Origin of the sequence: Stakelama marina (assembly GCF_018122655.1) — a bacterium.
GTDB lineage: Bacteria > Pseudomonadota > Alphaproteobacteria > Sphingomonadales > Sphingomonadaceae > Sphingomonas > Sphingomonas marina.
On the sequence record NZ_JAGRQC010000002.1, the window covers coordinates 277947 to 695400 of the forward strand.

General features: G+C 64.4%; 388 protein-coding genes, 4 tRNA genes, 3 pseudogenes and 1 CRISPR repeat array (1 of these 396 running past the window's edge). Of the genes and pseudogenes, 217 read left to right on the plus strand and 178 right to left on the minus strand.

Going from position 1 to position 417454, the window contains the following annotated elements; all coding sequences use genetic code 11:
* Together J7S20_RS07840 and J7S20_RS07845 are read right to left on the minus strand one after the other, a co-directional pair.
* A protein-coding gene (locus J7S20_RS07840; protein WP_284053686.1) for a UDP-2,3-diacylglucosamine diphosphatase crosses the window boundary here: on the minus strand, window positions 1–681 show its 5' portion. 198 nt of this gene lie to the left of the window's left edge; 681 of the gene's 879 nt are visible here — the first part of the coding sequence; the start codon lies at window positions 679–681; the stop codon falls past the left edge of the window.
* A gap of 104 nt (window positions 682–785) precedes the next feature.
* Window positions 786–1784 (minus strand): NAD(P)H-quinone oxidoreductase, encoded by a 999-nt coding sequence (locus J7S20_RS07845; protein WP_284053687.1) that lies wholly within the window; start codon window positions 1782–1784, stop codon window positions 786–788.
* Between the two features lie 68 nt (window positions 1785–1852).
* On the opposite strand from J7S20_RS07845, the gene J7S20_RS07850 reads away from it, so the two are divergent.
* From J7S20_RS07850 to J7S20_RS07875, 6 genes are all read left to right on the plus strand, one after another.
* Complete coding sequence (locus tag J7S20_RS07850; RefSeq protein WP_284053688.1) at window positions 1853–2050, plus strand: DUF1192 domain-containing protein; 198 nt, start codon at window positions 1853–1855, stop codon at window positions 2048–2050.
* Entirely contained in the window at window positions 2047–2184 is a 138-nt protein-coding gene (locus J7S20_RS07855) for a hypothetical protein (protein WP_284053689.1), read from the plus strand. Before J7S20_RS07850 ends, J7S20_RS07855 begins: the two co-directional genes overlap by 4 nt.
* A 5-nt stretch (window positions 2185–2189) precedes the next feature.
* The gene (gene clpA / locus J7S20_RS07860; protein ID WP_284053690.1) at window positions 2190–4514 is read left to right on the plus strand and encodes an ATP-dependent Clp protease ATP-binding subunit ClpA; all 2325 of its coding nucleotides are present in this window, start codon (window positions 2190–2192) and stop codon (window positions 4512–4514) included.
* A 159-nt stretch (window positions 4515–4673) separates the two neighbouring features.
* Complete coding sequence (locus tag J7S20_RS07865; RefSeq protein ID WP_284053691.1) at window positions 4674–6350, plus strand: GGDEF domain-containing protein; 1677 nt, start codon at window positions 4674–4676, stop codon at window positions 6348–6350.
* Window positions 6351–6389: 39 nt separating this feature from the next.
* The gene (locus J7S20_RS07870) at window positions 6390–6593 is read left to right on the plus strand and encodes a hypothetical protein (RefSeq protein ID WP_284053692.1); all 204 of its coding nucleotides are present in this window, start codon (window positions 6390–6392) and stop codon (window positions 6591–6593) included.
* Between the two features lie 38 nt (window positions 6594–6631).
* Window positions 6632–8323, plus strand: a complete 1692-nt coding sequence (locus J7S20_RS07875) for an AMP-binding protein (protein ID WP_284053693.1) — start codon at window positions 6632–6634, stop codon at window positions 8321–8323.
* 8 nt (window positions 8324–8331) lie between these two features.
* On the opposite strand, the gene J7S20_RS07880 is transcribed toward J7S20_RS07875, so the two are convergent.
* Together J7S20_RS07880 and J7S20_RS07885 are read right to left on the minus strand one after the other, a co-directional pair.
* Window positions 8332–8463 (minus strand): hypothetical protein, encoded by a 132-nt coding sequence (locus tag J7S20_RS07880; RefSeq protein ID WP_284053694.1) that lies wholly within the window; start codon window positions 8461–8463, stop codon window positions 8332–8334.
* Between the two features lie 178 nt (window positions 8464–8641).
* Window positions 8642–10006 carry an NAD-dependent succinate-semialdehyde dehydrogenase gene (locus tag J7S20_RS07885; protein ID WP_284053695.1) on the minus strand — a complete coding sequence of 455 codons (1365 nt, stop codon included), beginning with the start codon at window positions 10004–10006 and terminating at the stop codon, window positions 8642–8644.
* Between the two features lie 88 nt (window positions 10007–10094).
* On the opposite strand from J7S20_RS07885, the gene J7S20_RS07890 reads away from it, so the two are divergent.
* The 5 genes from J7S20_RS07890 (at window position 10095) to queA (ending at window position 13729) form a co-directional block, all read left to right on the plus strand.
* A complete protein-coding gene (locus tag J7S20_RS07890) occupies window positions 10095–10340 on the plus strand; it encodes an exodeoxyribonuclease VII small subunit (protein ID WP_284053696.1) in 246 nt (81 codons plus the stop codon).
* On the plus strand, window positions 10337–11248 hold the full coding sequence (locus J7S20_RS07895; RefSeq protein ID WP_430980918.1) for a polyprenyl synthetase family protein: 912 nt from the start codon (window positions 10337–10339) through the stop codon (window positions 11246–11248). Before J7S20_RS07890 ends, J7S20_RS07895 begins: the two co-directional genes overlap by 4 nt.
* 12 nt (window positions 11249–11260) lie before the next feature.
* Complete coding sequence (gene coaD / locus J7S20_RS07900) at window positions 11261–11767, plus strand: pantetheine-phosphate adenylyltransferase (protein ID WP_284053697.1); 507 nt, start codon at window positions 11261–11263, stop codon at window positions 11765–11767.
* Between the two features lie 83 nt (window positions 11768–11850).
* Complete coding sequence (locus tag J7S20_RS07905) at window positions 11851–12573, plus strand: peptidylprolyl isomerase (protein ID WP_284053698.1); 723 nt, start codon at window positions 11851–11853, stop codon at window positions 12571–12573.
* 130 nt (window positions 12574–12703) lie between these two features.
* Window positions 12704–13729 carry a tRNA preQ1(34) S-adenosylmethionine ribosyltransferase-isomerase QueA gene (queA, locus tag J7S20_RS07910; protein ID WP_284053699.1) on the plus strand — a complete coding sequence of 342 codons (1026 nt, stop codon included), beginning with the start codon at window positions 12704–12706 and terminating at the stop codon, window positions 13727–13729.
* A 13-nt stretch (window positions 13730–13742) separates the two neighbouring features.
* Here queA and J7S20_RS07915 read toward each other — a convergent pair whose 3' ends face one another.
* Complete coding sequence (locus tag J7S20_RS07915) at window positions 13743–14570, minus strand: hypothetical protein (protein ID WP_284053700.1); 828 nt, start codon at window positions 14568–14570, stop codon at window positions 13743–13745.
* A gap of 116 nt (window positions 14571–14686) precedes the next feature.
* On the opposite strand from J7S20_RS07915, the gene J7S20_RS07920 reads away from it, so the two are divergent.
* The 3 genes from J7S20_RS07920 (at window position 14687) to J7S20_RS07930 (ending at window position 17495) form a co-directional block, all read left to right on the plus strand.
* A complete protein-coding gene (locus J7S20_RS07920; protein ID WP_284053701.1) occupies window positions 14687–15610 on the plus strand; it encodes a cation diffusion facilitator family transporter in 924 nt (307 codons plus the stop codon).
* Between the two features lie 91 nt (window positions 15611–15701).
* A complete protein-coding gene (ychF, locus tag J7S20_RS07925) occupies window positions 15702–16802 on the plus strand; it encodes a redox-regulated ATPase YchF (protein WP_284053702.1) in 1101 nt (366 codons plus the stop codon).
* A 78-nt stretch (window positions 16803–16880) separates the two neighbouring features.
* Window positions 16881–17495, plus strand: coding sequence for a cation diffusion facilitator family transporter (locus tag J7S20_RS07930; protein ID WP_284053703.1), 615 nt, complete (start codon window positions 16881–16883; stop codon window positions 17493–17495).
* A 49-nt stretch (window positions 17496–17544) separates the two neighbouring features.
* Here the strand turns inward: J7S20_RS07930 and J7S20_RS07935 are convergent, their stop codons facing one another.
* The 4 genes from J7S20_RS07935 to katG all read right to left on the minus strand — a co-directional run bounded on the left by J7S20_RS07935 (window position 17545) and on the right by katG (window position 23795).
* Window positions 17545–18954 (minus strand): sugar porter family MFS transporter, encoded by a 1410-nt coding sequence (locus J7S20_RS07935; RefSeq protein WP_284053704.1) that lies wholly within the window; start codon window positions 18952–18954, stop codon window positions 17545–17547.
* A gap of 128 nt (window positions 18955–19082) precedes the next feature.
* Entirely contained in the window at window positions 19083–21143 is a 2061-nt protein-coding gene (locus tag J7S20_RS07940) for a S9 family peptidase (RefSeq protein ID WP_284053705.1), read from the minus strand.
* A gap of 67 nt (window positions 21144–21210) precedes the next feature.
* Window positions 21211–21384, minus strand: coding sequence for a hypothetical protein (locus J7S20_RS07945; protein WP_284053706.1), 174 nt, complete (start codon window positions 21382–21384; stop codon window positions 21211–21213).
* Between the two features lie 185 nt (window positions 21385–21569).
* Window positions 21570–23795, minus strand: a complete 2226-nt coding sequence (gene katG / locus J7S20_RS07950) for a catalase/peroxidase HPI (RefSeq protein ID WP_284053707.1) — start codon at window positions 23793–23795, stop codon at window positions 21570–21572.
* A gap of 334 nt (window positions 23796–24129) precedes the next feature.
* Between katG and J7S20_RS07955 the strand changes: the two genes are divergently transcribed.
* Window positions 24130–25926: an aminopeptidase P family protein gene (locus J7S20_RS07955; RefSeq protein WP_284053708.1), complete on the plus strand. Its 1797-nt coding sequence runs from the start codon at window positions 24130–24132 to the stop codon at window positions 25924–25926.
* A 6-nt stretch (window positions 25927–25932) separates the two neighbouring features.
* Here the strand turns inward: J7S20_RS07955 and J7S20_RS07960 are convergent, their stop codons facing one another.
* On the minus strand, window positions 25933–26067 hold the full coding sequence (locus J7S20_RS07960; protein WP_284053709.1) for a hypothetical protein: 135 nt from the start codon (window positions 26065–26067) through the stop codon (window positions 25933–25935).
* Window positions 26068–26154: 87 nt separating this feature from the next.
* Here J7S20_RS07960 and J7S20_RS07965 point away from each other — a divergent pair.
* From J7S20_RS07965 to J7S20_RS07980, 4 genes are all read left to right on the plus strand, one after another.
* Window positions 26155–26229, plus strand: a tRNA-Thr gene (locus J7S20_RS07965).
* A 51-nt stretch (window positions 26230–26280) separates the two neighbouring features.
* Complete coding sequence (locus tag J7S20_RS07970) at window positions 26281–27405, plus strand: 8-amino-7-oxononanoate synthase (RefSeq protein WP_284053710.1); 1125 nt, start codon at window positions 26281–26283, stop codon at window positions 27403–27405.
* On the plus strand, window positions 27402–28028 hold the full coding sequence (gene bioD / locus J7S20_RS07975) for a dethiobiotin synthase (protein WP_284053711.1): 627 nt from the start codon (window positions 27402–27404) through the stop codon (window positions 28026–28028). The genes J7S20_RS07970 and bioD overlap by 4 nt, the downstream gene beginning before the upstream one ends.
* Window positions 28025–29284, plus strand: a complete 1260-nt coding sequence (locus J7S20_RS07980; protein WP_284053712.1) for an adenosylmethionine--8-amino-7-oxononanoate transaminase — start codon at window positions 28025–28027, stop codon at window positions 29282–29284. The genes bioD and J7S20_RS07980 overlap by 4 nt, the downstream gene beginning before the upstream one ends.
* A 31-nt stretch (window positions 29285–29315) precedes the next feature.
* On the opposite strand, the gene hutU is transcribed toward J7S20_RS07980, so the two are convergent.
* From hutU to hutI, 4 genes are read right to left on the minus strand one after another with little or no spacing between them, the layout of a single operon-like run.
* Window positions 29316–30983 carry a urocanate hydratase gene (gene hutU / locus J7S20_RS07985; RefSeq protein ID WP_284053713.1) on the minus strand — a complete coding sequence of 556 codons (1668 nt, stop codon included), beginning with the start codon at window positions 30981–30983 and terminating at the stop codon, window positions 29316–29318.
* Window positions 30980–31786 (minus strand): N-formylglutamate deformylase, encoded by an 807-nt coding sequence (hutG, locus tag J7S20_RS07990; protein ID WP_284053714.1) that lies wholly within the window; start codon window positions 31784–31786, stop codon window positions 30980–30982. The genes hutU and hutG overlap by 4 nt, the downstream gene beginning before the upstream one ends.
* Window positions 31783–33309 (minus strand): histidine ammonia-lyase, encoded by a 1527-nt coding sequence (gene hutH, locus J7S20_RS07995; RefSeq protein ID WP_284053715.1) that lies wholly within the window; start codon window positions 33307–33309, stop codon window positions 31783–31785. Before hutH ends, hutG begins: the two co-directional genes overlap by 4 nt.
* On the minus strand, window positions 33306–34529 hold the full coding sequence (gene hutI / locus J7S20_RS08000; RefSeq protein ID WP_284053716.1) for an imidazolonepropionase: 1224 nt from the start codon (window positions 34527–34529) through the stop codon (window positions 33306–33308). The genes hutH and hutI overlap by 4 nt, the downstream gene beginning before the upstream one ends.
* 199 nt (window positions 34530–34728) lie before the next feature.
* Between hutI and J7S20_RS08005 the strand changes: the two genes are divergently transcribed.
* Both J7S20_RS08005 and hutC read left to right on the plus strand, forming a co-directional pair.
* Entirely contained in the window at window positions 34729–36087 is a 1359-nt protein-coding gene (locus J7S20_RS08005; protein WP_284053717.1) for a formimidoylglutamate deiminase, read from the plus strand.
* The gene (gene hutC, locus J7S20_RS08010) at window positions 36084–36782 is read left to right on the plus strand and encodes a histidine utilization transcriptional repressor HutC (RefSeq protein WP_284053718.1); all 699 of its coding nucleotides are present in this window, start codon (window positions 36084–36086) and stop codon (window positions 36780–36782) included. The genes J7S20_RS08005 and hutC overlap by 4 nt, the downstream gene beginning before the upstream one ends.
* 6 nt (window positions 36783–36788) lie before the next feature.
* Here hutC and murA read toward each other — a convergent pair whose 3' ends face one another.
* Window positions 36789–38072, minus strand: coding sequence for a UDP-N-acetylglucosamine 1-carboxyvinyltransferase (gene murA, locus J7S20_RS08015; RefSeq protein ID WP_284053719.1), 1284 nt, complete (start codon window positions 38070–38072; stop codon window positions 36789–36791).
* A gap of 131 nt (window positions 38073–38203) precedes the next feature.
* Between murA and J7S20_RS08020 the strand changes: the two genes are divergently transcribed.
* Window positions 38204–38944, plus strand: coding sequence for a Crp/Fnr family transcriptional regulator (locus tag J7S20_RS08020; protein ID WP_284053720.1), 741 nt, complete (start codon window positions 38204–38206; stop codon window positions 38942–38944).
* A gap of 6 nt (window positions 38945–38950) precedes the next feature.
* Here J7S20_RS08020 and clpS read toward each other — a convergent pair whose 3' ends face one another.
* From clpS to J7S20_RS08035, 3 genes are all read right to left on the minus strand, one after another.
* Window positions 38951–39286: an ATP-dependent Clp protease adapter ClpS gene (gene clpS / locus J7S20_RS08025; RefSeq protein ID WP_284054042.1), complete on the minus strand. Its 336-nt coding sequence runs from the start codon at window positions 39284–39286 to the stop codon at window positions 38951–38953.
* A 181-nt stretch (window positions 39287–39467) separates the two neighbouring features.
* Window positions 39468–40241: a phasin family protein gene (locus tag J7S20_RS08030; RefSeq protein WP_284053721.1), complete on the minus strand. Its 774-nt coding sequence runs from the start codon at window positions 40239–40241 to the stop codon at window positions 39468–39470.
* Between the two features lie 121 nt (window positions 40242–40362).
* Window positions 40363–42105 (minus strand): PHA/PHB synthase family protein, encoded by a 1743-nt coding sequence (locus J7S20_RS08035; protein ID WP_284053722.1) that lies wholly within the window; start codon window positions 42103–42105, stop codon window positions 40363–40365.
* A gap of 85 nt (window positions 42106–42190) precedes the next feature.
* Here J7S20_RS08035 and J7S20_RS08040 point away from each other — a divergent pair, with 85 nt between their 5' ends.
* Together J7S20_RS08040 and J7S20_RS08045 are read left to right on the plus strand one after the other, a co-directional pair.
* Window positions 42191–43399: an LL-diaminopimelate aminotransferase gene (locus J7S20_RS08040; RefSeq protein ID WP_284053723.1), complete on the plus strand. Its 1209-nt coding sequence runs from the start codon at window positions 42191–42193 to the stop codon at window positions 43397–43399.
* Between the two features lie 25 nt (window positions 43400–43424).
* Window positions 43425–43706 carry a DUF2061 domain-containing protein gene (locus J7S20_RS08045; RefSeq protein ID WP_284053724.1) on the plus strand — a complete coding sequence of 94 codons (282 nt, stop codon included), beginning with the start codon at window positions 43425–43427 and terminating at the stop codon, window positions 43704–43706.
* On the opposite strand, the gene J7S20_RS08050 is transcribed toward J7S20_RS08045, so the two are convergent.
* Entirely contained in the window at window positions 43707–44189 is a 483-nt protein-coding gene (locus J7S20_RS08050; RefSeq protein WP_284053725.1) for a winged helix-turn-helix transcriptional regulator, read from the minus strand.
* Window positions 44190–44327: 138 nt separating this feature from the next.
* Here J7S20_RS08050 and J7S20_RS08055 point away from each other — a divergent pair, with 138 nt between their 5' ends.
* From J7S20_RS08055 to J7S20_RS08070, 4 genes are read left to right on the plus strand one after another with little or no spacing between them, the layout of a single operon-like run.
* Window positions 44328–44627 (plus strand): CC_3452 family protein, encoded by a 300-nt coding sequence (locus tag J7S20_RS08055; protein ID WP_284053726.1) that lies wholly within the window; start codon window positions 44328–44330, stop codon window positions 44625–44627.
* Between the two features lie 58 nt (window positions 44628–44685).
* The gene (locus J7S20_RS08060) at window positions 44686–46776 is read left to right on the plus strand and encodes a RelA/SpoT family protein (protein ID WP_284053727.1); all 2091 of its coding nucleotides are present in this window, start codon (window positions 44686–44688) and stop codon (window positions 46774–46776) included.
* A 32-nt stretch (window positions 46777–46808) separates the two neighbouring features.
* Complete coding sequence (locus J7S20_RS08065) at window positions 46809–47204, plus strand: acyl-CoA thioesterase (RefSeq protein WP_284053728.1); 396 nt, start codon at window positions 46809–46811, stop codon at window positions 47202–47204.
* 56 nt (window positions 47205–47260) lie between these two features.
* A complete protein-coding gene (locus J7S20_RS08070; RefSeq protein ID WP_284053729.1) occupies window positions 47261–48274 on the plus strand; it encodes a glycosyltransferase family 2 protein in 1014 nt (337 codons plus the stop codon).
* A 204-nt stretch (window positions 48275–48478) separates the two neighbouring features.
* On the opposite strand, the gene J7S20_RS08075 is transcribed toward J7S20_RS08070, so the two are convergent.
* On the minus strand, window positions 48479–49669 hold the full coding sequence (locus tag J7S20_RS08075) for an acyltransferase family protein (protein ID WP_284053730.1): 1191 nt from the start codon (window positions 49667–49669) through the stop codon (window positions 48479–48481).
* A gap of 279 nt (window positions 49670–49948) precedes the next feature.
* Here J7S20_RS08075 and J7S20_RS08080 point away from each other — a divergent pair, with 279 nt between their 5' ends.
* Complete coding sequence (locus J7S20_RS08080) at window positions 49949–50848, plus strand: LytR/AlgR family response regulator transcription factor (RefSeq protein WP_284053731.1); 900 nt, start codon at window positions 49949–49951, stop codon at window positions 50846–50848.
* Between the two features lie 89 nt (window positions 50849–50937).
* Here J7S20_RS08080 and J7S20_RS08085 read toward each other — a convergent pair whose 3' ends face one another.
* The 3 genes from J7S20_RS08085 to J7S20_RS08095 all read right to left on the minus strand — a co-directional run bounded on the left by J7S20_RS08085 (window position 50938) and on the right by J7S20_RS08095 (window position 54892).
* Entirely contained in the window at window positions 50938–53100 is a 2163-nt protein-coding gene (locus tag J7S20_RS08085) for a S9 family peptidase (RefSeq protein ID WP_284053732.1), read from the minus strand.
* Window positions 53101–53694: 594 nt separating this feature from the next.
* Window positions 53695–54423 carry a class I SAM-dependent methyltransferase gene (locus tag J7S20_RS08090; protein ID WP_284053733.1) on the minus strand — a complete coding sequence of 243 codons (729 nt, stop codon included), beginning with the start codon at window positions 54421–54423 and terminating at the stop codon, window positions 53695–53697.
* A 1-nt stretch (window position 54424) separates the two neighbouring features.
* Entirely contained in the window at window positions 54425–54892 is a 468-nt protein-coding gene (locus J7S20_RS08095) for a GtrA family protein (RefSeq protein ID WP_347709225.1), read from the minus strand.
* Window positions 54893–54912: 20 nt separating this feature from the next.
* Here J7S20_RS08095 and J7S20_RS08100 point away from each other — a divergent pair, with 20 nt between their 5' ends.
* Window positions 54913–56778, plus strand: a complete 1866-nt coding sequence (locus tag J7S20_RS08100) for an AcrB/AcrD/AcrF family protein (protein WP_284053734.1) — start codon at window positions 54913–54915, stop codon at window positions 56776–56778.
* Here J7S20_RS08100 and J7S20_RS08105 read toward each other — a convergent pair.
* From J7S20_RS08105 to J7S20_RS08130, 6 genes are all read right to left on the minus strand, one after another.
* A complete protein-coding gene (locus J7S20_RS08105) occupies window positions 56722–57342 on the minus strand; it encodes a MarC family protein (RefSeq protein WP_284054044.1) in 621 nt (206 codons plus the stop codon). The genes J7S20_RS08100 and J7S20_RS08105 overlap by 57 nt on opposite strands.
* 5 nt (window positions 57343–57347) lie before the next feature.
* The gene (gene folD, locus J7S20_RS08110) at window positions 57348–58223 is read right to left on the minus strand and encodes a bifunctional methylenetetrahydrofolate dehydrogenase/methenyltetrahydrofolate cyclohydrolase FolD (RefSeq protein WP_284053735.1); all 876 of its coding nucleotides are present in this window, start codon (window positions 58221–58223) and stop codon (window positions 57348–57350) included.
* Entirely contained in the window at window positions 58220–58528 is a 309-nt protein-coding gene (locus J7S20_RS08115) for a DUF167 domain-containing protein (RefSeq protein WP_284053736.1), read from the minus strand. The genes folD and J7S20_RS08115 overlap by 4 nt, the downstream gene beginning before the upstream one ends.
* A gap of 7 nt (window positions 58529–58535) precedes the next feature.
* A complete protein-coding gene (locus tag J7S20_RS08120; RefSeq protein ID WP_284053737.1) occupies window positions 58536–58838 on the minus strand; it encodes a YggT family protein in 303 nt (100 codons plus the stop codon).
* A gap of 51 nt (window positions 58839–58889) precedes the next feature.
* Window positions 58890–59804 carry an acetylglutamate kinase gene (argB, locus tag J7S20_RS08125; RefSeq protein ID WP_284053738.1) on the minus strand — a complete coding sequence of 305 codons (915 nt, stop codon included), beginning with the start codon at window positions 59802–59804 and terminating at the stop codon, window positions 58890–58892.
* Window positions 59805–59954: 150 nt separating this feature from the next.
* Window positions 59955–60647, minus strand: coding sequence for a queuosine precursor transporter (locus J7S20_RS08130; RefSeq protein WP_284053739.1), 693 nt, complete (start codon window positions 60645–60647; stop codon window positions 59955–59957).
* A gap of 299 nt (window positions 60648–60946) precedes the next feature.
* Between J7S20_RS08130 and J7S20_RS08135 the strand changes: the two genes are divergently transcribed.
* The gene (locus J7S20_RS08135) at window positions 60947–62218 is read left to right on the plus strand and encodes a NupC/NupG family nucleoside CNT transporter (protein WP_284053740.1); all 1272 of its coding nucleotides are present in this window, start codon (window positions 60947–60949) and stop codon (window positions 62216–62218) included.
* Between the two features lie 6 nt (window positions 62219–62224).
* On the opposite strand, the gene J7S20_RS08140 is transcribed toward J7S20_RS08135, so the two are convergent.
* The 7 genes from J7S20_RS08140 to J7S20_RS08170 all read right to left on the minus strand — a co-directional run bounded on the left by J7S20_RS08140 (window position 62225) and on the right by J7S20_RS08170 (window position 68055).
* Window positions 62225–62839 (minus strand): exopolysaccharide biosynthesis protein, encoded by a 615-nt coding sequence (locus J7S20_RS08140; protein WP_284053741.1) that lies wholly within the window; start codon window positions 62837–62839, stop codon window positions 62225–62227.
* Window positions 62840–62891: 52 nt separating this feature from the next.
* Complete coding sequence (locus J7S20_RS08145) at window positions 62892–63761, minus strand: 3-hydroxybutyryl-CoA dehydrogenase (protein ID WP_284053742.1); 870 nt, start codon at window positions 63759–63761, stop codon at window positions 62892–62894.
* 181 nt (window positions 63762–63942) lie between these two features.
* Complete coding sequence (gene egtD / locus J7S20_RS08150) at window positions 63943–64920, minus strand: L-histidine N(alpha)-methyltransferase (RefSeq protein WP_284053743.1); 978 nt, start codon at window positions 64918–64920, stop codon at window positions 63943–63945.
* 1 nt (window position 64921) lies between these two features.
* The gene (gene egtB, locus J7S20_RS08155; RefSeq protein WP_284053744.1) at window positions 64922–66184 is read right to left on the minus strand and encodes an ergothioneine biosynthesis protein EgtB; all 1263 of its coding nucleotides are present in this window, start codon (window positions 66182–66184) and stop codon (window positions 64922–64924) included.
* A 69-nt stretch (window positions 66185–66253) separates the two neighbouring features.
* Window positions 66254–66823, minus strand: coding sequence for a cob(I)yrinic acid a,c-diamide adenosyltransferase (locus J7S20_RS08160; RefSeq protein WP_284053745.1), 570 nt, complete (start codon window positions 66821–66823; stop codon window positions 66254–66256).
* Window positions 66824–66828: 5 nt separating this feature from the next.
* The gene (locus tag J7S20_RS08165) at window positions 66829–67059 is read right to left on the minus strand and encodes a twin transmembrane helix small protein (protein ID WP_284053746.1); all 231 of its coding nucleotides are present in this window, start codon (window positions 67057–67059) and stop codon (window positions 66829–66831) included.
* 9 nt (window positions 67060–67068) lie between these two features.
* On the minus strand, window positions 67069–68055 hold the full coding sequence (locus tag J7S20_RS08170) for a glutamyl-Q tRNA(Asp) synthetase (RefSeq protein ID WP_284053747.1): 987 nt from the start codon (window positions 68053–68055) through the stop codon (window positions 67069–67071).
* Between the two features lie 100 nt (window positions 68056–68155).
* Here J7S20_RS08170 and J7S20_RS08175 point away from each other — a divergent pair, with 100 nt between their 5' ends.
* The 4 genes from J7S20_RS08175 (at window position 68156) to J7S20_RS08190 (ending at window position 72937) form a co-directional block, all read left to right on the plus strand.
* A complete protein-coding gene (locus J7S20_RS08175; RefSeq protein ID WP_284053748.1) occupies window positions 68156–68722 on the plus strand; it encodes an HNH endonuclease in 567 nt (188 codons plus the stop codon).
* A gap of 137 nt (window positions 68723–68859) precedes the next feature.
* Complete coding sequence (locus J7S20_RS08180; RefSeq protein ID WP_284053749.1) at window positions 68860–70941, plus strand: transglycosylase domain-containing protein; 2082 nt, start codon at window positions 68860–68862, stop codon at window positions 70939–70941.
* A gap of 47 nt (window positions 70942–70988) precedes the next feature.
* Window positions 70989–71990: a threonine aldolase family protein gene (locus tag J7S20_RS08185; protein WP_284053750.1), complete on the plus strand. Its 1002-nt coding sequence runs from the start codon at window positions 70989–70991 to the stop codon at window positions 71988–71990.
* Window positions 71987–72937 carry a DMT family transporter gene (locus J7S20_RS08190; RefSeq protein ID WP_284053751.1) on the plus strand — a complete coding sequence of 317 codons (951 nt, stop codon included), beginning with the start codon at window positions 71987–71989 and terminating at the stop codon, window positions 72935–72937. Before J7S20_RS08185 ends, J7S20_RS08190 begins: the two co-directional genes overlap by 4 nt.
* On the opposite strand, the gene J7S20_RS08195 is transcribed toward J7S20_RS08190, so the two are convergent.
* Together J7S20_RS08195 and J7S20_RS08200 are read right to left on the minus strand one after the other, a co-directional pair.
* The gene (locus J7S20_RS08195; RefSeq protein ID WP_284053752.1) at window positions 72847–73683 is read right to left on the minus strand and encodes a Rossmann-fold NAD(P)-binding domain-containing protein; all 837 of its coding nucleotides are present in this window, start codon (window positions 73681–73683) and stop codon (window positions 72847–72849) included. The genes J7S20_RS08190 and J7S20_RS08195 overlap by 91 nt on opposite strands.
* Window positions 73684–73698: 15 nt before the next feature.
* Window positions 73699–75363, minus strand: coding sequence for a M28 family peptidase (locus J7S20_RS08200; RefSeq protein ID WP_284053753.1), 1665 nt, complete (start codon window positions 75361–75363; stop codon window positions 73699–73701).
* A gap of 122 nt (window positions 75364–75485) precedes the next feature.
* On the opposite strand from J7S20_RS08200, the gene pepN reads away from it, so the two are divergent.
* Complete coding sequence (gene pepN / locus J7S20_RS08205; protein WP_284053754.1) at window positions 75486–78080, plus strand: aminopeptidase N; 2595 nt, start codon at window positions 75486–75488, stop codon at window positions 78078–78080.
* A gap of 126 nt (window positions 78081–78206) precedes the next feature.
* On the opposite strand, the gene J7S20_RS08210 is transcribed toward pepN, so the two are convergent.
* Window positions 78207–79838 (minus strand): alkaline phosphatase D family protein, encoded by a 1632-nt coding sequence (locus J7S20_RS08210; RefSeq protein ID WP_284053755.1) that lies wholly within the window; start codon window positions 79836–79838, stop codon window positions 78207–78209.
* A 152-nt stretch (window positions 79839–79990) separates the two neighbouring features.
* Between J7S20_RS08210 and J7S20_RS08215 the strand changes: the two genes are divergently transcribed.
* Window positions 79991–81676, plus strand: a complete 1686-nt coding sequence (locus tag J7S20_RS08215) for a dipeptidyl-peptidase 3 family protein (protein ID WP_284053756.1) — start codon at window positions 79991–79993, stop codon at window positions 81674–81676.
* Window positions 81677–81836: 160 nt separating this feature from the next.
* Here the strand turns inward: J7S20_RS08215 and J7S20_RS08220 are convergent, their stop codons facing one another.
* The 9 genes from J7S20_RS08220 to pyrE all read right to left on the minus strand — a co-directional run bounded on the left by J7S20_RS08220 (window position 81837) and on the right by pyrE (window position 89018).
* Entirely contained in the window at window positions 81837–83018 is a 1182-nt protein-coding gene (locus tag J7S20_RS08220; RefSeq protein WP_284053757.1) for a glycosyltransferase, read from the minus strand.
* Window positions 83019–83037: 19 nt separating this feature from the next.
* Window positions 83038–83568 carry a DUF2141 domain-containing protein gene (locus J7S20_RS08225; protein WP_284053758.1) on the minus strand — a complete coding sequence of 177 codons (531 nt, stop codon included), beginning with the start codon at window positions 83566–83568 and terminating at the stop codon, window positions 83038–83040.
* Window positions 83568–84515: a hypothetical protein gene (locus J7S20_RS08230; RefSeq protein WP_284053759.1), complete on the minus strand. Its 948-nt coding sequence runs from the start codon at window positions 84513–84515 to the stop codon at window positions 83568–83570. Before J7S20_RS08230 ends, J7S20_RS08225 begins: the two co-directional genes overlap by 1 nt.
* Window positions 84516–84669: 154 nt before the next feature.
* Window positions 84670–85308 (minus strand): maleylacetoacetate isomerase, encoded by a 639-nt coding sequence (maiA, locus tag J7S20_RS08235; protein WP_284053760.1) that lies wholly within the window; start codon window positions 85306–85308, stop codon window positions 84670–84672.
* Window positions 85305–86381 carry an AI-2E family transporter gene (locus J7S20_RS08240; RefSeq protein WP_284053761.1) on the minus strand — a complete coding sequence of 359 codons (1077 nt, stop codon included), beginning with the start codon at window positions 86379–86381 and terminating at the stop codon, window positions 85305–85307. The genes maiA and J7S20_RS08240 overlap by 4 nt, the downstream gene beginning before the upstream one ends.
* Complete coding sequence (lepB, locus tag J7S20_RS08245) at window positions 86382–87293, minus strand: signal peptidase I (protein ID WP_284053762.1); 912 nt, start codon at window positions 87291–87293, stop codon at window positions 86382–86384.
* Complete coding sequence (gene acpS / locus J7S20_RS08250; RefSeq protein ID WP_284053763.1) at window positions 87290–87706, minus strand: holo-ACP synthase; 417 nt, start codon at window positions 87704–87706, stop codon at window positions 87290–87292. The genes lepB and acpS overlap by 4 nt, the downstream gene beginning before the upstream one ends.
* On the minus strand, window positions 87703–88437 hold the full coding sequence (locus J7S20_RS08255) for a pyridoxine 5'-phosphate synthase (RefSeq protein ID WP_284053764.1): 735 nt from the start codon (window positions 88435–88437) through the stop codon (window positions 87703–87705). Before J7S20_RS08255 ends, acpS begins: the two co-directional genes overlap by 4 nt.
* Window positions 88434–89018 (minus strand): orotate phosphoribosyltransferase, encoded by a 585-nt coding sequence (gene pyrE / locus J7S20_RS08260; protein ID WP_284053765.1) that lies wholly within the window; start codon window positions 89016–89018, stop codon window positions 88434–88436. Before pyrE ends, J7S20_RS08255 begins: the two co-directional genes overlap by 4 nt.
* A gap of 192 nt (window positions 89019–89210) precedes the next feature.
* Here pyrE and coxB point away from each other — a divergent pair, with 192 nt between their 5' ends.
* The 10 genes from coxB to J7S20_RS08310 all read left to right on the plus strand — a co-directional run bounded on the left by coxB (window position 89211) and on the right by J7S20_RS08310 (window position 97922).
* Window positions 89211–90347 (plus strand): cytochrome c oxidase subunit II, encoded by a 1137-nt coding sequence (gene coxB / locus J7S20_RS08265; protein ID WP_284053766.1) that lies wholly within the window; start codon window positions 89211–89213, stop codon window positions 90345–90347.
* 3 nt (window positions 90348–90350) lie between these two features.
* Entirely contained in the window at window positions 90351–92018 is a 1668-nt protein-coding gene (gene ctaD, locus J7S20_RS08270; protein ID WP_284053767.1) for a cytochrome c oxidase subunit I, read from the plus strand.
* Window positions 92019–92142: 124 nt separating this feature from the next.
* On the plus strand, window positions 92143–93051 hold the full coding sequence (locus tag J7S20_RS08275; RefSeq protein WP_284053768.1) for a heme o synthase: 909 nt from the start codon (window positions 92143–92145) through the stop codon (window positions 93049–93051).
* A 5-nt stretch (window positions 93052–93056) separates the two neighbouring features.
* Window positions 93057–93194: a hypothetical protein gene (locus J7S20_RS08280; RefSeq protein ID WP_284053769.1), complete on the plus strand. Its 138-nt coding sequence runs from the start codon at window positions 93057–93059 to the stop codon at window positions 93192–93194.
* Window positions 93191–93724, plus strand: coding sequence for a cytochrome c oxidase assembly protein (locus J7S20_RS08285; RefSeq protein WP_284053770.1), 534 nt, complete (start codon window positions 93191–93193; stop codon window positions 93722–93724). The genes J7S20_RS08280 and J7S20_RS08285 overlap by 4 nt, the downstream gene beginning before the upstream one ends.
* Before the next feature lie 31 nt (window positions 93725–93755).
* On the plus strand, window positions 93756–94625 hold the full coding sequence (locus J7S20_RS08290) for a cytochrome c oxidase subunit 3 (protein ID WP_284053771.1): 870 nt from the start codon (window positions 93756–93758) through the stop codon (window positions 94623–94625).
* A complete protein-coding gene (locus J7S20_RS08295; protein WP_284053772.1) occupies window positions 94625–95017 on the plus strand; it encodes a DUF983 domain-containing protein in 393 nt (130 codons plus the stop codon). Before J7S20_RS08290 ends, J7S20_RS08295 begins: the two co-directional genes overlap by 1 nt.
* Complete coding sequence (locus J7S20_RS08300; RefSeq protein WP_284053773.1) at window positions 95014–95640, plus strand: SURF1 family protein; 627 nt, start codon at window positions 95014–95016, stop codon at window positions 95638–95640. Before J7S20_RS08295 ends, J7S20_RS08300 begins: the two co-directional genes overlap by 4 nt.
* 12 nt (window positions 95641–95652) lie before the next feature.
* On the plus strand, window positions 95653–97056 hold the full coding sequence (gene thrC / locus J7S20_RS08305; protein ID WP_284053774.1) for a threonine synthase: 1404 nt from the start codon (window positions 95653–95655) through the stop codon (window positions 97054–97056).
* Complete coding sequence (locus tag J7S20_RS08310; RefSeq protein WP_284053775.1) at window positions 97053–97922, plus strand: class I SAM-dependent methyltransferase; 870 nt, start codon at window positions 97053–97055, stop codon at window positions 97920–97922. Before thrC ends, J7S20_RS08310 begins: the two co-directional genes overlap by 4 nt.
* A gap of 174 nt (window positions 97923–98096) precedes the next feature.
* On the opposite strand, the gene J7S20_RS08315 is transcribed toward J7S20_RS08310, so the two are convergent.
* From J7S20_RS08315 to J7S20_RS08325, 3 genes are read right to left on the minus strand one after another with little or no spacing between them, the layout of a single operon-like run.
* Window positions 98097–98738: a heme exporter protein CcmB gene (locus tag J7S20_RS08315; RefSeq protein WP_284053776.1), complete on the minus strand. Its 642-nt coding sequence runs from the start codon at window positions 98736–98738 to the stop codon at window positions 98097–98099.
* On the minus strand, window positions 98735–99325 hold the full coding sequence (gene ccmA / locus J7S20_RS08320; RefSeq protein WP_284053777.1) for a heme ABC exporter ATP-binding protein CcmA: 591 nt from the start codon (window positions 99323–99325) through the stop codon (window positions 98735–98737). Before ccmA ends, J7S20_RS08315 begins: the two co-directional genes overlap by 4 nt.
* Window positions 99322–99729 carry a metallopeptidase family protein gene (locus J7S20_RS08325; RefSeq protein WP_284053778.1) on the minus strand — a complete coding sequence of 136 codons (408 nt, stop codon included), beginning with the start codon at window positions 99727–99729 and terminating at the stop codon, window positions 99322–99324. The genes ccmA and J7S20_RS08325 overlap by 4 nt, the downstream gene beginning before the upstream one ends.
* A gap of 41 nt (window positions 99730–99770) precedes the next feature.
* On the opposite strand from J7S20_RS08325, the pseudogene J7S20_RS08330 reads away from it, so the two are divergent.
* A pseudogene (locus tag J7S20_RS08330) lies at window positions 99771–100067 on the plus strand (4a-hydroxytetrahydrobiopterin dehydratase); the annotation flags it as partial.
* A gap of 95 nt (window positions 100068–100162) precedes the next feature.
* On the opposite strand, the gene J7S20_RS08335 reads toward J7S20_RS08330, so the two are convergent.
* Entirely contained in the window at window positions 100163–100948 is a 786-nt protein-coding gene (locus J7S20_RS08335) for an SDR family oxidoreductase (RefSeq protein ID WP_284053779.1), read from the minus strand.
* A gap of 64 nt (window positions 100949–101012) precedes the next feature.
* Here J7S20_RS08335 and J7S20_RS08340 point away from each other — a divergent pair, with 64 nt between their 5' ends.
* Together J7S20_RS08340 and J7S20_RS08345 are read left to right on the plus strand one after the other, a co-directional pair.
* Window positions 101013–101798, plus strand: coding sequence for an ATP-binding cassette domain-containing protein (locus tag J7S20_RS08340; RefSeq protein ID WP_284053780.1), 786 nt, complete (start codon window positions 101013–101015; stop codon window positions 101796–101798).
* The gene (locus J7S20_RS08345; RefSeq protein WP_284053781.1) at window positions 101795–103333 is read left to right on the plus strand and encodes an ABC transporter permease/substrate-binding protein; all 1539 of its coding nucleotides are present in this window, start codon (window positions 101795–101797) and stop codon (window positions 103331–103333) included. Before J7S20_RS08340 ends, J7S20_RS08345 begins: the two co-directional genes overlap by 4 nt.
* 74 nt (window positions 103334–103407) lie before the next feature.
* Here J7S20_RS08345 and J7S20_RS08350 read toward each other — a convergent pair whose 3' ends face one another.
* Together J7S20_RS08350 and J7S20_RS08355 are read right to left on the minus strand one after the other, a co-directional pair.
* On the minus strand, window positions 103408–104214 hold the full coding sequence (locus J7S20_RS08350) for a hypothetical protein (protein ID WP_284053782.1): 807 nt from the start codon (window positions 104212–104214) through the stop codon (window positions 103408–103410).
* Between the two features lie 99 nt (window positions 104215–104313).
* Window positions 104314–105618, minus strand: coding sequence for a S8 family serine peptidase (locus tag J7S20_RS08355; RefSeq protein WP_284053783.1), 1305 nt, complete (start codon window positions 105616–105618; stop codon window positions 104314–104316).
* A 261-nt stretch (window positions 105619–105879) separates the two neighbouring features.
* On the opposite strand from J7S20_RS08355, the gene J7S20_RS08360 reads away from it, so the two are divergent.
* The 8 genes from J7S20_RS08360 (at window position 105880) to mmsB (ending at window position 113271) form a co-directional block, all read left to right on the plus strand.
* Window positions 105880–106350, plus strand: coding sequence for an RNA polymerase sigma factor (locus J7S20_RS08360; RefSeq protein WP_430980928.1), 471 nt, complete (start codon window positions 105880–105882; stop codon window positions 106348–106350).
* Window positions 106347–107069 (plus strand): anti-sigma factor family protein, encoded by a 723-nt coding sequence (locus J7S20_RS08365; protein ID WP_284053785.1) that lies wholly within the window; start codon window positions 106347–106349, stop codon window positions 107067–107069. The genes J7S20_RS08360 and J7S20_RS08365 overlap by 4 nt, the downstream gene beginning before the upstream one ends.
* Window positions 107070–107299: 230 nt before the next feature.
* Entirely contained in the window at window positions 107300–108796 is a 1497-nt protein-coding gene (locus J7S20_RS08370; protein ID WP_284053786.1) for a CoA-acylating methylmalonate-semialdehyde dehydrogenase, read from the plus strand.
* Complete coding sequence (locus J7S20_RS08375) at window positions 108796–109170, plus strand: hypothetical protein (RefSeq protein WP_284053787.1); 375 nt, start codon at window positions 108796–108798, stop codon at window positions 109168–109170. The genes J7S20_RS08370 and J7S20_RS08375 overlap by 1 nt, the downstream gene beginning before the upstream one ends.
* The gene (locus J7S20_RS08380) at window positions 109167–110312 is read left to right on the plus strand and encodes an acyl-CoA dehydrogenase family protein (RefSeq protein WP_284053788.1); all 1146 of its coding nucleotides are present in this window, start codon (window positions 109167–109169) and stop codon (window positions 110310–110312) included. The genes J7S20_RS08375 and J7S20_RS08380 overlap by 4 nt, the downstream gene beginning before the upstream one ends.
* Window positions 110313–110353: 41 nt before the next feature.
* Complete coding sequence (locus J7S20_RS08385; protein ID WP_284053789.1) at window positions 110354–111421, plus strand: enoyl-CoA hydratase/isomerase family protein; 1068 nt, start codon at window positions 110354–110356, stop codon at window positions 111419–111421.
* A gap of 82 nt (window positions 111422–111503) precedes the next feature.
* A complete protein-coding gene (locus J7S20_RS08390; protein ID WP_284053790.1) occupies window positions 111504–112280 on the plus strand; it encodes an enoyl-CoA hydratase in 777 nt (258 codons plus the stop codon).
* 106 nt (window positions 112281–112386) lie between these two features.
* On the plus strand, window positions 112387–113271 hold the full coding sequence (gene mmsB, locus J7S20_RS08395; protein ID WP_284053791.1) for a 3-hydroxyisobutyrate dehydrogenase: 885 nt from the start codon (window positions 112387–112389) through the stop codon (window positions 113269–113271).
* A 177-nt stretch (window positions 113272–113448) separates the two neighbouring features.
* Here mmsB and J7S20_RS08400 read toward each other — a convergent pair whose 3' ends face one another.
* The 3 genes from J7S20_RS08400 to J7S20_RS08410 all read right to left on the minus strand — a co-directional run bounded on the left by J7S20_RS08400 (window position 113449) and on the right by J7S20_RS08410 (window position 118611).
* The gene (locus J7S20_RS08400) at window positions 113449–114141 is read right to left on the minus strand and encodes a L,D-transpeptidase family protein (protein WP_284053792.1); all 693 of its coding nucleotides are present in this window, start codon (window positions 114139–114141) and stop codon (window positions 113449–113451) included.
* 123 nt (window positions 114142–114264) lie between these two features.
* Window positions 114265–115827 (minus strand): aldehyde dehydrogenase (NADP(+)), encoded by a 1563-nt coding sequence (locus J7S20_RS08405; protein WP_284053793.1) that lies wholly within the window; start codon window positions 115825–115827, stop codon window positions 114265–114267.
* A gap of 402 nt (window positions 115828–116229) precedes the next feature.
* Window positions 116230–118611 (minus strand): glycoside hydrolase family 3 N-terminal domain-containing protein, encoded by a 2382-nt coding sequence (locus J7S20_RS08410; protein WP_284053794.1) that lies wholly within the window; start codon window positions 118609–118611, stop codon window positions 116230–116232.
* A 239-nt stretch (window positions 118612–118850) separates the two neighbouring features.
* On the opposite strand from J7S20_RS08410, the gene J7S20_RS08415 reads away from it, so the two are divergent.
* The 3 genes from J7S20_RS08415 (at window position 118851) to J7S20_RS08425 (ending at window position 123468) form a co-directional block, all read left to right on the plus strand.
* A complete protein-coding gene (locus J7S20_RS08415; protein ID WP_284053795.1) occupies window positions 118851–119927 on the plus strand; it encodes a LacI family DNA-binding transcriptional regulator in 1077 nt (358 codons plus the stop codon).
* 83 nt (window positions 119928–120010) lie between these two features.
* On the plus strand, window positions 120011–121795 hold the full coding sequence (locus J7S20_RS08420) for an IlvD/Edd family dehydratase (protein ID WP_284053796.1): 1785 nt from the start codon (window positions 120011–120013) through the stop codon (window positions 121793–121795).
* Window positions 121795–123468 (plus strand): glycoside hydrolase family 43 protein, encoded by a 1674-nt coding sequence (locus J7S20_RS08425; protein WP_284053797.1) that lies wholly within the window; start codon window positions 121795–121797, stop codon window positions 123466–123468. The genes J7S20_RS08420 and J7S20_RS08425 overlap by 1 nt, the downstream gene beginning before the upstream one ends.
* Window positions 123469–123549: 81 nt before the next feature.
* On the opposite strand, the gene xylB is transcribed toward J7S20_RS08425, so the two are convergent.
* From xylB to J7S20_RS08450, 5 genes are all read right to left on the minus strand, one after another.
* On the minus strand, window positions 123550–124335 hold the full coding sequence (gene xylB, locus J7S20_RS08430; protein WP_284053798.1) for a D-xylose 1-dehydrogenase: 786 nt from the start codon (window positions 124333–124335) through the stop codon (window positions 123550–123552).
* Window positions 124336–124380: 45 nt separating this feature from the next.
* Entirely contained in the window at window positions 124381–125532 is a 1152-nt protein-coding gene (locus J7S20_RS08435) for a fumarylacetoacetate hydrolase family protein (RefSeq protein ID WP_284053799.1), read from the minus strand.
* 77 nt (window positions 125533–125609) lie between these two features.
* Window positions 125610–126551, minus strand: coding sequence for a polysaccharide deacetylase family protein (locus J7S20_RS08440; protein ID WP_284053800.1), 942 nt, complete (start codon window positions 126549–126551; stop codon window positions 125610–125612).
* Complete coding sequence (locus J7S20_RS08445) at window positions 126548–127783, minus strand: SGNH/GDSL hydrolase family protein (RefSeq protein ID WP_284053801.1); 1236 nt, start codon at window positions 127781–127783, stop codon at window positions 126548–126550. Before J7S20_RS08445 ends, J7S20_RS08440 begins: the two co-directional genes overlap by 4 nt.
* 20 nt (window positions 127784–127803) lie before the next feature.
* Entirely contained in the window at window positions 127804–129051 is a 1248-nt protein-coding gene (locus J7S20_RS08450; protein WP_284054045.1) for an MFS transporter, read from the minus strand.
* A 292-nt stretch (window positions 129052–129343) separates the two neighbouring features.
* Here J7S20_RS08450 and J7S20_RS08455 point away from each other — a divergent pair, with 292 nt between their 5' ends.
* From J7S20_RS08455 to J7S20_RS08470, 4 genes are all read left to right on the plus strand, one after another.
* Window positions 129344–131491 (plus strand): alpha-glucuronidase family glycosyl hydrolase, encoded by a 2148-nt coding sequence (locus J7S20_RS08455; RefSeq protein WP_284053802.1) that lies wholly within the window; start codon window positions 129344–129346, stop codon window positions 131489–131491.
* 89 nt (window positions 131492–131580) lie between these two features.
* Entirely contained in the window at window positions 131581–132609 is a 1029-nt protein-coding gene (locus tag J7S20_RS08460; RefSeq protein ID WP_284053803.1) for a glycoside hydrolase family 5 protein, read from the plus strand.
* A complete protein-coding gene (locus J7S20_RS08465; RefSeq protein ID WP_284053804.1) occupies window positions 132606–133712 on the plus strand; it encodes a carbohydrate binding domain-containing protein in 1107 nt (368 codons plus the stop codon). Before J7S20_RS08460 ends, J7S20_RS08465 begins: the two co-directional genes overlap by 4 nt.
* Window positions 133713–133768: 56 nt before the next feature.
* Window positions 133769–135274, plus strand: a complete 1506-nt coding sequence (locus tag J7S20_RS08470; protein ID WP_284053805.1) for a tryptophan halogenase family protein — start codon at window positions 133769–133771, stop codon at window positions 135272–135274.
* Here the strand turns inward: J7S20_RS08470 and J7S20_RS08475 are convergent.
* The 4 genes from J7S20_RS08475 to J7S20_RS08490 are packed head-to-tail and all read right to left on the minus strand — an operon-like array spanning window position 135261 to window position 141513.
* Complete coding sequence (locus J7S20_RS08475) at window positions 135261–136268, minus strand: cupin-like domain-containing protein (RefSeq protein ID WP_284054046.1); 1008 nt, start codon at window positions 136266–136268, stop codon at window positions 135261–135263. The two genes, J7S20_RS08470 and J7S20_RS08475, sit on opposite strands and share 14 nt — an antisense overlap.
* Window positions 136265–138832, minus strand: coding sequence for a glycoside hydrolase family 3 protein (locus J7S20_RS08480; RefSeq protein ID WP_284053806.1), 2568 nt, complete (start codon window positions 138830–138832; stop codon window positions 136265–136267). Before J7S20_RS08480 ends, J7S20_RS08475 begins: the two co-directional genes overlap by 4 nt.
* Before the next feature lie 6 nt (window positions 138833–138838).
* The gene (locus J7S20_RS08485; RefSeq protein WP_284053807.1) at window positions 138839–139984 is read right to left on the minus strand and encodes a tryptophan 7-halogenase; all 1146 of its coding nucleotides are present in this window, start codon (window positions 139982–139984) and stop codon (window positions 138839–138841) included.
* On the minus strand, window positions 139981–141513 hold the full coding sequence (locus tag J7S20_RS08490) for a tryptophan halogenase family protein (protein ID WP_284053808.1): 1533 nt from the start codon (window positions 141511–141513) through the stop codon (window positions 139981–139983). Before J7S20_RS08490 ends, J7S20_RS08485 begins: the two co-directional genes overlap by 4 nt.
* 222 nt (window positions 141514–141735) lie before the next feature.
* Here J7S20_RS08490 and J7S20_RS08495 point away from each other — a divergent pair, with 222 nt between their 5' ends.
* Genes J7S20_RS08495 through J7S20_RS08505 form a run of 3 tightly spaced genes read left to right on the plus strand, consistent with a single transcriptional unit; the run spans window position 141736 to window position 144526 of the window.
* Window positions 141736–142617: an SMP-30/gluconolactonase/LRE family protein gene (locus tag J7S20_RS08495; RefSeq protein WP_284053809.1), complete on the plus strand. Its 882-nt coding sequence runs from the start codon at window positions 141736–141738 to the stop codon at window positions 142615–142617.
* A 9-nt stretch (window positions 142618–142626) separates the two neighbouring features.
* Window positions 142627–143790, plus strand: coding sequence for an endo-1,4-beta-xylanase (locus J7S20_RS08500; protein WP_284053810.1), 1164 nt, complete (start codon window positions 142627–142629; stop codon window positions 143788–143790).
* 13 nt (window positions 143791–143803) lie between these two features.
* The gene (locus tag J7S20_RS08505; RefSeq protein WP_284053811.1) at window positions 143804–144526 is read left to right on the plus strand and encodes a DUF6445 family protein; all 723 of its coding nucleotides are present in this window, start codon (window positions 143804–143806) and stop codon (window positions 144524–144526) included.
* 101 nt (window positions 144527–144627) lie between these two features.
* On the opposite strand, the gene J7S20_RS08510 is transcribed toward J7S20_RS08505, so the two are convergent.
* Entirely contained in the window at window positions 144628–148065 is a 3438-nt protein-coding gene (locus tag J7S20_RS08510; RefSeq protein ID WP_284053812.1) for a TonB-dependent receptor, read from the minus strand.
* Window positions 148066–148274: 209 nt separating this feature from the next.
* On the opposite strand from J7S20_RS08510, the gene J7S20_RS08515 reads away from it, so the two are divergent.
* The gene (locus tag J7S20_RS08515) at window positions 148275–149777 is read left to right on the plus strand and encodes a tryptophan halogenase family protein (RefSeq protein WP_284053813.1); all 1503 of its coding nucleotides are present in this window, start codon (window positions 148275–148277) and stop codon (window positions 149775–149777) included.
* A gap of 6 nt (window positions 149778–149783) precedes the next feature.
* Here J7S20_RS08515 and J7S20_RS08520 read toward each other — a convergent pair whose 3' ends face one another.
* From J7S20_RS08520 to J7S20_RS08560, 9 genes are all read right to left on the minus strand, one after another.
* Window positions 149784–151100: an Nramp family divalent metal transporter gene (locus tag J7S20_RS08520; protein ID WP_284053814.1), complete on the minus strand. Its 1317-nt coding sequence runs from the start codon at window positions 151098–151100 to the stop codon at window positions 149784–149786.
* 173 nt (window positions 151101–151273) lie between these two features.
* A complete protein-coding gene (gene csgH / locus J7S20_RS08525) occupies window positions 151274–151639 on the minus strand; it encodes a curli-like amyloid fiber formation chaperone CsgH (protein WP_284053815.1) in 366 nt (121 codons plus the stop codon).
* A 16-nt stretch (window positions 151640–151655) separates the two neighbouring features.
* The gene (locus tag J7S20_RS08530; RefSeq protein WP_284053816.1) at window positions 151656–152399 is read right to left on the minus strand and encodes a hypothetical protein; all 744 of its coding nucleotides are present in this window, start codon (window positions 152397–152399) and stop codon (window positions 151656–151658) included.
* 19 nt (window positions 152400–152418) lie between these two features.
* On the minus strand, window positions 152419–153120 hold the full coding sequence (locus tag J7S20_RS08535) for a hypothetical protein (RefSeq protein ID WP_284053817.1): 702 nt from the start codon (window positions 153118–153120) through the stop codon (window positions 152419–152421).
* 191 nt (window positions 153121–153311) lie between these two features.
* Window positions 153312–155330: a hypothetical protein gene (locus tag J7S20_RS08540; RefSeq protein WP_284053818.1), complete on the minus strand. Its 2019-nt coding sequence runs from the start codon at window positions 155328–155330 to the stop codon at window positions 153312–153314.
* Window positions 155331–155570: 240 nt separating this feature from the next.
* On the minus strand, window positions 155571–156569 hold the full coding sequence (locus J7S20_RS08545) for a CsgG/HfaB family protein (protein ID WP_284053819.1): 999 nt from the start codon (window positions 156567–156569) through the stop codon (window positions 155571–155573).
* 1 nt (window position 156570) lies between these two features.
* Window positions 156571–157026, minus strand: a complete 456-nt coding sequence (locus J7S20_RS08550) for a curli production assembly/transport component CsgF (RefSeq protein ID WP_284053820.1) — start codon at window positions 157024–157026, stop codon at window positions 156571–156573.
* Window positions 157027–157535: 509 nt separating this feature from the next.
* Window positions 157536–159575, minus strand: a complete 2040-nt coding sequence (locus J7S20_RS08555; protein ID WP_284053821.1) for a S9 family peptidase — start codon at window positions 159573–159575, stop codon at window positions 157536–157538.
* 18 nt (window positions 159576–159593) lie between these two features.
* The gene (locus tag J7S20_RS08560) at window positions 159594–161228 is read right to left on the minus strand and encodes a tetratricopeptide repeat-containing sulfotransferase family protein (protein WP_284053822.1); all 1635 of its coding nucleotides are present in this window, start codon (window positions 161226–161228) and stop codon (window positions 159594–159596) included.
* Window positions 161229–161358: 130 nt separating this feature from the next.
* On the opposite strand from J7S20_RS08560, the gene J7S20_RS08565 reads away from it, so the two are divergent.
* The 3 genes from J7S20_RS08565 to J7S20_RS08575 all read left to right on the plus strand — a co-directional run bounded on the left by J7S20_RS08565 (window position 161359) and on the right by J7S20_RS08575 (window position 165588).
* A complete protein-coding gene (locus J7S20_RS08565) occupies window positions 161359–163839 on the plus strand; it encodes a TonB-dependent receptor (RefSeq protein WP_284053823.1) in 2481 nt (826 codons plus the stop codon).
* Window positions 163840–163859: 20 nt separating this feature from the next.
* Window positions 163860–165143: a Xaa-Pro dipeptidase gene (locus tag J7S20_RS08570; RefSeq protein WP_284053824.1), complete on the plus strand. Its 1284-nt coding sequence runs from the start codon at window positions 163860–163862 to the stop codon at window positions 165141–165143.
* Window positions 165144–165360: 217 nt separating this feature from the next.
* Window positions 165361–165588 carry a hypothetical protein gene (locus J7S20_RS08575; protein WP_284053825.1) on the plus strand — a complete coding sequence of 76 codons (228 nt, stop codon included), beginning with the start codon at window positions 165361–165363 and terminating at the stop codon, window positions 165586–165588.
* Window positions 165589–165727: 139 nt separating this feature from the next.
* On the opposite strand, the gene J7S20_RS08580 is transcribed toward J7S20_RS08575, so the two are convergent.
* Window positions 165728–166735 carry a zinc-dependent alcohol dehydrogenase family protein gene (locus J7S20_RS08580; protein WP_284053826.1) on the minus strand — a complete coding sequence of 336 codons (1008 nt, stop codon included), beginning with the start codon at window positions 166733–166735 and terminating at the stop codon, window positions 165728–165730.
* 206 nt (window positions 166736–166941) lie between these two features.
* Window positions 166942–167017 (minus strand) — tRNA-Thr (locus tag J7S20_RS08585).
* Window positions 167018–167191: 174 nt separating this feature from the next.
* Here J7S20_RS08585 and J7S20_RS08590 point away from each other — a divergent pair.
* Window positions 167192–168445 (plus strand): PAS domain-containing protein, encoded by a 1254-nt coding sequence (locus J7S20_RS08590; protein WP_284053827.1) that lies wholly within the window; start codon window positions 167192–167194, stop codon window positions 168443–168445.
* A 90-nt stretch (window positions 168446–168535) separates the two neighbouring features.
* Window positions 168536–173161, plus strand: a complete 4626-nt coding sequence (locus tag J7S20_RS08595) for an NAD-glutamate dehydrogenase (RefSeq protein ID WP_284053828.1) — start codon at window positions 168536–168538, stop codon at window positions 173159–173161.
* A gap of 28 nt (window positions 173162–173189) precedes the next feature.
* Here the strand turns inward: J7S20_RS08595 and J7S20_RS08600 are convergent, their stop codons facing one another.
* The 6 genes from J7S20_RS08600 to cobT form a co-directional block, all read right to left on the minus strand.
* A complete protein-coding gene (locus J7S20_RS08600) occupies window positions 173190–174302 on the minus strand; it encodes a PepSY-associated TM helix domain-containing protein (protein ID WP_284053829.1) in 1113 nt (370 codons plus the stop codon).
* Between the two features lie 8 nt (window positions 174303–174310).
* On the minus strand, window positions 174311–174994 hold the full coding sequence (locus J7S20_RS08605) for a Fe2+-dependent dioxygenase (RefSeq protein WP_284053830.1): 684 nt from the start codon (window positions 174992–174994) through the stop codon (window positions 174311–174313).
* Window positions 174991–175728, minus strand: coding sequence for a tetratricopeptide repeat protein (locus tag J7S20_RS08610; protein WP_284053831.1), 738 nt, complete (start codon window positions 175726–175728; stop codon window positions 174991–174993). The genes J7S20_RS08605 and J7S20_RS08610 overlap by 4 nt, the downstream gene beginning before the upstream one ends.
* Entirely contained in the window at window positions 175728–178130 is a 2403-nt protein-coding gene (locus J7S20_RS08615; protein WP_284053832.1) for a TonB-dependent receptor, read from the minus strand. Before J7S20_RS08615 ends, J7S20_RS08610 begins: the two co-directional genes overlap by 1 nt.
* A gap of 176 nt (window positions 178131–178306) precedes the next feature.
* Window positions 178307–178558, minus strand: a complete 252-nt coding sequence (locus tag J7S20_RS08620) for a ribbon-helix-helix domain-containing protein (protein ID WP_284053833.1) — start codon at window positions 178556–178558, stop codon at window positions 178307–178309.
* Window positions 178555–180390: a cobaltochelatase subunit CobT gene (cobT, locus tag J7S20_RS08625; RefSeq protein WP_284053834.1), complete on the minus strand. Its 1836-nt coding sequence runs from the start codon at window positions 180388–180390 to the stop codon at window positions 178555–178557. The genes J7S20_RS08620 and cobT overlap by 4 nt, the downstream gene beginning before the upstream one ends.
* A 131-nt stretch (window positions 180391–180521) precedes the next feature.
* Here cobT and J7S20_RS08630 point away from each other — a divergent pair, with 131 nt between their 5' ends.
* The gene (locus J7S20_RS08630) at window positions 180522–182174 is read left to right on the plus strand and encodes a methyl-accepting chemotaxis protein (protein ID WP_284053835.1); all 1653 of its coding nucleotides are present in this window, start codon (window positions 180522–180524) and stop codon (window positions 182172–182174) included.
* Here the strand turns inward: J7S20_RS08630 and cobS are convergent, their stop codons facing one another.
* The gene (gene cobS / locus J7S20_RS08635) at window positions 182175–183182 is read right to left on the minus strand and encodes a cobaltochelatase subunit CobS (RefSeq protein WP_284053836.1); all 1008 of its coding nucleotides are present in this window, start codon (window positions 183180–183182) and stop codon (window positions 182175–182177) included.
* A gap of 154 nt (window positions 183183–183336) precedes the next feature.
* Entirely contained in the window at window positions 183337–184005 is a 669-nt protein-coding gene (locus tag J7S20_RS08640; protein ID WP_284053837.1) for a winged helix-turn-helix transcriptional regulator, read from the minus strand.
* Window positions 184006–184098: 93 nt separating this feature from the next.
* On the opposite strand from J7S20_RS08640, the gene J7S20_RS16335 reads away from it, so the two are divergent.
* From J7S20_RS16335 to J7S20_RS08665, 6 genes are read left to right on the plus strand one after another with little or no spacing between them, the layout of a single operon-like run.
* Window positions 184099–184215: a VOC family protein gene (locus J7S20_RS16335; RefSeq protein WP_430980919.1), complete on the plus strand. Its 117-nt coding sequence runs from the start codon at window positions 184099–184101 to the stop codon at window positions 184213–184215.
* A gap of 24 nt (window positions 184216–184239) precedes the next feature.
* The gene (locus J7S20_RS08645; RefSeq protein WP_284053838.1) at window positions 184240–184911 is read left to right on the plus strand and encodes a glutathione S-transferase family protein; all 672 of its coding nucleotides are present in this window, start codon (window positions 184240–184242) and stop codon (window positions 184909–184911) included.
* A gap of 12 nt (window positions 184912–184923) precedes the next feature.
* On the plus strand, window positions 184924–185280 hold the full coding sequence (locus tag J7S20_RS08650) for a DUF1428 domain-containing protein (protein WP_284053839.1): 357 nt from the start codon (window positions 184924–184926) through the stop codon (window positions 185278–185280).
* Between the two features lie 11 nt (window positions 185281–185291).
* Complete coding sequence (locus J7S20_RS08655) at window positions 185292–186071, plus strand: VOC family protein (RefSeq protein ID WP_284053840.1); 780 nt, start codon at window positions 185292–185294, stop codon at window positions 186069–186071.
* Window positions 186072–186082: 11 nt separating this feature from the next.
* A complete protein-coding gene (locus J7S20_RS08660) occupies window positions 186083–186580 on the plus strand; it encodes a VOC family protein (RefSeq protein ID WP_284053841.1) in 498 nt (165 codons plus the stop codon).
* The gene (locus J7S20_RS08665; RefSeq protein ID WP_284053842.1) at window positions 186573–187232 is read left to right on the plus strand and encodes a dihydrofolate reductase family protein; all 660 of its coding nucleotides are present in this window, start codon (window positions 186573–186575) and stop codon (window positions 187230–187232) included. The genes J7S20_RS08660 and J7S20_RS08665 overlap by 8 nt, the downstream gene beginning before the upstream one ends.
* Before the next feature lie 6 nt (window positions 187233–187238).
* On the opposite strand, the gene J7S20_RS08670 is transcribed toward J7S20_RS08665, so the two are convergent.
* Window positions 187239–188630 (minus strand): glycoside hydrolase family 27 protein, encoded by a 1392-nt coding sequence (locus tag J7S20_RS08670; protein ID WP_284053843.1) that lies wholly within the window; start codon window positions 188628–188630, stop codon window positions 187239–187241.
* A gap of 69 nt (window positions 188631–188699) precedes the next feature.
* Entirely contained in the window at window positions 188700–189227 is a 528-nt protein-coding gene (locus J7S20_RS08675) for a DnaJ domain-containing protein (protein WP_284053844.1), read from the minus strand.
* Between the two features lie 110 nt (window positions 189228–189337).
* Between J7S20_RS08675 and J7S20_RS08680 the strand changes: the two genes are divergently transcribed.
* Window positions 189338–189640 carry a BolA family protein gene (locus tag J7S20_RS08680; RefSeq protein WP_284053845.1) on the plus strand — a complete coding sequence of 101 codons (303 nt, stop codon included), beginning with the start codon at window positions 189338–189340 and terminating at the stop codon, window positions 189638–189640.
* Between the two features lies 1 nt (window position 189641).
* Window positions 189642–190346 carry a glutathione S-transferase gene (locus tag J7S20_RS08685; protein WP_284053846.1) on the plus strand — a complete coding sequence of 235 codons (705 nt, stop codon included), beginning with the start codon at window positions 189642–189644 and terminating at the stop codon, window positions 190344–190346.
* Window positions 190347–190362: 16 nt separating this feature from the next.
* On the opposite strand, the gene J7S20_RS08690 is transcribed toward J7S20_RS08685, so the two are convergent.
* A complete protein-coding gene (locus J7S20_RS08690; RefSeq protein ID WP_284053847.1) occupies window positions 190363–190968 on the minus strand; it encodes a DUF6445 family protein in 606 nt (201 codons plus the stop codon).
* Between the two features lie 64 nt (window positions 190969–191032).
* On the opposite strand from J7S20_RS08690, the gene J7S20_RS08695 reads away from it, so the two are divergent.
* The gene (locus tag J7S20_RS08695; protein WP_284053848.1) at window positions 191033–191947 is read left to right on the plus strand and encodes a pirin family protein; all 915 of its coding nucleotides are present in this window, start codon (window positions 191033–191035) and stop codon (window positions 191945–191947) included.
* Window positions 191948–192079: 132 nt separating this feature from the next.
* On the plus strand, window positions 192080–192958 hold the full coding sequence (locus J7S20_RS08700) for an alpha/beta fold hydrolase (RefSeq protein ID WP_284053849.1): 879 nt from the start codon (window positions 192080–192082) through the stop codon (window positions 192956–192958).
* Between the two features lie 95 nt (window positions 192959–193053).
* Here the strand turns inward: J7S20_RS08700 and J7S20_RS08705 are convergent, their stop codons facing one another.
* On the minus strand, window positions 193054–194160 hold the full coding sequence (locus J7S20_RS08705) for a DUF2332 domain-containing protein (RefSeq protein ID WP_284053850.1): 1107 nt from the start codon (window positions 194158–194160) through the stop codon (window positions 193054–193056).
* A gap of 60 nt (window positions 194161–194220) precedes the next feature.
* On the opposite strand from J7S20_RS08705, the gene hisG reads away from it, so the two are divergent.
* On the plus strand, window positions 194221–194883 hold the full coding sequence (gene hisG, locus J7S20_RS08710; protein WP_284053851.1) for an ATP phosphoribosyltransferase: 663 nt from the start codon (window positions 194221–194223) through the stop codon (window positions 194881–194883).
* On the opposite strand, the gene J7S20_RS16340 is transcribed toward hisG, so the two are convergent.
* The gene (locus tag J7S20_RS16340; protein WP_430980920.1) at window positions 194810–194989 is read right to left on the minus strand and encodes a hypothetical protein; all 180 of its coding nucleotides are present in this window, start codon (window positions 194987–194989) and stop codon (window positions 194810–194812) included. The genes hisG and J7S20_RS16340 overlap by 74 nt on opposite strands.
* On the opposite strand from J7S20_RS16340, the gene hisD reads away from it, so the two are divergent.
* The 11 genes from hisD (at window position 194934) to J7S20_RS08765 (ending at window position 202970) form a co-directional block, all read left to right on the plus strand.
* Window positions 194934–196172 (plus strand): histidinol dehydrogenase, encoded by a 1239-nt coding sequence (hisD, locus tag J7S20_RS08715; protein WP_430980921.1) that lies wholly within the window; start codon window positions 194934–194936, stop codon window positions 196170–196172. The genes J7S20_RS16340 and hisD overlap by 56 nt on opposite strands.
* The gene (nusB, locus tag J7S20_RS08720) at window positions 196172–196633 is read left to right on the plus strand and encodes a transcription antitermination factor NusB (RefSeq protein WP_284054047.1); all 462 of its coding nucleotides are present in this window, start codon (window positions 196172–196174) and stop codon (window positions 196631–196633) included. The genes hisD and nusB overlap by 1 nt, the downstream gene beginning before the upstream one ends.
* Window positions 196633–196806, plus strand: a complete 174-nt coding sequence (locus J7S20_RS08725) for a DUF4169 family protein (RefSeq protein ID WP_284053853.1) — start codon at window positions 196633–196635, stop codon at window positions 196804–196806. The genes nusB and J7S20_RS08725 overlap by 1 nt, the downstream gene beginning before the upstream one ends.
* Before the next feature lie 7 nt (window positions 196807–196813).
* Window positions 196814–197503 carry a GNAT family N-acetyltransferase gene (locus tag J7S20_RS08730; protein WP_284053854.1) on the plus strand — a complete coding sequence of 230 codons (690 nt, stop codon included), beginning with the start codon at window positions 196814–196816 and terminating at the stop codon, window positions 197501–197503.
* A gap of 33 nt (window positions 197504–197536) precedes the next feature.
* A complete protein-coding gene (gene thiL / locus J7S20_RS08735; RefSeq protein ID WP_284054048.1) occupies window positions 197537–198436 on the plus strand; it encodes a thiamine-phosphate kinase in 900 nt (299 codons plus the stop codon).
* Window positions 198437–198547: 111 nt separating this feature from the next.
* A complete protein-coding gene (locus J7S20_RS08740) occupies window positions 198548–200722 on the plus strand; it encodes a sodium-translocating pyrophosphatase (protein ID WP_284053855.1) in 2175 nt (724 codons plus the stop codon).
* 134 nt (window positions 200723–200856) lie between these two features.
* A complete protein-coding gene (gene infA / locus J7S20_RS08745; protein ID WP_003049127.1) occupies window positions 200857–201075 on the plus strand; it encodes a translation initiation factor IF-1 in 219 nt (72 codons plus the stop codon).
* 58 nt (window positions 201076–201133) lie between these two features.
* Window positions 201134–201703 carry a Maf family protein gene (locus tag J7S20_RS08750; RefSeq protein WP_284053856.1) on the plus strand — a complete coding sequence of 190 codons (570 nt, stop codon included), beginning with the start codon at window positions 201134–201136 and terminating at the stop codon, window positions 201701–201703.
* Window positions 201696–202679, plus strand: a complete 984-nt coding sequence (locus J7S20_RS08755) for a ribonuclease (RefSeq protein WP_284053857.1) — start codon at window positions 201696–201698, stop codon at window positions 202677–202679. The genes J7S20_RS08750 and J7S20_RS08755 overlap by 8 nt, the downstream gene beginning before the upstream one ends.
* Window positions 202657–202863: a DNA gyrase inhibitor YacG gene (locus J7S20_RS08760; RefSeq protein WP_284053858.1), complete on the plus strand. Its 207-nt coding sequence runs from the start codon at window positions 202657–202659 to the stop codon at window positions 202861–202863. The genes J7S20_RS08755 and J7S20_RS08760 overlap by 23 nt, the downstream gene beginning before the upstream one ends.
* Window positions 202864–202894: 31 nt before the next feature.
* A tRNA-Phe gene (locus J7S20_RS08765) sits at window positions 202895–202970 on the plus strand.
* Window positions 202971–203169: 199 nt separating this feature from the next.
* Here J7S20_RS08765 and J7S20_RS08770 read toward each other — a convergent pair.
* The 5 genes from J7S20_RS08770 to J7S20_RS08790 all read right to left on the minus strand — a co-directional run bounded on the left by J7S20_RS08770 (window position 203170) and on the right by J7S20_RS08790 (window position 208934).
* Window positions 203170–204507 (minus strand): sensor histidine kinase, encoded by a 1338-nt coding sequence (locus J7S20_RS08770; RefSeq protein ID WP_284053859.1) that lies wholly within the window; start codon window positions 204505–204507, stop codon window positions 203170–203172.
* On the minus strand, window positions 204504–205163 hold the full coding sequence (locus J7S20_RS08775; RefSeq protein ID WP_284053860.1) for a response regulator: 660 nt from the start codon (window positions 205161–205163) through the stop codon (window positions 204504–204506). Before J7S20_RS08775 ends, J7S20_RS08770 begins: the two co-directional genes overlap by 4 nt.
* A gap of 99 nt (window positions 205164–205262) precedes the next feature.
* On the minus strand, window positions 205263–206663 hold the full coding sequence (locus J7S20_RS08780; RefSeq protein WP_284053861.1) for an alginate export family protein: 1401 nt from the start codon (window positions 206661–206663) through the stop codon (window positions 205263–205265).
* A 191-nt stretch (window positions 206664–206854) separates the two neighbouring features.
* Window positions 206855–207418 (minus strand): DsrE family protein, encoded by a 564-nt coding sequence (locus J7S20_RS08785; protein ID WP_284053862.1) that lies wholly within the window; start codon window positions 207416–207418, stop codon window positions 206855–206857.
* A gap of 22 nt (window positions 207419–207440) precedes the next feature.
* On the minus strand, window positions 207441–208934 hold the full coding sequence (locus J7S20_RS08790; RefSeq protein WP_284053863.1) for a bifunctional metallophosphatase/5'-nucleotidase: 1494 nt from the start codon (window positions 208932–208934) through the stop codon (window positions 207441–207443).
* A 31-nt stretch (window positions 208935–208965) separates the two neighbouring features.
* On the opposite strand from J7S20_RS08790, the gene J7S20_RS08795 reads away from it, so the two are divergent.
* From J7S20_RS08795 to J7S20_RS08825, 7 genes are read left to right on the plus strand one after another with little or no spacing between them, the layout of a single operon-like run.
* Window positions 208966–210285, plus strand: coding sequence for an alginate export family protein (locus tag J7S20_RS08795; RefSeq protein ID WP_284053864.1), 1320 nt, complete (start codon window positions 208966–208968; stop codon window positions 210283–210285).
* Between the two features lie 9 nt (window positions 210286–210294).
* A complete protein-coding gene (locus J7S20_RS08800; protein WP_284053865.1) occupies window positions 210295–211896 on the plus strand; it encodes a cbb3-type cytochrome c oxidase subunit I in 1602 nt (533 codons plus the stop codon).
* Window positions 211893–212513, plus strand: a complete 621-nt coding sequence (locus J7S20_RS08805) for a cbb3-type cytochrome c oxidase subunit II (protein WP_284053866.1) — start codon at window positions 211893–211895, stop codon at window positions 212511–212513. The genes J7S20_RS08800 and J7S20_RS08805 overlap by 4 nt, the downstream gene beginning before the upstream one ends.
* On the plus strand, window positions 212510–213751 hold the full coding sequence (locus J7S20_RS08810; RefSeq protein ID WP_284053867.1) for a c-type cytochrome: 1242 nt from the start codon (window positions 212510–212512) through the stop codon (window positions 213749–213751). Before J7S20_RS08805 ends, J7S20_RS08810 begins: the two co-directional genes overlap by 4 nt.
* Window positions 213732–214763: a c-type cytochrome gene (locus tag J7S20_RS08815; RefSeq protein WP_284053868.1), complete on the plus strand. Its 1032-nt coding sequence runs from the start codon at window positions 213732–213734 to the stop codon at window positions 214761–214763. Before J7S20_RS08810 ends, J7S20_RS08815 begins: the two co-directional genes overlap by 20 nt.
* A 15-nt stretch (window positions 214764–214778) precedes the next feature.
* Window positions 214779–216869, plus strand: a complete 2091-nt coding sequence (locus J7S20_RS08820; protein WP_284053869.1) for a heavy metal translocating P-type ATPase — start codon at window positions 214779–214781, stop codon at window positions 216867–216869.
* Window positions 216866–218107 (plus strand): DUF3422 family protein, encoded by a 1242-nt coding sequence (locus J7S20_RS08825; RefSeq protein WP_284053870.1) that lies wholly within the window; start codon window positions 216866–216868, stop codon window positions 218105–218107. Before J7S20_RS08820 ends, J7S20_RS08825 begins: the two co-directional genes overlap by 4 nt.
* 36 nt (window positions 218108–218143) lie before the next feature.
* Here the strand turns inward: J7S20_RS08825 and J7S20_RS08830 are convergent, their stop codons facing one another.
* The 11 genes from J7S20_RS08830 to J7S20_RS08880 all read right to left on the minus strand — a co-directional run bounded on the left by J7S20_RS08830 (window position 218144) and on the right by J7S20_RS08880 (window position 226090).
* Window positions 218144–218296 carry a hypothetical protein gene (locus tag J7S20_RS08830; RefSeq protein WP_284053871.1) on the minus strand — a complete coding sequence of 51 codons (153 nt, stop codon included), beginning with the start codon at window positions 218294–218296 and terminating at the stop codon, window positions 218144–218146.
* Window positions 218293–218646 (minus strand): HesB/IscA family protein, encoded by a 354-nt coding sequence (locus J7S20_RS08835; RefSeq protein WP_284053872.1) that lies wholly within the window; start codon window positions 218644–218646, stop codon window positions 218293–218295. Before J7S20_RS08835 ends, J7S20_RS08830 begins: the two co-directional genes overlap by 4 nt.
* Window positions 218647–218693: 47 nt before the next feature.
* A complete protein-coding gene (locus J7S20_RS08840; RefSeq protein ID WP_284053873.1) occupies window positions 218694–219164 on the minus strand; it encodes an SUF system Fe-S cluster assembly protein in 471 nt (156 codons plus the stop codon).
* Window positions 219161–220375 carry a cysteine desulfurase gene (locus J7S20_RS08845; protein WP_284053874.1) on the minus strand — a complete coding sequence of 405 codons (1215 nt, stop codon included), beginning with the start codon at window positions 220373–220375 and terminating at the stop codon, window positions 219161–219163. The genes J7S20_RS08840 and J7S20_RS08845 overlap by 4 nt, the downstream gene beginning before the upstream one ends.
* Window positions 220376–220496: 121 nt before the next feature.
* Window positions 220497–221582: a SufB/SufD family protein gene (locus J7S20_RS08850; protein WP_284053875.1), complete on the minus strand. Its 1086-nt coding sequence runs from the start codon at window positions 221580–221582 to the stop codon at window positions 220497–220499.
* Window positions 221579–221944, minus strand: coding sequence for a hypothetical protein (locus tag J7S20_RS08855; protein ID WP_284053876.1), 366 nt, complete (start codon window positions 221942–221944; stop codon window positions 221579–221581). Before J7S20_RS08855 ends, J7S20_RS08850 begins: the two co-directional genes overlap by 4 nt.
* 5 nt (window positions 221945–221949) lie before the next feature.
* Window positions 221950–222693, minus strand: a complete 744-nt coding sequence (gene sufC, locus J7S20_RS08860; RefSeq protein ID WP_284053877.1) for a Fe-S cluster assembly ATPase SufC — start codon at window positions 222691–222693, stop codon at window positions 221950–221952.
* 34 nt (window positions 222694–222727) lie between these two features.
* Entirely contained in the window at window positions 222728–223216 is a 489-nt protein-coding gene (locus tag J7S20_RS08865) for an energy transducer TonB (RefSeq protein ID WP_284053878.1), read from the minus strand.
* A 43-nt stretch (window positions 223217–223259) separates the two neighbouring features.
* Window positions 223260–224723 (minus strand): Fe-S cluster assembly protein SufB, encoded by a 1464-nt coding sequence (gene sufB, locus J7S20_RS08870; RefSeq protein WP_284053879.1) that lies wholly within the window; start codon window positions 224721–224723, stop codon window positions 223260–223262.
* Window positions 224724–225134 (minus strand): SUF system Fe-S cluster assembly regulator, encoded by a 411-nt coding sequence (locus J7S20_RS08875; RefSeq protein WP_284053880.1) that lies wholly within the window; start codon window positions 225132–225134, stop codon window positions 224724–224726. It abuts the gene before it with no gap.
* Window positions 225135–225238: 104 nt separating this feature from the next.
* Window positions 225239–226090 (minus strand): helix-turn-helix domain-containing protein, encoded by an 852-nt coding sequence (locus J7S20_RS08880; RefSeq protein WP_284053881.1) that lies wholly within the window; start codon window positions 226088–226090, stop codon window positions 225239–225241.
* Window positions 226091–226335: 245 nt separating this feature from the next.
* Here J7S20_RS08880 and J7S20_RS08885 point away from each other — a divergent pair, with 245 nt between their 5' ends.
* The 3 genes from J7S20_RS08885 to J7S20_RS08895 are packed head-to-tail and all read left to right on the plus strand — an operon-like array spanning window position 226336 to window position 230992.
* Window positions 226336–227340, plus strand: a complete 1005-nt coding sequence (locus J7S20_RS08885; protein WP_284053882.1) for a quinone-dependent dihydroorotate dehydrogenase — start codon at window positions 226336–226338, stop codon at window positions 227338–227340.
* Between the two features lie 41 nt (window positions 227341–227381).
* Complete coding sequence (gene ggt / locus J7S20_RS08890) at window positions 227382–229145, plus strand: gamma-glutamyltransferase (protein ID WP_284053883.1); 1764 nt, start codon at window positions 227382–227384, stop codon at window positions 229143–229145.
* Between the two features lie 56 nt (window positions 229146–229201).
* Complete coding sequence (locus tag J7S20_RS08895; protein WP_284053884.1) at window positions 229202–230992, plus strand: AMP-dependent synthetase/ligase; 1791 nt, start codon at window positions 229202–229204, stop codon at window positions 230990–230992.
* Between the two features lie 3 nt (window positions 230993–230995).
* On the opposite strand, the gene J7S20_RS08900 is transcribed toward J7S20_RS08895, so the two are convergent.
* Both J7S20_RS08900 and J7S20_RS08905 read right to left on the minus strand, forming a co-directional pair.
* Window positions 230996–231487 carry a hypothetical protein gene (locus tag J7S20_RS08900; protein WP_284053885.1) on the minus strand — a complete coding sequence of 164 codons (492 nt, stop codon included), beginning with the start codon at window positions 231485–231487 and terminating at the stop codon, window positions 230996–230998.
* A gap of 41 nt (window positions 231488–231528) precedes the next feature.
* On the minus strand, window positions 231529–234432 hold the full coding sequence (locus tag J7S20_RS08905) for a M16 family metallopeptidase (RefSeq protein ID WP_284053886.1): 2904 nt from the start codon (window positions 234430–234432) through the stop codon (window positions 231529–231531).
* 211 nt (window positions 234433–234643) lie between these two features.
* Between J7S20_RS08905 and J7S20_RS08910 the strand changes: the two genes are divergently transcribed.
* From J7S20_RS08910 to J7S20_RS08920, 3 genes are all read left to right on the plus strand, one after another.
* The gene (locus J7S20_RS08910) at window positions 234644–235447 is read left to right on the plus strand and encodes an aspartyl/asparaginyl beta-hydroxylase domain-containing protein (protein ID WP_284053887.1); all 804 of its coding nucleotides are present in this window, start codon (window positions 234644–234646) and stop codon (window positions 235445–235447) included.
* Window position 235448: 1 nt separating this feature from the next.
* A complete protein-coding gene (locus tag J7S20_RS08915) occupies window positions 235449–236186 on the plus strand; it encodes an RNA methyltransferase (protein WP_284053888.1) in 738 nt (245 codons plus the stop codon).
* Window positions 236187–236278: 92 nt separating this feature from the next.
* Window positions 236279–236674: a MerC domain-containing protein gene (locus tag J7S20_RS08920; RefSeq protein ID WP_284053889.1), complete on the plus strand. Its 396-nt coding sequence runs from the start codon at window positions 236279–236281 to the stop codon at window positions 236672–236674.
* Here the strand turns inward: J7S20_RS08920 and J7S20_RS08925 are convergent.
* Together J7S20_RS08925 and J7S20_RS08930 are read right to left on the minus strand one after the other, a co-directional pair.
* Entirely contained in the window at window positions 236666–237406 is a 741-nt protein-coding gene (locus tag J7S20_RS08925) for a hypothetical protein (RefSeq protein ID WP_284053890.1), read from the minus strand. The two genes, J7S20_RS08920 and J7S20_RS08925, sit on opposite strands and share 9 nt — an antisense overlap.
* A gap of 192 nt (window positions 237407–237598) precedes the next feature.
* Window positions 237599–237901 (minus strand): chorismate mutase, encoded by a 303-nt coding sequence (locus J7S20_RS08930; protein ID WP_284053891.1) that lies wholly within the window; start codon window positions 237899–237901, stop codon window positions 237599–237601.
* A gap of 202 nt (window positions 237902–238103) precedes the next feature.
* On the opposite strand from J7S20_RS08930, the gene rpsD reads away from it, so the two are divergent.
* The 4 genes from rpsD to aguB all read left to right on the plus strand — a co-directional run bounded on the left by rpsD (window position 238104) and on the right by aguB (window position 242453).
* Window positions 238104–238718 (plus strand): 30S ribosomal protein S4, encoded by a 615-nt coding sequence (gene rpsD / locus J7S20_RS08935; RefSeq protein ID WP_284053892.1) that lies wholly within the window; start codon window positions 238104–238106, stop codon window positions 238716–238718.
* Between the two features lie 135 nt (window positions 238719–238853).
* On the plus strand, window positions 238854–240497 hold the full coding sequence (locus tag J7S20_RS08940) for a M28 family metallopeptidase (protein ID WP_284053893.1): 1644 nt from the start codon (window positions 238854–238856) through the stop codon (window positions 240495–240497).
* A 41-nt stretch (window positions 240498–240538) separates the two neighbouring features.
* Entirely contained in the window at window positions 240539–241522 is a 984-nt protein-coding gene (locus J7S20_RS08945; protein WP_284053894.1) for an agmatine deiminase family protein, read from the plus strand.
* Window positions 241523–241604: 82 nt separating this feature from the next.
* Window positions 241605–242453, plus strand: a complete 849-nt coding sequence (aguB, locus tag J7S20_RS08950; RefSeq protein ID WP_284053895.1) for an N-carbamoylputrescine amidase — start codon at window positions 241605–241607, stop codon at window positions 242451–242453.
* Between the two features lie 13 nt (window positions 242454–242466).
* Here the strand turns inward: aguB and J7S20_RS08955 are convergent, their stop codons facing one another.
* Window positions 242467–242709, minus strand: coding sequence for a hypothetical protein (locus J7S20_RS08955; RefSeq protein ID WP_284053896.1), 243 nt, complete (start codon window positions 242707–242709; stop codon window positions 242467–242469).
* 53 nt (window positions 242710–242762) lie between these two features.
* Entirely contained in the window at window positions 242763–243422 is a 660-nt protein-coding gene (locus J7S20_RS08960; RefSeq protein WP_284054049.1) for a uracil-DNA glycosylase, read from the minus strand.
* A gap of 25 nt (window positions 243423–243447) precedes the next feature.
* Between J7S20_RS08960 and folK the strand changes: the two genes are divergently transcribed.
* The 5 genes from folK to J7S20_RS08985 all read left to right on the plus strand — a co-directional run bounded on the left by folK (window position 243448) and on the right by J7S20_RS08985 (window position 248133).
* Window positions 243448–243909: a 2-amino-4-hydroxy-6-hydroxymethyldihydropteridine diphosphokinase gene (folK, locus tag J7S20_RS08965; RefSeq protein WP_284053897.1), complete on the plus strand. Its 462-nt coding sequence runs from the start codon at window positions 243448–243450 to the stop codon at window positions 243907–243909.
* 37 nt (window positions 243910–243946) lie between these two features.
* Window positions 243947–244022, plus strand: a tRNA-Lys gene (locus J7S20_RS08970).
* Between the two features lie 244 nt (window positions 244023–244266).
* Window positions 244267–244986: a lipid-binding SYLF domain-containing protein gene (locus J7S20_RS08975; RefSeq protein WP_284053898.1), complete on the plus strand. Its 720-nt coding sequence runs from the start codon at window positions 244267–244269 to the stop codon at window positions 244984–244986.
* A 135-nt stretch (window positions 244987–245121) separates the two neighbouring features.
* The gene (locus J7S20_RS08980) at window positions 245122–245859 is read left to right on the plus strand and encodes a phosphatase PAP2 family protein (RefSeq protein WP_284053899.1); all 738 of its coding nucleotides are present in this window, start codon (window positions 245122–245124) and stop codon (window positions 245857–245859) included.
* A gap of 135 nt (window positions 245860–245994) precedes the next feature.
* Window positions 245995–248133 carry a TonB-dependent receptor gene (locus tag J7S20_RS08985; RefSeq protein ID WP_284053900.1) on the plus strand — a complete coding sequence of 713 codons (2139 nt, stop codon included), beginning with the start codon at window positions 245995–245997 and terminating at the stop codon, window positions 248131–248133.
* A gap of 134 nt (window positions 248134–248267) precedes the next feature.
* On the opposite strand, the gene galE is transcribed toward J7S20_RS08985, so the two are convergent.
* Entirely contained in the window at window positions 248268–249266 is a 999-nt protein-coding gene (gene galE, locus J7S20_RS08990) for a UDP-glucose 4-epimerase GalE (RefSeq protein ID WP_284053901.1), read from the minus strand.
* A gap of 82 nt (window positions 249267–249348) precedes the next feature.
* On the opposite strand from galE, the gene msrA reads away from it, so the two are divergent.
* Both msrA and J7S20_RS09000 read left to right on the plus strand, forming a co-directional pair.
* Window positions 249349–249891 (plus strand): peptide-methionine (S)-S-oxide reductase MsrA, encoded by a 543-nt coding sequence (msrA, locus tag J7S20_RS08995; RefSeq protein WP_430980922.1) that lies wholly within the window; start codon window positions 249349–249351, stop codon window positions 249889–249891.
* A gap of 113 nt (window positions 249892–250004) precedes the next feature.
* Window positions 250005–250442: an FKBP-type peptidyl-prolyl cis-trans isomerase gene (locus tag J7S20_RS09000; protein WP_284053903.1), complete on the plus strand. Its 438-nt coding sequence runs from the start codon at window positions 250005–250007 to the stop codon at window positions 250440–250442.
* A 54-nt stretch (window positions 250443–250496) separates the two neighbouring features.
* Here the strand turns inward: J7S20_RS09000 and J7S20_RS09005 are convergent, their stop codons facing one another.
* Window positions 250497–251453, minus strand: coding sequence for an L-threonylcarbamoyladenylate synthase (locus J7S20_RS09005; RefSeq protein WP_284053904.1), 957 nt, complete (start codon window positions 251451–251453; stop codon window positions 250497–250499).
* A gap of 47 nt (window positions 251454–251500) precedes the next feature.
* Here J7S20_RS09005 and J7S20_RS09010 point away from each other — a divergent pair, with 47 nt between their 5' ends.
* A complete protein-coding gene (locus J7S20_RS09010; RefSeq protein ID WP_284053905.1) occupies window positions 251501–253222 on the plus strand; it encodes an acyl-CoA dehydrogenase family protein in 1722 nt (573 codons plus the stop codon).
* Window positions 253223–253225: 3 nt separating this feature from the next.
* Here J7S20_RS09010 and J7S20_RS09015 read toward each other — a convergent pair whose 3' ends face one another.
* The 3 genes from J7S20_RS09015 to J7S20_RS09025 form a co-directional block, all read right to left on the minus strand.
* Window positions 253226–253465 carry a hypothetical protein gene (locus tag J7S20_RS09015; RefSeq protein ID WP_284053906.1) on the minus strand — a complete coding sequence of 80 codons (240 nt, stop codon included), beginning with the start codon at window positions 253463–253465 and terminating at the stop codon, window positions 253226–253228.
* A gap of 197 nt (window positions 253466–253662) precedes the next feature.
* On the minus strand, window positions 253663–254019 hold the full coding sequence (locus J7S20_RS09020) for a GntR family transcriptional regulator (RefSeq protein WP_284053907.1): 357 nt from the start codon (window positions 254017–254019) through the stop codon (window positions 253663–253665).
* 37 nt (window positions 254020–254056) lie between these two features.
* Complete coding sequence (locus tag J7S20_RS09025) at window positions 254057–254635, minus strand: nitroreductase family protein (protein WP_284053908.1); 579 nt, start codon at window positions 254633–254635, stop codon at window positions 254057–254059.
* A gap of 131 nt (window positions 254636–254766) precedes the next feature.
* Between J7S20_RS09025 and J7S20_RS09030 the strand changes: the two genes are divergently transcribed.
* Both J7S20_RS09030 and J7S20_RS09035 read left to right on the plus strand, forming a co-directional pair.
* Window positions 254767–256620 (plus strand): peptide MFS transporter, encoded by a 1854-nt coding sequence (locus J7S20_RS09030; protein WP_430980923.1) that lies wholly within the window; start codon window positions 254767–254769, stop codon window positions 256618–256620.
* Window positions 256621–256641: 21 nt separating this feature from the next.
* The gene (locus tag J7S20_RS09035; protein ID WP_284053909.1) at window positions 256642–257337 is read left to right on the plus strand and encodes an NnrU family protein; all 696 of its coding nucleotides are present in this window, start codon (window positions 256642–256644) and stop codon (window positions 257335–257337) included.
* A 4-nt stretch (window positions 257338–257341) separates the two neighbouring features.
* On the opposite strand, the gene J7S20_RS09040 is transcribed toward J7S20_RS09035, so the two are convergent.
* Together J7S20_RS09040 and acs are read right to left on the minus strand one after the other, a co-directional pair.
* Window positions 257342–257572, minus strand: coding sequence for a hypothetical protein (locus tag J7S20_RS09040; protein ID WP_284053910.1), 231 nt, complete (start codon window positions 257570–257572; stop codon window positions 257342–257344).
* A gap of 15 nt (window positions 257573–257587) precedes the next feature.
* On the minus strand, window positions 257588–259531 hold the full coding sequence (acs, locus tag J7S20_RS09045) for an acetate--CoA ligase (RefSeq protein WP_284053911.1): 1944 nt from the start codon (window positions 259529–259531) through the stop codon (window positions 257588–257590).
* 166 nt (window positions 259532–259697) lie between these two features.
* On the opposite strand from acs, the gene J7S20_RS09050 reads away from it, so the two are divergent.
* Genes J7S20_RS09050 through J7S20_RS09065 form a run of 4 tightly spaced genes read left to right on the plus strand, consistent with a single transcriptional unit; the run spans window position 259698 to window position 264406 of the window.
* Window positions 259698–261185, plus strand: coding sequence for an efflux transporter outer membrane subunit (locus J7S20_RS09050; RefSeq protein ID WP_284053912.1), 1488 nt, complete (start codon window positions 259698–259700; stop codon window positions 261183–261185).
* Window positions 261185–262492, plus strand: a complete 1308-nt coding sequence (locus J7S20_RS09055) for an efflux RND transporter periplasmic adaptor subunit (RefSeq protein WP_284053913.1) — start codon at window positions 261185–261187, stop codon at window positions 262490–262492. The genes J7S20_RS09050 and J7S20_RS09055 overlap by 1 nt, the downstream gene beginning before the upstream one ends.
* The gene (locus J7S20_RS09060) at window positions 262485–263198 is read left to right on the plus strand and encodes an ABC transporter ATP-binding protein (RefSeq protein ID WP_284053914.1); all 714 of its coding nucleotides are present in this window, start codon (window positions 262485–262487) and stop codon (window positions 263196–263198) included. Before J7S20_RS09055 ends, J7S20_RS09060 begins: the two co-directional genes overlap by 8 nt.
* Complete coding sequence (locus J7S20_RS09065) at window positions 263198–264406, plus strand: ABC transporter permease (RefSeq protein ID WP_284053915.1); 1209 nt, start codon at window positions 263198–263200, stop codon at window positions 264404–264406. The genes J7S20_RS09060 and J7S20_RS09065 overlap by 1 nt, the downstream gene beginning before the upstream one ends.
* Window position 264407: 1 nt before the next feature.
* Here the strand turns inward: J7S20_RS09065 and J7S20_RS09070 are convergent, their stop codons facing one another.
* The 7 genes from J7S20_RS09070 to J7S20_RS09100 all read right to left on the minus strand — a co-directional run bounded on the left by J7S20_RS09070 (window position 264408) and on the right by J7S20_RS09100 (window position 272837).
* Window positions 264408–265268 (minus strand): EamA family transporter, encoded by an 861-nt coding sequence (locus tag J7S20_RS09070; RefSeq protein ID WP_284053916.1) that lies wholly within the window; start codon window positions 265266–265268, stop codon window positions 264408–264410.
* Entirely contained in the window at window positions 265261–265833 is a 573-nt protein-coding gene (locus J7S20_RS09075; RefSeq protein ID WP_284053917.1) for a nucleotidyltransferase family protein, read from the minus strand. The genes J7S20_RS09070 and J7S20_RS09075 overlap by 8 nt, the downstream gene beginning before the upstream one ends.
* Window positions 265820–266743, minus strand: a complete 924-nt coding sequence (locus J7S20_RS09080; RefSeq protein WP_284053918.1) for an XdhC family protein — start codon at window positions 266741–266743, stop codon at window positions 265820–265822. The genes J7S20_RS09075 and J7S20_RS09080 overlap by 14 nt, the downstream gene beginning before the upstream one ends.
* Before the next feature lie 123 nt (window positions 266744–266866).
* Complete coding sequence (locus tag J7S20_RS09085) at window positions 266867–269083, minus strand: xanthine dehydrogenase family protein molybdopterin-binding subunit (protein WP_284053919.1); 2217 nt, start codon at window positions 269081–269083, stop codon at window positions 266867–266869.
* Window positions 269084–269137: 54 nt separating this feature from the next.
* A complete protein-coding gene (locus tag J7S20_RS09090) occupies window positions 269138–271360 on the minus strand; it encodes a xanthine dehydrogenase family protein molybdopterin-binding subunit (protein ID WP_284053920.1) in 2223 nt (740 codons plus the stop codon).
* Window positions 271357–272340 carry an FAD binding domain-containing protein gene (locus J7S20_RS09095; RefSeq protein ID WP_284053921.1) on the minus strand — a complete coding sequence of 328 codons (984 nt, stop codon included), beginning with the start codon at window positions 272338–272340 and terminating at the stop codon, window positions 271357–271359. Before J7S20_RS09095 ends, J7S20_RS09090 begins: the two co-directional genes overlap by 4 nt.
* Window positions 272337–272837, minus strand: coding sequence for a 2Fe-2S iron-sulfur cluster-binding protein (locus J7S20_RS09100; RefSeq protein WP_284053922.1), 501 nt, complete (start codon window positions 272835–272837; stop codon window positions 272337–272339). Before J7S20_RS09100 ends, J7S20_RS09095 begins: the two co-directional genes overlap by 4 nt.
* 82 nt (window positions 272838–272919) lie before the next feature.
* Here J7S20_RS09100 and J7S20_RS09105 point away from each other — a divergent pair, with 82 nt between their 5' ends.
* Both J7S20_RS09105 and J7S20_RS09110 read left to right on the plus strand, forming a co-directional pair.
* On the plus strand, window positions 272920–274038 hold the full coding sequence (locus J7S20_RS09105; RefSeq protein ID WP_430980924.1) for a glycerophosphodiester phosphodiesterase: 1119 nt from the start codon (window positions 272920–272922) through the stop codon (window positions 274036–274038).
* Window positions 274039–274332: a hypothetical protein gene (locus J7S20_RS09110; protein WP_284053923.1), complete on the plus strand. Its 294-nt coding sequence runs from the start codon at window positions 274039–274041 to the stop codon at window positions 274330–274332.
* On the opposite strand, the gene J7S20_RS09115 is transcribed toward J7S20_RS09110, so the two are convergent.
* Both J7S20_RS09115 and J7S20_RS09120 read right to left on the minus strand, forming a co-directional pair.
* Complete coding sequence (locus tag J7S20_RS09115) at window positions 274317–275108, minus strand: alpha/beta fold hydrolase (protein WP_284053924.1); 792 nt, start codon at window positions 275106–275108, stop codon at window positions 274317–274319. The two genes, J7S20_RS09110 and J7S20_RS09115, sit on opposite strands and share 16 nt — an antisense overlap.
* Complete coding sequence (locus J7S20_RS09120; protein ID WP_284053925.1) at window positions 275099–275788, minus strand: TIGR02117 family protein; 690 nt, start codon at window positions 275786–275788, stop codon at window positions 275099–275101. Before J7S20_RS09120 ends, J7S20_RS09115 begins: the two co-directional genes overlap by 10 nt.
* A 36-nt stretch (window positions 275789–275824) precedes the next feature.
* Here J7S20_RS09120 and phhA point away from each other — a divergent pair, with 36 nt between their 5' ends.
* Window positions 275825–276712, plus strand: coding sequence for a phenylalanine 4-monooxygenase (phhA, locus tag J7S20_RS09125; protein WP_284053926.1), 888 nt, complete (start codon window positions 275825–275827; stop codon window positions 276710–276712).
* 3 nt (window positions 276713–276715) lie between these two features.
* On the opposite strand, the gene J7S20_RS09130 is transcribed toward phhA, so the two are convergent.
* Genes J7S20_RS09130 through J7S20_RS09150 form a run of 5 tightly spaced genes read right to left on the minus strand, consistent with a single transcriptional unit; the run spans window position 276716 to window position 281984 of the window.
* A complete protein-coding gene (locus tag J7S20_RS09130; protein ID WP_284053927.1) occupies window positions 276716–277693 on the minus strand; it encodes a 50S ribosomal protein L11 methyltransferase in 978 nt (325 codons plus the stop codon).
* Entirely contained in the window at window positions 277693–278445 is a 753-nt protein-coding gene (locus J7S20_RS09135) for a hypothetical protein (protein WP_284053928.1), read from the minus strand. The genes J7S20_RS09130 and J7S20_RS09135 overlap by 1 nt, the downstream gene beginning before the upstream one ends.
* A gap of 30 nt (window positions 278446–278475) precedes the next feature.
* Window positions 278476–279177 (minus strand): SDR family NAD(P)-dependent oxidoreductase, encoded by a 702-nt coding sequence (locus J7S20_RS09140; protein ID WP_284053929.1) that lies wholly within the window; start codon window positions 279175–279177, stop codon window positions 278476–278478.
* Between the two features lie 46 nt (window positions 279178–279223).
* The gene (locus J7S20_RS09145) at window positions 279224–280594 is read right to left on the minus strand and encodes a methyl-accepting chemotaxis protein (protein WP_284053930.1); all 1371 of its coding nucleotides are present in this window, start codon (window positions 280592–280594) and stop codon (window positions 279224–279226) included.
* Between the two features lie 22 nt (window positions 280595–280616).
* A complete protein-coding gene (locus J7S20_RS09150; RefSeq protein ID WP_430980925.1) occupies window positions 280617–281984 on the minus strand; it encodes a methyl-accepting chemotaxis protein in 1368 nt (455 codons plus the stop codon).
* A gap of 151 nt (window positions 281985–282135) precedes the next feature.
* Here J7S20_RS09150 and sdhC point away from each other — a divergent pair, with 151 nt between their 5' ends.
* The 16 genes from sdhC to lpdA all read left to right on the plus strand — a co-directional run bounded on the left by sdhC (window position 282136) and on the right by lpdA (window position 299298).
* On the plus strand, window positions 282136–282552 hold the full coding sequence (gene sdhC / locus J7S20_RS09155) for a succinate dehydrogenase, cytochrome b556 subunit (RefSeq protein ID WP_284053931.1): 417 nt from the start codon (window positions 282136–282138) through the stop codon (window positions 282550–282552).
* A 1-nt stretch (window position 282553) separates the two neighbouring features.
* The gene (gene sdhD, locus J7S20_RS09160; protein ID WP_284053932.1) at window positions 282554–282940 is read left to right on the plus strand and encodes a succinate dehydrogenase, hydrophobic membrane anchor protein; all 387 of its coding nucleotides are present in this window, start codon (window positions 282554–282556) and stop codon (window positions 282938–282940) included.
* On the plus strand, window positions 282940–284757 hold the full coding sequence (sdhA, locus tag J7S20_RS09165; protein WP_284053933.1) for a succinate dehydrogenase flavoprotein subunit: 1818 nt from the start codon (window positions 282940–282942) through the stop codon (window positions 284755–284757). The genes sdhD and sdhA overlap by 1 nt, the downstream gene beginning before the upstream one ends.
* Window positions 284754–285533: a hypothetical protein gene (locus J7S20_RS09170; RefSeq protein WP_284053934.1), complete on the plus strand. Its 780-nt coding sequence runs from the start codon at window positions 284754–284756 to the stop codon at window positions 285531–285533. The genes sdhA and J7S20_RS09170 overlap by 4 nt, the downstream gene beginning before the upstream one ends.
* Window positions 285534–285691: 158 nt before the next feature.
* Window positions 285692–286318: an ATP-dependent Clp protease proteolytic subunit gene (locus J7S20_RS09175; protein ID WP_430980929.1), complete on the plus strand. Its 627-nt coding sequence runs from the start codon at window positions 285692–285694 to the stop codon at window positions 286316–286318.
* Window positions 286319–286420: 102 nt separating this feature from the next.
* Window positions 286421–287203, plus strand: a complete 783-nt coding sequence (locus tag J7S20_RS09180; protein ID WP_284053935.1) for a succinate dehydrogenase iron-sulfur subunit — start codon at window positions 286421–286423, stop codon at window positions 287201–287203.
* Window positions 287204–287219: 16 nt separating this feature from the next.
* The gene (locus tag J7S20_RS09185) at window positions 287220–287687 is read left to right on the plus strand and encodes a PaaI family thioesterase (protein WP_284053936.1); all 468 of its coding nucleotides are present in this window, start codon (window positions 287220–287222) and stop codon (window positions 287685–287687) included.
* Between the two features lie 11 nt (window positions 287688–287698).
* Window positions 287699–287848, plus strand: a complete 150-nt coding sequence (locus J7S20_RS09190; RefSeq protein ID WP_284053937.1) for a hypothetical protein — start codon at window positions 287699–287701, stop codon at window positions 287846–287848.
* Window positions 287845–288972 (plus strand): cell division protein ZapE, encoded by a 1128-nt coding sequence (gene zapE / locus J7S20_RS09195; protein WP_284053938.1) that lies wholly within the window; start codon window positions 287845–287847, stop codon window positions 288970–288972. Before J7S20_RS09190 ends, zapE begins: the two co-directional genes overlap by 4 nt.
* Before the next feature lie 58 nt (window positions 288973–289030).
* A complete protein-coding gene (locus J7S20_RS09200; RefSeq protein WP_284053939.1) occupies window positions 289031–290914 on the plus strand; it encodes a glycoside hydrolase family 2 protein in 1884 nt (627 codons plus the stop codon).
* Window positions 290915–291067: 153 nt separating this feature from the next.
* Window positions 291068–292030: a malate dehydrogenase gene (gene mdh / locus J7S20_RS09205; RefSeq protein ID WP_284053940.1), complete on the plus strand. Its 963-nt coding sequence runs from the start codon at window positions 291068–291070 to the stop codon at window positions 292028–292030.
* Window positions 292027–292683, plus strand: coding sequence for a hypothetical protein (locus tag J7S20_RS09210; protein WP_284053941.1), 657 nt, complete (start codon window positions 292027–292029; stop codon window positions 292681–292683). Before mdh ends, J7S20_RS09210 begins: the two co-directional genes overlap by 4 nt.
* A gap of 4 nt (window positions 292684–292687) precedes the next feature.
* A complete protein-coding gene (gene sucD, locus J7S20_RS09215) occupies window positions 292688–293572 on the plus strand; it encodes a succinate--CoA ligase subunit alpha (RefSeq protein WP_284053942.1) in 885 nt (294 codons plus the stop codon).
* Between the two features lie 104 nt (window positions 293573–293676).
* A complete protein-coding gene (locus J7S20_RS09220; RefSeq protein ID WP_284053943.1) occupies window positions 293677–296613 on the plus strand; it encodes a 2-oxoglutarate dehydrogenase E1 component in 2937 nt (978 codons plus the stop codon).
* 8 nt (window positions 296614–296621) lie between these two features.
* Window positions 296622–297860, plus strand: coding sequence for a 2-oxoglutarate dehydrogenase complex dihydrolipoyllysine-residue succinyltransferase (gene odhB, locus J7S20_RS09225; RefSeq protein WP_284053944.1), 1239 nt, complete (start codon window positions 296622–296624; stop codon window positions 297858–297860).
* Between the two features lie 46 nt (window positions 297861–297906).
* A complete protein-coding gene (lpdA, locus tag J7S20_RS09230; protein WP_284053945.1) occupies window positions 297907–299298 on the plus strand; it encodes a dihydrolipoyl dehydrogenase in 1392 nt (463 codons plus the stop codon).
* A gap of 56 nt (window positions 299299–299354) precedes the next feature.
* Here lpdA and J7S20_RS09235 read toward each other — a convergent pair whose 3' ends face one another.
* A complete protein-coding gene (locus J7S20_RS09235; protein ID WP_284053946.1) occupies window positions 299355–299642 on the minus strand; it encodes a PspC domain-containing protein in 288 nt (95 codons plus the stop codon).
* Between the two features lie 244 nt (window positions 299643–299886).
* Between J7S20_RS09235 and J7S20_RS09240 the strand changes: the two genes are divergently transcribed.
* Window positions 299887–301455: a peptide chain release factor 3 gene (locus J7S20_RS09240; protein WP_284053947.1), complete on the plus strand. Its 1569-nt coding sequence runs from the start codon at window positions 299887–299889 to the stop codon at window positions 301453–301455.
* Between the two features lie 44 nt (window positions 301456–301499).
* On the opposite strand, the gene J7S20_RS09245 is transcribed toward J7S20_RS09240, so the two are convergent.
* Together J7S20_RS09245 and J7S20_RS09250 are read right to left on the minus strand one after the other, a co-directional pair.
* Entirely contained in the window at window positions 301500–302771 is a 1272-nt protein-coding gene (locus J7S20_RS09245; RefSeq protein WP_284053948.1) for a spinster family MFS transporter, read from the minus strand.
* Between the two features lie 70 nt (window positions 302772–302841).
* Window positions 302842–305208 carry a TonB-dependent receptor gene (locus J7S20_RS09250; RefSeq protein WP_284053949.1) on the minus strand — a complete coding sequence of 789 codons (2367 nt, stop codon included), beginning with the start codon at window positions 305206–305208 and terminating at the stop codon, window positions 302842–302844.
* A gap of 115 nt (window positions 305209–305323) precedes the next feature.
* Here J7S20_RS09250 and J7S20_RS09255 point away from each other — a divergent pair, with 115 nt between their 5' ends.
* Complete coding sequence (locus J7S20_RS09255) at window positions 305324–305971, plus strand: TetR/AcrR family transcriptional regulator (RefSeq protein WP_284053950.1); 648 nt, start codon at window positions 305324–305326, stop codon at window positions 305969–305971.
* Between the two features lie 85 nt (window positions 305972–306056).
* Here J7S20_RS09255 and J7S20_RS09260 read toward each other — a convergent pair whose 3' ends face one another.
* A complete protein-coding gene (locus J7S20_RS09260; protein WP_284053951.1) occupies window positions 306057–306374 on the minus strand; it encodes a 2Fe-2S iron-sulfur cluster-binding protein in 318 nt (105 codons plus the stop codon).
* Between the two features lie 70 nt (window positions 306375–306444).
* Here J7S20_RS09260 and J7S20_RS09265 point away from each other — a divergent pair, with 70 nt between their 5' ends.
* The 12 genes from J7S20_RS09265 (at window position 306445) to arsH (ending at window position 322417) form a co-directional block, all read left to right on the plus strand.
* On the plus strand, window positions 306445–307068 hold the full coding sequence (locus J7S20_RS09265) for a DNA-3-methyladenine glycosylase family protein (protein WP_284053952.1): 624 nt from the start codon (window positions 306445–306447) through the stop codon (window positions 307066–307068).
* 91 nt (window positions 307069–307159) lie between these two features.
* Window positions 307160–308185 carry a LacI family DNA-binding transcriptional regulator gene (locus tag J7S20_RS09270; protein ID WP_284053953.1) on the plus strand — a complete coding sequence of 342 codons (1026 nt, stop codon included), beginning with the start codon at window positions 307160–307162 and terminating at the stop codon, window positions 308183–308185.
* Window positions 308186–308325: 140 nt separating this feature from the next.
* Entirely contained in the window at window positions 308326–309606 is a 1281-nt protein-coding gene (gene gluP, locus J7S20_RS09275) for a glucose/galactose MFS transporter (protein ID WP_284053954.1), read from the plus strand.
* 758 nt (window positions 309607–310364) lie between these two features.
* Window positions 310365–313550, plus strand: a complete 3186-nt coding sequence (gene cas9, locus J7S20_RS09280; protein ID WP_284053955.1) for a type II CRISPR RNA-guided endonuclease Cas9 — start codon at window positions 310365–310367, stop codon at window positions 313548–313550.
* A 24-nt stretch (window positions 313551–313574) separates the two neighbouring features.
* A complete protein-coding gene (gene cas1 / locus J7S20_RS09285) occupies window positions 313575–314516 on the plus strand; it encodes a type II CRISPR-associated endonuclease Cas1 (protein WP_284053956.1) in 942 nt (313 codons plus the stop codon).
* 32 nt (window positions 314517–314548) lie between these two features.
* A complete protein-coding gene (gene cas2 / locus J7S20_RS09290) occupies window positions 314549–314854 on the plus strand; it encodes a CRISPR-associated endonuclease Cas2 (RefSeq protein WP_284053957.1) in 306 nt (101 codons plus the stop codon).
* A 72-nt stretch (window positions 314855–314926) separates the two neighbouring features.
* Window positions 314927–318322: direct repeats of the CRISPR family, unit length 36 nt; unit sequence GGTTTAGCCGCTCAGAGATCGCAGGCCAACCGCAAC.
* 416 nt (window positions 318323–318738) lie between these two features.
* Window positions 318739–319071 (plus strand): ArsR/SmtB family transcription factor, encoded by a 333-nt coding sequence (locus tag J7S20_RS09295; protein ID WP_133497229.1) that lies wholly within the window; start codon window positions 318739–318741, stop codon window positions 319069–319071.
* 11 nt (window positions 319072–319082) lie between these two features.
* Entirely contained in the window at window positions 319083–319616 is a 534-nt protein-coding gene (locus J7S20_RS09300; RefSeq protein ID WP_133497230.1) for an arsenate reductase ArsC, read from the plus strand.
* Window positions 319613–320044, plus strand: coding sequence for an arsenate reductase (glutaredoxin) (gene arsC / locus J7S20_RS09305; RefSeq protein WP_133497231.1), 432 nt, complete (start codon window positions 319613–319615; stop codon window positions 320042–320044). Before J7S20_RS09300 ends, arsC begins: the two co-directional genes overlap by 4 nt.
* Window positions 320044–321330, plus strand: coding sequence for an arsenic transporter (locus tag J7S20_RS09310; protein ID WP_133497232.1), 1287 nt, complete (start codon window positions 320044–320046; stop codon window positions 321328–321330). Before arsC ends, J7S20_RS09310 begins: the two co-directional genes overlap by 1 nt.
* Window positions 321327–321650: a YnfA family protein gene (locus J7S20_RS09315; RefSeq protein WP_133497233.1), complete on the plus strand. Its 324-nt coding sequence runs from the start codon at window positions 321327–321329 to the stop codon at window positions 321648–321650. The genes J7S20_RS09310 and J7S20_RS09315 overlap by 4 nt, the downstream gene beginning before the upstream one ends.
* 23 nt (window positions 321651–321673) lie before the next feature.
* Window positions 321674–322417, plus strand: a complete 744-nt coding sequence (gene arsH / locus J7S20_RS09320; RefSeq protein WP_162848908.1) for an arsenical resistance protein ArsH — start codon at window positions 321674–321676, stop codon at window positions 322415–322417.
* 73 nt (window positions 322418–322490) lie between these two features.
* Here the strand turns inward: arsH and J7S20_RS09325 are convergent.
* Window positions 322491–323433 (minus strand): IS630 family transposase gene (locus J7S20_RS09325; RefSeq protein WP_162848909.1). Its coding sequence is split into 2 segments (ribosomal slippage): window positions 322491–323096 and window positions 323098–323433, totalling 942 coding nucleotides; the frame shifts between segments, so codons are not numbered across the junction.
* A 421-nt stretch (window positions 323434–323854) separates the two neighbouring features.
* Between J7S20_RS09325 and J7S20_RS09330 the strand changes: the two genes are divergently transcribed.
* Window positions 323855–325369 carry a lipopolysaccharide biosynthesis protein gene (locus J7S20_RS09330; RefSeq protein WP_284053958.1) on the plus strand — a complete coding sequence of 505 codons (1515 nt, stop codon included), beginning with the start codon at window positions 323855–323857 and terminating at the stop codon, window positions 325367–325369.
* Here the strand turns inward: J7S20_RS09330 and J7S20_RS09335 are convergent.
* From J7S20_RS09335 to J7S20_RS09355, 5 genes and pseudogenes are all read right to left on the minus strand, one after another.
* The gene (locus J7S20_RS09335; RefSeq protein ID WP_284053959.1) at window positions 325327–325995 is read right to left on the minus strand and encodes a 4'-phosphopantetheinyl transferase family protein; all 669 of its coding nucleotides are present in this window, start codon (window positions 325993–325995) and stop codon (window positions 325327–325329) included. The genes J7S20_RS09330 and J7S20_RS09335 overlap by 43 nt on opposite strands.
* A 1-nt stretch (window position 325996) precedes the next feature.
* Window positions 325997–329989 carry a non-ribosomal peptide synthetase gene (locus tag J7S20_RS09340; protein ID WP_284053960.1) on the minus strand — a complete coding sequence of 1331 codons (3993 nt, stop codon included), beginning with the start codon at window positions 329987–329989 and terminating at the stop codon, window positions 325997–325999.
* The gene (locus tag J7S20_RS09345; RefSeq protein WP_284053961.1) at window positions 329986–331239 is read right to left on the minus strand and encodes a cytochrome P450; all 1254 of its coding nucleotides are present in this window, start codon (window positions 331237–331239) and stop codon (window positions 329986–329988) included. Before J7S20_RS09345 ends, J7S20_RS09340 begins: the two co-directional genes overlap by 4 nt.
* Window positions 331240–331257: 18 nt before the next feature.
* On the minus strand, window positions 331258–333069 hold the full coding sequence (locus J7S20_RS09350; protein ID WP_347709227.1) for a non-ribosomal peptide synthetase: 1812 nt from the start codon (window positions 333067–333069) through the stop codon (window positions 331258–331260).
* Between the two features lie 231 nt (window positions 333070–333300).
* Window positions 333301–333608, minus strand: a pseudogene (locus J7S20_RS09355) (integrase core domain-containing protein); the annotation flags it as partial.
* A gap of 540 nt (window positions 333609–334148) precedes the next feature.
* Between J7S20_RS09355 and J7S20_RS09360 the strand changes: the two are divergent.
* Together J7S20_RS09360 and J7S20_RS09365 are read left to right on the plus strand one after the other, a co-directional pair.
* Window positions 334149–334715, plus strand: a complete 567-nt coding sequence (locus J7S20_RS09360) for a c-type cytochrome (protein ID WP_284053962.1) — start codon at window positions 334149–334151, stop codon at window positions 334713–334715.
* A gap of 149 nt (window positions 334716–334864) precedes the next feature.
* Window positions 334865–335575, plus strand: a complete 711-nt coding sequence (locus J7S20_RS09365) for a DUF4396 domain-containing protein (protein ID WP_284053963.1) — start codon at window positions 334865–334867, stop codon at window positions 335573–335575.
* 77 nt (window positions 335576–335652) lie between these two features.
* Here the strand turns inward: J7S20_RS09365 and J7S20_RS09370 are convergent, their stop codons facing one another.
* Complete coding sequence (locus tag J7S20_RS09370) at window positions 335653–336090, minus strand: universal stress protein (RefSeq protein ID WP_284053964.1); 438 nt, start codon at window positions 336088–336090, stop codon at window positions 335653–335655.
* A gap of 223 nt (window positions 336091–336313) precedes the next feature.
* Between J7S20_RS09370 and J7S20_RS09375 the strand changes: the two genes are divergently transcribed.
* Window positions 336314–337666, plus strand: a complete 1353-nt coding sequence (locus J7S20_RS09375; protein ID WP_284053965.1) for an MBL fold metallo-hydrolase — start codon at window positions 336314–336316, stop codon at window positions 337664–337666.
* A 71-nt stretch (window positions 337667–337737) separates the two neighbouring features.
* Here J7S20_RS09375 and J7S20_RS09380 read toward each other — a convergent pair whose 3' ends face one another.
* The 4 genes from J7S20_RS09380 to J7S20_RS09395 form a co-directional block, all read right to left on the minus strand.
* Window positions 337738–338037 (minus strand): hypothetical protein, encoded by a 300-nt coding sequence (locus tag J7S20_RS09380; RefSeq protein WP_284053966.1) that lies wholly within the window; start codon window positions 338035–338037, stop codon window positions 337738–337740.
* A gap of 152 nt (window positions 338038–338189) precedes the next feature.
* Entirely contained in the window at window positions 338190–338447 is a 258-nt protein-coding gene (locus J7S20_RS09385; protein ID WP_284054054.1) for an amino acid permease, read from the minus strand.
* Window positions 338448–338512: 65 nt separating this feature from the next.
* A complete protein-coding gene (locus J7S20_RS09390) occupies window positions 338513–340828 on the minus strand; it encodes a copper-transporting P-type ATPase (RefSeq protein ID WP_284053967.1) in 2316 nt (771 codons plus the stop codon).
* Window positions 340825–341118 carry an SHOCT domain-containing protein gene (locus tag J7S20_RS09395; protein WP_284053968.1) on the minus strand — a complete coding sequence of 98 codons (294 nt, stop codon included), beginning with the start codon at window positions 341116–341118 and terminating at the stop codon, window positions 340825–340827. The genes J7S20_RS09390 and J7S20_RS09395 overlap by 4 nt, the downstream gene beginning before the upstream one ends.
* Before the next feature lie 177 nt (window positions 341119–341295).
* Here J7S20_RS09395 and J7S20_RS09400 point away from each other — a divergent pair, with 177 nt between their 5' ends.
* Window positions 341296–341559: a hypothetical protein gene (locus J7S20_RS09400; protein ID WP_284053969.1), complete on the plus strand. Its 264-nt coding sequence runs from the start codon at window positions 341296–341298 to the stop codon at window positions 341557–341559.
* 204 nt (window positions 341560–341763) lie between these two features.
* On the opposite strand, the gene J7S20_RS09405 is transcribed toward J7S20_RS09400, so the two are convergent.
* A complete protein-coding gene (locus J7S20_RS09405) occupies window positions 341764–342087 on the minus strand; it encodes a PadR family transcriptional regulator (protein WP_284053970.1) in 324 nt (107 codons plus the stop codon).
* Between the two features lie 135 nt (window positions 342088–342222).
* Between J7S20_RS09405 and J7S20_RS09410 the strand changes: the two genes are divergently transcribed.
* The 6 genes from J7S20_RS09410 (at window position 342223) to J7S20_RS09435 (ending at window position 351190) form a co-directional block, all read left to right on the plus strand.
* Complete coding sequence (locus J7S20_RS09410) at window positions 342223–342987, plus strand: hemerythrin domain-containing protein (RefSeq protein WP_284053971.1); 765 nt, start codon at window positions 342223–342225, stop codon at window positions 342985–342987.
* 92 nt (window positions 342988–343079) lie between these two features.
* The gene (locus J7S20_RS09415) at window positions 343080–344222 is read left to right on the plus strand and encodes an acyltransferase family protein (protein ID WP_284053972.1); all 1143 of its coding nucleotides are present in this window, start codon (window positions 343080–343082) and stop codon (window positions 344220–344222) included.
* 589 nt (window positions 344223–344811) lie between these two features.
* The gene (locus tag J7S20_RS09420) at window positions 344812–345459 is read left to right on the plus strand and encodes an RNA polymerase sigma factor (RefSeq protein ID WP_284053973.1); all 648 of its coding nucleotides are present in this window, start codon (window positions 344812–344814) and stop codon (window positions 345457–345459) included.
* Window positions 345459–346409, plus strand: a complete 951-nt coding sequence (locus tag J7S20_RS09425) for a FecR family protein (protein WP_284053974.1) — start codon at window positions 345459–345461, stop codon at window positions 346407–346409. Before J7S20_RS09420 ends, J7S20_RS09425 begins: the two co-directional genes overlap by 1 nt.
* An 87-nt stretch (window positions 346410–346496) precedes the next feature.
* A complete protein-coding gene (locus J7S20_RS09430; protein WP_284053975.1) occupies window positions 346497–349058 on the plus strand; it encodes a TonB-dependent receptor domain-containing protein in 2562 nt (853 codons plus the stop codon).
* Window positions 349052–351190 (plus strand): Atxe2 family lasso peptide isopeptidase, encoded by a 2139-nt coding sequence (locus J7S20_RS09435; protein ID WP_284053976.1) that lies wholly within the window; start codon window positions 349052–349054, stop codon window positions 351188–351190. The genes J7S20_RS09430 and J7S20_RS09435 overlap by 7 nt, the downstream gene beginning before the upstream one ends.
* Here the strand turns inward: J7S20_RS09435 and J7S20_RS09440 are convergent.
* The 9 genes from J7S20_RS09440 to J7S20_RS09480 all read right to left on the minus strand — a co-directional run bounded on the left by J7S20_RS09440 (window position 351173) and on the right by J7S20_RS09480 (window position 360335).
* A complete protein-coding gene (locus J7S20_RS09440) occupies window positions 351173–352825 on the minus strand; it encodes an asparagine synthase-related protein (RefSeq protein ID WP_284053977.1) in 1653 nt (550 codons plus the stop codon). The two genes, J7S20_RS09435 and J7S20_RS09440, sit on opposite strands and share 18 nt — an antisense overlap.
* 98 nt (window positions 352826–352923) lie before the next feature.
* A complete protein-coding gene (locus tag J7S20_RS09445; protein ID WP_284053978.1) occupies window positions 352924–353583 on the minus strand; it encodes a lasso peptide biosynthesis B2 protein in 660 nt (219 codons plus the stop codon).
* Between the two features lie 51 nt (window positions 353584–353634).
* Window positions 353635–353754, minus strand: coding sequence for a benenodin family lasso peptide (locus J7S20_RS09450; RefSeq protein WP_284053979.1), 120 nt, complete (start codon window positions 353752–353754; stop codon window positions 353635–353637).
* 118 nt (window positions 353755–353872) lie between these two features.
* Window positions 353873–356212: a S8 family peptidase gene (locus J7S20_RS09455; protein WP_284053980.1), complete on the minus strand. Its 2340-nt coding sequence runs from the start codon at window positions 356210–356212 to the stop codon at window positions 353873–353875.
* 11 nt (window positions 356213–356223) lie between these two features.
* Window positions 356224–357195, minus strand: coding sequence for an AAA family ATPase (locus J7S20_RS09460; RefSeq protein ID WP_284053981.1), 972 nt, complete (start codon window positions 357193–357195; stop codon window positions 356224–356226).
* A gap of 195 nt (window positions 357196–357390) precedes the next feature.
* Window positions 357391–357999: a GntR family transcriptional regulator gene (locus tag J7S20_RS09465; RefSeq protein WP_284054055.1), complete on the minus strand. Its 609-nt coding sequence runs from the start codon at window positions 357997–357999 to the stop codon at window positions 357391–357393.
* Complete coding sequence (locus J7S20_RS09470) at window positions 357999–358874, minus strand: phytanoyl-CoA dioxygenase family protein (RefSeq protein WP_284053982.1); 876 nt, start codon at window positions 358872–358874, stop codon at window positions 357999–358001. Before J7S20_RS09470 ends, J7S20_RS09465 begins: the two co-directional genes overlap by 1 nt.
* Window positions 358875–358899: 25 nt before the next feature.
* The gene (locus J7S20_RS09475; protein WP_284053983.1) at window positions 358900–359517 is read right to left on the minus strand and encodes an acyl-homoserine-lactone synthase; all 618 of its coding nucleotides are present in this window, start codon (window positions 359515–359517) and stop codon (window positions 358900–358902) included.
* 80 nt (window positions 359518–359597) lie between these two features.
* Complete coding sequence (locus J7S20_RS09480) at window positions 359598–360335, minus strand: LuxR family transcriptional regulator (RefSeq protein WP_284053984.1); 738 nt, start codon at window positions 360333–360335, stop codon at window positions 359598–359600.
* Window positions 360336–360655: 320 nt separating this feature from the next.
* On the opposite strand from J7S20_RS09480, the gene J7S20_RS16345 reads away from it, so the two are divergent.
* The 15 genes from J7S20_RS16345 (at window position 360656) to J7S20_RS09550 (ending at window position 372558) form a co-directional block, all read left to right on the plus strand.
* The gene (locus tag J7S20_RS16345) at window positions 360656–360937 is read left to right on the plus strand and encodes a transcriptional regulator domain-containing protein (RefSeq protein ID WP_430980930.1); all 282 of its coding nucleotides are present in this window, start codon (window positions 360656–360658) and stop codon (window positions 360935–360937) included.
* A gap of 7 nt (window positions 360938–360944) precedes the next feature.
* Window positions 360945–361355: a DNA -binding domain-containing protein gene (locus J7S20_RS16350; protein ID WP_430980926.1), complete on the plus strand. Its 411-nt coding sequence runs from the start codon at window positions 360945–360947 to the stop codon at window positions 361353–361355.
* A gap of 487 nt (window positions 361356–361842) precedes the next feature.
* A complete protein-coding gene (locus J7S20_RS09490; protein WP_284053986.1) occupies window positions 361843–362865 on the plus strand; it encodes an ArdC family protein in 1023 nt (340 codons plus the stop codon).
* Window positions 362862–363161, plus strand: a complete 300-nt coding sequence (locus J7S20_RS09495) for a hypothetical protein (protein ID WP_284053987.1) — start codon at window positions 362862–362864, stop codon at window positions 363159–363161. The genes J7S20_RS09490 and J7S20_RS09495 overlap by 4 nt, the downstream gene beginning before the upstream one ends.
* Window positions 363158–363574: a DUF2958 domain-containing protein gene (locus tag J7S20_RS09500; RefSeq protein WP_284053988.1), complete on the plus strand. Its 417-nt coding sequence runs from the start codon at window positions 363158–363160 to the stop codon at window positions 363572–363574. The genes J7S20_RS09495 and J7S20_RS09500 overlap by 4 nt, the downstream gene beginning before the upstream one ends.
* Before the next feature lie 89 nt (window positions 363575–363663).
* Entirely contained in the window at window positions 363664–365511 is a 1848-nt protein-coding gene (locus J7S20_RS09505; RefSeq protein WP_284053989.1) for a ParB/RepB/Spo0J family partition protein, read from the plus strand.
* 157 nt (window positions 365512–365668) lie between these two features.
* Window positions 365669–365818 carry a hypothetical protein gene (locus J7S20_RS09510; protein ID WP_284053990.1) on the plus strand — a complete coding sequence of 50 codons (150 nt, stop codon included), beginning with the start codon at window positions 365669–365671 and terminating at the stop codon, window positions 365816–365818.
* A gap of 249 nt (window positions 365819–366067) precedes the next feature.
* Window positions 366068–366277 carry a hypothetical protein gene (locus J7S20_RS09515; protein ID WP_284053991.1) on the plus strand — a complete coding sequence of 70 codons (210 nt, stop codon included), beginning with the start codon at window positions 366068–366070 and terminating at the stop codon, window positions 366275–366277.
* Window positions 366278–366762: 485 nt separating this feature from the next.
* A complete protein-coding gene (locus tag J7S20_RS09520; protein WP_284053992.1) occupies window positions 366763–367083 on the plus strand; it encodes a DUF736 domain-containing protein in 321 nt (106 codons plus the stop codon).
* Window positions 367084–367263: 180 nt separating this feature from the next.
* On the plus strand, window positions 367264–367485 hold the full coding sequence (locus J7S20_RS09525) for a helix-turn-helix transcriptional regulator (protein ID WP_284053993.1): 222 nt from the start codon (window positions 367264–367266) through the stop codon (window positions 367483–367485).
* Window positions 367482–368078, plus strand: a complete 597-nt coding sequence (locus J7S20_RS09530; protein ID WP_284053994.1) for a S26 family signal peptidase — start codon at window positions 367482–367484, stop codon at window positions 368076–368078. Before J7S20_RS09525 ends, J7S20_RS09530 begins: the two co-directional genes overlap by 4 nt.
* Window positions 368071–368877 carry a lytic transglycosylase domain-containing protein gene (locus tag J7S20_RS09535; protein WP_347709228.1) on the plus strand — a complete coding sequence of 269 codons (807 nt, stop codon included), beginning with the start codon at window positions 368071–368073 and terminating at the stop codon, window positions 368875–368877. The genes J7S20_RS09530 and J7S20_RS09535 overlap by 8 nt, the downstream gene beginning before the upstream one ends.
* A 301-nt stretch (window positions 368878–369178) precedes the next feature.
* The gene (locus J7S20_RS09540) at window positions 369179–369538 is read left to right on the plus strand and encodes a hypothetical protein (protein ID WP_284053995.1); all 360 of its coding nucleotides are present in this window, start codon (window positions 369179–369181) and stop codon (window positions 369536–369538) included.
* 337 nt (window positions 369539–369875) lie between these two features.
* Window positions 369876–371855, plus strand: a complete 1980-nt coding sequence (rlxS, locus tag J7S20_RS09545; RefSeq protein WP_284053996.1) for a relaxase/mobilization nuclease RlxS — start codon at window positions 369876–369878, stop codon at window positions 371853–371855.
* Window positions 371856–372027: 172 nt separating this feature from the next.
* On the plus strand, window positions 372028–372558 hold the full coding sequence (locus J7S20_RS09550) for a GNAT family N-acetyltransferase (RefSeq protein WP_133494258.1): 531 nt from the start codon (window positions 372028–372030) through the stop codon (window positions 372556–372558).
* A gap of 59 nt (window positions 372559–372617) precedes the next feature.
* Here J7S20_RS09550 and J7S20_RS09555 read toward each other — a convergent pair whose 3' ends face one another.
* Genes J7S20_RS09555 through J7S20_RS09570 form a run of 4 tightly spaced genes read right to left on the minus strand, consistent with a single transcriptional unit; the run spans window position 372618 to window position 374971 of the window.
* Window positions 372618–373994, minus strand: a complete 1377-nt coding sequence (locus tag J7S20_RS09555) for a dihydrolipoyl dehydrogenase family protein (protein ID WP_229668118.1) — start codon at window positions 373992–373994, stop codon at window positions 372618–372620.
* Window positions 373970–374218 (minus strand): GDCCVxC domain-containing (seleno)protein, encoded by a 249-nt coding sequence (locus tag J7S20_RS09560; RefSeq protein ID WP_280524581.1) that lies wholly within the window; start codon window positions 374216–374218, stop codon window positions 373970–373972. The genes J7S20_RS09555 and J7S20_RS09560 overlap by 25 nt, the downstream gene beginning before the upstream one ends.
* 23 nt (window positions 374219–374241) lie before the next feature.
* The gene (locus J7S20_RS09565; RefSeq protein ID WP_133494259.1) at window positions 374242–374565 is read right to left on the minus strand and encodes a heavy-metal-associated domain-containing protein; all 324 of its coding nucleotides are present in this window, start codon (window positions 374563–374565) and stop codon (window positions 374242–374244) included.
* Between the two features lie 10 nt (window positions 374566–374575).
* Window positions 374576–374971 carry a mercuric transporter MerT family protein gene (locus J7S20_RS09570; RefSeq protein WP_133494260.1) on the minus strand — a complete coding sequence of 132 codons (396 nt, stop codon included), beginning with the start codon at window positions 374969–374971 and terminating at the stop codon, window positions 374576–374578.
* Window positions 374972–375050: 79 nt separating this feature from the next.
* Between J7S20_RS09570 and J7S20_RS09575 the strand changes: the two genes are divergently transcribed.
* The 18 genes from J7S20_RS09575 (at window position 375051) to J7S20_RS09660 (ending at window position 391133) form a co-directional block, all read left to right on the plus strand.
* Complete coding sequence (locus tag J7S20_RS09575) at window positions 375051–375470, plus strand: MerR family transcriptional regulator (protein ID WP_133494261.1); 420 nt, start codon at window positions 375051–375053, stop codon at window positions 375468–375470.
* Window positions 375471–375775: 305 nt separating this feature from the next.
* The gene (locus J7S20_RS09580; RefSeq protein WP_284053997.1) at window positions 375776–376402 is read left to right on the plus strand and encodes a helix-turn-helix domain-containing protein; all 627 of its coding nucleotides are present in this window, start codon (window positions 375776–375778) and stop codon (window positions 376400–376402) included.
* On the plus strand, window positions 376395–377612 hold the full coding sequence (locus tag J7S20_RS09585) for a type II toxin-antitoxin system HipA family toxin (RefSeq protein WP_133494263.1): 1218 nt from the start codon (window positions 376395–376397) through the stop codon (window positions 377610–377612). Before J7S20_RS09580 ends, J7S20_RS09585 begins: the two co-directional genes overlap by 8 nt.
* A gap of 45 nt (window positions 377613–377657) precedes the next feature.
* Window positions 377658–378587, plus strand: coding sequence for a HEPN domain-containing protein (locus J7S20_RS09590; protein WP_284053998.1), 930 nt, complete (start codon window positions 377658–377660; stop codon window positions 378585–378587).
* A 145-nt stretch (window positions 378588–378732) separates the two neighbouring features.
* The gene (locus tag J7S20_RS09595; protein WP_284053999.1) at window positions 378733–380748 is read left to right on the plus strand and encodes a conjugal transfer protein TraG; all 2016 of its coding nucleotides are present in this window, start codon (window positions 378733–378735) and stop codon (window positions 380746–380748) included.
* Between the two features lie 3 nt (window positions 380749–380751).
* Window positions 380752–381156, plus strand: a complete 405-nt coding sequence (locus J7S20_RS09600; protein WP_133494266.1) for a ribbon-helix-helix protein, CopG family — start codon at window positions 380752–380754, stop codon at window positions 381154–381156.
* A gap of 44 nt (window positions 381157–381200) precedes the next feature.
* Complete coding sequence (gene trbB / locus J7S20_RS09605) at window positions 381201–382154, plus strand: P-type conjugative transfer ATPase TrbB (protein WP_284054057.1); 954 nt, start codon at window positions 381201–381203, stop codon at window positions 382152–382154.
* A gap of 11 nt (window positions 382155–382165) precedes the next feature.
* A complete protein-coding gene (locus J7S20_RS09610) occupies window positions 382166–382486 on the plus strand; it encodes a TrbC/VirB2 family type IV secretion system protein (protein ID WP_373287494.1) in 321 nt (106 codons plus the stop codon).
* Window positions 382483–382758 carry a VirB3 family type IV secretion system protein gene (locus tag J7S20_RS09615; RefSeq protein ID WP_133494268.1) on the plus strand — a complete coding sequence of 92 codons (276 nt, stop codon included), beginning with the start codon at window positions 382483–382485 and terminating at the stop codon, window positions 382756–382758. Before J7S20_RS09610 ends, J7S20_RS09615 begins: the two co-directional genes overlap by 4 nt.
* Entirely contained in the window at window positions 382752–385199 is a 2448-nt protein-coding gene (gene trbE, locus J7S20_RS09620) for a conjugal transfer protein TrbE (protein WP_284054000.1), read from the plus strand. Before J7S20_RS09615 ends, trbE begins: the two co-directional genes overlap by 7 nt.
* Before the next feature lie 4 nt (window positions 385200–385203).
* Window positions 385204–385950, plus strand: coding sequence for a P-type conjugative transfer protein TrbJ (trbJ, locus tag J7S20_RS09625; RefSeq protein WP_133494270.1), 747 nt, complete (start codon window positions 385204–385206; stop codon window positions 385948–385950).
* A 118-nt stretch (window positions 385951–386068) separates the two neighbouring features.
* Window positions 386069–387370 (plus strand): P-type conjugative transfer protein TrbL, encoded by a 1302-nt coding sequence (gene trbL, locus J7S20_RS09630; protein ID WP_133494271.1) that lies wholly within the window; start codon window positions 386069–386071, stop codon window positions 387368–387370.
* A gap of 3 nt (window positions 387371–387373) precedes the next feature.
* Entirely contained in the window at window positions 387374–388138 is a 765-nt protein-coding gene (gene trbF / locus J7S20_RS09635; protein ID WP_133494272.1) for a conjugal transfer protein TrbF, read from the plus strand.
* On the plus strand, window positions 388135–389004 hold the full coding sequence (gene trbG / locus J7S20_RS09640) for a P-type conjugative transfer protein TrbG (protein ID WP_133494273.1): 870 nt from the start codon (window positions 388135–388137) through the stop codon (window positions 389002–389004). The genes trbF and trbG overlap by 4 nt, the downstream gene beginning before the upstream one ends.
* Entirely contained in the window at window positions 389001–390233 is a 1233-nt protein-coding gene (locus J7S20_RS09645; RefSeq protein ID WP_133494274.1) for a TraB/TrbI/VirB10 family type IV secretion system protein, read from the plus strand. Before trbG ends, J7S20_RS09645 begins: the two co-directional genes overlap by 4 nt.
* 1 nt (window position 390234) lies before the next feature.
* A complete protein-coding gene (locus J7S20_RS09650; protein WP_133494275.1) occupies window positions 390235–390453 on the plus strand; it encodes a DUF2274 domain-containing protein in 219 nt (72 codons plus the stop codon).
* Window positions 390450–390668 carry a helix-turn-helix domain-containing protein gene (locus J7S20_RS09655; protein WP_133494276.1) on the plus strand — a complete coding sequence of 73 codons (219 nt, stop codon included), beginning with the start codon at window positions 390450–390452 and terminating at the stop codon, window positions 390666–390668. Before J7S20_RS09650 ends, J7S20_RS09655 begins: the two co-directional genes overlap by 4 nt.
* A 288-nt stretch (window positions 390669–390956) precedes the next feature.
* On the plus strand, window positions 390957–391133 hold the full coding sequence (locus J7S20_RS09660; protein WP_162848763.1) for a hypothetical protein: 177 nt from the start codon (window positions 390957–390959) through the stop codon (window positions 391131–391133).
* Window positions 391134–391194: 61 nt separating this feature from the next.
* Here J7S20_RS09660 and J7S20_RS09665 read toward each other — a convergent pair whose 3' ends face one another.
* Window positions 391195–393117 carry an FTR1 family protein gene (locus J7S20_RS09665; protein WP_373287493.1) on the minus strand — a complete coding sequence of 641 codons (1923 nt, stop codon included), beginning with the start codon at window positions 393115–393117 and terminating at the stop codon, window positions 391195–391197.
* 156 nt (window positions 393118–393273) lie between these two features.
* Entirely contained in the window at window positions 393274–393912 is a 639-nt protein-coding gene (locus J7S20_RS09670) for a cation efflux transmembrane domain-containing protein (protein WP_133494278.1), read from the minus strand.
* On the opposite strand from J7S20_RS09670, the gene J7S20_RS09675 reads away from it, so the two are divergent.
* Window positions 393827–394408, plus strand: a complete 582-nt coding sequence (locus J7S20_RS09675; RefSeq protein ID WP_313915009.1) for a MerR family transcriptional regulator — start codon at window positions 393827–393829, stop codon at window positions 394406–394408. The two genes, J7S20_RS09670 and J7S20_RS09675, sit on opposite strands and share 86 nt — an antisense overlap.
* Window positions 394409–394674: 266 nt before the next feature.
* Here the strand turns inward: J7S20_RS09675 and J7S20_RS09680 are convergent.
* The 8 genes and pseudogenes from J7S20_RS09680 to J7S20_RS09715 form a co-directional block, all read right to left on the minus strand.
* Window positions 394675–394996 (minus strand): annotated as a pseudogene (locus tag J7S20_RS09680) (YnfA family protein).
* A gap of 19 nt (window positions 394997–395015) precedes the next feature.
* Window positions 395016–395702, minus strand: coding sequence for a ZIP family metal transporter (locus J7S20_RS09685; RefSeq protein ID WP_133494280.1), 687 nt, complete (start codon window positions 395700–395702; stop codon window positions 395016–395018).
* A 4-nt stretch (window positions 395703–395706) separates the two neighbouring features.
* A complete protein-coding gene (locus J7S20_RS09690) occupies window positions 395707–396642 on the minus strand; it encodes a cation diffusion facilitator family transporter (RefSeq protein WP_133494281.1) in 936 nt (311 codons plus the stop codon).
* A gap of 17 nt (window positions 396643–396659) precedes the next feature.
* Window positions 396660–397049 (minus strand): DUF190 domain-containing protein, encoded by a 390-nt coding sequence (locus tag J7S20_RS09695; RefSeq protein ID WP_284054001.1) that lies wholly within the window; start codon window positions 397047–397049, stop codon window positions 396660–396662.
* Entirely contained in the window at window positions 397009–400245 is a 3237-nt protein-coding gene (locus tag J7S20_RS09700) for an efflux RND transporter permease subunit (RefSeq protein WP_284054002.1), read from the minus strand. The genes J7S20_RS09695 and J7S20_RS09700 overlap by 41 nt, the downstream gene beginning before the upstream one ends.
* A gap of 25 nt (window positions 400246–400270) precedes the next feature.
* The gene (locus J7S20_RS09705; protein WP_284054003.1) at window positions 400271–401410 is read right to left on the minus strand and encodes an efflux RND transporter periplasmic adaptor subunit; all 1140 of its coding nucleotides are present in this window, start codon (window positions 401408–401410) and stop codon (window positions 400271–400273) included.
* Between the two features lies 1 nt (window position 401411).
* Window positions 401412–402719 (minus strand): TolC family protein, encoded by a 1308-nt coding sequence (locus J7S20_RS09710; RefSeq protein WP_284054004.1) that lies wholly within the window; start codon window positions 402717–402719, stop codon window positions 401412–401414.
* A 51-nt stretch (window positions 402720–402770) separates the two neighbouring features.
* Window positions 402771–403112, minus strand: a complete 342-nt coding sequence (locus J7S20_RS09715) for a hypothetical protein (protein WP_284054005.1) — start codon at window positions 403110–403112, stop codon at window positions 402771–402773.
* Between the two features lie 139 nt (window positions 403113–403251).
* Here J7S20_RS09715 and J7S20_RS09720 point away from each other — a divergent pair, with 139 nt between their 5' ends.
* Entirely contained in the window at window positions 403252–403902 is a 651-nt protein-coding gene (locus J7S20_RS09720; protein ID WP_284054006.1) for a class I SAM-dependent methyltransferase, read from the plus strand.
* Window positions 403903–403951: 49 nt separating this feature from the next.
* Here the strand turns inward: J7S20_RS09720 and J7S20_RS09725 are convergent, their stop codons facing one another.
* Entirely contained in the window at window positions 403952–404080 is a 129-nt protein-coding gene (locus J7S20_RS09725) for a manganese efflux pump (RefSeq protein WP_284054007.1), read from the minus strand.
* A gap of 237 nt (window positions 404081–404317) precedes the next feature.
* Between J7S20_RS09725 and J7S20_RS09730 the strand changes: the two genes are divergently transcribed.
* The 6 genes from J7S20_RS09730 (at window position 404318) to J7S20_RS09755 (ending at window position 412449) form a co-directional block, all read left to right on the plus strand.
* Complete coding sequence (locus J7S20_RS09730; RefSeq protein WP_284054008.1) at window positions 404318–404725, plus strand: hypothetical protein; 408 nt, start codon at window positions 404318–404320, stop codon at window positions 404723–404725.
* Between the two features lie 170 nt (window positions 404726–404895).
* The gene (locus tag J7S20_RS09735) at window positions 404896–406149 is read left to right on the plus strand and encodes a TolC family protein (RefSeq protein WP_284054009.1); all 1254 of its coding nucleotides are present in this window, start codon (window positions 404896–404898) and stop codon (window positions 406147–406149) included.
* The gene (locus tag J7S20_RS09740) at window positions 406146–407645 is read left to right on the plus strand and encodes an efflux RND transporter periplasmic adaptor subunit (protein ID WP_284054010.1); all 1500 of its coding nucleotides are present in this window, start codon (window positions 406146–406148) and stop codon (window positions 407643–407645) included. The genes J7S20_RS09735 and J7S20_RS09740 overlap by 4 nt, the downstream gene beginning before the upstream one ends.
* Window positions 407642–410782, plus strand: a complete 3141-nt coding sequence (locus tag J7S20_RS09745) for an efflux RND transporter permease subunit (protein WP_284054011.1) — start codon at window positions 407642–407644, stop codon at window positions 410780–410782. Before J7S20_RS09740 ends, J7S20_RS09745 begins: the two co-directional genes overlap by 4 nt.
* The gene (locus J7S20_RS09750; RefSeq protein WP_284054012.1) at window positions 410779–410904 is read left to right on the plus strand and encodes a hypothetical protein; all 126 of its coding nucleotides are present in this window, start codon (window positions 410779–410781) and stop codon (window positions 410902–410904) included. Before J7S20_RS09745 ends, J7S20_RS09750 begins: the two co-directional genes overlap by 4 nt.
* A 51-nt stretch (window positions 410905–410955) precedes the next feature.
* Complete coding sequence (locus J7S20_RS09755) at window positions 410956–412449, plus strand: multicopper oxidase family protein (RefSeq protein ID WP_284054013.1); 1494 nt, start codon at window positions 410956–410958, stop codon at window positions 412447–412449.
* Window positions 412450–412821: 372 nt separating this feature from the next.
* Here J7S20_RS09755 and J7S20_RS09760 read toward each other — a convergent pair whose 3' ends face one another.
* The 4 genes from J7S20_RS09760 to J7S20_RS09775 all read right to left on the minus strand — a co-directional run bounded on the left by J7S20_RS09760 (window position 412822) and on the right by J7S20_RS09775 (window position 415746).
* Window positions 412822–413502: a MerR family transcriptional regulator gene (locus tag J7S20_RS09760; protein WP_284054014.1), complete on the minus strand. Its 681-nt coding sequence runs from the start codon at window positions 413500–413502 to the stop codon at window positions 412822–412824.
* Between the two features lie 10 nt (window positions 413503–413512).
* Window positions 413513–414631, minus strand: a complete 1119-nt coding sequence (locus tag J7S20_RS09765; protein WP_284054015.1) for a permease — start codon at window positions 414629–414631, stop codon at window positions 413513–413515.
* Window positions 414619–414756: a four-helix bundle copper-binding protein gene (locus J7S20_RS09770; protein WP_284054016.1), complete on the minus strand. Its 138-nt coding sequence runs from the start codon at window positions 414754–414756 to the stop codon at window positions 414619–414621. Before J7S20_RS09770 ends, J7S20_RS09765 begins: the two co-directional genes overlap by 13 nt.
* 576 nt (window positions 414757–415332) lie before the next feature.
* Entirely contained in the window at window positions 415333–415746 is a 414-nt protein-coding gene (locus J7S20_RS09775) for an ion channel (RefSeq protein WP_284054017.1), read from the minus strand.
* A gap of 132 nt (window positions 415747–415878) precedes the next feature.
* Between J7S20_RS09775 and J7S20_RS09780 the strand changes: the two genes are divergently transcribed.
* The 4 genes from J7S20_RS09780 to J7S20_RS09795 all read left to right on the plus strand — a co-directional run.
* Window positions 415879–416127 (plus strand): hypothetical protein, encoded by a 249-nt coding sequence (locus tag J7S20_RS09780; protein ID WP_284054018.1) that lies wholly within the window; start codon window positions 415879–415881, stop codon window positions 416125–416127.
* A 2-nt stretch (window positions 416128–416129) separates the two neighbouring features.
* Window positions 416130–416564, plus strand: a complete 435-nt coding sequence (locus J7S20_RS09785; RefSeq protein ID WP_284054019.1) for a Spy/CpxP family protein refolding chaperone — start codon at window positions 416130–416132, stop codon at window positions 416562–416564.
* On the plus strand, window positions 416561–417139 hold the full coding sequence (locus J7S20_RS09790; RefSeq protein ID WP_284054020.1) for an RNA polymerase sigma factor: 579 nt from the start codon (window positions 416561–416563) through the stop codon (window positions 417137–417139). Before J7S20_RS09785 ends, J7S20_RS09790 begins: the two co-directional genes overlap by 4 nt.
* A gap of 33 nt (window positions 417140–417172) precedes the next feature.
* Window positions 417173–417454 (plus strand): twin-arginine translocation signal domain-containing protein (locus tag J7S20_RS09795; RefSeq protein WP_284054021.1); only part of this gene is annotated, 282 nt, incomplete at its 3' end.

A 417454-nucleotide genomic window follows, 5' to 3' on the forward strand; every position in this document is an offset into this window, starting at 1 on the left:
GACGCCGTCGACGCCGCGCGACCCGGCTTCCTTCGCGACGATCTCCTCGAAGTTCGAAATGAACTCGACCGCGTTCTTGACCTTCGCCTTGGCGTGTTTCGACAGCGACCAATAGGGCATGTTGAACGTCCGCCGCCAGGCATTCACCCAGCGGTTGAGCATCATCATGAATTCGTAAGCGACGTCGCCCAGATGCGCGAGCCACTTGTGCGACAGCGTGATCGCGTCGAATTCGTCGCCGTGCAGGACCAGCAGCCGGCGGCCGTCGGCGGTTTCGTGGATCGCGCGGCGGACGATATCGACCCCGCCGAAATGCAGGCCGGTGAACTGGCGGAACATCTCGTCGTGATTGCCGGGGATATAGACCATCCGCGTGCCGCGCTTGGCGCGCTTCAGCAACCGCCAGAGAATGTCGTTATGCGCTTCCGGCCAATAGAATTTGCGGCGCATCTTCCAGCCGTCGATGATGTCGCCGACCAGATACATCGTCTCGCTGTCGACATGATCCAGAAAGTCGATCAGCATTTCGGCATTGCACCCGCGCGTGCCGAGATGGACGTCGGAAATCCATACCGTCCTATACTGCCGGCGCTCGGTAACCGTCTTTTCCGGAATCGACGGCTGCGACGCCGCAAAATCTGGAAGATCGGCGTCGAATGGAATTCTGGTGATCGTGGCCATCGGAAGTCCCCGTCCCGCTGCATCTGACAGGCGGCCTATGGCGGGGAAATGTTACAACTCGAATCGCTGCGATTTCACGCGTTTGTCACATTCGGTAAAGCGCCTCAGCGCATCGTCAGCACGATCTTTCCGATATGATCGCCGCCGTCCATACGCGCATGCGCCGCAGCGGCGTCGGCAAGCGGGAAGGTCTTGTCGATCAGCGGCTTCAGCTTTCCGTCGGCGACGAAGGGCCAGACAGTGGCTATCAGTTCTTCGGCGACCATCGCCTTGAACCCGGTATCGCGCGCGCGAAGCGTCGATCCGGTCAGCGTCAGGCGCCTGCGCATGACATCGAATATCGGGATCGTCGCCTGCGCCCCGCCCTGCACCGCGATCGATACATGACGACCGTCCTCGGCAAGGCATTTCAGGTTGCGCGGCACATAATCGCCCCCGACCATGTCGAGCACCGCATCGACGCCCCTGCCGCCGGTGATGTCCTTCACCTGCTCGACGAAATCCTGCGTCTTGTAGTTGATCGCATGATCGGCGCCGTGACGGCTGGCTGCGGCGACCTTTTCATCCGAACCGGCGGTGACGATGATCGTCACGCCCAGCAGGTTGCACAGCGATATCGCCATCGTTCCGATGCCGCTGGTGCCGCCATGGACGAGCACAGTGTCACCCTCGGCCACATAGGCGCGTTCGAACAGGTTGGTCCACACGGTGAACAGCGTTTCCGGCATCGCCGCCGCTTCGACCAGCGACAGCGCGGGCGGGACTGGCAGACACTGACCCACGGGCGCCGCGACATATTCGGCATAGCCGCCGCCTGCGACGAGTGCGCAGACCTTTTGCCCGAGCATTTCGCGCGGCGCCCCCTCGCCGGTCGCGACGATCGTGCCCGCGACCTCCAGCCCCGGAATCGACGGCGCGCCCGGCGGCGGCGGATACATTCCCTTGCGTTGCATGACGTCGGGCCGGTTGACCCCGGCGGCCGCGACCTCGATCAGCACTTCGCCGGCTTGCGGCTGCGGAACGGGCCGTTCAACGGGGACGAGCACTTCGGGCCCGCCCGCCGCTTCGGGATCGATCGCGCGCATCGTCGAGGCTATGGTCATCGGCGGAATTTCCCTTTCGTTCGCCGCCTTATTGACATCCAACTCCATAGGGTCAACGCTGCGTAACGATGGATGCCGACGAGATTCTCCCGCGCCGGTCGGGCGATCCGCTGACCGAGCTGGCCAAACAGGACCTCGACCCCTTTTCGGTCGATGAACTGCATGCGCGCATCGCCGTGCTTGAATCCGAAATCGCGCGCACCCGGAAAAAGATCGAATACGCCGTTAACCATCGCGCAAGCGCCGACGCGCTATTCAAGCGATGAGCGCGAGCGTGTCGGAGACCGCGGGCGCGACCGCAAAGCTCCGGCACGAGGCCACCGCGCTTGATGCGACGGTCCGCAATTCCGACATACTGGAAAAGGGCCGCGTATCCTCCTTGGCCCGACTGGAGTACTGACTACCATGCCGTCTTTCGCATCCGCGCTCGAAAACACGCTTCACAAGGCGCTTGAGGCTGCGTCCTCGCGCCGCCACGAATATGCGACGCTGGAGCATCTGCTGCTGGCGCTCGTCGATGACGAGCACGCGTCGAAGGTGATGAGCGCGTGCGGCGTCGATCTCGGCGAGTTGAAGACCGTCGTCGCGCACTATCTCGATACCGAACTGGAGGCGCTCAAGCTCGATGCCGCCACCGACCCCTCCCCCACCAGCGGGTTTCAGCGCGTCGTGCAGCGCGCGATCCTGCACGTCCAGTCGTCGGGCCGCGACGAGGTGACCGGCGCCAACGTGCTCGTCGCACTGTTTTCCGAGCGCGAGAGCTATGCCGTCTATTTCCTGCAGCAGCAGGATATGAGCCGCCTCGATGCCGTCAGCTATATCAGCCACGGCGTCGGCAAGGGCGGCCAGCCGTCCGAGGCGCGCGAAGTAAAGGGTGCCGAGGAAGAGAAATCCGCCAAGGGCGACGGCAAGAAGAGCGAGAGCGCGCTCAAGCAGTTCACCGTCAACCTGAACGAAAAGGCCGAAAACGGCCGCGTCGATCCGCTGATCGGGCGCGGACCCGAGGTCGACCGCACCGTTCAGATCCTGTGCCGCCGGTCGAAGAACAACCCGCTTTATGTCGGCGATCCCGGCGTCGGCAAAACCGCCATCGCCGAGGGGCTGGCGCGCAAGATCGTCGAAGGCGACGTGCCCGATGTGCTGACCGAGGCGGTGATCTATTCGCTCGACATGGGCGCGCTGCTCGCCGGTACGCGCTATCGCGGCGATTTCGAGGAGCGGCTGAAGCAAGTGGTGTCGGAGCTTGAAAAGCTGCCGCACGCGATCCTGTTCATCGACGAGATTCACACCGTCATCGGCGCCGGCGCGACCAGCGGCGGCGCGATGGACGCGTCGAACCTTTTGAAGCCCGCGCTGTCGGGCGGCACGATCCGCTGCATCGGCTCGACCACCTACAAGGAATTCCGCAACCACTTCGAAAAGGACCGCGCGCTGCTGCGCCGGTTCCAGAAGATCGACGTCAACGAACCGACCGTCGAAGACACGATCAAGATCCTCGCCGGCCTGCGCTCGGCGTTCGAGGAGCATCACTCGGTCAAGTACACGCCCGATTCGCTCAAGACCGCGGTCGAGCTGTCGGCGCGCTACATCAACGACCGCAAGCTGCCCGACAAGGCGATCGACGTGATCGACGAGGTCGGCGCGATGCAGATGCTCGTGCCGGTGTCGAAGCGGCGCAAGACGATCACTCCCAAGGAGATCGAGGCGGTGATCGCGACGATGGCGCGCATCCCCCCGAAATCGGTGTCGGCCGACGATACCAAGGTGCTCGCCAATCTCGAGACCGACCTGAAGCGCGTCGTGTTCGGCCAGGACAAAGCGATCGAGGTTCTGTCCTCGGCAATCAAGCTGAGCCGCGCAGGCCTTCGCGATCCCGACAAGCCGATCGGCAACTATCTGTTCTCCGGCCCCACCGGCGTCGGCAAGACCGAGGTTGCGCGCCAGCTCGCCGAGATCATGGGCATCCCGCTCCAGCGTTTCGACATGAGCGAATATATGGAGCGGCATTCGGTAAGCCGCCTGATCGGTGCGCCTCCGGGCTATGTCGGCTATGACCAGGGCGGCCTGCTGACCGATGCGGTCGACCAGAACCCGCATTCGGTGCTGCTGCTCGACGAGATCGAGAAGGCGCATCCCGACCTGTTCAACATCCTGTTGCAGGTGATGGACAACGGCAAGCTGACCGATCATCACGGCAAGACCGTCGATTTCCGCAATGTCATCCTGATCATGACGACCAATGCCGGCGCGTCCGACATGGCGAAGGAATCGATCGGCTTCGGCACGATCAGCCGCGACGATGTGCAGGAGGAAGCGGTCAAGCGGCTGTTCACGCCCGAATTCCGCAACCGCCTCGATGCGATCGTGCCGTTCAGCTATCTGCCGACCGAGGTCGTCAGCCGCGTGGTCGAGAAGTTCATCCTCCAGCTCGAACTGCAACTCGCCGATCGCGGCGTGCATATCCAGCTCGACGACGGCGCGAAGGAATGGCTGACCGAGCGCGGCTATGACAAGCTGTACGGTGCGCGCCCGATGGGCCGCCTGATCCAGGAAAAGGTCAAGCAGCCGCTCGCCGAGGAACTGCTGTTCGGCAAGCTCGTCAACGGCGGCGAGGTGAACGTCAAACTCAAGGACGGCGAACTCGCCTTCGAGATCACGCCGGCTCCGCCCAAAAAATCGCGCAAGAAGAAGGGCGGCGGCAAAGCGCCGGCGCCAGCCAAGACCAAGTAAAGGCCAAGGGCCGGGGCGATGCTCCGGCCCTTTTCATTCCAGCCGGCATCGCGGCTCGGCCGGGCAGCATGAAAAGCGGTTAAGCCGGAATTTTCCTTTACCCAATTTTCGCTTTCGCATGCCTACACCCGATGCATGTCTTGGGGGGCTCATTCACGGATGCTGGCAGTGCTGGGCGCGGTTGCGGCCGCGTTGCTGCTGTTGGCGCCGACACCAGCGCGCGCATCGGGCGGTGTCGTGGGAGAACCGCTGGCGGTATGCGTGCTGCGCGCCGAACCGGGCATGACCGCCCGCAACCTGTTCGCGACCCCATCGAAATTCGATTGCCAGGCCCGCCAGCGATCGCTTGGACCGGGCGATTACTGGGTCATCAGCCAGCCGCTGACCGGCCTGTCGCAGCGTGAGCGCCGCACGCGCGTCCGCATCGCCAGCCTGTGGCAGAAAGACATCGCACTATATGCGCTCTACCCCGACGGACGCATCCGCGAATTCGCGCTGACCAACCGCCAGACGAGCTGGCACATCCACCTTGGCGCAATCGTCGAATGGGGGCTTCCCGACCGGGTCGAACCGCCGGTGCGACTGCTATGGCGCGTGCGCGGCGCGGCCAATCTGCGCGGCATCGTGGCGCTGCCCCGATTGGCCTTACCGCGTGAGAGCGAACGCGCAAATCTGGAGATGGGCGCGCTCTATGCCGGCTTCGGCGGACTGTGCGTGGCGCTGCTGATCTACAACCTCGCGATGTGGGGCGCGCTGCGATACCGTTTCCAGCTCGCCTATTGCGCGATGGTCGCGTCGCTGGGGACGTATGCCGTCACCTCCTCGGGAGCTTTGGCATGGCTCGTCCCCAACATCCTCAACAACGATCGGTTGCGGCTCAATTACATCCTGCTCGCGGTGGCGGCGTCATGCGCGATGCTGTTCGCGCGCATGTTCTTCGAACGAAGTGTGACGCGCGGCTGGACAGGAAAACTGGCCAGTGTCGCAACGCTGCTGCTGCTATCCGAAACGCTCGTTTTCGCGATCGTGGCGCCATGGAACATGCGCCTCTTCGACACGCTCTATTCGGCCTGCTTCGCGCTGATGCTCGTCGCGATGCTGTCGATCGTGTTCCGTGCCCGGCAGCTTCGCAGCCCATATCTGTGGCTGTTCGCGCTCGCCTGGTCGGCGCCGGTTGCCTTCGCCACCATGCGGATGCTGTCGAATATCGGCCTGCTTCCGTGGAGCTTCTGGCTCGACAATTCGACGATCCTCTCGATGAGCTTCGAGGCGGTGATGTCGACGCTCGCCATCGCCTATCGCATCCGCCTTATCAGCCAGGAACGCGACGAGGCGAAGATGCAGGAAATGGCGGCGCGAATGCTCGCCGATACCGATCCGCTCACGGGTCTGCTCAACCGACGTTCGTTCCTCGCCAAGGCGATGCGCACCGACGAGGAGCAGAAGCTGCTTCTGATCGACCTCGACCATTTCAAGCGCGTCAACGAGACGATCGGCCATGACGGCGGCGACGAGGTACTGCGCATCTTCGCCCGCACGCTGCGGCTGTCGCTGCCGCCCGAAGCGCTGATCGCGAGGATTGGCGGAGAGGAATTCGCAGCGGCGATGCCCAGCCGGGTCGCCATCGACGTCGAAACGCTGCTCGCCAGCATACGGTCTTCGCGGATGCCGTTCGACATTGTCGTCACCGCCAGCGTCGGCACATGCCGCGGGCCGCTGAAGAGCGATACCGACTGGAAACACCTCTATCGCAATGCCGACCGCGCCTTGTTCGCCGCAAAGTCGGCCGGGCGCGACCGCGTGCGACGTGCAGACCAACTCGCCACCGCCGCGTGATGCTTGCCGGGCCGGACGCGGCGCGATATGCACCAATCCATGACCGATCGGCGCAAATGGTTACTGGCGTTCGCAGCCATCCTGCTGACGATCGGCGTCGTGCGCCATCCCAGCGCCAACATCAACATTCTGACCCACGATGCGGGCGATCCGGCTCCGCATCGCCTGCACGCCGCGCTCGATCTGGGCATCGGCGCTGTTTCGGTCCTCGTCACATGGACCGGAAGCACGCTGGCGCGATGACCTTGCGTCGCCCACGCGACCTGCTTACACCGTTGTAAATGACCGATCCCGCGCAGGCATGGCGTACCGCCTACCGACATCCCGGTCGCTGGGAACAAGCCTTCCCGCCGCAGACCATGGTCGAACTGTTCGACGCGTCGGCAAAGGCCGCGGGCCAAGCGCCGCTGATCGACTTTCTCGGCCGCAAATACAGCTATTCCGAAACGCTCGACGGCGCGAACCGGGTCGCTTGCGGGCTGGCGGCGCTGGGATATGGGCGTGGTGACCGGATCGGGCTGTTCCTGCCCAACGTGCCGCATTATCTCGCCGCCTATTACGGCATCCTCAAGCTCGGCGCGACGGCGGTCAATTTCTCGCCGCTCTATACGGTCGACGAACTGGCGCATCAGGTCGCCGATTCGGGGACGAAGCTGCTCTTCACCATTTCCGCGACCGCATTGCTGCCGACCGCGCTCGAAGTGCTCGACAAGAGCGCGCTCGAACGCCTGATCGTCGGATCGGTGGCCGGTGCGCTGCCACCGACGAAATCGCTGTTCTACCGACTGTTTCGCGGCAGCGAAGTCGCCAAACGCCCGCATGACGAGCGCATCACCGCGTTTTCCAGCCTGATCGCCAACGATGGAAGCTTCACCGCACCAGCGATCGACGCCGAACGCGATGTGGCCTTGATCCAATATACCGGCGGCACGACCGGTACGCCCAAAGGGGCGATGCTGACGCACCAGAATCTGTCGGCCAATGCCCGGCAGGTGGCGGCGCTCGATCCGCAGCGCGGCAAGGTCGTCGATCGCATTCTGGGCGTGCTGCCGCTGTTTCACGTCTTCGCCAACACCTGCGTCCTGAACCGCACGGTGGTGACCGGTGGAGAGATCGTGATGCTGCCGCGCTTCGACGCAGCGCAGGTGCTGGCCGCGCTCGGCCGGACGCAGGCGACCGCGCTTCCCGGCGTGCCGACCATGTATCAGGCACTGCTCGACCATCCCAAGACCGCGACGACGGACTTTTCGAGCCTGCGCGTCTGCATATCGGGCGGCGCACCGCTGCCCGCGGAGCTGAAGACGCGCTTCGAAGACGTGACCAAGGCGACGCTGATCGAGGGATATGGCTTGTCCGAAAGCTCCGGCGTGGTGTCGAGCAACCCCTATGAGGAGCTCAACAAGTCCGGAACCATCGGCCAGCCGATCCAGGGAACGCGCGTGCGCCTGGTCGACAAGGAAGACCCTGCGCGCCCCGCCCCCGACGGCGAGCCGGGCGAGATCACGGTGGCCGGACCGCAGATCATGCTGGGATACTGGAACCGCCCCGATGCCGACGAAAAGGTCTTCGTGATCGACACGGACGGCACGAAATGGCTACGCACGGGCGATGTCGGGACGATCGACAGCGACGGTTATATCCGCATCGTCGACCGGCTGAAGGACATGATCGCGGTGGGCGGATTCAAGGTCTTTCCCAGCCAGATCGAGGCGACGCTGTACCAGCACCCGGCGGTCAAGGAAGCGTTGGTGATCGGGGTGCCCGATGCCTATCGCGGTGAAAGCCCGCGTGCCTATGTCACGCTGAACGAAGGCTTTGAGATCAGCGGCCACGCGCTTGGCGAATGGCTCAACCCGCAGCTCGGCAAGCATGAACGTGTCGATCAGGTCGTCATCCGCGCCGACATGCCAAAGACGATGATCGGAAAGCTCGACCGCAAGGCGCTGCGCGCCGAAGTCGCGGCCGGCAAGTAGCGCGACCGCTATTCCCCCTTGCCGGGGATCTGTGACAGCTTGGTCAGCAACAGCGGAATATCGTCGGTTATCAGCGTGTCGCGCGGCAGTTCATAGCCCTGGCGCAGCACCTTCCTTGCAAGGTCGTGCCTTTCCGGCACCGGGCGCGTCCCCCGCTCCCTCAACTCAAATTCGCTAATCATTACGCAACCCGGATGAACAGCCGACGCGTATCCGTGCGCCGGTACCGGGCCTAATGTTTCAATGTTACAATCGTTCCGGCGCCTCGTCGCAAAATCGACGAGGCGTTGCCGTTTTCGCAGCGGTGGAACGGCGCCGTCAGTCGGGAAGCATTACCGATTTCAGGTTCATGAATTCGTGCATGCCCCATGGCCCCAGTTCGCGGCCATGGCCCGATTTCTTGACGCCGCCGAACGGAGCTTCGGGCGTCGAGGCAAGCATCTGGTTCACCGCGGTCATGCCCGCCTCGATATCGCGTTCGAAACGCTCCTGCTCGGCCTTGTCATGCGTCCACACGCTTGAGCCCAGCCCATAGGGAATGTCGTTCGCAACACCGATGGCTTCATCGACGCCGCGAACCTTGAACAGCATTGCGACGGGCCCGAACACCTCCTCGCGCGCGATGTCGCTGTCGCGTGGAATGCCGGTGAGGATGCCCGGCGACATATAGGCCCCTGCCCGATCGAGCTTTTCGCCGCCGAACAGCAATTCGGCACCCGCTTTCTGCGCGCGCTCGACCTGGTCGAGCACGGTGTCGCGCTGTTCGAAACTCGACAGCGGCCCCATGTCGTTATCGTCGTCCATCGGATCGCCGACCTTCACCGCCTTCATCGCATCGGCGAACTTTTCGGCGAACTGATCGAAGACATGCTCGTGGACGATCATCCGCTTGGCGCAGATGCACGACTGGCCGGCATTCTGGATACGCGCCTTCGCAGCCGTCTCGGCCGCCTCGTCGAGATCGGCCGAGGGCATGACGATGAACGGATCGGAGCCGCCGAGTTCGAGCACGACCTTCTTCAGCGCCTTGCCCGCCTGCTCGGCCACCTTGGCGCCCGCGCCCTCGCTGCCGGTGAGCGTGACCGCGACGACGCGTTCGTCGTCGATGACGCGCGCAACCTTGTCCGAACGGATTGCGAGGTTCTGGAACAGGCCCTGCGGCGCGCCGGCTTCGGCCACCATTTCCTCGATCAGCGCGGCGACGCCCTGCGTTATCGAGGCATGTTTCAGCAGGCCGACATTGCCCGCCATGATCGCCGGCGCGAGAAAGCGGACGACCTGCCAATAGGGGAAATTCCACGGCATCACCGCAAGCACCGGCCCCGTTGGCAGCCAGCGCGCGCGTGCGCGCCCCTTGGCCACCGCCACGTCTTCACCTTCCAGAAAGGATGGCCCGTGTTCGGCGTAATAGCGAAAGGCGGTGGCGCATTTTTCGACCTCGGCGATCGACGATTTCAGCGTCTTTCCCATTTCGCGCGTCGCGGTTTCGGCCAGCCGCTGCTTGTTCCCTTCGAACTGATCGGCAATCGCCGACAGGAGCTCGGTCCGGCGATCGAGCGAGGAAACGCGCCAGTCGCAATAGGCGGAGCGCGCCCGCCGCAGCGCGGTTTCGATGGCGTCGTCGTCCATCTCCGCGATCGGCTGGCCCTTTTCGCCGGTGGCGGGATTGATGCTCTCGAACATGGAATCTCCTCGAATGGCGTTCGATCAACGTAACGCGGCGCTCCGTGGGGAGTTGCAATCGCGCGGTCGCCTGCCGCATAGCGGTGCCATGGCAGAAGACCGCAACATTGAAGATCTGAGCTTCGAACAGGCGCTGAAGGAGCTGGAGACGATCGTCGGACAGCTTGAAAGCGGAGAGGCCGAACTGGACAAGGCAATCGGCCTATACGAACGCGGCGACCTGCTGCGCAAACAATGTGCCGCGCGGCTCGATGCCGCCCAGGCGCGGATCGAGGCAATCCGTCTCGACGGTGAGGGCAAGCCGGCCGGCACCGCCCCGTTCGACGCGGGTTGAACGGCCCCGTGGCGCAGGCCTCGCTCGCGCTCGCATCGGCGCTCAAGGACGTCGCGGCGAATATCGACCGGCATTTCGATGCGCTGCTCGCAGTCCCCGACGACCCACGCGCCGAACTGTATGAAGCAATGCGCCACGCCGCGATCGGCGGGGGCAAGCGGCTGCGTCCGCTGCTGGTCCATGCGACTGCCAGGCTGTTCCACGTCGATGCGATCTCGGTCACGCGCGTCGGCACCGCGATCGAGTGCATCCATGTCTATTCGCTGATCCATGACGACCTGCCGGCGATGGACAATGACGATATGCGCCGCGGCAAGCCGACCGTGCACAAACGGTTCGGCGAAGCGACCGCGGTGCTGGCGGGTGATTGCCTGCATGCGCTCGCATTCGAGATTTTGTCCGCCGAAGAAACGCATCGCGACGCGTTCGTCCGCAGCGAGCTGGTCGCCGAATTGTCGCACGCCGCCGGGCCGAATGGCATGGCGGGCGGCCAGATGATGGATCTCGAAGCCGAAAAATCGAGCTTCGACCTGCCGACCGTCACGCGGTTGCAGGCGATGAAGACCGGCGCGCTGATAAGCTGCGCGGTCGAATGCGGAGCGATCCTCGGCCGGGTCGCGCCCGATGCGCGGACCGGGCTGCGCGGCTATGCCCGCGACATCGGCCTCGCCTTCCAGATCGCCGACGACATTCTGGATGTCGAAGGCGATGAGGAGCTGGCCGGAAAGAAGCTTCGCAAGGACGGCGATGCGGGCAAGGAAACGTTTCTTTCGCTGCTCGGCCTCGACCGCGCGCGGGAACAGGCACAGGCGCTTGTCGATCAGGCGATCGAACATCTTCACGGCTTTGGTGCCGAAGCAGATCTGCTGCGCGACATTGCGCGCTTCACCCTCGACCGCGACCGGTAGGAGCAACCGACCATGACCATCCGCACCGGCATCTATCCCGGCACGTTCGACCCGATCACGCTTGGGCACATGGACATCATCCGCCGCGGTGCGAAGCTCGTCGACCGGCTGGTTGTCGGCGTGAGCACCAATCCGTCGAAATCGCCGATGTTCTCGGTCGAGGAACGGATGAAGATGGTCGAACGCGAAGTCGCCGGGATCGAGGGCGAGGTCCATGTCGTCAGCTTCAACGCGCTGCTGATGGATTTTGCCGAACGCGAAGGTGCGACGATCATCATCCGCGGGCTGCGCGCCGTCGCCGATTTCGAATATGAATATCAGATGGCGGGCATGAACCAGCAGCTCAACAATCGTATCGAGACGGTCTTCCTGATGGCCGATGTATCGCTGCAGCCCATCGCTTCGCGGCTGGTGAAGGAAATCGCGGTCTTCGGCGGCGATGTCTCGAAATTCGTCAGCCCGGCGGTGCGCGAGGAAATCACTGCCCGCGTCGCCGAGATGGGGCGCAAGGGCGACTGACCGGCGGCAGCGCCATTCACGTTGGCGCAAGGGCCGATTTGGTCTAAGGCCCGGGCAACTATATTCCGGGAATTGGGGACATCATGCGTTTCATTGCGTTTCTGCTCGCACTCGTCGCGTCGGTCGCGGCGATGCCCGCGCTGGCACAGGATCAACTGTTCACCGTGCCGGGCCGCAAGGCGCCGCCCAAGCCAACCGACAAGGAGAATCTCTGGCTGCTCGACCTGTCGGACGGCGGCCGGGTAACGATCCTGCTGCGCCCCGATGTCGCGCCCAAGATGGTCGAGCGCGTGAAGACGCTGACGCGCCAGCATTTCTATGACGGCACGATCTTTCACCGTGTGATGGACAACCCCATCCCCATCGCGCAGGGCGGCGATCCCAAGGGCGATGGAACGGGCAGTTCCGACCTTCCCGACCTGCCGGCCGAGTTCAACTATCTGCCGCATGTGCGCGGCGCGGTGTCTGCGGCGCGCGCCGAGGACGAGAACAGCGCGAACAGCCAGTTCTTCATCATGTTCCAGCCGTTTCTGCGCTTCGACCACAAATATACGGTGTTCGGCCGCGTGATCGACGGCATGCAATATGTCGACAAGATCCACCGCGGCCAGCCGCCGGCCAATCCGACCAAGATCCTCCACGCCTATATCGCCGCCGACAACCCGCCGCCGTACAGCGCGGAAGCGCCGGTTGCAGCGCCCGCGCCGGGCGACGAGAATCTGACGCTGCCGGGGGTCAAGCCCACGGGACAGACGACGCCGGGCGCCGCGCCCGAGCCGGAGGCGGCGGGCGCATCGGGCGACTGATCCCTGCGAATGACGGAAAATCGCGCTCACCCTCAGCCTGTCGAAGGGTGCTGACGCCGGCATCGACAAGCTCGGCCCGAGCGGTTTGGGCGTGGCATAACGGCGGCGCAGCGCCGCAATCGGAGATGACATGAAGGTCGACGCCTTCGATTTCGAACTCCCGCCAGAGCGTATCGCGCTGCGTCCGGCGAGCCCGCGCGACGCCGCACGCATGCTCGTGGCCGATAGCGACGGGCTGCATGACCGCATCGTGCGCGATCTGCCGAAGATGCTGCGGCCCGGCGACTGCCTGGTGTTCAACGACACACGGGTCATTCCGGCCCAGCTTCAGGGCAAGCGCGGCGACGCCACGATCGGCGCGACGCTTCACAAGCGCGAAGGGCCGCGCACATGGCGCGCCTTCATCCGCAACGCCAAGCGCCTGCGCGACGGCGATGCGATCGATTTCGGCGCGGGCGTTACCGCCACCGCCTCCGACCGGGCCGAGGATGGCAGTTTCGCGCTCGACTTCGCCGGGGACGAGCCGGTCGAACTGCTGCTCGAACGCGCGGGGCAGATGCCGCTGCCCCCCTATATCGCGTCGAAGCGCGCAACCGATGAACGCGACGCCGAGGACTATCAGACGATGTTCGCGCGCGAGGCGGGCGCCGTTGCCGCCCCCACCGCCGCGCTGCACTTCACGCCCGAGCTGATGGCCGCGCTGGACGACGCGGGCATCGCCCACGAAACGCTGACGCTGCATGTCGGCGCGGGCACCTTCCTCCCGGTAAAGGCCGACGACACCGACGACCACCGGATGCACGCCGAATGGGGCCGCATCGACGCCGCGACTGCCGACCGGCTGAACACCGTCCGCGCAAAGGGCGGTCGCGTGATCGCGGTCGGCACGACGAGCCTGCGGCTGATCGAAAGCGCGGCGGGCGACGACAATGTCATCCGCCCGTTCGAAGGCGATACCGCGATCTTCATCACGCCCGGATATCGTTTCAAGGGCATCGACGGGTTGATGACCAATTTCCACCTGCCGAGATCGACGCTGTTCATGCTGGTATCGGCGCTGATGGGGCTGGAGCGGATGCACGAGGTCTATGCTCACGCCATCGCGAACGATTATCGCTTTTACAGCTATGGCGATGCCAGCCTGTTGCTGCCCTGACCCACAACCCTGACTAGAAACCGAGGCCGAGTTGCAGCCCTGCCCCGGTATCGGCAGCGGCCCTGCTGACGCCTTTCGACCCGTACACGCCAAGCCCCAGATGATCGCCGAGCGAGGCGTTGAGACCCAGACGCACCGACTGCCGGTCGCCGAACCCTTCGACCGCGCCGCGCGAATAATCATAGGCTGCGGTCGTGACGAGATGGCGCGAGAGCCGGAAACGCGCGCCCGCAGACGCCGACACGCCGTCCTGCGTGCTGTACGCCTTTGGCTGCCCGATGAAATTATAGGCGACATCGACAAAGGGCGTGACACGCCCGATCGGCTTCGCCAGCCCGCCGCGAATGCTGTAATCGGTCTTGCCGGTGCCAAGCCCCTTTTCGACCGACGCGGTCGGCAGCTTCACCGAGGCGCCGACAACGGCCTGAACCCCGCTGACGGGCAGCGTATAATCGCCGGCGACGACCAGATCGCCCAGCCCTTCGCGGTGCATCCGCGTCGTCTGCGTCTGCGAGCTCGAAAACAGCGGCAGGCCGAACGGCCCGCCCGAATTGACGATAACGTCGCCCGGCGCGTTGGTGACGAGATAGGGCAGCGATGCCGAAAGCCGCAGCCGCCCGCGCTGTGCCGTAACGCTGAACGGCATCGACCAGGTCTCTATCTGCTCGCCGGTGCCGTAATCCCCCGACTGATAAAAGGCGCCGGCATCGAATTCGACATGCGTACTGGTGCCGTTCGCGCTTGCCGGAGCATCGCTCGGCCGGTCGGCCGTCTGCGCCGCCGCCGTGGTCGCCAGACCGGTACCGCACATCATCACCATCACAGCAATCGCGTTACGCATCGAAATGTCTCCCTAACAAAGCCGTTTCGATGCGAACGGATGCCGCGCCGGATTTAATCCGGGCACCGATACGATGCGCTAGTATCACGCGAGGGCGGCGTCCTATGTGATCGGCCATGAGTGCACCCCACGCCCATGGCCATGATCACGGCCACAGCCACGCCCCCGCCGATTTCGGCCGCGCCTTCGCGATCGGAATCCTGCTCAATGTCGCATTCGTCGCGGTCGAAGGCGCCGCCGGTTTCCTGACCGATTCGGTCGCGCTTCTGGCCGATGCCGGGCACAATCTTTCGGATGTGCTGGGGCTGTTGATCGCATGGGGCGGGGCCGAACTGGCCAAGCGACCGCCGTCGAAGCGCTTTACCTATGGCCTGCGCGGTTCCTCGATCCTCGCCGCGCTCGGTAACGCGCTCCTGCTGCTGGTGGCGGTCGGCGCGATCCTGCTCGAGGCGATCCAGCGGCTGGGCGATCCGCCGCCGGTCGCGGGCGGAACGGTGATGATCGTCGCGGCGATCGGCATCGTCATCAACACCGCCACCGCGCTGCTGTTCGTCAGCGGGCGCAAGGGCGACATCAACGTGCGCGGCGCGTTCCTCCACATGGCCGCCGACGCTGCGGTTTCGGCCGGCGTCGTGGTCGCCGGTGGCCTGATCCTGTGGACGGGCGCCGAATGGATCGACCCCGTCGTCAGCCTCGGCATCGTCGCGGTGATCCTGTGGAGCACCTGGGGCCTGCTCAAGGATTCGACGACGATGGCGCTTCAGGCAGTGCCGCCGGGAATCGACCATGACGCCGTGGTCGATGCGCTGGAGGCGCTGCCGGGCGTGACCGAGCTTCACGACCTTCATATCTGGCCGATGTCGACGACCGAGGTCGCGTTGACGGCGCATCTGGTGATGCCCGGCGGCCATCCCGGCGACCAGTTCCTGATCGACCTGCAGCACCGGCTCGACCATGATTACGGCATCCATCACGCAACGGTGCAGATCGAGACGTCCGAGCAGTCCGACTGCCACCTGGAAAGCCCGCGACACGTCTAGCGCGCGGCTTCCCTTGCGCGGGTGAAATCGCTATCGGAGCGGCAATCGCCGGATCGCCGGCTCTCCTCATCACTCGAACAAGGCTTTTTCCATGGGTTTCCGCTGCGGCATCGTCGGCCTTCCGAACGTCGGCAAGTCCACGCTCTTCAACGCGCTCACCGAAACGGCGGCGGCGCAGGCGGCGAACTATCCCTTCTGCACGATCGAGCCCAATGTCGGGCAGGTCGCGGTCCCCGATCCGCGTCTCGACAAGCTGGCGGAGGTCGCCGGTTCGGCGAAAAAGATCGAAACGCAGCTCGCCTTTGTCGACATCGCCGGACTGGTGCGCGGCGCGTCCAAGGGCGAAGGACTGGGCAACCAGTTTCTCGGTAATATTCGCGAGGTCGATGCGATCGTCCATGTTCTGCGCTGCTTCGAGAATGACGATATCCAGCATGTCGACAACCATGTCGATCCGATCGCCGATGCCGAGACGGTCGAGACCGAACTGATGCTGTCCGACCTCGAAAGCCTCGAAAAGCGCGTACCCAATCTTCAGAAAAAGGGTCAGGCTGGCGACAAGGATGCCAAGGCCGCGGCGGCGGTGCTGGGCCGCGCGCTCGACCTGCTGCGCGACGGCAAACCCGCGCGTCTCGCCGAGGCGAACGATCCCGAAGAAGAGCGCATCCTCGAACAGGCGCAACTGCTGACGGCGAAGCCCGTCCTTTATGTCTGCAACGTCAACGAGGACGAAGCCGCAGAGGGCAACGAATATTCGGCAAAGGTTTTCGAAAAGGCGAAGGCCGAAGGCGCCGAGGCCGTCGTCGTTTCCGCCGCGATCGAGGCCGAGATCGCGACGATGCCGCCCGAGGACCGCGGCGAGTTCCTCGCCGAAATGGGACTGACCGAAACCGGCCTCGCCCGCGTGATCCGTGCCGGGTACAAGCTTCTCAACCTCCTCACCTTCTTCACCGCCGGCCCCAAGGAAGCGCGTGCCTGGACGGTCGAAGCGGGGTCGAAGGCACCGCAGGCGGCAGGCGTCATCCACACCGATTTCGAACGCGGCTTCATTCGCGCCGAAACGATCGCGTTCGACGATTATGTTTCGCTCGGCGGTGAAGCAGGCGCGCGCGACGCGGGCAAGCTGCGCCAGGAAGGCAAGGAATATGTCGTCCATGACGGCGACGTGATGCTGTTCCGCTTCAACGTCTGACGCGGGCGCGACGCTTCGGCATCGCGGCAATGCGAGCGCCGATTTGGCCTGCGGCAGCGTGATGCCTAAATGGGGCGCATGGCCGATTGTGGATGCGAACCCCCGCCGCTGGACACCCTTGAACAGCACCGAGCGCTGAAAGTCGCGCTATGGCTCAACGCGGCGATGTTCGTCGTCGAGGTATCGGCCGGGTTGTTCGCGCATTCGACGGGGCTTCTCGCCGACGGGCTCGACATGCTGTCTGATGCATTCGTCTATGCGATCGCGTTGCTGGCGATATCGCGTTCGGCGCGGTTCAAGGCCAATGCCGCGGGCTGGAGCGGTATCATGCTGCTTATTCTGGGTATCGGCCTGCTGATCGAAGTCATCCGCCGCGCCGCGAACGGAACGTCGCCCGAGGCCGGCTGGATGCTCGGCGTTGCGGCCGTGGCGCTCATCGTGAATATCGTCGTACTCAGGCTGCTCTCGCGTCAGCGCGCCAGCGGCGATGAGGTCCATCTGCGCGCGGCGTGGATATTCACGCGGGCGGATGTTGTCGCGAATGCCGCGGTGATAGCATCGGCGCTCGCGATCCTGGCGACCGGCCTGCGCTATTTCGATCTGATCGTCGGCGCCGCGATCGGCGCCTATGTCATCAGGGAAGCGTTCGAGATCATGAAGGACGCGCGCGACGCAAAGGCATCGCTCGCCTGACGATCAGGCGGCCACGACGCCGATGCGCCGCAGCCGCCCCTGTTCGTGATTAGCCTTCCATTTCTTCGAGTTCGCGGCCGCGCGTTTCCTTGATGAAGGCCTTCACCAGGAAGAACGAGATCGCTGCGGAGACGGTGTAGAAGGCATAGGTCGTCGCCAGCCCCAGCCCCGATGCCATGACCGGGAAGGTCTGCACGACGAGATAGTTCGCGAACCACTGCGCAAAGCCGCAAACCGCAAGCGCCGAACCGCGGATCTGGTTGGGGAACATCTCGCCCAGCATGACCCACATCACGGGACCCCAGCTGCCGTTGAAGAAGATGACGTAGAGGTTGGCGGCAACCAGCGCGATCATACCCAGTGACGGGCTGAGCGACAGATTGCCATCGGCGTCGAGCGTACCATTGGCAAAGGCATAGGTCATCGCGACTAGCGTCAGCGCCATGCCCGCCGAACCGATCATCAGCAGCGGCTTGCGGCCGATCTTGTCGACCAGTCCGATGGTGACGAAGCAGGCGGCGATCGAAACCACGCCCGACAGGATGTTGCGCTGAAGCGCCGCCGCCTCGCTGACGCCGGCCAGCTTCCACAACGTTTCGCCATAGTAGAAGATGACGTTGATGCCGACGAGCTGCTGGAACACCGCGAGCAGCAGGCCAGCCCACACGATCGGGCGGACGCCGCCCTTTACCGGGTCCATGATGTCCTTGAGGCTGGGGCGGTGATCGGCCTTGAAGCTCGCCCGGATCTCTTCGATCTTGGCCTTGGCGACCGTCGTTCCGAACAGCCGCGTCAGCACCGACAGGGCATTTTCATGGTCGCCCTTCGACACGAGGTAGCGCGGGCTTTCGGGAATGAAGAACAGCGCGATCAGGAACACTGCCGCCGGCGCCGCCTGCATCAGGAACATCCAGCGCCATGCCGGAATGCCCAACCAGAATTCACTGGTCGAATCGCCTGCTGCCGCTGCGAGGAAATAATTGACCACGAACGCAGCCGTCAGACCGGAAATGATCATGATCTGCTGGACCGTCGTCATCCGCCCGCGAATATTCGCCGGCGCGACTTCGGAAATATAGGCGGGCGACAGCACCGAGGCCGCACCGACCGCCATACCGCCGCCCAGCCGCGCGATCACGAACAGCCACTGGACGTGCGAAAATCCCTGCACCAGCGCACCGACGAAGAACATGAACGCGGCGAGCATCATCACGCTGCGCCGCCCCATCGCATCGGCCAGGCGCCCCGCCAGGAAGGCGCCGATGAAACAGCCGATAAGCAGCGAACCGACGGTGAAGCCCAGTCCGCCCTCGCTGAGATTGAACGCGGACTGCAACCCCGACTGGGTGCCGTTCACCGCTCCGCTGTCATATCCGAACAAAAGTCCGCCGATCGTCGCCACCGCGACGATGGCGCCGATCAGACCCAAATTGCTGCGATCTGCTGCGCCTTGTGCCATGCAACCCTCCCGCTTACGCATTATTGTTAGCGCTAACTAGGACCGCTTGCCGTCCCCGCGCAACATGTTTTCGACGCTATCCGCTTTGACGCGCCATCGCCAACCGATAATCGCGCGTCGGCGCAATGCTATTCCGCGACGCCGAGCTGCCACAGCACGAACGCCATGTCCTCGGCCATTTCGCGAAGCGCCTGCCAGCGACCGGACTTGCCGCCATGCCCCGCGCCCATATTGGTCTTGAGTACGAGAATATTGTCGTCGGTCTTGGTGGCGCGCAGCTTCGCCGCCCATTTGGCCGGCTCCCAATAGGTCACGCGCGGATCGTTCAACCCGCCGGTGATGAACATCGGCGGATAATCCTGCGCCGTCACATTGTCATAGGGGCTGTAGGAACGGATCAGCTCGAACGCCGCCTTGTCCTCGATGGGGTTGCCCCATTCGGGCCATTCGCCCGGGGTCAGCGGCAGCGTTTCGTCGAGCATCGTATTGAGCACATCGACGAAGGGTACATCGGCGACGACCGCACCCCAAAGCTCCGGGTCCGAATTGACGACCGCGCCCATCAGCTCGCCGCCCGCCGATCCGCCGTTGATCGCGATATTGCCCGCCGAGCTGTAGCCGCGCGAGATCAGCCCCTTCGCGACATCGACGAAGTCGTTGAACGTGTTGGTCCGCTTTTCGAGCTTGCCGTCATGATACCAGCCCTGGCCAAGATCGTCGCCGCCGCGGATATGCGCGATGGCGAAGGCCATGCCGCGGTCGAGATAGCTCATCCGCGCGGTCGAGAACCCCGGCGGTATCGCATGGCCATAGGCGCCATAGGCATAGAGGAACAGCTTGCCCGTCCCGTCCATCGGATAGTCTTTCGGATAGACGATCGAGCACGGCACCTCGGTCCCGTCACGCGCGGTTATCATCAGGCGTTCGGTGCGATATTTCGCCGCATCATAGCCGCTCGGGATTTCCTGGACCTTCAGCGTTTCCAGCTCACCGCTCGCGACATGATAGTCATAGACCGTGCCCGGCGTGACCATCGACTGATAGCCGATGCGCAGCGTATCGACGTCATATTCGGCGATGCCGCCCAGGCCGGCGGTATAGCTTTCTTCCGGAAACACGATCCGGACAGGCGCGATTTCGCGCTCGTAACGGTGCCATTCGATCTGATCGAGCCCCTTGTCGCGCCCTTCGACGACGAAGAAGTCCTTAAAGCAGGTGACGCCGGTCATGTAGAATGTTTCGGACGGCGCGATGCGCTCGGTCCACTCGCCGGGATTGTCGATCGGCGCGGTGCAGAGCCGCCACATCGGATCGGTATCGTTGGTGTGGATGAACAGCGTACCGTCATGTTCGTCGACATCATATTCGCGGCCGGTCTTGCGCGCGGCGACGAGAATCGGCTCGGCGGAAGGATCGCTCGCCGGCAGCAGGCGAACCTCGCTCGTCACATGATCGCCGGTCGATATGACGAGCCACTCGCGCGACTGCGTCTCGCCGACATCGACGCGAAAACCGTCATCGTCTTCGTGATACAGCTCGACATCGTCGGCCGGGTCGTCGCCCAGCTTGTGCCAATGCGCATTATCGGTGCGCCAATGTTCGTTGGCGAGGCAGTAGAGGAAGCCCTTCGAGTCGCTCGTCCAGACGAGGTCCGAAAGCGTTCCCGGAATCACGTCATCCAGCATCTCGCCGGTTTCGAGATTCTTGACGCGCGCCTCGAACCGTTCGGAACCGTCGACATCAACGGCATAGGCCATCAGCTTGCCATCGGGGCTGACCGACATGGTGCCGAGGCGGAAATATTCATGTGGTTCGGCGAGCGCGGGTTCGTCGAGGATCAGTTGCGCCTCGCCGCCGTCGACCGGCTTGCGCCACCATTTGCGATATTCGCCGCCGGTTTCGAACGCGGTCCAGTAGAGCCAGTCGCCATCCTTTTGCGGGACGGTGGCGTCATCTTCCTTGATCCGCCCGCGCATCTCCTTGAACAGCGTATCGACCAGAGCGCGGTGCGGCGCCATCACGCCTTCGAAATAGGCGTTCTCCGCCTCCAGATAGCCGAGGATTTCCTTGTTGGTGACCTCTGGATAGCCGGGATCGCGCAACCAGGCATAGGGGTCGTCGATGCGCACCCCGTAGCGTTCATAGCTATGGGCGTGGACGGGGGCGACGGGGGGCTTGGGATCGGTCATGGCCGTCCCCTAGCGCCTTCCGGGTGGCGGCGTCGAGACGGCTCGCGATACTTGGACGGAACAGCGTTCAACCGCGCAGGGGGATCGTTCGCTTCACATGACGCCCTTTGGCGCGTTCTTCATATTGCTCGGCAAGTTCCGAATGACGAACCGCCGCCGCGGTATCATCCGCCGCATCTGCACGCCGGCGTTCCTCCACCGCACGTTTCAGAAAATATTCGGCATCGATCTGATCGGGCATACTGACTTGAACTCCAGTCCGCCCCGCCCCGAAGCGCGCGTTAGCGTACCAGCGTGACAACTTCATTAAACTCAATTAATTCAACGATTTTCTGGTGTTTCCGTTCCTTAAATGCTTGCCCGATAGGAAAATGGGCGCCGCAGCGTTGGCCGCTGCGGCGCCCATGATGGTTTCGGCTGGCGTCCTCAGGCGAGGTCGAACCGGTCGGCGTTCATGACCTTGGTCCAGGCCGCCACGAAATCGTCGACGAACTTCTGCTTCGCATCGTCGGTGGCATAGACTTCCGAAATGGCGCGAAGCTGCGAGTTGGAGCCGAACACGAGGTCGGTCCGCGTTGCGCGCCATTTTTCCGTGTCGGTCGCGCGGTCGGTGCCGACGAACTCCTCGTCGCCGGCCTCATCCACTTCCTTCCACGCCGTGCCCATGTCGAGCAGGTTGACGAAGAAGTCGTTGGTCAGCTGCCCCGGACGGTCGGTAAAGACGCCGTGCTTCGACCCGCCGTGATTGGCGCCAAGCACGCGCAGCCCGCCGACAAGCACCGTCATTTCCGGCGCGGAGAGGCCCAGCAGTTGCGAGCGATCGACCAGCAGCTCCTCGGTCGGCACGCTGAAGCGGACCTGAAGGTAGTTGCGGAAGCCGTCGACCTTGGGCTCGAGCGGTTCGAAGCTGTCGGCGTCGGTCAGTTCGTCGGTCGTGTCGACGCGGCCGGGGGCGAACGGCACCGTCACGTCATGGCCGGCATCCTTCGCCGCCTTCTCGATCCCGACCGAACCGCCGAGCACGATCAGATCGGCGATCGACACCTTCTTGCCGCCCGATGCGGCACCGTCGAAGTCCGACTTGATGCCTTCATAGACCTTGAGCACCTTGGCGAGCTCTTCGGGTTCGTTGACGTCCCAGTTCTTCTGCGGCTCGAGCCGGATACGCGCACCGTTGGCACCGCCGCGCTTGTCCGATCCGCGGAAGGTGGAGGCCGATGCCCAGGCGGTCTTGACCATCTGCGACACGGACAGACCCGAATCGGCGATCTCCTGTTTGAGGTCGGCAACGTCGCCGTCGCCGATCTGCGCATAATCCGCCTTGGGAAGCGGGTCCTGCCAGATCAGGTCCTCGTCCGGAACGTCGGGGCCGAGATAGCGGACCTTCGGCCCCATATCGCGGTGCGTCAGCTTGAACCAGGCGCGCGCGAAGGCATCCGCGAACTCCTCAGGGTTATCGCGGAAATGCTCCGATATCTTGCGATATTCGGGATCGACCTTCATCGCCATGTCGGCAGTCGTCATCATCGTCGGCACATGCTTGGACGGATTGTGCGCGGCCGGCGCCATGTCTTCCGGCTTCTGGTTGACCGGCTGCCACTGTTTCGCGCCGGCCGGGCTTTCCACCAGCTCGTATTCGTAATCGAGCAGCATGTGGAAATAGTTCATCGTCCACTCGATCGGCGTCGGCGTCCACGACCCTTCCAGGCCGCTCGTTATCGTATCGTCGCCCATGCCGCTTTCATGGCCGCTCATCCAGCCGAGGCCCTGCATCGCGATGTCGGCGCCCTCGGGCTCGGCACCGATCTTCGACGCGTCTCCGGCACCGTGGCATTTGCCGAAGGTATGGCCGCCCGCGGTCAGCGCGACGGTTTCATAATCGTTCATCGCCATCCGTGCGAAGGTTTCGCGGATATCGCGGCCCGACTGCGCCGGATCGGGATTGCCGCCCGGCCCTTCGGGATTGACGTAGATGAGGCCCATCTGGATTGCAGCGAGCGGATTTTCGAGGACCTTTTCCTCCTCGGGGATGATGCGCGTTTCGGCGCCCTGGCCGACCCACTCCTCCTCGGTACCCCAGTACACATCCTTTTCGGGTTCGAAGATGTCTTCGCGGCCGCCGCCGAAACCGAAGATCGGACCGCCCATCGATTCGATCGCGACATTGCCGGCGAGGATCATCAGGTCGGCCCAGCTCAAATTGCGGCCATATTTCTTCTTGATCGGCCAGAGCAGGCGCCGCGCCTTGTCGAGATTGGCGTTGTCCGGCCATGAATTGAGCGGAGCGAAACGCTGGTTGCCCGACGATGCGCCACCGCGCCCGTCGCCGGTGCGATAGGTACCCGCGCTATGCCAGGCCATGCGGATGAAGAACGGGCCGTAATGCCCGTAATCGGCCGGCCACCAAGGCTGGCTGTCGGTCATCAGCGCGTGAAGGTCCTTCTTCACCGCGCCGAGATCGAGCTTCTTGAACGCCTGCTGATAGTTGAAATCGTCGCCCATCGGATCGCCCGAAAGGCCATGCTGGTGGAGGATGTCGATCGACAGCTGGTTGGGCCACCAGTCGCGGTTGGTGCGGCCCAGAAGCGACCGGGTCGCTTCGCGGTTCATCGGGCATCCGCCGCCCAGCGGGTCACTCGTCTTGGCGTCCATTTTCGCGTCCCCTATCCTCTCCATGGCCATGCGGCCGTTCGACGGAATCAAAACCTACGCCTCGCCGGCAATCGAATGAAACGATTATGATCGGTCAGTAACAGTCAGAGAATCGATTGAACGATCCTGTTCCGGCGCTGTCCGCAGACGCTAACGCCGCGGTGTGACCGCCGCATGTCGGCGGCAATGCAGTAGTGGCGGCGGCGGTCGCGCTGTCCTACATGGATCGCATCTGCCATGTCCGGCGGCGATCGCCGGAGCGACCGGCGGTTTGCGCAACTTTCTGTCGCAAACGCCGCGAAGATTGTGAACTTAACGAACCGAGAGTGAAGCGATGTCCACCCATTCCGACCGACTCAAGGCGCTGCGCCAGCAGCTCAAGACCGACCGGCTCGACGGCTTCGTCGTTCCGCTGACCGACGAGCATATGAGCGAATATGTCGGCGCCTATGCGCAGCGTCTCGCCTGGCTGACCGGGTTCGAGGGTTCGGCCGGAAACGCCGTCGTCCTGCCCGAGGAAGCGGCGATCTTCACCGATGGCCGCTACACGCTCCAGGTGCGCGAACAGGTATCGGGCGACGATTACGAATATGTCTCTGTCCCCGCGACGAGCATGTCGGACTGGCTGCGCGGCCATGCGCCCGAGGGTGGGCGGATCGGCTATGACCCGTGGCTGCATACGCAAAGCTGGGTCAAGGAGGCGACGAAGGCGCTGGCCGAGCGCGGCGCCGAACTGGTGCCGGTCACCACCAATCCGATCGACGCGATATGGAGCGACCGCCCCGCCCCCTCGCCTGCAAAGATGCAGGTCTATCCCGAAAAGGCGGCGGGCCGGTCCTCCGCCGACAAGCGCGCGGGGATCGCCGACTGGCTTGCCGAGCGCAAGGCCGATGCGGTCGTGCTGTCGGCACTCGATTCGATCGCCTGGGTCTTCAACGTGCGCGGTGCGGATGTCGAGCATATGCCGGTCACGCTCAGCTATTCGATCATCCATGCCGACGGGACCGCCGACCTGTATGTCGATTCCGACAAGATGACCGATGAAGTGCGCCAGCATCTCGGCAACGCCGTGCGCGTCCACGACCGGCTGGGCTTCGGCGAAGCGCTCAAGGATTTTTCGGGCAAGCGCGTCGCGGTCGATCCGGGCTTCGGCGTCTCGGCGATCTTCGCCGCGCTCGAGGAAGGTGGCGCGACCGTGCTGTCGGTGCGCGACCCCGCCATCCTCGCCAAGGCGATCAAGAACGACGCCGAAGTGGCTGGCCACCGCGAAGCACAGTTGCGCGACGGCGCGGCGATCGCCCGCTTCCTGCGCTGGATCGAGGTCGAGGCGCCGAAGGGAGAGGTCGACGAACTGACCGCGGCGGCCAAGCTGCTCGAATTCCGCGAGGCGACAGGGCTGCTCAAGGACACCTCGTTCGACACCATCTCGGCGACCGGTGGCCATGCCGCCAGCCCGCACTACCGAGTCGACGGAAAATCGAACGCCAGGCTCGAAAAGGGACAGCTCTTCCTGATCGATTCGGGCGGTCAGTATGAAGACGGCACCACCGACATCACGCGCACCGTTCCGGTCGGCGAACCCTCGGCGGAGATGCGCGACCGCTTCACCCGCGTACTGAAGGGGCATATCGCCATCGACCGCGCCGTCTGGCCCGAAGGTACGACCGGCGGCCAGCTCGACAGCTTCGCGCGCCAGCCGCTATGGGAAGCGGGGCTCGACTTCGCGCACGGCACCGGCCACGGCGTCGGCGCGTATCTGGGCGTGCATGAAGGGCCGCAGCGGATCGCCAAGCCCAACTATCCGGGCAGCGGCGCGACCGAACCGCTGGTCGCGGGCATGATCTGCTCGAACGAGCCCGGCTATTACAAGGCGGGCGAATATGGCATTCGCATCGAAAATCTCGTCCTCGTCGTTCCGCGCGAAGTTTCGGGGGCCGAAGCACCCGTTTTCGGCTTCGAAACGCTGACCTTCGCACCGATCGAGCGCAAGCTGATCGAACCGAAGCTGCTGACCGAGAGCGAGACGCGGTGGCTCGACGCCTATCACGCGCAGGTGCTCGCGAAGATCGGCCCGCTCCTCGACGGCGAGGACAAGGCGTGGCTCGAAAAGAAATGCGCGCCGATCGGCTGAGCGGCGTCAGTCCTTGTCGCGCGGTTCTTCCGGCGAAGGCGCAGCGCCCGGCTCCTGTCCGCGCGACTGCGCCTTGCGCCGCCTGAGGTTGGCGCGCAACGCCTGCGCCAATCGCTGCTTCTTTTCGTCGTCCTGGCTCATATCGGCGGAATAGTCGGCTGGCTGTGGGTTGACAATCGGCGGCGCACCTGCACATAGGCCCGCTCCGCCAGCGGACGCTGTGCGAGTGCTGCCGTAGCTCAGTGGTAGAGCGCATCCTTGGTAAGGCTGAGGTCGTGAGTTCAATCCTCACCGGCAGCACCATTTTTCCCACCCGCCTCGCCATCGCGGCGCGAAGCCGTTACCCAGCGCGCAATGGCGATTCTCCAGTCACTTTCCGACCATCTCCGCGATCTGGAGGCGGCGCATCGCCGCCGCTCGCTGCAACCGCGCGCCGGGCATGATTTCGCCTCGAACGACTATCTCGGCCTGCGCCAGTCGGACCGGTTGAAGGCGGCAGTCCACGCCGCACTCGACCGCGGCGTCGCGATCGGATCGGGCGGTTCGCGGCTGCTGCGCGGCAACGACCCCGAACATGAAGCGCTGGAAGCCGAAGCGGCCGCGTTTTTCGGGGCGGAGGCGGCGCTCTTCTTCGCCACCGGCTATGCCGCCAATGCCGCGGTTCTCGCCACGCTGCCGCAACGCGACGACCTGATCGTCCATGATTCGCTGATCCATGCGAGCGCGCATGACGGCATCCGCCTTGCCCGGTGCCCGGCAGTCGCAGCCGGACATGGCGACGCGCAGCGAATCGAAGACGCGATCTGCGCGTATCGCGACAGTGGTGGCAACGGCACGCCATGGATAGCGGTGGAAAGCCTCTACAGCATGGACGGCGACCGTGCGCCGCTCGTCGAACTCGCCGATATCGCCAGCCGTCACGAAGCGATGCTGCTGATCGACGAGGCGCATGCGACCGGGGTGTTCGGCCGCGATGGTCGCGGGCTCGCCGCGGAGCTGGAAGGGCGCGACAATGTCGTCACGCTGCATACATGCGGCAAGGCGTTCGGCTGCGAAGGCGCGCTGGTGTGCGCACCGCGCGTCGCAATCGACTTTCTGGTCAACCGCGCGCGGCCCTTCATCTTCTCGACCGCGCCCTCTCCACTGATGGCCACCGCGGTACGCGAGGCGCTGCGCATCGTCGCCGACGAACCCGAACGGCGAGCGACCTTGATGGCGCTTACCGAACATGCCGAAACGCGGCTGGCGCAGCACGGCATCACGACGACCGGTTCGCAGATCCTGCCGCTGATACTGGGCGATGAACCACGAACGATGGCGGTCGCGAAAGCGCTTCAGGCGCAAGGCTTCGACATTCGCGGCATCCGCCCGCCGACCGTACCGGCGGGCACCTCTCGCTTGCGGCTGTCGATAACGACCAATATCTCGCGCGGCACGATCGACACGCTCGACGCGGCGCTGGCAGAGGCACTGAAATGAACCGCACCATCATCATCACCGGCACCGATACAGAGATCGGCAAGACCGTCTTTTCGGCTGCGCTGACCGGAGCACTCGACGGCTGTTACTGGAAGCCGGTGCAGGCCGGGCTCGACGACGGCAGCGACCGCGAACGCGTCGCGCGGCTGGCGGGCGTCGGCGAAGAGCGGTTGCTGCCCGAGGCATATCGGCTCACCACGCCCTGCTCGCCGCATCAGGCCGCCGATATCGACGGCGTGACGATCGAGGCCGAACGCCTGACGATCCCCGAATGCGACCGGCCGTTGGTCGTCGAGGGTGCCGGCGGCGCACTGGTGCCGCTGACGCGGTCGCTGACCTATGCCGACATGTTCGCGCGCTGGAAGGCGCCGGCCGTGATCGTCGCACGCACCGCGCTCGGCACGATCAACCATTCGCTGCTGACGGTCGAAGCGCTGCGCTCGCGCGGCGTCCCGCTGCTCGGAATCGCATTTGTCGGCGACTCCAATGAGGAAACCGAGAGCGTGATCGCGGAGATCGGCAACGTCCGCCGCCTCGGCCGCCTGCCCCGCCTCCGCTCGCTGACGCCCGAAACGCTGCGCGCGGCGTTCACCGACCATTTCAATCTCGGGGATTTCCGATGACGTCGCCGGTCTGGCACCCCTTCACCCAGCATGGTCTCGAACAGCCGATCCCGCTCGTCCGCTCGGCGGAGGGCGCGGTGCTCCATACCGAGGACGGCAGGCGCATCGTCGATGCGATCTCGTCCTGGTGGGTGACGACGCACGGGCACTGCCATCCGCGGATCATGGCGGCGATCGCCGAGCAGACAAAGGCGCTCGACCAGATCATCTTTGCCGGCTGGACGCACGAACCCGCCGAGACGCTGGCGCGCGATCTGTTGGCGATGATGCCCGCGCCGCTTTCGCACGTCTTCTACTCGGACAGCGGATCGACCAGTGTCGAGGTCGCGCTGAAGATGGCGCTCGGGTACTGGCGCAACATCGGCAAGCCGCGGCACCGCATCGTCGTCCTCGAACACAGCTATCACGGCGACACCATAGGCGGCATGTCGGTCGGCGAGCGCGGTGTGTTCAACCAGGCCTATGCCCCGCTGCTGTTCGATGTCGAGACGCTGCCCTTCCCACGTGCTGGCGCGGAGCAGGCGACGCTCGACCGGCTTGAGGCGCTGTGCCGCGACGACAACAAACCCGCCGCGCTGATCGTCGAGCCGCTGCTGCTCGGCGCGGGCGGGATGCTGATCTATTCGCCCGAAACGCTGGCCGCGATGCGCGAGATCTGCGCGCGGCATGACGTACTGTTCATCGCCGACGAGGTGATGACGGGCTGGGGCCGCACTGGAACGCTGCTGGCGTGCGAGCAGGCTGGCGTGGTGCCCGACATCGTCTGCCTGTCGAAGGGGCTGACCGGCGGGGCGGTCCCGCTCGCGGTGACGATGGCGACACCGGCGATCTTCGAGGCGCACCGGTCGCGGGACCGCGCCGACATGTTCTTTCATTCGTCGAGCTACACCGCCAACCCGATCGCCTGCGCCGCGGCCAACGCCAATCTCGCCATCTGGCGCGAAGAGCCTGTGCTCGACGGCATCGCCGATCTCGGGCGGCGGCAGTCGGCGCAGCTCGAGCGCCTGCGCGATCACCCGAAGGTCAGCAATGCGCGGCAGATCGGCACGGTGACGGCGATGGAGCTGGGCGATCCGAACGGCGCCTATATGTCGGACCTCGGGCCGCGTCTGCTCGAATTCTTCCTGTCGCGCGACCTGCTGCTGCGACCGCTCGGCAACACGGTCTACGTCATGCCGCCCTATTGCATCGCCGACGACGATCTCGACCGCATTTACGGCGCGATCGGGGAGGCGCTGGAGACGATCGTGGCCTAGAAGGCCCGAGCGTCCGAAGGAGCATGCTCGCTCAGTCGGTGATGCCCGGCAGATCGAGCCCCTTTTCGCGCGCGCAGTCGATGGCGATGTCGTAGCCGGCATCGGCGTGGCGCATGACGCCCGTCGCCGGATCGTTCCACAGCACACGCTTCAGCCGCTCGGCGGCTTCGGGGGTGCCATCGGCAACGATCACCATGCCCGAATGCTGCGAATAGCCCATGCCGACGCCGCCGCCATGGTGGAGCGACACCCAGGTCGCCCCGCTCGCGGTGTTGAGCAGCGCGTTGAGCAGCGGCCAGTCGCTGACGGCGTCGCTGCCGTCCTTCATCGCCTCGGTCTCGCGATTGGGACTCGCGACCGACCCAGAGTCGAGATGATCGCGGCCGATCACCACCGGCCCCTTCAACTCGCCCGACGCCACCATCTCGTTGAACGCGAGGCCCAGCCGGTCGCGGTCGCCAAGCCCGACCCAGCAGATGCGAGCGGGCAGCCCCTGAAAGCGGATGCGCTCGCGCGCCATGTCGAGCCAGTTGTGAAGGTGGTGGTTGTCGGGAAGCAGTTCCTTCACCTTGGCGTCGGTCTTGTAGATGTCCTCCGGATCGCCCGACAGCGCGGCCCAGCGGAACGGGCCGACGCCGCGGCAGAATAGCGGTCGGATATAGGCGGGGACGAATCCGGGAAAGTCGAACGCATCGTCGACGCCCTCGTCCTTCGCGACCTGGCGAATATTGTTGCCGTAATCGAGCGTCGGCACGCCCGCCTTCCAGAAAGCGAGCATCGCGCGGACCTGCACCGCCATCGACTTGCGCGCGGCGGCTTCGACCGCCTTGGGATCGCTCTCGCGCTTGGTGCGCCACTCGTCGAGGCTCCAGCCCTGCGGCAGATAGCCGTTGACCGGATCGTGCGCGGAAGTCTGGTCGGTGACGACGTCCGGATGCACACCGCGGCGGACGAGTTCAGGATAGATATCGGCGGCATTGCCGAGCAGCCCGATCGACACCGCCTCGCCCTTCGCGCCTGCCTTCTCGATCATCGCCAGCGCATCGTCGATGGTGTCGGCCTGACGGTCGAGATAGCCGGTCTTCAGCCGCATCTCGATCCGGCTCGGCTGGCATTCGACCGCAAGGCACGACGCCCCTGCCATGGTCGCGGCGAGCGGCTGCGCACCGCCCATGCCGCCAAGCCCCGCGGTCAGGATCCACTTGCCCGACAGGTCGCCGCCATAATGACGCCGCCCGACCTCCACGAAGGTCTCGTACGTGCCCTGCACGATGCCCTGGCTGCCGATATAGATCCACGACCCGGCGGTCATCTGGCCGTACATCATCAGCCCTGCGCGATCGAGTTCGTGGAAGTGATCCCAATCGGCCCATTTGGGCACGAGGTTCGAATTGGCGATCAGCACGCGCGGGGCGTTTTCGTGCGTTCGGAAGACGCCGACCGGCTTGCCCGACTGGACGAGCAGCGTCTGGTCGCTTTCGAGATCGCGCAGCGCGGCGACGATCCGGTCATAGCTTTCCCAATCGCGCGCAGCGCGGCCGATGCCGCCATAGACGACAAGTTCGTGCGGATTTTCCGCCACCGCCGCGTCGAGATTGTTCATCAGCATGCGCAAGGGTGCCTCGGTCAGCCAGCTCTTCGCCGAAAGCTCGCTTCCGGTCGGGGCGGTGATGGTGCGGGCATTGTCGATGCGGGTCATTTGCGGCCTTTCGCGAATTGGATGCACGCCGCGAGGACGTCGCGCAGTGTCTGCTGGATGGGGACGGCATAGTCGGCGTCCCAGGCGGGCGGCCAATCCTTGGCGTCGGCTTCATCGACATATCCGCGCATGGCGAGTTCCATCTGGATGGCGTGGACGCCCTTGCCGGGCTTGCCGTAATGGCGCGTGGTCCAGCCGCCCTTGAACCGCCCGTCGGTCACGCGCGAGCGACCGCTGTCGTCGCAGATCTGCTCGACCGCGTCGGCGAGCGCGGCGTCGCAGGTCGTTCCGCCATTGGTGCCGATGTTGAACTGCGGAAGCTCGCCGTCGAACAGGCGCGGAACATGGCTGCGGATCGAATGCGCTTCGTACAGGGCGACCGGCCCCTCGGCGCGCAGGCGTTCGATCTCGGTCGCGATGGCGAGGTGGTACGGGTCGAACCACGCCGCGCGTCGCTCGGCGATCTCGGCCTCGTCGGGTTCGGTGCCGGGGCGGTAGAGCGGATCGCCGTCGAAGGTGGTCACCGGGCACAGCCCCGTCGTGGCCTGCTCCGGATACAGCGAGGCGCCGCTCGGATCGCGGTTCACATCGATGACGGTGCGCGAGATGTCGGTACGTATGATCGTCGCGCCGAGGTCGCGGGCGAAGGCGTAGAGCCGGTCGACATACCAGTCGGCATCGCGCCGGGCGAGCGGCAGCGAGACGAGCCGGGCGGCGATCGCATCGGGAATGTCGGTGCCGGCGTGCGGCACGCTGACGATCAGCGGCGCGAAGCCGCGATGGACATGGAGCCAGTCGGTCATGCCGCCACTCCCGGCAAGTCGCGGTCCGCGACCAGATCGCCCGCGACGATCATCGCGGTCGCCACCGCCATGTCGGGCGCGAAATGGCGGTCATGGTCGAGCGTCGGCACCCTGGCGCGCAGCGTCGCGCGCGCCGCTTCCAGGACATCGCTCGACGAGAGCGGTGCATGGAAGTCGCAGCCTTGCGCCGCCGCCAGCCATTCGATGCCAAGGATATTGGCGAGGTTTTCGGCCATCGCCAGCAGCCGCCGACTGCCATGCGCCGCCATCGACACATGATCCTCCTGATTGGCCGAGGTCGGGATCGAATCGACGCTTGCCGGATGCGCGCGCTGCTTGTTCTCGCTGACCAGCGCGGCGGCGGTGACCTGCGGGATCATGAAGCCCGAATTGAGTCCGGGCCTGGGCGTCAGGAACGCGGGCAGCCCGGACAGCGCGGGATCGACCAGCATCGCGATACGGCGCTCGGCGATCGATCCGATCTCGCAGATTGCAAGCGCGATGATGTCGGCGGCGAAGGCGACCGGCTCGGCATGGAAATTGCCGCCCGACAGCGCCTCGTTCTCGCCCGCGAAGATCAGCGGATTGTCGGTGACACCATTGGCCTCGATCTCCAGCGTCCGCGCCGCCTGGCGCAGCAGGTCGAGGCTCGCGCCCATCACCTGCGGCTGGCAGCGCAGGCAATACGGGTCCTGCACGCGCTCGTCGCCCTCGCGGTGCGAGGCACGGATCGCCGAGCCCGCCATCAGGTCGCGCAGCGCATCGGCGGTTGCGATCTGCCCCGGCTGGCCGCGCAGCGTGTGGATGCGGTGATCGAACGGCGTGTCTGAGCCCTTGGCCGCCTCGGTCGACAGCGCGCCGGTGACGAGCGCCGAGCGGAACAGCCGCTCCGTCTCGAACAGGCCCGCAAGCGCATAGGCGCAGGAGAATTGCGTGCCGTTGAGCAGCGCGAGCCCTTCCTTGGGGCCGAGCGTCAGCGGCTCCAGCCCCGCGTTTGCAAGAGCCTTGTCGGCTGCGACACGCTCGCCGCCGACCCATATTTCGCCGACGCCGATCATCGCCGCGGCCATGTGCGCGAGCGGCGCAAGGTCGCCCGATGCGCCGACCGATCCCTGTGCCGGGACGACCGGCAGCATGTCCTGCGCCAGCATCGCCTCGAGCATCGCGGTGGTCGCCGGTTGCACGCCCGAAGCCCCCTGCGCGAGGCTCGCGAGTTTCAGCGCGAGCATCAGCCGCGTGACGGCTATCGGCATCGGCTCGCCGACACCGGCTGCGTGGCTCAGCACGATGTTGCGCTGAAGCGTTTCGAGTTCATCGTCTCCGATCCGCACGCTCGCCAGCTTTCCGAAGCCGGTGTTGATGCCGTAGACTGGCTCGCCCTTGGCAAGGATCGCGCGAACCGCCTCAGCGCTGGCGGCAATCGCATCGCCGCATGCCGGATCGAGCCGCATCGCCGCGCCGCGATAGATCGCTTGCCAATCGGCCAGCTTCGCCTTGCCGGGGGTGATCGTCAGTGTTTTCATTTGCCTGCCCTGATGCGCGCGTGAAGGGGATTGAAGCCGATGCGGTAGACAAGCTCGGCGGGGTGCTCGATGTCCCAGATCGCGAGGTCGCAGGCCTTGCCCGGCTCGAGCGTGCCGATATCGTCCTGCAGCCCCAGCGCCTGCGCCGCGCTCCGCGTGACGCCGGCAAGGCATTCGTCGACCGTCAGCCGGAACAGTGTCGCGCCCATGTTGAGCACGATCAGCAGCGAGGTCAGCGGCGACGTGCCGGGGTTGCAGTCGGTGGCGAGCGCGATCGGCACGCCCGCGCGGCGTAACGCGTCGATCGGCGGCAGCTTCGTCTCACGCACGAAATAGAAGGCGCCGGGGAGCAGCGTCGCGACGGTGCCGGCCTTCGCCATTGCCGCGACGCCATCCTCGTCGAGAAATTCGAGGTGATCGGCCGACAGCGCGCCGTGCTTTGCCGCAAGCTCCGCGCCGTGGAGGTTGGAAAGCTGTTCGGCATGGAGCTTGACCGGCAGATCGTACCGCGCGGCGGCGGCGAACACGCGCTCGGTCTGCCCGGCGGAAAAGCCGATCCCCTCGCAAAACGCATCGACCGCGTCGGCGATTCCGGCCTTCGCGACCTCGGGCAGCATGTCGTCGCAGACGAGGTCGATATAGCCATCGGCATCGTCCTTGAACTCGGGCGGCAGCGCATGTGCGCCGAGGAAGGTCGTCCGCACGCGAACGTCGCGCGCCTCGCCCAAACGTCGGGCCGCCCGAAGCATCTTCACCTCGTCGTCGCGCGTCAGGCCATAGCCCGACTTTACCTCGATGGTGGTAACGCCCTCGGCGAGCAGCGCGTCGAGGCGCGGCAGCGTATCGTCGATCAGATCGTTCTCGCTCGCCGCGCGCACCGCCTTCATCGTCGAGACGATCCCGCCCCCGGCACGCGCGATCTCTTCGTATGACGCGCCTTCGAGCCGCATCTCGAACTCGCGCGCGCGGCTGCCTGCATAGACGAGGTGCGTGTGGCAATCGATCAGCCCGGGCGTGATCCACCGCCGCTCGCAATCGACTGCCGTGTCCGCATCGAGCGGCGGCGCATCACTTGCCGCGCCGGCATAGACGATGCGCCCGTCGCGGCTCGCAACGATGCCGTCCTCGACCAAGCCGAGCCCGTCCGCTCCCTCGGCCAGCGTCGCCAGCCTGGCATTGTGCCAGATCGTGTCGCAGTTTCGTGTATCCGGATTCGTCATGTCTACAGACTTGGACGTGCGCCTGATTATGTCTAGACATAATCGCCAAGAGGCGGGTGCGGACACGACCGTCATGCTGAACCTGTTTCAGCATCCACGTTCCAATGCAGACCCTGCGCTGCGGATGATCGGTGGACCCTGAAACGAGTTCAGGGTGACGGATGGCGAGTCTGCTGGTCGGTCGGAGGAAGGTGCAACGATGACGGTGCTGTGGTTCGAATCCGCGCTGATCGGCGAGCGCTGGGAAAGCGACGTCCGGCTGCGCATATCGAACGGCAAGATCCATGTGATCGAGCCGGGCGTCCGCCCCGATGACGGCGACGAACGCCACGCCATCGGCATTCCCGGGCTACCCAACCTCCACAGCCACGCCTTTCAGCGCGCGATGGCGGGGCTGACCGAGCATCGCGGGCTGGGCGACGACGATTTCTGGACCTGGCGCGACCTGATGTACCATTTCCTCGACCGGCTGGACCCCGACGATGTCGAGGCGATCGCGGCGCTCGCCTATGTCGAGATGCTCGAAACCGGGTCGACGCGCGTCGGCGAATTTCACTATCTGCACCACGATCCCGAGGGCACGGCCTATGCCGACCGCGCCGAGATGGCTTCGCGGATCGCCGCGGCGGCGGGAGCGAGCGGGATCGGGCTGACGCTCCTTCCCGTCTTCTACGCGTATGGCGGTTTCGGTGGTGCCGAGCCGGGACATGGCCAGCGGCGCTTCCTGAACGACGTCGACGGCTTCGCCCGCCTGGTCGACGCCTCGCGCGATGCGGTCAAAGCGCTTCCCGACCCGATCGTCGGCATCGCCCCCCACAGCCTGCGCGCGGTGACGCCGGAGGAACTTGCCGCGATCGTTCCGCTCGCGGGCGGAAAGCCGGTCCACATCCACGCCGCCGAACAGCAAAGGGAAGTCGACGACTGCATCGCCTGGTGCGGAAGGCGGCCAGTCGAATGGCTACTGGGCGAAGCGGGCGCGGGCGAAGGCTGGTGCCTCGTCCACGCAACGCAGATCACCGACGCAGAGCGTCAGGCGCTGGCGAAAAGCGGCGCGGTCGCCGGATTGTGCCCGATCACCGAAGCAAATCTCGGCGACGGCATCTTCCCGGCGCACGCCTTTATCGAAGAGGGCGGCGCGTTCGGAATCGGGAGCGATTCGAATGTGCTGATCGACGCGGCCGAGGAACTGCGCACGCTCGAATATGGCCAGCGACTGATGCACCGCGGACGCAACCTGCTCGCTAGCCAGAACAGGGCTTCGACCGGTGCATCACTGTTCGCCGGAGCCGTTTCCGGCGGTGCCCGCGCGCTCGGCATATCTCCGGGTATTGCGGTCGGCGGAAGCGCCGACATCGTGTCGTTCGACCCGAACGACCTTTGCGTTGTCGGGCGCAGCGGGGATGCGCTGCTCGACGGATTGATCTTCGCCGGGCGCGGCTCGGCAATCGACTGCGTATGGCGGCACGGCGAAAAGGTCGTCAGCGCCGGACGACACCTGCGACGCGACGCCATCGAGACGCGCTATCGCGAGACGATCGTGCGACTGCTTGCATCATGACACTGGCCGAACGGATCCGTTCCGACATCGAATCGCGTATCCGCGCAGGCGAGCTTCGCCCCGGCGACCGGATTCCTTTCGAGCATGAGCTGGTCGCCGATTATGGCTGCGCGCGCGCGACGGTGAACAAGGCGCTGTCGCAACTGGCGCGCGAAGGCCTGATCGAACGGCGCAAGCGTGCCGGTTCCTTCGTCGCCCATCCGCATTTCGAATCGGCCGCGCTGGAAATTCCCGATATCGGCGCGCTGCTCGCCAGCCGCGGCGAGGCCTATCGCTTCGAACTGACCGGTCGAACGATCGAGGCAAGCGCTGGCAATGCGGTCGATCCGCCCTTTGCCGCGAGAGGCAGGATGCTCGCGCTGACCGGCACCCATCATGCAGGCGACACCCCCTTTGCGGGCGAATTTCGGCTCATCGACCTCGCAGCGGTCGCGGAGGCGGAGGCGGTCGATTTCGATGCGCTTGCGCCCGGCACATGGCTGCTCGATCACGTCCCCTGGACGCAAGGCCGCCACCGGATCAGCGCGATTGCCGCCGATGCCGAGCTTGCGCACCGGCTGGCGATAAGGGTCGGCAGCGCCTGCCTGCAGCTCGAACGCTGGACGTGGCGGATGGAGGCGGCAATCACCTATGCACGGCAGTGTTTTCCCGGCGACCGGTACGACCTCGTCGCCGAATTCAGTCCTGCCGCATAGGCGGCGTCAGCCGTCGCCGACGCGTTCGATATCCGCGCCGACGCCCTGCAGCTTTTCCTCCAGCCGCTCATAGCCGCGATCGAGATGATAGACGCGGTTCACCTGTGTCTCGCCTTCGGCCGCCAGTCCCGCGATGATAAGGCTCATCGATGCGCGCAGGTCGGTCGCCATGACCGGCGCGCCGACCAGATCCGCACAGCCACGCACCATGGCCGAGCGCCCGCGCACCGAAATGTCGGCGCCCATGCGCGCCAGCTCGGGAACGTGCATGTAGCGATTTTCGAAGATGGTTTCGGTCAACACGCTGGCCCCCTCCGCGCGGCACAGCATCGCCATGAACTGCGCCTGCATGTCGGTCGCGAACCCCGGAAAGGGCGATGTTGAAAGCGTCAGCGGTTTCAGCCCGTTGGCCGCCTCGATGAAGAGGCTGTCCTTGCGCTCCTCGACCGTCACCCCTGCGTCGATCAGCGCAGCCGTCGTGGCTCGCATATCCCTGGGTTCCGCGCCCACCAGTTCGACCGAACCGCCGGTAATCGCGGCGGCGCAGGCATAGCTTCCGGCCTCGATACGGTCGGGCATCACGCGGTAGGTCGCGCCGTGGAGCCGATCGCGCCCCTCGATCTCCAGCGTTTCGGTGCCGATGCCGTCGATCGACGCGCCCATCGCGACGAGCAGGTTGCAGAGGTCGACGATCTCCGGCTCGCGCGCCGCATTTTCCAGCACCGTCGTGCCCTTGGCGAGCACCGCCGCCATGAGCGCATTCTCGGTTGCCCCGACCGATACGACCGGAAAGGTGAAGCGCCCGCCGGGCAGGCGCCCATCCGGCGCGGTCGCCTTCACATATCCTGCTGCAACCTCGATCTCCGCGCCCATTGCCTCTAGCGCTTTCAGGTGCAGGTCGATCGGGCGATTGCCGATCGCGCATCCGCCGGGAAGCGAGACCGTCGCCTCGCCGGCACGGCCGACCAGCGGCCCGAGCACGAGGATCGACGCGCGCATCTTTCGCACGATGTCATAGGGCGCGACGGTGGAGGTCAGCTTGCCCGCGCGCATCGTCATCACGCGGCCGAAATCCTCCGGCCGCGCGCCTTCGATCATCGTCGACACGCCGAACTGGTTGAGCAGATGGCCGAAGCTGTCGACATCGGCAAGCCGCGGCAGATTTCTCAGCGTCAGCGGCTCGTCGGTCAGCAGGGCGCAGGGAAGAAGCGTCAGCGCGGCGTTCTTGGCGCCGGAAATCGCGATACGTCCGGAAAGGCGGTTCCCGCCACGAATTAGGATACGGTCCATCCCCAGCCTTCTATCGCTTGCGCACGCCCGCGCAAGAGCATGGCGCGCCCAAGAATAAACACCGGTTTAATCGACTTTAATGCGCGGATCGCAACTCGCTGCTCTTTCGGGTGAAAATTCGGGGGTCGAATGTGAGCGTATCGGCGAGTTGTTTCGCAGAAATACTGAATCAGCTGGTCGCTCTCACCGAAGCCGAGCGCGACGCGCTGGCCGAGCTTGAGAAACGCGAGCGCCATCACCGGCGCGGCGCGGTGATCCAGCGCGCCAACGAGCCCGGCAACGACCTCTTCATCCTGCGGGCGGGCATGATGATGAGCTATGTGCTGCTCGACAATGGCAGCCGCCAGATCCTGCGCTTCCATTTCCCTGGCGACATGGTCGGCATGCCGGGCATTCTCTACAGCGAAGCGCCGGAGACGCTGTGCGTGCTTTCGGACTGCGTAATCTGCCCTTTCGATCGCTCCGCGCTCGCCGAACTGATCGAAATCCATCCCCGGCTGGCCGCGCTGATCCTCGTCGTGAGTCAGATAGAGCGCGTCGCGCTTACCGATCGGCTCGCCATGCTCGGTCGCGTATCGGCGAAATCGCGCGTCGGGGCGCTGTTGCTGGAATTGCGCGATCGCATGCGGGCAACCGACAAGTCGGTTACCGACAGCTTCACGCTGGGACTGACGCAGGAGGAAATCGGCGACGCCACCGGCCTGACCTCGGTCCATGTCAACCGGATGCTGCGGCAACTGGAAGAGGAAGGCCTGATCGAGCGCGACAATGGCCGGGTCACGATCCGCAACGACGCCGCGCTGGCGCGTGCGGCGAATTACGTCAACCGATATGAAGGGCTCGATCTGGGCTGGTTGCCCGACGCGCGCTGAAGCCGATCAGGCCTTTTCCAGCGTGCATTGCAGCGGATGCTGGTTTTCACGCGCGAAATCGGTGACCTGCGCGACCTTGGTTTCCGCAACCTCGTAACTGAACACGCCGCACACGCCGACGCCCTTTTGATGCACATGCAGCATCACGCGCGTCGCGTCCTCCATGCTCATGCGGAAAAAGCGCTGAAGGCACAGCACGACGAATTCCATCGGCGTGTAATCGTCGTTCAGCATCAGCACGCGGTACGGCGTCGGCTTTTTGGTGCGCGTGCGCGTGCGCGTGGCGACACCGACCGACGGGTCGCCGGTGCCGACATCCTCGTCATCGCCTTCTTCGGCCATGCGGATATTCTGAAGCGGATAAACTGACATCACGAAACCGAAAATATGGCATTGTGGCCATGCAGGACAAGAGGCCGTCGGCACCGTTCTGCGGCATTTGTGGTCCGAACCGCTGCAAAACGGAAAAAGGGCGGCCGCTCGCACGACCGCCCTTCCCCGTATTTTACTGTCGTCGCCGTAATCAGGCGGCCGACTTCACCTTGTCGGCAGCGACCGCGAAGCGGCTCGAAAGCGGCTGGGCCGCGTCGCCGGCGAGCTTAAGCATCGCCTCTGCCTGCTTCGAGGTTTCCGCCACGAACGAATCGAACGACGAGCGGAAGAAATCGCTCTGCATCTTGAACAGGTCGGTCGGCGACTTCACCGACGCCATGTTCTTGAACGCGGCCGTGCTGTTCTCGAACGACTTGCGGCCATATTCGACGGCGTCCTGACCAAGGCCTTCGATGCCCTTGGCGGTGATGCGGCCGGATTCGACCATCGCCTCGACATTGCCCTTGGCGAAGTCGTTCATTTCTTCGACCATCTTGGCATTCTTTTCTATCGCGGCTTTTGCGCGATCGTTCATTTCGGCGAACATCGCCTTCGATTTTTCCATCGTCTTTTCGGTAGCGGTAGCCATCGTCTCGGTTTCCTTCTGTGCGGTTTCGGCGGTCTTTTCTTCAGCCTCGACTGCCTGCTTGGTGACGGTTTCGACCGGCTTCGCAGCAGCTTCGGCGACCTTGGGCGCCTGCTTCTCCACCGGGCGCACCGGCGCTTCGGCCTGAGGCGCCGGTTTCGCGGCAGCCTTGGCCGGCTGTTCGACCTTGGCTGCAGGTTTCGGAGCTTCGGCCTGCTTCTTTTCGTTCTTTGTCGGCGCAGCCTTCGCCTTGGAACTGGCCTTTGCGGCAGTGCGTCGGGTCGCGGCCTTTGGCGCGGTCGTGCGCTTAGAACCGTTGGTCGGGCCCTTGCTGGCCATGGGATCAGCCTCCTGCATAGCTATTGCTGCGATGCAGCATATAACCCAGCAGGCCCGCCGCTTCAAGCTGTTTTTGTGCAGCGCAACATAACCGTCATGTTGCGGTTGGCCACGTCCAGAATCAGCGCGTCCTTACATATTCGCCCGGCGCATCGCAGATGGCCTTCACCCTGCCCTTCCCCGGTAGGCGCGCGCCCTTGGCATCGACCTTGTCAGGACTCTGCGCGGCGATCCACGCGACCCAGTCGGGCCACCAGCTCCCCTTCGTTTCGGTTGCCCCCGCCACGAACTCGGCCAGCGTCGCCGCCGGCTTGTCATTGGTCCAATACTGGTATTTCCCGGCAGCCGGCGGATTGACCACGCCTGCGATATGGCCCGACCCCGCGAGGACGAATTTCAGCGGCCCGGCGAAATACTCGGTGATCTTCCAGACGCTCTTGGCCGGTGCGATATGGTCTTCGCGCCCCGCCTGGACATAGGTCGGCGTCTTGACCCTGGCGAGATCGATCGCCGTGCCGCCGATCGCCAGCGCGCCCGGTTTCACAAGCAGATTGTCGCGATAGAGGTCGGTCAGATAGCTGTGATGCCATTTCGCCGGCAGGTTGGTGACGTCGGCATTCCAGTGCAGCAGATCGAACGGCGCATAGTCCTCGCCGAGCAGATAATTGTTGGTGACATAATTCCATATAAGGTCGCGCCCGCGCAGCAGGTTGAACGTAGCCGCCATGTACCGACCGTCGAGATATCCGTCGCCCGAGAGCATATCGACGAGCTTCATCTGCTCGTCGTCGACGAACAGGTTCAGGTCGCCGGCTTCGGTAAAATCGACCTGCGCGGTGAAGAAGGTCGCGCTGGCAACCTTCTCCGCCTCATCCCGGGCGGCGAGGACGGCGAGCGTCGCGGCCAGCGTGGTCCCTGCGACGCAATAGCCGATCGTGTGCACCGATTCGACGTCCAGCATCTCGCGAACGGTGTCGATCGCGTCGATCTGGCCTCGCTCGACATAATCGTCCCACACCACGTCCTTCATCGACGCATCGGCCGACTTCCAGGAAACGACGAACACCGTCAGTCCCTGATCGACCGCCCATTTGATGAAGCTCTTCTCCGGCGAAAGGTCGAGAATGTAGAAGCGGTTGATCCATGGCGGGAAGATGATGAGCGGCGTCTGATACACCTGCTTGGTCGACGGCGTGTACTGGATCAGTTCGTAAAGCGGCGTCCGCTTGACCACCTTGCCGGGCGTCGTCGCGATATTCTCACCCAGCTCGAACGCGGCATCGTCGGTATGCGTCAACTGCCCCTTGCCGATATCGGCGAGCATGTTTTCGAGACCCTTGAGCAGGTTTTCGCCCCGCGTCTCGATAATCCGCTCGAGCACCTGCGGGTTGGTCGCCGGGAAGTTGGTCGGGCTCATCGCGTCGATGAAATTGCGCGTGGCGAAGCGGATCTGTTCCTTCTGCTTCGCATCGACACCCTCGATCGCATCGACGCCCTTCAGCATATGGTCGGCGATCAGGAAATAGCTCTGGCGAAGAAAGTCGAACAGCGGGTTCTCACGCCATTGCGGCGCCTTGAACCGGCGATCTCTCGCGTGCTCGGGCGGCTCGTCACCGGGCTCGGCCTGTGCGGGATCGAGGAAGCGTTGCCACAGCTTCATCGTATCGGCCCAGAAATCGGTGCTCGCCCGGGCAAAGGCGCTCGGATCGCTCCAGCCCGGCAATTCAGCCGCTTCCATCGTATGGATACCGTGTTCGAGCAGCATTTGCTGCGCACGGCCAAGAACCCAGGTCCAGTGCTGCAAATCAGCCAGTGTCGCCGTGCCGGTCGCCAGTCGTTCGATTGTGGCGCTATCATCCGGCATAATTTTCTCTCCTTTGGCGCTCGCTTCACGCAATCTATAGCGATTTCTCACGCGCTGTGCGATTCAGCGTAACGGAGGTTATCGTATGTCCGACGAATTTTACCGCATCAAACGTCTGCCGCCCTATGTCATCGCCGAGGTCAACGGCATGCGGGCAGCGGCGCGTGCGGCGGGCGAGGACATTATCGACCTGGGCATGGGCAACCCCGACCAGCCGCCGCCCCAGCATGTCATCGACAAGCTGTGCGAGGTCGCGCAAAAGCCGGATGCGCACGGATATTCGGCATCGAAGGGAATACCCGGCCTTCGCCGCGCGCAGGCGGGCTATTATGCGCGCCGATTCGGCGTCGATCTCGACCCCGAATCCGAAGTGGTCGTGACAATGGGATCGAAGGAAGGGCTCGCAAGCCTCGCCACCGCGATCACTGCGCCGGGCGACGTCATATTGGCGCCCAATCCCAGCTACCCGATCCACACCTTCGGCTTCATCATCGCCGGCGCGACGATTCGCAGCGTACCGACCACGCCGGACGAGCATTATTTCGAAAGCCTCGACCGCGCGATGTACTACACCGTGCCGCGGCCGAGCGTGCTGGTGGTCAACTATCCGTCGAATCCCACTGCGGAGACGGTCGATCTCGCATTCTACGAACGGCTCGTCGCCTGGGCGCGCAAGAACGAGGTGTGGATACTGTCCGACCTCGCATATTCAGAGCTCTATTATGACGGCAAGCCAACGCCTTCGATCCTGCAGGTAAAGGGTGCGAAGGACGTCGCGGTCGAGTTCACCTCGCTATCGAAAACCTATTCGATGGCGGGCTGGCGAATGGGCTTCGCAGTCGGCAACAAGCGGCTGATCGCGGCGATGACGCGGGTCAAATCCTATCTCGATTACGGCGCCTTCACGCCGATCCAGGCAGCCGCCTGCGCAGCGCTGAACGGACCGCAGGACAGCGTCGCCGCCAATCGCGAAATGTACCACAAGCGGCGCGACGTGATGGTCGAAAGCTTTGGCCGCGCAGGCTGGGATATTCCGCCGCCACCGGCGAGCATGTTCGCCTGGGCGCCGCTGCCGCCGGCACTGGCGCATCTCGGCAGCCTGGAATTTTCCAAGCAGTTGCTGACCCACGCCAAGGTCGCCGTAGCGCCGGGCGTCGGCTATGGCGAAGAAGGGGAGGGATATGTCCGCATCGCCATGGTCGAAAACGAGCAGCGATTGCGCCAGGCGGCGCGCAACGTGAAGAAATATCTCGCGAGCATGGGCGTGAACATGCCCGGCACGAAGACGGGCTGACCGGACGATGTTCGTTTTCAGAGGGGTGGAAAGCCATCCGCGCTCGATGGTCAAGGCCGTGTCGTGGCGCATCCTCGGCAGCATCGACACGTTCGTGCTCAGCTGGCTGTTCAGCGGCAACCCCACGATCGCGGTGTCGATCGCGGGGACCGAGGTGTTCACCAAGATTCTGCTCTTCTATTTTCATGAGCGCATCTGGGCGCTGGTGCACTGGGGACACATCATGCCCGAAGGCATGGGGCAGAACGGGGAAAATGACGTTCCCGCCGATCCCGAAGCAGCGGCGAGCGAGACGCCCGCGAACTAGCTATTCGGCGGCTTCGGCAGCCTTGTCGTCGAGCACGTCCTCGGGCAGCGCCCAGACCAGATCCTGCTTTTCGAGCACGCGGCCATCATGCGCCCGCACCTTCACTTGCGCGATGGGCTTGCGATCGCGAGCATCGACCAGAATAGGGCTCGCCGGGACTCCGGTTTCCCAGCGTTCGCCCCATTGGCGAAGCGCAACCATGGTCGGCAGCAGCGCATAACCCTTTTCGGTAAGGCGATATTCGATCTTGCGCCGATCCTCCGGCAGCGAGTGCCGTTCGAGAATGCCGTGCCCCACCAGCCTGGCAAGCCGGTTGGCGAGGATGTTCCGGGCGATGCCGAGTTCGGACTGAAACTCCTCGAAATGATGCAGTCCGTTGAATGCGGCGCGCAGGATTAGGAACGACCAGCGCTCGCCCATCGCCTCCAGCGCGGCAGGCAGGCTGCATTCTACCGCTTTCAGATTTTCGCGAAGCTGACCCATGAACGCCGAATCTACTCCAAAGCGGCGAAACACCAAAGGAAAAGAAATTTTGCACCGCAGCACCAGTTTCTACTTGAAACTGTGTTTGGCGCATTATAGGTGGCGATTCGAAACTCAACCTTCTCCCGGGAGTCCATTATGCGAAGCCTAGTCACCGCCGCCCTGACCGCCACCGCGCTGCTTGCCAGCCCCGCCATTGCCAGCGCAGCGCAATATCGCGCCGTTCCCGCCGCGCAACCCGAGCGGACGAGCTATGTGACCCGCGACACGCTGTGGAAATGCACCGATGACGCCTGCGTCGCCGGCAGCGGCCGGTCGCGCCCAGAAGTGATGTGCGAGCGCATCGTGAAGCATGTCGGCAAGCTGACCGAGTTCACCGCCGAGGGCAGCCCGCTCGACGCCAAGGCGTTGGCGAAGTGCAACGCACGCGCCCGCTGATCGGCAGCGACGCAAGAATATATTGCAAAGCAGCAGCACGCGGCCCCATCTAGGTCGCGTGCTGCGTCAGTATGAACTTGTCGATCGGGTCCTCGACTACGATCCCAGCGCCGACGAGGCGCTGCTAAACCGCGCCTATGTCTTTTCGATGCAGGCGCACGGTTCGCAGAAGCGTGCCTCCGGCGATCCCTATTTCAGCCATCCGATCGAAGTCGCGGGCATCCTGACCGACCTGCATCTCGACGACGAGACGATCGCGACGGCGATCCTGCACGACACGATCGAGGATACCGTCGCCACGCCGGAGGAAATCCTCGCCAAGTTCGGCCCGTCGGTCGCGCGCATGGTCGACGGCGTGACCAAGCTTTCCAAGATCGAGGCGCAGACCGAAAACGAGCGCGCCGCCGAAAATCTGCGCAAGTTCCTGCTGGCGATGTCCGACGACATCCGCGTGCTGCTGGTCAAGCTGGCCGACCGGCTGCACAACATGCGCACGCTTCACCATATCGCCAAACCGGAGAAGCGTCAGCGCATCGCGCGTGAGACGATGGACATCTATGCTCCGCTCGCCGAGCGGATCGGCATGTACGAGTTCATGAAGGAGATGCAGACGCTCGCCTTCCGCGAACTCGAGCCGGAGGCATATGAGTCCATTACCAAAAGACTGGCGCTCCTGAAGGAGGGCGGCGGCGACAGGATCGCCAAGATTGCGTCGGGGCTGAAACTGCTGCTTTCGCGCGCCGGGATCGAAGCCGAGGTGTCGGGCCGGGAGAAACATCCCTATTCGATCTGGAAGAAGATGTCCGAGCGCCATGTCAGCCTCGAACAGCTTTCCGACATCATGGCGTTCCGCGCGATCGTCGATACCGAAGAGCAATGTTACCGCGCGCTGGGCATCATCCATCGCCGCTGGCCGATGGTGCCCGGCCGGTTCAAGGACTATATCTCGACGCCGAAGCGCAACGGCTATCGCTCGCTGCACACGACCGTCATGCACGCTGGCAACCAGCGCGTCGAAGTCCAGATCCGCACGCACGAAATGCACGCCCAGGCCGAATATGGCCTCGCCGCGCACTGGGCATACAAGCAGGATGCGGTCCGCCCCGACACACAGGTCAGCTGGATTCGCGACCTCGTCGAAATCCTCGAAAACGCCGCCAGCCCGGAAGAGCTGCTCGAACATACCCGGATGGCGATGTACCAGGACCGGATCTTCGCCTTCACGCCAGCGGGCGAACTGATCCAGCTTCCCAAAGGCGCGACGCCGATCGACTTCGCCTATGCCGTGCATACCGATCTGGGCGACCAAGCGGTGGGCGCGAAGATCAACGGCCGCGTCGTCCCGCTGCGTACCCCGATCGCCAATGGCGACCAGGTCCGCGTGTTGCGGTCCAAAGCGCAGCAGCCGCAGGCGAACTGGCTGAACTTCGCGATCACCGGCAAGGCGCGTGCGGCGATCCGCCGCCACCTTCGCCACCGCGCACGCGACGAAACCTTTGCGATGGGCCGCAAGCTCTATGAAGAGATCGTCGCCCGCCTGCCCGTGCCGATCGGCGACGCAGCGCTCGACGACGCGCTCAAGCGGCTGAAACTCGCCGACGAGGATGCGCTGATGGACGCCATCGCCCAGCGCCGCGTGACCGACGCGCAGGTGATGGAAGCGCTGATGCCCGGTTCCGCCGATTCGGCCGATGCCGCGCCGCTGCCGCCGCAGCAGCAGGCGATCACCATCACCGGCCTGACGCCTGGCGTGACGTTCGATCTCGCTGAATGCTGCCACCCCGTGCCCGGCGACCGGATCGTCGGCATCCGCCGTCCCGGCGAAGGCATCGAAGTTCATTCGATCACCTGCGAACGGCTGGCGGACGAAGAGGCGGAGGATTGGGTCGATCTCGCCTGGGGCGAAAATGCCGAGGGGGCGGTCGCGCGGATCGCCGTCACCCTGAAGAACGAACCTGGCGCGCTGGGCGCGGTCGCGACGATCATGGGCGCGCACAAGGCAAACATCCTCGGCCTGCGTCTCGACAATCGCGACACCACCTTCCACACCAATATCATCGACGTCGAAGTGCGCGACGCACCGCATCTGATGCGGCTGCTCGGCGCGCTGAGCGCTGCCGATGTCGTCAGCTCCGTAGAGCGCGTCTGAGGTTATCGACAGCGGTGTAAGCAACCGCTAGAATGACGACCATGTCCCACCATCATCCGCTGACCGTCGCCCCCGCCGACATCGACCATATGGGTCATGTCAACAATGCGGTGTATCTGAACTGGGTGCAGGAAGCCGTGGTAAGCTATTGGGAAAAGGTTGCGCCCGCCGAAGCGGTGGCGCGCCACCTGTGGGTCGCGCTAAAGCACGAAATCACCTATCGTCGCCCCGCCTTTCTGGAAGACGATGTCATTGCGACAGTCGTCGCCGAGCGCGTCAACGGCGCGCGCGCCTTTTTCCGCACACTCATCAAGCGCGGCGAGGATGTGCTCGCCGAGGTTCAGAGCACCTGGTGCGCGCTCGATGCCAAGACGATGCGCCCCATCCGCGTCGCGCAGGACATTTCGCGCCGCTTCGTCCCCGATTGATCCACGCGTTCAAAGAGTGATGACGCGGTGACAGCGCGGCGGTAAAGACGGCGCCCATGACAACGCCAAAGCTCTCGGTCGTCGTACCCTGTTACAATGAGGAAGGCTGCCTCGACATGCTGCACGCGCGCGCGTCCGCGGCAGCGCGCGAGGCCGTTGGCGAGGATTACGAGATCGTCTTCGTCAATGACGGGTCGAAGGACGATAGCTGGGCGGTGATGCAGCGGCTTTCGGCCGCCGACCCGCATCTGGTCGCCATCAACCTGTCGCGCAACCACGGCCACCAGCTCGCGCTGACCGCAGGGCTTGACCTGTGCGCGGGCGATGAGATCCTCATCATCGACGCCGATCTGCAGGACCCGCCCGAATTGCTTGCTGACATGCGCAGGACGATGGCCGAACAGGACGCCGACGTCGTCTATGCGGTCCGCCGCAAGCGCGATGGCGAGACCTTTTTCAAGAAGCTGACGGCGGCGATGTTCTACCGCGTTCTCGACCGCGTCACCGACACGCCGATCCCGCTCGATACAGGCGATTTCCGTTTGATGTCTCGGCGCGCGCTCGACGCGTTCCTTTCGCTGCCCGAACAGGCGCGCTTCATCCGCGGCATGGTCGCATGGATCGGCTTCCGGCAGGTCCCCTTCGTCTATGACCGGGCGGAACGGCATGCCGGCACGACCAAATATCCGCTCGCCAAGATGGTCCGTTTCGCGCTGGACGCGGTGACCGGCTTTTCGACCGCACCGCTGCGCTTTGCGAGCCATGTCGGGCTGTTGCTGACGGCGGCGTCGCTGCTGCTGATCGTCTATATCGCAATCGCCTGGCTCGCCGGGTCGACCGTGCAGGGCTGGACCTCGACGATGCTAGTGGTCGTCGTGCTGGGCGCGGTGCAGATGTTCGTGCTCGGCATGATCGGCGAATATCTGGGGCGGCTATATGTCGAATCGAAACGACGGCCGCTCTATCTGGTGTCCGACGTGGCGGGGCCGGTGAAGGGCCGATCGACGCTCGGCTATGCCGCGAACGAGCCGCACGATCCGGCACAGGGAAACGCCCCGCCGCGCCAGTGACCGACGCTTAACGTCACATAATTCGCGCCAATCATTTAAGAAAGTTGCGGCCATGCGACCGGATGTTGCGTGGCGGTGCAGGCTTGACGAACCGGTTCAAAGAGCGCCGGTCGACGATGGCAGAGCCCGACCGCTGTAGGACAGCGAAATCTATCGATCGACCGCCGCGGGTGGCATCTCCGACCGGGCCTCACCGGACCAGAGCTATGCCTCGGCCTGAGCGGGCCTTGCGGGCGCTCGCTCGTCCGATGGTGATTCCCGCTTCGCAACCGGCCCGCGGTGGTTCTGGATTCCGATCAGCACACCAAAGGCACCGGTCCGCCGGCCCAGCTCGTAGGAAATCACGCAACCGAAAACGGTTATGGCGACGAGAAGCGTGAATTCGCGCCAGACCCCGAGGTGAAGCTGGGTGAGATAATAGCCAGCGACGACGGTGATCGTCTGGTGGACGACATAATAGCAAAAGATCGCACCGGTCAGATATTGCAGGGCCTTGCTCGGCCGGTCGAGATAGCGCTGCCCGAACCCGAGCATGGCGAGAATGCAGGACCATGCATAGAGCACCTGAAACGCCAGACGAACCGTGGCGCCTGCGACCGAATCGCCCAGTACCGCTCGCGCCAGAGACTCGCCCCAGAAATGCAGGAGGATCGCCAGGACGACGGTTATCGGCAGAAGACGCCCCACCGAATTCCAGAATCCGCGGTCCTTGGCGACGAGGAAGCCAAGGAGCAAAATCGTCAGGCGGTGGGCATGCTGACCCCAGTCATGGATGAAATCGTCCGTAATCGGAAACCAGTGCATGAGCGTTGCCTCATAGCCCATGAAAGGCAGGATCGTCAGGAACAGGATCGCCGCAGGAGTCCGCGCATAGCGCTGGAAAAGCCGGCTGCGCGCCGCGCGGCGCAGCAACGGCGCGACCGGTATGATGAGGAGCGTGTAGGCGAGCAGATAGGCGATGTACCAGAGGTGGTTCCAGGTCGGCGTGAAGACCGGAAGTCGGCCTTGAAGATACGGCAGATAGAAATCGAGGATGCTGCCGGAGAAATCCCCCGACTGGCGAAGCTGGAAATAGGTTTGCGGCATGACCAGAACGAACACGCCGAACAGCAGTGGGAGGCCAAGAATACGCGTTCTGGCGACCGCAAAGCGACGCGCCGAGGGCGCCTTGTCCACCGCGAACCGCAATGCCACGCCAGAGATGAAGAACAGCAGCGCCAGCCGCCAGGGATTGAGCGCGAGCATCAACGGCTCTGCCGCGGGCGACACATAATTGCTCTTCACGTGCCAGAACCATGGCACGTAGAACATCCCGACATGATAGAAGATCAGAAGGCCAAAGGCGATGAGGCGGAGCCAGTCGAGCCCGTAATGGCGCCGATCGATGTCGGGCATCTCGCAAGAGGGCGTCGTTTCAACCATGGCATTGCCACCTTTTCTGCTCACCGGAAGGTACCCGACCGGAAATCGCACCGCGGTCGGCGAGGCGTCGAGCGCGAAGGGGCAAATGGCGGATATTGGACATGGCTGGCGGCCGCAGTGCCGCCGTCGGGGCCGAACAGCGGGACGAAGGGGCGAATAGCGGCACGCCGAAACGCGCCGGGTATGTTAGTGTCAAACGCCAGGCGCTAACGCTGGCGGCATGGCGCATTTGGCTTTCAAGAGCAGAATCGAATGAACGGCGTGAAACGCGAAGGGGGTCAGCCGGCGCAATATTCGCCGATGGTTCAGGACCGGCGGATCGATCGGTCGACGCGCGTCTGGATCGCGACGGCGTTGCTGGCCTTCCTGATCGTCGACGTACAAACACGCATCTACGAGTTCCAGCGGAACGGTGCGGAGGTACCGCTGGACCGCATTCTGTTGCATGAGCTGTCGGGAATCGGCGCGTATCTGGTCATGGTTCCGGTGATAGGCTGGCTCGCCGCCCGGGTGCCGCCCGGCCAGATGCGCTGGCACCGCTTCCTGCCCTTCCACTTCGCATGCAGCCTCGGGACCGCGCTGATCGCGATCGTCATCTTCGTTGGCGTCCGCAAGGTCCTGAGCCCGGTCATGCTCGGCGAAGCCTATGTCTTCGATCCGCAACCGATCAGGGGATTCCTGTACGAGTACCGAAAATTCGCGCTCTTCTATGCCGCTGCCGTCACCCTGTTCGCGCTTCGTCGACAGCTTGCCTATCGCTCCGATGAATTGCAGGCGGCCAAGACGGAGGCTCTGAGATCGCACCGGATCACGTTGAAGGATGGCAATCGCACGATACGGGTGAAGGCCGATGACGTGATCTGGATGAAGGCAGCGTCCAATTACGTCGATATCGCGGTCGGCGACCGAACGATTCTGGTACGGGGAACGCTGCAGGAACTGGCAGAACAACTGCTGGCGGCGGACGTGCCCGCGCTCAGGGTGCATCGATCCTATGTCGTGAACGGTCGCCACATTATCGGCTGCCGCCCCGATGGCGAGGGCGGGCTTTCGATCGCAATGTCCGACGACACCGAAATTCCGGCCAGCCGCAACCGCCGCGATGCCGTAGAGCGCCACCTGGCCGAAACCGATCGCGCGCCCACCGAATAGTGCCTGCTGGTTTCCACGCCGTCCGGTCGCAACGGTGACGATGGTGGGCAAGTCCTGACATGGTCGCCGAATGGGCGGTTGCCGCGGATTTAGTGCTTGGACGCCACTCCACCCGCCGCTTCACTTTCTGGTCGTTCGAGATACCGGTCGAACCAGGCCAGTGTTCGAGCGACGACATCGCGGACATTGGCGGGCGATTGTGCCAGACTATGACTCTCACCGCCGTAGCGCAGCAGTTCCGCTGTCTTTCCCTGCTTGTACAGGCTGTAGAAAAACAGTTCCGCCTGGGTTGGCGCACCACGTATATCCATGTCGCCATGGATGAGCAGCAGCGGCGTGTCGACACGGTCGACATAGGCCAGCGGCGAGTTGCGGATATAGGATTGCATATCCTTCCAGGGCGGCGCAGTCAGTCCGAACAGATAGCCCGTTTCTGCATTGTCACTCTTTTCGTGCGCGATGCCCGGATAGCTCCACGAGTTCGGGTCGAACTGCCCATAATTCGTCACGAGGTCACTGATTCCGGCCATGGCTACCGCTGCCCTGAACCGGTCGGTTTGCCCTATCAGGGCCTCAACGGCGTACCCACCGAAACTCTGCCCGAATACTCCGACACGGTTCGGGTCGGCGATGCCCATCGCGACCAGACGATCAACCGCGGGCAACACGCCATCCGGAAGCTGACGATAGACATCTTTTTGGTTCCCGTTCCCGCCGAGCGGAATCGAGGGAATGAGCACGACATATCCCTGCGCCGCATAGAGGTGAAGATTGTAGAAGCCCGGCATCGCGGTGCCCGACATATGGTCGCCACGAAGGTCGGCTGGCACACGATAACCGCCATATACCCAAACCAGCGTCGGATAGCGTCGACCCGTAACATAACCCGGCGGCAGGATCATCGATGCGTTGAGCTTCGCGCCGTCGGCGGTTTGATACGTGACCAATCGCGTCTCGCCCCAATCGACGTCACGCAAATATGCATTCAGCGTCAGGAGGGTCCGATCCGGCCCGCCGGCAAGATTGGCAAGGCGAAGATCAAGTCCATCGGGCTTGGCCCGGCTATACAATAGCGCCGCATTATCCGCGCCCATGTCGAGAAGATCGGCAGTAAATGCCGGGATCGAATGGGTGATGATGCCGGATCCCGTGTCCATCGTGGCCATAACCCAGCTGTCATCCGATCGGTGCAACACTATCAGCCGAAAACGCAGTGCGGGACCAGGGTCCCGGGGCAGCAGAAACCAGGCATCTTTTCCGAGTTGAGCAACGGAAACGAAGGCGCCGCGCGAAGGATCGAGACGCAGCAATCTTCCGTCGACCAACGCTGCCAGCGATTCTCGGCGTGTCCGAACGAGGCTGTCGGGCGGAGTTGCGCCATCCGGAACCTCGATGGCCCTTGCAGGCGCGGCGGTTCGCATAAGCCACCATTTGCCGTCCCGCGAACGGGCGGCGATGCTTTGATTGTCGATCCAATAGACCGCTGCGGGATGCGGGTCGGCCGCCGTGGCGAATTGCTGCCCGATCGATTCGGCACCGACCTGCTGCACCGAACCGGTACTCGCATCGGCGACAAATACCGGCGTTTCGTCAGTGAAGGGATCGCTGCGCCCCCTCAGCGCCACGCGCCGTCCGTTGGGCGACCAGCCATATAGCTCAAGCGGATAGCGGGCAGCCGCCGGCATCGTCGCCCACTGCACGCCGCCATCCGCATCCAGGGGCACAAAACCCAGGCGGCGTTCGACCGCCCACCCGTCCGCCGAAAGATTCGGGATTGGGCGGCCTGCGCTCGGCTGGAAGGCCCTGATCGTTACGAGGACTGCTGCACGCGTTCCGTCAGGCGAAACGGACACGGTCAACCCGCCCTGAAACGGATAGGCCGGCACCGTCGCGAGCGTTCGATCCCGCCCGGTCTGGGTGTCGATAATACGCAGCACCGCTTCGGGCGCGGGGATGTCCCAATCGGTGCGAGCCGTCCCGCTTGCGACGCCCTTGACCGTCGGCAAGGCACCTTGCCCGATCCGGTCAGCGTCACGCGCCAGGGCGCGATACGGCCGCACGAATTGGTCGATCGCTGCCGACAGCTTGTCCTGAGGCAGCGTAACCACAAGCAGTCGGTGGTCGTCGAGCCACGTAAACGGGGCGTTCTCTGCCACCGGACCGTTGCTGCATCTGTGCGCGACCTCCCCGTGACCGGCACCACCACGGACATCGAGCAGATTTAGTGGGCTGCCATAGCGTGTCTGCGTCATGACGCCGTCGGCGCTTGCGCGCGAAAGACTGTTGCTCTCACGATCCCAGACATAGAGGCGTACATTGTCACCGCCGCGCGGCTCTTCGCGCTCCGCCTGTGTCGAAAGCATTGCAAGCCGTCGGCCATCCGGCGACCAGGTCGCGCACCAGTAACCGGCAGCCTTCGCCGCGCCATGGGTCAGCGCACGGCGCGCGCCGGTTCGTGTCGAGACCAGCCAGACGTCGCTTCGTGTCGGATCAACCTCGTAAGAGGCCCGCCCGTACATTTCGCCGGCATTGGCCGGGCGGCGGATTACTGCTGCTACCCACCCGCCGTCTGGCGAGATCGAGGCGCGATCAACGGATTCCCTTCCCAACACATCGTCGATCGCAACCGGGCGCTTGGCCGCGGGGTGCGGTTCGGCGCGAGCGACACCGCCCACAAGAAAGACAGCGATTATTGTCAGCAAGGCTGTTAAGAGCCTGAAATACCGAGCCAATACGCCTCTCCCCGATGAAGCTGCAAGCGTCCGGGTGCAATGGGGCGACAATGTGACCGCAAAAGATTATTCGCCTTTCGGCGCGGGCCGCACAATCGGCTTAGAGCGTCCTCGCTACCCCTTCGACGCGAGCGTGATGATCGAGAGGCCGGGCGGTAGCGGTATGCGGCCGACGAGATGGCGCTCAAGGCCGAATATCGTTTCGAACGCCGTGTTGAGCGGTTTTGCCGGGGGCGAATCGTCGCTGTCGTCCTTGCCCCGCAAACGCCCCGCGAGCCGTGCGGCGACCGCTGCGGGGAACAGCAGCGAGTTGAACCAGCGCAGGCCGTTGTGGCGCAGGCCGGCATCGACGATCGCGCGGTTCAGCGTGCGCTTCGAATAGCGGCGGTGATGGTGGTTGACGACGTCGTGCGCGCTCCACATCCACTGGTGCGCGGGCACGGTGATGAGGATCCTGCCGCCGGGCTTCAGGCACTCGGCCATCGCCTTCAGCGCGGCGACATCGTCTTCGATATGTTCGACGACGTCGAGCACCGCGATCAGATCGTAGCTTTCGCGCTCCACACCGCCGAGTGCCGGGAGCGGCGCGCTGCCGATCGCCTTGCCAAGCCGCGCGCCGGCGATCTCGGCCGCGGCAGGATCGATCTCGATCGCATCGACCGTGCCGAACCTCGCCAGCATCGGCAGGTTGTGGCCGGTGCCGCAGCCGATTTCCAGAATGCGTGCATCGGCGGGCAGCCCACCCTCTCGCCTCAGATAGTCGGCGAGAATCTCGCGCCGCGCGCGGTACCACCAATGCGTCGAATCGTGCGCCGCCATCCGGTCGTAGACGATACGTTCCATGTCAGGCGAAGACCCATTGGCGATTGAGGACGAAGGTAACGACCGGCACGATCATCAGCCCCGGTATCAGCGGCACCCAGGCGGGCTGGTGCAGGAGCGCGGTCAGCACCCAGGTGATCGATGCGTGCAGCGCCAGCCCGAACCCCTGCACGGCGACGAATTTGGCATGCTGTCGCCCGCTATTGTCGCGGGTGCCATGCCCTTTGAAGCTCCATTTGCTGTGCAGGAAAAATCCGCTGACGACCGCCGCGGCGAAGGCGAAGGGAACCGCGAACACCGCCTGCCCGCGCGCAAAGACATAGAGCGCGAGCGGAAGATAGACACCGGTATAGATGAGCGTCGCGATGCCGCCCGCCACGCCGAAACGAACGAGCTGGCCGACAATGCCGCTCGCCCGTATTGCCCGTACCTGCCGATGGATTGCCGTCACGTCCGCCTTGCCCTTTGCGCCTGTGGCACTAATGCGCATCGCAGCAAGAGGAAAGCGTTTTGGTAGATTCGCGAGCTGCCCTTGGGGGGCTTCAACGACAGGTCGATCGCCACTGGCTGCGCTGGAGCATCCTGATCTGGCTGATGATCGCGGTGTTCTATTTCTGGCAGCGCTGGCCCTATATCTATTGGCTCGCGCTGCGCGATACCGACGACAATATGCGGCTGATGCAGGTCCGCGCGCTGCTGTCGGGCCAGGGCTGGTTCGACCTGACGCAATACCGCCTCAATCCCCCGACCGGATTCAACATCCACTGGTCGCGGATCGTCGATCTGCCGATCGCCGGACTGATCCTGTGGTTACGGCTGTTCACGAGCAATTACTGGGCGGAACGGATCGCAACCGGCATCGCGCCACTGTTGCCGCTGTCGATCGTCATCGCGTCGATGGCCTATACCGTGCGCAAGCTGGTCGCGCCGCTCGCCTGGCCGCTGACCGTCGTGCTGCTGCTCGTCGGCTGCAACATCGCGATGCTGATGTTCATGCCGATGCGGATCGACCATCATGGCTGGCAGCTCGCGGCGCTGACGCTGACCGGTGCGGGACTGGTTGACGAACGCAAGGCGCGCAGCGGCGCGATCATCGGGTTGTCGAGCGCCTTTTCACTCAGCATCGGGCTGGAGATGCTGCCCTATTGCGCGATCGCGGGGGCGATCCTGACGCTGCGCTGGATCATCGACCGCGACGATGCGCGGCGGCTGGGCGTGTACGGGCTGACGCTCGCCGGGGGGACCGCGCTGGGTTTCGCCGGCTTCGCATCGAATGCCAACCATGCGATGCGCTGCGACGCGCTGACGCCGGTCTATCTTTCGACCATGGTGACGGCGGGGACGCTGCTGTTCCTGATGGCGCTTCTCAACCCCAGGCACCGGCTTGCGCGGCTGGGCGTCGCCGGAGTGGCGGGCATCGCGCTGGGCGCCGGATTCGCGCTGACCTTTCCGCAATGCCTGGGGCGGCCCGAACAGGCATCGCCCGAGCTGTATCGCATCTGGCTCGACAATGTCCGCGAGGCCAAGCCGATCTACAAGCATCCGCTGCGCGACGCGATCGGCATCGCCACCTTCCCGGCGATCGGGCTGATCGGGACGCTGCTGGCAACGTGGAAGGCCTGGCGCGAGCGGCGCTTCATGCTGTGGCTGCCGACCGCGCTGTTCAGCATTTCGGCGGGCGCGATGCTGTTCTGGCAGGTGCGCGCCGGGCCGGCGGCGCAGCTGATGGCGCTGCCGGGCGCGACCGCGCTGGGCTGGATCGTCATCCCGTGGTTCCTGCGCCAGAAATCGGCCTTTGTGCGCATTTTCGGCGCGGCGGCGACCTTTGTCGCGATATCGGGGCTGATCGGCGGCTTTGCCGTGCAATGGTTCCACATCGACAAGCCTAGCAAACGCTACATGACGATCCGCCGGGCGAACGCGAAATGCGCGAGCTATTCGCGGCTCATCCAGCTGAACCGCATTCCGAAGCAGATCATGTTCACGCATGTCGATCTGGGGCCGCGGCTGATTACCGTCACGCATCATGACGCGGTCGCCGGGCCGTATCACCGCAACGGTCAGGCGATCCTGGACGTCCATCACGCCTTCATGGGCACGCCGCAGCAGTTCCTCGCCATCGCGAAGCGACACCATGCGACGATGCTGCTGACCTGCCCCAACATGTCGGAAACGACGGTCTATCGCGCGCGGTCGCCGCACGGCTTCTACGGCCAGCTGGCGCATGGCAAGGTGCCGGGCTTCCTGAAGCCCGTCGAACTGCCCGAAGGATCTCCCTTCAAGCTGTGGCGGATCGACTATGGCGCGGCCGCGAAGCCGTCAGAAAAAGCTGGCGCGAAGCCCGTCGATGACGAACTGGGTGGCAAAGGCCGATAGCAGCACGCCGAGAAGCCGGGTAATCACCGCCTCGATCTTGGCGCCCATCAGCCGCATGATCGGCCCCGCCGCCATCAGTGCGCCGAGCGTCAGGAGCAGGATCACGCCGATCGCCGACAGGATCACGATCGACGCCTCGATCCCGTGATTCTGCGACATCAGCAGCATGACGCTGGCGATCGACCCCGGCCCCGCGATCATCGGCATCGCCATCGGAAAGATCGAGACGTCCTCCACCTCGGGCGTGTCCATGATCTTCTGCGCGCGGTCCTCGCGCCGCTGGGTGCGCTTTTCGAACACCATTTCGAGCGCGATCACGAACAGCATGATGCCACCCGCGATCTTGAACGAATCGAGACTGATGCCGAGGCCGTGGAGGAGCTGCTCGCCGAACAGCGCGAAGGTGAAGATGATGAGCGCCGACACCACCACCGCGCGGATCGCCATCGAGCGGCGCTGCGCCGAGGTCGCGCCCGCGGTCAGCCCGCCGTAGATCGGCGCGCAGCCGAGCGGATCGATCACCACGAAGAAGGTGATGAAGGTCGAGACGAAAAGTTCGAGCAGCATCGTCAGATCGCGTCGTCAGCGAGCGCGACGCCGGCATTGCGATGCGCGGCGACCAGCGTGTTCCTGAGCAGACACGCGATCGTCATCGGTCCGACGCCGCCCGGCACCGGCGTGATCGCCCCCGCAACCGACGCCGCGCCGTCGAAATCGACATCGCCGATCAGCCCGTCATCGGTGCGGTTGATACCAACGTCGATGACGGTCGCACCCGGCTTGATCCACTCGCCCTTCACGAATTCGGGACGCCCGACCGCGGCGACGACGATATCGGCGCGCCGGACATGGCTCGACAGGTCACGTGTTCGCGAATGCGCCACGGTTACGGTGCAATTGCGCGACAGAAGAAGCTGCGCCATCGGCTTGCCGACGAGGATCGAGCGGCCGATCACGACCGCGTCCAGCCCCGAAAGATCGCCGCGCTGATCCTCGAGCAGCATCAGGCAGCCGAGCGGGGTACACGGCACCAGCCCGTCGATCCCGAGCGCCAGGCGCCCGGTGCTGACCGGCGTCAGGCCGTCGACATCCTTGTCCGGGTCGATGCGGCGGATAACCGCCTGCTCGTCGAGATGGCCGGGCAGCGGAAGCTGGACGAGGATGCCGTCGATCCGCGTATCGGCGTTGAGTTGATCGACAAGATGAATCAGTTCGTCGAGCGGAACGTCGGCGGGCAGCCGGTGTTCGAAGCTTTCCATGCCGGCGGCCACGGTCGCCTTGCCCTTCATGCGGACATAGACGTTCGAGGCCGGGTCCTCGCCCACCAGCACCACCGCAAGGCCGGGCGGGCGCCCGGCCTTTTCGCGAAATGCGGGCACCAGCGCGGCAACGCGCGCGCGAAGGTCGGCGGCAAACGCCTTTCCGTCGATGATCTCGGCCGTCATGCGCCAGCCCCATAAAGACTTCGCGCCGTGGTTGCCAGCGTCTCGGGATCGCCTTCGATCCGGAGGCGCTTCTGCCGCGCGGTTTCGCCGCCTAGGATCGTCACCGCACGCCTGGCGACGCCGAAACGCTTGGCGAGGAAGACGATCAGCGCGGCATTGGCTGCGCCGTCGACAGGCGGTGCGTTCAGTCGGACGGCGAACCGGTCGCCCTTGCCCGCAATCGCTTCTCGCGACGAACGCGGCGTTACGCGGACGGCGATGGTGATACCGTCATCACCGACCTGCCACGCAGCGCCGTCCGCCATCACCGGCCTACATCGGCACCGTGACGGAATTCACGTAAAGCGACGGAATGATGAAGTTCTGGAGGATGGTGATGAGGATCAGCACCACCAGCGGCGACAGGTCGAGCGCGCCGAAATCGGGGAGTATCCGCCGGATCGGTCGATAGAGCGGCTCGGTTATGACGTTGAGCGCGTGCCAGATGCTGCGCACGAAATCATTATAGGTGTTGATGACGTTGAACGCGATCAGCCACGACATGATCGCCTGGATGACGATCACCCACCACAGCAGCCCGAGCAGATACTGGATGATTTCGAGAATGGTGTTCAAGGTCGCTGTCTCCGCGTCGGTGTATGGCGTTACTGATACAGTCGCTACAACCTAGGAATTGCCGGGCGCTTTGCCAACCAGCGTGCCCGCGCCGCGGCGGGTGAAGATTTCGAGCAGCATCGCGTGCGGGATGCGTCCGTCGAGGATGACCGCGGCATCGACGCCCGCCTCGACCGCCGAAACGCAGGTTTCCAGCTTGGGTATCATGCCGCCCGAAATCGTACCGTCATCGCGTAGCCGGGCGATGGCGGCGGGATCGAGATCGGTGAGCAGCTCACCCTGCTTGTCGAGCACCCCGGCGACGTCGGTGAGGAGAAACAGCCGCGCGGCGCCCAGCGCACCGGCGATCGCGCCCGCCATCGTGTCGGCGTTGATATTGTAGGTCGCGCCGTCTGCGCCGATGCCGATCGGTGCGACGACCGGGATCATGCCCGCCGCCGAGACGGTATCGATCACGCTGCGGTCGATGCGTTCGGGTTCGCCGACAAAGCCGAGATCGATCGCGCGCTCGATATTGCTGTCAGGATCGCGGCTGGTGCGTTCGACCTTTTTCGCGCGGACAAAGCCGCTATCCTTGCCCGACAGGCCGACCGCGCGGCCGCCCGCTTGCCCGATCCAGGCGACGATTTCCTTGTTGATCGCACCGGACAGCACCATTTCGGCGACCTTGGCGGTTTCGAGGTCGGTGACGCGCAGCCCGTCGATGAATTCGCTTTCGACGCCGAGTTGCTTGAGCATCCGCCCGATCTGCGGCCCGCCGCCATGCACGACGACCGGGTTGATGCCGACCGCCTTCAGCAGCACGACATCCTCGGCGAAGTCGCGCTGAAGCTCGGGATCGCCCATCGCATGGCCGCCATATTTCACGACGAAGGTCTGGCCGGCATAGCGCTGGAGATAGGGAAGCGCCTCGGTCAGCGTCTCCGCCTTGGCGAGCATCGCGGGATCGGGAGTGTGATCGGTCATGCTAGCGTCTTTAGCGGCGCCGAACGGCACGCGAAAGCGGTTCCGGTGCCGCCGCCGCTCCTGCGCAGGCAGGAGCATATCGCTGGCGCTTCGGCTACAGCGCGAGCGGCAAGAGACATGGGTTCCTGCCTGCGCAGGAACGACAAGTACCTATTCCGTTGCCACGGCGCCCATCCGGTCCAGCCATTTGCCGAATCCGACGGCAACGTAGATCAGCGGCGGCACGAGGATCGCCGACAGCGTGACCTTTGCAAGCATCTGGCCGGCGAGGAGTTCGGCGATCGGGAAGGTGCCGTAAAAGGCGATCGTCACGAACAACAGCGTATCGACGATCTGGCTGAGCACGCTGGCAAGGCCGGCGCGGAACCACAGCAGGTGGCTGCCCTCGCGTCCCTTCAATGCGGCGAATATCGTGACGTTGAGCGTCTGCGACACGCCGTACGCGATGATGCCACCCAGCCAGATGCGCCACGTGCCGCCGAGGACGAGCTGGATCGCGTCGCGATATTCGGGCTGCATGTCGGTCGCCGCGGGAAGCGCGTGAACGATGATCGACAGGATGATCGACACGATCAACGGGACAAAGCCCCATTGCACCAGCCGGTTCGCAACGGTGCGGCCGTGCAATTCGGCGACCGCACTCGATACGACGACGAGCAGCAGGAACGCGAAGATGCCCGCCTCCACCGCCAGCGGCCCAAGGCCGAAGACCGGGCCGATCAGCGAGATCGGGCCCAGGCTGACCTGCTTGTTGCCGAGCACGCCTGCGATGCAGACCATGCCGCCGTAGAAGATCGAGAGGAAAAAGAGCGAACGCGGAATCGCTAAAGGCTTGGCTTGCATTGCGGCGTGCTAGCGCGAAATTGTCGGGGACGGAAGAGAGCGACGGAGAGATGGCGCCGTGCTCCCCGTCCTGCCGGGCCTGACCCGGTATCCATGGCGCTTCCTTCCCGCGATGCGACGACGGTTCCTGTCGGTCGCCGGACCCCGGATCAGGTCCGGGGTGACGAAGTGAAATCGCAGGGCCTGGCACGGCGGCGGGCACATTCCCCTAGCCCTGACGCCTTGACCGTGTATGTTCGCGCCCCGCGTGTGCCGGGGGGCCGCGCCATAGTGCAGTTGAAAGGCGCGGGTACCGCTACATGACACGTTTTCTCATCGGCATTGCCGGAATCGCCGTGATTCTCGCCATTGCCGTTGCGCTTTCCACCAATCGCCGGGCGATCCGCCTGCGCGTCGTCGGCGCGGCATTCGCACTGCAAGCGGGCATCGCGGTGCTGGTACTCTACATCCCTGCGGGCAAACGCGTGCTGCAATTCCTGTCGGGCGGCGTATCCAACCTGCTCGGCTATGCAGATGCGGGCGTGCAGTTCATCTTCGGCCCGCTTGCTTCCCCCGAAATCGGCGGCAACAGCTTTGCCATCGCCGCGCTTCCAGTCATCATCTTCTTCGCCAGCCTGGTCTCCATCCTCTATTATCTCGGCATCATGCAGCTTGTCGTGCGGTGGATCGGCGGCGCGCTGGAATGGGTGATCGGCGTGTCGAAGGTCGAAAGCCTGTGCGCCGCTGCGAACATCTTCGTCGGCCAGTCCGAATCGCCGCTCGTCATCAAACCCTATTTGTCGACGCTGACCAAGGCGCAGCTGTTCACCGTCATGTCGTCGGGCATGGCGGGCGTGGCGGGGACGATCCTTGCCGCCTATGCCTCGATGGGGATTTCGATCCAGTATCTGCTTGCGGCGAGCTTCATGGCCGCGCCGGGCGGCATCCTAATGGCCAAGATCATCATGCCCGACGATCCCGACCAGCCGATCGGCGATGCCGAGCTGCCGCTGGGCGACAATCCCGAGGAGGAACAGCTCGCGCTTGCCGAGGCGACGCATGACGAGGAAAAGCCCGCCAACCTGATCATGGCGGCGGCGCAGGGTGCGCAGACCGGCGTCAAGCTGGCGGTGGCGGTGGGCGCGATGGTGCTCGCCTTCGTCGCGCTGGTGGCGCTTGCCAACGGCATCCTGACCGGTATCGGCCACTGGTTCGGAATCGACGGGCTGACCTTTCAGGGGCTGCTCGGCTATGTCTTCCAGCCGGTAATGTATCTGCTCAACATCCCCTGGCACGAAGCGGGAGCGGCAGGCGGGCTGTTCGGCGAAAAGATCGTGCTCAACGAGTTCGTCGCCTATATCGATCTCGGCAAGCAGGCCGCCGACCTGTCGCCGCGCACCGTCGCCATCGTCACCTTCGCGCTGTGCGGCTTCGCCAATTTCTCGTCGATCGCGATCCAGATGGCGGTGACGGGCGGCCTTGCCCCCAATCAGCGGCCGATGATCGCCAAGCTCGGCATCCGCGCGCTGCTTTCGGGCAGCCTCGCCAATCTGATGTCGGCGGCGCTGGCGGGGTTGCTGCTGCCCTATTGATGCGGTTCAGCCGAACAGCGTCGGCAGGTTGAGCGCAACGAGCGTCGCGACGCCCGCCGTACCGGCAAAGCCGAGCAGGATCAGCAAGCCGTCGCACGCCATGAAGCCGACGCCGAACAGGACGATCGCGGACGCGGGCGCGGCGGCGGCGAAGGGTAGCAGTTCGAGCGGCGGCATCGTCGCGGCGAGGAGCGTGCAGCACAGCGCCGCGCCCCATTCGGCCCAGCCCTTTGTCGCCCAGTCGAGCCGGCGGCCGACCAGCTTGTCGATCCGCCGGAGCACCCCGCTTGCACGCCCGTGCGCCGCCTCAACCTTGTCTTTCGAAAAGCCGATTTTCTGAAGACGCTGCGGCACCCAGGGGTGCTTCTTGCCGAACAGAAGCTGCACCGACAGCAACATCGTCAGCACCCCCATGCTGGTGGGAATGCCGGGAATCGCGCCGATCGGCGGCGTCACCGCGATCAGGCCGAACAGCGCGATCAGCGGGCCGAAACTGCGGCTGCCGAAATCGTCGAGCAGCGAGCCGACGGTAACCTCGCCGTCCTCCTCGCTCTCTTCGGCCTCGTCGAGCAGATGCTCGAGCGGCTTTTCCTCAGCCTCTTCCGCCGCCTGTCCGTCCATCCGGTCCCTCCTGTCGAAGGAAAGAACGGGCCGGCGGCGAAAGGGGTCCGGGTCAGCGCGTCGGGACCGGCTCGTCGCCCGAATAATCGTAGAAGCCGCGCCCGGTCTTGCGGCCGTACCAGCCGGCCTCGACATATTTGACGAGCAGCGGGGCGGGCCGGAACTTGGGATCGCCGGTGCCGTGGAACAGCACGTTGGTGATCTCCAGACAGGTGTCGAGGCCGATAAAGTCGGCGAGCGTGAACGGACCCATCGGGTGGTTGAGCCCCAGCTTGCACGCGGTGTCGATGTCGGGGATCGTCGCCACGCCCTCGCCCAGCGCAAAACATGCCTCGTTGAGCATCGGCATCAGCACGCGGTTGACGATGAAGCCCGGCGCGTCGTTGGCGTGGACGATCTCCTTGCCGAGCGACCGGCCGAATTTCTCGACCGCGGCGACCGTTTCGTCGGAGGTGGCAAGGCCGCGGATCAGCTCGATCAGGCCCATCACCGGCACCGGATTGAAGAAATGGACGCCCATGAAGCGCGCAGGATCGTGGCTCGCCTGCGCCAGCCGCGTGATCGGGATCGACGAGGTGTTGGACGCAAGGATCGCGCTGTCGGACAGGACGCCCGACACGGTCTCGAAAATCTTGCGCTTGATTTCCTCGCGCTCGGTCGCGGCTTCGATGACGAGCTCGCAATCGCCCATGGCGGTCGGCGCATCGACGGGCGTGATGTTGGCGAGCGTCGTCTCGCGGATATCGGCGGTGATCTTTTCCTTGTCCACCAGGCGCTGCATAGCCTTGCCGATGCCCGCCTTGCCGGCTTCGGCACGATCCTTCGACACGTCGGACAGAAGGACGGTATAGCCGGCGGCGGCGGACACCTGCGCGATGCCCGCGCCCATCTGGCCCGCGCCGATCACACCTACGGTCTTCATTGGCGAATCCTTTCCTTGAAGCTGATTTGGGGGCGCCATAGCCGATTTGGGGCGGATGTGCAGGGCGTGCCCCAACATCATCCGTCATCCCGGCGAAGGCGGGGCCGGAAGCGCAGTGGTCTGCACGCAGATCGCCACGGCTGGAGAATATGGATCCCCGCCCTACGCGGGAATGACGGGATCAGGGCGCAACCGGCCTCGGCTGTGCTTCGGCGAGGATCAGCGCGAAGCGGTTGTCGGCATCGGTCCATTCGCCAATCGGCATCCAGTCGCCGGCGCGGAGCAGCGCGCGCGCGTCGCGGGGCCCATATTTGTGGCTGTTCTCGGTGTGGATGCTCTCACCCTTTGCAATCGCGAAGTCGCGGCCTTCGACGGTAAAGGCGGTATCGCGGGTCGCGACGAGGTGCATCTCGATCCGTGCGATCTCGTCGTTCCAGCGCGCTTCGTGGCGGAAGGCATCGATCGGAATCGTGCCGTCGAGTTCGCGGTTGATCCGTTCGAGCAGGTTGAGGTTGAACGCCGCCGTCACGCCCTGCGCATCGTCATAGGCGGGCACCAGCACCGCAGGGTCCTTGATCCGGTCGATACCGATAAGAAGGCGCGATCCCTCCCCCAGCGACGCGCGCATCGTGCGCAGCAGATCGACCGCGGCATAGGCGGTGAGGTTGCCGATCGTCGAGCCGGGGAAAAACCCCAGCTTCGGCGCATCGGCGACGGCGTCCGGCAGCGGCACCGGGTCCATGAAATTGGCCTCTACCGGATGGACGGCGATATCCGGAAAAGCCTTTGCGATGCCGCGGGCGGAGTCGCGCAGGAAATCGCCTGAAATGTCGATAGGGACGTAATGGGCGGGACGGACATGGCGCAAAAGTGCGGGCGTCTTCGCCGACGAGCCCGATCCGAATTCGACGACCGCGCAGCCATCGGCGGACAGCGCCGCGACTTCGGGACCGGCGCTTTCGAGCAGGCCAGCCTCGACGCGGGTCGGATAATATTCGGGGACATCGGTAATATCCTCGAACAGTTCCGAACCGCGCCTGTCGTAGAACCAGCGCGCCTGGATCGCGCGCGGGCGGCGGGCGAGCCCTTCGAGCACGTCGGAGCGAAATTGCGGATCGACGAGCGAATGCTCGCCGTCACCGGCTTCCTGTTTCAGCATGTCAGATGTCTTTCGCAAGCCGCACGCCGGTGAACTGCCAGCGCTGATGGGGGTAAAAGAAGTTGCGGTAGCAGGCGCGCGCATGGCCGCGCGGCGTCGCGCACGATCCGCCCTTCAGGACGAACTGCCCGCTCATGAACTTGCCGTTATATTCGCCGACCGCGCCTTCGGCGGGCTGGAAACCGGGATAGGGACGATAGGCGCTGCCGGTCCATTCCCAGACATCGCCGAAAAATGCCGGACCGCCGCGCGCAGGACGCGGTTCGACGGGACCGGCTCGGTCGAGCTGGTTGCCGCCGCTCGCATCATGCGCGCTTGCGGCATGTTCCCATTCGAATTCGGTCGGCAGGCGGCAGCCCGCCCAGCTTGCATAGGCATCGGCTTCGAAAAAGCTGACATGCGTGACCGGCGCAGCGGGGTCGATCGGGCGGCGACCGTCGAGGCCGAAGCGTGTCCAGACGTCGTCACGACGTTCCCAGTATAGCGGCGCGTCGATGCCGTTCGCCTGCACCCAGGCCCAGCCGTCCGACAGCCAGTGCCGGGGGTCGCGATACCCGCCATCGGCGATGAACGCTGCCCATTCGCTGTTGGTGATCGTGCGGTCGGCGATGGCGTGCGGATGGAGCAGCTCGGTATGGCGCGGCCCTTCGCAATCAAAGGCGAAGCCGGTGCCGTCATGGCCGATCTCGACCTGCCCGCCGCCATGTTCGATCCAGCCGATCTGCCCTGGAAGGTCGACCGGCACCTTGCGTTCTCCCGGCCAGATCGTGGGTTCGACCGGGTTCTGCGCGAACAGATGGAGCATGTCGGTGAGCATCAGTTCCTGATGCTGTTCCTCATGATGACAGCCGAGTTCTGCCAGCGCCCGAACATCTTCGGGCAAATCGGGCAGCGCATCCATCATCGCCACATCGACATGCGCACGATAGGCAAGCACTTCGCCCAGCGTCGGGCGCGTCACCATGCCGCGCCGCGCGCGTGTGTGGCGCGCGCCTTCCGCCTCGTAATAGCTGTTGAACAGGAACGGGAAGCGCTCGTCGTAAAGCGAATAGCCGGGCACATGGTCGCGCAGGATGAAGGTTTCGAAGAACCAGCTGATATGCGCGAGATGCCATTTGGCGGGCGACGCATCTTCCATCGACTGGACGGTGGCATCGGCGTCGGAAAGCGGTGCGGCGAGCGCTTCGCTCAGTGCGCGAACGTCACGATAGCGGCGCTGTAACGGCCCGGGTTCGCAAGTTCTGGCGGCTGGTATGGCTGGCATGATGCTTCCCCACGTTGCGCGACCGTAGCATTGTCCCCCCGGCCAACTGCCGGTCCGCAGTGCATCCGGTCATCGTGACGCACCCGGAACCCAGAGAACGTCCCCCTCACCACTTTTGTTCACGCTCCGTGCGAGAACGAACAGAAAATCGGAGAGGCGGTTCAGATAGGCCAGCGCGAGCGGGTTGAGCGCTACCTCCGCCGCCGCGGCGACTGCGGTGCGTTCTGCACGGCGTGCGACCGCCCGCGCGAGATGGATCGCCGCCCCGGCGGCACTTCCACCGGGCAGGATGAAGCTCCGCAGCGGGTCGAGTTCGCCGTTCAGGCGGTCGATATCGCCCTCCAGCCGCTCGACCTGCGACGCGACGATGCGCAGGGTCGTCTCGGAAGGCGCGAAATCGTCGCCCGGCGTCGCGATATCGGCACCGAGATCGAACAGATCATTCTGGATACGCTTGAGCATGGCAGCGACGTCGCTATCCGCGAGCGCGGCGATGGCTATGCCGATCGCGCTGTTCGCTTCATCGACATCGCCGATCGCTGCCATGCGGCGATCGGACTTCGGAATGCGGGAACCATCGGCAAGGCCGGTCGTGCCGTCGTCGCCGGTACGCGTATAGATCCGGTTGAGCCGGACCACGGAGTTCAGGTCTTGCCCGCGGCGAACAGCAGCAGCACGACGATCACGATCGCCAGCGCCTGAAACAGGATGCGTGCCTGCATCATCTTGTTCGACTTGATGCTCGACGCGCTGGGCCCTTCACCGCCGCGCACCTCTTCCGAACTGCTCTTGAGGAAGGTGACGATGCCGCGAATAAGCGCCGCCACGGTAGCGAGCATGGCGCCGATCAGCAGGATGACCAGAAACGTCGTCATGGACCCAATCTAGGCATTGCCGAGCATAAAGCCAACAGGCAACCGCCCGGCGCGCAGCGATTGGGCCAGCGCCCTGCCATCTTCGCCGGCCATCCGCAGCGATTCCAGCGTGGGGGCGCCGTGGCGCTTGGCGAGCCGTTCGCCATCGGGGCCCGCGAGCAGCGCGTGGTGATGATATTCGGGCGTGGGCAGGCCGAACAACGCCTGAAGCAGGCGTTGGACATCGGTCGCCGGAAGGAGGTCGGTTCCGCGCACGATGTCGGTCACGCCCTGCGCGGCATCGTCGAGCGTCACCGCGAGATGATAGCTGGCCGGCGCATCCTTTCGCGCAAGCACGACATCGCCGTGCGCCGCGGGGTCTGCCGCGACGGTGCCGGAAAATTCATCGTGCCAGATGAGCTTGCCGGGAGGGACGATCCCGTCATGCCGGACCTGATCCGCCATTCCTAAAGAACCGGCAACGGCTCGCATGTCGTCGGCGATGTTCCCTGGCCCCCGGATCAGCCCCGGGGCGACGATAGCGGCGAGCGCTGCCTCCATGTCGAGTCGCCAGGCATGGGGGTCGGCCTGCAACCGGCGATCACGCGTGGCCGGTTCCAACGCTCGGCACGTCCCGGGATAGACCGGACCGTCCGGCCCCGCATGCGGGGCACGGGCGCTGTCGGCGATTTCACGCGCAATCTCCGCCCGCGTGCAGAAGCATGGATAGACGAGGCCGCGCGCCTTCAGATCGTCGAGCGCGGCACCGTAGCGATCCAGCCGTTGCGACTGGAAAGTGGCCTCTCCGTCCCAGTCGAGGCCGAGCCATTGCAGGTCGGCCATAATCGCCTCGACATGTTCGGGCCGACTACGCGTGCCGTCGATATCCTCGATCCGAAGGAGGAAGCGTCCGCCGCGATCGCGTGCGAAATCATGCGCCCGGATCGCCGAATAGGCATGGCCGAGATGAAGCCGCCCGGTCGGGCTGGGGGCGAAACGGGTAATTGTGTCCGCCATCACAAGAAGCCTTGACCATGAGTCACGGGTCGTGCTGTCATCATGGCGTCATCCTGCTCGGCGACAGGACGGTGCAGGAACCGCGGCTGAGGGGCGTGTCATGTACCATCCCGATCTGATCCGACATCCGGACAGTTGCCCGACTTTGGTGCTGAACGCCGATTACACGCCGCTCAGCTATTACCCCTTGAGCCTCTGGCCCTGGCAGACCGCCGTCAAGGCGGTCTTTTTGGATCGGGTGAACATCGTTTCCTATTACGAGCGCGAGGTGCACAGCCCGTCGGCGTCGATGAAGCTGCCGTCGGTGATTGCGCTGCGCCAATATGTGAAGCCGTCGGCCTTTCCCGCTTTCACGCGGTTCAACCTGTTCCTGCGCGACAAGTTCGTCTGCCAATATTGCGGCGCCCCCAGCGACCTGACCTTCGACCATGTCGTGCCGCGCGCGCAAGGCGGCCGGACGACGTGGGAGAATGTCGTTACCGCCTGCGCGCCGTGCAACCTGAAAAAGGGCGGGCGTACGCCCAGACAGGCGGCGATGCCGCTCCACATCAAGCCGATTCGGCCGACAAGCTGGCAGATGCAGGAACATGGGCGCAGCTTTCCGCCCAATTATCTGCACGAAACCTGGCACGACTGGCTGTACTGGGACATCGAGCTCGAAGCCTGAGCCCCCGCCCACTATAAATTCGTTCGTTTCGTGCTAAAGACGCTGCCCGCGGAGGAGCAGGCGGCCGCTTTACGCCGATATTGCGCTTGCTGTTATATGTGACTAATACAGCATTCGGACAGTAATTCCGCGAAACGATGCGATACGACCAGTCAGACCCGTTCGACAGCGGCGCGTTCCCCGGCCACGGACCGACCGGCGCCCAACCGCAGTTCGAAGACGACACCCACGCCGAAACACCGGCCAAGTGGCGCAAGCGCTGGCGCTGGTTCGTGCGCGGCATGGCGGCGTTCATCATCCTCGTCATCATCGCGATCGGCTGGCTGGCGTTCACCGCGCCGCTGTCAAAATCGCTCGAGCCGCCGGTGCCGCCGTCAATCACGCTGTTGTCGGCGGACGGTACGCCGATCGCCAAGCGCGGCGCGATCATCGGATCGCCGGTCGATGCCGCAAAGCTGCCCAAGCGCGTAACCGAGGCATTCATCGCGATCGAGGACCGGCGTTTCTACAGCCATTGGGGCATCGACCCGCGCGGCATTGCGCGCGCGCTGATCCACAACACCTTCACCGACGGTTCGACCGAGGGCGGCAGCACGATCACGCAGCAGCTTGCCAAGAACGCGTTTCTGAGCGCCGACCGCACGATCGGCCGCAAGGCGCGCGAGGCGCTGATCGCATTGTGGCTGGAGGCCTGGCTGTCGAAGGACGAGATCCTGTCACGCTATCTGTCGAACATCTATTTCGGCGACAATGTCTATGGCCTCGATGCCGCCGCGCACCATTATTTCAGCCGCGATCCGGCGGACCTGACCACCGGCCAGGCGGCGATGCTGGCGGGGCTCGTCAAGGCGCCGTCGCGGCTCGACCCGACCGACAATCTTGAAGGAGCGCGCGCGCGGCAGGAGGTCGTCGTGGGCGCAATGGCCGCCGCCGGGTTCCTGACCAAGGCGCAGGCCGATGCGGTAAAACCCGCCAGACTGAAGCTGCGCAAGACCAAGGACATTCCAAGCGGCACCTATTTTGCCGACTGGGTGCTGCCCGATGCGCGCGCGGCGGCGGGCGATCTGACCGCCGAGCAGGAAATCCGCACAACGCTGGAGACGCGGATGCAGCGCGCCGCCGAACGCGCGGTACGCCGGGCGGGGCTGAAGAAGTCGCAGGTCGCGATCGTCGCGATGCGCCCCGACGGCCGCGTCGTCGCGATGGTCGGCGGGCGCGATTATGCCGAAAGCGCGTTCAACCGCGCGGTTCAGGCGAAGCGCCAGCCGGGTTCGACGTTCAAGTTGTTCGTTTATCTGGCGGCGCTGCGTTCGGGGATGAGTCCCGAATCGAAGGTCGATGACGATCCGGTCACCATCGGCGACTGGTCGCCCGAAAATCATGACGGCCGGTATCGCGGGCCGATCCCGCTGACGACCGCCTTTGCTATCTCGAGCAATGTCGCCGCGGCGCGGCTGACCGACAAGGTCGGGCCGAAGGCGGTGATCCGCGCCGCGCGCGACCTTGGCATCACCTCGCCGATCCCGGACGAGGCGACGATCGCGCTCGGCACCTCGTCGGTGTCGCTGCTCGAACTGACCGCCGCCTATGCCGCCATCGCCAATGGCGAGGCGCCGGTCGAACCGCACGGCCTGCCCACCGACGAGGAAGGCAAATCCTGGCTCGATGCGCTGCGCGGCTCGACACGCCCGCTGGGCCGGCGCGAGCTGGAGGGGATGCGCACCCTGCTCGCCGCGTCGGTCGATCGCGGCACCAGCCATGCCGCCGCGCTGTCGATCCCGACCTTCGGCAAGACCGGAACTACGCAGGACAATCGCGACGCGCTGTTCATCGGCTATGCCGGCGGGCTGGTGACGGGCGTATGGCTCGGCAATGACGACAATACGCCCAACCCGGGCTTTGCCGGCGGTGGCCTGCCCGCACGCATCTGGCGCGATTTCATGACGCAGGCGCTGGGCGTGAGCGCACGCCAGAAGCCGCAGCCGGAAGCGGCGCCGGCGAATGACGAGGGCGGCCTTCCAGAAGGTTTCGGCGACAATCTGGTGAGCCCCGACGCGGCGCTGGAGATCAACGGGCAGTTGAACGGGATCGGGCTCAATCTGAGGATCGACCCCGATGGCGGCATCCGCATGGGCCGCACGCGCGAGCCCGCCGGTCCTCCGCCCGCCCCCGCGCCGCCCGAGCAGCGCCGCAACCGGGAGCCCGAACCGCAGGAATAGCGGGTTGACCGTTGACGCGGGCCGCATGTCGCAGCAAGGCGCGGGGCATGCGCTTCTTTTCCGATAACGCCGCCCCCGCCTGCCCGGAAGTTCTCGCCGCGCTGAGCGCCGCGAACCAGCTCGACACCGCCTATGACGGCGACCGCTGGAGCCAGTCGCTCGATTCGCGGCTGTCCGAACTGTTCGAAACCGAGGTGCGCGCGCTGTGGGTGCCGACCGGCACGGCGGCGAACTGCCTCGCGCTCGCCGCCTTGTGCCAGCCGCATGGCGGCATCGTCTGCCACCGCGAAGCGCATATCCAGAACGACGAATGCGGCGCGCCCGAATTCTATACCCACGGCGCGAAGCTGATGCTCGCCGAGGGGCCGGGCGCGAAGCTGACGCCCGATGCGATCGAGGCGGTCGTCGGGCGCATTCGCGATGATGTGCATCAGGTGCAGCCGCACGCGATCTCGATCACCAACGCGACCGAATACGGCCTTGTCTATGCGCCGCAGGAAGTCGCCGCGATCGGCGCGCTGGCGAAGGAGCGCGGGCTGGGTTTCCACATGGACGGCGCACGCTTCGCCAATGCGGTGGTGCACAGCGGCGCGTCGCCCGCCGACCTGACCTGGCGCGCGGGCGTCGATGCGCTGAGCTTCGGCTTCGTCAAGAATGGCGGGATGAGCGCCGAGGCACTGGTCTTCTTCAAGCCCGAGCTTGCCGATGCGAGCGAATATCACCGCAAGCGCGCGGGCCATCTGCTGTCGAAGGGCCGCTATCTGGCCGCGCAGATCCTCGCGATGCTCGACGGCGATGTGTGGCTGCGCAATGCCCGCGCGGCGAACGAAACGGCGGCGATGCTGGCCGATGCCGCGGGCGAGCGGCTGGTCTATCCGGTCGAGGCTAACGAGGTGTTCCTGAAGGCGAGCGCCGAAGAAGCCGCGCATCTTCGCGGGCTGGGCTTCGATTTCTACGACTGGGCGCCGGGCGAGGTGCGGCTGGTGGTGTCGTGGGATCAGGATGCCGACGCGGTACGCCCGCTCGCCGACGCGATCCGGGCCTTGTGACGCCCCCGACAGCCGCACCGGCCCCGGCCGGCGGGGACCGCGAGCCGCCGCGCTCGACGCGGCTGGCGGTCCTTATTCCCTTTGCCGTCGTGACGCTGATCTGGGGATCGACCTGGATCGTCATCCGCGGACAGATCGCCGAGGTTCCGGCGGCATGGTCGGTAACCTATCGCTTCCTGACCGCGAGCACCGTGATGTTCGCGCTGGCGCTGTGGCGGCGCGAGCGCTTCCCGATCGACCCGCGCGGGCTGCTGTTCGCCGCCGGATTGGGGCTCAGCCAGTTCTGCCTCAACTTCAACTTCGTCTATCAGGCCGAACATTACATCACATCGGGGCTGGTCGCGGCGATCATCGCGCTGCTGCTAGTGCCCAACGCGCTGCTTGCGCGCATCTTTCTCGGTCAGCGCATGGGTGTGCAGCTGCTCGCCGGATCGGCGCTCGCGGTTGTCGGGATCGCATTGCTGTTCGTGCAGGAGGCGCGCGCCGACCTGTCGGCGACCGGCACGGTCTGGCTGGGCATCGCGCTGGCCGTGCTGGGGATGCTCGCCGCATCGGTCGCGAACGTCATGCAGGCGACGGGATTTTCGCGGCGTTATCCGATGGTGCCGATGCTCGCCACCGCGATGCTGATCGGTGCCGCGATGAACGGCGCCTTCGCCTGGACGACGCTGGGCGCACCGGTGGGATCGACATCGCCCGGCTACTGGGCCGGCGTCGCCTATCTCGGCATTTTCGCAAGCGCGCTCAACTTCACGCTCTATTTCGGCGTGATCCGCGTGATCGGCCCGGCCAAGGCGGCCTATTCCAGCGTGCTGGTGCCGATCATCGCGATGGGCTTCTCGACCGTGTTCGAGGGCTATCGCTGGTCGGGCTTCGCGATTGCCGGGGGCGTGCTGGCGGTGACCGGGCTGGTCGTGGCGCTGAGGGCGCGCAGGCCCAACCGATAATCGCGGTAGCGCGGCCGCCAGCCGAGCACGCGCTTCGCCTTGCCGTTCGCGACGCGGCGATTCTCGGCATAGAAGCCCTGCGCCATCGGCGACAGCGTATCGAGCGCGACGAACGGCGGCGGAGCGGTGCCGAGCAACGCCGCGGCATATTCGATCACCATATTGTGGCCGGCGGGTTCGTCGTCGGACAGGTTGTACGCGCCCGCCGGAGCATCGATCCCGGCAATGACGCCGGACACGATGTCATCGACATGCACGCGGCTGAAGACCTGACCCGGCACATCGACGCGGTGCGCCTTGCCGCTCGCCACGCGGTCGAGCGCCGAGCGGCCGGGGCCGTAGATGCCGGGAAGCCGGAACACGCGCGCACCGCGCGCCAGCCATGCGGCATCGGCATCGGCCCGCGCCACGCGCCGCCCGCTCCCGATCGGTGCGCCTTCATCGACCCACGCACCACCGACATCGCCATATACGCCGGTCGAGGAGAGATAGCCGAGCCACGCATCCGAACGCCGCAGCGCTTCGCCATAGGACGCCAGCACCGGGTCCGCTCCGTCAGCGGGCGGAACCGATGAAAGGATGTGCGTGGCAGCGGCGATCGCCGTTTCGACCGCCTCGCGGTCGTCGAACCGGATCGAGCCGCCACGCCCGTCGCGCGTCGTGCCCTGCACCACCGCGCCATGCTCGCCGAGCGCGGCGGCGAGCCGCGACGCGGTATAGCCCAGTCCGAAGATCAGCAGCCGCATGACCCGGCGATTCCCCTATTTCGCGCCATAGCCGCCATAAAGCGTGCCGAAGAAATCGCCCTTGTTCCAGGCCGGGCGGTGGTCGGCATCGGCGATGGCGCGCGCGATCTGGTAATTGACGTCGATGAAGCGCACACCCTGCGCCCAGTCGATCCCCGACTTGCCGATCTGATCCGACGGCTTGTGATAATGCTCGGCAAAGAAGGTTTCGACCGCTTTCTTGCCCGGCCCCTTTTCGCCCGGCCACAGAAAGACCGAAGGGATGCCCTGCTGGACGAAGCGGTAATGGTCGGAACGCACGAACAGGCCCATTTCGGGCATCGGATCGGGCGAGAAGGTGACACCCGCATCGGCCGCCGCCTGCTCGACGATAGGCCCCAGCGTCGAGCGCTTGGCGCCGAACGCGATCACGTCCTCGAACGGATAGGTGATGATCGGCATGTCGAGATTGACGTCGGCGACCAGGTTTTCCTTCGGCACCGTCGGATGGAATGCGAAATATTCGGAACCGACCAGCCCTTTTTCCTCGGCCGTGACGGCGAGGAACAGGATCGAGCGGCGCGGCGGCTTTCCGCTCGCCTTGAACCGCTTCGCCTCCTCGATCAGCGAAGCGATGCCGACGGCGTTGTCCTCTGCGCCGTTATAGATGGTGTCGCCCGCCGCATCGGCCTTGCCGACGCCGACATGGTCGAGATGCGCCGACAGAATGACCACCTGATCCTTCAGCGCCGGATCGCTGCCGGGAAGGATGCCGGCGACGTTCGAGCTTTCGACGCGCCGGCGATCGGTCTCCACCTCGGCATTCAGTGTTGCCGGAAAGACGGTCGGACGAAACGTGCCGTCGCGCATCCCGGCGGCCATGTCCTTGCCATCGACCCCGGCGGCCTTGGCGAGCATTTCGGTCGCCTCTCCGCCGATGACGCCCAGTAACGGCGTGTCAGCAGCGGGGCGGTGGCCGTTGCCATCGGCATCGACCCAGGTCATCCGGGCATGGTCGGCCAGGCGCTGCATCCCCGCCACCGATTCGCCCGGCGGCATCATCAGCACGACACCCGCCGCACCGTGTTTTCCGGCTTCGACGATCTTGTTCGTCGTGCTGCCGAAATGCGCGCGTTCCTCGCCGCCGAAGCTGTCGGGCGCGCCGGTGACGATCGCGACGATCTTTCCCGCGACATCGACGCCGGCATAATCGTTCCGGTCGTGTTGCGGGGCAACGATACCCTGCCCGACGAACACGATCTGGCCGCTGGCGCGCGTTTCATCGGCTGCGGGATCGCCCATCGGCAGATAGTCGCGGCCATATTTCAGCGCGACCTTCTTCCCGCCCAGCGACAGCGTGAAACCCCCCTCGCCCTTCGCCTTGTAGCTGACGAGCGGAACATGCTGAAGATAGCCGCCATCGTCGCCCGCGGGGCGGAGCCCGGCGGCATAGAATTGCGCGGCGACATATTGCGCGGCGATGTCATATTCCTCGCTGCCCGCCTCTCGCCCGCGCATCTCGTCGGAGGCGAGGAACATGACATGCGCCTTCATCGCCGCCTGATCGGGCGGCAGCGCCCTGGTGATAGCGGCGTTGCGCGCTGCGGCCTCGCTGGCGGGCCTTTCGGCCGAAAGCGCCGGTTGCGCGGCAGCCGCGCCAGCCATTGCGACAAGGCCGAGCGGCAAAAGGAAACGAACCATGGGCATCCTCTGTTGTGCGATCGTTAACCGAGGGTTAGCAGCGTAAAGGCGCGGCGCAACTGGCCGCGCGGGTTTTTTGTCCGCGGCAGTACCCTGCCCCAACTGAACAGGTCCGATACGCAATGCTCGACGTCCAGCACACCGGCCAGCCCAGCGTCACCCGCCGCGAGGACTATCTCGTGCCCGACTGGATGGTGCCGGAAACCAGCCTGGACTTCGCGCTCGATCCGGCTGCGACCACGGTCGAGGCGACGCTGAGCGTCGAGCGCAATGGCGAGCATGACCGGCCGCTCCGCCTCGACGGCGACGGGCTGACGCCCGAACTGGTCCGCGTCGATGGCGAGGACTGGTCGAACTGGTGCATGGACGGCCCGACGCTGGTGATCGAGCTGCCGGGCGCGTCGCATACCGTCGAGACCCGCGTAACGATCTGCCCGGAACGCAACACCCAGCTGATGGGGCTGTATTCGTCGGGCGGCATATTGTGCACCCAGTGCGAGGCCGAAGGGTTCCGCCGCATCACCTTCTTCCCCGACCGGCCCGATGTGCTGAGCCGGTACAAGGTTCGCATGACGGCGGACAAGGCGCGCTACCCCATATTGCTGGCAAACGGCGATCCGGTGGCGTCGGGCGATGCGGGCGACGGCCGCCACTGGGCCGAATGGGGCGACCCCTTCCCCAAGCCGAGCTATCTTTTCGCGCTGGTCGCAGGCGACCTTGCCGCCAATCGCGCGACCTTCACCACCCAGTCGGGCCGCGACGTGCAGCTTGCCATCTGGGTGCGCGAAAAGGACCTGCCGCGCACCGACCATGCGCTCCATGCGCTGAAGACGGCGATGGCGTGGGACGAGGCGACCTATGGCCGCGAATATGATCTCGACGTGTTCAACATCGTCGCGGTCGACGATTTCAATTTCGGCGCGATGGAGAACAAGGGGCTGAACATCTTCAACAGCCGCTACATCCTCGCCGACCCCGACACCGCGACCGATTACGATTATGACGGCATCGCCGGCGTCGTCGCGCATGAATATTTCCACAACTGGTCGGGCAATCGCATCACCTGCCGCGACTGGTTCCAGCTCTCGCTGAAGGAAGGCTTCACCGTTTTTCGCGACCAGAGCTTTTCGGCCGATCAGGGCAGCCATGCGGTCAAGCGGATCGAGGATGTCCGTGCGCTGCGCGCCGCGCAGTTCCCCGAGGATGCCGGGCCGCTGGCGCATCCGGTGCGCCCCGACGCGTATCAGGAGATTTCGAACTTCTACACCGCGACGATCTACAACAAGGGCGCCGAGTTGATCCGCATGATGGCGACGATGCTGGGGCCGCAGCGATTCCGCGCCGCCACAGACCTGTATTTCGACCGCTTCGACGGGACGGCGGCGACCTGCGAGGATTTCGTCACCTGCATGGAGGAAGCGGGCGGTATCGACCTGATCCAGTTCCGCCGCTGGTACAGCCAGGCCGGCACGCCGCGCGTTACGGCGACGCTGACCCATGAAGCAGGCGGCGGCCGCGCGGTGCTGAGCCTGCGCCAGACGGTTCCGCCGACACCCGGCCAGCCGGTCAAGGAGCCGATGGTCCTGCCGCTTAGGATCAAGCTGTTCGGCAGCGATACCGGAGCCGAACTGGGCGACGAACATCTCGTGCTGCTGTCGGGCGAGAGCGAGGAGATCATATTCGAGGGCATCTCCGAACGCCCCGTGCTTTCGATCAACCGCGGCTTTTCGGCGCCGGTCATCGTCGAGACCAACCGGACGCCCGCCGACCTCGCCTTCCTCTCGGCGCGCGACGACGACCCGTTCGCGCGGTACGAGGCGATGCAACAGCTGATGCTCGACACGCTCGTCGCCAGCGTCACCCATGGCCGCGCCGAGCATGACAATGTCGTCGAGGCAGTGCGCAATACGCTTGGCGACGAAACGCTCGACAGCGCCTTCATCGCCGAGGCCGTGCTGCTGCCGTCGGAAAGCTTCATCGGCGACCAGATGCCGCTCGTCGATCCCGAGGCGATCCACCGCGCGCGCGAGGCACTGCGCCGCGATCTCGGCCGCTCGCTCGAACGCGAATGGCGTGCGGCGTACGAACAGGCAAAGGCCAACCGCTTCGAATATTCGCCCGCGGCAAAGGGTGCGCGGCGGCTGAAGACGGTGGCGCTGGGCTATATCACCGCGTCAGGCGCGCCCGATGCGGCGAGCCTTGCCTTCGTGCAGTTCGAACAGGCCGACAACATGACCGACCGGCAGGGTGCGCTGACCACGCTGGCGGGTGGCACGTCGGACGAGCGCGTCGCCGCGCTCGACATTTTCTACAACCGCTATTCGGACAACAGCCTGGTGCTCGACAAATGGTTTTCGACGCAGGCGCTGTCGGCGCGCGACGACACGCCCGAACAGGTCGAACAACTTGCCCGGCATCCCGACTTCAAACTGTCCAACCCGAACCGCGCCCGCTCGCTGATCGGCGCGTTCAGCGTCAACCAGCGCGCATTTCACGATGCGTCGGGGCGTGGCTATCGCTTCGTCGCCGACCAGCTGATCGCGCTCGACAAGATCAACCCGCAGACCGCCGCCAAGCTGCTCCCGCCGCTCGGCCGGTGGAAGCGCGTCGATGCGAAGCGCGCCGAGATGATGCGCGCCGAACTGGAACGCATCCTCGCCGTGCCGGGCCTGTCGAAGGACATGTTCGAACAGGCGTCGAAGAGCCTGGAGGGGTGACGCACCTCGCTTGCCAGTCGGGACCAGCGTATCAATCGAAACCGTCATCCCGACGAAAGTCAGCATCCAGATTCCGCAGCGTTTGCGTTTCCGGATGCCGAATCACGTTCGGCATGACGAAATAGTCTAGCCGTTCATCACCTTCGCGCCGCGCGTGACGGTGGCGCTGTGGCCAAGCGTCACGCGGTCCGACTTCTTCAGCACCGTGTCGCAGAACAGCCATTCGTTGGTCGCGCGGTCGGGCGTGAGCGAAAGCGTCATATAGCCGCGATTGCTGGTGTCGCACCATTTGAGCTCGGGATTGAAGCCGGCCAGCCCCTTCGCGACGACCTTCGGATCGACCACGGTCGCGGCTTCGAAGCCGGGCGAGGTGACCGACTGGCCGGCGAATTCGACGCCCGCCGGCTTGCCGTCATGGCCGAGATCATACGCCCAGGCATTGTGGCTGTCGCCCGAGATGACGATCAGTTCCGACCCCATGTCCTGCGCCGATTTCAGGAACCGCGCGCGCGCGGCGGGATAGCCGCCCCAATTGTCGAAGTTCATCGGCAGCCCCACCTTGCTCGCCATCAGACCGCTCTGGACATAGGCGCGCGTGCGGGCCGAGGCGTCGTTTCCAATCCAGCTCGCCGCTTCGGGGGGCGTGCGCGTTTCGCCCATGATCGTGCCGAAGCCGACGACCTGCCAGCGCTTGCCGCGCTTCACCGATTTGGCCATCGCGTTCGCGAGCCAGGCCTCCTGTTCGCTGCCCATCATCGTCGCACCCGGGTCCATCCAGGCGCCGTCGCGGAATTTCCTCAGCGCGGTTTCGGGGTCTTCCGACCGGAACAGCGGCGCAAGGTCGGGCTGTTCGGTGCGGCCGAGAAGGCGCGTTTCGGTGCGGAACAGCGTGGCGAGATCGCCGATCTCGTAGGTGCTCCACGGCGTTTCGGAGACCGGCAGCCATTCGCGATAGGCCTGCATCGCCGCGTCGCGACGGCGGTTCCACGGCCCCTCTTCCTTGGGCTGATGGTTCTGCGCGCCGCCTTCCCAGCTGTCATTTGCCGATTCATGGTCGTCCCATTGCAGAATCATCGGCTTCATCTGGTGGAGCCGCTGCAGATCGGGGTCGGCGCGGTAGCTGGCATAGCGCAGCCGGTAATCGGCGAGGTGGATCGCCTCACCCGCCGGCTCGGGCCAGCGTCCGCCGACCGCACCGCCCGGAGGAGCATAGCCGCCGGTCTTATACTCGTAAAAATAGTCGCCGAGATGGATCGCGAGGTCGATATCGTCACGGTCGGCGGCATGGCCATAGGCGTTGAAATAGCCGAACGGCATGTTCGAGCAGGAAAAGATCGCCGCCTTGAAGGCAGAAACGTCGCCCGCCGGCAGCGTCCTGGTCCGTCCCACCGGAGAGAAGCTGCCATCGGGCGCCACGAAGCGGTAGAAATAGCGCGTCGCGGGAGCGAGGCCGGCAACGACGATCTTTACCGTGTGGTCGCGCCACGGGCCGGTAATCATCGGCTCGCCCTCGATCACCTTGGTGAAATCGGCGTTCGGCGACAGTTCGACCTTCAGTTCGGCCTGTCCGCCATCGGCGGGAATATAGCGCGTCCACAACAGCATCGAATCGGCCGATGGCTCTCCGCTCGCGACCGAATGGGTGAAACCCTTCGCCGCGGCGACCGTCGCCGCCCAGCCGAAACCGGGAACCGCAAAAGCGCCGATACCCAGCGTTCCCGTGAGCAACAGCGAGCGCCGGTCGATCGAAAGCGTCATAATCAAAAATCCTCGTTCCTGCGGATACGGCAATGCGCAGCCCTATCGCGCCCGGATATGGCGGGTTCGTGACAGCGGGTGCACGCCGCGCTAGACCCGTCGCCAACGAAACCGATGCCGCCCGAATATGCGGCACAATCTTGAGGATGGGAATGCGCAAGACTTTCATCGCCCTGCTGCTCGCCACCACCGCCTGCACGCCGAACGGAAACGGCGGCAACAACGCGGCGACGGGCAACACCACTGCCGATGCCGGCCAGGACAATTATTCGCTCGACGCGCAGCGCGCGAAGATCGCGCGGATCGACATGAAGCCGGACACGAGCTTCCTGAACGACGAACAGCGCAAGGTGGTGAACCTGCTGATCCAGGCATCGGATTACATGAACGCGATCTACCTGCGGCAGCGCGGCGCAAACCTGCCGCAGGTGCGCGAGCAGATCGCGAACAGCGACGCGCCGAACAAGCAGCAGTTGCTCGACATGTTCGACCTCAATTTCGGGCCGTGGGACAGCCTGGCAGAATTTCGGCCCTTCTGGGGCGAGGCGAAGTTTCCCGAGGGCGCGGGCTTCTATCCGCCCGACATGACGCGCGACGAATTCAACAAATATGTCGAGGCGCATCCCGACCAGAAGAAGGCGCTGACCAGCCTCTATACCGTGGTGAAGCGCGACGGCGACAAGCTGGTCGCGGTGCCCTATTCGGTCGAATACAAACAGTGGCTGGAGCCTGCCGCAAAGCTGCTCGACCAGGCGGCCGACACGACGAGCAATCCCAGCCTGAAGAAGTTCCTCCACCTGCGCGCCAAGGCGTTCCGCACCGACGATTATTTCGAAAGCGAACTCGCGTGGATGGACCTGAAGGATACGCCGATCGAAGTCGCGATCGGGCCGTATGAAGTCTATACCGACCGGCTGTTCGGGCAGAAGGCGGCGTTCGAGAGCTTCGTGACGCTGAAGGACCCGCAGGAATCGGCGGCGCTCGCCAAGTACAAGAAATACCTCAAGGACATGGAGGGCAACCTCCCCGAACCCGACGAGGCGAAGAATTTCCGCCGCGGCTTCGCAAGCCCGATCGCGGTCGCGGAACAAATCCATGGCGGCGGCGACAATGTGCCCGGCGTGCAGACCATCGCGTTCAACCTGCCGAACGACGAGCGCGTGCGCGAGGCAAAGGGCGCGAAGAAGGTGATCCTGTCGAACGTGCTCGGCGCGAAATATGAGCGCATCCTGAAACCGATGGCGCCGCTGGTGCTGGCCAAGGATCAGGCCGGGCTGGTGGTGAAGAAATACATGCAGCTCGAGACACTGTTCCACGAGCTGTCGCACAGCCTGGGGCCGGGCACGATCACCGTCGACGGTCGCCAGACCACGGTCGATGCCGAACTGAAGGACCAGGCATCGGCGCTCGAAGAGGCCAAGGCCGATGTTGCGGGCGTGTGGAACATCCTGTTCATGATGCAGAAGGGCGAACTGCCCATCTCCGAACGGCCCCAGCTATTCGCATCCTATGTCGCCGGCCTGTTCCGCTCGGTACGCTTCGGCACCGAGGAAGCGCACGGCGAAGGCGCGGCGATGCAGCTCGCCTATCTGCAGAACAAGGGCGCGATCACCTGGGACGAACAGGCACAGCGTTTCCGCGTCGACAATGCGAAGATGGAAAGCGGCGTGCATGACCTGCTGCACGACATCCTCGCGCTGCAGGCGGCGGGCGATTATGACGGCACCAAGGCGTTCATGGGCAAATGGGCGCATCTCGACGCCAATGCCAAAAAGGTAATCGGGTCGATGGGATCGATCCCCGTCGACATCCAGCCGATCTATCCGGAAAAGATCTGAGACCGGCCGGTATCCTCGGTGCCCGTTCACGACCAGGGGCGCCGAGGGTCCGGACGGGCTGAGCCACCGCCACCATCGGTCCCGATGACGCGTTCACCCCCGAGCTTGCCGAAGGGCGGTTCGACGATGTCGCCCCTCGCTGATCTTCGCGCGACCGGAATCAGGCGGCGCGGCGCCTGGCGCGTTCGTCGATCAGCGTCTGATAATAGTCGATCAGGTCGGCGGCGTGATCGCGGTCGGTGCGGACATGTTCGGCGGCGTGATTGGCGGCTGCCTTCAGGATTTTCCAGTCGCGCGCGAACAGACGCTTGATCGCCTGCGTCGCCGAACGCGCATCGCGCGCGGCATAGGTTTCGGCATAGACCGGATCGGAAATTTCATATGCGCCGCCTTCGTCGGGAACGACCAGCGGCAGGCCCGACGCCAGCGCCTCCAGCCCGACAAGGCCGAACGGCTCTGCATCGGAGCCGTGGATCAGCGCGTCGCAGCTTGCCATGATCCGGGCGAGACGCGGGCGATCATAGACGGGGCGGAACATCTTGATGTGCGGGCTGCCGGCGATGCGCCGTTCGAGACGGTGCTGATGCACGCCCTGCCCGATCAGGATCATCCCGACCGGCAAATCGTGCCCCGCGGCTTCCACCGCGTCGAAGACCATCGGCCAGCGCTTTTCGGGATGGTGACGGCCCAGCCCGAGCAGAAGATGTCCGTCCTCGGGCAATTGAAGCTGGGCGAGCAGCGCGCGGCGCAGTTTCTCGTCGCGCAGACCCGGTGAAAAGAAACCGCGCTGGATGCCGAGCGGCATCGACTTGTGAACTGTCAGGCCGCGCGCGGCGTGGCGCTTGTAGAGCGCCGGCCCGTTGGTGACGAAAACGTCCAGCCGCGACAGGAACCGGTCCATATAGCGGCTGTACCAGTCGAACGCGGCTTCGATCTGTTCGGGCGTACCCAGCGCTTCGAACCAGCGCTTCGGGTACGCCCCGACATTGTCGTTATGCGCGAAGAAGACCTTCAGCGCATCGCCCTTCCAGTTGGCGAGAATCCAGCCCGGCCGCCAGGGCGAGCTGGTTTCGACGACATCGGGTTGCAGCCTGTCGAGCCAGGCATGGATCGGCGCTTCGGCAAAAAACAGGCGGTAATTGCGGTCGAACAGCAGCGGCGGCGACTTGACCCAGATGATCCTGCCGCCGCCGATCCGTTCCTCGACCTCGTCTCTTCTGCCCGGCGCGATGATGATGAGTTCGTGGCCCATTTCGGCCATGATCGCCATCTTGCGCTCGAGATAGGTTCGCACGCCCCCGCCGGTTGGCGAGTAGAACTCGTTCACATCGACGACGCGCATCCGCCCAACGCGGCCGTCGTCAGTTCTTGAGCGGGCCGAAGCCCGAAAGACCGCGCAGATACTGCGCGCGGATGTTCGCAACGGTAATGCCGGTGCCGACGCTGATCTCCGCCTCATCGACATCGGGCTTGCTGCGGCCGAGCTTGTCATTGCTCGGCACGCCTGCGCCGTCCTTCCAGAAATTGAACTTGTTCTTGCCGTCGCGGTCATGCGTGAAGAACAGCGCATAGGTGCCCGGATGCGGCGCCTTGATGCACAGCGCGACCGGCCCCGAAGCGGGCATATCGGCCCAAACGCGGCGGAACGTCTTGCCCTCGCGCTCAAGGTCGTGATCGTCCTTCAGGAAATCATCCTTGGTCGCCGGATAGAGTTCGAGCTTCAGGCGACCGGTGCGGTCCTTCAACCCGGTGACGTTGACCCGGATCGCGGGTCCGTCGTTCGAATTGCAGGCCGCGGCATCGCTGCCGATCGTACCCCCGGCCTGAGCCGCGGCAGGCGCGGCGACCAAGGCACAGCCAAGTGCGGCGAAAATGAATTTGGTAACGGTCATTATCCTTTTCCCATCAGCGCTTGCAGGCTGAAGAAGCCGGCGAGAACAACATGCAACAGCAGGGTCAACGCGGCGGCAAAGGCGATCATGTCGGAGATCGCCTGCCCTTCACCGATCAACATAATCGCGAAGTTGGCGAAAAGAAGGTCCTTGTTCGGCACCAATGGGAGGCGCGACGCAAGCAACCGTGCCGCCGCCAGAAACGTCCACATGAACAGCGAAACCTCTGGCAGGGCGAAGTGCCAGGCGAACGCGGACGCTACCGTACCGAGCAGGATACGGCCGCAGTGCATGCGGAAAATCCACCACAGCCTGGCGCGGCGCAGCGAAAAGACACGGCTCGAAAACAACAGGAAACCAAGCGAAGTCGCGAAGATGATCGCGGTCGAACCGGCGAGTACGCGGAACTGATGGCCCGTCATCAGGTCCTTGCCCAAGGGCAGGACAAAGGCGAGCATCGCCAGCGTGATGACATTGCCTGCAACCGCCGACAGGATGCTCACGTCCTTCACCGCGCCGAACGGGGCGACGACCATCTTCATCTTCGCGCGCGCCCATGCGTAGAAATAGGCGTCACCCGAATATCCGAACACGACATCGTTCGCGATCCGCTTGCGAACGAGCGCCGCAAAGCCCTTCGCGGTCAGATCCCACAACCGTCGGAAGATCAGAAAATCGAACAGCGGCGATGCGATATAAGCGACGAAGAATGCGATATAGAATAGCGGGTTCTGCGGCAGGGTGCGCGAAAGCCCGACAAGGCCCTGATCAAACAACTCCTTCGCCAGGCCGGCGACCATCAGCAGCGATAGCGCCATGCCCAGCCATACCGGCCAGCGGTGGCGGATGTCCTTGAACGGCTCCAGACCGGCGAGATCGGCCGTCCGCGCAAGTGCGGGCTCCGCCGCGTCGGCGGTCGGTGACAGGCTGGGCTGTGATCCGTTCATCGAAGCGATTCTTCCGCTGCCCTGATCTAGTACGGCATCGGGCAGGCGATCCGCCCGGACAATGCGCGCTACCGACGAATTGCGTCAAAAGCGCGGCGCAGATGGGGATCGGTACGCCAAAGTTCAATCGCGCCGGGCGCGCGGGCGATGGCGATCAGAGCGACGCGACGCCCTTTACGCGGTCGGGATGCGCCCGGGCGAACGCATCGAGCTCGCTTGCCGCGGCATCGGCACGAACAAGTCCGGGATAGGCGTCTAGCGGAACATCGAAGCGGCGCGCGTTAAACATCTGCGGCACCAGGCAGACATCGGCGAGATTGGGCGCATCGCCGCCCAGGAACGGGCCGTCGCCGACGGTCTTTTCCAGCGCGTCGAACCCTTGCACGACCCAGTGGCGATACCAGTCGTCGCGCGCGGCCTTTTCGACACCAAGGTCGCGTTCGAGATAGCGCAGCACGCGCAGATTATCGATCGGGTGAATGTCGCAGGCGATGGCATAGACCTGCGCCAGAACCCGGGCACGAGCGGTCGGCTCCGCAGGCAGGAGCGCGGGGTTCGGGTATTTCGCCTCGATCCAGTCGATGATCGCCAGGCTCTGGCTCAGCATCGCAACGCCGGTGTCGAGTACCGGGACGAGCCCTTGCGGATTGCGTGCGAGGTGATCGGGCGAACGCTGCTCGTTGTCGACGAGCATCACGTCCTCGCGCGTGTAGGCCACGCCCTTCAGACCCAGCGCAATGCGCACCCGGTATCCCGCCGACGAACGGAAATAATCATAGAGGTGCAGCGTCATTCGTCCCCCTCCTCTTCCCGCTTTTCTGGCCTGCCGGAGATTTCCGATCCGCGTTCGAGCGCAACCTTTATCATCGCGGTCATCGGATCGGCGAGCGCAAGGCCGAGGACGCCGAACAGCGCGCTGGTCAGGATCTGCGCCGACAGGGTCAGCGCCGGCGGAAGATCGACGGTCCGCCGGGCGACCATGGGAATGACGACATAGCCATCGAACGTCTGCACGCCGAAATAGATGATGATCGCCCAGAAACCGGTATCGGTCCCCGCGCTGAACCCGACCGAGACCATCAGCACGCCGCTGATAAAGGCGCCGATATTGGGAATGAAGGCGAGCAGGCCCGTCAGGATGCCGAGCAACAGCGCCATCGGCACGCCGGCGGCCCAAAGCAGCAGCCAGGTCAGCGTTCCTTCGAACGCCATGCCGACCAGGCGCCCAGCCAGCAACCTGCGCATCGTGAACGCCATCCGATCGACGGTGACGGCAAAGTCCTCTCGCTTGTCGCTGGGAACCAGCCATTGCAGCCCGCGGTCATAGATGCGCGGTTCCATCGCGACGAACAGGCCGATGACGAGGATCATGAACAGGCTGGTGATCGCGCCGACCGCGCTGCCGACAAAGCTGGTCAGCCGTCCAACCGAACCAAGCGCCTGTTTCAGCAAACCGCCAATATCCTGCCGCCCGGGAATGATGCCCTGATCGGCGGCCCATCCAGCAACCTTGTTGGCCTGTACCTGCATGGTGTGCTTCAGCTGTTCGGCCTGCGACGCGATCTGGACGCCGGTCAGATAGAAGACGCCGAGCACGAACGCGGTCGCGAGCACGACGACGATCAGCAGCCGCAACCCGCGCGGGATCGGCAATACGCGCCCGAGCAGCCGCACGCCACCGTCGAGCATCGCGGCAAATACCAGACCGCCGAAGATAATCAGCAGCGGCTGGATGAGGACGACGACCAGGCCGATCGCGACCGCGAGCGAAAACCAGACGCTCGCCCGGCGCAATTCGGCGCGCATCGCCGGATCGCGCATCTCGTTGGGGCCGGGCTGGTGCGCCGCGACGTGCTCGTCGGCCATCTAGTTCCCCCTGGCGGGCGCTGCGTCCTGTTCGGGATGCAGCGTCGTTCCGGCGCGCCCGCTACGGAACGCCTTGCCCCAGGTCAGCGGGTCCAAGCTTCCATAGCCGTCGAGCGAGAAGGTGATGAATTCGGCGCGGCCACCGAGATTTTCCCAGGGAATCGGCCCACCCAGCCCATTGTCGGCAAGGCTGAACCGGCTGTCCGCGCTGTTGTCGCGATTATCGCCCATCAGGAAGACCTTGTCCTCCGGCACCGTGATCGGGCCATATTCGTCGCTGGCGGGGCGGAAACCGAGGTCGATCGTGTCGTAAGACCGGCCGCTGGGCAGCGTCTCGCGATAGATGGGCAGCTTGCAGTACAGCTTGCCGTCCGACCCGCGCACGCGATGCCCGTAATAATGCGCTTCGTCGCAATGGGTATTGCCGTCGACCGGGATCATCCGGTCGCCCATGAAACGCCGCGGAATCTTCTGCCCGTTCAGATAGACGACGCCGCCGCGCACCTCGATCCGGTCACCGGGCAGGCCGATGACACGCTTGATATAGTCTTCATGGCTGCCCGGGGGCACCGCGATCACTACATCGCCGCGCTTCGGCATGTGCCCGAACAGCCGCCCATGGATGAAGGGCAGCAGGTGAAAGGTCGGCGTGACGTAGGAATAGCCATAGGGATATTTGGTTACCACCAGCCGGTCGCCGACGAGCAGCGTGGGCATCATCGATTCGGACGGGATGTAGAACGGTTTCGCGACGAGGCTGTGGAAGGCGAGCACCCCGAGAATCAGCCAGAAGATACCGCGAGCTTCGGCCCACCAGTCGGTCGCGCCGCCCTTTTTCTTCGTATCCTTCGCGGGTGTGGCGCCGCCGGCAGGATCGCTTTCCGAATTCAACGCCAGGTCGTTACTCGTCATCCACTCGCCTTTTCATCGGGCACCGCCTCTATGATCACGAAAGCCTGCGCCCATGGATGATCGTCGGTCAGCGTCACATGTATCCGGGCGAGGTGGCCAGCCGGCAGCATCTCGTCAAGCCTCGCCTTCGCGCCGCCGGCAAGCGCCAGCGTGGGAGCACCCGAAGGGGCATTTACCACGCCGATGTCGCGCATGAACACGCCGCGCTTGAAACCGGTGCCGACGGCCTTGGAAAACGCCTCCTTGGCGGCGAAGCGCTTGGCCAGCGTCCCGGCGATGGTGTGCGGCCGCCGCGCAGCCTTGCCGCGCTCGACCTCGGTGAAGACGCGGTTGAGAAAACGATCGCCGAAACGTTCGAGCGAATTGGCGATCCGCTCGATATTGCACAGATCGGAACCGAGGCCGACGATCACCGCGCTTCGTCCATCAGCGCGCGCATGCGCTTCACCACCGGCGCCAGCCCGTCGAAAATCGCCTGACCGATCAGGAAATGGCCGATATTGAGCTCGCGGACCTGCGGGATCGCGGCGACCGGCACGACATTGTCGAAGGTCAGGCCGTGCCCGGCATGAACCTCTATCCCGTTCTTCGCCGCCAGCGCGGCCGCGTCTGCGATCCGCTTCAGCTCGCCGGCCTGTGCGGCGCCCGACAGTTCGGCATAGCGGCCGGTGTGCAGTTCGACGACGGGCGCGCCGAGCCGGATCGCGGCGTCGATCTGCGCCGGGTCGGGCTCGATGAACAGGCTGACGCGGATGCCGGCGCCGGCGAGTTCGCCGACCATGGGGGCCAGCCGGTCGTGCTGGCCGGCGGCGTCGAGCCCGCCCTCGGTGGTCAGCTCCTCTCGCTTTTCGGGAACGATGCAGGCGGCGTGCGGCGAATGGCGCAGCGCGATCGCCAGCATTTCGTCGGTCGCCGCCATTTCGAGGTTGAGCGGGATCGTGAGCTGGTCCGACAGCCGAGCGATATCGTCATCGGTGATGTGGCGCCGGTCCTCGCGCAGATGCGCGGTGATGCCGTCCGCACCCGCTTCCGCCGCCAGCAGCGCGGCGCGCACCGGGTCGGGATAGCCCGACCCGCGCGCGTTGCGCACGGTCGCGACATGGTCGATATTGACCCCGAGCCGAAGCGCCGCCCGATCGCTCATGCCTTCGCCCTGCTGCCGGGCTTTACCGCCGGCATCGCCGCGAGTTCGGGCGGCAGCGCATCGGCTTCATAGGTCGGGACGTCGAGGCGGATGAGCGGATAGAAGGGCACGTCGAATCGCGCCGCGCCGTTCGACCGGTCGACCAGCGCGGCCGCCGCGACGACGTCTCCGCCGGCCGCCTTGATCGCGGCGATCGCCTCGCCCGAGGAAAGACCGGTCGTCACCACATCCTCCATCATCAGCACCTTCTGGCCCGGATCGAGCCGGAATCCCCGGCGCAGTTCGAAGGTTCCCGTCGGACGTTCGAGGAACATCGCATCGACACCCAGCGCGCGCGCGACCTCCTGCCCCGCGATCACGCCGCCCATCGCCGGCGACACCACCGCGCTGATCTGCGAGCGGAGGGATTCGGGGATTCGCGATACCAGCGCTTCGGCAAGCCGCGCGCCGCGCGCGGGGTTCATCAACACGCGGGCACATTGGAGGTAGCGCGGGCTGCGCAAACCGGACGAAAGGATGAAATGGCCCTCCAGCAACGCATCCGCCGCTTTGAATTCCGCCAGAATCGCCTCTTCGTCCATCCTCGTCGATCTCCTGCAGTAACGCGCGCCGAATCCTTAGGCGCGGGCGCGAAAAGCCGCAACCACGGCAAAAAGACCGACCGACAAGCTTGAGACGCGCGAAGTCGCGGCGTATAGGCCAGATGGAGGGTGTTGTCTGTTGTGTTCCTTGCGAGCGCAGCGGATTTTCTGAAACGGGGTAAAAAAGCAATAATGCGAATACTCGGCTTGAAAGCGATTGTCTTGGCAGCGGGTCTGGCGCTGGCGGGCATGGGAACCGCGACTGCGCAGGAAGCGCCGCAACCTGCCGCGACGCCGGCAGCGACCACCAGCGCCGCGAGCGCACCGGATGCCTCGGCAACGCCGACCCCGGCCGATCCGACACTGACCGCCGACGGTCAGGAAAAGGTCACCGCCTTCGCGCATCTCGGTCGTCCCACTGACGGCGCGCTCGGCCTGCAGGATCAGGTCACCCCGACCGGTTTGGAAGCGCATAACTTCCACAACCACCTTCTGCTGCCGATCATCATCGCGATCTGCGTGTTCGTGCTGCTGCTGCTCATCTGGGTGATGTTCCGGTACCGGCAGGCGGCGAACCCGACCCCGTCGAAAACCTCGCACAATACGCTGATCGAGGTGATCTGGACCGTCGTGCCGGTGCTGATCCTCGTCTTCATCGCGATTCCGTCGATCAAGCTGCTTGCGCACCAGTACAAGCCGGCCCCGGACAATGCCGTGACGCTGAAGGCGATCGGCAACCAGTGGTTCTGGTCGTACGAATATCCCGACAACGGCGATGTCAGCTTCACCGCCAACATGCTGAAGGAAAAGGACCAGGTTCAGCCGGGCCAGCGCTTCCGCACCGATGCCGACGGACCGCGCCTGCTGGCGACCGACAACCGCGTCGTCCTGCCGGTCGGCGTTCCGATCCGCCTGGTCACCACGGCGACCGACGTCATCCACAGCTGGGCGGTCCCGGCTTTCTGGATCAAGCTCGACGCCATTCCCGGCCGCCTGAACGAGACGCAGTTCACCATCGAAAAGCCGGGCGTGTATTTCGGCCAGTGCTCCGAACTGTGCGGCGCGCGTCACGGCTTCATGCCGATCGCGGTCGAAGCCGTTCCGCCCGCGGAATTCGCGGCATGGGTTCGTTCGAAGGGCGGCAGCATGCCGAACGATCCGAACGCGCCTTCCGACGCGGCGCCCGCGCAGCGCGGTGCGCCGGGCAACGACGACACCAGCACGAACGCGCAGGAAAAGGGCATCGTCCCGACCGGCGATGCCGTGGTCAACGGGGCCAGCGCCGCCCCCATCACCGAACAGTCCGCCACCGGAAGCCTGGAAGACTAAGCCATGACCGATACCGCAATCACTCCCGATGCTTTCGAGGCGCACCACGACCACGCGCATGAAAGCCATGCCGAGCACAAGCCCGGCTTCTTCGCGCGCTGGTTCATGTCGACGAACCACAAGGATATCGGCACGCTGTACCTGATTTTCGCGATCGTCGCGGGCATCATCGGCGGCGCCATTTCCGGCCTGATGCGTTTCGAACTGGCCCAGCCGGGCATCCAGTATCTCGGCACCTGGGCGAGCATGCTGCACGGCGGCGCCGAAAGCCTCGATCAGTCGCTCCACCTGTGGAACGTGCTGATTACCGCGCACGGCCTCATCATGGTCTTCTTCATGGTCATGCCGGCAATGATCGGCGGGTTCGGCAACTGGTTCGTCCCGATCATGATCGGTGCGCCGGACATGGCGTTCCCGCGCATGAACAATATCAGCTTCTGGCTGCTGATCCCGGCCTTCACGCTGCTGCTCGCCTCGCCCTTTTTCGGCGCGGGCGCGGGCACGGGCTGGACGGTCTATGCGCCGCTTTCCACCTATGGTGAGCCGGGACCGTCGGTCGATATGGCGATCCTGGCGCTGCACCTTGCCGGCGCCAGCTCGATCCTGGGCGCGATCAATTTCATCACCACCATCTTCAACATGCGCGCGCCGGGCATGACGCTCCACAAGATGCCGCTGTTCGTCTGGTCGGTGCTGATCACCGCCTTCCTGCTGCTGCTTGCGCTGCCGGTGCTTGCCGCGGCGATCACGATGCTGCTGACCGACCGTAATTTCGGCACCACCTTCTTCGATCCCGCCGGCGGCGGCAATCCGGTGCTGTACCAGCATCTGTTCTGGTTCTTCGGTCACCCGGAGGTCTACATCATGATCCTGCCGGGCTTCGGCATGATCTCGCAGATCGTCGCGACCTTCAGCCGCAAGCCCGTGTTCGGCTATCTCGGCATGGCCTATGCCATGGTCGCGATCGGCGTGGTCGGGTTCGTCGTGTGGGCGCACCACATGTTCACCACGGGCCTGCCGGTCGATGTGAAGATGTATTTCACCGCCGCGACGATGATCATCGCGGTGCCCACGGGCATCAAGATCTTCAGCTGGATCGCGACGATGTGGGGCGGTTCGATCAGCTTCAAGACCCCGATGGTCTGGGCGATCGGCTTCATCTTCATGTTCACCGTCGGCGGCGTGACGGGCGTCGTGCTCGCCAATGGCGGCATCGACGATTACATGCAGGACACCTATTACGTGGTCGCGCACTTCCACTATGTGCTCAGCCTCGGCGCGGTGTTCAGCCTGTTCGCTGGCTTCTATTACTGGTTCCCCAAAATGTCGGGGAAGATGTACAACGAGTTCCTCGGCCAGCTCCACTTCTGGGTGTTCTTCATCGGCGTGAACGTGCTGTTCTTCCCGATGCACTTCCTGGGGCTTCAGGGCATGCCGCGCCGCATTCCCGACTACACGCCGCAATATGAATATTGGAACGGCATCGCGACGCACGGCTATGAGATCATGGCCGCGGGCATGGCGATCTTCTTCATCAACCTGATCTGGTCGCTCGCGGCCGGCAAGAAGGCGCCCGACAATCCGTGGGGCGAAGGCGCAACGACGCTCGAATGGACGCTGTCGAGCCCGCCGCCCTTCCACCAGTTCGAAACGCTTCCCAAGGTGGATTGATCGAACAAGCGCCCCTCCCGCCCCCAAAGCGGGAGGGGCTTTGCAAATTTGCCATCCTCGTTGACGGGATGGCACCAGCCGCAGGGACCTGCGCTGCCAAATTCGTGCAGACGCGTTATAGACGATGATCGTGACCACCGCCGACAAACCCGTGACCCTGCCTGCCGAGTGGCGGGACTTCCTCGCGCTGACCAAGCCGCGGGTGATGAGCCTTGTCGTATTCACCGGGCTGTGCGGCATGCTCGCAGCGCCCGTGCCGATCCATCCGGTGCTCGGCTTTACCGCGATCCTGTGCATCGCGCTGGGCGCGGGCGCGGCGGGCGCGCTCAACATGTGGTACGAGGCCGATCTCGACGCGCAGATGAAGCGGACGGCGAAGCGGCCCCTGCCCTCCGGTCGGATGGATCGCCAGTCGGCGCTGCATTTCGGGGTCGGGCTTGCGGTCTTTTCGGTCGTGCTGATGGAACTCGCGATCAACGCGGTCGCGGCGACGATCCTTGCGATTTCGATTCTGTTCTACGTGCTGGTCTATACGGTGTGGCTCAAGCGCCGCACGCCGCAGAACATCGTCATCGGCGGCGCAGCCGGGGCGTTTCCGCCATTGATCGGCTGGGCCGCGGCAACGGGCAGTGTCGCGTGGCTGCCCTTCCTGATGTTCACGCTGGTATTCCTGTGGACGCCGCCGCATTTCTGGGCGCTCGCTCTGTTCGTAAAGACCGACTATGCCAATGCCGGCGTTCCGATGCTTCCCGTCGTGGCGGGAGAGCGCACCACACGGCATCAGATCGGCCTGTACACCATCCCGATGGCGGCGGCCGCAGTCGCCCCCTGGCCGCTTGGCCTGACCGGGGCGCTGTACGGTGTCGCCTCTATCGCGGCGACCGCGGTCTTCGCGCTGTTCGCGGCGCAGGTAAGTTTGCGCACGACGCAAGCCGACGACCGCATGCGCCCCGAAAAGCGCCTGTTCGCATATTCGATCCTTTATCTGTTCTTCATGTTCGGCGCACTGGTCGCCGATCACTGGCTGGCCTGACCGACATGCATGACGACGACGAAGACCTGATCCGCCGCCGCCAGCGCTCCCGTGCGCGGGTGATGGCGCTGCTGCTCGCAGCGTTCGCCATCCTGATGTTCGCGATCACGATCGTGAAGATCCAGGGCGGGGGCGCGCTGTGACGCGCAACCAGAGGACGGCCTCGTTCGGCGGGTTGATCGTCCTCCTCATGGTCGGGCTGGGCTTCGCAAGCGTACCGCTCTACCGTGTGTTCTGTCAGGTGACGGGGCTGAACGGCACGCCGCAGACCGCCGCGAACGCGCCGGGCGGCGTCGGTGACAAGATCACCGTTGCGTTCGACAGCAATGTCAGCCCGAAACTGCCCTGGACCTTCAAGCCCGAGCGCCGTGCCGACACGATCGATATCGGCGCGCGCGACATGGCCTTCTACACCGCGACGAACAATGCCGACCATCCGGTAACCGGCACCGCGACATTCAACGTCACACCCGCGCGCGTCGGCAAATATTTCACCAAGATCGAGTGTTTCTGCTTCACCGAGCAGACGCTGGCGCCGGGTGAAACCGTTCGGATGCCGGTCACCTTCTTCGTCGATCCCAAGATACTGAGCGATCCGGACACGCGGGACGTGCAGGAAATCACGCTGTCCTATACATTTTACCCGGTGGATTCCGGCGAAAACGCAAGCTAGACACGGCTAAAGACATAAAAGAGGGGCGATCATGGCTGGAGCCAAGAATCACGATTATCACATTCTGCCACCGAGCGCCTGGCCGCTCATGGGCTCGATGTCGGCACTGGTCATGGCTTCGGGCGGCATCATGTGGATGCATTCGGCCGCCAATGCGCCAATCGTATTTTTCCTTGGCGTGATCGGCGTCCTTTCGACGATGTATTTCTGGTGGACCGATGTGATCGCGGAGGCGAAGGCCGGCGACCATACGCCGGTCGTATCGCTTCACCTGCGCTATGGCATGATCCTGTTCATCGCCTCGGAAGTGATGTTCTTCGTCGGCTGGTTCTGGGCGTTTTTCGACTTTTCGCTGTTCCCTTCGGCCGCCGATGTGATCGGCGGGCAGTGGCCGCCAAAGGGCGTCGAAGTCCTCAACCCATTCGAATTCCCGCTCCTCAACACCTTCATCCTGCTTTTGTCCGGCACCACGGTGACCTGGGCGCACCATGCGCTGATCCACAACCAGCGCGGCGGCGAGAAGAAGGGCCTGTGGGGCCTGATCGGCGTCGGCGACCGCGACGGGCTGAAAAAGGGGCTGTGGCTGACGATCGTGCTCGGCATCCTGTTCAGCTGCATCCAGGCCTATGAATACATCCATGCGCCGTTCGCCTTCAAAGGGCTGAACTACGGCGCGTCCTTCTTCATGGCGACGGGATTCCACGGCTTTCACGTCATCATCGGCACGATCTTCCTGATCGTCTGCCTGATCCGCGCCTATCGCGGCGACTTCACCCCGCGCCAGCATTTCGGCTTCGAAGCCGCCGCCTGGTACTGGCATTTCGTCGACGTCGTCTGGCTGTTCCTCTACGTCTCGATCTATGTCTGGGGCGGCTGGGGCGCGCCGGTCCACGGCGGCTGATGACCGACAGCGGGCCTGGAACCCCATCCGCGCCCGCACCGGTCGAGGCTGGCCTGAAAGGGCTGTGCCCGCGTTGCGGCGCCCGCACCCTGTTTGCGGGCGTCGTGCGTTTCGCCCCGAAATGCCGCGCATGCGGACTCGATTTCGAACGCTTCAACGTCGGTGACGGCCCCGCCGCCTTCCTGACGCTGGGAATCGGTGCAATCATTACCATTCTGGCGGTGTGGGTCGAACTCGCCTTCGAACCGCCGATCTGGGTACACATCATCCTGTGGGTGCCGCTGACGCTGGCGGGCGTGCTGGGCGCGCTGCGCCTGGCAAAGGGAATGCTCATCACGCTCGAATACCGGAACGCCGCACGCGAAGGCCGGATCACCCCGCCATCCGAATGAAGCGCGTCCCGATCCTTGCCACCGTGATCGTCGCCATCGCCGCCGCGGCGATGGTTTCGCTTGGTGTCTGGCAGCTCCACCGCAAGGAGTGGAAGGAAGCGCTGCTCGCCCGTTACGCCGCGAACGAACACAGACCGGCAATCGCGTTCCCACGCTTTCCCGATGATTCGGTGCTGTTCCGCAAGGCGTCGGGCTTTTGCCTCAAGCCGGTCAAATTCCAGATGGAGGGCGCCGGACGCAACGGGTTCCGGGTCGTGGCGCTCTGCCGCACCGGCGCCGAAGGGCCTGGGATGTATGTGCAACTTGGCGTGACACACGATCCGCACAAGCAGATTACGTGGAAGGGCGGCGATGTGTCGGGCTATATCAGCCACGCCCCCGACCACCGCGCGCTCATCGAGGGTATTTTCGACCAGCGCCCCAAACCACTGATGCTGATCGCCGACACGCCGCCCGACGGGCTTGCCGCGAATCCGCCGCCCGATCTGAGCGCGGTGCCCAACAATCACCTGTCCTATGCCGTGCAATGGTTCATCTTCGCAGGGCTGGCGGTGCTGATCTATGCGCTTGCGCTGTTCCGGCGAAACGCCTCTGCGCTTGCCGACCGCGGCGACCACCGCTAACGCATCTCGCCGATGCGCTATATCAGTACGCGGGGGAGCGCGCCGGTTCTCGATTTCGAGCAGGTGACGCTGGCGGGACTGGCTGCCGATGGCGGCCTGTATGTGCCCGAGGCATGGCCACGCTTTTCGACCGAAGACATCGCCGGCATGGCCGGGCTGTCCTATGTCGAAACCGCGGTCCGGGTAATGACGCCGTTCGTCGGCGACAGCCTGAGCGAAGACGAACTGCGCCGGCTGTGCGAACAGGCCTATCAGGGGCGTTTCGCGCATGCCGCGGTAACGCCGCTCGTCCAGCTCGACCACCGCAACTGGCTGCTTGAGCTGTTCCACGGACCGACACTGGCGTTCAAGGACGTGGCGCTGCAATTGCTCGGACTGCTGTTCGAGCGGTTCCTGACCGGGTCGAAGGACCATCTGACCGTGGTCGGTGCGACATCGGGCGATACCGGGTCGGCCGCGATCGACGCGCTGGCGGGGCGCGAGGGCGTCGACATCTTCATGCTCCACCCCAGGGGCCGGGTGTCCGACGTGCAGCGGCGGCAGATGACGACGGTGCTGGCGCCGAATGTCCACAACATCGCGATCGACGGCAATTTCGACCAGGCGCAGGCGCTGGTGAAAGCGATGTTCAACGATCCCGGCTTCTCGCGCAAATATGCGCTGTCGGCGGTCAATTCGATCAACTGGGCGCGGCTGATGGCCCAGATCGTCTATTATTTCTACGCCGCGGTCCGCCTCGGCGCGCCGGAGCGCGAGATCGCCTTTTCGGTGCCGACGGGTAATTTCGGCGACGTGTTCGCTGGCTATGTCGCGGCGCAGATGGGGCTGCCCGTCGCCAAGCTGATCGTCGCCACCAACATCAACGACATCCTCCACCGCGCGCTGTCGAGCGGCGACTATTCGGTGGGCGAGGTCACGCCGACCGCGGCACCGTCGATGGACATCCAGGTCAGTTCGAATTTCGAACGGCTGCTGTTCGACCTTGGCGGACGCGACGGGAATGCGCTGTTGGCGCAGATGAAAGCGTTCGAATCGGAGCGGAAGCTGCAACTGACCAACGCGCAGCGCGAGGGCGCGGCCGGGCTGTTCACCAGTTGCCGTATCGAGCCCGAGGCGATGGCACAGACGCTTGCCTGGGCGCATGGCGAAGCCGGTCAGATCATCGATCCGCACACCGCGATCGGGCTGGCGGCGGCGCGGACGGTCGAACTCGATTCGAACATACCGGTGGTGACGCTGGCAACCGCGCATCCGGCGAAGTTCGGCGACGCCGTCGAGCGTGCGACGGGCGTTCGTCCTGCCCTGCCCGCGCGCGTCGGCGACCTGTTCGACCGCGAGGAGCGTTACGACGTCGTCCATGCGACCTTTGACGACGTGACCGCGCATATCGCCGATCTGGCCACGCCGCGGTCGTGAAGCTCGTCCAGCTCATCGGTGAGCCCTGGGACGATTACGGGCTGGTGGATTCGGGCGGCGGGCGCAAGCTCGAACGCTATGGCGACTATCGCTTCATCCGGCCCGAACCGCAGGCGATGTGGGCGCCGGCGAGCACCGACTGGGACGCGCATGGAGAGTTCGTACCCGGTTCCGACGAGGATGGCGGCGGGCGCTGGCAGTTCGACAAGCCGACGCCGCAAGAGGGCTGGCCGCTTGCCTGGGACGGCGTGAAGTTCACCGCGCAGACGACGCCGTTCCGTCACCTGGGCTTCTTTCCCGACATGGCGCCGGTGTGGAGCTGGATGCGCGAGCAGGTCGCCGATCTAGACGCGCCCAAGGTCATGAACCTGTTCGGCTATACCGGCGTCGGCACGCTGGCGATGGCGGCGCGCGGGGCAGAGATGGTGCATGTCGATGCGTCGAAGAAATCGGTCGAGGCGGCGCGCGCCAATGCCGCGCTGTCGGCGCTCGAAGACGCGCCGATTCGCTGGCTGGTCGACGATGCGGTGAAGTTCACCGCGCGCGAGGTGCGGCGCGAGCGGCGCTATGACGGGATCCTGCTCGACCCGCCCAAATATGGGCGCGGCCCCGGCAAGGAGATCTGGCAGCTCGAACAGGGATTGCCCGGCCTGATCGCCGATTGCCGCAAGCTGCTCGACAAGGATTCGCGGTTCCTGTTCCTGACCGTCTATGCCGTTCGGATGTCGGCGCTGGCGATCGGCGAGCTGGTGCGCCAGGAATTCGCCGACCTTGGCGGCACCGTCGAGGCGGGCGAACTCGGCGTGCGCGAAGAGGCGCGCGGGCTGACGCTGCCGACGGCGATCTTTGCGCGCTGGTCGCGCTAAGTTCACAATATTCGCGTTGATGCTTCGCGAAAGTTGCGCGCTCGCGCAGGGTTGTTGCGGGCGTGGAAAACGAATGCGCTGACGGGGTCAAAGAGCCGGACGCGGTGTAGCCGGATCGGGTGCGTGTAGGAAAATGATATTCCGTCCCGTCACTCCTGCGCGGGCAGGAGCGCGTTACGTTCTTGCGAGGCGCATGGCGGCGGCGGCGACGAAGGGGCTGCCCGCCAGCAGGAGGAGGCTGACCGCGCCGAGCAGTTTGAACGCTCCTACCCCGCCGTCGATCGCGCCGGCGCCGAAGATGAGGAGCGGCACGGCGAGCGGGAGCATGACGAGGCCGGCGACCGCTCCTGCCCCGCGCAACCCTGCCGTCAGTGCCGCGGTGGCGACGCCCAGTGCGGCGAGGCCGGGGGTGCCGATCAGCAGGCCGATCTCGACGCGCACGAGGATGTTTCCGGGCAGATTGAGCAAGCCCGCCGCAATGACGCTCGCGACCATCAGCGCGGGCGCGAAACCGAGCCAGTGGCCGACGATCTTCGCGGCGGCCACGCTCGCCTCGGCAATGCCGCGCACCGCGAACTGATCGATCATGCCGTTTTCGAGGTCGGGCGCTATCAGCCGCTCGACCGGCAGGAGCGCGGCGAGCAGCGCCGCCGTCCACACCACGCCACCGCCGACGCGCGCGAGCAGCTTCGCATCGGGGCCGATGGCAAAGGGAAACAGGATCGCGACGAGCAGGAAGAAGGCGAGCGGCATCACCAGCCCGCCGCTGCTCCATGCGCGCCGAAGCTCGCGCGCGACAAGGGCAGTGAACCTCATCTTGCCGCCCCAAGCACGATCGGCTTCGCTTCGGGCAGGGCAATCGGCAGATGCGTGGCGAGCAGCACCGCCCCGCCCTGTTCACGGTGGCGCGCAATGACGCTTTCGAGAACCGCCACCGAGGTGGTATCAAGACCGTTGCCGGGTTCATCGAGCAGCCACAGCGCCGCGCCGCCCGCGATCACGCGCGCCAGCGCGACGCGGCGGCGCTGTCCGGTCGAGAGCAGGCGAACGGGCACGGCCGAGAGGTGATCGAGGCCGACGATTTCGAGCGCTTCGGCAACGCGGTCGCCCGCAACCCCGTCGATCCGTGCCCAGAAACCGAGCGCCCGCGCAATGGTCAGTTCGGGATCGAGCGCGGGCGCCTCTGCCGCCATCAATGCGCGCCGTGCGCTTGCTGCGACATTTCCCGCCGTGGGTGGAAGCAGCCCGGCGGCGATGCGGATCAGGCTCGACTTGCCCGCGCCGTTGGGCCCGGTCGCGAGCGCCGCCTCGCCGGGGGCGAGGTCGAGGACGAGCCCTTCGAACAGAGTCCGGCCGCCGCGCACGCAATCGACGCCGCGCAGGTGAAGCAGCGCGTCCGTCACCCGGCGGCGTCTTCGAGCGCGTGCATATCGTCGTCCGACAGCCCGAAATGATGGCCGACCTCGTGCACCACGACATGCGTGATGAGCTTTTCGAAATCGACGCGCGTCTGCTGCCATTCGGCGATCAGCGGCTGGCGATAAAGGTGAATCTCGTCGGGATTGGGCGCGACGTCGAACGAGGATTTTTCGCCGATCGGCAGTCCGCGATACAGGCCGGTAAGCTGATAGGGATCGGTCATGCCGAAATGGGCGAGCGTTTCGTCGTCGGCAAATTCCTCCACCACCATCACGATGTCGCTGAGATAGCGCGCAAACGGCGCCGGAATACGGCGCAGCGCGTCCCAGGCCAGCCGCTCTATCGCGGCGGCGTCGGGCCCATTCAGCAAAGGTGCTTGCTCGCGCATCGGCGAATGCATAGGCCGGGCGGGCAGGATGCAGCAAGGAGGCGATGCAAGTGGAAGCTCTTAGCCAGGCCGAACGCGAAGACGCGCTCGACGGCCTTCCCGACTGGGATTACGAGGACGGCCGCGACGCGATCACGCGCACCTTCACCTTCGACGATTTCAACCAGGCGTTCGGATTCATGACGCAGGTCGCGCTGCTCGCCGAGAAGGCGAACCACCATCCCGAATGGTCGAACGTCTATAACCGCGTCGAGATATTGCTGACGACGCACGACGCCGGCGGCCTGTCGTCGCGCGATGTCGAGATGGCGCAGGCGATCGACGCGCTGGTGGAGTAAGGGGTTCGGCGGCGCGTGCAGTGCGGGCGTCGTTCCATGGACCCCGGATCAAGTCCGGCATGACGCCTATCACACCCCGTCACCCCGGATGACGGTCACAAGCCCCGGCGCATTTGTTTGCGGATCGAGCCGGGCATCCAGCGGGCGGCGAATTTCAGGCGGCGGGCGGTCTTGCCTACAACGGTGTGCACGGCGTCGCCATGCACCGCTTCCCACGCCTTGTCCGCGACCTCTTCCAGCGGGGTGAATTCGAGACCTGCCGCCTTCACGCGCTCGCGGACATTTTCGTTCGATCCGGTGACGGTCTGGTCGAGCAGCGGCGTGTCGATGAAGCTGGGCATCAGCGAGCGGACCTTGATTCCGGCCTCGCGCCATTCGCCGTCGAGCGCTTCGGTCAGCCCGCGCACCGCGAATTTGGTCGCCGAGTAGATCGCCGCGCCGCTGGTGCCATAGAGTCCCGCCGCCGAGGAGGTGTTGAGCAGGCACGAACCCGGCGTCTTCTCGAGATACTGATAGCCGATCCGCGCACCGAGCACGACGCCGGTGAAGTTGATCGCGATGATCCGTTCGATATCGTCGATCCCGGTTTCGCAAAGCGGACCGCCGAGCGCGATGCCGGCATTGTTGAACAGCACGTCGAGGCGCCCGCCGCTCGCTTCGACGAACGCCGCGAGTTCTTCTTCCCACGCGGCGACGTCGCGCACGTCCATGACATGCGCGGTGGCACAGCCTTCGGGAAGCAGCGCCTTCGTTTCCTCGATCGCCTTGGCATGGACATCGGCGAGACCGACGCGCCACCCCTGATCGGCGAAGCGCTGCGCCACCGCGCGCCCGATCCCCGAACCGCCGCCGGTGATGAAAATCGCCTTTGTATCGGTCATGTCGCCCCCTCTCCCTGTTCGCATTCTTTGACGTGGGGGCGATCATCCCCCATGAAAGGTTGCAATGCCAGACCAATCGCGACCCGCCGGGCCATCCGTCACGCTGACATCGCTGACCAAGCGTTATCCGGGCGGCACCGTTGCCGTCGACAACATCTCGCTGGAAATCGCCGGCGGGCAGTTCGTCGCGCTGGTCGGCGCGTCGGGATCGGGAAAATCGACGCTGCTGAAGATGATAAACCGGCTGATCGCGCCAACCGAGGGCAGCATTTCGATCGGCAACGAAACCGTCGATGCGCTGCCCGATTATCAGCTTCGGCGACGGATCGGATACGTATTCCAGAATATCGGGCTGTTTCCGCACCTGACGGTCGGCGAGAATGTCGCGATCGGGATGCGGCTGCGCGGCGAGAAGCAGAATGACGAGCGTATCGCCGAACTGCTCGACCTGGTCGATCTGCCGCGCGACGTCGCCAAGCGCCAGCCGAGCGCGCTGTCGGGCGGCCAGCGGCAGCGCGTCGGCTTCGCCCGCGCGCTCGCGACCGAACCAAAGCTGATGTTGATGGACGAACCGTTCGGTGCGCTCGATCCAGTGACTCGCGACGCGCTGGTCAAGGAATATCGCGCGTTGCACGAGCGGCTGGGGCTGACCACGATCATGGTCACGCACGACATGGCCGAGGCGCTGCTGCTCGCCGACCGGGTGCTGGTGATGAAAAGCGGAAACATCATGGCCGATGCGACGCCGCACGGGATGCTGACCGGCGAAGGCGGAGAGGCCGCCGACGAGCTGGTCGCCGTGCCGCGCGAACAGGCGCACCGGATGGCAGAGATCGAGGAACGGGCATGAACGAGGCATTTGCCCGCGTGCCCGACCTGTTGGCGCAGCATGTGCTGCTGTCCGCCGCGGCGTTGCTGCTGGGCCTGGCGATCAGCCTGCCGCTGGCGGTGTGGTCGGCGCGCAACGAGCATGTGGCGCGGGTGACGCTGGGCTTTGCGAGCCTGGTGCAGACGATCCCGGCGCTGGCGCTGCTGGCGCTGTTCTATCCGATCCTGCTGTTCTTTTCGCGAGCGATCGGCGGCGGGATTCCGGCGCTGGGGTTCCTGCCCTCGCTGCTCGCGCTGACGCTTTATGCGCTGCTGCCGATCCTGAGGAACGCGGTGACGGGGCTCATCAACCTCGACCGCGCGGTGCTGGAGGCCGCGGACGGCGTCGGCATGACCGCGCGGCAGAAGCTGTGGATGGTGGAGGCGCCGCTGGTCGCGCCGGTGCTGATGGCGGGCATCCGCACCGCAGCGGTGTGGACGATCGGCGCGGCGACGCTGTCGACGACGGTCGGCCAGCCGAGCCTGGGCGACCTGATCTTCACCGGGTTGCAGACACAGAACTGGACGCTGGTGGTCGCCGGCTGCATCGCTTCGGCGGGGCTGGCGTTGATCGTCGATGCGCTGCTGGGGCTGGTCGAGCGCGGCATTCGCGACCGCAAGCGCGTGCAGGTCTATGCCAGCCTGGTGGCGCTCGCCGTCGGCATCGCGGTCGCGCTGCTGCCGGTGCTGCCGTCGGGCGGCAAGCGCGTGGTGATCGGCGCGAAGACCTTTTCCGAATCGTTCGTCCTCGCGCATGTCATCGGCGACCGGCTGGAGGCCGCGGGCTATCACGTCACCTATCGCGAGGGACTGGGCTCGGCGGTCGTGTTCGGCGCGGTCAAGAGCGGCGATATCGACGTTTATGTCGATTATTCGGGCACGGTGTGGACCAATTACATGCACCGCACCGACGTTCCGTCGCGCCAGAAAATCATCGACGGCGTGACCAAATGGACGATGCAGAAGCACGGGGTTCGCACGCTCGGCGCGCTGGGGTTCGAAAACGCCTATGGCTTTGCCATGCGCGAGGACCGGGCGAAGCAGTTGGGCGTGAAATCGATCGCCGACCTGGTGCCGATTTCGAACCGGCTGTCGTTCGGAACCGACCTCGAATTCCTCGAACGGCCCGAATGGAAGGCGGTGCAAAAGGCCTATCCGCTGCACTTCCGGAGCGCGCAGCCCTATAGCCCGACCTTCATGTACCGCGCGGTGGCGAGCGGGAAGGCCGATGTCATCACCGCCTTCACCTCCGACGGGCGGGTCGCGGCGCAGCATCTGCGCATCCTGAGCGACCCGCGCAATGCGATCCCCGGCTATGACGCGATCCTGCTGCTCGCCCCCGACCGCGCCAATGACAAGAAGTTCATCGCCGCGCTGAAGCCGATGATCGGCGCGATCCCGGTCGATGTGATGCGCAAGGCGAATTACATGGTCGACCGCGAGGCCAACAAGAAAAGCCCGGCGACCGCAGCGCGCTGGCTGGAAAAGCAGACCGGGCTGACGCCGACGCCGCGATAGCGGTCCGACAGCAAGAGGCGCGCCCGGCGGGGGGATGCCGGACGCGCCTGCAAGGACCAGCGGGTCGGGAGGGGTCAGGAACCCGCCTGGCCCTTGGCGATGTCCGTGACCGCGCCCTTACCCTTGGCGGACACGAGGACATTGCCCGATCCCGAGAAATTGGCGGCGGGCAACGTCGCGACGCGCTTGCCGACCTGCATCTCAACCGAGCGGACCGCGCCGCTGGCGGTGCTCTTTACATTGCGCACGGTGCCGATCGCACGACCCTTGGCGTCGGTGACGGTCATTCCCGGCTTCACCGCGACCGCGCCGGCACTGTTCGCCGCGGCCGAACCTGCGAGCGCGAGCCCGTTTGCCATGCCCGTCGCCGAGGCCGAGCCGTTGGCGGCGGCGCTGCCGGTCGCGCTGCGGACTCCGTTGGCGGTGCGGGCCGCCGTGGAGCGCGCACGGTCGGCGACATTACCGGCGGCGTTGCGCACACCGCCGACGGTGTTCTTCACCGCATCGGTGCCGACCAGGCCGGCATCGGCGCTGCCCGAGGCCGAACCCGACGCGCTTGCCGTGCCCGAGCCGTTCGCCGAGGTGCCGAGCGCGCTGGTCGCGCTGTCGACGGTGCTGCTGACGCCGCCACTCGCCGAGCCGTCGGCATGGGCGTGGCCGCTGCGGGTATCGACCTGCGGGTTGACGCGGGCCTGCTTATTGATGCGGTTCATCGTCTGCGTGGTCGACTGGACCGACTGGGTGAGCCCGCCGGTCATGCCGCCGACCGTTCCGCCCAGCGAGCCGCCGACGCCGGCACCGCCGCCAAGCAGCTGCGCCGATGCGGGGGTAGCGATGAAGGCGACCGTGGCGGCCGCGCTTGCGAACAGAAGTTTCTTCATGACACGTCTCCTTTTCGAACTGCGTCACGCGTCCACCAGGGGCGCGTTCAATCCGACAACGAGAGCGGGTGGAAATTTAATCCGAAAAAATTTCGCCGATCATCCGGTGGTGCGGCAATCGCCGCACAAAAGGCCGCGTCCGAACACCTTGTCGGGACCGTGGCGGCCAAGATCGACGGCTTCGTGGTCGAGCGTCCTCAGGCTCCGCGACAGGCTGCGATCGTCGGGCGCGGCATAGGCGCGGGCAAGCGTCGCAGCGACCAGCGGGGCGGCGAATGAGGTGCCGCGCACCGGCACCGCCCTGCCCCGCCCGTTGGCGGCAAGCATATCGGCGCCCGGCGCGGCATAGTCGAGATGGCGCGCCCTGCCCGCCTCTATCAATGCTCGGTCCTTGCCATCGACCGCGGTAACCGCGACGACGCCGTCATAGGACGCCGGATAGGCGGGCGGCGCGGCGGGGCCGTCATTGCCGACGGCCGCGACGACGACCGTGCCGCGCGTGCGCGCCGCTTTCACGACGCGCGCGAGCAGCGGATTTTCCGGGCCGACAAGACTGACCGAAACCACCGGAACCTGCTCTGCAACCATCCAGCCGAGCGCCTTGGCAATCGCGGTGGCGTTGCCGCCCGCCGGATCGCTGCCATAGACATCGGCGACATAGAGCTGCGCGGCGGGCGATGCCCTGCGAATGCCCGACCCGCCGGCGATCAGCGAGGCGACCGCCGTACCGTGATCGCTGATGCGCGGCGCGCCGGTCGCAAAGCCCTTTTGCACCATGCGCGCACCGACGGCGGCAGCGTTCGCGCCGCCGTCGATGATGCCGATTCGACGCAGCATCGGCGATGTCGCGCGCGACGGCGCCGACGTTGCCGGTCGCGGTTCAAGCGGCGCCGGTGACAGCGCGCCGCTTTCGAAATGGAGCGGATCGGTCGAAACGTCATGGCCGCGCGCGATATGCTTCATGCTTTCGAGCGCGTCGTCGAGGGAGTGGCCCGGCGGCACCCGGAACCGGGCGAAACCGATGTCGACACCCGCTATCCGCGCGCGCTCGATCAGCGCAAAGCCTGCTTGCCGCGCGGCATCGACGATCGCATCGTCGGGATCGTCCACCACGACCTCTCCCGCGCGGACGGGATTGCCATGGCGATCGAGCGCGATCGCGTCGGGATGCGCCTGCGCAAGTGCGGCGAGCCGATCGACGCGGTCGCGCACGAGCCGCCGGGCGGTACGGCGCACCTCGCGAAGGTCGGTCAGTCCCGAAACGTCGCGGCGAACCTCTGGCACGATCCGCCCGACCGTATCGCCGACCCCACCGGGCAGCGGCAGCGACGGAACGAGCTGGGCGGCCGCCATTGTCGGGACGAGGAGCGCGAGGGCGGGGGCGATGATCCAACGCAACTTCACGTTTCCAACCTAACATTTACGCGCGGCCCGCGATAGCAAGCGGCCTGACGGTCGTCATCCCCGCGAGGGCGGGGATCGAGATCCGAGAACGCCGGCGTCTCAATTCGCAACGGGCGTGCATATGGATTTCCGCCTTCGCGGGAATGACGGTTATAGCTTTTGAAAAAATCTGTCATGGCTGGGGATGAAACGGACGGGCACGCTCGTTTCATCCATGAAGCCCCGGGGAGGTCGCAAAGCCAAGTGGCGTTCGAAGACGAGATGCTCGCCCTGCTGCCGCGATTGCGGCGGTTCGCCCAGGCGCTGGCCCGCAATGCGGCCGACGCCGACGACCTCTGCCAATCGGCGATCGAGCGCGCGATCAAGGCGCGCGGCCAGTGGCAACCGGGGACGAGATTGGATAGCTGGATGTACCGGATCATGCGCAACCTCTGGATCGACACCGCAAGGGCACGGACCCGCGCCAACGAAACCTTCGTCGCCGAAGAAGCGGGCGCACAGGTTGGCGACCGTGGCGACCGGGGAATCGAGGCCGCGGTGCAGCTCGATGAGGTCGGGCGCGCGATGAACACGCTTCCCGACGAACAGCGCGAAGCCGTCGCGCTCGTGCTGGTCGAGGGGTTCGCCTATAAGGAGGCGGCCGAAATCCTCGACATTCCGATGGGAACGCTGACCTCGCGGCTGGTGCGCGGGCGGCAGACGCTGATGGAAAAGCTGGGAGAAGCCGCATGATCGCGCCCGAAACGCTGATGGCCTATGTCGACGGCGAATTGCCGCCGCTGGAAGCGAAGCGCGTCGAACGCGCCATCGCCGCCGATCCCGCGCTGGCCGAGCAGGTGCAGCGCGAACGACGACTGCGCGAACAACTGAATGCGCGGTTCGACACCGTCGCCGCCGAACCGGTTCCAGATGCCCTCGCCGACATGGTACGCGGCGCCGATACGGTCGTCAGCCTGGACGAACGGCGCGAGCGGCGACGGCCGTTCGGCGGCCACTGGTACAGAAACGCAGCCGCCATCGCCGCGACGCTGGCCCTTGGCGTGATTGCCGGACACACGCTGCGCATCGGCGGCGGCAGCGCGGGCGGCTTTGCGATGCATGACGGCAGGTTGATCGCCAGCGGACAGGTCGCGCACGCGCTCGACACGCAACTGGCGTCGAGCCAGCCGCATGACGCCACGACGCGGATGCTGGTCAGCTTTCGCGCCAAGGACGGCAGCTATTGCCGCGTCTTCGAAATGGCGCGGCAGGGCGGCATCGCCTGCAACGACAAGGGCGACTGGCAGGTCCGCCAGCTGCGCGGCGTGGCAGGCGAAAGTGCTGCCGATTATCGCCAGGCAGGATCGAGTGCGGGCGCGCTGATGGCCGATGCGCAGGACATGATGGCGGGCGCACCGCTTGACGCCGCGCAGGAAAAGGCGGCGGCGGACCGGAACTGGCGAGCGCGCTGAATTCGGGAGCGCTCTCGCTCGCTGCTCCCCGGACACCTTCTCCGCACCGACCCGCGTCAGCCACGAGCGCGGAAGCGTGAGGGCGCTCGAACCGGGCGGCTCACCCGTCCATCTGCACCGCCTGCGCCGCCCCCGGCTGACAGCGACCGAATGATGTGCCAGAGAGAAATTTAGTTACATCGGAAACGAATCGGCGGCTCGACCGTCCATCCGTATGAGAGGAGAGTTTCATGCGCACCATCGATCATGTCATTTCCGGCTATTCGGGTGGCGGCGGCGCGCGTAGCCACGACGTCTTCGACCCCAATACCGGGCAGGTCCAGGCGAAGGTCGGGCTTGGCGGCCAGGCCGAACTCGACGCCGCCGTAAAGGCCGCGCAGAAGGTCCAGCCCGAATGGGCGGCGACCAATCCGCAGCGCCGCGCCCGCGTCATGTTCAAGTTCAAGGAACTGGTCGAGGCGAACAAGGACGAGCTGGCGCGGCTGCTGTCGTCCGAACACGGCAAGGTGATCGACGACGCGCATGGCGACGTGCAGCGCGGCCTTGAGGTCATCGAATATGCGTGCGGCATTCCGCAGGTGCTGAAGGGCGAATATACGCAAGGCGCAGGCCCCGGCATCGACGTCTATTCGATGCGCCAGCCGCTCGGCATCGGCGCCGGCATCACGCCGTTCAACTTCCCCGCGATGATCCCGATGTGGATGTTCGGCATGGCGATCGCGTGCGGCAATGCCTTCATCCTGAAACCCTCCGAGCGCGACCCGAGCGTGCCGGTACGGCTCGCCGAGCTGTTCGTCGAGGCGGGCGCGCCCGAAGGGCTGCTCCAGGTCGTCCACGGCGACAAGGAAATGGTCGACGCGATCCTCGACCATGAAGCGATTTCGGCGGTCAGCTTCGTCGGATCGTCGGACATCGCGCATTATGTCTACAAGCGCGGCGTCGCCGCCGGAAAGCGCGTGCAGGCGATGGGCGGCGCGAAGAACCACGGCATCATCATGCCCGACGCCGATCTCGACCAGGCGGTCAACGACCTGATCGGTGCGGCGTACGGCTCGGCCGGCGAGCGCTGCATGGCGCTGCCGGTCGTAGTGCCGGTGGGTGAGGACACCGCCGAGCGGCTGCGCGAAAAGCTGATCCCCGCGATCGATAGCTTGCGTGTCGGCGTGTCGACCGACAAGGACGCGCAATATGGCCCGATGGTCACCGCCGAGCAGAAGGGCCGTGTTGAGAACTGGATCCAGAAGGGCGTCGACGAAGGCGCCGAGCTGGTCGTCGACGGCCGCGGATTCAAGCTGCAGGGGCATGAGGACGGCTTCTTCGTCGGGCCGAGCCTGTTCGACCATGTCACGACCGACATGGAAAGCTACAAGGAAGAGATTTTCGGCCCCGTGCTGCAGATCGTCCGCGCGAAGGATTTCGAGGAGGCGGTGCGCCTGCCGAGCGATCACCAATATGGCAACGGCGTCGCGATCTTCACGCGTAACGGCCATGCCGCGCGCGAATTCGCGCAGCGGGTGAATGTCGGCATGGTCGGCGTCAACGTGCCGATCCCGGTGCCGGTCAGCTATCACAGCTTCGGCGGGTGGAAGCGCTCGGCATTCGGCGACACCAACCAGTATGGCACCGAGGGGCTGAAATTCTGGACCAAGGTGAAGACGGTGACGCAGCGCTGGCCCGACGGCAGCGCGACCGGCGAGAACGCGTTCGTCATCCCGACGATGGGGTGATGGGCGCATTCGACGTCAGCTATGACACCAGGCGTTGCCGCTTGCGTATCGTCGTGAAAGGATATCTTTCCCCTGACGAGGTGCGCGCATTGGCTTCGCAACTGAACCGGAACATCGAAAAGGCGGGCAGCGACTTCGACGGCATTGTCGAGTCGCTCGAGTTTCCGGTTCAGGTCAATGAGGTGGCCGATCTGCTGGGTGTTTTGGGACGCGGCGTGATGACGCGGACGTCGGGCCGGGCGGCCATCGTGGTTGCCAGCATGCTCAACAAGATGCAGGTCGATCGCACTCTTGCCCATCCTAGGCTGCGCGTTTTCATGACCGTGGCCGAAGCCGAGCAATGGCTCGATACGCCAACAACGGAAGCAACATGACCGACCAATTCGACCTTACCGATGATCAGCGCGCGATCCAGGAGATGGCGCGCAAGTTCACCGCCGACCGGATCACGCCCAATGCCGGCGAGTGGGACGAGAAGCACATCTTTCCGCGCGACGTGATCAGGGAAGCGGCCGAGCTCGGCTTCGCCTCGATCTACGTCTCGGAGGAATCGGGCGGGATCAATCTCGGGCGGCTCGAGGCGGCGCTGATCATGGAGGCGATGGCCTATGGCTGTCCGTCGACCAGCGCGTTCATCTCGATCCACAACATGGCGTCGTGGATGATCGACCGGTTCGGTTCGGACGCGGTGAAGGCGAAATATCTGCCGAGCCTCGTCACGATGGACCGGATGGCATCCTACTGCCTGACCGAGCCCAGTTCGGGCTCCGACGCCGCAGCGCTCAAGTCGAAGGCGGTGAAGGACGGCGACCACTACGTCCTCAACGGCACCAAGCAGTTCATCTCCGGCGGCGGCGAGAACGAAGTCTATGTCGTGATGGTCCGTACCGGCGAGGACGGGCCGAAGGGCATCACCTGCATGGTGGTCGAAAAGGACATGGACGGGGTCAGCTTTGGCGCCCAGGAGAAGAAGCTCGGCTGGCACAGCCAACCGACCGCGCAGGTCATCTTCGAGGATGTCCGCGTGCCGGTCGAGAATGTCGTCGGCGGCGAGGGCGAAGGCTTTCGCATCGCGATGATGGGGCTCGACGGCGGGCGGCTCAACATCGGCGCCTGCTCGCTGGGCGGGGCGCAGCGCTGCCTCGACGAGGCGGTGGCCTATACGAAGGACCGGCAGCAGTTCGGGCGGCCGATCGCCGACTTCCAGAATACTCAGTTCATGCTCGCCGACATGGCGACCGACCTCGAGGCGGCGCGCGCGCTGCTCTATGTCGCGGCGGCCAAGGTGACCGCGAACGCGCCCGACAAGACGCGCTTTGCCGCGATGGCGAAACGGCTCGCCACCGACACCGGATCGAAGGTGGTCAACGACGCGCTGCAGCTGCATGGCGGGTACGGCTATCTGCAGGATTATCCGATCGAGCGCTTCTGGCGCGACCTGCGCGTGCACTCGATTCTGGAGGGCACCAACCAGGTCATGCGGATGATCGTCGGCCGCGACATGCTGCGGCAGTGAATTCGGATTCTCTCCAACAGGAGAGGACGTGAAGGAGAATTATGACCGACGACGTACTGATTTCGATCGACGGCAAGGCCGGGCGCATCCGGCTCAACCGGCCCAGGGCGATCCATGCGCTCAATACCGAAATGTGCGTGGCGATGGCAAAGGCGCTCGATGCCTGGCGCGGCGACACCAGCATCGAGGCGGTGCTGATCGACCATGCCCCCTCGCCGGACGGCGACCCCAAAAAGTCGCGCGGTTTCTGCGCCGGCGGCGACATCCGCATGGTGCAGGAATCGGGCAAGGAAGACGGCAAGGCGGCGCGCGAATTCTTCCGCGAGGAATACCGGATGAACCACCGGCTGTTCACCTATGTGAAGCCGGTCGTCGCATTCATGGACGGCATCACGATGGGCGGCGGCGTCGGCATTTCGCTGCCGGCGAAGTACCGCATCGCGACCGAAAACACGAAATTCGCGATGCCCGAAACCGGGATCGGCCTGTTCCCCGATGTCGGCGGCGGCTGGTATCTGTCGCGGCTGCCCGGGCGGATGGGCCAGTATCTCGCGCTGACCGGCGCGCGGATCGATGGGGCCGAATGCCTTGCGCTGGGGCTGGCGACGCATTTCCTGCCCTCCGAGGCGCTCGACGAAGCGAAGCGGCGGATCGCGGACGATCCGCAGGCGATCGAGACGATCCTGGGCGAGTTGTCGGTCGCGGCTCCCGAGGCGAAGATCATGGCGCACGCCAAGGAAATCGACCGGCTGTTCGCGTCGGACCGGCTCGAGGAAATCTTCACCGCGCTCGAGGAAGAGGGCAGCGAGTGGGGCAACCAGCAGCTCGAGGTGATGCGCACCAAGTCGCCGCAGACGATGAAGGTGTCGCTGAGGCTGCTCTACGACGGCGCGCGCACCGCGACGTTCGAGGACGAGATGCGGCAGGAATTCGCGGTGGCGAGCCGGGTGTGCCAGCGTCACGATTTCATCGAGGGCGTGCGGGCGGTGATCGTCGACAAGGACAACGACCCGAAATGGAACCCGGCGACCCCCGAGGGCGTGACCGAGCATCTGATCGACCAGATCTTCGCACCGCTGCCCGACGAAGAGGCGTGGACGCCGGCGTGACCGTGCCGATCGTGCGAGCGAACGGCGTTTGTTGAACCAGAGACAGGCTCCTGCCTTCGCAGGAGCGACGGAGAGAAAGATCGTGGCCGAATACGAAACCATCCTCGTCGAAAAGCGCGGGCGCGTGACGCTGGTCACGCTCAACCGGCCCAAGGCGCTCAACGCGCTCAACAGCCAGATACTCGCCGACCTGCTCGCCGCGATGGCCGATTTCGACGCCGATGACAGCCAGGGCTGCGCTGTGCTGACGGGCAGCGAAAAGGCGTTCGCCGCCGGCGCCGACATCAAGGAGATGCAGGGCCAGGGCTTTGCCGAGATGTACGCGTCGAACTTCTTCGCCGGCTGGGAAGATTTCACGCGGACGCGCAAACCCGTGATCGCGGCGGTCGCGGGCTATGCGCTGGGCGGCGGCTGCGAGGTCGCGATGATGTGCGACTTCATCCTCGCCGCCGACACCGCCAAGTTCGGCCAGCCCGAGATCAAGCTGGGCGTGTCGCCGGGCATGGGCGGATCGCAGCGGCTGACGCGCGCGGTCGGCAAGGCCAAGGCGATGGAAATGTGCCTGACCGGCCGGATGATGGACGCCGAAGAGGCCGAGCGCGCGGGGCTGGTCAGCCGCATCATCCCCGCCACCGATCTGGTCGAGGAAGCGGTCAAGGTCGCGACCGCGATCGCCGAGATGCCGCCGCTCGCGGTCAAGGCGAACAAGGAGATGGTAAACGCGGCATATGAAACCACGCTCCAGCAGGGCGTGCAGTTCGAACGGCGGCTGTTTCACGGGCTGTTCGGCACCGAAGACCAGAGCGAGGGCATGGCCGCGTTCGTCGAGAAGCGTCCGGGGAAATGGACGGGTAAGTGACACACTCCCCCTCCCGCCTGCGGGAGGGGCTAGGGGAGGGAATGATCAAGGGGTCTCCCCTCCCCCGCCCCCTCCCATATACGGGAGGGGAGATTAGGAGAGAAAAATGGCACGCGTTGGATTTATCGGGCTCGGCAATATGGGCGGCGGGATGGCGGCGAACCTCGCCAAGGCGGGGCATGACGTCCATGCCTTCGACCTGTCCGAAGAGGCGCTGGCCAATGCGAAGGCGAACGGTTGCCTGCCCGTGGAAAGTGCTGCCAAGGCCGCCGAGGGTGCCGAAGCGGTCATCACCATGCTGCCCGCAGGCAAGCACGTCGCCGAAGTGTATCGCGATTCGGTGTTCGGTATCGCCGATACCGGCGCGGTGCTGATCGACTGTTCGACGATCGACGTCGCCACCGCGCGCGACGTCGCCGATCAGGCGGCGGCGAAGGGACTGCTGGCGGTCGATGCGCCGGTATCGGGCGGCATCGCGGGCGCACAGGGCGGCACGCTGACCTTCATGGTCGGCGGCACCGACGAGGCGTTCGAGCGCGCGCAACCGTTCCTCGAAGATATGGGCAAGGCGGTGATCCACGCCGGCGGCAGCGGCACCGGACAGACCGCCAAGATGTGCAACAACATGATTCTGGGCGCGACGATGATCGCGACCTGCGAATCGTTCGTGATGGCGAAGAAGCTGGGGCTCGACCCGCAGAAATTCTACGATATCGCATCGGTATCGACCGCGCAGAGCTGGTCGATGACGAGCTATTGCCCGGTCCCGGGCGTCGGCCCCGAAGCACCGTCGGACCGCGACTATGCCGGCGGCTTCGCGACGGGCTTGATGCTCAAGGATCTGCGGCTGGCGATGGACGCGGCGGCAACGGTCGACGCCGACACGCCAATGGGTGCGCGCGCGACCGAACTGTACCAGAAATTCGCCGAAGAGGGGCATGCCGGCCTCGACTTCTCAGCGATCATCAAGATGCTCGCGCACGAGGAATAGGGCCCGGGCGGATTTTCGCGAAGGCGATACGCCGTAACATCCGAAGTCGCTTGCCGCGGCGGGGCTTCCGACTGCGAGAAGCGGGCGTCATCCTGACCGAAGCCAGGTTTCATTGGCGTTACGTCAAATAATCTCGCGGTGCTCGGATGGAAGCGCCAACGCGGCGCTACCACCGCCTCACATCGGTTCGAACTGGTCCATCCAGTCGTTGGTGATGAGGACGCGGTCGCCGAGCTTTGCCTGCGAATAAAGCATCGCGGCAAATTCGTCGGGCAGGCCGACACAGCCATGCGTGGCGGTATCCACCTCTACCTTGCTGCCGTGGATCGCGACGCCATCGGTCGTGAGCTTGAGCATGTAGGGCATCGGCGCGCCTTTATAGATGTTCGACACATGATCGATGTCGCGCTGGATGATGTGAAACTCACCCATCGGGGTGGGTTTCTTGTCATCGCCGTAGATGATGACCGATCGACCAATCTCGTTACCGCCGCGATAGACGTGGAGAAGTTCGTTATCGAGATCGACGACGATCGTCAGCGGCCCCGGCGCGACGCCGTCGTCATCCCAGACATAGTCGCCATAGGTCAGGTCGCCCGGAAGCTCTAGAACCGTCTTCACCGGAAAGGACGCGGCAACTCCGCGCGGCTTCGCACTTGCCGGGGCGGCGGTCGTCAACGCGGCGAGTATCGCCAGGGCGAACGGCGCCATTAACCAAGTCCTCATGCGGCGAATACCCGATGCGAACACGATCACGACCAGTCCTCCATAGTGCTTCCTGCGCTTTACATAGGTGAACGACAGGTAAATCACCATGTCGATTCGCGCGGCGTACCAGTTCGGAACGGTAACCATGATCGTAGGAAGCATGCCCCCCGCCTGCACAGGAGCGACGGCGACGGGTCACGGCGGTGGCAGGCGTGATGGGAGAGCAATAAAAAAGGCCGGACCGCACATGGCGGCCCGGCCCTTTTGCCGTAGCGGCCTGGCCGCCTATTCGCGTTCGCCGTCGACGATGCGCGGCAGCTTCAGCGGATTGTCGTGCTTGACCGGCTTGGGAAGCAGCGCGTCGGGCAGGTCCTGATAGCAGACCGGGCGCAGGAAGCGCTCGATCGCCGCCGTACCGACCGAGGTCGTGCGCGGATCCGACGTTGCCGGGAACGGCCCGCCATGGACCATGGCATAGCTCACCTCGACGCCCGTCGGCCACGCATTGGCGAGGATGCGGCCGGCCTTGCGCTCAAGCAGCGGAACCAGCTTGGCGGCCTCTTCATGGTCGCCTTCGTCGATCTGGAGCGTCGCGGTGAGCTGACCTTCCATCCCTTCGAGCACCTTGGCGATCTGATCGAAATCGGTGCAGCGAACGATGATCGAGGCTGCGCCGAACACTTCGTGCGCCAGCTCGGGATTGTTGATGAAGGCTTCACCCGTCGTTTCGAACAGCGCCGCGCGGCCACGGTTGCAGCCCGTGCCTTCGGCGCCGCGGGCCAGCGTCTTCACCTCGCCCTGCCCGCTGAGCAGTTCGACACCCTTGTCGTAATTCTTGTGGATGCCGCTCGTCAGCATGACCTGCGGCTGCGCCTCCGACAGTGCCTCTACAGCGGCTTCGGCGAAGGTATCGAGTTCGGGACCGTCGATCGCGACGACCACGCCCGGATTGGTGCAGAACTGCCCCGAACCCAGCGTCAGCGAGCCGACATAGCCCTTGCCCAGATCGGCGCCGCGCGCCTTGAGCGCATCGGGGAACAGGACGACCGGATTGATGCTCGACATTTCGGCATAGACCGGGATCGGTTCGGGCCGCTTCTGCGCCAGCTCGACCAGCGCCAGGCCGCCGGCGCGCGAACCGGTGAAGCCCACTGCCTTGATCTGCGGATCGGTGACGAGCGCGGCGCCGAGTTCGTTCGACGTGCCCTGAACGAGCGAGAAAACGCCTTCGTGCAGGCCGCATTTCTTCACCGCATTGGCAATCGCGCGCGCTACCATCACCGACGTTCCGGGGTGCGCCGGATGGCCCTTGCACACGACCGGGCAACCGGCGGCGAGCGCCGAGGCGGTGTCACCGCCCGCGACCGAAAAGGCGAGCGGGAAGTTCGACGCGCCGAACACGGCGACGGGGCCGACGGCGATACGGCGCTGGCGCAGATCGGCGCGCGGCAGCGGCTGACGGTCGGGCATGGCGTTATCGACAACGACCTCTGCCCAGCGGCCCTGGCGCAGAAGCTTGGCGAACAGACGGAGCTGGCCGCAGGTACGACCGCGCTCACCGGTCAGGCGCGCCTCGGGCAGGCCGCTTTCGGCCATGGCGCGCTGTACGAGTCCGTCGACATTCTCGATCTCGTCGGCAATCGCCTCGAGAAATGCGGCACGATCTTCGGGGTCGGTTTCGCGGAAGCTGTCGAACGCTTCGTCGGCCAGCTTGCAGGCCTGCGCGACATGCTCCTTCGTCGAAACGGCGAAATCGGTGTCGAGCGCCTCGTTGGTCGCGGGATCAACCGCGCGGAACGTCTCGCTGCTGGTCACCGCCTGGCCGCCGATCAGAAAACTGCCGTCCATGTGTCTTTCTCCCATTTAATTCGTCATACAAATTACAGTCCGTCCCGCGTGCGGGCGGGACGAAGCGGTCGGGTCCCTACATAGGTAGCTTGAGCGAGAGCGCTACCGCCCCCGACCGTTCAATTTCGCACGGTCGTCGCGACAAATGCCGCGCCGATCGCATCGCGCAGCGGTTTTGGGTCGAATACACTATCATACGGGCAAGGGCGCTTCGCCGTTCCATCGGGACGCGGCGACTGGTTCTGCAACCCGCTGTATCGGTCAGACATACCGCAGAGCACATTGCCCATCCGCGGATAGGCGAAGACGAGGTCGAACAAGAAACACTCAGGCCCTGTCGGCGGCACCATGGATCCGTCATCGGACTTCTCCCGCCAGGCACCACCGACCCGGCGGCTCCCGTCACTCCGTTATCGTCAGCACCGTCTTTTTGAGGTCAACCGAATTGTCGCCGGTCATGATGTCGAAATCACCCGGTTCGACGACATGATTCATATCGAGATTCCACAGCGCGAACGCTTCGGGCGTCAGCGTGAAGGTGACGGTGCGCTGTTCGCCCGGCTTCAGCGTCACCCGCTGAAAACCCTTGAGCGCCTTGACCGGCGTGGTGACCGAGCTGACCTGATCGCGGATATAGAGCTGGACGACCTCGTCGCCGGCCATCGATCCGGTATTCTTCACATCGACCGACACCTGAACCGAACCGCCCGTGCCGATCGTCGCCTTGGACAGGCGCGGCACCGACAGGTCGAAGCTGGTGTAGCTGAGGCCATAGCCGAACGGGAACAGCGGCGATTTGGGCGTGAACAGATAGCCGCGATGCGCCGACGGCTTGTAGTTGTAGTAAAGCGGAATCTGCCCGACATCGCGCGGAATGGTGACGGGCAGCTTGCCGCCCGGATTGACCGCGCCGAACAGCGTGCGGGCGAGTGCGGTGCCCGTCTGTTCGCCCAGATACCAGCTCTCCATGAGCGCATTCGCCTGATCGGCGACCTTTACCGTGGCAAGCGGACGACCGTTGGTCAGCACCACCACGATCGGCTTGCCGAGCGCCTTGAGCGCGTCGAACAGCGCCTGCTGCTGGCCGACCATCTTCAGGCTGGCGCGGTCGCCGAGATGGCCCGCCGCCCAGCCTTCGCGGCTGGTCTGTTCGTTGCCGCCGATATTGAGGATGATGGTGTCGGCGCCGCGCGCGACCGCCACCGCTTCCTGGATACGTTTCGCGTTTTCGGCCGGATCGGCGAGTTCGACCTTGTCGGCCCACCAATCGTCATTCTTGGTGATCCGGACGCCCTCGGCATAGGTCACCTTCGCCTTGTCCCCGACATAGGAGCGCACCCCGTCGAGCAGCGACACCGTGCTCGGCGGCTGGCCGTAATAGCCGCCGAGATGCGCCTTGGCGGCGTCGGGACCGATCACCGCGATCGTGCCGGTGGCCTTTAGCGGCAGCGTGCCGTCATTCTTAAGGAGCACGACCGCCTTTTCGGCGGCCTTCTGCGCCAGCGCGCGGGCGTCGGCGGTGTTGGTGACCGCCTCTGCCTCGCGCACATCGGCATAGGGATTTTCGAACAGCCCGGCGCGGAACTTCATTTCCAGCACATAGCGGACCGCTTGGTCGATCTCCGCCATCGGCACCTTGCCGTCGCGAACCTGCTTGACGAGCGTCTGGTAGGACAGCCCGTCGGGCAGATCCATGTCGACGCCGGCATCGAGCGCTTCGCGCGCCGCCTGTTCGAGCGAACCGGCAACGTGATGCAGGCTCTGGAGCTGGTCGATCGCCGAATAATCGCTGACCACGACGCCCTTGAAGCCCCATTCGCCGCGCAGCACGTCGGTCAGCAGCCATTTGTTGGCGTGCGACGGCACGCCGTCGATCTCGTTATAGGACGGCATCACCGCCTCTACCGCGGTGCGCTTGATGACCTGCTGGAAGGGCGGGAAGAAATAGTTGCGCAGCTCGCGCTCCGAAATCTGCGCGGGACCGACATTCTCGCCGCTTTCGGGCTGACCGTGGCCGGTAAGATGCTTGAGCGTGGCGAACACCTTGCCGGGGCGCAGCGTGCGGCCATGGCCCGGCCCCTGCAATCCCTCGACCGCGGCGACCCCCATCTCGCCGACCAGATACGGGTCCTCGCCGAAGGTCTCCTCGATCCGTCCCCAGCGCGGGTCGCGCGCGATATCGACGACGGGGCTGAGGGCCTGGGTGACGCCGCGGGCACGGATTTCGCGCGCGGTAACGGCGTTGGTCTGCCGCACCAGATCGGGGTCCCAGGTCGATGCCAGCGCAATCGCCTGCGGAAAGCTGGTCGCGCCGAGCGCGGCATAGCCGTGCAGGCCTTCCTCGTGGAACAGGATCGGGATGCCGAGCCGCGTCTTCGTCATCGCCCAGCGCTGCATGGCGTTGACCAGCTTGATCGTCTGCGCCGTATCGCGACCGGGCTCGACGCGCGGCGAGATCGGGCCGTGCGCGTCGGACGGACGGGCAACGCCACCGATCCCGTCGGGATAGGCTTTCGACGCCTTGGCAGGCACGAATTGCAGGTCCTTGTCGAAGACCTTGTCCTTGTTTTCCCAGATGACCTGAAGCTGCGCGACCTTTTCCTCGAGCGTCATGCGTGCGAGCAGATCATCGACGCGGGCATCGACCGGCGCCGAGGCGTCCTTGTAGACCGGTTGATCCGCCTGTGCCGGAGCGGGCGCTGCCAGAATCGCGGGTCCGGGCACCAGCGCAAGCGCCGAAACCGCGACGCATGCCGCCAGCCGAGCCTTGCCGAAATATCGCATAAATTCTCTCCCCCTCGAATATTGTCGCGGGCTCTGCGCGGCCCGCTGATGTGATAGCGCTATCACTCTTGCCCCGGCACGAACAAGTCAACCCTGTGCGTATCGAAAAAGGCGCAAATCGAACGTTACGCCGGCGCGTCGAACTGGACGAAGGGCATCGATTTGTTGCATCTGCATTTCACCAAACGCTTTTCGACCGGACGCATAGGCCGTGCGGTCCTAGCCAGTCGGAGCATGCCATGGCCACCACTACCCGCAAGCGTCGCAATGCCGGCAAACGGCAGGGCGCGCCGACGATTGCGGACGTGGCGCGCGTAGCAGGCGTTTCGCCGATGACGGTTTCGCGCGTCATCAACGGCGAGGCCAATGTTCGCGATAGCACACGCGAAAATGTGAACGCCGCGATCGCGCAGCTCAACTATGCCCCCAATACCGCCGCGCGGATGCTGGCGGGCGCGGGGCAGATGAAGATCGCGCTGCTCTACAGCAACCCCAGCGCGGGCTATCTGAGCGAGGTGCTGGTCGGCAGCCTCGACCAGGCGCGTAGCAGCGATGCGCAGCTGATCGTCGAGAAATGCGACCCCGGCGAACATGAGATCGAGGTCGCCAAGCATCTGATCAAGGGCGGCATCGACGCGATCATCCTGCCCTCCCCCTTGTGCGATTCGCAGGAATTGATCGCCGCGATCCGGGCCGAGGACGTGCCGCCGGTACTGATCGGCAGCGGCAACCCGGCCGACGATATCGACGCGGTGTGCATCGACGAGGTCTCGGCCGCGCGGACGATGACCAGGCATTTGCTGTCGCTGGGTCACCGCCGAATCGGATTCATCATCGGCAATCCCGCGCAAAGCATCAGCGCGCAGCGCCTCGAAGGCTATCTCTCGGCACTGGAAGCGGCAGGCATCCCGCGCGACGATGCGCTGATCGCGCAGGGCATGTTCTCGTACCGGTCGGGCCTCGACGCCGCTGAAAAGCTGCTCGAGGCCGACGATCCGCCGACCGCGATCTTTGCGAGCAACGACGACATGGCCGCCGCCACCGTCGCGATGGCGCATCGCCATCACCTCGACGTGCCGGGCGACCTTACCGTCTGCGGATTCGACGACACCACGCTCGCCACCGCGATCTGGCCCGAACTCACGACGATACGGCAGCCGATCGCCGACATGGCGCGGGCGGCGATCGAGTTGATGGTCGGATCGATTCGCCGCAAGCGCGCCGGTGAGGACGCACAACCGGCCCATAGCGAGCTGGAATATACGCTGATCCGGCGCCAGTCGGACGCCGCGCCGCGCCGCCGCCCGCGCGGCTAAGCCGTCTTGCGTCACCGCCTCGCGGCTGCCATTGGTAGCGCTCACACGGCCTGACCGGCAGCGTTGGGCACGACAGGAGAGGCATGGTGACCCGCACCCCCGTCAAACCCTTTCGCTCGCGCGACTGGTTCGCCGCACCCGGCCGATCGGACATGGCAGCGCTCTATCTCGAACGCTTCATGAATTACGGCCTGACGCCCGACGAGCTGCGATCGGGCCGTCCGATCATCGGCATCGCACAGTCGGGCAGCGACCTCAGCCCGTGCAACCGCATCCATGTCGACCTTGCCCAACGCGTGCGTGAGGGCATCCGGGACGCCGGCGGCATCTGTATGGAATTTCCGGTCATGCCGATCTTCGAGAATTGCCGTCGCCCGACCGCCGCGCTCGACCGCAACCTCGCCTATATGACGCTAGTCGAGACGATCTACGGCTATCCCATCGACGCGGTCGTGCTGACCACGGGATGCGACAAGACGACGCCGTCGCAGCTGATGGCGGCATCGACCGTCGATGTGCCCGCGATCGTGCTGTCGGGCGGGCCGATGCTCGACGGCTGGCACGAAGGCGAACTGGTCGGATCGGGCACCGTCATCTGGCGGTCGCGCCGCAAGCTGGCGGCAGGCGAGATCAGCGAGGAGGAATTTCTCGACCGCGCGACCGACAGCGCGCCGTCGGCGGGGCATTGCAACACGATGGGCACCGCATCGACGATGAACGCGGTGGCAGAGGCGCTGGGCATGTCGCTGCCCGGCTGCTCGGCGATCCCCGCGCCCTATCGCGAGCGCGGGCAGATGGCCTATGAAACCGGCCGGCGCATCGTCGACATGGCCTATGAGGACCTGCGCCCGTCGAAGATTTTGACGCGCGAATCGTTCCTCAACGCGATCCGGCTGGTCAGCGCGGTCGGCGGATCGTCCAACGCGCAGCCGCACATCATGGCGATGGCGCAGCACGCCGGGGTCGAGCTGTCATCGCTCGACTGGACGCAGCATGGCTATGACATCCCGCTGATCCTGAACATGCAGCCCGCAGGCGAATATCTGGGCGAGCGTTTCCACCGCGCGGGCGGCGTCCCCGCGATCCTCCACGAACTGGCGGCTGGCGGGAAGCTCGACACCGATTGCCTGACGGTCACCGGAAGGACGATCGGCGAGAATATCGAGGGCCGCCAGACGCGCGACCGCGAGATGATCCGCACCGTTGCCGAACCGCTGCGCGAACGCGCCGGCTATCTGGTGCTGAAGGGCAATCTGTTCGATTTCGGTATCCTCAAGACCTCGGTGATCTCCGACGAATTTCGTGAGCGCTATCTGTCGCGCCCCGACAAGGAGAACGTGTTCGAGGCAAAGGCGGTCGTGTTCGACGGGTCGGACGATTACCACCACCGCATCAACGATCCCGCGCTCGGCATCGACGAGGATACGATCCTGGTGATGCGCGGATCTGGCCCGATCGGCTGGCCCGGATCGGCCGAGGTGGTCAACATGCAGCCGCCCGATGCGCTGATCCGCAAGGGCGTGCAATGGCTCCCGACGCTTGGCGACGGCCGGCAGTCGGGAACGTCGGACAGCCCCTCGATCCTGAACGTATCGCCCGAAAGCGCGGTGGGTGGCGGACTCGCCTGGCTGCGCGACGGCGACATCATCCGCATCGACCTGAATGCGGGCACCTGCGACGCGCTGGTCGACGAGGCCGAGATCGCGCGGCGCATGGAGACCGACGGCATCCCCGCCTATCCCGAGGACCATTCGCCATGGGAGGAGCTTTACCGCGAAAAGACCGGGCAGCTCGAACAGGGCGGCGTGCTCGATTTCGCGGTCAAGTATCGCGGGATCGCCGCCAGGACGCCGAGGCACAACCATTGATGCGCCGGCTGCTGCTTGCCGCGTCGGCGCTCACGACCATCGGTGCTGCGCCGCAATCGGCACCGGTCGCGAGCTTCGACTGGTTCGCCTATCGCGGCGCCGACCCGATCGACAGCGCGGTCGAGCCCGGCCCCGGCCAGTATCGCAACCCGGTCCTGGCAGGCTTTCATCCCGACCCGTCGGTGCTGCGCGTCGGCGACGATTATTATCTGGTCAATTCCACCTTCGCCTATTTTCCCGGCCTGCCGATCTATCACAGCCGCGACCTCGTTTCGTGGCACCAGATCGGCAACGCGATCGACCGGCCCGACCAGTTCGATTTCGGCAAGCTGAGACTGTCGCGCGGTATTTTCGCGCCCGATCTGAGCTATCATGACGGCACCTATTACCTCGCCGGGACCTGCGTCGATTGCGGCGGCAATTTCGTGATGACGGCACGCGATCCGGCGGGGCCATGGTCGGACCCGGTGTGGAACAAGATCGAAGGCATCGACCCGTCGCTGTTCTTCGACGCCGACGGCAGCGCGTGGATTCTCAACAACGGCACACCGCCCGAGCCGCCGCGCTATGAAGGGCACCGCGCGATATGGATCCAGCGCATCGACCTGACAACGCTCCAGCCATTCGGCCCGCGCACCGTCCTGATCGACGGCGGCGTCCATCCGGCCGAAAAGCCGATCTGGGCCGAAGGACCGCATATCTATGCCCATGACGGGTGGTATTATCTGTCGACCGCGGAAGGTGGGACGGCGGAAAACCATTCGCAGACGATCTGGCGCAGCAAGTCGGTCGACGGCCCCTATACGCCGGGACCGATCAACCCGATCCTGACGCAGCGCGACCTGCCGGCGGATCGCGACCATCCCATTACCTCCGCCGGGCATGCCGATTTCGTCACGACGCCGTCGGGCAAATGGTGGGCGACGTTCCTCGCGACGCGGCCCTATAAGGGTGACTTCTACAATATCGGGCGCGAGACCTTCCTGCTGCCGGTGACGTGGCACGACGGCTGGCCGCTGATCCTGCCCCCAAAGACGCCGATCCCCTATGTCCATAAGCGCCCCGACCTGCCGCGCGAGGCCGATCGGGCACGACCGCAGACGGGTGCCTTTTCCTATCGCGACGACTTTGGCGGCGAGCGGCTGTCGCCGGCATGGTTGATGATCCGCAACCCGCATTCGCGCTGGTATGCGCAGGCGGACGGTGCCTTGCGGCTGACCGCGCGGCCGGCGCCGCTCGGCGGCAATACCCAGCCAAGCTATCTCGGGCGGCGGCTGCAACATCATCACGGCACGATCACCGTGCGGATGCATTTCGCGCCGAAACAGGCGGGCGACCGCGCCGGGATCGCGATCCTGCAGTCACAGGATTATTTCTACACACTGTCGCTGGCCGAGAAGGACGGTGGCATGGCGGTCGAGCTTCGCAAGCGCGCCGGAGCCGACGACCCGGCAGGCGGCACGGTGGTCGCGAGCGAGCCGGTGCGGATCAAGGCCGGCGCGCCGATCGATCTGAGCATTCGCCCCGATGGCGCGCGGATCGGCTTCGCCTATGCGGTGAAGCCCGGCACATGGCACCGCCTGCCCGACCAGGATGCGACGATCCTGAGCACGAAGACCGCGGGCGGGTTCATCGGCGCGACGGTGGGACCGTTCGCGACCGCGGCGCACTAGCGTAACGCCGAAGCTGAAATCCGGTCGATGCCGCGCTCCAGCTTTCGCAGGAGTACGGCGCCAGGCGGTTGCTGTCGGCGCCTAGCGCCAGCCGGCATCGACCCAATATTCGTGGCCGGTGCACATCCGCGCGTCTTCGGAAGCGAGGAACAGCGCGAGCGCGGCGACGTCGGCCGGCTGGATGCGGCCGTCGAGGCACTGCGCCGCGACGATCTCCGCCTCGCCTTCGGGCGTGTACCATTTCTGCTGGCGCGGCGTCTGGACATTGCCGGGAACGATCGCGTTGACGCGGATATTGTCGCGACCGAGATCGCGCGCGAGCGAGCGGGTCAGCCCCTCGATCGCGGCCTTGGCGGTCTGATAGACAATGAGATCGGGCAGGCCGAGATGCCAGCTGATCGACCCGAAGTTGATGACCGAGCCGCCACCTGCGCGCTTCATCATCGGCGCGGCCGCCTGAATGGCGAAGAAATGGTGGCGCAGGTTCACCGACAGCCGGTCTTCCCAATATTCGGGCGTCACGTCGCCGATCGTGTGGCGATCGTCATTGCCGGCATTGTTGATGAGGACGTCGATGCCGCCAAAGGCTTCCTCTACCGCCGCGAACGTCGCCTTCAGACTGTCGATGTCGGTCAGGTCGCAGTGATGATAGGCCGGGGCATATTTCGCATCGGGCGACAGCGCATCGACCAGCGCGTTGCTCGGTTCGTCGGCGATGTCGAGAAACGCCACCTGCGCGCCCTGCGCGACAAATGCCTCGACCAGCCCTGCGCCGATGCCCGATCCGCCGCCGGTAATCAGCACGCGCTTGTTTTCCAGGCTCGGATAGACTGCGCGCTGCGCCGAAACGGGTTTCTGTTCTAACACCACTTTGTTCCTCGATATCGTGCCCCGGCGACGCCGGGACGAAATTCAATCCTTGAGCAGGCCGCGCTCTGCGAGGTTGCGCATCAGCGCGCCGATGCCGACCGTCCACGGGGCCGCGTCCTTCGACGTTACGACGCGATTGACGAGCGCGCCGAGCCGCGGCGATGCGATCTTCACCGTATCGCCGACCTTGTGCGTGAACCCGCGGCCGGGCACGTCGCGGTCCTGTACCGGCGCGAACAGCGTGCCGAGATACAGGATGAACCCGTCGGGATAATGATGCTCGCTCATCGCCTGGCGGAGCAGCTCTTCGGGGTCGCGGCTGATTTCGCGCATCGAGCTGACGCCGTCGAGGACATAGCCGTCCTCGCCCTCGATCCTGAGCGTCACCTCGCAACCGCGAACATCGTCCATCGTGAAAGCGTCGTCGAACAGCCGGACGAACGGGCCGAGCGAGGCCGAGGCGTTGTTGTCCTTCGCCTTGCTGAGCAGCAGCGCCGAACGCCCCTCGAAATCGCGCAGATTGACGTCGTTGCCGAGGGTCGCGCCCACCGGCTTGCCATGCGCATCGGCGAGCAGTGCGACCTCCGGTTCGGGGTTGTTCCAGGTCGAATCGGACCGCACGCCGATCTCTGCGCCCCAACCGACCGTCGAGAGCGCGGGCGACTTGCTGAAAATCTCTGCATCGGGGCCGATCGCGACCTCGAGATATTGCGACCACATACCGTCTTCGATGAGCGCGGCCTTCAGATCGGCAGCCTCCTGCGAGCCGGGCACGACCGACCGGATCGAACCGCCGATCCGCGATTCGAGCCGCTCGCGGATCTCGGCAGCGCTGTCGGCGTCGCCGCGCGCCCGTTCCTCGATCACGCGCTCGATCGCCGAGATCGCGAAGGTGACGCCCGCCGCCTTGACGCATTGCAGGTCGATGGGGCTGAGAATGCGCCGCTGCGCATCGGTGTCGGCGGACAAGCCGAGTTCGGCGAGCGGGCCGAGCGCTTCACCGGCATCGGGATCGAACGCACCCTGTTCGACGAGCATCGACACCGTCGGCGCGACGCGGCTCATGTCATAGGCGGTTCCGCGCACGACGAGCAGCGGCAACGGCCCCTCGCCGAAATCGGCGCGGCCCAGCAATGTCGCCTGTTCCCAGTCATTTGGTAATGCCGCGGCCAAGGCCGCCCATGCGCCGTTCATGCCCCTCCGGTCCCCTTATCTTGTTAGCGCTACCGTATCACTGCCGCGTACACGGTCAAGTATGACAAATGCAACCGCTATCGGCAAACCTCGTCGAGCGTGTCGAGCGTGTCGAGCGTGTCGAGCGGACCATGCGCCGGCGCCACCGACACTCCCGCAGCAGCCGCGCTCGCGCCGAGCGATGCCGTAGGCCCCGCGAGCGAAAGGTTCGTGGCGAAGCGGTAAAAAGGATCCCGTTCGGCCTGCGGCAGCGGCACGAACCGGAATCCCTCGCGCTGGTACATGTCGAGCAGCCGCGGCAGCATTCGCGCATCGAATGCGCCGAGATGCATCAGCAAGACATAGGGAATTTCCCGCCCCTGGGTCAGATAGGACAGTATCCGAACGCGGCGCGCCTCCGCCCGCGCGGCATCGAGATAGCCCTTTTCGAGCCGCGCGATCGCAGCACGGTCGCGCTTTGCCACGCAGCGCGCATAGGGAGCATTCCACGCATAATCGTCGAAGCTCATCGTGACGGCGGCAACCCGGTAACCGCGCTGTCCCAGCCATGACCGAAAGCCGTCGCGCTTGGCCGGTGTGTCACCTTCGTCGAGAAAGGGGTAGCGGAACCAGCGCCAGTCGCTCTTGCCGCCGACACGCTTCAAGACGGGCTCGTTCTTGGCGACATCGTCCTCGAACTTCGCGAGCGGCACCTGCCCGAGATGGCCATGCGAATAGCTGTGATTGCCCAACGCAAAGCCGGCCGCACGCCATGCTGCGACGACCTTCGGCGAATCGGGATTGCCGACGCCGAAGCCGCCATTGAAGAATCCGAACGGATGATCGACGCCGTGCGCCTTCAGCGCCGAAATGATGCGGTGGACGATATCGAGCCGCGTCTCGCCCTGCGGCAGCGGACCGTGCGCGGGGATGTCGTCGAAGGTGATGGCGATTTTCGGCGGCTGCGCCGCGGCCGCGCCAGCCGCACCGATGGCGGCGGCGAGACCCGCGACAAGCGCGGCGCGGCGCAGCCCGATCATTTGAACAGGTCCAGCGGGATCGCATCGGCCATGACCTTGTAGCCATGTGGCCCCGGATGCAGCCCGTCGCCCGAATCGATGTCGCTGCGCAGCCGGTCGGGATGCGCCGGATCGCGTGTGATGCGATCGAAATCGATGACGGCGTCGAAATTGCCGGGATGACGAATCCAGGCGTTGATCGCCTGACGGTCGGCTTCGCTGAGCGGCCCCGGATGATAATAGCCCGACGCCGCATCGGGCATGATCGTTCCGCCGATCGCCTTGATGCCGTGCGAGCGCGCAAGCAGCACCATCTGTCGGAACGCGCCGATGATCCGGTCGACCAGCGCCTTGTGTTCGGCTGCGCTGACAGGCTTGTCGCGCGTCAAGGTGCCGAGATCGTTGATCCCTTCGAGCACGATCAGATAGCGCACGCCCGGTTGGGCAAGCACGTCGCGGTCGAAGCGGGCGAGCGCGTTCGGGCCGAGACCGTCGTTCAGGATACGGTTGCCACCGATACCGAGATTGAGCACCGAGATATCGCGCGTATCGGGATCGGCCTGAAGCCGCTCGGCAAGCCGGTCGGGCCAGCGGTCGTTTCCGTTGGTGGTCGAGGCATGGCCGTCGGTGATCGAATCGCCCAGTGTGACGATCGCGCGGCCATCCTTGGGCGCCTCGACCGCGACGCCAGCGAGTTGATACCAGTGATCGACCGTCCTCGCATCGGGCAGGTCGGCGGCCGAAAGGTGATCGCCGGGCACGACATAGCTCGTCGCGCGCGAGCCCGGATGGCCGGTCTGGCGCGCGGGTGCTTCCGGCAGGTGCATGGTCACGGTGACGCTGGCGAGCGGTTTGGCCGCAAATGCGACCGGGTCCGACCAATAGGATGCGCCCGCCGGTATCGTCACGCTGTCCGATCCGTCGAAGGTGACGGTGCGATCGCTGCCGGGCGCGATGCGCGCGCTGTCGGGCGCAGCAGAAAGCGCGACATGCACACCGTCGACGACCAACGGCTGCGTGCCGAAGGCGTTGGAGAGCTGAACGCGGATCGTCTTGCCGCCGCTCGACAGCCGGACGACCTGACGCAGCGTCGCATCGTTGAGCGCGTCGTCGGGGAGCGCGTTGTGCGGTTCCGGTATCTGCTGCGCCGACGCCCAGCTTCCGACCCAGTTCGGTGCGCTGTCCTGCGCCAGCACGGCGGTCGGCGATGCCGCCAGCAATGCCGCGGCTATCCATCCGGCTGTCCGTTTCATGGAAGCTCCTCCAACCTTCATCATTTCGCGATCCTTTCGATCACCGCCTTGGGCACCGGCTGCCAGCGCGGCACGACCAGGTGGATGACCAGCAGCGCAAGCAGGTAGGCGCATGCCGCCACGACGAAGATCGGTTCATAGCTGCCGACCGTGGCCAGGATGATGCCGGCGAACTTCGCCATGATCATGCCGCCGATAGCGCCCGACAGGCCGCCGACACCGACGATCGAGCCGACCATCCAGCGCGGGAAAAGGTCGCCCGGCAGCGCGTAGAGATTGGCCGAAAAGCCCTGATGCCCCGCACAGGCCAGCCCGATGAGCGCGACGGCGACCCACATGCTGCTCGCCATCGTCGCGAACGCGATCGGCACCGCGCACAGCGCCATGATGAACATCGCGGTCTTGCGCGACCGGTTGGTGCTCCAGCCCTTGCCGAGCAGCCGCGAGCTGATCCACCCGCCGAGGATCGACCCGCCATCGGCGAGCAGATAGACCGCGACAAGCGGCGGCCCGAATTCGCTGAGCGACAGGTGAAACTGCTTCGAAAAGAAGTCGGGCAGCCAGAACAGGAAGGTCCACCACACCGGATCGATCAGGAAGCGACCGAGCATATAGGCCCAGGTCTGGCGCACGCGAAAGATCGACGCCCAGGCAACCGGGCGCTGCGGCTCGGTCGGCTCCGCCTCGATCCAGGCGAGTTCGTCTTCCTGCACGCGGCTATGTTCGCGCGGACGGCGATAGAAGATCAGCCACGCGACGATCCACACCGCCGACAATGCGCCGGTGATGATGAACGCCGCGCGCCAGCCCATGCCAAGCGTGACGACGATGAACGGCACGAGCAGCGGCGTGACGAGCGCGCCGACGTTCGAACCGGCGTTGAAAATGCCGATGGCGAGCGCGCGTTCGCGCTTGGGGAACCATTCGGTGACGGCGGCAAGCGCCGCCGGAAAGGTCGCCGCCTCGCCCGCCGCGAGCGGAAGGCGCGCCCAGATCATCCCCGTCGTCGTGGTGAACGCGATGTGGAGGACATGGCCGAAGGTCCACAGCGCCATCGCGATCGCATAGCCCAGCCGCGCGCCGATCCGGTCGATGATCCGGCCCGAGACGACATAAGCAAGCCCATAGACGAGCTGGAAATAGAGCGCGAGATCGGCATAGCCCGATTCGCTCCAGTTATAGCGCGCGGCGAGATCGGGCTTGAGCACCGGCAGCACGAGCCGGTCGACATAGGACAGCACGACCGCGAAGAAGAGGAAGCCGCACACGATCCAGCGGACGCGCCCGGCTGGCGGCGAAACGGGCTTCGTCGGAGCCGTGCCATCGTCGGCTGCGCGGGTTTCGTCGCGAATTTCGGCAGCCTCGGTCACAGCATCACCGCGTCGCTGCGCAGAAGAAATTCAGCGGTTTGGGGTGCGACCATCGGCTCCTCGTCCTCCAAAAAATCGTTTCACCGTCTTCGGCGGCGGTTTGTGATAGCGGTATCATCGGCTAAGGGGATGGAGTCAATGACAGTCGCCCGACGAAGGGCGGCGCAATGTGCAAAGGGGAAGGATCGCCATGCGGCTGCTGCGCCTGTTCATCATCATCGCCGTGCTGGCACTCGTGCCCCATACTGCGCAGGCAGAGGATGGGTACGATCTCTGGCTGCGTTACCAGCCGGTCGGGCAGCAATGGCGTGACCGTTATGCGAGCGCGGCGACGCAGATCGTCGCGGCAGGCGACAGCCCGACGATCCGTGCCGCCGCCTCCGAGCTATCGCGCGGACTGGGCGGAATGCTTGGGCGTGGCGTGGCGACTGCTTCGGCGGTGACACGCGACGGCGCCGTCCTGTTCGGCACGCCCGCAACCTCGGCCGCGATCGCGGCGCTCGACCTCCCGCTCGCGCCGCTCGGCGATGAGGGGTATCTGATCCGCAGCGTTGACGTGGACGGCCACCGTGCGACGGTGATCGCGGCGAACAGCGATATCGGCGTGCTGTACGGCGCGTTCCGCTTCCTGAAGCTGATGCAGACGCGCCAGCCGATCGACGGCCTCGACATTTCCGACGCGCCGAAGCTGAAGCTGCGCGTGCTCGACCATTGGGACAATCTCGATCGCCATGTCGAGCGCGGCTATGCCGGGCTATCGCTGTGGGACTGGTTCACGCTGCCGCAGTGGCACAATCCGCGCTACACCGATTATGCGCGCGCCAACGCCTCGATCGGGATCAACGGCGCGGTGCTGAACAATGTGAACGCACAGGCCGAAATCCTGACACCGCGCTATCTGGACAAGGTCGCGGCACTCGCCGACATTTTCCGCCCCTACGGAATCAAGGTCTATCTGTCGGTGAAGTTCAGCGCGCCGATCGCGCTGGGCGGGCTGAAGACCGCCGATCCGCTCGATCCGAAGGTGCGCGCATGGTGGCAGGCAAAGGCCGATCAGATCTATGCGCGCGTGCCCGATTTCGGCGGCTTCCTCGTTAAGGCCAATTCGGAAGGCCAGCCGGGGCCGCAGGATTATCACCGCACCCATGCCGACGGTGCGAACATGCTTGCGGCCGCGCTGAAGCCGCATGGCGGCGTCGTGATGTGGCGCGCCTTCGTCTACTCGCAGCATGACAGCGAGGACCGCGCGAAGCAGGCCTATAACGAGTTCAAGCCGCTCGACGGCAAATTCGCGGACAATGTGCTGGTGCAGGTCAAGAACGGCCCCATCGACTTTCAGCCGCGCGAACCCTTTCACCCGCTGTTCGGCGCGATGCCGAAAACGCCGCTGATGCTGGAATTGCAGGTCACCAAGGAATATCTCGGCTTTAACACCCACCTCGCCTATCTCGGCACGATGTGGGCCGAAACGCTGGATGCGGACACGCATGCGCATGGCCCCGGCACGACCGTCGCCAGGCTGATCGAGAACGGCAAGGGCACCGGGCTGACCGGCATCGCCGGCGTCGCCAATATCGGCAACGACCGGAACTGGACGGGCAGCGAGTTCGACCAGGCGAACTGGTACGCCTTCGGTCGACTCGCCTGGAACCCGCAGGCCTCGGCCGAGCATATCGCGCGCGACTGGACGCGGATGACATGGAGCGAGCGCCCGCAGGTGGTGGACACCATCACCGCGATGATGATGCGATCGCGCGAGGCAGTGGTCGATTACATGACGCCGCTCGGCCTCGCGCACCAGATGGCGACCGGCCACCATCACGGCCCCGGCCCGTGGGTCAGCAATCTCGGCCGCCCCGAATGGAACCCGGTCTATTACAACCGCGCCGACGGGAACGGCATCGGCTTCGACCGCACGGCGAGCGGCAGCGACGCGATCGCGCAATATGCGCCGCCCGTCGCCGCCGAGTTCGGATCGCTGAAAACCGTGCCCGACAAATATCTTTTGTGGTTCCACCATGTGCCGTGGACCTATCGGATGAAGTCGGGCGAGACGCTGTGGGACGCGCTGATCGAACATTACGACCGGGGGGTGCAGGCGGTCGCCGGCTTGCAGCGCGACTGGGCGAGCCTTGCGCCCTTTATCGACAAGCGCCGCTTCGACGAGGAAACCGCCTTTCTGGAAATCCAGCACCAGGACGCGCTGTGGTGGCGCAACGCCTCGATCGCCTATTTCCAGAGCAAGTCGCAATTGCCGCTGCCCGCAGGCCATGCCGAGCCGCCGCACGACCTCGACTATTACGAAGCGATCAAGACGCCCTACGCGCCGGGACAGTAGCGCGCGGTTGATACCGCTACCAAATTTGCGACGGCGTGATATGATTGCTCCCCGAGCGGAAAAATCCGCCGATGCCATAGGGAGGATCCATGTTTCGACCCATCACCACGGCCGCACTGTGCCTGTCGTCGCTCGCAATGGCTGTTGCGCCGGCAGGGGCAAAGACCGACAGCCTGCCGGTCGGCACCTGCATAAATCTGGGCAACCACCTCGAATCGCCGACCGAATCGGCCTGGGGCGGTGTGCGGCTGAGCGACGGCGACCTGCAGAATATCGCCGATGCCGGGTTCGACACCGTGCGCATTCCCGTGCGGTGGGACAGCCATGCCGGAGGGGCACCCGATTACACGATCGATCCGGCCTGGCTCGACCGCGTGGAACATATCGTAAAGGCCGCGCTCGACCGGCATCTGAACGTCATCCTCGACGAGCATAATTTCGATGCACTGATGACCGATCCCGCCGCGAACAAGGCCGAGCTGGCGGCGATGTGGCGGCAGATCGCGGCGCGCTTCGCCGATTATCCGATCGATCGGCTATGGTTCGAGATCGCCAACGAACCGCATGACAAGCTGACCAATGCGAACCTGATCGAAACGCTTGCGCCCTCGCTCGCGGCCATTCGCGAGACCAACCCCGACCGGCCGGTGATCATCGGCGGCGAGTTCTGGAGCGGAATCGACTCGCTCAAGACGCTCGATCTGCCCGACGATCCCAATATCGTGCCGACCTTCCATTATTACGAACCGTTCGATTTCACCCATCAGGGCGCAAAATGGGTCAAGCCGTCCCCGCCGCCGGTGGGTCGAACCTATGGCACCGCCGACGATGCCGCGCGCCTGACACGCGACGTGCAAAAGGTGCGCGACTATATCGCGCGCACCGGAAAGACCCCGTTTATCGGCGAATCGGGCGCGTATGACCGCATCCCGCTGGCGCAGCGCGTGCAATATACCGCCGCGGTCCACGACGCCTTCGCGCCGCTCGGCATCGGTACCTGCCAATGGGCCTATACCAACACCTTTGCACTCTATGATCACAAGCAGAAGGAATGGCTGCCGGGCATGCTGAACGCGATCGGTCTCGGCACGGTTGAGGCAGGGAGAGAGGAAAAATGACCAAAGCTTCGATGGTGGCAGGCGTTGCCGCGCTGGCGATGCTGACGGCGGCCGAGCCGGCCGTACAAGCCGCCCAGCAGGACGATGCGCTGGCGGCACTCGACGCTAAACTGCCCGGCACGCTCATCAACGATCCGACGCGGCTCGACTGGCCGGTGAGCGGTGATGCGAAGGTCAAGTCGATCCGCGATTCGTCGATCCCCGGCGGGGCGGCGATGCACGTCCAGGTGCGAACGGCCGATCCAAAACAGCCATGGACAGTGCAGGCATCGATTCCGCTGACAGCCGGAATCGACAAGGGCAGCGACGTCGTCATCGGCTTTTACGCACGAACCATCGAAGCCGATACACCCGACGGCAAGGGCCGGATCGGCGTGCGTTTTCAGCAGAATTCGGAACCCTATCCCGGTTTCGGCGACAAGACGCTGAACATCGGCACGGACTGGCAGATGTACGAGGTCACGGCCAAGGCGGACCGCGACATCGCCAAGGGCGATGCGATCGTTTCGCTGCAACTGGCGGGCGCGAAGCAGGTGCTGGAAATCGGTCAGGCATTCGTAGCGTCGGGCGCGACCAGCCTGGGGAGCGCGAATGCGGCACCAAGCGGAACGGCCAGCGTGCCGGTGCCGGAGAAGCTGGCGGCAAAGGGCACCGTTATCAACGATCCCGGCAACCGCAACTGGGGCAGCTACGGACCGGCGCTGACCGCAGCGCCCATCAAGGTCGGCCTGCCCGGCGGCACGGCGACGCACTTCACCGTCGCTGCCGCTCAACCCCATGGTTATGACAGCGGCGTTGCCATCCCGATCCGGGGCGCGATCCATAGCGGCGAAAACCTGATCGTCGCGCTGATCGTCCGCGCCAGCCCGCAGGCGGACGGCGGCGCTACCGCGGTTGGTATCCGCATCCAGAAAGACGCCGAGGGCTATCCGGGTTTCGGCGACCATGACCTGCCGATCGCCGGCGACTGGCGGATGCTTCAGATTCCGATGCAGAGCGATATCGACATTCCGGCCGGTAAGGGATCGATCGTCCTGCACCTGGGTGGAGCGGCGCAGACCGTCGATGTCGGACCGGTCTATGTACTGCATGCCGGCGGGTGACATGCCCAACGGGCCACGGCTGGTCACCACCGCCCGAACATCGCTAGGCTGAAACGATGCAGCCTGTCAGAAAGCTCGTCATCGTCGGCGGCGGCACCGCCGGATGGATGGTTGCCGCCGCAGCAGCCCGGTTCCTGACCGACGGCCAGCGCACCATCACGCTGGTCGAATCGGATGCGATCGGGACCGTGGGTGTCGGTGAAGCGACGATCCCGCCGATCCGCAGCTTCAACCAGATGCTCGGCATCGACGAGGGCGAATTCGTCCGCGCGACCGGTGCGACGATGAAACTGGGTATCGAGTTCGTCGGCTGGGGCGTCGCAGGCGATCGCTACCTCCATCCCTTTGGCGATCTCGGCTATGATTTCGAAGGCGTCGCCTTCCACCAGTTCTGGCTCAAGCATCGCGGTCAGCCCGATATCGGCGCGCTCGACGATTACTGGCTGAGTGCCGCTGCGATCCGCGCGGGGCGCTTCGCACCGCCCGCCCCCGATCCGCGATCGCCCTTGTCGACGCTCGCTTATGCCTATCACTTCGACGCCACGCTCTATGCCCGCTTCCTTCGCGAGCGCGCCGAAGCGGGCGGCGTGACGAGGGTCGAGGGACGGATCGGCGAGGTCGATACCGACGACTACGGCAATGTCGGGATGCTGACGCTGGAAGACGGCCGCACCGTCGAGGGCGATTTCTTTATCGACTGTTCGGGCTTTCGCAGCCTGCTGCTCGGCAAGGCGCTGGGCGTCGGCTATCGCGACTGGTCGCGCTGGCTGCCGTGCGACCGTGCAATGGCGGTGCCATCGCGCGTCGCCGACCCGCTGCCGCCGATGACACGCGCGACCGCGCTCGGCGCGGGCTGGCAATGGCGCATTCCACTCCAGCACCGCACCGGCAACGGGCTGGTCTATTCGAGCGCGCATATGGGCGACGAAGACGCCGAACGGACGCTGCTTTCGGGACTGGAGGAACCGGCGGAGGGCGAACCCCGTAAACTATCCTTCACCGCCGGCGTGCGCGAGCGGCAATGGGAAAAGAATGTCGTCGCCCTGGGGCTGGCGGCGGGGTTCGTCGAACCGCTCGAATCGACATCGATCCACCTGATCCAGACCGCGATCAACAAGCTGTTCTGGCTGTTTCCCGCGCGCGAAATTTCACAGGTGGAGCGCGACGAATTCAACATGCTGATGACCGACGCCTATGAATATGTCCGCGACTTCATCATCCTCCACTACAAGGCGACCACGCGCACCGACACCGATTTCTGGCGCGATGCGCGCGCGATGGACGTCCCCGACAGCCTTGCCCGCAAGATAGCGCTATTCCGTGAAAAAGGACGCGTGCGCCGCTTCGATCACGACCTGTTCGCAGTGCCGAGCTGGGTCGCGGTGATGCTCGGCCAGCATATCGAGCCCGAGGGCTATGATCCGTTGGCCGATTCGATGGAGGACGACCGCGTGCTGGAAGCGATGCGCCGGATGCGCACCGGCTATGCGAAAGCCGCGCAGCAATTCCCGCGGCACGAGGAATATCTCGCCCGATTGACCGGCGGCGTCAGCGCCCGCTGAGCGCGCGTGCGACGAACGCACGGATCGCTTCGCTACGCTGCGGACTCGGCGGCCCCTGAACGCCCCTGGCATGCAGCGGCAGGTGATCGGCGGCATGATCGGCGTCGGGCGAAAAGATGAAATGCTCGAACCAGTGGCGCCAGGCGTCGCGTTCGGCTTGCGGCAGATCGCGCACCGCCGACAGCGCGTGGACGAAGGCGATGAACGGCCCGCCATGCGGCGCGTGGTTGTACCAGTAGTTGACGAGGATATTCACCGGATCGAGCGCGGCGACATGGTGCCACCACAGCGTCGGGATGTAGATGGCATCGCCCGGTTCGAGTTCCACCGTCATCGCCTTGTCGAGCGCGGCGGCGAAGCGCGGATAGCGTTCGAGATCGGGATTTAGCGGATCGGCCATGCTGACCGGCTGCCCCGCGATGGTGATGTTGAGCGGCCCGACATAAAGGTCCGCCGTCGCCTCGGGCGGGAACAGCGTGAAGCGCCGCCGCCCCAGCGCCACGACGGCGACATTGTCCGAAAGGTCGTAATGCGTCGCGACCTGCGAGCGGCTTGCCAGCCACACGCGCGACTGCGCCCCCGACTTGTCCTGCGCAAGCGGCAGCGGGTTGGCGTCGTCGAAACCGGGCAGATGTTCGGCAGTGTCGGTCGCCCCGGCATAGCGCGCCGGTGCCGCATCGTTCGCCGCTTCGTCGAGAAGCTGGGTACCAAGCCTGCCGAGCGGCTGTTTCTCCACGCTGAAATTGAACCCGCGCATATCGCCGCGATAGAAAAAGCGGCCGTTTTCGCCCGGCGGGGCGATCATCACGTCCGCCGGCCGGCCACTGTCGAAACGGGCGAGATGATCGAGCGCGGCGCGCGCCGACTCGCGTCCGGCCTCGACCAGCGGCCAGCCGTCGGCCAGCCCGCGCAGCACGACGGGGCGGTAGCCAGAGGCGACCTCCGCATCGAACTGCGCGGGACTGATCCCGTGAATTTCCTCGATCGGGATCATTCGGGACACGCGACCTTTCGGTCCGCGGTGGTGCCGAGTGCGACGCGCGACAGGCTGACCGTTGCCGGGCCTTGCAGGTTTAGCGCGAACGGCTTGGCGACGCTGTCCATCGCCATGCCCCGATCGGCGAAGCATTTGAGCGGGATGCCCCAGGTCGTCCAGCTTCCGGTCGCCAGCGGCATCGGCAGCGGTACGCTCGCGTCGCAAGTACCGTCACCGCACGCCATGGCGACCGTCGGCGCGGCGGCCGGTGCCGAATCGACGCGCATCGCAAAGGTCAGCATCAGCTCGCCATTGGTCTCCCGCGTGATATCGACCGGCGAGTGCGTTCCCACCGCGATGGTCGCGGGACCGCTCTCCACCGCGAACTGACGCGCGCCCTCCTGCACGTCGCTGTTGACGGTGGCGATCTTCACCCGGCCGTCCAGCGCGGTGGCGGGCGTCGCCGTCACGCGCGTTTCGTCGCTGCCGTCGGGCGCGGTTACCAGGAGCGACCAGGACGGTGCCGGCTGCCCCTTGTCGAGCCAGACATTGCCGCTGTCGGCCGCTTCGACGCCGGGATCTTCGGAAAGCGTCTGCCAGGCCGGATGGTCGGCAAGGCTGAGCCCGTAGCCATAGGGGAAGAGCACATCGCCATGCGCCTTCGCGGTCGCCGGCCATGCCGCGGGCAGCCTGCCGGTGAAGTCATACCGCACCTTGCCATCCTTTCCGGCGACGAGGACGTCCGCGACGCCCTCACCTTCCGATCCCGGAAGCCATGCCGTGACGAAGGCATCGGCGGTGTTGAGTACCGGGTTCATGAACAGCGGCCTTCCGGTAATCATCACCGCGACGACGGGAATACCCTGCGCCTTCAGCTTCTTCATCGTCGCGAGCGGTCCATCGAGCAGCCTGGGCGACAGCTGCAGCGTCTGACGGTCGCCCTGAAATTCGGCGTAAGGCGTCTCGCCGAACACGACGATCGCGACATCGGGCCTGGCGGCATAGCTGCCATCGGGCGAAAGCGTCGCTTTGCCCCCTGCCGAGGTCACTGCATCGTCAAGCCCCTTCCAGATCGTCGTCGCGCCCGGGAAATCCTTGTTGGAAAGCCCCGTGCCCTGCCAGCTGAGCGTCCAGCCGCCCGACTGGCGCGCGACATCGTCGGCGGCATCGCCCGCCACCAGCACCTTCGCCCCCGGCTTGATCGGCAGCACCGAACCCGAGTTCTTGAGGAGCACGAGCGATTTGCGCACCGCCTCGCGCGCGATGGCGCGGTGTTCGGGGCTGCCGAGCTGATCCCATTGCCCCGAATAGGGCCGCGACGACGGCTTACCCGCCTCGAACACGCCGAGGCGCATCTTCACGCGCAGGATGCGTGTCACCGCATCGTTGAGCCGTGACATGGGGACGGTCCCGTCCTTCACTTCGGCGAGCAGGCTCTTGTAGAGGCCCTTCCAGCTGTCGGGGGCCATGTACATGTCGACGCCGGCGTTGATCGCCTGCGGGCAATCGGTGTTGGTGCAGCCCTTGACCTGCCCTTGCGCGTTCCAGTCGGTGACGACGAAACCGTCGAAGTTCATCCGGTCCTTGAGCACGCCGGTCAGCAGGCTCTTGTTGCCCGTCATCTTCACGCCGTTCCAGCTCGAAAAGCTCGCCATTACGGTGGCGACGCCGTTCTCGATCGCGGGCACATAGGGCGCGCCGTGAATGTCGCGCAGTTCCTGCTCCGAAATCTTCGCATCGCCCTGATCCTTGCCGCCCTCGGTACCGCCATCGGCGAGGAAGTGCTTGGTCGAGGCGATGACATAGGGCCCCTTGAGCAGCGGCCCGTTCGACGGCGGCCCCTGCAGCCCGCGGATCATCGCCCCGACATAGTCGCTGACCAGCTTCGGGTTTGACGAATAGCCTTCATAGGCGCGGCCCCAGCGATAGTCCTGCGGCACGGTGACGGTCGGCGCGAAGGTCCATTCCTGCCCCGTCGTGCGGATCTCGACCGCGGTCGCGCGGCCGATGCGCTCGATCAGCTTCGGATCATGCGCCGCGCCCAGCCCGATATTGTGCGGAAACAGCGTCGCGCCGATGATGTTCGAATTGCCGTGGACCGCGTCGATGCCCCAGATAACCGGAATGCCGACGCCGCCGTCCGATTTGTCCACCGAGGCCTTGTAGAATTCGTCGGCGAGCTGGAGCCACTTTTCCTTCGGCGCCATATCGTCGCCATAGGGGCCGCTATTGCCGCCGTTCAGCACCGATCCGAGATGGTATTTTTTCACGTCCGCCGGGGTGACGCAGCAGATATCGGCCTGAAGGATCTGGCCGACCTTTTCCTCGGGCGTCATCCTGGCGACGAGCGCGGCGATGCGCGCCTCGGTCGCCGGATCGTGCTTGAGCGGCCATTTGGGGCTCGGCCAGATATCGGGATGCGCAACCGCCGACATCTGCGCATCGTTCGCGGCGGGCGTGGTCGCTGGGGGCGGCACATCGGCGCTCGGCGCCGTCTCGGGCCGGGCGCCCGCATTGTTGGCACAGCCCGCCAGCGCCAGGGCGGCGAGCGTCATTACCGGCGTCAAACGGATCATCATCATCTCCTGTCAGGAAGCCGCCGCGATCAGGCGAGCAGCGGTATTGCTATCGGGTACGAGAGCGGTGGGATCGAGCTTGCGCGGACGCAGGCCCATGGCGACCAGCGCGGCGATCCATGCACCGCGCGGAACGAAATCATATTCGCGCAGCGGAATACGCCCGCGATCGGCAAAACGGCTCGCCATTTCGGCAAGTCCGGCCGGGGGCGTCATGCCGGCCCCGCCCAGCGCGAACGGCGCAGCCGCCCAGTCGAGCACGGCCGCATGGAAGCGCGCGGTCAGCCGGTCATATTCATCGCGGGTCGCCGCAGCGTCACGATGCGGTGGCAGGTGCTGCACGAGCCGAAGGAGATCGGTCAGCGCAACCGTAAGCGGCAGCCCGTATAGCGGCGGAATCGCGATGGCGGCGGGGCCGGCAGCGACGACATCGCCTTGCCAGGCTGAGGCACGGCGCCCGGGCGTGAGGCCACCGGGGCTCAGGCGATAGCAGCGTGCACCGGCGGACCAGAAAAGATCGTCATCGTCGCGGCGCACCGTGTCGGCGGCGGCCGGTACTGCTTCGCCACCGGCTTGCACCGTCAGCGCCGGGAGATGGCTCGACCAGTCCTCCCAGTCGCGACGGTCCGTGGTCGGCCTGCAATCGACCGTGAGATCGGCCTCGCCTGCGTCATCGATAGTCTCGACGCCGATATGCGCGGCGAGCCGTTCAAGCAGCGCGAGATAGCGGCTCGCCTCGAAGCGAAAACCACCATCCTGCACGCCCGTCCCCAGCAGCGGTGCGAGCGCCGGAAGCGCGTCAGCCCCATCGCGTTCGGCGCGCAGCCATAGCTGATGCAGCGCGACGCCGCCCCGGAAGCGCTCCTCGCCGGCCTCGGGGACCAGCGCGTCATCGCGCCCGGACGGCCAGTCGACAAAGCGCGTCGCGCTGATCCGCGTAGCACCCGCCTCGCGCACGAACATTGCGTCGCCGATCCCGACCTTGCGGTGAAACTGTTCCATCACCGCCCCGCAGGCGCCGACCTCGAACGGTGCGGGACCGTCCTTCAGAAGCGCCACGCGCGCGGCGGGAAGTGCGCGCTTCAACAGCGCGGCGGCGGCATTCGCGACGATGCCGCTTCCGCGCACGAGGATTGCCGAGGGATAGGCCGAGGTCACGCCGCCGCCCTCGCAGCGATCGTCGCCAGCGTGCGGTCGTGCAGCGGCATCGCCGCGACGCGCGCGTCGATCTCGCTCGCCAGATCGTCGAGCGACCGGTTCAGCGTGGCGTCGTCGGGATTGTTCGCGCGCGGGTCCCACGCATTCGGTACGATGCCTTGTCCCAGATAGACCGCGACCCAACTGGGTTCGAGAAACAGCCCCTCATGATAGGCCTCGACGCGCGCGCTTTCGCGCCACAGCGCCATTTTCCGTTCGAGCGCTTCGGGCACGTCCATCGTGCGGACATGGTTCCAGAAATCCGAATCGTCGCGCCGCGTCGCGTGATAGTGGAGGATCAGGAAGTCGCGGACGCGATCATATTCAAGGTCGATAAGCGCGTTGAATTCATCGCGATCGGCCGCCTCGACCCGGCGACCGGGAAACAGCTCGATCAGTCGCGTGATCGCCATCTGGACGAGGTGGATGCTGGTCGATTCGAGCGGTTCCAGAAAGCCGGCGGCAAGACCGATGGCGACGACATTGCGAACCCAGGCCCGGCGTCGCCTGCCAGCGCGAAAGCGGAGCACGCGCGGATCGGCAAGCGGCGTTCCCTCGACCGCGCCGAGGATCGCCGAACATGCCTCGTCTTCGGAACAATGCGCGCTGGAAAAGACATAGCCATTGCCGACGCGGTGGCGCAGCGGGATTCGCCACCGCCAACCGGCCGCCATTGCCGTCGCCCGCGTATAGGGCGCGATCGGGCCGTCCGCCGCCTCGCACGGCAGCGCGGCGGCGCGGTCGCAGGGAAGCCAGTGCGACCAGTCCTCCCAATGTTCGTCCAGCTCACCGCCGATCAGGAGCGCGCGAAAACCCGAACAGTCGATGAAAAGGTCACCCTCGATCCGCTCGCCATTTTCGAGCGTGACGGCGCAGACGTCGCCGCTTTCGCCGTCACGCTCCACCGAGACGATGCGACCTTCGGTTCGCCGCACGCCGCGCGCTTCGGAATAGGACCGCAGCAGCGGCGCCATCCGCGTCGCGTCGAACTGATAGGCATAGCCGAAGCTGGTATCGAGGAAGTCGCCGTCTTCGGGAGGGCGTCGAAAGCGGGCCGCATGTGCTGCAGCGATGGGGAGACTGTACTCGTCGATCGGGCGCGAATGGCCCGCATGATGCGCACGCAGCCAGTAGTGATGAAAACCGACATCGGCGAGATCGACGCCATAGGCGCCGAAGGGATGGATATAGCCGTCGCCGATGGCGCCGAAGTCGCGGAACTCGATACCCAGTTTGAAGGTCGCGCTGGTCGCGCGCATGAATTCCGCTTCGTCGATGCCGAGCCGCTGGATGAAGGCGCGCAGGTGCGGCAGCGTCGCCTCTCCGACGCCGACGATGCCGATTGCTTCCGATTCGACCAGATCGACGCTCGCCTGGCCGGGCAGGAAGCGCGCGATGGCGGCAGCCGTCATCCAGCCTGCGGTGCCGCCGCCGACGATCACTACGCGCACTGGTGCGCCCTGCCCTGTCGCTGCCCCCTTGTTCGCCATGGCCCCTCTCCGCCCGCCACGATGGCGGCGCGCTGTCGCTTCGCCGGGTCCAGTCCCCGTCACGACGCGATATCTATCATCGGGATGGTGCCGTCAGGTGCAACGTTGTCAACCGTCGCCATTCGATCCTCCCGACCGGCATTCTTGGACGCCGTGTCTTGACAGTCAGCATAAGGCGTCGATGGTAGCGGTATCAAGTCAGAATCGGGAGAGGGACGCCAAATGGCGCAGAGCAATCGGTTAGATGTGGCATTCGCCGCACGCGCCACGCTGGGCGAAGGTCCGGTCTGGGACGCAGCGCGAAAATGTCTGTGGTTCGTCGACATCAAGCAGAAACTGCTCCACCGATTCGATCCTGCCACTGACGAACATGCCGCATGGCACGCACCCGAGCAGATCGGCTGGGTCCTGCCTGCAGAGGACGGCCGGCTGGTCGCCGGGCTGAAGGGCGGGCTGTACCTGTTCGATCCCTATCGCGGCATGTTCGAGTTTTTCCGCGCAGTGCCCGGGGAACCGGGGCATAACCGGCTCAACGATGCATGTACCGACCCCGCCGGACGCATCTGGTTCGGCTCGATGGACGATGACGAGCAACGACCCACGGGACGTTTCTACCGGTTCGATCGCGGCGACATCGTGCCTGTCGGCCCCGATGGAATCTGCATCACCAACGGCCCCGCCATATCGCCCGATGGCGATCGCATTTATTTCACCGACACGCTGGCGCAGACGATCGTGACCGCATCCATCGACGCGCAGGGCAATGTCGGCGCCACCCAACCATTTTTGCATATCGCAAGCGACGGCGGACATCCCGACGGCCCGATCACCGATGCCGAGCGATGCGTCTGGACAGGGCTTTTCGGCGGCGGCGCGGTCGAGCGCTACAGCCCGGATGGCAAGCGGATCGACCGGATCGAAATACCCGCCGCGAACTGCACCAAGGCCGCATTTGGCGGCCCGCATCTTTCGACGCTCTACATCACGACCGCGCGCAAGGGGCTGGACGAGGCGGCACTCGCCGCCCAGCCCGATGCAGGCGCGCTGTTCACCATCGAAACGACCATCAAGGGCGTCGCCGCGACGCCGGTTAAGCTAGGCTGAGGAGGCCCAATGACCGATCAGTTCACCCTGAGCCGCCGCGCAATGCTCGGCTCCGCGCTCGGCCTCGCCGCCGGCGCATGCGCACCCGCCGGCGCGATGCGCGATGTAATCCCCCCCATCAGCGGCCCGTCGCTGAACGACGCGGCGAAGCACAGTGGCCGACGCTTCGGATCGGCCTTTGCCTGGGCGCCGCCGGGTGCGGACGCGGGATCGTTCAACAATCCCGAATATGCCGCGCTGCTCGAACGCGATTGCGGCATTCTGGTGCCCGAAAACGAGCTGAAATGGCAGGCGATCCGGCCGGGGCCGGACCAGTATGCCTTTGCGCATATGGACGCGATGGTCGATTATGCGGTCACCCACGGCTTTGCCTTGCGCGGCCATACGCTGCTCTGGCACCGCCCGAAATGGTTTCCGAAATGGCTCAACGACTATGACTTCGGCAGCCGCCCGGCCACCGAGGCAGCGCGGATCCTGACCGACCATATCCGCACGCTGATCGGCCGGTACGGCAAGCACATCGTCAGCTTCGACGTGGTCAACGAAGCGGTCGATCCCGCAACCGGCGATCTGGTTGAAACCTCGCTTTCGAAGGCGATGGGCGGCGTCGAGGAAACGCTCGACCTCGCCTTTCGCACTGCACGCGAAGCGGCGCCCGACACGCAGCTCTGCTACAACGACTATATGGGCTGGGAACCGGGCAACGAGACCCACCGCGCGGGCGTCATCAAGCTGCTCGAAGGCTTTCGCAAGCGCGGAACCCCGGTCGATGCGCTGGGCGTCCAGTCGCACCTCGAAATGTTCACGCTCGACCAGGCAACCGGGCTCGGCCCCTATCAGCCCAAATTGTGGCGCGACTTTCTCGATGCGGCGGTCGGAATGGAGTACGGCCTCGTAATCACTGAGTTCGACGTGAAGGACAATGCGCTGCCCGCCGACACCGCAATCCGTGACAAAGCGGTCGCCGAATATGCGCGGCGCTATCTCGACCTGATGCTCGAATATCCGCAACTGAAGGACATTCTCGCCTGGGGCATGACGAGCCGGTATAGCTGGCTGCAGAATTTCAAGCCGCGCGATGACGGATTGCGCGAACGCTGCTGCCCCTATGGCGACGATTTCCAGCCGCTGCCGCTGCGCGCGGCGATGATCGGCGCATTCGAGGGCGCGTGATCAAGGATAGCTGGTGACCGGCGACTATGACCTGAGCCTTTCCGACGCGCCCGATATCGGTATCGCGCATGTTGGAAGCGAACGGCAGCCGGTCGTCCGTATCGACGGCGTAATGCGCGACGCGCACGAGCTTGTCCGCTTCGCCTGCGACAATGGCGGGTTCGCCGACGATATGGCGGGCCTGTATCCGGGCTCGCGCGCGCCGCTCCCGCTCGCTTATGCAGACAGCGTCGTGCGCCGCCTCGATCCGTTGATCCGTGAGACCTTCGCGCTGGGGAGCGTCAAACTGGTCAAGGCCGACTGCGTCTATTCGCTGGCGACATCGCCGCCGGCTGCGCTCGTCCCCTTCCAGCGTATTCCGCACATCGACACGACGCATCCGCTGCATTTCGCGGTGCTGCATTTCCTGTGCGATGAGCGGTTCGGCGGGACTGGATTCTACCGGCAGCGCGAAACGGGATATGAAACGATCTCCGCCGATCGCGAAAGGGCTTGGGAGATCGCGCGCAACCGCCAGTTTGCGCGAGGTTCCGAGAGCCCCGCCGCCTATATCGGCGATAGCAACGACTGGTATGAGCGCATCGCACTGTGCGAGGCGCGCTTCGACCGGATGCTCGTCTATCGCAGCAATGCGCTGCACAGCGGGCATATCCCCGACCCCGCACTCCTGTCTGGCGGCCCGGCGCGCGGCCGGCTGACCGCCAACATCTTCATCGGCTATCGCCCTATCGAATAGAGGTTTGCCGGCCCGCCCCGACGACCCGGTCAGCACCAAAGAAAAACCGCCGCCAACCATAAGGTTGGCGACGGCAGGTGAGGAAACGTCCAGGGAAGACGTTAGAAACTGAACCGCGTCAGGATCGTGAAGCGGCTGTCGCTGGTGTACCATTGGCGCGGCACGTAGCGGATATTCTGATCGGCATCGAGCACCGCCGCTTCGGTCTTGGTCTTTGTTTTCAGCAGATTGACCGCCTGCACGCCGATCTTGAAATGATCGTTGACCGAATAGGTGATCGATCCGTCAAGCTGACCATAGGCCCGCTGGAAGATCGGATCGAACGGGGTAATCACGTCGCGGATCGTCAGCAGATAGCGCGAGCGCCAGTTGTACGACACGCGAGCCGACAGGTCACCGATATCGATGAACGGCGTGATGTTGATCGTGTGTTTCGACAGACCCTGAAGCGGGAAGTTGTTCCCCTCGATCGCCGAAACGCGGCCGGCGGCGACGTCCGGATCGGTCGCCGAAAGCGTCGTCTGCGGAACGCCCGATGAGTCGACATAGGTGTAGGTCGCCTGCAGACCCAGCCCCGACAGGAAGCCCGGCAGGAAGTCATAGGTCTGCTGGTACGAAATCTCCGCACCCTTGATCTTGCCGACATCGCTCGAATTGACCGGCGTGGTCACGATGGCGTCGTAGGTCAGACCGTTGTTGCTGAAGGTCTCCCTCGTCGTGCTGTTGGTCACGATATTGGTCAGGCGTTTGTAGAACAGCGCGCCCGTAAGGTGGCCGACATTGGAGAAATACCATTCGGCGCTGAAGTCGAAACTGTCTGCCTTGGTCGGGACAAGCGCGGGGTTGCCCGCCGTGAACTGTCCCTGCACACGGACCTGACCGGGATCGATTGTTCCGTCGGGGTTGACCACAATCGGTATCTGGTTCCCGCTGGCATCGACATTGGGAACAGCGTTGACGGCGACTTGCTTGTAGTTACGCGTATAGCCAAACTGCGGGGCATAAATGCCCTTGGCATAGCCAACGCGGAACTGGACACCGCCGCCGACTTCCAGCTTGAAGTTAACGCTGGGCAGGAAATAGTCGTAGGTGACATCGAAATCGTTCGGAACAATGGCACCGTTGAGGAAATTGCCGATGTCGGTCCGCTGCTGCGGCGAAAGTGCGCAAAGCGCGTTGCCGAGCGAAGTTCCCTGGTCGATCGCCTGCTGAATGGCATCGGAGCAGTCAGCGTCACTCGGCAAGTTCGTCGCTGCCGGGAAAGAGATATAGCCTTTCGATACGCGGTGCGTATGCGTGTAGCGAACGCCGACATTGCCGTTGAGCTTCCAGCCATTGGCGAATTCGGTGTCGATCCGCGCAAGACCATAGGCCGCCCAGGTCTCCTCCGACTGCGGATTGACTTCACCCGGCAGGAACGGTGTTCCCGGCAGCACCCCACACCGATTGGCGAGCGCATTCCAGCCGCCATTGATCGTCTTGCCGTCGGCGCAGGTGGTCTGGGCCTCCCACTCCTGGTTGATCATGTTCGCATATTGAACATACTGATCGTAGTTCGCGACGCTGTCGCCCGAATAGAACAGACGCCCCTGTCCGTTGAGCGGGTTGGCGAGACCGCCGTTGAAGAAGTTGTTGAAGAAGAACGGCGCATAGCCCTGGAGCGGCTGGCCACCGTTCGCAGCGATGGGATCGTCGAACCAGACCGGGCCGCCATTACCCCACTGTTCGCTGAGCCGGCCCCAGTTATAGGTGGAAAAGCGCGCTGTTTGATCCTTCTTGGCATACCGGCCGCCCGCCTTGATCGACTTCAGGAAGCCGCTTTCGGGGAAGCTGAGTTCGCCGTCGAGCCGGAACGCATCCTCGTTGCCGTCGGACTGCTCGATATGGTCCATCGCCGAGCGATAGAAGCTGTTGTACGGATCGGTGAAGCTCTGATGGCTGCCGGTATAGTAGGACGGGTAGGAGGCCGTACCGGGCGTGCCTGTACACATGCCCGTCGCCGTATTGTAATCGTCCGACGAACAATTCTGCGGCGGCAGGAACGTCACCTCGGGCAAATTGGAACCGTTGAGCTTCAGATAGGCGTCCTGATAGGACGAGCCCCACAGCGTATTATCATCGACATGACTGCTCGAATCGACGTGCTGATAGTCGAAGTTGAACGCCAGACGCTCGGTCGGCGTCCAGCGCAGATTGGCCGAATAGTCCGAGGTGACGATCTTTTCGCCGTGGTTGCGCGCGATATTGTTCGACTGCAGGCCATAGGCCGGCGTGCGCGCATCGGGACCGTTCTGGTCGGCGCGCCAACCGGTCGGGGCAGTGATGTAGCCGCTTTCGAAGACGCCACTGTCGTCATAGTTGATCGACGTGCCGGCAACAGCTCGTGAATCGCCGTTTGCCGACACATTGTCGGTCGCGATCTCGATCGTGTGCTCACCCCAGGTCTGGCGCGCGTCGGAGCGCAGGAACTGGAAGGTCGCCTGCAGGCTGCCGTCGTTGCTTTCCCACTGCAGCGCCGCCGAATAGCCGTAGCGCTTGCGGTTGAACTCCTGGCTGCCCATCACCGCGCCGCGCGGGAACAGGATCGACGGCCCAGCCGTCGCACCGTCGAACGGAATCACGTCGGTGCGCGTACCATCCGAATAGGTCGTGCGCGGGCGGAAGCTGGAAATGCCCAACCGGTCGGCGCGCGAAAAGAGCTGCGAATAGGAAAAGCTGCCGAGGATACCGATTTCGCCGATCCCGGTACTCCAGCGCTTGCTGCCCAGGATGCTCGCATTGGGCGCGCCCTTGTTGATGAAATCGCCGTAATTCATCTCGAGCGAGCCGGCGACGAGGCTGTCCTTCTGATCGAAGGGAAGCCGGGTGCGAAGATTGACGATGCCAGCGATGCCGCCCGCGATCATGTCGGCCGACGGCGTCTTGAAGACGTCGACGCCGGCGAGCAGTTCGGACGGAACGTCGGCGAAGCTGAGGCCCGAGCTGTTGCCCGCGCTGAATGCCTCGCGACCGTTGAAGCGCGAACCCACATAGGTCAGACCGCGGATGACGACGCCCGAACCTTCGACCGAGAAGTGGTCGGGATCGACGCCGGCGGCGAAGCGGTTGATGGTCACACCGGGAATACGCTGCAGCGTCTCGGTAACCGAACGGTCGGGCAGCGCGCCGATATCTTCGGCGGTGACCGAATCGACGATGACGTCGGAATTCTTCTTGATCGCCTGCGCGCTGCGCAGCGATTCACGGAAACCGGTGACGACGATTTCGCTGCCGCCCTGCGCCGAAGCCTGCGCGGCCGATGCCTGATCGGACGCGGACGTCGACTGTTCATTGGCGGCAGGCTGGTTCTGCTGATCCTGCTGCTTCTTCGAGTCCTTGGCAGATGTCGCCTGTTGAAGCGGCGGCGCGCCGTGCGCAGCAGCGGCAGCCGGTGCGACCAGCATGCCAACCGCGCTCAGCGCGAGAAGCGATGCGCCACAACGAAGCGGCTGAACGAAACGACGACGATCATTCGACAGAATGGTGGCAGATGGTGCCATCAGATCCCCTCCTCCCAATTTTTTGCGCCCTCTAATGGGGTCGTATCCGGCAACTATCTTGATACGATAACGCTACCATTTCTATGGTTATTCCATTCGATCGGGTTGCGCAAGTCCGATCAAGCGCTAGTCATGCAGAGGCGGCGACAGTGTTGCCAAAAAGTCGATCAGGGCCAAAAGGCTTTGGTTTTCTGCGGTGGAGGGGTGTTTTGACAACGGGGCGCGTTCGATCGATCGTCATTGTCGGCGGCGGGACGGCAGGCTGGATGACCGCGGCGGCACTCGCCCGCGTACTCGGCCCCGATTATGCAGATATCCACCTGATCGAATCGGATGCGATCGGTACCGTTGGCGTCGGCGAAGCGACGATCCCGCAGATCAATGTCTTCAACCGCATGCTCGGCATCGACGAGAACGATTTCGTTCGCCGGACCAAGGGCAGTTTCAAGCTGGGAATCGAGTTCGTCGACTGGGGCGGAATCGGGCAGCGCTATTTCCATCCCTTCGGCGATTACGGCATCGACATGGAGGGGGTGTCCTTCCACTCCTACTGGATGCGCATGGCCAAGGCCGGCGAGTTCACCGACGTCAACGATTTCTCGCTGATGGCGCGCGCGGCCTATGACGGCAAGTTCATGCGCCCGATCGATGCCGGCAACTCGCCGCTGTCGCGCATCGCCTATGCCTTTCACTTCGACGCGGGGCTCTATGCAGCCTATCTTCGCGAGCTCGCAGAAACCGCGGGCGCGCGGCGTACCGAAGGCCGGATCGTCGATATCGAGCGCGACGGCGACAGCGGCCATATCGCCGCAGCGAAGCTGGAAAGCGGTGAACGCATCGAAGGCGAGTTGTTCATCGACTGCTCCGGCTTTCGCGGACTGCTGATCGGTGAGACGCTCGGCGTGCCCTATATCGACTGGCGCAATTTCCTGCCATGCGACCGCGCCGTGGCGCTGCCGTGCGAGCGGCTCGACAGCCTGCCGCCCTATACCCGCTCCACGGCGCACAAGGCGGGCTGGCAGTGGCGCATCCCGCTCCAGCACCGGATCGGCAACGGCCATGTCTATTGCAGCGAATATATGAGCGATGACGAAGCCGCCGCGATCCTCACCGACAATCTCGACGGCGCTCCGCTCGGCGATCCGCGCGTCATCCGCTTCACCACCGGCCACCGCCAGCGTTTCTGGGAAGGCAATTGCGTGTCGATCGGGCTGTCGGCCGGCTTCATGGAGCCGCTCGAATCGACGAGCATCTGGATGATCCAGACGGGGATCGCGCGGCTGCTCTCCAACTTTCCCGACAAGAGCTTCGCCGCCGCCGATCGCGACCGGTACAACCGGCTGATGGTGGAAGAGAGCGAGTTCATTCGCGACTTTCTGGTGCTGCACTATCACGCCACCACGCGCGACGATTCCGCATTCTGGGACTATTGCCGGAACATGCCGATCCCCGAACGACTGGCCGAAAAGATGCGCGTGTTCGAAAATAGCGGCCGCACCTTCCGCGAGCATGACGAACTGTTCAACGACACGAGCTGGTTCGCGGTGATGCTCGGCCAGCAGCTACCGGTGCGCGCCTATGACCCGGTCGCCGACCTGCTGTCGTTCGAGGAGACGCACAAGCGGCTCGCCCATATTCGCGACGCGGTGCGCAATTCGGCCGACTATATGCCGGCGCACGACGCCTATATCGCGGAAAATTGCGCCGCCTGACCGCGATCAACCGGCGGCGAGGCCGGGGATCGGTACGCCGAAGGTCTGAAGCAGCAGCACGAAATTGAGCGACAGGACGATCATCGCACCGGCGATCGCCGCGACATCGGTCAGCCGGCGATTGGCGAACTCGCCCATGATGTCGCGGCGGCGCGTCAAGATGACGAGCGCGATCATCGGAATCGGCAGCGCGAACGAAAGGATCACCTGGCTGATGACCAGCGCCTGCGTGGTGTTCACGCCCATTGCGACGACGATGAAGGCGGGCACCATCGTCACCAGCCGGCGCACCCAGATGGGGATGCGGTAACCGATAAACCCTTGCATGATGACCTGCCCCGCCATCGTGCCGACGACCGAACTGGACAGGCCCGATACGATAAGCGAGATCAGGAATACCGCTGCCGCCGCACCGCCCAGCAGCGGCGTCAGCGTGTGATAGGCGGTCTCGATCTCCGCCACTTCGGGATGGCCGACATGAAAGGCGCTCGCCGCCATGATGACCATCGCCATGTTGACCATGCCGGCAACGGCAAGCGCGAGGACGACTTCGCGGTTCGAATAGCGCAGCAGGGTCCGCCGCTCGCGATCGTCGCGGGCGGCCGACCGGTTCTGCGTCAGCCCCGAATGCAGAAACACCGCGTGCGGCATCACCGTCGCGCCGATGATGCCGACCGAAATGGTGAGCGCAGTCGCATTGGGCATCGACGGGGTGACGAGGCCGAGCGCCGCCTGCCCCCAGGCGACGGGGGCAATGAACATCTCGATCAGATAACAGATGCCGATAACGCCGACGAGCGCGCCGATGATGAGCTCCATCGGGCGGAAGCCCCGCCCCTCGAACAGAAGAACGCCATAGGTCGCGATCGCGGTCACGACCATGCCGGCCAGAAGCGGCATGCCGAACAGCAGCGACAGGCCGATCGCGCCGCCGAGAAATTCGGCGAGGTCGGTCGCCATCGCGGCGACCTCGCTGCCCACCCAGAGCGCATAGCGAGGAACCGTGGGCACATGCTCGCCGCACATTTCGGCGAGATTCTTGCCGGTGACGATGCCGAGCTTCGCCGACAGCGCCTGGAACAGCATCGCGATCAGATTGGCGAGCAGTACGACCCATAGCAGCGTGTACCCGAACTGCGCACCGCCCTGGATATTGGTCGCGAAGTTGCCCGGATCGACATAGGCGATCGAGGCGATCACCGCGGGGCCGGCAAACAGCAGTGCCGAGCGCGGGCCGCTGCGCCTGCCCGCCAGCGCCTCGCCGATCGCCGCCCGAGTCCGCTCGGAAAGCGTCGCCAGCGCCTTCGAATCGGATTCAGCCAAGCCGTTCACACCTCGTCATGCCGGCAAGCCTTATTGCCGATACAGGGGCACGACAAACGAATTAGGCGAGATCGCTGTCGGTCGCGAGGATCGCTCGGGAAATGCGCCAGGCGTTGAGGCCAGCCAAAGCGCCAGGTACCGGAGCGGGCTCGACCGATGTTGCAGCCGCGTCGTCAGCGGCTTTCGACGATGTCGTAATCCGCGCCGTCCGCTCCTTCGACATGCAGCTTCGCAGTCCAGTGCGTGCCGCTCTGCGAGCCGAGGCGCAGCGTCATCAGCACGACCTTCCGGTTCGGCACCAGCCGCGCCGTGCCGCGCTGCACCGTTCGGTTGCGGTTGCCGTTGGCGCCACCGGTAACCTCCAGCGCATAGCGCGCTTCGGTCGCCGCATCGGCCTCGCCCACCACGCGCAGTTCGACACTGTCGGCATGCTGCTCGGTAGCGAGATAGATCGGGCGCTGACCTGCGCCCTCATCTGTCGGCTGTGCGCTCATCGCCCCGACCGCCGCGGCAAGCAGAACGGAAGAAAGACCGGCCATGGCGATATCCTTTGGGTCATTGCTGCGGAGGCGGCGCTTGCTGGGTGATCGCCTGAACGATGTCGAGCACCGCCTGATCGGTGGCGCTCGCGTCGTCGGCGGGTTTCTTTGCCGGCTGGTCGGTCTGATCGCGCGGCAGCACCAGCGAGGCAACGCTCTGTGCGTCGGGATTGTCGGGGTCGAGCGGCGCATGGCCGGACGGTCTGGAAGACAATACGCCCTCCTCGCGGGCGCGCTGGTAGATCAGCAGCCGCTGCTCGGGCGAGAGTTCGGTCGGATCGGGGCGCGCATATTCCGCCGAGCGGGTTTCGATGACGTTGGCGCAGTCGGGATCCTGCCTGGCGCCCTTTTCCGCGGGATCGCAGCGGTCGTCACCCTTCAGGCGCACAACCTCCTGCTTGCGGCCTTGCGCTGGCGTCGAAAGCGGGGTCGAGGACTGGGCGGTGCGCTTGCCGCGATACAGCTGGTGGCCGGCATCGGCCGTCTTCTTTTCGGTGCTGAGCTGCGAAACCGCTTCCCTGGCGGCCTTGTCACCCGACAGTTGCTCGCCGGGTTCGACGTCCTTGTCACGCTTGACGGTCGATGGCGGCACCGCGCGATCACCGCGCGCTGGTGGAGCGATCTGTTCGATGACCGTGCGCGTATCGGGTTCGCGCGCTGCCTGTTGCGCAGACGCATGGCCCGCCGCGACGGCAAAGAGCAACGCACATGCGCCGACCGTCGACCAAAGGGCCCAGAAATTTCGTCGGTTCGTCGTCATCACACGAACTCCGGCCGGGTCAGTTCGACTGCGAAATCTGCATCGATGCGCCGCCGCTCTGCGTGATCTGAAGGTCGGTCAGGCCATTGCCCGACTGCTGCCAGACCAGCCGGTTTGCATCACCCAGCTGTTGAGCCGACATGGTGTTCGCATCACCGTCCTGCGTCAAGATCGCCTGATTGTCGTTGCCGTCCTGAAGCAGCGACATCCGGTTGTCGGACCCGGTCTGCGTGAGGATCGCACCATTTTCCGCGGTCGCCCCTGCCGACTGCGTCGCACGGGCATGGTTGCCGTTTCCGCTCTGCGTCAGATACGCGACATTGCCGGTAAGCCCCTGTTGCAGGATTTCGGCGTCGTTATCGTCGCCATCCTGTTTCAGATCGGCATAGCTCGTCGCATCCTCTTTCTGCTCGACCCGGGCATGGTTGCCATCGCCATCCTGCCGGATACGGGCATAGGCGGTATCGGCCGACTGGACGATCGTGGCGTCGTTGGAATCGCCGATCTGGCTGATATAGGCGCCGCGATTTTCGATCTCGGGCCGCGGAACCGTGAAGGGATCGGGCGTCGAATAGCTTGTGCCGTGGCCGGCATTGCCCTGCGCGCCTGCGTTGCCGTTATTGCCGTTGCACGGATTGCCGTTACCCTTGGCGCATGGATTGCCTGGCGGAGTGTGATCGCTTTTTGCCAGCGCTGGCGGTGTGGTCGCTGCAACTGTCACTACCAATGCAAATGCCATCAACATTAGTTCGAAGATTGTGAATGTTCGAGGGGTAGTCATTTACGTCCCTCCGCTTCCAAGTATGATCGGAGCAGCGCACCGGCGGAGGTATTCCGCTGCCACACCGTTTTTAGGTCTAGCCGGATGCCGGGCAGCGATGTTTGTCGCCGCCCGGTCCGAATACCCTGGATTTAGGACGCCGGCGTAACCGGAACGGCCGCACCCTGATTGACGGTGGCAGAATTGTTGTTCCCCGTCTGCGTCACGTTGGACAGATGACCATAACCGTTCTGCGTGACTGTCGCCGAGTTGAGATCGCCCGTCTGGGTGATGTGCGACTCAAGCCCATCGCCGATCTGGTAATTGTACGCCTCGTTAGTCGAACCGTCCTGGGTGATGGAGGAGATAAGGTTCGAACCGTCCTGATCGGCCAGCGCGATATTATTGTCACCCCACTGCCCAATTTCTGCCGAGTTGTCGCTACCGCCACCCTGGTTGATGGTCGCCTTGCTCTTGTTGGCTGGCGGGCCGGACGCGTCATCGCCATGCTGCGTAATCCGTGCGGTATTGTCGACGGCATCAGCATACTGCGTGATATTGGCGACCTCGCCACGGGCATAGTCAATCTGGTCAACATACGCATCGCTGCTGTAGCCGCTTTGCGTGATATAGACCTTGTTGTTGCCATCGCCATCTTGATTGACATCAGCCATATTGTGGTCAGCGGTACCATCCTGCAGGACCTTAACGAACTGGCCCCAACCGGTCTGATCGACATAGGCCTCGTCCGACTTACCGTTCTGGTCGAGGTCCAGCTCGTTGCCGTTCCCGTGCTGAGATACGTCAGCCAGTTCACGGGTACCTGTCTGATCAATATTTGCCGTATGTCCGCGATTAAACTGGTCGACATATGCAGTATTGCCGCTTCCCGACTGGGTCACGTTTGCCACTACGTCGCTATCACCGCCGTTCGCGACACCGTCGTCCTGCTGGTTGACGATCGCGGTATGCCCATCTCCTGTCTGCATCACGGTCGCGGAGAAATCGTGGGAGCTTTCGAGGTTATAGGTCTGATTGATTGTCGCTTCGCTGGCTCCAGACTGATTCACAGTAGCCGACATATGGTTCGAGCTATCACCATTTGCCGTCTGATTGACCGTGGCCCTCGCGCCGCCCGATTGATCGACGTCTGCACCTAGCCATGCTGCGTTAATTCCGGTGCCGAGCTGGTTAACATTAGCAGTCGAGTCGCTTTGCTTCACATCGGCACCAAAGTTTTTGGCACCATTTGCTTCGGCGCTCTGGGTAATGCCCGCATCAGAATTTCCGTCTTGCAGCACGGACGCGCGGAGCGTTCCCGAGAAGCCGTTCCCTCCGACTGCGTCCTGGTCAATGTTCGACGTATTCGATCCTACGTTCTGCTCGACGTCAGCGACGAGATTGAATGAACCGCTGTCCGCGTTCTGGTCGACGTGAGACTCGTTTTCGCTTCCATTCTGGACGACAAAAGCCTCTGGGTCGTACGCCTTGTCAGGTTCGGTGCCGATCGACTGTTTGAGTGTGCTGTCGGTCTGACGGATCGTCGACAGGTTATTGTCACCATTTTGGATGTTGGTGGCGCCAGCGCCCAGCGAATACTGCTCGATCGACGAGTCGTTGCCGTCGCCGTTCTGGCTAATTGCAGCTGAGTTACCGTAAACCGCTGCGCCGTCCTGCCCTTGAGTTATGCTCGCGCTGTTAGGCCCACCGTTCGACGACGACGTCTGATCGATCATCGCCGCGTTGTTGAAGGTGCCATCGTCATTGGTGACAGCTGGCGGGGTAGGAGCGCTAGATCCGGTCTCAACATCGCCTTCAACACTATACTGCTTGACTTCGGCGGTGTTGCCGGGGCCACTTGCTACACTGCTCTCTTGCTTAATGTTGGCATAGCCGGCATCGCCGTGCTGATCGATGGTCGATTTGTTGGCAGGCGTCGAAAAACCTACCGTACCCGGCTGACTGTCAGTCTGATCGACCTTGGCCCAGTTGCTATTTCCAGTCTGATCGAGATCGGAAACATTCTCAACACCCGCCTGGTTAACATCCGCTTTATTGTTATCGCCACCCGACTGCATGATGTCAGACTGGCTAGCATAGCTCTGTGCCAGAGCAGGAGCCGCAGCAAAAAGAGCCGCAGCCGAAACCGAAGTAAGGATAATGCGTTTCATGGTTGTCATTCCTTCCCATAGGTCTGATAACCATGCCGCCCCCGCCAAAAGAGGGGCCGACATGAAAACCAGCATCTGCAAACCTCGTGCGTTTGAGCGGCAACTCGGGCGCACGATTTCTTTTTGGCCTTCCCACGACCTCGTGGAGAAAAGACCGGTGCCTGCTGCTTTACTTGTCCCGATCGAGCGCAGGCACTCACCGGGTTCGTTTTTGCCGGGGCGGCAACCCCGGAAAACTCGTTACGACGCCGGACGCCGGGCGTTGGTCAGCCTTGCATCCTCGTTCGGCGTCGGCGGCGTGTGGCGCGGGTTGGGCTTGACCGTCTTCGGCGCAAGCTCGCCCGACTTCTTCATCGCGTCGCGAACCTGGTCGGCGGAGAAGATGCCGGCGCGTTCCTGGCGATAGCGCCACAGCAACGGCCATCCCGCCTTGTAATCGGCGAACTGCCAGAGTTTCAGATCGACCCCCTCCATCACCAGCGCATAGACCGACTTCTCGATCGCCTGTTGCAGCGCGAGCTGGTCGGGTTCGTTGGTCGTGATGCCCGTTTCGGCCTGGAGCAGTTCCTTGAACGCTACATATTTGAACGCGCTCGCGCTGATCGCTTTCGATGCGATCGTTTTCGACGCCGTGACCGTCGTCAACACTTCGCCGGTCCGCACCGACACTGCGCGGAGATAGACGGTGACCGTATCCTGGCGATATTCGCCATGCGCGCCGATGCCGAGAAACGCGGCGCCCGCACCACCCGTCACCGTGTTGGTATCGTACCCGACAACGCCGCCTTCGAGCAGTACGCCGGCAAACAGCAACGCGGGCAGCGCCTGCGGATTGACGCCCTTTTCGCCCAGATAGCGCTCGCGCATCTCGCGAATGATCTGGCGCTCGCTCAGCAGATTCTTGAGCGATTCGCGCTCGACGATGGTGAACCAGCTGCGATTTCCGGCATCCTGCAACGCCTTGACCAGCATCGAGGCACCGCCCTGCGATACCGCGCGCGACAGCGTCTGCCCTGTATCGGTCGGCTTGAACTGGCCGGTCTGGTCGTTGAAGCCGTAGACGGCGATGGCGACGGGCCGCTGCGGCGGCGGAATCGCCTGAAGTTCACGCTGCGTCTGCGTGGCCTGCGGATAATAAGCAAGACTGGTGGTTTCGGGGATGAAATCGCGGCCGTCATCGGCAACGGTCATGCATCCGGAAAGCGCCAGCGCCGCGGCGATCGAAACGAGGCGGCGCATGTCAGTTCACATTCACGAAGGTCGGGATGACGATGGTGGTGACTTCACCGGTATTGTCATCGGTGATGGTCAGCGTGACATCGTCGATGCCGCGATCGAAGACGATCGTCTGACCGCCGAACGAGATCGTGCCGTGCTGCTGTGGATTTTCACCGAAAATCGCATCGACGATCTGCGACGACAGCGCCGACAACAGGCGCGACTGCAGTTGCCGCGCAAAGATATCGGCCTGCGAATTGCTGTTCGATGTCGAATTCGGGTCCTTGAACTGGTTCTGCGCATTGGCGATGCCAAGCAGGTGCGACGAATTGAACGGGTTCCCTCCGAACGAAGGATCGACCGGCGTGTACACCATGTCCTGCGCGACCGCCGGCGAGGCAAATCCCGCCAGTCCAAGTCCAACCCCCGTTGCGATAAGGCCGCTACGCGCCTTTGAAAGCCGCTTTTCCCCCATCATACTCCCCCATCCACTGGGGCGACTCGCCGCCCCCGACTTACTAGTTAAGCTTGTGTTAATGAGAGGCCGAGGTCCTGCGCATCCCACTTTTGGGGTAGGCGGCAAGCAAATCTGGAATCGTGACGAATGTGTTACAAATCGGGACGCTGGGAAAATCGCCGAGCGGGGAGCCTTTCTCCCAAATAAACGAACCCAATAAATATATTGGCCGGCATTTTCTCCATTGTGGAGAAATTTCCATCTTAAAAAAATGGTCTATAATTAACTTTATTCATTATTACTTCGGCAACAATATCGCCCAATATTGACGATTGCGCGCAGTTGTGCCTGAGGATGGACTGCGACTCTCGGGATTCCATCAACAGCTCCATCATCGCAGGGCGCGATACGTGCCGATGGAGTTCACGCATTCGTCGGAACTGCGTGAGGGAAATATGCCCCCCCATCAATCTGGATACGCGCACAAGCGATGACGGTTGGGCCGCGCCGTATCGCGGTGTGGCCGCACACTAACTTGGTTTGCCCGCCGCAAATCGGTCGTACCATGCAAGCCAGCGCTCCATCCGATCCTTCAGGAAGCTCGGCCGACGGAAGCCGTGGAATTGTCCAGGATAGATGACAAGTTCGGTCGGCACGTCGCGGCTCTTCAGCGCCTGATACATTTGTTCGGAATTGATAAGCGGGACGTTGAAGTCCTTCTCACCGTTCATGAACAGCGTCGGCGTGACGATCCGGTCGTTGTGGTAGAAGGGATAGCTGATCTTCAGCCACGCATCGAGGTTGGTCCACGGCGTTCCCAGTTCCATCTCGTAATCGCGGATATACTGGTCGGTCCCATATCCGGCGAGCACGTTGACGATACCGGCGCCGGCCACCGCCGCCCGGAACCGTTGGTCCGAGGCGATGATATATTCGGTCAGCATCGCGCCATAGGACCAGCCGCCGACGAACAGCCGGTCAGGATTGGCGATGCCGCTGGCGACCGCATCATCGACGCCCGCCAGCGCGTCGGGAACCGCAGGGCCGCCCCAATCGGCGTAGAGCGCGGCGGCATAATCCTGCCCGCGGCCGGTGCTGCCGCGCGGATTGGTGGAAACGACCGCGAAGCCATGCCCGGCGAAAATCTGCCACATGATGTTGAACCCGGCGTCGAACTGCGACTGCGGCCCGCCATGATTGTAGAGCACCGTCGGCAGGTTCGCCGGTTTCGCGATACCCGGGGGCGTGACGATAAAGCCGTGAACCTCCGTCCCGTCTTTCGAGGTCATCCTGGTTCGCTTCACCGGCGCGACCGCGACTTCGCGCAGCCAGGCATCGTTCTGGTGGCTCAGCTGCCGCAACGTGCCGTCGGCGCCCAGCGCATAGACCTCATCGGGCGCCGCGGGGGTCGTTAGCAAAACCGCCATCCCGCCGCGCGGATTGGCGCTGGGATGCGAAAAGACGCGCCAGCCGCTCGCGATATCGCGAACCGCGCCGCCGGCCGCGGGCACCTGCGCGATACGTTCGGCCTCGTCATCCTCGACAATGAAGCGGATGTTGCGCCCATCGCGCGACCAGATCGGATCATGGACATTGCGGTCCAGCGAGGCGGTGAGGATGGTCGGATCGCCGCCCCCGGCCGATATGATGGCGAGATGGCGGGTGCCGTAAGAGAACAGCTTGACCGGGCCGCCCTGCAAATAAGCGATATGGCTGCCATCGGGCGACCATGCGGGATAACTGCCCCAGCCTGAGTCATTGTCGGCGCCTGCGAAGCGCGTCAGCGCCACCGGTTTGGCCGGCGTATCGCCAACCGACGCGACGAACAGATTGCTGTCATAGGTGCGGTCGGGATCGGGCGCGCGTTTCGACGTGAAGGCGATGCGCGTTCCGTCGGGGGACCAGGCGGGCAGCGCCTCGTCAAAATCGCCGGTGGTCAACCGGCGCATCTCGTGCGTGGCGAGATCGTAGATCCACAGCCTCTTGCGGCGCTTGCCCAGATAGCCATCGATATCCTGCTTGAACTGGAACCGGTCGATGACGATCGGATGCGGCTTCGCATCCTCGCCATCCTTCTTGCCGGCCTTTTTCGCACTGGCTTGCGGGTCCGGATCGGTAACGACGAGAACCAGCTTGTTGGCATCGGGTGACCAGGCGAAATCATCCACCGATCCCTTGATTCCGGGCAGTCTTTCGCCCTCGCCCCCGCGGCGGTCCATCAGCCAAAGCTGGGTATCGTCTCCATCGTCGCCGCGACTGGAAAGAAATGCGATCCATTTGCCGTCGGGGCTGAAGCGCGGATGCGTCTCGCTCTCGCCCTTGCGGCTCGTCAACCGGACGGTGGCGCTGCCGTCCCATTTGGTCATCCAGAGGTGATCGACTGTCTTGTCGGCGTCGATGTCTGTCGTGCGCACGCTATAGGCGACCCACTCGCCCGACGGCCCGACTTGCGGATCGGTGACTTCGTGCAACCGGTTGATATCCGCCGGCACGATCGGCCGGGGTGCGGCCTTCGCGCTGCCCGCCCCCAGAATGATCAGCGCCAGCGCGCCCGCAACGAAACCCCGCATGCGTCCCCCCTTTTCGTATCAGTCGTTCACCGACCGCGCCGCCACCCCCGCGGGATCGCCATGCGCGTCGATCAATCCCGCATCGTGCAATATGTCGATCGCTGGCTTCAGGTGATCCGCCACGCCTCGCCATGCGCCGACCGAGCGGCTGTGGAGCGGCTGGCGCACCTGCACCGCGCTCGCGGTCGAAACCGGGGCTTCGTTCTCGTGAAAGCGAAGGCAGCGCTCGTCCCATGCCACGCCGACGAAATCGAGCAACTGCCGCGTGCGCGCCTCCTGATCGGCGATGATGTCTTCATATCCGATTTCGAAATAACGATCCGGCGGCAGCGTTGCGCGCCAATGCGCGGCGAGCCGCTCGACCGCCACGATCCAGCGCGCGACATGGTCGAGCGACCAGTTATGATCGTAATGGCCGAAGCGCGGCGCGAAGAGCTGACGCCAGTTCGCGAGCACCGCGTCGAGCGGATGCCGTCGCAGCCGCACGATCCGCGCATCGGGCAGCGCGCGGTGCGCCAGGCCCGCATAGAGAAGGTTTAGCGGCATCTTGTCGACGCTGCGCAGCGCAGGCGTCATACCCGGGGCGGCGGCGATCGCATCGACATAGGCGCGGCCGATCGCTTCGGGCACCAGTTCGCGCGCCACCGCCAGCGTTTCGAGATCGAGCACCCGATTGCTGCGCGTACCCGACAGGCGCTTGATACCAAGCGACAGCGCCGGGCTTTCCCCGACCGACAGCAATTCGGGATGGCTCGACAGGATACGGTCGACCAGCGTGGTCCCGGTGCGCGGGGCGCCGACGACGAAGATCGGCGATACACCGCTCAGCCCCTGGGCCGCCGGCAGGTCACCCGGTGTGCAGGTCTGCGCCGCCGCGGCATAGAGCCGGTCGGTCGTATCGGGATCATGGTGGACGATTCTCGCCTTTTCGCGCTTGGCCTTCGCCAGCCACTCCATCGCCGATGCTCGGTCGCCCAGATCCTCCGCGGTCTTGGCCAGCGCATGGCCGATGCGCAGCGCCTGGTCCGGGTCGTCCCCCCGCGCTTCCCACAGCGCGACGAGTGCCGGGGTCGGATCGTCCGCGGCAGTCTGGCGGCGAAGCCCTGTCTTGGCCAGCCACGCCTCCGCGTCATCGGGGGCAAGCGCGATCGCGCGGTCATAGGCGCCCTCTGCATCGGCAAAACGACCGCAGAATTTCAGTGCGCTCGCATAGTTGCGCCAGCCGGCATGATGATCGGGACGGCGTTCGACGACCTTCGCGAACGTCTCGGCCGCTTCGTCGTGCCGGCCTGCCCTGCTCAGAACGACGCCCAGCGCTTCGAGCACCTGTGGGTCCTGCGGATCATCGGCCAACGCGGCACCCGCCACACGCTCGGCATCCTCGCCGCGGCTGAGCAGGCTGAGCAGCCGCGCATATTGCGCTGCAATATCATGATTTTTTGGCGCTGCAGCATAGGCTTGTTCGAGAAAGGGCAGCGCCTTGGCAAGGTTGCCATGCGCCTCCGCGATGGTCGCAAGCCCCGCCAGCGCGACTGCATCGTCCCGGTTTTCCGCGGTTCGCACCCTGCAAATGTCATAGGCAGCACGCCAGTCGCGGTTGCGCAAAAGGCGCGCAATCTCTCCGTCCGAGGCGGTGGCAGCAGCTAAAGCCATGAAAAGCAACAGACCAGTTCCGCCGCTTGACGTCAATAATTTTGCAGCGCAACATGATCGCTTATCGCAACTTTCTAAGGGGGATTACATGTTGGTTGATTGGAGCATGCGCAGGTCACGCCGGGCCCTGATGGGGACAGCCGCGATGCTCGCGCTCGTCGCCGGCAATGCGAGCGCCAAATCTCCCGACGACGCACCCCCCGCAACTGGCGCGACGGCGGCCCAGGCTTCGGAGGACGCGCCTGCCTCCGCCCAGGCCGGCGACAATGAAATCGTCGTTACCGCAACGCGTCGTCAGTCGACCGTGCAGGATGCGCCGATCAACATCGCGGCAATCGGCGGCGATCAGCTCGAAACGCAGGGAATCACCAATCTGCGCGAAGTCACCCAGTCGGTGCCGGGCATCTACATTCCCGATACCGGCGCGCGTAACGGGGCACCCATCGTGTTCCGCGGGCTGAACGCCGATCCGCTCGGTTCCGGCGACGGCAACAATAGCGGCGGCGGCACGGTCGCGACCTATGTCGGTGAAATCCCGCTCTATATCGATCTGCGGCTGAACGACATGCAGCGCGTCGAATTCCTCGCCGGTCCGCAGGGCACGCTGTACGGTGCAGGTACGCTGGGCGGCGCGGTCCGTTATATCCCCAACCGGCCCAAGTTCGACGCGACGACGGTCGACGTCCGGGGCGGTGTCTATGGCTATTCGCACGGCAGCGACATCAGCTATGATGCGGGCGCGACGATCAACCTTCCGCTGTCGCCGACGCTCGCCTTTCGCGGATCGTTCGACCGGCTGAACGACACCGGTTTCATCGACCAGCCTTATGTCGTCAACGAAATCGGCGTCTCCAATCCCGATCCCAATTTCACCGATCCTGCCTCTGTTTCGGCAAATACGCACCGCGTGAAGGACGTGAACACCGACAAGGTCTGGTCCGGCCGCGCAGCGCTGCGCTGGCAGCCGGTCGACGCGCTCGATGTCAACCTGACCTATTATTTCCAGCAGGAAGATACCAATGGCCGACAGGCGTCGAGCCAGGTCGTCAGCGATTTTCCCGTTCCCGTCGGAAAATATGAAAATCTGAAGCGCGTGACCGAACCCAACCGGCGGATCAATCATCTGCTCGCGCTCGAAGTCAGCGCCGATCTGGGCTTTGCCGAACTGACATCGGCGACCGGGCGGTCCTGGTTCAAGGATTTCGGCCACCGCGACCAGACCGACCTGCTGATCGGCCTCGAATACAGCTATGAGGCATTTCCGAACTTCACGGCCTTCACCACCGAGCAGGACCATGAAGAAACCTTCACGCAGGAAGTGCGCCTCGTCTCGCAGACCGAAGGGCCGTTCAGCTGGATCATCGGCGGCTTTTACAACAAGCGCGATTCCGACGGCTATTCGAAGGAATTCACGCCGCACTACAGCGAATATCTGGTCAACGATGTCGGCTTTCCCGGGCCGACCCGCCCCGACAATCTCGAATATTATTCGGTCGGTAACAGTTCGCTGAAGGAACTCGCCGGTTATGGCGAACTGAGCTATCAGATCACGCCGAACTGGCAGTTCACGGCGGGCGGCCGTTATTATCATTACGATCTGAAGACCAATCAGGCGGTCGATATTCCGCTGTTCGACACCGTTACCGGCGGACGCGGACCGAACGATGTCGTTCTCGACTACGTCCCCGGCGGTCAGAAGGATTCGGGCTTCCTCTACAAGTTCAACACCAGCTGGCACTTCACGCCCGACGCCATGGTTTACGCGACCGTGTCCGAAGGATACCGGATCGGCAATTCGAACGGCGTCGCCCCCTGCCCGGACCCGCTGCCGACCAACCAGATCGTCTGCGCGCTGCCGAACGAGGTCGCCTATAATCCCGACAAGACGAAGAATTACGAAATCGGGGTGAAGACACAGTGGCTTGACCGCAAACTGACCTTCAACGCCGCCGTCTACCATATCGACTGGTCGGACCCGCAGGTTTCATCGGCCACACAGAACGGGCTGCAACCGATCACCATCAACGGTTCGGGCGCCCGCTCGAACGGGATGGAGCTGCTCCTCGCTGCGCGCCCGACGCCGCAACTCTCGCTGCGGGCGACCTATGCCTATACCGATCCGCAGCTGACGGACGTTTCGCCCAACCTCGTGCCCTATATCACGCCGCCGGGTTTCCAGAGCACGCTGACCTATGCCGACGGCGAGCCGGGCGACCGGCTGCCCGGTTCCCCGAAGCATTCGGGGACGTTCCACGCCGATTATTCGATTCCCTTTTCGGGCGGCGAACAGCTGGTGCTCGGCTATTCCTTCTATGGCCAAAGCAACGTCTTCACGACGACCGGCGCACGCGGCAACAGCTACACGCTGCCCGGTTTCACCCGCAGCGATATTTCGGCGCGGCTGACCGGCAGCGATCGCGACTGGTCGCTTACGCTGTATGTGAACAATGTCTTCAACCAGTTCTCGCAGACCGGTGTGGCAGGCAGCCCCAATTACAATCAGACCGTCTATGACGATCAGGGCGGCGCGCATTATGTCCGCACCTTCTACACCTATGTCCTGCCGCCGCGGCAGTTCGGCGTGCGCTTCACCAAGAGTTTCGGCAAGTAACGCGCCCGGGGGAGGGGATTATGACCATGCGTAACAGGATCGCTGCGGCGGTCACGGCCGCGGCGTCGCTGGCATTGGCGACGCCCGCCATGGCCGACACCGTCGTCGTTACCGCCGCACATATGATCGACGTCCTTAAAGGCACCGAGGTCGATGCACCGCAGATCGTCATCAAGGACGGTCGCATCGCCTCGGTCGGGCACAAGGGCGATGCGGTGCCCGCAGGCGCGAAAACGATCGACCTTGGCGACGAAACGCTGCTGCCCGGGCTGATCGACATGCACGTCCATCTGACGGTCGACCCGACGATCAGCGGCTACAAGGCGCTCAATTACACGCCCAGCTTCTGGATGACGGTGGGCGTCGCCAACGCGAAGAAGACGCTGGATGCGGGCTTTACGACGGTACGCAACGTCGGCTCTGAAAATTACGACGATGTCGGCCTGAAGGAAGGCATCGAAAAGGGCTATATCGAAGGACCTCGCATCGTCCCGGCAACCTATATCCTGGGCGTGACCGGCGGCCATGCCGACGCGACCGAGTTTCCGCCGTCGATCACCACCGACGAATATAATATCGCCAATTCGCCCGAGGCGTTCGTGGCGCTTGTCCGCAAGGTGCACAAATATGGCGCCGAAGTCATCAAGGTGGCGATGACCGGCGGCGTCCTTTCGAAGGGCGATTCGGTCGGCGCCGAACAGGTATCGCCCGAGGAGATCAAGGCGATCGTCGACGAGGCACACCGGCTGGGCATGCGTGTCGCGGTGCACGCGCACGGCACGCAGGGCATCAACGACGCGCTGCGCGCCGGCGTCGATACGATCGAACATGCGAGCCTTGCCGATGAGGAGAGCTTCAAGCTCGCCAAGGAACACGGCGCCTGGTTCGACATGGATATCTATGACGACGACTATATTCTGGCCGAGGGTGAGAAGAACGGCGTCTTTCCGGAGAGCATGGCCAAGGAAAAGATGGTCGGCCGCAAGCAGCGCGAAACCTTTCGCAAGGCGCATGCGGCGGGCGTGAAGATGCTGTTCGGTACCGATGCAGGCGTTTATCCGCACGGCACCAACGCGCTGCAATTCGTCAAGATGGTCAAATGGGGCATGACCCCGATCGAGGCGATCCAGGCGGCGACGAAGAACGCTGCCGAGGCGCTCGACAGGACCGGCGATGTCGGCGCCATCGCGCCGGGACGCTATGGCGACCTGATCGCGGTGAAGGGCGATCCGATGCAGGACGTCACCACGCTCCAGCATGTCGCTTTCGTCATGAAGGGCGGAAAGGTGGTCGAGCGCGAATAATATCGGTCGCGTTACTGCTTCCACGGCTGTTGGCCAAGCCGTAGACCCATAAGCGCGAAGCGCCACTCGAAGTCGGTCAGGTCATATCGGCCCATGCCGCTGCAGAATCAGAGATCGACACAATATGGAAGCTGCCGATCGATGTTGCCGGTGGTGGCAAGCTCACGGCCGGCAATCCAGCCTCGACACGTCCTAGGTGCCCTGCGAGGGTCGGCCGGTGGAAACGATCAAGAAGATCATCAGCAAGGACGGCAAGCACCGCCTCGACATCGACGTAAGTCCGGGTGGCTTGTACCGTTACGTCACCTTCGATGACCGCTTCCGGAACGACCCGGATTTTCAGGCCCCACCCGAATGGACAATCGATGCCTTCTCCGGACTCTACGAGTCTTTGGAAGAAGCCGAGGCTGATGCGATTGCGGGGCTTGCCTGGCTTCGCGAGTAGGCGACTGCGGGAAGCGTCCCGCTAAGCCAACTGCCGCCACTCGCAATCATTCTGTTTATGGGTTTACGGCCTAGTTAAACGAGCCGCCTTTCGACCCTGGCCGGCATCGGCACGGAATTGCCGTGCGTCGCCGCGCCGCTCACCACTCGACGCCGATCTTTCCGAAATGGCTGCCGGCCATTTCAAACCGGAAAGCGTCGCCAAGGCTTTCGAGCGGGAAGCGCCGGTCTATCACTGGCCGAATGCCCGACTGATCGAGCGCGCGCACAAAATCCTGCTGCTGGCGGCGATTGCCGACGATCAGACCCTGAAGCCTGGCCTGGCGCGCCATCAGAATGGCAGTCGGCACTTCTCCGCTGGCCCCGGTCAGCACGCCGATCAAATGGATATGCCCGCCGATGCGAACCGCTTCGATCGACTGCGCGAGCGTGCCCGGGCCGCCGACCTCGACCACATGATCGACGCCGCGTCCGTCCGTCCAGTCGCGGACCGTGGTGCCCCAGCCTTCGTCGTTACGGTAATTGACGGTGAAATCGGCTCCCATCTTCCGCGCGCGATCGAGCTTTTCGTCGGAAGACGACGTGATCGCGACGCGTGCGCCCATCATCCGGGCGATCTGCAGCGCCCAGATCGAAACCCCGCCGGTGCCGAGCAGGAGAACGGTATCGCCCGCCTTCAACCCGCCATCGCATATGAGCGCGCGCCAGGCGGTGAGCCCGGCGGTCGTGATCGAAGCCGCTTCCACGGCGTCATAGCCGCGCGGCGCATGCGTGAAGGCCGTGGCGGGGCGCACGACCGCGTCGCATGCAAACCCGTCGATGCCGTCGCCCGGCGTCCGGCTGAAATCACCGATCGTGGCGCCGCCGTCCTGCCAGTCCGGAAAGAAGCAGGAGACGACCTGGTCGCCGACCGCGAATTCGCTGACGCCCTCGCCGACCGCCTCGACAACGCCGGCACCGTCGGCAAGCGGTATGCGACCGCTATCGGCCGACATGCGCCCCGTCACCACCCCGAGATCATGAAAATTGAGCGTACTGCCATGCAGCTTCACCCGAATTTCACCATCTCCGGGCGCCCCCGGATCGGGACGGTCGGACATCACCAGATTGTCGAGTGAAACCGGTGCCTCAATTGTCATCGCGCGCATGGAAATCTCCTGGTTCGCCCAGCCAGGGCAGGTCGTGCGATCAACCTCAGACCCGGGGCCATAGTTCCGGCGTGCTCAAGCCGGTCGGCGAACCACCGAGCTGCCGTCGGGCCACTGTCGGGCCGTTGCGGCTGACGAGCACATTCGGCATGACAACAAAGGCCCAATGCCCGACGCCATCGTTTTCGATTTTCGGTTGAGGAAAATGGTGCCGCTTACAGGACTCGAACCTGTGACCCCCGCATTACGAATGCGATGCTCTACCAACTGAGCTAAAGCGGCATCTGGCGGCTGTCGCGCCCGGTGCGGAGGCGGCGCTTACCAGCATGGGGGGCGGCTGACAAGCGCTCGTGTGATCCGGACAGAACCGCATCCAGCCTTTACGCAACATTTACCAAACGCGTTGCACAACCGGCCCGGTCAAAAGGCGGCCACCGCCGTCCAAGGGGATTGTATATGGATACCGCGCGCGGGATTGACGACCGGATCGAGCATGGCGCCGACTATGCTGACGACAGCGCAGTTTCGGACACGCCGGTCGAGGTCGGCACCGACGAGCGCCGCATGCATGTGCGGGCTTATAATTACTGGGTGTCGCTGCTGAAAGGCCGCCCCTATCCTTCGATCGAGGATCTCGAACCCGCCAATATCGCCGATTTCGGCCCCAACAGCGTGCTGCTCGACTTCACCGCCGGCATCGAGGACCCCGAGATCCGCTTCCTCGGCATGTCGCTTCGCGCCGAGTGCGAGGTCGATGGCGGCATCACGCGCGTCGCCGAGGTGCCCGCACGTTCGCTGCTGTCGCGGCTGACCGACCATTATCTGCAGATCATCGCCAATCGCGCGCCGATCGGATTCGAAGCCGAATTCGTCGGGCAGCGCGGGTACAACACGCTGTACCGCGGCATCCTGATGCCGTTTTCATCGGACGGCGAATCGATCGACTTCATCTACGGCGTCATCAACTGGAAGGAAGCCGTCGACGAGGAAACGCAGACCAAGCTCAATGCCGAGCTTGCCGAATCGCAGCGCAGCGCACCGACGCCGCCGAGCAATGCGCCGGTCTGGGCCGACGGACCGGGCGCCGAAACACGCAGCGACGACGAATTCGACGCCTATACCGGACTTGCCGACAGGCTGATGCTTGCGCGCGAGACCGCCGCTGCCGTCCGCGCCGCCGACACGCGGTCGCGCGCCGCGCTCTACCGCGCGCTCGGCCGCGCCTATGATTTCGCGATCTCGACCGAATCGAACGCCGAGGATTACGCCGAGCTGCTCGAGGATGCGGGGCTGAAGGCGCAGGCGCGCGCACCGATGACGCCGATCGTAAAGCTCGTCTTCGGCAGCGATTACGACAAGGCGCGAATCACCGAATTCGCCGCCGCGCTCGCCAATGCCAAGCGCAACGACATCGCCGAAGGCGGTTTCACGACCTTCATCGAACAGGCCGAAGGCGGGCTGAAGGGCCTCGTCAAGGCCGAACGCGAAGCACGCCGCGGCAAGCCCAAACCGGCGCCGATGCCGTTCGAGGCGGTCGCGTCCAAGATGCGCAACCGCCCCGCCCTTGCCCAGATCCCGATGGGCGCGGGCGACGAGGAATTCGTGGTGCTGCTTGCGCGCAAGGCAGGCGCCGGCACGCTCGACGTGGTTGCGCGAGTCGAGGGCGATAAACGCTTTACCGAACAGGCAGTTCGCCGCGCGGCGAAATAATATTGCTTAGCCGCGCCGTTCTGCGCGCATAGCGTTCAAAAGCCCACACAGCGCTTGAGCCGCGCCGCGCGCAGGCGCATAGCGCGCGCCATGACCAAGCAAAGCAAGAAGACGCTCTCGCAGGCGTTCGAAGCTCGCCTCGTCGAAGGGGCGCTCCCGGGAGAGACAGAGAAGTTCGGCAAGACCGAACGCGCCGAAGCCGCGCAGTTCGTCGCCGACGCGGCCGCGATGCGGACGCGCGACGCGCCGAGCATCGCGCTCGACACCTTTACCCGCGGCGACCGGCGCCGGATGCGCCTTGCCGTCATCAACGACGACATGCCCTTCCTGGTCGATTCGATCGCCGCCACGATCGGCGCGGCGGGCATCGCCATCGACCGCATCATCCATCCGGTTCTGTCGGTCACGCGCGACGACGACGGCAAGCTGCAGACCATCGGCGAGGGCGGCGCCCCCGAATCGATGATCTATATCGAAATGGAGCGCGCCGACGCACGCCCGCGCCGCGAACTGATTGCCGAGATCGAGCGCAATCTGCGCCATGTCCGCCACGCCGTCGAGGACTGGCCCGCGCTTCAGGTCGCGATGCGCGAAGACGCCGACCATATGAACGACGACGAAGGAGCGGCGCTGCTGCGCTGGTTCCTCGATCGCAATTTCACGCTGCTTGCGCACGAAGTCTGGCGTACCGACGGAAGCACGGTCAACCGGCTGGGGCTGGCGCGCGAATCGCTCGACGTGCCGTTGCTCGCCGACATCTCGCGCAAGCTCGCCGTCGAATGGTTCAAGCATAATGACAGCGCACCGCTGCTGCTCAAATCGAACTGCATTTCGACCGTTCACCGGCGGGTGCCGCTCGATCTGGCGCTGGTGCCGCTGCGCGAGAGCGGCGAGGTGGTCGGGCTGTCGATCCATGCCGGGCTCTGGACGAGCGCCGCGCTTCATTCGCCGCCGCAGGACGTGCCGGTGCTGCGCTCGCGCCTCGCCGCGCTCGAAGGGCGAATGGGGTTCGATCCGAAGGGCCATGCCGGCAAGGCGATGGCGCATGTGCTGACCGCGCTGCCGCACGATCTGACCGCTTCGTTCACGTCCGAACAGCTCGAGGAAGTGGCGCTCACCGCCATGTCGATCGCGGACCGGCCACGTTCGCGCCTGATCCTGATCCGCTCGGCGCTGGGTCGGCACCTGTTCGCCTTTGTCTGGCTGCCGCGCGACGAACTGTCGTCGGGGCGCCGCGTCGCGATCGGCGAGATGTTGTCGGAGGCGGCCAATGCCGACATGCTCAACTGGTCGATCTCGCTAGAGGACGGGCTGGTCGCGCTGCTGCGTTATACGCTCGACCTGCGCGGCGACGGGCGGATGCCCGACGGGCAGGCGCTCGACCAACGGCTCGAGCGGATGATGCGTGGCTGGCAGCCGGCGATCGAGGCAGCGCTGACCGACAGCGTCGGCACCCGCGCGACGCGGCTCGCGCTGCGCTATGCTGGCGCCTTTCCGCCCAATTACCGGTCGAGCAGCAGCCCCGAAGAGGCGGCGCTCGACATTCTGCGCCTTGCCGATCTTGAAGGAACCGAGGCGCGTTCGGTGCGGATCATCGACGGCGATGGCAGCGACGGGCGGCTGCGCATCAAGCTGTACCGCGAAGGCGGGGCGCTGCCGCTGTCCGATGCGGTGCCGGTGTTCGAGAATTTCGGGTTCCGCGTGATCGAGGAAGTCCCGACGTCGCTCGGCGACGATGATCGCAGCTTCATCCACGATTTCGAAGTGGCGCTCGCCGGGCCGAGCACGCTGGAAGAACCGCTCGACATTCCGGTGGTCGAAAAAGCGATCGGCGCGGTGCTCGAAGCGCATGCCGAAAACGATTCGTTCAACCGGCTGATCGTCGAGGCGGGGATGAAGCCGGCCTCGGTCGTGCTGTTGCGCGCATGGTTCCGCTATTTGCGCCAGACGGGCATGAGCTATGGCCTGTCGACCGTGGTCGACGCGCTGCGCCGCGCGCCCGATGTCGCCACGGCGCTGATCGAGCGGTTCGATGCCGCACACAATCCGTCGCGCAAGCGCGGCGCCGACAAGGCCATCGAGGCCGCCGACCGTGCGATCGAAAGCGGGCTCGTCGCGGTATCGGCGATCGACGACGACCGTATCCTGCGCGCCTATCACGGCGTGGTGACGGCCACGCTTCGCACCAACGCCTTCGCGCCAGCCGCCGACGAAGCGCTGGCGTTCAAGATCGACAGCGCGCAGGTGCCGGGCCTGCCGGCCCCGGTTCCGTGGCGCGAGATCTTCGTCTACAGCCCGCGTGTCGAGGGCATCCATCTGCGCGCCGGCCCGGTCGCGCGCGGTGGGCTGCGCTGGTCCGACCGGCGCGACGATTTCCGCACCGAAATCCTGGGCCTGATGAAGGCGCAGCGCGTGAAGAACGCGGTGATCGTGCCGACCGGCGCAAAGGGCGGTTTCTATCCCAAACAGCTCCCCTCCCCCGCTGCCGGTCGCGAGGCCTGGTTCGAAGAGGGCAAGGAAAGCTACCGCATCTTCATCCGCTCGCTGCTGTCGATCACCGACAATATCGTCGGCGGCGAGGTGGTGCATCCGGACAAGGTCCGCATCCTCGACGGCGAAGACCCCTATTTCGTCGTCGCCGCCGACAAGGGCACGGCGACCTTCTCCGACGTGGCCAACGCGATTGCCGAGGAACGCGACTTCTGGCTGGGCGACGCCTTCGCCAGCGGCGGCAGCTATGGCTATGACCACAAGGCGATGGGCATCACCGCGAAGGGCGGCTGGGTATCGGTGCAGCGCCATTTCCTCGAAATGGGCATCGACGTTCAGACCGATCCCGTGTCGGTGGTCGGTTGCGGCGACATGTCGGGCGACGTTTTCGGCAACGGCATGCTGCTGTCCAAGGCGATCAAGCTGAAGGCGGCGTTCGACCATCGCCACATCTTCATCGACCCCGATCCCGACCCGGAAGCGAGCTGGAACGAGCGCAAGCGCCTGTTCGATCGGCCGCGGTCGAGCTGGGAAGATTACGACAAGAAGCTGATTTCAAAGGGCGGCGGCGTCTTTTCGCGCGAGGAAAAGAAGATCAAGCTGTCGAAGCAGATTCGCGAACTGCTCGATATCGACACCGACCAGATCGAACCGACCGCGCTGATCTCCGCGATCCTGAAGGCACCGGTCGACCTGATCTGGTTCGGCGGGATCGGCACCTATATCAAGGCGGCGGCTGAGAATAACGCGGAGGTCGGCGACCCGACCAACGACCGGCTGCGCGTCAACGCCGAAAGGGTGCGCGCAAAGGTGATCGGCGAAGGCGCCAACCTGGGCGTCACGCAGAGCGGGCGCATCGGCTTTGCGATGAACGGCGGGCGTATCAACACCGACTTCATCGACAATTCGGCAGGCGTCGATTGTTCGGACAACGAGGTCAACATCAAGATCGCGCTCAACCGCGAAATGGCCGAGGACCGGCTGACGCTGACGCAGCGCAACAAGCTGCTGGTGTCGATGACCGACGATGTCGCCAAGCTGGTGCTGGAGGATAACCGGCTGCAGACGCTGGCGCTGTCGTTCATGGAAAATGACGGGTCGGTCGCGGTGCCCAGCTATCTGCGCGTCATCGAGATACTCGAAGCATCGGGCCGCCTCGACCGCGAGGTCGAAGGGATCGGGCAGAATGAGGACCTTCTGCGCCGGTCGCAGGATGGCGACGGCCTCACCCGGCCCGAACTCGCGGTTCTGCTGGCGACGGCCAAGCTCGCCATGCAGGATGCGATCGAACATCGCGACCTGGGTCATGACCCCGAACTGCGCGACGATCTTCACGCCGCCTTCCCACCGGCGATGCGCAAGAAGTTCGCCGACGCGATCGACGAACACCGGCTCGCGGGCGAGATCGTGGCGACGAAACTTGCCAACCGCGTCATCAACCGGCTGGGCGTGCTGCACCCCTTCGAGCTTGCCGAGGAAGAAGGCTGCGCGATGGGCGACATCGCGGCGATGTTCGTCGTCGCCGAACGGCTGTTCGGGTTGCCGCAGCTGTGGAAGGAGATCGAGAAGGCCGATATCGGCGAGCAGGCGCGGATCGCGCTGTTCGACGAAGTCGCGGTCGCGGTCCGGTCGCAGATCGCCGACCTGCTTCGCATCTGCAAGTCGGGCGACGCGCCGGGCGAGGTGCTTGCGCGGCTCGAACCCGGCATCGCCAATCTCGACCGGCAGGCAAAGACGCTGCTGCTCGACGAAGCCAAGGCGCAGAGCGGCCGCATCGCCGACCGGCTGGTCGATCTGGGGGCACCGAAGCCGCTTGTCCGCAAGGTCGTCCGCCTGTTCGAACTCGATGGTGCGGTGGGCCTCGCCGATCTCGGCCAGCGCCGCGACATCGACGAGACCGTGCTGACGCGCGCCTTCACCCGGCTCGGCCAGGCGCTCGGCCTCGACTGGGCGCAGGCCAACGCCGCGCGCGTCAAGACCGGCGACCCCTGGGAACGCCTGCTGATTGCCGGGCTCGCCCGCGATTTCCAGCAGCTCCGGCTCGAATTTCTCGGCCGCATCGACGGACAGGACCCGCAGGCCGCGGTCGATGACTGGATCGAGGAAAATCGGGCGCGCGTCGATCAGTTCACCGACGTGGTGCGGCGGGCCAAGCGCGCGCCGGCGCCCAATGCGGCGATGCTCGCGCAGATCGCCGGACAGGCACGGGTGTTGCTGTCGCGCTAGGCGATAGCCGCACTCGCTGCGCGCGAGGCTAGCGCCGCCGGGCCTTGGCCCGTGCCGCCTGCTTCGCGCGCCAGCCGCGAGCGCGCCACCACATGATGACGCCGGTGATGGCGAGGATCGTCGGCAATATCCCGCCGAGGAACACGATCACCTGCCATACGAACGGCATGTCGTGCCCGTCATGGATCGTCCGCATCGTGCGCGACAGGCTGTCCGCATCGCGCCGCCCCTCACCACGGCCGCGCGCGCTCCGCAGGCTGACGCTGTCGCCGGTATCGGCAACGCGCGCGGTGCCGCCGACGGTTTCCACGCTCCAGCTCGGCTGGATATTCGTCGGCCAGGTGACCGAACGGACATTGCCCGGCGCGACCGCAGCGGCGCGGACCAGGACCTGCTCGAACGCGGTGGCGGGTTCGGCGAGCGGTCGGGCACGAAATCGCTCGGCGCGGCTCGGCCCTTCGCGTGCGGGCTGCGGCGCATCGAACCGGCCGAAAAATTGCGGAAAGGAAATCCACGCGCCCGTGACCGCCAGAATGGCGAGCGGCAGCGCGATCCAGAAGCCGAACAGATGATGCAGGTTGGTGTCGAAATTGCGGTGCCGCCGCCAGCGCAGCCCGCGTATCCAGCTTCCCACCGTTGGCCACCACAGCCATATGCCCGACAGCGCCGACACGAACATCGCGACACCGACCCAGCCGACGACCTGCCGCCCGACGCCGGGAACCATCAGCGAACCGTGCAAGATGTGCATCGTGCGCAGAACGCCGCTGCCGCTATCGGCCATGTCGATGACATGCGCATCGCGCGGATCGAGATAGACGGTGGTGCGCACCGGTCGACCGCGCGACTTGCCGGCTTCCACCGCCGATACCTCTACCGCGCCGCCACGGTCGGGAAGCGTGATACGGGCAATACGCTCCTGCCCGCCAAGGCGCTGTTGGGCCGCGGCAAGATAGACGGAAGGCGCAAGCGTCGCCTTGCCCATATCGGCATGACGCGCGGGATGGAGCGCGGCATCGACCGCATCGCCCCAGACCAGCACCGAACCGCTTAGACACAGTGGAACGACCAGCACCGCGAGCAGCAGGCCGATCCATTTGTGCACCTGAAACCAGATGCCGCGCAGCCTTATCTTCGTCACCTTCCCCCTCACGCGTCGGCCCAGCGCCGCAACAGATTGTGATAGACGCCCGTCAGTTCGATCACCGAACGATCGGCCGCGCCCAGATTTCCGCTCAGGCGCTGCACCGACTGGTCGAGGTCGAACAGGATCGTCCGTTCGCCGTCGTCGCGCACCATCGATTGAATCCAGAAAAAGCTCGCAACGCGCGCGCCCCGCGTCACCGGCTCGACGCGGTGGACACTCGATGCGGGGTACAGCGCCATATGTCCGGCGGGCAGCTTTACCCGCTGTTCGCCGAACCGGTCCTCGACGACGAGTTCGCCGCCATCGTAGCGTTCCGGATCTTCGAGGAAGAGCGTCGCCGACAGGTCCGACCGGATACGGAAATCGGTCCCGCGCTGGAACCGCACGGCGGTATCGACATGCGCACCGAAAGTCTGCCCGCCGGCATAGCGGTTGAACAGCGGCGGAAACACCTTGAGCGGCAGTGCGGCGGCGACGAACAGCGGCGATGCGCCGAGCGCGTCGAGCACCATTTCACCCGCACGCCGCGCCGCCTCGCTTCCTTCCGGAAGCTGTTCGTTGCGCTTGGCGAGTGCCGACTGCGCGCCCGACGTGGCGTTGCCGTCGGTCCATTCGCCTGCATCGACGATAGCGCGCAGTTCGGCGACCTGCGGCGGTGTCAGAACATCGGGAATGGCGAGCATCATGTCCGTGCTGCTCCTGCGTCGAGCGCTTCGGCTCCGTCTCGGTGAAGAAAGGCATTCGGGGCGGAACGCAGCCATTTGCGCGCCTTGGCGAGGAAAGGCGGGTTCGCGGTTCGCCCGCACGCCTCCAGCCATTTCAGCGCCTCGTCGTCGCAGCCATCGTTGCTCAGCATCCGCGCATGATTGAAACAGCCGCGAAAGTCGCCGCCGCGCGCGGCGCCGGCATAGCATTGGGCCGCCCTCGCAAGGTCGCGTTCGACGACCCAGCCATCCTCGTAAAAGCTGCCGACATAGTTGAGCGCCTTGGCATTCCCCATGGCGGCGGCCTTTTCGAACCAGGCGAGCGCCGCCGCCTTGTCTTCGGCAACGCCCTCTCCCAGCGTCAGCGCGGTGGCATAGTTGTACATGCCCCAGTCGAGCCCGCGTTCGGCAGCGATGCGGAAGCACTCGGCCGCCCGCCGCTTGTCGACGCCGACACCCCAGCCGAGATCGTAGCAGCGTCCGACCATGTTGAGCGCCATCAGATGGCCCTGCGCCGCCGCACGGTTGAACCAGGCGAAGCCGGCACGCTGATCCGTCGCCACACCCGCTCCATCGAGCAGCATCTGCCCGAACACCGCCTGCGCTTCGGCAATCCCCGCCTCGGCCGCGTCGCGCACGAAGTCCGCGCGATCTTCGGGCGATCCGGACAGGCGGCGCGCCACCTCTTCGGCCGACATGCCCTCGACACCCGACATCAGTAGCGGAAGCTCAGCGTCGCGAACGCAGACCGGCCCGGCGCGATCGCGGCGTAATGGCTGGCATAGGCCTTGGTATAATAGCGCTTGTCGGTCAGGTTCTGAACATTGACGCGCAGGTCGAAATGCTCGTCGATGCGGTAGGAAGCGGTGAGGTCGAAGCGGGTATAGCCGGGCACCGCACGGGCAAGCCGCTTGGTGACGACCACTTCACCATTCTCGATCGTGCGCTGGTCGGCATAGCCGCCATAGACGCGCGACATATAGGTCGCACCGCCGCCGACCGAGAGCGCAGGCGTCACCTGATAGGTGGTCCACAGCGTTGCGCTGTGTTCGGGCGTGTTCGGCGAACGCTTGCCGGTGCTGGCATCGGGCGCCGACAGCGTTACCCCGCCGACGGTCGTTTCGTCATAACCGCCATTGGTGATGATGGCGTCGAGATACGTATAGCCGCCGAACACGCTCCAATTCCTGGTTATGTTGCCATTCAGCGTGAACTCGATCCCCTGGATACGCTGGCTGCCGATATACTGCACGAATCCGTCGGGGCCGGTGGTGCGACTATTGTCGGTTTCGGTGCGGAAACCGGCGAGTTGAAGCCGAAGGCGCTGGCCGAACAGATCCGCCTTCGCGCCGACTTCATAGCTTTTCGATTCCTCGGCGCGCAGGTCGTCGAGGCTGGCGAGCTGCTCGCGCCGACCCGACCCCACGCGGTTCCCCTCGCGCCCCTCGCCGAGCAGGCTTCCCGGCGGCGTCGTGGAGGTCGCATAGGATGCATAGAGGCTGGTGTTCGCGGTGGGTTTGAACACCAGACCCGCCTGCCAGTTGACGAACTCGTCGGTCAGCGACGTTTCCGGGCGGATACCGTCATCGTTGACCGCATCGCGCACCGTCGTTTCATACCGGTCGTAGCGAACACCGAGATTGGCGATCAGCGCCGGCGTCAGCGTGATGCTGTCGAAGCCGTATAGCGAAACGGTGTTCGCATCGGTGATGGTGGTGGTCGTCGGTTCGCGGCGCGTGATCGGCACGACGGTATCGGACGTGTCCGACGCATAATTGACCCAGGGATCATATGGGTTGGGCGCGAACGCGTCGGTACAATTGTAGCGCGCGATCCCTTCGGGCGTGCAGCGCGGATCGTTGGTGACGTTGTAGCGACCGTTTTCGGCCGACTCCCACGCGAATTCGGCGCCGCCGGCGAAGCTGTGGCGGATGCCGCCGGCATCGAACTGCCCGTACAGGTCGATCTGGTCGATCAGGCTTTCGGTCGTGCCGAAGCGGTTGAGCGCCCGGCGGAACACCTGACCCGTTTCATAGACATTGCCCTGACTGTCGTCGGGCTGCGACCAGATATAGCGCTGGTTGGTGTGGGCATAACGCGCCGTGTTACGCAGCGTGACGCCGCCAAAGTCATGTTCGACGCGCATCGTCGCCTGGTCGATATCGGTCTTGCGGAAATCGCGGTCGACCAGACCGTAAAAAGTGTCTCGCGAAATGCTTCCGCTGCGCCCATTGGCCGCAGTGAAGTCCTCCGCCGGGAAGGTCAGCACATCGTCGCCGGGGGCGTTGTTGATCGTATAAAGATAGGGAATGCCGCCATCGGGCAGTTCGTCGGTCGAAAGGTGGTAATAGGACAGCGTGAGCTGGGTAGGCTGGCCGATCCCGACCGTAAGCGCGGGTGCCACGCCCCAGCGCTTCTGGAAGACCGCGTCGCGACCGGCGACGTCCTGATCGTGCCACATCGCATTCAGTCGAAACGCGATATTGTCGGCGACCCGGTAATTCACATCGGCGGTCGCGCGCTTGTAATCCGCAGTGCCGTAGCTGAGCGTGCCGGCGGCGAAATTCTTCGGCTGGGGCGCCTTGGAAATGATGTTGATCGACCCGCCGGCATTGCCGCGACCGCCGAGCGTCGAATCGGAGCCGCGCACGATCTGCACCTGTTCGACGTCGAACACCTCGCGGCTTTGCGATCCGAGGTCGCGGACGCCATCGACATAGACGCTGCCCTGGCTGTCATAACCGCGGATGAAGGGCCGGTCGCCGATGGGGTTGCCCCCCTCAGCCGCGCCGAAGGTGATACCCGGCACGGTGCGCAGCGCCTCTTCGAGCGTCGAGGAGCCGCTCTGTTCGATCACCTCGCGCGGCACCACGACGACCGAGCGCGGCGTGTTGGTGATGTCGGCGGTCGCTTTCGGCCCCGAAAGCTCGTCGTCGCGAGCGCCGGTCACGATGATGTCGTTGCGAACGTCCTGCGGATCGGGCCGCATCGCCGCTCCGGCGTCGTTCGCGGCATGGGCCGGCGCAGGCGCCGAAGCGATGAAGCCCACGCACGACAGCGCGAGATAAGCCGATGTCGTGGTTGCCGATGGCTGCGAGCGAACTGCGGAACTGGTCACGATTTCCCCTTCGATTTGTGTGATCGGAATGTTCGCTATTGCGACGCGTTCGCAGAGTCAATGCTATTGCGAGTGATTTTCAAAGAAATTTGCTGCGTGCAGAAAGCCCCGCCCCCGCCTGTGCGGCGGGGTGCGAGGTGGGGCGGCGATGTTGCGAAGTTTTTTTGCGCCGCGCGCTAGTCGTGCAGTCGCTCGGCCATTAGCCAGCTACGGATCGCGCTCGCCAGATTAGGCGGAAGGTCAGCCATGATCCGCAACGCGTCGATCTCGGCGATCAGCGCGTTGAGCGGCAGGTCGCGGCGGGCAGCCGCGGTTTCCAGCGCTTGCCAGAAAAGCGGTTCGAGGCTGATCGAGGTTTCGTGTCCCGCGATGGTCACCGATCGTTTCACCGGCCCCACAAAGCCGCCGGGCGGCGGTACGACCGTCATTCCTCGTCGTCGAACAACGCGGCGAGCTGTTCGATCATCGTGCCGGCAAGCTGCTCGACATCCATGATCGTGACCGCGCGATTATAGTAGCGCGTGACGTCGTGGCCGATCCCGATCGCGGCAAGCTGGACCGGCGAGCGCTGTTCGATCCAGCCGATCACCTGGCGCAGATGGCGTTCGAGATAGCTTCCCGAATTGACGCTGAGCGTCGAATCATCGACCGGCGCACCATCGGAAATGACCATCAGCACCTTGCGGTCCTCGGGCCGGGCGATCAGGCGACTATGCGCCCAGAGCAGCGCCTCGCCATCGATATTTTCCTTGAGCAGCCCCTCGCGCATCATCAGCCCGAGCGACTTCTTGGCCCGGCGCCATGGCTCGTCGGCCTGTTTGTAGATGATGTGGCGGATATCGTTGAGCCGCCCCGGCTGGTGCGGACGGCCATTCTGAAGCCATTCCTCGCGCGATTGCCCGCCCTTCCACGCTCGCGTGGTAAAGCCGAGAATCTCGACCTTCACGCCGACGCGTTCGAGCGTGCGGGCAAGGATGTCGGCGCTGATCGCGGCGATCGAGATGGGCCGCCCGCGCATCGACCCCGAATTGTCGATCAACAGCGTGACGACGGTGTCGCGAAACTCGGTCTCGCGCTCGACCTTGTAGCTGAGCGACTGCATCGGATTGACGACGACACGCGCCAGCCGCGCGGCGTCGAGCATCCCTTCTTCCTGATCGAAGTCCCACGACCGCGACTGCTGCGCCATCAGCCGCCGTTGCAGGCGGTTGGCGAGCTTTGTCACCACGCCCTGCAGATGGACGAGTTGCTGGTCGAGATAGGAGCGCAGCCGTTCAAGCTCCTCGTCGTCGCACAACTCGGTCGCGGCGATGATCTCGTCGAACTGCGTGGTGAAGGGCTTGTATTCGAATTGCGGCGGCAGATCGGACCAGGGACGGTTCGGCCGGACGGGCATCATGCCCTCCTCGCCATCGTCGCCCGGCTCGCCATCGGCGTCGTCGAACGACTGTTCGCTTTCGGCCTGTTCCTCGCCCTCGCCTTCGCCCTCGTCGCGGTCCTCGCCGCGCGCCTCTACATCGCCTTCGCCCTGCTCGCCGGCCTGTTCGTCGCCTTCCTCACCTTCGTCTTCGCCCTGATCCTCGGTGCCCTCATCGTCGCTGCCGCCTTCGTCATCCTCATCGGGCAATACTTCGCCCTCGGTCAGGTCGAGGTCTTCGAGCATGTGCGAGACGAGCCGGGCAAAGGCATCCTGGTCGTCGATGGCGAGGCCGAGCGCGTCGAGATCCTTGCCCGCCTTGTCCTCGATCCAGTCGCGCACCAGCGCCATGCCTGCCGCCGCCGAGGACGGCGCCTGCTTGCCGGTGAGCCGTTCGCGCACCATCAGTTGCACCGCGGTCGAGAGCGGCACTTCGTCCTTCGAGCGTGCGCGCGCGATCGGATCGGACTTCAGCCGCGCATGAAGCGCCTGGTCGAGATTGGCCGATACGCCTTCATATCCGCGCGATCCCAGCGCCTCGATCCGCGCCGTCTCCACCGCGTCGAACACCGCGCGCGCCACCGCCTCGCGCGGGGCGGCGCGATTATGCTTGGCGCTGTCATGGTGCTTCAGCCGAAGCGCGAAGCCGTCGGCGAAGCCGCGCGCCTGCGCCACCTCGTCGGCGGGCAGCGTGCGCGACGGCATCGGCACCTTGATATTGCGCCCCGATTGCGAGGGCGCGTCGGCGGTGAAGGCAAGCTCCACCTCGCTGTCGTCGGCCATGACGCGCGCCGCGCCGCCAAGCACCGCCTTGAATGCGTCGAGAGAAGAACGTTCGGCCATCATCCGACATCTGGCCTTACCGGGCCGGTAAATCAATGGCGCCCGGCGCCGCGGCGCAGGCGCGCCACCGATGGATAATGGTTCGTTAAACATCTTCTGCGCAGAATTGCGGAATGACTGTCACCGCAAGAATGGCAGCGGATAGGGGGACGGTCGCGCCGGAAGCGGCGCGATTGCACAAACGGTTCCGCAAGGCGCGGCGCAAGCTGCGTATCGTGCTCGGGCTCGGCAAGGGCCGCGAAGCGCTGCCGCTCGCGCTCGTCGCCGAACAGGCCAGGGCCGCACGATCGAGCTACCCGCTGACCTTCGCGATCAGCATCGTCGTTCTCGCCGGGCTGGTCTGGGGCCTGTCGGATGCGCCGGACGTGCATCGGCTGGTGCTCGCGTGCATCGTGCAGGTCGGCGCGTCGCTGGTCAGCCTGTGGCACTGGCAGCGCGACCGCGCGCGCGGCTGGAAAATCGACAACGGACGCAAGCGCGTCATCGAACTCACCGTCATGTCCGCGGCGATCTCGCTGTCATGGAGCATCGTGCTGGTGACCGCGCTCGACGTGGCGACGCCCGATGAAAAACTGTTCGTGATGTGCGTCCTGACCGGCGTCATCTGTGTCGGCGCGCTGTCGATGGCGACGGTGCCGCTCGCCAGTTTCGCCTTCATGGGCGTGTCCGCGGGCGCGGTCAGCATTCTCATCACCGTAACCCATTCGCTGCCGGCGCAGACCTTCATGGTGCTGGTGGTTTTCATGATCCTGCTGGGACGCAGCATCTTTGCGCAATCAGCGATGTTCGTCGATCAACACCGGGCATCGCGCGAGCTATCCGCCGCCGCGGTCGAGCAGGAGGCGCTCGCCTTCGAGGCGAAACAGGCGACCGCCCGAACCGCCTTTGCCGAAGAACAGGCACGCAACGAGGAACGTACCCGCGCGCTCGAAAAACAGCGTGCCGAAATGATGGCGCTTGCCGATCGGTTCGATCGGTCGGTGATGGAGGCGGTGACGCACCTTGGCACCGCAGCCGGAAGCAACAGCGACGCCGCCGACAGGCTCGAACAGATCAGCGGCGTTTCGTCGCAACAGGTCGAAGTCGTATCGCGCCATGTGCAACAGGCAAGCGAAGCGGCGGCGATGCTCCTCACCACCGCGAACGAACTGTCAGGGTCGGTCGCCGCGGTGACCGAAAGGGTCGACCGCCAGACCAGCCTTGCCGACGCGGCCGAAACAGCCTCGTCGGAAAGCGAAGACGCGATCTACGCGCTGGTCAGCCATGCGGGTGAGATCGGCAAGATCGTCGATGTCATCGCAGACGTGACGCAGCAGACCAACATGCTCGCGCTCAACGCGTCGATCGAGGCGGCACGCGCCGGAGAGGCCGGGCGCGGCTTCGCCATCGTCGCGAACGAGGTCAAGTCACTCGCCGGGCAGACGCACCATGCCGCGGAGGAAATCCGCGGACAGATCGGCGAAATGCAGAATTTCGTCGCCGCCGTCGCCGCGACGATAGAGAAGATTTCAGAGCAGGTCCGATCGGTCGCGGCGATCGCCGTGGAGATCAACGAATCGATCGCCGATCAGGCGGGTGTCGCCGCCGCGATCGACCGCGCGGCGCACATCGTCAGCGAAGGCACCGAGGATCTTCGCCAGGGCGTGGATACGGCGACCGAAGCGACCGCAGAATCGACGCGCCTGACACGCGAAATGTCGGGGTCTACCGACGCGCTGATGGCACAGGCGAAGCGTCTGGCGTCGGAAACCGAGCGCTTCCTCGCCGAACTTCGCGCCGCCTGATCAGTCGGCGCGCTTGACCGCGCTTTCGGGCAGGTCCTCGCCGAACACACGCTGGTAATATTCGGCGACCAGCGGCCGCTCCGCCTCGTCGCATTTGTTGAGGAACGACAGGCGGAAGGCGAAGCCGATCGAGTCGAAGATCAGCGCGTTCTGCGCCCAGGTGATGACGGTGCGCGGGCTCATCACGGTCGAGATGTCGCCGCCGACGAACCCCTTGCGCGTAAGGTCGGCAACACGGACCATCTTTTCGACGACTTCCTTGCCCTCCGGCTTGTCGTATTCGCCCGACTTGGCGAGCACGATCTGCGCCTCGGTCGCCGCCGGCAGATAGTTGAGCGCGACGACGATGTTCCAGCGGTCCATCTGGCCCTGGTTGATCTGCTGCGTGCCGTGATACAGTCCGCTCGTATCGCCCAGGCCGACGGTATTCGCCGTCGCGAACAGCCGGAACCACGGGTTCGGACGGATGACCCGGTTCTGGTCGAGCAGCGTCAGCTTGCCCTCCGTTTCCAGCACGCGCTGGATGACGAACATCACGTCCGGTCGCCCGGCGTCATATTCGTCGAACACGAGCGCGGTCGGCGTCTGCAGCGCCCAGGGGAGCAGGCCCTCGCGAAACTCGGTGACCTGCTGCCCGTCCTTCAGCACGATGGCGTCGCGGCCGATCAGATCGATGCGGCTGATATGCGCGTCGAGATTGATCCGCACGCACGGCCAGTTGAGCCGCGCCGCCACCTGCTCGATATGCGTCGACTTGCCGGTGCCGTGATAGCCGTGGATCATGACACGGCGGTTGTGCGCAAAGCCCGCAAGGATCGCCATCGTCGTATCGGGATCGAACACATAGGCCGGGTCGAGATCGGGAACGCGTTCATCGGCTTCGCTGAACGCCGGGCATTCCATGTCCGAATCGATGCCGAACACGTCGCGCACCTTCACCATCTTGTCGGGCGCTTCGAGCACCGTGGTCTCGCGGCTGTCGGGCATGGTGTTGGGAATGTCGGCCATGATGCTTCCTGGTCGTGGGGCGCGGGCAGCTATCCCCGCGCAGTCGGTCTGAAACTGTCTGCCCCATCACTTAGGGCGAGCGCGGCATGGGGCAAGGGTAAAACGCGCGGCGCGGCCACCCGCGCCATGCGCGCCGCCCGCACGCGCCCGGTCGCTAGTCCACCTTCGACGGCAGGGCGAACAGCGCGGTGAAGCGCTCGGCAGCTTCGCGGTCCCCCGACACCGTGATTGCGCCCTGAGCCTCGAGCGGCGCCAGCGGATGCTTGCCATAGATCACCCGGATCAGCGCATTCGGCGAGCCTTCCAAGACGAATTCGGTATTTTCGACGGGCGCGCGCTCGACGTGCATCGCGCCGCCGGATATGCGCGCGACAAAGGCATCGTCGCCGAACCGGAACCCCGCCACGATGGCCAAGTCGCGCGCCGCCTGCCGATCGATCAATGCGCGCATCGACATCATCAGCGACGCCGGAGACAGCGGCAGCGACGGATCGTGCCGCCGCGATCGCAACGCCCAGCGCACCATCGCGTCGAAGATCGGGACACTTTCATATCCCCATTCGGTGAGCGCATAGACGCCGACCGATGCCGGCGGCGGCAACACCTGACGTTCGACGATTCCGGCAGCGATCATCCCCTCGAGCCGCTGCGTCAGCACATTCGCGCTGATCCCGGTCAATTGTTCACGGATCTGCCCGAACCTGCGCGGTCCGAACATCAGTTCGCGCACCACCAACAGCGCCCAGCGTTCGCCGACAAGATCGAGCGCGAGCGCGGTTCCGCATGCATCGTCATATCTGCGCTTCGCCGGAGCATCATTCACGCTAGTTACTTTTTCTAACCCCATAGTTGCTTTTTATAATCATCAGGCGCACGATCCACAAGCCGGCGAGTCGCCGGCAACAGGAGAGACACGATGACGCCGCTGATTTTCGTGAACCTGCCGATAGCCGATCTTGCCAGGGCGACGCGCTTCTACGCAGCGCTCGGCCGCACCAGAAACCCGCAATTCAGCAACGACCAGGCCGCCTGATCAGCGCGCGCAGGGAGAGGTGCGATGCCCGTCGATCCGAACGCCGCAGCCGAAATCGTCGCGTTCGAATGGGTCCCCGACTTCGCCAGGACCTATGTCCGCGACGTTCGGGTCCGATGGGCGCTCGAGGAAGCCGGAATCCCGTATCGCACCCGACTGATCAGCGCGCTCGAACGGCCGCGAGCCTATTTCGAGGAACAGCCGTTCGGACAGGTCCCCGCATTTCGCGACGGCACCGTCGAAATATTCGAGAGCGGCGCGATCGTGCTATATATCGGCGAGGACTCGGAAAGGCTGTTGCCGCGCGATGCCGCCGCACGCGCCCGGGCGGTCACATGGGTGATCGCTTCGCTCAACAGCGTCGAGCCATTTTTGATGGAGCTCGTCGTGATCGACCAGTTCTGCAAGGGCGAAGAATGGACGCAAGCGCGCCGGCCCGCGGTGGTCGAGACGATCCGCACGCGGCTCGGTCGGCTGTCCGACGCGCTTGGCGGACGCGACTATCTCGAGCGCGAGTTCACCGCCGGTGACCTGATGATGGCATCGGTGCTGCGTAACCTCGATCATACCGAACTGCTCGCCGAATTTCCCAATCTAGCTGCATATCAGAAGCGCTGCCTCGGCCGATCCGCCTACCAGGCGGCGGTCGCGGCGCAGTGCGCCGATTTCAAAAAAGACGCTCCCATTTCCGCCTGAAGGAGAATTGCAATGACCTATGTCGATGGGTTTGTCCTGCCGGTGCCGCATGACAAGAAGGATCCGTACAAGCAGATGGCGGCGAAGGCGCTTCCGATCTTCAAGGAACACGGCGTACTCCAGCTTGTCGAATGCTGGGGCGACGATCTGAAGCACGGCGAGACCACCGATTTCTACCGCGCGGTCAAGGCCGAGCAGAACGAGAATGTCGTCTTTTCGTGGATGACCTGGGAATCGAAGGAAGCGCGCGACGCCGGTTGGGAAAAGATGATGGCCGACGACCGGATGAAGCCCGACGGCGACATGCCCTTCGACGGCAAGCGCATGTTCTTCGGTGGATTTTCCGTGCTGGTCGACAGCGAAAACTGAGGAGAAGAGCGATGCGCAATCCGCACGGCACCCCGATCTGGTACGAGCTGACGACCGCCGATCCCGACGCGTCCAAGGCATTTTACGACGATGTCGTCGGCTGGACAGTCGATGCCGAACCGCAGATTCCGGGCATGGACTACCGGATGATCAATATCGCTGGCGGCGATCAGGTCGGCGGCGTCATGCGGCTGACCGACGAGATGCTGGGCGGCGGCGCCAATCCCGGCTGGTTCTTCTATATCGGCGTCGACGATGTCGACGCGACGGTGGAAAAGGTAAAGGCGGCCGGCGGCGGCGTCATCATGCCGCCCTGGACCATCGAGGGCGTCGGCCGCATGGCGTTGGTGCATGATCCGCAGGGGCTGCCCTTCTACGTCATGCGCGGAGAGCCCGACGAACAAAGCACCGCCTTCGACCCGACCGGCATGGGAAAGTGCAACTGGAACGAGCTGTCGACACCGGATCAGGAGGGCGCGCAGGCCTTTTACGGCGACGTGTTCGGCTGGACCTTCCCTGACACAATGCCGATGGGCGACATGGGGGATTACGTCTTCGTCGCAGTCGGCGACACGACCATCGGCGCGACGATGACCGCACCCGATTCCGGCCCGCCGCCGGGCTGGCGCTTCTATTTTCGCGCACCCGATATCGAGAAGGCAGCGGAGACGGTGAAGGCAAAGGGCGGCACCGTGCACCACGGCCCCGCAGAGGTACCCGGCGGCGACCGCATCATCATCGCCAGCGATCCCGCCGGCGTGATGTTCGGCGTTGTCGGCCCCGGCGAATGAAGAGGCGCGATATGACTGACAAGCTGGTGACCTGCCTGTGGTTTGATCATGGCGAAGCGCGAAAGGCGGCCGAATTCTACGCCGCGACCTTTCCCGACAGTCATGTCGACACGGTGCACAAGGCGGCGGCCGACTATCCCGGCGGCGCGGAAGGGAACGAACTGACGGTCGAATTCACCGTTCTCGGCCGCGCCTTTATCGGGCTGAACGGCGGCCCCAATTTCAAGCCCGACGAAGCGGTCAGCTTCATGGTAGTGACCGAGGATCAGAAAGAGACCGACCGCTACTGGCACGCGATCGTCGGCAATGGCGGCGAGGAAAGCATGTGTGGCTGGTGCCGCGATCGCTGGGGCTTTTGCTGGCAGATCACGCCGCGCGCACTGCTCGACGCGATGGCCGACCGCGATTCCGCCGCCGCCAAGCGCGCGATGGAGGCGATGATGACGATGCAGAAGATCGACATTGCCCGAATAGAGGCCGCGCGCGCGGGTCAGCCACCGCATGCGTAGGATCATCGGCAGCGCCTTCGTCTCGCTCGACGGCGTGATGCAGGCACCCGGCGGACCGAGCGAGGACTGGACCGGAGGCTTCGAATATGGCGGCTGGCTGTGGCCACTGGGCGATAATGCGACCGATAGCTGGATCGGCGAATTGTTCGACCGTCCCTACGACCTTCTTCTCGGCCGCAAGACCTATGAAATCTTCGCCGCCTATTGGCCCTATGTCGATGCCGAAAACCCCATCGCGAAAGGCTTCAATGCCGCGGCCAAATATGTCCTGACCCGCGGACCGGAACAGCTCGAATGGGAGAACAGCCACCGGCTGCCGGATATCGCTGCGGTGGCCGAATTGAAAAAGGGCGACGGACCCGATCTCGTCATCCAGGGAAGCAGCACCCTCTATCCCGCGCTGCTCGAAGCCGGATTGCTCGACCAGTTCACGACACTGACCTATCCGCTCGTCCTCGGCAGCGGAAAGCGCCTGTTCGGCGATGGAACGCCGCCGCGCACGCTGAACCTCGTCCGTCACGAGGTTTCGCCAAAAGGCACCGTCATCGCGCGGTATGAACCTGCCGGCGACGTCGAAACCGGCAGTTTCGCAGCAATCGAACCGAGCGAGCGCGAAAAGGCCCGGCAGGACCGGATGAAGCGCGAAGATTGACGCGCTTCAGCGGCAGTCGCCGATGCCGAGGAGCAGGACGTCGTGCGGCGCGACGGTCGCGGTCACCCGCGATGACGCGGAAAGCGGCCTGTTCTTCCACAAATCGCAGGCGGCAAGCTGAGCCGCATTGACGCCGAGCAGCGACCAGGCGGCGTCGATGTGGAGCGGGGCGTCATCGGCGTTGAAGATCGCAACGGTATCGACCGGCTGCCCCTTGGGCGCCGAAATCCACAGGCGCGCGCCACCGAGCGACGCAGGCAGCGCCGAAAGCGGATGGCTGACCCGGTCCTGCTGATCGAGCGCGATAACCGCGTGGTTCATCACGATCCCACGCGTCGCGTCATCAAGCTCGGTCAGGTTGCCGCCAAGGATCAGCGGAGACCGGGCGATCGCGAACAGCGTGAAGGCCGTGCGCATCTCCGCATCGCCAAGTCGCGACTGGCGCGGATCGCCCCAGCCGGGATGCGGGCGCAGCGATCCAAAGGGCAGCATGTCCGCATCGGGCCAGGAATCGGGGCCGACATGGCCGTTCCACTTGGCGAGATTGGCAAAGGCCGATTTCACCCCATTGGGCCAGTCGGCATCGTCGAATGTCCAGCCGTCCCACAGATCGTCGGCGATGCGCCACATCTGCGACCAGCGGTTCATCCGGTCGAAATTCTTGAGGCGCGCCGGCCCCGGCGAAAGGCTGAGCACCATCGGCCGGCCGGACCGCGCAATGGCCTTGCCGATCTGGCGAATTTCGCTCGGTCGGTAGGGATGGTCGGCGATGCAATCGACCTTGACGAAATCGACGCCCCAACCGGCATATTGGCGCATCAGCGAATCATAATAGGCCTGACCCGCGGCATTGTCGGCGATGCCGTAATTGCCGTCGTCCCACGGGCAGGTCGCCTGCCGGTCGGCGGCCTCGGCGGCATGAAATCGCGAACCGGCGATCGGCATGTTGGCCTCGACTGCAGCCTTGGGGATGCCGCGGATGACATGGATGCCGAATTTCAGCCCCTGTGCGTGCACCCAGTCGCCAAGCGCGCGGAGGCCGTGGCCGTCCGCTGCCGACGGAAAGCGCGCGACGACCGGAAGCAGGCGGCCATGCGCGTCGATCCGGTATTTGCGCGTCGCAAGGTCCTTGGCGAACGGATCGGCCATGTACCAGCCTTCGTCGATGACGGCATAGGTCCAGCCGAGGTCCTTCCACCCCGCCAGCACGCGGACATTGTCCTTGAACTGCGCTTCGTCGATGGTCAGGCCGTAAGCGTCCCAGCTGTTCCAGCCCATCGGCGGCCTGGGGGCGATGTCCTCCGCATGCACAGGCAACGCGGCGAGACCTGCGATCAGCACCGCGAGCATGGCACCCAGCCACGCCCGCGCCGTTCCGTTTTGCTTCGACGCGCGCATCAGTCCTCCCCTGTTACCGCTATCCAGCATCGGCCAGCGGCGAGGCTCGCGTCAACCACGATGGCCGGATCAGGCGAAGGCCGGGGAGCCTTTCAGCTGCTGATAGGCCTCGATCACGCGCTGCAGCGCCTTTTCGTGGGTGCGGTCGCCGCCATTGCGGTCGGGATGATATTCGCGGACCAGCGCGCTGTAACGGCTGCGCAGCATCGACCGATCGGCATTGGTGTCGAGGCCGAGCACCTGGAGCGCGCGGCGATCGCGTTCGCTCAGCGGCTTGCCGTCGCGCCGCGCTCGCTGAACCTTGTTGCGGAACCGCGCGCCGATCGCGTCGAGCGGATCGGCGAATTCCGACCAGGACGGAGGTCGGTCGGCGCCGGTAGAGGCAAAGGCGCGCGTCTCACGCTCCCATCCCGAATAGGGGCGCTGGGCATCGTGAATCTCGTCGGCCGACATGCCTTCGAAGAAATTATAGCCGGAATTGAATTCACGGATATGGTCGAGGCAGAACCAGCGCCAGCCGCGCGGCCCCTCCCCCGTCGGCCCGCCGTCGAGCGGCGGCGCGCGGAACTCTCCGGCTTCGTCGCATCCCGGCGCCATGCACCGGTGACCGCTGTCGATACGGCCATGGAAACGGGTATTCGGTCTTTCTCTTCTACGTTCGGCGCGCGCCACGCGACTCCCCAAGGCAAATCCACTATATAGGCGCCATGTCCGATACCGCTACCGACCGCACCGCCCAACCCCGTGTCGCCGACCTGATCGAACAGCGCCTGAAAGACGCCCTCGATCCGACGCATCTGGAGGTTATCAACGACAGTCACCACCATGCCGGTCATGCCGGCGACGATGGCACCGGCGAGAGCCATTTCACCGTTATCGTCGAAAGCCGGACCTTTGCCGGCCGGTCTCGCGTTCAACGCCAGAGATTGGTGAATAAGGCCCTGGCCGACCTGCTGGAGACGCGCATTCACGCGCTGGCGATCCGTGCGAGGGCCCCGGAAGAGGGATAGCATGACCTACAGGCTCTGGTACTGGCCGAGCATCCAGGGGCGCGGCGAATTCGTCCGCGTGTCGCTGGAAGCCGGCGGGATCGATTATGTCGACTGCGCGCGCGAGGAAGGCGTTGATGCGCTGGTCGAAAACATGGAAGCGTATAAGCGCCCGCCCTATGCACCGCCCTATCTGGAGCTTGACGGCATGGCGATCGCGCATGTCGCCAACATCCTCCTCTATCTCGGCGAGCGCCATGCCCTCGCACCGTCGAACATGGCCGACCGATACTGGCTGCACCAGATCGAACTGACGATTGCCGACATGGTGGCGGAGGCGCATAATGTGCACCACCCGGTCGGCGGCGGCGCCTATTACGAGGATCAGAAGGACGAAGCCGCGCGCGCCGCCCAGCAGTTCCGCGAAGAACGCATGCCCAAATTCCTCGGCCATTTCGAAGCGGCCGCCAAGGCGAACGAAGGCGACTGGCTGATCGACCATCGCTGGTGCTATACCGATTGCTCGCTGTTCCAGCTGGTCGAGGGGCTACGCTACATGTTCCCCAAGCGGATGAAGACGATCGAGCCCGACATTCCGAAGCTGATCGCGATCCACGACGCGGTCGCCGACCTGCCGGGGGTCAAATCCTATCTGAACAGCGACCGGCGCCTGCCCTTCAACGAAGACGGCATCTTCCGCCACTATCCGGAACTCGACGGGCAATAGACGCGCCGCAAGACACCTAACGCTTCGGCTGAAAGAACATCACCATGATCAGCCGGCCGTTTTCCAGACAGTTGCCGAACCCGGGTCCAGCAGTGTGCCACATCCACGGACGAAGGAGCAGCAGCCGGTTATAGCGCATCGGCACCTCCATCGTCTTTTCCCATTTGGATTCATCGTTGCTGTGCTTGTTCAGCACTTCTGTTTCGAGTTGCGCCGTTGAAGAAAACCCGGCGGCCCTCAGCTCCTCATGTGTGATCGGAGCGCGATCGCTGTTGGTCGGCTTGTGTCGAAAAAATTCGGTCCCGCCCTGGCAGTCTTCAGGTCGGCTGAGGTACAAAATGCCGGACCAATAGCCCGGATCAATGTGTACCCGTCCCAGACCTACTTCGCCTTCGAGCGTAATACGGCATTTCGAATGGGACCGCAGTGGTTGAATGGGGGTCAACGCCTCGCCGGTCAGACGCGACACCTCCTCCGACAATCCGGTGATTTCCATACGCTGCTCGGAATTGCGACCGGCAAATGCGCCCTGAAGGTCAGGATAGCTAAGGCGCAAAGCCGCTGCGCGAACGGCATCCGGCCGTTGCAGAAAATCATCCACGACAAGAAGTGAGGTCGGCATCCAACGGGCTTAGACAAAGCAATCGAACGTGGCAAACCGGGCCGAAGCGCGTATGTTGTCTCCGATGACACGCCGATCGTCCTCTGAAGACCTGATCCTGCAGACGATCACGCCTGCGACGCATGATCTCGGCGGGTTCAAGGTCCACCGGACGCTGCCCAACAAGCAGCGCACGATGGTCGGGCCGTTCCTGTTCTTCGACCAGATGGGACCGGCGCATCTTTCGGTGGGCGAAGGCATCGACGTTCGTCCGCATCCGCATATCAACCTCGCGACCGTCACCTATCTGTTCGCCGGCGCGATCGACCACCGCGATTCGCTCGGCACCTTCGCGACGATCGAGCCGGGCGCGGTGAACCTGATGACCGCGGGGTCGGGCATCGTCCATTCCGAGCGGTCGCCATCGGCCGAGCGCGCGGTCGGGCCCGAGCTGTCGGGCATTCAGACCTGGATCGCGCTCCCCGACGGACAGGAAGAAATCGCGCCCGCTTTCGAACATGTCGCGCGCGCCGAGCTGCCGGTGGTCGAAGACAGCGGTGTGAAGGCGCGAGTGGTGATGGGTTCGCTCTGGGGCCGCAGCGCGCCGACGACGACCTATGCCGATACGATCTATGCCGACATCGCGCTGGCCGGTGGCGGGTCGATCCCGATCGACTCCGGTGCCGACGAGCGCGCCGTCTATGTCGCCGAGGGCGATATTACGCTCGACGGAATGCGGCTCGATCCGATGACGCTGTATCTGCTGCGCCCCGGCGCAGAGGCGACGCTACGCTCCGACGGCGGCGCGCGGGTGATGCTGTGCGGCGGTGAGGCCTTCGCGACGCCGCGCCATGTCTGGTGGAATTTCGTGTCGTCCTCACGCGAGCGGATCAACGAGGCGAAGCGGGCGTGGCGCGCGGGCGAATTTGCAAAGGTCCCGGACGACGACAAGGAGTGGATCCCGATCCCCGAGGTGCCGAAAACGGTAAGCTATCCCTGAAGCCGTCGCTGAGCCTATCGCCGGCACCGTTGTTCGTGACGGCACTTCCGGGCGGCGGCATTTCAAGGCTAATGTCACTCGTCACGGATAAAGACACGGGTTCCTGCCTGCGCAGAAACGACGGAGGGGAATATGGACACATATCGCATCGACCTGCCGACCGGCGTGGCGCTCGACGTCGTTACCGCGGGCGACCCGGCTTCGCCCGCCATGCTGTTCCTCCACGGCTTTCCCGAATCGCATCGTACCTGGCGGCACCAGATCGAGGAATTCGCGCGCGATCATTTCGTCATCGCGCCCGACCAGCGCGGCTTTGCGCGATCGGACAAGCCCGAGGGCGTCGAGAATTACACACCCGACAAGCCGGTCGCCGATGCGCTCGCCATCGCCGACCATTTCGACAAGCAGCGCTTCGTCCTTGTCGGCCATGACTGGGGCGGCGCGATCGCGTGGATGCTGGCGCTCAACCATCCCGACCGCGTCGAAAAACTCATCATCTGCAACGCCCCGCACCCCTTCGTCTTCCAGAAGTCGCTGTTCGACGACATGGACCAGCGCGAGGCGAGCCAGTATATCCGCGCCTTCCGCAATCCCGACCTCGAAAAGCACATCGATTCGATCGGGCTGGAGGCGTTTTTCGACACGACCTTCGTCAAACATGCCGACCCCGAACTGCTCGCGCCCGAGAAGGCGAACTATCTGGATGAATGGTCGCAGCCGGGTGCGATGACGGCGATGCTCAACTGGTACCGGGCAAGCGCGGTCCAGGTGCCGGCGATGGACGAGACTCCCGAGCGGCCGGCGTTCCTCGACGCGCCCTTCCCGCCGATCAAGATGCCGACGCTGGTCATCTGGGGAATGAAGGACACCGCGCTGCTGCCGGTCCAGCTCGAAGGGCTGGAAGAGGTCGTGCCGAATCTTACGGTGGTGAAGGTCGACGCCGGGCATTTCGTGCCGTGGGAAGCGCCGGACAAGGTCAATGCGGCGATGCGCGAGTGGCTGGGGAAGTAACGTCAGACATCGTCATGCTGAACTTGTTTCAGCATCCGCCGCTGTTCAAGATTCCTGACCGAGCCTGAAGCATCACGGTGGACCCTGCACCAAGTTCAGGGTGACGAAGTAAGCGGCGCGGTCGCCAGCATCCGATATTCGCTCGTTTCGAACGGCTGCGGCAGGCCTTCCACCCAAAGGCCGTGCGCGTGCGCGATCGCGACCAGCCGCCAGTTGCCGTCGCCGGGCCAGGACCGCACCCGCACCTCCTGCCGGCCGAGATCGCGGTTGGGCTCCATCATCACCCACGCCAGCGGCCGCTCCGCGGTGGCGCGTGCTGCGGCGTCGCGCATTGCCGCGCTGATCCGCTCAGCCGTCGCGTCGGGCAGATATTGCCATACCACCGAGTGCATCAGCACAAGTGTGACGCCGGCGTCCTGCGGTTCGGCGAGTCGCGCTTCGACCCAGTCGGCGGCATCGGCCTGTGCCAGATCGACCGGCTTTTCGCGCTGCATCGCGATCGCACCGCGCACCCTCTCCAGCCGCTCGGGCACTTCCGCCCAGACATAGGCGGCAAGCCGCGCCTCAACCGCGGGATCGGTCGCGTCGAGCGGCCGGACGTCGCAACCGCGCGTCGATACGATCTCCACCTCTGCCGAAACCGGCTGTTCGCCGCGCCAATCGGGCGCGATCCGCACCGGGGCATCGGCGGGTCCGACGCGCACATCGCCGAGATCGAAGCCATAGCGATCGATCAGAAGGTTGAGCCCCGCGCTCGATCCGATCTCCAATATCTCCAGCTTCGGCCCGTGCCGACGGGCGACCTCCAGCAAGCCGGTCATCAGCGCGCCCGAGCGCCCCGGCTCATTGGTCTGCGGCGGGCCGTCGAGCCACGAACAGAGCCGCTCGTCATGATCGATCAGGACGCGCTGCAGCACGGCCTTCACCGCCCGCTCGTCGGTCACCGCCCCCAAAAAAACATCGGCCAGTTCGTCATCCGCACTCGCCAGCACCAGCGCATGCAGGCCACCGATCAGGCGTAGCGGAAGCGCATCGCGCGTCGGTTCGCCCGGCCAGTCGAGCACGCGCGCGCCGGTTCGGCTTTCGCGCGTCAGCCCCTTGGCCAGCGCAACGCAAATCCGCGCATAGATCGGCGCGTCCATCTGCTCGCAGTAGAATTGCTGGATCAGGAACGCGCCGCGATTGTTCTTCTCACTCGCCATATCGCCTCCTTCACCCCTTGTTGCGCATGCCGCCCGCCCCAAGTAAAGCCCGCCACGCCCATGACCGAACCCGTTATCATCGCCGTGCCCAAGGGGCGCATTCTGGAAGAGGCGCTGCCGCTGCTCGCGCAGGTCGGCGTCGTGCCCGAACCCGCCTTCGCCGACGAGAGCAGCCGCGCGCTGCGTTTCAAGACGAACCGCAGCGATATCGACATCATCCGCGTGCGCGCGTTCGACGTCGCGACCTTCGTCGCGCACGGCGCGGCGCAGCTCGGCATCGTCGGGTCGGATGTGATCGGCGAATTCGGCTATTCGGAGCTCTACGCGCCGGTCGATCTGGGCATCGGCCATTGCCGGCTGTCGGTCGCGGAACCCGCCGACATGGCGGCGAAGGACGATCCGCGCGGGTGGAGCCACGTTCGCATCGCGACCAAATATCCGGGCCTGACCCAGGCGCATTTCGAAGCGCGCGGCGTTCAGGCCGAATGCGTGAAGCTGAATGGTGCGATGGAACTGGCGCCGATCCTTGGCCTTGCCCCGCGCATCGTCGATCTCGTGTCGTCGGGCCGCACGCTCAAGGAAAACGGGCTGGTCGAGGTCGAGGTGATCGAGCAAGTGACCTCGCGCCTGATCGTCAACCGCGCAGGTTTCAAGACGCGCACCGACAAGGTCGTGCCGCTGGTCGATGCATTCCGCCGCACGGTGGCGGAGGCAGCGGCGTGATCCGCCTCAACGCCTCCGACCCCGCCTTTGCGCATGCTTTCGACGAACTCGTGGGCGCACGGCGAGAGGCCGATGCCGATGTATCGCGCGACGTCCGCACGATCATTTCCGCCGTGCGCGACGATGGCGATGCGGCGGTGCAGGCGTTCACCTCCAAATTCGACGGCCACGACCTCGACGAGACCGGCTGGCGCATCGAACGCGCCGAACTGACCGCGGCGCTCGACGGCCTCGACAGCGAATTGCGAAAAGCGCTCGAACTCGCGCGCGACCGCATCGCCGCCTTCCACGAAAAGCAGAAGCCGACCGACAGCGAGACCACCGACGATGTCGGTATCCGCCTCGGCTCGCGCTGGCGCCCGGTGGCGTCGGCAGGCGTCTATGTTCCCGGCGGACGCGCCGCCTACCCGTCATCGGTGCTGATGAACGCGCTGCCGGCCAAGGTCGCTGGCGTACCCCGGCTGGTAATGGTCACGCCGACGCCCAAGGGCGAGGTGAATCCGCTCGTCCTCGCCGCCGCCGAGCTGGCGGGCGTCGATGAGGTCTGGCGGATCGGCGGCGCGCAAGCGGTCGCTGCGCTCGCCTATGGCACCAAGCGGATTGAACCGGTCGATGTCGTGACCGGCCCCGGCAACGCCTGGGTCGCGGAGGCCAAGCGCCAGCTTTACGGCGTGGTCGGGATCGACATGGTCGCGGGGCCGAGCGAGATCGTCGTCGTCGCCGACGCGAAGAACGATCCCGAATGGATCGCCGCAGACCTGCTCAGCCAGTCCGAGCATGATCCGACCAGCCAGTCGATCCTCTTCGCCGACGATGCCGCCTTCGCCGATGCCGTGGCCGATGCCGTCGACCGGCAGATCGGCACGCTTTCGACCAAGGACGTGGCGCGCACGAGCTGGGACGCCAACGGCGCGATCATCCTCGTGCCCGAACTCGCCGCCGCCTGCCCGCTGGTCGACCGGCTCGCGCCCGAGCATCTCGAGCTCGCGGTCGACGATCCCGACCAGCTCTTCACGCTCGTCCACCATGCCGGATCGGTATTCCTCGGCCGGCATACGCCCGAAGCCGTTGGCGATTATGTCGCCGGCCCGAACCATGTTCTTCCCACCGGCCGCCGCGCACGTTTCGCGAGCGGGCTGTCGGTGCTCGACTATATGAAGCGCACCAGCTTCCTCTCACTCGACCGGGCCGGCCTTGCTGAGATCGGCCCTGCGGCGGTTGCGCTCGCCACGGCCGAAGGGCTTCCGGCCCATGCCAAGTCGGTGGCGCTCAGACTCGAAAGCAAATGATGCCAAGCAAGACCTCGAAATCTCGTACCCAGGCCCGTGCCGCCGCCCGCCTCGCCGCGGTACAGGCGCTCTATCAGCACGAGATGGAGGGCACGCCGGTGCCGACGCTGCTCCACGAATTCCACCATCACCGCCTCGGCGCCACGATCGAGGAGGTCGAATATGCCGATGCCGATGTCGATTTCTTCGACGATATCGTGACGGGCGTCGATGCGCGCCGCGACGAGATCGACGGCAAGATCGCCGCGCGGCTTTCGTCGGGCTGGTCGCTCGAACGGCTCGACAAGCCGATGCGCCAGATCCTGCGCGCCGGCACCTATGAACTGATCGCCCGCCCCGACGTGCCCAAGGGCGCGATCATCACCGAATATGTCGATGTCGCCCACGCCTTTTACGACAAGCGCGAGGCCGGTTTCGTCAACGGCCTGCTCGACGCGGTCGGCAAGGACGCACGCGGATAATGGGCGAGGTCGTCAATCTCCGCCTCGCACGCAAGGCAAAGAAGCGCGCCGAAAAGGAACAGACGGCCGCAACCAACCGGGCGGCGTTCGGGCAGAGCAAGGCGGAAAAGGCGGCGGAAAAGGCAGAATCCGATCGCCAAACCAGCATTCTCGACGGCGCGAAACGCGACTGACGGTCGCATGGCCGCCGGACATCCGCTCGACCGGGCCGCATGGTCGGCGCTTCGCGGTCGCCACGCACAATTCGCGCTCAGCCGCAATGGCGCGCTGCGATACGACCCGTCCTATGGTGTGTTCGCCGCGATCGGGGACCATTCCGAGGCAAGCCTCGCAGGCCTTTGCGCGCTGGTGGCCGAACATGGCGATGTCGCGTTCCTCGAAGCCGGTCCGCCGACCGATGTACCGGGCATCGCGGTCGTATCGCAGGAAGCAGGCGTCCAGATGACGGCCGACCGGTTGACCACCGCGCCGGCGCCCGACCGCGACCTGCTAACGCTTCGCGACGAAGACGTGCCTGAAATGCTGGCGCTGGCCACGCTCACCAAGCCGGGGCCGTTCTTTGAACGCACGCATGAGCTCGGCGATTTTTTCGGGGTAAAGGTCGGCGGGCGACTTGTCGCGATGGCCGGCGAGCGGATGAAGCCCGACGGCTTTACCGAGGTCAGCGGCGTATGCACGCATCCCGACCATCGCGGACACGGCTATGCCGCGGCGCTGATGCGGCTGGTTGCGCAGCGTATTCTGGATCGCGGCGAAACACCCTTTCTGCACGCCTATGCGAGCAATGAGGGCGCGATTGCGCTCTACCAAAAGCTGGGCTTCGCGGTGCGGCGCGAGGTGCTGATGACCCGATTGGCGCGCGCGACGTGAAATTGCACGCGCATAGCGTTTAGAATGGTCGCGATGACCGAGGCCGATTTCATCGCCGCGCTGCGGGCGCTCCCGCTGCACCCCGGTGCGCAGCAGTTGCGCGACGACACCGCGCGACTGGGCGAGTTGGTGCTTACCACCGACACCATTGTCGAGGGCGTTCATTATCTCAGCGAGGATGCCGCCGCCGATGTCGCGTGGAAGCTGCTGGCGGTGAACCTGTCCGACCTCGCGGCCAAGGGCGCAGTGCCCGAGGGCGCGCTGCTCAACTATCCGCTGGGCGACGATGGCTGGGACCGCGATTTTCTGAACGGGCTGGGCGAGACGATGAACCGGTTCGATTGCCCGCTGCTGGGCGGCGACACGGTTTCGCTGCCGCATGGCGCTCCGCGCGTGATCTCGCTTACCGCCGTCGGCCGTGCGTCGCGGTCGCCGGCCCGCAGCGGCGCACGCGCCGGCGACATGCTGTATGTTACCGGGACGATCGGCGATGCCGGCGCCGGACTGCGCATCGCGACGGGTGAAGACGGACCGGATTCGCTCGCGATCGCCTATCGTCGGCCGCACCCGCGTCTCGGCGAAGGACGCGCGCTCGGCGCTGTGGCGCGTGCCATGATGGACGTATCGGACGGGCTGCTGATCGATGCAGCGCGCATGGCGGATGCGAGCGGCCTGGCGGTCGCGATCGACCTTGCCGCCGTGCCGCTGTCGTCCGATTTGCGGGCCTTCGCTGGCGACGACCGCAATGCCCGGCTGGCGGCGGTCACGGCGGGCGACGACTATGAACTGCTCTTCGCGATGCCCCCCGGCGAAACCCCGCCGGTCGCCGCGACCCGTATCGGCCGCTTCGCCGCCGGAACGGGGCTTTCGCTGCAAGATAATGACGGCCCGATTGCGCTGCCCGATCGTATCGGCTTCGAACACCGCGCCTGAGCGCAACTTGCGCTCGCCCCCCGCTGCCCTATACCTGATGCGTTGCGCCTGAATTCCGACGGTACGATCGGATCCAGGAGGCGCCGAAAATTGGGGAAGGGGATTCATCATATGACGATTGTCTATGTTGCCATCGCCTGCGGCCTGCTTGCCGTGGTCTATGGCTTTCTGACCAGCGGCCAGGTGCTGCGAGCATCGGCGGGCGAAGCCAAGATGCAGGATATCGCAGCCGCCATCCAGGAAGGCGCCAAGGCCTATCTCGGGCGTCAGTATCGCACCATTGCCTTTGTCGGCGTCATCGTCGCCATCATCCTTGCGTTCACGCTGGGCTGGCTCTCGACCATCGGCTTCGTCATCGGCGCGGTCCTGTCGGGCGTCGCCGGCTATGTCGGCATGAACATCTCGGTTCGCGCCAATGTCCGCACCGCAGAGGCCGCGCGGAGTTCGCTGCAACGCGGACTGACGATCGCATTCCGCTCCGGCGCCGTTACCGGAATGCTCGTCGCCGGGCTCGGCCTGCTCGCGATCTCCGTCTTCTTCTGGTATCTGGTCGGCCCCGCCGGCCATGCCCCCAATGACCGCGAGATCATCGAGGCGCTGACCGCGCTCGCATTCGGCGCATCGCTGATTTCGATCTTCGCACGCCTCGGCGGCGGCATCTTCACCAAGGCCGCCGATGTCGGCGCCGATCTAGTCGGCAAGGTAGAGGCGGGCATTCCCGAGGATGATCCGCGCAACCCGGCGACCATCGCCGACAATGTGGGCGACAATGTCGGCGATTGCGCCGGCATGGCCGCCGACCTGTTCGAAACCTATGTCGTGACGCTGGGCCTCACCATGGTTTCGATCGCGCTGCTGGTTCAGGCATCGGGAACCGAACTGATGAGCCTGATGGCGCTGCCGCTGATCGTCGGCGGCGTGTGCATCGTCACCTCCATCATCGGCACCTATGCCGTGCGCCTGGGCCGCAGCGAGTCGATCATGGGCGCGCTGTACAAGGGCTTCTGGACTGCGGCGATCCTTGCGATCCCGGCGATCTACGGCGTCACCACATGGGCGCTGGGCGACATGAATGCGGTGATCGGCGGCGCCGGCTTCCTGAACGGCGGGTCGAGCGCGATGACGCCCGAAGCGGCGGCAGGCGCAGCAGCTTCGGCCGGGTTCACCGGCATGGACCTGTTCTGGTGCATGCTGATCGGTCTGGGCGTGACCGGCGCGCTGGTGTGGATCACCGAATTCTATACCGGCACCAATTATCGCCCGGTCAAATCGATCGCCAAATCGTCGGAGACCGGTCACGGCACCAACGTGATCCAGGGCCTGGCCGTCAGCCTGGAATCGACCGCGATGCCGACCATCGTCATCGTCGTCGCGGTGATCGCGACCTATCAGCTCGCCGGCATCATCGGCATCGCCTTTGGCGCGACGTCGATGCTCGCGCTCGCCGGGATGGTCATCGCGCTCGACGCCTATGGCCCGGTCACCGACAATGCCGGCGGCATTGCGGAAATGGCCGGCCTGCCCGACGATGTGCGCGGCCGCACCGACGCGCTCGATGCGGTGGGCAACACGACCAAGGCGGTGACCAAGGGCTATGCAATCGGATCGGCGGCGCTGGCGGCGCTCGTGCTGTTCGGCGCGTACACCACCGATCTCGACCGCTATTCGACCGCGCTGGGGCTGACCGGGCCGGTCAATTTCTCGCTGTCGAACCCCTATATCATCGTCGGACTGCTGCTCGGCGCGCTGCTGCCCTATCTGTTCGGCGCGTTCGGCATGACCGCGGTCGGCCGTGCGGCGGGATCGGTGGTCGAGGATGTACGCGTGCAGTTCCGCGACGATCCGGGCATCATGGCCGGCACCAGCCGTCCCAATTATGCGCGCACGGTCGATATCGTCACCAAGGCGGCGATCAAGGAGATGATCATCCCCTCGCTGTTGCCGGTGCTGAGTCCGATCGCGGTGTTCTTCATCGTCAGCTGGGTCGGCGGAAAGCCGCAGGGCTTTGCCACGCTGGGCGCGATGCTTCTCGGCGTGATCGTGTCGGGCCTGTTCGTCGCGATTTCGATGACGAGCGGAGGCGGCGCCTGGGACAATGCCAAGAAATATATCGAGGACGGCAATTACGGCGGCAAGGGATCGGAGGCGCACAAGGCCGCGGTGACCGGGGACACGGTCGGCGATCCGTACAAGGATACCGCCGGTCCCGCCGTCAATCCGATGATCAAGATCACCAATATCGTCGCGCTGCTGCTGCTTGCCGCACTTGCAGCCGGGGGTGGCTGATCCAATATAGATAATGACGTTTTCGTCCCCGCCGGAACTCGCTTCCGGCGGGGCATTTGTTACAGGTGCTTTTCTTTTGGGCTCGGACAGCGTACAGGGCTGCGCCGATTGCTCGAATTCGAACGAGGTTTTGTTTGGCCAAGGAAGAACTACTCGAAATGCGCGGTCAGGTCGTTGAGCTTTTGCCCAACGCCATGTTCCGTGTCCGGCTCGAGAACGACCACGAGATTCTCGGGCATACCGCAGGCAAGATGCGCAAGAATCGCATCCGCGTGCTGGTCGGCGACGAAGTGCTCGTCGAACTGACGCCCTATGACCTGACCAAGGGTCGCATCACCTATCGCTTCAAGTGATCTGCGGCTTCGCGGATCGTCCCCGCACCGGCGGGAATCCGGCATAAGGACGCGCCCGGTGCGGCTCGTCCTGGCCTCTTCGTCTCCGCGTCGGCGCGACTTGCTCGCGCGGATCGGCGTGACGCCCGACCGGATCGACGCTCCCGACATCGATGAAACGCCGCTGCCCGGCGAGCTTCCGCGCGCCTATGTGCTGCGCATGGCGGAGCAAAAGGCGTACGCGGTGACGCGGGACGCGGACGAGATCGTCCTCGCGGGCGACACGACGATCGCTCTGGGCAGGCGCATCCTCGCCAAGGCCGAGGATGAGGCCGAGCAGCTCCGGATGCTCTCGCTGCTGTCGGGGCGGCGACACCACTGCCTGTCGTCGGTATGCGTGATCGACCGCGAAGGCCGCGCGCGCGTGCGGCTGTCCGATTCGACCGTGGCGTTCAAGCGCCTGAGCGCTGCCGAAATCGACCGCTATATCGCCACTGGCGAGGGACTGGGAAAGGCTGGCGGCTACGCCATCCAGGGCCGCGCCGAAGCGTTGGTGCGCTTCATGTCGGGCAGCCATTCGGGCGTGGTCGGCCTGCCGCTGTTCGAAACGCGCGCGCTCCTTGAAACGAGCGGATACCCCCTTGGCTGAATGGGTCGTCGAGCGCGGGATCGGCGAGACCCGCGCCGCGCTGATCGATGGCGACCATATCCTCGAAGCCCGCATCCTGCCCGAGGGAGAGCTGCTCGCCGGAACGGTGATCGAAGCGCGTCTGGTCCGGCGGCTGCCCGAACGCAATCAGGGTATTGCCGCCTGGGATGGCGGCGAGGCGCTGCTCGTCCCGCTACCGCGCGGCGTGACCGAGGGGGCGTCGCTGGCAATCGAGATCACGCGCCCAGCGTTGCCCGAACCCGGCAAGCCCAAACGCGCCCGTGCCCGCCTGGCGCAACCGGATGCCGCAACAGGCAGACCTCCATCCATCGAAGCGACGCTCGATGGCCCTGTGCGCGAGACATCGCCTTATGATGCCGACATGCTCGAAGCGGCAGGGTGGAGCGAGTTGCTCGACGAAGCCGCCACGGGGACTGTCCGATTCGGCGGAGGGGCGCTCGCCATCGCGCTGACACCTGCGATGACGCTGATCGATGTCGATGGCGAGATCGCGACCGATGCGCTGGCGATCAGCGGCGCGCGTGCGGCTGCGGCGGCGATCCGGCGACTCGATATCGGCGGCTCGATCGGCATCGACCTCCCCACGGTTTCGGACAAGCAGGTCCGGCTGGCGGCGGCAACGGCGATCGACGCCGCCCTGCCGCAGCCGTTCGAGCGCACCGCGGTCAACGGCTTTGGCTTCATCCAGATCGTTCGCCGCCGGTCGCGCCTGTCGCTGCCCGAACTCTATGCGGCCGATCCGGTCGGCGCGCATGCCCGCGCGCTGGTCCGGCGCGCCGAACGCAGCACGGGTCGCGGCGCACGTACCATTGCCGCCAATCCGCGCGTCATCGCGGCGATCGAGGATGGCAGCTGGGTTGCCGAGCTCGAACGGCGAATCGGCGTTTCGATCGCCTTGCACCGCGATGCCGGGCTCGCCATATCTGCCGGCCATGTCCAAGCGCAATTCCAGTGACGCCTGCCCCGTCTGCGGCAATCCGGCCGCGGCCGAATTCAAGCCCTTTTGCAGCCGCGGGTGCAAGGACCGCGACCTTTTGAAGTGGCTGGGCGAAGGCTATCGCATTCCCGGTCCGCCCGCCGATCCCGACGATATGGTCAAGGCGCAAACTGGGCTGGACAGCGACGGCGAGCGCGATTAAGACGCGCCCTCTTCCGATGATCATCGGATGTGCCCAGGTAGCTCAGTTGGTAGAGCATGCGACTGAAAATCGCAGTGTCGGCGGTTCGATTCCGTCCCTGGGCACCACCGCCTGATTTCAGGGCATTCCAGCACTTCCATCGGTTCATACGCGTCGCGGGACCGCAGGCGCACGGTAGCGCATCGCGCGTTCCACGCCTGAAAGCGACTCTTCGGAAATCGGGGACAGCCGAGCGAGCCCGAAGCGGCGCAGCTCACCGGCTGCCTGCGCGATCGATTGCGGTCGCCCGGCCCCGCCTTGACGGGTTCAGGCCGGTGCGAGCCTGACGCGGGTGACGATGGTGGCCCGGAAGCCCGTTTCGGGCATGCGGGAAAATTCGACTCTCGCCCCCGCTCGCGTCAGCGCGGTGTCGACGATCGCAAGTCCGAGCCCGCTCCCCTGAACGTCGGTTCGCCCGCGAATGAAATGCTGGCGAACATCGGCGATCATGGCTTCCGACATCCCCTCCCCCTGATCCTCGACATAGACGCCGTTGGCCGCGACGCCGACCGTCACCGTCCCCCCGGCAGGTCCATAGGAGGCGGCGTTCTCGATCAGGTTGCGCAGCACGAGCAACAACACGTCCTCGCCCAGCGGCACCGTGGCCCGCATGGCGTCGTCGGTCGGCGCGACGGTTACGCCCCGGTCGGCCAGAAGCGGGGAAAGATCGTTTCCGATAACGCCGAGCAGTGGCGCGATCCGCGTCTCCTCTGCGGCCACGGGAGGCATGCTGCCCGCCTGCTGCCGGGTAAGTTCGAGCAGTTGCCGCACCAGCCGCGTCGTGCGCGCGATCGAGGCGGCGATATGCGACAGCGCCTTTCGCCGGACCGCGGGATCGTCGGTCCGCCCGGCAATGTCGGCCTGCATCTTCAGGCCAGCAAGCGGCGTCTGCATTTCATGCGCGGCGCTCGCGAGAAAACGCCGTTCCCTTTCACGCATTCCCGCCAGCCCGGCAAAGGCGCCGTCGATCGCCTGCGTCACCACCGTCATTTCCGGGGGAACGCGTTCGATACCCAGCGGCGACAGGTCGTCGGCACCGCGCCCCTCGATCGTCGCTGCGATATCGTTGAGCGGCGACAGGCCGCCTCCGATGCTGATCCACAGCAGCGCGGCAAGCGCGAAAATCCCGATGATCGCGGGGATGACGAGCCCGAGGATGAGATGCGTCAAAAGGTTGCGGCGCATTGCCAGCGTATCGCCGACCATCACGCGCACGCCGCTTTGCGGGACGACAAGCGTATAGACCCGCCAGCCGACGCCGCCGATGGTGCGGTCCGAAAATCCGGAGCTGTCGTGGCGGGCGAGCGCCGCGGTGGGCGCGGTATCCGACCGGCTGATCAGCCGCCCGGTGACCGACCATATCTGGCAGGAAAGCTGGCGGCTATAGTTGTCGCCCACCGGCAGCGGCGGGATCGTCGCACCATTGGTATCGGCGCGCACCGAGCCGAGCGAGGCGACCATGCCGGCCGCCTCTTTCAGGCGATTGTCGAGCGCATGTTCGATCTTCGACTTGGTGCTGTAGGTCGCCCAGGCCGCAGCCACCGCCCAGACCAGAATGGTCACCAGCGCTGCCTGGAGGAACAGGCGTTTCCGGAGCGACATCATGGCCGCGGCATCCGATATCCTTCGCCGCGCACGGTTTCGACGGCGGCCTTGCCGAGCTTGGCGCGCAAATGGTGGATATGGACCTCGATCGCGTTGCTGCCGACCTCTTCCTGCCAGCCATAGATTCGATCCTCGATCTGCGCCCTCGACAGGACGTGGCCGGGATTTTCCGCGAGCACGCGCAACACGGCGAATTCGCGGCGCGACAGCGACACCGGCTCTCCCTTGTGCGTCACGCTCCGCTGGTTGAGATCGAGGACCAGATCGCCGACGCGCAGCAACGCCTCCGGCGCGCCGACCGAACGGCGGTGCAGCGCGCGGATCCGCGCCGCCAGTTCGGTGAGGTCGAAGGGTTTGCCCAGATAATCGTCGGCACCGGCGTCGAGCCCGTCGACCCGGTCTTCGACCAGCGTGCGCGCGGTCAGCAGCAGCACCGGCGTGCGGTCGCCCGAGGCGCGCATCTCGCGCAGGAGATCGAGTCCCGACCCGTCGGGAAGCGCAATGTCGAGGACGATGACGGCATAATCACCGCCTTCGATCGCGATGCGCGCATCTTCGCAAGTGGCGACGCTGTCGATGGTAAGGCCTTCCATCGGCAACCCCACGCGCAAGCCGTCACGAAGGATATCGTCGTCTTCGACGACCAATATGCGCACTGCAGTCTCCCTGGTCCGAACCCTTGCGGACCCAGACTTATGCCAGCCTTAACCCGGTCGCGGCGAGCTTTTTGGCACGGCGGGAATCCGGGACCTCGCTCAGAAGGTGAAGGTGAGGTCGGTATAGGCGTAGCGGGTGGTTTCGCGGTTCTGCGTCGTCGGCGCGTATTTCAGGAAATCGCCCTTGAACAGCAGCGCGCCGCCGATCTCGAAGCGCAGATTCTTCATCAGCGGATAGCGGGCGCGGGCGAAGATCTGCTGCCCCGCATTGTGGCTCGGGCCGTTCCTGATGCCGCTGCGCCCGAACAGGTCGTTGGGCTGGGGCACCTGCATCAGGCGATAGGTCAGCCATACCCGCCCCTTGCCGGGCTTGGCGGACAGGTCGATCCCGGGCGCGAACACATTGGCGCGCGTCATCGGACCGTACAGTCCCGGCGGCGCGAAATCGGGAAAGATTGCGCCATAAAGCTGATCGAACCGGGTGATTTTGTCGCTGTCGTCCTGACCCGAGGCATAGTCCGCGACGAGCGCGACGCGCGGCGACATCGGCCGATCGAAGGTATAGCCGACCTCGCCGTGGAACGCCTGCGCCCAGACATCGCGCGGCGTCGTATCGCCGGGTGCGGCGCTGCGGTGCGCGGTGCCGAACTGCAACATCGCCTCGAACTCGAAATCGCCCCTGCCGGGCGCCGGCGCCTTCATCAGCCGCGTGCCGGTGGTGTAGAGGTTGCGGTTCTTCGTCGGGTAACGCGGGCTGTCCTCCTCGTGGAGATAATAGCCATAGCCTTCGATCGTCATGCCCGCGACGGGGCGCTGATAGAACAGCCCGGCAAACTGCTGGTCCAGGCTGTTGCGGTCGATCTCCACCGCATTGTCGTACACCTTCGCCGGGGTCCGCGGCAGGATCATCGTCGGCATCGTCCAGAACGCCGTCAACGCACTGCCGTCGCTGCCCTTCCGGTCGACCCGCACGCCGAGATAGGCGTTGGTCGTGTTGCGAAAGCGCGGGCTGTTCACCAGCCGTATCGAACCGAGCGTCATGCGCATCTGGCCGACCCTGACCCGCGTCTTCGACCCCGCGCCCAGCGCGCCGCCCAGATCATAATCGAGATAATATTGCACCGGCTCGAGCGCGTTGACCTCGCCCACGCGGACCGGGCTGTTGTCCGCCTCGCCATAGGCGCGCGAATCCATCACCTCGCCGACCAGCGTCAGCGGGCCGCTGCGATATTTGGCCTCGACGCGCGTCTGGAACAGCGCGATATCCTCGTAATCGGGTCCTTTGGCGCGGAACTGCCCGTCGAGCAACTCGGCGCGCGCACGCACCGAACCTGCGATCGAGAATCCGTCATCCGCAGCAGCATTCGCCGCCTGTTGCGCCGAGGCAGCCGGGGCGAAACCCGCCGCTGCCAGACACAGGCAGAGCGATACCGGAAAACACCCCTTCGCGAGCAGGGAACGGCGAACAAACGAAGCCGGTTTGGCCGTGCAATGGGTCATGTTCGATTAGCTGCCTTCAGTTCGTCGAGAGAGGACGCACGCGTGGCGCGCGCAAAAAAGGCGGCGCATGGGCCTGACGGGAGGGGAGGGCATTCCCGGCCCGATGCGCCGCCGGACCCGGCCGGCGTCGAACACGCTACGCGGCCGGGATCAGGTAGAAAAATGGGAAGCCGCCGACGCGGCCGCGCCGGTCAGTTGGCCATCAATGCGTAGCCATTGAGCTGGTAGTTGGCGAGGACGACCTGCGCCGACAGGCTCTTCTTGGTATAGGCGTTGAGATCGGCCGCGGTCAGCTTCTTCGACGCCATGGTCTGACCACAGGCATAGAATTCCACGCCGTTTTCGCTCAGCTGCTTCATCAGCCCCAGATTGGGGTTGTCGCCCACGTCCTTGTCTTTGTCTTTGTCCTTACCCTTGGCGAGCGCCTTGAAGGCCTCATTTCCAAGCGCCGGACCGATTCCGGGACCATAGAACACGGCGACGATGTGGATCTTGTCCTTGGGCACGCCGCCCGCGCGGAGCAGGTTCACGTTGCGCGCGATCGACCACAGCGTGGCGTTCACGCCGCCCTTCATCTTGTCGTCATGGATGCCATAGACCAGCTTGTAATCGAGCTTCGGGTCCGGACGCACGGCGACGTCCTTGTAATCCATGATCTTGCCGTACCCCTTGATGACCGGGGTTTCCCAGCTCTGCGCCTGTGCGGCGCCGATCGAGGCCGCCGCGATGGCGGCCGACAGCATCAGCTTCTTCATGACAATATGTCCTTTCAAGTACTCAACGGAATTCATAATCGGCGCCGGGGATGGTGGAGAGGCTCATCGTCCCCAGCTCCTCGCTATAGGCGCGGCCATCGAGCTTGGGCGCCACCGGAGAATGCGTGCCCAGATATTCGACGATGGCGTCGTGGACCGTGTAGGGCATCTCCTTCACGTCCTCGACCATCGGCAGCCGGTTGAAATTGCTTTCCGGCGCGCCGGTGCGGATCACCGAAGTCACGGTGTAATATTGATCGGGCTCGACCGGCTTCCCCTCGACGGTCAGCGAGATGATCCGTTCGCCCTTGGGCCGCGACGGTTCGAAGCGCAGCCGCATGCCGGAAAAGCGGATAAGATAGCCACCGAAACGTTCCGCGGCATTCGGCGAAAAGGCGTTGTTGATTTCCTTTTCCAGCCACATGTGCAGGACGCTGCCCTTGACCCGACCGGTCTTGAGCTTGGTGTTGATCGGCATCCAGTTGAACAGATTCGCCATCGTGATCGGCGCTGGCTTGCCGTTTTCGGGAACAACCGGGTTGCCGTAGCGGAACCCGTTTGAAAGCGCGATCTGCGTTCCCGTCTTCCAGCGGAATGCATCGGTAATCATGTCGTCGAGCGGCGATTCCACCGCGAGATAGCGATAGACCGGCTCCTTGGTATAGCCGATCACCTTTTCCATCTCGGCGCGATGCGGCGCTTCGGCCTGATCCACCAGCGCCTTCATCTTCGGGTCGGCCGGATATTTGGCGGGATCGACATCGATGAGCTGGTAATCGTCGCCCAAGAACTTTCCGTTGTCGAAATTCAGCGTCAGCTTGCCGACGAAGGTACCGAATGCGCCCGGCTCGGTGACCTTCGCGTATTTGCGCTCCAGCGGCTTGCGGATACGCTCATGCGTATCGTTGCCGAGGACATAGTCGACATTTTCGGCAACCGGGCTGTCGGCGATCGCAATCTGCTTGAAGACGCCCAGATGCGTCACCAGGAACATGACGTCGATGTCATTGTCCTTCACAAAGGCGTCGATCTTGTTCTTCAGGCGCGCATCGACACCGGAGAATACCAGCCCCTTGCTCATCGCGGGGTTCTGGCGCTGCGGCACATCGGGATCGTCGAGTCCCATGAATCCCAGCCGCACACCGTTGATTTCCTTGATGAGCGTCGGCTGGTACACCGGCTTGAAATTGTCGGCGTGATAGATGTTTTCAGCGACCGGCGTCGTACCGAAGCTGCGCTCCAGCTTGATCATCTGGTCCTTGCCGTACACGACGGCCCAGTTGCCCGGAATGATCATGTCGAAGCCGAGGTCGCGAACGGGGGCGATCATGTCCTCGCCCTTGGTAAGGACCGAATAGCCGTCGCCCTGGTACAGATCGCCGCCGTCGACAAGCAGCGTGCGCCCCGGATTGGCCGCCCGCTCACGGTCGACGAGCGTCTTGATATGGGCAAGGCCACCACGCTTGTGGAAAACGACCTTGCCGTTTTCGATGAACAGATCGTGATGCGCCTTCATCTGGCCATGCAGATCGGCGATTTGCAGAATCGTGACCGAAAATTTGCCGGTCGGTTCGGCTTCGGCAGCGGGCGAGCAGCAAAGCCCCGCGCCATCCAACTGGTCGCTGAAGGCCGGCATTCGAACTCGCTTCGAGGCAATTGGCGGGCAATTTCGTCCCGATGCCGCGCGATCCGATCAAGCGCTGCTCGTACGAAGCTCGCTCGCCGCGCTGTACGAGCACGGTGCGGTGCGGATGGGCGCCGAAATCTGGGATGCGCGCGCTTATCTTGAACAGCCGAACAGCAGTATCGGTACCGGCGAAGTGAATACACTGGCGCTGATCCAGGCTTATGGCGGAGTGGCGCTCGGCGACAGCGACAACAGGACGACAATCGACTTCGGACGCTTCACGATGAATATCGGGTCGCGGCGGCTCGTGTCGCGACAGAATTTCCGTAACAGCACGAATGCCTATACCGGCGTGCACCTGCATCACGACGACGCCCGTGGCAGGCGGATCGACGCATTCTGGGCGATGCCCCAGCGCCGGCTTCCGGATGATGCCGCGGCGCTGCGCGACGATCGCCATGCCTTCGACAAGGAAGGCACCAGCCTGCAATATTATGGCGTGTCCGCCGAGACGCCGATCGGACGCGGGATACGCGCCGAAGTCTATGGCTATGGCCTGTCCGAACGCGATGCCCCCGGGCGCCGGACGCACAACCGCCATTTGTGGACCCCGGGTTTACGGCTGCACCGCCCCGCGCGTGCCGGCACGTTCGATCTCGACATCGAATTGTCGGGCCAGTTGGGAACCGCCCGGAAGAGCGCCGATCCGGCGGATCGCCGGGACCTGCCCGTGCGCGCGGGCGCAGCGCATGTCGAGGTCGGACGGCGCTTCGCAGCGAGCGGCCTGCCACGCGTCGCGGTTGGATTCGATTATGGCAGCGGCGACGGTACGGATCGGGCGATCGGTCGCTTCGACAGGCTCTTCGGCGCACGACGTTTCGACTACGGGCCCACCTCGCTATTCGGGGTGATGGCGCGCGAGAACGAAGTCTCCGCGTCGGTCGCCGGCGACTGGCACCCCGCGCTCCGCTGGCGCGCGCGCGGCAGTTACCGCGCCATGTGGCTGGCGCGCGCCAACGACAGTTTCGCCGCATCGGGCATACGCGATCGCAGCGGACAATCGGGCCGTTTCGCCGGCCATCTGGTCGAAGCGCGGCTGTCCGGTCCCGTAATGCCCCATGCCAAATTCGAAATCGGCGCCGCCTATCTCGCCAAGGGAAGATTCCTGCGCCATGCTCCCAACGCACCTGCCACCGGAAATACCCGCTATGCCTATGCCCAGATCGAACTTTCGCTCTAGGAGCCGGCGATGCCGATAACCGTGGGGTTGCTGCTTGCGCTCAGCTTCATCGTTTCGCTTATCGCGCTCGCCTTTCTCATCTGGGCGATCGCGAACCGGCAGATGGCGTTCGATCAGGCGCAGGCGGAAACGATCTTCGTGCCGGGCGAACAGGGACATCCCGACGACGCGACAGCCGCGCCGGAGGCACTTGAAGCACGCGCGCACCATTACGACCCGGTGCGTGCCGGGATCGATGCGGTCTCTGCCCGTCCGGTGCTCGTCCTGCTGGCAAGCGCGATATTCTGGCTCGTGCTGGGTTCGCTGTTCGGGCTGACCGCTTCGCTGAAGCTGCACTGGCCCGACTGGCTCGACGGTTCGCCGGCGCTCACCTTCGGCCGGGTACGCACGCTCCATCTCAACATGGTCGCCTATGGCTGGACGTCGCTCGCCGGCCTGGCGGTCGTGATGTGGGTCGCCCCGCGCATCTTCCACACCGCGCTGCGCAATCCCCGACTGCCCGTGATCGGCGCGGTGTTGTGGAACCTGGCGCTCGTCATGGCGGCATTCGCGATGGCCAGCGGCTGGAACGATGGCGAGGAATGGCTCGAGATTCCGTGGCAGATCGACATGTTGCTGGCGGCTGCGGGCAGCCTGTTCGTGATCCCGCTGATTCGCACGGCGATCGCGCGCAACGTGCATCACATCTATGTCAGCGGCTGGTACTGGATGGCGGCGCTGTGCTGGTTTCCGGTGCTGTTCGTCGTCGCCAACGTCCCGCTTTTCTACTCAGGCGCGCAGGAAGCGACGGTCAACTGGTGGTTCGCCCATAATGTTCTGGGCCTGTGGCTGACCCCGCTCGGCGTCGGCGCGGGCTATTATTTCATTCCCAAGATCATCGGAAAGCCAATCTATTCCTACAGCCTTTCGCTACTCGGCTTCTGGGGCCTCGCGCTGTTCTACAGCCAGGTCGGCATCCACCATCTGATCGGCGGCCCCGTGCCGACATGGGTCGTCACGCTGTCGATCGTGCATTCGGTGATGATGTTCGTTCCGGTAATCGCGGTGGCGATCAACCAGCATGTCACGGTCGGCAGGAATCTGTGGGCGCTGAAGGAGTCTGTGGCGCTGCGTTTCATCTCGCTCGGCGCGGTCTGCTACACGCTCGCCTCGTTCCAGGGTTCGATCGAGGCGCTGCGTTCGGTCAATACCGTTACGCACTTCACCCAGTACACGGTCGGCCATGCGCATCTCGGCGCCTATGCGTTTCTGTCGTTCACGCTTTTCGGTGCGATCTACCACATGATGCCGCGGATCACCGGGCGCGCCTGGCCGTGGCCGAAGATGATCCCGCTGCACTTCTGGCTCGTCGTGATCGGCTTCGCGATCTATTTCGTCGCGCTCAGCATCGGCGGCATTCTGCAGGGACTGGCGATGCTCGATGCGACGCGGCCGTTCTCCGACAGCGTCATCCTGCTCAAGCCCTATCTTGAAAGCCGGTCGCTGGGCGGCGGGCTGATGACGCTGGGACATCTGCTGTTCGCCGCGCACTTTACCGCGATGTTGATTGCCCGGCGGCCTGCCGGAACCATGGAGGGGCCACGCGAAACGCGCCCGGCCGTAGCAGCATGAACCGTATCGCACCGCTCTCGATCCTCGCGCTCGGCATCCTGGCGTTCGCCACGCTGCTGCTCGTCATCGTGCCGGGCATCCAGATCAACACCGAACCGCCGACCCCCGGACTGAAGCCCTATACCGCCCAGCAACTGCGCGGCCGTCAGGTATATATCGCCAATGGCTGCGTATATTGTCACAGCCAGCAGCCGCGCAGCGCCGACCAGGCGCCCGACGATATCCGCGGCTGGGGACGCGCTGCGGTCGCGTCCGATTACGTCTTCGACCGCCCGCATCTGCTCGGCACGATGCGCACCGGGCCGGATCTGCTCAACATCGGCGCACGGTTGCCGAGCCGCGAATGGCAGCTGACGCACCTCTATCAGCCGCGCGCGATATCGGACTGGAGCATCATGCCCGCCTACCCCTTCCTGTTCGAGGTGAAGGACAAGGCGGCGCCCGGCGACGTCGTGGTATCGGTCCCGAAAGAATATGCACCGCGGCACGGCGTCGTCGTCGCCAAACCCGCGGCGCTCGACCTCGTCGCCTATCTGCAGAGCCTCGACCGAACGATGCCCGTACCGGCGAAGGCGATCCGCGACGACGGCTATGACAATGATGGGGTTGGCAAATGACCCGGCAAGCCAGGGACAATCGGGCGCCCGAAGAAACCTTCGAGCCCTATGAGGAACATCGCGGCATCCCGCTGCCGGTGCTGTGGATCGCCATAGCGTTGGCGCTGTGGGGCGTGGTCATGCTGTTCCAGAGCCATAGCGCGGCGGATTCGGGCATTACCCGCCGGGCCAGCCAACTGAGCACGCAGACCGGCCAGACCGCCGATGCGGGGGCGGCGCTTTTCGTGGCCAATTGCTCGACCTGTCACCAGCCCGAAGGGACCGGCATATCTGCGGCGATCCCCCCGCTGGCGGGATCGCCCTTCACCGCCGCGCGGCCCGAAGTCGTGACGCAGATCCTCCTGCACGGCATCAACGGCCCGATCCGCGTCGGCGACCGCGATTTCAACGGTCACATGCCCAGCTTCGCCAGCGTTCTGAGCAACGAGGAAATCGCCCGGATCGGCAATTACGTGCGCAAGCGCTTCGGCGGACAGCCGCCGGAGCTGACGCCGCAACTCGTCGCTCGAGAACGTGAACGCTTTGCCGATCGCGGCCCCTGGGCGGGCGGCGCGGAGATCGCCGGGACGGTGGATGCGAGCCTTGCGCCGCAACCGCCTACGGTCCCCGCGCGCATCGTGCCGACCGACGCGGCGACCCGCCACCTGGTCAACGACGGTCGCGGCGATGCCTGGGCGTGCGCATCATGCCACGGCGCACAGGGACAGGGGAACGAGGATGTTCCGCGCCTCGCCGGACTGCCTGCCGCCTATATCGCCAAGCAGCTCGGCGACTTTTCGAGCGGACGCCGCGACAACGATTCGATGCGCGTCGTCGCGCGGGCCTTGTCGAAGCGCGAAATGGCGGCGCTGGGGCGTTATTATGAACGGCTTTCGGTACCGTCGACCGCCAGGCCCTCGCTCGGCGGCGACCTTGCCAGGGGAGAAAAGCTCGCTCTCGAAGGCGATTGGGAGAACAAGGTCCCGGCCTGCTTCTCGTGCCACGGCCCCTCGGGCTTCGGGGTGGCACCGACCTTCCCGTCGCTGTCTGCGCAGCATCCATCCTATACAGCGCGGCAGCTTGCCGACTGGGCCGGCGGCGTGCGAAGCAATTCACCGGTCCAGATGATGGAAAAGATTTCGGGAAGGCTCAGCGCCGAGGATCGCAGGGCGATCGCCGACTATCTCGCGACCCTGCCCCCCGTACCCGCGCGCAAGCCGACGCCAGAGGAGGCGAGCAATGCCAACACCGCACGATAAGCAGCGCCAACCGGAAGGCGCTCCGCCCGCGACCGCTCCGCGAAGTCACGGCCGCACGGCGCGAACGGCCATTCTGGCGCTCGCTGGCGGCGGCGTCCTGTTCGTGATCGGCATGGCGGCGTTCGAGACCGGCCTGCTGGGTGACGGGGGCGACGATACCAACCGCCGCGAAACCGCCGCGAAGCAAAGTGACGCCGCCTTCCAGCCCCCGGCGCTCGGCGCGATCCCCGACGACGAAAACGGCGCCGCCATTCGTCGCGGCATGGCGATCTTCCTCAATACCAAGACCAACGCGGGCGATTTTGTCGGCAACGACCTGGCGTGCGTGAACTGTCACCTCGACGCGGGGCGCAAGCCCGGTTCGGCCCCGATGTGGGCGGCATGGGTCGTCTATCCCAAATATCGCTCCAAGAACGGCAAGATCAACACGATGGAGGATCGGCTGAAAGGCTGTTTCACCTATTCGATGAACGGCCAGGGATCGCCATCGGGCGGTCCGCCCCCGGTCGGATCGGATGTCTATCGCGATCTGGAGATTTATTTCCGCTGGCTCGCCACCGGAGCGCCCACCGGCGAGAAGATGAAGGGGGCCGGCTATCCCAAACTGAAAAAGACCGACATCGGCTATGATCCGGCGCGCGGAGCAAAGGTCTTCGAACAGAATTGCGCATCGTGCCACGGTGCCGACGGACAGGGCCAGCGCGACATCAACGGACGGATCGTCTTCCCCCCGCTATGGGGGTCTGGCAGCTATAATTGGGGCGCGGGCATGGCGCGGGTCAACACCGCCGCCGCCTTCATCAAGGAAAACATGCCGCTGGGGCAGGAAAACCGTCTGACCGACCAACAGGCCTGGGACGTGGCCGCCTTTATCGACAGCCATGAACGGCCCAGGGACCCCCGCCAAACCGGCAGCGTCGAAGCAACCGCCAAGGCGCATCATGGCGGTGAAAGCTATTACGGCAAGACGTTGAACGGCCGGCTGCTCGGCACCGGAACTTCCGGCAGCTGATCGCAGATGGTCGCGATGCGCAAACAGCTTTTCGCGATCGACGGGCTGTTCTGCGGCGGATGCGCCCGCGGTCTGGAACGGCGCATCGCTGCGCTCGACGGCGTGGTGGAAGCCGGTGTGCATTTCCTGACCGCGTCAGCGCTCGTCCGCTGGGAACCCGGACGCTGCGATCAGGCCCGCATAGCCGCCTGCGTCGCCGAGGCGGGCTATCGCCTTGTCGAGCGCAGCGACTTGCGCGAAACCCAGGCCAAGCTCGCGAGTCTCGGCCGTGCGCTAGCGCTGCGCCTGACGATCGCGGTATTTTTCGGGATGTGGACGATGGGCGCCGCGCTCATTCTCTATGTGCAGCCCGATCTTGCCGCGGACGACGCCTGGTGGGTCGCGGTGGCATCGGGTGTTTTCGCGATCCCGACGATCGGCTGGGCGGGCGCGTCGATCCTCGACATGGCGTGGCGGTCGCTTCGCCTGCGCAGCTACAATATCGACCTGCTGATCGGCATCAGCGTGGCGGGATCGGTGCTGCTTTCGCTTGCGGCGCTCGCCAGGGGGAGCAACCACGTCTATTTCGACGCGGCCACGATGCTGGTGACGCTCCGGCTCGTCGGACAATGGATCGAAACACGCGTTCGCGCCGATGCGGTCGCGGCGGTGCGCGCGCTCGAAGCCGCGGTTCCCGAACGGGCACAGCGCGAAGGCGAAGTCGGTACGGTCGCGGTCGACACGCTCGCCATCGGTGACCGGGTCACGATCGACGCCGGTTCGAGCATCACCGTCGACGGCACCGTCGTCGCGGGGGAAAGCACGCTCGACCGGTCGTTCCTTACCGGCGAGAGCGCGGCGATTCCGGTGGCGGCAGGAACCGCCGTACAGGCCGGATCGATCAACCTGTCGCGGCGGTTGGTCGTCGTGGTCGAGCGCCTGGCAGGCGACCGCGAAATCGACCGTATGGGCGGCCGTGTTGCAATCGAGTTGGCGGCACGGGGCGAACGCCGCTCTGGCGAAGACAGGCTGATCGCACTGCTTGTCGCGGCAACGCCCGTCATCGCCTTCGCGGCGCTCGCCCTCGGCATCTGGCAGACCGGCGGCGTGTTCGGGGGCCTGTCCAACGCGCTGGCCGCCGCGATCGTCATCTGCCCGTGCGCAATCACGATAGCGCGTCCACTCGCCGCGCTCCGGGCAATTCGGCAGGCGAGCGTGCGGCATTTGCGTATCGCCGACCCGGATGCGCTCGACGCGCTTGCCGAATTGCGCGCGGCGGTATTCGACAAGACCGGCACGCTGACGATGGGGCGGCTGGAGGTGGATACGGTAACCCCATCGCCGAAACACCATGCCGCTGAGGTGCTTGAGATGGCGGCGCTCGCCGAAACGGGGATCGCGCACCCGATCGCGCGCGCCGTTCGCGACGCCGTCGGCGACAGGGGCGATGGCGGCGTTCGCGAGGCGCGCGGCGCGTATGTTTTCGATGCTGCAGGACGGCGAATCGAGGTTCGCACCGCGGACGATGTCGCCGATGCCGCCGGCCCGGTGATCGAAGTGCGACGCGAAGGCGATATCGTCGGAACGGTCGCGCTGCGCGATGTCGCCGACCCGGCAGCCGCGCCGATGCTCGCCTCGCTCCGGCGTGCGGGCGTTGCGCTGCGTATCGCCACGGGCGACGCCGCGGCACCCGCTGCCCGAATTGCGCAAGACACCGGCCTGGCGCCCGCAGAGGTTACTTATGACTGCACGCCGCTCGCCAAGGCCGAGCTGGTCCGCACACTTCCCCGCCCCGTGCTGTTCGTCGGCGACGGGATCAACGACGCACCGGCGATGGCGGCGGCGGATTGCAGCGTATCGGTGGCGCGCGCGCACGGCGCCGCAACCGCCATCGCCTCCGTCGCGATCCTCAAGGGCGGTCTGGCGCCGATCGGCGACGCAATTCGCATCGCCCGCGATCACCGGTCGATATCGCGCCAGAACGCCGTGCTGGCCATTGCGTACAACGCCGTGGTCATCCCGTTGGCGCTGGCCGGCGCGATGACGCCGCTCACCGCCGCGCTCGCAATGACCGCCAGCTCGCTGATGGTGAGTGCCAACGCCCTGTTGGGAGGAAAGCGCGTATGACGATCGCCAGCCATCCGTTACGCGCCAGCGCGGTCGCCGAAATGCATCTTCGCCAGATGCCACCGCTCACGGTTCCGTGCCGGGTCCGCCAGACGGTTCGCCTGCCGAGCGCGAAGGAACGCGCCGCCGAACGTCAGGCGGTCGAGGCGATGCTGGGCACCGCCGATGCGAAACCCGATGCGCGGCATCTGTCGGGCAGTCCGGATCGCGGCATCGCGCTCGCATGGGAACGCCATACCGAGGCGAGCACGACGCTGCTGGTCGTATCGGACGGCGTCGATGCGGAGACCGAACGCCGCTATATCGACTGGCTGGAGGATCTTCCCGGCCCCGTCATGCGCGCGACGTTGCTCGATCTGGTCGAGGATGAGGCGGCGGCGCTTCCGCTGGTCGCGGAGGCCGGATTCGAAGCCGCCGAAACCGTCAGCTGCAATATCCAGGGCGCCAGGATCTGGACCAATTTCCGCCTCGCCAAGGGGCATGACTATGGTCGCATGATCGTCGCGGCGCACGATACGCACCCCGCCGATCTGGCGCGCACCATTCAGCAGCTTCAGGAACTCGGCAACTATCGCAACCTTGCGCTGCTCGGGCTGGCGGTAGCACAGCAGCGCGGCGCCGAGGTGACGGCGATAGAGCGCGACCTTTCGGCCGCCACCGGCCGAATGGGCGAAACCGCCGACCGCAAGCTGCTCGAAGGCCTGACGATGTTGGCGGCAAAGGTCGCCGCACTGCGTGCCGAAACCGAATATCGGATGAGCGCGACCGCCGCTTACGGCCAGATCGTTCAGGACAGGCTGGAAAGCCTGGCGCCACAGCCAATCGCGGGATTCCAGAACCTGAGCGAGTTCACCGAACGCCGTCTGTTGCCCGCGCTGCGCACCTGCGCGTCGTTTCGGCGTCGGCTGGAGGCGGTGGCGCTGCGTATCGAACAGACAACGGCGATGCTGCGCACGCGGGTCGACCTCGAACTACAGGATCAGAATGCCGCCTTGCTCGGCTCGATGGAACGCAACGCCGTGCGACAACTCCGGCTGCAGCATCTGGTCGAAGGGCTGTCGGTCATCGCGCTTACCTATTATGCGATCGCGCTGCTCGAAAAGCTGCTCGACGCGGGACAGGAGGCGCACTGGCTTCCGGCGAGCGCGGAGAAGCTGGCAGCGCTCGCCATTCTACCGGTGCTCGTGACCTTTTCGCTGCTCGTTAGGTGGCGCGCGCACCGCGCCGAGAAATTGTGACGCCGGTTCAGCCGACCGGCTGCCGAGCGTCCGGATTCAGTCCGGTTTCGAGGCGCGCCGGTTGCGATAATGGCGCGCGGCGAGCGTCGCGCCGAGGATGAAGCCGCCGGGCGCGAGCAATATTACCGCAGCCAGTCCGGCGCGATTGAGCCGTTTGCGCCGCTTGTCGGCGCGGTCGTCGCCCTTCACACCATGAAGCTTTCGCCGCAGCCGCACGCGCCCCTAGCATTGGGGTTGTTGAACTGGAAGCCGGCGGCGAAATCGTCCTCGACCCAGTCCATCGTCGATCCGATCAGATAGAGCACCGATCCGGCATCGACGAAAAAGGTGCCGCCCGGCGTCTCGATCTTCTCGTCCATCGGATCGGCCTTGGTCACATAATCGACCGAATAGGCGAGCCCCGAACAGCCGCGGCGCGGCGTCGACAGCTTCACGCCGATCGCATCCTCGGGCGCCTTCGCCATCAGGTCGGCGATGCGCTGTTCGGCCGCCGGCGTCAGGATGATCGCGGCGGGGCGTTCGCGGGTCTTGGTGGCCATTTCGCTTCTTCCTTCCTCGGCCAAAGCACCACTTTGGCCGAAACTGCTTATAGCATGCCCAGTTCGAGCTTGGCGTCGTCGGACATCTTCTGCGGGTCCCAGGGCGGGTCCCACACCAGATTGACCTCCGACGTGCCGACGCCGGGCACCGCACCGACACGCAGTTCGACCTCGGCCGGCATCGATTCGGCGACCGGGCAATGCGGCGTCGTCAGCGTCATCGTGACGACGGCGTGCCCGTCTTCGGTCACCTCGACCCCGTAGATCAGCCCGAGATCGTAGATATTGACCGGGATTTCGGGGTCGTAAATTTCCTTCAGCGCATCGACTACGGCTTCGTACACATCGCCGCCCGGCTGCCCCTCGGGATGCGGTTCGGGCTTTTTGGCGAGAAACCCTTCGAGATAATCGCGCTTGCGCTCGAAGGTGTCGCGCGGGGACGCGTCCTCGACGCGTGCCTTGGGCGGCGCTTCGACCGATTCGACTTCCTCGACTGCAATCTTGCGTTCTTCGTTCATCCGAAGATCCTCGTTACCCGTTCAATTCCGGTTGCCAGCGCGTCGACATCGGCAGCGCTGTTATAGACGCCGAAGCTCGCCCGCGCCGTCGCCTCGATGCCCAGCGCCTCCATCAGCGGCTGGGCGCAATGATGGCCCGCGCGGATCGCCACGCGGCTCTCGTCCAATATGGTGCCGATATCGTGCGGATGTACCCCGTGCATCGAGAAACTGACGATTCCCGCCGAATCTTCAGGACCATAGACGCACAGCGAATTGATCTGCGACAGCGCCTCTCGCGCACGCGCCACCAGCGCGCTCTCGTGCGCGTGGATGCGATCGAGGCCGATATCGGCGACATAATCGATCGCCGCATGCAGGCCGAGCGCACCGACGATATGCGGCGTGCCCGCCTCGAACCGGCCCGGCGGCGGCGCATAGGTCGTGCGTTTGAACGAAACCTTGTCGATCATCGATCCGCCGCCCTGATAGGGGGGCATCGCCTCGAGCAGGTCGGGCCGCGCCCACAGCACGCCGATGCCGGTCGGGCCGTAGAGCTTGTGCCCTGAAAACACGTAGAAATCACAGTCGAGTGCCGCGACATCGACCGTCATCCGCGGCACCGCCTGGCAGCCGTCGAGCAGTATCTTCGCGCCGACGCCGTGCGCGAGGTCGGCGGCGCGGCGCGCGTCGAGCACCGATCCGAGCACGTTGGATACATGCGCGAGCGCGACGAGCTTGTGCCTGGGCGTCAGCATCTCGGCCATCGCATCGAGATCGATGCGGCCGTCCTCGGTCAGCGGCACGACGTCGATCCCGGCACCGATATGCTCGGCGAGCATCTGCCACGGCACGATGTTCGAATGATGCTCGAGCGTCGAGAGCAGGATGCGGTCGCCCTCGCCAAGCTGCGTTCCCGCCCAGCACTGCGCGACGAGGTTGATCCCCTCGGTCGCGCCGCGAACGAAGACGATCTCGTCGGACGACCCGGCGCCGATAAAGTCGGCGACGCGCTTGCGCGCCGCTTCATAGGCGAGCGTCATGTCGGCCGATCGCTGATAGACGCCGCGGTGAACGGTCGCATAGGTTTCGCCGTAAGCTTTCGCGATGGCGTCCAGCACCGGCTGCGGCTTCTGTGCCGTCGCAGCGGTATCGAGATAGGCCCAGCCCTCGGGGATCGCCGGAAAGTCGGCGAGGACGTCGAGCGGGCGGGTGTCGGTGGTAATGGTCATGCGGCCCCCTTCCGAGCCTCAACCATGCGTTCGCTTCGAGCGAGGTCGAGAAGCGTATCGCGCGAACTGCGTGCCTCGACTTCGCTCGACACGAACGGAATCTGCAATTTCAGAACAACGATCAAAGCGCGCTCTCCAGCCAGCGATCGGCATTGTCGGCGAACGCCTCACGCACCGCCTCTTCACCGATCCGGTCGAGCGCATCGGCGACGAAGGCGCGGGTGAGCAGCGCTTGCGCGCGCGCGGGCGCGACGCCGCGGCTTTCGAGGTAGAACAGCGCGCGCTTGTCGAGTTCGCCGACCGTCGCGCCGTGCGCGCACTTCACGTCGTCGGCGAAAATCTCCAGCTCTGGCTTCAGGTTCACCGTTGCGCTGCGCTTCAGCAGCAGGCCGCGCAGGCTCTGCTCGCCATCGGTGTGCTGTGCATCGCGCGCGACCTCGACCCGCGCGGCAAGGCTGGCAGTCGAGGTATCGGCGGCAACCGCGCGCCAGATCTGCCTGCTCGACCCTTCGGGCTTTGCATGGTGGACGACGACGGCAGCCTCTTGCGACTGGCTGTCGCGGGTGAGCAGCGCGCCGCCCATTTCGGCAAAGGCGCCGTCGCCCGTCAGGCGCAGGTTGCCGTCGATGCGGCTGCCCATGTCGCCTGCGCCGAGAACGATCGAGACGAGGCTCGCCGCCTCGCCGATCTCCGCTTCGTCGCGCAGCGAGACGAACCCGCCCGATTGCAGCAGCCGAACCGAGCGCATCAGTCGTGCCCCGCGCGCCAGGTCGATCTGCGTCAGCCGGTTGGCCCAGCCGGTGCCGGCATAGGTCTCGACGATGCTTGCCGTTGCATCGGCCGCAAGCTCGATCCGCGCGGGCACATGGTTGGCGCCACCCGAGCCGAGATGGACGATCTGGATGCATGTCTTCGCACCGCCCTCGCCGACACGCAGCACCCAGCCGGCGCCAGCGGCACGACGGCCGAGCGGATGGTCGGTATCGGCGGAGAGCTGTTCGAGCGTCACCGGACCGGCATCGCTGCGCCCGGCCTGATATTCGCCATCGACGAAGACAAGGCGCGGGCCGTCGAGCCCGTCGATGAACCAGCCATCGGCGTCGGGCGCTTCGCCTGCGGGCGACTGCGCCGCCGCTTCGAGCGCGGCCATGTCGGACCAGCGCCACTCCTCCTGGCGCTTGGTGGGAAGGTCAAGCGTATCGGTCATTGCACCCGCTCCTCGGCCAGCTTCGCAATGCCCGCCTGGCGCGCGTCCTTCAGGCACTGAACCTGGCCGTCCGCAATCTGTTGCAGGCGGCGTGTCCGTTCGGCCTTGTCCTTTACCTGCGCCGTCATCTGTTCGACCCTGGCCTGCAGCGGGCCATAGCATTGTACCATCGCCTCGCACCCGATCGCGTCGATCGCCTTGTCGCCGGTCGACCGCGTCGTGCGACATTCAGGCTTGCCGTCGTGCATGCGGAAACGGCCGCGCCAGTCGCGCAGGCGCTTGCCGATGACCACGATCTCGTCATCGACCGCGGGCGCGGGAACCGCCGGAGGCGGCGCGGCCTGAAGCATCAGTGGCAACACAGCGATCACGCGGCCACCGCCTGATAGCCCTCGCGTTCGAGCTCTACCGCGAGTTCGGGGCCGCCCGACCGCACGATCCTGCCGGCGGCGAGAACATGAACCGCATCGGGTTCGACATATTCGAGCAGGCGCTGATAGTGCGTGATGAGCAGCACCGCCTTGTCGGGCTTGCGCATGATACGGTTGATGCCCTCGCCCACCGTCTTCAGCGCATCGATGTCCAGGCCGCTGTCGGTTTCGTCGAGGATGGCGAACTTGGGGTCGATGATGCCCATCTGGACCATCTCGTTGCGCTTCTTCTCGCCGCCCGAAAAGCCGACATTGACGGGGCGCTTGAGCATGTCCTGCTCCATGCCGAGCGCATCGGCCTGCGCACGGGCGCGCTTCAGGAATTCGCCGCCCGACAGCGGTTCCTCGCCGCGCGCCTTGCGCTGCGCATTCAGCGCCTCGCGCAGGAACTGGACGTTGGAAATGCCGGGAATCTCGACCGGATATTGAAAGCCCAGAAATACCCCGGCGGCAGCGCGCTCATGCGGTTCCATGTCGAGCAGGTTACGGCCCTCGAATTCGACCGACCCTTGCGTCACCTCATAACCGTCCCGGCCGCCGAGCACATAGCCGAGCGTCGATTTGCCCGCCCCGTTCGGCCCCATGATGGCGTGAATTTCGCCGGGGCGGATTTCGAGGTCGAGGCCTTTCAGGATTTCCTTGCCGTCGATTTCGGCGTGGAGGTTTTCAATCTTCAACATTCGAATTCGTCTTCCATTGCTGGCATCTGGGCGATCAGTCCGAAGCGTTTCCGCTGATCCTGATCGCGGGTTCGTGGGTTTCGTCCTTGGGCAGCGGCGGCAGCTTCACGATCTGGTCGGGCGTATCGCTTGCCGCCGTCTGCGCGGCGGGGCCGATTGCGGGATTGCTCACCGGCTCGGGCTTGGCGAGATCCGACAGGTCGATCTTGGCGATCGGTGCGGGCTTCGCCTTTTTCGGCTCGATCGCGGGCACCGCCGCCAGCGTATCGCCGCAAAACCGCTTGCCCGAATTGGCCGTGATGCAATCGGGCAGGTCCTGGCACGCCTTGTCGTCGATCCGCTGCACCCCGCTGGAAATGAGCACGCGGCAATTGTGCAGCCGCCCATCGGTACCCTTGTCGAACACCAGCGCGACCCGCCCGACCTTGGCGCGCACGACGATCTCGTTTTCGGCATCCGCAGGCGCACCGACGGGTTCCGCCGGAGCAGCCTGGAGCATGAGCGGGAGCAGCGCGACGATCATCGAATAACGCCTCCACGCGGCCGTCCCGTCACGAGATCCATCTTCATCCGACCGATCCCTCCAGCGAGATACCGAGCAGCTTCTGCGCCTCGACCGCGAATTCCATCGGCAGTTGCTGGAGCACTTCCTTGGCAAAGCCGTTCACGATCAGCGCGACCGCCGCTTCCTCGTCGAGGCCGCGGCTCGTGGCGTAGAAGAGCTGGTCGTCGGAAATCTTCGACGTCGTCGCCTCGTGCTCGATCTGCGCGCTCGGATTCTTCACCTCGATATAGGGCACGGTGTGCGCCCCGCAGGTATCGCCGAGCAGCAGCGAATCGCACTGGGTGAAGTTGCGGACATTTTCCGCAGTCGGCGCGACGCGGACGAGACCGCGATAGGTATTGTCGCTGCGCCCCGCCGAAATCCCCTTCGAGATGATCGTCGAGCGGCTGTTCTTGCCGTTATGGATCATCTTGGTGCCGGTATCGGCCTGCTGGCGGCCATTGGTCACCGCGACCGAATAGAATTCGCCGACGCTGTTTTCGCCGTTCAAGACACAGGACGGATATTTCCAGGTGATCGCGCTGCCGGTCTCGACCTGCGTCCAGCTTACCTTGCTGTTCCTGCCCTGGCACAGCGCGCGCTTGGTGACGAAATTATAGATGCCGCCCTTGCCGTTCTCGTCGCCCGGATACCAGTTCTGGACGGTCGAATATTTGATTTCGGCGTCGTCGAGCGCAACCAGTTCGACCACCGCCGCGTGGAGCTGGTTTTCGTCGCGCATCGGCGCGGTGCAACCTTCGAGATAGCTGACATAGGCGCCCTTGTCGGCGACGATCAGCGTGCGTTCGAACTGGCCGGTATTCTCCGCATTGATCCGGAAATAGGTCGACAGCTCCATCGGGCAGCGCACGCCTTCGGGCACATACACGAAGGTGCCGTCGGAAAAGACCGCGGCATTCAGGCAGGCGAAGAAATTGTCGCGCGTGGGCACGACCTTGCCGAGCCATTTCTTCACCAGGTCGGGATGCTTTTTGATCGCCTCCGAAATCGACAGGAAGATGACGCCCGCTTCTTCCAGTTCCTTGCGAAAGGTGGTGGCGACGCTGACCGAATCGAACACCGCATCGACCGCGACCTTGCGCGCTCCCTCGACGCCGGCGAGCACCTTCTGCTCCTCGATCGGGATGCCGAGTTTCTCATAGGTGCGCTTGATCTCGGGATCGAGTTCGTCGAGCGATTTGAGCGACGGCTTCTTCTTGGGCTCGGCATAGTAATAGGCGTTCTGGTAATCGACCATCGGGATGTCGAGTTTCGCCCAGTCGGGCTCGACCATCTCCTGCCACATGGCGAACGCCTTCAGCCGCCAGTCGAGCATCCATTCGGGCTCGCCCTTCTTGGCGGAAATGTAACGAACGGTGTCCTCGTTCAGCCCCTTGGGCGCGAGCTCCTGCTCTACGTCCGAGGTGAAGCCCCATTCGTATTTCTTGTTCGCGGCGGCGAGCGCCTCTGCATTCTTCGTTGCCATCTATGGATTCCCGTTGAGGCTGGCGAGCGTCACGCCGGCTAGCGCGCCCCTAACCGCCCCGTTGACCGCATTCCAGTGCGGCTTCACTCTGCATGTCTCTTCGACCGCGCAATCGTGACGTGCCTCATCCACACACGCGGTCAGCGCAATCGGCCCTTCGATCGCCTCGACGATGTCGGCGACGCTGATCGCCGCCGGCGGACGCGTCAGGCGAAAGCCGCCACCGGTGCCGCGCGCGCTTTCGACCAGTCCGGCCGAAGACAGCTTGCTGACCAGCTTTTGCACGGTCGGCAGCGGCAGCCCGGTCTCGTCCGAAAGCAATGTCGCGTTCAGCCGCCCGCTCGCACCGCAATGGCGCGCAGCCGCCGACATCATCACGACGGCGTAATCGGACAGGCTCGAAAGGCGCATTCATTCCCTTTGTCGGCGCCGCGCGGCGCAATCGGATCATTTCGTTCCGATTGGCATGTGGCGATAGCGCGTGCCCGCGTCAACCACGCGGCGACGGCTGTTTGTCAGGTATCGCTGATGATCGGCGCGACCTGGGCCTTGAGCGCAGTGCGCTGATTCATCGTCAGCTGCGCGAGCAGGCCGGGATGATCGTGCATCTGGCCCGGGGTCAGCCCGGTGAACTGCTTGATTTCGCGAATCAGGTGCGACTGGTCGTAAAAGCCGCGCTCGACCACCTCGGCGGGCGTCGCACCTTCTGCCACGAGTGCTACCGCGGCACGCAGCGCGCGATATTTGCGGGCGAGGAATTTGGGCGGCACGCCGTACAGCGCCTTGCATTTACGTTCGATCTGGCGCGCCGAAAGCCCGCTTGCCGCGACAAGCTGTTCGACATCGGGCGACGGGCTGTCGGCGAGCCAGGCGTCGACCAGCCGGACGAATTCTGCATGCGATTTTTCGCGCTGCGCGAGATCGAGCAGCAGCGGCTCGACGATCGCGACCATGCTCTTGATATCGCGCACGGTGGCCAACGCCCGCGCCACCGCGATGATTTCGTCGCCCAGCAGCTCGCGCGCGCCGACGACGCGGTTGAGCATCGACGACGCATCGGTGCCGATCAGCGCCGCCCACCCGGCCGGGGTCAGCCCCATGCCGAAAACGCGCACGGGCCCGTCGACGCGCACCTGCATCGGGCCACTTGTCGGGCCGATGACGTGAAGCGGGGGCGCGGAAAGGACATTTCCGTTCGCGAACGTATATTCGGCTTTGCCCGGCGTCAGGCGAAACCGCAACTGCGCATGGTCGGCGCGCTCGGTATCCTCGAAGAACGGGACCTCCGCGCGAAACCGATAGAAAAGCGTCACGTAATCGGACATCGCCGATGACGGGACATCATACTCTAGTTCGACTTTTTCCATCCCTGTTCGCCCCGTAAAGAGGCGTCGCCGCCGACCATAATACTATTCTTTACATAAGAAAAGCGGCCCTACCCTTTCGGGTGGGGCCGCTAGACAAGGTCCCTGAGAAACGGAACCTTTCGGGTCGCAAGTATTGGGTAACCCCCTTCGACCGATTCGGTCTTGGATGGATTCGACAGAATCGAAAAAAATGTCTCGATTTTGGACTTTGCCCGAAGCGTGACGCCGTGCCAAAGCGCCCGGCGATGCTTTTTCCGCTGGTCCGCCCCGCGCTGTTCGCGCTTGATCCCGAACGTGCACACCGCCTGACGGTGCGTGCGCTTGCCGCCTGGGGAGCGGTAGGAACGCCGCTGGGATCGTCCAACAGCGACGCTATGTCGGTGGAAGTCGCGGGGCTTCGCTTTCCCAACCGGGTCGGTCTGGCGGCGGGCGTCGACAAGGATGCGGAGGCGATCGACGGGTTCCTCGCACTCGGCTTCGGCAGCGTCGAAGTCGGCACGCTCACGCCGCGACCACAGCCGGGCAACCCCGCGCCGCGGCTGTTCCGCCTGGTCGAAGATCGCGGCGTCATCAACCGGATGGGCTTCAACAATGGTGGCCTCGACGCCGCGCTGGATCGCGCGCGAGCAGCGAAACGGCGCGGCATTCTGGGCATCAATGTCGGCGCCAACAAGGATTCGGCCGACCGTATCGCAGATTATGCCTATGGCGTCGGCAAGGCGGCGGCGGTCGGCGATTATGTGACGATCAACATCAGTTCGCCCAACACGCCGGGGCTACGCGACCTGCAGGATCCGGCCATGCTCGGCGAATTGCTTGCGCAGTGCGACGGCGCGCGCAAGGGCGAATGGGGCCGGCGGCCGCTGTTCCTGAAGATCGCGCCCGACCTCGACCGCGACCAGATCGGTGCGATCGTGCGCACCGCGATCGACGGCGGCGTCGATGCCCTGATCGTGTCGAATACGACGATCTCGCGCCCGGCAACGCTCAAATCGCGATATGCCGGCGAAAGCGGCGGTTTGTCCGGGGCGCCGCTCCGCGACCTCGCGCGCGCAAAGCTGACCGAGGTCCGCGATGCCGCGGCGGACGCGCTGCCGCTGATTTCGGTCGGAGGCATCGATTCGGCCGATGAGGCAATGCGCCGGCTCGAATCGGGTGCCAGCCTCGTCCAGCTCTATTCCGCGCTCGTCTATCGTGGTCCCGGCCTCGCCCGCGCGATGGTCAGGGGGCTGGCGCGCGCTTCGACATAGCGGCTATGCCGCCCCGGCAAAGGACGTTACGGTTGCGCGCCATGAAAAGACTTCTGCTTGCTCTGCTCGCCCTTGCCCTCCCCGCCAGCCTTTCCGCACAAGACGCTCCGCCACCCAAACCCTCGATCAACCCCTCGACCGATCAGGGCATTGTCAGCGCCGCCGATCCGCGCGCCGTGGCCGCCGGTGTCGAGATGCTCCGCGAAGGCGGCAGTTCGACCGACGCCGCGATTGCGACGATGCTCGCGCTCAACGTCGTCGAGCCGTATAATTCGGGCATAGGCGGCGGCAGCTTCCTGCTCCATTCCGACGGCAAGACCGGCAGCACGACCAGCTTCGACGGCCGCGAAACCGCGCCCGCCGCCGCCGATGGCAAATGGTTCTACGCCGATGACGGCACGCCGATGAGCCATGCCGAGGCGGTGCCCGGCGGGCGCAGCGTCGGCATCCCAGGCGACCTGCGCATGTGGGCAAAGGCGCACGAACAGTTCGGCAAGCTGCCCTGGAAAAAGCTGTTCGAACCGGCGATCCGGCTGGCGCGCGGCGGGTTCGAGATCACCCCGCGCCTCTACCGCGCCTTCATGATCGGCGGCGACCATATCGATGCTGCGGCGAAGAAGCTGTTCACCGATGCCGACGGCAACTGGCTGCCGGTGGGCACCTGGCTCCAGAACCCGGCACAGGCCGACCTCCTCCAGAGCATCGCCGATCACGGCGCCGACTATTTCTATATCGGCCCGGTCGCGCAAAAGATCGTCACCACCGTCAACAATGCCGAGCGCAATCCGTCGAAAATGACGACGGGTGACCTTGCCAGCTATGACGCGAAGGAACGCCCCGCGGTGTGCGAGACCTATCGCGGCTACCGCGTGTGCAGCATGGGGCCGCCATCATCGGGTGGCATCACCGTGCTGATGATTCTGAAGCAGCTCGAACGCTTCGACATGACCAGGCTGGGCAAGGACAGTCCGGTCGCATGGCACCTGTTCGCCGAATCGCAGCGCCTCGCCTTTGCCGACCGCAACCGTTACATCGCCGACAGCGATTATGTGCATGTTCCGATCAAGGGTCTGCTCGACCCGTCCTATCTCGCGAAACGGTCGCGGCTGATCTCACCCGACAGCACGCTCGGCACGTACCAGCCCGGCCATCCGGCGGGCGCACCGCCGCGCATCACCGCGCCGCAGAGCGAGGTCCCGGGCACCAGCCATGTCGTCGCGGCCGACAAATGGGGTGGCGTCACCTCGGTCACCACGACGATCGAGGGCTATTTCGGGTCGGGCCTGACGATCGACGGCACCTTCCTCAACAATGAACTAACCGATTTCGACATCGTGCCCGCGCAGGACGGCTATCTGGTCGCCAACCGCGTCGAGGGCGGAAAGCGGCCGCGCAGTTCGATGTCGCCAACCATCGTCTATGGCCCCGACGGCAAGGTACGGCTGGCGGTCGGCGCCGCGGGCGGCCCGACGATCATCGGCCAGGTCGCCAAGGCGATCATCGGCGTGATCGACTGGCACCTGTCGGCGCAGGACGCGATCGGGCTGGGCCTGATCTACGCGCCCGGCCCCGGCGGCGCGGCCGAAGCGAACACGCAGTTCGCGGCCATGATGCCCACCTTCGCCAAGCTGGGCGAACATCTGAAGATCGTCCCGCTGGGGCTGAAGGCCAACGCCATCGAGCGTGTCGACGGCCGCTGGGTCGGCGCTGCGGACCCGCGCAGCGAAGGCATCGCAATGACCCAGGACGGCCGCGCCACGCGGATCGTCCGCACCGGCGACGACAAGAATCGCCCCGCCGAATAGGCAGCAACAGACAGACAAAAACAAACAGCGGCCCCCGCCCGTCCCCAGGAGAGACCATGCGCACGCTCGAACATTTTCCCAATCTGGTCACGATGTTCTTCACCCGTGCACGCGAACAGGCCGATCAGCCGTTCCTGTGGCGAAAGCAGTCGGGCAAATGGCAGTCGATCAGCTGGGGAGAGGCGGCGAAACAGGTCGCGGCGCTCGCCACCGCGCTGAAGGCCAAGGGCCTGCAACCCGGCGACCGGGTAATGCTGGTCAGCGAAAACCGCCCCGAATGGTGCATCAGCGACCTCGCTATCATGGCCGCGGGGTGCGTGACGGTGCCGACCTATATCACCAATACCGAACGCGACCACGCGCACATCATCGAGAATTCGGGCGCGGCTGCGGTGATCGTTTCCACCGCCAAGCTCGCCAAGACGCTGATGCCTGCGGTGCTGCGCTCGGTGGCGGTCCGGCTCGTCATCGGCATCGACGACATCCGCATGGGGCAGGTCGGCGCAAGCGATCATTGCCACTGGCGCGACTTGATCGACGAACATGCCACCGACCCCGCCAAGGTCGCGGCCACGGCGACGTTCGACCGGGACGATCTCGCCTGCATCATCTACACCAGCGGAACCGGCGGCGCGCCGCGCGGGGTGATGCAGCATCACGGCGCGATCCTGCACAATTGCGAAGGCTGCGTTACCGTGATCTCGGAAGATTTCGGCTGGGAGGACGAGGTCTTTCTGTCCTTCCTGCCGCTCAGCCACGCCTATGAACATACCGGCGGACAGCATTTCCCGATCGCGCTCGGTGCGCAGATCTATTACGCGGAGGGGCTCGACAAGCTCGCTTCCAATATCGAGGAAACCAGGCCGACGATCATGGTCGTGGTGCCGCGCCTGTTCGAAGTGCTGCGGACGCGCATCACCAAGGCGATCGAGAAACAGGGCAAGATGCCCGCCTATCTGCTCGACCGCGCCGTGTCGATTGGCGCAAAGGCCAAGGACGGCCGCGTTCCGCTGTACGACCGGCCGATGCAGATGATCCTGAACCGCACGCTCTTGCCCAAGATCGCGCAGCGTTTCGGCGGGCGGATGAAGGCGATGGTGTCGGGCGGCGCGCCGCTCAACCCCGAAGTCGGAACCTTCTTCCAGTCGCTCGGCCTCACCTTCCTCCAGGGCTATGGCCAGACCGAGGCTGCGCCGGTGATTTCCTGCAACCGGCCAAGTGCCGGGCTGAAGATGGACACGGTCGGCCCGCCGCTGAAAAATACCGAGGTTCGCATCGCCGAGGATGGCGAGATCCTGGTGCGCGGCGAACTCGTCATGCACGGCTATTGGCGCAACGAGGCGGAAACCGCGCGCGTGTTGAAGGATGGCTGGCTGCACACCGGCGATGTCGGCGAGATCGACGAGCGCGGGCGGATCAGGATCACCGACCGCAAGAAGGACCTCATCATCAACGACAAGGGCGACAATGTCGCGCCGCAAAAGGTCGAGGGGATGCTGACGCTGCGTCCGGAGATCATGCAGGCGATGATCGCCGGCGACCGCAAGCCCTATATGGTCGCCGTGATCGTGCCCGATCCCGAATGGACCGCAGAATGGTGCGCGAAGAATGCAGAGACCTGCGACTTCGCCAAGCTCGCACAGGATCACGACTACCGCGCGGCGATCGGCCATGCGGTGGAGCGCGTCAACAGGGACCTGTCGCAGATCGAGCGTATCCGCCGCTTCATCATCGCCGACGAGCCCTTCGCCATCGAGAATGAGCAGCTCACGCCATCGCTCAAGATTCGCCGCCACGTGCTGCGCCGCGTCTATGGCGAGCGGCTCGACGCGCTCTATCGGGGCTGATCGTCAGACGACATCGGCGGGCGTGATGTTGATGATGACCGCGCGGACGGTTGCGAAGACCAGCAGCACCGTCGCAACGAGCAGCGACGACAAGATGCCGACCATCGCGAACTGGATGCGGTAGAGCCAGATGAACCACGGTGCGCTGAGATTGTCGAACTCGCCGACCGGCAGCGTGAGCAGAAGCAGCAATACGACCGCACCGAGCAGCGTCGCCGTCGACAGCGCCGAAATCCGGTACACGTTGCGGTAGAATTCATCCGAAAACTCGGCTTCAGACCTGCGCGCCATCCCGATCAGCGTCAGCATCAGCGCAAGCGTCGTGGCCGAAGCGGTCGCGATCGCCGACCCGAAATACAGCGCCGACTGGGCAAGCTGACCGATCAGGTCGATCGCCTTTGCGTCCGAATAGATCCGCCCGACCGCCATATAGGCAGCGATGGTGAGGAGCATCGTGGCGCTGCCGCCGATCCAGGCAAGGGGACGTGCTTTCATGCCGCCCCAATGCGGCGGTTGCCCGCCGGGTTCCGCCGCCCCTATTCGGGCGCCTCGTCCTTCGGCAGCACGATCATGCTCCAATCCTTGTCGGGCCGGAGATATTTCGCGGCCAGTGCCTGGATTTCGGCGGGCGTCGTCTGGACGATGTCGGTCGGCAATGTGTCGATGGCCGCGATGCGGCGCGGATCGGTCGAGCCACCCTTGGTCTGGTCCATCCAGAAGATATTGCCCGTCGACATGCGGATGACGAGTTGCTTGAGCGGCTTGATCGCGCGGTCGAGCTCGTCCTGGCTTACCGGATTGGCGGCAAGATCGGCGGCGATACCGCGCGCCAGCCGGAAGAACAGATCGGTCTTCGCCGGCGGAACCAGCCCGACCGCGAGCACGTCGCCCCCCGACGGCAAGCCCACCGGCCATTCGTTGACGACCTGCGGCGTATAGCTTGCCCCGGCTTCGGAGCGGAGCTGGTCGAGCAGCCGATCGCGGAAGATCGCAGCGAGCAGTTCGAGCTTGCGGCTTTGCGAAATCTGTTCGACGCCGCCGCCCGTCGGCCAGGCGATTACCGCTGCCGCCTGATCGTCCTTGCCGCCGTGATAGCGGACCACGGGAGTGGCGTCGTGATCGGGAAAGCGGACCGGCGCGGGATCGAGATTGTCGTTGGCGGCGCGCGGCTTCAGCGCGCCGAACGACTTTGCCACCGCGTCGATGATCGAGCGCTTGTCCGCATCACCGAACACCTGCACCTCGACCGGGCCGCTTGCGAGAATCGGCGCCCAGAAATCGCGAAACGCCTGCGGCGTCAGATCGGCCACGGCCTTGCGCGGGGGCGTCGCCCAGCGCGGATCGCCATCGCGCAGCAGCCCGCGCAGATCGCGTGCGATCACCCCGTTGGGCGAGGCCGACAGGCTGTCATAGCTCGCCAGCGTCACCGCCCGGGCACGCTTGACCGGATTGGGGTCCCAGCCCGGCCTGGCGAGCTTGGCGGCGATGAGGCGCAACTGATCGGCAAGGTCGGCGGCGGTCGTCGTCGCGCTGAATTCGAACGCGTCATTGTCGATGCCGAAATCCATGCCGATCTGGCGGTCACCGGTCAGCCGGTCGATATCGTCCTGCGTCAGGTCGCCGATGCCGCTCGCCGCGAGTGCGATGTCGCCCGACCATGCCGGCGTCACGCGGTCGCCGGGCAGCGCGTTATAGCCATGGCCGAAGCGGACGCGGACATAGACCTTGCCCGCTTCCGACGTGTTGGGAAACATCAGCAGGTTGACGCCGTTCGCGAATGTTACCTGTTCGATGTCGGGATCGGTCATCACCGCCTTGCGCGCGGTGACGGTGCCCGGCTTGCCGAGGCTGGGCAAATCATCCCAGCCGACCTTGCGCGCGGAGGCGCGGGCACCGGCCGCGCCTGACACATCCTCCTTCAACGCGGCGGCGAGCTCGGCGGGGGCCTGCGGGTCCGGTTTCGGGGTGTTGACGATGGCGCGCACCGCCACGCCGTCGAACACCTTTTTCGACGATGCCAGCACATTGGCGGGGGTGAAGAACTTCTTGGCGACCGCACCTTCGAGGATCTTGAGCGAGGTTTCCGATGTCGTCAGCGTTTCGTGGATATCGACGGCATCGACCATATTGTCGGCCTGTCGCGCGCCTGCCTCGCCGGCCGACGTGGCGACCGCATTCTTCATCACCGCCAGAATCTCGTTCACCTCACGATCGATCTCGGCCTGGCTCGGAGGGTTGGTTCTGGCATCGGCGATGACCGCGCGAACGTCGTGCAGCGCCTTTTGCCAGTCGTCGCCGACCGGCAGGACGGACACCGTCGTCACATTGGCCGATCGCGACACGTCGTCGAGCGAGACATTGGCGGTGATATAGCTGCCGCCGCTGCGCGCCCTGCGTTCGAGCCGGCGATTGACGATGCGCACCGCGACCATGTCGATCATGCGCTTCTGATTGAAGATGATGGTGTCGTCGCCCACCGTCCAGGGCCGGACATAGGCCAGCCCGACGACGGGCGGAAAGGCCGGTTCGACGATATTGGCGCTGACCGGTTCGTTCGGATCGGGCTTGCCGAAATCGGGCGTCTTCGGATCAGGCCCCTTGCCCTGCCAGCCGGCGAAATGCTTCTTGATCATCTGCACGAACAGCGCCGGGTCCATGTCGCCTGAAATCACGATCACCGTGCGGTCGGGGCGATACCAGCGATCGTGGAAGGCCTGCACCGATGCCGGGGTCGCCGCCTGCAACGATTTGATCGTGCCGATCGGCGAGCGATCTGCCAGCGGCTGACCGGCGAAGAACAATTCGCGGCTGGCGTCGCCGAAGCGGACCTGTGCGCTCGGCTGTTCGCGCTGTTCGGCAAGGACGACGGGGCGCTCGGCATCCAGCGCCTTCTGGTCGAGGTCGGGCGCCTCCATCATCCCGGCAAGGATGTGCATGCTCTCGTCGAGACTGGCATCGTTCGCGGACGGAAGGTCGAGTTGATAGACGGTCTGGGTGAAGGTGGTCGATGCGTTGGTATCCGACCCGAACGTGACGCCGAGGCGCTGCCAGATGCGTTTCGATTCCATGTCGCCGGCATATTCCGACCCGCGGAACGACAGATGCTCGATCAGGTGTGCATAGCCGCGCTGATCCTCGCTTTCCATCAACGACCCCGCATCGATGCGCACGCGGATCGACACCTGGCCCGGTGGAACGCCGTTGCGCCGCACCGCATAGCGCAAGCCGTTGGGCAACACGCCGAAGGTCCAGTCCGGGTGCGGCGGGAGGTCGCTGCCCTGATAGAGCCAGGGTTTTTGCGAATCGGGCGCCAGGTTGGGCTTGATCGGCGCATCGGGCTGCGCCGCGGCGGGCGCTGTCTGAGCGATTGCCGGCAGCGGCAGCGCAATTGCGATGAGGGCGGGAAGTGCGGCGCCGAGCGCGCGGGACAGAAAACGCATGATCGCCAAACTACCCTGCCCGGCGCCGATCCGCCAGCGCCATCGAAATAGCCCCGATGCGCGGTTTTGGGCACCGCTGCGCCATTATTTGGTCCCAAGTTCGCGCTATCCGATTCTTCGGTTCCGGATTGTCCCGCCGCGAGTGATACGCCGCGCGGCGCCGACATTGCGGTTCGGAAGGACGATTTTTACTGCACCGGGTATTTCTGGCGTGACGTTCGAAGCATCGACCCGCGACAAGAATTTGTGGCCGAAATCCGGCCATGGAGCGCCTGCGCTGCGTGCCGAACCCGGTCGTCCGCTGATTATCCGCATCGGCAAGCGGCTGCGCGGCCTGTTCGACCGGCTGATCGAGCGATCTTCGCTGGTTTCGAACGATCCCGTACTCGACGTGCGCGAGTTCGAATGGACCGCGATGCTGCGCGGCAACTGGCGCACGATCCGCGACGAAGCGATGCGCGTGGCGTTGCAGAGCGGAGCCTCCCCATCGCTTGCGACCATCTCGCCCGATCACCGGGCGATCGCGCAGGTCGATATGTGGAAATCCTATTTCCTGTGGGGCTATGGCTTTCCGATCGAGGAAAATCTGGCGCGCTGCCCCGAAACGGCGAAGCTCGTCGCGCGCATTCCGCGGCTGAACAGCGCGTTCTTCTCGATCCTCGAACCCGGCACGCACATCCCCGCGCATCGCGGCGTCACCAAGGGACTGATTACCTGTCACCTCGGCCTTGCCGTGCCGCGCGACGGCGATGTACGGATGCGCGTCGGCAACCGCGTCGTGCGGTGGTCCGAAGGCGAAACGCTGGTGTTCGACGATACCTATGATCACGAAGTCTGGAACGATACCAATGGAACGCGCGTGGTCCTGCTGATCCAGTTCGAACGCCCGCTTCGCAACCCCGGCAAATGGGTCGCCGACCTGTTCCTCGGCGCGGTGCGGCGCTCCGCCTTCGTGCAGGAGGCGCGGCGTAACCTCGCGCACTGGAACGCCGCGCTGAAGCAGCTCGACATCTGACATGACCACGCAGCAAACGCCGCCCCCGGCGATCGTCCTCGTGCGCCCCCAACTGGGCGAGAATATCGGCAAGGCGGCGCGCGCCATGCTCAATTTCGGGCTGACCGAATTGCGCCTGGTGTCCCCGCGCGACGGCTGGCCCAACCCGTCCGCCGGCCCGGCCGCAAGCGGAGCGGATATCGTACTCGAAGGCGCAAAGGTCTTCGACAGCGTCGCCGATGCGACCGCCGATTGTGCACATGTCTTTGCCACCACGGTCCGCAAGCGCGGCGTGGTGAAGCCCGTGCTGACGCCCGAAGAAGCCGGCAAGCAGATCCATGCCGGGCCGGGCAAGTCTGCGATCCTGTTCGGCCCCGAGCGCTCGGGGCTGGAAACCGACGACGTCGCGCTGGCGCGGACGATCATCACGGTGCCGATCAATCCCGAGTTCAGTTCGCTCAACCTCGCCCAGGCGGTGATCCTCGTCGCGTATGACTGGTCGCGCACACAGACGCTCGCCAGCCCCACCGAAACCGAAATCGACCCGCCCGCACCGCAGGCGGAGCTCGAAGGGATGATCGGCCAGCTCGAGGCGATGCTCGAACCGGCCGGCTATTTCCGTCCGCCCGAACGTACCACGGCGACGAAACGCGCGCTTCGCGGCCTCCTGACCAAGCCCCGCTGGAGCTCGCAGGAAGTGCGCACGCTGCGCGGCGTGCTGTCGGCGCTCGGTGGACGTAAAGGACCGCGCGACACCTGATCCCCGACGCGAGCCGGACCACACCCCCTTGCATCGGCGAACCCGCACAAATATGTAACGTTATATTATCACATACTTATGGAGTGCCTGCGTTGGAATCGGCCAAATCCGACTGGCTCGACCGTGCGTCGATCACCGCTTCGTTCCTGTGCCTGATACACTGCCTGGCGCTGCCGCTGATCCTGTCGGCGCTGCCCGCACTGTCGCGCATCCTTGCCATACCCGAGAGCTTCCACATCTGGGTGCTCGCCTTCGCCGTTCCGGCAAGCGGTATCGCGCTCGTATCGGGCCGTGCTCGGCACGGCGCGAGCCGGACGCTGATTCTGGGCGCAGCCGGCCTCGCGCTGCTCGCAATCGGCGCTCTGCTTTATGGCGGCACGGGCTGGGAGACTCCGACCACGGTCGCCGGGAGCCTGGTGCTGACCGCAGCGCACGTCATCAACTGGCGGCTGCGCCAACGATGCGGCTGCGACACCGCTTCAGCCTGACGGCGACCGCGGCCCCATTTCATAGTCGATCCGGATCCGGACCCACGCACCGATCTGCGGCACGCCACCGATCTGTGGGGGGCGAACACGAAACTGGAAGGCCGCGGCGAGCACCGCCTGTGCGATACCCGATCGCTCGGGATATTCATCGACCTTCACGCAATCCTCGACCCGGTAATGCGGCGCGGTCTTGCAGGCGATCATCCCCCAGCCCGGCCCTTTGGCCGCCGACAGGAACCCGCTGAGTTCATCGTCATACGGCTCGCGATACCAGGAGGCGGCATAAAGCGGCTCGCCGTGCGGTCCCGATCCGGAAACGCGCGGCGTATCGCCCGCGTTCACGGCGTAGCGCGGATCAGCCACCGGCCCATAGACCCTGGCCGGCTTGCTTGGCTTCGCAGGAGGAGCCGGGGTCGGCCGGGATATGTCGGTGGAGGCCATCTGGTCCGGTGCCAGCTCGATCATCGCCGGCGGGGCCTTTTCCGGCTGCGACGGAGACGGCGGCTGAGGCTCGGGCGCCTGTGCCGGCTTCGGCGGCTTTGGCTGCGTATGCTCCGGTGTCTTCGCCGCTTCGCTGTGTTCGGGCGCGGGCGGCTCCGGATTTTCGTCGGGTACCGCGTCGGGCGCTACGTTGAAGGTCACAAGCGGAACCTGGGCCTTTTCATCAACGAGGCGCGGCGCGAGCGTGAGCAACAGGAGCGCGACCAACCCCTCGGCCAGCAGCGCCAGCAAGACCCCCGAAGCGCGCTGACCGAGACGCGATCGCATCCGGTCGCGCAGCGAATCGAACCTGGAACGGATTGCAGCGAAAATAGAACTCGACCCTCGACCCGGCGCGGCACCCGATTCCTTCGGGCACCGCAACGCGACCGCGCGATAGGCCCGCAATGCGTCGAAATCATGTCGCGCACCCCGGCGCGGGGCTTATCGCTCGTCGAATTTCACGAATTCATAGGCGATCGAGCCCTCGACGAGCGTCTCCCAGACGTCGCCGATGACCGATTCGGGAATACCGGCGTCGCGGGCATGCGCACGGGCATTGGCGATCACCGCCGCCTTGCGCGCTTCGTCGCGAACCTGATCGCGCTGCGGCTTGATGCGCGCAGCCGCGTTCATATAGCCGAACCGGCGAGTAAGCAGCGCCACGATCTGCCGGTCGACATCGTCGACGCCGGCGCGGACCTCTGCCATGGTGGTGCAATCTTCGGGAGCGAGTATCGTCGTCATTCCCGGCTAGTGGCGGCGCGCCACGCGCCTGTCCAGCTTGACTTGCACGCCCCCTGCGGCTAGCAGCGCGCTTCTCGCAATCGGCCCCGCACCCCGGTGAAGCGGTGGCCCTGCCGGTCCATACGGCCCCAGCAGGCGAGACCGGGATCGCGACCGTCGCCGAACCGATGGTCAACGTTGTTGAAATTGCAAGGAAATTACCATGTCGAAGCGCACCAGCGCCAAGTACAAGCTCGATCGCCGGATGGGCGAAAACATCTGGGGTCGCCCTAAGAGCCCGGTCAACAAGCGCGAATACGGCCCCGGCCAGCACGGCCAGCGCCGCAAGGGCAAGATGTCCGACTTCGGCATCCAGCTGCGCGCCAAGCAGAAGCTGAAGGGCTATTACGGCGACGTCACCGAGAAGCAGTTCAAGCGCGCCTATGAAGAAGCGTCGCGCATGAAGGGCGATACCTCGCAGAACCTGATCGGCATCCTCGAGCAGCGTCTCGACATGGTCGTCTATCGCGCCAAGTTCGCGCCGACGATCTTCGCCGCGCGCCAGCTCGTTTCGCACGGCCACATCCGCGTCAACGGCGTGAAGTGCAACATCGCCTCGCGCCGCGTGGTGCCGGGCGACGAGATCACGCTGGGTTCGAAGGCGCAGGAAATGGCGCTGGTGATCGAGGCGCAGAGCCTGCCCGAGCGCGACATTCCGGAATATGTCGCCCCCGACGGCGCGTCGAAGGTGACCTTCACTCGCGTGCCCACGCTCGACGAAGTGCCCTATCCGGTGAAGATGGAACCGAACCTGGTCGTCGAGTTCTACTCGCGCTGATCCCGGTTCCGGATCGAATTCTTGAAAGGGCGGTCCGTCGGGGCCGCCCTTTTTGCATCCGCAACCAATCGACACACTGCGCCGAGCCGTTATGCTGCCTTCCGACAACAAGGTTCAGTTGGAGGAACACGCCTGATGCGCATCGCGCTTGCCGCCGGCATTGCCGCCATTACCCTCGCTTCCCCTGCGCTCGCGCAGGATGTCGCGACGCCCGACATTTCCGTGCAGACGCTGAAGACCGTTACCAAGACGCTGTCCTCCGACGCGTTTGAGGGGCGCGCGCCTGCGACGCCGGCCGAGGACAAGACGGTCAACTATATCATCCAGCAGTTTCAGAAGGCGGGGCTGAAGCCCGGCAATCATGGCAAGTGGACGCAGGACGTTCCGCTCGTCGAAATCACCGCGAGCGACGTGAAACCGCTGACCTTCACTGGCGGAAAGACGCCGATCAGCCTCGACTATCGCAAGGATATGGTCGTCGCGACCTATCGCGTCACGCCCAAAATCGACCTGTCGAACAGCGACGTCGTCTTCGTCGGATACGGCATCAACGCGCCGGAGCGCGGCTGGAACGACTATGCCGGCGTCGATGTGAAGGGCAAGACGGTCATCATCCTCGTCAACGATCCCGATTGGGAAACGCAGGGGCTGAAGGGCACGTTCAATGGTCGCGAAATGACCTATTACGGGCGCTGGACCTACAAATATGAAGAGGCCGCGCGACAGGGTGCCGCAGCCGCGATCATCGTCCACCAGACCGAACCCGCCGCCTATGGCTGGGGCGTCGTCCAGTCGTCATGGACCGGCGCTCAGCTGGAACAGGACACGCCCGGCGATCATATGGACCAATCCAAGGCGATCGGGTGGATTCAGCATGATGCCGCCGAACAGCTGTTCGCCAGCGCCGGAAAGGATTTCGACGCACTGTCCGAAGCCGCCAAGCAGAAGGGGTTCCATGCGGTACCGCTGGGCCTGAAGGCTTCGACCGGGTTCGTGAACACGATCCGCCGCCAAGCATCGAAGAACGTGATCGGCATCCTGCCGGGAACGAAACGGCCCGACGAGGTCGTGCTCTATTCGGCACATTGGGACCATCTCGGCCACTGCGACGCGGTGAACGGCGACGACATCTGCAACGGCGCCGCAGACAATGCCAGCGGCGTCGCCGGGCTGGTCGCGATCGCCAAGGCGCAGGCGGAAGCGGGCGCAACCGCGCGGTCGCAGGTGTTCCTTGCCGTCACGGCCGAGGAATCTGGGCTGCTGGGGTCGAAATTCTATGCTGAGAACCCGGTCTATCCGCTCGCCAAGACGGTCGGCGGCGTCAACATGGACGTCCTCAACCTGATGGGTAAGACCAAGGACTTCGTCATCACCGGCGTCGGCAAGTCGGAGCTTGAGGATCTGGTGAAGCCGCTCGTCGCCGAACAGGGTCGCGTCATCAAGCCCGAGGCGCATCCCGAGCGCGGCCACTATTACCGTTCCGACCATTTCAGCTTCGCCAAGCTGGGCGTGCCGATGCTCGATGCGAGCAGTGGCATCGACCTGGTCAATGGCGGCACCGCCGCGGGCGAGAAGGCGAGCCAGGACTATACCGACAATCGCTATCACAAGCCGCAGGATGAATATGACCCGAACTGGAACTGGTCGGGTGCGGTCGAGGATCTCGACATCTACTACGAACTGGGCCGCGAGCTTGCGCAGGGCGACATCTGGCCGAACTGGTATGAAAATGCCGAGTTCCGCAGCATCCGCGACAAGAGCCGCGCCAAGGTGAAGTAAGACGCTTTTCCTGACGCGAATCTGGTCCTAATAGCGCGTTTATGACGTCAGCGCGCAAGCCCCCGAAGCCCGAATGGGCACCGCACAAGGCGGTCTGGATCGGCTTTCCGAGCCATCCCGAATTGTGGCGAACCGACCTTGAACCGGCGCGGCGCGAAGTGGCCGACTTCGCCCGTGCCGTCCATGCCGGCGGGCATGGTGAAAAGGTTATCCTCGTCGCCGCCGACGACGAAGCGGCAACCGCTGCGCAGATCGCCGCCGGCAATGCCGCCGATGTCGTGGTGGAAGAGTTCGGCGATATCTGGCTGCGCGATACCGGCCCGATCATCGGCGGCGACGGCGTGGCGCACGATTTCGCGTTCAACGGCTGGGGCGGCAAATATGATCTGCCCGGCGACGATGATGTCGGCCGACGCCTCGCCAGGCATCGCCGGATGACGGTCGAGACGCACGACTGGATCCTCGAAGGCGGCGCGATCGACGGTGACGGTACCGGGCTGGCCGTCACCACGCGCCAGTGCCTGCTCAACCCCAACCGCAATCGCGGCATGTCGCAAAGCGAGGTGGAGGAGCTGCTCTACCGCGACCTCGGCTATGACCGGGTGTTGTGGCTTGGCGACGGACTGGTCAACGACCATACCGACGGCCATGTCGACAATCTCGCGCGCTTCGTCGGCGAAAATCGGCTGGCGATCCCCGAGCCCGACGACAACGACCCGAACTGGAACGTCTATCAGGCGGCAGCGCGGCAGGCGGAGCTGTTCGGCTGCGACGTGGTGCGTATCCCCTCCCCCGGCCGGATGCTCGGCCCCGACCGCGAGGTCATCCCCGCGAGCTATATGAACTTCTATATCGGCAATGCCGCGGTCGTCGTGCCGATCTATGGCCAGATGGCCGATCACCGCGCCGTCGCCGCGATCGAAGAACTGTTCCCCGATCGCGAGGTGATTGGCCTGCGTGCCAATTACATCCTGACCGGCGGCGGCAGCTTCCACTGTATCTCGCAACAGATACCGGCACGCTGACGAACCACGCTGCAATGCTCCGCGCGGCCGCGGCCGAAAGCGGGCATGGCATCCGCGCGCGGCAGCGCCTATGTGACGCTCCATGACCGAAATCACCGTCGCCGCACTGCAACTGGCCTTCTCTGCCGACATCGACGCCAACATCGCGCATGTCTCCGACCTGATCCGCGAAGCGGCGGGCAAGGGCGCGCAGGTCGTGCTGCCGCCCGAACTGTTCGAGGGCGAATATTTCTGCCGCGTCGAAGACGAGGGCCTGTTCGCCAATGCGCGCCCCGCCGCCGATCACAAGGCTGTCCAGGCGATGCGCAAGCTCTCCGCCGAACTGGGAATCTACATTCCGACCAGCTTTTTCGAAGCCGACGGGCCGCACTATTACAACAGCCTCGCGATGATCGGTCCCGACGGCGAAGTCGCGGGAATCTATCGCAAGACGCACATTCCCGACGGGCCGGGCTATGAAGAGAAATTCTATTTCCGCCCCGGCAATACCGGGTTCAGGGTCTGGAACGGACCGAGCGCGAAGCTCGGCATCGGCGTGTGCTGGGACCAATGGTATCCGGAAGCGGCGCGCGCGATGATGCTGATGGGTGCGGAACTGCTATTCTATCCCACCGCGATCGGCAGCGAACCGCATGACGCCGATCTCGACACCAGTCGGCTATGGCGCCGCGCGATGATCGGCCATGCCGTATCGAATGTCGTGCCGGTGATCGCCGCCAACCGGATCGGCGACGAACATGGCCAGAATTTTTACGGCCACAGCTTCATCTGCGACGAACGCGGCGATCTGGTCGCCGAATTCGGAGCGCAGGAAACGGGGGTTCTGATCGCGACGATCGACCTCGACCGGGTCAAGCGTCACCGCGCCGCCTTCGGCTTCTTCCGCGATCGGCGACCGGACATGTACGGACGGCTGGTTCAGGACGTTTAAGGCGGCAGCCGGGTTATTTACCGACATCCTCGCGCACGATGATCGGCTTTTCGCAGCCATCGACGGTGCGGAGGACAGCGACATATTGGTCGGCGGGTGGCTCCTGCGACAGCGGCTTGACCCGAACCGATCCATCGCGATCGGCGGCGGTGGAGCGCGCATGGTTGCACATCGGCTTGTCGTGAAGCGCCGGATTTGCGGGCGCCGATTGCGCCGGCGCAAAGCCCGCCATCGCCAATAGAAGCAGCATCGGCATGGTCGCATCTCCTCATGCGGATGATGCCGTCATATCAGCTTTTGGTCGGCGCGTCAGCGCGCCGGTTTCAGCGCCAGCGCCCGCGCGAATACCGCCTCGAACATTTCGGGCGTCAGTCGGCGCGTGTTGGTGTTGTAGCGCGAGCAGTGATAGCTGTCGATCAACACCGCGCCGTCGGGCATCGCGTGCTCGGCGCCGTGACCGAAGGGATGATCGGCGAGCCTTTCGCCGAACATGCGCAGCACCGAATCATGCGCGATGCGCCCGAGCGCGACGAGCACATGGAGCTGCGGCAGCGCCGCGCGCTGATCGGCAAGGAACGGTCGGCAGGCGTTGATTTCCTTCGGTGTCGGCTTGTTCTGCGGCGGCAGGCAGCGCACCGCGTTTACGATCACGGCACCGTCCAGCATCAGCCCGTCATCGGGCCGACCGTCATATCTGTCGTTCGACAACCCGAACTTGCCGAGCGTTTCGTAGAGCAGGTCGCCTGCATAATCGCCGGTAAAGGGCCGCCCGGTCCGGTTCGCGCCGTGCTTTCCGGGGGCGAGCCCGACAATGCCGAGCCATGCTCCGGCATCGCCAAAGGCATGGACCGGCGCGTTCCACCAGTCGGGATGTTCGAGGCGCAGTTCGTTGCGCAGCGCGACGAGCCTGGGGCAGCGCGGGCAGTCGTGGGGTGGCTCGGTATCGGGAAGGGGGCTGGCGACTGGCATCGCGGCGGGATAGGCGGGGCGGACCATGACGACAAGCTATGCCATCGCGTTGGGATCGAACCGCCGCACCCGCCACGGCGACCCTCGCGCCACATTGCGCGCCGCGATCGAACGGCTGGAGGGCGTGTTCGCTATATCACCGTTCGTCGAGACCGATCCGGTGGGACCGTCGCGACGGCGCTTCGCCAACGCCGTCGTGCTGATGAACAGCGAAATGTCGCCGCCCGAGCTCCTCGACCGTCTGAAACGGCTGGAAAGCGATTTCGGCCGGCGCCGCGGCCAGCGCTGGGGGGAACGCACGCTCGACTGCGATATCATATTGTGGTCGGGCGGCATCTGGGCCGAACCGGGGCTTACCGTCCCCCACGCGTTGTTCCGCGAACGCGGTTTCGTCCTCGATCCGCTGAGCGCCGTCGCGGCCGGCTGGCGCGATCCGATATCGGGTCTTTCGGTGCGTCAATTGCAACATCGGCGCAAGCGCGGTTGACCCCGCCCGCGCACGCGCTTACCTGCACCGCTTGCGAGGGCCCTTAGCTCAGTCGGTAGAGCAACTGACTTTTAATCAGTAGGTCGCTGGTTCGAATCCAGCAGGGCTCACCACCTCCCGAAAGCTCGGCTTTATCCCCGTCGCAGGGGTGAATGGCAGAGAGACGCCGCCGCCCGGGAGCTGATTGGGCGGCGACGGCTCCCTGTCAAAGCGAACGTGGCGCACAGCGACGCGGTTCCCAGAAATTGACCCGATTTTGGAACGGTTTGTGCGGTTTATCCGTACCTTGCCCGTCGCGTCGGTGCGTGGACCCCCCTCCAGCACCGCAGCGCGCGAGAATTACAAGTGGAGGACAAGATGAAATACCGGCCCATTATCATGGCGGCTGCCGTCGCCAGTCTGGCAGCGTGTAACAACAATACCACCACGACCGCGGACACGAACATGGCCGCCGACAACGGCATGGCCATGACGACCGGCGACAATATGGCGCAGACGGCTCCCGACGCGCAGCAGCTCGTCGATGAAGCGACCGCCGAAGTCCAGAAGATGAAGGCCGATCCGGATCTGGCCAAGCTCATCAAGAAGGCCAAGGGTATTTACATCGTCCCCGAATTCGGACGCGGTGCGTTCATCGTCGGCGGCCGTGGTGGCGCGGGTGTCGTGCTTGCCAACCAGACGGCTGGCTGGACGGCCCCCGCCTTCTACGATTTCGGCGCGCTTAGCGTCGGCGCGCAGGCCGGCGGTTCGGGCGGGCAGCTTGCCTTCCTGCTGATGACCGACAACGCGGTGGACGCGTTCATGAGCGGCAACAAGATCAGCCTCAATGCGGAATCGGGTCTGTCGATCGTCAACTATTCGGCCAATGCCCAGGCATCCTGGGGCAAGGGCGACATCATCATGTGGTCGGACACCGAAGGCGCCTATGCCGGTGCGACGGTCAGCGTGACCGACATCAACTGGGACGACGACAACAACCAGAATTATTACGGCGAAAAGGTCGATCCCAACCAGATTCTGTCGGGCAAGATTACCAAGCCCGCAGCGAGCCAGCTTCAAACGGCTCTGGCTGGATAATCCGGCGATCCCTCCCCGCACCCGCGCCTTTCGGTGTGGATGCGGGGGCACGCTGGCGTGCCATCGGACGCGGCGGCGAAACGACAATCTGCGCGACGGATGTTGTTCCGTGCCCGCAAGCGATAAGCCTTACCGATGGCAAGCACAGCAGTTCACGACACCAATCCACAAGGCGTCCGCCACCCCCCGCACCTGATGTGGGCCGCAGGACTGATTTCTGCGGCCGTTTCGCTGATTCTCATCCTTGGCTGGGCAATCGGCGGCGGACGTCCCTATTCGTTCGACCGGGCGATCCTGCTTGGTCTGCGCGTGCCGGGGCACCCCGGCGAAGCGATCGGACCGCCGGGTTTCGTCCATACCATGACCGACATCACGACGCTGGGCGGGGGCACCGTGCTCACGCTTGCCGTGGCGGTCACGGTCGGGATGCTGCTGGTATCACGCAAATGGCTGACGGCCAGCCTGGTCTTTGCAGCAACGTTCAGCGGGTCGCTGCTCGTCAGCCTGTTCAAGGGCTATATCGCCCGCGCCCGGCCCGAGGTGGTACCGCACCTTGTCGAGGTGAAGACGCTTAGTTTCCCAAGCGGCCACGCCGCCAACAGCGCGATCATCTACCTGACCATCGCGACGCTGCTGACGCAGATCGTCGAGAATAATGCCAGGCGCACCTATCTCTTCGCGGTCGCGATCGTGCTCGTCACCGCGATCGGGATCAGCCGGATGTATCTGGGTGTCCACTGGCCGAGCGACGTGATCGCGGGCTGGAGCTTCGGCACGTTATGGGCGCTCGCCTGGTGGCAGGTCGGGAAATGGACGCGACGGTGGCAGGACACGGCACGCGCGCTCCCCGTCGACGAGGAAGCCGACCTCTGAAGTCCGGCGCCGCCGACCCTTGAAATCCCGCGACGATGCGCTGCCGAACCGATGCCGCGAAACAGGCCTTGTGATGTTGTAACATCGCTATTATTGCACTGCGGAATTGATTCGAACGCCTTTTCCGGAGATTTCATGCGCAAGACTCTGTTGCTCGCTTCCGCCGCCGCGCTCTTCGCCCTTCCCGCCCACGCCCAGACCGCGCAATCTACTGGCAGCGACAATAGCGGTGCGCAGGCAGACAGCGGCAGCCAGAACGGTCAGGATATCGTCGTTACCGGCCATCTCGACGAGGCGCGCGCGTCGGTCCAGCCCAGCCTGGGCGCCACGACCTATGCGGTGACCAACGACACGATCCAGAGCTTGCCGGGCGGCGACAATGTCCAGCTCGACAAGCTCGTGCTGCAACTGCCGGGCGTGGTGCAGGACGGGTTCGGCCAGTTCCATGTCCGCGGCGACCATGGCAATCTGCAATATCGCATCAACGGCACGATCCTGCCCGAGGGCGTTTCGTCGTTCGGTCAGACGCTCAGCCCGCGCATCGTTCAGAATTTCGACCTGCGCACCGGCGCGTTGCCGGCGCAATACGGCCTGCGCACCGCGGGTATTATCGACATCACGACGAAGAACAGCTTCGACAATTCGGGCCAGATCTCGCTCTATGGCGGCAGCCACGACACGATCCAGCCGAGCTTCGACTATGGCGGGTCGAGCGGCGCGACCAATTTCTTCGTCACCGGCAGCTATCTGCACAATAATCTCGGCATCGAGGCGGTCAGTCCCGATCGTCACCAGATCCACGACCGCACCGACCAGTTTCAGGGCTTTGCCTATGTCGATCACACGATCGGCGCGAACGACCGCGTGTCGCTGATGGGCGGCTATGCCGATCAGAAATTCCAGATTCCCAATCCGCGCGGGCTTCACCCCGACAGCGGCTACAATGTCGGCGGCGTCACCGACTTTCTGAGCAACGACCTGAACGAACATCAGCACGAACGTACCGGCTTCGCGATCGCGAGCTATCTCCACGATGCGGGCAGGCTGACGCTGCAGGCGTCGCTGTTCGGCCGCTATTCGGGGCTCGACTATTATCCCGATCCGCTGGGCGACCTGCTGTTCAACGGCATCGCGCAACGCGCCACCAAGCAGGACTTCACCGCCGGAACCCAGGTCGAAGCGGTGTACCGGCTGAGCGACGCGCACACGCTGCGCGGCGGCGTCATCGTCTCTCGCGACCGGCGCGACAGCAAGACGAGCGCGCAGGTATTCCCGGTGGACGATATGGGCAACCAGATCGGTCAGCCGATCACCATCGTCGACAATGGCGCCGATACCGAATGGACCTACAGCGCCTATCTGCAGGACGAATGGAAACTTGCCGACAGCTTCACGGTCAATTTCGGTGCGCGTTTCGACCGGTATAACGGCGTCCGCTCCGAACAGCAGCTCAGCCCGCGTATCAACATCGTGTGGCAGCCGAGCGCAGGCACCACGTTCCACGCCGGCTATTCGCGCTATTTCTCGCCGCCGCCATTTTCGAACGTCGCCGACACCACGATCGCGAAATTCGTCGGCACCAGCGCGGCCGCCCCGGCGCTGACCGGCGACGCACCCTATGCGGAACGGCAGGATTATTTCGACATCGGCCTGGCGCAGACGCTGACGCCCGACCTGTCGCTGACGCTCGACGCCTATCACCGCCGGTCGCGCAACCTGATCGACGAAGGCCAGTTCGGTGCGCCGATCATCCTGACGCCGTTCAACTTTGCGCGCGGCAAGATCGACGGGGCCGAGGCCAACCTGTCCTATCGCAAGCGCGGCTGGACGCTGTACGGCAACCTTGCCTATTCAAAGGCGCAGGGACGCGGGATCGTGTCGGGCCAGTTCAATTTCGACCCCGCCGACCTCGCCTATATCGACAACCATTATATCTTCCTCGACCATGACCAGCGCTGGACCGGGTCGGCGGGCGCGACCTATCGCTTCGACAGCGGCGCGCTCTACGGCACCACGCTGGGCGCGAGCATGTTGTACGGATCGGGCCTGCGCAAGGACGGCGCGGTGCCGAACGGCGGGAAACTGCCGCCCTATGCCACGTTCAACCTGTCGGCGAGCCACAAGTTCGACGGGCCGGGCATTGCGGTGCGCTTCGACGTCATCAACGCCTTCGACCATGTCTACGAAATCCGCGACGGCTCGGGCATCGGCGTGGGCGCACCGCAATATGGCGAGCGCCGGTCCTTCTATGTCGGGATCACCAAGGACTTTTAGGAACCGATTGCTCGCATGATGGAACCGCGGGCACGGTCAGCCGTTCTCGCGGTGCCTGTCGAGGAAATGCCCTTTCCTTCCCCCTCCCCCCCCGAAGGGCACGGACTCGGCAGGCGCTCCCCATCACTTCATAATCAGCCGCGGCGTTCGGCCAGTGCGCGTTCCCATGCCAGCGCGTCCTTCACGATGGTGTCGAGGTCGTCGCGACGCGGGCGCCAGGGCAGCGTCTTCAGGATCGCGCTGTTATCGGCGACCAATGCGTCGGGATCGCCCGCGCGTCGCCCTTCCATACGGCGGTCGATCGTCATGTTGGTAACGCGGTCGACGGCATCGAGCACTTCGATCACCGAATAGCCGCGGCCATATCCGCAATTGAGCGTGTGGCTGTGCTCCGGATCGGCGATCAGCAGGTCGAGCGCATCGACATGTGCGGCGGCGAGGTCGCTGACATGGATATAGTCGCGCACCCCCGTGCCGTCGGGCGTGTCGAAATCGGTCCCGAAAACAGAGACATGATCACGCTTTCCCGTTGCCGCCTCGACCGCGACCTTGATGAGGTGCGTCGCCCCCGCCGTGGACTGGCCAGAGCGCCCGTCGGGATCGGCGCCCGCAACGTTGAAATAGCGCAGCGCGCAGTAATTCAGATCGTGCGCGGCCGCGACGTCGCGCAGCATCATCTCGGTCATCAGCTTCGACGTGCCATAGGGATTGATCGGCGCTTTGGGCGCATCCTCGGCAACGGGAACCCGGTCAGGGATGCCATAGGTCGCGGCGGTCGAGGAAAAGATGAAATGCTTCACCCCGCACGCCACCGCGCTTTCGATCAGCGAGCGGCTGGCGGCGGTGTTGTTGCGATAATATTTTAACGGATCGCTGACCGATTCGGGCACCACGACCGATCCGGCGAAATGCATGACGGCGCGCACGTCATGTTCGCGCATCGCACCGCGCACCGCATCGTCGTCGGCGACATCGGCCTTTACGAGAATAGCGCGATCATCGACCGCCCAGTCAAAGCCCGTCACCAGATTGTCGATCACGACAACGCGCCAGCCGGCGTCGAGCAGTGCGAGCACCGCATGGCTGCCGATATACCCGGCGCCGCCCGTTACCATTACCGTACCGTCGCGCATCCTGCTCTCCTCACCCATGGCCGTCCGCGTTGCCTAGCGACGGATCGCCCCTATGTAACGGGGGAATTTTGGGAGTTTGGTAATGGAACATGCAACGCTCGCCGGAGGCTGCTTCTGGTGCACCGAGGCGGTATTCAACGACGTGATCGGCGTCGAAACGGTCGAAAGCGGCTATATCGGCGGCACGACGGCCAATCCCACCTATCGCGAAGTGTGCAGCGGAAATACCGGCCATGCCGAGGCGATCCGCATCGGGTTCGATCCCGACCGGGTGTCGTATGATGACCTGCTCGACATTTTCTTCGCGACGCACGATCCGACGCAGCTCAACCGTCAGGGGAACGATGTCGGGACGCAGTACCGCTCGGCGATCTTTCCGCACTCGCCCGAACAGGAAGCCGCGGCGAAGCGCGCGATCGAACGCAACCAGCCCAACTGGCCCGCGCCGATCGTGACGACGACAGAACCGCTCGGCGAATGGTGGCCGGCCGAAGACTATCACCAGGAATATTGGGAAGGCGAAGGGCAGCGAAACCCCTATTGCATGGCGGTCATTCCGCCCAAATTGCAAAAGCTTCGCAAGAGTTTCTCCGCGCGCGCAAAGTCGCAGACCGCAGACGGTTGATCGGAATTAGTTTGCCGCTTCGCATTGAATGACGGGACAAAGCTTCCCACCCTTGATGGATTGGGCGCGTTTTTCAGACGCGCCGCTTTGCAACAACTATCAAAGGAATTTCCATGCAGACGGCAAAACAGGGCGACACCGTCCTTATCGATTATGTGGTGCGCAATGGTGACGACAATGTCGTCGGCGGTACCGAACAAGCCGGACCGCAGACGATCACGATCGGTGGATCGCAGATCTTTCCGCAGATCGAGGCCGCGCTCGACGGTATGAAGGTCGGCGATGAACAGACGGTCCAGATCCCCGCCGCCGATGCGTTCGGCGAGCGTCAGGACGGTCTGGTTATCGATATTCCGCGTTCGAGCCTGCCCGCCGACGCCGAACCGCAGCCGGGCATGACGCTGGCGGCGCAGCAGCAGGACGGTTCGACGACGAACCTGGTAATCACCGAGGTCCGCGACGACGCCGTCACCGCCGACGCCAACCATCCCCTCGCCGGACAGGACCTGACCTTCGGCGTGAAGCTGGTCGAGATCAAGCAAGCGGCCTGAGCCGCATCTTTTCCAGCCATGTACCGCGGCAACTGTTGCGGCGCACTCGCCGCTTCAGGGCCGCGGGGCGGCCGCGCGCTGCAGACGGTCGTTGATCGCAACCCCGATGCCGCTATCGGGTACGGGGGCGATCGCGATCGCCGCTGCATCGCCGGCATCGGCACGGTGAAGCGCATCGAACAGCCGCGCCGCCGCCTCGACCATATCGCCCGATGCACTCAGCGTATCGTCGCCCGACACATCGCCGAAACCGATCAGCCACTCGCCCGCTCGCCGCTCGGTCGCGTTCAGCCGCAGGGGCTTGCTTGGCGCATAATGGCTGGCAAGTTGCCCGGGCGCCTCGATCTTGCCCCCGCCTGCCCCCGGCACCGCGCCCAGAACAGTCGCAATCTGCTCCGCAGTGACAGGGCCTGGGCGCAACAGCCTTGGCGGCGGCCCCGGCGCGACGATGCTCGACTCGAGCCCCGCCTCGGTCGGGCCGGCGTCGATGATGATCGAAGGCCCGGATCGAAAGCCGGCGGCGACATGTTCGGCGCGGGTCGGGCTGATGCCGCCGCTGGGATTGGCCGATGGCGCGGCGAGCGGACGCCCGGTCGCCGCGATCAGGTCGCGCATCGCGGGATGCGCCGGACAACGGATCGCGACCGTGTCCAAACCCGCCGTCACCAGCGATGCGACCGGCGCGTTTGCTCGCAACGGCAGCACCAGCGTCAACGGCCCCGGCCAGAACGCATCGGCGAGTGTGGTGGCCCCCGCGTCGAACTCCGCAATTGCCTTCGCCTCGTCGACCGAGGCGACATGGACAATCAGCGGGTTGAAGCTCGGCCGGCCCTTCGCCGCATAGATTCGCGCGACCGCCTCTGCATTGGTCGCGTCGGCGGCAAGCCCGTATACCGTTTCGGTCGGCACGGCGACGAGGCCGCCCGCGCGAATCACATCCGCCGCCGCAGCAATCGCCTGCGCGCCGTAGCGTAAGGTCCGTATCGCATCCTGTCGGTTTGGTTCGGCCACGAAAACGGCGCTATACGGACGGCAAGACCAGCACAAGAGAGGACCCCATGGCCTTCACCCCGCCCGTTACCGAACAGCGTTTCGTACTCGATCATGTCGCCGGGATCGGCGAGCTCGCCAAGACCGACCGCTTCGCCGCAGCAAGCGACGACGTTGTCGATGCCGTGCTCGAAGGCGCGGGTCAGTTCGCGGCGGGCGAATGGGCCCCGCTCGACCGCGCGGGCGATACCGTCGGTGCGAAGCTGACCGACAAGGGTGTGGTGATGCCCGACGGATTTCGCGAGGCATATCGCGGCTATGTCGATGGTGGCTGGGGAACGATCGGCTCTCCCGAAGCCTTTGGCGGGCAAGGCTTGCCCTATGCGCTTGCGACCGCTGTGCTGGAAACACTGGGGTCGGCGAATATGGCATTTGCGCTGGCGCCGACGCTGACCGTCGGCGCGATCGAGGCGCTGACGCATCACGGCACGCCGGAACAGCAGCAGGCCTATCTGCCGCATCTTGCCACCGGCGACTGGACCGGCACGATGAACCTCACCGAGCCGCAGGCCGGTTCCGATGTCGGCGCGCTGAAGACGCGTGCCGAACCGCGTGGTGACGGCAGCTGGTCGATCAAGGGCACCAAGATCTACATCTCGTTCGGCGATCACGACATGGCCGACAATATCGTCCACCTCGTGCTCGCGCGGACGCCCGACGCGCCCGCGGGCACCAAGGGGCTGTCGCTGTTCCTCGTGCCCAAATACCGGCTCGACGCCGACGGACGGCCCGGTGCCTTCAACGACATCAACGTCGTATCGATCGAACACAAGATGGGCCTTCACGGATCGCCCACCTGCGTGCTGTCCTATGGCGACAATGACGATTGCCGGGGAGAACTGATCGGCGCCGAGGGCGGCGGCATCGCGGCGATGTTCACGATGATGAACAATGCGCGGCTGAATGTCGGGCTGGAAGGTGTCCAGGTCGCGGAACGCGCGACGCAGCGCGCGGTCGCCTATGCCCGCGAGCGCATCCAGTCGGCGAGAGCCGGATCGCCGAGCCGCGAACCCGTCGCGATCATCGAACACCCCGATGTCCGCCGCATGCTGATGCGGATGAAGGCGCAGACCCAGGCGGCGCGCGCACTCGTCTATTACGCCGCGGGGCAGGTGGACCGCGCCAATCTGGGCGATGCGGACGCGAAGAAGCGGCTCGACCTGCTCACGCCGCTGGCGAAAGCGCACGGCACCGATCTCGGCTGCGAAGTCGCCGATATCGGCATCCAGGTGCATGGCGGGATGGGCTATATCGAGGAAACCGGCGCATCGCAGCATTTCCGCGATGCCCGCGTGACGCGAATCTACGAGGGCACCAACGGCATCCAGGCGGCCGATCTGGTGGGGCGAAAATTGTCGATGGACAATGGCGCGACGCTGAACGCGCTGATCGCCGATATGCGCGGCGGAGCCGAGGCGGACGGGCTTCGCGACCTGATCAACGCATGCGAGACGGTGGGCCGGAACCTGCTTTCGGTCGATATCGAGGATCGGCTGGCGGCCAGCTATCCGTTTTTGACGATGCTTTCGGTGGCGGTGTGCGGCTGGCTCATGGAACGCGAAGCCAAGGCCGCGGATGCACTGGGCGACAGCGATTTCGCCCAGATGAAAAAGGCTGCGGCGCGATTCTATGTCGGGCAGATCGTGCCCGAAGCGCTGGGCCTAAAGGCGGCGGCCATGGCTCCGGCCGACCCGTTATACGCGGTCGGCGCGGAAACCTTCGCCGCCTGAACGTCAGGCTGCCATCGGCTCGGGTTCTACCGAGGGACGTCCGCTCGCGCGGATCAGCCCGACGCCGGTCATGCCGCCTTCGTTGATCGGCAGGGCCGTGTGGCAGAACGAGCATTCGGCCGTCATGCGCCCCACGACCCACTGCGTCTTGCCGCAGCCCGGGCAGTGGTTGGTTTCGTGCATCCGATAGGCAATCCGATAGCCGGTGCGACCCGGAACAAGCGGTTGACGATAGTGATACATGATCGCTACTCCCTTTCGAACTGAAGGGACAATCGACCCAGAATGGCTTTTGGTTCCCGCGACGAAGCGTTGCAGGGGGCCGGCAAAGCGTTGCTGTTGCCGGCTTGCCACAGGGCAAAATCCAGCTTTCCAGCGACTTCGCTGGTTAAAACGCCTTCATGGAGCGGTTACGAAAATATTTATGACCGGCTGTCGCGTCAGGCGGTTTCGCGGTCGAGCAGCTCTGCCGGATCGAGCCCGATCAGCGCGATATGTTCGCGCACCCTGGGCCAATAGCTGTTGAGGAAGCGGTCACGCTCGGCAACGCGCAGCTTTTCCACCGCGCCGGGAAGCACGAACATCCCGACGCCGCGCCGAACCTCGACATAGCCATCGTCCTGAAAGGTCTGATACGCCTTGGCAACGGTCAGCGGATTGGCACCATATTCGGCAGCAAGCGCCCGCACCGACGGCAACTGATCGCCCGCACCATATTCGCCGCGCAGGATCGCCGCTGCGATCATCGCACGCAGCCGCAGATAAACCGGGCTGTCTTCATGCTCCAAGGCTGTCATGCCGCTTTAATACACCAATTGGCGATAACGTCCAGTCCTATCCCTGCCAGACGCTGGCCACCTGTGCCATTTCCGGGCGGGGACGTTCGGACAGGTCTCGCGACGGAGAACCGATGAAGACGAACCCCGCAATCCGCTCGGGCGCCTTGCCGAACGCGTCGCGCACCGCTTCCGAATAGGCCGCCCAGCCGGTCAGCCACCCGGCGACGAACCCTTCGGCATGCGCGGCGTGAAGCAGGTTCATGCACGCGGCGCCGGCTGACAATTCCTGCTCCCATAACGGGATGTGGCTCTCGGTGCGGGGTGAAGAGAGCGCGACGACCAGCGCGGGCGCCTGGTGCGCGAACTGCTCGAACGCCGCGATTTCAAGCCGTCCGGCCTCTGGCCGTTCGGTACGATAGGCGTCGATGATGACCTGCGCGAGCCGGTCGCGCTTGTCCTGCGGCACGATGACGAAGCGCCACGGCGCGAGCTTGCCATGATCGGGCGTGCGCGCGGCGAGCGCGATCATGTCGCGCAACTGCTGCTCGGACGGACCGGGTGCAACCATGTCGCGCGGCTTTCCCGACCGGCGCGTGGCGATAAGCGATTTGGGGGTGCTGATGTCGTTGAACATGATGGCGAACACCTAGGGAGCCGCCCGCCCCGCGACAATGCGCTTGGCATTGTCATTTGTGCCGTTAGGTTCGCCCGCATTGAAAAACGCCGCGCACGCCAGCGGCGACGGGAATTCGAGAAGGATCGCTTGTGAGTTTCAACACCATCATTCTGATCGGCGGGATCGTCGTGCTGGTAGGCTTCCTGCTGGCTGGCGCCTATGCCGTGACCCGGCCGCAGCCGGAAGTCGGCGGACACCCCAAGGGGCTGTACGTCCTGTTCTTCGCCGAAATGTGGGAGCGCTTTTCCTATTACGGGATGCGCGCGCTGCTGATCTTCTACCTCACCAAGCACTGGCTGTTCGACGATTCGAAGGCAAACCTGATCTACGGCGCCTACACGTCGCTCGTGTACATCACCCCCGTCCTTGGCGGCTATCTCGCCGACAAATGGCTGGGCCAGCGCAAGGCGGTGCTGTTCGGCGCCATCATCCTGACCGGCGGCCATTTCCTGATGGCGTTCGAAGGCAATGGCGGCCAGAACGACGCGACGATCAACATCTTCTGGCTCGCGCTAAGCTTCATCATCGTCGGCTCGGGCTTTCTGAAGGCCAATATCTCGGTGATCGTCGGACAGCTTTATCCGCGCACCGATATCCGCCGCGACGGCGCCTACACCATCTTCTACATGGGCATTAACGTCGGCGCCGCGGTCGGCACGATCATCGCCGGCTGGCTCGGCGAAAACTGGGGCTGGAGCTGGGGCTTCGGCGCCGCCGGCGTCGGCATGCTCCTTGGCCTCGTCGTCTTCGTCGTGTTCCGCCCATTGCTGCTCGGACAAGGCGAACCGACCGATCCGCAGGCGCTCAAGCGGCCGGTTGCGGGCATTAAACTCGAATGGCTGATCTACGGCGCCGGACTCGTGTCGATCGCGATCATCTGGGCGCTGATTCAGTATCAGGACGTCATCGGCACCCTGATGCTGATCTGCGGTGCGATACTGCTGCTCTACATCCTCGCAGTCGGCATGTTCGAACTGCCCTATGGCTCGATTGCCAAAGCCCCTTCCGGATCGCGCAATCTGTTCAACGGAGCATCCGCGCTCATCCTGATTGGTGCGCTGCTATATTCCGGAACGATGCTCGGCTTCTGGGCAATGTCCGACTGGATTCCGGGTATCATCGCATTGGCAGGCGGCGCGCTACTCGTTGCCGTCATACTCCAACAATCTATGTCCAAGACTGACCACGCCCGCGACCGGATCTTCGCGATCATCTTCCTGATCGCCTTGCAGCCGGTCTTCTGGGGCCTGTTCGAACAGGCGGGCGGAAGTCTCAGCCTGTTCACCGACCGTTTCGTGAACCGCGCCGGCATCGACGCGTCGCTGTTCCAGTCGGTCAACCCGATCTACATCATCCTGCTCGGGCCGGTACTGGCGGCGCTCTGGCCGTTCCTCGCCAGGCGCAACATGGAACCGTCGACGCCCGCCAAGTTCGGCATCGGCCTGGTACTGCTGGGATCGGGCTTCCTCGCGCTCAACTGGGGTGCGCATGCAGCCGGCATGGCGGTGGCCACGCCGGTCATCTTCATCTTCCTGATCTACTTCCTGCACACCGCCGGCGAGCTCTGCCTGTCGCCGGTCGGGCTGTCGGCGATGAACCGCCTGTCGCCCAAGCACATGGCGAGCCTCATCATGGCGGCGTGGTTCTTCGGCACCGCGGGCGGCAATTTCGTCGCCGGCCTGATCGGCGAAGCGACGGGCGGCGAAAGCGGCGACGCGACCAAACAGTCGATCCTGGCGATCTATTCGACGATCGGCTGGGTCACCGTCGCCATCGGCGTCGGCGTGATGGTCGTCGCACCGCTGGTCAAGAAGCTGCTGCACCTCGACACGCTGAAGGACGATCCCGACACCGCCATGGAAGGCGAGCGCGAGATCGGCGAGCCGCAAGCCGCGGGCGCCGTCCAGACGCAAAGCGAGACCAAGCCGCTCGGCAACGCCTGATCCGCGGCACGGGAGGGGGAAATGGCCAATCTGATCGTTGCGTGCATCGCATTCGTCGGCAGCCATTTCCTCCTGTCGCATCCCTTGCGCGCGCCACTCGTCGCGCGTGTCGGGGAGCGTGGCTTTCTGGGCATATATTCGCTGGTCGCCTTCGCGACGCTGGGCTGGGTTGTCCTCGCCTATCGCGCGATCCCGATGCAGCTGTTCTGGTGGCATGTCGGCGACGGATTATGGGCGTTGGCGACGCTTGTCATGCTCGTCGCGAGCGTGTTGATGGTCGGATCGCTACACGGCAATCCGGCGCTGCCCAATCCCGACGGACCGGACAGTCCGCGGCCGCCCGCACCGCGCGGCGTGTTCGCGATCACCCGCCATCCGATGATGTGGTCGTTCGCGCTATGGTCGCTCGCGCATATCCTCGTGCTGCCGATGGCATCGAACATCGTGCTGGCGATCGCGATTGCCGTGCTGGCGCTGGGCGGCGCCGCGCTTCAGGACCGCAAGAAGGAACAGCTACAGCCCAAGCTGTGGAGCCGGTGGGAGGGCGTGACCTCGTACTGGCCGTTCGTCGCGCTGAACGAAGGCCGGGCGCAATGGGCCGCCGCCTGGCCGAGCACCACCGCCTTTCTGGGCGGGATCGCGCTTTGGCTCGCCGCAAGCTGGGCACACATGCCGCTTGCCGGCTGGCCGGCCGGTATCTGGCGCTGGATCGGCTAGGCGCTCAGGCGCCTCGCACCCGCGGATAGCGGGTCCGCACCTCGTCCATCAGCCGCTCGACGACATCATTCTCGCGTGAGGTGCCGGACGGGCTCGCCTGCCAGTTGCAATGCGGGTGCGTCGCGGGATCATAGACCTTCACCGGTCCCAGCACGATCCGCCAGCGCCGCTTTGTCCCGCCCGCGCGCTTTACCAGCGCGGCGAGCAGCAGGTCTTCCAGATCGCCAACCGTCATGATGGCACGACACGCTCAGGCAACGCGGTTCGCCACCAGATGATCGACCACCGACGGATCGGCGAGCGTCGAGGTGTCGCCCAGGCTTGAGGTATCGCCCTCTGCGATCTTGCGCAGAATCCGGCGCATGATCTTGCCCGATCGGGTCTTGGGAAGCGAGGGCGCGAATTGCAGAGCGTCGGGGGTCGCGATCGGCCCGATTTCCTTGCGCACCCACTGTTTCAGCGTATCGCGCAATTCGTCCGACGGATGAACGCCCGAATTGAGCGTGACATAGGCATAGATGCCCTGCCCCTTCACATCGTGCGGACGCCCCACGACTGCTGCCTCGGCGACCTTTTCGTGGAGCACGAGCGCGCTTTCGATCTCGGCCGTACCCATGCGGTGCCCGGAGACGTTGATGACATCATCGACGCGCCCGGTGATCCAGTAATAGCCATCCTCGTCGCGGCGACAGCCGTCGCTGGTGAAATATTTGCCCGGATAGGTGGAGAAATAGGTCTGGAAGAAGCGGTCGTGATCGTTCCAGACGGTGCGCATCTGCCCCGGCCAGCTTTTCGCGATAACCAGATTGCCCTCGGTCGCGCCGGGCAGGACATTGCCATCGGCATCGACGATCTGCGGATCGACGCCGGGCATCGGCTTGACCGCCGATCCGGGCTTCAGGTCGTGCGCACCGGGCAGCGGGGCGATCATGTGGCCGCCGGTTTCGGTCTGCCACCAGGTATCGATGACCGGGCAGCGGCCATCGCCCACAACATCGTAATACCAGCGCCAGGCCTGCGGGTTGATCGGTTCGCCCACGGTGCCGAGCAGCCGCAGCGAGGCGCGGCTCGTCGCCTTTACCGGCTGGTCGCCCTCCGCCATCAGCGCGCGCAACGCGGTCGGCGCGGTATAGAGCGTGTTGACCTGATGTTTGTCGACGATCTGCCAGATGCGGCTGGCGTCGGGCCAGTTGGGCACGCCTTCGTACATCACCGTCGTCGCACCATTGGCGAGCGGACCGTAGAGAATGTAGCTGTGCCCGGTGATCCAGCCGATATCGGCCGCGCACCAGAAAATCTCGCCCTCCTTGTAGTCGAAGGCGAGTTCGTGCGTCAGGCTGGCCCATAACAGATAGCCGCCCGAGGTGTGCAGCACGCCCTTCGGCTTTCCGGTCGAGCCCGAGGTGTAGAGGATGAACAGCGGGTCCTCCGCCCCCATCACTTCGGCGGGGCAGTCGTCGGACACGCTTTCGGCGACATGGTGATACCAGACGTCGCGGCCTTCCTTCATCGCAACATCGCCGCCCGTCGCCTGAACCACGATGACCTTTTTCAGCGCGGGCGCACGGTCGGCGGCGGCATCGACATTGGCCTTTAGCGGGATACGCTTGCCGCCGCGCCGCCCCTCGTCGGCGGTGATGCAGAATTCGCTGTCGCAATCGGTGATGCGCCCGGCGAGCGCCTCGGGAGAGAAACCGGCAAAGACGACCGAATGGATCGCACCGATCCGCGCGCAGGCGAGGACCGCAAACGCGGCTTCGGGAATCATCGGCATGTAGATGGTGACGCGGTCGCCCTTCTCCACGCCTTCGGCCTTCAGCACATTGGCGAAGCGGCAGACTTCCTGATGGAGTTCGAGATAGGCGTACCGCCTGGCCGGTTCGTTCGGGTCGTCGGGTTCCCAGATGATCGCGGGCGCCGCGCCGCGGCTGGCGAGATGGCGGTCGATACAGTTCGCCGCGACGTTCAGCTTGCCATCGGTGAACCAGTTGATGTGAAAATCGCTCTCGTCGAACGACCAGTCGCCGGCGATTTCCGGCCGCTTGATCCAGTCGAGCCGACGCGCCTGTTCGAGCCAGAAGCTGCCCGGATCGGCGATCGAGCGACCATAGAGCGTCTCATAGCCTTCGGCGTCTACCTTCGCTCGCCGCTTCCATTCATCGGGAACGGGATAGACTTGCTGCTGGTCGGCCATACGCTTGCTCTCCTTTGCTTATCGTCCATGTGGCGGGCGACCACGGGCTTTTGCAACCCCGGCGCTCAAATTGGTGCGTGCTCCCAATGCATGGGACGCATCATGGTTACAAATTGCGACAATAAATTAGTGGACGGGCGCGATCATGTTTTCCATGCTCGCGGGCATGAAAGCATCCAAACGCCTGATGCTGCCGCTTTTTGTCTCCGTGCCGCTGGCGGGATGCGCCGTCGGCCCGGACTATCATGCCGCGCCGCCATCGACGCTGGGCGTGCCCGACAGCTATTCGGTCGCCGCCGACGAAGCGCACCGACCCGACCTGACGCAGTGGTGGGACAGCTTCGACGATCCGTTGATGGCCAAACTCGTTGGTTCGGCGCGGTCGAGCAACCTCGACGTGGCGCAAGCGGTGACCCGGCTGCGCCAGGCGCGTGAGGCGCTGGTGTCGTCGCGCGCTGCCCTGCTCCCCAGCATCAGCGCGAGCGGAAGCTATTCGCGCAACGAAAATCTGGTCGGCGGCACCAGCACCTATACGCTGCCCGACGGTACGGTGACGACGATTTCGCGCGGCAGTGGCGACAGCTTCTCGATCGGTGCCGACGCGAGCTATCAGGCCGATATTTTCGGCGGCAACCGTCGCTCGGTCGAAGCAAGTCGCGCCAATCTGGAGGCAAGCGGCTTCGACTATGCCGGCGTGCTGCTGTCGGTGCAGGTCGAGATCGCGCGCAACTATGTGCTCGCACGGCTGTATCAGGCGCAGCTTGAGAATGCGCGGCAGGCACTCGCCATTCAGGACGACAATCTGCAGATCGCCGGCTGGCGCGTGCAGGCGGGTCTCGTTTCCTCGGTCGATCAGGAACAGGCGCGCCAGCAGCGTGCGCAGACCGCGGCGACGATCCCCTCGCTCCAGTCGAGCTATAACCAGGCGGTCTCGCGGCTGGGCGTGCTCACCGGCCAGGCGCCCGGCGCACTGAAGCAGGAAATGTCGGCGAAGAAGCCGATCCCGACCGGCCCGGACACGGTTGCGGTCGGCATTCCCGCCGATCTGCTGCGCCAGCGCCCCGACATCCGTTCCGCCGAGCGCAGCCTTGCCGCCGCGACGGCACGGATCGGCGTTGCCGAGGCGCAGCTCTATCCCGCGCTCAACCTGGGCGGCAGCATCGACACCAACGCGACCTCGTTCACCTCGCTGACCGACATCATCACCGGCAACGTATTTGCGCGCATCGCGCAGACGATATTCGACGGCGGACGCCTGCGCGCGCAGGTCCGCTCGAACGAAGCCGCGGCGCAGGGTGCGTTCTTCAACTATAAACAGACGGTGCTGACCGGGCTCGAGGATGTCGAGAACGCGATCCAGGCGCTGCGGAGCGCGCGCGAACGCGAGACGCAATATCGAACCGCGTTCGAGGCGGCGAACAACTCCGCGATCCTTTCGCGCAGCCAGTATCGCGCCGGGCTGACCGATTTCACCACGCTCAACCAGGCCGAGAGCGCGCTGCTCTCCTCGGCCAACAGCCTTGCACAGGCGCGTGCCGACGCGGCCAATGCGATCATCCAGCTTTATGGGGCGCTGGGCGGCGGCTGGGACGTGGGCGACATCGCCGCCGCACGCGCCAAACCAATCAATTTCTCCACCGGTCAGGACAACTGATGGCAGATCAGGAAACGCAGGAACTCGACGAATTTCTCGGCACCAAGCCGAAACCGTGGTGGCGGCGCAACCTGAAATGGATCGCAATCGTCATCGGCGTCATCCTGCTCGGCCTTCTGGTGTCCCGCTGTTTCGCGCCCGCGCCGCCGACCGAATATCAGACCGTCCCGGTCAAGCGCGGTACGCTGGACGTCACGGTGTCGGCGACCGGCAAGCTGGCGCCGACCAATCAGGTCGATGTCGGGTCCGAACTGTCGGGCCTCGTCACCAAGGTGCTGGTCGATGTGAACGACCGCGTGACCAAGGGGCAACCGCTCGCGCTCGTCGATCCGTCACGCTTTCAGGACAGCGTGAACCAGTCGCGCGCCGCGCTCAACGCGAACGAAGCGCAGGTTGCGCAGGCCAAGGCGACGGTCGAGCAATCGCGCGCCAATCTGAACCGGCTCGAACAGGTCAGCCGGTTGTCGGGCGGACGCGTGCCCGCCAAGACCGAGATGGAACAGGCGCGCGCCGACTATAATCGCGCGGTCGCCAGCCTGAAGGCGGCGCAGGCCAATGTCGTGTCGGCGCAGGCGCAGCTTTCGTCGAACCGCACGCAACTGACCAAGACGGTGATCCGGTCGCCGGTCAACGGCGTCGTGCTCGCGCGGCAGATCGACGCGGGGCAGACGGTCGCCGCGTCGTTCAACACGCCGACACTGTTCGTCATTGCCGAAGATCTGAGCGAGATGAAGCTGGAGGTCGCGGTGGACGAGGCCGATGTCGGCCAGGTCGAAAAGGGCCAGAAGGCAAGCTTCACCGTCGACGCCTTTCCCGGCAAGACCTTCCCCGCCACGATCACGCGGGTCGATGTCGGATCGAACCTGTCGGCGCAGTCTTCATCGAGCACGACGTCGAGCAGCACCGCCAACTCGCAGGTGGTTTCCTATGGCGCGGTGCTGAGCGTCGCCAATCCCGACCTGATCCTGCGACCGGGCATGACCGCGACCGCGACGATCCAGGTCGATGAGCGCAACAATGTCCTGTTGATCCCCAACGGCGCATTGCGCTTCACCCCGCCGCAGCAGGACCAGTCGAAGGGCGGCGTCCAGATCGGCATGCGCTTCGGCCAGCGGCAGGAACAGCAGAAGAATATCGGCGCGGGCAGCCATCAGACGATTTACGTCCTCGGCAGCGACGGCAAGCCGCAGCCGATCCAGGTCGTCACCGGCGCGACCGACGGTTCGCGTACACAGGTCAGCGGCGACAAGCTGAAGGCGGGGATGAAGGTCATCGTCGGGCAGAAGGCCAAGGCCGGCAATGGCTGAGCCGCTGATCCGGCTCGAAGGCGTCACCAAGACGTTCGGGACCGGGGCCACCGCCTTTCAGGCCCTGAAAGGCGTGGACCTGGCGATAGAGCGCGGCGATTTCATCGCGGTGATGGGCGCGTCGGGTTCGGGTAAATCGACGACGATGAACATTCTCGGCTGCCTCGACGTGCCGACCGGCGGCGCCTATGTCTTTCGCGGCGTCCATGTCGAACAGCTCGACCGCGATCAGCGCGCGATGCTCCGGCGCCGCTATCTCGGCTTCGTGTTTCAGGGATTCAACCTGCTCGCGCGGACGACCGCACTCGAAAATGTCGAGCTTCCGCTTCTCTATCGCGGCGAGAACCGCAAGCAGCGGCAGGACATGGCGATGGCCGCGCTCGACAAGGTCGGCCTCGGGCCATGGGCCGACCATACGCCCGCCGAACTATCGGGCGGCCAGCAGCAGCGCGTCGCGATCGCGCGCGCTATCGTGACCGAACCCGATGTGCTGCTCGCCGACGAGCCCACCGGCAATCTCGATTCGGAACGCTCGATCGAGATCATGGAGCTGCTCCGTTCGCTCAACACCGATAGCGGCATCACCGTGCTGATGGTCACGCACGAGGCCGACATGGCCGATTTCGCGCGGACCATCGTCCACTTCAAGGACGGGCTGGTCGAACGCATCGACCGCCAGCACGTCCCGCTGGAGGGTGTCGACTGATGCTCTACACCACGCTCCTTCTGTCTCTGCGAGAGATCCGGCGTCATCTGTTGCGATCGTTCCTGACGACGCTGGGGATCATCATCGGCGTGTTCGCGGTCGTGACGATGGTGACGCTGGGCAACGGCATCTCTGCTTCGGTGCAGGAATCGATCAGCTCGCTCGGCACCAATACGCTGACCATCTTTCCCAGCTCGGGGCTGGGCCGCGGCGGCGGCGGCCCGCCCCCGCCGCAGTTCGAACAATCGGATATCGAGGCGATCCGCGAACAGATCAGCGGCGTGTCGTCGGTGGCGGGACAGGCTTCGGCATCGGCGCTGGCGGTGCGCAACGCGCAGAACTGGCAGACATCGATCACCGGCACGAGCAACGACTATTTCGCCGCGCAGAATCTGAAGCTCGCCAGCGGGCGGATGTTCACCCCGGCTGAGGAAACTGCGGGCAAGGCGGTCTGCGTGATCGGCGATACGATCCGCGCCAACCTGTTCCAGGACACCTCACCGGTCGGCGAACGATTCCGCCTCGGCAGCGTCAGTTGCCAGGTCATCGGCGTCCTCGAAAAACAGGACAGTCAGGGCTTTGGCGGCGACGCCAACGACAATGTCATCATGCCGCTAAAGGCCGTGCAGCGCCGCTTTGCGGGCAACCAGAATGTCCGTGCGATCATCGTGTCGGTCGCAAGCGGGTTCGACACATCGTCGGTGCAGAAGTCGGTCACCGACCTGCTGCGCGAGCGGCGCCATCTCGCGCCCGGCGAGCCCGACAATTTCCGCATCTTCGACAGCGCGCAATTCGCCGCGACGCTGACCCAGCAGACGCAGCAGATGACGATGTTCGTCGCCGCCATCGCCGCGGTCAGCCTGCTCGTCGGCGGGATCGGCATCATGAACATCATGCTGGTGTCGGTGACCGAGCGGACCCGCGAAATCGGCATCCGCCTCGCCATCGGCGCGCTGGGCAAGGAGGTGCTGATGCAATTCCTGGTCGAAGCCGTTGCGCTGTCGTGCCTCGGTGGGCTGATCGGCATCATTCTCGCATTCTTCGGATCATGGGGCGCATCGTCGGCGCTGAAATTGCCGTTCGTGTTCGACCCGTTCATCAACGTGCTGAGCTTCATCATCTCTGCGATGATCGGCGTGATCTTCGGCTATTTCCCCGCTCGGCGCGCGGCCCGGCTCAACCCCATCGACGCGCTGCGCCACGAATAGGTCAGCCGCCGAACTGGAGCAGCATCAGCCCGGCGGCGAGCGCGAGCGCGGCAAGGATGCGTCGCCAGCCAAATCCCTCGCGCAGCCATAGCGCGCCCATGATCGCCGCCCAGACGACCGAGGTTTCGCGCAGCGCCGATACCTTCGCCGTCTCGACGAACGAAAAGGCATAGAGCGCAGCGCCGAACGACAGGATCGACAGCGCGCCCGCCGCCGCACCGTAGCGCCATTTCTCGCGGATCGTCGCGACCAGCGCGCGACGCCTGAGAATGATCGCCGTCGCCGTGACGCAAATCCAGTCGAACAGGAACAGCCACACGATGTAAGTTACCGGCGTCGGTGCGGTGCGCACGCCCCATGCATCGGTCGTGTTGTAAAGCGCGATGCCGCCGGCCGTCGCCAACGCCCAGCCGAGCGCCGCCTTGTCGGGGTGCGTGCGCAGTCCCCTCCCGCGCGGCGGGAGCGCGAAGACGACGACGGCGATCGTCGCGATGCCCAGCCCCGCCCATTCGGTCGCGGTCAGCGCCTCGCCGAGCGCAAGCCCCGCAACGATCGCAGTAATCAGCGGAGAACCGCCGCGCATGACGGGAAATACGAGCGACAGGTCGCCGCGACCCAGCGCCTGAATCAGGAACGATTGATAGAGGAAATGTGCCGGGATGGCGAAGGCGAGAACGTGGAAGGTGGCGGCATCGGGCACAGGCACGATGAACGCGAAAGGCAGCAGCAGCGCCGCCGCGCTCATCGACAGGATCGAACGGCTGACGAGGATGTCGCTGCCCATCTTCACCGCCAGATTGGCGAAGGCGAGAGTCAGCGCGGAAAACAGGCCGAGAGCGACGCCGGCGAGCGCGCTATGCATCCGTCAGCCGTGCGAAATCCTCTGGCGTATCGATGTCGATGAGCTCGTCCGGGCTGGCGACCATATGGTGCCCCGCGCGGATAAGATCGCGCGCGCCGGTATCGCCCGTCTGCGACAGCAGCGCGTCGAAATGCGTGCGGCCGAACAGCGCGGGCGGGCACGGCGCCCGGCCGTCGCTCGACGCGATCACCGTATCGGGCCCTTCCGCATAATCGAGCATATGCCAGACATGCATCGCGGTAACGCGCGGCATATCGGCGAGCGCGACCAGCACCGCCTCGATATCCCTTTGCATCGCCTGCTCGACACCAAGCCGCAGCGAGCGCGACAGGCCCGCCGCGGGATCGTCATTGGCGACGACGTCGAACCCGTGAGCGCCCAGATCGAGCGCAGTTCCCGAGACGACCGCGATCCGCGTTGCAAAGCGCACCGCCTCCAGCGCCACGACAACATGCAGCCCGAGCGGGCGGCCGAGATAGTCGATGCTCAGCTTGTCCTGATCGCCGAAGCGCCGCGAGCGCCCTGCCGCGAGAAGGACGAGCGCGGTCGCCTCAGCCGCGATCATGGAAGGCCTTGACCATGCCCGCGGCGATCGACAGCGCGATCTCCGCCGGGCCGATCGCGCCGATCGAAATCCCCGCCGGGCCGTCGATCCGGTCCAGGTCGCCCTCGGCAATGCCCGCTTCGGCCAATCGTTCGCGGCGCGCGGCATGGCTCTTGCGCGAACCGAGCGCGGCGACATAGCCGGTCGGTGCGCCGAGCGCCGCGATCAGCGCGGGATCGTCGATCTTGATATCGTGGCTGAGCGTCACCACCGCAGTCGCCGGACCGGGCGCATAGGCCTCCACCGCCTCGTCCGGCCAGCGATCGTCGAGCGTGACGCCGGGAAAGCGTTCCTCGGTCAGGAACCGCCCGCGCGGGTCGATCACGGTCGTCGCGATGCCCAGTTCGCGCGCCAGCCCGGCAAGCGCCTGCGCGATCTGCACCGCGCCGATGATGAGCAGCCGGCGCGGCGGATCATAGCGATTGACGAACGCGCGCCCGGTTTCCATCGGCCGCGCGTCGCTGTGCCCGGTATCGAGATCGGTGCTGATGGTCAGCGACCGACCGGCATCGCGCGCCTCGCGGATGCGGTCGAACAGTTCGGGGTCGAACCCTTCTGCCGAAACCGGCTGCATCATCACCGAGATTTCGCCGCCGCACGGCAGCCCTACTTCCCAGGCGGCGGCATCGGCAACGCCGTAATCCTTCACCTGAAACGGCGCGCCGCCGATCACCTCGGCAGCGGTCGCGAGAATGTCGGTCTCGACGCAGCCGCCCGACACCGAGCCTTCGAACCGCCCGTCCTGATGAACGAGCATGTGACTGCCCTTCGGACGCGGCGCGGACCCCCATGTCTTGACGACAGTGGCGAGCGCCATGGGCGCGCCCTGCCACGCCTTTGCGGCGGCGAGGACGGAGTCGTTATCGGCCATCAGCCTGCCCTTTCCTCGTCGCCCCCGACTTTATCCGGCGTCCAGAGGCCGACGCTGGCTTCAACGCGCGACCCCAGTGTCGCTTCATGGATGCCCGATCGAGCGCGGCATGACGATGGGTGCTCATACCGGCGGCAACCCTGCCAGCAGCTTGTCGAGCGTCACCGGAAAATCGCGCACCCGCACACCGGTCGCATTGTAGATTGCGTTGGCGACCGCGGCACCCGCGCCCGAATTGCCGAGCTCGCCAACACCCTTGGCGCCCGCTTCGTTGGCAAGGTCGTCGATTTCCTCGATGAAGCGCACCTCGATCGGCGGCGCGTCGGCATGCGCGGCGACGTGATATTCGCCGAAATCGGGATTGACGAACTGGCCGGTGCGCTTGTCGATGATCGCGTCTTCGTGAAGCATCGAGCCGATGCCCCAGACCATGCCGCCGAGAAGCTGGCTGCGCGCGGTCTTGCGGTTGAGCACGCGCCCGACATCGAACACGCCGAGCATCCGCCGCACACGGACTTCGCCGGTAACCGCGTTGACCGCGACCTCGGCGAAATGCGCACCATATGAGGATGAGACATGGGCGGACGTATGATCGCCCGCCTTGGCATGCCCTTCGGCCTCCACCGCTTCGCCGCCGAGAATTTCGGTGAGCGGCACGCGGCGGTTCTCGGCAATCGCATGGCCATCCTGCAAGGTCAGATTCTCGCGCGCGGCGCCCATTTTCGCAGCAATCGTCTGTGCGATCTGTTCGCACGCAAGTGCCGCTGCCGATGTCGAGCTTCCCGCTCCGAACGAACCGCCCGAACCCGCGCTGGCCGGCAGGTCGCTGTCGCCGATCACCACCTTCACCTGTTCGGCTGGCAGGCCGAGCGCTTCGGCAACGATCTGCATCAGGATCGTATAGGTGCCGGTACCGATATCGGTCATGTCGGTTTCAACCGTGGCGCTGCCATCGGTTTCGAGCCGCACCGTCGCGCGCGCCTCCACCGTGAAATTGCCGCGCACCGCCGCCGCCATGCCCATGCCGATCAGCCAGTCGCCCTCACGCTGCTGGCCGGGATTGGGATTGCGCCGGTTCCACCCGAACGCAGACGCGCCCTCGTCATAGCATTGGAGGAGCTTGCGCGTGCCGAAGGGCTTGCCGTTGGTCGGGCTGACCTGCGGCTCGTTGCGACGGCGGAACTCGATGGGGTCGAGCCCCAGCCGCTCGGCTGCCTCGTCCATCGCGACCTCCAGCGCCATCGTCCCCGAGGCTTCACCCGGCGACCGCACCGCGCCCGATGTCGGATGGTTGGCGCGCGACAGGCTGGTCGTCAGCGACCGCGCCGCGCCGCCGTACAGATGGATCGTGCCGAAATGCACCGGTTCGACGAAATTGCGCCCGTCCCGCTGAACCGTCGCATTATTGTGCCCCAGCGCAACGATACGGCCGTTGCGGTCGGTTGCGATCCGTACGCGCTGGCGCGTGGCGGGGCGGTGATGGACACCATAGGCGATCTGGCGACGCGATTGGATGACCTTTACCGGACGACCGGTTTCGCGCGCCGCGATCGCCGCATAGATTGCCTCGCTGCCGACCGATGTCTTGCCGCCGAACCCGCCACCGACAAAGGGAGAGAGCGTTCGGACGCGTTCGACATCGATATCGAGCGCCGACGCGATCGCCTTGGCCGAACCCGCCATCGACTGAAGGCTGGAATGGACGGTCAGCGCGTCACCGTCCCACACCGCCAGCGTTGCGTGCGGCTCCATCGCGGCGGGGAAGTGGATCGGCGTGCTGAATGTCTCATCATACTGGAATTCGGCGTTCAGCCAGGCATCGTCGAAATCGTCCTTGTGGATAGGCGGCACGAAAGCGGTCGCAGGCACCTCCTCATCCGGAGCGGCAAGATCGGGATCGAAGCGCCCCTCGCCGACCGCATAGCGTACCGCAACACGAGCAGCGCCCTCGCGCGCCGCCTCCCAGCTTTCAGCGACCACTACGCCCAGCGCCTGGCCGAAGAAGTGGATGTCATGGCCCAGCCGCCACGCATCGGGCGCCTGCATGGACGTGACCATATCGGCGGGCAGGCGCGGATCGTCGGTGATGACCGCGACCACGCCGGGAACAGCCTCGGCCGCCTTGCAATCCATTGCCTCTACCCTACCCGCGCCGATCGTCGCGGTGACGAGACACCCGTACAGCGCATCATCGGCCGGCACCTCGAACGCGTAGCGCGCTTCGCCCGTCACCTTGGCCGGGCCGTCGGTGCGATCGACGCCCTTGCCGAGCACATGCTGCACGGCGCGGTCGAGCACCGTAAGCCGGTCACGCGTCGGCCGTTGTTCCTGATCCGCCATATGCTCGCTCCCGCCGCTCGTACCGACGCCTATCTAGGTCGCCGTACCGCCCGTTCAAAGGGCGGGCAGCGCATCGAGCAGCTTGTCGAGCGTGAGCGGATAATCGCGCACGCGCTTGCCGGTGGCATTGTAGATCGCGTTCGCGACCGCGGCACCCGCGCCGGAAATCCCCAGCTCACCGATCCCCTTGGCCTGAAGCGGATTGGCATAGGGATCGCGCTCTTCGAGGAACATCACCTCCAGCTGCGGAACATCAGCGTTCACCGGAAGGTGATATTCGGCGAGGTCGCGATTGACGAGCTTGCCGTTGTTTCCGTCGTGAACAAGCTCCTCAGTCAGCGCCGCGCCGATGCCGAAGGTCATGCCGCCCAGGCACTGCGACCGCGCGGTCTTTTCATTGAGGATGCGCCCGGCGGCGAACACGCCGAGCATCCGCCGCAGCCGGACTTCGCCCGTGGTCACGTTGACTGCGACCTCCGCAAAATGCGCACCATAGCCCGCCTGGTTGGTATTCTCGCCGGTTTCGCCCGGTTCGATCTTGCCGATCGCCGACAGGCCATCACCGACCAGCGAACCCAATTCCACGCTGCGATTGGCGGCGATCGCCTGCCCGTCCTTCAAGGTCAGGTCGCCGACGTCGCAGCCCATCGCCTTGGCGATCTTCTCGCGCAGAGTCTCGCAGGCGAGATAGACGGTCGAACCCGAGCTTCCCGCGCCCCAGGACCCGCCCGAACCCGGCCCGGGGGGATTGTCGCTGTCGCCCAGCTCGACATCGACCCGGTCGATCGGCAGGCCCAGAAGCTCGCCCGCAATCTGGGCGAGGATAGTATAGGTGCCGGTGCCGATGTCGGTCATGTCGGTCTGCACCACGGCGCGGCCTTCGGGCGTCAGCGACACGCGCGCCTGACCCGGCATCACCATGTTGGGCCGGGCGGCCGCTGCCATGCCGATGCCGATCAACCATTCGCCCTCGCGCACCGCAGCGGGTTTCGGATTACGCTTGTCCCAGCCGAATTTCGTAGCACCTTCGTCGAGGCACTGGGTCAGCTTGCGGCTCGAATAGGGAACGCCCTTTTCGGGGTCCTTGTCGGGATCGTTGCGCTTGCGCAGCTCGATGGGGTCGATCCCCAGCTTTTCGGCCAGCTCGTCCATCGCGCATTCGAGCGCCAACATGCCCGCCGCTTCACCCGGCGCGCGCATCGAACCCGACAGCACGCGGTTGAGACGAACGATGGCGTGATTCACCTCGCGGTTTTCGCCGCCATAGAGGAAATGCGTCGCCAGTCCCGCCGGCTCGAAAAAATCCTCTCCGTCGAGATTGCTGGTGATCGTGTCATGGCCGATCCCCGACAACCGGCCCTCGCGGTCGGCGGCAAGGCGGATGCGCTGATGCGTGTTCGACCGGCGCACCGTGGCGTCGAACACGTTCTGCCGCGTCATCACCACCTTGACCGGACGCCCCGTCTGCTTCGCCGCGATCGCCGCCGCGATGCACTCCGATGAGATGCCGAGCTTCGACCCGAAACCGCCGCCGACATAAGGCGAGATCATGTGAACCTGCTCGCGCTTCAGACCCAGCGCGTCGGCGAGCGACTGCTGCTGATAGGCGACCATCTGATACGATCCGTGCACGGTCAGCGTGTCGCCGTCCCAATGGGCGACGGTGACGTGCGGCTCCATCGCCGCGCTGTTCTGGCTGGGGGTCGTCCAGACCTCGTCGATGACGACCTCTGCGTCGCGCATCGCCTGTTCGAGATCGCCCTGCGAATGCTGCGCGGGTGCGGCGCCATCCGCCGGAATATCGGTCTGATCGCGATATTTGTCGAAATCATAGCGCCCGGGTTCGGGCACGAAATCGAACGTCACGGCCTGCGCGGCGTCGCGCGCCTGCTCGAAGGTCTCGGCAACGACCAGGGCGAGCGGCTCGCCGAAATAGGCGACCTTGCTCACCCCCTGCTTGGGCGCTTCGGTCTCGCCGCCCTGCGCGGGGTTGCGCGCGAATCGGTCGGTATCGACGATCACATCGATGACGCCGGGCATCGCCTTGGCCGCATCGCTGTGGATACCGGTCAGTTTGCCGCAAGCGAAGGGCGCGCGGACCAGGAAGCCCTGTGCGCAATTATCGGGGTGAAATTCGGCGCCATAGGTTGCCGTGCCGGTCACCTTTTTAGGGCCGTCGATCCGGTCCAGCCCCTTGCCGATGACGTGCTGCGCGCCGTTGTCGAGCAGGCTGTGCTCGACCGGCTTGTCCATGGTCAGGCTGTTGGTGTCGGTCATGCCGTCACTCCCGTCAGTTCGCGAAGGACCGCGATCAGCGTTCGCCGCGCGAGCGGAATCTTGAAATCATTCGAGCCGAAGCCCTGCGCATCGGCGAGCAGCGCATCGGCGGCAGCCTCGAACGCCGCCTTGCCCGGCGCCTTGCCGACGAGCATTTCCTCGGCCGTCGCATCGCGCCACGGCATCGGGCCGAGCCCGCCAAAGCCAAGCTGCGCGTTGGTGATCTTGCCATCCTCGACCGCGACGATCGCCGCGACCGACACCAGCGCAAAAGCATAAGAAGCGCGGTCGCGCACCTTGCGATAGGTCTGCTTGCCCTTGGGCGGTGCCGGCAGTTCGACATGCGTGATGAGTTCGCCGGACTCGAGCACCGTCTCGATCTCCGGCGTGTCGCCGGGCAGACGGTAGAAATCGTGGATCGAGATGCGCCGCTTGTCGCCATCGGGCTTCAGCGTGACGATCACCGCGTCCAGCGCGCGCATCGCCACCGGCATGTCGCCGGGATGCGTCGCGATGCACTTGTCGGACGTGCCGAGGACCGCGTGAATGCGGTTGAAGCCGTCCCTGGCCGGGCAGCCGCTGCCGGGCTCGCGCTTGTTGCACGCAACGGCGGTGTCGTAGAAATAATAACACCGCGTCCGCTGGAGCAGGTTGCCGCCGGTCGATGCCTTGTTGCGGAGCTGGCCCGACGCACCGGCAAGCAGCGCGCGCGACAGCACTTCATAATCCTTCACAACGCGCGGATGCGCGGCAAGATCGGCATTGGGCACCAGCGCGCCGATGCGCAATCCGCCCTCATCGGTGTCCTCGACCTCATTCAGATCGAGCCGGGTGATGTCGATCAGCTTTTCGGGCGTTTCCACCTGCAGCTTCATCAGGTCGAGCAGATTGGTGCCGCCGGCGATGAAACGGACCTTTTCCCCGCCCTCGCGGGTCGCGGCTTCGGGGCTGTCGGCGCGCGCATAATCGAATGTCTTCATGCGTCCTCTCCCGCAACTTCGCGGATGGCATCGACGATATTGGGATAGGCAGAGCACCGACACAGATTGCCGCTCATCCGTTCCGAAATCTCGGCATCGGTCAGTTCGACCTCGCCTTCCAGCCGTTCGCTGACATGGCTGGGCCAGCCCTTCTTCGCCTCGTCGAGCATGCCCGCAGCCGAGCAGATCTGACCCGGCGTGCAATATCCGCACTGAAACCCGTCATGCTTGACGAACGCCGCCTGCAGCGGATGGAGCTTGTCCGGCGTACCCAGACCTTCGATCGTCGTGACCTCGTCGTCTTCGTGCATCACCGCCAGCGTCAGGCAGCTATTGATGCGCCGACCGTTGACCAGCACCGTGCAGGCGCCGCACTGGCCGTGGTCGCAACCCTTCTTGGAGCCGGTCAGCCCGAGATGTTCGCGCAGCAGGTCGAGCAGCGATGTGCGAACATCGACATCGGCTTCATATTTCTGACCATTGATCGTGAAATGCATGGATGGATCGCCCTCTGTTCGTCGTTATGGCTAACGCGCAGGGTGCAATGGGTTTCCGGAGGCAACTAAAATGAATCGATGGATGCGTTCAGGACTTCGCTGGGCGGTTCCGGCTGTGGCCGTCGCCGCGCTGGCTGCGGCAATGGCGACATCGCGCGAGCGCGCACCACGCGCGGAACCGCTCGCCGCGCCCTCGCTGTCGCCGCCGATCGTCATCGCCCATCGCGGTGCGAGCGGGCTGCGCCCCGAACACACGCTGGCCTCTTACGAACTGGCGATCGCACAGGGCGCCGACTTCATCGAACCCGATCTGGTGCTGACGAAGGACGATGTCTTCGTCGCGCGGCACGAAAACAATATCGCCGACACGAGCGATGTCGCCGACCATCCCGAATTCGCCGATCGCAGGACGACCAAGACCATCGACGGGGAACAGGTGACCGGCTGGTTCACCGAGGACTTCACGCTCGCCGAGCTGAAAACGCTCCGCGCGAAGGAACGGCTGCCGATGCTGCGCCCGGCCAATACCGACTATGACGGCCGTTTCCAGATCCCAACGCTCGAAGAGATCATCGCGCTCGCCAAGCGCGCCTCCGCCGAAACCGGCCGCACCATCGGCATCTATCCCGAAACCAAGCACCCCAGCTATTTCGCATCGATCGGCCAGCCGATGGAGCGGCGGCTCGTCGCAGCACTCGATGCGGCCGGGTGGAACGGCGCCGATGCGCCGGTCTTCATCCAGTCGTTCGAGGTCGACAATCTGAGGCGCCTCCATGCGCTGACGAAGGTGCGACTGATCCAGCTTCTCGACGATACCGGCGGACCCGCCGATGGCGCGGCGCCCAGCTATGCCGACATGATTTCGCCGGCCGGGCTGAAACAGGTCGCCGGCTATGCCTGGGGAATCGGGCCCAACAAGGACATGATCGCCGTCGGCAGCAAGCCCGCCACCACGCTGGTGCGCGATGCACATGCGGCGGGACTGCGCGTCCATCCCTGGACGTTCCGCGCGGAGAATTACTTCCTGCCGCGCTCGCAGTGGAAGGGGCTCAATCCGCGCGGCCACGGCGATGTCGAAGCGGCGATCCGACGCCAGCTTGCGCTGGGCATAGATGGTTTCTTCACCGACTTTCCGCTAATCGGGGTCGAGATGCGCAACGCCGCAACCGGCAAAGGCTCGAGGCCGAAAGGAAGTATCTGAATGCGTATTCGCCTGATCGCGGCCCTTGCGCTTGTCCCCCTGGCCAGCGGCGGGTGCGTCGCCAAGACCGCATGGGATGTCGCCACCGCGCCGGTGAAGGCCGCCGGGCAGGTCGTCGACTGGACGACCACGAGCCAGGACGAGGCCGATCGCAATTACGGCCGCAAGATGCGCAAGAAAGAGGCCGAGGAAGGCCGCAAGCGCAAGAAGTGGGAAAAACACTGCCGGAAACATCCCGACGATACGGATTGCCGGCAATATGACGGATACCGCGCGGCCTACGACCCGGGCTGATCGGGACCCGGCTGATCGGGCATCGCCGTCGGTGCGGCATCCACCTGCGGCTCCACACCGCCCAGCACATCGGCGATGGCGCGCAGCACCTCCGGCTTCAACTGCACGCCCAGATGGCTTGAACGCACTTCGACGTTGCGGCAGCCGGGATCGTCGGCGCGACAGATCATCCCGTTGACCAGTCCGTCGCTCGCGCTCCAGATCGCGGTGGCCGGAACCGGCAGCGGCGCCGCCACCTCTTCCTGCATCGCAAGCACCGCCGGGTCGCTGATCTTGTCTCCGGTGATCCATTCGAACGCGCGCCAGACATTGGTCGCGCTGGGAGATCCGGCGAAGGGCGAGCTGACGGTGATGACCTCGCGAACCAGATCGGGTCTGCGCTGCGCGACCAGCCGGGCCATGATGCCGCCCAGGCTGACGCCGATCAGCGTCAGCCGGTCCTTTTGCCGCCCCGCCGTTTCCTCCATCCGGTCGAACAGCACCGCGCAGTCGTCGCCGACGACGCGGCGCCCCAGGTTACGGCCCAGCCCCCACCCTTCCGCGCGGTAGCCGAGCCGGCGCAGATAGCGAAGCAGCACGAAGTTCGACCGGTCGGAATTGAACAGTCCGGGCAGCACCACGACCGGTCTGCCGTCGCCGACGGGTGCCGCGTTGAGCAAGGACCCCGAAAAGGCGAGCGAACCGACCGTCCATGCGGCGCGCGGCCATTCGGACAGCAGCGCCAGAGCAGGCGGCGCTTGCGGGGCCGAATCGGGCACAGGCGACTTTACAGCCATGCCATCACGCTAACCGGAAAAGGCGTCCATTGTCCCATGCGAATTCCGGCATGGCGGAGCGCCGCCCCGGTCCAGTCGTTGCAGGTATGCAGCGCATCATAATGTCCTCGCGCGGCATAGAAGGCATCGGCAGGACCATAGCCGTGGATGCTCGGCGCGCGCCCGTCGGCCCCGGTCGCGAAGCTCGCCCGGATATAGGCGGCGAGGCGCAGATATTCGGCGCGGGTGAGCAGAACCCTGCGGATATCGGGCCCGACGGGCGGCTCGGGCACATGCTCGACATGCAACACGGTGTCGCTGCTGCCGATCGCGGCGCTGACAACGGTGCGCGGATCGACATCGGCCCAGGTCGGCGTATCGACATAGAAGGTCCGGTCGCCCCAGCCAAAGGCGAGATGCGTGTGCGCGGCATAACGCGGATCGGCGATATCGCCGGGGCGCACGAGCCCGCGCCAGTCGACGCCCGCCGCCGACACCGGCATCACGATATCGGTATGAATACCGTTATCCGCGACATAGATGGGAATGCCGTATTTGGGCGGCGCGCGGCCGGAATTGGCGGGAATCGCGCCGCCGACAAGTCCGGCGGCCAGATAGACGACACAAAGCAAGGCGATAGCTGCGGCGATGCGGATCAACATCCTGCCGATTCGCCGGGCAGTGCGCACAGGGGCGGCCATATTCCTCGCCATCGTTCGTTATGCTAAGACATTTGCATGAATGAAGAAACGCATGTGCATGAACATCCGCCCGAAGGTGCTTCGTCCGACTGGACGATTCCGCAGAACTGGGACGCCTATAGCGATGAAGAACACCGCGTCTGGGACACGCTGTTCGAACGCCAGGCGAAATTGCTGCCCGGCCGCGCGTCGGAGGCGTATCTTCGCGGTCTCGACGTCCTGAAGCTGTCGAAGCCCGGCATCCCCGATTTCGAGGAATTGTCCGAACGGCTGATGAAGCTGACCGGCTGGCAAGTCGTCGCCGTTCCCGGCCTCGTCCCCGACGACGTGTTCTTCGACCATATGGCGAACCGCCGCTTCGTTGCCGGCAATTTCATCCGCCGCGCCGACCAGCTCGATTATCTGCAGGAACCCGACGTCTTCCATGACGTGTTCGGCCATGTTCCGATGCTCGCCGATCCGCGCTTTGCCGATTATCTGGAAGCCTATGGCCGTGGCGGCCTGCGCGCGCTTGAACTCGGCGCGCTGAAACAGCTTGCCCGGCTATACTGGTACACCGTCGAATTCGGCCTGATCGAGGAAGAAGAGGGCTTGCGCATCTATGGCTCGGGCATCGTGTCGAGCTATTCGGAAAGCCAGTTCGCGCTGGAGGACCCGAGCCCCAACCGCATCCGCTTCGACCTGAAGCGCGTGATGCGGACCGATTACCGGATCGACGATTTCCAGCAGAATTATTTCGTCATCCCCAGCTTCGACGAATTGCTGCGCGTGACGGTGGAGAGCGATTTCGCACCGCTCTACGCCGAAATCCTCGACCAGCCGGACATTGCGGTTGCCGAACTGGTGCCGGGCGACGACATCATCACCAACGGAACGCAGGCCTATGCCAAGGCAAAGGCCGCGCAGATGCCGGAAACCGCCTGAAACCTACCAGCTTCCGAAATCGGGGGTGGCGCCGGTTCCGCGCGGGCCGGGCCGGGTGGTGCGTCCGGCGCCATAGCGAATGCGCTTGACGAGGCGGAGCGCAGGCCATTCGCCGGCGATCCGCGACGCGACGCGCAGCCCATGACGACGATAGGCGCGCTCCACCTGCTCGCGCTGCTTTTCGAGCAGCCCGGCAAGCACCAGCGTGCCACCGGGGCTGAGCGCCGTTGCCAGCATCGGCGCAAGTTCGATCAGCGGCCCGGCAAGGATGTTCGCGACGATCAGGTCATAGGGCGCGCGGTCGATCAACAGCTTGTGGTCCAGCCCTGCCGCCGCGGCGAGCGCCAGCCGTCCCGGCCCGCTGCCTAGCGGCACCCCGTTCGCCGCAGCATTTTCGCGCACGACGTCGATCGCGCGGGGGTCGATATCGGATGCGGTTGCGCGCGCCAGTGCCCACAGATGCATCGCGGCAAAGGCGAGCAACCCCGTTCCCGTGCCGACATCGATGATGTTGCGGAAATTGGCGCCGCCACGCTTCAACGCATCGAGCGTCAGCAGGCACCCGGTCGTCGTGTCATGCTGCCCGGTTCCGAACGCGAGCCCCGCCTCGATCAGGAACGGCACCGCGCCGGCCGGAACTTCGCCCCTATTGGTGCTGGTGTGCACGTAGAAGCGCCCGGCATGAACGGGCTCAAGCCCCTGCTGGCTGAGCGTGACCCAATCCTGCTCCTCGATCCGTTCGGGATCGGCATCCGTATCCGCCGCACTGGGGACCAGCGCGCGGATCGCGGCCACCGTGCGCCGATCGGGCTTGGCGTCGAAAAACGCCTCAAGCTGCCACGAATCGGGGTCGTCCTCGACTCGCTCGCTGGTCATCAGCACCGGCGGCGGCTCGAGCGCAGCCAGCGCCTCTCCCTCCACCTCGATCCGTTCTGCCTCGTCACGCGTACAGGGAAGCACCAGCTTCCAGCTCTCAGCCATCAATCGATCTCCACCGGGCGTTCGGCGACAACCTTCAGCTCCGGGACTTCGATCGCGCGGTAGATCAGCTTCTGACCCTGGCGCATCAGGATCGCAAGCCGGGTCGGGCTCTGCATCCACATCTTGTCGATACCATCGACATTCTTCAGCACGAATTTCTGTCGTCCGGTGTCGAGATTGCCGACCAGCACATCTTCTTCCGGGCCATCCTTCTGGCGGACCTGGATGACATAATAGGCCGCAGGCGGCTGCTTCTGCCCGGCGCCATCGGTCACCACCTCGACGACCGAGGGCGCGGCATCCGGATTATCCGCGGGCGCATCGCCCTGATCCGCGACCGGCTGCGCATCGGCGGCGGCGGGGAAGAAACGGATATCCACGATCCGCCGGCTGTTGGCCGGAAGCAGCTTTCTGCTTTCGCCGCTCGTCTTGTCGAGCAGCAGGACATTGCGCTGGTCGATATCGCCCTTGCGCGAGGAATAAGATCCCGAATCCGACACCGAATCGGCGGTCGCGATAGCGATTTCGGCAAAGCGGGTGCCCGGAATGTCGCGAACATCGGCGACGGCATAGGTTTCTTCCGTTTTCTCGGTCGTCACCTTTGCGGGTTTGCGCTGCTGCGAACGTTCGAAACTGACGACCTGCAACGCGACATAGATCATCGCGATCGCCGCCAGCACGCCGACGCCGGCAAAGCCCCACAGCACCCACCGAATCACCGATGGCGAACGTACCGCCTGTTCCTCCGCCATGATCGCTCTCCCGCTATTTTGCGCGAACGCCTATCGCACGAAACTCGCGCCATTGGCGTCGATTACCGCGCCGGTCATCGATTCGGGAGCCTCAAGCGCACAGAATCGCGCGATCGTGGCGATTTCGCTGGTATCGGCGACCCGGCCCAGCGGAATATCGGCAAGCAACTGCGCACCGCCCCTGCTTTCCAGATAATCGTCCGCCATTCCCGTCATCGTGAAGCCGGGGCAGATCGCAAAAGCCAGGATGCCCTCACCCGAATAACCGCGCGCGATCGTTTTCGTCATCGCGACCATGCCCGCCTTCGACGCGGCATAGTGCCAGTGCGCCGGGCTGTCGCCGCGATAGGCCGCGCGGCTGGCGATGTTGACGATCCGGCCCTTCGCGCCGTTTTCCTGCCAGTGACGCACCGCAAGCCGACATAGCTGCGCGCTCGCGGTCAGATTGACCTGCATCGTGCGTTCCCAGTCGGCGACCCAGTCGTCATGCGGCTGGTCGAGCGCAGACGCCTCGAAAATACCGGCATTGTTGACGAGTACGTCGATGCGCCCGTCGAGCGCCTCCAGCGCGCGTTCCCATAGCGAACGCGGCGCATCGGGGTCGGTGAAGTCTGCGGGGATACCCGTTTTGGTACCGTGGCCCACCAGACGAACATCGGGTCGGTCGAAACTGTCTGCAATCGCCGCGCCGATGCCGCGGCTCGATCCGGTAAGGAGAATATTGGTGGTCATGCCCCCACCTACAGGCGGCAAGCTGGGGAAGTCGAGCCTTTGAACCTCAGGCGGCTACCGACGAGGAGAACCGCTCGGCAGCGGTCTTCAACTGCTCCAGCCGGTCACCGACATGCGCGAACTCAGCCTCAAGCGTACCGATCTCTCCGGTGACATTCTGCGTATCCTCGCGGATCGAGGCGATGGTGCCCGACATCGAATCAGCCGCGAGCGCGGTTTCATCGACCGCCGACGTGATCGCGGTAACGGTCTGCGCCTGCGCCTCCATCGCGGTGCGGATTCGGTTCGCCGATTCCTGCACCTCGCCCACGGTCGAGGAAACCGAGGTGCTGCTCATCACCGTCGATTCGGTGGCTGCCTGGATCGCGGCGATCTTGGCAGCGATATCGTCGGTGGCGCGCGCCGTCTGGCTGGCGAGGCTCTTCACCTCCTGCGCCACCACCGCAAAGCCGCGTCCCGCATCGCCCGCGCGCGCCGCCTCGATCGTGGCGTTGAGCGCAAGCAGATTGGTCTGGCCGGCAATGTCGCGGATCAGCCCGAGGATCGATTCGATCGACTTGGCATGTTCGGACAGCGCGCTTGACGTGCGAACCGAGTCCCCCGCCTGGATCGATGCCTTGTTGGCGATGTCGGCAGCCGCCTCCACTTCGCGTCGTGCATCCTCGATCGCGCGGATCAGCCCGCCCGCCGTCTGCGCCGCCTCGCGCATCGCCACCGCCGACTGTTCGGCCGCGGTCGCGACCTCGGAAGTCTTGTCGAGCATCCCGCGCGCAGCGGCCGAGGCCGTCCCCACCTGACCGCGAATCCGGTTGCCGAGAACCGCCGTGTCTTCGAGTGTCGATCCGATATTGTGGCGGAAATCGTCCGATTGCTCGTTGCGAACTTTGCGCGCCTGCATATCGTCGCGATAGGCGATATGTTCCGCCATCACCGCGGCTTCGACCATCGCAAGCCGCTGGATCGCGTCGCACAAGGTGCAGGCCTTGCCGGCGTCGCCGACAACCGCCTCGCGGATGAATTCCATCAGCTTGGTATGCCCGACCGACAGCGCCGACAGAAAGGCGTGAAGCGGTAGGCCCGCCTTGTGACAGCGCGCGGCATTGCGCAGCGCCATGGAAAGCCAGTCGCGGCTGAGCGGTTCGCGATATTTTGCGCGAACATAGGCAGTCGATTCGCGGAGCTGGCGTTCACGGTCGGCGTCCGACAACCGCCCGGTCGCCGCCACCACAGCGGGCGCATCCAGCAGACTGTCGAGAAACGCCTCTGCAATCTCGTCGCATCGACCATCTATGATCGCGCTGATTTCCTCGCACGCGGACCCGATCAGGCCGTCCCGGTCGAAATCACCGAATCGCTCGGTCATCGCGTTCATCATCGCGGCATGTCCCTGTCCGGATGCGACCGATTGCTGTTCCATGGCCCCGAGCCCTTCTACGCCGTCACACGGCGACCTTGGTTACAAAGTCGCTCGCGCGGCCCTTCAGCGTTGCGAGTTCGTTGTCGAGCACCGCAAAGCCCTCGCCGACGCTGTCGATTTCCGACGCGACGCTTTCGGTGTCCTCCCGGATCGCGGCAATCGTCGTCGACATCGAATCGGCGGCGAGCGCGGTTTCGTCGACCGCCGCGGTAATCGCGGTGACGGTCTGCGCCTGCGCTTCCATCGCGCCGCGGATCCGGTCAGCCGATTGCTGCACCTCGGTCACCGTGGTTCGGATCGAGGCGTTGGTTTCCACGGTCGATTTGGTCGCCGCCTGGATCGCGGCGATCTTTGCGGCGATATCGTCGGTCGCGCGCGCAGTCTGGTTGGCGAGGCTCTTCACCTCCTGCGCCACCACAGCGAAGCCGCGCCCCGCATCGCCCGCGCGCGCCGCCTCGATCGTGGCGTTGAGCGCAAGCAGATTGGTCTGGCCGGCAATGTCGCGGATCAGTCCGAGGATCGATTCGATCGACTTGGCATGATCCGAAAGCGCTTCCGACACACCGACCGCCTCGCCCGCCTGGGTCGAAGCGCGGTTGGCGATTTCAGCGGCGATCTCCACCTCGCTACGTGCGTCCTCGATCGCGCGAATCAGCCCTGCCGCGGTCTGAGCGGCTTCGCGCATCGCCACCGCCGACTGTTCGGCGGCCGCCGCGACCTCCGACGTCTTGCCGAGCATTCCGCGCGCCGAGGCAGATGTCTGGCCCGCCTGCGAACGCAGCGTCTCGCCCTCATGCGAGGCGCGCTCGACGGTCAGGCCGATACTGTCGCGGAAGTCATTGGCCAGCCGATCGCGCGCCACCTGTGCCGAATATTCGCGATAATCATTGTACAGCGCCACGGTGATGTCGCCTTCGAGCGCAGACAGCCGCATCAGCGTATCGATCAGGCCGTTGAGTCGCGGATCGTCGCGCTCGACCTTGTCCATCAGGATATCGAGCGCCGCGCGGTCGCTGGCGCTGATCATCGACAGCAGCGCCATCGGCGGGATATTTTCGGCATAGGCGGCCGCCACCGATCGTTCGATCGATTCGACCCAGGCGCGCCCGCTCGTATCGAGAAAACGGTTGCGCAGGAACGCGCAGCCAAGGTCGATCATCTTTTCGGTTTCGTGCGGCGCCCATTCGCTTTCATCGGCGAAGCAGCGCAGCCATTGCTGCCAATAGGCTTCGGACACCGCCCGGCATTCGGGTTCCAGAATGTCCCATGCCTCGCGCGCCTGACGCGTCAGCTGGCCTTCGAAGTCAAAGATCTTCAGCCGCGCACCGAGATCGATCTCGGCGCTGAGCTTCCCGATCGGCGGCAGATCCTTTTTTGCTGGTAGCGACACGTATTGCGACCCCCGAAAACCTGGAATTGATTCCTTGATCGCCATTTCTATCGCGCCAGAAGTTAAGGCGTGGTTAGCCAAAGCCGAGCCGATCCACTTGCATCCGCGCGCATGGCGCGTAAGTAGCACGCACCCGCGAAAGGAAACCGTTTTGGCTACAGCACCTTCGAAATCGCGCCCGCTATCCCCGCATCTGGGCATCTACAAATGGGGACCGCACATGCTGGTCTCCATCCTTCACCGCGCGACCGGCGACGGCATGGCGCTGATCGGTACGGTGCTGACGATATGGTGGCTGGCCGCCGCGGCGGGCGGCGAGGCGAGCTATAACGCCTTTATCGACCTGTTCACGCTCGACAGCGGTGCGTTCAACGTGGTCGGCTACATCGTCGGGATCGGGCTGACGCTGTCCTTCTTCCAGCATCTGGCGAGCGGGATTCGCCATTTCGTGCTCGATACCGGCGCGGGTTACGAGCTGAAGACGAACAAGAGCTGGGCGATCGTCACGATCGTCTTCTCGATCCTCGCGACCGCGGCCTTCTGGGCCTTTCTGATCTGGGGCAAATAACATGGGCACAGGAACCGAACTCGGCCGCGTTCGCGGATTGGGATCAGCGCGCGAGGGCACGCATCACTGGTGGCACCAGCGGCTGACCGCCGGCGCCAACCTGATCCTGATGCTGTGGTTTATCGCCTCGGTCGCGCGCCTGCCGGGACATGACTATGCCACGGTCACGGCGTGGCTGTCCTCGGGCTGGGCAGCGATCCCGATGATCTTGCTGATCGCCAGCGTCTTCTATCATGCGCGGCTCGGGCTGCAGGTGCTGATCGAGGACTATGTCCACGACCACAAGCAGTTCGTGTTGATGGTGCTGCTCAACGCCTTCACCATCGCCGGCGCAGCCATCGGCATCTTTTCCGTTCTTCGAATCGCATTCACCGGAGCACCCGCATAATGGCCGACAGCCAAGCCACAGAGGCCTACAAGATCATCGACCACACCTATGACACGGTGGTGATCGGCGCCGGCGGATCGGGCCTGCGCGCGACGATGGGTTCGGCCGAAGCCGGGTTCAAGACGGCCAATATCTCCAAGGTCTTTCCCACGCGCAGCCACACCGTCGCCGCGCAGGGCGGGATCGCCGCGTCGCTGGGCAACAACACGCCCGATCACTGGTCGTGGCACATGTACGATACCGTCAAGGGATCGGACTGGCTGGGCGACCAGGACGCGATCGAATATCTGTGCCGCGAAGCGCCGCAGGCGGTCTATGAGCTTGAACATGCCGGCGTGCCGTTCAGCCGCAACGACAATGGCACCATCTATCAGCGCCCGTTCGGCGGCCATATGCAGAATATGGGCAAGGGCCCTCCGGTACAGCGCACCTGCGCCGCGGCCGACCGTACCGGCCATGCGATGCTCCACGCGCTCTATCAGCAGAGCCTGAAATACGACGCCGATTTCTTCATCGAATATTTCGCGCTCGACCTCATCATGGAGGACGGCAAGTGCCGCGGCGTCATCGCGCTGTGCCTCGATGACGGGTCGATCCACCGCTTCCGCGCGCACGCCGTCGTGCTCGCGACCGGCGGCTATGGCCGCACATTCCAGTCGGCGACCTCTGCGCACACCTGCACCGGCGACGGCAACGCGATGTGCCTGCGCGCCGGAATCGCGCTGCAGGATATGGAATTCATCCAGTTCCACCCGACCGGCATCTACGGCGCGGGCGTGCTCATTACCGAGGGCGCACGCGGCGAAGGCGGCTATCTGACCAACTCGGAAGGCGAGCGCTTCATGGAGCGCTATGCCCCGTCCGCCAAGGACCTCGCCAGCCGCGACGTCGTGTCGCGGTCGATGGCGATGGAAATCCGCGAGGGCCGCGGCGTCGGAAAGGAAAAGGACCACATCTTCCTGCACCTCGATCACATCGATCCGAAGGTGCTGCACGAACGCCTGCCCGGCATTACCGAGACCGGCAAGATTTTCGCGGGCGTCGACCTGACGCGCAAGCCTTTGCCGGTGGTGCCGACGGTACATTACAATATGGGCGGCATCCCGACCAATTATCACGGCGAGGTCGTCCATCTGAAGGACGGCAACCCCGATGCGGTCGTCCCCGGCCTGTTCGCGGTGGGCGAAGCCGCCTGCGTGTCGGTGCACGGCGCCAACCGGCTCGGCTCCAACTCGCTGATCGACCTCGTGGTGTTCGGCCGCGCGACCGGCCTGCGCCTGAAGGAAACGTTGAAGCCCGGCACCGCGCATGATCCGCTGCCCAAGGGGTCGGAGGAAATGGCGCTGACCCGGCTCGACCATTTCCGCAATGCCGATGGCGGCTCGCCGACCGCCGAAATCCGTTCGAAGATGCAAAAGACGATGCAGAAGCATTGCGCGGTGTTCCGCACCGACGAGCTGATGCAGGAAGGCATCAAGGAGATCGACAAGATCTATGCCGGCATGCAGGACGTCCATGTCAGCGACCGTTCGCTGATCTGGAACACCGACCTCGTTGAAACGCTCGAGCTCGACAACCTGCTCGCGCAGGCGATGGTGACGATCCGTTCGGCGGCCAACCGCAAGGAAAGCCGCGGCGCGCACAGCCACGAGGATTATCCCGAGCGCGACGACGCCAACTGGATGAAGCACACCGTCACCACCTTCGAAGGCTGGGGCGGCAAGGACGGCAAGGTCGCGATCGACTATCGCCCGGTCCACGACTACACGCTGACCGACGAGATCAGCTATATCGAGCCGAAGAAGCGGGTTTATTGATCTTGTACCGCCGGCCGACGCTTTTCGGTTGGACCATCATCGGGAGCGCCGCCGGTTTTATAATCGGTGGCGCTCTCCTTATTTGGGGCCTGACGCTGCCGCCATATTCTGACCACGCTTTGGCGATGCAGGAATGGAATAGCTGGTGCGCTGGCGGCACGAGCCGCGGAGCCGCGCAACAAGCGGCGGCCGATCGCTATTACGCGCTGATGACCTGGCGATATCCGCTGGTCGACACTGGCCTCAATCTGATTCTGGCCGCCTGCACTGTCGCGGGAATCGCCTATTCGCTTTGCATAACGAGGGCGGCCGCTTGGTCTTGGTTGCGGACGCCGAAGTCGAGATCTTCATTCGTGCTGATCGGGCTGGGGGTGCTTGCCCTGAATCTGATGGGTTGGTCGATCAGTCTATATGTTGACCTCGACCGCGTCATGTTTCCATGGTGCGCCGATTCGATCGGTATCCCGTTGGAGGGACTTGTGACCTTCACCATTGCGGCAGCAGCCGTGGTGGTGCCGCTGGGCATCTTGATCACGCAGCTGTTCGGCGAGCTTCCCGTCTCGTTACTATATTGGGATTCAGACCGACGCCTGCGTTCATGGGGTGTCACGATAGCTTTCATGCTGATCGCCGCGCCGCTTGCTTTGGCCGTGGCGATCCAGTTTCCGACGTCCAGCTATTTGTCGGTTTGCGGCGGAGTAGTCGCGCTATATCTTGCGGCCGCCACACGTGCCGCCTTGCTCGCGCCTCCCGCCCGTTCGGAGCCGACAGCGTAGCGCGGCGTTGTCCCGTCATGCCGTCGCCGTTTCTCGTTTATGCCGCGTTGCTGCTGATCCTGCTCGGCGGGGTCGCGACGCTTGTGTTCGGGTTGCGTCTGGCATGGAAAGCGCGGGGCTTGCGGGAACCGAATCGCGCCACGCCGGTTGCGCGCTCCATGGACCAGGAAACGCCGACGCCCGCCCAGACGCCCGCTCCCGCGCCCGATACGGCCGGCGGCGAGAGCAAGGCGAACCAGTATCCCCTTCTCGCCAGCCCGCATATCCATCTGTCGGGGCCGGTCGATCAGGCGATGTACCAGTCGTTCCGCGATCAGCTCGGCAATGCGCCGGCCGACGGCACGCTTGTCATCGCGATCTCGACGCTGGGCGGCGATCCGGAGGTTGCGCGGCTGATGGGCGACGAGGTGCGGCTGATGCGCGACTATACCGGCCGCGAGATCCTGTTCCTCGGCAAGGTCGCGGTCTATTCGGCGGGCGCGACCTTCATGGCCGCCTTTCCGGTCGACAAGCGTTTCCTGACCAAGGGAACGCGCATCATGATCCACGAGCGGCTGATTTCGAAGACGATCACCCTCAACGGGCCGCTGCGCACCTGCGTCGATACGCTGAAGGCAAATCTCCACGAGATCGAGCATTCGATCCGGATCGAGGAGGAGGGATTTCGCGACCTCGTCGCCGGGTCGAAGGTCGATTTCGAGGAGGTCCGCGAGCGCGCGCCCGAGAACTGGTACATCGACGCCGAGGAGGCGCGCGACAAGGGGCTGGTCCTCGACGTGATCTGAGGGGTTTGCGCGCAGCCGCCTGCTGGTCTATCGCGCTGCCGAGGTTGACCGGGAAGCGTGCGCGTCCCATGTCGAAGCCCAGTCGAAAGCACGGAAGAGACCATGGCCGAATTCACCCTGCCGAAGAACAGCGTCATCAAGAAGGGCAAGAACCACCCTGCCCCGGAAGGCGCCGAACGGGTGAAACGGTTCAAGATCTACCGCTACGATCCCGATTCGGGTGAAAATCCGCGCTACGACACCTTTACCGTCGATCTCGACGATTGCGGGCCGATGGTTCTCGACGCGCTCATCAAGATCAAGGGCGAGCAGGATTCGTCGCTGACCTTTCGCCGCTCGTGCCGCGAGGGCATTTGCGGGTCGTGCGCGATGAACCTGGACGGCAAGAACGGCCTTGCCTGCACCACCGCGATCGAGGACCTGAAGGGCGAAATCCGCATCACGCCGCTGCCGCACATGGCGGTCATCAAGGACCTCGTCCCCGATTTCACGCATTTCTACGCGCAATATGCCTCGATCCAGCCCTGGCTGAAGACCGTGACGCCGCCGCCGGCGGGCAAGGAACGGCTACAGTCGCCCGAACAGCGCGACAAGCTCGACGGCTTGTACGAGTGCATCCTGTGCGCATGCTGCTCGACCTCGTGCCCCAGCTATTGGTGGAATTCGGACAAGTTCCTCGGCCCTGCGATCCTGCTCCAGGCCTATCGCTGGCTCGCCGACAGCCGCGACGAGATGACCGGCGAGCGGCTCGACGAGCTCGAGGACCCGTTCCGCCTGTATCGTTGCCACACGATCATGAACTGCGCGAACACCTGCCCCAAGGGCCTGAACCCGGCCAAGGCGATCGCCGAAACCAAGAAGATGATGGTCGAACGCGCCGTCTGACGACGGCGATCACCGCATGGCAGAAGACGCAGCGCCGCCCAGCTTCGTTTACGAGGACCATCCCGACCTGCCGGGCTGGAAGCGCTGGCAGCTGAGCGACCCGAGCCGGTTCAATTCGATGCTCGGGCCGATGGCGGTGCGGATCGAGGGCAAGCTCGCGCGCGTCCGCATGACGCCCGAGCACAAGCATTCCAACCTGTCGAACAACGTCCATGGCGGCGCGCTGATGGGCTTTATCGATGTCGCGCTGTTCGCCGCCGGGCGTGGCTTCGGTATCCTGACCGCCGGTACCGCCGTGACGCTCGACCTGTCGGTGCAGTTCATCGGCGGCGCGCGAATCGGTGAGGATATCGAGGCGCGCGTCGAATTGCTGCGTGAGACCGGACGCCTACTCTTCCTGCGCGGGCTGATCGTACAGGGCGAGGACGGTGAAGACATCGCCGCCAGCTTTTCGGGAACGGTGCGGAAGCCTACCCGCAAGTGAAAGTCAGAAGAGTGACCGTTTCCTCTCCTGCCGTCATTCCCGCGAAGGCGGGAATCGATATTCTCGAATGCCGCGTTTCTCCGTCGGGCGTTGCGCGTCTGGCCCCGCGCCTGCGCAGGGATGACGACCCGAGCTTCGCTCACCACGGCACGCTGGCATGAGCGAACTCTACGCACGGTACGAAGCGCTCGTCGAGGCGGGCGAATTGAAGCCCGATGCCGAACAGGCAGCGGCGGCGAAGCGGCTCGAACAGCTCGCGCGCGAGCTCGAAGCATCGCCGCGTCGCGGCAGCATCCTGTGGCGCGCACTCGGCAAGGCGCCAGAGGCGCCGCGCGGGCTCTATCTCTGGGGCGGGGTCGGCCGCGGCAAATCGATGCTGATGGACCTGTTCTTCGAAAATCTTGCGATCCAGCGGAAACGCCGCGTCCATTTCCACGAATTCATGCTCGAAGTGCATGAACGCATCGCCGAGGAGCGCAAGAAGGAAGCGGGCAACCCGATCCCGCCGGTTGCCGCAGCGCTCACCGAGAATGTCCGCCTGCTCGCCTTTGACGAGATGGTCATCAACAATACCGCCGACGCAGCGGTGATGTCGCGGCTGTTCACAGAGATGATGGAACGCGGGCTGACGCTTGTCGCGACGTCGAACCGCCCCCCGCGCGACCTGTACAAGGACGGGCTCAACCGCAGCCTGTTCCTGCCCTTTATCGACCTGATCGAGGAGCGCATGGATGTCATGCCGCTCAACGGCCCGGTCGATTACCGGCTCGACCGGCTCGGCCGGATGGACACCTGGCTGGTGCCCAACGGACCGGAAGCGACACAGGAACTGTCCGACGCCTTTTTTCGCCTGACCGACTATCCGGTCGAGGACCGCGCGCATGTGCCGACCTGCGAGCTGAATGTCGGCGGCACGCGCGAAATGCATGTCCCCAAATGCCTGAAGGGCGTCGCGGTATTCAGTTTCAAACGGCTATGCGCAGAAGCGCGCGGATCGTCCGACTATCTGGCCATTGCGCGCCGTTTTCACACGGTCATCATCGTCGGTATTCCGCGACTCGGGCCGGAGAACCGCAACGAAGCAGCGCGGTTCGTGACGCTGATCGATGCGCTCTACGAACATAAGGTCAAGCTGCTCGCCGCCGCCGATGCCGCGCCCGAACATCTTTACGAGGAAGGCGACGGCAAGTTCGAATTCGAACGCACCGTGTCGCGCCTCAACGAGATGCGCTCGGACGAATATCTGGCCAAGGGGCATGGCGAGGGCGAACAGTCTGGACGCTGATACCGCTACCGCCTAGCCTCACCCCGACAAGAACAGGGAAAAGAGGGGGTCTGGCCTGATGCGAACCGCGATGCTCGTCGCCGCACTCATGACGGTTTTCAGTGCGCAACCGGGGCTTGCGCAGGAAAGTTCACCGCCCAGGATAGCGCCGGTTCTCGCCGCCGCCGACCTTCGTCCCGCCCGGGACCTGTCCGGGCCGTGGCACATGTCGATCGACCCCTATCGCGACGGCATGGCCGGCTTTCACGGCGGGAAGCCCGCCATGTCGAGCAGGCGCTATGCCGATATCGATATTGCCGAGACCGAACGCCGCGACGGCAGCGCATTGTTCGAACAGGATCTCGGTCGCTCGCCCGTCGTCACGCTGCCGCAGTCCTGGCTGACCCAGTCGGCGGAGATGCGCCACTATCAGGGGCTGGTCTGGTATCAGCGCCATTTCGATGCGCACCCCCAGCCCGGCAAGCGCGTCTTCCTGCATTTCGGCGCCGCCAACTATGCCGCGCATGTCTATCTGAACGGCGAACATGTCGGCGAACATCGCGGCGGTTTCACACCCTTTGCCTTCGACGTGACCGACCTGCTGCGCGACGGCGACAACCAGATCACCGTCGGCGTCGATTCGCAGCGCGGCGATAAAGATGTGCCCCCGCCCGTCACCGACTGGGAAACCTATGGCGGCATCACCCGCGCGGTGACGCTCATCACGGTGCCCGAAACCTATGTCGACGATGCGTGGGTCCGGTTGACCCGCGACGGGCGGATCGTCGCCAGCGGCACGCTCGACGGCCCGGCCGCCGCCAATCGCGCGGTGCGGATCGCGGTTGGCGGCCTCGGCCTGACCATGACCGCGCGCAGCGACGCGCAAGGCAATTGGAGCGCCGACGCGCCCGCGCCCGCGGGGCTGAAACGCTGGTCGCCGCAATCGCCGACGCTCTACGATGTCCGCGTGACCGCGGGCGACGATGTCTGGCACGACCAAGTGGGCTTTCGCACCGTCTCCGTCGATGGCGATCGCATCCTGCTGAACGGCAAGTCCGTTTTCCTGCGCGGTATCTGCATCCATGAGGAGGAATTCGGCGCCGACCCCACGCGCGCGATCACGCCCGAAGCTGCGCGCGCGCTGCTGACCGAGGCGAAACAGGGCCTCCACGCCAATTATGTTCGCCTGGCGCATTATCCGCATTCGCCCGTGATGACGCGCATGGCCGACAAGCTTGGCCTGCTCGTCTGGAGCGAGATTCCGGTCTATTGGCGGGTCGCGTTCGACGACGCCGACACCTTGAAACAGGCACGCACGATGCTCGCCGAGAATATTCTTCGCGACCGCGACCGTGCCTCGATCATCCTGTGGAGCGTCGGCAATGAAACGCCGGTCAGCGATGCGCGCACGCATTTCCTGACGACGCTCGCATCCGATGCGCGGCGGCTCGACGGAACGCGCCTGATCTCCGCAGCGCTTCTCAGCCACCGGGAGAAGCGCGACGGCGTCGATACCGTCGTGATCGACGACCCGCTGATCCCCGCGCTCGATGTGATGGCGGTGAACACCTATAACGGCTGGTACGGCGACGACAGCCTGGCGTCGCTGCCATCGATCGCCTGGGCATCCAAATATCGCAAGCCGCTCATCTTCTCCGAACTCGGTGCGGCGGCGAAAGCGGGCTTTCACGACCCGACGGCGACGCACAAATTCTCCGAGGAGTATCAGGCCGAATATTATCGGCAGACGCTAAAGATGGCGGAGAAGGTCCCGTTCCTGCGCGGAATGTCGCCCTGGATCCTGAAGGATTTCCGGTCTCCGCGCCGCCAGCACCCTATTTATCAGCAAGGCTGGAACCGAAAGGGGCTCGAATCTGAAACCGGACGGCGCAAACAGGCGTTCGACGTGTTGGCAGATCAATATCTGCGCTGGACCGACGCCCCGCCGGGTGCCGATCGCTAGCTGCACGCCGCTTTATTGCAATTGCTTCGCAACTGCAAAGAAAGCGCTTAACCTTTGCGTGTTAGCGGTTGCCCCGCGGCGGCAAAGCGCCTAAGCCGCGCAACGTTTCGCGCCTGGGCGCTCGAGTCCGACGCACCGGATAGAGGAGATATCATGGCTCGCAAGAAGATCGCGCTGATCGGTTCCGGCATGATCGGCGGCACGCTCGCCCATCTCGCCGCGATGAAGGAACTGGGCGACATCGTCCTGTTCGACATCGCCGAAGGAATGCCGCAGGGCAAGGCGCTCGATCTGGCGCAGGCCGGCCCGCCCGAAGGCTTCGACGCCGATCTGAAGGGCGCGAACGACTATGCCGACATCGAAGGCGCCGACGTCTGCATCGTCACCGCCGGCGTTCCCCGCAAGCCGGGCATGAGCCGCGACGACCTTCTCGAAATCAACCTGAAGGTCATGAAGTCGGTCGGCGAAGGCATCGCCAAATATGCGCCCGATGCGTTCGTCATCTGCATCACCAACCCGCTCGACGCGATGGTCTGGGCGCTGCGTGAATTTTCCGGACTGCCGCACCAGAAGGTCGTCGGCATGGCGGGGGTGCTCGATTCGAGCCGCTTCCGCCACTTCCTTGCCGAGGAATTCGACGTCTCGGTCGAAGACGTCACCGCGTTCGTGCTCGGCGGGCACGGCGACACGATGGTCCCGGTTGTCGAATATTCGACCGTCGCCGGCATCCCGGTTCCCGATCTCATCAAGATGGGCTGGTCGACGCAGGAGCGTATCGATCAGATCGTCGACCGCACGCGCAACGGCGGTGGCGAGATTGTCGGCCTGTTGAAGACCGGCAGCGCCTTCTACGCACCGGCCACATCGGCGATCGTGATGGCCGAGAGCTACATGAAGGACAAGAAGCGCCTGGTGCCCTGCGCCGCGCACCTCACCGGCCAGTACGGCGTCGACAATCTGTATGTCGGCGTTCCGATCGTGATCGGCGCGAACGGCGTCGAGCGCGTGGTCGAGATCGAACTGAACGAAACCGCCAAGGCCAACTTCCAGACCTCGGTCGACGCGGTGAAGGAGCTGCTGGTCGCATGCAAGTCGATCGACCAATCGCTCGCATGAGCCGTTCGGCGCTTGCGCTGGTGCTGGGTGTCGCCGTCGCGGCGACGCCGGCACTTGCGCAGCACCGTCCCGGCGGCAAGCAGGGCAAGCGACCGGCGGCCGAATCGGCACCGGCCCCGCAACCGATGCCCGAAGATCCTCTCGCGCCGATGACGATCTTCAACGCGATCTGCCATGGCGGCGGAATGCGGTTCAGCGCCGATCAGGCGAGCGCGGTGAAGATCGAACAGGTCGCGCCCGACGCGCTGCGCGCGCTTGCCGAGACGCTGGGCGCATCAGGGCGCAACATCGCCCCCGTCACCGCAGAACAGGCGCCGAACCCCATCTATTCGATCGAAAACGGCGCGACCTATCTGTTCGCCCCGACCGCCAAGCCGGTGGCGGGTGCGCCCGTGGCCGATTCGTGCCTCGTCGCATGGCGCGGCGGCGACGACGACTATCTGTCGGCGCGCAGGGTCCTGTTCCCCAATTCCACTGATATCGATCAGCCGCTGACGGCGCGGCCATCGGCGCATTTCAACGGCGCGATGTCCGCTTCGACGCAAAACGATGTCGAGACGCTGAACCTGGCGGCCTACAATGGATGGATCGTCCTTCGGTCCACGCCGCTCGCCAAGAAGCCCGCAACCCCCGAAACACCCGGAGCGCAATAAGCCAATGAGCATCCTCGTCGACAAGAATACCAAGGTCATCACCCAGGGCATGACGGGTGAAACCGGCAGCTTCCACACCAAGGCGGCGCTCGAATACGGCACGCAGATGGTCGGCGGCGTCACCCCCGGCAAGGGCGGGATGGAGCATCTCGGCCTGCCCGTGTTCGACACCGTCGCCGAAGCGAAGTCGAAGACCGGCGCCGATGCGAGCGTCATCTACGTTCCGCCGCCCTTCGCCGCCGATTCGATCCTCGAGGCGATCGACGCCGAAATCCCGCTGATCGTGTGCATTACCGAGGGCATCCCGGTGCTCGACATGGTCAAGGTCAAGCGCGCGCTTTCGGGTTCGAAGTCGCGGCTGATCGGCCCGAACTGCCCCGGCGTACTGACGCCCGGCGAATGCAAGATCGGCATCATGCCCGGCAGCATCTTTTCGAAGGGTTCGGTCGGCGTCGTTTCGCGTTCGGGCACGCTGACCTATGAGGCGGTGTTCCAGACGACCAACGCCGGCCTCGGCCAGACGACGGCCGTCGGCATCGGCGGCGATCCCGTCAACGGCACGAACTTCATCGACGTGCTCGAACTGTTCCTCGCCGACGATGCGACCGAATCGATCATCATGATCGGCGAGATCGGCGGATCGGCCGAGGAAGAAGCAGCGCAGTTCCTGAAGGACGAGGCGAAAAAGGGCCGCAAGAAGCCGATGGCCGGCTTCATCGCGGGCCGCACCGCCCCTCCGGGACGGCGCATGGGCCATGCCGGCGCGATCGTGTCGGGCGGCCAGGGCGGCGCCGAGGACAAGATTGCGGCGATGGAAGAAGCGGGTATCCGCGTCGCCGATTCGCCCAGCGAGCTCGGCACCACGCTCGTCGAGGTGCTCAAGGGCTGAACCAGTAACCGTCATTCCGGCAGCAGCCGGAATCTCCTGCCGCACGAGGCCCCGGCTTTTGCCGGGGTGACGATAGATTTGAAAGCGGTGCGAGGAATTTGGCCATGGGATATGAAGGCCCCAATTTCGCGGACATTGCCGGCGGCGTAAGCCCGGCGTTCGTCGAAACGCTCTACAAGAAGTACAAGACCGATCCGTCGGCGGTCGAACCCGGCTGGCGCGAATGGTTCGACGGGCTGGAAAATGCCGTGGACGGGCCGAGCTGGGGCAATCCCAACTGGCCGCCCAAGGACACCGACCAGCTTACCGCGGCGCTCGATCCGACGCAGATGGAGCCGGCGCCCCGTCCGCCCAAGCCGGGCAAGGGCACGCCCGCGCCAAGTGGCGGCGCAAAGCCGACGACCGACGACATCGCGAAGGCTGCGGGCGATTCGATCCGCGCGATGATGCTGATCCGCACCTACCGCGTGCGCGGTCACCTCGCCGCCAATCTCGATCCGCTGGGTCTGTCCAACCAGGACCTGCCCGAGGATCTGCGCACCGAATATCATGGCTTTCCCGACAGCGACATCGACCGCCCGGTCTATCTCGGCGGCGCGCTGGGTCTTGAAAGCGCGACGATCCGCGAGGTCGTCGACATTCTGCGTGCCAATTATTGCGGCAATGTCGGCCTTGAATACATGCACATCGCCGATGTCGAGGAACGCCGTTTCCTCCAGGAGCGCATGGAGGGCAAGGACAAGGCGATCGAATTCACGCCCGAGGGCAAGAAGGCGATCCTGTCCAAGGTGATCGAAGCCGAGCAGTGGGAAAAATTCCTCGGCAAGAAATATGTCGGCACCAAGCGCTTCGGCCTCGACGGCGGCGAGGCGATGATCCCGGCGCTTGAGGCGGTCATCAAATATGGCGGCCAGTACGGCGTTCGCGAGATCGTCTATGGCATGGCGCATCGCGGCCGCCTGAACGTGCTCGCCAATGTCATGGCGAAGCCGTTCCGCGTGATCTTCCACGAATTTTCCGGCGGTTCGGCCAATCCGGAGGATGTCGGCGGTTCGGGCGACGTCAAATATCACCTCGGCACCAGCACCGACCGCGAGTTCGACGGAATCAACGTCCATATGTCGCTGGTCGCCAACCCCTCTCACCTCGAGGCGGTCGACCCGGTCGTGCTGGGCAAGACGCGCGCGATCCAAACGTTCCGCGGCGACCTCGCCGAGCACGAACAGGCGCTGCCCGTCCTGATCCACGGCGACGCCGCTTTTGCCGGCCAGGGCGTGGTCTGGGAATGCCTCGGCTTCTCCGGCGTGCGCGGATACAATACCGGCGGCTGCATCCACTTCGTCATCAACAACCAGATCGGCTTCACGACGAGCCCGCAATTCGCGCGTTCCTCGCCCTATCCGTCGGATGTGGCGAAGGGCGTCCAGGCGCCGATCTTCCACGTCAATGGCGACGATCCCGAGGCCGTCACCTTTGCGTGCAAGATGGCGATCGAGTTCCGCCAGCGGTTCAAGCGCGACATCGTCATCGACATGTGGTGCTATCGCCGCTTCGGCCATAACGAGGGCGACGAGCCGAGCTTCACCCAGCCGCTGATGTATGCCGCGATCAAGAAGCATCCGGCGGTGAGCAAGGTCTATGGCGACCGCCTGATCGAACAGGGCGTGATCGACCAGGCCTTCCTGAACGACAAGGTGAAGGAATTCACCGAGCTTCTCGACGGCGAATTTTCCGCCGGCGAAAGCTACACGCCGAACAAGGCCGACTGGTTCGCCGGTCGCTGGTCGGGGCTGAGCGTACCCGTCGACACCGAAGGTGCGCGGCGCAACGTCGAAACCAGCATCGACAAGAAGCTGTTCACCTCGCTCGGCCGCAAGCTGACCGAGATTCCCGACACGCTCAACCCGCACAAGACGCTGGGCCGCGTACTCGACGCAAAACGCAAGATGTTCGACACCGGCGAGAATTTTGACTGGGCGACCGGCGAAGCGCTGGCGTTCGGCGCGTTGCTGTCGGAAGGCTATGGCGTCCGCCTGTCGGGTCAGGATTCGGGCCGCGGCACCTTTTCGCAGCGCCATGCGGTCTGGGTCGATCAGAAGGACGGCCACCGCTACGTGCCGCTCGACGAAATCGAGCATGGCCGGTTCGAGGTGCTCGACAGCCCGCTTTCCGAATACGGCGTCCTCGGCTTCGAATATGGCTATGCGCTCGCCGACCCGAAGACGCTGGTGCTGTGGGAAGCGCAATTCGGCGACTTCGCCAACGGCGCGCAGATCATGATCGACCAGTTCATCGCGTCGGGCGAGGCGAAGTGGCTGCGCGCCAACGGCCTCGTGCTGCTGCTGCCGCACGGCTATGAGGGTCAGGGTCCCGAGCACAGCTCGGCACGGCTCGAACGCTATCTGCAGCTCTGCGCGCAGGATAATATGCAGGTTGCGAACTGCACGACGCCGGCCAATTATTTCCACCTGCTGCGCCGGCAGATGCACCGCAATTTCCGCAAGCCGCTCGTCATCATGACGCCCAAGTCGCTGCTGCGGCACAAGATGGCGGTGTCGAGCGCCGAGGACTTCCTGGGCGACAGCCATTTCCGCCGGCTTCTTTCGGACCCGTCGGCGCCTGCCGACAAGGAAACCAAGCGGCTGGTGCTGTGCTCGGGCAAGGTCGCTTACGACCTGATCGAGGCACGCGACGCGGCGGGCGACACAACCACCCAGATCGTTCGCGTCGAGCAGCTCTATCCCTTCCCGGGTGAGCCGCTGACCGCACGGTTGAAGAAGATGACCAACCTTGAAGAGGTTGTCTGGTGCCAGGAGGAGCCGAAGAACAACGGCGCCTGGTTCTTCGTCGAACCGCTGATCGAACAATGTCTCGCCGATGCCGGCGTGAAGCCGGCGCGCGCGACCTATGCCGGTCGTGCGGCGGCGGCGTCGCCCGCGACGGGCCTGATGAAGCGGCACCAGGCCGAACAGGGCGCATTGGTCGCCGACGCGCTGGGGCATAGCGTCAGAGAAGAGATCCGCAGGACACGGAAGGGCTGAATCCGAAAATGGCTACCGAAGTAAAAGTCCCCACGCTGGGCGAATCGATCACCGAAGCAACGCTCGGCGAATGGCTGAAGCAGCCGGGCGACGCGGTTGCGGCCGACGAGCCGATCGCCAGCCTGGAAACCGACAAGGTGTCGGTCGAGGTCCCCTCGCCCGTCGCCGGAACGATGGGCGAGCACAAGGCAGAGGTCGGCGACACGGTCGAGGTCGATGCGGTGATCGCGACGATCGAGGCCGGCGATGCCGCGCCAAAGGAAGCAGCCAAGGCGCCGCCGGAAGCGAAATCGGGCGGCGCGGAAAAGGCGAAGCCCGAACAGGCCGGTCAGCAGGCCCCTGCGGGCGACGGCGTCGAAGCCGCTGCGCTATCTCCCTCGGTCCGGCGCGCGATCCTCGAACACGGGGTCGACCCGGCCACGGTGAAGGGCACCGGCAAGGACGGTCGCATCACCAAGGAAGACGTACTTGCGGCCGCCGGCAGCAAGGACGAGGCCAAACCCGCTCCTGCGCCGGCCCCTGCCCCGGCTCCCTCTGCCGGTGGCGAACGCAAGGAAGAACGCGTCCGCATGACGCGCCTCCGCCAGACGATCGCCAAGCGGCTGAAGAGCGCGCAGAATGAGGCGGCGCTGCTCACGACCTTCAACGATGTCGACATGACGGCGGTGATCGAGGCGCGCACCAAGTACAAGGAGCTGTTCGAAAAGAAGCACGGCGTTCGCCTCGGCTTCATGGGCTTCTTCGTGAAGGCCGCGTGCATGGCGCTGAAGGACGTTCCCGCCGTCAATGCGCAGATCGACGGTGAAGAGATCGTCTATCACGACTATGCCGACATCTCGGTCGCGGTTTCCGCACCGCAGGGGCTCGTCGTGCCGGTGATCCGTTCGGCCGACCAGATGTCGGTCGCGCAGGTCGAAAAGACGATCGGCGATTTCGGCAAGCGCGCAAAATCTGGCGACCTGAAGATGGACGAGATGAAGGGCGGCACCTTCACCATCTCCAACGGCGGCGTGTTCGGCTCGCTGATGTCGACCCCGATCGTCAATCCGCCGCAGGCCGCCGTTCTCGGCCTTCACCGGATCGAAGACCGCCCGGTGGTCCGCAATGGCGAGATCGTCATCCGTCCGATGATGTACCTCGCGCTGACCTATGACCACCGCCTGATCGACGGCCGCGAGGCGGTGACCTTCCTCGTCGCGCTGAAGAACGCGATCGAGGACCCGACGCGGATTTTGATCGACCTTTAATTTGAACAAACAGGCGCCCGGACAAGATCGGGACGCGAGGTGAGATATGGCAGAATTTGATTATGACGTTCTGGTAATCGGCGCCGGTCCCGGCGGCTATGTCGCGGCGATCCGCGCGGCGCAGCTGGGGCTGAAGACGGCGTGCGCGGAAAGCCGCGAGACGCTGGGCGGGACCTGCCTCAACGTCGGTTGCATCCCGTCCAAGGCGATGCTCCATGCGTCCGAATATTTCGACGCCGCCGCCAATGGCGCGATGGAAAAGATGGGCATCAAGGTCAGCCCCAAGCTCGACCTCGACACGATGCATGCCCAGCGCAAGGACGCGGTCAAGCAGCTTACCGGCGGCATCGAATTCCTGTTCAAGAAGAACAAGGTCACCTGGCTGAAGGGCCGTGCGAGCTTCGAGGACGCGCACAAGGTGAAGGTCGGCGACGAGACGGTCACCGCGAAGAATGTCGTCATCGCCACCGGATCGTCGGTCACCCCGCTTCCCGGCGTCGAGATCGATCAGAAGGTCGTTGTCGATTCGACTGGCGCGCTCGAACTGCCCAAGGTGCCGAAGCACATGGTCGTCATCGGCGGCGGCGTGATCGGGCTCGAACTCGGCAGCGTCTGGCGCCGGCTGGGCGCAAAGGTCACCTGCGTCGAATTCCTCGATCAGATCCTGCCCGGCTTCGACGGCGATGTCCGCAAGGAATCGAACAAAATCTTCAAGAAGCAGGGTATCGAGTTCAAGCTCGGCACCAAGGTCACCGAGGTGAAGGTCAAGGGCGGCAAGGCGACGCTGACGCTCGAACCCGCCAAGGGCGGCGACGCCGAAACGATGGAGGCCGATTGCGTCCTCGTGTCGATCGGCCGCAAGCCGAATACCGACGGGCTGGCGCTCGACAAGGCGGGGCTGGAAACCAACCAGCGCGGCCAGATCGAGATCGACCATGATTTCCGGACCAAGACCGACGGCGTCTGGGCGATCGGCGACGTCGTGCCCGGCCCGATGCTCGCGCACAAGGCAGAGGACGAAGGTATCGCGGTCGCCGAAAATATCGCGGGACAGACCGGCATCGTGAACCACGATGTGATCCCTTCGGTCGTCTATACCTGGCCCGAGGTTGCGGGCGTCGGCCTGACCGAGGAAGCGGCCAAGGAGAAAGGTGACGTGAAGGTCGGCAAGTTCCCGATGCTTGCCAACAGCCGCGCCAAGACCAACCACGAACCCGACGGTTTCGTAAAGGTCATCGCCGATGCCAAGACCGATCGCGTGCTGGGCGTGTGGTGTATCGCTTCGGTCGCCGGAACGATGATCGCGCAGGCCGCGCAGGCGATGGAATTCGGCGCAACGTCGGAAGACATCGCCTATACCTGCCACGCCCATCCGACGCATTCGGAAGCGATCAAGGAAGCGGCGATGGCAGTAACCGGAAAACCGATCCATATCTGATTTCGGAATGTAGAAAGAGCGCGGGGTGACGGCATCCCGCGCTCTTTTTCTATCGCTCAGGCCGCGACGGTGGTCGGAACCGGCGCTTCGTCGTTTTCGCCGTGGACCTGCTCCTGCTCGGCAGGCGCATAGGCAGCCCGATCGGGCATCGTCCAGCGCAGCGCATAGACCACCACACCGAGACCGAAATAGGTCGCGAAGCAAAGTACCGGATTCCAGAACAGCAGTCCCGCGAACGCAAGGCGGAACAGGTTCGGGTTGACCCCGATATCGGTGCCCAGTCCTTCGCACACGCCGAAGAACGTGTCGGAGCGGTTGAAGAGCGGCTTGGTGGTGTTCTGCATTTCCTATTCTTCCTTGGCCTGTGCTGCCGATATCGGCGTGGTTGCCCTGTGCATCGCAAGCCATGTGCCAATTCGAATAATGGGCGGAATATCAGATAGTTCCTTAATATTTGCTGCATTGCAGCGCGCGAAACCAACGCACATATCACCGATTGTTGGGAAAAATCGCCATACCCGGCGTCTGCCACCGGCTCCGCGCACTCGCATCTCGACGCGGGCCCCGCTTCCCCGCTACAGCGCCGCGATGACACAGACACAGGATCGCCGCACCTTTGCGATCATCTCGCATCCGGACGCCGGCAAGACGACACTGACCGAAAAGCTGCTCTATTTCGGCGGCGCGATTCATCTCGCGGGCGAGGTGAAGGCGCGCGGCCAGGCGCGGCGCGCACGCTCGGACTGGATGAAGATCGAGCAGCAGCGCGGAATCTCGGTGACCAGCTCGGTGATGACGTTCGAGCGCGAGGGGATCACCTTCAACCTGCTCGACACCCCGGGCCACGAGGACTTCTCCGAAGACACCTACCGCACGCTGACCGCGGTCGATTCGGCCGTGATGGTTATCGACGTCGCCAAGGGCATCGAGAGCCAGACGCGCAAGCTGTTCGAGGTATGCCGCCTGCGGTCGGTGCCGATCATCACCTTCGTCAACAAGGTCGACCGCGAAGGCCGCGAGAACTTCGAAACGCTCGACGAAATCGCCGACCTGCTCGCGCTCGATGTCACGCCGATGACGTGGCCGGTCGGGCTGGGCGGCCAGTTCGAGGGCGTGTACGACCTTGTCGGCAATCGCCTGCTGCTGCCCGAGGGCCCGAGCCGCGAGTTTCAGGGCAAGGTGATCCAGACAACGGGCCTCGACGATCCCAAGCTGGACGAAGTGCTGTCGGCGGACGGCGTCGCCAAGCTGCGCGAGGATGCCGAACTGGCGATGGTCGGCTATGCCCCGTTCGACGCGACGGCCTATCGCAACGGCGACCTGACACCGGTCTATTTCGGATCGGCGCTCAAGCAGTTCGGGGTCGATGCGCTGATCGGCGCGCTGGCCGAACACGCCCCTCCGCCGCGCCCGCAGCCGGCCGAGCCGGAACCCGTTGCGCCTACCCGCGACGAGGTCACCGGCTTCGTCTTCAAGGTGCAGGCGAACATGGACCCCAACCACCGCGACCGTATCGCGTTCATGCGGCTATGCTCGGGCACGTTCAAGCGCGGCATGAAACTGACGCCGACCGGACACGGCAAGCCGATCGCGATCCATTCGCCGATCCTGTTCTTCGCGCAGGACCGCGAAATCGCCGACGAGGCCTTTCCGGGCGACATCATCGGCATCCCCAACCACGGCACGCTGCGCGTCGGCGACACGATGAGCGAAAAGGGCAGCGTGCGCTTTACCGGCCTGCCCAACTTCGCGCCCGAAATCCTGCGCCGCGTGGCGCTGAAGGACCCGACCAAGACCAAGCAGTTGAGGAAGGCGCTAGACGACATGGCGGAAGAAGGCGTGACGCAGGTCTTCTATCCGGAGATCGGCGCAAACCTAGTCATCGGCGTGGTCGGGCAGCTCCAGCTCGACGTGCTGATCTCGCGGCTGGAGGCAGAATACAAGGTCGCTGCGGGCCTTGAGATGGCACCGTTCGAAACCGCGCGCTGGGTGACGGGCGACCCGGCCAAGCTCAAGGAATTCACCGACATCAACCGCGCCGCCATGGCCAAGGACCGCGACGGCAACCCCGTCTTCATGGCGAAGAGCGCGTGGGAAGTCGGCTATGTCTCCGAACGATACCCGGACGTGAAGTTCGCCGCCACGCGCGAGCGGTAAACCCGGCGCTCGGGCTGCGTCCGCAGAGGCCATTGCAACTGCGCTTACGCGGCGTCCTCGTGCCACCATTCGGCGCGCAGGAATCGCGCGGCAATGAACATCAGCACCGCCGCCAGCAGGTAGAAGGACAGGCACCCGATCGCAGCATAACGCAGCGATTCGATACCATAGCTTTCCTTCAACCCGTCGGACACGGCGCCCATCAGCCACGGACCGACACCCAGCCCGATCAGATTGTTGATCATCAGAAAGCTGCCGCTTGCCGTCGCGCGCATGTGCGGCGGAACGAGGTTCTGCACCGCCGTCGTCACCGGCCCCAGCCACAGGATGTTCAGGCCGTTGGGGACGAGCAGCAGGACCCAGGCGAGCGGCAGGATGCTCGTCGACAGACCGGCAGCGAAGGTCGGCGCGGTAATCAGCCAGGCGATCGCCGGCAGCCACGCATACCAGCGATGATCGGCATGGCCGAGCTTGTCGGCGAACCAGCCGCCCGCGAACACGCCTGCGGTGCCGCCGATCAGGAGCAGCGATCCCATGAACTGGCCGGTGGTGATCAGGTCGAACCCGAAACTGCGCATCAGCACCGATGGCGTCCACAGCGCGAGGCCATAGCCGCACAGCGAGCTGAACCCGGCGGCGAACGCCATCAGCCAGAAGCTCTTCTTGCGCGCGAGCATCGGGAATACGCGCGACACCGGCGCAAGCGGCGGTCCGCCCGCCGCAACGCCGCGCGGCACGTCCTTGACCACCAGCCGAAAGATCGGGGCGATCACGATGCCCGCGATACCCACGGTCAGGAATGCGACGCGCCAATCGACGCTGGACGCAATATAAGCGCCGAGCAGCGTGCCGAGCGCCAGCCCGATCGGAATGCCGAGCGAATAGATGGCGAGCGCACGCGCACGCTTTTCCAGCGGGAAATAGTCGGCGATCAGCGCATAGGACGGCGCGACGCCGCCCGCTTCGCCAATGCCGACGCCAAGCCGGAACAGAAACAGGTGCCAGAAGCCGCTGGCAAAGCCGCACAGCGCGGTGAATCCGCTCCATACGGTCAGCGCTCCGGTGATGACCCAACTCCGGCTCGTCCGGTCGGCGAGCAGCGCGAGCGGAACGCCCAGCACCGAATAGAGGATCGCGAAGGCCAGCCCGCCGACCGCGCCGAACTCGGCATCGGTCAGCCCGAGATCGTCCTTGATCGGCGTCGCGAGGATGCCGAGAATCTGCCGGTCGAGAAAGTTGAAGGTATAGACGAGGAGCAGCATCGCGAGGACGAGCCCGCGATAGCCCTTGCCCGTCGCTGCGGTCTGGCTGGTCATGATATCGGCTCCCCTCCCGTCCGCGGGCGATGCTGCCACGTCGGACGGGAGAAGCAATAGCCTGCGGCGATCAGAACTTCACGCCAAAGGTGACGAACACCTGACGCGGGCTGCCATAATAGGCGGTCAGCACGCCCTCTGCCCCCAGTGTCGAGATGTAGTTGCCGTTCGCATCCTTCACGAAAGCGCCCGTATCGGGGTTCTGCGCCAGGAAGTTGTACCCCGAGGTGATATAGCGCTTGTCGAACAGGTTGCGGCCGTGAAGGCCGATCGTGAAGCGGTCATCGGGCGCATGCCACACGATATTGGCGTCGAACAGTGCATAGCCGGGCTGATCGAGCATCGGCGTCGCCAGCTCGAACTGCTGCGTCTTGCTGCGATACGAAACGGTGCCGGTAACGTCGAGGTCGCCGCCGCCGACCGGCGCCGAATAGCCGAGCGTGCCGCTGGCGGTCCATTCGGGCGTATTCTGGAACGCACGCTCATCGGCGACATCGATACCGCGGCTGTCGATGAACTGCGTGTATTTGGCGTCGATATAGCCAAGCGTCCAGGCGAAGGTCAGCTTGTCGCCAGGCGCGCCGAAATCGCGCAGCGGAACGGCATTGCCCTCGAACTCGATGCCCTTGATCCGTGCCTTGCCGGCATTGGTGGTGACGCCGATGAAGGTCTGCTGACCGTTGATCGTCGTTCCCACCGAACCCGGCACCTGCACGTCGGTGTAATCGGCATAGAAGCCGTCAAGCGCGAGGTTCAGGCGGCGGTCGAACAGCGACGCCTTGTAGCCGACTTCATAGCTGTCGACCTTTTCGGGGTCGAAGGTCATGAACCGGTACACCTCGTCATAGCTGACGGTGCCGTCGCCGTTGAAATCGGGCGCCGCCGTCGTCACGCCGCGCGGGTCGAACCCGCCGCCCTTGAAGCCCTGCGAATAGCTCGCGTAGATCGTCTGGTCGGGCGTCGGTTTGTAGCTGAGCGATGCGCGCGGGGTGAACTGCTTGAAATTACGGCTGCCGCGGAAATCGGACTGTTGCAGGATCAGCGTCCCGGCACCGCCGAAATAGGGCGAGCCGCCGCCGATATAGACGCCGCGATTGACGACCGAACTGCGCGTATCCCATGTGTACCGCCCGCCCAGCGAGAGGCTGATCTGCGGCGTGAAATCATAGGTGAAATCGCCGAACAGCGCGACGGTGTCGGTACCGACATTGCCGAAGGTCAGCGCGGTCACCGTTCCCGGAAGCCGCACGTCGAACACCGTGCGCGCCTTGGCATCGAGATAATAGATGCCGACCAGACCGTTCAGCTTGCCGGTATCGACCAGCGCCTGCATTTCCTGCGAGAACTGCTCGTTATTGTAACGTGCAGGTACGTCGAGATCGACCGCGGGCAGCGCGTCGAAATCGATCGGCGTGTCGCTGTCATCCTTGCGGTAGCCGGTGATCGACCGCACCGTCAGCCAGTCCGACGGCCGCATCTCGGCGAGCAGCGTTCCGCCATAGGCGGTGACGTCCTGCGTCGGATCGAGCAGCCCGCCCCGGCTGTCATAGACATTGTCGAGCGGCGCCTGATTGGTCGCCAGGCTGGTGATCAGCCGGTGACCACCGCGGGCATTGCTCTTGTCGTGCGTATAGTCGCCCGAAAGCCGCAGGAAGAATTCGCTCGACGGTTCGAATTCGAACGACGCGCGGCCCGCCCAGATGTCCTTGTTGTAGTTCTGCTGACCCGTAGTCAGATTTTCGCCGAAGCCGTCGCGGCTGAGGCGGGCACCGGCCAGACCGACGCGCAACGTATCGGTCAGCGGCGCGCTGCCCGAAACCACCAGATCGGCCTGGTTGTACGTGCCATAGGTCGCCCGTGCGCGAAGCTCGGGCTTGTCGGGGTTGAGCCGCTTGGTGACATATTTGATCGCGCCGCCGATCGTGTTGCGGCCGTACAGCGTGCCCTGCGGACCGCGCAGCACTTCGATGCGCTGGACGTCGTAGATGTCGAGCACCGCCGCCTGCGGACGCGCCAGATAGACATCGTCCAGATAGATGCCGACACCGGGTTCGAACCCCGCGACCGGGTCCTGCTGACCGACGCCGCGGATGAAGGCGGTCAGCGTCGAATTGGTGCCGCGCGAAGGCTCCAGCGTCACGTTGGGCGTCGTGTTGGAAATATCGGTGATGTCGATCGCGCCCGCCTGTTGCAGCTCTTCGCCGCTATAGGCGGTGACCGCGATCGGCACGTCAATCAGGCTTTCCGAGCGGCGACGCGCGGTGACGACGATCAGCCCTTCCTCGCTCGGCGTGGTCGCCTGCGCATCCTGCTGCGTCTGCGTGGTGGCGTCATTCTGCCCGGCATCGCTTTGCGCGAGCGCGGGCGGCGCGGCGAACATCGTGACGGCCGCACCGGCCAGCAGAATCGAACGCGCAGAGATATTCGTGGCGAGCATATCCTCTTCCTCCCCTAGGATCTCCCGGCTTCGATGCCGGGTTGTACCTCGTTGACGAAAGCTATAGTGAAACCTGAACCGGGTTTCAACTTTGGATGAGTGGGGAGGAAGCCGAATGGCCGCGAAGCGTGGCATTGGCGCAACGGACGCCTCCGAAAGCGCGCCCAGCGCAGCGAGCAGTGGCAAGGAACCGCGCACCGCGCGCGGCCGCCGAACGCTACGCGCGATCCTCGACGCGGCAGCGGTCGAATTCGGCGAAAAGGGCTTTCACGAAGGATCGGTCAGCGGCATCACGCGCCGCGCCGGGGTCGCGCTGGGCAGTTTCTACACCTATTTCGATTCAAAGGACGATGTGTTCCGTGCGCTGGTGCGCGATATGTCGGGCCAGGTTCGCGACCATGTCGCGCCCGGCCTGCGCAGCGCAGATCACCAGATCGCGGCCGAGCGCGCCGGCCTGTTCCACTTCATCGAATTCGTGCGCGAGCACAAGGAAATCTACCGCATCATCGACGAGGCGGAATTCGTCGACCCCGAAAGCTTTCGCCAGCATTATGCGACGACGGCCGATCGCATTCGCACCCGTCTCGAGGATGCCGCCGAACGCGGCGAGCTGCGCGGCGGCATGTCCGAAGTCCATGCCTGGGCGATCATGGGGATGAACGTGTTTCTGGGGCTCCGCTACGGGGTGTGGGACGAAGACATGGCGCCCGGCGATGTCGCCGACACGGTCGCCGACATGCTGAAGCGCGGTATCGGGGCCTGACACCAGACTGACCGGCGGTTCGGGCCGGGCGCAAATCGCTGCGATCATGACGGGGCCGAGGGCGTCCCCTCGCACGGCATACGCCTCAGTCTTCTTCGGCGATCCGCACGCGCAGCCCGTCGAGTTCGGCCGTATAGGGAATCTGGCACGACAGGCGCGAAGTTTCGTCGCGGTCCATCGAGCTGTCGAGCAGGTCGTTCTCGTCCTCGCCCATCGGCGGGAGTTTGGCCGCAAATTCCGGGTCGACATGCACATGGCAGGTGGCGCACGAACAGCAGCCGCCGCACAGCGCAAGCAGTTCGTCGAACCCGTTGTCGCGAATATTCTCCATAACGGTCAGGCCGGTCTGCGCCTCGACCTCATGTTCTTTTCCATCGCGGGTGGTGACGATAAGCTTGGGCATCGATGTCTCCGTAACGGGCCGTTCCAGCGCAAATGCCGTCTGGCGGCCGCATTTTCAAGGATTTCAGCCGATGGGCCTCAGCGCCGACCAGCTTCGCACCTCGCTCGACGCGCTTGCCGTAGCGGAACCCGCCTTCGCCACCGCGATCGAACGCGCCGGCTATCCCGAACCCCGCATCCGCGACCGCGGCTATGCGACGCTGCTGCGCACCATCGTCGGCCAGCAGGTCAGCGTGGCGGCGGCAACGTCGATCTGGAACAAGCTCGATGCCGCGCTGGGCGATGCGACCGATCCCGCCGCGCTGCTCGCCGCCAGCGACGACGAACTTCGCGGCGCCGGGCTCTCGCGCCAGAAACAGAGCTATGCGCGCAGCCTTGCCGACGAAGTGACGAGCGGCGCACTCGACCTCTCCCACCTGCCCGAAAACGACGAGGAAGCAATCAAGCAACTCGTCCGGATCAAGGGGATCGGCCGCTGGTCGGCGGAAATCTACCTTCTCTTCGCCGAAGGACGCCCCGATGTCTGGCCCGCGGGCGACCTTGCCGTGCAGATCGAGATCGGCCGCATCCTCGGCCACGAGGCGCGGCCCAGCGAAAAGCTCGTGCGCGAGCTGGCCGAATCCTGGCGCCCGCATCGCGGCGCGGCGGCGATCTTCGCCTGGCACCATTATGGTACGCCGATGCCGGTGGGCTGACCGATCGCCCCGCCTGATAGCGATACCAGATATTGTCTTGCGCAGGACAATTTACATTCCACATCCCCCGAAACCGTGCTAGCCGAAGGACATGCAGGCAAGCAGACGCGCGACGATCATCGATGTGGCGAGAGAAGCCGGGGTTTCGATCAAGACCGTTTCACGCGTGTTCAACGACGCGCCCAATGTCAGCGCTAAGATGCGTCAACGCGTGCAGGAAGCGGCAAACAGCCTGCACTACCACCCAAACATCGTCGCTCAGGGACTGGTCGGCAGGCGTTCCTATCTGCTCGGCCTGTTCTACGAAAACCCCAGTCCCAACTATGTCGTCGAACTCCAGCGCGGCGCGGTCGAGCGGTTGCAGGGAGAACGCTACCGGCTGATCGTGTTGCCGGTCGAAAAGGCATCGGCGATCGCCGACAACATCCTCGCCTATGTCCGCTCGGCTGCGCTCGACGGAATCGTCCTGACGCCGCCCGCCTCGGACAATCCGGTCATTCTCGAACGATTGTCGGAGGCCGGCTTCCCGTTCGTCCGGGTGGCCCCGACCACCGCGCCCGACGCCGGCCCGCGCCACGTCACCGACGATGCCGCCGCCGCGCGCGAAATGACCGAGTATCTGATCGCGCTCGGCCATCGCCGCATCGCCGTCATCAAGGGCGATCCCAGCCATCCGTCGACCGAGGCGCGGATGCGCGGTTTCCGCGAGGCGATGGCGGCGCGTGATATCGAGGTCGCCGAAGCACTGGTCGAGCAGGGCATGTTTCAGTTCGACAGCGGGCAACGCGCCGCGCAACGACTGCTCGAACGCCCCGACCGCCCGACCGCCATCTTTGCGCAGAACGACGATATGGCGGCCGGTGCGATCATGGCGGCACACGATCTGGGCCTGAAGGTTTCCGAAGATATTTCGGTCGCCGGATTCGACGACAGCGCGATTGCGAGGATGGTCTGGCCGCGCATCACGACGATCCATCAGCCGGTGTTCGACATGGCGCGCGCCGCGACCGACACGCTGGTCGCCATGCTCGAAGATGCGCCGCACGAGGATGCTGTCGAACATCCCTTTTCGCTCGTCACGCGCCAATCGACCGGCCCCGTTCCCGGCACAAGCTGAACCTCCGCCCGAGCCACAGCTGATCTTGCGCCCAAGCCGCAAAAAACAGCAATTGATAACGTTGGTCAATTTATGGTCTAAGGGCTGCCGCTAACGAACGGGCCGGCCTGCACCGGCACAAGCCGGGAGAGGTTTCAGCTATGACGGGCAAGGCAACGGCCGGGGCGCGTGCGGCATTCATCGTGGTCACGTGCCTTTTCTTCGCGTGGGGCTTCATCACCTCGAACAACGACCCGCTGATCGCCGCGCTGCGCGGTATCTACACGCTCAGCATCGCCGAGGGCATGCTGACGCAATTCGCCTTCTTCCTCGCCTATTTCGTCGTTTCGTTGCCGGCTGCAGCATTGCTGGCGCGGCTCGGCCATAGCCGGACGATCATCACGTCGCTGCTCGTGATGGTCGGGGCGTGCCTGCTCGTGCTCGTCGCGTCGCAGTTCGAGCAATATGTGCTCGTCCTGGTGTCGCTGTTCATCATGGCGAGCGGCATCACCGCGCTCCAGGTTGCGGCAAATCCGCTTGCGGCGTCGCTCGGCCCGCCCGAGACGAGCCATTTCCGGCTTACGCTGGCGCAGGCGTTCAACTCGCTCGGCGTCGTGCTCGGCGTCAATATCGGATCGAAGATCATGCTGCGCGAGGATGTATTCGGCGCGGGCGGCCAGATCGCCGAGGGCGTGTCGCGCGGCCAGGCGCTCAGCGCCGTCGATCATGCCTTTGTGCTGATCGGCATCGCGGTCGCGGCACTCGCCATACTCATCTTCGCCTTTCGCCGCCGGATCGACGAATCGGCGGCGAAAGGCGAAATCGAGAACGCCTCGCCGCTGGAGGCGCTACGCTCTGGTTGGGCGCAGTTCGGCGCGATCGCAATCTTTCTCTATGTCGGCGCCGAAGTGACGATCGGCAGCATCATGATCAACTTCCTCAACCGTCCCGACGTGCTCGGCGTGTCGCTAAAGACGGCAGGCGATTTCTACCTCACCTGGCTCTATTGGGGCGGCGCGCTGGTCGGGCGCTTCATCGGCAGCGCGGTACTGACGCGGGTTCGCGCCAGCCATCTGCTGACGGGCGCCGCGATCGTGGCCGCCTGCCTTGCCGCCGCCGCCTTTGCGCTGACGGGGCCGGCATCGGCCTATTGCGCGCTCGCGGTCGGCTTCTTCAATTCGATCATGTTCCCGACGATCTTCTCGCTGACGCTCGAACGGTCAAAGGCCTCGAACGCTTCGATTTCCGGTCTGCTGTGCATGGCGATCGTCGGTGGCGCCGTGCTGCCCTGGGCGTCAGGCAAGATCGCCGATGCCACCGGCATGATCGGCACGACCTTCGTTCTGCCGGTTATCGCCTATATCGGCATCACCATCTTCGCCGCCGCAGGTCGCAACGTCGGCGTGCGACCGGACGAGGCAACACCCGCATCGCCGCACTGAGCGACGACACACGGAAACCCGGCGGGATCAAGCCCGCCGGGACAGCGCGGCGATTGCGCCAAGCCGATGTTCGTTTGCGCCCCGCAATTCATGGAAACAGGGGTGCCACGCGCCCTCGTGGCGAGGGCTCGCCCGCTATCGACTGGCAGTTCAAACTTTTCCGCCCACACCTGGTGCAGCGCAATGCCTGGATTGATGACAGCTTGTAGGAACGGCGAAGCCAGCCGCAAGAACGGGCACGAGAACTCTACGCCAACCGGATTGTTTGCGGCGGCGGGCGATTGTTAGGCCCCGACTTTCGGCCCCAAGCGCGAACCCGCTGACAAGGCTCCACAAGCTCGTTCGGGATTGTGGGATCTGCCTGTCCGGCTCTGTCGCACAAAAAAGGCGGGGCCGTAGCCCCGCCCTTATTTGGTGCAGTCAAGCCGCTTGTTAACAGCTGGCCTGCGATCTCTGAGGCGCTGAGAATTCATTGAATTCGCGCCGAAGTCAAGAAGCCAGCTGCAACTAAGAGCCAATGGCCATTGCCAAAGCATGACGCATGAACTCAAGAACGGAAGCAGAGTTGGAATTCCACTTCCTGACGCTATATGACATACAACAACTTTCCGAAAGTTGGCGATCCAGTGCTGTAGTTTGGACCTATAGCACTGGATCGCGTATCATCACGCTGACCACTCACCTCGCGCATTCGAGGGTTGACGTCAATCCCCTAAGAGCCAATAAAGCATTATCACTGAAGGGCGGCGGGGACGAGCATGCTAAGACTGAGCCTGGATGTCGGCACCAACAGCATCGGCTGGTGCCTGGTGGAATTCGACGAAGACCATCCCATCGGAACGGGCATTCTCGACATCGGCGTTCGCATCTTCAGCGACGGACGCGATCCCAAGAGTGGCGCAAGCCTTGCCGTAGACCGCCGGGCGGCGCGGTCGATGCGCCGGCGACGCGATCGCTATCTTCGCCGACGCTCGGTCTTTCTCGAAAACCTGGTCCAATTTGGACTGATGCCCGCCGATGCCGACGAAGCGAAACTGGTCGCCGCGCGTGACCCATATACGATCCGCGCCCGCGCGCTGGTCGAGCGCCTGGAGCCGCATGAGATCGGACGCGCGCTGTTCCATCTCAACCAGCGGCGCGGCTTCCTGTCGAACCGCAAGGCCGAACGGCGCAGCAAGGATGGCGATGACGGAAAAATCGCGGGCGGCGCCAAAGCGCTGGACCAGGCGATGGCCGAGGCCGGCGCCGACACGCTCGGGCAGTTCCTCGTCGGTCGGACAGAAAAGCGCGTCCGGTTGAACGGTGAAAACCAGAGCTACGACTTTTATCCCCAACGGCGCCATATCGAACACGAGTTTCAGCGCATCTGGGAGGAGCAGGCGAAACATCACCCCGCGCTGCTGACCGAAGACGCGCGCGCAACGCTTCACCGCGTCCTGTTCTTTCAGCGTCCGCTCAAGGAGCCTGCGGTCGGGGTGTGCCTGTTCGCGGGCCGTTACGGTATCCCTCGGGACGAGCGGCGTCTGCCCAAGGCACACCCGCTGTTTCAGGAACGGCGACTTTATGAAGAAGTGAACCAGCTCGAGATCACTACCCCGGGCGAAGCGTCTCGCAAGCTGACGCTGGACGAACGCGACAAGCTGATCCTCGCGCTTCGCGACAAGCGAAAGGTTGCTTTCACCTCGCTCGCCAGGACGCTGAAGCTGCAACCGGGCGAGAGCTTCAACAAGGCGAGCGAGACACGTACCGGGCTGATCGGCAACGAAGTGCGCGCCGTGCTGGGCGACAAGAAGCGGTTCGGCGCCGAATGGCATCGCAAGACGCCAGAAGCGCAATGGGAGATCGTCGAGAAGCTGATCGACGAAGAGAACCCCGACACGTTGCACGCCTTTCTGACCGGCCGCTGCGGTCTTGACGATGCGGCGGCAGAAGCAATTGCGAAGGCCCCGCTCCCAGAAGGCTATGGCCGGCTGGGCGAAACCGCGACACGGCGCATCCTCGACCGGCTCAAGGCCGGTGTCGTGACATATGCGCAGGCGGTCGAAGCATGCGGCTGGCACCATAGCGACGATCGCACCGGCGAAGTGCTCGATAAACTGCCTTATTATGGCGAGCTGCTGTCTCGCGATATCCCGCCCGGCAGCTTCGATCCGGCCCATGCCGACGAACCCGAGCGCTATTGGGGCAAGATCACCAATCCCACCGTGCATATCGGACTGCGCCAGCTTGAGAAACTCGTCAACGCCGTCATCGCGTTGCATGGGCGGCCCGATCAGATCGTGGTGGAGCTCGCGCGCGAGTTGAACCTCAGCGAGGACGACAAAAAGAAGCACGAAGCGCGCATTCGGCGCGACACCGCCGCAGCCATCGCCCGCGGCGAGAAGCTGGAGAAGGAAGGGATCGCCAATACCGGCGCCAATCGCGCGCTGCTCAAGCGATGGGAAGAACTCAATCCCGCCAATCCGCTCGATCGCCGCTGCCCCTATTGCGCCGAACCTATCGGGATGCAGGCGCTGTTTTCGGGTGAGGCGGATATCGATCACATCATCCCCTATTCGCGCTCGCTGGACGACAGTGCCGCGAACAAGGTCGTGACGCATCGCCATTGCAACCGGGCCAAAGGCAACAAGACGCCGTTCGAGCGCTGGGGCCATGATGCGGATCGCTGGGACAAGATCGCCGAACAGGTCGCCCGGCTGCACAAGTCGAAGCAGTGGCGCTTCGGCCCCGATGCCATGGAGCGCGTCGAGAAGGATGGTGACTTCCTCGCGCGGCAATTGACCGACACCCAATATCTTTCGCGGCTGGCGGGGAAATATCTGCGCGGGCTATACGCCACAAAGGAGGAGGGAAGCGTCTACGTCATTCCCGGGCGGATGACCACCATGCTGCGGCGCCTATGGGGACTGAACACCATTCTCTACGATCACAATATCGTGGACAACAAACACAGCGACGCGCCCAAAAACCGGCTCGATCATAGGCATCACGCAATTGATGCGGCGGTGACTGCGGTCACTACGCGGAGCTTGCTTCAACGCATTGCCCGCACTGCCGCGCTTGCGGAGGGCAAGGACCTCGACCGCCTGTTCGAAGGGCTGGATCCACCCTGGACCGGCTACCGCGAGGAATTGGAAGAAAAGCTGAAGGGCGTCACCGCCAGCCACAAGGCCGATCACGGCCGCAAGCGCCGCCCCTCGCGTCATCACGACGTAACGGCCGGACGCCTGCACAACGACACCGCTTATGGTCTGACCGGCGAGATGGCGGCTGACGGCAAGACGCCGATCGTCGTCCACCGTGTGCCGCTAACCAGTCTCAAGCCCGCCGATCTCACTCATGCCGAGCGGATTCCCGATCCGGCGCTGCGGGAGGCGCTCTATCAATGGACGCGCGATCTTACCGGAAAACCGTTCGAGGCGGCGTTAGAGCGGTTCCGGGAGACGCACCCCGTCTTCGCGGGCATCCGGCGCGTGCGCGTGCGAGAACCGCTGAACGTTATCCCCATCCGCGACACCAGCGGCCGCGCGTACAAGGCCTATAAGGGCGACGCGAATGCGCGTTTCGAATTGTGGCGGTATCCGGATGGCAAATTGGAGACGCAGGTGGTCACGATGTTCCGCGCGCACCAACCCCGGCAGGACGATCGCCCGCATCCCGCGGCCAAGCGCTTGCTGACGTTGCGTCAAAACGACTTGCTCGCGGTCGAACGGAATGGAGGTCCGCGCGAGATCATGCGCGTCGCGGGCTTCAACGTGCAGGGCCGGCTAACCCTCGCGGCAGCGAATGAAGCGGGCAATTTGAAGGCGCGGGACGGGCTGCCGAACGATCGTGATCCCTTCAAATATGTCTATCTGTCGGGACGCAGCATCATGAAGGCAAAGGCGCGTCAGGTGCGTGTCGATCCGCTCGGCCGCTTGTTCGATCCCGGCCCCCGGACGTAACAGCTGCGGAGAGCAGAACGCCAGATGGACCGCATCGTCGATATCGCCACCGATGGCCGGCATCTTTCGCTTTATCGCGGATTTCTCGTCGTAGAGGAGAAAAGCGAGGAGATTGGCCGGATCGCGCTCGACGATGTCTATGCCGTGATTATCCATGCGCACGGCACAACCTGGAGCGCCAATCTCGTGGCAGCACTGGCCGAGCGCGGTGCACCGATCGTGTTCTGCGGGTCGAACCATGCACCGATCGCAGTCACGCTTCCCATCGAGGGGCATCACGCCCAGAATGCACGATTCCGAGCGCAGTGGGCTGCGTCCAAACCACTTTGCAAGCAACTATGGCGCCGTATCGTCATGGCCAAGATCACCATGCAGGGATCGCTGCTGGAAGCGCTCGGCATCGACGGCGCGCAGGCCTTTGCGCTGATCGCCCGGCGCGTTAAATCGGGAGATTCCGACAATGTGGAGGCACAGGCTGCGCGTCGATACTGGCCGCTGCTGATGGGCCCGGAATTTCGCCGCAACCGCGACAGCCCCGGTGCAAACGCACTGCTCAACTATGGCTATGCAGTGATCCGGGCCTGTGTCGCCAGGGCGGTCATTGCGGCGGGTCTTCACCCCACCATCGGCATCAACCACGCCAATCGCGGCAACGCCTTCGTGCTGGCGGACGACCTTGTCGAACCTTTCCGCCCACTGGTCGATGCACTCGTGGTCCGGATGCTTGCGCAAGGGATCGATACACTCGATCCGGCCATCAAACGACATTTCGCAAGGCTGATCGCATTCGACCTGCGCATCGGCGGCGAAGCCTCCCCCCTTTCACTAGCCGCCGTGCGGCTTGCGCAGTCGCTGGCGCGCGCGTTCGAGAGCGGCCGTCCGTCGCTTGCGATCTTCGAACCTCCGACGCCCATACAATGGGCAGCCCTTGCCCGAGTCGATCTGGACGAAGGGGCTGTCGATTGAGTGGAGCTCCCTTTCTTAGCGGGTATCGACTGATGTGGATCTTCGTCATGTTCGACCTTCCAGTCGGCACCAAAAAGCAGATGCGCGACGCCACCAAGTTTCGCGAGTTTCTGCTGGATGAAGGATTCGAGATGAGCCAGTTCTCGGTTTATGCTCGATTTTGTAACGGCAAGGACAGTTTCGATTCGCACTTATCACGCATCGAACGCAACCTTCCGGAAAAAGGCGATGTGCACATCCTTACCTTCACCGACAGGCAATATGAAAATATCGTTCGATTCTCGAGCCAACGTCGACAACGGCCGCGCAAGAATCCCGATCAGCTCGCGATGTTTTGAGAGGATGGCGCGAAACACGGCCTCCGGATGCGCCAGTTTTCACTGTAACTTCAGTGATCTACTGGCACATCCGGTTTAGCCGCTCAGAGATCGCAGGCCAACCGCAACGCGACGCCGGCCATTCCCATGCCGAGCATGGGTTTAGCCGCTCAGAGATCGCAGGCCAACCGCAACTTGGTGCTGGGCCGTGTTCGCGCAGCATGGGGTTTAGCCGCTCAGAGATCGCAGGCCAACCGCAACTGTGCCGGACGCGGGCGCCACTTCGGTTGCGGTTTAGCCGCTCAGAGATCGCAGGCCAACCGCAACCTGCTGACGATTGAGGCTGTTGACCGCGATGGTTTAGCCGCTCAGAGATCGCAGGCCAACCGCAACAGCATCGAGAATTACCAAGCGGCGCTGAGGGTTTAGCCGCTCAGAGATCGCAGGCCAACCGCAACTGAAAAAAGGTCGTCGACTTGCCATCGGCGGTTTAGCCGCTCAGAGATCGCAGGCCAACCGCAACCACGCTGCGAAAGACGACGCAGGGTCATGCGGTTTAGCCGCTCAGAGATCGCAGGCCAACCGCAACTTTGCGGCCAACCTGGTGGCGACGACTGATGGTTTAGCCGCTCAGAGATCGCAGGCCAACCGCAACACCGACAAACGCATAGTCCTCGGCCTGTGTGGTTTAGCCGCTCAGAGATCGCAGGCCAACCGCAACGCTGCTCTGGATCGAACCGCTCACGCCGGTGGTTTAGCCGCTCAGAGATCGCAGGCCAACCGCAACTGTTCTGCACCGCTGTCCTATCAGGCATCGGGTTTAGCCGCTCAGAGATCGCAGGCCAACCGCAACTTCAGCGAGGATACGGCCGACGATGTCGAGGGTTTAGCCGCTCAGAGATCGCAGGCCAACCGCAACTCGATCTCGTTGCGCCCCAGCATGGCGCTGGGTTTAGCCGCTCAGAGATCGCAGGCCAACCGCAACCGCCGGGCGCGTCTGTTGCTGGCGCGCCGGGGTTTAGCCGCTCAGAGATCGCAGGCCAACCGCAACAGATACGCCGAGTTGTACCCGACCGCGAATGGTTTAGCCGCTCAGAGATCGCAGGCCAACCGCAACGCAACAGGGGTCAAAGCCCTGATGTGGGCGGGTTTAGCCGCTCAGAGATCGCAGGCCAACCGCAACCATGTCTCCCGTATAGCCGTGCGCGCGCGGGTTTAGCCGCTCAGAGATCGCAGGCCAACCGCAACACGCTGCTGCGCATGATCGCGAAGGCCAGGGGTTTAGCCGCTCAGAGATCGCAGGCCAACCGCAACCTGTGCGGGCGTGAAGCCCTGGCGTATGCAGGTTTAGCCGCTCAGAGATCGCAGGCCAACCGCAACTCGGCTGCGGCCGATACGGTCGTCAGGGCCGGTTTAGCCGCTCAGAGATCGCAGGCCAACCGCAACCCGTTGGATTTCGCGGTTGATGGCAGCGAAGGTTTAGCCGCTCAGAGATCGCAGGCCAACCGCAACCAGCGCCCGCTTGTGCCCGACGAGCCGCGAGGTTTAGCCGCTCAGAGATCGCAGGCCAACCGCAACAAGCTGCAGGGCGGCGACAAGACGGCGAAGGTTTAGCCGCTCAGAGATCGCAGGCCAACCGCAACTGCAACCCGTTGGCTGCAGGGGATGGCATGGGTTTAGCCGCTCAGAGATCGCAGGCCAACCGCAACGGATGCCGTGCCAGGCTGTGGAAGGGCCTGGGTTTAGCCGCTCAGAGATCGCAGGCCAACCGCAACACGACTTCCTTGATGCAGAGCGCGCGGTTGGTTTAGCCGCTCAGAGATCGCAGGCCAACCGCAACGTAGAACACCACCTTTTCGATTGGCGTTCGGTTTAGCCGCTCAGAGATCGCAGGCCAACCGCAACCAAGGCGGAACGGGATCGACTGGCAACCCTGGTTTAGCCGCTCAGAGATCGCAGGCCAACCGCAACGCGCCTTCGATCAGGTCGTCGCGAACCATCGGTTTAGCCGCTCAGAGATCGCAGGCCAACCGCAACTGATCCTTCCCCAGCTCCGCGTCGAGCGCTGGTTTAGCCGCTCAGAGATCGCAGGCCAACCGCAACCGACAACAAGCAGTCGCAATATATCGAGAGGTTTAGCCGCTCAGAGATCGCAGGCCAACCGCAACTGCATCCTCGACAAAGATTTGCTTCACCCGGGTTTAGCCGCTCAGAGATCGCAGGCCAACCGCAACGGCGACGACGCGCACGGCGAACGGATCGCCGGTTTAGCCGCTCAGAGATCGCAGGCCAACCGCAACGGTCGGAAGATGCTGCTGGCGTTCGCGCCGGGTTTAGCCGCTCAGAGATCGCAGGCCAACCGCAACCCGCGCAGCACACGGGCCGTCTGGATGATCGGTTTAGCCGCTCAGAGATCGCAGGCCAACCGCAACATTCGCAACCGCATGATGGCGGAGGGTGCCGGTTTAGCCGCTCAGAGATCGCAGGCCAACCGCAACGCGCAGGACGTCGACGTTGTTCGCCTCAGCGGTTTAGCCGCTCAGAGATCGCAGGCCAACCGCAACTGCCGCCGGCCGTGCGCTGCACGGTGCCGAGGTTTAGCCGCTCAGAGATCGCAGGCCAACCGCAACCTGGGGCTCGATGGCGTACCGCACGGCCGGGGTTTAGCCGCTCAGAGATCGCAGGCCAACCGCAACGCGCCCCGACAGTCACTGCGTTTCACGATGGGTTTAGCCGCTCAGAGATCGCAGGCCAACCGCAACCGCAGGGCACGCTCGAAGAAGATTGTGGCGGGTTTAGCCGCTCAGAGATCGCAGGCCAACCGCAACCTTGCCTGGACGCCGATCGTGTCACGCCGAGGTTTAGCCGCTCAGAGATCGCAGGCCAACCGCAACTCGGTCGCGGCCGCAGTCTTCTTCAGGATCGGTTTAGCCGCTCAGAGATCGCAGGCCAACCGCAACCGTCCGCGCGTCGAACCGCGAGCGTCAGCAGGTTTAGCCGCTCAGAGATCGCAGGCCAACCGCAACATGCCCCACAACGACATCGCCGGAAGGATGGGGTTTAGCCGCTCAGAGATCGCAGGCCAACCGCAACCAAGTGCTTCGAGTCCGATGTGACGGCGGCGGTTTAGCCGCTCAGAGATCGCAGGCCAACCGCAACCGACCAGGCATCAAAGCCGCGTTCAAGGAAGGTTTAGCCGCTCAGAGATCGCAGGCCAACCGCAACGGTCGGAAGATGCTGCTGGCGTTCGCGCCGGGTTTAGCCGCTCAGAGATCGCAGGCCAACCGCAACACCAGACGCAGGGCTTTGCCTCACTCGCCGGGTTTAGCCGCTCAGAGATCGCAGGCCAACCGCAACCCAGACCCCCAAAGAACCCCAACCCCCACAGGTTTAGCCGCTCAGAGATCGCAGGCCAACCGCAACAGCGTATGCCTTATAGCGAACGAATGTTAGGGTTTAGCCGCTCAGAGATCGCAGGCCAACCGCAACTTCGGGTTTGTAGATCGCGCAGCCGTCGCGGCTTTAGCCGACATATCCATCTAAGATTGGCGGAGCGGCTGGCGGAGACGGAGTCCGCCTTGCCGCACTGAAATTAAAGGGTTTTATCGGGTTTACTGATCTTCGTCATAAAAGCGGTCATAAAATAGTCGCCGACCGGTGGCGTTCGTTGGCGCTTCGAAGTGAACGTTCGTTGCGCTCTTGCTCTCGCGACGACCGAGACGAGTGATGCTGTATACTCGAGTTCCTCAAGTTCACTCTCGCCAACTGCCAGCATTTTCGGCCTGAACTGGCCCGCTTGCCGACATTCCGCCTTTAGCAACGGCTACATAGATAGCGGCCGCGATCCATCGTAAATCTACGATGCGAATTGACCGGGCGCATTCCCATCGATAAAAGTCGATGGGATGACGACTGACGACGCCCTCGCAGCGCTTGCCTCGCTCGCGCATCCGACGCGACTTGCCGCCTTCCGCCTGCTCGTTCAGGCCGAGCCCGACGGGCTTTCGACCGGTCAGCTCGTCGATGCTTCCGGTCTCTCCCAGAGCACATTTTCGAGCCATCTCGCCATCCTCGTCGCCGCCGGGCTCGTCATTCCGGACAAGCGCGGGCGGCAGATGATCCAGCGCGCCGATATCGAGCGACTGCGCGCGCTGATGCTGTTTCTCGCCAAGGATTGCTGTGGCGGTCGCGCCGAGCTGTGCGCGCCGCTCGTCACCGAACTCGCCGATTGCTGCTGAAGGAGCCGATCATGCCTGAGCGTTCCTACAACGCGCTGTTCCTGTGCACGGGCAATTCCGCCCGGTCGATCATGGCCGAGGCGCTGCTCAATCGCGACGGCGAAGGCCGGTTCCGCGCCTATAGCGCGGGCAGCTTCCCGAAGGATGCGCCGCATCCGATGGCGCTGAAGCTGATCACGCAGATGGGCCTTCCCACCGATGGCTATCGCTCGAAGAGCTGGGACGAATTCGCCGGCCCCGATGCGCCAACGATCGATTTGATCTTCACCGTGTGTGACGATGCGGCCGGCGAGGCCTGCCCGGTATGGCCCGGCTATCCGATGACCGCGCATTGGGGGATCGAGGATCCGACCGCCGCCGAAGGCCCCGGGCAGGAACAGGCGTTCCTCACCGCGATGCGTTATCTCCATACCCGCATCCAGTTGCTGCTTGCCTTGCCGATAGAGAGCCTTGACCGGCTCGCGCTCAAGCGCAGCCTGAACGAGATCGGCGCCCGCGACGGCGCGACCCCGCTCGCGCAGGGCACGCCGGAAGGTGCGGCATGACCGCGATCGACGTCGTCATCTATCACAATCCCGATTGCGGCACCTCGCGCAACACGCTGGCGATGATCCGTAATGCCGGGATTGAGCCGCATGTGATCGAGTATCTCCAGACGCCGCCGTCGCGCGCGATGCTCGAACAACTGATCGCCCGCGGCGGGCTGACCCCGCGCGCGCTGCTACGCGAAAAGGGCACGCCCTATGCGGAACTCGGCCTCGGCGATGACAGCCTGTCCGATGCAGCTCTGATCGATGCGATGATGGCGCATCCGATCCTTATCAACCGGCCGCTGGTGGTGACGCCGATCGGGGTCAGGCTGTGCCGGCCCTCGGAAGTCGTGCTCGACATTCTGCCGAGCGCGCAGCGCGGCGCCTTTACCAAGGAGGACGGCGAGCGCGTCGTCGGCGACGCCGGCGAGTGTATCGGCTGATGCTGCTCGCGATCCTGATCTTCGTCGCCACGATCACCCTGGTGATCTGGCAGCCCAAAGGACTGGGTATCGGCTGGAGCGCGATCGGCGGCGCGACTGTCGCGCTGCTGACGGGGGTTATCTCGCTCGGCGACATTCCGGTGGTATGGGACATCATCTGGAACGCCACCGGCGCGTTCGTCGCGGTGATCCTGATCAGCCTGGTCCTCGACCGCGCCGGCTTCTTCGAATGGGCGGCGCTGCATGTCGCGCGCTGGGGCGGCGGCGACGGGCGCTGGCTGTTCGCGCTGGTCGTATTACTCGGCGCGGGCGTCGCGGCGCTGTTCGCCAATGACGGCGCGGCGCTGATCCTCACCCCGATCGTCATCGCGATGCTGCGCGCGCTGGGCTATGACGAGAAGGCGACGCTGGCTTTCGTGATGGCGGCGGGGTTCATCGCCGATACCTCCAGCCTGCCGCTGGTCGTCTCCAATCTCGTCAATATCGTCTCGGCTGATTTCTTCCATATCGGCTTCGGCCGCTATGCGCTGGTGATGATCCCGGTCGATCTCGCCGCGATTGCTGCGACGCTGGCGGCGCTGATGATCTTCTTCCGCAAAGATATTCCGGCCCGCTACGACGTCGCGCAATTGCGCGCGCCCGCCGAGGCGATCCGCGACCACGCCACCTTCCGCGCCGGTTGGGTGGTGCTGGCGTTGCTGCTCGCCGGGTTCTTCGTGCTCGATCCGCTCGGCGTGCCGGTGAGCGCGGTGGCCGCCGTCGGCGCCGTCGTGCTCATCGCCATTGCCGCGCGCGGCCCCGTCATCCCGACGCGCACGGTGATCCGCGAGGCCCCTTGGCAGGTCGTGATCTTCTCGCTCGGCATGTATCTGGTCGTCTACGGTCTCAAGAATGCCGGGCTGACCGACGCGCTGGCCGGGCTGCTGACCCGCGCGAGCGAGGGCGGGGTGTGGGGCGCGGCATTCGGCACCGGCATCCTGGCGGCATTGCTGTCGTCGATCATGAACAACATGCCGACCGTGCTCGTCGGCGCGCTGTCGATCGACGCGACGCAGGCCACCGGCACAGTGCACCAGGCGATGGTCTACGCCAACGTCATCGGTTGCGACCTCGGGCCCAAGATCACCCCGATCGGCTCGCTGGCCACGCTCTTGTGGCTGCACGTGCTGGGGCAGAAGGGCGTGAAGATCGCCTGGGGCTATTATTTCCGCGTCGGCATCACGCTGACGACGCCGATCCTGCTCGTGACGCTGGCGGCGCTGGCGCTGCGCCTGACGCTGGCATGACCGGCTATCTCGCCTATCCGCTGGCCGCGCTGTGCGAGATCGCGGGCTGCTTCGCGTTCTGGGCGTGGTGGCGGCTCGACCGCACGCCGGCTTGGATCGTCCCGGGGCTCGCCGTGCTCGCGCTGTTCGCCTGGCTGCTCGCGCAGGTGCCGACCGACGAAGCCGGGCGTGCCTATGCCGCCTATGGCGGCGTCTATGTGGCTGCTTCGCTGCTATGGCTGTGGGTCGTCGAAGGCACGACGCCCGATCGCTGGGACGTCGCCGGCGGTGCGGTCGTGCTCGCCGGCGCCGCCATCATCCTGTTCGGCCCGCGCGGCTGAGCTTTCTGTTTTCGGAGTTTCGCTTGTCCCGTCTGCGCCCGCTTCCCGAGCTCGATCACCTTCCCGCGCTCGACCCGGCCTATGTCCATGAACGGCCCGCGCTCGGACTCGGCGATGACAGCCCGCGCCCGCGCATTCTGCTGCTCTACGGCAGCCTGCGCGAGCGATCCTATTCGCGGCTCGCGGTCGAGGAGGCGGCGCGGCTGTTGCACTTGTTCGGCGCGGAGACCCGCATCTTCGATCCCGCCGACCTGCCGCTGCCCGATCAGGTCGCCGGCGACAATCACGCTGCGGTCGCCGAGTTGCGCGAACACGCTTTCTGGTCCGAGGGCATGGTGTGGTGCAGCCCCGAACGCCACGGCCAGGTCAGCGCGATCATGAAAGCGCAGATCGATCACTTGCCGCTCAACATCGGCGGCATGCGGCCGACGCAGGGGCGCACGCTCGCGGTGATGCAGGTCTCGGGCGGCTCGCAGTCGTTCAACAGCGTCAACACGCTGCGCCTGCTCGGCCGCTGGATGCGGATGGTGACGATCCCCAACCAGTCAAGCGTGCCCAAGGCCTATGAGGAGTTCGACGAGACCGGGCGGATGAAACCCTCGCCGCTCTATGACCGCATCGTCGACGTGATGGAGGAGCTGGTGCGCTTCACCGTGCTGCTCCGTCCCCATGCCGAGCAACTGGTCGATCGCTATTCGGAGCGCAAAGCGGATGACCGCCCCCTCGACCCAAATCAAGACCTGTCAGCAATCGCCATTCGCTCGTGATTGGATGATCGCTTCCAGCGTTGGCATTGCAGCGAGCAGATGACCGAGATTGGGCGCCTAGAGTGTGATCATCTTAGATTGAAGCATATCCGCTGTTTTTGAGATAGTTTGCACACTCGCTTGGAGAGAAGGCGTCGAGCAGTGAGCCGATGCGTTTCCAGGTGGCCTCGACGGATCGTTCGTTTGCCTTTCGCAGGAGCGTCTTGAGCTTGGCGAAGACCTGCTCGATCGGGTTGAGGTCCGGGCTGTATGGCGGGAGGAACAGGAGCCTTGCGCCGCAACTGCGGATGGCCTGACGCGCCGCCTGTCCCTTGTGGCTGCCGAGGTTGTCCATGATGACGATATCGCCGGGCGCGAGGGTCGGGACGAGGAACTGTTCGACATAGGCGAGGAAGAGCTGCCCGTTGATCGGTCCGTCGAGCACGCAGGGCGCATCGATCCGATCGTGGCGCAGCGCGGCGAGGAAGGTCAGCGTGCGCCAGTGGCCGAACGGCACTTTCGCATGCAGGCGCTCGCCACGCGGGGCGCGGCCATGGGTGCGGGTCATATTGGTCTTGGCCCAGGTCTCGTCGATGAAGACGAGGCGTGTTGGATCAAGCCGGTTCTGGTATTTGCGCCACTGCATCCGTCGGCGGGCGACGGCCGGACGATCCTGCTCGCTGGCGAACAGGCTTTTTTTTGAACGACAGCCTCTCGCGATCGAGGAACAGCCACAATGCGCCATAGCTCGCCTTTACGCCGCGGTCCCTCAGCTCGCCCAACAGCGCGCGCAAAGTCAGGTCGGGCTCGGCCGCAATGCGCGCCAGCAGCCACTCCCGCTCCGGCAGCAGCACCGGCTTGCGGTGTCCGCCCAGTCTTCCCGGTGCGACCCCGCCAGTCCGGCGCTGGCGCTGCGACCAGCGCACCGCGCTTGCAACGCTCACACCGAACTGCGCCGCAGCCGCTCGGGCAGAAGCCCCCGAGGCCATCGCCGCAACAACACGCTCACGAAGATCAATCGAATAGGCTCGGCTCATCCCTGCTGGCCTCCTGCCCAGCCAACAGGTTGAATCAGAAAAATCGTCCCGCGTGAATCCCCAATCGATTCAATCAAACAAGATCATGCTCTAGTGGCCGACCCTCGCACTCCAGCGTGCTGACGGTTCTCGCCAACAAAGCGGTCCTTCATTGGATCGCAACGGCCTGCCGATACCTGCCGGTCGTTCATCAGGCCAAACCGGCTTCCAGGTGACCTCGGGAAGCCGGAGCTAGTGTCAAATTTCCGTCCGTTCAGAGAGTGTCAGGGCATCATCCACGTTCACGCCTAGCCTAGGATACTAAAGCTTCTGATTTGGTAACGCGACCTAACAAAACGGATTGCAAGGCGTAGAGCCAAATCAGTTTTGCCTGACGGGATGCGGCCACCGAATCTTTACGGCTCGGCGGTATTGCTGACGCATGTTGAATCGTCGCTTGAAGAGCGAGGTCATAGCTCCCAAAACGACGCTTGGACGCGCGCGTGAGGCAGTTATCTGGCGTGCCGGCTCACAGATTGCGGGGCAACTCGTCACATGGGGTGCCACGTTCCTCGTGATCCGCATCCTCGATCCGCATGATTACGGCCTGTTCGCGATGACTCAGGTGGTGCTGAGCGTGCTCAACATGCTCAACGGCGCCGGGCTAGCAAGTGGACTGATCCAGAAGCCGGAGGCGGACGAGCGTTCGATCCGCCAGCTTTACGGGATGCTTATCGTGCTCAATTTCGGGCTGGGTATCGTCCAGTTCGCGATCGCGCCGCTGGTCGCCGCCTATTTCCGCCAGCCGATCGTCGCAGACCTGCTGCGTGTCCAGTCCTTCCTCTATTTCACGACGCCGTTCGTCGCCTTTCCCTATGCGCTGCTCGCCCGCGCGATCGACTTCAAGCCGCAGGCGAAGGTGTATTTCCTGTCCTCGATCACCGGCGCGGTCGCCGCCTTGTGCGGGGCGCTGGCGGGACTAGGCGTATGGACGCTGATCCTTGCGCCAGCCGTGCTGTTCACCACCCGCGCGATCGGCATGACGCTCGCTTCCGGCCACCGCTACCGCCCGCTGTTCAACTTTCGCGGCGCCGGCGCGCTGGCGAAGTTCGGCGGACTGATGGCGGCGGGACAATTCTTCTGGGTGTTGCAGAGCCAGTCCGATGTGTTCATTGCCGGCCGGGTACTGACGCCGACGACGCTCGGCCTCTACACCACCGGCCTGTTCCTGACACAGATCCTGGTGTCCAAATTCGTGCCCGCGATTAACGATGTCGCCTTCTCGGTCTATGCGCGGATGCAGGACGATCTCGACGCGGTCGCGGTCGGCTTCGCGCGATCGTCGCGCATGGTGATGCTGGTGGCGATGCCGTTTTATATCGGCCTTGCCGTCACCGCCCATCCGCTCGTCGAGACGGTCCTCGGCCCCAAATGGATCGAGGCGGCGCCGATCGTACGGCTGCTCGCGCTGGCGATGCCGATGATGACGCTGCAGGTGCTGACGGGCCCGGCGTGCAGCGCGATGGGTCGCCCGGGCCTGACCGCGCAGATCGGCGCGGTCGGCGCGGTGATGATGACGATTTGCTTCGCCATCGGCCTGTTCGGGGGCGTTCAGGGCCTCGCCGCTTCCTGGTTTGTCGGTTATGCGATCTACCTTGCCTATACGGGCGTCCGCACGCTGCCGGTGATCGGGCTTTCTGCTGGGACGCTGGCGCGTGCGATTCTGCCGACGATCACCGCTGCGGCATCGATGGGGGCGCTGGTGGTGTTAGTCGATGCGGCGCTCCCGCCGATGATCGCACCGGCCCGGCTGGCGATCCTGGTGACGAGCGGCGCGGCGACCTATTTTGGCTGGCTTGCGCTGTTCTCGCGCGACCTCTTGTTCGAGGCGGTGGCGATGGCGCGCGGGCGTCCCTATGGCGGCGAAGCGCCGATCCCGGCGACCACCGCCGCCTGATAGCCCGGAACTGGTTCGAACGAGTAAAGCGCCCATCCCGGCGCGGCGCTGGTGAAATAGGCTGGCGCGCGAGGGTCGAGCGAGACGCCAAACGAGTCGAGCGGCAGCGACAGCCCCTGGCCTAGCGCCTTCACATAGGCTTCTTTGCGCGTCCAGCAGTTGAAGAAACCGGAGACCCACAGATCGGCGGGCAGCGCGTGGAGCTCGGCATTCTCGGCATCGGTGAACAGGCGTTCGGCGACCTTCGGGCAGGCAAACGCAGGATCGCGGCGTTCGATGTCGCACCCGACCGGGGTGTCCGCGGTAACGACGAGTGCGAAGCCACCCGAACTCGACAGGTTGAAATGCAGGTCCGGCGCGTCGGATAGATAGAGCTTACCCATGGCATCGGCTTGGATATCGAGCGCCGCCGGGTCGCCGCCGATATGCTTCGCCAGCACCGCGCGGAGTCCGGCGCGCCGGGCGACGAAGCGGTCGCGGTCGTTGGGACGCTGGAATCGCGCTGCACGCGCGCGTTCCTCGTCGCTCAGCGTCGCTGCCCATGCGTCGAGCGTGGCACGCGACGCGCGCAGGTCGAGCAGCCTTGTTTGGAAGCTGCCGATATCGCTGGCGGCGAGCGCGCCCATGTCAGGCCGCCCGGGCGCGTTCCGCCCCGAGTGCGCGCTGAATCACCTCGCGCAGCCGCGCCGCCCAGATCTCGACATTAGGGGCGTCGGCCATGTCGTCATGGCTGCCGGGAATGTCGTGGGATTCGAACGGCCCGTGCGCGACCTCGCGCCAGCCCGGCTCGGTGTCGAGCACGCTCAGCCGGTCCGCGGGCTGGAACAGCGCGAGCGCACCTTCGTAGCGCGGCGGGGCATAGCCATAAGCGGCGCTTTCTAGCGCCAGCGTGAAACGACGGAACTCGGCATTTTCATGCTCGGCTTCGGCAACGCCGACATCCTCGAGGACGCCCTTTGCGCGGTCGAGTGCGTAGGACAGTCGTTCTGACACGGGCAACCGGTTCCACATGCCGAGATGGTAGCGCGCCTTGGCCATCCGCATCCTGGTGCGGGTGATGCGCAGGAACGAGACCGGGTTGATCGCATGGCCGAGCGTGAGCAGCGGCACGTCCTCGCCCACCGCGCGAAGCTGGCGCGCGACTTCGTAAGCGAGGATGCCGTTGGTGCACCAGCCGCCGATCAGATATGGCCCGTGCGGACGGTGGCGGCGGATGACGGCGACGACCGCCGCGGCGATCTCCTCGAACCGGATTTCGTCATGGACGATTTGGTCGAGGATCGGGCCGAGGGGCAGGCCGAAAAAGGGCCGCTCGGTGCCGAGCGCCTGCGCCAGTTCCTGAAAGCGCAGACCGCCGTCGAGCCAGATCATCGGGATGCCGTCGCCCTCGGGCTGAAGCGGGACGAAGGCGTGGAGATCGCTTCGCTCGTCGCGCGCGGCGCGTTCGGCGAGCGCGCTGAGCGTCGGCGCGCGGAAGATTTCCGCCATGCCGATGCGGTGGCCCCATTCGTGCTCGATGGCGACGAGCAGCTTGGCGACAAGCAGCGAATGGCCGCCCAGTTCGAAGAAATTGTCGTCGCGACCCACCCGCTCGATGCCGAGCAGATCGCACCAGATCGCGGCGAGCCGTTCCTCATCCTCACCCTGCGGCGGGATCAGGTCGGCTGCTGCGGTGCCGCCGGGTTTAGGCAGCGCCTTGCGGTCGATCTTGCGGTTGGGCGTCATCGGCAATTCGGCCAGCGGCTCGAAATGCGACGGGATCATATATTCTGGAAGGGTTTTGGCGAGATGCCCACGCAATTCGGCCCGGCCGGGCGTATCGCCATGCGGCACGAAATAGGCGGCAAGCGCGCGTTCACCCGACGCGTCTGGCCAGCTTCGCACGGCGGCTGCGGCAATGGCTGGGTGTTTGGCGAGCGCGCCCTCGATCTCCTCGACCGCGACGCGATAGCCGCGAATCTTCTCGTCATTGTCGACCCGGCCGAGGCAGAGCAGCGTGCCGTCGGGTCGCCATTTGGCGAGGTCGCCGGTGCGATAGAGGCGCTCGCCACGGATGGTGACGAACCGCTCGTCGGTCAGGTCCGGGCGGCCGTGATAGCCCTCAGCCAACCCGGCACCACCGATCCACAATTCGCCGATCTGGCCGATGGGCATGCGGTTGTGGTCGGGATCGAGGATGTGGATTGCCGTGTTTGCGATAGGACGGCCGATCGGGACCGGGCCATCGCCGCACTGGATACGCGCGATGGTCGACCAGATCGTGGTTTCGGTGGGGCCGTAGACGTTCCAGACTTCGCCCGAGCGTGCCAGCAGCCGCTCGGCGAGGTCGCGCGGAAAGGCTTCGCCGCCGCACAAGATGCGCAGCGCTGGATGGCCCTGCCATCCCGCTTCGACCAGCGCGCGCCAGGTTGCGGGGGTAGCCTGCATGACGCTGGGCGATGCTTCGGCCATCAGCGCGATTAGCTCGCGTGGGTCCTTGGTGGTTTCGCGCGAGGCGAGGATCAGTTCGCCGCCGGATATGAGCGGCAGGAAGAGTTCGAGCCCGGCAATGTCGAACGATAGCGTCGTCACCGCGAGCATCGAGTCCGCTGCCGTGAAACCGGGTTCGCGGCGGAAGCTGTCGAGCAGGTTGATGAGCGCGCCGTGGCTGATCTCGACGCCCTTTGGGTTGCCGGTCGAACCCGAGGTGTAGAGGACATAGGCGAGGTCGGTCGGCGCGGTTTCGATGGTCGGAACCGGTCCTTGAACTTCTCCGATATCATCGACGAGCAGGCGCCGGGGCGTGCAACCTGGAAACACGATATCAAGCGCGCGTTCAGTCAGCAGCGCGGCGACACCGGCGTCGCCGACGATGTAATCGAGCCGCGCTGCGGGAAAATCGGGATCGAGCGGCAGATAGGCGGCGCCGATGCGGTGGACGCCGAGCAGTGCCGCGACCATGTCGGGCGAGCGGTCAAGGCAGATGCCGATGAGGTCGCCCGTGCCGAGGCCCGCACCGCGCAGCGCGGCGGCGATGGCGTCGGCGCGCGCGTCGAGCGCGGCATAGCTGACACTTTCGCCGGCGAAGCGGATCGCGGGGCTGTCGGGGCGCGCCTTCGCCTGTTCGCGTATCGCCTGTGGCAGCAGATAATCAGGGGCGGGAACGGTGGTGTCGTGCCACTCGCTCGCCAGCCGCTGTTCCTCATGCGCGTCGAGGAGCGGCATATCGCGGATCAGGCAGTCGGGATCTTCGGCGGCACGCGCGACGATGTTCAGCCAGTGGCCGATCATCCGGCGGATGGTCGCAGCGTCGAACAATTCGGTCGAATAGAGGAAACGGCCGAGCATACCGTCGGGCCGCTCGTCGAGTTCGAGATAGAGGTCGAATTTCGCGCCGCCGACGACCACGTCCATCTGGGTCAGGTCCCAGCCATCGGGGAAGGGGTCGACGGGCGGTTCGATGGAAAACAGGCAGTTGAACAGCGGGTGCGTGCCCGGCTCACGCCTGAGGTCGAGCGCGCGGACGACCTCGTCGAACGGCGCCTCGCTCGCGCCCAGCGCGCCGAGCACGCTGTCGCGCACCGCGTTCAGGAAGTCGCGGAATTTCATGTCGCCGCGCGGGCGTGCGCGCAGGGCGATGGTGTTGAGGAAATAGCCGACGACGCGCTCCAGCTCGGGGCGTCGTCGCAGGTCGGTGACGCCGCCGACGATGATGTCCTCCTCGCCCGAATAGCGGTGCAGCAGCACATGATAGGCGGCGAGCAGCAGCATATAGGGGGTCATCCCGGCGCGGCGGCTGGTCGCGTCGACCTTTTCGATCAGGTCGAGCGGGATGAAGAAGGTTTCCATCGAACCGGCATGGGTCGGACGCGCGGGTTTCACCCGGTCGCCGGTCAGTTCCAGCTTCGGCGGCGCATCGGCCAGCGTCTTGCGCCAATAGTCGATCTGACGCTGGACCGGTGGCGACTGGAGATGCGTCTGCTGCCAGAGCGCATAATCGCCATATTGCAGCGTCGGTTCTGGCAGTGGCGACGGCTTGCCCGCGGCGAACGCTTCGTAGAGCGCGGCGAGTTCGGGCACGATCACGCGGTAGATCGAGACGCCGTCGAAGATGATGTGGTGGAGGGTGAAATAGAGCCGGTGATTGTCATCGGCCAGCTTGACGATGCGCGCGCGGAACAGCGGCGCTTCGGAAAGGTCGATCGCACGCTTGGCATCGTCGCTGCCGATCTTCAGCGCAGCGGCGTCACGTTCGGCTTCGGGCAGATCGCTGACATCGTCGAATGGCAGGTCGACGTCGCGATGCTCGCGCACGCGCTGTACCAGAACGCCGTCTTCTTCGAAGAAACCGGTCCGCCATGCCTCGTGCCGGCGAAGGATTTCGTTGACCGCGCGTTCCATCGCCGCGCGGTCGAAGCTGCCGAAGCGGTGGATGGTGATCGATTCATTATAGAGCGGCATGTCCGGCGCCATGATGGCGTGGAGCCACACCTGGCGCTGGTCGGCGGATAGCGGGATGACCGCTTGGCTGTCGCGCGGTTCGATCTGCTGTGGCTTGGCGGCGTTCGCCCCGCCGCCGCCACGCATCATCTTTTCGAGCAGCGCACGCTTGGATTCGCTCAGATTGGTGTGGGCATTCACGCCGCCCGCTCCCGAAAAGCGATGGGAAGAGCCTTCAGCCCGCGCAGCCCCGAATTGGTGCGCCATTCGAGATTGTCCGAGGTGACGCGAAGGTCCTCAAGGCGACCCAGCAGCGCGGTATAGGCGATCCGCCCCTCCATCCGCGCCAGCGCCGCGCCGAAGCAGAAATGCGCGGCCCAGCCGAAGGCGAGGTGACGGTTGTCGGCGCGTGTCAGGTCGAGCGTGTCGGGATCGGGGAAACGCTGGGGATCGCGATTGGCGGCGGCCATGATCGCCATTACCGCCTCGCCCTTGCGGATCGTCTGCCCGCCCATTTCCAGATCGTGGCGCGCGATCCGCGCAGTGTGCTGGCTGGGTGTTTCGAAGCGCAGCATTTCCTCGATCGCGGTCTGGACGATGTCGGGATCGTCGCGGAACTGGGCGAGCTTGTCGGGCTGGCGTGTGAGGGTGAGAATACCGCTGCCGATCAGGTTGGTCGTTGTTTCCTGCCCGCCGACCATCGTGACGATGGTGTTGGCGATCACCTCTTCCTCGGACAGCCGCTGACCATCGACCTCTGCGTCCATCAGCGAGCGGATCAGGCCGTCGCGCGGGTTTCGCTCCTGCTCGCGCACCGCATCGCGGAAATATCCGGTCATGTCGGCGACGCATTGCAGCACGCCGTGAATGCGGTCCGGGTTGTGCTGGAAGTTGCCGAGCATCTCCGCAAAGGTCGCGGACCATGCCTTCAACTGACGGTGATCGTCGAGCGGCACGCCGAGTAGGCCGGCGGTGACGATCGCGGGGAAGGGTTCGGCGAAATCGGAGATCAGGTCCATCTCGCCGCGCGCCATCTGCGCATCGATCAGCGAATGGGCGATCTCGTGGATCTTGCCTTCCATCGCGTCGACGCGGCGCGGGGTGAAGGCGCTCATGCACAGCTTGCGAAGCCGGGTGTGCGCCGGCGCATCGAGGAACAGCATCTGGCGCGCCATCAGGTCGGCGACCGGACCTAGCGAGGGCAGGCCAAGCGCCTCCATCTTTTTCGGATCAGGCGTCCGATCGGCCGAAAACTCCTTCAGCACGACCATCACGTCGTCATAGCGGCTGACGACCCAGGTGTGCATGAACGGGTCCCACATGACCGGCGCTTCTTCGCGCAGGCGCTTGTAGAACGGGTAAGGATCGGCATGGACCGCCGGTTCGAGCAGCTGAAACAGGCTCAACCCGGGGTCGAAGGGGGCGGCCTTCGGATGCGCGGGACTGTTCATGAAAAACCCCCTTGTGTGTCAGCCGCCGGTGCCGCTGGCACGTGCCTCGGCCTCGTTGTCGCTCATCGATTCGATTATCGCGATCAGCATTTCTTCGATCCGTCGGGCAAGTTGGCGGATGGTTGGCGCCTGGAACAGGTCGCGAAGCTGCAGTTCCACCCCGAAGGCGTCGCTCGCGCGCAGCACCACCTGCGTGCCGAGCAGCGAGTGGCCGCCTAGCAGGAAGAAATTGTCGTCGATGCCGACGCCTCCGCGTCCGAGCACCCCTTCCAGGATTTCGGCGAGTTTTGCTTCGGCGGGCGTTTCCGGTGCCGCGAAATCGGCGCTGTCGAGGGCGTTGTCGTCGCCCGGTTCGGGCAGTGCTTTCTTGTCGAGCTTGCCGTTAGCGGTGAGCGGCAGCGAGTCCATCCGCACGAATGCGCTGGGGATCATATATTCGGGCAGCGTCTCGCCGAGATATTTGCGAAGCGCCTCGGCTGAAACCTCCTCGTCGCCGACGATATAACCGATCAGCATGTCGCTGCCGTCCGCCGCAGGCGCCGCGACAACCGCGGCGGAACGCACCGCCGGATGCTCGCGGATGATGCTCGCGGTCTCCTCCGGCTCGACGCGGTGGCCGCGGACCTTCGCCTGATCATCTAGGCGGCCGTGAAAGGTGATCTGCCCGTCCTCGCGCCAGGCGCCGATGTCACCGGTGCGATAGAAGCGCTGGCCCTTGATGGTCACGAACCGCTCGGCGGTGAGGTCGGGCTGTCCGCGATAGCCCCGCGCGACCTGCGGCCCACCGATCAGGATTTCGCCCTGCGCGCCGAACGCGACCGGCTTTCCGTCCTTGTCGAGGATATGGATTACCGTTTGCCCGATCGGACGGCCGATCGGGGGAAGGCCCGATCCGTCGCCCCCCGGTGGCGTCATCGCCGAGGTCGAAACCACGGTGCATTCGGTCGGGCCGTAATTGTTGATAAGCTGGAACGAGAGGTTCGGCGCTGGCCGATCGACCAGCCGGTCGGCACCAGTCAGCAGATAGCGCAAGCCGCTTCCCCGCGCCCAGTCGTCGCGGATCAGATCCTGCGCAAGCTGGGTCGGAACGAAGGCGACCGTCACTCCCTGCACCAGCAGCCATGCGCGCAGCAGCGAGTCCGACGTGCGCACGTCATCGGGCGCGAGCACCACGGATGCGCCGGCTGCAAGATAGGGCCATACTTCCCAAACCGAGGCGTCGAAGCCGAGCCCGGCAAGATGGCTGCCGCGGTCCTTTGCGGTCACGCCGAACGCGTCGTTATGCCAAGTGACGAGGTGCGCCAGGTTGGCGTGCGTAATCTCGACGCCCTTCGGTTTTCCGGTCGTTCCCGAGGTATAGATGACATAGGCGAGGGGATCGGGGTCCATCGAAATCGCCGGTTCACCGGAGGCCTTTTCCACTGCATCCCAATCGAGCAGCTTAACGTCGACATCGGCACCGCTCAGCCGGTCGACAGTGTCGGCCCGCCCGAGGATAAGTGCGCATTCCGCCTCCCGCGCGATCATACGCAGCCGGGCGTCGGGCCATGCAGGATCGAGCGGCAGGTACGAGGCACCCGCTTTCCATGCGGCCAATGCCGCTATGATCTGATCGAAAGACCGCTCGAGACACAACCCGAGGAGTGCACCCGAGCGAACCCCTTGGCCGCCCAGCCAATTCGCTAGTTGATCGGCGCTCCGATTCAATTCACCGTAAGCAAGCGTGCCACAATCAGCAACTAGTGCAGGTCGTCCAGGACCCGCTGCTGCATGCGCAGCAATTGCCTCCGCGACCGACGATGGCATGTGCCGGTCAAAGGGTGCGTCCATGACTTTAGCCTTCGAAGTTTTCCACACCCCGCATTATCTCCGCATATCAGTTTATATTTGATTAGAGATCGCCATATTGTTTCCAAAGAAAGAATAAGGGTTAGAATTCCGTCTCGGCTGTCTGTGCAACGACCTTATATCGCTCTGATGTGCTCCCCTGATTGTTGCCAGTCAGAGGTGGAATCCGGTTCATCCATGATGGTTGTGATGGGATGGCAAGGGCGATCTCCGCGGGGGCTTCCCACCCAGCTTCGAGTGCGTCGCGACGCGGTTGTAATCGTGCCGCCAAGCATCGAGCACGAAGCGGGATGTGCCAGCGACCTGAACAACGTCTCGTTGACGCATTCGTCGCGCAAGCGACCATTAAAGCTTTCGACGAAGCCGTTCTGCATCGGCTCGCCCGGGGCGATGTGATGCCATTCGACGCAGCCCTTCTGCGACCAGCACAGGATGGCGGATGAGGTCCACTCGCTGCCATTGCCGCTGACCACTGTGGATGGCTTCCCACGAAACCAGATCAGCGCCGTCAGTTCACCGGCAGGGTCTGCCGCGTTTCGGCAACATCGCCGAGATGGGAGTACCGACTGCTTCCCTGGCTATGATCGGCAGCTTCGGTCGAAACCAGACGTCCACCGAAGCTGAACAAACGACCGGGTCTGGTCGAGAGCCGCCGCTATCGATTGAGAGCAGGATCGAGACGCACCCGCGAACGAAACCTCCGTTCCGCAGATTGCTTCTGCTCCCTGGTAGCTGTCGGTCATTTACACGGCGATATATTGCTCCTCTCGGGCCGCGAGCGTCATTCCGGATATTGCAAAAGCTTCTTAGATGCAGACATTTGCAGAAGATCAAAACGGCTACACGCGCCGCTTTCTAAAATGTCGTAGCTGTAGTTGCCCCCCATCTCGGTTTCATCGTCGTTGACGGATGTTATTGGTCGTAGGTTAGCGCCTCTACGGATGGCCAATTTCCGGCGACGCTCGACCCTGCACGGCGAATGGCCTATCGGCCCACATGGAAGATGTTCGCAACCTGGCAAAATGCGATCGAGGGGATATCAAGTGCATTGGAAAAGTTTCTTGACCGGCTTAGGTGCGGTCATCGGTGTCGCGGTGCTTGGCGGCCTCGGTTTCGTTTATTCCGGCGCCTACGATATCGGCGCTGATTCTCCGCATTGGGGGGTAACCAAAAACCTCATCTCAACTCTTCGCGAACGATCTGTCGAAAATCGTGCCAGTGACATTGTCGTGCCCGATCTGAAGGACCCGGCTCGGGTGCTTCGCGGTGCAGGACATTATTCCGAAATGTGCACCGGGTGCCACCTCAGTCCAGCCCAGCGAGATTCGGAAATGCGGCCAGGCCTTTACCCACAGCCGCCGAAACTGAGCGACATCAGTGTTGATCCCAAAGAAGCCTTCTGGACTATCAAACACGGAATCAAGATGAGCGGAATGCCGGCGTGGGGCACAACGCATGACGACGGCGCGATCTGGGACATGGTGGCGTTTATTCACCAGTTGCCGGGGATGTCGGCCGCACAATATAAGAAGATCGTGGCTGCCGCGCCTGCGGATGACGACGCCGAAGCTGACCATTCGTCCCATGATCATGATCATGATCACGGCCCCGATACGTCCCCGGAATAGCGTTCATCGCGAGCCCACTGTCCGTTCCTGCCACAGCTACGGAACCTTTCGCGCAAGTTACTCCTTTTGTTCATGTTTGACGCTGCGGGATGCACATCAACCATGCGTGTCGCAGTCAAATTTGGAACGTGCGATTTGAGGAGCAGTTAATGCACCCCGATTTTCCGCAATGGTTGCATACACTGGCGATCATCAGCCTGCTTGCTGGCGCAATATGCGCCATCGTCATTGCCCTCGACGAAATTCGCCGGCCTCAGAAGATGTGGATCATGAATATCGTGTGGCCGGTCACAGCGCTGTTCGGCAGCATATTGTGGCTCGCTGCGTATTATCGCTGGGGGCGTATGCCCGCCGACCCGGATGCCGAGCAGGAAAACCCTCCCTTTCCGGTGATGGTTGGCAAAGGGTCAAGCCACTGCGGTGCGGGTTGCACGCTAGGCGATATCGTTGCCGAATGGGCTGCGTTTGCCTTCCCGGTAATCGCTGTGTGGTTCGGCTGGCACAACTGGTTTAGCGAGAAGATATTCGCGATCTGGATACCCGATTTCATCCTTGCCTATCTCATCGGCGTCGTATTCCAATATTACACCATCAAGCCAATGCGCGACCTGTCGGTCGGCGCAGGAATTTGGGCAGCGGTCAAGGCCGATACGGCGTCGATCACCTCGTGGCAGGTCGGCATGTATGGAATGATGGCACTGCTGCAGTTTGCATGGTTTAAACCCGATTTCGGCGGGACCGCGGAAGTCAACACGCCCGAGTTCTGGTTTGCTATGCAACTGGCGATGCTGACCGGGTTTGTTACATCCTATCCAGTCAACTGGCTGCTTATCCGCATTGGCTGGAAAGAGCAAATGTGAGATCCCATTCGCGGCGCTGCGGGCTTCGCACCCTAGCACCGCCTCGACAGACAGTAGTTATACCTGCCCGATGGCTCTTAACCGTTGGGCACGATGGTCACCGGGATGGGGGAGTGATGGATCAGTTGGTTTCCCGCGCTGCCTAGCAGCAGGTTGGAGAATCCACCGCGGCCGCGATTGCCCACCACGATCAGGGTCGCTCCTTCCTCCTGGGCCACGTCGATGATGACCTTCGCCGGGCGACCGCTGACGAGCCGCGTGACAAATTTTACGCCAATGTCGCGCAGTGGTTCACACCATTGTCCATCCAGCTTGTCTTGAGTCGCTGCGCGCAGGTTCTGCAACTCGTTGTCTGATATTACAACATAGCCGCCGGGAATGGTGGTGGGGTCGGTCTCGAAAGCATGCACCAGCACTATGTCGCTGCCCATTCGCGAAGCGATTTCTCCCGCCCATCGCACAGCCGCAAGAGCCGGTTTAGATCCATCCGAGCCAACGACGATTTTCTCGAACATTTGCTGCCTTTCAGTTCTTTGCTTCGTTACGTCAGATCATCTGTCAATCCGCGCAACGCTATTTCCGACCAGCCTCGCCGCAAAATCAGTAACTTCCCCAAGGGTGTGCGGCAGCAGCCACCACGCGGGACAAAACCGGCGGAGCGCGTCTCGGACCCGGAATACCAGACTCTGGGAACGCCCCTTCGAGTGTCACGTTGGCGTCGCGCAATCTGGAGGAACCATGCTAATCGAGAAGATCAAGACGCCCGGTCTTTCGCACCTGTCCTATCTGGTCGGCTCCGGAGGAGAGGCAGCGGTTATAGATCCTCGACGCGACTGCGAGATTTATGTGGATAAGGCTCGCGCCGCCGGGCTGGAAATCACCCATATTTTTGAGACGCACCGGAACGAAGATCTGGTTTCGGGCGCGCCAGCAGTTGCGTCCATGACAGGCGCCAAGGTTCTGCATGGACCAAATTCCGACGGCGACGTCGTGTATGCAGACACTGCGCGCGAAGACGACTGCTTCGCGATCGGCCAGCTTGAAATTCGCGTCCTCGAAACGCCTGGCCACACCGACGACCATCTGGCCTTTGCGTTATTCGACAGCGCCTATCCCGAAAAAGCAGTGGGCGTGTTCACTGGCGATGCTCTGTTTGTCGGCGATGTCGGACGGACGGACTTTTATCCCGACCGCAAGGAAGAAGTGGCCGGCCGCCTTTATGATTCCTTGCAAAAGATACTTGCGCTCGGCGATCAAGCGATCGTCTATCCGGCGCACGGCGCCGGATCGGTCTGCGGGTCGGGCATGGCAGAGCGTGAGTTCTCGACGCTAGGCCATGAACGCCTAAATAACCCCCGGTTGCAAATATCAGATCGTGCCGCGTTCATTCGTGCCAAGATTGAGGAAAATCATTATCAGCCGCCCTATTTTCGGCTGATGGAGCGCCTGAACCTGGAGGGCGGTAAACCTGCACCGAGGGTGATGCGACCATCCACGGTCGCGCTGGCACAATTGCGCAAACTCGATGTCGACCATGTCGTCGATGTGCGTGAACCGATGGCATTTGCATCAGGCCACTTTCCCGGCGCGATCAGCTTGCCAGTAGGAATGATCTCGGCCTTTGCCGGCTGGTTCATCGGCGAAGGCGACAGCATCGCCCTGGTGGCCTCAGACCAAAGCCAGCTTGCGAGCGCGATGGAACATCTCGTCCGCATTGCTCTCGACAACGTCGCCGGGGGTTATGTCGGCGTGGTGCCGGCTGCGGCGCAGGGCGAAAGGATGCGCTCCATTCCCATGATCGATACGCAAGAGGTCGCGCGGCGGCTCGACGAGGATGGGTCGGACTGGACTCTGCTCGATGTGCGCGATGCCGACGAGCGCGCCTCGGCTGCGATCGACAAATCACAGCATATCTATGTCGGCCACCTCAACGAACGCTGGGCCGAACTGGACAGACAGCGGCGCTATACCCTGATGTGCGCCAGCGGCATGCGGGCCACGGTGGCAGCGGGCTGGCTCGACAGCAAAGGATTTGAGCGAGTTGACATCTATCTGGGTTCGATGGGTGCCTGGAAGGCAGGTAAGCGCTAAGCTAGCTTTGGAGCCAGTTCCCGCCGACAACGCAGCGGTCCGAAGACCGCGGCACCGTCGGCTCCATCTGATCATTTCTTTCGGTTACGCATCATTTCGGCGCGCAGGTCGGCCATTTCCTTGCGTAGTTGCACCATCTGCTGCTGCATGGCCTGGCAATTCTGCATTGTATCACCGGACATCATCGAGCCCTGCTGCATCATATGCCCCTGCATGCTGCCCTTGCCCATCTGTCCAGACATGCCCTTCATCGGCATTTGCGATGTCTGCGTCGATGTGGCCGGGTCATCCTGCTGTGCATGAGCGGGAATGGCAGTCCCGGCTGTCGCAACAACCAGGGCACCGGCGAGCGCAATCAATGACTTCGACATGGTTCCGTCTCCTTTCGTCGGTGTCCTAAGCGGTCACCCTGCACAACGTCTCTACGTAGCGTTCCGGAGGCACTGTGCTTCGCGTCTGCGGATCGGCGAGAGGAAATCCGACCGATGTCCGGAAAGCACAACGCATTTCCGCTGTACCACCTTCAGCGACGACTATAGGCCAGGAATGCCCATTCCGGTCCATATGCCTTTTGCAGTGTCATCGCGATGCCGCCCGACGAAGGCCATGCATCGGATACCTTGATATAGCTGTAGGCGACCAGCGCCGTAACGACAGCACCTGCTATGAAAGACAGGGGGAAGAGCGGTCCGGCGAGTTCGGCTATCTGTCCGGTTAGCGCGAAAATTCCGGCGCCGATCATTACACCGGCCCCCATGGCGACCGCACCGGTCAGGGTGATCGACTCAGTCCCTTCGTCGACATGCTTCCAGTCGGAACGCGAGGTTGGCGCCTCGTCCTGCTCGTTCACAGGCGAACTGTCCGAAGTCGCAATGCGTTGAGCACGACCGAGATCGACGACGCGCTCATCGCGAAGGCGGCGAACATCGGGCTAATCAGAATGCCGAGGAACGGGAAGAGGATACCCGCCGCGACCGGCACGCCGGCTGCGTTGTAGATCAGCGCGAAGAACAGGTTTTGTCGGATGTTGCCCATCGTTGCCCGGGCAAGTCGGCGTGCGCGCACAATACCGTCGAGGTTGCCGCGCACCAGCGTGATTCCCGCGCTCTCGATCGCCACGTCGGCCCCGGTGCCCATCGCGACGCCAACATCGGCCTGGGCAAGCGCAGGCGCGTCGTTGACGCCGTCGCCCGCCATCGCAACCTTGCGGCCCTGTTCCTGAAGCTCGCGGATGATCCGCGCCTTGTCCTCGGGCAGCACGCCCGCGCGGATCTCGTCGATGCCGAGCCGGGCAGCGACCGCCCTTGCGGTGCGTTCATTGTCGCCCGTCGCCATGATGATGCGCAGCCCGAGTTTGTGGAGCGCCTTCAGCGCGGCGGGCGTGGTTTCCTTGACCGGGTCGGCGACGGCCACCAGCCCCGCGACCTTGCGGTCAAGGACGACGAACATCACCGTCTCGCCCTCGTCGCGGCGTTCGTCCGCCTTTGCGCCGAGCGCGACGGCATCGAGCCCGAGATCGGCGAGCAGCGCGACATTGCCGAGCGCGACCGGCCTGCCACCGACCATGCCCATCACGCCCTTGCCGGTGACGGCTTCGAACTCGTCGGCCTGCTCAGTCGCGATACCGCGATCGTCGGCGCCGCGCACGATCGCTTCCGCCAGCGGATGTTCCGATCCGAGTTCGAGCGACGCCGCCAGCCGCAGCACCTCCGCCTCGTCGTGCCCCGGCTGCGGCAACACGGCGACGAGCCGTGGTTTTCCCTCGGTCAGCGTGCCGGTCTTGTCGACGATCAACGTGTCGATCGTTTCGAACCGTTCGAGCGCCTCGGCATTCTTGATCAGCACGCCCGCCTGTGCGCCGCGCCCGGTAGCGGTCATGATCGACATCGGCGTGGCGAGCCCGAGCGCGCACGGACAGGCGATAATCAGCACAGACACCGCCGCGATGAGCGCGTAGGACAGCGCTGGTGACGGTCCCCCGATCGCCCAGGCGAAAAAGGCGATCACGGCAACACCGATAACCGCAGGAACGAAGAACCCCGCTACCTTGTCGGCATATTTCTGAATCGGCGCGCGCGAACGCTGCGCGGCAGCGACCATCTCGACGATCTGCGCCAGCATCGTGTCCGAACCCACTCGCGTCGCGGTCATCACCAGGCTACCGGTGCCGTTGATCGTCGCGCCGGTCAAACGATCGCCAGCCACTTTCTCCACCGGAACCGGCTCGCCGCTAATCATGCTTTCATCGACCGAGGAGCGTCCCTCGACCACCGTGCCGTCAACCGGCACCTTGTCGCCAGGACGCACGCGCAGCCTGTCGCCGACCGCAACATCTTCAAGCGGGATTTCCGCCTCGCTGCCGTCCTCGCGAATGATGCGCGCCGTCTTCGCCGCAAGGTCGAGCAGCGCGCGGATCGCCTTGCCCGTACCCTCGCGTGCGCGCAGTTCCATGATTTGCCCGAGCAACACCAGCGTGACGATGACCGCCCCCGCTTCGAAATAGACCGCGACATGGCCTTCGGCATCGCGAAAGCCGGAGGGAAAAATGCCCGGCGCAATGACGGCGACGACGCTGAACAGCCACGCTGCCATCGTCCCCATCGCGATCAGCGAGAACATGTTTAAGTTGCGTGAGCGGAAAGAGTTCCAGCCACGCACGAGGAACGGCCAACCGCACCACAGCACTACCGGCGTGCCCAGCACGAACTCCACCCATAGCGCGGTTCGCTCGCCGGTCGCAGCGCGGATGCCGCCCAGCCCGACGAAACCGCCCATCGCCAGAATGAGCAGCGGCACTGTGAGCGCTGACCCGATCCAGAAACGGCGGGTGAAATCGATCAGTTCGGGATTGGGGCCCTGCTCCGCCATGCTCGCCGATTCGAGCTCCAGCCCCATACCGCACAGCGGACACGAGCCCGGCTCGGGCTGCCGCACCTCAGGGTGCATCGGGCAGGTATAGACCGGTCCGTGATAGCTAGGCGGGACGTGATCATATTTACCCGTGGCAGCACCGTGCGACTGGTGGGCGTCAGGGCCATCGCAATGGGTGTGAGGATCGGTCGCCGCCTCACCCTCCGCGACGAGATGCATTCCGCATTTCGGGCAGTCGCCGGGTGCATTCTCGCTAATTTCGGGATGCATCGGACAGGTGTAAACGGTCATTCGACCTCCTGCTGATTCTTGCGCTCAATATCTGGCACAGCCCCCGTCAGATCGTATTTCGTCTGCAGATATTCTTCGCGGCCGATCTCGCCGCGCGCATAGCGCCGGTCGAGTAGTTCGAGCGCGCTAGGCTCGCGACCACTTTCCTCTAGGTCTTGATCGCGCCGTGATGCGCGAAGCATCCAGGTTGCGCCGATCACCAGCGCAGCCAACAATATCAACCAGAAGACGCCGTGCAGGATCATCCAGCCCGCCGAATATCCGTCGTCGAAATAGCCATAGTGATGCATTGCCCTTCTCCGTTGCGATACCCCAACGCCTCGCGGCCTGGGGGCGGCGCGTCTCCCGCTTTACGATACGTTTCGCACCCGCTTACCGCTCGGCGTTTTATGAGGGGTAGTTGGGGTTCATGCGTAGACGAAACACGCTCAAAACAGGAATTGGACGTGTCGGATCAGGAAAGTCGATTGAACAAGGCACTGGTTTCGCTTGGCGTTGCCGAGCAGCACGACCTTCCCGAGGAATTTATGGACGGTGTTTGGCTGCGCGCTGGGGAAATAGCCGCCGGAGCCGATGGGCGGCGGCGAATCACGCTGTTAGCAATCTTCATGGTGGGTCTCGGCGCAGGATACGGAACAATCGAAGCGACGGACCATGATGAGCCCCAAGCTTATCAACTTGTGGCGGGGGCGGATCTCTCGCCAGCCAACCTGCTTCATGTCCTTTCATGAAACTATCAACCTTTCATATACTCGTCGCGATCCTGCTGGCGGTGGTCGCAGGATGCCTCGGCGCGGTCGCCGCCAGCCAATCGGGTGCCCATGACCGCGATGATTCTGGTTCTAGAAATTACGTAAGCAAATCCACCGCGTGGTCATATCCAGTCCGCTGATGCGCTGCGACAGCGGCGTCATCCTTCCGGAGAAGCATCTTTGCTATGGGGAGCGTTCACGACCAGTTCCTTCGACCAATTCCCCAAACAGCTCGCGTGCCTGACGATGCGCCAAGGCCAATCCTTCACGACCGAGCTCCGTGGCGCGGTAGTAACGGCGAGCCGTGCTGCCATTGCGCTCCTCGTAGCTGGCCAGATAGCCCTTTTTCTCGAGAGTATGCAGCATCGGATAGAGGGTTCCGGGGCTTAGTCGGTATCCGTGATGTGCGAGCTCCTCGATGATCCAAGCGCCATAGATCGGCTCGTCAGCGGCATGGAGCAGGATATGCAGCCGTATAAAGCCGGAAAGAAGTTCGCGATGTTTCATCGTGTGCCTCAGGTATCGACTCCGCCCTGATTGATAGCTATCGATATTCGATATCGGAAGCCGATATAAGTTTTTCATTCCCCGTCGCGACCGCTTGCTGAATCCACGCGACAACGTCAATGCGAGGAGGTGCCGATGCCCGCTACGAAAAGCCAGCCCGAGCTGGACGCGGTCGAGACGGATCGCCGCCGCGCGCTCGGTGTGGTCGCTAGCGTGAGCCTGGCTGCCTCGGCCTTGGTCCTGCCCGGTTGTTCGCGAGCGTCCGATGGCAATGGGGCTGAAACCGACGCAGGCAAAAGCGAGGTTACGGCCAATGAGGACCTGATGCGCGAACACGGCGTACTGCGCCGTATCCTTATAGTGTATTCGGAAGTGGCGCCCATATTGGCACGCGATCCCGGCAGCGTCGACGCCGGTGCCATCACGACCGCCGCGAGGCTCTTTCGCGATTTCGGCGAGCACTACCATGAGCAAATTCTCGAGGAGCAGCATATTTTTCCGCTCGTGCGGAAAGCTGGCGGCAACGGCGCCGCGCTGATCGACACGCTACTCGCCCAGCATGAGCGCGGACGCGCAATCACCGATTATATTCTTGACCGGACAAAGTTGGGCCATATCGCGACTGGCGACGGTGAGGCGTTAGCGAAAGCGATGCGCGGCTTTACCCGCATGTATCAGGCGCATGCTGCTCGTGAAGATACAGTGGTGTTCCCCGCATTCAAATCGTCGATCGGTCGGCGTGCCTATTCCGAACTCGGCGAGCAGTTTGAGGAGATCGAGCACAAGCAGTTCGGCGGCGATGGCTTCGACATCGCGCTCGACAAGATCGCCGAGGTCGAGGCTGCGTTGGGGCTACAAGATCTAGCCGACTTTACAGCGCCAGCACCATCCGCCGGATGAACATCTCCTGGGGTTGTCCGTGCCGAATGAACAGATCGGCTTCTCAACGTGCGTGATGCGACGATCAGCGAACCTTGGCGGGACCTGGCGTGATGTCGAATGAACGCCGTTATCTCGCCACCCACAATGCGCTGCGCGGCTTCGCGGCGCTCGCGGTATTCGCCTATCATTTGCAACTCGACCCGCTCCACCCCCTACCGCTCGGATCGTTCGCTCCGCTGATAGACCGCGGCTATCTCTGGGTCGACTTCTTCTTCCTGCTCAGCGGCTACGTGCTTTCGATGTGTTATTTTGATCGCCTTGCGGACGGTGGGCTGACGGCGGCGGCGACGTTCCTGCGTGCTAGGATCGCTCGCATCGTGCCGATGCATCTTGCCGCGCTCACGCTGCTGGTGGCACTCGTCTTTATGCTGCGGTCGAACCAGTCAGCTCTCGGGGGCGCACGTTTCTGGGCGTTTATCAACGCGCCACGCTTGGACTACCTAGCGCTTCAAACGGTGTTGTTGCAGGTCTGGAATTACCGCGCGGCGGTGAGCTGGAACGTTCCGTCTTGGTCGATCAGTGCCGAAATGCACATCTATTTGTTGCTTCCGGCTCTTGCATGGACAGCGGCGCGACGTCCGCGGCTCGCACCTTGGGGGATGCTCGCTGCATCGACGCTCATCTATGCCTATATCCTTGCAGAACGTCCCCGCCTCGACATCCTCGATCCGCTGGCGATCCTGCGCTGCCTCGCCGGATTTCTGCTTGGTGCTGCGATTCAGCGCTGGCGGGGCTTCTATCTCGGAACGACTGAACGCCGCGCGACGCTGACGCAACTAACTGCTCTGGCGGGATTGGTCGCGGTGCTGCTCGGCTCACGCCAAGACGTCCTTTCAATCCCTTTCTTTGCGCTTCTGCTCGCGGCGACCGCCGACGATCGCGGCATACTGGCGATCATTTTCTCAGCGCGCGCATGGCAAGCACTCGGCCGTATCTCCTATTCGATTTATCTTCTCAATTTTCCGCTCCTATTGGCCGGCGACGCAGCATGGATGGTCGTGTACCCGACGGCGACCACGCCAGGATTGGTTCGCGTCGCAGGCGACGCCATATTCGCGGGCGCGCTTATTGCGCTAGCACAACTGACGTTTTGGGCGATCGAAACACCGGCGCGACGCATGCTGCGATCAGCACCGTCCGCTGCAGAACTATCGCCAAGCGAAAGACTCGCAGCCGTTGATCCTGCCCCCTGAGCTGTCGATATGATGCCTGCTTTCAGTCAACGACGCGACACATCCTAATCTCCGACTTAAGAGCCCTCTGCTGACGTGCTAGCTCGCTCCGCGGATCGTCTGCTATCCCAATCTGCGCTCCTGAAACCAGACTTACCGGTCAGTCCAACTTTGCTGCCGTTCTAGCGGCGAGCGGTTGATGAGCGCTGTTGGTCTTTGAGTAGTCCCGGAACGACTGAGATTGGGGCACATTCCTACCGCAAGCCTAACCCAGTTGTTCATGGATAAGCGCCAAATCCCTGCAAGCGAAGGAGCGCAAAAAGGGCCAACTTTCTAAAGTCGAAGTCAAATCGATCGGATTTCCGTCATGCTGCGTTAGCTGGAATCACTTCGGGTTGCGATTTTGTCCTGCATAGCTAAGCTGGTCGGGCGTCGTGAACACGGCGCCGAGGCGTGAGAACCTCGCTTGGGGATCGGACCCGCCACTTATCCGGCCGGGTGGCCGATGCGTATGTCCAAGCCATGCGGCTAAAGGCATCGGCGCATGTCTCAAGCATGTTCTCAACACCCGGCTTTTGCCGGCCTCGCCTCGAAGAATGAAGCGGGGTCGATGGGTGATGACGTATTTCGACAAACCAGATTTTTGCAATGTGCGTCGGCGCTGGCCGGAACCATGCCATTGAGCGCCCCCAAATTGGCGGCATTTTTCGACCCGCGTCTCGCGGAGGATGACCCGCTGCCGCCGGAAAGGCCCCCAGCCCCGCCGACCATAGAATTCGAAGCGCTCTATCGCGGGCACGCGCCCCGATTGCTTCGCTTCTTTTCGCGACGCACGAATGATAGCGATGCCGCGGATCTCGTGCAGGAAAGTTTTGCGCGGCTGGTCCGAGTAGAGCAATCGTCGCAAACGCGTATCGAAAGCCCGGCTGCCTATCTCTCAAGAATCGCGAAGAACCTGCTTCGCGACCAGAAAAAATCGGCAATCCATCGCGCAGATGCCATGCGAACGGAATATGATGACGCGCTTCATGCTGGGATCGACCCCAACCCGCAGCTAAACCATCGAGACGCGCTCGCCCGAGTGGATGCGGCAGTCAAACGCTTGAACCGCCGCACGCGCGAGATATTCCTGCTACATCGCGTGGAAGGCCTCACCTATGCGGAGATCGCCACCGAGATGAATATGAGCGTGAAGGGCGTGAAGAAACAGATGGCGAAAGCATTGTTCCAGCTCCGCCGTGACGTCGGACCGATCTGATGCCGCGCTGGTGGTTGTGGGGGCGCAACGCGCGGATCGCGCGCGACGCTGCCTACTGGCATACCGAAATGCTCGAAGCGCCTTCGGCGGAGACACAGGCGAATTTCGAAGCCTGGCGAACAGCCGACCCGGCGCACGAGCGGGCATATCGGGAAGTCGAGCCTTTTTCAGCGCTGGGGAGTAGACTGGCGAGCCCGGTCCGCCGAGCGCCACGTGCTTCGACGTTTACAAAACCGGCGTTCGGCGTGGTTATCGTAGCACTCTGTCTTGTGGGCGGGTTCTTACTGTTCATCGGTCGCGGCGCATCGCCAGCCTATGCTGAAGTGTCGAATTACGGCCGCGCGGTGCGGACGGTCAGGCTCGCCGACGGGACGATTGTCGCGCTCGATAGGAACACATCGCTATCCATCTTGATCACGCAAGGCTCGCGGCGGATACGGTTTCAATCCGGGCGTGCCCGATTCGATGTCGCCAACGATCCGGCCACTCCTTTCGTGGTCGAGTTGCGCGGTGGAACGGTTCGCTCAACTGGCAGCGAATTCGACCTTGTGGCGGACGCAGACGGAATGCGGGTGATAGCGCTACGCGGAACCGCGAGCCTGTCCAGCTCCGATGCGCCCCAAGCAAGCGATATCGGCTTGGTTGCAGGTCAAGCCATGCGGTTTCACGACGGCAGGCTGGCACCGATTTCAATTTCTCGCGACGAGCGTCTTTGGCCGGCGAGTAGAATGGCATTCGATGACACGCCGCTTGCCGATGTCGTTGCGGCCGCGAACAAGATCAGCGCGCCGCCGATCCGCTTTGCATCTGCCGAAATCGGCCGACTTCGCGTCACGGCGGTTCTCGACCTGCGCGACACGCGGGCACTCGCGCGCAAACTTTCCGCTACCTTCGGCCTGAAAGTCAGCGCCACACCCGACGCCATACGATTGTCGCGCGTCCCTTCATAAATTTTCGTATCGAGGGGGGCCATCACTCGATCAACCTCGTCAATCCTCCCGAAGGCACCGCGATGGTGCCATAGGGGGAGAAGACGAGTGCAGTACAAATGGATGGGCGCAACCGCGGCAATGTGCGTCATGGCGACGCCTCAGACCGCAATCGGCCAGACCAAAAACGCGCGCGCCTATAACATTCCGGAGCAGGATCTTTCAGCGGCGCTCAAGGCGTTCGCGGCAACATCGGGCCGCGAAATCGTCGCCGCGAGCGACGATGTTGCGAACAAGCGCAGCGCTGCCGTGGTCGGAACCTTCACGCCCCAACAGGCGGTCGCCAAGTTGTTGATTGGCACAGGGATGTCGTTTCGTATCGTCGACGGGGCGTTCGTGATCCGTCCGGCAGCCACATCAAATGCCGGCGACGAAGACGCCGATGCCGCGGACATTGTGGTTACCGGCAGCCGAATTCGGGGAGCGCCAATACCCTCGCCCGTCATCACCATCGATCAGGCGCAAATTCGTAATGCTGGCCAAGCCACGCTCGGCGATGTCGTCCGCAATATTCCCCAGAGTTTCGGAGGCGGTCAAAATCCCGGTATCGGCTTTAATGTTCCTGCCATCAACGGCGTCGATGTAGGCGGCGGATCGTCGATCAATTTGCGCGGGCTCGGAAGCGACGCGACCCTGACGCTTCTGAATGGACACAGGATATCGTATAGTGGCTCACGCCAAAGCGTCGATGTCTCGACCATTCCCGTGGGGGCTGTCGAAAGAATAGAAATCGTCGCGGACGGTGCCTCGGCGCTCTATGGATCGGATGCCGTGGGGGGCGTCGCCAACATCATTTTGAAGCGCGACATGAACGGGCTCGAGACCCGCGCGCGCCTCGCCACGTCGACGCAGGGCGGGGACTTTCAACAACAATATGATGTGATCGGTGGACACCGGTGGCGAACGGGCGGCTTGATTGCGGCCTATGAATTCAACCGGAATACGGCGGTCGAGGCATGGCAGCGATCCTATGCGGCGACGCGATCGCCGGGCCTCACCCTGTTTCCGTCACTGCGTAATCACAACGCCGTCGTCAGTGGTCACCAACAGCTGACCAGCGCGCTCAAGTTCTCAATCGACGCGCTCTTCAACGATCGGCGGAGCGCGATCACCTATGCTCAAAATCCAGCAGGCGATCTGTCGGTCAGCGGTGCTCACCAGGTTACGAAGACACGGGCCTATGCGATCGCCCCCACCCTTTCGGTTGCCGTCGGAGATGCCTGGAATCTTGCCCTGTCAGGAAGTTACGCGGGAGACCGAACCAACTATCGCATTGACGGATTTTCTGCGGGGAGTTCCACGCTGCTCGGTGCGGGTTGCTATTGCAACGGCGCGCAATCGGTCGAACTTGCCGGTGACGGGCCATTGTTCAACTTGCCCGCCGGCCCCGCCAAGGTCGCTTTGGGGATCGGGTATCGCAACGTCAGTCTAAGAAACGACCGCGGCGCAGGCAGTCCGCTCAATTTCGAGCGCTCGCAATCGAATCGCTATGCTTATGGCGAGCTCAGCATACCGGTTGTCGGCCCGGCGATGGCGATCCCGGCCGTATATCGGCTCAACCTGAGCGCGGCGCTCCGTTACGAGCGTTATCAAGAGACCGGCTCGGTCGCGACGCCGAAATTCGGTCTGGTATATGCGCCGACGTCGAGCCTCGATCTCAAGGCCAGTTGGGGAAAGTCGTTTCGCGCACCGACATTGCTACAACGCTACCAGCCGCCAGCGCTCACGCTCCTCAACGCTGCGGTCTTCGGCGAGCCTAATCCGCCGCCGGGATCATCGGCACTCTATATTCAGGGGGGCAATGCCGCGCTCTCGCCGGAACGCGCGACCAGTTGGTCGGTCACCGGCAGTTTTCATCCCCCGGCCATTCCCGGCCTGACCGCCGAAATCAGCTATTTCGACACCCGCTATATCAATCGTATCGTCACGCCGATCGGCTTCATCACCCAAGCGCTCAGCAACCCCGTCTATGCAGCGCAAGTGACGCGATCGCCGTCTCAGCAGATGTTGGACTCAATCCTGGCGAGCGGCGCATCGTTCGTAAACGCCACTGGCGCGCCGTACGATCCTGCCAACGTCATTGGCTTCATCGATAACAGCAATGTCAATGCGGGGCGGCAATGGGTGCACGGCGTCGACATGCTCGCGAGCTATCACGGCAAAATAGGCCGGGATACGATCGCCCTGAATGCCAATGCGAGCTATTTGACCAGCCACCGGCAGATCAACGCAAGCCAACCCGATCTGCCGCTCGCCGGCATCCTGTTCAATCCGCCGCATTGGCGCGGGCGTGCCAGCGCAACCTGGAGCCGTGACGATTTTTCGCTGACCGCGATCGCCAACTATTCCGGCGCGCTCAGGGACACGCGGTATTCACCCGCTGCCGAGCTTCCGTCGCAGTTTCGCTTCGATTTCACTGCGCGCTATCACACCGGAGATTCAAGCCCGTACTGGCTTCGTGGAATCGACATCACCCTGGGCGTCGAGAACGCATTCGATGTCGATCCGCCGACGATCTTCACAACGACGGTGACCGATACGCCCTATGATTCGACGAATTATTCTCCGCTCGGTCGGGTTATCAGCCTTGCGGTCAGCAAATCATGGTGAGGGTGCAGCCACGCGCGGCGACCGGCTATGTCAGGCTGCTCTTTCTTCTAATGTCGATCGTTGCCGCGCAACCCGCCTGGAGCAGATGTACGGACTGGACGCCGTTCGCAAAACGACCCGCTGTCACCCGACCGATTGCCGCGTCCGACTTGCTCGGGATCGTCGGTATCGGCCGGCCCGATTCGGAACCGATCGGCGGCCCAAGCCCATTGGCGATTTCGCCTGATGGCGAAACCGCGGCGTTCCTCGCCGCGCGCGCCGACACCGCGACCAATCGCTATTGCCAGGCGCTGGTTCTGATCGATCTGCAACATTCGGGTTCGCCACGAATTGTCGATCGCGGCGGCGACTTCATCATGACCGAGGTTGTGGCGCGCGGCCTCTACATTCCAAACGGCTTTCCTCGACAGATCGTGCCTGTCTGGTCGCCCGACGGGCGGTCGATCGCCTATCTGCGCCGGGCGCATGGAGCAACGCATATCCGGCTTGTCTCGGTCGCGACGGGCAAAGCCCGTGACATAGTCAGTCAAGCTACCGATATCGCATCGTTCGCCTGGATGCCGGGCGGCAAGCGCATCGGATTTGCCTCCGAAGCCAGGCGCCACATGATGGAGAGGCAGATCAACGCCGCCAGTCGCAAGGGCTGGCTGTACGATGAACGGGTGACACCCAATACCAGTTGGCGCCCGCAACCCAAGGCGCCGGTGGCCAATAGCTACAAGGTTGTCACACTGGCCTCGGGGCGCGTCACCGACGCGACGGATCAGGAGGTCCGCTTGGTACGCGCGAATGCGGGCCGCGCTGCCAATTCAGAAAAGGCTCGTGCTGGCGAAGCGTCGGCATCGACCGAACCAACCGCCCCCTCGCCACTCTCCGCCAGACGATTGCGCGTCACGGACCGACACGGAAGGGAGATCCGCTGCGATCAACCAGCCTGCACCGGCACCTTTGCGGGGATGTGGTGGAACGGCGGCGGGACGACGCTGATTTTCCTCAAACGCGAAGGTTGGGACCATCGCTATACCGCGCTGTATCGCTGGTCGCCGGCAACCGGCGCTCCCCAGCGGACGCTGCGAACCGATGACGTTCTCGAGCGATGTCAGCTGCATCGGCGGAAGTTGCTGTGTCTGCACGAAACCGCCACCCATCCGGCCGATATCGTCCAAATCGACCCCGAAACCGGGGGGATCGAGACGCTGTTCGATCCCAATCCGGGCTTCGACCGCCTCGAACTGGGCCATGTGGAACGGTTGACATGGCGTAATGCATTGGGCCTCGAGGTTTACGGCGATCTCGCATTGCCCCCCGGCTATCGAGGCGATAAGCCGCTGCCGACAATCGTCACGCTCTATCATTCGCGCGGGTTTCTGCGTGGCGGGACCGGCAATGAATATCCCGTTTTTCTCTTTGCGCAGCGCGGGTTCGCGGTCCTCAGCATCGAACGCCCCGCCATATTCGCCGAGCGCTTTCCCGAGCTGACCACATTCGACGCCATCAACGCCGCAGACCTTGAGAAATGGAGCGAGCGGCGCAGCATCCAGTCCGCCATCGCTGCTGGAATCGAACGTCTCATTGCACGCGGAATCGCCGATCCGCGCCGTCTTGGTATTACCGGGCTCAGCGACGGCGCGTCCGCGGCGCGCTTCGCGCTCATCAATTCCGATCTGTTCGCCGCCGCCTCGATCAGCAGCTGCTGCGTCGATGAATCGAGTCCCGCGCTCGCGGGACCCGCCTGGGCCGAGTATAGTCGCAAGATCGGCTATCCGCCGGCATATCCGGTCGATGACGAATTCTGGCGTCCCTATTCCTTCGTACGCAACGCACGAAGGATGGACACGCCGCTCCTGTTGCAGCTTGCCGATAGCGAGTCGCTCTATGCGCTGCCCACGATCACGGCGCTGCGCCAATATCATCAGCCCATCGAGATGCGCGTCTTCCCGGATGAGTTTCACATCAAGTGGCAACCGGCGCATCGCGCCGCGATCTACCAGACCAATCTCGACTGGTTCGACTTCTGGTTGAACGACAAGATCGATCCCGCGCCCGAAAAAGCAGATGAATATCGGCGGTGGCGAAGGCTGCGCGTCGAACGCCAACAAAATGGCTCGACGCGATCAAACCGAGGTCCATGATCGAAGCCAGGCTTCGACGTCGGCGAAGTGCATGAGGCGGGCATAGCCATGACCGCGCGTCGGTCCCTTCTCATCGAGAATGGCAGCGATCGCGTTCCCGTCGATAATTCCGTGCGCGGCCAGCAACCCGTGGCCCAGCAGCTTGGCGATCACGTCCCGGTTGCGCTCGAAAATTTCGATGACGAAACTGTCCATTGCGCCCTTTGACCGACGCCATGCGATCGATTTCGGGAGACGGTCGTCAAATGCATGTCGCGCCACCGCACGGTTGTGGCCGCGGTCGAACCAGTGCCAGCTCGGGATCGCGACACAGGCCTCTACAATCGGCTGCGCGATCAGTGGCGCAACCGATGGCACAGCCGCGCGGGAGTCGGGACTTTCCACTAGGCTTTGCGCTGCGGCAATCAGACCGATATGCGCGGCCGATCCCGGCATGGCGCCGGGCGGCGGTCGAAGCCAGGGGTGATCGAGCGTCGGGGAGGCGGCGGCGATAGCGGAGGGCGAGAGCAACGAACGGTCACCCGCGATCCGATACGCCGGATCGCGGCGTAAACGTCGCATCGCCTGCCAGAAGACACGCCCCACACTCGCTTGCGTCAGCATGGCGATGTCGCCCGCCACCTTCCAGCTGCCGTAGAGATCGCCACCGGCTAGAAGGCGGTCGGTCAGCGGCGCGGCCGATTGCACCGAGCAGAAGACATTGTCGCCTCCCCCGCCATGAACGATCGCCTGCGCTCCGGTTTCGCGAGCGGCGACGTGCGCGGCGGTTTGGGTAGCCTGCGCAAAACTGCGCGCGCTGGGTCGGGGAAGTCCCGCCGCGGCGGATTTGAATAGATCGATTTCGACCGGTTCACGCAGAACCGACCTGAGCGACATGCCCAGATGGGATGTCAGCGCTTCGGCGTAATGGCGTTCGTCCCCGCCCCGGTCGCGGGTCACCATGGTCAGCGCGCTCGCCGTCTGGTTCATGTCGGCGACACAGGCGGCCACGATCGACGAGTCCAGACCGCCTGAAACCAGCCCCAACACCCTGTCGAATTGGGCAAGACGCGCGGTCACGGCACTTTGGATCGTGCTTGCCAGCAGCTCGGCGGCGTCCCGTGAATCGACGCGCAACGGCTCGGCAGCGACAGCCCCCCATGGCGACCAGATATCGTCCACCGTCCAGGCGCCGCGGTGCCAGCGCCCCCGGCTTCCGCCCGAAAGCTCGTACAGTCCGGCGAGGCATGTACGCGGACGGCGCAGATCGGGTGCGACGAGATGTTCGGCGACACCGACCCAGTCGATCGACGGGCGGTATCCAGCGATGCGAACCAGTAACTCGACATCGGAAGCAATCACCAGCCCATGCTGTGATTGCCAGACATAGACCGGAAGATCTCCGAGCGGCGCGCGCAAGACCGTGAAACCACCGTCCTCGTCTGACAGAATAGCAAGATAGGCCCCCCAATATTCATCAACCAAGCGCGTCCCACCCGTCGCGATGATCGCACGGTTCTCCGCCAGTTCGAGCGATCGAACCGGCGCGCAATCATCACGTCGAAAGACTTCGCCCACGACAATGTTCTCACCGCCAAGACCAAGGCCGGGTGAGGCGGCCATGAGATGCAGACCGGGATGATCGACAATCGTCATCAGGCCGAAACCAGTCGCTATTGAGGCATCGAGCCGATCTTTCCAGTCGGCATCAGCGCCGGGTTCGCAAGGCAGAAAGGCGAGATATCGTGGACGAATCATATCAGGAGGATCGGGGTGAAGGGTATCACCGTGTCGAGCTCGTCGCTCAGCAGCAGGTCGCCATGCTGGATCCAGGCATGTGCCTGAAAGGGCCGCAATCTGACTCCCATTACCAGGTCAACATCGAGATTGTTCGCGATCGCCTTGCGCGTCATCGCGATTGAGATGGCAAGACACTGGTTCAACGATCCGGTGATCAGCGCCGCACGCCTGAAGGCTTCCGCGAGCATGGCCGCATTTTCGTTTTCATCGGTACGAAGCCGCTCGGCTTTGGCAGCTCGCAACGCCCCGATCAGACGGCAGAGGGAGCGATATCGCAGATCGATCCTTGCCCTGACGAGCGAAACCGAAGCGTCGACAACGTGCTGCAGACCGATATTGGCGGTACCTTCAAAGGCCGAACGGACAGGCGATATTGTTGGCGTGAAACGTGACGGCACGCCCGGCCCGTCGGTTTCGACGAGAAGTCGCTGACGGACCAGACTCGTCAATCCACCGCAGTCGTCATCCGACAGCGGTTCCCCTGCGACCAGGCGGGCAAAGGACCGTTCCATATCCGTACCCAGGCAGAAATAGCGATCGGCCGCTAGATCCAGAAAGACGAAGCGACCGCCGGCATCGCAAAAGCTGATATCCGGAGCGAGTTGTAAACCCATGGCGCGCAACCCGAAAAAGAGCGCGCGGAAACAGTCCGCGCGCTCATTCGGTCAGTCATCGGCAAGACCGGTCGGAATCAGGCCGAGAAATTCGTCCCCGACCTGCGCGCCCGGACCCTGCGTCTCGATGCTCGCTGCACCCAGATCGATGACATCGTCTTCGCGTTCCATGATACACTCCTTCATCAAATCGCTGCGAACATGCAGCTCCGGAAGTGTAGGAAGCGCGTGCGGCTATCTGAACTTTATACGGATTCTATTTGGATTTTGTAGAATCCGCAGCGATTGCCTAGACGCGAACCCGGACGCGCTGGCGCAGCCGTTCGTAGAGCGGAATTTCCGCTTCGTGCGCGATCTCGACCGTTACCGCGAAGGCCTGCTGTCCGACGTCCCCCGCCCAGCCGCTCGCGCAGCGAACGACGAGATAATAATTGTCGCCATATTGGCTGACGTCGCGCTGAAATGTAACGGTCGCGGTCTGCAGGCTCGATTTCTCCCGCACGGTCGAACTCGGATCGAGCTTGCAGTTGAAGCGCGGTTCCATTTCCGGAAACGGACCGTCGTCGGGCGCGCGCTGCCGAAAATGGTCGAATATCTTGTCCGTGTCGCAGCCCCGGATCAGCCGGAAACCCATCGACACCCCATTATAATCACGTCGGCTGTGCCGCACCGGGGGATCATATGCGAGGCTGACGCGAACATGGCGTCGGCCGCGGCGGGTCTGGAACGGCTCGGGGATCGGTATCTGATAGACCGCGAAATGATCGACCGGAAGTTCATCCTCGGCATAGAGCACGACGCGGCTGTCGTCCGAATAAGCTGCACGCTCGGCATCGACCCGTCCATGGCCACACAGCGCGCGTGCCGCCGGGTCGCCGAGCAAATTGACCCGCGCGGTCGCTTCTTGGGGGATGCTCGCGCCGCCCGCCAGAAGCGCTCGAACGAGGTTCGCGGACGCGTCGGGGAAACGCGCCAGGATTTGACTTGCCTTCAACGCGACGAGCGGCGCGGCATGCGATGTGCCCGAGCGCGCGGCAAAGAGCCGGTCGACCGGCTGGTAGTGAAGCGAAACCACACCGGCCTCTGGACGAACCTCGCCGCCGCGAAGCGCCGCTGTCGGCCCGTCATAAAGAAGCGTCCCGCCGATATCGACGAAATCGGGCTTGATCGCCCCGCGTGCGCCTGGTCCGATGCGGGTGAAGGGCGACGGCTCCATCGCGCCGGTGATCGGACGGATCCCGACATTGTCCGCCGCCCGAGGACCTAGGCCGTCGCCATGGGCGAGCGAGCCGACGGTGACGATATTCATTCCGCCGGCCGGCTCGCACAGGCGATTGGCGTTCTCGAGCAGATAGCGCGGATAGTCGGTGACCGCTTCCTCGACGCGCAGGCCGCCCCTGGGCTGTCGGTTGCCCGCCGCGACGACGATGACGATATCGAGTTCGCGGACCAGTTCGTCTAGCGTCTGCGCCCAGGGGCCCACCTTGCCGTTTTCGATGAGTTTTTTCCGGTCGCCGAGCGAGACGACGAAGATCCGGCAGCCATAATCGTCGTGCAGACGGCCGATCGCTTCGCGCATCAGTTTCGGCGTCACGCGGCTGTTCGGAAACTTGCCGTCATGATCGACGACTTTCGCCGAACAAAGCCGCGCATGACGGGCGAGCGTGCCCGCCCCAAGTTGCCCGCGCAGGTCTCCGAAGGTCGCGATGCCGCCGACAAACGTGCCGTGACCATAATCGTCGGCGGTGCCGAGCGCATCGGGAACGCCGATCGCGCCGGCGATAATGTCCTCGATCAGCGGATGATCGTTGACGCCGCTGTCGATGATGCCGATGAGCGGAGCGTCGGCATCGAGCGCGCCGAGTTCCGGCAGATCGCCAAGCGCGAGGTCGACGAGTTCGCCCGTCGCGAGATCTGGTTCGGGTGGGAAATCGAGATCGGCGATTTCCTCGATCGTCAGCAACGAGCGCACCACCGTTCCGTCGCAGCGCAACCGCACCATCGTGATGCTCGGACCGATATGCCGGTCCAGCTCTTCGGCGCCGAGCGCTTCGGCATAGCGCGCCACATCGTCGGTCTTGCGTTCGCGCACCTCGCGGCGGCCGAGATCCCATAATTCGATATCGACGATATAGCTCTCGCCAACCTGAAAATCCTCGACCTCGACCAGCCCTGCCTCGCGGGCGCGCATGCCGATCCGGTCGCGCGGCGACACCTCCGAAAAGCTATCGATATTGGCGATGAACGATGCGTAAGCGGGATTTTGCCGACCCGGTTGCACGCCGCGACCATAGGCTTCGAGCTTGGTGCGAAACTCGTCCAGCTCGTCCGATGACGCGAACAGCACCATCGTGCGATCCTCGTCGCTCGACAGCACGGTCAGTCCGACCTTGTTCCATTCGTCTTCGAGCAGCGCGGCGTTCATCTCGACACGCAAAATCAGCGAGGGATCGACCGCGTCCGGACGCCGCCGCCGCTGCTGCGCGGCAATCGCCCCGTCGAGTTCATCGCCGAGGCGCCGGCTATGACCGCCAGCGTTCCGGGCAGGGGGTGGGCCGCCGCCACCGGTCTTGCGGCGCGGCAGTCGCTCCGGCAGCCGTACAAGCTGAAGATGATCGTATCGTGCCACCCCGGATGCGGTCAGACCGGTTCGTTCATTCGGGAGGTCCGGCGACGTCTGCGCCGTTCATCGGCGATCGCATCGACAAAATCCCCTTCGCTGACCCGTTTGCGCTTGGCGATGATCGACGATTTGGTCGCCTGCAGGCAGATTCGATCGAGTTCCGCATAGGCATAGCCCTCAAGGTCGGACAGATGCGCCTTGGGGTCGAAATCGATGCTGAGATTCTTGAGCTTCATGGCCACGAAACGCTGGATCATTCGGCTGTCCGGCCTGTCGAACCATACAACCTCATCGAACCGCCGCCAGATCGCCGAATCGAGCGTCTGATCGAGGTTGGTCGCCGCGATCAGAAACCCCTTCGGCCGCATGCGATCGATGAAGATGAGCAGGCTGTTCACGACCCGGCGCAATTCATGGTGCTCGCCGCTCTCGTCGCGCGTCCGGGCAAGCGCATCGAATTCATCGAAGAACAGCACGCAAGGCTGGGTGCGGGCGAACTCGAAAATCTTGCGCACATTCGCGGCCGTCTCGCCCAGATAGGAGGAAATGAGCTGGTCGAGCTTGACGACATAGAGCGGCAGACCGAGTTCGGCGGCGAATATCTCGGCGCAAAGCGTCTTCCCGCAGCCCGGCGGTCCACAGAACAGCAGTTTCGAGCGCACCGGCAGTCCGTGACGGCGAATCTCGTCGGCCCGGTCGAATTCCTTCATCAAACCGAGAAATATCCGGATATTCTCAAATGACAGGATGATATCCTGCTTGCCGTGCACCGGCTCGATGCGCTCGATGAAATCGGCCGCGGCCTCGGGAAAGGGCAGCAGTGGCGCGAGCGCCTTTGGTCGCGATCGACGTGACGGACCATTCGACAGCGACTTGCGCAGCGACCGGGCAAGGACGCGGTTATTCTTCTTTTCTTCTTCGGTGATGATCTGCTCGGCAACGGCGTGGAACTCCTCATCCCTGCCATAGCTTGCCAGAAGCTTTTTCATCAGTTCGCCGCGCGCCATCTTGTCCTATCCGACCATATGGCTATCGATCATAGTCGCGTTCGAATTTTTCGCCATATTTTCTCGCTTGCCAATTCGCGAGAAACACCCATCACTGTTCTTTGCTATATGGCTTGCATCGACACCACCGCCAAGGGTGTTTCGACCGCGCGCGAAGCGGGGCTGGCCGGCGATCGCTCATTCTCGTCGATGGACGAGGCGCACGATATCGGCGGCTATTCTAAGACGCCGGCGGTGATATTGACCGCTCAGGCGCCGCAGCGTGTTTTTATCGCCAGCATCGACTGCTGCGGCGAGCGCACGCAATTCCGCGCCAATGTCCTCGAGCAACTGCGCTTCGATGACGCGCACGGCGCTTAGCCTGGCGTTCAGCGCTTCGACCGCACGGACATGTTCGCCGTTCAGCGATCGCCGCGCGATCGCGGCAAAAATATCGGCATCGCCACCAGCGACCGACTGCGCGACACCTTCGATGGTCTTTTCTGCGGACACGACCTTTTTTGGCCAGCCCCGGATCGCGAGCGTGACCAATTCGGCCGACCAGGCGTAGAGATCCTTGAGCGATGGCTCGTCGAGCGTCGGCAGATAGAATCCCGTGCCGCTATGCGCTTCGACCAATCCTTCGCCGGCACACATATGCAAGGCATCGCGCACCGGTGTGACGCTCGCGGCCATCTGATCGGCGAGCACGGTGGGATCGAGCCGGTCACCGGGCCGGAAGCCGTGATCCATGATCCGGCGCTTGAGCGCTTCATAGACCCGCTCGGTGGTCGCTCCCGAATTCATCACGCCGCCCGCTGGTCCTGGACATAGGCCTCGATCAGCGCTTGCTGGTCGGGCCTGAGCGCGTCGATCGCGCCGCGCGGCGTGTCGGGGCACCCCTCGAGCAACACCGAGGGACATTGTCCCTCGAAATTGCCGAGATTGGGCCGATGTTGCCGGTAGCCGATCAGCGCGGCGAGTTCGGGATCGAAGTGCCGCGCGACCGACGGCGGGTAAGCGAGCCACTGATTTTCATAGGGTTTGAGCCAGCCCAGCGAATAGCCGATGACCACGCCGCGGCGAACCTGCTGTGTCACATTGGCGCCCGCCCCGTGCAGCGTCGAGCCGAGAAAGACCAGTGCCGCGCCGGGCGGCATCGTGGCGGGGACCGGATCGCCGCTCGGTTCTGGATCGAGCGCGGCGGGACCGTGCGTTCCGGGCCAGACGCGCGTCGCGCCATTTTCGGCGGTGAAATCGCTGAGCGGCCAGATCACGTTGACGAGATATTCGGCCTCGCCGACGGGCGCGCGCCACATATCCTGATCGCGGTGCGGCATTTGCCGGGGTGCGCCGGGATGGACGGCGATCGCCTGCGCGACATTGAGCTGGATACAGTCGCACCAAGGCGACAGGATGCGCTCGACGATAGCGAGGATGGTCGCCTGCCGGACCAGCCGGGCCGTCTGCGACGACCGGGTGAGCAATCGGCCGAACCGCTTGGTGGTGGCTCCATAAAACCCGCCCTGGCCGAACGGCGTCGCCGCAAAGTCCTTGGCCAAATCGTCATCCAGCGCGCCGATCGTCGCTTTGGGCACCGCATCGGGAATGATGCAATAGCCACGCTCGGCGAGCTCGGTGGCGTACCGCTCGCTGTCGTTCCCGGTCGATATTCCTGTCATGGCATCTGTCCTTCAAATATGGGCGTCAAGCGGCTTCGCGTTCGCCACCGACAAGGGTCGCGGCCGACCGGATACCGGCGACGGAGAGTCGTTGCGGGGTGTCCTCGGCAATATCGATGCGCAGCGCGGCGAGCATTTCGCCACCGATGCGCTGGGGAAGGCCGAGCGGGATGCAGCGCCATCCAAAGGCCAGAATTTGCTGGAACCAGCCCATCTCGGCAATCGCGCTATAGGCCGCGATGCCCTGATCGAGCGCATGGTCGGCTAGCGCGGTCACCAGCGTGTCGCGCACCGCACGGCGCTCACGGGCGCGCAAGCCCCGATCGAGACAGAAGCGGGTCACTTCCAGGATATCGGCCCCGCACGGGGGGCCGTCTTCGCAAAGCTGCGGGTAAAAGCTGCCGAGAATGTGCGGTCGCGTCGTCGGCAGCAGCCGGGCCGATCCCAGATGGCGGCCGGCGCGATCGACGAGCACCAGATAGGTCGCGTGCTCGTCGTCGAACTGGTCGACCTCATAGCGGCCGTCGATCACCGGCACGTCCCATTTGAGCAGATCGACGAACACCGATTTGCGCGCGGCGAACATCGCGCGCAGGACGCCGTCGGGCGTTTCGGAAGCGCCGAAGCGAAGCGTATGAAGCATGGCGGATGACCTTGGCTGTGACGGGATTGGCCAAGGATCAGCCTAGGGGCTTGGCGGCGCTATGCCGGAAAAGGGGTATATCAGCGCCCGAAAATATCGGTGAAGGTCAATGTTCCGTCGAACAGCGTCCGGATCGCCAGCAATGTCCGCTTGTTCACACCGTAGCGCGCGCAGGCCTGCTTGATATGGCGGGCAACGGTTTCCTCGCTCACCTCCAGGATGCGGCTGATCTCCCAGTCGCCCTTGCCGCGCGCGGCCCACATCACGCAGTCGCGTTGCCGATCGGTCAAGACCGGACGCGGCGCGTCGGGCAGATGTCCGCGCGCCGAGCACAGCCGCCGGGCGCCTTCGAACGCGAAGCCTCCGGCAAGCTGGGCGAGCGGCAGCATTTCCGGAAGGATTGGCCGCCCGGCCTGATTGGCGAACGAGCACGATCCGCGCGCTTCGCCCGGTACATGCGCCGGGACGGTGAAGCCGTCGCCAATCCCTTCTTCGCGACCCAGCGCGAGAATTTCATGATCCGCGCGTGTCAGCGGGATCATGTCCGGCATCTGCGACCAGCAAAACCCCATGCTCGTGACATGACTGGCGCGGTGGACCGGATCGGACACGCCGAGCGCATGGCCATCATAATAGTCCGCCCAGCGCGCCGGATAATTGTGCAGCCGGAGCGCGATCCCGCTTGTCGCGACGACATCGACATGATGGGTAAGCGCGAAATACTCGAAGCCGAGCTCGGCGGTGACCGCGACCATCGCCGCGGTGAGATCGTCGGTACTCGTCACCATCTCGACGATGCGCATCAAGCGCATCGCCATCTGATGCATGCCCACCTTGCACCCTGTCGGCCGCGGGCGGCGTCTCAAGCTACCGTCGGTCCCGTGGCCGCCCCCTGGCTCGGGCTGGGCCGCGGCATCTCACCCCGCTGCCCGGCGACTCCGGTCATTAAATCCTCATATCACAGCAGCTTGATCCGGCAAAATCGGGCATGGTCCGTCATGGAGGCATCTCAGGCGCGGATCCGGCATCCCCGTCCCGCCACGCCAACCCTCTATCGGAACAGCGCATGACCGCGCGACGCGATTGGGAGAATGGCGCTTTTTACAGGCGGCTTGGCGCGATCGACCGCACCGGGATCATGTGGGAATGGCTCAGGCGCGATCCCGATTATATCGCCTGGCACGTGCGCGCGAGCGAAGCGACGCGCGGCGCCACGCCGAACCCGGTGCAATGGGGGCTCTATTTTCGCCGAAGCGCCCGAATTCACGGCGCCCGAGGCACGGATCATCTGGGACGCCGAACTCGACCCTGGCACGCTCAGCGTCAGCGCGACGCCGACAGGCGCGTCGGATCCCGATGGCATCCGCATTCGCGATCTCGCTCCCTGGCTGACGATCGCGACCGACCCCGATGGGTATGAACATTGCGTGCTTTCCGATGGCTGGCGCCATATCCGGCTCGATGTCGATGCGGGCCAATTGACCGGCTCAGATAGCGTTGTTCTTCACTATCATTTGTTTGGCCGGGCGAGCGCCGAAAAGCGGCTCCTGCCGCTACGGCGCTTTCTGTATCTGTGCCGGCACCGGCGCTTCGCGCGGACGCTGTTTCCCCGCGATGCGGCCATTCCGCGCCTGCTGACGATGCTGCGCGTGCATGATGCGCTGGCCGACGGGGCGAGCCAGTCCGACATCGGCGCGGCGTTGTTCGGGCGCGACCGCGTGACGCGGGACTGGCACGCAGGATCGGGATCGCTGCGCTCGCGGGTGCGGCGGCTGGTGCGCGAGGCACGGGCGATGGCGGCAGGCGGATACCGGCAATTATTGCGAAAAAGGCAATGACAGCGACGATATCATCCACGTCCAGTCGGTCGACAAAGACGGCCATGACGACAGCTTTGTTCCTGTCCTGATGCCTGAACAGGCTGGCGCCTCGCGCCCGCGCTGACGCCGGGCGCGACCGCGCTCCATGGCTCGGGCCCGAGCCCCTCGCCACCGAGCCCCGCCCAGCGGGTCTCGGCCTGACGGTGACGATCGCTGGCGCGCCCGGCTGGGCCTGACGGCCCATCCCGCAAAGCGGTCGCCGCGCGTTTCGCGCGGCGGCGTTTGCGTGTGGCCTCCCGGTCAAAGCGGGGATGGGCGGCGCTCCCGTCTAGGCCCGGCCGCGCGTCCGGCAAGCCGGGCTGACGCCCGGCTCCTCCACTCATCGTTCCGGCCTGTCGGTGCCGGACGCGCTCCTAGCCGGGCCTTTCTGGTCGCTTGGTGCCGCCCACCCCCCGCTTTTCCGGGGGAGGCCATGCTGGCTTTGGGCAGGGACAGGAGGCTCGCGATGCGTACCCCAAGCAACCGCCGCGCCCGGACCACGCGCCGGGACAAAACCGACAAGGCGGCACAGGCCGACAAAGCCGGAAAAAGGCAAGAGCCGCGCGCCGATCTTTATGACAGCGTCACGCAATCGATCATCGCCCAATTGGAAGCCGGTCGGCTGCCCTGGGTTCAGCCTTGGGGCGCCGTGCCCGGCGGGGCCGCGCCGGGTCTGCCGCGCAACGCGCGCAGCGGACGGCCTTATTCGGGGATCAACATCCTCATCCTGTGGGGCGCGGTCATCGAGCAAGGCTATCCGAGCCAAGGCTGGTTGACCTTCAAACAGGCGCTGGACGCGGGCGGCTGCGTCCGCAAGGGCGAGCACGGCCAGAGCGTCGTTTATGCCGACCGTTTCATTCCCGAAAGCGAGGCGGCGCGGGCGCGCGAGAGCGGCACCGACGCGCGCGCCATTTGCTTTCTCAAGCGTTTTACCGTGTTCAACGCCGCGCAGTGCGACGGCCTTGCCGCCGACTTTGCCGCCGACCCCGCGCCGCTTCCCGACCGCGAGATCGTGCCGGTCGCCGAACAGGTGATCGCGGCAAGCGGCGTTCGCTTTCGGATCGGCGGCGACAAGGCCTTTTACGCCCCCGGCCCCGATACCGTGCAGGTGCCGCCGCAGCCCGCATTCTTCGAGCAGATCAACTATTACCGCACCGCGCTGCATGAACTTTGCCACGCAACGGGCCACGGATCGCGGCTCGGTCGCGACCTGACCAATCGTTTCGGCTCGAAAGACTATGCCCGCGAGGAACTGATCGCCGAAATGGGATCGGCGTTCCTGTGCGCAGCGCTCGGCATCACCCCGACCGTGCGCCATGCCGATTATCTCGGCTCGTGGCTTGCCGTGCTCAAGGAGGATAATCGCGCGATCTTTCGCGCCGCGAGCGCCGCCAGCAAAGCCGCCGACTGGTTGCTCGCGCGCCATCACGCGGCGCTTGCCGACCCTCAAACCGCGCCCACCGGCGAAACCGAGGCGGCGGCGGCATGACCGCGCCCGCGCCCTCGCCGGACCCCGGCGCGCTGCCCGCTTTTGCCACCGAGCCAACCGCGATCGGTCCGCAATCCTTGGTGCCCGGCGTCACGCCGATCCATCCGCGCGACCGGCTCGCATGGCGCGCCGCCGCGCCGATGGAAGCCAAAAAGCCGCAGCGTCCCTGCAATCACGGGCTGTTCGACCTCAACGCGCGCAATCAGTTCGACCTGTTCACTCCGCCGCCGCCGTCCCGCGACACAGCGGATCGCCGCAGCCTTCCAGCGATACCATCCAAGGAGTCCAGTCGATGATTTTGATCCCCGCGCAAACCGCGCGCCGGCTCGCCGCCAACGCCGCGCGCAGCGCCGCCGATCCCGCATTCGATCCCGTGCCGCTGGTCAAATTGTTCAACCCCGTCGGCGCGGCGACCTGGCTCGCGAGCGAACTCGATCCCGATGGCGACACCCTGTTCGGGCTTGCCGATCTGGGGTTCGGTTGCCCCGAGCTCGGCGCGTTCAGCCTCGCCGAAATCGCCGCTTTGCGCTTATCGTTCGGCCTCGCGGTCGAGCGCGACCTGTTCTTTGAAAGCGACGCGCCGCTGTCGGTCTGGGCCGACACCGCGCGCCGCGCGGGATCGATCGCCGCCGCCGAAACCGCGCTCGCCCCGGCATTATCGCGCGGCGATTCCAACCAGCTTCCGCCTCCCGATCCGGGAGGCGGCTGACGCGGGCGGCGCGTCTCGCCGTCATTCACAACCGGTCCCGCCCGCGATTCCACCCGACACGGGACCGGCACTCACCAAGGAGTAATTCCATGAAACTCGATTTTATCCCGCTCGACAAGCTGTCGGTCAGCAAGACCAATATGCGTTACGGCAAACGCCCGCCCGATGTCGCCGATATCCTGCCCAGCGTCAGGAAACGCGGCGTCATCCAGCCGGTCATCGTGCGCCCCAATCCCGGCCCTGAACCCGTCCAAGGCTGTGCGCTCGATGGCTATGAAATCGTCGCGGGCGCGCGACGCTTCACCGCCGCCAATATCGTCGCCGACGAACGCCGCGCCGAATCGCTCGACCCCGAACCGATGCCCTGTGCGATCCTCGATTCGGGCGACGACGCCGATGCGGTCGAGGCCTCGCTGATCGAGAATATCGCGCGCCTCGACGCCGACGAGGTGACGCAGTGGGCGACCTTCACCCGATTGGTCAAGGAAGGCCGCAGCATCTGCGAGATCGCCGCGACCTTCGGTCTGCCCGAACTGACCATCAAGCGCGTCCTCGCGCTCGGCAATCTCTTGCCGCGCATCCGCGCGCTCTACGCCAAGGAAGAGATCGACCGCGCCACCGTGCGCCATCTGACGCTCGCCTCCAAAAGCCAGCAAAAAGCATGGCTCGCGCTCGCCGATGACGACAATGCCTATCTGCCCACCGGCCATCAGTTGAAGGCATGGCTGTTCGGCGGACAGTCGGTCCCGGTCGGTTTCGCACTGTTCGATGTCGAAGCGAGCGGGCTGGCGACCATCGCCGACCTGTTCGGCGAGGATCGTTATTTCACCGACGCGGAGGCCTTCTGGACCGCGCAGGACGCGGCGATCGAACAGAGCCGCGCCGCCTATATCGAGGCGGGCTGGGCCGATGCGGTGATCGTCGGCCCCGATCAGTATTTCTCGACATGGGAATATCAAAAGGCCGCCAAGCGCAAAGGCGGGCGCGTCTATATCGATGTCCGCCAGTCGGGCGAGGTGACGTTCCACGAAGGCTATATCAGCCACAAGGAAGCCGCGCGGATCGCGCGCGGCGAGACGCCGACCGCCGACAAGCCCAAACGCCCCGAAATCACCTCGACATGTCAGACCTATATCGATCTGCACCGCCACGCCGCCGTTCGCGCCGCGCTCACCGGTCATCCCGGCATCGCGCTACGCTTGATGGTCGCCCATGCCATCACCGGCTCGCCTTTGTGGCGGATCAGTCCCGAACCGCAGACCACGCGCAAGGAGGCCGTGCGCGACAGCCTCGACAACAGCCGGGCCGAAGCCGCGTTCGACGAACACCGCCGCGCGGTGCTCGGGCTTCTCGACTTCGATGCCGACACGCCGACCGTCACCGGCGGCAATGCCGATGAATATGGGCTGGTCGGGCTGTTCCTGCGGCTCCTCGAAATACCCGATGCGGCGCTCATGGACGTGATCGCCATCGTCATGGGCGAGACACTCGCCAGCGGCAGCGCCGCCGTCGAGGCGGTCGGGATGCGGATCGGCGTCGATATGGCGGACTATTGGCAAGCCGATGACGCCTTTTTCGAGTTGATTCGCGACAAGGAGATGCTTGGTCATATCGTCGCCGAGGTAGCGGGCGACGCGGTCGCCGAGGCCAATAAGGGCGAAAAGACCAAGGTGATGAAGGCGATTGTCCGCGATCATCTGGACGGCGCGAACGGCCGGACCAAGGTCGAAGGCTGGGTGCCGAAATGGATGGCCTTCCCGCCTTCGGCCTATACCGACCGGGGCGGGGTGGGAACGGTCGCGGCGAATGCCCGCGCCGAGGCCGCGCGCGCGATCGAGCAGCCGAGCGACCCCGATCCGACCGCGCCGGGTGCCGTCGCCGCGCCGCCCGAAACGGACGGCGAGACGGGATGCGAGCCGGTGCCGCTGGCGGCGTGACGCCGGTAGGGAGCGGCGGATCGCCGCTCCCTGTCCTTTCGGACCCAGAAAAATCGGGCCGCGCGACCTCGCGCCTGACGGCGCTCGGACGCGCGGCAAGCAAGGAGAAATATCATGGCGGACCGGGTTTCGGTAGCGACCACCATCGGCGGTACACTTGCCGCACACGACCGCCGACGAACAGGAACGCGCGGTGATCGACCGTCAAACGGTCGAACAATGCGGGCGTTTTGATGCCGTGCTCGCATATTTCGATGCCGCGGATTTTGCCGTCCCGCCGCTTCGCATCGGCGATGCCAGCGCGTGAATGCGGGGCGAATCTCGGTGGCCCCTCTGCGTGATTCGTGCGGCGGGTCGCGGCGTCCATCATGGTGGATCGCGCGCGCATCTTGCGCCATCGATCCCGCGCACATGGCGATCTTCACCATGATCGGCCGACAAAAAGGGACGTGCCGCGTCATCGCCGATCGCGCGGCGGCGCATGGTGTCGTCTTGGTGATTGCCGACGCGATCTCCGTGCGGCAGAGCCGACCGATCAAGGGGAAGACGCAACGCAATGACGCTATTGGAGGAGGTCGAGCGCTTCGTCTCGCGGCTGTCGCCCGAGCCGGTCTGCGATGATTGTATCGCCGACAGACTCGGCTTTTCGGTGCGCCAGCACGCCAATCACAAGACTCGCGAACTTGCCGGATCGAACGGGTTCGAGCGGCGCAAGGCGGCGTGCAGCCTGTGCGGCGCGACCAAATTGGTGATCCGGCGCCAGTAAGGGCTTCAGTCGGCAGCGGCGCGACCACCCGCGGCGATACCGTCTCCGCCGTGCCGTCGCGACGACGCCTGGTCCGACGCCGCGCCGGCACCGAAATGAAGGGGCATGATTGACGGCTGGCGGGGGCGGTCATCGATCATCTCGGTGCACGGCGATCGGCCCCCGTCCCTGTTCGCCGGAAACCTACTCGCCTGCCCCGAAACGTGCTGGCATGTGTCGCCCCGGAGGGCGTCGCCGCCCCTTGCCGGTTCGTTCAGCGCAAGACCTGGACCCGCCGCCGGCGCGCGCGAAACCATCGCCGCCAAGGCTTATTTCCCCGCCCGTGTCCACGGGCTCCTCGCGCCCGCTTCGCGTTCAAATAAGCCTTTGGCGCTCCGGTCCTCCGCTGACGCTTCGGCCTGACGGTTCGCGCGTCCGGCCTGGCCGGTCCGACGGTCGCGCTATCGTCCGGAAAAGGGTTCGGGCGACATATAAGGAGACGAACAATGCCAGCCATCGGTTATGTCACCCGCGAGGGAAACGGCTTCAAGGGCCAGTTGAAGACGCTGTCGATCCGCACCGAAATCGAGATCGTGCCCAATACCCGCAAGGCGTCCGACACCCAGCCCGATTACCGGGTCTCGGCGAACGGCGTCGAGGTCGGCGCGGGATGGGTCCGGCGCGGCGAAATGTCCGGCAAGGACTATGTGTCGCTGTCGCTCGCCGCCCCCGAATTTGGGCCGCGCCGGCTCTACGCCAATCTCGGCCGCGCCGCCGGTCAGGATGACGACGACGCGTTCGCGATCATCTGGAACCCCGCCGACTGACCAATCCGGCGACGCCCGCGTCCTTCTCGAAAAGGGCGCGGGCGTTTCGCGTCGACCGCGCCGACAAGGGGGGTCGGAATCGCATGCACGCGATTGCGACCCTGCCCGGTCGGGATCGATCGGGCGATGACGGGACCGACGCGGCGCGCATCGGCGCCGCTTAATCGGGATCCGTCGCTCATGGATGACACCGCCCGGCGCGCCCAGGCCGCGCGCAACACCTGCCCGTTCCTCACCGCCAAACAGACCGCGTTTCATCTCGGGCTTGGCTATTCGACCCTCAAGGCGATGCGCGCAGCCGGGACCGGCCCGCGCTGCCGCCGCCACGGTCGTACCTGGCGCTATCATATCGACGATATCGAAGCCTGGTCGCGCGCCAATGCCAAAGGCGACCGCGCGTGACCGGGCGCGGGCCGCTGCCTTTATTCGCCTGGCAGGAACAGCGAACGGCGCTTCGCCGCGCGCGCCGCCGCGCCGCGCGTCTTTGCGCACTCGCCGCCGTCGCGACCGGTCTCGTCCTCATCCCCATCGCTGTTCGTCCGGTCCCGCGTCTCGTCTGGAATGCGAGCGCCAGCGCGCCGATCGGCCTCTATCTCGTGACGCCGGGCAAACGCCCGCCGCTCGGCGCCATGGTCATCGCCTGGTTCCCGGACCGCGCGCGCAAGCTGGCGGCACGGCGGCACTATCTTCCCGCCAATGTGCCCGCGGTGAAGCATGTCGCAGCGGTCGCCGGCATGCGGGTGTGCGCCCTCGACAGCGTCATCACGGTCGACGGCGCGGCCGTAGCGCGGCGGCTTGCCGCCGACGCACGCGGCGACGCGCTCCCCGCGTGGCGGGGATGCCGCACGCTCGCGCGCGGGCAAATTCTGCTGCTCGCGACCGACCGGCCCGATTCGTTCGACGGGCGCTATTTTGGCATCAGCGACACGCGCGACGTGCTCGGCACCGCGCGGCTGATCTGGGCGCCGCATGCGCGTGGCGACGATCATGGCTGAGCCGCGCCCGCGCCGCACCGCGACCCTCGCGAGGCTGATCGCGCTCGCGCCGATCGGGATCGGCATCGCCATCGCATCGACGGACCTTGCCGACGGTCAAACCGCCGCGATTGCGAGGTCCAATGCGGCGCTGCACCTTCGCGATCAACGCGCCCAGCCCGCGTCATCGGCGTCTGTCCCCGCACCGCGAGCACCCGATCCGGTCGCGCGCTGGCGGCCTTTTATCCGCGAGGCCTCGGTCCGGTTCGGCGTGCCCGAGGCCTGGATTAGCCGCGTCATGCGCGCCGAAAGCGGCGGTCATGTCAAGGGTGCCGGACGCCCGATCACCAGCCGCAAGGGTGCGATGGGACTGATGCAACTGATGCCCGCGACCTGGGCGGCGATGCGCGCCGAGCAGGCGCTCGGCAGCGATCCTTTCGACCCGCGCGACAATATCCTCGCGGGCACCGCTTACTTGGCAAAAATGTATCGCCGGTTCGGCTATCCAGGCCTGTTCGCCGCCTATAATGCCGGCCCCGGCCGCTATGCCGGATGGCGCGAGGGACGGCGTTCATTGCCGCGCGAGACACAAGAATATCTCGCGCTCGTCGGTGGCCGGGACGCTGGCGATGGGCAGGCGGCGCCTGCCGTGGCTGCGGCGAAACCGTCGCCGCCGCCACCGCTTTTCGTCGTTCAACACGGCGCGTCGGTCACGGCGAACACGGCATCATCGCTGCCGTCGTCAGCACCGCCGTCGCCATCCCGATCGCTCTTCATGCCGCTATCGACCGGCGATACCCGCGCCCAATCCGACCGATGATGATCGCTCCTGCAGACGTCACCGCGCGTGGGTGGGGATAAGAGGGGCTCGGCTCGGCAAGGCCCAGCATGACGGCCGGCGGCGCGGCTGTGCAAGGCCGGCGGCCCCGCCAATTTTCCCGCGAGATAAGGAGCGCGCTGCCGCGCGCGCGTTGTTCGTTTGCTCGCGACAAAATCGGTTCCTCCGCCGCCGCTGACGCGGCGCTGGCGGCACGCCGCCAGCGGCCCTGACAGCCGCGCCACCGCCCGTCTCGGGACTGTATGTCCTTATCCAAAAGGGCATCACAGGATGGAGATTCGAGATGGCGATGATGCAGCACATAGCAGCGGGGAAGACGGTTCTGTCGGTACTGAGCGCAGGCCTGAAACGCGAATTCGGGCAGGACGTCGGCGCAGCGCTCGCGGCGCGGTTTCTGGAAGCCGAGGAGAGCGATTTTCTCTGGGATGCACGGATCAGCGAACGCTGGCTCGGGCGCTATTGGAGCGCGGACGAAGAGGGTTCGGATGATCTCGACCGGGTGGCGATCCTGGCGCGGCTCGGGCGCGCGTGGAGCGTGGCGGTGCTGATTATCGATGGCGAGGGATGCGCGCACGGACTGATGGGCCGGCGCGATTTCAGCCGCAAGAGCGAGGCGGCGCGGGCGCTCGCAAGTCTGCGCTGAAGCCGGTGCGAAAAGCCGGGATGCGTTGCCTGTCACAAGGGCGGCGCGTCCCGGCATTTTTTGGCCGCGCGGGGTGGGCGTTGCGGGACCAGATGGGACCGGAATGGACAGAAAGGCGAATGGAGCGGCGTAAGGCAAGATAAAGCGCTGGCACGGGCCAGCGCGTAAGCCTTTGTCTGCACATCGTTTTCAAGCGCCTTTACCGACACCGGTCGACGGGAACCAGTGTCGGTCGATGAGCAGAAACGGCGCAAATGCGCCGGGTCTGCCGGCACCGGTTTTCAGCAGGTCGGGACGGCGGCAAGCTCGATCCGTCCTTTGTTATACGAGCCCTGTGATGTCCGGCGATGACGATTTCGAACCTCGATTGGGCCGCCAGCGCGCGCGTGGTGGCAAGCGCGGTCGGCGCTATCTCCAACGCGTGCTCGCCGCCACCAATCTCGCGCGCGGCGGCGGCCCCGGATTCGGCAAGGCCCGGCGCGGCTATTCGGGCAGTCGCACCGGGCGCGGCGCGGGCGTCGGGCGATTGTTGGGCAGCCGGGCTGGCAGCTCGGCGCTCACGCGCCGCCGCGTCGTCGTCAAGACGCGGATCGTCCGGCTCGCGGGGAAGGGAGCGAATGCGGCGGCCGCCCATCTGCGCTATCTCGAGCGTGACGGCACCACCCGCGAGGGCGATCGCGGCTCCCTGTACGGGCGCGATGCAGACGCGGTCGACGCCAAATCCTTTCATGCGCGCGGGCATGGCGATCGTCACCAGTTCCGCTTCATCGTCTCGCCCGAGGACGGCGCCGACTATGACGATCTGAAACCGCTCGTCCGGCGATTGATGGCGCGCGCCGAATCCGACCTCGGGACCAGGCTCGACTGGGTCGCGGTCGACCATTTCAACACCGGTCATCCGCACAGCCATATTCTTTTGCGCGGAGTCGACGACAAAGGCGCCGATCTCGTCATCGCGCGTGACTATCTGACGCGCGGCTTTCGCGAGCGCGCCGCCGAGCTGGTCGACCTCGATCTCGGACCGCGTACCGATCGCGACATCGCGCGCGCCCTGGCCATCGAAATCGATCAGGACCGGCTGACCGCGATCGACCGCCAGCTGATCGCCGAGGCCAGAGAGGACCGGCTCGTCGAGGCACGAGCGCGCGGCGCGTTCGCGCAGAGTCTGCGCGCGGGGCGATTGGCGAAACTCAAAAAGCTCGGTCTCGCCGAAGAGGCGGGACGGGGACGCTGGCGGCTCGCCCCCGATCTTGCCGCGACGCTGACCCGGATCGGCGAACGCGACGATATCATTCGCACCATGCAGCGCGCCTTCACCGCCGCGCGGATCGAGCGCGCAAGCGCGGACCGGTCGATCTACGATCCCGCCCAACCGGGCGCGCGAGCGCTGACCGGCAGCGTGCTGATGCGCGGCCTCGCCGACGAATTTGCCGATCGCCATTATCTGATCGTCGATGCGCTCGATGGCCGCAGCCATTATGTCGCGATCGGAAAGGAAAGTGCCGAAGACATCGGCCCGGGCGCGATCGTCCAGATCGAGCCTCTCACCGGCGGCGCCCGCGAGGTCGATCACACCATCGCCGCGGTCGCCGCCGCGAATGGCGGGCGCTACGATGTCAAAGCGCATCTCGCCTTCGATCAGCGTGCCAGCGAACCCTTCGCCCTAGCCCATGTGCGACGGCTCGAAGCGATGCGCAAAGCGGGCGTCGATATCGTTCGTGAGCCTTCGGGCACTTGGCGTATCGGCGCCGATCATCTCGATACCGTCGACCAGTTCGAGACGGCAAGGCTGCGCGATCGCCCGGTCGCGATCACGATTCTGTCACCGATGGCGGTCGATCGGCTGGTCGACCGCGAGGCGGCGACCTGGCTCGATCATCGCCTCGTGGACGCCGCGTCGCCGCCTGCCCGCGACACCGGATTTGGACATGCCGTGCGGGATGCCGAGAATCGCCGCCGGCAATGGCTCGTCGAACAAGGGCTGGGCTCGGGGAACGGAACGGATTTCGTCGCCAGAACCGGGTTGATCGAGGCGCTGCGGCGACGCGAACTGCTCACCGTCGCGAAGCGCCTTTCATCGGAATTGAAACGACCGTTTGAGGAAGCGGCATCGGGCGAACGCATCGAGGGGCTTTATCGCCGCCGCGTCGATCTGGTCAGCGGGCGGTTCGCGCTCATCGAACGCGCGCATGATTTTACCCTCGTGCCGTGGCGGCCGGTGCTCGATCGCCATGTCGGGAAAAGCGTGTCCGGACTGATGCGCGGCGACGGGATCAACTGGACGATCGGTCGCGGGCGGAGCGGGCCGGCGCGGTGACCAGCTGGCAAGCTTGTCCGCGCCGAGAAGGCTGGCACAATGCGTCACCAACCTGTTCGATCGCGAAGCCATCGCGTTTACCGCAATTCACGCGACCCGCAGGCAGTTGGGAATCTCCGCTAGATTTTGGGTCCGATTATCGCATGGTTGGGTTCGCTTATGGGATAACAGCATGACGATATTTGGCGACAGTCGCATTCGCGCGGTGCGGCACATCGACCTCGATAGCTTGCATCCGCTGATTGAACGTGCCTTTCGAGGCGAGACCTCCCGGGCGAGTTGGTCGTATGAAGTCGCTCTAGCCGAGGGAGAGCGAATTTCTCGCGCTGCGCTCCTGGCTATTCTCGCTGACCCGCGGCAGTGCTTGCTCGGTGCCTTTGCCGATGATGCGCCCATTGGCTGCGTGCGGATTGCCTATGAGCCTGAAACCGTATGCGAACTAAGTCTGTTGACGGTCGAACCAGATCGTCAAACGGCGGGACTCGGCAAACGTCTGATCACAGCGGCCGAGAGGGTCGCGATCGAGCGATTTCGTGCTCAGTGGATGGAGATCGCGGTCATCGTTCAACAACCGCGATTGATATCATTCTATCAACGACGCGGCTTTGGCTTCACCGGCCGAACGAAGCCCTATCCGGTTGCGCTCGATCGTCCGCTTCACTTTGCGATCATGCGAAAGCGACTCCAGGATCGGGCCACCTGATCACGATAGCTTCCGCGTGATAGGGAGGCGGTACCATGTGTTCGGATGATCTATGACGGCTACAAAATTGATCCCAGATCCGACGATATCGTCGGATAGGCGGCGATCATCTTGTTCAAATCACCGACCTTTAGTCCCGTCCGGATCGCCAGACCTAGATAATTGATCAATTCCGCATATCCCGGTCCCAGCAGATGGGCGCCCAGAATTCGATCGGTTTTGGCGTCGATAACGATGCGCGTGGCGGCGCAGGATTCGCCTACCCGAAAATTGGAAAACCAGTCGCTCGTGTCGTTGACCGCCATGCGCACATCGTATCCGGCCTCCCGGGCCTCGCTTTCGAGCATCCCGACCCGTGCGAGCTCGGGAATCGTGAACACGACGCTTGGCACACCGCTATAATCCGCCTTGGCATGATTGCCCTTGAGCATGTTGGACGCGGCGACCTTGCCTTCGGCCACCGCGACCGGCGTCAACGCGGGTCCCGCCGTACCGGCGGCGTCGCCGGCGGCATAGACAGCGGGATTGGATACGCTCTGGAGGTGCGCGTTCACGCGAATGCCGGCATCGGTGCGTTCAATATTCGCCGCAGAGAGATTCAGTTGATCGACGGCAGGAACCCTTCCTGCACCATGAACGACGAGGTCGACGGTGAATTCGGCGCATTCGTCGCCCGACTTCGTGCGGATCAGAAAGCCGTCTGACACGCGTTCGATTGATTGCACCGCCACGTTCAGCCGGATGTCGATACCCAGATCGCGGCTATGCGCCACCAGTCGATCGACGAGATCGGGGTCGAAGGCGCGCAGTGGTCGCGGGCCGTGATCGGCGATGCAGACGCTGCTCCCCGCCCGAACCGCGATATGAGCAAATTCGAACGAGATATAGCCGCCGCCGATGAACAGGATGCGCTTGGGAAGCTCATCGAGGTCCATGAACCCGGCATTGTCGATTGCGTGTTCGGACCCCGGCATCGACAGCGGTCGTGCTACGGCACCGGTTGCGATCAGGATATGGCGGCCCTGGATCCGTGTCCCGCCCCCGATTTCCACTGTGTTTTCATTCAGGAACCGCGCGTGACCGTGCAACGTCACAATGCCCTTTTCATCGAAACCGCTCTCGATCCGGCCGGGCATCTTGTCGGTGAAGCTGCGCTTGAACGCGACCAGTTCGCCCCAGTCGATCCGCAGGTCGTCGTCCTTGACCCCCTTGCCGCGCATCAGCCGCGCATCGTTGATGATCTCCGCACCCCGGCGAAGCAGCTTCTTGGGATCGCAACCCCGCAGCGCGCAGGTTCCGCCATAAGGGAGTTCGTCGACGACGGCGACCGACCAGCCGGCCGCCGCGCATTTATTCGCCGCACTCACCGCCGCCATCCCGACGCCGAGCACGACCAGGTCGAACGATTGCGTCAGGATACCGTATTCCCCTGACAACAGGCCGTCGTTCCGGTGGCGCGCGCTTCCTGGATCGGGGGGCAGGGTACGCTGCCGAACGAACAGAAAACACAACAATCGCCCGCATTGGGGCGTAGCACCGCGCCACAACCTTTGCAGTCGTAGAAAAACTGACACGCATTGGTCGGCATCGTCTCGATTTCGGATCGCCCGCACACCGGACACGTCAAGGTTGATTGCAATTCCATAACCATACTCTGCATTTGCGAATCTGGAGCTGACCGGTTCAGTGCTCGCGAACCTTCGCCGGGTAGCCGGCATTGGTCGATGCGGCGGCGATCTTCGCCGGTGTCGCGACCTTCGCATCATAGGTGACTGTGGCAGTCTTCGCGCCGAAGTCGATCTTGACCGACCTGACGCCTGCGACACGGCCCATCGCGGTCTTCACGGTGATCGGGCATGTCGGGCACGTCATGTGGCCGATCGCAAATGTCCGGGTCCGCTCGCTTGCCGGTGCGGCGATCGCCGCGCGGCCGGGCGCGACGCCGATGGCAGTGCCGCCGGCAACGGCGGCAAGTCCTGAAAGGACGATCGACAGGCGGTGCTTCATTTTAGGTCTCCTAATAGAACAGAGGTGCCCACCATTGCAGGGTCATGGTGAGCGCGACGATGAGCGTCGCTACCCACAGCACTGCCTTGGTCAGCAAGTCGGATCGGGGACGGGCGCAATAGCTGTCTTCGTCGCAGTGGGGCTTCGGACGAAAATAGACGTGCCAGAAGCCGCCGGCGAGAAATGCCAGCGTCATTGCGAGGAAATAGGGCTTGTAAGGTTCGAGCGCGGTAAGATTGGCGATCCATGCACCCGAAATCCCCAGCATGACGAGAAGGAGCGGGACGATGCAGCACGACGACGCCAGCACGGCGCCGACGATCCCGCCCGTGGCCAACCACCCGCCGCGCCTGCCGCCCTGACGCGTGGACGTCGATCCTTCGCTTTCCGGTCGCGTGGCCGCCATTCGCCCTTAACTCTCGATTCCTGTCCGACCGAACTTATGTAGTCCCTGTAGTAGATACAGGTTCAAGAGGTGATTTTCGATGGCATTCGCGGCGACCGACCGTCCGTTAAAACGCGGCGCGCTGGCCAGGCGTTTCGGATGCAACATTGAGACGATCCGATATTATGAGAATATCGCGCTGCTCCCGGCGCCCGAACGGACCCGAAGCGGACACCGGATCTATTCCCCAGCAGATCAAACGCGGTTGGGATTTATCCTGCGCGCCCGCGAACTTGGCTTCTCGGTGGAAGAGCTTCGCAGTCTGCTCAGCCTCGCGGACTCACACGAATATACCTGCGGAGAGGTGCTCACGCTCACCAGGGGCCATCTCACGGATATCCGGACGAGAATAAAGGATCTGGCACGCCTCGAACACACGCTCGCCGATATATCAGCCCAGTGCGAAGGCGGCGATGTGCCGCACTGCCCTGTGATGGATGCGTTGCTCAAAGACGGATAAAATTATCGATGACCTATGCAGAGGGTCGATCGATGCACCAAGAAAAGTGCCCGAAGGTCCGCTGACCGCAAAACGCGTGTCACGAAGGATTAATTGGTTTCCGATCGTTCCCGATGTCCAGTCAGACACAGGAATATAGATATCCAATCGAAACAAACCTCTAGCGCTTAAGCCGCGATTGCGGTGACCATTCAGGATGATTATCGATCATATGCAATAATATATAATGCAGCAAGATTATGCTATATAGGCTTGCCACTCAGGGGGCGGGTTATATATTCAAGCATATGGATTGATAAAAACATATGTCAGAGCGGCTTAAAACTGAATTGCTGGTTACATTCGGCCATCGGCTGAGGCACGCGAGGCGGGAAAAGAGCCTGTCCCAGCGTGCACTTGGCGAACGCGTAGGACTTCCCCAGAGTCACATTTCGAAGATCGAACAGGGCGCGGTGGACCTTCAATTCTCGAGTCTCGCCGAACTTGCGCGTGCGCTTGATCTCGAACTCACCCTCGTCCCGCGCGCCGCGGTCGCCGCGCTTGAGGGGACGATCCAGGCAGCGACCGGACGCAACGCCGATCCAAGTGCCAGTCGGGCCAGGACGATCTTGGATGAACAAGCGCAGCTCTTGGCGGACCTCGAAAGCGCCTTTCCTGCGACCGACAAACTGTCGCGTTATGGACAGGCGATCGACGAGCTTCGGCAGCTGCATTTCGATACCCCGGCACTGAAGGCATTGCAGGAGGCTGTAGAACCCTCGCGTAAGCTCGCGCGGCTGCTGCATTCAAATGACAGCAGAGCGGACATCATGAAGGCGCTCGATCAGGCGACCGCAAGTCTGCGCGCGTTGCGAAACCACCGCGTTCACGCGCCTGTTCTCCCGTCGCCGCGCCAGCGTCCCGCCCACAGGCTGGAGGAAGACGATGACTGACGCCCGTGCCCTCGACATCTTCCTTTACGATCGCAGGATCGGAACGATCACGCTGCTCGACGGTGATCACAGTATCTTCACGTTCGACGAAGGCTATGTCGCGGACGAGGCGCGCGAAACGCTAAGCCTCTCCGTTCGAGACGAATATGGCGCGCTGATCACCGATACCCGTGCCTATCGGACGCGCGTCGCGCCGTTCTTTTCCAACCTGCTGCCCGAAGGTACGTTGCGCGACTATCTCGCTAAGCGGGCTGGCGTGAAGGCAAGCCGCGAATTCCAGTTGCTCGCCGAGCTCGGCACCGATCTTCCCGGCGCCATTCGCGCAGTGCCCGTCCAGCAGACCACAGCAGCCGGCGGAGGCGAATTCGCTGACAACGAAAGCCATGTCGCCGCGCCGCCCATATTTCGCTTCTCGCTGGCGGGGGTGCAGCTCAAATTCTCGGCATTGAAAAATCGCGGCAAGAATGGTGGCCTGACGATTCCGGCGCATGGCAATGGCGGTGACTGGATCGTCAAACTACCCTCCACGCGCTTTTCCGACGTTCCCGAGAATGAGTTCGCGTCGATGAGCCTGGCCCGGCACGTCGGCATCGAGGTGCCGGATATCGATCTCGTACCCGTCGCAAAAATCGAGGGGCTGCCCGAAGGGATCGGCGAGTTCGGCGACAATGCCTATGCCATCCGGCGCTTCGACCGGACCCCGCACGGTCCCGTCCATATCGAGGATTTCGCGCAGGTCTTTGGCGTCTACCCCGACGATAAATATGAAAATGCCAGCTACCGAAATATCCTGTCGGTGCTGGCGATCGAGACCGACGAAGCGAGCATCGAGCAGTTCGTGCGCCGTCTCACATTTAGCGTGCTCATCGGCAATGGCGACATGCATCTGAAGAATTGGTCGCTGGTATATCCCGACCGGCGAGCGCCGATCCTGTCGCCGGCTTATGACCTCTTATCGACCGTTCCCTATCTGGGCGACGAGGAAGCGGCGCTCAAGTTTCGCCGGTCCAAGGCGTGGGGATCCTACACCTATGACGAACTCGGCGCGATGGCCGACAAGGCGCGTCTCGCCACTCGCCCCGTCATCCGGGCCGCAAAAGACACGGTCGAACGGTTCGACGCGGCGTGGGCGTCGGAAAGGGACCATCTGCCACTATCGAGCAAGGTCATAGCAGCGATCGACCGCCATCGCGGACACCTCGTGATATGAATGACTCATCCGCTTTCCTTGTAGAAATCGCCGTCGCGCGCGAAGATGTCCGCGATGCGCACTAATCTCGACCATTTGCCGCCGACACAGCAAGGCGAGCTGGAACGCGTCACGCGGCATTTGATGGCCGAGTTCGCGACCGCGATCGCGCGCGCGACCCAGCCCTGGAAAAAGAACGGGAAGATTCTCAAGATCATCCTGTTCGGCAGCTATGCGCGCAGCGACTGGGTTGACGATCCGGACAGGGGCTATCAGTCGGACTTCGATCTGCTCGTGATCGTCAGCCATCCCGATCTGACCGACATCGCGGACTATTGGTATATCGCCGAGGATCTGATCCAGCGCGATTCCGCAATCGACCGTCCGGTCAATATCATCGTCCATACCCTCAACGAAGTGAACCAGGCGCTCAGTCGCGGCGAATATTTCTGGATCGATATCGCGCGCGACGGCATCGTGCTTTACGAGCTGCCCGGCAGCACGCTCGCGACACCCAAACCACTTACGCCTGCAGATGCATACGAAATGGGCGGAGCATATCTGTCGAAACAACTGCCAGCGGTTAATCGATGGCTGAAGCTAGCCCAAGTTTCGATGGAGGAAGGTGCCTCAGACACAGAATGGACCCGCAACGCCGCCTTCAATCTGCATCAAGCGACTGAAACCGCGTACGCCTGCTTCCTGCTCGTCCGCACGCTCTATTTCCCCCGGTCGCACAATATCAAGTTCCTGCGGTCGCTGGCCGAAGATAGCGAACCCCGGCTCGTCGCTGCCTGGCCCCGTGCGACCCGTCTCGAGCGGCGCCGGTTCGAACTGCTCAAGCGCGCTTATGTCGAAGCGCGTTATTCGGCGAATTTCACCATCGGCACCGAGGACCTCGAAATGTTGACGCGCTCGGTCCGCGATTTGCGCAATTTAGTCGCTGGCGTCTCACAGCAACGAATAGACGAACTTCGAACCGCCGCGGGCCTCTAACGCCTCTGACGGTGGCCGTTCCAATCAGCGCAACGAGCCATAGCGAGCTCTTCAAGGCCATTCGGCACCGTTCCGTTTCCATCGTCTCTGATCGAGTCTGAGGCCATCCGGTTCGACCGTCGTCGTTCCGTATGGGAGCTTCGACGTGACGCCCACCAAACTTCTTCTCGGTCAGATTCTCGTCGTTTTCGGGATCGTCCTCCTCGGTCTCTGGGCTTCGACCCAGTGGGTCGCAGCGGCGCTCGCCTATCAACCGGAATTGGGCGGCGCGTGGTTTCGCTTCGCTGGCACGCCGATCTACCGTCCCTGGGCGCTATTTCCGTGGTGGTATCATTTCAATGCCTATGCCCCGCGGATTTTCGATCGCGCCGGCATGTTCGCGGGTGCCAGCGGCTTTACCGGCTGCGGTGCCGCCATTTTCGGGTCGTTGTGGCGCGCACGCCAGTCTCGCAATGTCACCACTTATGGCTCGGCACGTTGGGCGACAACGCGCGAAATCAAACGGGCGGGCCTGCTACGCGATCAAGGCGTCATGCTTGGCCGTCTCGACGACCGCTATCTGCGTCATGACGGTCCCGAACATGTCATGGCCTTCGCCCCGACCCGTTCGGGCAAGGGCGTCGGCCTTGTCGTGCCCACCTTGCTGTCCTGGACCGGTTCGGCGGTCATTCACGATATCAAGGGCGAAAACTGGCAGCTGACGGCGGGTTGGCGGTCGCGCTTTTCGCATTGCCTGTTGTTCAACCCGACCGATCGCCGCTCGGCGCATTATAATCCGCTGCTCGAAGTGCGTCGCGGCGCCCAAGAAGTGCGCGACGTCCAGAACATCGCCGACATCCTCGTCGACCCCGAAGGCGCGCTCGAACGCCGCAGTCATTGGGAGAAGACCAGCCACGCGCTGCTCGTCGGCGCCATCCTCCACATTCTCTATGCCGAGGAAGAAAAGACGCTCGCCCGCGTCGCAACCTTTCTATCCGACCCCAAACGTAGCTTCGTCGCGACGCTTCGACAGATGATGGCAACCAATCATCTCGGCACCGAAAAGACCCCCTGCCCGCATCCGGTCGTCGCCTCGGCCGCGCGCGAACTTCTCAACAAGAGCGAAAATGAACGTTCGGGCGTGCTCTCGACCGCCATGTCGTTTCTCGGCCTGTACCGCGATCCGACCGTGGCCGCGGTGACCTCGCGTTGCGATTGGCGGATCGCCGATCTCGTCGAGGGCAAGCAGCCGCTTTCGCTCTACCTCGTCATCCCGCCCTCGGACATCAGCCGCACCAAGCCGCTGGTGCGCCTGGTGCTCAATCAGATCGGCAGGCGGCTAACCGAACGCCTCGATCAACCGACCGTCGCCGAACATCGACACAAGCTACTGATGATGTTGGATGAGTTTCCAGCACTCGGTCGGCTCGACTTCTTCGAGACCAGTCTCGCCTTCATGGCCGGTTACGGCATCCGCGCGTTCCTGATCGCGCAGAGCCTTAACCAGATAGAGAAGGCTTACGGCGAGCACAATTCGATCCTCGACAATTGTCATGTCCGGGTGGCGTTTGCGACCAATGACGAGCGCACGGCAAAACGCATTTCGGATGCGCTCGGCACGGCGACCGAGCAGCGCGCGATGCGTAATTATGCTGGTCACCGCCTCGCGCCGTGGCTCGCGCATGTCATGGTCAGCCGCCAGGAAACCGCGCGCCAGCTTCTGACCCCCGGCGAAATCATGCAGCTCCCGTCCGACGAGCAGCTTGTGCTCGTCGCCGGTCTCGCGCCGATTCGGGCGACCAAGCTGCGCTATTTCGCCGACGGCAATTTTGCCGCGCGCGTCACCGCACCACCCGTCCTGGCCAAGGGCCGCTATGGTGACCGTCCGGCTGACCGCCCGAATGTTTGGGCAGACGCAGTCCGCCTCGACGATCGCGATCGACCGGATGCCGAAGACGAGGCCTGCACTCGAGATGGCGGACGCGAGCAGCAGCGTCAGCCTGGGCTGCCCGAACACGCGCCTCGCGCGACAGAACCGCAAGAGCCGACCCTTGTGGCCGCTGAGGACGACGATCCCGCGCAGGACAATCGCGCCATGGATCAGGCGCGCAGCCTGAGCGCGGTCGCGCGGGGTTACGGGCTCAATCAGTCAAGCGACCACGATCTGGTGCCGGGGATCTGAGCGATGAAAATACGCCAGAACCTCTATATCGATCGAGAACTCGCCGAGGCGCTCCAGGCGCTCGCCGCGGGCGAGGCCGGCAACAAGTCACGGCTCGTCAATGACGCGATTCGTGATTGGCTTGAACGGCGCGGCGCAAAGGAGATTGACGATCTTCTGAAGCGCCGGCTCGACCGACTCGGTCGCGAGATCGGCCATACCCGCCGCGACATCGAAGTGCTGCTCGAAAGCCTGTCGCTGTTCATCCGCTACCAGCTGATGGTGACCGCGCCGCTTCCCGAAGGGGACGCCGCCGCGATCGCGGTCGGCCAGGCACGGTTCGACAAGTTCGTGTCCCAGGTGGCGCGCCAAATCGCCTCGGAGCATCGTACGCTCGGTGAAACATCCGATACCGGAAAAATCTCGTGAGCGGCGACACCTTCGATGCCGGTAGCGATGGCCGCCGCCGAACCATGCTGCGCACCGCGATGGGGCCGACAATCACCGCCGCCCTCACCGATCCGCTTGTCCTCGAAGTCATGGTCAACCCCGATGGAGAGCTGCGCCTCGATCGGCTTGGCGAAGGCCGCATCGGTACCGGCGTGCGCTACGATCCCGCTCAAATCGAACGAATCGTCCGATTGGTCGCCAGCCATGCTCGTACCGAGGTGAATGCTACGGCACCGATCGTATCGGCGGAACTTCCGCCGTTCGGTGACGGCGCCGGCGAGCGGTTCGAAGGCGTGTTGCCGCCGGTCAGTCTCGCGCCCTGCTTTTCGATCCGTAAGCCCGCGACCCGGCTCTATACGCTGATGGACTATGTGACCGATGGGATCATGTCGGCCGAAGTCGCGCGGTTGCTGAGCCTGGCTGTCGTCGATCGGCGTAATATCCTTGTCGCGGGCGGCACCAGTTCGGGTAAGACCACGCTCGCCAATGCGCTGCTTGCCGAAATGGCCCATCTCGACGAGCGCGTGATCCTGATCGAGGATACGCGCGAGCTCCAATCGCCCGCGGCCGATACCGTCGCGCTCAGGACTCGCGCTGGTGCGGTGTCGATGGCCGATCTTGTCCGCTCGACACTGAGGCTGCGGCCCGACCGCATCATCGTCGGCGAAGTGCGGGGCCCCGAAGCGCTCGATATGCTCAAGGCTTGGAATACCGGCCATCCCGGCGGCATCGCGACGGTTCATGCGAACGGCGCCGGTGCAGCGCTTTTCCGGCTCGAGCAGCTCGTCCAGGAAGCCGTGGTCACCGTGCCCCAGCGACTGATCGCTGATGCGATCGATCTGATCGTGTTCATTTCCGGCCGGGGAACCGCGCGCCGGGTCGAGACGCTCGCGCGCGTCGCCGGTCTCGATCCGGACGGCGGCTACGCCGTGCTCGACATCACCCCCCTCACACCCCCCGACAGTCAAGGAGACTGACCATGTACCCGATGCGCCTTCGTCGCCGCGCGGCTTGCTTTATCGCCGCCGCGTTTCTCTCAGCCACGACCTCGACCACCGCCTGGGCGAGCGGTTCGGGCATGCCTTGGGAACAGCCGCTTCAGCAGGTGCTGGAATCGGTGCAGGGGCCGGTCGCGAAGATTGTCGCGGTGATCATCATCATCGTCACCGGATTGACGCTTGCGTTCGGCGAGACGGCGGGTGGATTTCGCCGTCTCATCCAAATCATCTTCGGCCTGTCGATCGCCTTTGCCGCGTCGAGCTTCTTTCTTTCCTTCTTCAGCTTTGGCGGCGGGGCGCTGGTCGCATGACCTCGATTTCGTCCCACCATATCGAGGGTTTCGAAGTGCCCATCCATGGCAGTCTCGGCTCGCCGATCCTGCTCGGCGGTGCGCCGCGCGGGCTTGCGATCGTCAACGGAACGCTTGCCGCCGCTGTCGGTCTTGGCCTCCAGCAATGGATCGCCGGCCTCGCACTATGGGCCGTCGGGCACAGCCTTGCGGTGTTCGCTGCGCGCCACGATCCCGACTTCGCGCCCGTGCTGATCCGCCATCTGCGCCAGAAGGGCTATCTGGCATGTTAGCGCTCCATGAATATCGCCAGCGCGCTGACCGGCTGTCCGACCACTTGCCATGGGCAGCGTTGGTCGCGCCGGGCGTCGTCCTCAACAAGGACGGCAGCTTTCAGCGAAGCTTTACGTTTCGCGGTCCCGATCTCGAAAGCGCGACCGAGGCTGAACTGGTGTCCGCATCCGCGCGCGCCAATAACGTGCTCAAGCGGTTCGGGACGGGCTGGGCGCTGTTCTTCGAAGCAGTCCGCCGTGAAGCACTAGATTATCCGGTCAGCCGCTTCCCCGATCCTGTCTCCTGGCTCGTCGATGCCGAACGTCGCGCCGCCTTCGAAGCCGAGGGTCGGCACTTCGAGAGCCGGTATTTTGGAACCCTGGTCTGGATGCCGCCCGCCGACAGCAGCGATGCCGCCGGACGCGCGCTGGTGGAGCGCGATAGTCGGCAAGAGGGCCGCGACTGGCACGCCAGCCTTGCAAGCTTTGCAGCGAAAACCGATCGTGCGCTCGATTTGCTCGCGGGCTTCATGCCCGATGTTCATCCGCTGGATGACACCGAGACCCTGACCTATCTCCATGCGACCATATCGACGCGCCCGCACGTCGTGCGCGCGCCAGACACGCCGGTTTACCTCGATGCGATCCTCGCCGATACTCCGCTGACCGGGGGTCTCGAGCCGATGCTCGGGACCGCGCATTTGCGCACCCTGACGATCCTCGGCTTTCCAAATACCAGCCGGCCCGGCCTTCTCGACGCGCTCAATGCCACCGATTTCTCCTATCGTTGGATGACGCGCTTCATCGCGCTCGACAAGGCCGATGCGACCAAGATCCTCACCCGCCTTCGTCGTCAGTGGTTCAACAAGCGCAAGTCGATCACTGCGCTCCTGCGTGAAGTGCTCTACAGTCAGCCGGCGCAATTGCTCGACAGCGACGCCGACAACAAGGTGGCTGACGCCGACCTGGCGCTCCAATCGCTTGGCGGCGACCATGTCGCGTTCGGGTATCTGACCACCACTATCACGGTTACCGACACGGACCGCGTCCGGGTCGACGACAAGCTCCGCGCCGTCGAGCGGATCGTCAACGGGCTGGGCTTTACCAGCATGCGCGAGGGCGTGAACGCGGTCGAGGCATGGCTTTCATCCCTGCCTGGCCAAAGTTACGCCAATGTCCGTCAGCCGCTGATTCATACGCTCAATCTCGCTCACCTGATGCCGCTCTCGTCCGTTTGGGCCGGCCCGGTGAAGAACGATCATCTTGACGGTGCGCCGCTACTGTACGCCCAAACCAGCGGCACGACGCCGTTTCGGCTTTCGACCCATGTCGGCGATGTCGGCCATATGCTCGTCGTCGGTCCGACCGGCGCGGGCAAATCCGTACTGCTCGCGATGATCGCGCTGCAATTCCGTCGCTACGCCAATGCCCGGATCATTGTGTTCGACATGGGGTTTTCGGCGCGCGCCGCGGTGCTAGCGATGGGAGGGAGTCACCATTCCCTTGGTCCTCGGCCGGAGCATGGCGATGGCGGAGGGCTCAGCTTCCAGCCGCTGCGCGATATCGATGACGTCGATGAACGCAGCTGGGCGGCGGAGTGGGTCGCGGCCCTGGTGACCCACGAACAGGTCAATCTTACCCCCGATATCAAGGAGCTGATCTGGTCGGCGCTCGGCAACCTTGCGAGCGCGCCACGCGAAGAACGCACCCTTACCGGGCTTAGTCTGTTGCTCCAGTCGAACGCGCTCAGGACCGCGCTTGCGCCCTATACGCTCGATGGGGCTTATGGCGGGCTGCTCGACGCCGACGACGAGCGGCTCGCCTTTGCCGATGTGCAATGCTTCGAGACCGAGGCGCTTATGCTGCGCAAAGGCGTCGTCGCGCCCGTCCTCACCTATCTGTTCCACCGCATCGAAAAGCGCTTCGATGGTCGCCCGACCCTGTTGCTGCTCGACGAAGCCTGGAGTCTGCTCGACGATCCCCTGTTCGCCGCGCGAATTCGTGAATGGCTCAAGACGCTCAGAAAGAAAAACGTCTCGGTTCTGTTCGCGACGCAGAGTCTCGCCGACATTACCCACAGCGCGATCGCACCGGCCATTATCGAAAGCTGTCCGCAGCGCATCTTCCTGCCGAATGATCGTGCGATCGAGCCACAAAGCCGCGCTGCCTATGAACGTTTTGGCCTCAACGAGCGCCAGGTCGAACTGATCAGCCGATCGACGCCCAAGCGGCATTATTATCTGCAATCAGCGCGCGGCAACCGCCTGTTCGAACTCGGTCTCGGCCCCATCGCGCTCGCGCTGTGTGGCGCGGCCGATCCCGCGACGCAGGCGCAGATCGACGCGCTCATCGCCAATGGCGGGCAGGACGGCTTGGCCGCCCGCTTCCTCACCGCCTCCGGTCTGTCCTGGGCGGCAGATCTGCTCGCGGAATTTCCCGACACCTCATCAGCACAGGAGTAAGACAATGTCCTTCGACGCCCGCAAATATTTCGTTTCGTCTGCCCTCACGCTCGGCACTTTGGTGTCGTTCGGCGTCGCGCTCACTCTCCCCGCGACGCCCGCCGCGGCGCAATTTACCGTGTTCGATCCGAGCAACTACAGTCAAAATTTGCTTACGGCGGCACGCACCCTCCAGCAAATCAACAACCAGATCCAGTCGCTGCAAAATGAAGCGTCGATGCTCCTCAATCAGGCGAAGAATCTTCGCCGCGTTGATTTTCCCGAGGTAGAGACGCTCAACCGGACGCTCCAGCAAATCGACCAATTGATGGGCGAGGCAAAGGGCGTTGGATTTCGGGTTGATGGCCTCGACCGGCAATTTCGTCGGCTCTTTCCAAGAGACTTTGATCAGGCGCTGTCGAGCGATGAGCGTGTGATCGCGGCGCGCACCCGGCTCGGCACCGCGATGGACGCCTATCACGAGACGATGACGGTTCAGGCGCAGGTCGTCGAAAACGTCGCCTCGGACGCCGCGACCCTGCGCACGCTTATCGCGCGTAGCCAAGGCGCCGAAGGCGCGCTTCAGGTTCAACAGGCGACCAATCAGCTGCTTGCGCTCACCGCCAAGCAACAGCTTCAGCTCCAGAATATGATGGCGGCACAATATCGCGCTCAAGCGGTCGAGGCGGCGCGACGCGCGCAAGCCGAAAGCGACGCCCGCGCGACCACGAAACGCTTTCTCGGCTCCGGCTCGGCCTACACGCCCCAATAGGCTTGAGTCCGAGAGGTGACGGCGGATTCGCCCTCCGTCCGTCACCGTCGCGGGGCGCGTACGCTCCCCCGCGCGCCCCGCGACCTTCTCTTCTCCACGGCCACCAGGATCATCATCCGTGAACGACCTGAACGTCCTCGACCGCTTCATGAATGCCTTTATCCGCTACATCGACAGCGGATTCGGCCTGCTGGGTCCGGACATCGGCTTTCTGACCACGACGCTGATCGCGATCGACATCACGCTTGCAGGATTGTTCTGGGCGATGGGCGGCGAGCAGGACGTCATCGGCCGGTTCCTGCGCAAGATCCTCTATATCGGCGCTTTCGCCTTCATCCTGAACCGTTTCGCGACGCTGGCCGACATCATTTTCAGGTCGTTCGCGCAAGCGGGGCTGACGGCCGGTGGCGGGACGCTCTCCGCTGACGACCTGCTCAAACCGGGGCGCCTCGCGGCAACCGGCTTTTCAGCGGCGTGGCCGTTGCTCGACCAGGCCGCAAAGTTGATGGGCTTCACCAGCTTTTTCGACAATTTTCTGACGATCGCGGTGCTGCTGTTCGCCTGGATCATCGTCATCATCGCCTTCTTCATCCTCTCGGTGCAGATGTTCGTCACCATCATCGAGTTCAAACTGACGAGTCTCGCCGGTTTCATCCTCGTGCCATTCGCACTTTGGGGGCGGACCAGTTTCCTCGCCGAGCGTGTGCTGGGAAATGTCGTCTCGTCGGGGATCAAGGTGATGGTGCTCGCCGTGATCGTCGGCATCGGCTCGAACTTTTTCAGCGAGTTCACCGGCGCGCTTCAGGGCCAGGAACCCGATATCGGTCAAGCGATGAGCCTCGTGCTCGCCAGCTTGTCGCTCTTCGGTCTCGGCATCTTCGGCCCCGGCATCGCTTCGGGCCTCGTCGCGGGAGCGCCGCAACTTGGCGCTGGCGCGGCCCTCGGTTCGACAATTGGCGCCGCCGGCGTGGTAGCGCTTGGCGGTGGTGCCGCCATCGGCGCGGCACGGCTTGCAGGTGGTGCGGCGGTCGGCGCGGTTCGGGCCGGGACGGCAATGGGTTCGGCCGCTTCGACGGCTTATACGCTCGGTCAGGAAGGTTCAGGTTCATCGAGCATCGCTTCGGGCATGGGTGGCGTCGCCCGTGCCGCCGGGGGCGCGGCGCGGCAGCGTGCCGGCCAAGCCTTCGGACTCCGGCAAGCCTCCGAGTCGGGTCGCGCCGCTGCCTGGTCAGCCCTCAACGCTGGTGGGTCAGGCCAGCCAACGACAAGTGGCGCGACTGGCGGCGCGCCCGGCTGGGCACGCGACCTTCGCCGCCAGCAGAACGCCCGTCATCACCGCCATGTCGCGCTCCAGACGCTGCGTGAAGGCGACCGCGGCGGCAGCGGCGCCACCCCGGACATCAAGGAAAAGGAGGATTGAACGATGCGCTTTAAACGCAGTGTCCAGCGCTACGGACATACACCCGAGCCCGCAACGCCCTATCAACGTGCTGGCCAAATTTGGGATGAGCGGATCGGCTCGGCCCGTCTTCAGGCAAGAAACTGGCGGATCATGGCGTTCGGCGGCTTGCTGCTGACGGCCGGCATGTCGAGCGCGCTCGTCTGGCAGTCGCTTCAAAGCCACATCGTTCCCTATGTCGTGGAAGTCGATCATCTCGGCGAAGCGCGATCGGTCAGTCCAGCCAACCGCGACTATCGTCCGGACGATCCCGAAATCGCCTGGCACCTTTCGCGGTTCATCGAACAGATACGCTCGGTCTCGCTCGATCCCGTGCTCATGCGTCAGAACTGGCTTTCGGCCTATGCGTTCGTCACCAAACGCGGCGCGCGCTATCTCGATTCCTATGCGCGTGCCAGCGATCCGTTCGCGTCGATTGGCGAGCGGACGATCTCGGTTCAGGTGACCAGCGTGGTGCGCGCATCGGACCAGTCATTCCAGATCAAATGGACACAGACCGCGTTTGAGCGGGGTACGCAAGTCGGCGTCTCGCATTGGACCGGCATCGTGAGCGTGGTCCACCACGCTCCCGCTTCTGCCGAGATACTGCGTCGCAACCCGCTCGGCATTTACATCGATAGCATCGACTGGAGTCGCGAGCTCGATCCCGCTGTCACCGCGCCTGCCGCAGCCACCGTGAATGGCGGCGACACTGTCCTTCCCTCTTCTTCTCCGGAGATCCAGCCATGACCGCGTATCGCTATACGACAATTTTGCCGATCCTCCTCGCTCCAACGCTTGCCGTCCCTGTATCGGCGGCGCCAATCCAGGCCCTTGGCCGGCACCAGACCGAAGCGAGTCCGCCCGACGCGGTTCGAATAGCGACAACGGCGGCGACGGTCGAACCGGTCAGTGGCGACTTCGTCAATGCGGGCGCGGTTTACGCCTATAGTGATGACGCCGTGTATCGGCTCTATGCCGCCCCCGAGCATGTCACCGACATCGCCCTGCAGGCGGGCGAGGCGCTTGTCGCGGTCGCGAGCGGGGACACGGTCAGATGGGTGATCGGCGACACAAGCAGCGGCGCGGGACCTGATCGGCGCGTTCATGTTCTCGTAAAGCCAATCGCCCCGAAATTATCGACCAATTTGGTTATCACGACCGATCGGCGGACCTATCATCTTGCGCTTACCAGCAGCGATGGCGCGGCGATGTCCGCGCTCTCCTGGCGCTACCCGCAAGACGCGCTGCTGGCCGTCAAGCGCGCTCGCGAGACCGCCGAAGCGGCGGCGCCAGTCGCAACCGGTCTCGATGTCGAACAGCTTCATTTCGGGTATCGCATCAGCGGCGATCATCCGGCGTGGCGTCCAGTACGTGCCTTTGACGATGGACGGCAGACCTTCATCGAATTTCCGGCATCGATCGGCGTCGGCGAAGCGCCACCGCTGTTTCTCGTTGACGGCGACAAGACCATCAGCCTTGTCAATTATCGCGTCAAAGGGCGGTTTTACATCGTCGATCGGCTGTTTGATATCGCCGAGCTGCGGCTCGGCACGAAACATCAAAAGACCGTTCAAATTGCGCGAACCGCCCCAGTGGCGCGGAGCGGATTATGACCGAACCCGCCGCACATGTTCAATCTGAGTCAACTCAGGGGCCGAAGACATCCGCCCAGACGAAGGAGAATCCCGAAACGCTCGTTCTGCGAGCACAGCCTAGCCGCGCGATCCGTTTTCGGCGCAGCATCGTCATCCTGATCGCAGCCACCGCCATCGTCGGCGTCGTCGCAGCGGCCTGGTACTCGCTCAAGCCCCAGGCATTGCATCTTATCTCAACGCCGAGCGATGGCAGCGAGCCCGCCAGGCTTCCCGCCGGAAGCTTCGGCAACCTGCCGACCAGCTACGCTGACGCGCCCAAACTCGGGCCGCCGCTTCCGGGAGACCTCGGTCAGCCCATTCTCGATCATCAGCGTGCTCAGAATATGCTTCCTGCGAACGGGCAAAGCGGACCGGCCGATACGCGGAATTCCAAGCACGAGCGGGTCTTGGCCGAGATTGATAGCGCGCGAAGGTCTGCCTTGATGATTCGATCCGCAAACGAAGGACACGATCAATCACCCAAGCCGGCGACGGCGTCCGATATGTCCACGCCATCCCCACAAATTCCCACAGGCTCGAGTGCCGGGCGCTTTCCGAATGCGTCGCCGCACAAGGTCGAATTCATGGCCTCACTCGACACCAAGGGTGACGTGAACCCGCATGAGATCGAGCCAGCGGCATCGCCCTACATATTATCGGCCGGAAGCGTCATTCCAGCCAGCCTCATCACCGGATTGCGATCCGATCTTCCCGGGGTTGTGATCGCCCAGGTCACCGAGCGCGTCTACGACAGCCCGACGGGACGCATTCTTCTAATCCCACAAGGCGCGCGCCTCATCGGCAGCTATGACAGTGTTGTCGCCTTTGGTCAGCGGCGCGCATTGATCGTCTGGCAACGCATCATCTTTCCCGATGGACGGTCGCTTCGCATGGATAATGTGCCGGCAACCGATCCCGCAGGCTATGCCGGCCTTGCCGACAAAGTCGATTTCCACACCTGGACGCTGCTCAAGGGCGCTGCCGTATCGACACTCCTGGGTATCGGTTCCAATCTGACATTTACGGGCGAAAGTGACCTCGTCCAGGCAATACGTGAGTCGACGCAGCAAAACGCATCGCGCGCCGGCGATCAACTCATTTCGCGCGATCTTCGCATTCAACCGACCATCACGATCCGTCCGGGAACACCCGTTCGACTGGTCGTGCATCACGATCTGATCCTGCCACCACGATCCAAGGAGAATTGAGATGCCCGACCTGAAACTTGCAAAATTGCCTGAGCGAAAGCCGGTCAAGATGACCATCAACCTGGCCCCGGATCTACATCAGGCGCTAACCGAATACGCCGCCGTCTACGAGGCAGTCTATGGCCGGGCCGAGCCGGTCGGTAACCTCGTTCCCTATATGCTCACCAGTTTTCTCGAGAGCGATCGAGGCTTCGCAAAAGCGCGGCGGGCAAAATCATGAGTGGATCAATTGATTCAAGCTGCGTGCCTGACCGAGACCGGCTCGATACGCCCATTTGCGTCCGCGCCGATCGAGCGGCACAGATGCTGGGTATCGGCAAAACAAAACTATACGAGCTGATTGGCTCGGGTGAGCTGGAACTGGTTCATATCGGCCGTCGCAGCTTGATCCTAAAGTCAAGTATTGATGACTTTGTTGCTCGCCTGCGCGCCTAATAGCACGGACTAACGCAAGCCATTCCGCACCTGCATCCTCGCGAAGCGATTGCGCTCGCGCATGGCAATTCATCCGCTATTCTGACTGCGGGCTCTGAGGTAGTAACCGCCACGACGCGCGCCGTAGAAGCCCGCTTGCGGCCCCACTACGTCGTCCGCCGGACGTCGAGGACTTTGTCGGAATCGGTCCGTATCGGTTGGACATTGCCCAGACGGCGCTGGGCATCGCGTAGACTTTCGCGTTGGGCGGACACGCGATGCGCAAAGGTCTCTGGTCGCTGAACTCAAATGGCCGAGACCGATCTTGCTATTGCGGTTGCCGGTACCGACGTCTTCGCCAATATTCCAATCATCGTCGCGGGCTTGGTCACCATCGTGTGGCGGTCTGTCTATCCCGATCTCATCATCGGCGTCATAAATGCCGACGCCGCCAAAGGAATCTGGCAGGCGCCGATGGCGGAATAGCCAGACCGCGCTGCGATACCCTGAACTTGTGGTCGCGCGGTTCGCACGTGGCAGCCACCATTTACGCGGCGGTTTGCGGCCGCTTTTGCCGGTCGTTCAGGACGAATCCAATCACGATCGCGACCAGCGCGACAATCTGCGCCAGCACCGATTGCCACGTTGGAAACACTCCGAGCATTGAGATTCGCGGCATTTCGGCGAGCGGCGCGATATCAATCCAACCGGCCTCCTGAAGCGCGGCGACACCCTTGCCGGCCAGCACCACCGTAAGGATCGCCATCAGCCATGCGCTGTAGCGGAAGAAGGTGCCGATCGGCAGCGAGCGACTGTAGCGCAGCATCGCCCAAGCGATCAGCGCAAGCACGCCGATGGCGGCGCCCGCGCCGAGCAGCATCACCGCGCCGTTACCCTGCGCCCAAAGAGCCGCATAGAAGAGGATCGTCTCGAACACCTCGCGGTAGACAACGACAAAAGCCAGCGCGAACAGAAACCAGCCGGATTGGCGATTGAGCGCACCTGAAAGTTTTTTGCGGATATAGCGCTGCCACTGGTCGGCGTGGCTCTTGCCGTGCATCCAGATCCCGACGGACAGCAGAACCACCGCAGCCAGGAGCGAGCCCAGCCCTTCGGTCAGCTCGCGGCTCGCGCCGCTGATGCCGATCGCGTAGGTGGCCACCGCCCAGGTCGCGCCGCCGGCGGCGAGAGCGGATATCCAGCCGCCATGCACATAACGAAGGGCATCGACCCGCTCCGCCTTGCGAAGAAAGGCAAGCATGGCGACAACGATGAGCAGAGCTTCCAGGCCTTCGCGCAGGAGAATGGTGAACGCTCCGAGAAAGGTCGAAACGGCGCTTGACGCTTGCGGGGACAGTGCAGCCGACGCATCGTCGAGCAGCGTTTCGATCGCCGCGGCCCGTGACGCCAGCTCGCCGGACGAGATTCCGTCGCCGATGCCGGCGCGGAACGCCCCCATGCGGGTCTCGATATTCGCCATCAGGCCGGCGTCCTTGGCGCTCAAAAGCGGCTCGATGGGTTCGAACCCGTCAAGATACGCGGAAAGCGCCAGCGCCTTCGCCTTTTTCGCGTCACCGGCGCGATATGCTGCCAAACTCGCATCGAGCTTCGTCCGAGTGACCGCGATGGAGTCGCCGGCTCCCCCTGTCGAGGCGCGCGCCACCGCCTCCGGGTGCATGCGCAGATAGGCCATCACGACGTCGGCTTTTTGCTGGCCGATCGCCTCGCCCAGCGCGGCGGGCGTCGTCGTAACCAGCGCTTTCAGGTCGGGAATGCGCGATCGGATGGCAGCCTCGTTTCGCCAGAGCGCCTTGCCGCGCTGAACATCGGCTTCGGAAAAAGCGAATTCACCCGCCCGAAACGCCAGCGCCCAGCGATCGCCGGGCGGCAAATCGCGAAAGCTCTGCATCGCCGTTCCGTCGATGCCTTGTGTGATCACCTGCTCGAGCGCGGCAAGGCTTCGTTTGCGAGCGCGGCCGGCATCGGTAAAGGCGATCGGCGGCGTATCCAGAGCAGCGGCGTTGGGTCCCTTGCCATTGCCGCTGGCGCCGTGACAGGCGGCGCAGTTGTCGGCGAACAACCGGTCGCCACGCGCGACATCCGGTGGCGTCTCGGGCGCGATCGCGACCGGGTATGCGGCGAGAAGCGCCTTTGACAGCGCATGGGCAGTCGCGGCGATCCGGTCGCCACCTTCCTTCGCCTTGACCTGACGCTGTAGGGCCCCCGCCTGCTGCACAAGCGCGCTACGGCCGGGTCGGCTGGGTAAATCGCCGATCGTGCTCACGATGGTGGCCGCGAATTCGGTCATTTCGGCATATTCGCCGCGGCTAACGATCTTGCCGTTGCGCACCGCCCCGTCATAGTCGACCGCCATATAGTCGAGCAGCTTCCAGGTCGTTGTCACCTTACCGGCAGTTCCGGCGTCTACCGTCTGCGCCGAGGCAGCGCCGCCAACCATCACCAGCATCATCGCCGTCAGAAGCGCCAGCAAGAGCCGTTGCGTCGCTGTGCTGCGGTAGGCGAGACGCGATGTCGGATGCGATTCCCGGAAGTTCATAGCGCGCGCAATAATCCCTGAAGCCGCTATAGGGTCAAGGCTATTGCAACGCATTCTTACTTTCAGATTTCAGATCGAGACGGATTCCCGTGCCGATCGCGCCTCGGACAGGTCGCGCATCGCGTGGCGCAGAATCTGCCATCCGCCCGATATGCCGAGTGCTGCCATGATCGCGGCGACGATGAGATCGGGCCATGCCGTGCCGGTCCCGAACACGCCGGCTGCGGCTGCCACAACCGCGATGTTGCCGATGGCGTCGTTGCGCGAGCAAATCCAAACCGATCGCCGGTTGGCATCGCCGTCGCGATAGCGGAACAGCATGACTGCCACGCCACCATTCGCGACAAGGGCGATGATCCCGACCACGCCCATCATATCGGCGTGCGGCACCGATCCATGCCATGCCGCGATCGCTGTCGAAACCAGGACAGACATTCCCAGGAGCGCAAGCGTTGCACCCTTGGCGACCGCCGCTCGCGCTCTCCAGGCAAGTGCCGAACCTGCGACGCCCAGACTGATCGCGTAATTGGCCGAATCGCCGAGAAAATCGAGCGCGTCGGCGCGTAGCGCCTGAGATCCCGAAACAAGGCCGACGACAATCTCGCCTGCAAACATTGCCGCGTTGACCGCGAGCGCGATCCACAGCGCGCGCCGCCAATGGGGATCATTGGCCGGCGCCTCCTCGGACGAGCAATCACAACATGGCATCGCGGTCTCCGTGCGGAGTGGAAAAATCAAACATGAACGCCATATGCTCCCTGAAGTCGCTACAGGGTCAAGGGATCGGCACATGCGCATTGGCGAACTCGCGCGCCGCACCGGCGTTCGCGTTGAAACCATCCGCTGGTATGAGAAGAGCGGGCTGCTCGAGAAGCCGGCGCGGAACGCCGGCAACTACCGCGACTATGACGCGGCCGCGCTCGCTCGGCTGAGCTTTATCAAGCGCGGGCGCGATCTCGGCTTTTCGCTGGAGCAGATCACCGAATTGATGGCGCTGACACGCAACGCCCGCGCCGATTGCGAACGCGTCGACGCCATCGCGCGTCAGCACCTTGCGGAAGTCGAGCGTAAGATCGTCGACCTTTCGTCGCTGCGGCGCGAACTGAGCGGGTTGGTGAATTCCTGCACAGGCGGGGCAATCGGCGAATGCGACATCCTGCAGGCTTTGGCGCCCGAAGGTCCGCCGTCCCGGAGCGAAGGGTGAAGATGGCATCGCGGCAAGAGGCGTGAGACGTCCCCTCATCATTGTTCTGCTCGCCGCCAGCATCGGCGCACTGGGGTGCTTGCTGCCGATGTCAGAGATGCTCCGCGCGCAGTTACAGCGGCTCGGTTTGACCGCCACGCCTTCTTCGACCACCGTTTGGCTGTTGTGGACGACGGGCTGGTGGCGCGGCCTGCGGATGATAGCCGCTTTGCGCGATCAGCGAAGAAGGGCGTCCGGTCGCCTATAAGCCATTTCGGTCATTCCGCTCAGGCCGACCGCGGGGCGAAGAGGATGACGGCCGAGTCCGCGAGGCACACCGCGGCGGGATATCCCAGCGGTCGGGGGGCGTCTTCTCGACAATCCACATCCAGCCGATCGCCGCCATGATATAGACACCACCATAGGCTGCAAAAGCGCGCCCGGCCTGTCCGTGTCGACGAGTGTCAACAACCATGCAAAAAGCGCGAGCGACGCAATGCCGGGCAGAACCCAGAGCGAAGACCAGTCGAGCCGAAGCCACGCCCAGAAGGCGAAGCAGCCGGCGATTTCCGCGAAAGCCGCACCGACATAAGCGAGATAGCTGGCCATGCTCCTTTTTGGCAAAGCCTTACCCGCGCATCAATTCCTCGATGACCAGAATGGCAAGAAATCCGAGGAAAAACATGCCCGTCGCGACCGGCGTCTCGGGCTTTTCATGCGCCTCGACCAGCAGTTCCTCGGTGACGAGATAGAGAAGCGCCATCAGACCGAAGGCATAGCAGCCGGTGCGAAATGCTTCGGGTAGCGCAGCAATCGGCTGGCCGAGCAGCGCGCCAATGGGAAGCGCCAGGCCGACAAGCATGGTCATCAACACCGCGCGTCCACGCGAAAGCGTCTCGGCGAATGCCCCGACCAGCGTCAAGCCGAGGAACAGCACCTCCAGCGTCAATGCGATGGTGAGCAGCATGCCCTGCCGCGCCCCCACGACGAAGCCCAGTCCGAGCACCAATCCGTCGATGGCGAGGTCGAGGCCGGTGGCCACAGCGAGCCCGGTCGCCCCCTCGGTGCGGCTGCTATATGCCTTGAGCAGCAGCATCGCCGCGATACCCGTAAGTGCGCCGACGATGACCGCGAGCAGCGAGCCGCCATGTTTGACGTCGGGCAAAATCTCACCCGCGGCCGCCGCGAATACCACGCCCGCTGCGAGATGCTGGACGGCGCTGCGAAGCAGGGGTCCGGCATTGAAGCGAAGCGTCGTCAGGGCGCCGATCGCAAGCGCGGCAAGGGGAATGAGCGTGTAGGTGAGCGCCTGCACGATGCTACACCACGTCCGCCGGCTCGAGCGCGCACGCCTTGGGATCGCGCTCGATCTGGAGCGTGGTGTGGTCGATACCGAAATGCTCGTGCAGGTCGGCGGCAACGTCGTGGAGAAACGCATCGCGGTCGTGTTCGGCGGGCACGACCAGATGTGCGGTCAATGCGGTGTCGGTGGTGCTCATCGCCCAGATGTGCAGGTCGTGTACCGCCGTCACGCAGTCGATCTGCGCCAGATGCTCCTCCACCGCCTTCGCATCGATCCCCGACGGCACGGCGTTGAGCGACATGGCGAATGCCTCCCGCAACAGCCCCCAAGTGCTCCAGACGATAACCGCGACGATCAAGAGGCTGGTGACCGGGTCGAGCCAATTCCACCCGGTATAGCGGATGGCGAGCCCGGCGAGCACCACGCCCGCCGACACGGCCGCATCGGCCGCCATGTGCAGGAACGCGCCCTGGATGTTAATGTCGCCCTTGCGGCCGCGCATGAACATCAGCGCGGTGCCGGTGTTGATCGCGATGCCGATCGCGGCGACGATCATCACCGTATTACCGGCGACCGGCTCGGGATCGGAAAAGCGCAGCACCGCCTGCCAGGCGATCGCGCCCGCTGCCAGCATCAGGAACACGCCATTGGCGAGCGCTGCGAGAATCGAGCTGCCCTGCAGGCCGTAAGTATAGCGCCAGGTCGGCGCCTTCTTCGCGACGAGCACGGCCACCCAGGCGATGACGAGCCCGAAAACGTCGCTCAGATTGTGACCGGCGTCTGCGAGAAGCGCCAGTGAATTGGATAGAATGCCATAGGCGGCCTCGATCACCACGAATATGACGTTCAGGCCGATGCCGACCGCGAACGCCGTGCCGAAACTCGCCGGAGCATGGCCGTGCCCGGCGTGCGAATGGCCGTGATCATGTCCGTGGTGGTGATGACCGCCCATGGTCCTTTCCCTTTCTGTCAGTCGCGCCGAAGCGGCATCAGCGTTTCGACGCGCTCGAGCGTCATCAGGCCGATATGATGAAGATCGGCGACCGTATGGGCGAACGCACGGAGCGCAGCCTCTTGGTCGACCATTTCAATCACCACCGGCAGATTGTCCGCGATACCGAACGCGTGATGCTCATGGATCGGCGCCGTTCGGGCACCGAAACCCGCCCGGCCGCGCAGGACGGTCGCGCCGGCCAGCCCGGCGCGCCTCGCGCGCCGGATGACCAAATCCATTACTGCTTCATCGCCGTGGCGGGCATTCTCGTCGGTATAAAGCCGAAGCAACATCGTTTCTTCACTCATTTCGTTTCTCCTGTCCTCAAACGGTCGTAGCTTCGTGATGAAGCTCGGCGACCGCATTCTTCCGCTTCCGGCCAAGCACCAGCTTCGAGATCGCCGGCAGCACGAACAACGTCAGGATGGTCGCGGTGATGAGTCCGCCGATCACCGTGATCGCCAGCGGTTTCTGCACCTCGGCGCCGGTGCCGTGCGCGATTGCCATCGGCACGAAGCCGAGCGACGGCACGATCGCCGTCATCAGCACCGAGCGGAAGCGCTCCATCGCGCCGCCCTCGATCGCCTCGCCGACTTCCATGCCCGATTTGAGCCTGGCCTGGATGCTGGTCATCATCACCAGACCGTTCAGCACGGAGACGCCGAACAGCACGATGAAGCCGACCGCCGCCGAGATCGAGAAGAGCTGCCCGGTCAGGAACAGCGCGAAGATGCCGCCCGAAATCGCCAGCGGAACCGCGGCGAAGATCGCCGCCGCCATCCCGATGCTTTCCAGCGCCATCAAGAGCAGAACGAAGATCAGCACCGCCGCGATGGGAATGACGATCATCAGCCGCTGCGACGCCGCCTGCAGGCTCTGGAACTGCCCGCCCCATTCGAGATACATGCCCGCTGGCAGATCGACCTGGCTTCGGACCTTCGCCTGCGCTTCGGCGACGAAGGTGCCGACATCACGCCCGCGCACATTCGACTGGATGACGACACGCCGCTTACCGTTGACGCGGCTGATCTGGTTGATCCCCTCGACCTCCTTGAAGTCGACGAGCTGTCGCAGCGGCACCGAATGGCGTCCTGCGCTCGCTTCTTGCGGCAACATGACCGGAATCGCACCGATCGCGTCGATATTGTCGCGGGTGGCGTCTGGCATGCGCACGACAACGTCGAACCGGCGATCACCCTCGAACACCACGCCTGCTTCGCGGCCGCCGAGTGCGGCCGAAACCGTCTTGGCGACATCTTCGACCTGCAGCCCTAGCCCGGAGATCGCGGCGCGATCGAAGCGGAAGTCGAGCGTCGGAAACCCGCCGGTCTGGTCGGCCTGAACGTCGGCCGCACCGTCGATCGATTGCAGGACGCGTGCGATCTGTTCCGACGTCGTCGCCATCTGGTCGAGATCGTCGCCATAAAGCGAGATCGCGACCGTGCCACGCACGCCCGAGATGAGTTCGTTGAACCGCATCTCGATCGGCTGGGTGAAGCTGAACGCGTTACCGACGAGCGGTTGCAGCTTCGCATCGAGCTTCTTCGCAAGTTCCGCCTTGCTGAGGTCCGGATCGGGCCATTCCTCCTCCGGCTTGAGCATCACGAAGCTGTCCGACCGGTTCGGCGGCATCGGATCGGACGCCACCTCGGCGGTGCCGGTTTTGGAAAATACGTAGTCGACCTCTGGCACGCTCATCAGCGCGCGTTCGACGTCGCGCTGCATCTTCGCCGATTGTTCGAGCGAGGTGGAGGGGATGCGAATCGCCGAGACGGCAAAGTCCTTTTCATCAAGCTGCGGGATGAACTCGCGCCCGACGAACTGGAACACGACGAGCGACAGCGCAAACACCGCGACGCCCGTTCCGATCGTGACCCAGGGGCGCGCCAGCGCGCGCGGCAGGCCGCGGGCATAGCGATCCTTGAGCCAGGCAATCGCCCGCACCTCCTTTTCGGCGACCCGTCCGCGGATGACCACCGCCAGTAGCGCGGGCACCAACGTCATCGATAGGATGAAAGCCGCGACCAGTGCGAGCATCACCGTGATCGCCATCGGCGAGAAGGTCTTGCCCTCGACGCCGGTAAAGGTCAGCAGCGGCGCGAACACCATGAGGATGATCGCCTGTCCGAACAACGAAGGCCGGATCATCTCCTTGACCGAGCCCGCAACCTCCTCGAGCCGCTCGCCGACGTTCAGCAGCCGGCCTTCATGTTCCTGCCGTTCCGCCATGCGGCGCAGGAAATTCTCGACGATGATCACCGTGCCATCGACGATCAGCCCGAAATCAAGCGCGCCGAGGCTCATCAGATTGCCCGGCACTTTCAGCCAGTTCATCCCGATCGCCATCATCAGAAACGAAAACGGGATGACGAGCGCGGAAATGATCGCCGCGCGGAAATTGCCGAGAAGCAGGAACAGCGACACGATGACGAGCAGCGCACCTTCGGTCAGGTTCTTCTGGATCGTCTCGATCGTCGCGTTGACCAGTTTCGAACGGTCGAGCGTGACCTGCAATTCGACCCCCGGCGGAAGCGACGGCCTGATCTGTTCCAACCTTTCGCCAGCGTCCTGCGCGACTGCCCGGCTGTTTTCGCCGAGCAGCATCAGCGCGGTTCCGATCACCGCCTGATTGCCGTTTTCCGATGCCGCGCCGGTTCGCAGCTCGCCGCCGATCGAAACCGAGGCGACGTCGGACAGGCGGATGGGAACGCCGGCACGGTCAGCGATCACCGCATTCTCGATCTGGTCGATCGAGGTGATGCGCGCATCGACCCGGGCGAGGAACGCCTCGCCCCCGCGGTTGACGTAGTTCGCGCCGACCGAGAGGTTGTTGCGTTCGAGCGCGTCGGCGACATCCATGAACGACAGGCCGTAGGAGGAAAGCTTCGCGGGGTCAGGTTGGACCAGATACTTCTTCTGGTAGCCGCCGATCGAGTCGACGCCGGCAATGCCGGGAACGGTTCGCATCTGAAGCGCGACGATCCAGTCCTGAACGGTGCGCAGATAAGCGGCCTTGGCAGTCTCGGTCGTCAGCCGCTGACCTTCTGGCGTGATATAGGACCCGTCGCTCTGCGGCCCCGGCTTGCCGTCGCGCACCTTGGCATCCTTGGTCCCCGGCTCGGCATAGCGGATCGACCACATCAGCACTTCGCCGAGACCGGTCGAGATCGGGCCCATGGTCGGCTGCACACCCTGCGGCAGCGCGTCGCCGATCTGGTTAAGCCGCTCGCCGACCTGCTGGCGGGCGAAATAGATGTCGGTATCGTCGCTGAAGATCGCGACGACCTGGCTGAACCCGTTGCGGGTGATCGAGCGTGTCGTCTCCAGCCCCGGGATGCCCGCAAGCGACGTTTCCACCGGAAACGTCACCAGCTTTTCCATGTTGACGGGGGATAGCTCGGGCGCGACCGAATTGATCTGCACCTGATTGTTGGTGATGTCGGGAACCGCGTCGATCGGCAGCTTCTTGAGCTGGAACAACCCGAAGGCCGCGATCGCCGCGATGATGAAGAGGACCAGATACCGGTGTCGGACCGATCCGTCGATTAGCTTGGCTAGCATGTCGCGTATCTCCTGATCGGTCCGGTCACTCTTCCTCGCCCGAACCCTTTTCGAGTTCGGCCTTGAGGAGGAAGGCATTGGCGCCGGCGATCGTCTCGCCGGGCTTCAGCCCGTTCAGGATCTGCGCCGCCGCGCTGGTGCGCGCGCCGAGTTGCACGGGGCGCGGGGCGAAGCCCTTGTCCGTCCGCACGAAGACGACGTCGCGCCCGCCGACCGACTGCACCGCTTCGGCGGGGACCGACAGGCCGGCTTCACCACCCTTTGCGGCGGTGATGCGAGCGCGGATGTAATCACCCGGCGTCAACATGCTACGGCCGGCGGTTGGCGTCAGGATCACCGTCAGCGTGCGACTTTCGGGATTGGCGGACGGCGTGACCGAGCGAACCCGCGCCGGGATCTCCTGCCCGCCCGCCTCGATCACGGCACGCGCGCCGCGCTCGATCCGGCGGCCATCGGCGACCGGCACCGAGACCTGCGCCTGGACGAGATTGGGGTTGGCGATGCGGAACAGCTCGGTTTCCGGGCTGACATAATTGCCGAGCTTGGCCGGCGCCGCGGTGACGCTTCCCGAAATCGGCGATCGGACCAGCACATAGCGCCCGGTCACGCCCGCCGCGGCAGCGGAACCCTGCGCCGCATCGACTGCGGCGACCGCGGCCTGATAGTCGGCGCGGGCCTTTTGCAGATCGGCCTCGGCGGTGACCTTCGCATCGAACAGGCGCTGCTCGCGCTCATATTCGGCCCTTGCCTGGGCGGCACGCGCTTGCGCCGCACGCAAGTCGCCGGAAATATCGGCTGCGTCGCGACTCTCGATGCGGGCGACCGTCTGGCCGCGCGAGACGGCGTCGCCGATCTGCTTGGTGATCCGGGTGATGCGCCCCTCGGCACCGGCGGTGAGGACGGCGACGCCGCTGGGCGGTGCCTCGATCGACCCCTGGGCGACGATTTCGGACCCGAACGCACCCGGGCCGACCTCGACCAGCGCGATGTCGGCGGCCTTGATCCGCTCGGGCGTCATCGCGACGCTGTCGGGAGTAGTGGCGGTTTCCGGCGCGGTCGCCGGCGCCTGGTCGGGCGATGCGTCCCCGCTTCCGCTGAGCAGATATCCGGTGCCGCCGGATATGATGGCGATTGCCGCGAACGCGGCGATGATGTTGCGATTCATGTCAGTTGGTCCCCTGGGTGAAGGGCGCGGCAAGGCGCGCAAGCGCCGCCGCTGCCTCCGCGCGGGCGCGCCGCGCATCGATCAGATCGGTTTGGAGAAGCGCGAGGCTTCGCTGGGCATCGAGCAATTCGATCAGCGACGACTTGCCGGCGCGATAGGACAGGTCGGCAAGGCGCAGCGCTTCCTTTGCCTCGCCGATCCCGCTGTCGCGCAGGGCGGTCAGGCGCGCGTCAGCGGCGCGCAGCTCGGCACGCGCGGTGTCGATTTCCGCCCGGGTCCGGTTCTCGACATCGACCAGCCTCGCTTCCGCAGCGACGCGTTCGGCACCGGCGGCAGCGATATTGCCCTGATTGCGGTCGAAGACCGGCAGCGGCAGCGATATGCCCGCCACCAGTCCGACATCGCCGGTCTCACGCACTGCTCTCACACCCAGACCGATCGACGGATCGACCCGACCCTCGGCCCGCGCGTTGCTCACCTGCGCTTCGGCAATCGCCGTTTCCGCGCGGGCGAGTAGCACATCGAGCGCTTCCGGAGCACTGATGCTGGCCGGCATCGGCACCTCGACAGCGCCGACCACCTGTGCCGGCGGCGTTTTGCTGCCAAGCAGCGTACCGAGCGCCGCGCGAGCGGCTTGCTCTTCGGCCTGCGCCGCCTCGACCGCCGCCCGTTCGCGGGCGAGCGCGGCGCGCGCGCGCAGCGCCCGAAGCGGTGGCTCGCGTCCGGCATCGACCAGTTCCCCCGCGATTCGAGCGAGTTCACGCGACCGGTCGGCATTGTCGCGGGCGACCGCAAGCTGCTCTCGCGCCGCTATCGCCCGGGCAAAGCGCTGCCGGACGTTCTGGATGAGGTCGGCGCGAGCGATCGCCAGCCGCAAGGTTTCAGCGAATAGTCGCGCTTCGGCGACCGTCACACGTGCCTTGCGGTGGCCGGCAAGGTCGATCTGCTGGTTGATCGAGGCGGTCAGCTCGGTGCTTCGAAACCCTTCGAAAGCGCCGGAGCCCAGGAAATTCTGAGCCTCGACGCTGAGCGTGGGGTTTACCCGAAAGCCAGCCTGGCGAACGCGTGCACGCGCAGCGTCGACCTGGCTCTGCGCGTCCACGATGCGCGGCGAGCGAGCCGCCGCTAGGGCGAGCGCTTCCGCAAGGCTGAGCCGCTCCGGCAACTTTGCCGTGGACGATACTGGCGGCGCGCCTTGCGCGACAGGCCCCATCGTGGCCGGCGGTCCGGCCACGGTTTGCGCCGACAAGGGCGATGTGCCCCAGCCGGTCGCGGCCACGGCGAAGGCCGCGGCGACGATACGATACATGAATTATCTCCTGACGAACGGACATCCCCCGTGAGGGGGCGGACGCATTTGTCAGGCGCGCGGAGGCCTCAGCATGTCGTCGGCCGGTGCCGGATCCAGCGGCCGTGACGGAAGCGCAAGACCGATATCCCGCAGCGATACCGGGACCTCGGACGCGACCGCATCCACAGGTGCTGTCAGGTGATGGCAATGCGAGGCATGAGGGTGCGGTGCGGACTTCTCACCGTCGCTATCGCCGGTCTTGCCGTCGTTATCGGCGGTGCACTCGACCGCGCCGGCAAGATGCGAAACCGGCGCCTCCATGACATGCGCGACCGCACTTGCCGCCAATAACAGCGACAGCAGCGTTCCCAGAACAAGAGCGATCAATCCTCGCATGCGGCGTGCATCCATAGTGCCACCGCGTGCTTAGTCAAACTCAAAAATGTATCCTGACGCCGCACGGGCTATGTATTGATATAGCATGAATTGGCGAGGATGGCTTCAATACTCCTCTTCAGCAAGAGCAGTCGACATGCTACCGTGACGAGTGATGGTTCTCGAGAATGACCAAGTTAAGAAGGTCTATGGCAGGACCGCGAAATTCTATGACGCCGCTCTGGTCATTTACCGGCTCGCGGGAATTGGCCGACAGCGCGCGACTTCGATCGATGCGCTGAACCTTCGGCCCGGCGCAACGGTCGTCGATCTTGGCTGCGGGACCGGCGCGAACCTCGCGATGTTGGTCCGGAGGGTCGGACCGACCGGCCGGGTCGTCGGCATCGATCTTTCTCCGGAAATGCTGGCCAAGGCCCGTGAACGGGTCGCCGATAACGGTTGGGACAATGTGGAGCTACGATGCGGTGACCTCAGAACCGCCGACTTGCCAGACGCACTTGACGGCGCGGTGGCAACATTCGCACTCGAAATGCTGCCCGATCACGCCGAGGTGGTAGCGCGCGTAGCAGATCGACTGCAACCGGGGGCACGCTTCGCTTGTCTCGGGCTGAAGGAACCCGAGCACTGGCCGAAATGGCTCATCGACCTGGCAATCTTCATCAACCGCCCGTTCGGCGTCAGCCGCGACTATGCCGCCATCAAGCCCTGGCACGCGATCGAGGAGTTGCTTTCACCCGTCAGCCACAAGGAATTCCTCGCCGGTGCGGCATATCGCTGCGTCGCGGAAGCGATAGGACCTATCTGACGTACGACAAGCTCCCAGACGCATTGAGCGACGTTGGGGTCTCTCGCCGCTAGGCCCATATGTGTTGATGGAGCATCGATACGTCGATCACGATCAGCGCCACGCGGCCCAGCGCCTCCGCGCTTTTCCCCATATACTCATCGGCCTTGCGTCCGAGCAGGACGCCGATTGTCGCCATTAGCGTGGTTGGACAGGGTTTGCCATTGATCGGATCTCGTCACGGGCGAACCCCGCTCGGCAAATCCGAGGCGGCATAACTGTGATCTGTTGGAAGCATTTACCACAAGTATTATTCGGGTAAACTTTAGTCGAATACTTGAAATTCAGCAACTGCACCGCAGAAGCGAAAACACTACTACGCAAAGTACCCGTCAGAGATTTGGTCCCTTTCGCAGGCCACCACATTCCGCCACTGATGCTTTCGGTGTTGACAATTCGGCCAGATGCATGGCAGGGATCGCGCGTGTTGCGAACCGTGCTCTACTCGATCCTGTTATCGCTGCTTGCACTGACCGTGAGCGGGCAGGGCTTGGCGCATGCCCGTTCAACCGATGCGACCGTGACTGCGAGTACGTCGTCTTCCGCCGACTGCATGCGGATGATGAACGACACCAACAAGAGCGGCCCGGACAAGCAAGGCTGCGATTTCGCGACCTGTCTTGTCAGCATGGCCGGGTGCAGCGGCGTCATGGCGCCATCGGCCGACCCGGCGATCGCGCGTCGCGTTGCACTGTCGGACGACATCGCGTTCGCCCCGTCCTCCGCGCGCTTGACCGGCTTGACGGTCGCACCCCCACTCGCGCCTCCGCGCCCATCTCTCTGATCCTTTAGGCAACGGCGCCGCGACCACGCGGCGGACGTCTCGGCTACCCGGTTACATGGGGGCCTTTGCGTCGCCGCGGCGTGCGCCTCTTCCCGCGACATCACCGCGAGCGCGGCAGATTCGCGACGTGCCCGTACACGCTTGGTACGCGGCGACACGAAGGCTCACGAATGAAGAACCCTATGCAAGGCGCCGCCGCGCGCCTGGCGATCACCGTTGGGATGGCGGCGGTCGTGCAAACCACACCCGCCTCAGCGCAATCGTTGACGTTCGGACAGGCGGTCGAACGCGCCGAAGGCGACGCACCGTCGGTCGAGGCACGTTCGGAGCAAGCCGCGGCGGCGCGACGTTCCGCCGTCGCCGCCGATCAGCTCCCCGATCCGACGATCGATCTCGATTTCAACGACTTCCGGTTGACGCAGGCTGCGCCGGTGACGCCCAACGGCTACGTCCGGCAAACCATCGGTGTCCGTCAGGAATTTCCCAATCTCAAGAAGCGCCATGCTCGCGCCGACCGGGCGGCGGCGGACATCACCGCCGCCGACGCGCGCGAGGCGGTCGCGGTTCGCGAGGCCAGGCTCGGCGCGGCGCTGGCCTGGGTCGATCTCTATTTCGCCCAAAAGCGCCTCGACATCCTCGCGAAACTGGAGAGCGATATCGGCGACCTGCAAAAGACGATGGGCGCGCGGCTCGCCTCGGGCAGCGCCACCGGCGCCGAGGCGTTCGATCCCGACATTCTTGCCGCCAAACTTGCCGACCGCCGGAGCGAGCGCGAGGCGGCGATCTCTAAGGCGCGCGCCGAGCTGCGGCGCTGGACCGGTATCGCCGCGCCCCAGGTCGAAGGCCGGCCGCCTGCCACGGAGATCGACTCGACAGCGCTGGCCGCGCGGATCGATACGCTGCCCAGCCTGCGCGTGCGCGATGCCGCCATTGGTCAGGCGCAAGCCGATGTCCGCCTCGCCCGCGCCGAGAAGCATCCCGACTGGGCGCTGAAGGCGTCGTTCGCGCACCGCCAGCCGCGGTTCGGCAATTTCGTGTCGGTTGGCGTTTCGATCGACCTTCCGCTCTTCGCCGGTAAGCGGCAGGATCCCGTGATCGACGCAAGGCTCGGCGATGAACAGGCGGCGCGGCTCGAGCGGATCGACGCCGAGCGTCAGGCCCGTGCCGCGCTGAGTAGCGATCTCGCCGACTATCGCATGCGGCGCGAGCAATATGAACGCGCGCGCGACACGCTGGTGCCCCTGTCGAAGAAGCGCGCCGTCGTCGCGCAGGAAAGCTACGCCGCCGGCCGGCTCGATCTGGGCGCCGCACTCAACCAGACGATCGCGTTAGCCGATGCCGAAATCGACCTTCTCGAACGCGAAGCGGCGCTCAAGCGCGTCGCCGTCCAAATCCTGTTCGCCTATACCGGAGACGCCAAGTGACCCTCGACAAATCTCTGAAGCTGCGGATTGCCGCGGCAATCGGCGTCGCCTCGCTGGCCGCCGGCGCCGGCGGCTATTTTCTGGCCGGACAGACCGGCGCCGCGCCGTCGGGCGCGGCAGCCGAGGACGGCCGCAAGATTCTCTATTGGTACGACCCGATGGTGCCGACCGAGCATTACGACAATCCCGATACGCTGTCGTCGATGGGCATGAAGACCATCCCCAAATATGCCGACGAGGCGGGCAATTCGGCACCCGGCGTCAAGATCGATCCGCGCGTCATGCAAAATCTCGGCATCCGCACCGCGACCGCACGGATGGGCACGCTGCGGTCGAGCGTCGATGTCACCGGCACGATCGATTTCAACCAGCGCGACGTTGCGGTCATCCAGGCACGGTCCGGCGGATTCGTCCAGCGCACCTATGGCCGGGCGCCGAGCGACCTGATCCGGCGCGGCGCTCCGATCGCCGATCTCCTGGTGCCCGAATGGGGCGGCGCGCAGGCCGAATATCTCGCGCTCCGGCGTGCGGGCGATCAGAGCCTCGCCACGGCGGCGCGCGAGCGGCTGAAACTGCTCGGGATGCCGGAGGACCTGATCGCGCGCGTCGACCGGACCGGGCGCGAACAGAATGTGGTGACGATCTCGACTCCTGTCGGCGGCGTCATCCAGACGCTCGACGTGCGCTCTGGCATGACGCTCGCCGCCGGTCAGACGCTGGCGCAAGTCAACGGGCTGGGGACGGTATGGCTCAACGCCGCCGTTCCCGAGGCGCAGGCCGGGCAGATCAGGGTCGGCGAAACCGCCGCCGCCGATGTCGCGAGCTATCCCGGCGAACGCTTCACCGGCCGGATCATCGCGGTTCTGCCGACCGCCGCCGAGGCCAGTCGCACGCTTACCGTGCGCATCGAGCTTGCCAATCGCGGCGGCCGCCTGAAACCCGGCATGTTCGCCACCGTGCATCTCGGCCAAAGCGGCGAACCGCATCTCCTCGTTCCGAGCGAAGCGGTGATCCGCACCGGAAAGCGCGACATCGTGATGCTGGCGACGGGCAATGGCCGCTTCCAGCCGGCCGAGGTGAAGCTGGGCCGCGAGGGCGGAGGCCAGACCGAAATCCTCGACGGTCTCGCCGCCGGCGAGAAGGTCGTCGCCTCGGGCCAGTTCCTCGTCGATTCCGAAGCCAGCCTCTCGGACCTTCAGGTCCGACCGCTCGACGCGCCGCGCCCGGCGCCCGCCGATAGCGTGAAAAAGGCGCAAGACGCCGGCGCGGACTATCCCGCCACCGGCAAGATCAAAGCCATCAAGCCCAACGCGATCACCATTTCGCACGGGCCGGTGCCGGCACTGCAATGGCCGGCAATGACGATGACCTTCGCGCTCGCCAAACCCGCACTGACACGCGGCTTCAAGTCGGGGGATCGTGTCACCTTCCACTTCCGCAAACAGGACGGAACGCACATCGTGACGAATATCACCCGCGCGGGAGGCGAAAAATGATCGAGGCGCTCGTTCGCGCCTGTGTTCGCGGGCGCTTTCTCGTCCTGCTGATGGTCGGGGCATTGCTCGCAGTCGGCATCTGGGCGGTCAAGACCACACCCGTCGACGCGCTGCCCGATCTGTCCGACGTGCAGGTCATCATCCGCACCAGTTATCCGGGGCAAGCGCCGCAGCTTGTCGAGGACCAGGTCACCTATCCGCTCGCGACTACGATGCTGTCGGTGCCGGGTGCACGGACGGTGCGCGGCTATTCGTTCAACGGCGACAGCTATGTCTACATTCTGTTCGACGACGGCACCGATCTCTATTGGGCGCGCTCGCGCGTCCTCGAATATCTCAGCCAGGTGCAAAGCCAGCTGCCCGAGGGCGCCAAGGCATCGCTCGGACCCGATGCGACCGGCGTCGGCTGGATCTATGAATATGCGCTGGTCGACAGGACCGGACAGCACGATCTTGCGCAGCTGAGGAGCATCCAGGACTGGTTCCTGCGCTACGAGCTCAAGACCGTCCCCGACGTCGCCGAGGTGGCAAGCATCGGCGGGATGGTGCGCCAGTATCAGATCGTGCTCGATCCCGAACGCATGGCCTCCTACGGCATCACCCAGGATGCCGTGATCAGCGCCGTTCGCAACGCCAACCAGGAAAAGGGCGGCTCGGTCGTCGAGATGGCGGAAAGCGAATATATCGTGCGCGCCAGCGGCTATCTCGAAAATCTCGATGATTTCCGGGCGATCCCCGTCGACACGGTGTCGGGCGGCATTCCGATCACGCTCGGCGACGTCGCCACGATCCAGACCGGCCCCGCTATCCGGCGCGGCGTCGCCGAACTGAACGGCCAAGGTGAGGTCGCGGGCGGCATCATCGTGCTGCGGTCGGGCAAGAACGCGCGGCAGGCGATCACCAACGTCAAGGCCAAGCTCGACGACCTCAAGAAGAGCCTCCCGCCCGGCGTTGAGATTGTGCCGACCTACGACCGGTCGTCGCTGATCGATCGCGGCGTCGACAACCTCAAGGAAAAACTGTTCGAGGAATTCATCGTCGTCGCGCTCGTCTGCGCGCTGTTCCTGTGGCACGCGCGCTCGGCGCTGGTCGCGATCCTCACCTTGCCGCTCGGCGTGCTGATCGCGCTGATCGTCATGCGCATCCAGGGCGTCAACGCGAACATCATGTCGCTCGGCGGCATCGCCATCGCGGTGGGCGCGATGACCGACGCCGCGATCGTGATGATCGAGAACGCGCACAAGCATATCGAGCGGTGGAACCACCTTCACCCCGACGATACGCTGAGGGGCGAGGCGCGCTGGCGCCTCGTCACCGCGTCCGCCGTCGAGGTCGCGCCGGCGCTGTTCCTCAGCCTGCTCATCATCGCCCTGTCGTTCGTGCCGGTATTCACGCTGCAGGGACAGGAAGGACGGCTGTTCGCGCCGCTTGCGTTCACCAAGACCTATGCGATGGCGGGCGCGGCGATCCTGTCGGTCACGCTCATTCCGATCCTGATGGGATATCTGATCCGCGGGCGGATACCGGAAGAGCAGGCCAATCCGATCAATCGCTGGCTGACGCGGATTTACCGTCCCGCGATCGACTGGGTCATGGTCCGCCCGAAGACGACGATCCTGATCGCGGGTCTCGTCTTCGCCTCGAGCCTGTGGCCCATCAGTCAGCTCGGCGGCGAATTCCTGCCGCAGATGGACGAGGGCGATCTGCTCTACATGCCGTCGACGCTGCCGGGGGTTTCGCCCGCCAAGGCGGCCGAGCTGCTCCAGCAGACCGACCGGATGATCAAGACCGTTCCCGAAGTGGAAACCGTCTTCGGCAAGGCGGGGCGCGCCGATACCGCGACCGATCCCGCGCCGCTGACGATGTTCGAAAGCGTCGTTCATTTCAAACCACGCGATCAGTGGCGCGAAGGCATGACGCCTGACAAGCTCGTCGACGCGCTCGACGCGGCGGTGAAGGTTCCCGGCATCGCCAACTTCTGGATCCCGCCGATCCGCAATCGGATTGAGATGCTGTCGACCGGCATCAAGAGCCCGATCGGGGTCAAGGTCTCGGGCGCCGAGCTGTCGACGATCGACGGCGTCGCGCAAAAGATCGAAGGCGTCGCGAAATCGGTCCCCGGCGTCACCTCGGCGCTCGCCGATCGGCTGTCCGGCGGACATTATATCGATGTCGATATCGACCGGGCGCGGGCCGGCCGTTACGGGCTTAACATCTCCGACGTGCAATCGATCGTTGCGAGCGCGATCGGCGGGCAGACGATCGGCGAGACGGTCGAAGGGCTGGCCCGCTATCCGATCAGCGTGCGCTATCCGCGCGAAATTCGCGACAGCCTGGAAGAGCTGCGCGCGCTGCCGATCCTCACTCCGTCGCGACAGCAAATCACGCTCGGCAGCGTCGCCGATGTGACGGTAAGTTCGGGGCCGCCGATGCTCCGGAGCGAGAATGGCAGGCCATCGACCTGGATCTATATCGACAGCCGCGGGCGCGACATCGCCTCGGTCGTCGAGGATCTTCAGGACGCGGTTCGTAGCCAGGTGAAGCTGCCGCCGGGCGTCAGCGTGTCCTACACCGGCCAGTTCGAATATCTGAAGCGCGCCGAGCAGCGGATGATGATCGTCGTTCCGGCGACGCTGCTCATCATCTTCGTCCTGCTCTATCTGATCTTCAAGCGGTTCGACGAGGCGCTGCTCGTCATGGCGACGCTGCCGTTCGCGCTGACCGGCGGGCTGTGGCTGCTCTATCTGCTCGGCTACAACCAGTCGGTCGCGACCGCGGTCGGTTTCATAGCGCTTGCCGGCGTCGCGGCCGAGTTCGGCGTGGTGATGCTTGTCTATCTCAAGCAGGCGCTCGCCGACCGTGGCTCCAATCCGAGCATTGCCGAAATTACGGCCGCGGTACGCGAAGGGGCGCTGCTGCGGGTGCGGCCCAAGGCAATGACCGTCGCGGTGATTTTGGCGGGCCTGCTGCCGATCCTGATAAGCGCGGGAACAGGGTCGGAAGTCATGCGGCGCATCGCGGCCCCCATGATCGGCGGCATGTTCACCGCACCGCTCATCTCGATGCTGGTTATTCCCGCCGGCTATCTGCTGTTGCACCGCCGGTCGGCCAAGAAAGAACAAGGAGAAACACCATGATGAACTGCGCGAGTGACATGCCGACCGGCATGATGGTGGGAATGGGCATCGTCTGGATCCTCATTCTTGCATGGCCCGTCCTCAGCCTGCTGGCGCTCGTCAAATATCTGCGATTCGGATGACGCCACCGGTTGCGTCCCGGATTGCCGATCCCAAGCCACGAAAGGAACAGCATGATCGACCGAAGACAACTGGTCGCGGGAGCGGCGCTGGGCGGGGGCATGATCGTCGCCGGCGTCACGCTGCCCGGTCTGTTCGACGAGTCTCGAACGGCAGTGTCGGGCGGCACCGGCGACCGTAAACCGCTCAACATTCCACCGCTGCTCCCGGGAGTTCAAGCCGGCGGCGCGCGCCAATTCTCGCTACGGCTGCAAAAGGGCGTCAGCGAATTTATCGAGAGGCGGACGACGCCAACCATCGGCATCAACAGCGCCTATCTCGGTCCCACGCTGGAAATGCATGCGGGCGAGCGGGTTCGCATGTCCGTGGTCAACGCGCTCGACGAGCCGGCGACGCTGCACTGGCATGGCTTCAACCTGCCGGCGGCAGCGGACGGCGGACCGCATCAGCCGATCGCACCGGGCGAGACGTGGTCGCCATCGTTTGAAATACGCGAACGCGGCGCGATGTTCTGGTATCATTCGCATATGCACCGCCGAGCGGGACCGCAGGTCTATGACGGGCTGGCGGGTGCGATTTACGTTCGCGACCGCGAAAGCGAGCGCCTCGCGCTTCCAGGCGAGTACGGCGTCGACGACGTTCCCCTCATCCTGCAGGACCGGTCGTTCGGCAGCGCTGGGGAGCTGATCTATTCGCCGTCGATGATGAACAGGATGATGGGCGTCACCGGCGATACGCTACTCGTGAACGGCGGCATCGGCCGGACATTCGATGCCGGCTCGGACCGGTTGCGTCTTCGCCTTCTCAACGGTTCGAACGCGCGCTTCTATCGCCTGTCGTTCAGCGATGGCCGGTCATTCCACCTGATCGGCACCGATGGCGGGCTGCTCGCCGCCGCCTTGCGAACCGACCATGTGATCCTGGCCCCTGCCGAACGCGCTCAGATCATCGTCGATCTTCAGGACGGTTTAGCGGTCAAGCTCCTGGCCGCCGATGCCCGGCGTACAATGATGCGCGGGGGAATGATGGCGCGCGGCGCGGACCGCGGCGAGCGCTTCGTCGCGCTCGACATCCGCCCGGGCGAAGCGAGGAGGCGCTGGGGGCCGCTGCCGCGGCGTCTCGTCGATCTCGCACCTCCGGATGCGAGCAAGGCGGTGCGGAAGCGGCGTTTCGTGCTCGACATGCCGATGGGAATGATGCGCGGCGGCGGGTTCACGATCAATGGACGCTCGATGGACATGCAGCGGATCGACGAAGCGGTAACGGTCGGAACCGATGAAATCTGGGAAATCGAGAACGCGTCGATGATGGCGCACCCCTTCCACGTCCACAATGTGCAGTTCCGTGTCCTCGATCGCGACGGCCGGCCCGCATCGGCCGAAGAACTGGGGCTCAAGGATGTCGTCGTTGTTCGCCCCCGCGAGCGCGTGCGCATCCTGGTGCGGTTCGAGGAATACACCGATCGCGATCTGCCCTATATGTATCATTGCCATATCCTTGAGCACGAGGACGCGGGCATGATGGGGCAGTTCACGGTGACGTCCTAGTTGCCAATGTTTGGCCGCCGAATCCAAAAGAGCTGAGGCTCTGGCTACAATCAAGCCAGGTTCCCGATACTGCTTCGCGTTGCTCCGGAAAACCGAGACGGGCAATCACCGGCCAAAACGGTCGTCTTGGCCGGTGATATCATACGATCAGTCGCAGCAAGGCATCCCGCAAGACGAGGCGGTTACCGGTTTCACTGCGTCGTGCGTTGCGCCCGGTGCCGCTGCATAGGCGGCCGAGCTGGTCAACAGCGCGACAATTGCGCCAACCATGATCCGTTTCATGTTGATCTCCATTAATTGATGGTCGTCCGGCGACCTTCACGGCCACCAGATACGGATATAGCATCCGTACCCAAGTACGAGGTCAACCGTTCATTCACCGGTTTTGTCGATTGGAGGCTCTACCGCATAGCCGTGCTGGGCAAGGGTGCGGTTGAGTGCGGCAGGTCCCGTCCAGGCATTGGTGACGGTCAATCGGGCCTGGCCTTGCGAATAGGAGACGTTTGCCGACCGCACGTCGGGCTGTTCGGCAATCATGTTTGCAGCGAGGTCCGCACAGTCTGGGCAGCGAAGACCTGCGATTAAAAGGGTGACGATGCGAACTGCAGGCTGCTCCGGCTCGAAATCTTCAGGGAAAGACAAAGTGTCCGACCGGGCACTTTCCAGCGATTCGATGATCGAGCAGTCATGAAGATCGCCGCAACCGGGACATTGCTCGACCAACGTGGAAAGCGCCTTGTCGATCTGCTGCAGGTGGAAAATCTTGTGCCGAACCTCGCGTCGCTTGGCGATCGCCTGGAGACGCACTGCCGAACGATCGGCCGTGGGATCGGAGCGCAGATCGAGAAGCTCACCGGCCTGGCGTAGCGTGAAACCGAGCTGTTGCGCCTCCTTGATGAACCGTATCTCGCGAACAACCTGATCGGAATAGCGGCGCACCGATCGGTCGGGCTTCGCAGGCTGCTCGATCAATCCCCGGCGTTCGTAGAAGCGGATCGTCTCGACGCTGACACCGGCCTTTTTCGCGGCCTTTCCGATCGTCATCGCGGTCATGGCTGTGCTCCTACGCTGACGTTTTCAGGCGGGATAGCAAGAGCGTTCCGCAAATCGCCATCAGGGTGACGATCAGGGTCGCGTCCAGCCGCACCTGCACGAACGAATCGAAATTGCCCTCCGTGAGCCGCGCCGGCACCCAGTGGATCGCGTTGAACACATATTCCATCAGGACCGCGCTCAGGAACATCGTGGCATAGAAAATCGCGAAAATGTAGATTGCTCCTCTCCAGCCGAAGAATCGACGCCACAGCGCCATCACCGGAAGCGTGATGAGATCGGCATAAATGCATGCGATGACGCCGCCGAACGAGACCCCTGACACCCAGAGAGCCGCGGCGAACGGCACATTGCCGATCGATCCGATGAAGCTCAGAACACCTGCCATGACGCCGACCGCGGCATTTTCGGCAATACCGGCCAAGCCTTGCGCGGGCACGAAAAGCGCGCGCCAGACCGTCACGAGCACCATTTCGACGATGAACCCTGCAAGAAGAAAGCCGATCAGCACGCTTTTGTAGATGACGCCCAGCGTATGAAAATAGTTGCGGGCGATCCTGCCCCAGCCCTTGCGCGTGCCCAGCTGCTCCCGCCAGTTGCCGTGTGACGATACGGTCCGGGTGAAAGTGACCGGACCCGGATCATCTGGATGGCTGTCGCGCAGCCGCTGCCGGGATTCCTCGAACAGCCGGCGCGGAAGGGTGAACGTCACCAAGACATACATGAACACGATGAGGACGAAACCGCCCAACAGCTCGGCGAGCAGGAACTGCCACCCGAGCAGGACGTAAATCAGGATGCCCAGTTCGAAGACGAGGTTGGTCGAAGCGAAGGCGAACGCGAACGACGCTTCCGCAGAAGCCCCCTTCTTGAACAAGGTCTGGGTGATGCTGAGCGCGCCGTAGGTGCATGCCGAACTGACGGCGCCGGCGACGGAAGCCTTGCCGACGCTGCGCAAGCCGCGCCCGCCGAGCTGCGCTGCCATCCAGTCCTGATCGACTAGCGTTTCGATCAATGCAGTGAGAAACACGCCGAGCAGGATCGGCCAGAGGGCACGGTACAATAGCCCCAGAGCCATAAGCAGACTCTGCAGAATGGGATCCCACATGGTCTCCGTCAGCCCGCGCATTCCAGACAGAGGCGCAGGCAGGTTTCCATTTCAGCATCGCCGATGAAGTGATCGGCACATCGTTCGCAGGAAACCATGCACTCCGTACAGGCCACGACGACGCTCTGAATATTCGAGGTTGTCACGATCAAGCTCCTTCTTTCGATCACGACCGGTGCGAATAGCGCTGCTAACGCGACCGGAAAGAACCAAAAAAGAGGTCTAGCGCCGGTACTATAGTACGGAGTCAAGCGGCGCTTATGCGGAGGGAGTTGTGGGCGGCCCCGCTCCAACACCGAGCGATTGATGCTGGCTAGCAGTTGGAACCAATGAGTATGCCGCTGGCGCTTGAGCAAATGAAGGCGAGATCAAACGCAAGCGAGGAATCGATGAGGCTCTTGCGAACTAATTCAGTACCCCCGACAAATAGCAGCAATATGGCCCATGCGATTCCAAGGGCCGCGGTGTTTACGAAAATTGTCAACCCCAAGGTCAGCACCGCCGCTTGGAGGCTCAAGCATTTAAAGCCAACGACTATCGGTACAACCAAGGCCAATACTAGAGGTATTATCTGGCGCAAGCCGAAACGCGTCAAATTACACTCCCCAAACCGAACTATGCTAGGCAGTTTATCACCGCTAATGTCGGTTCACACTACCTTGATTCCATCTGGTGATTCGCGCGTGTGGCGATCTACCGCGAAATCATCAACATTCGCAGTTTTATGCGTCTGTTTGATGCATCGACTGAAACACATAGGACGCCGAGCAACTGAGAAGTAGAAAACCCGTCAGCGATTCGACGCCAGCCAGAAACCGTAAATGGCCGACCGGATATACGTCGCCGAGACCAAGCGTCGTCATGTTGATCAGCGAGAAGTAGAATTGATCCATCGCATCCGGTGGCGAGGAGCCGGATAGCGCGCCTAGGCCCAAAAGCCCGCCAAAATGAAACCCTAAGGCGAACAACGCCGCGCCGGCCAGATGCAATCCGAGCAACAATGGCAGCAAGCACGCCATCCTCCAACCGTGCCCGGAGATGCGCCTGATATGGCGTGCCGTTCCGGCAATCCCCCCGATATGTACAGCGCAAGCTATCGCGAAAATCGCGAATGTCAGAATGACGGTGCTCAACATGTTTCGGCCATGTGAATGCAGACTCCCCAGATTTTCACCTGCGCTTACGCTCGCCAGGTGTCTTATCCCTCGGCCCGCGAGGGGAACTGCCTGGACAATACGTATTAGAGGTGAAAGCAGGAAGCGATGACAATGAAGCCAACACAATCCGACGTTGCAGCGCCGCTCGATGCAGCATTCATAAGTGGGGTATGGCAACGGATCGGCACGATTGCCGAACGACGAAGACGGTTGCGCCAGACGGCGTTGAGCGCGCTGTTCCTCGCCATCGCGACGGTTTCTGGGATGGGCATCGCTGGCAGCGAGCCCGCCCGCGCTCATCCCAGTGCTATCTGGGTAACCGACCATGCCCCCGCTGCGCTGCTCGATCTGGAAGGCTGAAGGTGCGGCGCGTTGGCCTCGTCTTTCTCATGCTTCTCGCCGTGGCGCTCGGCGCGCTCGGCGCGCTCGCCGTCGATCGATGGGTGCCGACGCATAGCACGGCGACCGGTCTCCATAGTTTTGTCCATGAGCGGTTGCAGCTGTCGCCCGACCAGGAGGCCGCGCTCGAAACGCTCGAGGCACGGTTCGGCGCGCGGCAGCGCGCGCTCGATCTCCAATTGCAGCAGGCCAATGTCGATCTCGCTCGTGCGATCGAGATCGAAGGGCGCAACGGCCCGCGAGTGAAAGCGGCCGTGGCAACCGTCCACGCCCGCATGGGCGCGCTCCAGGACGCCACGATCGATCACCTTTTCGCGATGCGCGCGCTCCTTACGCCGGCGCAGCGCGAGCGGTTCGATGCCCGGGTCACGCAATCGCTCACCAGCCAGCCGGAATGACCCCCGGGGACGGCGACACAGAGGCACAAGAGCAGGACCTTGTTCGGCGCGCGAGGGCCGGTGACCGCGCCGCCTATGACCGCCTGATCGCACGCCATGCGCCGCGCTTGTTGGCCATCGCCCAAGCGACAATGGGCAATCGCGCTGAAGCCGAAGACGCCGCGCAAGAGGCGCTTGCGCAGGCGTGGCTGAAGCTCGATCGTTTCGACGAAAGGCGCGCACTAGCTCCCTGGCTGGCACGCGTAACCCTCAACAAGTGCCGCGATCTCCTGCGGCGTCGGCGTTGGCGCTTCTTCATCGAAAACCCATTCGATCGGCTGGATCCGACGGCCGAACATGATCGTCCGGATCCCGAGGATCCCGTCGAGTCGATCGAGCGGCGCGACGAGCTCCGCCGCGTACAGGCGAAGATCGCGCGCCTCCCTGCGTCGCTTCGCGAGCCATTGATCCTCGTGACGCATGAGGGTTATTCACAAGGCGAGGCAGCTGCTATTCTCGGCATTTCGGAAAAGGCGGTGGAGACGCGCATTTACCGAGCACGGGCCAGGCTTCGCGGCGGCGCACAAAAAGCTTGAGGGTTGCCGAGCCAAGCACGCGTAAATGGCGATATGAGCAACGAGACATTCGAGAAGCCGCTTGGTCGGCGAAATTTCCTTCGCGCATCGGCACTCGCCGGCAGCACCTTACTTGTGCGTCCGGCCTGGGCGCGCGGGAGCGACCTGTCGCAGCCGCTGATCCGCCAGGGCTTTGACGAGGTGAGCGGCGAGACCATCGAACTTCGCGTTGGCCGAGGCCCGCGCTGCGTAGAGGGCCGCGCCGGACGCGGCATCGCGGTCAACGGCAGTGTTCCCGGACCGCTCATTCGGTTGCGCGAAGGTGATCCGGTGACA

What these genes read in the sequence shown, in the direction of transcription:
- J7S20_RS07845 (WP_284053687.1), bottom strand. Translation starts at nt 1,784, where the DNA reads ATGACCATAGCCTCGACGATGCGCGCGATCGATCCCGAAGCGGCGGGC.
- J7S20_RS07850 (WP_284053688.1), top strand. Translation starts at nt 1,853, where the DNA reads ATGGATGCCGACGAGATTCTCCCGCGCCGGTCGGGCGATCCGCTGACC.
- J7S20_RS07855 (WP_284053689.1), top strand. Translation starts at nt 2,047, where the DNA reads ATGAGCGCGAGCGTGTCGGAGACCGCGGGCGCGACCGCAAAGCTCCGG.
- clpA (WP_284053690.1), top strand. Translation starts at nt 2,190, where the DNA reads ATGCCGTCTTTCGCATCCGCGCTCGAAAACACGCTTCACAAGGCGCTT.
- J7S20_RS07865 (WP_284053691.1), top strand. Translation starts at nt 4,674, where the DNA reads ATGCTGGCAGTGCTGGGCGCGGTTGCGGCCGCGTTGCTGCTGTTGGCG.
- J7S20_RS07870 (WP_284053692.1), top strand. Translation starts at nt 6,390, where the DNA reads ATGACCGATCGGCGCAAATGGTTACTGGCGTTCGCAGCCATCCTGCTG.
- J7S20_RS07875 (WP_284053693.1), top strand. Translation starts at nt 6,632, where the DNA reads ATGACCGATCCCGCGCAGGCATGGCGTACCGCCTACCGACATCCCGGT.
- J7S20_RS07885 (WP_284053695.1), bottom strand. Translation starts at nt 10,006, where the DNA reads ATGTTCGAGAGCATCAATCCCGCCACCGGCGAAAAGGGCCAGCCGATC.
- J7S20_RS07890 (WP_284053696.1), top strand. Translation starts at nt 10,095, where the DNA reads ATGGCAGAAGACCGCAACATTGAAGATCTGAGCTTCGAACAGGCGCTG.
- coaD (WP_284053697.1), top strand. Translation starts at nt 11,261, where the DNA reads ATGACCATCCGCACCGGCATCTATCCCGGCACGTTCGACCCGATCACG.
- J7S20_RS07905 (WP_284053698.1), top strand. Translation starts at nt 11,851, where the DNA reads ATGCGTTTCATTGCGTTTCTGCTCGCACTCGTCGCGTCGGTCGCGGCG.
- queA (WP_284053699.1), top strand. Translation starts at nt 12,704, where the DNA reads ATGAAGGTCGACGCCTTCGATTTCGAACTCCCGCCAGAGCGTATCGCG.
- J7S20_RS07915 (WP_284053700.1), bottom strand. Translation starts at nt 14,570, where the DNA reads ATGCGTAACGCGATTGCTGTGATGGTGATGATGTGCGGTACCGGTCTG.
- J7S20_RS07920 (WP_284053701.1), top strand. Translation starts at nt 14,687, where the DNA reads ATGAGTGCACCCCACGCCCATGGCCATGATCACGGCCACAGCCACGCC.
- ychF (WP_284053702.1), top strand. Translation starts at nt 15,702, where the DNA reads ATGGGTTTCCGCTGCGGCATCGTCGGCCTTCCGAACGTCGGCAAGTCC.
- J7S20_RS07930 (WP_284053703.1), top strand. Translation starts at nt 16,881, where the DNA reads ATGGCCGATTGTGGATGCGAACCCCCGCCGCTGGACACCCTTGAACAG.
- J7S20_RS07935 (WP_284053704.1), bottom strand. Translation starts at nt 18,954, where the DNA reads ATGGCACAAGGCGCAGCAGATCGCAGCAATTTGGGTCTGATCGGCGCC.
- J7S20_RS07940 (WP_284053705.1), bottom strand. Translation starts at nt 21,143, where the DNA reads ATGACCGATCCCAAGCCCCCCGTCGCCCCCGTCCACGCCCATAGCTAT.
- J7S20_RS07945 (WP_284053706.1), bottom strand. Translation starts at nt 21,384, where the DNA reads ATGCCCGATCAGATCGATGCCGAATATTTTCTGAAACGTGCGGTGGAG.
- katG (WP_284053707.1), bottom strand. Translation starts at nt 23,795, where the DNA reads ATGGACGCCAAGACGAGTGACCCGCTGGGCGGCGGATGCCCGATGAAC.
- J7S20_RS07955 (WP_284053708.1), top strand. Translation starts at nt 24,130, where the DNA reads ATGTCCACCCATTCCGACCGACTCAAGGCGCTGCGCCAGCAGCTCAAG.
- J7S20_RS07960 (WP_284053709.1), bottom strand. Translation starts at nt 26,067, where the DNA reads ATGAGCCAGGACGACGAAAAGAAGCAGCGATTGGCGCAGGCGTTGCGC.
- J7S20_RS07970 (WP_284053710.1), top strand. Translation starts at nt 26,281, where the DNA reads ATGGCGATTCTCCAGTCACTTTCCGACCATCTCCGCGATCTGGAGGCG.
- bioD (WP_284053711.1), top strand. Translation starts at nt 27,402, where the DNA reads ATGAACCGCACCATCATCATCACCGGCACCGATACAGAGATCGGCAAG.
- J7S20_RS07980 (WP_284053712.1), top strand. Translation starts at nt 28,025, where the DNA reads ATGACGTCGCCGGTCTGGCACCCCTTCACCCAGCATGGTCTCGAACAG.
- hutU (WP_284053713.1), bottom strand. Translation starts at nt 30,983, where the DNA reads ATGACCCGCATCGACAATGCCCGCACCATCACCGCCCCGACCGGAAGC.
- hutG (WP_284053714.1), bottom strand. Translation starts at nt 31,786, where the DNA reads ATGACCGACTGGCTCCATGTCCATCGCGGCTTCGCGCCGCTGATCGTC.
- hutH (WP_284053715.1), bottom strand. Translation starts at nt 33,309, where the DNA reads ATGAAAACACTGACGATCACCCCCGGCAAGGCGAAGCTGGCCGATTGG.
- hutI (WP_284053716.1), bottom strand. Translation starts at nt 34,529, where the DNA reads ATGACGAATCCGGATACACGAAACTGCGACACGATCTGGCACAATGCC.
- J7S20_RS08005 (WP_284053717.1), top strand. Translation starts at nt 34,729, where the DNA reads ATGACGGTGCTGTGGTTCGAATCCGCGCTGATCGGCGAGCGCTGGGAA.
- hutC (WP_284053718.1), top strand. Translation starts at nt 36,084, where the DNA reads ATGACACTGGCCGAACGGATCCGTTCCGACATCGAATCGCGTATCCGC.
- murA (WP_284053719.1), bottom strand. Translation starts at nt 38,072, where the DNA reads ATGGACCGTATCCTAATTCGTGGCGGGAACCGCCTTTCCGGACGTATC.
- clpS (WP_284054042.1), bottom strand. Translation starts at nt 39,286, where the DNA reads ATGGCCGAAGAAGGCGATGACGAGGATGTCGGCACCGGCGACCCGTCG.
- J7S20_RS08030 (WP_284053721.1), bottom strand. Translation starts at nt 40,241, where the DNA reads ATGGCCAGCAAGGGCCCGACCAACGGTTCTAAGCGCACGACCGCGCCA.
- J7S20_RS08035 (WP_284053722.1), bottom strand. Translation starts at nt 42,105, where the DNA reads ATGCCGGATGATAGCGCCACAATCGAACGACTGGCGACCGGCACGGCG.
- J7S20_RS08040 (WP_284053723.1), top strand. Translation starts at nt 42,191, where the DNA reads ATGTCCGACGAATTTTACCGCATCAAACGTCTGCCGCCCTATGTCATC.
- J7S20_RS08050 (WP_284053725.1), bottom strand. Translation starts at nt 44,189, where the DNA reads ATGGGTCAGCTTCGCGAAAATCTGAAAGCGGTAGAATGCAGCCTGCCT.
- J7S20_RS08055 (WP_284053726.1), top strand. Translation starts at nt 44,328, where the DNA reads ATGCGAAGCCTAGTCACCGCCGCCCTGACCGCCACCGCGCTGCTTGCC.
- J7S20_RS08065 (WP_284053728.1), top strand. Translation starts at nt 46,809, where the DNA reads ATGACGACCATGTCCCACCATCATCCGCTGACCGTCGCCCCCGCCGAC.
- J7S20_RS08070 (WP_284053729.1), top strand. Translation starts at nt 47,261, where the DNA reads ATGACAACGCCAAAGCTCTCGGTCGTCGTACCCTGTTACAATGAGGAA.
- J7S20_RS08075 (WP_284053730.1), bottom strand. Translation starts at nt 49,669, where the DNA reads ATGCCCGACATCGATCGGCGCCATTACGGGCTCGACTGGCTCCGCCTC.
- J7S20_RS08080 (WP_284053731.1), top strand. Translation starts at nt 49,949, where the DNA reads ATGAACGGCGTGAAACGCGAAGGGGGTCAGCCGGCGCAATATTCGCCG.
- J7S20_RS08085 (WP_284053732.1), bottom strand. Translation starts at nt 53,100, where the DNA reads ATGACGCAGACACGCTATGGCAGCCCACTAAATCTGCTCGATGTCCGT.
- J7S20_RS08090 (WP_284053733.1), bottom strand. Translation starts at nt 54,423, where the DNA reads ATGGAACGTATCGTCTACGACCGGATGGCGGCGCACGATTCGACGCAT.
- J7S20_RS08095 (WP_347709225.1), bottom strand. Translation starts at nt 54,892, where the DNA reads ATGCGCATTAGTGCCACAGGCGCAAAGGGCAAGGCGGACGTGACGGCA.
- folD (WP_284053735.1), bottom strand. Translation starts at nt 58,223, where the DNA reads ATGACGGCCGAGATCATCGACGGAAAGGCGTTTGCCGCCGACCTTCGC.
- J7S20_RS08115 (WP_284053736.1), bottom strand. Translation starts at nt 58,528, where the DNA reads ATGGCGGACGGCGCTGCGTGGCAGGTCGGTGATGACGGTATCACCATC.
- argB (WP_284053738.1), bottom strand. Translation starts at nt 59,804, where the DNA reads ATGACCGATCACACTCCCGATCCCGCGATGCTCGCCAAGGCGGAGACG.
- J7S20_RS08130 (WP_284053739.1), bottom strand. Translation starts at nt 60,647, where the DNA reads ATGCAAGCCAAGCCTTTAGCGATTCCGCGTTCGCTCTTTTTCCTCTCG.
- J7S20_RS08135 (WP_284053740.1), top strand. Translation starts at nt 60,947, where the DNA reads ATGACACGTTTTCTCATCGGCATTGCCGGAATCGCCGTGATTCTCGCC.
- J7S20_RS08140 (WP_284053741.1), bottom strand. Translation starts at nt 62,839, where the DNA reads ATGGACGGACAGGCGGCGGAAGAGGCTGAGGAAAAGCCGCTCGAGCAT.
- J7S20_RS08145 (WP_284053742.1), bottom strand. Translation starts at nt 63,761, where the DNA reads ATGAAGACCGTAGGTGTGATCGGCGCGGGCCAGATGGGCGCGGGCATC.
- egtD (WP_284053743.1), bottom strand. Translation starts at nt 64,920, where the DNA reads ATGCTGAAACAGGAAGCCGGTGACGGCGAGCATTCGCTCGTCGATCCG.
- egtB (WP_284053744.1), bottom strand. Translation starts at nt 66,184, where the DNA reads ATGCCAGCCATACCAGCCGCCAGAACTTGCGAACCCGGGCCGTTACAG.
- J7S20_RS08165 (WP_284053746.1), bottom strand. Translation starts at nt 67,059, where the DNA reads ATGACGACGTTTCTGGTCATCCTGCTGATCGGCGCCATGCTCGCTACC.
- J7S20_RS08170 (WP_284053747.1), bottom strand. Translation starts at nt 68,055, where the DNA reads ATGGCGGACACAATTACCCGTTTCGCCCCCAGCCCGACCGGGCGGCTT.
- J7S20_RS08175 (WP_284053748.1), top strand. Translation starts at nt 68,156, where the DNA reads ATGTACCATCCCGATCTGATCCGACATCCGGACAGTTGCCCGACTTTG.
- J7S20_RS08180 (WP_284053749.1), top strand. Translation starts at nt 68,860, where the DNA reads ATGCGATACGACCAGTCAGACCCGTTCGACAGCGGCGCGTTCCCCGGC.
- J7S20_RS08185 (WP_284053750.1), top strand. Translation starts at nt 70,989, where the DNA reads ATGCGCTTCTTTTCCGATAACGCCGCCCCCGCCTGCCCGGAAGTTCTC.
- J7S20_RS08195 (WP_284053752.1), bottom strand. Translation starts at nt 73,683, where the DNA reads ATGCGGCTGCTGATCTTCGGACTGGGCTATACCGCGTCGCGGCTCGCC.
- J7S20_RS08200 (WP_284053753.1), bottom strand. Translation starts at nt 75,363, where the DNA reads ATGGTTCGTTTCCTTTTGCCGCTCGGCCTTGTCGCAATGGCTGGCGCG.
- pepN (WP_284053754.1), top strand. Translation starts at nt 75,486, where the DNA reads ATGCTCGACGTCCAGCACACCGGCCAGCCCAGCGTCACCCGCCGCGAG.
- J7S20_RS08210 (WP_284053755.1), bottom strand. Translation starts at nt 79,838, where the DNA reads ATGACGCTTTCGATCGACCGGCGCTCGCTGTTGCTCACGGGAACGCTG.
- J7S20_RS08215 (WP_284053756.1), top strand. Translation starts at nt 79,991, where the DNA reads ATGCGCAAGACTTTCATCGCCCTGCTGCTCGCCACCACCGCCTGCACG.
- J7S20_RS08220 (WP_284053757.1), bottom strand. Translation starts at nt 83,018, where the DNA reads ATGCGCGTCGTCGATGTGAACGAGTTCTACTCGCCAACCGGCGGGGGC.
- J7S20_RS08225 (WP_284053758.1), bottom strand. Translation starts at nt 83,568, where the DNA reads ATGACCGTTACCAAATTCATTTTCGCCGCACTTGGCTGTGCCTTGGTC.
- J7S20_RS08230 (WP_284053759.1), bottom strand. Translation starts at nt 84,515, where the DNA reads ATGAACGGATCACAGCCCAGCCTGTCACCGACCGCCGACGCGGCGGAG.
- maiA (WP_284053760.1), bottom strand. Translation starts at nt 85,308, where the DNA reads ATGACGCTGCACCTCTATGATTATTTCCGTTCGTCGGCGGGATACCGG.
- J7S20_RS08240 (WP_284053761.1), bottom strand. Translation starts at nt 86,381, where the DNA reads ATGGCCGACGAGCACGTCGCGGCGCACCAGCCCGGCCCCAACGAGATG.
- lepB (WP_284053762.1), bottom strand. Translation starts at nt 87,293, where the DNA reads ATGACGAGTAACGACCTGGCGTTGAATTCGGAAAGCGATCCTGCCGGC.
- J7S20_RS08255 (WP_284053764.1), bottom strand. Translation starts at nt 88,437, where the DNA reads ATGAGCGATCGGGCGGCGCTTCGGCTCGGGGTCAATATCGACCATGTC.
- pyrE (WP_284053765.1), bottom strand. Translation starts at nt 89,018, where the DNA reads ATGGACGAAGAGGCGATTCTGGCGGAATTCAAAGCGGCGGATGCGTTG.
- coxB (WP_284053766.1), top strand. Translation starts at nt 89,211, where the DNA reads ATGCGAATACTCGGCTTGAAAGCGATTGTCTTGGCAGCGGGTCTGGCG.
- ctaD (WP_284053767.1), top strand. Translation starts at nt 90,351, where the DNA reads ATGACCGATACCGCAATCACTCCCGATGCTTTCGAGGCGCACCACGAC.
- J7S20_RS08275 (WP_284053768.1), top strand. Translation starts at nt 92,143, where the DNA reads ATGATCGTGACCACCGCCGACAAACCCGTGACCCTGCCTGCCGAGTGG.
- J7S20_RS08280 (WP_284053769.1), top strand. Translation starts at nt 93,057, where the DNA reads ATGCATGACGACGACGAAGACCTGATCCGCCGCCGCCAGCGCTCCCGT.
- J7S20_RS08290 (WP_284053771.1), top strand. Translation starts at nt 93,756, where the DNA reads ATGGCTGGAGCCAAGAATCACGATTATCACATTCTGCCACCGAGCGCC.
- J7S20_RS08295 (WP_284053772.1), top strand. Translation starts at nt 94,625, where the DNA reads ATGACCGACAGCGGGCCTGGAACCCCATCCGCGCCCGCACCGGTCGAG.
- J7S20_RS08300 (WP_284053773.1), top strand. Translation starts at nt 95,014, where the DNA reads ATGAAGCGCGTCCCGATCCTTGCCACCGTGATCGTCGCCATCGCCGCC.
- thrC (WP_284053774.1), top strand. Translation starts at nt 95,653, where the DNA reads ATGCGCTATATCAGTACGCGGGGGAGCGCGCCGGTTCTCGATTTCGAG.
- J7S20_RS08315 (WP_284053776.1), bottom strand. Translation starts at nt 98,738, where the DNA reads ATGAGGTTCACTGCCCTTGTCGCGCGCGAGCTTCGGCGCGCATGGAGC.
- J7S20_RS08325 (WP_284053778.1), bottom strand. Translation starts at nt 99,729, where the DNA reads ATGCGCGAGCAAGCACCTTTGCTGAATGGGCCCGACGCCGCCGCGATA.
- J7S20_RS08335 (WP_284053779.1), bottom strand. Translation starts at nt 100,948, where the DNA reads ATGACCGATACAAAGGCGATTTTCATCACCGGCGGCGGTTCGGGGATC.
- J7S20_RS08340 (WP_284053780.1), top strand. Translation starts at nt 101,013, where the DNA reads ATGCCAGACCAATCGCGACCCGCCGGGCCATCCGTCACGCTGACATCG.
- J7S20_RS08345 (WP_284053781.1), top strand. Translation starts at nt 101,795, where the DNA reads ATGAACGAGGCATTTGCCCGCGTGCCCGACCTGTTGGCGCAGCATGTG.
- J7S20_RS08350 (WP_284053782.1), bottom strand. Translation starts at nt 104,214, where the DNA reads ATGAAGAAACTTCTGTTCGCAAGCGCGGCCGCCACGGTCGCCTTCATC.
- J7S20_RS08360 (WP_430980928.1), top strand. Translation starts at nt 105,880, where the DNA reads ATGCTCGCCCTGCTGCCGCGATTGCGGCGGTTCGCCCAGGCGCTGGCC.
- J7S20_RS08365 (WP_284053785.1), top strand. Translation starts at nt 106,347, where the DNA reads ATGATCGCGCCCGAAACGCTGATGGCCTATGTCGACGGCGAATTGCCG.
- J7S20_RS08370 (WP_284053786.1), top strand. Translation starts at nt 107,300, where the DNA reads ATGCGCACCATCGATCATGTCATTTCCGGCTATTCGGGTGGCGGCGGC.
- J7S20_RS08375 (WP_284053787.1), top strand. Translation starts at nt 108,796, where the DNA reads ATGGGCGCATTCGACGTCAGCTATGACACCAGGCGTTGCCGCTTGCGT.
- J7S20_RS08380 (WP_284053788.1), top strand. Translation starts at nt 109,167, where the DNA reads ATGACCGACCAATTCGACCTTACCGATGATCAGCGCGCGATCCAGGAG.
- J7S20_RS08385 (WP_284053789.1), top strand. Translation starts at nt 110,354, where the DNA reads ATGACCGACGACGTACTGATTTCGATCGACGGCAAGGCCGGGCGCATC.
- mmsB (WP_284053791.1), top strand. Translation starts at nt 112,387, where the DNA reads ATGGCACGCGTTGGATTTATCGGGCTCGGCAATATGGGCGGCGGGATG.
- J7S20_RS08400 (WP_284053792.1), bottom strand. Translation starts at nt 114,141, where the DNA reads ATGCTTCCTACGATCATGGTTACCGTTCCGAACTGGTACGCCGCGCGA.
- J7S20_RS08405 (WP_284053793.1), bottom strand. Translation starts at nt 115,827, where the DNA reads ATGGACGGCAGTTTTCTGATCGGCGGCCAGGCGGTGACCAGCAGCGAG.
- J7S20_RS08410 (WP_284053794.1), bottom strand. Translation starts at nt 118,611, where the DNA reads ATGCGATATTTCGGCAAGGCTCGGCTGGCGGCATGCGTCGCGGTTTCG.
- J7S20_RS08415 (WP_284053795.1), top strand. Translation starts at nt 118,851, where the DNA reads ATGGCCACCACTACCCGCAAGCGTCGCAATGCCGGCAAACGGCAGGGC.
- J7S20_RS08420 (WP_284053796.1), top strand. Translation starts at nt 120,011, where the DNA reads ATGGTGACCCGCACCCCCGTCAAACCCTTTCGCTCGCGCGACTGGTTC.
- J7S20_RS08425 (WP_284053797.1), top strand. Translation starts at nt 121,795, where the DNA reads ATGCGCCGGCTGCTGCTTGCCGCGTCGGCGCTCACGACCATCGGTGCT.
- J7S20_RS08435 (WP_284053799.1), bottom strand. Translation starts at nt 125,532, where the DNA reads ATGAACGGCGCATGGGCGGCCTTGGCCGCGGCATTACCAAATGACTGG.
- J7S20_RS08440 (WP_284053800.1), bottom strand. Translation starts at nt 126,551, where the DNA reads ATGATCGGGCTGCGCCGCGCCGCGCTTGTCGCGGGTCTCGCCGCCGCC.
- J7S20_RS08445 (WP_284053801.1), bottom strand. Translation starts at nt 127,783, where the DNA reads ATGAAACGGACAGCCGGATGGATAGCCGCGGCATTGCTGGCGGCATCG.
- J7S20_RS08455 (WP_284053802.1), top strand. Translation starts at nt 129,344, where the DNA reads ATGCGGCTGCTGCGCCTGTTCATCATCATCGCCGTGCTGGCACTCGTG.
- J7S20_RS08460 (WP_284053803.1), top strand. Translation starts at nt 131,581, where the DNA reads ATGTTTCGACCCATCACCACGGCCGCACTGTGCCTGTCGTCGCTCGCA.
- J7S20_RS08465 (WP_284053804.1), top strand. Translation starts at nt 132,606, where the DNA reads ATGACCAAAGCTTCGATGGTGGCAGGCGTTGCCGCGCTGGCGATGCTG.
- J7S20_RS08470 (WP_284053805.1), top strand. Translation starts at nt 133,769, where the DNA reads ATGCAGCCTGTCAGAAAGCTCGTCATCGTCGGCGGCGGCACCGCCGGA.
- J7S20_RS08475 (WP_284054046.1), bottom strand. Translation starts at nt 136,268, where the DNA reads ATGATCCCGATCGAGGAAATTCACGGGATCAGTCCCGCGCAGTTCGAT.
- J7S20_RS08480 (WP_284053806.1), bottom strand. Translation starts at nt 138,832, where the DNA reads ATGATGATGATCCGTTTGACGCCGGTAATGACGCTCGCCGCCCTGGCG.
- J7S20_RS08490 (WP_284053808.1), bottom strand. Translation starts at nt 141,513, where the DNA reads ATGGCGAACAAGGGGGCAGCGACAGGGCAGGGCGCACCAGTGCGCGTA.
- J7S20_RS08495 (WP_284053809.1), top strand. Translation starts at nt 141,736, where the DNA reads ATGGCGCAGAGCAATCGGTTAGATGTGGCATTCGCCGCACGCGCCACG.
- J7S20_RS08500 (WP_284053810.1), top strand. Translation starts at nt 142,627, where the DNA reads ATGACCGATCAGTTCACCCTGAGCCGCCGCGCAATGCTCGGCTCCGCG.
- J7S20_RS08510 (WP_284053812.1), bottom strand. Translation starts at nt 148,065, where the DNA reads ATGGCACCATCTGCCACCATTCTGTCGAATGATCGTCGTCGTTTCGTT.
- csgH (WP_284053815.1), bottom strand. Translation starts at nt 151,639, where the DNA reads ATGGCCGGTCTTTCTTCCGTTCTGCTTGCCGCGGCGGTCGGGGCGATG.
- J7S20_RS08530 (WP_284053816.1), bottom strand. Translation starts at nt 152,399, where the DNA reads ATGACGACGAACCGACGAAATTTCTGGGCCCTTTGGTCGACGGTCGGC.
- J7S20_RS08540 (WP_284053818.1), bottom strand. Translation starts at nt 155,330, where the DNA reads ATGAAACGCATTATCCTTACTTCGGTTTCGGCTGCGGCTCTTTTTGCT.
- J7S20_RS08545 (WP_284053819.1), bottom strand. Translation starts at nt 156,569, where the DNA reads ATGCGCCGCCTCGTTTCGATCGCCGCGGCGCTGGCGCTTTCCGGATGC.
- J7S20_RS08550 (WP_284053820.1), bottom strand. Translation starts at nt 157,026, where the DNA reads ATGATGGGGGAAAAGCGGCTTTCAAAGGCGCGTAGCGGCCTTATCGCA.
- J7S20_RS08555 (WP_284053821.1), bottom strand. Translation starts at nt 159,575, where the DNA reads ATGCGGGGTTTCGTTGCGGGCGCGCTGGCGCTGATCATTCTGGGGGCG.
- J7S20_RS08560 (WP_284053822.1), bottom strand. Translation starts at nt 161,228, where the DNA reads ATGGCTTTAGCTGCTGCCACCGCCTCGGACGGAGAGATTGCGCGCCTT.
- J7S20_RS08565 (WP_284053823.1), top strand. Translation starts at nt 161,359, where the DNA reads ATGGGGACAGCCGCGATGCTCGCGCTCGTCGCCGGCAATGCGAGCGCC.
- J7S20_RS08570 (WP_284053824.1), top strand. Translation starts at nt 163,860, where the DNA reads ATGACCATGCGTAACAGGATCGCTGCGGCGGTCACGGCCGCGGCGTCG.
- J7S20_RS08580 (WP_284053826.1), bottom strand. Translation starts at nt 166,735, where the DNA reads ATGCGCGCGATGACAATTGAGGCACCGGTTTCACTCGACAATCTGGTG.
- J7S20_RS08590 (WP_284053827.1), top strand. Translation starts at nt 167,192, where the DNA reads ATGGATACCGCGCGCGGGATTGACGACCGGATCGAGCATGGCGCCGAC.
- J7S20_RS08595 (WP_284053828.1), top strand. Translation starts at nt 168,536, where the DNA reads ATGACCAAGCAAAGCAAGAAGACGCTCTCGCAGGCGTTCGAAGCTCGC.
- J7S20_RS08605 (WP_284053830.1), bottom strand. Translation starts at nt 174,994, where the DNA reads ATGATGCTCGCCATTCCCGATGTTCTGACACCGCCGCAGGTCGCCGAA.
- J7S20_RS08610 (WP_284053831.1), bottom strand. Translation starts at nt 175,728, where the DNA reads ATGTCGGGTGTCGAGGGCATGTCGGCCGAAGAGGTGGCGCGCCGCCTG.
- J7S20_RS08620 (WP_284053833.1), bottom strand. Translation starts at nt 178,558, where the DNA reads ATGACGGTCGTACCGCCGCCCGGCGGCTTTGTGGGGCCGGTGAAACGA.
- cobT (WP_284053834.1), bottom strand. Translation starts at nt 180,390, where the DNA reads ATGGCCGAACGTTCTTCTCTCGACGCATTCAAGGCGGTGCTTGGCGGC.
- J7S20_RS08630 (WP_284053835.1), top strand. Translation starts at nt 180,522, where the DNA reads ATGGCAGCGGATAGGGGGACGGTCGCGCCGGAAGCGGCGCGATTGCAC.
- cobS (WP_284053836.1), bottom strand. Translation starts at nt 183,182, where the DNA reads ATGGCCGACATTCCCAACACCATGCCCGACAGCCGCGAGACCACGGTG.
- J7S20_RS16335 (WP_430980919.1), top strand. Translation starts at nt 184,099, where the DNA reads ATGACGCCGCTGATTTTCGTGAACCTGCCGATAGCCGATCTTGCCAGG.
- J7S20_RS08645 (WP_284053838.1), top strand. Translation starts at nt 184,240, where the DNA reads ATGCCCGTCGATCCGAACGCCGCAGCCGAAATCGTCGCGTTCGAATGG.
- J7S20_RS08650 (WP_284053839.1), top strand. Translation starts at nt 184,924, where the DNA reads ATGACCTATGTCGATGGGTTTGTCCTGCCGGTGCCGCATGACAAGAAG.
- J7S20_RS08655 (WP_284053840.1), top strand. Translation starts at nt 185,292, where the DNA reads ATGCGCAATCCGCACGGCACCCCGATCTGGTACGAGCTGACGACCGCC.
- J7S20_RS08660 (WP_284053841.1), top strand. Translation starts at nt 186,083, where the DNA reads ATGACTGACAAGCTGGTGACCTGCCTGTGGTTTGATCATGGCGAAGCG.
- J7S20_RS08665 (WP_284053842.1), top strand. Translation starts at nt 186,573, where the DNA reads ATGCGTAGGATCATCGGCAGCGCCTTCGTCTCGCTCGACGGCGTGATG.
- J7S20_RS08670 (WP_284053843.1), bottom strand. Translation starts at nt 188,630, where the DNA reads ATGCGCGCGTCGAAGCAAAACGGAACGGCGCGGGCGTGGCTGGGTGCC.
- J7S20_RS08675 (WP_284053844.1), bottom strand. Translation starts at nt 189,227, where the DNA reads ATGGCGCCGGGATGCGACGAAGCCGGAGAGTTCCGCGCGCCGCCGCTC.
- J7S20_RS08680 (WP_284053845.1), top strand. Translation starts at nt 189,338, where the DNA reads ATGTCCGATACCGCTACCGACCGCACCGCCCAACCCCGTGTCGCCGAC.
- J7S20_RS08685 (WP_284053846.1), top strand. Translation starts at nt 189,642, where the DNA reads ATGACCTACAGGCTCTGGTACTGGCCGAGCATCCAGGGGCGCGGCGAA.
- J7S20_RS08690 (WP_284053847.1), bottom strand. Translation starts at nt 190,968, where the DNA reads ATGCCGACCTCACTTCTTGTCGTGGATGATTTTCTGCAACGGCCGGAT.
- J7S20_RS08695 (WP_284053848.1), top strand. Translation starts at nt 191,033, where the DNA reads ATGACACGCCGATCGTCCTCTGAAGACCTGATCCTGCAGACGATCACG.
- J7S20_RS08700 (WP_284053849.1), top strand. Translation starts at nt 192,080, where the DNA reads ATGGACACATATCGCATCGACCTGCCGACCGGCGTGGCGCTCGACGTC.
- J7S20_RS08705 (WP_284053850.1), bottom strand. Translation starts at nt 194,160, where the DNA reads ATGGCGAGTGAGAAGAACAATCGCGGCGCGTTCCTGATCCAGCAATTC.
- hisG (WP_284053851.1), top strand. Translation starts at nt 194,221, where the DNA reads ATGACCGAACCCGTTATCATCGCCGTGCCCAAGGGGCGCATTCTGGAA.
- J7S20_RS16340 (WP_430980920.1), bottom strand. Translation starts at nt 194,989, where the DNA reads ATGATCGTGCGGACGTCGCGCGATACATCGGCATCGGCCTCTCGCCGT.
- nusB (WP_284054047.1), top strand. Translation starts at nt 196,172, where the DNA reads ATGCCAAGCAAGACCTCGAAATCTCGTACCCAGGCCCGTGCCGCCGCC.
- J7S20_RS08725 (WP_284053853.1), top strand. Translation starts at nt 196,633, where the DNA reads ATGGGCGAGGTCGTCAATCTCCGCCTCGCACGCAAGGCAAAGAAGCGC.
- J7S20_RS08730 (WP_284053854.1), top strand. Translation starts at nt 196,814, where the DNA reads ATGGCCGCCGGACATCCGCTCGACCGGGCCGCATGGTCGGCGCTTCGC.
- thiL (WP_284054048.1), top strand. Translation starts at nt 197,537, where the DNA reads ATGACCGAGGCCGATTTCATCGCCGCGCTGCGGGCGCTCCCGCTGCAC.
- J7S20_RS08740 (WP_284053855.1), top strand. Translation starts at nt 198,548, where the DNA reads ATGACGATTGTCTATGTTGCCATCGCCTGCGGCCTGCTTGCCGTGGTC.
- J7S20_RS08760 (WP_284053858.1), top strand. Translation starts at nt 202,657, where the DNA reads ATGTCCAAGCGCAATTCCAGTGACGCCTGCCCCGTCTGCGGCAATCCG.
- J7S20_RS08770 (WP_284053859.1), bottom strand. Translation starts at nt 204,507, where the DNA reads ATGATGTCGCTCCGGAAACGCCTGTTCCTCCAGGCAGCGCTGGTGACC.
- J7S20_RS08780 (WP_284053861.1), bottom strand. Translation starts at nt 206,663, where the DNA reads ATGACCCATTGCACGGCCAAACCGGCTTCGTTTGTTCGCCGTTCCCTG.
- J7S20_RS08785 (WP_284053862.1), bottom strand. Translation starts at nt 207,418, where the DNA reads ATGAAGAAGCTGATGCTGTCGGCCGCCATCGCGGCGGCCTCGATCGGC.
- J7S20_RS08790 (WP_284053863.1), bottom strand. Translation starts at nt 208,934, where the DNA reads ATGAAGGCGCATCACGATCTGTTCATCGAAAACGGCAAGGTCGTTTTC.
- J7S20_RS08800 (WP_284053865.1), top strand. Translation starts at nt 210,295, where the DNA reads ATGCCGATAACCGTGGGGTTGCTGCTTGCGCTCAGCTTCATCGTTTCG.
- J7S20_RS08805 (WP_284053866.1), top strand. Translation starts at nt 211,893, where the DNA reads ATGAACCGTATCGCACCGCTCTCGATCCTCGCGCTCGGCATCCTGGCG.
- J7S20_RS08810 (WP_284053867.1), top strand. Translation starts at nt 212,510, where the DNA reads ATGACCCGGCAAGCCAGGGACAATCGGGCGCCCGAAGAAACCTTCGAG.
- J7S20_RS08815 (WP_284053868.1), top strand. Translation starts at nt 213,732, where the DNA reads ATGCCAACACCGCACGATAAGCAGCGCCAACCGGAAGGCGCTCCGCCC.
- J7S20_RS08820 (WP_284053869.1), top strand. Translation starts at nt 214,779, where the DNA reads ATGCGCAAACAGCTTTTCGCGATCGACGGGCTGTTCTGCGGCGGATGC.
- J7S20_RS08825 (WP_284053870.1), top strand. Translation starts at nt 216,866, where the DNA reads ATGACGATCGCCAGCCATCCGTTACGCGCCAGCGCGGTCGCCGAAATG.
- J7S20_RS08835 (WP_284053872.1), bottom strand. Translation starts at nt 218,646, where the DNA reads ATGGCCACCAAGACCCGCGAACGCCCCGCCGCGATCATCCTGACGCCG.
- J7S20_RS08840 (WP_284053873.1), bottom strand. Translation starts at nt 219,164, where the DNA reads ATGAACGAAGAACGCAAGATTGCAGTCGAGGAAGTCGAATCGGTCGAA.
- J7S20_RS08845 (WP_284053874.1), bottom strand. Translation starts at nt 220,375, where the DNA reads ATGACCATTACCACCGACACCCGCCCGCTCGACGTCCTCGCCGACTTT.
- J7S20_RS08850 (WP_284053875.1), bottom strand. Translation starts at nt 221,582, where the DNA reads ATGACCGATACGCTTGACCTTCCCACCAAGCGCCAGGAGGAGTGGCGC.
- sufC (WP_284053877.1), bottom strand. Translation starts at nt 222,693, where the DNA reads ATGTTGAAGATTGAAAACCTCCACGCCGAAATCGACGGCAAGGAAATC.
- J7S20_RS08865 (WP_284053878.1), bottom strand. Translation starts at nt 223,216, where the DNA reads ATGATCGTCGCGCTGCTCCCGCTCATGCTCCAGGCTGCTCCGGCGGAA.
- sufB (WP_284053879.1), bottom strand. Translation starts at nt 224,723, where the DNA reads ATGGCAACGAAGAATGCAGAGGCGCTCGCCGCCGCGAACAAGAAATAC.
- J7S20_RS08875 (WP_284053880.1), bottom strand. Translation starts at nt 225,134, where the DNA reads ATGCGCCTTTCGAGCCTGTCCGATTACGCCGTCGTGATGATGTCGGCG.
- J7S20_RS08880 (WP_284053881.1), bottom strand. Translation starts at nt 226,090, where the DNA reads ATGGAAAAAGTCGAACTAGAGTATGATGTCCCGTCATCGGCGATGTCC.
- J7S20_RS08885 (WP_284053882.1), top strand. Translation starts at nt 226,336, where the DNA reads ATGCTTTTTCCGCTGGTCCGCCCCGCGCTGTTCGCGCTTGATCCCGAA.
- ggt (WP_284053883.1), top strand. Translation starts at nt 227,382, where the DNA reads ATGAAAAGACTTCTGCTTGCTCTGCTCGCCCTTGCCCTCCCCGCCAGC.
- J7S20_RS08895 (WP_284053884.1), top strand. Translation starts at nt 229,202, where the DNA reads ATGCGCACGCTCGAACATTTTCCCAATCTGGTCACGATGTTCTTCACC.
- J7S20_RS08900 (WP_284053885.1), bottom strand. Translation starts at nt 231,487, where the DNA reads ATGAAAGCACGTCCCCTTGCCTGGATCGGCGGCAGCGCCACGATGCTC.
- J7S20_RS08905 (WP_284053886.1), bottom strand. Translation starts at nt 234,432, where the DNA reads ATGCGTTTTCTGTCCCGCGCGCTCGGCGCCGCACTTCCCGCCCTCATC.
- J7S20_RS08915 (WP_284053888.1), top strand. Translation starts at nt 235,449, where the DNA reads ATGACCACGCAGCAAACGCCGCCCCCGGCGATCGTCCTCGTGCGCCCC.
- J7S20_RS08930 (WP_284053891.1), bottom strand. Translation starts at nt 237,901, where the DNA reads ATGACGACGATACTCGCTCCCGAAGATTGCACCACCATGGCAGAGGTC.
- rpsD (WP_284053892.1), top strand. Translation starts at nt 238,104, where the DNA reads ATGTCGAAGCGCACCAGCGCCAAGTACAAGCTCGATCGCCGGATGGGC.
- J7S20_RS08940 (WP_284053893.1), top strand. Translation starts at nt 238,854, where the DNA reads ATGCGCATCGCGCTTGCCGCCGGCATTGCCGCCATTACCCTCGCTTCC.
- J7S20_RS08945 (WP_284053894.1), top strand. Translation starts at nt 240,539, where the DNA reads ATGACGTCAGCGCGCAAGCCCCCGAAGCCCGAATGGGCACCGCACAAG.
- aguB (WP_284053895.1), top strand. Translation starts at nt 241,605, where the DNA reads ATGACCGAAATCACCGTCGCCGCACTGCAACTGGCCTTCTCTGCCGAC.
- J7S20_RS08955 (WP_284053896.1), bottom strand. Translation starts at nt 242,709, where the DNA reads ATGCCGATGCTGCTTCTATTGGCGATGGCGGGCTTTGCGCCGGCGCAA.
- J7S20_RS08960 (WP_284054049.1), bottom strand. Translation starts at nt 243,422, where the DNA reads ATGCCAGTCGCCAGCCCCCTTCCCGATACCGAGCCACCCCACGACTGC.
- folK (WP_284053897.1), top strand. Translation starts at nt 243,448, where the DNA reads ATGACGACAAGCTATGCCATCGCGTTGGGATCGAACCGCCGCACCCGC.
- J7S20_RS08975 (WP_284053898.1), top strand. Translation starts at nt 244,267, where the DNA reads ATGAAATACCGGCCCATTATCATGGCGGCTGCCGTCGCCAGTCTGGCA.
- J7S20_RS08980 (WP_284053899.1), top strand. Translation starts at nt 245,122, where the DNA reads ATGGCAAGCACAGCAGTTCACGACACCAATCCACAAGGCGTCCGCCAC.
- J7S20_RS08985 (WP_284053900.1), top strand. Translation starts at nt 245,995, where the DNA reads ATGCGCAAGACTCTGTTGCTCGCTTCCGCCGCCGCGCTCTTCGCCCTT.
- galE (WP_284053901.1), bottom strand. Translation starts at nt 249,266, where the DNA reads ATGCGCGACGGTACGGTAATGGTAACGGGCGGCGCCGGGTATATCGGC.
- msrA (WP_430980922.1), top strand. Translation starts at nt 249,349, where the DNA reads ATGGAACATGCAACGCTCGCCGGAGGCTGCTTCTGGTGCACCGAGGCG.
- J7S20_RS09000 (WP_284053903.1), top strand. Translation starts at nt 250,005, where the DNA reads ATGCAGACGGCAAAACAGGGCGACACCGTCCTTATCGATTATGTGGTG.
- J7S20_RS09010 (WP_284053905.1), top strand. Translation starts at nt 251,501, where the DNA reads ATGGCCTTCACCCCGCCCGTTACCGAACAGCGTTTCGTACTCGATCAT.
- J7S20_RS09015 (WP_284053906.1), bottom strand. Translation starts at nt 253,465, where the DNA reads ATGTATCACTATCGTCAACCGCTTGTTCCGGGTCGCACCGGCTATCGG.
- J7S20_RS09020 (WP_284053907.1), bottom strand. Translation starts at nt 254,019, where the DNA reads ATGACAGCCTTGGAGCATGAAGACAGCCCGGTTTATCTGCGGCTGCGT.
- J7S20_RS09025 (WP_284053908.1), bottom strand. Translation starts at nt 254,635, where the DNA reads ATGTTCAACGACATCAGCACCCCCAAATCGCTTATCGCCACGCGCCGG.
- J7S20_RS09035 (WP_284053909.1), top strand. Translation starts at nt 256,642, where the DNA reads ATGGCCAATCTGATCGTTGCGTGCATCGCATTCGTCGGCAGCCATTTC.
- J7S20_RS09040 (WP_284053910.1), bottom strand. Translation starts at nt 257,572, where the DNA reads ATGACGGTTGGCGATCTGGAAGACCTGCTGCTCGCCGCGCTGGTAAAG.
- acs (WP_284053911.1), bottom strand. Translation starts at nt 259,531, where the DNA reads ATGGCCGACCAGCAGCAAGTCTATCCCGTTCCCGATGAATGGAAGCGG.
- J7S20_RS09050 (WP_284053912.1), top strand. Translation starts at nt 259,698, where the DNA reads ATGAAAGCATCCAAACGCCTGATGCTGCCGCTTTTTGTCTCCGTGCCG.
- J7S20_RS09055 (WP_284053913.1), top strand. Translation starts at nt 261,185, where the DNA reads ATGGCAGATCAGGAAACGCAGGAACTCGACGAATTTCTCGGCACCAAG.
- J7S20_RS09060 (WP_284053914.1), top strand. Translation starts at nt 262,485, where the DNA reads ATGGCTGAGCCGCTGATCCGGCTCGAAGGCGTCACCAAGACGTTCGGG.
- J7S20_RS09065 (WP_284053915.1), top strand. Translation starts at nt 263,198, where the DNA reads ATGCTCTACACCACGCTCCTTCTGTCTCTGCGAGAGATCCGGCGTCAT.
- J7S20_RS09070 (WP_284053916.1), bottom strand. Translation starts at nt 265,268, where the DNA reads ATGCATAGCGCGCTCGCCGGCGTCGCTCTCGGCCTGTTTTCCGCGCTG.
- J7S20_RS09075 (WP_284053917.1), bottom strand. Translation starts at nt 265,833, where the DNA reads ATGATCGCGGCTGAGGCGACCGCGCTCGTCCTTCTCGCGGCAGGGCGC.
- J7S20_RS09080 (WP_284053918.1), bottom strand. Translation starts at nt 266,743, where the DNA reads ATGGCCGATAACGACTCCGTCCTCGCCGCCGCAAAGGCGTGGCAGGGC.
- J7S20_RS09085 (WP_284053919.1), bottom strand. Translation starts at nt 269,083, where the DNA reads ATGGCGGATCAGGAACAACGGCCGACGCGTGACCGGCTTACGGTGCTC.
- J7S20_RS09090 (WP_284053920.1), bottom strand. Translation starts at nt 271,360, where the DNA reads ATGACCGACACCAACAGCCTGACCATGGACAAGCCGGTCGAGCACAGC.
- J7S20_RS09095 (WP_284053921.1), bottom strand. Translation starts at nt 272,340, where the DNA reads ATGAAGACATTCGATTATGCGCGCGCCGACAGCCCCGAAGCCGCGACC.
- J7S20_RS09100 (WP_284053922.1), bottom strand. Translation starts at nt 272,837, where the DNA reads ATGCATTTCACGATCAATGGTCAGAAATATGAAGCCGATGTCGATGTT.
- J7S20_RS09105 (WP_430980924.1), top strand. Translation starts at nt 272,920, where the DNA reads ATGCGTTCAGGACTTCGCTGGGCGGTTCCGGCTGTGGCCGTCGCCGCG.
- J7S20_RS09110 (WP_284053923.1), top strand. Translation starts at nt 274,039, where the DNA reads ATGCGTATTCGCCTGATCGCGGCCCTTGCGCTTGTCCCCCTGGCCAGC.
- J7S20_RS09115 (WP_284053924.1), bottom strand. Translation starts at nt 275,108, where the DNA reads ATGGCTGTAAAGTCGCCTGTGCCCGATTCGGCCCCGCAAGCGCCGCCT.
- J7S20_RS09120 (WP_284053925.1), bottom strand. Translation starts at nt 275,788, where the DNA reads ATGGCCGCCCCTGTGCGCACTGCCCGGCGAATCGGCAGGATGTTGATC.
- phhA (WP_284053926.1), top strand. Translation starts at nt 275,825, where the DNA reads ATGAATGAAGAAACGCATGTGCATGAACATCCGCCCGAAGGTGCTTCG.
- J7S20_RS09130 (WP_284053927.1), bottom strand. Translation starts at nt 277,693, where the DNA reads ATGGCTGAGAGCTGGAAGCTGGTGCTTCCCTGTACGCGTGACGAGGCA.
- J7S20_RS09135 (WP_284053928.1), bottom strand. Translation starts at nt 278,445, where the DNA reads ATGGCGGAGGAACAGGCGGTACGTTCGCCATCGGTGATTCGGTGGGTG.
- J7S20_RS09140 (WP_284053929.1), bottom strand. Translation starts at nt 279,177, where the DNA reads ATGACCACCAATATTCTCCTTACCGGATCGAGCCGCGGCATCGGCGCG.
- J7S20_RS09145 (WP_284053930.1), bottom strand. Translation starts at nt 280,594, where the DNA reads ATGGAACAGCAATCGGTCGCATCCGGACAGGGACATGCCGCGATGATG.
- sdhD (WP_284053932.1), top strand. Translation starts at nt 282,554, where the DNA reads ATGGGCACAGGAACCGAACTCGGCCGCGTTCGCGGATTGGGATCAGCG.
- sdhA (WP_284053933.1), top strand. Translation starts at nt 282,940, where the DNA reads ATGGCCGACAGCCAAGCCACAGAGGCCTACAAGATCATCGACCACACC.
- J7S20_RS09175 (WP_430980929.1), top strand. Translation starts at nt 285,692, where the DNA reads ATGGACCAGGAAACGCCGACGCCCGCCCAGACGCCCGCTCCCGCGCCC.
- J7S20_RS09180 (WP_284053935.1), top strand. Translation starts at nt 286,421, where the DNA reads ATGGCCGAATTCACCCTGCCGAAGAACAGCGTCATCAAGAAGGGCAAG.
- J7S20_RS09185 (WP_284053936.1), top strand. Translation starts at nt 287,220, where the DNA reads ATGGCAGAAGACGCAGCGCCGCCCAGCTTCGTTTACGAGGACCATCCC.
- zapE (WP_284053938.1), top strand. Translation starts at nt 287,845, where the DNA reads ATGAGCGAACTCTACGCACGGTACGAAGCGCTCGTCGAGGCGGGCGAA.
- J7S20_RS09200 (WP_284053939.1), top strand. Translation starts at nt 289,031, where the DNA reads ATGCGAACCGCGATGCTCGTCGCCGCACTCATGACGGTTTTCAGTGCG.
- mdh (WP_284053940.1), top strand. Translation starts at nt 291,068, where the DNA reads ATGGCTCGCAAGAAGATCGCGCTGATCGGTTCCGGCATGATCGGCGGC.
- J7S20_RS09210 (WP_284053941.1), top strand. Translation starts at nt 292,027, where the DNA reads ATGAGCCGTTCGGCGCTTGCGCTGGTGCTGGGTGTCGCCGTCGCGGCG.
- sucD (WP_284053942.1), top strand. Translation starts at nt 292,688, where the DNA reads ATGAGCATCCTCGTCGACAAGAATACCAAGGTCATCACCCAGGGCATG.
- J7S20_RS09220 (WP_284053943.1), top strand. Translation starts at nt 293,677, where the DNA reads ATGGGATATGAAGGCCCCAATTTCGCGGACATTGCCGGCGGCGTAAGC.
- odhB (WP_284053944.1), top strand. Translation starts at nt 296,622, where the DNA reads ATGGCTACCGAAGTAAAAGTCCCCACGCTGGGCGAATCGATCACCGAA.
- lpdA (WP_284053945.1), top strand. Translation starts at nt 297,907, where the DNA reads ATGGCAGAATTTGATTATGACGTTCTGGTAATCGGCGCCGGTCCCGGC.
- J7S20_RS09235 (WP_284053946.1), bottom strand. Translation starts at nt 299,642, where the DNA reads ATGCAGAACACCACCAAGCCGCTCTTCAACCGCTCCGACACGTTCTTC.
- J7S20_RS09240 (WP_284053947.1), top strand. Translation starts at nt 299,887, where the DNA reads ATGACACAGACACAGGATCGCCGCACCTTTGCGATCATCTCGCATCCG.
- J7S20_RS09245 (WP_284053948.1), bottom strand. Translation starts at nt 302,771, where the DNA reads ATGACCAGCCAGACCGCAGCGACGGGCAAGGGCTATCGCGGGCTCGTC.
- J7S20_RS09250 (WP_284053949.1), bottom strand. Translation starts at nt 305,208, where the DNA reads ATGCTCGCCACGAATATCTCTGCGCGTTCGATTCTGCTGGCCGGTGCG.
- J7S20_RS09255 (WP_284053950.1), top strand. Translation starts at nt 305,324, where the DNA reads ATGGCCGCGAAGCGTGGCATTGGCGCAACGGACGCCTCCGAAAGCGCG.
- J7S20_RS09260 (WP_284053951.1), bottom strand. Translation starts at nt 306,374, where the DNA reads ATGCCCAAGCTTATCGTCACCACCCGCGATGGAAAAGAACATGAGGTC.
- J7S20_RS09265 (WP_284053952.1), top strand. Translation starts at nt 306,445, where the DNA reads ATGGGCCTCAGCGCCGACCAGCTTCGCACCTCGCTCGACGCGCTTGCC.
- J7S20_RS09270 (WP_284053953.1), top strand. Translation starts at nt 307,160, where the DNA reads ATGCAGGCAAGCAGACGCGCGACGATCATCGATGTGGCGAGAGAAGCC.
- gluP (WP_284053954.1), top strand. Translation starts at nt 308,326, where the DNA reads ATGACGGGCAAGGCAACGGCCGGGGCGCGTGCGGCATTCATCGTGGTC.
- cas9 (WP_284053955.1), top strand. Translation starts at nt 310,365, where the DNA reads ATGCTAAGACTGAGCCTGGATGTCGGCACCAACAGCATCGGCTGGTGC.
- cas1 (WP_284053956.1), top strand. Translation starts at nt 313,575, where the DNA reads ATGGACCGCATCGTCGATATCGCCACCGATGGCCGGCATCTTTCGCTT.
- cas2 (WP_284053957.1), top strand. Translation starts at nt 314,549, where the DNA reads ATGTGGATCTTCGTCATGTTCGACCTTCCAGTCGGCACCAAAAAGCAG.
- J7S20_RS09295 (WP_133497229.1), top strand. Translation starts at nt 318,739, where the DNA reads ATGACGACTGACGACGCCCTCGCAGCGCTTGCCTCGCTCGCGCATCCG.
- J7S20_RS09300 (WP_133497230.1), top strand. Translation starts at nt 319,083, where the DNA reads ATGCCTGAGCGTTCCTACAACGCGCTGTTCCTGTGCACGGGCAATTCC.
- arsC (WP_133497231.1), top strand. Translation starts at nt 319,613, where the DNA reads ATGACCGCGATCGACGTCGTCATCTATCACAATCCCGATTGCGGCACC.
- J7S20_RS09310 (WP_133497232.1), top strand. Translation starts at nt 320,044, where the DNA reads ATGCTGCTCGCGATCCTGATCTTCGTCGCCACGATCACCCTGGTGATC.
- J7S20_RS09315 (WP_133497233.1), top strand. Translation starts at nt 321,327, where the DNA reads ATGACCGGCTATCTCGCCTATCCGCTGGCCGCGCTGTGCGAGATCGCG.
- J7S20_RS09330 (WP_284053958.1), top strand. Translation starts at nt 323,855, where the DNA reads ATGTTGAATCGTCGCTTGAAGAGCGAGGTCATAGCTCCCAAAACGACG.
- J7S20_RS09335 (WP_284053959.1), bottom strand. Translation starts at nt 325,995, where the DNA reads ATGGGCGCGCTCGCCGCCAGCGATATCGGCAGCTTCCAAACAAGGCTG.
- J7S20_RS09345 (WP_284053961.1), bottom strand. Translation starts at nt 331,239, where the DNA reads ATGAACAGTCCCGCGCATCCGAAGGCCGCCCCCTTCGACCCCGGGTTG.
- J7S20_RS09350 (WP_347709227.1), bottom strand. Translation starts at nt 333,069, where the DNA reads ATGGACGCACCCTTTGACCGGCACATGCCATCGTCGGTCGCGGAGGCA.
- J7S20_RS09365 (WP_284053963.1), top strand. Translation starts at nt 334,865, where the DNA reads ATGCACCCCGATTTTCCGCAATGGTTGCATACACTGGCGATCATCAGC.
- J7S20_RS09370 (WP_284053964.1), bottom strand. Translation starts at nt 336,090, where the DNA reads ATGTTCGAGAAAATCGTCGTTGGCTCGGATGGATCTAAACCGGCTCTT.
- J7S20_RS09375 (WP_284053965.1), top strand. Translation starts at nt 336,314, where the DNA reads ATGCTAATCGAGAAGATCAAGACGCCCGGTCTTTCGCACCTGTCCTAT.
- J7S20_RS09380 (WP_284053966.1), bottom strand. Translation starts at nt 338,037, where the DNA reads ATGTCGAAGTCATTGATTGCGCTCGCCGGTGCCCTGGTTGTTGCGACA.
- J7S20_RS09390 (WP_284053967.1), bottom strand. Translation starts at nt 340,828, where the DNA reads ATGACCGTTTACACCTGTCCGATGCATCCCGAAATTAGCGAGAATGCA.
- J7S20_RS09395 (WP_284053968.1), bottom strand. Translation starts at nt 341,118, where the DNA reads ATGCATCACTATGGCTATTTCGACGACGGATATTCGGCGGGCTGGATG.
- J7S20_RS09405 (WP_284053970.1), bottom strand. Translation starts at nt 342,087, where the DNA reads ATGAAACATCGCGAACTTCTTTCCGGCTTTATACGGCTGCATATCCTG.
- J7S20_RS09410 (WP_284053971.1), top strand. Translation starts at nt 342,223, where the DNA reads ATGCCCGCTACGAAAAGCCAGCCCGAGCTGGACGCGGTCGAGACGGAT.
- J7S20_RS09415 (WP_284053972.1), top strand. Translation starts at nt 343,080, where the DNA reads ATGTCGAATGAACGCCGTTATCTCGCCACCCACAATGCGCTGCGCGGC.
- J7S20_RS09420 (WP_284053973.1), top strand. Translation starts at nt 344,812, where the DNA reads ATGGGTGATGACGTATTTCGACAAACCAGATTTTTGCAATGTGCGTCG.
- J7S20_RS09425 (WP_284053974.1), top strand. Translation starts at nt 345,459, where the DNA reads ATGCCGCGCTGGTGGTTGTGGGGGCGCAACGCGCGGATCGCGCGCGAC.
- J7S20_RS09435 (WP_284053976.1), top strand. Translation starts at nt 349,052, where the DNA reads ATGGTGAGGGTGCAGCCACGCGCGGCGACCGGCTATGTCAGGCTGCTC.
- J7S20_RS09440 (WP_284053977.1), bottom strand. Translation starts at nt 352,825, where the DNA reads ATGACGATTGTCGATCATCCCGGTCTGCATCTCATGGCCGCCTCACCC.
- J7S20_RS09445 (WP_284053978.1), bottom strand. Translation starts at nt 353,583, where the DNA reads ATGGGTTTACAACTCGCTCCGGATATCAGCTTTTGCGATGCCGGCGGT.
- J7S20_RS09450 (WP_284053979.1), bottom strand. Translation starts at nt 353,754, where the DNA reads ATGGAACGCGAAGACGATGTCATCGATCTGGGTGCAGCGAGCATCGAG.
- J7S20_RS09460 (WP_284053981.1), bottom strand. Translation starts at nt 357,195, where the DNA reads ATGAAAAAGCTTCTGGCAAGCTATGGCAGGGATGAGGAGTTCCACGCC.
- J7S20_RS09465 (WP_284054055.1), bottom strand. Translation starts at nt 357,999, where the DNA reads ATGAATTCGGGAGCGACCACCGAGCGGGTCTATGAAGCGCTCAAGCGC.
- J7S20_RS09470 (WP_284053982.1), bottom strand. Translation starts at nt 358,874, where the DNA reads ATGACAGGAATATCGACCGGGAACGACAGCGAGCGGTACGCCACCGAG.
- J7S20_RS09475 (WP_284053983.1), bottom strand. Translation starts at nt 359,517, where the DNA reads ATGCTTCATACGCTTCGCTTCGGCGCTTCCGAAACGCCCGACGGCGTC.
- J7S20_RS09480 (WP_284053984.1), bottom strand. Translation starts at nt 360,335, where the DNA reads ATGGCGATGCGCTTGATGCGCATCGTCGAGATGGTGACGAGTACCGAC.
- J7S20_RS16345 (WP_430980930.1), top strand. Translation starts at nt 360,656, where the DNA reads ATGTGGGAATGGCTCAGGCGCGATCCCGATTATATCGCCTGGCACGTG.
- J7S20_RS09490 (WP_284053986.1), top strand. Translation starts at nt 361,843, where the DNA reads ATGCGTACCCCAAGCAACCGCCGCGCCCGGACCACGCGCCGGGACAAA.
- J7S20_RS09495 (WP_284053987.1), top strand. Translation starts at nt 362,862, where the DNA reads ATGACCGCGCCCGCGCCCTCGCCGGACCCCGGCGCGCTGCCCGCTTTT.
- J7S20_RS09500 (WP_284053988.1), top strand. Translation starts at nt 363,158, where the DNA reads ATGATTTTGATCCCCGCGCAAACCGCGCGCCGGCTCGCCGCCAACGCC.
- J7S20_RS09505 (WP_284053989.1), top strand. Translation starts at nt 363,664, where the DNA reads ATGAAACTCGATTTTATCCCGCTCGACAAGCTGTCGGTCAGCAAGACC.
- J7S20_RS09515 (WP_284053991.1), top strand. Translation starts at nt 366,068, where the DNA reads ATGACGCTATTGGAGGAGGTCGAGCGCTTCGTCTCGCGGCTGTCGCCC.
- J7S20_RS09520 (WP_284053992.1), top strand. Translation starts at nt 366,763, where the DNA reads ATGCCAGCCATCGGTTATGTCACCCGCGAGGGAAACGGCTTCAAGGGC.
- J7S20_RS09525 (WP_284053993.1), top strand. Translation starts at nt 367,264, where the DNA reads ATGGATGACACCGCCCGGCGCGCCCAGGCCGCGCGCAACACCTGCCCG.
- J7S20_RS09535 (WP_347709228.1), top strand. Translation starts at nt 368,071, where the DNA reads ATGGCTGAGCCGCGCCCGCGCCGCACCGCGACCCTCGCGAGGCTGATC.
- J7S20_RS09540 (WP_284053995.1), top strand. Translation starts at nt 369,179, where the DNA reads ATGGCGATGATGCAGCACATAGCAGCGGGGAAGACGGTTCTGTCGGTA.
- rlxS (WP_284053996.1), top strand. Translation starts at nt 369,876, where the DNA reads ATGTCCGGCGATGACGATTTCGAACCTCGATTGGGCCGCCAGCGCGCG.
- J7S20_RS09550 (WP_133494258.1), top strand. Translation starts at nt 372,028, where the DNA reads ATGACGATATTTGGCGACAGTCGCATTCGCGCGGTGCGGCACATCGAC.
- J7S20_RS09560 (WP_280524581.1), bottom strand. Translation starts at nt 374,218, where the DNA reads ATGCAGAGTATGGTTATGGAATTGCAATCAACCTTGACGTGTCCGGTG.
- J7S20_RS09565 (WP_133494259.1), bottom strand. Translation starts at nt 374,565, where the DNA reads ATGAAGCACCGCCTGTCGATCGTCCTTTCAGGACTTGCCGCCGTTGCC.
- J7S20_RS09570 (WP_133494260.1), bottom strand. Translation starts at nt 374,971, where the DNA reads ATGGCGGCCACGCGACCGGAAAGCGAAGGATCGACGTCCACGCGTCAG.
- J7S20_RS09575 (WP_133494261.1), top strand. Translation starts at nt 375,051, where the DNA reads ATGGCATTCGCGGCGACCGACCGTCCGTTAAAACGCGGCGCGCTGGCC.
- J7S20_RS09580 (WP_284053997.1), top strand. Translation starts at nt 375,776, where the DNA reads ATGTCAGAGCGGCTTAAAACTGAATTGCTGGTTACATTCGGCCATCGG.
- J7S20_RS09585 (WP_133494263.1), top strand. Translation starts at nt 376,395, where the DNA reads ATGACTGACGCCCGTGCCCTCGACATCTTCCTTTACGATCGCAGGATC.
- J7S20_RS09590 (WP_284053998.1), top strand. Translation starts at nt 377,658, where the DNA reads ATGTCCGCGATGCGCACTAATCTCGACCATTTGCCGCCGACACAGCAA.
- J7S20_RS09600 (WP_133494266.1), top strand. Translation starts at nt 380,752, where the DNA reads ATGAAAATACGCCAGAACCTCTATATCGATCGAGAACTCGCCGAGGCG.
- trbB (WP_284054057.1), top strand. Translation starts at nt 381,201, where the DNA reads ATGCTGCGCACCGCGATGGGGCCGACAATCACCGCCGCCCTCACCGAT.
- J7S20_RS09610 (WP_373287494.1), top strand. Translation starts at nt 382,166, where the DNA reads ATGCGCCTTCGTCGCCGCGCGGCTTGCTTTATCGCCGCCGCGTTTCTC.
- J7S20_RS09615 (WP_133494268.1), top strand. Translation starts at nt 382,483, where the DNA reads ATGACCTCGATTTCGTCCCACCATATCGAGGGTTTCGAAGTGCCCATC.
- trbE (WP_284054000.1), top strand. Translation starts at nt 382,752, where the DNA reads ATGTTAGCGCTCCATGAATATCGCCAGCGCGCTGACCGGCTGTCCGAC.
- trbJ (WP_133494270.1), top strand. Translation starts at nt 385,204, where the DNA reads ATGTCCTTCGACGCCCGCAAATATTTCGTTTCGTCTGCCCTCACGCTC.
- trbF (WP_133494272.1), top strand. Translation starts at nt 387,374, where the DNA reads ATGCGCTTTAAACGCAGTGTCCAGCGCTACGGACATACACCCGAGCCC.
- trbG (WP_133494273.1), top strand. Translation starts at nt 388,135, where the DNA reads ATGACCGCGTATCGCTATACGACAATTTTGCCGATCCTCCTCGCTCCA.
- J7S20_RS09645 (WP_133494274.1), top strand. Translation starts at nt 389,001, where the DNA reads ATGACCGAACCCGCCGCACATGTTCAATCTGAGTCAACTCAGGGGCCG.
- J7S20_RS09650 (WP_133494275.1), top strand. Translation starts at nt 390,235, where the DNA reads ATGCCCGACCTGAAACTTGCAAAATTGCCTGAGCGAAAGCCGGTCAAG.
- J7S20_RS09655 (WP_133494276.1), top strand. Translation starts at nt 390,450, where the DNA reads ATGAGTGGATCAATTGATTCAAGCTGCGTGCCTGACCGAGACCGGCTC.
- J7S20_RS09660 (WP_162848763.1), top strand. Translation starts at nt 390,957, where the DNA reads ATGGCCGAGACCGATCTTGCTATTGCGGTTGCCGGTACCGACGTCTTC.
- J7S20_RS09665 (WP_373287493.1), bottom strand. Translation starts at nt 393,117, where the DNA reads ATGATGCTGGTGATGGTTGGCGGCGCTGCCTCGGCGCAGACGGTAGAC.
- J7S20_RS09670 (WP_133494278.1), bottom strand. Translation starts at nt 393,912, where the DNA reads ATGCCATGTTGTGATTGCTCGTCCGAGGAGGCGCCGGCCAATGATCCC.
- J7S20_RS09690 (WP_133494281.1), bottom strand. Translation starts at nt 396,642, where the DNA reads ATGGGCGGTCATCACCACCACGGACATGATCACGGCCATTCGCACGCC.
- J7S20_RS09695 (WP_284054001.1), bottom strand. Translation starts at nt 397,049, where the DNA reads ATGCGGTCGCCGAGCTTCATCACGAAGCTACGACCGTTTGAGGACAGG.
- J7S20_RS09700 (WP_284054002.1), bottom strand. Translation starts at nt 400,245, where the DNA reads ATGCTAGCCAAGCTAATCGACGGATCGGTCCGACACCGGTATCTGGTC.
- J7S20_RS09705 (WP_284054003.1), bottom strand. Translation starts at nt 401,410, where the DNA reads ATGAATCGCAACATCATCGCCGCGTTCGCGGCAATCGCCATCATATCC.
- J7S20_RS09710 (WP_284054004.1), bottom strand. Translation starts at nt 402,719, where the DNA reads ATGTATCGTATCGTCGCCGCGGCCTTCGCCGTGGCCGCGACCGGCTGG.
- J7S20_RS09715 (WP_284054005.1), bottom strand. Translation starts at nt 403,112, where the DNA reads ATGGATGCACGCCGCATGCGAGGATTGATCGCTCTTGTTCTGGGAACG.
- J7S20_RS09720 (WP_284054006.1), top strand. Translation starts at nt 403,252, where the DNA reads ATGGTTCTCGAGAATGACCAAGTTAAGAAGGTCTATGGCAGGACCGCG.
- J7S20_RS09725 (WP_284054007.1), bottom strand. Translation starts at nt 404,080, where the DNA reads ATGGCGACAATCGGCGTCCTGCTCGGACGCAAGGCCGATGAGTATATG.
- J7S20_RS09730 (WP_284054008.1), top strand. Translation starts at nt 404,318, where the DNA reads ATGCTTTCGGTGTTGACAATTCGGCCAGATGCATGGCAGGGATCGCGC.
- J7S20_RS09735 (WP_284054009.1), top strand. Translation starts at nt 404,896, where the DNA reads ATGAAGAACCCTATGCAAGGCGCCGCCGCGCGCCTGGCGATCACCGTT.
- J7S20_RS09745 (WP_284054011.1), top strand. Translation starts at nt 407,642, where the DNA reads ATGATCGAGGCGCTCGTTCGCGCCTGTGTTCGCGGGCGCTTTCTCGTC.
- J7S20_RS09750 (WP_284054012.1), top strand. Translation starts at nt 410,779, where the DNA reads ATGATGAACTGCGCGAGTGACATGCCGACCGGCATGATGGTGGGAATG.
- J7S20_RS09755 (WP_284054013.1), top strand. Translation starts at nt 410,956, where the DNA reads ATGATCGACCGAAGACAACTGGTCGCGGGAGCGGCGCTGGGCGGGGGC.
- J7S20_RS09760 (WP_284054014.1), bottom strand. Translation starts at nt 413,502, where the DNA reads ATGACCGCGATGACGATCGGAAAGGCCGCGAAAAAGGCCGGTGTCAGC.
- J7S20_RS09765 (WP_284054015.1), bottom strand. Translation starts at nt 414,631, where the DNA reads ATGCGCGGGCTGACGGAGACCATGTGGGATCCCATTCTGCAGAGTCTG.
- J7S20_RS09775 (WP_284054017.1), bottom strand. Translation starts at nt 415,746, where the DNA reads ATGTTGAGCACCGTCATTCTGACATTCGCGATTTTCGCGATAGCTTGC.
- J7S20_RS09780 (WP_284054018.1), top strand. Translation starts at nt 415,879, where the DNA reads ATGAAGCCAACACAATCCGACGTTGCAGCGCCGCTCGATGCAGCATTC.
- J7S20_RS09790 (WP_284054020.1), top strand. Translation starts at nt 416,561, where the DNA reads ATGACCCCCGGGGACGGCGACACAGAGGCACAAGAGCAGGACCTTGTT.